Consider the following 457,675-nt stretch of genomic DNA (forward strand, 5'->3'; position numbering starts at 1 on the left):
TCGAGAATGCCGTTGACGAACTTGCTGCTCTTGTCGGTGCTGCTGAACTTCTTGGCGATCTCGATAGCCTCGTTGATCGACACCTTCGGCGGAATGTCCTCGCAGTAGAGAATTTCGGCCAGAGCCATCCGCAGGATGTTCTTGTCGATGATCGCAATGCGGCTCATGTCCCAGTTGAAGGTGTGCTTGGCGATATATCGATCGATCTCTTCACGGTTCTTGACGATGCTCTGCATCAGGTGGTTGAAGAACTTCATCGCGTTGGGATCGTCCATGATCTCTTTGGTCAGAAGCCAGTTTGCCGCTGAATCGGTATCGACATCCCGGAGTTCAAGCGTGTAAAGCGCCTGAAGAATTTTTTCCCGGATTTGCCGTCTGTAGGTTTTCATGATGCGGTATTAAGAGAGTTGTGGTGTAAGGATCTCGGTGATGACTTCACCGGTCTCCACAAAATTCTGGAACAGCGCTCCGGGCTGGTGCCGGGAGAGCTCCTGCATGGAAAAGTTGCCTGTCGCCACAGCGATGGAGCGGGCGTCGAGTGCCTTGGCGCAGCGAATGTCGTGCTCGGTGTCGCCGATGATAACGATCTCCGTCGGGGAAAAGTTTTTTCCGGTGATCTGGCGGGCGCGTTCGTGGGCGATGCGGGGAAGTTCGTTGCGGTCGAGGGCGTCGTCGGCGAACGCGCCGAACGGGAAGTAGTGATCGATGCCGGGGAGTTTGAGTTTGTGGCGTCCGGAGGCCTCGAAGTTGCCGGTCAACAGGCCGAGCAGAATGTCGGAGCGGGATGAAAGTGCGTCGAGCAGCTCACGAACTCCTTCGAGCAGCGTGATGTCCGACGGGCGGGCGCGTTTCCGGAAGAGCGCGATGTAGGCCGCTTTTGCCTGGTCGAACTTTCCGGCGATCTCATCCTTCTGTAGGCCGCCGTTTTGCAGCACCTCATAGATGATGGCGCTGTCCATCTTGCCCGAAAAATCGTGCGTGCCGGTGCTGCCCTCGGTGCCGTACACCTCAAGCAGTGCATCTGCGAGCACGCGCCGGTTCATGGCGCCGACCTTCAGCAGGGTTCCATCGATGTCAAACAGAACAAGTTTACGGTACATTATCTTCAGGCTACAGACTCTTCTTCAGAACGAGCTTTTTCAATCTTCACCGGAATGAGTTTCGATACTCCTTCCTCTTCCATCGTGACGCCGTAGAGCGCCTGGCAGGATGCCATGCTCTTTTTGTTGTGCGTAACGATAATAAATTGGGTGTTATTCTCAAATTTTTTCAGGAGTTTCACAAATCTTCCGACGTTGGCGTCGTCGAGCGGTGCATCGACTTCGTCGAGGATGCAGAAGGGACTCGGCTTGACGAGGTAGATCGCGAAAAGCAGCGAGAGCGCCGTCAGCGCCTTCTCGCCGCCACTGAGCTGCTCGATGGCGAGTGGCTTTTTGCCTCGCGGTTTGGCGACGATCTCGATATGCGCTTCGAGCGGATCTTCATCCGAATGGATCAGAAGATCGACCTCGTCTTCGGGGTCGAACAGGTCGTGGAAAATCCGGATGAAATTTTTTCTGACCTCGGCGAAAGTCTCCTCGAATTTTTCGAGCGCCGTGCGGTTGATCTCCTCTATGGTCTCCCTGAGCTGCGCCTCGGCGTTGACCAGATCCTCTTTCTGCGTGGTCAGGAAGTCGAGCCGCTCCTTTTCGCTTTCGTACTCCTCCAGCGCCAGCTCGTTGACGCCGCCGAACTGCTCACGCTGTTTCTGCAGGTAGGCGAGACGTTCCCGTGATGCGGCAATGTCGAAGCCCTCTGGCGTGTGCGCGGGCATCATTTCGAGTTCAACGCCGTAGCGCTCCATCACCGTTGCCTGCAAGTGGGCGATCTCCTGTTCGAGCTTTGCCTTGCGGTTGCCGAACTCGGAGAGCATCTGCTGCGAAAGGTCGTGCTTGCGGCGCAGATCGCGCAGGTTCGAGAGGGCGTCGTGGTTGCGTGCCTGGAGGTCGCGGCAGATTGTTTCAAGCTCGTTCAGCGCCTCCTGCTGGCGCGCTGAGACGAGCACGGCCTTTTCGTGCTCAGCCGTTGCCTGGGCGATTGACTGGCCGAGTTCGGCAACCTCTTTTTCCGCTCGCGCGATCTGGCGCTGCATTCCCTCGATCTCGTCGCTGAGCGTGATGATCGTCTGCTGGCAGGCGCTCGCCCGGAAGCCGTGCTTTTCGAGGTCGAGCTGCGCGTCGCGGTAGCGGCCCTGCTGCGCCTGAAGCTCCGCATGCAGCGCCCGGCTGCGACTCTCCCCGGCGGAAAGCTCCTCCTGCATGGCGTTCACCTTCTGCTGACCGGCTTCAATCTCCGCTTCGAGGCGCAGGGTTTCGGGCTGTGTTTTCTCCAGTTCGTCGAGTACGCCTTGGATAGAGGCGATCAGCGCGGCCCGCTCCCGGTCGGCATGGGCGATCTGATCCGCGCCGGAGCGCTCCTCGGCTTCGAGCCGCGCGAGGCGTTTTTCGAGCGCCGAAATCTCCTGGCTGATCGATGCGGCGGCGCGTTTCGCGCGCTCGGTGTCGATGGCGCTGAACTCCTTGCGGAGCGCCGTGAGCGCGTTTTCCGCCTCAGCGATGGTTGCCGCCATGGCGGTCATCTGCTTCTGCAACCGGTCGCGCTCGGCTTTTTTCCCGAGCCTGACGCTCTCGCCGCCCTTCGCGCTGCCACCGTAGAGCACGCCACGGCGGGTGAACTTTTCGCCCTTTTCGGTGATGAAGAGTACCTCGGGATGGTGCTCCGCCAGCCGCTCGGCGGTGTCGAGATCGGCCACGATGTAGCTTTGCTGCAACAGCAAATTTACGGCTTTCGACAGCTCCGCCGGAACCTCGACCAGCTCAATGGCCCGACGCGCGCCCTCGATTTTGGGATAATCGATCTGTGCACCGCCGTCAATGAGGTCAAGAATCAGGAAGTGCACCTTGCCTTTGTCGGCTTTTGTAAGGTTCGATACAGCGAGCCTGGCCTCGTCGAGGTTGCGGCAGAGGTAGTAGCCGAGGCTCTCACCGAGGGCGGCGTTGAGCGCTTTTTTGTCATCTTCCCGGACGGAGATCAGGTCGGAGAGGCAGCCGAGTCCCGGTTTACCATCGCGCTGCTTTTCGAGGAAGGCCACCCCCTCCGGCAGCCCTTCGAACTTTTCGAGGATCGAGTTGCAAAGGATGATCTGATTGTTCAGATGGTTGTACTCGCCCTTGAGCGAAAGCAGTTCCTCCTTCTTTTTCTCACCCTGCTCGGTGATGCTCGCCTTCAGCGCAACGAGCCGCTCCTCCTCTTTTTTCAGCTCTGCAAGGGCGATTTTTTCTCTTCGATGACCTCTGACGTGCGGCGGCGCTCCGGCTCCGACTGCTCCATCGAGCGTTCCAGATCGCGCTTGCGCTGGTCGAGGCGCTGCACCGAACCTTCGAGATGCTCCTTGCGGGTGCGGAGCGACTGGCGCGTCAGGTTCAGGGCGTTGAGTGATTTCTGGAGTTCAGCCACGGCGCGGCGTTTCTGTTGCAGTGCCTGACGGCTGGCATCGAGCGCCGTGTTCAGCTTGGCCTGCTGCTCCTTCAGTTGCTCGAAACCGGCGAGCCGCGTGGCGCACGTCTCCTCCAGCGGCGTCCGTTGCTCCGACAGCTCTTTTGACAATGCCTCCTGTTCGAGCCGCTTGCGACCCTTGTCAGCTATCGAATGGTTGAGGCGGTCGATGGTTTGCAGCAAGTTTTTCTGTTTTTCCTGATGTTGCAGGAGCTGCTTTTCGAGCGTGTGCGCGAGCTGGTTCGAGGCGTTGAACTCCTTCTGGTCGTCAGCAAGCTTGCGTTCGAGTTCAAGCTGGCGCAGTTCGGACTCCTGATGCGCGCTGTCGAGTTTTGCAATGGTGGCCGACAGCTCGTGGCTCTGGCGCTCCTCGGCGGCGATGGAATCGAGCAGCGGCTTGAGCTTCTGCAAATGCTCGTCCATCGAAATGGCCGAGAGCGTCAGGTCGAGCGTGCGAAGCTCCTCCCGGATCTCCTTGAGCCGCTCGGCCTTGCGTACCTGCAAACGGAGGTTGCGCACCTTTTTTTCCACCTCGGCGAGCACGTCATCCACGCGGGCCAGATCGCGCGAGGCGCTTTCGAGCTGGCGGAAGGTCTGCTTGCGGCGCTGCTTGTAGCGTGTGATGCCTGCGGCCTCCTCGAAGAGCCGGAGCCGCTCTTCGCTTTTGTTGCTGATGATCTCCTCGATCATCTTCAGCTCGATTACCGAGTAGGCATCGCTGCCCATGCCGGTGTCGGCGAAGAGGTCGAGAATGTCCTTGAGGCGGCAGGGTACCATGTTGAGCAGGTAGTCGCTGTCGCCGTTGCGGTAGAGGCGGCGCGTCACCGTCACCTCGGTGTACTCGGTCGGCAGGACGTTGCGGGTGTTCTCGATGGTTATGGAGACCTCGGTGAAGCTGTGGGGTTTGAGGCGCTTGGTGCCGTTGAAGATGATGCTCTCCATCTTCGGCGACCTGAGGAGCATCGATTTCTGCTCGCCGAGCACCCACCGGATGGCATCGACCACGTTGGTCTTGCCGCACCCGTTCGGGCCGACGATGGCCGTCAGTCCTTTGTCGAAGTGAATTCTGACCTTATGCGCAAAGCTTTTGAAACCGAAAAGCTCGATTTTCGACAGGTACATGAACGGGGTGTTAGCGGTCTCCGAAAGAACGACGATGCAGCAACAGACATCGTCTTTCGGCAAGCCGGTATTTGCGGCAGCCGGACGAAAGTTAACAAAAAATCGACGAATCGGGCAACGAAGCGGTTACGCCATGCCGCCTGAAGCGCTGCGGGTTGCGAGCACTACGGCGCGGACCTCTGCCGCCGCTTCGACGTCGTGGACGCGCAGGATGTCCGCGCCGTTCAGGAGCGCGATGGTGTTGGCGCTGATGGTGGCGAAGAGGCGCTCCGAGGGCGGCGGCGCGTCTTGGCCGGGGCGCCTGATCGCCTGGCCGAGGAACGACTTGCGCGACACTCCGGCCAGCACCGGGCAGCCGAGCTCGTGCAGCTCGTCGAGCTGGGCGAGCAGGCGGTAGTTCTCCTCGACGGTTTTGCCGAAGCCGAGGCCAGGATCGACGATGATTGCCTCAATGCCGTGCTTCCTGGCAATGTCGATGGAATGGCGCAGGAAACGGGTCACTCGAAGCATCACCTCCTCGTTTTCCGCACCGGTATCATGGCTCCAGCGGAGCATGTCCGGCTTCGCCGGAGTGTGCATCAGCACCACGCCACAGGAGTGCTTCGCGCACACCTTCGGCATGTTCGGATCGAAGCTGAAGCCCGAAATGTCGTTGACGATGTTCGCTTCGGCCCGCAGTGCTTCAGCGGCCACTTCCGACTTCCAGGTGTCGATCGAGATCAGCACGTCGCTGTGACGGCGGAGCAGTTCGATGAAGGGAATGGTTCGCCGTATCTCCTCCTCCGCGCTGACCGGTGCTGAACCGGGGCGCGTCGATTCGCCGCCCACGTCGATAATATCCGCGCCCGCCCCTACCATCGCCAGTGCTGATTCGAGGGCGCGTTCGAGCTGTGCTGTCTCACCGGCTTTCCCGTAAGTGCCGCCGTCGAAAAACGAATCGGGCGTGAGGTTGATGATACCCATGATGGCCGGACGCGCCGAAAGGTTGAGCATCGTGCCTGCGCAGTTCAGCCGGAAACGGCTTTTGTTTGTTGGATTATGGTTTATCACGAAAAGCTTAACTGATTGCGAATGGCACCGGTGTGAAGGTCAGGATGAAAACAGCGATGCAGGCCCATCCGGCGATCATCCGTCCTGGCGACAAGGGGCGGTCGCTGCCCGCCTGTGGGTGCTTCGTGCCGAGGAAACGGCGCAGGATGAAGGCCCAGATGATCCAGCCCGGCCATGACCAGCGGAGCAGCAGTTCCGGTACCGGAAAAACAAGTGCTGGATTGATCAGTTCGAGCAAACCGATGATGAACGACGGAGCGCCGATGATGGTGATACAGGCGAGGAAAAACTTCGAGATTTTCCGGTGTCCCTCGCTGCCGAACATGGCGTAGATGACGTGCCCGCCATCGAGCTGGCCGACTGGGAGGAGGTTCAGCGCGGTGACGAAACAGGCGAGCCATCCGGCAAAAAGAAACGGATAGTGGTAGAGTTCATACATCGGCGGTAGTCCCTTCGGCTGGATGATCTTTTCAAGCATGATGAAGAGCAGATTCTTGCCGAGATACAAAGTACCCGTTGGCGCGGCCGGAATGCTGCCCATCGACCGGTACTCCGGATGTATCGAATAGATATACTCCGCAGGCGGCAGGTGCAGGAAGCCGTAGATGAGAAGAGCAAGCGCGACCGTGAATCCGGCAAGCGGTCCTGCTGCGCCAATATCGAAGAGCGCCTGGCGGCTCCGGATCGGCTCCTTGATGCGGATGACAGCGCCAAGGGTGCCGATGCTCATGAAAAACGGCAACGGCGGAAGAGGAATGTAGTAGGGCAGCGTAGCACTGATTCGATGCTTCACGGTGGCGAAAAAGTGGCCGAACTCGTGCACGCTCAGGAATGCGAGCAGGGAGAGCGAAAACGGCACGCCTGTTTTGAGTGCGGCGATAAATCCGGCCCTGCTTGTCATGGAAGGGGAGATGCCTGTCCAGATCGCTCCGGCCCAGGTCGTGGTCAACAGGGTCGCGACAAAAAGAAGAAGATGGATCGGATAGTTTCTGCCGGTCGTAAGCTTCGGTTCTTCGTACGAAAAATCAGGCATTGATCATAGGGGTTGACACCCTTGTCATTTTGTAAATAGCGCAAACTTCCGGATTCCTGCCGCTGGAGCTTTCATGCCGGGCTGCGTGACAGCAACCCGGCTGTTATGAAAGTGCCGTGTCGGTGTTATTTCTCTTCTTTCTTTTCTTTTTCCGCGCTTTCGTCGCCGAAGGTCGCTGCCAGGCCCTTGACCAGTTCATCCTTTTCGGCGGCGGTCAGCTTTGCCTCGGGATGCGCTGGCATGTAAAACCACGGTGGCATCTTGCCGTTTCTGAGTTCGCCGGCAGCTTCATCGCCATCGTTTTTGCCGGACCGTCCCCATTCGGAGACGTTGAATTTCGACCGGCCTACGCTGACGTCGAGGTTGATGATCCACGACAACGGAGCGACGGTGCTGTACCAGGGCCAGATGGTTTCGTTGGAGTGGCAGTTGGCGCAGGATCGCTTGAAGAGTTCCTCCGTCCGGGGGCTGTCCCATTTGGGGGTGCCGGTGACCGGTGGATTCTCGTGGCTTGGTCCGGGGATGAGCTGAATCAGAATAAGAACGACCAGAACCACTGCCAATACTTTGCCGATTTTCATGGACAAATTCTCCTTTTGTGAGTTGTGACCGGGAAAAAGTCAGCTGTTCGATAACATGAAAGTAAAACCTTTACCTCGCTTTACCAATCATGGCCCGTGGCGGGTGGCTTCAGCGGAACATGCAGCACGGTCATGGGCCAGGAGCAGCTCACCCGATGCGCTTCCTTGCCCGTGGCGATGGCGGCGATAATGTCGAGTTCAATTCCGGAATAAAATTTCCGGGCCGAGGTCAAGCCGTCGAGTGTGAACTCGCCGATGCCCTGAAGACTGGCCACCAGCGGTACGCCGCCGATGAGCAGCAGGCTGCGGAACCCGTCGAGGCCCACGAACGCCGCTGCGCCATGCCGCTGCGCCTGGGCGATCATGAGCGCGAGCTGGCCGGGGGTGAAGTGGTGCAAGCTTTGCGAAATGAGCACGAGATCGACGGAGCCGCGTTCGATTCCCTCGAAATCGAACGCGTTTAGCCGCCTGAAGCTGACGGGAAGGCTTCGCTCTGCTGCCTGCCGGTTGCCTTCGTCAATCATTGCTGGCACGATGTCCGAGGCAGTGATCCTGACGTTGATGCCCGCCTTCAGCACCCGTTCGGCGAGTGCGAAAGTCAATCCGCCCGATCCGGCAGCCAGTTCGAGAATGCTGACCGGTTTTCCGGCGCGCCCAAGTTCCTCGATGAGCGGCATGAGCAGGTCGCACTGATGCTCGTATGCGAGTGTCATCCGGTTCATCCGGTCAAGCGCCCTGACCGATTCAAGCCGTTCGTCGCCGGGCTTCGTTTCGTCATCCATGTGTTCGCGCTCACCGGTTCTGACCATCTGTTCAATCAGTTCGGAGACGACGAATCCCGCCCCCAGCTCCTTCGATACTTCAAAGCGCTCCTGGCGGAAGCGCTCCATGAAGCTGTCGGTGAGCCGCTCAAGCTCTTCGATCTTCGACCATCGCGGCGGGAACTCGCCTTGTGAGCGAAGCTGGCCGAGCGTCTTGTATCCGGCTGTCTCCAGTTGAAGCATGGTGTTCCGGTTTGTGGCCTGTGATGCTGGCCGTGTGAAAGAAAAGAGAGGGGCTTCTACAAGTTTCAGGTTTGGCCTAAAGCGAGCAACCAGTTAAAAATATACGCCGCCCTGTCCAGAAATCGAAGCCGTTCAGACTCCTTGCCAGGCATCGAAAATTTTTTCAGGAAAAAGAATCAGATAGGAATTTTTCCGATTCTGTTTGCATTTTCATTAACTGATACTAAATTAGTATCAGAAATTAGGCACTTATGAAAGTACTCAACAAAGAAACAGACTACGCCGTCCGGGCGCTGATCTCACTCGGTATGAAGCCCGATGGGTGGGTTTCGGCCAAGGCAATCTCCGACGAGCAGGTAATTCCCTACCAGTTCCTGCGTCGCATCCTTCAGGAGCTGATCCGCAGCGGGCTGGTGGAGTCCAAAGAGGGCGCGGGCGGCGGCGTGAGGCTGGCGAAGGAGCCGGGCTTGATTGCCGTGGCCGAGGTGATCGAAATCTTTCAGGGCAAGGTGCAGCTCTCGGAGTGCATGTTCCGCAAGCAGCTCTGCTCGAATCGTGCCAACTGCGTGCTGCGCCACGAGATCATGCGCATCGAAAAAATGGTGAACAAAGAGTTTTCAGCAGTGAGCATCGGCAAGCTGATCGACGACTTGAGAGCGGTCGAGTCAATAGACAGGAGCCGAAAGGCAGAACAACAGGAGACAGTATGAAACGGCAGATCATAACCATAGATGAGAAAAAATGCACCGGGTGCGGCGACTGCATTCCGGCCTGCCCAGAAGGTGCGCTTCAGGTGATCGACGGCAAGGCGCGGCTGGTGAGCGACCTCTTTTGCGATGGCCTCGGCGCCTGTATCGGCCACTGCCCGACCGGCGCGATGCGGGTCGAGACGCGCGAGGCTGAGCCGTACGACGAGCGGCGCGTGATGGCCGAGAGCATCGTGAAGGCCGGGCCGAACGTCATCGCGGCGCACCTGCGCCATCTGCGCGATCACGGCGCCAAGGATTACCTGCGTGAAGCGCTGGCATATCTCGAAGAGCAGGGGATACCGAACCCGCTTGAGCAGGCCGCGGCACAGCCGGCACATGCGCATCACGGGGGAGGATGTCCCGGCAGTAAAATAATGGATTTCCGTCCAGCGAACGGAAGTGCGCAGGCTTCACCGGCATCAGCGGTTGGGGACGCGGTTCATGCACCAAGCGAGCTTCGCCAGTGGCCGGTGCAGTTGCACCTGGTTTCGCCGATCGCGCCCTATTTCGAGGGCTCCGACCTGCTTCTTGCCGCCGACTGCGTGGCATTCGCGGCAGGCGATTTTCACAACCGGCTTCTGCGCGGCAAGACCCTCGCAGTTGCCTGCCCGAAGCTTGACAGCGGTCTCGATGTTTACGTGGAAAAACTTGCAGCCATGATCGGCCATGCGCGCATCAACACCATCGCCGTGGCGATCATGGAGGTTCCATGCTGCGGAGGGCTGCTTTCGATTGTCGAGGAGGCGTCGCGGAAAGCTTCGCGCAAAGTTCCGGTCAAAAAGATTGTCATCGGCGTGCAGGGCGACACCCTGAGTGAGGAGTGGGTGTGAGATGCTGAAGGACGCACTTGGAGCCTGGCGCGGGTCGGAGGAGGAGATTAGCCGCCTGATCGAAGTTGACCCGGTCAACGCCGACGCCTGGAGCAACCGGGCGGGAGTCCGGAGTGCGTCTGGCGATCTCGAAGGAGCGCTGGGTGACCTGACGATGGCGATCAAGCTCGGGTTGCGATTCCGCGAGAGAATCATCGCGTATGGCAATCGCGGCATTATTCGCGCCGAAACCGGCGATTACGAAGGGGCAATCGAAGACTTCAGTGCGGTGATCGAGGCACGGCCCCGCAAATCCATCGTGAAAGCGGCGCTCATGCAGCGGGCGCTGGCGAAAGAAAGAATTGGTGACAGGGAGGGTAGTGCAGCCGACAGACGGCTGGCGAGCATTCTGTCACCGGACTTGAACAAACAAACAACAGAAAAGTAAGGAGATACACTATGTCTATGCATTGCGATCAATGCCAGGAGAGCATCAAGGGAACGGGCTGTAACGTCCGTGGCGTGTGTGGCAAGGATGATGTGACCGCCGCACTCCAGGACACGCTCGTCTACGCTACCGAGGGCATTGCTCTCTGCGCCGAGGCGCTCGAAGGGCCGATTGACCGGAAGTACGGCCGGTTCATCAGCGAGTGCCTGTTCGTGACTGTCACCAACACCAACTTCGACGATGAGGCTATCGTTGAGCAGATCAACAAGGCGCTCGCCATTCGCGACGAGATCAAGGCGCTCACCGGCAAGACTCCGGCGCACGACGCCGCGACCTGGAGCGGCAGCACCCGCGAGGAGTTCCTCGGCAAGGCGATGGCGTGCAGCATCGACAGCCTGAGCGCAGATCCCGATCTTCGCTCGCTCAAGAGCCTTTTGCTCTACGGCATCAAGGGCCTGGCCGCCTACACCGATCACGCCGCCGTGCTCGGCTACAATGACGACGACATCTACGCTTTCTATGTCAAGGGGCTTTCTGCACTTGCAAAAGAGCTGTTGGCCGATGAGCTGCTTGGCCTCGTGGTGGAGTGCGGCGCGACCGCCGTCAAGGCGATGGCCCTGCTCGACAAGGCCAACACCGAAACCTACGGCAACCCGGAGATCACCATGGTCAAAACCGGCGTCGGAAGCCGTCCGGGCATCCTCATCTCCGGCCACGACCTGCGCGACATGGAAGACCTGCTCAAGCAGACCGAAGGCACCGGCGTGGATGTGTACACCCACTGCGAAATGCTTCCGGCGCACTACTACCCGGCCTTCAAAAAGTACGCGCATTTCGTCGGCAACTACGGTAACTCCTGGTGGTCGCAGGATCGCGAGTTTGAGAGCTTTAACGGACCGATACTCATGACCACCAACTGCATTGTGCCGGTTCGCGAGTCCTATCGTGGCCGCATGTTCACCACCGGCATGGCGGGCTATCCCGGCCTGAAGCACATTCCGGCGCGTCCCGAAGGTGGCAGCAAGGACTTCTCCGAGATTATCGAGCTTGCCAAAACCTGCAAGGCTCCGGTCGAGATCGAGAACGGCGAGATCGTCGGCGGCTTCGCTCACAGCCAGGTGCTGGCGCTGGCCGACAAGGTGGTTGATGCGGTCAAGTCCGGCGCGATCAAACGTTTCGTGGTGATGGCTGGCTGCGACGGACGCCACAGCTCGCGCCAGTACTACACCGACGTAGCCTCAGCGCTGCCCAACGACACGGTGATCCTTACCGCTGGTTGCGCCAAGTACCGTTACAACAAGCTCGCGCTCGGCGACATCGGCGGCATCCCGCGCGTGCTCGACGCTGGTCAGTGCAACGATAGCTACTCGCTGGCCGTGATCGCCCTCAAGCTCAAGGAGGTGTTCGGACTGGAGAACATCAACGACCTGCCGATCTCCTACGACATCGCCTGGTACGAACAGAAAGCGGTCACCGTGCTGCTTGCCTTGCTCTACCTCGGCGTCAAAGGCATCCGCCTCGGCCCAACACTTCCGGAGTTCCTGACCCCGAACGTTACTGCGGCGCTGGTGCAGACGTTCGGCATCAAAGGTATTGACACCGTTGAAGCTGATGTTGAAGCGATGATGGCTGGGCATTGATTATTGTTGCATTGGACTTGCGAATACTGGTCTGATCGATGAAACAAGACGAGGAGGGGCTGCGCCAATGCAGCCTCTTTTCTTATGTGTTGACTGAATTTGGCCTCGGATTACTCTTAAAAAGTGATGAACGATGAAGCACTATTTTGACCGGATGAAACCGACCGGCGTTTGTCCGCCGCGAAAACCGGTGAGCAAGATTATCTGGTCGTGGATTGGCGCTTTTGCCGGTATCTATCTCGTTGCCCTGATTGGAAAATATACCGGTCTTGCAGGCGTGAATAACGTGTTTCTGATCGGCTCTTTCGGCGCATCCGCTGTTCTGGTTTATGGCGCGCCAATGGCCGATTTCTCGCAACCGCGCAACATTGTCGGCGGTCACTTTATTTCTGCTATAGTCGGCGTCACGATTTCCATGCTTGTCAAAGACCCGCTTCTCGCCAGCGCAATGGCAGTGTCGCTGGCCATCGTGGCGATGCATTTCACCCGCACGCTGCATCCGCCTGGCGGCGCAACTGCCCTGATCGCCGTTATCGGCGGAGAAAAAATCCACCAGCTTGGCTATGCGTACGTTTTGTATCCGGTGCTCTTGGGGGCAGTGATCATGATGCTGGTCGCGCTGTTGGTGAACAATCTATCGACAAATCCGAAGCGGCATTATCCGGTTTATTGGGTGTAAGATAGTGTATGGGAATTGATGGGGGATTGACTGGATAGCTTGCCTATCGAAGCTGCTCCGGTGTTGTTTGCCGGGGCAGCTTTTTTTGCTATCAACTTCACGACGGATTTTTATGATAGAACAAAAGAATTATTGGGTCTGTGAGATAAAGTGTGTAAACGGTCATAGATTCCTCTCATGAAACAAGGAGCAAAACTGTGACCAGAAAGAAAGACAAGATTCCAGACCGCCAAAGCGAGCTGATCGAGCAGCTCAAAAAGCGCCTGATCGAAACAGTGCTTGAGGGCGAACTGGACGAGCATCTCGGCTATGCCAGGTACACCCCGAGCGTTCCAAAGAGCGGCAACAGCCGTAACGGTCATGGCAGCAAAACGATCATCGTTGACCACGATCAACTCGAAATCAACCCGCCGCGTGACCGCAACAGCACTTTCGAGCCGCAACCGATTCCGAAACGCCAGACGCGCTTCAAGGGATTCGATGAAAAAATCCTGGCTATGCAGAACATTGCCAAGAAATGGACCATGCCGCTTGGCAACCGGGGCGCTGTGATCAACCAGTTTTCCATTAAATTCGAAGGACGGCTTCCCGTTTGATGACGACCGTTTACACACTTGGTTGAACAGAGCCTGGCGTTTGCTGAACGGTGCCATCTGACGGTTACGGTTTGAGATGTAATGTTGGCGGGACTTGGTTCTTTATCACCCAAATCACGTATATTCCAGCATTATGCGGTGTATTCACCAGTCGGTGGGTCATCGCATCACCATCCTGTCCTGTTCGGACATCTGAACCCAATCCGGAAGCAATCCCACTTTATGGCGTATTACAGGAACATCTGCTTTGTCGAGGCTCCGCAGGCGATTGTTACGCCGTTTCCAAGGTATATCAGTGATTGCATCGGCGTCTGCTATCTGGCCGCAGCTGTCGAGGATGTCGTCGAGCGCATGGCGATGCCGGAGAACTATTATAACGACGGGATTTTTGAGAGCTTCGAGCGGTTGCTGAAAGAGCGTTCGTTCGATCTGGTCGCTATCTCTTCGATGACCGGCGCGTTCAACAATGCGGAGCGGCTGGCGCGAATCGCGGCGAAGCACGGTGTGACGGTGGTGATGGGCGGGTTCCACCCGACCGCGCTGCCCGAAGAGGTGCTCGATCTCGGGTGCGTCGATCTGGTGGTGATCGGCGAAGGCGAAGCGACCTTCCGCGAGCTGGTCGAAAAAGGGCCGTCGCGCGAGGTCAAGGGGCTTGCCTGGAAGGAGAACGGCGCGTTCGTCCATACCGGAATGCGCGAGCTGATCAAGGATGTGGATTCGATCCGCTTTCCGTTGCGGTCGATCCGGCCCGAGCGCTTCGGTGAGAAGAGCAGCGACTACACCATCGACACGATCTACACCTCGCGCGGTTGCCCGTGGGTCTGCTCGTTCTGCGCGAACGACAAGATGCACAAGCACTGGCGGGGGCGGACGGCGGAGAATGTGGTCGAGGAGATCGCCCAACTGCACGACCGCAAAAAGAAGAAGCTGCTCAAAATCTGGGACGCGAATTTTCTGACCAACATCAAGCGGGTCGAGAAAATCTGCGACCTGATGATCGAGCGTGGGCTGATCAACTTCAGAATCGTCACCGAAACGCGGGCCAAGGATGTGATTCGCGCCGAGCGCATTCTGCCGAAGCTGCGCAAGATCGGGCTGAACAAGGTTGGCCTCGGCATCGAGAGCCCGAACCCGAAGACGCTCGAACTGATGAACAAGGAGAACTCGCTCGACGAGGTGACCACGGCGATCAACCTTCTGAACAAGTTCGGCGTTGGCTCCGAGGGGTACTTCATCGTTGGGCACTATGCGGAGAGCGTCGAAGACACGATGCCTTACCCGAAATTCGCTCGTGCGCTCGGTCTGCGCCAGACGCTCTTCATGGCGATGACTCCCTATCCCGGCACCCGGATTTTTGACGAGTACGCTCGCGAGAACAATATCACTTCGTTCGACTGGGACCTGTACAACAACTTCGTGCCGGTGATCCGCACGGCGCACATGGAGAACCGCGACATCATGCGCATGATGGTCTATTGCAACGTGGCCTTCTGCGACTACCGCTCCGTGCTCAAGCGCGACGACAATCGCGGCGTGCTGCTCACGTTCCTGAAGGATTTGTTCCAGCTCGTTTTTTTGCTGAAGGTCAACAAGACGCTCGACCGCAAGGCGGCTTCGCAGATTGTTTTCGAAGCGTTTGAGCTGTGGCTCGGCACCAATCCGGGGCTCGACTACACCAGAACGCCGCCTCCATCGCCTCTCAAAGAGCCGATTGGCGTGTGCCTGGCGCACGCGGCGTCAGGCCAGCGGATCGACTTCGTCGTCGAGCAGGAGGGCGACCGGCGGGTACTGAAGCTGCGCAAGGTTGCATCCGGCGAGCTGACGGCGTTCCCTGTGGTGAGTCTCGACAAGGTGGTCGATGCAGCCTTTTCGCTCTCGATGGACGCGCTCATGCGTCTGCTCTACCGCAACGAACTGATGCGTAACAATCCGCGCCTGACGCCACGTCAGGTGCTCGCACTCTTCGCTGATCGTGATATCCGCCAAGTGGCGATGCGATTTTGGCGGCTGTATCGGGGGTGTTTCAAGTGACTGTCAACGGTGTAACGAACTTTTATGATCGAAGCGATTTTGTGGGATAATGACGGGCTTTTGGTGGACAGCGAGGCGGTGTTTTTCGAGCTGACGCGCACTTTTTTTGCCGAAGCCGGTTTGCATATCGATGAAGAATTCTGGGGCATTGAGTACCTCGGCAATGCCAAACACAGCTATCAGATTGCCGCTGAACTCGGACTTGCGCCGGAGCTGATTCCTTCGCTGCTCGACCGGCGCAACGAGGCGTTTGTACAGCGTTTGCGCCATTCCGTACCACTCATGCCGAAGGTTCGCGAAACCATTGAGGCTCTGTCGGGCAGCGTACGCCTTGCCATGGTGACGGGCAGTCCGCGCGACAAGGTGCTGCTGATGCACGGCAATAATGGACTGCTCGATCATTTCGAGGTGATTGTGACCGATGACGAAATCAGCAACCCGAAACCTCATCCCGAACCTTATCTCAAGGCGATGGAGATGCTCGGCGTCGAGCCGGAGCGATGCCTGGCCGTAGAGGATTCGCGGCGCGGGCTCGATTCAGCGTTAGCCGCCGGGCTGCGCTGCATCGCGGTGCCGAACGCACTGACCAAGGTGCAGTGCTTCGACCGTGCTCATGCGGTGGAAGCAGATGTTTCAGGCGTTCTGAAGCACGTCAACGTTGAGAAGTGATCGGCAAAGGCTGGCAAGCTCCTCAAATCTTTTCGACTTTACTGTTCAGCACCTGGTCGATCGCACGGAGGAAATCTTCGATGCCGAACGGCTTCTGGATAAAATCCACTCCAACCCTGAGCTTTTTCTGACCATTGACGTTATCCGGAGCGTGGGCTGACATGAACAGGCATTTCATGGCCGGATTTTTTTTCTGGAGTACCCGGCTCAGCTCGATGCCGTTCATCGTCGGCAGTATCACGTCGGTTACCAGCAGATCGATCCGGTACTCGTAGGTTTTGGCGGCGAGCAGGCACTCGTCAGCGTCAGTTGCCGTGAAGACCGTGAATTCATGGCTTTCGAGAATATCCTGCACCAGTTTGAGAATGTAGGGCTCGTCCTCGACTACCATGATCTTCGCTTTTGTCTTTAGTTCAGTTTGCGGTTTATCAGCAGGGATGCCTGTTTTCTGTTGCGGTTCCTGATGCAGTGGGAACCAGATATCGAAGGTCGTACCCTTGCCGGGTTCGGAGTGGCACTCGATATGACCGTTGTTCTGCCTCACGATGCCATAGACCGACGAAAGGCCCAGTCCGGTGCCTTTGCCGACCTCCTTGGTGGTGAAGAAAGGTTCGTAAATGTGGGGCAAGACGCTGGCTTCAATGCCGCAGCCATTATCGGTGACCGACAGTTTTGCATAATCCCCAGGTGAGAGCCTGGGAGTGCAGGTTTTGCCATCGGACGGCTCGAATCGTGCGCTTCCGCATCTGACTGTGATGCATCCACTCCCATCGATGGCGTCACGCGCGTTGACGAGCAGGTTGGAGAGAATCTGTTCGAGCTGCGTGGGGTCGAACTTTACCTGGATCGGCTCGTCGCAAAGATGCCATTCGAGATGGATGTTCTTGTCGATGAGCCGCTGGTACAGGTGAAGGCAGTCCGAAACCTCTTTGGTCAGGTTGAACACCCGAGGCATTGCCACCTGCTTGCGCGCAAAGGCGAGCAACTGGCGGGTAAGGTCCGCCGAACGGAGCGCGAGCTTGTGGATGTCACTGATGTTCTGGACAACGGGGTTGGAGGGGTCAAGCTTTTTGAGCGCCAGTTCCGTGTTGCCGATGATGGCTGCAAGCGCGTTGTTGAAATCGTGCGCGATGCCGCCGGCAAGCTGGCCGACAAGTTCCATTTTCTGGAACTGCAAAAGCTGCTCCTGTAACTTTTTTTGCTGCTCTTCAACCTCTTTGATTTCGGTTATTTCAGTGACAACCGCTACCACGCAGGGCTGCCCCGCGATGATGGCCCGTTTGCCGCGGAACGTCGCCCATTTGTAGGGTGGCCCGCTTTTGTGGTACATTCTGAACTCGCCAGTTTCCTCGATATCGAGATCGATGATATCACGCGCTTTCCGGATCATCTCGGGAAGGTCATCGGGATGCACCCGCTTTAGCGGGTTGACGCTGGCCATTTCATGATCGGACAGGCCGTTAATCGTGTCGCGCGAAAAGCGGTTCCAGCCGATCAGGTGCATCCGTTCATCGATGATGAGGATTGAGGCCGGAATTGCGTCATACAGCTCAGTGACCGACGCCAAGGTGTTGAAATCCGTTGTCCCGGGTTTCTGGCTTGTATCAAAAGAGAGTGATGTCCCGAATACAGCGGATGGCATCGATGTATGCAGATTTTCAGGCATGGTGATAGATTGGCGCCACTGCTTGATAAACGGTTACCATTGAACTGCGATCACTGATGGTGCTTATTTGCCGATATGGTTCAGGGCCTTTTGAGTGTAAATAGCAAGTGCAATCTATATTTTTTATTACAAAAATTGATATAAAGCGTGAGCAAAACGGCGTTGATTCCGGTTGGCTTACATCGCAAGTCCGGCTGATAAATTCCGGAATTTCTTGCATCAGGTTATATCCTCGAAAAGATTTTATTTTCCGTTTTGCTTCGTCAACCATTTATCTATTCTCCTCTTATGCAGGAACAATCCCACGCGAGCATTCGTGATGTTTTTTCTCTTCCGGTTATCGTGGCCGCTCTCGGTTATTTCGTCGATATTTATGATCTCGTGCTCTTCAGCATCGTCCGTGTGCCGAGCCTCAAGGCGTTCGGCCTCGAAGGCAAGGCGCTGATCGATTACGGCGTCTTTCTGCTCAACATGCAGATGATCGGCATGCTTCTTGGCGGCATTCTGTGGGGCTGGCTCGGCGACGTGAAGGGGCGGCTGAAGATCATGTTCGGTTCGATCCTCATCTACTCGCTGGCCAATATCGCTAACGGCATGGTGAGCTCGCTTGAGGCTTACGCGGTGCTGCGTTTCATCGCGGGCGTAGGCCTGGCCGGAGAGCTGGGGGCGGGTATCACGCTGGTTTCGGAGATTCTGCATACGAAGGTGCGCGGCTACGGCACCATGCTGGTCGCCTCGATCGGCGTCACCGGTGCGATTCTGGCCAACGCCGTCGCGACCCACTACGACTGGCGCACGGCCTTTTTCATCGGCGGCGGTCTCGGCCTTTTGCTGCTGGTGGCGCGGTTCCGGGTCTCCGAGTCGGGCATGTTCCAGACTATGGAGAACAAGGCGGCGGTCAGCAAAGGCAATCTGCTGGCGCTCTTTACCAGCCGTGACCGCTTTTTCCGCTACCTGCACTCGATCCTCATCGGAGTGCCGATCTGGTTCGTCGTCGGTGTGCTCATCACCTTCTCGCCCGAATTCGCAACAGCTCTCGGTATCAAAGGGGCGGTGTCGGCGGGAAATGCGGTGATGTTCTGCTACCTCGGCCTGGTCTTCGGCGACTTGAGCAGTGGTTTGTTGAGCCAGGTGCTGAAGAGCCGCAAAAAGGCAGTGCTGGTTTTTCTGTTTCTGAATATTGTTTCAATCGCGCTCTACTTTCTTCAGCGGGAGGCGACACCGGAATTCTTCTACGCCGTTTCGTTTATTCTCGGTTTTTCAGGTGGATATTGGGCCATATTTGTGACGGTTGCTGCCGAACAGTTCGGCACCAATCTCCGGGCAACAGTAGCCACGACTGTGCCGAACTTCGTGCGCGGCATGGTGGTGCCCATCACGATGCTGTTCCAGTTCACCAGGGGCCGGTTCGGTCTCGAAGGCGGCGCGATCATCGTCGGAGCTATCTGCATGGTTGCCGCGTTCGTTTCGCTCGCTGCGCTGGAGGAGACGTTCCACAAAGACCTCGATTATTTCGAAGAGTTTATGTGAGGGAGAAGATTGGGACTGTTAGGGTACTTGGGATTCGTGGGAAAATTTCGGAATATATCGTGCGAATTATCTTCTTTTCTCCAGAAGCTCTAACAGTCTCAATAGTCCCAGAAGAAAAGCTATTACCTTCCCCGCAGCTTGTTAATCAGCTCCATCTGAATCTCCTGAATTTCGACCAAGCGTTCCCATTGCTTTGAGAGCAGGTGATCTACTTTCTGGTGGAGCTGGCGGATTTCGAGTTCAGCTTTGAGGTTGACTTTGTAGTCATAGATCGCCTGTTGGCGGTCGCGCTCTTCCTGGCGGTTTTGGTTCATCATGATGACCGGGGCCTGGAGGGCGGCGAGGGTCGAGAGCTCGAGGTTGAGCAGGATGAAGGGGTAGGGGTCGAAGGGTTTGGCGAAGACCGCCACGACGTTGATCGTCATCCACGCGAAGATGAAGATGGCGAAGATGATGATGATGATGAATTTCCAGCTTCCGCCGAATTCGGCGATGTTGTCGGCGAGGCGCTGGCCCAGGGTCAGGTTTTTGTTGAACTTGATGTCGGGGTTTGCTGACAAAATTTCGTGCTTGCGCAGCCCTTCGATCACCTCTTTTGCAAGTTCCGTCAGCTCGCCTTTCTCCTCCTCCAGCAGCGATTCTAACATACAGGTGCTGGTACTGTTGCAGGTCGTTCAGGCAGAACCAGCTGTTTTCATCCCAGCTTCCGTTTTTTTCCGGATGATTTTCGAGACGACGGGGCGGACGACGATTGCCCGCCGGAGCTCCGAGGGCTTTTTTCTCCGCAAATTTGGCAGGTGTGGGCATGGGGATCGGTCGTGCTCATGGTGGTCTCGTGTTGAGTTTTCTTCGGTTACTCGGTTCCCGTCAGCAACTCGCCCGCGTCGAGCCTGAGGTAGTGGCCGGTGTGCGTGTCCGCCCGGCGGGCGAGCTCTTCCGGGGTGCCGGTAGCCACAATCATGCCGCCGCCGTTGCCACCTTCGGGGCCGAGGTCGATGACCCAGTCGCTGTTGCGCACGATGTCGAGGTTGTGCTCGATGACGATGACCGTGTTGCCCTTTTCGACCAGCTTGCGGAGTACTTCGAGCAGGTGCTGGATGTCCTGGAAGTGCAGGCCGGTGGTGGGTTCGTCGAGGATGTAGAGCGTCTTGCCGGTCTGGATTTTGGCCAGCTCTGCCGAGAGCTTGATGCGTTGCGCTTCGCCGCCGGAGAGCAGCGGGGAGGGTTGACCGAGCTTCAGGTAGCCGAGTCCGACGCTCTGCATCGTATCGAGAATCCGGCGGATGCGCGGGAAATCCTCAAAAAACAGGGCGGCCTCCTCGATGGGCATCTCCAGCACGTCGGCAATTGATTTTCCCTTGTACTTGACCTGCAAGGTTTCGCGGTTGTAGCGCTCGCCCTTGCAGTGCTCGCACTGCACGTAAACGTCCGGCAGGAAGTTCATCTCGATTTTCATCGTGCCAGCGCCTTGGCACATTTCGCAGCGTCCGCCCTTGACGTTAAAACTGAAGCGCCCCGCCTTGTAGCCGCGAATCTGCGCTTCTGGCAGGCGGGTGAAGAAGTCGCGGATGAAGGTGAACGCGCCGGTATAGGTGGCCGGGTTGGAGCGCGGCGTGCGGCCAATCGGCGACTGATCGACGTTGACCACCTTGTCGATCAGCTCGATGCCGCTGATGCCATCGCACGGCAGGGCAAGCATCTTCGAGCGGTAGAAGTGACGCGCGAGCAGCGGGTAGAGTGTTTCGTTGATGAGGGTCGATTTGCCCGAGCCGCTCACGCCGGTGACGCTGATGAGCGAGCCGAGCGGGAATTCGGCATCGACGTTTTTCAGGTTGTTGCCCCGACACCCTTTCAGCTTGAGGTAGCGCTGCGTTTTTTTCTGACCGTCCTCCGATGGCGGGAACGAGACCGACAACGTGCCGTTGAGGTAGCCCGCTGTGACCGAGCCCGGGCCGAGCGTCGAGGCGGTGCCCTGTGCCATCACGAGGCCACCGTGCTCGCCTGCTCCGGGGCCGAGGTCGATGATCTGGTCGGCATGGAGCATCGTGTCCTTGTCGTGCTCGACCACGAGCACCGTGTTGCCGAGGTCGCGCAGGCGGTGCAGCGAATCGATGAGCTTGTGGTTGTCGCGCTGGTGCAGGCCGATGCTTGGCTCGTCGAGCACGTAGAGCACGCCCGAGAGCTGCGAACCGAGCTGCGAGGCGAGCCGGATGCGCTGTGCTTCGCCGCCGGAGAGCGTCTGCGAGCTGCGGTCGAGCGTGAGGTAGCCGAGGCCGACGTTGAGCAAAAAGTCGATGCGCTTGGTGATTTCGTGCAGCACCGGCGCGGCGACGAGCTGCTCCTTCGCGGTGAGCTTTGGCGGCAGGGTGCGAAAGAACTCCAGCGCTTCGGGAAGCGGCAGCGCTTCAACCTCGGCGATGTTCAGGCCATCGACTTTCACGTGCAGGCTCTCCTGTTTGAGGCGTGCGCCGCCGCACACCGGGCAGGTCTGGCGGATCATGAAGCTCTCGGCCCACTCGCGCAGCTTTGGCGTGTTGGCGTTCAACCGCACCTCCTCGACGTAGGGTACTGCGCCCTGGAATGTCTGCGGATAGAGATGCTCCTTTCCGGCGTAGCTGTAACCTACGTCAAAGGTCTTGCTGCCGGAGCCGTAAAGCAAAATGTCGAGCGCCTCGACAGGAATTTCTGCCACTGGCGTCGTGAGCGAGAAGCCGTACTTTTTGGCGATGGCGCGGATCACCTGCCAGAGGTTCCGCTTGCCCGGCTTGCCGAACGGCTCGATAGCTCCTTCTTCGAGCGAGCGCGTCATGTCGGGTACCATCAGCTCCGCCGAGAGCTGCATGATGTCGCCGAGGCCGTTGCACTCGGGGCACGCGCCGTAGGGGGAGTTGAAGCTGAACTGGTTCGGCGCGAGCACGTCCACCGGCACGGTGCCGTCCGAGTAGGCGTACTGCGTGCTGAAGTACAGCTCACCACGCTCGGGATCGTCCGTGTCGCAGATCACCGACGACTTGTACTCCGACATCGAAATGGCGAGATTGACCGATTTTTTGAGCCGCTCGCCGATACCCGGCCCCGCCACCAGCCGGTCAACCACCAGCTCGATGTTGTGGCTTTTGTAGCGTTCGAGCTGCATTCCCGCGGCCAGCTCCACGTACTTGCCGTCGATACGCGCCCGCAGAAACCCCTTTTTGACGAGCCGGTCGAACAGCTCGCGGTAGTGGCCTTTTCGCCCCGTCACCAGCGGTGAGAGAATCTGGAGCTTCGTGCCCTCCGGTAGTGCCATGATTGCCTCGCAGATGCTCTCCTCGCTTTGCTTCTGGAGCATCTGCCCCGTCACCGGATCGTAGCGCCGCCCCGCCTTCGCGTACAGCAGTCGCACGAAATCGTGGATTTCGGTCACGGTGCCGACCGTCGAACGTGGCGAACGGCTGGTGCTCTTCTGGTCAATCGAAATCACCGGTGACAGCCCCTCGATGAAATCGACATCGGGCCGCTCGATGTTGCCGATGAACTGCCGGGCGTAGGGCGAGAGCGTCTCCATGAAGCGCCGCTGCCCCTCGGCGTAGATCGTGTCGAATGCCAGACTCGACTTGCCCGATCCCGAAATGCCGGTAATAACGACCAGCTTGTTGTGGGGGATGTCGAGCGAGATGTTTTTGAGATTGTGAACCCGTGCGCCTCGTATGCTGATGTGGCTGAAATCCATTCGCTGTCTTGTGGTGAACCTCTGAAAATGTCTGTTTTTCAATCTATCAATGTTCTCCGAAACATCAACTCAGAAAACAGCTTTCCCGGTTCAAACGGTTCCGGTTGTGATAAAGGTTTCAGGTGTGTTACAATAGCTGTGAAAATTCATTGGGAAGCATATATTCCAACCGTCCGTTATGAGACGGATCAACCATTTTTGAACTGATAAATTGCATTACGAACATGGAGATCATGTACAAACAGAAGGCAGAACCCGGCAAGCAGTGCCAGGAGTGCCAGAGCTTTACCGTCAATCCCTCGAATCCGTCCGTCGGCACTTGCTTCGGCAAGGATGTTGTCGCTGAGGGCGGCTGTATGTTTTTCAAGCCCAAGGAAGAGAGCTCCAAGGCCTGATACATTGAACTGATCGTCTCTTCGAAAACGGAGATTGATGCCCAGTCATGAACCCCGTGAGGCGTTGGGCCATTAGACCCTTTGTTTCTCAATGTGCGCCTTTTTGGATCGGGCTGAAGCTGAATCCCGGGTGATAGAGAATTGAAATCAAGTTTTGGCTTTTCAGAAAAAGCGCGATGTTTCGTGCCATAATGAGTGGCTATATTCCGGTGACTCTCTCTCTCTCTCTCTCTCTGATGAACCAAGGCGTGGGCAGCAGGGCGCTGGCGTTGACCGATCTTTTTGTATATTTTATAAACTGTCTGTAATGAAAGCAGTTACCTGCGGACATGCTGAATAGTTATCTCCTTTGATTTGACGAGGTGCTAGCGGGTTTTTCAGTGTGTTCTGCCGAAATCTACAATACCGATCATTAACCTTTCCGGAGCAACCATGAAGAAAAATATGGGGCAAAAAGATCGTGCCGTTCGTGCTATCCTGGGCGTGGCCATGCTCGTTTATGGTGTCGTTTTTCAGAACCTTGTCGGAATCGTCGGACTGATTCCCCTGGCGACGGCAATCATCGGCTATTGCCCACTTTATGAAGTGCTCGGGGTTACCTCCAACAAGTACGCCGATTGATGCGCTTCATCTTGCGCCGGTAGCTGCTGCTGGTGCAGAGCATCTGTGCGAACTGGTACTGCATGGATTCCAGAACCTGCTTCCCCCTGAAGGTAAAGATGCGTTTGCTTTCTTCTTCAGGGGGATGACGCGCTAAACCATTCCGCTATCTTTTTTCAAGCTAATCTTTTCTTTGCTTTACGACGACGGCGGTCGCTGTTGAAATCGCTTTTTTGCGATGTGCTGACTCACTGGAGAAGTCGTCAATAAAAAAGGCGGCTCGTCGGAAGCCGCCTTTTTCTTGTCCTTGCTGTTCTTCGATCAGAGCAGTGCCGCGCGGGCTGCCGCCAGGCGGGCAATCGGTACGCGGAACGGGCTGCATGAGACGTAGTTCAGGCCGGTTTTGTGGCAGAACTCGACCGTGGCCGGGTCGCCGCCGTGCTCGCCGCAGATGCCGAGCTTGAGGTCTGGCTTGACCGAGCGGCCCTCTTTGGCCGAGATGCTGAGCAGTCGTCCGACGCCGTCGATGTCGATGCTCTCGAACGGGTTGCGGGCGAAGATCTCCTGCTGCTGGTAGATCGGCAGGAACTGGCCGGAGTCGTCGCGGCTCATGCCAAGGCCCATCTGGGTCAGGTCGTTGGTGCCGTAGCTGAAAAAGTCGGCGGCCTGTGCGATCTGATCCGAAGTGATCGCCGCACGAGGCACTTCGATCATGGTACCGACCAGGTACTTCACGCCAACGCCCTGTTCTGCGATGACGCTGCGGGCGGTTTTGTGAATCACTTCGCTGGTGATTTCAAGCTCTTTTACGGTGCTGACCAGCGGAACCATGATCTCCGGTACGATCTCTTGGCTTTCCTGCTTGATGCGGCAGGCGGCCTCGATGATGGCGCGCACCTGCATGACGATGATCTCCGGATGGAGAATGCCGAGGCGGCAGCCGCGTAGACCGAGCATCGGGTTGAACTCGTGCAGGCTCTCGATGCGGGCCTTGATCTCGGTGCTCGACTTGCCAATCTTGGTGGCGAGGTCGTCGATCTCGGCGTCGGTGTGCGGCAGGAACTCGTGGAGCGGCGGATCGAGCAGGCGGACGGTCACCGGGCGTGCGCCCATCGCCTTGAAGAGGCCGTAGAAGTCGTCGCGCTGGTAGGGAAGCAGCTTGTCGAGCGCGACTTTGCGCCCGGCGATGTCGTCGGCGAGAATCATCTCGCGCATGGCGTCGATGCGGTTGCCGCCGAAGAACATGTGCTCGGTACGGCAGAGACCGATGCCCTCCGCGCCGAAGGTAACGGCGATCTCGGCCTGGTCGGGCTGGTCAGCGTTGGTACGGATGTTGAGCTTGCGGTACTTGTCGGCCCACTTCATGAGCTGGTCGTAAATCTGGAAGGTCGGCGCGTCCTCGGGAGCGAGCGTCTTGTCGATCAGCACTTCGAGAATTTCGGAGTTCTTGGTCTTGACTTCGCCTGCGATCACTTCGCCGGTGCTGCCGTCGATGGAGAGATAGTCGCCCTCTTTCAGGACGATGTCGCTGCCATTGACGCGCATTTCGCCAGCCTTGTAGTCGATGCGAAGCGCGCCGCAACCGGCCACGCACACCTTGCCCATCTGGCGGGCGACGAGAGCCGCGTGTGAGGTCATGCCGCCGCGCTCGGTGAGGATGCCTTCAGCGGCGTCCATGCCTTTGATATCTTCCGGCGAGGTCTCGATCCTGACGAGGATCACCTTTTCACCGCGTGCGGTGGCTTCGATGGCGTCGTCGGCGTTGAAGTAGATTCGACCGCAGGCAGCGCCGGGGCCGGCATTGAGACCGGTGGTGAGCAGGCGTCCGCTGTCGATGGCGGCTTTCTTTTCCTTGAGGTCGAAAACCGGGCGGAGAAGCTGGTTGAGCTGCTCGGGTTCGATACGGCGCAGCACCTCTTTCTCGTCGATCAGACCCTCGTTGTACATGTCAACAGCGATCTTGATGGCAGCAAAACCGGTGCGCTTGCCGACGCGGCACTGCAACATGAAGAGCTTGTCGTTCTCGATGGTGAACTCGATATCCATCATGTCGCGGTAGTGCTTTTCGAGGATTGAACGAATCTCCTCGAGCTGGTTGTAAATGGCGGGCTTTTCCTGCGCGAGCTGCTCGATTTTCAGCGGCGTGCGGGTTCCGGCCACCACATCCTCACCCTGGGCGTTCATGAGGAACTCGCCGTAGAAGATGTTGTCGCCAGTCGCTGCGTCGCGGGTGAAGGCTACGCCGGTGCCGCAATCTTCGCCCATGTTGCCGAAGACCATCGCCTGCACGTTGCAGGCGGTGCCCCACCAGCCGGGGATGTGGTTCAGCTTGCGATAGACGATGGCGCGCTCGTTGTTCCAGCTGTTGAACACCGCGCCGATAGCGCCACGAAGCTGCTCTTCAGGATTTTCGGGGAAGGTTTTGCCGGTCTTTTCGAGGATCGCTTTTTTGTAGCGGGCCACGAGGTCTTTGAGGTCATCGACACCAAGCTCCGTATCGAGGTGAATGCCAAGCTCGTGCTTTTTCTGTTCGAGAATCTCTTCGAAAGGATCGATCTGCTTTTTGTCAGCCGGTTTGAGGTCAAGCACAACGTCGCCGTACATCGATACGAAGCGACGGTAGCAGTCCCAGGCGAATCGGGGATTGCCCGATTTGCGGGCCAGGCCCTCGACGGTCATATCGTTGAGGCCGAGGTTGAGGATCGTGTCCATCATGCCAGGCATCGAGGCGCGAGCGCCGGAGCGAACAGAGACGAGCAGCGGGTTTTTGGGGGCGCCGAATTTTTTGCCGAGGTAATCTTCAACTTTCTTGAGAGCGGCTGGAATGTCGGTTTCGAAGAGGTTCGCGGGGTAGGTTTTCTGATGATCGTAGTAGTAAGTGCAGACCTCTGTCGAAAGGGTGAATCCTGGAGGGACGGGCAAGCCGATGTTGGCCATTTCCGCCAGGTTGGCGCCTTTGCCCCCGAGCAGGTTTTTCATGGAGGCATCCCCTTCCGCTGAGCCGCCAGCAAAACTGTAGATGTACTTCTTGGCTACGGCGGATTCTTCGTTAGCGTTAGAATTCGGCATGTTAGACTTGTGATTGGTTGACCTGACAAAATCTCCCTAAAAAGCTGACCGATGCTGCAAAAAAGCGAGCAAATATCTACTTTTTCGAGATCGTAAATTTAACAGAAAAACCATTCTGAAAAAACCGGAAAAGCGTTCAACTCATCAGTTTTATGGAAAGTGTAGCAGCCATTTTTATCCTTCAGGTGCTGAGGATTTCGCTGCCCTACCTGTTCGCTTCGGTCGGGGCGGTTTTTTCGGAACGGGGGGCGTGATCAATCTCGCCCTCGAAGGGCTGATTCTCGCGGGCGCGTTCGGCGCGATGCTCGGCCAGCACCTGACCGGCTCGGTCTGGGCGGGCGTGGCGCTCTCGCTTGCGCTCGGCCTCATGATTGCGCTTCTGCACGCTTTCGTGACCGTGACGCTCCGCGCCGACCAGATCGTCAGCGGCATCGCCATCAACATTCTCGTCATGGGCGCAACCCGCTTCGCGCTCGGCCTCATTTTCGGCAGCGCGATGAACTCGGCGCGGATTGCCGGAATGGAGGTCTCGACGCCGCTTTTCGATCCGCTCCTTCTCATCGCCGTGCTCACAGTCGCGGTCAGCCACTTCGCGCTCTTCCGAACGCCCTACGGCCTGCGGCTTCGCGCGGCGGGCGAGAGCGCCGCGGCGGTCGAGACGGCGGGCCTCAGCGTGCGCCGCCTGCGCTACTCCGGCGTGCTGATCTCTGGTGCACTGGCCGCACTGGGCGGCGCGTTCCTTGTTTTTCAGCAGCACAGCTTTACGGATAACATGTCCGCCGGGCGTGGATACATCGCGCTGGCCGCGATGATCATCGGCAAGTGGTCGCCCGTCGGCGCGGCGCTTGCCAGCCTGCTTTTTGCCGTGACCGAAGCGATGTCGATCTGGTTTCCGTCGGGTTGGCTTCCCTCGCAGCTCGTGCAGTCACTGCCATATTTCATTACCCTGCTGGTGCTTGCCGGTTTCGTCGGCAAATCCGCGCCTCCGAAAGAGGTCGGTGTTCCCTACGAGCCGGAGTGAACGGCGTCACGCCAGTTCGAGCACTTTGGCTACCAGTTTGTCGATGCCTTTGGCGATGTCGCTGATGCCGGGGCCGAGCATGTAGGCCGGGGTGGTGACGATCTTCGAGCCGGGGCTGACGACGATCTCCTCAACCGGAGCTGCGACATGTTTCGCGCCCATCGCCGCGATGTCCGCCGCTGTCTGCGGGTCGCTGCCGATGGTCACTTCAATGCCTTCCGGGCCAAACAGCTTTGCCGCAATGACCGGCGCGATGCAGAGGAATCCGACCGGTTTTCCGCTTTTACGGAACCGCATGACCGCGTCGGCGACCTCGGGAAGCACTTCGCACTTCGCTCCGGCGACGGCGTAATCGCTCAGATTCTTGGCCGCGCCGTAGCCGCCTGGAATGATGAGGCCATCGAGGATCATGGTGTCGATGTCACGCAGATTCCGGATGGAACCGCGAGCGATACGGGCCGATTCGACCAGCACGTTCCGGGTTTCGTTTTCCGAAACCTCGCCCGTAAGATGATTGACGACATGGCGTTGCGGAATGTCGGGCGCGAAGCAGACCGCTTCGGCCTGGGCTTTGTCGAGCGACAAAAGCGTGAGCACCGCCTCGTGGATTTCCGATCCGTCATAGACGCCGCATCCCGAAAGTATGACTCCGATCTTTTTCATGCTGTTCCGGATTTATGTTTGGGAGGATGAGCTTTTCATGGTATGGTATAAAAAAGGCGACGCTTTTGGAATAGGCGCTTTTTGAACATTTGTGGCCGAGACTTGATGAACAAAAACTTTTTCGCGGTGCTCCAACGTAGAAATCCGTTTTTGCTGGTCGTCGTTCTGTTGCTGCTGGTGACCGGCTGCGCAAAGCGGGACAAGAGCATACGGAGCATCATCATCGGCGAGCAGGTCTGGATGGCTGAAAACCTCGTCACCGACCGCTACCGCAACGGTGATCCGATTCGTCACGCGAAGAGCGTTGAGGAGTGGAACGACGCGATCTCGAAGCAGGAAGGGGCGTGGTGCGACTACGGCAACGAACCGAATGGCGGACGTCTCTATAACTGGTTCGTCGTCGCCGACCCGCGCGGCCTCGCTCCGGCAGGCTGGCGCGTGCCGTCCGACGACGATTGGTGCAAACTTGAAGCGGCGACGGATGGGCGGGGTTTCGAGACCACTTTCACCGGAAGCCGCAACTGCTTCGGCATCTTCTTCGGCAAAGGCAGCAGCGCCTTCTTCTGGACGGCCACGCCCTCCAGCGAGTTCGACGCCTGGAACCGCGAAATCAGCGAAGGCAGCCGAAAGCTTCAGCGGGTCAGCGTCGCGCGAGGTTTGGGGCTGTCGGTGCGGTGCGTGAAAGAGCGTGAAAAATGATTCGACCGATCCCGACCGATCTGGGGAAAATAGCCCTACTTTTTCAACCGCCCCAAGCCTGGGGCGAACTTGCCAACTTTTGCGGCGTAGTCGCGGTACTCGGGGTGGCGCTCGGTGAGCCAGGCTTCCTCTTTCGAGGCTTTGTAGTTGAAAAATGCGAGACCCAGCGCTGTCACAAGCAGGTGCGAGAGGCTCAGTGAAAACACCGCCCATCCGGCGGCGGCGAAGAGCTGGGCGCTGTAGAGCGGGTGGCGCACCCAGGCGTACACGCCGGTATCGACCAGTTTGCTGTGATCGACCGGGTACGGAAGCGGGGTGAGGTAACGGTGAATGGTGAGCGAGCCGCCGATACCCAGAATCGCACCGACAATTATTCCGATGGCGAGAACGCACCAGCGCAAAAGCGTGAGTCGCTGGTAAAGATCGCCGTTTCGGAGATCAGGCCAAGCGGGGATGAATATGTAGAGCGCCGCAAGCACTATCTGGATGACAACCAGATATTCGCCCCGCGCGCCAAAGCGCTTTGATGTATCGAGTGGTCTTTCCATGCAGTTGTCCTTATTGACAATCGGTCAAATTGCTCTATCTTCAGAATCTTCAAAATTGTAGGAAATTTTCTCTCAGACCAAAGTTAACCTTTTATGACACCGAGCCCTATGATTACCCCGAAAGAAGCTCTTCTGCTCGTCATCGATATTCAGGAAAAACTCGCGCCCGCTGTTTTTCAGTCAGATCGCGTCATAAAAAACACAAGCAAGCTGATCCGGGCGTGCAAGCTTCTCGGGGTGCCGGTCGTTCATACCGAGCAGTATCCGAAAGGACTTGGCCAGACGGTCGATGCTCTCGGCTCGCTGATCGGAGAGGAAACGCCGTTCGAGAAACTTTCGTTCAGTTGCTGCGGCAATGACGACTTCATGAAGCGCCTGCGTACGCTTGACCGCAACGACATTCTTGTGGCCGGCATGGAGACCCATGTGTGCGTTTACCAGACCTGCGTCGAGCTGCTCGAATTCGGCTACAACGTCCACCTGGTCACCGATGGCGTTTCGTCGCGAAACGAGGAGAATCGCGCACTCGGCATTCGCTGCATCGAACGCGCCGGAGCCATGCTCACCAGCACCGAGATGGCCATTTTCGAACTCCTCCGCGTCGCCGAAGGGGAGACGTTCAAGGCGATTTCAAAGATCGTCAAGGAGGATTGACCGATTCCTTTTTTCCGTCGAGATCGAAATCAACTATCGTACATGCGTGAATTGTAGGGGCAGACCTGTGTGTCTGCCCTTTTGTTGATTTCATCAGGGAAGAGCGAACACGCAGGTTCGCCCCTACGGAAGATTTTCGATTTATCGCTTTACTACCCCCATGAGCCGTCTCTCTAGCTCCGCAGTGCTGTCGATAAATTCTTGTTCGATAGGGAGATAGCAGCATCCAGCCTCCGCGAGCAATTCGGCAAGCTCCGGCTCATCCTCGATGCGGAACCAGTCTTTCTCCGTTGTGACCGGTACGAGGCTTTGCCGCTTCGCTTCGCCGATAATCGAGCGGATTGCCGTTTCCGTATAAGGTTTGTGGTCTCGGAAAAACTTTGTTGCCGTGACCTTCACTCCCGCTGCTTCGAGGCTGTGCAGAAATCCTGCCGGAGCGCCGATTCCGGCGAAGGCGAGCGCTTTCTTCCCGTGCTCGATTGCGCCGCTTTGCGTTCCATCCACCTTTATTAACGGTCCCGGTTTGATGCGCGAGCGGAGTACCGGTTTGCCGAATTGTTTGAGCCGGGCGAGCAGCTTGTTCGCCTGGGTTTCGTCGGTGATTTTGCCAAGGATGACGAGGTCGGCGCGGTCGAGGCCTCGCAGCGGTTCGCGGAGGCGTCCGGCGGGGAGCATCGCGTCCAGCTCCTGCGGGGCGCTGGCGTTGACCACCACGATGTCGAGGTCTCGCGCGATTTTGCGGTGCTGGAAGGCGTCGTCGAGCACGATCACGCCGGGCAGGCGTCCGGCGAACTGGCGCATCAAAAATTGCACCCCTTCGGCGCGATTTTCCGCGACGACGACGATCGCGCCGGGATTTCGCGCGGCGAGCATCGCGGTTTCGTCGCCTGCGTCGCGGCTGCCGAGCAGGATGTGGCGTCCGTCAGAGACGAGCTGCACCCCCTTTGTTCGGCGTCCGTAACCTCGCGAGACGATGGCCGTCGCGATTCCCGAAGCCGCATAAAACTTGACGATCCAGTCCACGAGCGGCGTCTTGCCCGTGCCGCCGGTGGTGATGTTGCCGACCGAAACCACCGGAATCGGCGAGCGCCAGCTTTTAAAAATGCCCCGGTCGTAGAGCCGGTTGCGCAGGCTCATCACCATGCCGTAGAGGGCGGCGGCGGGGCGCAGGAGGGTTGCACTACTCATCGTCGAATCCGGCGGAAAGCTTGTCGGCCCAGGCGCGGAACGCCTCTTCGGTCGGGAACTCCGGCGTCTGCACGACGCGAAGCGTGACCCTGACGCGGCTGAAGGGCAGTGGGATTTCAAATTTGTCCCAGCCTTTGAGGCTTCGCGCGTTGCCGTAACGAATCTCCGCGAACACCAGCGGTGTGTGGTGTTGCGCAGCGAGCCGGAGCGTGCCGTATTTGAAGCGGTGATGTGGCCCGCGCGGGCCATCGGGTGTGACGGCTACCACGCCGCTTTTGCTCAGGGCTACGCCGATGTTGCGGCGCACCACCTCCTTGCCCCGCGAACTCGATCCGCGAATCAACTGGAAGTCGAGCCGGTCGAGCGCGTCCGAAAGAATCTGCCCGTCGCCGGAGAGGCTGACGACGGCGGAAATCTCGCGGTCGGGAAAGAGCCGCTGCGCCAGCAGCCATCCGGCGATCATCTTGCCGTGCCAGAAGGCGAACATCACGCCGCGCGGGTCATCCGGCAACTTCTCTCCGTCGATCTCGATCTTCAGCGTCGTGAAGAGCAGTTTGAGAACGTGAGGGAGCAGGCGGGTGGCGCTCTTCAGGAGGATGTCTTTCACGAAAGCCATGCAGTGGGTCAAGGGTGTATCGGGAAATGGAGGCGAGGTGTTCGGCGCGGATTTTTTTATTGTTTTTTTGATCGTTGATGCATTATATAATGCAGTTTAACGGCCCCGCTCAGCCGGATGCAATTTAACAATCCACGCCGACAAACCACAGTGTGATTTGCGGCTATCGTTTTACGCAAACATGAAGGTTCTGATTATCGGAAGCGGCGCCAGGGAACATGCCATGGCCTGGGCCGTCGCGCGCAGCAGCAAGGTTTCAACTGTTTTCGTGGCTCCCGGCAACGGCGGCACGGCCACGATGGGCGGCAAGGTGCGCAATGTGCCGACGAAGGCGGCCGATATCGATGCCCTGCTCGATCTCGTTGCGACAGAGTCGATTGGCCTGACGGTGGTTGGTCCGGAGCAGCCGCTCGAAGCGGGTATCGTCAACCGGTTCCGCGAGGCAGGACTGAAGGTGGTTGGCCCGACCGCCGAGGCGGCGCGTCTCGAAACGAGCAAGGTGTTCGCCAAGGAGTTCATGAAGCGCCACGGCATTCCGACCGCCGCATACGAAGTGTTCCGCGACCATGCGTCCGCGAAAGCGTTCCTCGAAGCGTGCGGTTCGTTCCCGCAGGTGATCAAGGCCAGCGGCCTCTGCGCGGGCAAGGGCGTGGTGGTTGCGATGAGTCGCGAGGAGGCTCTTGAGGCGATCCACGAATTTTTCGAGTCGCGCATCTTTGGCGATGCCGCTGACGAGGTGGTGATCGAACAGTTCCTCACCGGCCAGGAGGCGAGCGTGTTCGCCCTGACCGACGGGGAAAACTACCGGCTTTTCCTCTCCGCGCAGGATCACAAGCGTATCGGCGAGGGCAACACCGGCAAGAACACCGGCGGCATGGGCGCTTACGCACCGGCTCCGCTGGTGACGCCGGAGGTGATGGCGCGGGTCGAGGAGCTGATTATCCGCCCGACGCTCGCTGGGATGAAGGCCGACGGATACGCCTATACCGGTTTTCTCTATGTCGGGCTCATGATCGACAACGGCGTACCGTCGGTGGTCGAGTACAACGCGCGGCTCGGTGATCCCGAAACGCAGGTGGTGCTGCCGATGCTGAAGAGCGACCTCTTCGACGCCCTGCTCGCGAGCGTCGAGAGCGGTCTCGAAGCCGTGCCGTTCGAGATGCAGGCGGGAGCCGCCGCGACGGTCGTCATGGCCTCAGCGGGCTATCCCGATGCATACGAAACCGGTAAGCCGATCACCATCGATCCGGCGGTGAACGATATGGATGGCGTGCTCGTTTTCCATGCCGGAACGCGTCGCGATGGCGATGCGCTCGTGACCTCCGGTGGCCGCGTGCTTTCGGTGACTGCCTGCGCCGGGTCGCTGAAAGAGGCGCTCGATCGGGCCTATGGGGCGGTGGACACCATCGAATTCGAGGGGGCGTACTGTCGCCGTGACATTGGCGCTAAGGCGCTCTGAATCATTCGGGACATTTTTGTAGTGGGCTGTACATGAAATTACCTCGTCGCAAGTTTGAGATCATCCAGGAGCACGCCATCAGGGATCTGCCCTACGAGTGCTGCGGCCTGCTCGTGGGCAGGAAGGTTGTTGATCATCGCGGAAACATCGACAACATCGTGCTCGAAGTCGCTCCGTGCCGCAACGCGCTCTATTACGGAAAGGAGAACGGCTTTGAAATCTCCTACAATGAATTCATCGACGTTGAGCGCGAGGCCAGCGGTCTTGGGCTGGTGGTGGTCGGCTCGTACCACTCGCACATCAACTCGACCGCTGTGCCATCCAGAAACGACATCGACTTCGCCAGCCCGGGTCACTCAATGCTGATCATCTCTCTCTACGGCGGCGTGCCAAGAGAGGTCACCTCCTGGCTCCGCCGTGACTCCGGCGGGTTTCATCAGGAGCAGATCAAGGTAATGGCTTAAGAGAATTATGAACGAAAGAGTGAACTCATGTTTGCCCACTTCGTCCATCAAGTCCACGTCGCTCTCTGAAAGAAGAGTTGAAAATTTTGTACATTGCGCAACTGACAGTTTATCTCAAGATTTAAAAGCGGAAGAGTAGTGCCAAAACGCGAGGACATCAAGTCTATTCTGGTGATTGGAGCTGGACCGATTGTTATCGGGCAGGCGTGTGAGTTTGATTATTCGGGCACCCAGGCGTGCCGGGCGCTCAAGGAGGATGGTTACCGGGTCATTCTTGTCAACAGCAATCCTGCGACGATTATGACCGATATCGAGCTGGCCGACGCCACCTACATCGAGCCGATCACACCCTACTATGTCACCAAGATCATCGAAAAGGAGAAGCCGGATGCGCTGCTTCCGACCATGGGTGGTCAGACCGCGCTGAACACGGCGGTGAAGCTCGCCGAATCGGGCGTGCTCGAACGCCACGGCGTCGAGCTGATCGGCGCGAAGTTCCGCGCCATCCGCAAGGCTGAGAACCGCGAGTTCTTCAGCGATGCGATGAAAAAGCTCGGCCTCGAAATGGCCAAGGGCTTTTTCGTGCGCAACGAAAAGGAGGCCAAAGAGGCGCTCGAAGAGATCGGTCTGCCGATTGTCATCCGTCCTTCGTTTACCCTCGGCGGCACGGGTGGCGGTTTCGCTGAAACCAAGGCCGACTACTACGACGTGGTGCGGCGCGGCCTGGCCGAGAGCCCGATTGGCGAGGTGCTGGTCGAAGAGAGCCTGATCGGCTGGAAGGAGTATGAGCTTGAGGTGATCCGCGATCTGGCCGACAACGTCATCATCGTCTGCTCCATCGAGAACGTCGATCCGATGGGCGTGCACACAGGCGACAGTATCACGGTCGCCCCGGCCCAGACCCTCACCGACCGTCAGTACCAGGAGCTGCGCGACGCATCGATCAAGATCATCCGCGAAATCGGCGTCGAGACCGGTGGCAGCAATATCCAGTTCGCGATTAATCCGAAGAATGGCCGCATCGTGGTCATCGAGATGAATCCTCGTGTGTCGAGAAGCTCCGCGCTTGCCTCGAAGGCGACCGGTTTCCCGATTGCCAAGGTAGCCGCCAAGCTTGCGGTAGGCTACACGCTCGACGAGATTACCAACGACATCACCAAGACGACGCCCGCAAGCTTCGAGCCTTCGATTGACTACACCGTGGTGAAGGTGCCTCGCTGGGATTTCGAGAAGTTCAAGAATGTTGATGCGCGTCTCGGCGTGCAGATGAAGTCGGTCGGTGAGGTGATGGCCTTTGGACGCAACTTCCGCGAGGCGCTCCAGAAGTCACTCCGCGGTCTCGAAATCGGTCGGGCCGGACTTGGCTGCGACGGCAAGGACATCATGAATGTCATCGACATGACCCAGCAGCAGCGCAAGTTCGCCAAAGAGGATCTGCTTGAAAAGATCAAGATTCCCAAGGCTGACCGGATGTTTTATCTCCGCTATGCCTTCCAGGCTGGTGCGACCGTCGAAGAGGTGCAGCAGTCCACCGGCATCGATCCGTGGTTCCTCGACAACATTCGCCAGATCGTTGAGTTCGAGGACGAGCTTCGTCAGATGGCAGCTGAAAGCGAGGCATGACCTATCTTACCCGGATTCTCGAAACCAAGGCCGGAGAGGTCGCCGAACTGAAAAAAGAGGAGCCGGAGCGCCGCTATCGTGAGGCGTGCCGCGATCTTCCGGCTACGCGCGATTTTCGCTCTGCCATCGCGAGCCGTGATGGTGGTATCAACCTGATTGCAGAGGTCAAGAAAGCGTCGCCATCGCGCGGTGTGCTGGTTGAGGATTTCCGACCGCTCGACATTGCCGCGCGCTACGCGGAAATCGGCGCGTCGGCCTTCTCCGTGCTGACTGACCGCCCCTACTTCCAGGGATCGCCTGACTACCTGAAGGCCATCACGCAAAAGTTTTCCATTCCTGTGCTCCGCAAGGAGTTCATCATCGACGAGAGCCAGATTTACGAAACCCGCCTCATGGGTGCGGACGCGGCGCTTCTCATCGCGGCGGCGCTCGAACCGTCGCAACTCCGTGACTACCTCCAGCTTTTTGCTGAGCTTGGCCTGGATGCGCTGGTCGAAGTGCACGACCGCCGCGAACTCGACATCGCCATTGAGCAGGGTTCCTCGATTGTCGGCGTCAACAACCGCGATCTGCGCGATTTCACCGTCGATCTCATGACTTCGGTCAACCTGAAGCGGGACTATCCGGAAGGCGTGCTTTCTGTCGCCGAAAGCGGCCTGAAACGCCGTGCGGACATAGAGCTGATGCAAGGAGCTGGTTTTGACGCCGTTCTTATCGGCGAAGGCCTGCTGGTAAGCGAGGAGTTAAGGCGGTTCTCGTGGGGGCAGGGGTAGTGGTGGACAGATAACTTCCAGAAATCTTCTTTTTTACATAGAAGACTTATAGGCCCTGTGAGACCTATAAGTCTTTTTCTTTTCTTACTCCAGCCCTTTCAATTTCTTCGCTGCGGCTACCGGATCGGGAGCGCGGAAGAAGGCGGTGCCTGCGATCAGCGCGTCGGCTCCAGCTTCAACCACCATTGTGCAATTCTCTTCAGTTACGCCTCCATCGACGGCGATCACCATCTCCGGATTCATCTCCATGCGCATGGCGTCGAGCTGCATGATCTTTTTGATCGCGCCGGGAATGAACTTCTGTCCGCCGAAGCCGGGGTTGACCGACATCAGGAGCACGAGATCGAGATCGGCAAGTACCGGTTCAAGCAGCGACACCGGAGTTGCGGGGTTGATCGAGACGCCAGCCTTCACTCCAAGACTTTTGATGAACTGGATCGTGCGGTGCAGGTGCGGACAGGCTTCGAGGTGCACAGTAATCTGGTCGGAACCGGCCTTGGCGAAATCTTCGATATACTTGTCGGGGTCGATGATCATCAGGTGAGTATCGATCACCATGCTGGTGCACTTTTTGATCGCCTGCACGATGAAGGGGCCGAAGGTGATGTTGGGCACGAAAACGCCGTCCATCACATCGCAGTGCATCCAGTCTGCGCCAGCCTTTTCAGCCAGTTCGACGGAGGCTTTCAGGTTCGTGAAATCTGCTGACAAAATGGATGGAGCCAGAAGCGTGGTTTTTCCGGGCATAGATTCAAAGTGTTAAGCGTGAATAAAATTCGGTTAAAACGTTTCTCCGATTCCGAAATTGAAGGTGAAGTCGGTCAGCTTCGTCTGTGAAAGCCGCCAGGGATCTGGATTTGCGGGATCGTGAAGTTTCCAGGCAAAGTCGAATCTGAACGGGCCGATCGGTGAGCCGATGCGCAGCCCCGCGCCCCAGTCCCAGGCGAAGTCCCTCGTTAGCGACTGGAGAGAGAATGCATAGGAGCCGGTTCTATCCCAGATGTTGCCCACGTCGGTGAACAGGGTAACGCCTGACTCCTGCCCGAAAACCTTGAAAAGCTGCATCCGGTATTCGAGGCCGAGTTCAGCCTTGATGTCCGCGCCGAAATTCGAAATAGCCGCGTTCGAACAGCTTCCGGGGCCAAGCGTCCCAAACACCCAGCCGCGCATACTGTTCGACCCGCCCGCGTAAAAACGGTGATCTTCCGGCGTTGTATTGGCCTTGCCGTACGGACTCATCCAGCCGAGGGCGAGTCTGGCCGCCACCTGCCGGTCAGGCGAGAGATTCCTGGTGACGGCCACTTGTGTATCGAGCTTCAGGTACTGGTTGTATGGCGTGCCGAAAATCTGGGCATCCGATTCGGTGAAGCCAGTGTACGATTTTTTGTCAACGTACTTGTCGATCAGCCACAACAGGCTACCCGAATCCTCAGCCATCACCGAGGCGTTCCATAGGGGCGAATTTTTGCTGCGTGTGGTTTTGTCCCGGCTCGACCAGCTGTAACGAAGCCTGAATGTCTGGTTCAGCCGTGTCTGGAGCAGGCTGTCGAGGCCTCTTTTTACCGCTACCGGATTGGCGGGATCAATGCCGATGTTTTCAGCCAGATCGTTTTTGAACAGTTGCTGGAAACCGCGCAAAGAGTCCTTGCGGGCAACTTCGAGCTCAAAGAAGTCGACATCGAGTTTAGAAACTCTGGTTGGCCGCGTGCTGTAGGTCGCCCGGATGATCTCCTTCTTGCTATCGAGCAGCACCGGCAGTTTCGATTGCGCGTGTTCGACGGTTCCGCTGTAGTACGAGTCCTGTTTGCCGAGCCTCGGAATTGTCAGATCCGCCTTGATATTGAATTCATAGGGGATGATTTTGTCGTACTGGTCAGAGCTGAGGCTGGAAAGTACGTTGGTGTCCGACGATGTCTGTGTGCCGTAGTTGGTTGAGAGTTTGAGCCGCTGGCCAGCGCCGAACAGGTTTCTGTTCTCATAGGAAAGCGCTCCGCCGACAAAGAGGGAGCCATAGCGATTGTCAACCAGGAGCTTCGGTTCAATCTGGTGCTTGGGGCTTGGATCGAGATCGATGGTTATGGGGATGGCTCCGGAGCTTGTGGAATCCTTTTGCATCGAGATGGATGAGAAAAGATTGGTCGATCCGAAATTTTCAAGCGTCCTCTGTTCGAGTGACTGACGGGTCAGTGCCCCCTGCTTCCAGGCAATGGCCGACGAAAATACTTTCGGCGCGAATTTCTGGTGGCCGTAAATGGTGACCGAAACGTTTTCCCTCTCGAATGTTTTCGCGGTTGCCGGATTGTCTTTTTTCAGGGGATCGTGGACGAATACCTTTACCGGTCCGTAGGCGTAGCGTCTGGGGAGGCTGATGTTGAGCCGTACTCCGGCATGAAGGCCAAGGGTATCGACTGTGATCCTGATGCTGTCGGGATGAAAAAAGGTATAACCGTGATCCCGGAAAAAATCGAGGGTTCGATCCCGTTCCTCTATCAGGTTCTCGACGGAGAAAATCTGCCCGGGCTTCAGGCGGCTCCTTCTGAGGTAACTCGATCGAATATTTGTAGATACCGAGTCCAGACCCGCGTAGCTGAGCGAATCGATAAGGGACGGCTGGTTCTCTTTGATCCGAATGACGATGCTCGCATCGCCGTTCTTGCCGCGCTTGACGGTGGATTCGACATCGGCGAAGAAGTAGCCCTTGAAGGTGTAAAGCTTGCGGATGAGGTTGATGTCTTTCTCGAAATCTTCGGCGATGAATGGGCTTCGCGCACCTGCAAAAAGTCCGGTGCCAAAGAGTGAGTTGCGCGTTGAGGTGGACATGACGTCCCTGATCTCTTCGGTCGTCAGGGCTTTGTTGCCGGTGATTTTGATGCTTTTAACCTCCGGGAACACCGCAGGTTTGCCGTTTGTGGAGGACGAGCTTTCTTCAGCCCTTAGTACTCCCGGTATGGAGAGAGCGAGGAGTAGGCAGACTATCATTCCCGCTCGAAGACGGCGGGAGATCATCCTCAAAAAAAAACATCGCGCTCCGTTCTCCTCAGTTTAGAGGTTCTTCGTCGCTGTAACCGAAATCTTCATCAGTGGGGTAGTCAGGCCAGATCTCTTCAAGTGTTTCGTACAGCTCGTCGCTGTCGGGAAGGTCTTCGAGGTTTTCGATCACCTGCTGCGGTGCGCCCGTTCTGTTGGCGTAATCGATCAGTTCATCTTTGGTGACCGGCCAGGGAGCATCGGCAATATATCGGGCAAGATCGAGATTCCAGTACATACTGACGGTAAATGGTTGATTCTGGGATGGGAAAAAGACTTTCGTGTTTTACGGCTGTTGTCGATGCTTGTTTCTCCGTATGATCGCTCGTTATGCCGTATCAGATGATGATCGGAAGAGAGCGACATCGGGAGAACTCAGTCTGAACAGAGCTCACTCAGACGCTCATGTTCCAAAGTTAGCCGTTTCGGATTCACTACTCACATGGTTATCGGGGAAGCCATAACCCTTTGTCTTAAAAGGCATTGGGACATTGACTCCAAAATAACAGCGTGGTTCTGATTAAGCTCACGAAATATAAAAAAAGATTTTTTGAATAATCAACGGCTAATGGGCCTCCAGCCAGTTTTTTCCGGAGCCGGTATCCACCTCCACAGGAACGTTCTTCACCCCGCATTTCGAGGCGGCTTCGATCATGTTTCGCTCGACCATTTCCCTGAGCCGTGCCTCTTCATCCGGCGGCGTCTCGAAGAGCAGTTCGTCGTGTACCTGCAGCAGCATCGCCGAGCGGAATTTCCCTTTTTTCAGTTCCCGGCTGATCGAGCACATGGCGAACTTGATGATGTCCGCCGCCGTACCCTGGATCGGCGTGTTCATCGTGACGCGCTCGGCGGCCTTGCGGATGTTGCTGTTTGCGCTGTTCAGGTCGGGCACGTAGCGGCGGCGGCCCATGAGCGTGGTGACGTAGCCTTTTTTCTTCGCCTCCTCGATGATGGTCTGGAGCGACGAGAACATGCCGGGATATTTCGCCATGTAGGTGTCGATGATCTCTTTGGCCTCTTTCTGTGGAATGCCGAGGCGTCGGGAGAGACCAAAGGGCTGAATGCCGTAGAGCACGCCGAAGTTGACCTCCTTGGCCTTGCGCCGCATGTCGGGCGTCACCTCTTTCGTATCGAAGATGACACGGGCCGTGGCTGCGTGGATGTCCTCGTGGTTGCGGAATGCCTCAATGAGCATCGCGTCGCCCGAAAGCTCCGCCGCGATACGCAGCTCGATCTGCGAGTAGTCCGCCGAGAGCAGCAGATTGTCGGGATTGGACGGGATGAAGGCGCGGCGAATCTCCTTGCCCAGCTCCGTGCGGATCGGGATGTTCTGCAAATTCGGGTTTGACGAGGAGAGGCGTCCGGTGGCCGTGATCGACTGGTTGAACGAGGTGTGCACCTTACCTGTCAGCGGGTTGATCATCTTTGGCAGCGCTTCGATGTAGGTGCCTTTGAGCTTCTGCAGGCTGCGGTATTCGAGCAGGTCTGAGGCGACCGGGTGCAGCATTGCCAGCTCTTCGAGCACCTGCACGTTGGTGGAGTAGCCGGTCTTGGTCGCTTTTTTTGTGGGCAGCTTCAGCACGTCGAACAGAATGTGGCCGAGCTGTTTCGGCGAGTCGATATTGAAGGTCTCTCCCGCCGCCTCGTAAATTCGTTCGGTCAGTCCGATCAAATCCTCATTGACCTTGACAGCGAGCTGTGCGAGGTGCGCCGTGTCGATCGCAACTCCCTCATGCTCCATGTCGGCCAGCACGCTGACTAGCGGAAATTCGAGCTGGCGGCAGACTTCAAGCAGCTCCGGCGTCGCTTCGAGCTGCTCTTCGAGGGCGTGCCGGAGCTTGAGCGCTATGTCGGCGTCCTGGCAGGCGTAGTCCGAGAGCTTCTGCGGCTCGACCTCGAAGATGCTGATGGTTTGCTTGCCCGTGCCGAACAGCTCGTTGTATTTGACTGTCTGGCGTCCGAGGTGCATCGCGGCCAGATCATCGAGGTTGTGCCGTGCCTCCGGATCGAGTACGTAACTGGCGAGCATGGTGTCGAACCCGACTGGTGCCAGTTCCACGCCATAGTTCTTCAGCACGAGGATGTCATACTTCAGATTCTGGCCTGTTTTGGGAATCTGGGGATTTTCAAGAAGCGGTTTCAGTCTGGCGACGGTCGTTTTGGCGTTGAGACCCGGTGTACCGAAATAGACGAAGAAGGCTTCACCGGGTTTGACCGAAAAGGAGATGCCCGCCAGCTCCGCCTCGAAGGTGTCGAGGCTTGTGGTTTCAGTATCGACCGCGAAACCTTCGGAGTTTTTTTCGAGCAGCCTCAGGAGCTTGTCAAACGCCTCCTCGCTGTCGATCAGTTGATATTCGGAGCCTTCGCCTGCCGGGATCAGTTGCGGATCGCCGGGGTCGTCAAAGTCTGCCACTGCCGGTGCGTTTTCGGAAGACGAGGCGGCCGGAGCTTCGATCTGCAACACGGCGGGCAGCCGAGCGGCGATGCTCTTCAGCTCCAGTTTCGCGAGAAGCGCGAAAAGCGCTTCGGGATCAGGCTTGCCGGTGTGCAGCGCTTCGAGGGTGAGTGGCAGGTCGAGATCAGTGCGGATCGTCACCAGCTCCTTCACCAGCGGCATTATCTCCCGAAAAGCTTCGAGGCTCTGGCGAGTCTTTGGTGTGAGTGCGCCGATGTTGGCGTAGATGCCTTCAAGCGAGCCGTACTTTTCGAGCAGGTTGGAGGCGGTTTTGGGGCCGATACCCTTTGCGCCGGGAATGTTGTCAGAGGTGTCGCCGGTGAGCGTCAGAAGGTCGATGAACTGCTCCGGCGGCGCGCCGAACTGTGCCTTCACCTCGGCGCTACCGACCAGTTCGAATTCGTTCTGCTTCTTGCCGGGCTTGAGCAAGCGCACGCCGTCATGCACGAGCTGTGACATATCCTTGTCCGGCGTGACGATGTAAACCTGACAGGTCTTCTCGAATTTCCTTGCTGCTGTGCCGATCAGGTCGTCCGCCTCGAAGCCGGGCATGATGACCAGCGGAATGCCGCATGCCCGGATCAGCTCCCGGATGTTGCCGAGCTGGCTGATGAGGTCGTCCGGCGGGGCGGGGCGGTTGGCCTTGTAGGCCTCGTACTTTTCGTGGCGGAAGGTCTTCTCCGGGCTGTCGAACGCCACCGCAAGGTAGTCCGGTCGGTACTCCTCGATGATCCTGAGCAGGCTGGTGGCGAAGCCGAATACTGCGCCGGTTGGCACGCCATCACGGGTGCTCATCCGAGCCTGCTGCAAGGCGTAGAAGGCGCGATAAACCAGCGCCATGCCGTCAAGCAGGAAAAGTCCCGGTTTGGTTTTCTCTGCATCTGCCGGACTTTTTTGCGGTGTTGCCGTCGGCTTCGGCGCTGATACTGGAGCGTCAAACAGGCCGATCTGGTTTTCGCTCGTCATGGATTCACCACCCCGTAGCTGCCGAGCACCTTGACCATCGTCGCGAACTCGCGGAGGTTTTCGAGGGCGTTGTGGACGTTCTCGTCTTCCCTGTGGCCGATGAAATCGGCATAGAAGAGGTACTCGAACGCCTTTTTCCGCGACGGGCGCGATTCGATCTTGGTCAGGTCGATGCCCCTGAGTGCAAAGGTGGCCAGCGCCCTGAAGAGCGAACCCTGTTCGTTGGGCAGCGCGAAGACAATCGAGGTTTTCTGGCGTGCCGTGTCAGGCCGGACTCTGAGGTGCGAAATGTCGGGATTGTTTTCCCGTGCGATGCAGAAGAAGCGGGTGATGTTCCACTCCTCGTCGGCGAGATTCTCGCGGAGAATGTCGAGTCCGTACAGTTCGCCTGCCCGCTTCGATGCAATGGCGAGCGTCGATTTGTTGTCGCTTTCAGCCACCATCTTGGCGCTCCCCGCCGTGTCGTAGGCCGCCTCGGCCCTGATGTTCGGGTGCGTGGCGAAAAAGTTGTGGCACTGCGCCAGTGCTTGCGGGTGCGACATGGCTTTGGTTGCGTTTTCCACCGAACTGCCAGGCAGGCCGAGCAGGCAGTGCTCAACCTTCACGAAGGTTTCGGCGAGAATCACTACCGGGCGGTGGAGCAGGAGGTCGTAGTTCTGGTGGATACTGCCACCGAGGGAGTTTTCGATGGGAATCACCGCGTAGTCGGCTTTCTGTTCCGTGACCGCCGTGAAGACGTCGTCAAAGCTTTCGCAAGGCAGCGGCTCGCCGAAGCGTAGCGCAGCAATTTCACTGTACGCTCCGGGTTCTCCCTGATAAGCGATCAACCAGTTTGTCATTCTTCGTTCTTGTAATTAATTTAAGGGCGCCTTTGAGATTTTGCCGACCCGGTCCGGCAACTGTCGGAAGCTGTGGCAATTTTCAGAGGCACTTTTATTCATACCCCGCAGAATTTGCTTTTCTTAAAGTAAAATAAATCTTTTCATAAACGCGTCATATCCGACTTATCCAATAATCAGGTTGTAACCTATGTCAGGACACAGTAAATGGGCGACCATCAAGCGTAAAAAGGCCGCCACCGATCAGAAGAGAGGAAACCTGTTCACCAAGCTTGTCAAGGAGATCACCATTGCGGCCAAAATGGGTGGCGGCGACCCGACGGGCAACCCGCGGCTGAGGCTCGCCATCGATACGGCGCGGGCCAACTCGATGCCGATGGACAATATCCAGCGCGCCATCAAGAAAGGTACGGGCGAACTCGAAGGCGCGACCTACGAAGAGATCACCTACGAAGGCTACGGCCCGGGCGGCATTGCGATCATCATCGAGACCGCGACCGATAACCGCAACCGTACCGTGGCCGACATTCGCCACCTGATGAGCCGCAACGGCGGGTCGCTCGGCGAGAACGGCAGCGTCGGCTGGATGTTCAAGCGCAAGGGTTCCATCGAAGTGCCCAGGTCGGCCATCTCCGAGGATGACCTGATGGAGCTGTTGCTCGACGCTGGACTCGAAGAGCTGGAGAGCGACGACGAGCAGTACTACACCGTGCTGACCGACGTAAAGGATCTGGAGCCGGTCAAGAAGGCGCTCGAAGATGCGGGCATTCCATTCGAGAATGCCAAGATGGACATGATTCCGGACAACTACGTCGAGCTCGATGTTGAGGACGCCCGGAAGGCGCTCAAGCTGATCGACGCACTCGAAAACAGCGACGACACCCAGGCGGTGTACAGCAACATGGACATGAGTGAAAGCGTCATGAGTGCACTTGAAGATGAGTAACCCATGATTGTGCTGGGCATCGATCCGGGCAGCCGCAAAACCGGCTATGGCGTCATCGCCGGCGAGGCGGCGGGCTATCGCGTGCTCGGATGCGGCCTTGTCCGCCCTCGTGCTTCGGATACGCTGCACGAGCGGATCGGCCAGCTTTGCACCGGTATCGACGAGGTGATTGCGCAGCTGAAGCCCGAGTGCGTCGCTCTTGAAACGGCCTTCGTTGGGCGCAACGTCAGAAGCGCGCTGATTCTCGGCCAGGTCAGAGGGGCGGTGCTTGCCACGGCGATGAGGCATGGTTTGCCGGTGCGTGAATATGCGCCGCGCGAGATCAAACTCGCGGTCACCGGAACCGGCTCGGCGCGCAAGGAGCAGGTGGCGGCGATGCTGTCGAAAATGCTCGATCTCGGCAGCGACCTGAAGCCGCTTGACGTCACCGACGCGCTTGGCGTAGCGTATTGCGATCTCGCAAGAAGCGCATCCTCGCTCGGCGCGCAGATCGGCAAGAGCGGAAAAGGGCGAGGCAAGGGATGGGCTGCCTTCGTGAACGAGCATCCCGAGCTGGTGGCCTGACTTTTTATCAACGAGTGTCGCCGGAGTTTCTTTGGACTTCGGCGTCTGTTTCGTCAAACGAACCTCAGGATGACCTTCGGGTCTCTTTTCCGGAACCAAACAAGAACCGTTGTGAAGGGACATATTTTCAATCTCCCCAATTCGCTGAGTTTCCTGAGGATTCTCTTGATTCCCTGGTTCATCTACTATCTCGACGCGGGCCAGACGCAAATCGCCCTCATCATTATGGTGGTCGCGCTGCTTTCCGACTGGTTCGACGGCCAGACGGCCCGGTGGACCAACGAGGTCTCCGATATGGGCAAGATTCTCGACCCCCTGGCCGACAAGCTTTGTCTGGCCAGCGTCGCTCTCTACTATCTCTGGAAAGGGGAGTTGCCGGTATGGTTCGTGGCGTTCGTTGTGCTTCGTGACCTGGTGATTTTCCTCGGCGCGGCCTGGATTCGTCACCGGCACAACGTGCTCACCACTTCGCTCTGGCCCGGCAAGTGGGCGGTGGGATTCGTCTCGATGATGTTCATCTCGATGGTCTGGCCTCTTCCTGTTTTTCGGCAGTGGCCGGTCAAGGAGTTCTTTATGTATCTCTCCGCTGCCACCCTTTTCTACTCGTTTGTAGAATACTGCATCAGGTTCTACAAAATCCAGAAAGGGGCCGAATTCAAGGCCTGATTTCCTTCCTTTTACCCCTTCTTTCTATAATCTCTTTTAATGCAGGACGTTATCCACAGATTAACGCCCTCAATATGGATAAGTGTACATAAGTAACGGCCAATGTTATATATGGCCGTTATTAAGTGTAATTATATCAATGAGATAGCTGGTGTTCACGGACTTGTTTCTTGGTGTGTGGAAAATGTGGATAACTTGTTGGCAAGCCTGTTGGTCAGGTGTGGAAGAGTGTGGAAATCATGAAAAAACCCCGGAACTCCGGGGCTTTTTCATGATGACGTATTTTCTGACAGTGTTTCAGCTCTTTTTCTCCATCACGGTTGCCATCAGCGAAGCTTCACAGACCAGCTCGCCTCGCACGTAGGCCTTGGCGTCGAACTGGCAGACCGTGCGGCGCATATTGGTCATGACCGCTTCGATCACAAGCGTATCGCCAGGCAGTACCGGCTTGCGGAAGCGCGCTTTGTCGATGCCCATGAAGAAGACCACCGATTCCTTGAGGTTCTCCTTGCCGTTGAGCATCATGATGCCCCCGGTCTGGGCCATTGCCTCGATGATGAGCACTCCGGGCATGACCGGGTTGCCGGGGAAGTGGCCCTGGAAGAAGGGCTCGTTCATCGTGACGTTCTTGATCGAGACGATCTTTTCGTCGAGCTTGAACTCGACAATTTTGTCGATCAGAAGGAACGGGTAGCGATGCGGCAGAATGTTCATGATCGCGTTGATATCGAAGATCACGCCGGCTTTCTTTTCGTGCTGGTACTGGCGCGCCAGCTTGTTGCGGTCGGCGTACTTCTTGAGCTGCTTCACGAATTCGACGTTCGATGCGTGACCCGGACGTGCGGCCAGGATCTGCGCCTTGACCGGCATGCCGAGCAGGGCCAGGTCGCCGAGCAGGTCGAGCAGCTTGTGGCGGGCCGGTTCGTTGGTGAATCGCAGTTCGCGGTTGTTCAGAATCCCGTTCTCGCCGAGTACCAGGTGCGAAGTGTCCACGCCCACCTTGCCCGCCAGCGTCTGAACCTGCGATTCGTCGAGCTGTTTGTCAACGATCACGATGGCGTTGTCGATATCAGCGCCCTTGATGATGCCCTGATTGGCCAGCGCTTCGACTTCGGAGAGGAAGCAGAAGGTGCGGCATGGGGAGAACTCACGCAGAAACTCCTTGTCGAGATCAAACAGGCCGGAGTGCTGCGAGCCGAGTGCCGGGTTTTTGTAATCGACCATGACCGTAGTCCTGAAGCCGTCGAGCGGCAGGGCGACGATGTCCACGCCCTTTTCGGGATTGTGGTACTCGATGGTTTCGTCGATGACGAGGTAGTTCTTCGGTTCGTCCTGCTCTGCGATGCCTGCCGAAAGCAGCGCTTCGGCGAACGGATGTGAGCTGCCGTCAAGCACCGGCGGCTCGGGGCCGCTCAGTTCGATGCGGCAGTTGTCGATCTGCAAGCCGTACAGCGCGGCAAGCACGTGCTCGGTGGTGTGCACCTTGACCTCACCGATACCGATGGTGGTGCCGCGAAGTACATCGACCACGTAGTCGATCAGCGCCGGAATTTCCGGACAGTCATCGATGTCGGTTCTGACGAAGATATAGCCGGTATTGACCGGTGCGGGCTTGAACGTTATGGTGCATTCGTGGCCGGTGTGGAGGCCGATCCCCGTGAGCGAAATTTCGTTCTGGAGGGTGCGTTGATGAATGAGCATGGATGGCGTGAGCTTGCGATGGAAAATATCAAAGATACGAAAGTGGCGATAACTCTTCAAATCGGCCGCTTGACGCGGGTCAGGCCCCGAAATGCCGCCGGGCTTTTTCCAGCAGCAGCGGATGGGTGAGCGGGCTTCCGGCAAGGATGCTCGTATGGGCAAACACATCATCCGAGCCGTCGATGCCGGTCACGGTGCCGCCAGCCTCGCGCACCAGCAGCACGCCCGCCGCGAAGTCCCAGGGGAAGAGCCGGTACTCGAAGAAGCCGTCGAAGCGTCCGGCGGCGGTGTAGGCCAGGTCGATTGAGGCCGATCCGGCGCGGCGGATGCCCGCCGAGTCTTTGATGACGTCTCGCAAGAGACCGATGTAGCCGTCTATGTAGTGGTCGTAATCCCTGAACGGCAGGCCGGTGGCGAAGAGGTAGCTCTGCCTCTCCTCGCGCGTCGAGACACTGATGCGCTTGCCGTTCAGGAACGCTCCTTCGCCCCGGATGGCAGTGAACAGCTCGTCGAGCACCGGTTGGTACACGACGCCGACCGCGAGTTCGCCCGAAGCATCACGCATGGCGATGCTGATGCCGAAGACCGGGAAGGAGTGGATGAAGTTCAGTGTGCCGTCCAGCGGATCGACGATCCAGGTGCGTCCGGAAGCGCCGCTGCCGTTGGTGCCCTCCTCACAGAGCAGCCCGTCGTCGGGAAACGCTTCGGTGATGGTTGCTGTGATGACCGCCTCGCACTGCTTGTCGACTTCGGTGACAAAATCCTTGTACTCTTTGGCGACGATCTCCCGCTGCGAAAGTTCGCCGAATCTCGAAAGCGTAATCGCGCCTGCGGCTTTGGCTGCCTTTACGGCCGTCTGGAGTTCGAGGTTCATATTCTGTACGGTGTCAGGTGAGTGAAAATGGTTCGCCCAATATATCATTTGTCGTTGAGAAGTGCAGGCGCAGCTCCTCTGCCTGTTCAGGAGCAACAAGATAACGGCGTGCGGGAATTAACTGCTGGAAATAGAGCTTGTTATTGTGGTATTCCAGATTCGTCAAACAACCACTCATCATGAACAAACAGATACTCACCATCGCGCTCTGCATCGGCCTCTGCCTGGCAGTCGGTTTTGCCGGAAGCACCTTTACGCCGAAGCCGGGGTCCTGGTACTACACCACCCTTGTCAAGCCATCGTGGAATCCGCCGGACTGGCTCTTCCCACCCGTCTGGACGGTGCTGTTCATCATGATGGGTACGGCGCTTGCAAAGGTGCTTGACGCGGGCTGGAAGAAAAATGAGGTCAACGTTGGCGTTGTGCTCTTCGCGATTCAACTGATGCTGAACCTCGGGTGGTCAGCATCGTTTTTCGGGATGCAGTCACCACTTGCCGGTCTGGTCGATATTGTTCTGCTCTGGATTTTCATCGTCCTGACCATGCTCGCCTTTGCCAGAGTTTCGAAACCGGCTTCACTGCTGCTGGTGCCGTATCTCTGCTGGGTGAGCTTTGCCTCTTATCTGAATTTCACTATTCTACAGCTCAACCCCTGACACGTCAGCACATAGAGCGGGATAGGGAGACAGGTTTTATCAACTGTAGCACTGGATAATGGAGGTAGAGAGTAATGGAGTACACCGAGCAGCAAAAACAGGCGTTCAAGCGCGAATTTGCAAACAGACGTCGAAATCAGATAGTAGTTTCCGGTCTGCTCTTCATTTTGATGATCCCTTCTGTTACGGCAGATAAAAGCACAGGTTTGGTGCTCGGAACTTATCCGGTGGCAATGTTTATGCCTCTATTTTTCGTTGTGGTAATCGGTGCGCTTGTTTTTTCATTCAAGAACTGGCGGTGCCCGGCTTGCGACAAGTATTTAGGGCGGTCGATGAATCCGCATTTCTGTTGGAAATGTGGAATAGCCTTGAGATAGAGTGGTGATATACCGGATGGCCCGATTCGACGGAACTTCGTGATCTACGCCCCCCTGAATGCTGACCAGTCAGGGGGGCTTTTTATTGACGTTACTCCAGCGTTTTCAGCTTTGCGACGGCCATTCTGCCTGCCTCGACGAGCCGTGCGCGGATGGTAGCATTGCTGGTGTTTCCGGCTCCGATCTGGATGTAGTAACCGTCGGCCATAATGTAGATGCCTCCGCTCGCGATGAACGCTTCGTCGCCCACACCATCGATGTCGGTTCTCATACCTTCAAAATTATCCTTGAGGCTCTTGTAAATCGCTGCTGCGCCAGCCCCGCCGGGCGGGAAAAAGGCGTCCTGTGTCAGCGACACCTGCAAGAACGGTATCGGCTCGCCGCTGGCGGGGTTGTACATGCAGAGCTTCATGCCGACAACCTTTTTCTCACTCTTCTCCGCAGGCTTGACCGCTTCGCCGAGCAGTTTCGCCGCGTCATCTTGCGTGATGAGCTGGCAGGGTTCGATGATTTTCGAGGCCTTCTGCTGAACCGCCGCATTGCCGCTGTCAGCCCCAGACTGCTGGGTTGAGTTGCCGCCGCATCCGGCGAAAAGCAGGGCAGCGCAGAGCGGAAGAATCCGGATGATGTGTACTGGTCGCATGGGGTGAGGTGATTTTATTTTCGGTGGATGGATTACCTTCAAAGGTAGGGAATTTCTCTGTGAGGCGGTGGTGGCGAGAGGCTTATACTGATCTGGATACGATCACCACATAAATGGCAGTACATATGGTAACTTTTTAAAATAAGAAGTGTTGCGCAATATTTTAGAGGTTTTCTGTATGCGTTCTGTATTGACTGAAAATCGAAAATCCGTTTATTATATGGATCAATCTAATCAATGTTGGGCGTAAACGATTGCGGGTTTCGAGCAAGGATAATAGAAACTAGAGTTGGCCGGTATTTGATCTATGGGCCTCATAGATCCTCGAAACCGATGCTTGCGTTACATCGGAAAAACGCATAAACGAAGAGAATGGCGCTTGGCGGCACATATGGAGTCTGCTCTACAGGGTTCATCTGCACCCGTTCACAAATGGGTCAGAGAGCTTCTATCTATTGGGAAAGAACCGAAAATATTTGTCGTAACGCGTATACCAAAAGAAGCCTGTTGGCAGCGGGCTGAAAGGGAAGAAATCGTGAGGTGGCGAGCGTGGCCCGATAGCAACCTTCCCTACATTCATCCACCTCAAACGCCAAAGAGCGTAGAAACGGAGATTTTCAGTGTGTTACTGCTAAATAGTACAAAGCGGAGGCTAATACAAACGTTCTGACCAAAAACCATCGTCCAAAAAGCGCATACAGCGAACGCGCCAAAGGCTCACGCCGCAGCTGTCCTTGGCGCCTGACAAAATATTACATCACGGAGAAATTCAATCATGCTCATCCAAAACAAATCCCCCTACATCGCTCACGTCTTTGTCTGCACCAATGATCGCGGGGGAGCGCGGAAATCTTGTGTGGACGGGAACAGTCAGCTTGTGAAAGCGACATTGAAGGCGGCTGTCGAGGCGAAGGGGTGGAAAGGGAAGGTGAGGGTCTCGACGTCGGGTTGCCTGGGGGTTTGCGGCGAGGGGCCGAATGTGATGATTTATCCTCAGAAATTCTGGTTTTCCGGTGTCACTCCGGATGATGTGGATGCAATTTTGTCCGCGATTGAGCGTTTGATGAGTGAGGCCTGATCTTGTTTGAAAATGTTTTAGTATTTGCGCGTTCACTTAATTAGATTGATTCGATGAGTAACGCTGACAACATGGCCCGGATGTTCAAGGTGCTTTCCGTTGGCTCCAGAGTTCGGATAGTCGAGCTGCTGAAGGAGCGGTCGCTGTGCGTCAACGCGCTGGCCAAGGCGCTTGATATCACTCCGGCGGCGGTTTCGCAGCATCTCCGGGTTTTGCGTGATGCGGAAGTCGTGCTTCCCGAACGGCGCGGCTATTCGGTGCATTACCGGGTGGATAGGGAGGTGCTTGCCGAATGGAACACGGTCGTATCAACGTTGCTCGGCGTCACGAATGAAGAATGAACGAAAGCATCATCAATTCAACTGGAGTTAAATCATGAGTGAAGAAAAATCCTGCTGCTGCCAGAAGCCAGAAATGCTGAAAGGCACCCCCGAAAAGTGCTCCCCGGAAACCATCAAACAGTGCCACGGCGATCAGCCGTCCCACCCCTGTGTTCCGGAAGATCAGAAAGCGTCGGGGGAAAAGGAGTGATCAGGCCGATACGGTCTGCCATTAATTCAAAAGCCTCAACAGAAAATGATTCTGTTGAGGCTTTTTTTATCCCTTCGAGGGATATTTATCGAGACGTGTTAACCCGCCGCTCACTCAAACAGCGCGAGGATAACTTTTTGCGCTTCGCTGCCGTTGGTGGCGGCGATCTCTTTGATGCTCTGGTTTGCGTCGCCAACTTTCAACCCTTTTTGTTCCAGCTTTGCAACCGCCTGTTCAGGAGTCAGCTTGACAACTGGCGCCAGGGTTTCAACCGAGGCGCTTGAAAGGGTGCGGTTGACCCGCATGAAGGGGTTGCCGCCTTTGCCCTGCGAGGGAACGGTGATGGCGGCGATGGTGACGATCAGGCCTGTGGAGATGATCGCAAGCGCCCCCTTGCGGCTGAAGTAGTTGGTGAAGCTTTTCCAGTTCGCCATCGTATGGAGTACGCCACCGGTGACGAGCGCCTAGCTCAGCCATTCGTGCACTGGCTTGATGAGACCTCCCTCTTTGTGGAAGAAGATCAGGATGCCGGTGACGGCGGAAATGACGAAAGTTGCGATGATAAGCGGGGTTGCACAGGATTTCAAAGTTGGTTTCATGATTGTTTTTCAGTATTGGTGAAAGTATCGTTACAGCTTCTCTGACGATGGTTGGGGAGAAATACTGCGGAGAATTTTCTTATAAGGCTATAGTTCGTATTGGACTTGCAAGAGGGATGACGTTTTCTGCACAAAACAAAGGTGCCCCGTTTTTCGCGGGGCACCTTTGTTTGTCTGATATCGTGAGCAGGTTGTTATTCGTCTTCCTGATCGCGGAGGTTTTCGATCACGCCGAGGTCTTCGAGCGTCGTGACGTCGCCCTTGATCTCGTTAGAGGTGGCGAGCTCGCGGAGCAGGCGGCGCATGATTTTGCCGCTTCTGGTTTTCGGCAGGCCCTTTGCCCACTTGATTTCGTCAGGCTTGGCGATAGCGCCGATCTCTTTGGCGACGTGCTTGCCGAGCGAATCGCGCAGCTTGGCGTCACCTTCGTAACCATCCTTCAGCGTGACGAATGCGACGAGGGCGTTGCCCTTGATCTCGTCCGGACGGCTGACGACGGCGGCTTCGGCGACTGCCTCGTGTGAAACGAGCGCGCTTTCGACCTCGCTGGTGCCAAGACGGTGCCCCGAGACGTTGACCACGTCATCGACGCGGCCCATGATCCAGATGTAACCGTCATCGTCTTTGCGCGCGCCGTCGCCGGTGAAGTACATGCCGGGGAACTCCGACCAGTAGGTCTTTTCGTAGCGCTCGTTGTCGCCATAAATCGTGCGGAGCATCGAGGGCCACGGGTGTTTGACGACCAGGTAGCCGCCTTCGTTGGCGTTGCACGGGGTGCCGTCTTTGCGCACCACATCCACCATGATGCCCGGCAGCGGGCGGGTGGCCGTGCCTGGCTTGGTCGGGGTGGCGCCGGGCAGCGGGGAGACCATGATGCCGCCGGTTTCGGTCTGCCACCAGGTGTCCACGATCGGGCACTTTTCCTGACCGACATACTTGTGGTACCACATCCAGGCTTCGGGGTTGATCGGTTCGCCGACCGTGCCGAGCAGGCGGAGTGAGCGGAGGTCATGCTTGGTGACCCATTCGTTGCCAGCGCGGATGAAGGCCCTGATGGCCGTTGGAGCGGTATAGAAAATGGTGATCTTGTGGCGGTTGATGATGTCCCAGAAGCGATCCCACTGCGGGTAGTTCGGAGCGCCTTCGTACATGAAAACGGTCGTACCGTTGAGCAGCGGGCCATAGACCATGTAGCTGTGGCCGGTGATCCAGCCTACGTCCGCCGTACAGAAGTAGATGTCTTCGTCCTTGATGTCGAATACATATTTGAACGAAGTGGCGGCGTGCACCATGTAACCGCCCGTGGTGTGCAGGATGCCTTTCGGTTTGCCGGTCGAGCCGCTGGTGTAGAGAAGGAAGAGCGGATGTTCGGAATCAACGGGGGTCGCCTCGCATTCGTCAATGGCAAGACCCATCAGGTCGTGCCACCAGTGATCCATGCCGTCGTGCATGGTGATCTGTTCGTTGGTCACCTTCAGCACGATGACGTTTCTGACCGACGGGGTGTTGACAATTGCTTCGTCAACGATGTTTTTCAGGTTGATCGTGCCACCACGGCGGCGGGTGCCGTCGGCGCAGATGACCATTTTGGCGCGGGAGTCGTTCACCCTTTCGGTGATGGCGTGGGCGGCGAAGCCTGCGAAAATCACGTTGTGCACTGCGCCGACCCGTGCGCAGGCGAGCACGGCGATGACCAGCTCAGGCACCATACCCATGTAGATGGCCACGCAGTCGCCTGGCTTGATACCCGCGATCTTCAGGACGTTGGCGAATTTGCTGACCTGGCGGTGCAGCTCGCCGTAGGTGAGGATGCGCTCGTTGCCCTCTTCACCTTCCCACATGATGGCCGCCTTGTTCTTGCGCCAGCTGTTGACGTGAACGTCGAGGCAGTTGTAGCTGATGTTGGTGGTGCCACCGTTGAACCATTTGGCATACGGAGCATTCCATTCGAGTACCGAGTCCCAAGGTTTGAACCAGTGGAATTGTCCGGCAAGATCGCCCCAGTACTTGTCAGGATCGGCGGCAGCATCGGCATAGAGCTTTTCGTACTGTTCCATGCTCGAAATGTGTGCTGAGGAAGAGAACTCTGCCGTCGGCGGAAATTTCCTGCGTTCGGAAAGCACCGAACTGATCGATTCAGAGGTTTGGCCGGTTGTTTGCTCAGTAGCCATTGGTAAAACGGTTTTGTATTGAAAAAAAGCCTGCCACCCCTTGAGAGGGCGCTGACGGTTCGGCCGGGGTTGGGTAAGGGTCCAGCCGGATACCCTTTATGAATTCGGATCAAAAATTTACAGAAAAAAAACAGATGATGCCATGCGTCATTTTATCAGCTCATTTCGGCTTGACGGCAAAGTTGACCAGTTTGCCCGGCACGGCGATCTCTTTGATGATCGTCTGCCCCTCGAGGAACTTCGCGACGCTTTCCACTTTTTTCGCCTTTTCGATCATATCATCCTTAGTGCAGCCCGCCGGAGCCTGGAAGGTTCCCCGGAGCTTGCCGTTGACCTGCACGGCGATGGTGACCACGTCGTTTGCCGCGAGCGCCGGATCGAACGCCGGCCATGAGGCTCCGCTGATCGACTCCGCGTGGCCGAGCGTCTGCCACAGCTCCTCGGTGATGTGCGGCGCGAAGGGCGAGAGCATCACGAGCACGGTCTCGACAGCCTCGCGGCTGTAGCATCCCGCCTTGTGCAGCTCGTTGACGAGCACCATCATCTCCGAGATGGCGGTGTTGAACTTGAGCTGGTCAATATCTTCGGTCACCTTTTTGATCGCCTTGTGCATCCGCTTGAGGATCGCGTCGTCCGGTTTCGTCTCAGTGACTCTCGGTGTTTCGGCGAACTCTTCCCAAGCGAGACGCCACACCTTGTTGAGGAAGCGGCTGATACCCTCGATACCGTTGGTGTTCCAGGGCTTGACCTGTTCAAGCGGGCCGAGGAACATTTCGTACAGCCGTACCGCGTCCGCGCCGTAGGTGGCGAGCACATGGTCGGCGGGGATGACGTTGCCACGTGATTTGGACATCTTTTCGTTGTCCTCGCCGAGAATCATGCCCTGGTTGAAGAGGCGCTGGAACGGCTCCTTGGTGCTGACGACACCGAGGTCGTAGAGCACCTTGTGCCAGAAGCGCGAATAGAGCAGGTGCAGCACCGCGTGTTCCGCGCCGCCGATGTAGAGATCGACGTTCATCCAGTATTTTTCGCGCGACGGATCAACGAGCGCGTCGCCATTCTGCGGGTCGATGAAGCGCAGGTAGTACCAGCAGCTTCCGGCCCACTGCGGCATGGTGTTGGTTTCGCGGCGGAATTTGCCGTGCTCGTCCTCGCCGTAGAGCCAGCTCTCGATGTTGGCCAGGGGCGACTCGCCGGTTGAGGTGGGCTGGTAAGCTTCGACCTCCGGCAGCGTGAGCGGCAGATTGGTCTCCGGGCGCATCGTGCCGTCCTCGTAGTGCTTGATCGGGATCGGCTCGCCCCAGTAGCGCTGGCGGCTGAAGACCCAGTCACGCAGCTTGTAGTTGACCTTGCGCATGCCCTTGCCCTTCGATTCGAGCCAGGTGGCCATGCGGTCGAAGGCGGTCTTGAAGTCGAGGCCGTCGATGGAAATTTCGTCGTTCGACGAATTGACGCAAACGCTGTCTTTGCCCTCGAACACCTCCTCCTGCACATCGTGCGGACTTTTGATCACCTCGCGGATCGGCAAACCGAATTTTTTGGCGAACTCCCAGTCACGACTGTCGTGCGCCGGGACGGACATGATTGCGCCGGTGCCGTAGCTGGTGAGCACGAAGTCCGAAATCCAGACCGGTAGTGCTTCGCCGGTGGCCGGATTGATCGCGTAAGAGCCGGTGAAGACGCCGGTTTTGTCCTTCTGCAGGCCGGTGCGCTCCAGTTCGGTTTTGAGCTTCGCCTGCTCGATATACTTTTTGACCTCCACGAGCTGCTGGGCGATGGCGAGCTTTTCGGCCATCGGATGCTCCGGCGAAATGACGAGGTAGGTCGCGCCGAACAAGGTATCCGGGCGGGTGGTGTAGACGCGCAGGTTGGTGCGGTGGCAGCGCAGTTCGAAATCGATCTCCATGCCTTCGGAGCGGCCGATCCAGTTGCGTTGCATCTGCTTGACGTTCTCCGGCCAGTCGAGCTCATCGAGGTCTTCAATGAGCCGCTCGGCGTAGGCGGTGATCTTGAGCACCCACTGGCGGAGCGGTCGGCGCACCACAGTGTAGCCGTCAGCGATCTTCTCGTCCACCTCTTCATTGGCCAAAACCACCTTCAGCTCCTTGCACCAGTTGACGTCCACCTCCGAGATGTAGGCCAGCCCTTTTTCGTAGAGCTTCAGGAAAATCCACTGCGTCCACTTGAAGTAGTTCGGGTCGGTGGTGTTGATCTCGCGGCTCCAGTCGTAGGAGAAGCCCATGCTTTTGAGGGTCTCGCGGAAGTTGGAGACGTTTACCTCGGTGGTCAGTCTCGGATGGGTACCGGTCTTGATGGCGAACTGCTCGGCGGGCAGGCCGAAGGCGTCCCAGCCCATCGGGTGCAGCACGTTGAAGCCGCGGCAGCGCTTGTAGCGCGCCATGATGTCTGTGGCCGTGTACCCTTCGAGGTGACCGACGTGCAGCCCCGAACCACTCGGGTAGGGGAACATGTCGAGCACGTAATATTTTGGTTTCTCCTGATCCTGGCCCGAGGCAAAGGTGTTTTCGCTTGCCCACCGGGCCTGCCACTTCCGCTCTAACGCTGAAAAATCGTATTTCATGATCTCCTTGTCATGTTCAAAAATGTGCCGGGAAGATAATCCCGCTACGGTAATGAAAAAAGGCAGTGCAGGTTTCATATTTCTCCTGCACTGCCTTTCGTTCAGTTTCGTTCCGTTCAGTCTCGCTCGGGCCTTGCAGCGGCGCCGTTGGTTTCGGCTGATTGCTCTTCCGTCTCGAGCAGCGCCTTCATCGAGAGGGCGAACTTGGTCTTTCCGGTGCGTGGATCCTTGCGCACGTCGATCAGCTTTACCTTGATCCGGTCACCCACCTTGAGCACATCGCTCACCTTGGCGATGCGCTGCTTCGAAATCTCCGAGATGTGCACCAGACCATCGGTCTTTGGCAGGAACTCGACGAAGGCGCCGAGCTCGTCGCGGATGTCGCGAACCTTGCCCATGTAAACCGTGCCGACCTCGGGTTTGGAAACGAGGGTCTTGATGGTCTCGACCGCTGCCTTGGTGGCCTCGGGGCTGGAGCAGGCGATGGTGACTGTGCCGTCGTCGTCGATGTTGATCTCCGCGCCGGTCTCCTCGGTGATGCTGCGGATGGTTTCGCCGCCCTTGCCGATCACCATGCCGATGGCGTCCACCGGAATCTGGATGGTGGTGAGGCGCGGAGCGTATTTGCCGATATCTTTGCGCGATTCGGGAATTGCCTCGGCCATGACGTCGAGGATGTGCAGACGTCCGCGGCGCGCCTGTTCGAGCGCGGTTTCGAGGATGTGGTAGTCGAGGCCGTCGATTTTGATGTCCATCTGGCAGGCGGTGATGCCATCACGGGTGCCTGCCACCTTGAAGTCCATGTCGCCAAGATGATCCTCGTTGCCGAGAATGTCGGAGAGCACGGCGTAGCGCTCGCCTTCCTTGATGAGGCCCATTGCGATGCCGGAGACCGGTTTCTTGAGCGGAATGCCGCCGTCCATCGCGGCCAGCGTGCCACCGCAGACCGAGGCCATCGAGGACGAACCGTTCGATTCGAGGATGTCCGAGACGAGGCGCACGGTGTAGGGGAACTCCTGCTCAGATGGCATCACCATCTTGATAGCGCGCTCGGCGAGGTTACCGTGGCCGATCTCACGCCTGCCGGTGCCGCCGACCCTGCCGGTTTCGCCGACCGAGAAGGGGGGAAAGTTGTAGTGCAGCATGAAGCGCTTGTCCTTGTCGTCGGTAAGCGTATCGACCGACTGGGCATCCTTTTTGGTGCCGAGCGTGAGGGTGACCAGCGCCTGTGTTTCGCCGCGCGTGAAGAGCGCCGAACCGTGCGCCCTCGGGATGAGGCCCAGCTCGATGCTGATCGGGCGAACCTGTTCGAGCGTGCGGCCGTCGAGGCGTTTGCTATCGTCGAGAATCATGTGGCGCATCACCTTTTTCTCGACTGAGTGGATGCACTCCTCGATGATGTGTTCGTTCATGCAGAGCGCGCTGGAGGGATCGGCTTCGATCTGATCGGGGCCGACACGGTCGGTGAAGTGCGTGAGGGTTTTCCTGATGGTTTGCGTGTAGATTGCTTTGGTTTTTTCGGCGCGCTCCTCCTTGGCGAGCGGGGTGTAGGCCAGAGCTTTCAGCTCAGCCGAGCAGTGCTCTTCAACGAAATTGACCAGTTCGTCCGGCGCGACGGTCGGGGAGAATGGCCGTTTGGGCTTGGCCACCTCTGTGGCGAGTTCGCGCTGGAGAGCGCAGATTTTCTTGATGGCGTTGTGGCCGAATTTGATGGCGTCGAGCATCTCGACCTCGGAGATCTCCTTCATCTCGCCTTCGAGCATACAGATGGTATCCTCGGTGCCGCCGATGCAGATGTCCATGTCGCTCTGTGCCAGCTCGTTGATATCCGGATTGACGACGAAGAGGCCGTTGATGCGCCCGACGCGAACTTCCGACATCGGGTTGGCGAACGGAATATCCGACACCATGATCGCAGCCGAAGCGGCGATGCCGCCAAGCACATCGGCGTCGTTGATCGTGTCGGAAGAGATGACCGAGATGATGATCTGGGTCTCCTGATAGTAACCGTCAGGGAAGAGCGGGCGCAGGGCGCGGTCGATCAGGCGGGCGGAGAGAATTTCTTTTTCGGAGGGGCGGCCTTCGCGTTTGAAGAAGCCGCCGGGGAACTTGCCGGCTGCCGAATATTTTTCACGGTACTCGACCTGGAGCGGGAAGAAGTCCTGATTCGGCGACGGAGGCGTTTTGCTTGAAACCACCGTGGCGAGCACCATGGTGTCCTTCATCGTCACGACAACCGCGCCGTCGGCCTGTTTGGCCATTTTGCCGGTTTCGATCGTGATTATCTTGCCGTGTCCAAGATCGATCTCTTTTTTGATAAACATTGAAATCAGTTGTGGTTAAAAGTGATGAACCTCTTCGCTGGACCTTCGGGACGATGCCATGCCGATGGAAAAATCAGGTTCCGGAATGCCGGTCACGGTCGAAGCCAATTCAAAAATTAAAAAAGTCAAACAATATACTATAAAATAGTTCCCTTCCAGTACCGGTTTGCCGGAATGCATCATGGGCATTCAAAGCGCCAGTTGTCGATCAGCCTCGTCTTGCCGATGCGCACCGCCATGACGAGGCGGCAGGCTTTGCCAGGAACCGCCTGTGTGACCGGCTCGAAAGTGGCGTTATCGACGAAGCAGATGTAATCCGGCGCGGCGTCTGGCTCGGAGCGCACCAGCGCATCGGCTTCGGTGGCAATTGCCTCCAGATCGGCGCGGCCTTTGTCGATCTCCGCCTTCGCGTGCTGGATCGCGCGATAGAGTACCGTTGCCTGCTGGCGTTCGTCCGAACTGAGGTAGATGTTGCGCGAGCTGGTGGCCAGCCCGTCACTTTCGCGAGTGACCGGCGCGCCAAGAATCGTGACGGCGATGTTCAGGTCGGCCACAACGCGCCGAATGACCGTGAGCTGCTGCGCGTCCTTCTCGCCGAAGACCGCCAGGTGCGGGCGTGTGATGCCGAGCAGCTTGACCACCACCGTGGCCACACCGCTGAAATGGCCGGGCCGCGATGCGCCCTCGAAGCGCGTAGCGATGGGACCGGGATCGATGCTTGTCGAGTATCCATCCGGGTACATCGCTTCGACCGACGGCGCGAAGAGGTAATCGATGCCCGCTGAACGTGCCAGCGCGGCATCCTGCTCGAAGGGTCTTGGATAACGGTGAAAATCTTCGTTCGGGCCGAATTGCGTCGGGTTGACAAAGATGGTCATAATGACCGTTCCGGCATGTGCTTTCGCGAGTTTCACCAGACTCAGGTGCCCTTCGTGCAAAGCGCCCATCGTCATGACGACGCCAATGTACTGGTGCTGGAGACGCAGTTTTTCGGCGATCTTCTGCATCTCGGCGGGGTCATTGATGATCTGCATGTTCCTGTCTCTTTTTTGATCGTTTGTCTGGCGGATGGACGACCACGACGAATTCGCCCCGCTGCTTCTGGCCGGTAAAGTGGTTCGCCAGTTTGTCAGGGGTGCCGGTGACGTACTCCTCGTGCATCTTGGTGATTTCACGCGCGGCGAACACCTGCGCTTCGGGAAAGTGCTCCTTCACCTCCTCCATCAGCCGCCCGATCCGGTGCGGCGATTCGTACAGTACGATAGTGCTCTCGATGGAGGCAAGAAATTCGAGACGGCTTTTGCGCCCCTTCTTGTGCGGCAAGAATCCGGCAAAGAAAAAGTTGTTCGACGGCAGCGGACAGACCGAGAGCGCCGCCGTCAGGGCGCTTGCGCCCGGCACCGGAATCACCGTGAAGCCCTCCGCGTGCGCCGCATTCGCCATCGTGTAGCCGGGATCGCTGATGGCGGGAGTGCCTGCGTCGGTCACGAGCGCCACGTCTGCGCCCTCTTCGAGCAGCTCGATCACTTGCCGCACGGCGCGCTCTTCGTTGAAGCTGTGGTAGCTGACGAGGCGCTTGCCCTCGATGCCGAAATGTTTGAGCAGAATCGAGGTGCGCCGCGCATCCTCGCAAGCGATGGCTCCTGCGTTGCGCAACGTCTTGACTGCCCGAAAAGTCATGTCGTCAAGATTGCCGAGCGGGGTGGCCACTACGTAAAGCGTGCCTTTATGTTCGTCGCGGGAATTAGTCAATGGTTGCACCAGTTGATCAGGGGCGGCCTTTATTCGGGAAGCTTGTATATTATGACCATAATTATAGTAAAAATTATGAGAAACAGATTGATGCAAGCCCATGCAGCGTGAACAGATTCTGTCGGTCAGCGGCCTGAATGTGCATTTTCCGGTCAGGAACTCCGGATTATCCGGCGGCAAGCAGGTGGCCAAAGCGGTTAACGGCGTGTCGTTCGAGGTGTTCAAGGGGGAGACCCTCGGCCTGGTCGGCGAGTCGGGGTGCGGCAAGACCACGCTTGGCAGGTCGATCGTGCGGCTGGTACAGCCTTCAAAAGGGGGCAAAATTGTGTTCCGTGGCCGCGACATTACCGGGCTTGGCAACCGGGAGTTCAGGCCGCTGCGCACGGAGATGCAGATGATCTTCCAGGATCCATTTGGCTCGCTCAATCCGCGCCTGACCGTCGGACAGACGCTCGGCGAGGTGCTCAAGGTGCACGGCATCACGAAAGGAACCCAGGCCACCGCAAAGAAAATCGACCAGCTGCTCGACACCGTCGGCCTCAACCGCGACTATGCCAGCCGCTACCCGCACGAGTTCTCCGGCGGCCAGCGCCAGCGCGTCGGCATCGCCAGGGCGCTCGCGGTCAACCCCTCGTTCATCATCTGCGACGAACCGGTCTCGGCGCTCGACGTCTCGATCCAGTCGCAGATCATCAACCTGCTCAAAGATTTGCAGCGCGAGCTGGGGCTGACCTATCTTTTTATTGCGCACGACCTTTCGGTGGTCGAGTACATTTCGGATCGCGTCGCGGTGATGTACCTCGGCAAGATTGTTGAAATCGCCGATGCCGGAACGCTCTACGCCAACCCGAAGCACCCCTATACGCAGGCATTGCTCTCGGCCATTCCCATGCCTGAACTCGGTCACCAGCGCGAACGCATCGTGTTGAAGGGCGATCTTCCGGGACCGCTCTCGATTCCGGAGGGGTGCAGTTTCCATCCTCGTTGTCCATTCGCGATGGAGGAGTGTCGGAGACGGGAGCCGGAACTGCTGCCGCTGAAAGATGATCCGTCACACAACGTAAGCTGTCTTCTTTACCAGTAATTTATTAAGTCGATATGGCAGACAAGAACCAAAAAAAGGTGGATGTTTCCGTGCTGGGTGCCTGACGTCAGTCGTCATCCTGATTCTACTAGCAGGGCTGGGATGGTTTGCGCATCAGCGAGGCAATCGTCTTCCCGACCACTTCGTGCTCAGAGTGCCTCTGAGCGGAGGTATCGATGAACGCGCGCCGGACGACACATTGCTGCCTGTTGGCGGAACCCGTCGGCAACTCGCACTCGAAGAAATCCTGACCATTCTCGACCGGGCAAAAACCGACAAGCGTGTCGATTCGGTGCTGCTCCAGATCGATGGTCTTGGTGCATCGCCCGCAATGATACAGGAGCTGAGAAGTTCGATTGCCGCTGTGCAGAAATCGGGCAAGAAGGTTACAGCGTTTCTTGTCACGCCTGAAGACAAGGATTATCAGCTCGCCATCGCCTGTGATTCAATCATTGTACAGAAAGGTTCCTGGATGACGCTCGACGGGCTTAAGGCCGAGCTGTTCTTTGTCGCCGATCCGCTCAAAAAGCTCGGTGTCAGCTTTCAGGCAGCACAGTGGAAAAAGTACAAAAGCGCCGTCGAATCGTTCACCAGAACTTCGCCCAGCCCTGAGAACCTCGAAGAGACCAATGCGCTGCTCGACGACGTCTGGGCCGATTATCTCGACACCGTGTCGCGGCAGCGAAAAATCGGCAAGGATGCCTTCAGAGAGGTGATCGATTCGCTTGCCGTGGTGACGCCTGAAAAAGCACTTGAGCTTCGACTGATCGACCGGGTGGCGACCGAACATCAGCTTGAAAAAGAGTATTCAAAGCGGCTTGACAAGCCTGTAAAGGAGCTTTTTGTAGGAGGAGGGGCGTATCTTGCCGCTACCGGAGGGATGAAACCGAAGGCCGTTGGCGACCGTATCGCCGTGATTACCATTACCGGCATGATTGTCGGCGACCAGACAGCCGATATGGGTGAGGGGGAGAGAACTGACGTTTCGACTGTGAAGCAGGCGCTTCATACAGCGCTCGACGATCCCAAAGTCAAGGCGATTGTGCTGCGCATCGACAGCCCCGGCGGCGACGCGCTTGCCGCCTCCACGATGCTCGAACTGCTCGAAGAGGGGAAGACGAAAAAGCCTATCGTGGCCTCGATGTCGGGCGTGGCGGCTTCGGGCGGTTACATGGTGGCGCTCGCCGGCGACAAAATTTTCGCCGAGCCGATGACCGTGACTGGCTCGATTGGCGTCTTCTCACTAAAGCCTGATCTGAGCGGCCTGCTCACGAAGACAGGCATCCACCGCGAAGTGTTCGAAAGGGGCCGCTTCGCCGACGCGGAGACGCCCTTCAAACCATTTGACGGCGCAGCATTTCGCAAGTTCATGGAGTTGACGGGCGTGGTGTATGACGATTTTATCTCCAAGGTGGCGAAAGGGCGCAAGATGACGCCTGCTGCGGTCGATGCCGTCGCCGGAGGCCGCATCTGGAGCGGCAAGCGGGCGCTCGAAGTCGGTCTCATCGACCGGATTGGTGGGCTCGCCGATGCGGTGCAGGAGGCCAAAAAGCTCGCGAAAATGGACGCCAAAGCCAGCCCGGAGTTGCTCTATCTGCCCGTCCGCAAAACCTGGCTCGAATACCTGCTGGGAGGCAACACATCGGAGATCGTCTCGGCGTTGACCGTCGGAATAGTCAGGCAATCGCTCGGAGAGCTGCTGCCTGTCACCCGCCTGCCCGGTACCGAAACAGCCCGATTCCTGCTCCGCACCGAAGAGCCGCAAGTGCTCGCGCTCGACCCGGTGTGGGTGGAGATAAAGTGACAGTTCTGTGAATGTCGGGACGGCTCTTGTGGCCGTCCCGACAAAATCGTCTTTCGATAGATCGGTTCGATCTGTCCGATCTGTCAGATCATTCTTCAAAAACTCCAGAACTCGCGGTCAAGGCTGCGGTACTGTATGCCCTGCACGAGATGCTTCATTTCGATATGTTCCGCGCCGTCGAGGTCGGCAATGGTGCGGCTTACCTTGAGGATGCGGTCGTGCGCCCTGGCCGAGAGGTTGAGGCGGTTCATCGCCTCCATCAGCTTTTCGGCACTCTCCTTGTCGAGCTTGCAGAACTTGCGGATCAGCTTCGAGTTCATCTGCGCGTTGGTGAAGATGCGCGGTGAGGGCAGCGCGGCGAAGCGTTCGTGCTGGATGGCACGTGCTGCGATCACCCGCTTGCGGATCTCGCTGGAGCTTTCCGCCGAACTGTTCGAGAACAGCTCGATGTTCTCCACCTTCGGCACGTCGATGTGGATGTCGATGCGGTCGAGCAGCGGGCCGGAAATTTTGGAGAGGTAGCGCCGGATCTGCTCCGGCGATGCGGTTGGCAGGCCGTCGCGATCCTTGAGCGGCCCGGCGGGACTCGGGTTCATCGCCGCCACCAGCATGAAGCCCGCCGGGTAGCGCGTCGAGAGCGCTGCGCGGGCCACGGTCACTTCGCGGTCTTCGAGCGGCTGGCGCAGCACTTCGAGCGCGTTGCGGGTGAACTCCGGCAACTCGTCGAGGAAGAGCACGCCGTTGTGCGCCAGGCTCACCTCGCCCGGCTTGGCTTGTGCACCGCCGCCGATCAGCGCTACGTTGCTCGTGGTGTGGTGTGGGCTGCGGAAGGGGCGCGTGATCATGAGCGGACGGTTGCGTTCGAGCAGGCTCGATACCGAATAAATCTTGGTGGTTTCAAGCGACTCCTCGAAGCCGAGCGGCGGAAGAATGCTTGGAATCGCTTTGGCGAGCAGTGTTTTGCCGCTGCCGGGCGGGCCGATCATGAGCAGGTTATGTCCGCCCGCCGCGGAAATTTCGATCGCTTTTTTGGCGGCGAGCTGCCCCTTGATTTCGGCAAAATCGACCGGGTAATCCGGCTCGCAGTCGAACAGCTCAGCGACATTCACACTGACCGGTTCGGGCGTGATGTCGCCGTTGAGGATCCCGGCAGCCTCGAGCAGTGTTTCGACGCCGAACACCTTCGTCGCCGCGCCCGTTGCCGAAATCGCCACAGCAGCTTCCGCCGCGTTCATTTTGGGCACGATCATCCACCGGATGTTCTCCCGTGCGGCCATTACGGCCATCGGCAACGTGCCGCTGATGCGCCGTACCGACCCGTCGAGCGCCAGCTCGCCGAGCACGATAATATCCTCGAATTGCCCCCTGATCTCGCCAAGCGAGCCGAGCAGGCCGACCGCGATGCCAAGATCAAACGAAGTACCCTCCTTTTTGACATCGGCAGGCGCGAGGTTGACGGTGATTTTCTTCGACGGCAGCTCAAAGCCGGAGTTGCGGATAGCAGTCAGAATGCGCTCGCGGCTCTCCTTGATTGCGCTGTCCGGCAGCCCGACCACCGTGAAGGCAGGCAAACCACCGGAGACATTCGTTTCAATCTCGACCTTCAGTGCGTCGATACCCAGCAGCGCCGCCGCGCAGAGTTTGGTAAGCATATATAAAACAATGAGTAGGGGTTGATCACTGCCAGCGCCGGTTCTATAAGGTTAGGGGATAAGCGCCGCTTTTGCCTGATTATACAGAAAAATACGGCGATTTCCACCTTGTGTTAACACGATGCGTTGCCACTAAAGCTCTTTTGGTGAAAAAGGAGGTGGGGGCAGAAGAGATTTAGAAGAGAGTGATGGATCCCGTGAAGAGGGGGGCAGGCATTGACCAGTCTGGGCCACGCGGCCACTGACAATCTGACTTCTTTGTGACAAAAAGGCGTACTTGCACTTACTCCGAGACATTCAACACTTGAAATACACCGGATTTCCAACAGCCAGAGAGACTTTTTGGCGGAACGGCTGGTGCTATAAAATGAGCAGTGGAGGTGACCCGTTCATTATGCCCTCGCTTGTTTTTTACCCCGTCGTTCTCAGCCCGCTGGAAATTGCGTTGACCGTGAGCAGTAGTTCGGGGAGCAGGGCGTCGGCTTGCTCCTGGTTGCCGGAGGCTTTGGCGGCTCGCCAGCTTTTAAGGAGGTCGATTTGCAGGCGGTGGAGCTTGTTGAGGCCCTCTTGGCGGGTTTCGATGAAGCGGGCGACGTTGAAGTGCTTCTCCCTGAGCGGGCCGCCGTAGAGCAGGTCGAGCAGGCGCATCGTGCGCAGATATTCCGCCTGAATCATGCCGAGCAGGTTTTCGCGAATGCTTTTGTTTTCGACCAGCGCGGCGTACTGCTCCATGATCCACGGATCGACCGAGAGAATGCTCGTGGCGATGTTGTTAATAATATAATGGAATGGTGCCCAGGAGAAGTCACTTTTGCGCATCACCTCGAAGGTTTCGGGATCGGTGGCGCGAAGCTCTTCGAGCGCCGAGCCGGCGCCGTACCATCCGGAGATGGCAAAACGGGCCTGGTTCCAGCTGAAGACCCACGGTATCGCGCGGAGGTCTTCGAGGCTCTGGCGTCCGGTGCGGCGCGTGGGACGTGAGCCGATGCGACTCGATTCGATGATGTCGATCGGCGTGGCCTGACGGAAAAAATCGATCAGTCCGTCGGTTTCGATGAGTTGCCGGTAGGCTTTGTTGCTGCTGTGGGCGAGCGTGTCCATCGCCTTTTCGAGCGGGTGGGGGCGGTAGCCCTCCTTGCGGTGGTCGAGCCGGGCTTCGGCGACTCCGGCCAGGAAGAGTTCGAGGTTGTAGGCCGCGCTGATGCGATTGGCGTACTTCTGCGAAATGGTTTCACCCTGCTCGGTGACGCGCAGTCCGGCGTCGAGCGAGCCGTGCGGCTGTGCCCGGATGAAGCGGTGCGTCGGCCCTGCGCCACGACTGATGCTGCCACCGCGTCCGTGGAAGAAGAGTATATCGACGCCATACTTTCGTCCTGCCTTGATCAAACGTTCCTCGGCGCGGTAGAGGCTCCAGAGGCTTGCGACGATGCCGCCGTCCTTGTTGCTGTCGCTGTAACCGACCATCACCTGCTGCACCGGCTTTTTCCGTCCGTGCTGTTCCTGCTGCAACGTTATGCTGCGGCGTGTGACAGGATGGGCGAGGAAGCGGCTGAGAATGTCGTGGCTGCGTTCGAGGTCGTCGATGGTTTCAAAAAGCGGCACCACCGGAATCGGGCAGGCGTCGCCGTCGCCGTGCGGCACCATGAGGCCGACCTCGCGGGCGAAGAGGTAGATGACGAGCAGGTCTGAGACGTTGCGCGTCATGCTGACGATCAGGGAGCCGATGCCGTCGGGGCCGAACTGCCGGTAGTGGTCGAAGAGCACCCGGTAACAGGCGAGCACGGTTTCGGCTTCCGGTCCGGCGTGCATGTCGGGGTGGGTGAAGGGGCGCGGCGAGAGCAGCTCGCGTTCGAGGAACTCGAGGCGGGCCTCTTCGCTCCATTCGGGAAATCCTTTGCCGTCGAGTCCCGCCGCCATCATGAGCTGCGAAAGGGCAAGGTCGTGGAAGCGGCTGTTCTGGCGGATGTCGAGCCGTCCGAGGTGGAAACCGAAGGTCTGCACGATGCGATAGACCGGGGCGACGTCGCCACGCGCGATGGTTGTGGCGTCGATGGCCGTGAGCGAACTCATCAGTAGCTCAAGATCCTCGAGCAGCTCGGTGTGGCGGCGGTAACAATAGTGCTCATTTTCCGTTGTTCCGTCGGGCAGGGCAGCGATCATCAGGTTGACAAACTGCCGCCAAGGCTCGTGGAGGTTTCTTTCGAAAGCGCGCCCCCCCTTTTCGCCGAGTTTGTGGCGCAGCGTCTCCATGCGCTCCTTCATCGCGCCGGAAGGGGACTGGAATCGGCCCGAAAGACTGAGCATCGAGGCGAGCCGTTCGAGTTGTCGGCGGACAAGCTCGATGGCGTAGCTTCGCATCTCCTGGAGCGTCTCCTGCGTGGTTTCGGCGGTGACGAGCGGGTGGCCGTCGCGGTCGCCGCCGACCCAGCTTCCGAAGCTGAGGCGCGGCAGGTTGCGCGGATCGGCTGTGATCGCCGGGTCGAATCCTGCGACGGCCCAGGCCTTTTCGAGGCGGTTGTCGAGAATGGGCAGGATGTCGGGGAATATGGTGTGCAGGTAGTGCAGCACGTTCTGTCGTTCAGCGCTCACCTCGGGTTTTTGGAACAGAATTTCGCCGGTGCGCCAGAGCCGCTCGAGTACTACCTTGATGTCGGTGCGAATCTTGTCGCGCTCGGCGGGTGTCCACATGCGGTTCTCGCGCTTGACGAGCAGAAGATACAGCTCGCGGTGCTGTTCGAGCACGGTGCGGCGCTTGGCCTCGGTCGGGTGGGCCGTCAGGGTTGGCTCGACCTCGATATCGGGAAGCTCCGCTGCGATTTCGGCTTCGGTGACGCCGAGGCTTTTCAGGTGGCGCAACGCTTCGCCCCAGAGGCCGCTGAGCGACTCAACGCCTTCGCTCGATTCGAGGCGGCGGCGGTACTGGGCGGCAGAGTTCTCCTCAGCCATGTTCAAAAGCTGGAAGACGATCGACCAGGCCTGGATGGCGCGTTCAGCGCGGTTGAACTCCCCTATAGGCGTATTGCTGTCACCTCCGATGTGTCGGGCAAGCGCCTCCTGGCCAAGATTTTCCAGCACCTCGATGAAGCAGTCGAGCAGGTAATGGAAATCGAGCGAGGCTTTGTCGAAATCGACGACGCTGGTCGTAGAGGTGATCATGGTATCGGGGTTTCTGATTGGACAATGGCTGGTACTTCAATGAAACTTACGCTTCGCGCGGCTGCAAGCAAAATGCCAAATCCGGCGTATCTGGATTTGGCTATAATGTTTGACGCTTTTTAGGTTTAAATGTTTGCCCCCTTTGCCAATAATGTGTATCTTTCTCAATAAATTCTTGAAAGCGGCTAACACCTAATCCATTACCTGTCATGGACAACAAGTCAAACGGTAAGCTTATTGCTCTCGCAGTAGGCGGGGCTGTCTTAATGGGAGCTTTGTTTTTCTCGGTATCTTTCCTGACCGGCTACATTCCGGCACCGAATCACTCAGCCCTCCTCACTCCTTTGAGGTCGTTCATGGGTTGGTTTCTCCTCATTTTTTGCGCTTCCATCATTATCATGGGCCTCGGCAAGATGTCCGGTGCGATCAGCGACAAGTGGTTCCTGAGCTTTCCGCTGAGCATTTTCGTGATTGTCATGGTGATGTTTTTCAGCCTCAGGGTCTATTGGGAAAAAGGCCGCACTACCACTGTGGATGGCAAATACATTCGCACGACCGCTGAGCTGAAAGAGTTCCTCAACAAGCCTGCAGCGACGAGTGATGTTCCTCCGGCTCCGGCAGGATTCGATTTTGCGGCGGCCAAAACCCTGACCGATACGCGCTGCAACAAGTGTCATACGCTTGATTCCGTTGCAGACCTTTTCCGCACCAAGTACAAGAAGACCGGCCAGGTTGCGCTTATCGTCAAGCGTATGCAGGGTTTCCCCGGTTCTGGTATCAGCGACGAGGATGCAAAGAACATCGAGTTCTGGCTCTACGAGAAGTTCTGATTTCCTTCGAAATTTACATCGGAGATTATATCTCAGCAACGCCCCGGATTTCCGGGGCGTTCTGCATTGGGTGGGTTAATGCTGGCTGGTGCTGTAGTTGACGGTGACGGTTTCGGTGATGCCGCCTCTGGCTTTCCACTCGGTTTTGACGGTCATCCTTCTCGGTTTGCAGGCGTCGACCAGGTCGTCGAGAATCCGGTTGGTGATGTTCTCGTAGAAGATGCCGGCGTTGCGGAATTCGAGGAAGTAGTACTTGAGGGACTTGAGCTCGATGCAGCTCTTGTCGGGTACGTAATTCACGGTGATTGTTCCGAAGTCGGGCAGGCCGGTCTTTGGGCAGACCGAGGTGAATTCGGGATTGACGATCTCGATGGTGTAGTCCCTGTGGGGAAAGGTGTTGTCGAAAACTTCGATGATCTCTTTTTTCATGGGTGTTCACATGTGGGTTGAAGTGGTTCTCGATAGCGCTGCAAAATAGAAAACAGCGGTCATTTTCATTACATTCGTGACGATATTTACAACCTTGATTGTTACTCATGCCTTTTGAGAGATACACAGTGCCAGTGTTCGGGCGTTCGGACGTGGCCATTGAAGACGAACTGACCCGTTTGCGCGCGGAGCTTGCCGCTGAATACGATCTGCGGGAGGTTGCGCACCGCTTTGGTGAGAGCGATTTTACCTTCCTGAGTGTGCTCGACAGTTATGCGCTTCTTGACCGCATCGATCCTGCCGCATTTGTGAAGGACGAGCAGATGCCTTACTGGGCCGAAATCTGGCCAGCCGCGGTAACGCTCTCCCGCCAGATCGTCGAGACCGGAGAGCTTGCCGGCAAAGCGGTGCTTGAACTCGGAGCCGGGGTCGGTATGGCGAGCATCGCTGCCGCCAAAACCGGCGCGCGTGTGCTGTGCACCGATTACTCAACCGAGGCTTTGAGGTTCGTGGCCTACAATGCGATGAAGAATCGCGTGCCGCTCGATACCGCTCGCCTCGACTGGCGCATGGTCAAGGGTGCCGAGAAGTTCGATGCCGTCATCGCCGCCGACGTGCTCTACGAGCGCGTCAATCTGCTGCCCATCGTTACAGCCATCGATGCCCTGCTCGCCTCCGGCGGCGCGGCGTATATCGCCGATCCGCGGCGGCGGTTGGCAGACCAGTTTCTTGAACTGGTGCACGAGAATGGATTCGAAGTCGCTGAGACGCGCATGTTCGATGCCGAAGGCGACCAGACGGTGGCCGTGACGATCTACAAACTGCAACGGTTGATGGCATGAACACTGAAGCTTCGGAGAATCGTCCGGCTCAGCCCGTAGCTGGAGCGCTGTGGTCGTGGCATGGGGGCCACGGTGCACTCATCTGGCAGCTGATGTTCAGCAGCGATGCGGTGATGGGCATCAAGCGGTTTCCGCAGGAGCGCAAGGCGACGTTTTTCTGCCTCGAATCCTTCACGGGTCGTATGTTGCGTGACGATTTCGTGCTGACTGCCGGGGATGAAAACGAGACCCCGGTTGGCGACGGCTGGATGATCGGGCTTGAAACGGTTCACGGCAGCCTGCTTTTCTGCCACGCCTATCAGCCGGGAAGCCCGGAGCATCAGGGCATCTGGGCGCTCGATCTTCTGGCAGGGCGCGTTGCCTGGAGTCGTCCCGATCTCACGTACACAGCCAATCTCGGCGATGCCTTTCTCGCTTACCGGTCAATCGTCTTTGCGGGTTTTCCCGAGCGCGACTACTACCTGCTCGATCCGCTGACGGGAGGCGAAATCGAGCATCTCGGCACGGCGCACGAGCGCCCGAACCAGCTCCGCGACGTGGCGGAGAGCGAAGAGGCGCGGCAGCGAATTCTGCTGCCCGGCCTCGCTTTCGACGAGCGTGGTCACGTCGAGCGCATCGGCCTCGGCGCGTCGTGCGTCACGGTGCATCACCGGATCGAAATCGGCGCGGAGGGCGCTGCCGGATGGAAAGCCACGCTCGCCGTCACCGAAGGTGACCGCCTTGTTCATGAAGAGCGCATGGCTTCCGGGGAACCGGCGCCGGTTTTCAACAGTTTTCTCATAAAGGACAGCCGGTTGTACTACATTAAAGAGAGAGAACACCTCGTTAGCCTCGTCGTCTCATGAAGAGAAGCTCTCCAGTGCGATTACCGAACAAGGAGGTCGCCAGTTGCCGCTGGCTCGATGCGTTTCTCGAGTATCTCCAGTCCGCCCGCAACGTCTCTCCCAGAACGGTGACAGCCTACACGACCGACCTGATACAGTTTTTTGAATTTCTGAAGGACGAAGCGGAACTCGATGATCTTGCTGCCGTTGATCCGGAGCTGGTCGAGGTGCTCGATGTGAGGCACTTCATGGCTCGCCTCTTCGACAGCGCTGTCAAGCCCCGCTCGATCGCCCGCAAGCTCGCCTCGATCAAAAGCTATTACCGCTATCTGCTCGATACCGGAAAGATCGATCGCTCGCTGCTTTCGTTGGTCATGACGCCCCGGTTTGACCGGAAAATACCCAATTTCCTTAGCGAAGACGAAGCGTCCCGGCTTTTTGACCAGCTTCCGCTTTTAGTTCAGGAGAGTGGGGGTGGGGAATATGAGCGGAAAGCCGAGGTGCAGAAATTCGAGCTGGCCAGAGACCGGGCGGTGCTCGAAGTGCTCTATGGCTGTGGTTTGCGCCTGTCTGAGGTGACCGGTCTGGAAAACACCGACATCGATCTTGTGCACGGATTTCTAAAAGTCACCGGAAAGGGGCGCAAACAGCGTATTGTGCCGCTTGGGGAGCCAGCCGCCGAGGCGCTCAGAAATTATTTTGAAGTCAGGCGAAACTTCTTTAGAATATCAAAAGAGGGTGTCGGTGAAGCATCGAAAGTCTTCGTAACGGCAAAAGGCAGACAGATTTATCCCATGCTTGTGCAGAGAATGACAAAGAGGTACCTCTCCCCGGTTACCGAATCGGCAAAGAAAAATCCCCACATGCTCCGGCACACATTTGCAACACACATGCTCAATGGCGGCGCAGACCTGAAAAGCGTCAGCGAGATGCTGGGTCACAGCAGTCTGACGACTACCGAGCTGTACACCCATGTGACATTCAACAGGCTGAGAGAGGCGTACTCCAAAGCGCATCCGAGGGCCTGATTTTCAGCAGTTACCGGTACATGCCCAGCAGAGAGGCATGCACGATTCCGGCCTCGTTCTTTCAAGTATTTCAACTCTTTCAAGGGAGGCAGGTATGACAAACTCAGTTACCAGTGATGCGGTTACCGTCAAGGTCACTCTTCGTCATTCCAACAATCATAGCAGCATAGAAGGCTACGCGCGCGATGTGGCTTCGGGACTTTCAAGGTTTTATGCCGGTCCGCTCAATTGTCATGTTATTCTCGATCATCAGAAAAATGATCACGAGCAGAACAAGCTGGCTGAAATCACCATTCATGTGCCACAGCACGATTTTGTAGCCAGAGAGTCGGCTCCGACCTATGAACAGGCGATAGACAAATGCATCGATGTTCTGGAACGGCAGCTCAAGAAACTGAAGGAAAAGCAGAAAAACATCTGAAATATGTCGTTGGAACAGGGTCAGCATGCTGACCCTGTTCCGGTATAGGGCTTCCCGAAAACCATGATCTGCCGAGCATGAATTTTGACCAGAAAGGCCTGAGAAAGCGATCGATCACGGTCGCCTATTTTTTTGAAAAAATACAGGAACGATTCGATATTAAGTTCAGGCGCGTCAACAGCGTCGATGAGCAGAAACGGCGTATTTCCGAGCGCGATCTCCATCGTCCCGGACTGGCTATCGCGGGCTTCACCAAACTGTTCACCTACAAACGGGTTCAGATTCTTGGCAATACCGAAACGCGTTACCTGAATCATCTTTCTCTGGAACAGCGGTGGTCAGCTTTCACCGAGTTCGTCAAGTTCAGAATGCCGTGTATCATTCTGACCAGTAACAACAAGCTCGATCAGGAACTGATCGACATGGCCACCCGCGCTGGGATTCCGGTGTTCGCCACCCGCTGCTCATCGACGAAAGCGATCTATCTCATCACCGATTTTCTTGATGAAGAATTTTCGCTCTACCAGCAATACCACGGATCGATGGTCGATGTGTATGGTGTTGGGGTGCTTCTGAGCGGCAAGAGCGGACTTGGCAAATCGGAGGTTGCGCTCGATCTTATCGAGCGTGGTCATGGACTGGTGGCCGACGACGTCGTGGTGGTCAAGCGTCGTGGTGAGACAAATGTATTGGTTGCATCGCGCAACAATATCATCGATCACTTTATGGAGATTCGTGGTCTTGGGGTCGTTGATGTTCGACAGAATTTCGGCATCCGGGCAATTCGTGATAGCAAAGAGGTACAGGTGGTGGTTGAGTTGCTCGAATGGAGCAAGGAGTCCGAATACGAGAGGCTCGGGCTCGACCAGAAAATGGTCAAACTGCTCGGCGTTGATCTGCCTCTGGTGCAGCTTCCGATTTTCCCCGGCAAGAACATCACGGCCATCATCGAGGTGGTGGCACTGAACTTCCTCCTGAAGCATTATGCAGGGTACGTACCCGCTGAGGCGCTGACTGAGAGAATCCGCAACGTTATCAACAAGGAGCGCGCCGACGTGCCCGCTCCGTCAACCAGTTCCGAAGAGTATGATGATGAAAACGACTAAACGCTTCTTCCATCTCTTGTCGATTTCGCTGCTTGCGGCCTCAACCCTGCTGACGGCCTGCTCGAAGTCTGGCGGCAAAGCGGGCGCGCTTTCGGGCGCGGCCAGGGACACCACGCTGGTCATCGGAATGCTTGGCGATGCCGATTACCTCAACCCGGTTATCGGGGCGTCGCTCACGTCGAGCGAGATCACCGGGCTGATCTATCCGGGCCTCCTGCAGGGCGAGTTCAACACCAAAACCGGCCTGCTCAACTACCTTGCGCTCGAAAAGCGGTTGCGCCCCTCCTCCGGACCGGACGAGAAGTCCCCGAAGGCGGCGCTGGCCAAAACCTGGACGATGTCGCCTGACCATCGCTCCATTACCTACATTCTGCGTGACGACGCGAGGTGGGCTGATGGCCAGCCGATTACTTCGCGCGACTTCAAGTTCGCCTATCAGCTCTACGGTAATCCGGTGATCGCCAGTCCGCGCCAGCAGTTCCTTGCTGAGCTGATCGGAGCGGACAAGGGAGCGGTTGATTTCGACAAGGCGATCGAAACGCCGAACGATACCACGCTGATTTTCCATTTCTACAAGCCGGTGCCGGAGCATCTCGCGCTTTTCCACACCTCGTTGACGCCACTGCCGGAGCATCTCTGGAAGAATGTCAAGCCGGAGGAGTTTCGCGAGTCGAAGCTCAACCAGCAGCCGGTGGGCGCCGGCCCGTACCGCCTCGCCGATTGGAGCAAGCAGCAGTCGCTGACCCTTTCGTCGAACGTCTCCTGCAACCTGCCCAAGCCGGGCAACATCAAGCGCATCATCTACCGCGTGATTCCCGACTACACCGTCCGGCTGGCGCAGCTCCAGACGGGTGATGTCGATGTGGTCGAGAATATCAAGCCGGAGGATTTCGCCGCTGTGCAGAAGGCCAATCCGAATGTCGATATCAAGACCATCGGCCTGCGGGTTTACGATTATGTCGGTTGGCAGAATATCGACGGTGAATACTACAACCAGACCGGCAAGGTTCGTCCCCATCCGCTCTTCGGCGATGCGCTCGTGCGCCGGGCGCTGACCATGGCTATCGACCGCCAGTCCATCATCGACGGTTACCTCGGCGACTACGGCGTGCTGGCCAAAACCGATATTTCACCTTCGTTGAAATGGGCCTACGACGACTCGATCAAACCCTACGGTTATGATCCCGCCCAAGCCGTGAAGCTGCTCGAACAGGCGGGGTGGTTGCCTGGCCCGGACGGTATCCGCCAGAAGAACGGCAAACGTTTCAGCTTCGTGCTCTATACGAACGCCGGAAACGCCCGCAGGAACTACGCCTGTACGATTATCCAGCAAAACCTTCGCGAGATCGGTATCGACTGCAAGATCGAAATGCAGGAGTCCAACGTCTTTTTCCAGAACTTGCAGGAGCGCAAGCTCGGCGCGTGGATGGCGGGCTGGGCGATTGGCCTCGAAGTCGATCCGCTCGACGTGTGGGGTTCTGACCTGAAAAAGAGCCGCTTCAACTTCCCCGGCTACATCAATCCGAGAATCGACCAGCTTTGCGAGCTTGCCAAAAACAAGATGAAAACCGAGGATGCACGCCCTTACTGGGTCGAGTACCAGAAGATTCTGCACGAGGATCAGCCTGTCACCTTCCTCTACTGGATCAGGGAGACGCAAGGGTTCAGCAAGCGCATCCAGGGGGCGAAGCTCAATATTTCCGGTACTTTCTACAACATTGACGACTGGACGCTGAAACCGTCAATCGCGCCGTAACGACATGCTCAGGTACATTCTCAAACGGCTGCTGATTGCCGTGCCGCTCATCTTCGGGGTGTTGACCCTGACCTTCTTTATCATCCGACTCGCGCCGGGCGATCCGGCGGCGTTTTTCATCCAGCCGGGCATCAGCCCCAACGTCGCCGAGCAGATCCGGCAGCAGTACGGCCTGAACGATCCACTGCCGGTGCAGTACGTAAAGTGGCTCGGCAACGTGCTGCACGGTGATTTCGGACGCAGTTTCAGCCGCGCGCAGCAGCCGGTGTTCGACGTGATTGCCGAGGCGTTGCCGGTGACGATGACCATCGCCGTGCTGACGCTCATTGCAAACTTCGTATTTGGTATCATCATCGGCGTTATCTCGGCGGTCAAACAGAACAGCTTCCTCGACCGCTTCCTGACGGTCACGGCGCTCTTCTTCTACTCGATGCCTGAGTTCTGGCTCGCCCTGATGATGATTATCCTCTTCGCGCTGAAGCTGCCGCTCTTCCCGGTTTCAGGCCTCAACGAGGTTGGCGCGGAGAGCTACGGTGTGTTCGGCTTCATCATGGATCGCATCTGGCACCTCGCGTTGCCGGTGACGGTGCTCAGCATCAACGGCTCGGCGGGCATCGCGCGGTACGTGCGCGGCAGTATGCTGGAGGTGATTCGGCAGGACTACATCCGCACGGCGCGGGCCAAGGGCCTCAGCGAGCGGGTGGTGATTCTCAAGCACGCCCTGCGCAATGCTCTTTTGCCGGTGGTGACGCTGATGGGCAGTTCCCTGCCGTTCATCTTCAGCGGTGCGCTCTTTATCGAGGTGATCTTCGCTTTCCCCGGCATGGGGCGCGTGACCGTCGAGGCGATCTTCGCCCGCGACTATCCGCTGATTATCGCCAACACCTTCGTCTCCGGCACGATGATCGTCTTCGGTAACCTCCTGGCTGACGTGCTCTACGCAGTGGTCGATCCGAGGATCAAACTGTGAACCAAAATCGAGGCCCTGAGTGAGGATTGAAGCGTTGAATACCGCTCCCGATGCGACGGAAGTCCGGTTCGAGGAGCAGATACGGCCGCAAAAAATGGGCGATTTTGCCGGTCAGAAAAAGCTGACCGACAACCTGAAGGTGTTCATCACCGCGGCCCGCAAGCGCGGCGAGGCGCTCGACCACGTGCTGCTCTCTGGCCCGCCCGGCCTCGGCAAGACCACGCTTGCGCACATCATCGCCGCCGAGATGGGAGGCGGCATCAAGATCACCTCCGGCCCGCTGATCGACAAGCCGGGCAACCTGGCCGGGCTGCTCACCAGCATGAAAAAGGGGGATATTCTCTTCATCGACGAAATTCACCGGCTCGCTCCGGCGGTCGAGGAGTACCTCTATTCGGCGATGGAGGATTATCGCATCGACATTCTGCTCGACAGCGGCCCGGCGTCGCGGGCGGTGCAGCTCAAGCTCGAGCCCTTCACGCTGGTCGGCGCGACTACGCGGGCTGGCCTTTTGACCTCACCGCTCCGGGCGCGGTTCGGTATCAACAGCCGCCTTGATTACTACAGCCCAGAGCTGCTGCAAGGTATCATCGTCCGCGCGGCTGGGATTCTGAACATTGGCGTTGACGAAGACGCAGCGATGGAGATCGCCCGCCGTTCGCGCGGCACTCCGCGTATTGCCAACCGCCTTTTGCGGCGGGCGCGTGACTTCGCGCAGGTTGCGGGCGATGCCTCGATTTCGCTCGCCGTGGCGCGGCGCACCCTCGAATCGCTCGAAATCGACGAAGGCGGCCTCGACGACATGGACAAGAAAATTCTCGAAGCGATCGTCCGCAAATTCAACGGTGGCCCGGTCGGTGTGGCCTCGCTTGCCGTGTCGGTTGGTGAGGAGCAGGATACCATTGAGGAGGTTTATGAACCATATCTGATCCAGATGGGATACCTCTCCCGAACGCCTCGAGGGCGTGTCGCCACCCGCCTTGCCATGAGCCGGTTCTCTCATCTGGGTATCTCCGCAGAGGGGCCGCTCTTCGACGCCGCCGAAGGCCATGACGGATAGCGCAAATCGAATCGGCGCGTTCTGGCGGAGTCTCGCGCTGCTGGCGCTCTTCGCCGTCGCTGCGCTCTGGGCCTTCCCGGCAATGGCGTCAGCAAGCCGCGACAGTACCGCTACATCCCGTGACTCTGCGGTCTCAGCTTCGGATGTTTTACCCGAATACGTGCAGGGACTTTTTCTCGACATGAAGGGGGATTACTGGGGAGCCATCGATACCTTCAGGAAGGTGATGGCTAAAAAGCCTGGCGATGCCGCCGTGAGCTATTCGATCTCAAAATCCTATTTGCACCTGACCGTGCTCGACTCGGCGCGGGTTTACGGCGAGGCGGCGGTCAGGCTCGATCCCGCGAACCGGCACTATCTCAGGTATCTCGCCGGAGTCGCGCATGAAATGAAAGCCTACGACCAGGCGGCGGAGCTGCTGGGCAAGGCATTCCTCCTGGAGCCGGAACGTACCGATATTCTCTATCTGCAAGGGCTTGAGTACCTGGCGGCAAAACGGCCTGAGCAGGCCCTCCAGGTGTTCGAGAAGGCTGCGCGGATCGATCCGTACAATGAAGCCGCCCTTACGCAAATCCTGACGCTGGAAATCGCTCTCAAGCACTATCCGGAAGCCATCGAGACCTCCAGACAGCTGCTCAAGCTTGGAGGAAACGACCGCAAAATCGGCATAACGCTTGCCGAACTCTATACGAAAACCGGGCAGGAGACGCTGGCCATTCAGACGCTTCACGAGCTGGCGGAGGGTGAGCCTGGCAATATCGCCTACCGGATCGCCCTGTTCGATCACTACATCAGAGCCGGGCGCAATGACGAATTTCATGGCGAACTGACGACCTATCTCGATAAAGAGTCGCCCTCGAAGGAGTCACTGCACGATTTTGCCAAACTCTATATTTCGCGTTCTGGCAAGGATTCACTCTTTGTCGGTCCGGCGCTTGCGCTGCTTGATGAGCTGATCGCCCGGCGCCCGCGTGACAGCCAGCTTTTCATGCTGAAAGGGATGTACGGCATGATGCACGGCCGCAAGCAGGATGGAGTCGAGCTGCTCACCAAAGCTGTGCAACTCGATTCCGGCAATGCGACGGCATGGGAGTTTCTGATCACCGCCCAGCTCGAATCAGGCGACAAGCGCAAGGCGTTCGAGCTTCTGGCGCAGGCAAAGCGAAGGCTCCCTCGGCAGAGGATGCGCTGGAGTGTCCTCGAAGGCTCTCTGCTACTCTCTTCCCATGAGCTGCGGAGGGCGGTTGCCGTGCTTGAAACGGTTGCCGGGGCGAAACGGAAGCCTGGCGACCCGAATCTTCTGATCCAGGCCAACATCAATCTGGCGATGGTCTGCGATCTGCTTGGCCTGAAAAAGCGTAGCCGAGTGGCTTATGAGCGGGTGCTCGATCTCGATCCGCACAACACCCTCGCCATGAACAATCTCGCCTACCTGCTTACCGAAGAGGGGATCACACGTAGCAAGGCGTTACGTCTGGCCACCAATGCGGTGATGCTTGAACCGGACAACGGAGTCTATCTCGATACTCTCGGCTGGGTACATTACAAACTTGGCAATTTCGAGCTTGCCCGGCAGTTCCTCGAAAAGGCGGCTGCCACCGGGCTGGACGAGCCGGATATCTACCGGCACCTTGAGGAGGTGTACCGGAAGCTCGGCAATGAACCGAAAGCAAGGGAGATGCTCGAAAAAGCGAGAACAGTCGAGAAGGCGCAAGGCAACAAAAAAAGCGGTCATTGACCGCTTTTTTTGTTCGGAACCGGATAGTGGTTCAGTTTATGCTTCGCCTTCAATCGAACGGTTGGCGAGGTGTTCGTAGTGGGCCCAGCGGGCATCAACCTCGTGCTGGATCGCCTGGAAGTACTGTTTTGCAAGATCCGGATGGGTCTTTTTCAGCATTCTGAAGCGGTTCTCCATGTTCAGGAACTGCTCGACCGGCATCTTCGGCTTCTTGGAATCAAGCTGCAACGGATTCAATCCCTCCTTCAGCCTGTCCGGATTGTAGCGGTACAGCAGCCAGTGGCCGGAATCGACCGCCGCTTTCTGGTGCTCCAGACCCATAGACAGTTCAAAGCCGTGCGCGATGCAGTGCGAGTAGGCGAGAATCACCGACGGGCCATTGTACGCCTCGGCTTCGAGGAACGCCTTCAGGGTTTGCTCGTCACGCGCGCCGAGAGCGACGCTGGCCACGTAGGCGTTCCCGTAGCTCATCGAAATAAGACCGAGGTCTTTCTTCGTGGCTGTGCGGCCAGCGGCGGCAAACTTGGCGACCGCGGCTTTCGGGGTGGCCTTGGAGGCCTGACCGCCGGTGTTGGAATAAACCTCGGTGTCGAGCACCAGCATGTTGACGTTCTTACCCGATGCAGTGACGTGGTCCAGGCCGCCGTAGCCGATGTCGTAGGCCCAGCCGTCGCCGCCGACTGCCCAGACGCTTTTCTTGACCAGCATGTCGGCCACGGCAAGAAGGTTCTTGGCGTCGTTGGATTTCATCTGCTGGAGCTTCTCTTTCAACACGGCTACGCGCTCACGCTGCTCGAAAATCTCCGGTTCACTGTTCTGCGTGGCTTCGAGGATGCCGGTGGCAAGGGTTTCGCCAATTTCAGTGGCCATCTTTTTGACCAGCTCCAGGGCATATTCTTGCTGCTTGTTGATCGAAATACGGAAACCGAGCGCGAACTCCGCGGTATCCTCGAAGAGCGAGTTTGACCACGTTGGGCCGAGGCCCTGCGGGTTGCACGCATACGGCGTGGTCGGCAGGTTGCCGCCGTAGATCGACGAGCAGCCGGTGGCGTTACCGATAACGAGGCGATCACCGAAGAGCTGCGTCATCAGCTTGATATACGGAGTCTCACCACAGCCCGAGCACGCGCCCGAGAACTCGAAGAGCGGCTGCTGAAGCTGCTGCTCCTTGATGATGCGCTGGTTGATCTTGTTGCGGTCGAATTCCGGAAGGTCGATGAAAAAGCTCCAGCAGGCGGCTTCGGTTTCACGCAGCGGTGCCTGATCGTGCATGTTGAGCGCCTTGCGGCCTTCGACCTGCTTGTCCCTTGCGGGGCAGACGTTGACACAGAGCCGGCAGCCGGTGCAATCCTCCGGGGCAACCTGAACGGTGTAGCGCATGCCTTTCCAGTTTTTCGCTTTTGCTTCGAGGCTCTTGAAGGTTGCCGGGGCGTTTTCGAGATGCTCCGGCTCGTACACCTTGATGCGGATGGCTGCATGCGGGCAGACCATCGAGCACTTGCCGCACTCGATACAAAGTTCCGGAACCCAGACCGGAATCTCCTGTGCGAGGTTGCGCTTTTCGTACTGCGAGGTGCCGATCGGGTAGGTGCCGTCGGCAGGCAGCTCGCTGACCGGAATCGAGTCGCCCTCGCCAGCGATGATTTTGGCGAGCACGTTGCAGACAAACTCCGGAGCGTCGCCCACAATGGGAGCGCGCAGCTCCTTCTCGCTGTCGGCCACAGCGCCGATCTTCACTTCGTGCAGGTTGGCGAGCGTGTTATCGACTGCCTTGATGTTCTGCTGAACGACTTCGTCGCCCTTCTTGCCGTAGGTTTGGCGGATGGCATCCTTGATCTTGCTGATCGCCTCATCACCCGGCAGCACGCCCGAAATGGCGAAGAAGCAGGCCTGCATGATGGTGTTGATGCGCTGGCCCATGCCGCTCTCGTGGGCGACCTTGTAGGCGTCGATGGTGTAAAGCTTTGCCTGCTTGTCGATCAGACGCTGCTGGACGAGGCGCGGCAGCTTGCTCCATACCACTTCAGGTGAATAGACCGAGTTGATGAGCAGCGTGCCGCCCTGCTTGAGGTTCTTGGCAAGGTCGATCATTTCGAGGAAGACCCAGTGGTGGCAGCCGACGAACTGCGCCTCGGTGATGAGGTAGGTCGAACGGATCTGCTCCGGGCCGAACCTCAGATGCGAGGTGGTGATTGAGCCGGCTTTCTTGGAGTCATAGACAAAAAAGCCCTGCGCGTAGTTATCGGTGTTTTCGCCGATGATCTTGATCGAGTTCTTGTTCGCGCCGACCGTGCCGTCTGAACCGAGGCCGTAAAAAAGCGCGCGGAAGACCGAATCGGGCTCTATCGAAAAGGTTTCGTTGTAAGCGAGGCTCTTGCCCGTCACGTCGTCTTCGATGCCAACAGTGAAGTGGTTCTTCGGCGATTCGGCGTTCATGTTGTCGAAGATTGCCTTGACCATCGCCGGCGTGAACTCCTTCGAAGACAGACCATAGCGTCCACCGACAACCTTCGGCATCGAGACATATTTGCCGCCCTGGTACGACTCTGCGACGGCGTTGATGACGTCGAGGTAGAGCGGTTCGCCAGCGCTACCGGGTTCCTTGACGCGGTCGAGCACCGAGATGCATTTGACGCTCGACGGTAGGGATGCGATGAAGGCAGAAATATCGAAAGGTCTGAAGAGGCGCACCTTGACCAGACCGACCTTTTCACCGTGGTTGTTCAGGTATTCGACGGTTTCGAGAGCGGTCTCGGCGCCTGAACCCATCATGATGATGATGCGGTCGGCATCCGGAGCGCCGTAGTACTGATACAGTTTATAGCTGCGTCCAGTCAGTTCGGCAAATTGATCCATCGCCTTCTGGGTGATTGACGGGCAGGCCTCATAATATTTGTTGACGCTCTCGCGTGCCTGGAAGTAAACGTCCGGGTTCTGCGAAGTGCCGCGAATGATCGGCGCATCAGGCGACATACGGCGCATGCGGTGTGCGAAGACCAGCTCGTCGTTGATCATCGAACGGATCTCTTCGTCCGAAAGCACCTCGATTTTCGAGATTTCGTGCGATGTGCGGAAGCCGTCGAAGAAGTGCAGGAAAGGCACGCGCGATTCGAGCGTGGCAGCCTGCGAAATCAGCGCCATGTCCATCACCTCCTGCACCGAGCACGAGGCGAGCAGCGCGAAGCCGGTGCCCCTGACCGACATCACGTCACCGTGGTCGCAGAATATCGAGAGTGCCTGTGCGGCCAGCGAACGGGCTGACACGTGAATCACGCAGGGGGTCAGTTCACCGGCGATCTTGTACATGTTTGGGATCATCAGCAAGAGACCTTGAGATGCAGTGAAGGTGGTCGTCAGCGCGCCGGTCTGCAAAGCGCCGTGAACGGCGGCGGCAGCACCCGCTTCGCTCTGCATCTCATTGACGAGCGGTACGGTACCCCAGATATTTTTTACATCGACAGCAGCCCATGCGTCGGAGTACTCTCCCATCGGAGAGGCTGGGGTAATCGGGTATATCGAGATGACTTCATTAGTGCGATAGGCGACATGAGCAAGAGCTTCATTCCCCTCCATTGTCTTGAATGTTCGGGTCATACGATCAAAAATTGGATTATGATTGTTGGGACTGCGCGAATCTCGATGGGTACAACTACGAAAGAACGGGAAAAGTTACGTTCGCAGGTGAGAAAAAGCTTCGAGTGTGCTTCCGAAAATAGGAAAAAAACTAATATAGTTTCAATCGTGAGTACTATTATAGCTTAGGTTTTGCTCGCTGATACGCATTTTTTTGCATCTGACGAGCAACAGGAACGCATTTCCGGCAAACCAAACTTTCCTGATTTTTGGACAGAGCAAACCACGCCGAAATCCCGGCTCAGGAACCTCGTGAACAGGTCGTCTATGGCCGCAACGCTGTCATTGAACTGTTGCAGTCGAAACCTGAGAGCGTCGAGAAGATATACCTCCAGTTCAACACCTCCCATCCCAAGCTCAAGGAAATTGTCATCACGGCCCGGAGGCTGAAGATTCCCTGCGGCAAGGCGCGCATGGAGAAGTTGACGCTCATCTCCGGCACGGCGAAGAACCAGGGTGTGTGCGCCCTGATCAGCAGTCTCAATTACTACACGCTCGACGAGGTGCTCGCCGCGCCGCGCAACAGCTCGCCATTGCTCGTGATCCTCGAAGGACTCGAAGATCCGCACAACGTCGGCGCGATCATCCGCACCGCCGAGGCCGTGGCCGCTGACGCGGTCATCATGATCGAGGGCAAGGGCACGCCGATCAACGCGAGCGTGCACAAGGCGTCGGCGGGAGCGCTGTCGCACATGCGCGTCTGCAAGGTCAAAAGCCTCGTCAAGACGCTCGACCTGTTGCACGAACGCGGATTCAGCATCGTGGCTGCCGACATGGAGGCCGAGCACAACCACACCGACATCGACTGGACTCGCCCGACGGTGCTCGTCATGGGGGCGGAGGGGAGCGGCCTCGGCTCCGAAACCCGCAAGCGCTGCGACCGGATCGTGCGCATTCCGATGGCTGGCTGCGTCGAATCGCTCAACGTCAGCGTCGCGGCAGGCGTGATGCTCTACGAAGCGATGCGCCAGCGGCTGGGGTGAAGATGAGTCGGATTTGACTGATCCGACCGATCTTTTCTTCTCCTGAAAAAATGTTACCTTCAAATTCATTTGTATTCCTCAATTGCATAGCAACCTAAATCACGTTCTGCCATGAACATCCCTGATAATCTCCGCTATACCAAAGACCATGAATGGATCAAGCTGCTCGATGATGGCGCGACCGCGCTGGTCGGCATCACCGATTTCGCGCAGTCCGAACTTGGTGACATCGTGTTCGTCGAAACCAAGGCTGTCGGCACGAAGGTCGCGGCGCACGGCGTGTTCGGTACCGTCGAGGCGGTCAAGACCGTTGCTGACCTGTTCGCTCCGGTGGCTGGCGAGATCGTCGAGATCAACGGCGGACTGGACGATGCGGCGATTGTCAACTCCGATCCATACGGCGAAGGGTGGATCGTCAAACTGAAGCTCGATAACGTCGCGGATATCGACGCGCTGCTTTCGCCCGAGGCTTATCGCGCGCAGATCGGCGAGTGACCGGCTGGCAAGGTTTTTCAACTGAATCAAACATAGTACCATGCCTTTCATTACCAATACCGATGCCGAGCGGGCTGAAATGCTCCAGGAGATCGGCGTCGCGAGTTTCGACGAACTCATCGCGGACATTCCCGAGGAGATTCGCCTGAAGCGCGCGCTCGACCTTTTTCCCGCGATGGGTGAGCCGGAGGTGAAGAGTCTGCTCGAAAAGATGGCCTCCTCAAACGCCGCCACCTGTGACCACGTGAGCTTCCTCGGCGCGGGCGCTTATGATCACTACACTCCCGCTGCCGTCAAGACCATCTCGTCGCGCAGCGAATTTTATACAGCTTATACGCCGTATCAGGCCGAGGTGTCGCAGGGTACGCTTCAGGCGATCTACGAATACCAGAGCGTGATGTGCCGCCTGTACGGCATGGACGTGGCCAACGCCTCGATGTACGACGGCGCGAGCGCGCTGGCCGAAGCGGCGCTGATGGCCGTGAATATCACCGGGCGTAATGGCGTCGTGGTGGCGGGAAAACTGCATCCCTACACCCGCCAGGTGCTGGAGACTTACCTCGAAGCCGCCGGTGAGCGGGCCATCGTGCAGAACAGCATCGAGAACGGTATCGGCAGCATTGCCTCGCTCGAAGCGCTCGTCACCTCCGAAGTTGCCGCGGTGATCGTGCAGCAGCCGAACTTCTACGGCTGCCTCGAAGAGGTCGAAGCCATCGGTCAGATCGCCAGAAAGAACGGAGCGCTCTTCATCGTCTCCGCTGATCCGGTCTCCCTCGGCGTGCTCGAAGCGCCGGGCAACTACGGCGCGGACATCGCCGTAGGCGAAGGCCAGTCCGTCGGCAACGCCCAGAGCTTCGGCGGGCCGTACCTTGGCATTTTCACGGTCAAGCAGGCGCATGTGCGCAAAATTCCTGGCCGCCTCGTCGGCATGACCAAAGACAAGGATGGCGAGGACGGCTTCATTCTGACGCTTCAGACCCGCGAGCAGCACATCCGCCGCGAAAAGGCCACCTCGAACATTTGTTCCAATCAGGCGCTCTGCGCGTTGCAGGCGGTGGTGCACCTGTCGCTGCTCGGCAAGGAGGGTATCCGCGAGGTTGCCAACCGCTCGATGCAGAAGGCGCACTATCTGGCCGACCGCATCGCTGAGATTCCCGGCTTCTCGCTCAAATACAGCGCACCCTTTTTCCGCGAATTCGTGGTCGCGACGCCCGTTCCGGCGGCGACGATCATCGAGAAGATGCTGGAGAAAAAGGTATTCGCGGGCGTCGATCTTTCGGCATGGGGAGAAGATGGCCTCTTGGTCGCCGTCACCGAGAAGCGCACAAAAGAAGAACTCGACAGTTTCGTCAGCGAACTCGCTTCGCTTGGGTGATAAGCTTTGCGAATAAAAGAAAAAGCCGCCCAAAGAGGCGGCTCTTTTCATTATAGGTCCTATAGTACCTATTCTTCTTTCTCAAATCAGTCCAAGCTTTTGCAGCTCGTCGTGCAAAATTGCCTTGTTGGCTTCGGCCATGGGCACCAGCGGCAGGCGGTAGACCTCCTCGATCATGCCCATCAGCGAGAGCGCGTACTTGACCGGTACCGGGTTGCTCTCGATGAAGTTCAGCCGGAAAAGCTTGCGGTATCTGCGGTTGATGGCGCGGGCCTCTTCGAGGTTGCCCGCCTTCATGGCGTCGATCAGCCCCTTGACTACCTTTGGCACCTGATTGGCCGCCACCGAAATCACGCCGTCGCCGCCGAGCGCCATGAAAGGCAGCATCAGCCCGTCCTCGCCGGTCATCACCGAAAAGTTTTCCGGGCGCTCGTCGATGAGCGTCATGATCTGCTCGAAGTTGTCCGACGCCTCCTTGACGGCGAGCACGTTGTCGATGTCCCGCGCCAGCCGCAGAATCGTCCCGGCACTCACGTTGCTGCCGGTGCGCCCCGGCACGTTGTAGATGATCACCGGAATTGAGACCGATTCGGCCACGCGGCGGAAGTGCTGGTAGTACCCCTCCTGCGACGGCTTGTTGTAATAAGGCGCAACGGAGAGGATGGCCTGCGCCCCGGCCTTTTCGGCGTTGCGCGCCAGCTCGACCGCGTGGCGGGTGTCATTGTTGCCCGCGCCAGCGGCCACCATCATCGACTCGTCAGCCTCCTCGCAGACGACGCGGATGATCTCCGCCTCCTCCTCGTTCGTGAGGGTGGGCGACTCGCCGGTGGTGCCGCAGGGAAGCACGATGTCGGTTCCGGCCTCGCGATGGAACCGCACCAGCCGCCGCATGGCTTCGAAATCGATCGATCCGTCCTCTTGGAACGGCGTGACAAGCGCTACGGCTGAACCTGAAATAAGGCGATTGGACATGAGAACTGCTTGATTCAAATTCTGTTGGTAAAAGGCTGATAATCATGCAAAGCAGATCTGATCCGTAGATTATGACGCTTTCAGCCTTCGTGTTGTAATGAATGTAGCCAATGAGAGGGATTTATAAAAAATCGTAAATCAAGCGACGGAGTGGATTCTGTGGAAGTGAGTTTTCCAGATAAACAGGATCGCGGAGAAAAAGAGCGTCGCGAACCAATCATCGACGTCGATTCTGCCCGCTATCTGCTTGATTGCAAGCCATCTATAAGGGGAACTGAATTTTTTAAATTGCTTGAATAACCGCTTCGAACTACGCAGAGAAAAACATGATGGATGCAAACCCGCGCGATCTGCTGACGCGGCTGCTTGACTATATCGAGGAGCAGGCGAAGGACATCAATCCGCGCGCTTTTAGGCTGTCGAATACTCGGGAGTTTCTCCGGCATCGCGCTGATTTCGTCGGATTGCCGGGCGTTGAATTCGACATCAGCGTTGAGGGTGATCATTTCTGGCTGCGCGTCCATCGGCTTGAAGCGCACATGCCGCCTGTGCTCGACGGGAAAAACAGGAACTTCATCCGCATCGGCGACGATCCCGCTGGTGCAAAGCCATCCATCGACGACGAAGCGGTGAAGGCGCATCTCCTCGCCGCCGCGGAGGACAAAACGGCGGAACAGATCGAGGCGCTGGAGCGGCAGCATCGCGAGTCGCTTGAAGAGGTGCTTGCTCAATACTCGGCGCTCTGGAAGGCGTGGGCGGCGGGCGAAAAACCGCGCCGTCAAACTATCGAGCTGTACGGCGCGCTGTTTGCCATCAAGCACCAGCTCGAAGCCGAGGAGACAACCAGACCCACCGAACTTGTCTGGGGGATTGGCATCGCGACCTGGCAGTTGACGTGGCCGGAGTCGCAGGGCAAGGGTTCAAAAGTCGATTTCGAGTATCCGCTCTTGACGCAGCAGATGGAGGTCGGTCTCGACGAATCGACGATGGCGCTCTGTTTGCGTCCGCGAGCCACCGATACCCGCTACGAGGGCGATGCGTTCGCAAGCTGCATGGGGCGAGTTGCCGTCGAGGTGGAGCGAACGGCGCGTCAGCAGCTCGAGCTGAGTCAGGAGCGCCCCGTCACGCCGTTCGATCCCGCCTCCTATGCTGACTTGCTGAAGCTCGTCGCCACCAACATGGAGAGCGGGGGCGTCTATCGTCCCGTATCGGCAGAAAACGAAACCGTGCCGCCGCCGGGCGAGCATCTTGTGGTGACCGATTCATGGGCGCTCTTCACGCGGCCCCGCTCGAACAACTATCTGCTCGACGACCTGCAACGGCTCAAGGAGCGCCTTGCCGGGGAGTGCGACATCCCGAACGGCCCCGCCGCGCTGGTGACGACTCCTTCGGACGAGCCTGCTCCGTTCGGGCACATCCGCTTTCGGGGGCTGTCGGGGTACGGCCCGGATCGCGGCGGCGGCGAGGTTCGCGAGCTGTTCTTCCCGCTGCCCTACAATCAGGAGCAGGTCACCATCGTCCAGCAGCTCGAACAGGCCGAGGGCGTAGCGGTGCAGGGGCCGCCCGGCACCGGCAAGACGCACACGATCGCCAACATCATCTGCCACTACCTCGCTACCGGCAGGCGCGTGCTGGTCACCTCCAAGGGCGAACCGGCGCTCGCGGTGCTGCAAAGCAAGATTCCCGAAGAGGTTCGCCCGCTGACCGTGGCGATGCTCACCGGCGACCGCGAGAGTCTGCGGCAATTCGAGAGCGCGATCAACGCGATTCAGGCGCGAGTCTCGCAGCTCAATCCCGAACTCACTCGTCAGGAGATCGACCTTTGCACGAGCCGGATCGACCGGGCGCACGCGGAACTCGCCACCATCGACCGGCGTATCGACGAAATCGCCGGGGCGCAACTCTCGGAGGTCGAGGTCGATGGCCATCCGATGCGCGCCCAGGAGCTTGCCGAACTGGTCGTCAATGGTCAGGCCGATTATGGCTGGTTTGACGATGAGATCACGCTTTCGCCCGAAAACGCGCCGCCGCTTTCGGATGATGAAACCGGGAGGCTTCGCGAGGCGCGGCGCAAGCTCGGCGGCGATCTCGTGTATGTCGATGCGAATGTTCCGTCGGCAGACAGTTTGCTCCAACCGGACGATGTGGCGCAGTTGCACGACGTGCTGGCGCGGATGCAGGAGATCGAGCGGCTGGTCGATGAGGGCGCGTTGCCTGCCCTGAAGGCGGCGATGCCCGAGGTGCTCGACGAGGCACGGCAGCTTTTGGGCGCTCTCGATGCTGTCCGTTCGACGCTGCGAGAGATCGACGAGTCGGGCGAGAGCTGGGCGCATGAGCTGCGGCAGCGGTGTCGGCAACCATCATTTCAGGCCGAACGCCGTGCGCTCGAGGCGCTGTTCGACGAGATCGCGGCGCTGACGGAGGCTCGCGCGGTGTTTCTGCAACGGCCGGTCGAAATGCCGCCGGAGGCGCTTGGCTCGCCAAAAGTGAGCGAGGCGGTAGAGCGCGGCGCACAGACCGGAAAGCCGTTCGGGCTGATCGCGTTCGGCAAAAGCGAGGTCAAGGAGGCGGTGGCGAAGGTGAAAGTGGCGGGCTTGCCGCCGTCCAGCGCCGAGGAGTGGCAACAGGTCAAAAGCTTCATGGAGCTGCATGCGCGCGTCATCTCGTTCCTGACGCGCTGGAACCAGTTCGCGCCAGCGCTCTCCGCCCCGCTGCTGGAGGGGGGCGTCGGCGAACTGCGCTGCATCGAGCTGGTCGCCTCGACGGCCCGCAAAGCGCACCAGCTCGCCACGCAGCATGACGTCACGCTGGTGCGCCGCGCGGAGGCAGTGTTCGCCCAGCCGCCGGTCGCGCTGCTGCACGGAACATCGGATGAGATTGCCAAAGTCAGGGAGCATCTGATGGTGCACCTGAGCCGCGCCGATCTGGCCAAGGCGGCGACGCAGTTGTCCACCCTGAAATCAAAACTGGCGGGAAGCTCCGGCCCCGCATCGGAAAAACTCAGAGCACTGGTCGATGACGCGCTCGGCAACGAAGCGCTCGCGGCAGAGCGGGTCGCGGCGGAATATGCGACGCTTCTCGGCGAGCTTCGGCGCATCGAGGCGCTGAACCCGGAGCTTGCGCTGGTGAACGAGGCCGCCGCCAGATTCCGGGAGGCGGGAGCGCCGAAGTTCGCGGCTCGCATCCGATCTACGCCAGTGCAGCAAACCGGCGAGGATGCGGCGCTTCCGGTCAACTGGCGTGATGCCTGGCGATGGGCGCGAGTGAAGCGCCACCTCGAACAGATCGAATCGCGCGATGAACTGGTGAAACTTTCGGCTCGCCGCCGCGACCTGGAAGAGGGTCTTGCGAAGCTCTACCGGGAGATGGTCACGCTGGCGGCGTGGCTGGAAACGAAGCTCCACGCATCGCCGCGTGTGCTCGAAGCGCTGCAAGGCTACGCCACGGCGATCCGCCGCATCGGGCGCGGCACCGGCCCCAATGCCACGCGCCACCGCCGGGACGCGCGGCACCACATGACCAGCGCCGCCGGAGCGATTCCCTGCTGGATCATGAGCCACGCCAAGGTTTCCGAATCGATGCCCGCCGACATCGGAGCCTTCGACCTCGTCATCGTGGACGAGGCGAGCCAGTCGGACATTTGGGCGCTGCCCGCGATTCTGCGCGGCAAGACGATTCTGGTGGTCGGCGACGACAAACAGGTTTCGCCCGACGCCGGGTTCGTCTCCGCCGAGCGGGTGCAGGAGTTGCGTGATCGCTTCCTCGCGGAGCAGCCATTCCGGGAGGCGATGACGCCGGGCAGTTCGCTCTACGACCTGGCGGCGCGGGTTTTCGCAGCGCGGCAGGTGACGCTGCGCGAGCATTTCCGGTGCGTGCCGCCGATCATCGCCTACTCCAACCGGATGTTTTACGAAGGGAAGATTCAGCCGCTGCGAATTCCGAAAGGGAGCGAACGGATCGAGCCGCCGCTGGTGGATGTCCATGTCGAAAACGGGGTGCGTGGCCGCGACGGCTGCAACCGGGAGGAGGCGAGCTTCATCGCCGACGAAATCGCGGCGCTGCTCGCGGACGAGCGCTTCGCCGGGCGCACCATCGGCGTCGTGTCGCTGCTCGGCATGGAGCAGGCAAAGCATATCGACGCGCTCGTGCGCAACCGCTGCAACGCCGCCGAACTGCTTCACCGCCGCTTCGAGTGTGGCGATGCGCGCACCTTTCAGGGCAGCGAGCGAGACATCATGTTCCTCTCGATGGTGGTCGATCCCGGTAATTGCAAGGCGCTCTCCGGCAACATGTTCGAGCAGCGCTTCAACGTCGCCGCAAGTCGCGCGCGCGACCGGATGTACCTGGTGCGCTCCGTCATGGCGTCGCATCTGTCCGACAAGGATTTGCGAATCTCGCTTTTTCAGCATTTCGACAGGCCGCTTGTAGCCGACAAGGAGGAGGCCGAAATGCTCATCGACCGTTGCGAATCGGGCTTCGAGCGCGAGGTGTACTCCGCGCTGGTCGAGCGCGGCTATCGCGTCATTCCGCAGGTGAAAACGGGCGCATACCGCATCGACATGGTTGTCGAAGGCGCGGGCGACGTGCGCTTGGCCATCGAGTGCGATGGCGACGAGTTCCACGGCCCCGACCGCTGGCCGCAAGACCTGGCGCGTCAGCGGGTGCTGGAACGCGCGGGCTGGACCTTCTGGCGCTGCTTCGCCTCGACGTGGCGGCTGCACAAGGACGAAGTTCTCGGCGAACTCACCGGACGCCTGTCATCGATGGGCATCGAACCCCTCGGCTCGATAGCGAGAGCGCCCAAGCTGGTTGAAAAGCGCTCGCTGATCGTCTCGGTGTACGAAGAAGCGCCGCGCTGAAACGCGCCCCAAACTCGATGCGCCTCCTGATCGCTGCACCGGGCGTCGCTCTTCTCTCCGTGATGACCGGTTGTTCAAAATCAGATAACCCGGTTATCTGACGCGGTCTCTTCACTTTCAGGGAAATCGCTCCCGAAGCGTTACGAGATCAAATCGGGCATCGTGCATTATGAGCCGCAGAATCTCATGGGCATGGGAACGCCCACCGAAACGCTCTATTTTGACGATTATGGCAGAAAAGAGGCTGTGGAAAGGATTACGGAATCGAGCGTTATGGGAATCAAGACGTATGAGCATACTATGCAGGTCACGGACGGTCAAACCGGCATTTTTTATGAAATAAAGAAGACCGTTAACGGCAAGGATGAAGCCAGCAAGGTGGCGACCAAAAGCGACCTCCGGGAGCTTCGGGAGATGGCGCAGACGATGGCTAAATCCCTGGATGTCAATGAGCTGAAGAAAAACATGGATTATCGCGAAGAGGGTACGGAAACGATTGCGGGAGTAACCGGCAAGAACTACTCGGTTGCCATGAACAAGAAGCAGCCCAATGCGCGTGCCTATGGCGTGATGTACAAGAATATCGTACTGAAAAGCGAAATGGGCAGTATTTCTATGAAAGCTGCAAGCATCGAGGAAAACGTTACCGTTCCGGCGTCAAAATTCGAAATTCCGGCTGGCTACACTGTTCAGGAGTTCAAGGCAGCCGAAGAGATGGAGAAAGCCGCCTCGATGGGGGAATCCAAAGAGTAAAAGATTTGCATCATTTCGAAAAGCAAAAAGGCGGTGCTTGTGCCGCCTTTTTTATGATTTTTTCCAGGGATGCTCGATCTTTTTCTCAACCGCGATAAACCGAATTCACATCGCTACATGGTTGCTGGCTGGCCGGAAGGCCTTAACGGTTTGAGTCGGGGAATCCGATTTCGAGAGAGAGTGTGTATCGGATAGTTTTTGCTAAGCCGACCTTCCTGCTTCGATCAGCTCTTCGGCGAGTTGGAGGGAGGTTTCGGTGATGTCGGCTCCGCTGAAGAGGCGGGCTACTTCGCGCACGTGTTCGTCCTCATTGAGCGGGGTGACGCCGGTGAGGGTGCGGTCGGCTTCGATGCGCTTGACGACCGCGAGGTGCAGGTCGCCCATCGCGGCGATTTGCGGGAGGTGGGTGATGGCCATGATCTGGTGCATCCGCGAGAGGCGCTTGAGGCTGAAGCCGACCGATTGGGCCACCTTGCCGCTGATGCCGGTGTCGATTTCGTCGAAAACGAGGATCGGCAGCTCCGCCGAGCGGGCCAGAGCGCTTTTCATGGCGAGCATGACGCGCGAGATTTCGCCACCGGAGGCCACCTTCGCCAGCGGTTTGGGCGACTCGCCGAGGTTGGTGGAGATCATGAACTCGACGCGGTCGCAGCCGTTGTCGAACGCCTTGTAGCGAGTGCCGTCAATCTCGATATCGCCGTCCGGCGCGGCTTCGCGGGTGAAGCGCACCTCGAACGCGCTGTGCGGAATGCCGAGCGTCGAGAGGCCCGCTATGATCTCCTCTTCGAGCCGCCCGGCGGCTTCACGGCGATGTTCCGAGAGGGAGCTGGCCGAGGCGGAGAGGGCCGTGCGCGCGCTGCGGATGTCGGCTTCGATGGCCGCGAGTTCGCCCGCCAGATTCTCCTCCAGCGACAGCTCTTCGGCGAGCTGGTCGTGCAGGGCGATTAGTTCGTCGATGCTTTTGCCGTGCTTTTTGGCAAGACGTTGCAAGAGCATCTGCCGCTCGCGCAACTCTTCGAGGCGGTCGCTGTTGAATTCGATGCCGCCCGTGTAGCTTCCGGCGAAGCGGTTCAGCTCCTCGACTGTGGCCGTCGCGCCGCGCAGCTCTTCAAGCCACGGCTCGAAACTCTTGTCGATTGCGCTGAGCTTTTCGAGCAGATGCACCGCCGAAGAGAGTGCCGTGTAGGCCGAGCTTTCCGATTCGTAGAGATGCTCACCCAACTCCGTGCCGAGACTGTAGAGCGTTTCAGCGTTTTCGAGCAGGTTGATCTCCTCGTCGATTGAGCGCTCCTCGCCAGCGACGAGCGCCGCCGCGTCGAGTTCCCGATACTGGTAGTCGATGAAGTCGCGCTTCTCGCGGAGCGCAACGGCGCGTTCGGTGAGGCTTTGCAGCTCGCGGCGCAGCTTGCGGTACTCTTCGAGGGTGTTGCGGTACTGCGCGGTCTCGGCGTGCAGGAGGCCGAAGCCGTCGAGCATTCCGGCGTGCGTTTCGGCGTGCAACAGAAGCTGGTGGTCGTGCTGGCCGTGCAGATCGACGAGCTGCTGTCCGGCACGTTTGAGCAGCGAAACCGTGCAGGGAGTGTCGTTGATGAAGCAGCGCGACTGGCCCGTCGCGGAGATGTCGCGCCGCAGAATCAGCTCCGGCGTGCGCTCGATCTGTTCCTCGTCAAGCATTTCGCCGATGTTCTCGTAGTGCTCGCCGCTGAAAATCGCCTCGATCACCGCCTTACGCGCTCCGGCTCTCACCACCTCCGCGCTCGCCCGTTCGCCGAGCACCATGTTCAGCGCACCCATCAGAATCGACTTGCCCGCGCCGGTCTCGCCGGTGATGATGGTCAGGCCCGGCGCGAAACTGACCGAAAGTTCGTCGATAAGCGCGAAATCTCTGACGTAGAGGCTTTTGAGCATGAGACGGAGCGTTATGTGGGTTCGGCGGGCTGACAGCTTCAAAGATAACGCTAAAAAAGCGTGTTTGAAAAATGCGGCATGCTGTTACCGTGCCAGCACTTCAGTGCGAGTCTCGGGTAAGTCTTACAGGTAAGTGTAGAATGTGGTTATCCGCTCAGATCAACGGGCGTCGTGTTTGGGCTGTAGAGCTTGACGAAATCAGTCGGGTCGCCGCTTGGTTTTTGCAGAACGGATCAAACGGCATTCATTTCAATACGCTCGTCATGGCCGTTTTTGGGGCCATATCCGGAAGTACCTGATTCACGAAAAGCCCTTGAAGGGCTTTTCGTTTTCACTGGATCAATCTGTTCCTGCCTGCTGTCAATGCTGATTCATCGCGTTGACAACGCAGGATTGACTCGGGCACAGGTGAACAGGAGAAGGCCTCAGGCCTTGGTCTCCTTTTTCTCTTTGCTGGAAGAATCGTCTGTCGCTTTGTTAAACTCTTCCTCTATTTCATTCTGAGCTTTTTTGAACTCCTTGATGCCCTTGCCAAGCCCTTTGGCAAGTTCGGGCAGCTTCTGAGCGCCGAACAGGAGAAGGACAATGAGCAAAATGAGAACGAGTTCCTGGCCGCCTAAACCGAACATGGATATATCTCCGGAAAGTGTACAAATAGATGCGTCTTGAAACGATTGCGCTGCAATTGAGCGATTACTGTTTCATGGCGCTGGTGGACTGCGTGTTATTGCAATGAAAACTTAACAAAGAAGGTCTTGAAACCAAAAAGTTTTCGATCAAAAACCTCCGGTCTGGCCCAAAACCGTTTCGCCTGCGGTGGTTGTCATGCCCTCGGTTGCCGTAACCTGTATCGAAGCGGGAAGGATAATGTCCACTCTCGATCCGAGCTTGATCATGCCGAACCGCTCGCCGGAGGCCACCTCTTGACCAGCTTCAAGATCGCAGACGATCCTGCGGGCAACGAAGCCCGAAACCTGCGAGAACCAGATGAATCCGGCGGCAGTGTCGAGCGTGATCTCCATGCGCTCGTTGTCCGACATGCTGCGATGGTCGAACGCCATCAGAAAATTACCTTCACGGTAGCGCAGATCGCGCACCCGGCCATCGACGGGAATCCGGTTCACGTGGACGTTGAAAGGGGACATGAAGATGCTGATGAGGGTTGATCCCGGTCCGGTGGTCGGATGATCGACCGTTTGTTTCAGCACGATTTTGCCGTCGGCGGGCGCGACGATCAGACCTTTTCCGTCAGGGATTTCACGTTCGGGGTCGCGATAGAAATAGAGCGTGAAGAGGAGGAACAGGAGCGCGGTGGCTGAAAGAATTGCGTTTCCAGGCTGCGGCAGGAAGATGCCGAAGATGATGACGATGATGCAGAAAATGGCGGTTTTGACGACGCTGCCGGTTCCGTATGGTGCGATGCGCATGAGCTGATAATCCTTATTTGAGGCTTCATGATAGCCAAATTTGTCTTATTTACCATCACGGTGATCCCTTCGGAGTTCTTCCGGCGGATTGCAAAAGCGGCCAGGTGGAGATATTATTATGTTTATCGCAGGCCGGCAGTATCGCAACGGACGCCAGTTCCACAGCGACTAAATTGACTAACGATTCAGTGAACAAGACCGAGAAGAAATTTCTTGAAAACATTCATCGCCAGACGCTTGTCGCGAACGGTGAGGCGGTGCTGCTGGCGGTCTCCGGCGGGCCGGACTCGATGGCATTGCTGTATCTGTTCGCGGCGGTCGCACCGGTGTTGCATCTTCGTCTTGGCGTGGCGCACTGCAATTTCATGCTGAGAGGCAAGGAGAGCGACTGCGACGAGGCCTTCGTTCGGGAGGTGTGCCAAGCGCTTCGGTTGGGGTGTCATTTGCGGCGATTCGATACGAACGCTGTTGCCTTATCGTGGAAAAAGTCAATCGAGGAGACCGCCCGCTTGCTGCGCTACGACTTTTTTGACGAGCTTTGCCGTGAAGCCGGGTACACCCGAATTGCCACCGGGCATCACAGTGGCGACAATGCAGAGACCCTGCTTTTCAACCTCTTTCGCGGCACGTCGATTGAAGGGCTGCGGGGAATTCGGGTACGGCACGGCGCAATCATCAGGCCTCTTCTGTCCTTCACCCGACGGGAGATCGTGGTGTATCTCGAAGAAAAACGGGTTGCCTGGAGAGACGATCACACCAACGAAGGGATCGAGTGCGACCGTAATTTTATCCGCAACCGCGTGATCCCGGTGATCGAGGAGCGTTTTGCGCACAAGCTCATGCCGTCGCTGCAACGCATTTCAGAACATGCAGGCGAACTCGAAGAGTTCATCAATCTCCACATCTCGCGCCTGCTCGAAGCGCATCCGGGCCTCGACCTCGCGGGCGGCAAGCTGCATGCCGGCACGATGCGGCAACTCTCGATGTTCGAGCGAAAAGAGATTCTGAAGCGGGCCTTGAAGTTACAGAGGCTTTCGGTGAGCAGCAATGTCTTGAACAGAATTGCGGGGCTGCTCGACAATCAGGCGGGCCGGAGCGTTTCGGCTGGTGCAGGCGTCGAGGTAGTTCTGCAGGACGGATTCCTGCGATTCCGGCAAACCGGCGATCCGTCAGATCACCGGTAACGCGCTCACTCCTTTTTGCCGCTTTTCTTGAAGATGGTCTCCGGCAGGTCAGCCGTGACGATGACCGATTCGAGGTTCTGGCTTACCTTGAGGTGCTTGAGCAGCTCCTTGGCCGACTCCGAGGTTCTCGATCCGGAGATGCTCGACAGCTCGATTGCCCCCCACAGGAAGGTTGAGGCGAAGAACGCCGCCTGACGATCCTTGTATACCCACTCGGACTGTCCCTTGAGGCCGCTGTCGTCGAACTTCACCGACATCGAAATCTGCTGCAGGCGGTTCAGATTGCCGACCGATTTGACCTCGCTGTTCTTCGAGGTGAGGCTTTGCAGAGCGCCCGCCGTCCACTGTGGAGACGCGAGGGCGAACCAGGCGTGTGATTTGTAGGGTGTTTTGCTGATGAGCGAGGCAGTGGTCGAATCGCGCTCAAAAAGATGGCCAGATGGCCTGAAGAATTTTTCCAGATTATCGGTACTGCTGGCGATGGCGAGCCGGTTTTCGCCCATCGGGCTGACCCAGAGCGCGCTGTCAAGCATGTATGCCCGGTGTCCGGCGACCACTGCTTTCTGAATGCTTGTGGCATCAAGGAGGTTCGCCTGTGTTTTTCGGGCAATCGGGCCAAAGGCAAGGCCAATGTAGTTTTGCTGCTTCCGGCCCGATCGCTGGAAGCTGACAAGCAGGGTGTCGAGATCGTTGTTGAGATCGATGCCGCCAGCCTTCATCAGGCTGTCAGTTCGTTTGCCGAGGCTGATGAGCGGGCTGTTCTTGACCGAATCGGGTACGGCCTCTTTCCAGAATTTACTCTCGCGAATATCTTTCAGGCCCACGTAGATCATGGCGTCCGAGGTACCCGGCATGTTCTGGATGATCGTCGTCAGCTCCGGGGAGAGCGGCTCGGGCTCGATGCGAGGTTTTTTCCAGTTGATCCAGAGGTAGCCTGTCAGAACGACGATCAGCCCCATGACAAAAAGGGTGGCGATGACTTTCGGGCCTTTCTTTTTGGGGGCCTGCAATTCAGGCGCCGCAGGCATTGACTCGTTGCTGCTCATAAGGCAGAAAAAGTTAGGAGTTTTCCTTGATGGCGAGCCGGGCCAACTCGTCGCACCGGTTGTTGTGCGGGTTGTCGCTGTGGCCTTTGACTTTGTGAAAGGAGACGCGGTGTAATGTAGTCAACTTCAGGATTTCCTGCCAGAGGTCGATGTTCTCCACCGGCTTCTTCGCCGCGGTTTTCCAGCCGTTTTTTACCCAGCGTTTCAGCCAACCCTCGTTCATGGCGTTGACGAGATAGGCTGAATCGCTGTAAAGATCAACACGGCAAGGTTCTTTGAGCGCTTCGAGTCCCTTGATGGCCGCCATCAGCTCCATGCGGTTGTTGGTCGTGGCCGGCTCGTATCCCGAAATCTCCTTCCGGCTGGTTCCGTACATGAGCAGTGCGCCCCAGCCGCCCTTGCCCGGATTGCCACTGCACGCACCGTCGGTATAGAGTGTAATGGTTTTTTCCATCTGATAATAAAAAAGGCTCACCTGCTGATGAGCCTTCTCAATTTGGGATTTTCGCCGAAGGCGACGCTTACTTCAGAAGCTTGGCCAACTCGGCAGTGCCGGTTTTGGACATGATCTTCATTGCCTTGGCGGTCAGGCGAACCTTGACCCAGCGCTTCTCTTCCTCGATCCAGATTCTCTTGGTATGCAGGTTCGGTTCGAAACGGGTGCGGGTGTGGTTATTGGCATGGGAAACGTTATTGCCGTATTTCGGCCTTTTTCCGGTCAGCACGCAAACTTTGGACATGATAGGATCGATTGGCGTTAAAAAATGATACCGAGTATAAGCAATAATGAGGAGAAAACGAAACGCTTTTCATGCCGCGGGGTAAAGAATCGGACAGGCCAGTCAGATCAGGTCGATCAGGTCGATCTGACTCAATAGCCAGAGCTTACAGGTTATGGCCTTATGCCGACCGCACAGACCATCATCGAGAGCACGTAGAGCAAGGTGCCGAAGGCGTTGTACCAGACAGCTTTTTCGGCAGGGTGGTCGATGAGAATTTTCTGCATCGGGAGCTGGGCGATCAGCAACGTCACTGCGATGGCGGTCGGTATCGTGGAGCCTTTGGCGACAAGGATGACGATGGCCGCGATCTGCGCGATGTCCATGACTGCCGAGGCGAGGATAGCCGCATTCTTTTCTCCAAGCTGCACCGGAATCGATGCAACCTTGCGGATTTTGTCACCTACCACCGATTTGAAATCGTTAAGCGTCATGATGCCGTGCGCGCCAAGCGAGAAGACGATGGCAAGGGCGATGGACTCTTTCGACGGTACACCCTGCGTGATCGCAAAGCTGCCGGTCAGCCAGGCGACGCCTTCGTAAGCCAGACCGACAATCAGGTTGCCGTACCAGCCGTTGCGCTTCGCCCGGATCGGCGGGCCGGAGTAGGCGTGTGACATCAGAACACCCACAAAGGCGATAGCCATCACGTAGGGATGAATCGACAGGGCGACGGCAAAACCGGTAAGAATCAGCCCGAAGGTGATGAGCCAGCTTGCCTGTTTGGAGATTTTACCGGACGGAATCGGGCGCTCTGGTTCGTTGATGGCATCGACCTCGCGGTCGAAATAGTCATTCATGGTCTGCGACATGGCGCACATCAGCGGCCCGGCGAGGATGACGCCTCTGACCAGGATCGAGATGTTGTCCGTGACGCTTTCGCCCGTGGAGACCACGCCGCAGGCGAAAGCCCACATCGGCGGAAACCAGGTGACAGGCTTCATGAGCGGAAGAATCGCGGAGGGCTCGATACGGAATCCTGGCCGGTTGACATTTTCAAGGGCCTGCTGGATGATTTTCTGCCTGGACTGGCTGATACCCGACTGATGCAGTTTTTCGTCGATGTTCAATTGCAGTTCAGGATTGAGCGTATCGCTTCCGTTCATGATTTACAGATTCTTGCTTCGGCTGGAAACAGAGAGCAAATATAATACATGTTTTCCGGCAAACATTGTAACTCGTCAGTTTGTTGCCGGATCGCATTTCTGCGCGAGCCGCTGGTTCGTTTCGATGATCAGGTTCATTTTGTCCAGCGCTTCGCAGGTTTCGAGGCTCCCTTTGGACATGCTCATACCCTCGTCGATGCAGGAGGCTTTGCCCGAGACGTAGCAGGTTATGGCCGAGGCGAACAGTGCGGCGTCGATTTTGGCCTGCGGCGCCGAGCCGTCGAGAATATCCCGGATGATCTGCGCGTTGGTGTGACTGTCCCCGCCGGCGAGGTCGCCGATATCCCACCTGCCAAGACCGAAATCTTCCGGCTCGACGGTGTGGCGGATGAGCTGTCCCTGGTGCAGCTCGATCATCGAGGTCGGCCCGCAAACGCTCGGTTCGTCGAAGCCACCGCCGTTGCCTGTGCTGCCGTGGACGAGCATGGCGTGGTCGCAACCGTTGAGCAAGAGCACCTCGGCGTAAATATCCATCACCGCAGGATCGAACACCCCGATGAGCTGACGCCGCACCCTTGCCGGATTGATGATCGGGCCGAGCATGTTGAAGATCGTCCTGATGCCAAGCTCCTTGCGGACGCTGGCCACGGCCTTCATTGAAGGATGGTAAAGCGGGGCGAAGAGGAAGGCGAAGCCGGTTTCGCGGAACAGCTCCTCGGTGGCGCAGGGCGGCAGATCGACCTGGTAGCCGAGTGCTTCGAGCACGTCGGCACTGCCGCACTTGCTGGTGATCGAGCGGTTGCCGTGCTTGGCAATAGGAATACCCGCGCCGCAGGCGATAAAGGCTGCGGCGGTCGAGATATTGAAGGTGCCCGTATGATCGCCGCCTGTGCCGCAGGTATCGACAGCCTGCTGGTCAAGCGTGACCTGCGTGGCCTTCGAGACGATGCTTTCACACGCCCCGATCGCCTCGGCGGGGGTAACCCCCTTTTTCTGCAACAGCGCCAGGATCGCTCCGGTCCCGGCTTCGGAGAACAGGTTCTCCATGATCGAATTCATGCAAGTTTCCATCTCCTGCCGGGAAAGGTCGTTGCCCTCCAGCAGCTTCTGAAGAATCTCCTGTTGACGCATAGTAATGATGCAAAGCGGGGTCGAAATGAAGAAATTATTCGCTTACATTATACTAACTGCCGGCCCTTTTAGCAACAAAAGCTCTTTTGCAAAAAGCGAATGAACGTTTCGGGGCGGCTGACGCGATTTTTTCACTCTGCTTTCCGATTCATGTCGCAAGACCTTCTTCATACCTATCGCAGTAGCCTGCGCACCAAAATATTCAGAAAAATGGCCGGTGCCGGGCTGGACTCTCTTCTGGTGACCGATCTGGCGACCATCCGCTGGCTGACCGGTTTCAGTGGTTCCAACGCCAAACTGCTCTTCGCCGGAGGCTCAACCTCCGTGCTTTTTACCGATTTCCGGTATCAGGAGCAGGTTCGTCAGGAGACGAGCGGCATCGCCACGGTGATTCTTAAAGACCCGCTTCCGGTCGAGCTGGCATCAGGTTTGTTCAGGCTCGGAGATCGCATGGCGTTGCAGGCCGACCACATTACCTGGCACGAGAAGCAGCAGCTTTCGGAGAAGCTCGGCCATCTGGAATTCGCGCCGGTGTCGGCCTTTTTCGACGAGTTTCGCGAGATCAAAGACATCGAGGAGTTCGACCGGATGCGTCGCGCTGTCGCCCTCAGCGAAACGGTGCTCGAAGAGGTGATCGGCATGATCGGCCCCAATGTGACCGAGATCGACATTGCCGCCGAAATCACCTATCGCCACCGCAAGCTCGGTGCGGAGAAGGATTCGTTCGATCCCATTGTGGCTGGAGGGGCGCGCGGCGCCATGCCACACGCCAAACCGACCAGCGTAACATTTGAACCGGGCACGTTGATTGTCATCGATATGGGCTGCATCGTCGATGGCTACGCCTCAGACCAGACCCGCACGGTCGCGTTTGGCAAGATTTCCGATGAGCAGCGTAACGTTTATCGCATCGTGCAGGAGGCACAGCGGCTTGGCATCGAGGCGGCCAGAGCTGGCATGGCTGCCCGCGACCTCGACGCCGAGGTGCGCAACTTCATTGCCGCCGCAGGTTACGGCGAAGCCTTCGGCCACGGCCTTGGCCACGGCGTCGGCGTCGAGGTGCACGAAGCTCCGCGCGTCGGCACCGCCTCAACCGGCATTCTCCGCGAAGGCACGCTCTTTACCGTCGAGCCAGGCATCTACCTTCCGGGTCGCTTTGGCGTGCGCATCGAAGACATGGTAGCCCTCGGCCCCAACGGTGCAGAGCCGTTGCAGCGGTTTACGAAGGATTTGATTGAACTTTAATTGCGTGATGAAGTATGAGTGAATCGAAATCCAGCGGCTATTGCATGGTCATTACAACGGTTCCCGACCGGAATGAGGCGGAAAAGCTGGCGCAAGGCATTCTCGAAAACCACCTCGCGGCCTGTGTCCATTTATCCGATATTCACAGCTTCTTTTTCTGGGACGGTCAGATACAGGACGACAACGAAGTCTCACTCTTCATCAAAACCACGACGAAGCGATACGATGCCCTCGAAAGCTACATTCAGGAATATCACCCTTACGATGTTCCGGAGATTATCCAGCTGCCGATCATCGGTGGATCACCGGAATATCTTGCTTGGCTCGATGCGACGACGAGTGGCAGCCAGTAGCCTTGCAGGGGCGAGCGGCTGCCTGTCAGAGAATGGGACGTGTGGGTCTGATAGGAGGAAGACGTAAAGACGATACTTCTGACTCTCAGCTCCATTATCCCTTGCTGTCCTTGAAGTCCTTTTTGCCTCATTCTTACCTCTTTCCCTGCAAAATCCCCCTTAACTCCGCCGTTAAACCGGCCATCACCAAGAGCACGCTGGCGTTGCGTTCGATAGAGCGCATGGCCTCTTCGATGACGGTCGAGGCGCGGTAGAGGTCGCGGTTGGGGAAGGCTTTAACGAATCGGTCGGTGTTTTCGGCGATGTCGGGGTTGTTGAGTTCCGGGAATGCGCGGTCGATGGTTCGGCGGGTGACATCCTGGAAGAAGAGCAGCAGGGCGTCGAGGAAGATGAGCTGTTCGGTGCGCGTGGAGCTTTTGGCAAGCTCTTCGCACGTGCCGATGGCTTCGTGGAACTTCGCGGGGACGAGAATGTTGCGGAGGTAGTCGATGGCCTTGTTGCGGATGCCGACCACCGCCGGGGCAGCGCCTTCGCCGGTTTCGGCTTCGATCAGTTCAAGCGCGCTGGAGAGGTTCCCGCGCGAGAGACTGACGATGAAGCGCCGTTCGGTTTCGTCGAGCTGCGGAGCGCGTTTCGCTATCCAGGCTTCGATCTCGACTGGTTTCGGGCGAGCAAAGTTCAGAAGCTGGCATCGCGACCGGATGGTGGGCAGCACCGCTTCGGGGCGCGATGAGACCAGCACGAACACCACATGGGCGGGTGGCTCTTCGAGCAGTTTCAGCAGCTTGTTGGCCGCCGTCGGGTGGAGCCGCTCGGCCTGCGAGATGATGAACACCTTCTTGCCGCCATCGCGTGGGGCGAGTGAAGCTTTCTGCTGAAGCATGACAACCTGTTCGGTCAGGATGCCCATCGAACGCTCCATGGAAGGCATGAAAAATGGATTTTTCCGCTTTTCGTCGAGCAACGCCTCGTAGCGCTCCCGTGCTTCGGTGAGCTTCTTGTTCTCTTTTTTCGAAGGATCGACGGTTTCGAGCAGGGCTGCTTCGACGGGGAAGAGGTACTCGATGTTGGGGTGCATGAGCAGGTCGGCCTGGCGGCAGCTTTCGCATTCGCTGCACGAACCTTCGCCCGAAAGGTTGCCGGAACTCCGGCAGTTGAGAATTTTGGCGAGTTCAAACGCCACGGTCTCCTTGCCTGAGCCCTCGGGACCGGCAAAGAGATAGGCATGAGCCAGACGGTTGGCTCCGAGCGCTGTTTTCAGCACCCGGAGCTGTGGTTCGTGACCGACAATCGAATTCCAGCTCATGCCCCTCCGCTCAAATAAAGGTCAGCCAGTTGTACGGGTCTTCTCCGGAATGGACGATTTTGAGGTACTCGTGCTGCAAGGCTTCGGTGAGCGGGCCGCGCTTTTCGTTGCCGATCGGAATCCTGTCAACGCTTCTGACCGGTGTGATCTCGGCAGCCGTGCCGGTCAGGAAGATTTCGTCGGCGATGTAAAGCGCCTCGCGCGGAATGAGCGTTTCGCGAACCTCGTAGCCAAGCTCCTTGGCGATGTGCATCACGGCGTGACGGGTAAAGCCCGGCAGGATCGATTGCGCCGCCAGCGGGGTGTAGATGATGTTGTGCCTGACGACAAAGATGTTTTCGCCGCTGCCCTCGGCAACGTAGCCGTTGTGGTCGAGCGCCAGACCTTCGGCGTAACCGTCCGACAGCGCCTCCATTTTGATGAGCTGCGAGTTCATGTAGTTGCCGCCTGCTTTGGCCCACGAGGGCAGGGTATTCGGCGCGAGGCGGTGCCATGAGGAGACCTTGACATCCACGCCGTTTTCAAGCACATCCTCGCCGAGGTAGGTGCCCCACTCCCAGGTCGCGATGGCGACCTCGATGGAGGCGCGGTGCGGATTGACGCCAAGCGCGCCCTGACCACGGAAAACCAGCGGACGGACGTAGCAGGCTTTGTGGTTGTTGGCCTTGATGGTCGAGATAATGGCGTCCTTGATCTCGGTTTCCGAATAGGGAATCTCTATGCGGTAGATTTTGGACGAATCCCAGAGGCGGCGGACATGTTCGTCGAGGAAGAGCAGCGCCGAGCCTTTGGCGGTATCGTAGCAGCGGATGCCCTCGAAGGTTGACGAACCATAGTGGACGACGTGGGACATGACGTGGATTTTGGCGTCACTCCAGCCGACCAGTTCGCCGTTCATCCATATTTTAAGCGAGTTATACATGAATAGATGACATTGAGTGAAAAAAACGGTAAAGAATTTTTCTTCTAAGATAGTTCGTTTTGGATTTTTTGAAAGCGGTGAGGAGCTAATTTGAGCGCGGGCGATAGCGTGGAACGGGCTTGATGGCCTGAGTGAACGCTGTTCGTCCGCAGCGCCCACTCAGGCCGTTTGCGCTTAGTAAATCCTTTCGTACACGCCGTCAACTTCGCGAAGAATCGGCTCGTAGGCTACCGGAGTTCTGCCGAAGCAGGTGCCGATCGATTCGTACATGGCGACCTGGTCGAGATCGACATAGCGCTGCTCGATGGCTTTGGATGCCTCGATGTACTCGATCTTGCGTCCCTTGACCTTGGAGACGGTCACGCCGGTTTTGCCGTCAAGCAGGAGCAATACCGCTGCTGCACCGGCCTCGAAGCCGAAGTTGATGTCGTAGGCCGAGGAGTGTCCGGCGCGCACCAGGTGGCCTGGATGGACTTCGCGCACCTCCGGAATTTCGTAGATGCCTTCGACGAACATGCCGGTATCTTTCATGAACTGCGGCATTCGGGGGTCGGCCTTGAAGCGCTTTTTGATCTCCTGGCAGACATACTTGCCCGCCCCGGCCAGCTTTTTGTGACCGAATGCATCGACGCCCGCCGACTCATCGACGATGTCCGTGCCGTCGGCGTTCTTCATGCCCTCGGCGACCACGATGGTGTAGGTGCCGCTGTGCACGTCGCTCTGGCGGATGCGGCGGGTGAAGCGCTCGACGATGTGCTCATAGACCACATCCCAGTCAACCGGAATTTCCGGAATCAGGATGCAGTCGGCCTCGGCAGCCACGCCGCTGCGGAAGGCCGTGTGACCCGCGTAGCGCCCGAACACCTCGGTGACCAGCACGCGGTTGTGGGTACGTCCGGTGGTTTTGAGATCTTCGACGAACTGGGCGATGCGGTTGATGGTCGAGTCGCCGCCGACCGAGTAGGTCTGCAAATCGAGGTCCATCGTTTTCGGGCAGTGGATGCACTGGATGCCGTTCTGGTTCAGGTCGATCATCACGCTGCCGGAGTCATCGCCGCCGCTGATGATGAGCGCATCGAGATCGAACTTTTTCATGCCGACCTTGATGCGGTTGTATTTGTCGGGATTGCTGATCGCCTTGATTTTCACCCGCGAATGGCCAGCTTCCGAACCGGCGAAACTTGCCTCGAACTGGTCGAGACGGGCCTCGTCGAACCTCACCAGCCTGTCCTGGTTCAGGAGGTTGTACAGTCCGGCGTAGCCGTTGGGGATTACATAAAGTTCAAGCCCTTTGTTCAGGGCCATGAGCGCGGCGCCCTTGATGACGGCGTTCAGGCCGCCGCAGTCGCCTCCGCTGGTAAGAATTCCGATTTTTTTCACGCTGCTCCCTCCTCGTTCCTCAAGTTAGTTTTTGACAGCTTAATTTGATTTATTACACCATTGTTGCATGGTGTACGGTATGAAATCAAGATAGAGTATTTGACTGATATTTCATTGCTGCATGATGAAATACGGTGCATTGAAATCCCCTGAATCCATCGGAATATGACCTTCATTGACCATCTTCGCTTTGCCTGGGTGCACCTGCGGGAGAGAAAGCGCCAGACCTCCCTGACGGTGCTTGGCGTGGCGGTCGGTTCGGCGATGATGATTACCACCATCGCCGTGGCGCGGGGTTCGTCGCTGAATGTTTTCCTGAAGCTCATCGATGTTGCCCCGCACATCACCATCGGCGCAGACAGGGTGGTGCCGGAGGTGCCCGACAATCTCGTCGGTATTATGGAGGGGCGAATCGCCTTCGTCCGCAAAAACGTCACCACCGATCGCAAGGTAGTCATCAAGAACTATAATCAGGTGATTGCGACTATCAGTCCGATAAAGCAGATCGTCGATATTTCGCCCTACGTCACCAGCAAGCTGCTTGCGCGCAACAAGAACCGCTTCACGCCCTGCTTCGCCAAAGGGGTGGTGCCGTCGCTCGAAGGCGGGATCGCCGGGCTGAAAAAGAACCTGCTCGACTCCGAGGCGCTCTCCGAGCTGGCGTGGACGCCGAATGGCATCATCCTTGGCTCGATGCTGGCCGAGAAGCTGAAAGTGAAATACCGCGATACGATCATGCTGGTGGACAAGGAGGGACATGAATATCCGGTGATGGTCGTGGGGCGGTTCAGGAGCGGGTTTAACACCAAGGATGACAAGGAGGCCTACGTCAATCTGGCGCTGGCGCAGCGGATGGAGTCGCTGGCCTCGAATACCGTCACCGGCATCGGGCTGCGGATCGCCAACATCGCCGAGGCCGACGCACTCGCGGCGAGGATCGAGAAGCTGACCGGATACGAAACCAAGAGCTGGAGCGAAAGCAACAAGAATGTGATCGATTTTTACAATCGCAACGGCACGATCACGCTGGTGCTGGTGAGCTTCGTGTTCGTGGTGGCCGGGCTTGGCGTGTCGTCGGTTATGACCACGGTGGTGCTTCAGAAGGTGAAGGATATCGCCATTCTGCGCTCGATGGGCGTTCAGCGGGGAAGCATTACGCGCATCTTTATGCTCGAAGGCCTGATCATTGGCACCATAGGGGCGCTGGCGGGCAGTCCGGTGGGGCATCTCATTTGCGATCTCATCAGCAGGATACGCTTCGCTCCGAGCAGCGCAGGTGTTATCAGCAGCGATCGGCTTCTTGTCGCTGAAACACCTGACGCACATCTCATCGTGATCGGTTTTGGCATTCTGATTGCCGTGATCTCATCGGTAGGGCCAGCCCGCAGAGCCACGAGTTACCTGCCGGTTCGCGTTCTGCGCGGCGAGGTGGGTTAACCGCATGTTTTCCGCTGTTGTGTGTCTCGCTTGCCGTGCTCCGTCAGTCTTGTCATCAAGCCATTCACGACGCGGAAAACATGCACTCATTCAGGTATTTTCAATCAAGCACACCGCGTGGGCGCAGGCGCCTTCCTGGCGACCTACATAGCCGAGTTTTTCGTTGGTGGTTGCTTTGACCGATATGGCGTTCATCTCCAGGCCGAGGCAGCTGGCGATGTTGCGGCGCATATCTTCAATGTAGGGGGCGATTTTGGGCTTTTCGAGCAGCAGCATGGTGTCGACGTTGACCGGCTTGTAGCCCTCCTGTTCAAGCAGCTTGCAGACATGCTTCAGCAGCTCCATGCTGTCTGCATCCTTGTAGTCGGGACTGGTGTCGGGGAAGTGCTTGCCGATGTCGCCGAGCGCCGCCGCGCCGAGCAGGGCGTCGCTGATGGCGTGCAGGAGCACGTCGGCGTCACTGTGGCCGTGGAGGCCGACCGGGGAGGGCACATTAACCCCGCCGATGATGAGTTTTCGCCCTTCGGCAAACTGGTGAACGTCTATGCCGATTCCTATACGCATGTTTTCTGTAAATTGGTGGTGGATGGGTGTCTATGCAGCGATATGGACTGAAAGATAGAACAAAACGGGTAAATACAGAACCTTTCGTTCCAATTTGAAAAAGCTCAGGAAAGGTGTCGAGGTGAATTGAATGTTTTGATGACGGGTTTTAAATTGCGCTTTATCACGGTGTTTCGGGCGGTACGGAAATGGTATTTATGGAGATAATATCATGAGTGATGGACGCTTGCAGCGCTTTTTCTGGATCTGTGCCGGTACGCCGGTCGAGATCATAGAAAAATACCCAACCGAACACGCCAAATACCTCGGCATAGGTGCGACGATCTTTTTTACCGCCCTGTTTGCCGCTCTTTCCGGCGGATATGCTCTCTACTTCGTTTTCGCAGGAGCCCCTTTCGACTGGTTTGCATCGATACTGTTCGGGATATTCTGGGGTCTGGCTATTTTCAATCTCGATCGTTACATCGTTTCAAGCATAAAGAAAACCTCGAAAGGGGTGACGCAGTTCTATCAGGCTTCACCCCGGCTGGTGCTTGCCGTGCTTATTGCCATTGTGATTGCCCGTCCGCTTGAACTCAAAATATTCGACAAGGAGATACGCGAGAAGCTCAGGGAGCGTTATCTGGCCGATCAGCAGGCGCAGATTAAGAGGTTGCAGGAGTCGTTCAAGACAAAATATGCGCTTGAACTTTCCATGATCTCAAGATACCGGAGTGAGTATGACGAACTCGACAAGGATACGGGCCGTTTACGTGAAGAGCTCAAGGCCGAAGTGTTTGGCGACAAGACCTCCACGACTTCGGGCGTTGTCGGATATGGCAGTTATGCGAAAAACAAGGAGGCGGTCGTACAGGCCAAGCAGGCCCGGCTTGACTATCTGGCCAGGGAGCTGGCATCGCTCGAGGAGTTTGTGAACCGTCAGAAAGGGGTCGAGGGAATAAACAGCAATCTCATGCTTTCGGACGCAATGCTCGATCAGAAAGCATCGGAAGCCGGTTTCGCAGACCGGAACTGGGCTCTTGGCGCGCTGACCCACTCGACCGACGACGTCAGCCGTTCATCGGCCCATGCGGTAACGTTCATCACGCTGCTGATTATTGCTTTTGAATGCGCCCCTCTGATTGTCAAGCTGCTTTCCGATGCCGGTCCGTCCGATGTGGATATTCGTGAAAGCGAGGCGAGGATTATCGCCAGGCTTGTCAACCCCGCTCTGCCTGGCGGTTCCCATTTGGCACGTCGTTACAACACACCGTCATTCCGTTCTGTGCCGGGTCGCAGGAACAGATTCTCCGGTTACCGGCGTCGCCGGTAGGTCTCCCGGCGGCTTCACGTGTTACTAAACGATCAGGCTGCCGACATACTCCTGAAATGCCGGAGCGTCAGGCTGCGAGAAGAATTCGTCGATCGCCACGGCGATCTTTTCGCCGATGTCTGGGTAAACGAAGTTCATCGTGCCGATCTGGATAGCGCTGGCACCGACGAGCAGAAACTCCATTGCGTCGGCGAACGAGGCGATACCGCCCATGCCGATCACCGGAATCTTCACGGCCCGCGACACCTCCCACACCTTGGCCAGCGCTATCGGCTTGATCGCCGGGCCGGAGAGGCCGCCGGTAACGTTCTTCAGCAGCGGCTTGCCGGTGCGGTAGTCCACCGCCATGCCGACCACGGTATTGATGAGCGACACCGAGTCCGCGCCTGCCTCTTCGGCGGCGAGTGCGATGGCGCTGATCGAGGTGACGTTCGGCGTGAGCTTGACCATCAGATGCCGCCCGGTCTGCTTGCGCAGCATCGAGACGATCTCGCGCGTCGCGTCGGGGCTGACACCCATGATCATGCACTCGCCCTTGACGTTCGGGCACGAGAGGTTCAGTTCGTAGGCGGCGATGCCCTCGACTGTGTTGAGCCGCTCGACCACCTGGCAGTAGTCGTCAATCGATTTGCCCGCGATGTTGACGATCACCTGCGTGTCAAGCGTCTGCAAAAACGGCACTTTATCCGAAACAAACTTGTCGAGACCCACATTAGCCAGGCCGATGGCGTTGATCATGCCACACGAGGTCTCGGCGATGCGTTGCGGCGGATTGCCTGTCCTGGGTTCGGGCGAAATGGCTTTGGTGACCAGACCGCCAATTTTCGAAAGGTCGCACAGTTGCGAAAGCTCCTCGCCGTACGAAACGGTGCCGGAAGCGAGCATGACCGGCGAGCGGAGGTCAAGACCCCTGCCGAGGCTCACGGCGGCAGGGGAGTTCATGGTCGTTGTTGTCGATGATGAGGTCATGATGCTGTTTCGATGGCTCAGGGACGCGGCTCCTTGAGGTAGTAGCGCATGGTGTACTCCTTGACCATGCGGTCGGTGTTGTAAACCGGCGCGATGGTCGCGATGGCGCTGCGAATGCTCTTCAGCCACCTTACCGGAAGGTTGTTCTCGTTGCGCTCGTAGAAGGTCGGGATGATCTGGTTTTCGAGTACTTCATACAGTTTGTTTGCGTCGAAGCGGTACTGTTCTTCATAGTTGTCGTACTCTTCGCCGCTGCCGATCGACCAGCCGTTGGTGCCGTTGTATGCCTCACACCACCAGCCGTCCATGATGCTCAGGTTCAGACCGCCGTGCAGCACCGTTTTCTGGCCTGAGGTACCGCTGGCCTCCATTGGCCTGACCGGGTTGTTCAGCCAGACATCGACACCGGAAACGAGACGCTTGGCCACGCCGATGTTGTAGTTCTCGAGGAAGACCACCTTGCCGAGGAACTGCGGGCGGTGCGAGTGCTCGACGATCTGGCGGATGTACTCCTTGCCCGCGTCGTCGTGCGGATGGGCCTTGCCCGCAAAAACGATTTGTACCGGCATGTTCGGGTGGTTGACGATGGCGTTGAGCCGGTCGAGATCCTGGAAAATCAGTGGTGCGCGTTTGTAGGTGGCGAAGCGCCGGGCGAAGCCGATAGTCAGCACATCTGGCGAAAGTGCGCTCTTTGCCGACCGGGAGGAGTCTGCTGGCTTGTACGGGGTGGTGTACTGGTGCTGGTGGTAGAGCTGGTTCGACAGGTAGCGCGAAATATAATCCATGAGATTACGCTTCAGCTGGTAGCGCAGACACCACAGCTCTTCGTCTGAAATTCTTGCCAGCACCGCTTCGGCAGACTCTCTCGAAGCAAACAGCTCATCGAGGCTTTTTGCATGGTGTTTCCAGAACCGTTCGGTGAAGCCGCTGCTCCAGCTTTTGGTATGGATGCCGTTGGTGATATGGCCGATCGGCACCTCTTTCGGGTCGCCGGTTGAGTAGAGATGCTTCCACATCTCGCGTGAAACCTCGCCGTGCAGCTTCGAGACGCCGTTGGCGCAGCGCGAGAGCCTGAGGGCGAGCACCGTCATGGTGAAGAGCCCCGAGGTGTCTGCCGGATTTTCGGCTCCGAGTCTCAGAACCTCCTCCATCTCCATGCCACAGAGCGCCACGTACTTCGAGAAGGTGTACTGCATCATGTCCCTCGAAAAACGGTCGTGGCCAGCCGGAACGGGCGTGTGCGTGGTGAAGACGCACTGCTCTTTGACCTTGGCCTTTGCCTCATCGAAAGTGTTTCCCCTGGCGATTTCATCGGCAAGCAGTTCGAGCGTCAGGAATGCCGAGTGGCCTTCGTTCATGTGATAGACAGCAGGTTCGATCTTGAGCTCTTTGAGCAGCTTGATGCCGCCGATGCCCAACAGAATCTCCTGATTGATCCTCATGTTCTGGTCGCCGCCATAGACCCTCGAGCAGATATCGCGATAATGCATTTCATTGGACGGGATATTGGTGTCGAGCAGGTAGAGCGTGGCGCGTCCGACCTTCAGGCTCCATGCCTGGGCAAAGACGGTGCTCTGGGCGATGATGACTTCGATGATCAGATCCTTTCCATCCGCGGTTGTGACCTTCTCGATGGGTAGGCTTTCGGGGTATTGCAGCGGATAATCCTCGATCTGCCAGCCGTCGTGATTGAGGTACTGGCGGAAATAGCCCTCCTTGTAGAAAAGAGAGATGCCAATGAAATTGAGGCCCAGGTCGCTTGCGGACTTGATGTGGTCGCCCGAGAGGATGCCGAGGCCGCCCGAGTAGATGCGGAGGCTTTCGTGAACGCCAAATTCAGCGCTGAAGTAGGCGACCGGGCTGGAAACAAGCTGGGGAGCGTGTTCGGCTGCCCAGGTGTTCTTTTCGGTCATGTAATCTTCGAACCGTTTGGTCACATCGTCGATCGTGCTGCTGAGTTCGCAGGCGCATCGTGCCTCGAGTTCATCGGCCGAAATATGTCTGAGCAGCTCGACCGGATTGTGATTGACCCGTTCCCAGAGAAGTGGCGAGAGGTTTTTGAAAAGAGATTTGGCCTCGGTATCCCATGACCACCAGAGGTTCCGGGAGAGTTTTTTTACGGCGGAAATGCTTTTTGACATGTTGGATTTGTAGATTTTGCCTCGTTCCTCAGGTGGTGCAGGTTCAGAAAACGGAGTATCTTACAGAACTGCGTCCCTGAGGAGGATGCCGGGATGAAGGGGGCGTCGGGATTCACAGAGAAGATCCAATCCAGCCAGATTCCTTGGTTTATTTGCTAAATTTAAATCTTTCAATCTATAAATCCACATTGCTCAGTGTCCTTTGATAAGAAAGTAACCATTGCGCATCTTTCAGATCTGCACTTTGCAAGCAAGAACGACCGTTATCTGACGGCAAGGCTCGACACCATGCTTGGCGAGTTCGTCCGTCTGAAATACGATCATCTCGTGATGACCGGCGACCTCATCGACACGGCTTCACCTGCGCTCTGGACGATCATCCGGGATGCTCTCGTGCGGCACGATCTGTTTGACTGGGGGAAAACCACGGTGATACCGGGCAATCACGACCTGATCGACCTTGAGGAGGAGATGCGCTTCTATAACGCGCTCAATCCTGATGACCGGAGCCGCCAGCGCCGGGTTGATGAACGGCTTCGGCAGTTTAACGCTATATTCCGTCCGCTCATTACCGATGATGGCGATGCTTCGGCGGGCGTGCCTTTCGTCAAGGTGATGCGTTTCGGCGAGATTTCACTTTCGTTCGTGGCGGTCAATACGGTCGCGCCGTGGTCGGGGCTGGACAATCCGGCAGGCGCGCGGGGCAGCGTTTCGCCTGAAACGCTCAGGGCGCTTCAGGAGCCGGGTGTTCGGCAGGTTCTTGACGATACCTTCATCATCGGCCTTTGCCATCACGCCTACAAGATTTATGGCACCGGCGCCCTGGTCGATCAGGCGTTTGACTGGACGATGGAGTTCAAGAACCGTGAAGAATATCTCAAGTCGATGACGAATCTCGGTGCAAAGCTGGTGCTGCACGGTCATTTTCACCGTTTTCAGGTCTATCAGGCAGGCGCCTTGCACTTCATCAATGGCGGAAGTTTCCGCTACTCTCCCGAACGCTACGGCGAACTGACGATTGGCGTGGAGGGACGGTGGTCGCATCGCTTCGTCAATCTTGCGCTCAAAAAGTAGCGGGTGCTTTTTCTGAATACGGAGAATGGAGAGAAAAAAAGAACCCTGACTAATGCCAGGGCTCGAATTGACGTTGCGGCGGAGGAATTTTCGTCATGCGATCAGTTCATGCCGCGCCGAGCGAGCTGACGGTCCATCATGATCAGGGCATGCCCTTTTTCACCCGCCATGCGGATTGTTTCAAGAATTTCGCTGGCAGCGGCCTCCTCCTCGACCTGCTCTTCGATGAACCAGTGCAGGAGCACCTGGGCGGCGTAATCCTTCTCCTTCATGGCGGTTTCGTAGAGGCGGTTGATCAGGCCGGTGATTTTCCGCTCGTGGCCCAGCACCTCCTCGAACAGGTGGGAAGGGGATTTGAAGTCCGACGCTGGCTGGGCGATGGGGAGCAGTTCCACTTTGCCGCCACGTTCGTTGACGAATTTGTAAAGCTTCATGGCATGGCCCTGCTCCTCCTTGTACTGGAGTTCGAGCCAGTGCGCGAATCCGGGAAGATTCATCGAATGGGCGTAGGCAGCCATCGACAGATAAAGGTAGGCCGAAGCCATCTCGTGGTTGATCTGCTCGTTAAATGCCTGCTGAAGTTTCTGACTGAACATGGGCATTTCTCCTGCGGTTGATGATGTTTGACTATGCAATAGTTGACGTTATCTGATGCATCTCAACCGTGAAGGGCGGCAGATCGTTTCAGTATTCTGTCGTTCACGAGAGCTGTTCCTCCCTGACGCCATGCTCCTTCATGTACTCGCGGATACGCTTGGCGTGGTTCTGGTCTTCGCTGGCGAGCTGCTTGAAAATATCGGCGGTCAGCGAGCCGGTGTCGCTGTCCATGAACTCCTGGAAGTGTGCCTCTCCGGCGGACATCTCGATGTGCAGCGCGAGGTTCAGCGCCTCTTCCCGCGAGAACGGCGAGGTCGCGAAGCGCTCCGCCTCGGCGAGGATCTTGGCATTGTTTGCCTTCAGGGCGTCGAGGTCTTTGGCGAGGAGATTTTCTGGGAAAAACTGCAACGGCTGCGGCTGTTTTTTCTCCTGCTGGAGCAGGGCGGCATGGCTGCGTTCCTCCATCGAGAGCTCCCACCAGAACTCTTCGTCCTCTTCGAAATGGTCGTTGAAGAGGGTGTAAAGTTTCGCAAGATTGAGTTCGAGCTGTATCGATTCGTCGAGAAGCGCGGCAATGGTCGGTGACGTTGACATGAGAGTGATTGATGTCGGTGACGGTTGAACAATTTGAAACAGCGCAAGATAATGAACGGCGGTGATAATGAGGAGGATTCCCGGAAGATCGGGTTGCGGCGGCCTGTCGATGATCGTTTCGGGCGGGCAGGCCGGAGTGGATCGCGGGGCGCTCGACGCGGCCATCGCCGCCGGTTTCGTGCATGGCGGGTGGTGTCCGAGAGGCAGGAGAGCTGAGGATGGCGTGATTCCGGAAAAGTATCGGCTTGTCGAGACGCCTTACTCCCGGTATGCCGTCAGAACCGCATGGAACGTCCACGACTCGGACGCGACGCTTGTGCTGACTTCAGGCCCGCTCGCGGGCGGCACGAAACTCACGGTCGAGTACGCGCGGCGTTACGGGCGAGCTTGCATGATTGTCGATCTGGACGGAAGAGCGGATGCCGGGACGGTGGTTGAGTGGATAGGGGCAAATGGAATCGGTGTACTGAATATCGCCGGGCCGAGGGAGAGCGAAAAGCCGGGCATCGGTGAAAATGCCCGGCGCTTTGTCCTGGAAATTATTGATTGCGATAGGCGGCGTACTCTTGCAGGCTCTTGACGCCGAACTGCTGGCGGCGGATGCAGTCCATCGCCCGCACAGACGCCTCAGCGGCTTCGATGGTGGTGACGAAGGGCACGCCGCTCTGCACCGACGCTGAACCGATGGCCTCCTCGTCGTGCAGCGCTTTTTCGCCTCTCGGCGTGTTGATCACGAAATCGATCTTGCCGAGCTTGATGATGTCGAAGATGTTCGGACGTCCCTCTTCGCCAACCTTGAAAATCTTCTTGCACTCGATGCCGTGCTTCGTTAGGAATGCGTGGGTTCCGGCGGTGGCCACCAGATCGAAGTCCATGCGGTAGAGCTCACGGGCGATGTTGATGATGCGCTGGTTTTTGTCCTGCTCGTTCACGCTGATGAAGACCGTCCCGGAGAGCGGCAGGTGCATGTTGGCTGCCTGGTAGGCTTTGGCGAACGCTTCGGGGAAGGATTCGGCAAGGCTCATCGCTTCGCCGGTGGAGCGCATTTCGGGGCCAAGATAGACGCCGGACTTGACAAACTTCGAGAAGGGGAAAACAGGTTCCTTGATGGCCATGTGCTTTAGGCCAAGCTCGTCGCAATCCTTCAGGTTGAACTCCTTGCGCAGGTCGCTGAGCTTTTCGCCGAGCATGATGCGCGTGGCGATCTTGACCACCGGAATCGCCGTGGCCTTGCCCACGAAAGGCACGGTACGGCTGGCGCGCGGGTTGACCTCGATGACGTACACCTTGCCGTTCTGCACGGCGTACTGTACGTTCATCAGGCCGACGACGCCGATGTGTTCTGCGAGTTTGCGCGTGTACTCCTTCATGGTGGCGATGGCTGCCGGGTCGATGTTGTAGTAAGGCAGAATCGAGGTGGAGTCGCCGCTGTGGATACCGGCGGCCTCGACGTGTTGCATGATGCCGCTAATGACGCAATCGGTGCTGTCGGCCAGCGCGTCGATGTCGAACTCGACGGCGGTTTCGAGGAAGCGGTCGATGAGCAGCGGATACTTCTCGGTGATGAAGAGCGCCTGGTCAACGTACTCTTTGAGCGAGTCGTCGTTGTAGATGATCTTCATGGCGCGACCGCCAAGCACGTAGCTGGGCCTGACGAGTACCGGGTAGCCGATCCTGTTGGTGATCTCCTGCGCTTCGGCGAAGGTGGTTGCCGTGCCGTATTCTGGGTGCGGGATGTCGAGCTTTTCGAGCAGTGCGCCGAACTTTTTGCGGTCTTCGGCCAGGTCGATGCCTTTGGACGAAGTGCCGAGAATGTTCACGCCAGCCGCGTCGAGTTTGGTCGAAAGCTTGAGCGGCGTCTGGCCGCCGAAGCTAACGATGACGCCGAGTGGCTGCTCGTGCTCGATGATGCGGATGACATCTTCGAAGGTGAGCGGTTCGAAGTAGAGCTTGTCGGCGATGTCGTAGTCGGTCGAAACGGTCTCGGGGTTGCAGTTGACCATGATGGTTTCGTACCCGGCCTCTCGAAGGGCGAAGACCGCCTGCACGCAGCAGTAGTCGAACTCGATGCCCTGGCCGATTCGGTTCGGGCCGCCGCCGAGGATGATCACCTTCTGGCGGTCGGAGCGCACCGACTCGTTCTCTTCGTCGTAGGTCGAGTAGTGGTACGGGGTTTTGGCGTCGAACTCGGCAGCGCAGGTATCGACGGTCTTGAAGACCGAAACCACGCCGTAGTGGCTGCGCAACTCGTGCACCGCAGCTTCGCTGGTCTGGAATATGGTGGCGATCTGGAAATCGGAAAAGCCGTGCTCCTTGGCTTTCTTCATCTTCGGAGCGGGCAACCTGAGGGCGAGGGCCTGTGCCTCACCGGAAAGTTCAGGGAGTGGTGTGGTCATGCAGCGTCGTATTGGAAAATCATGATTGGTAGAGCGTCACCAAAGGTAACAATTCAGGGCCGTACTTTACAACCGCCGGAGTATAATAAAAAAGGCGTCCGAACTCAAAGTCTCCCACCCATCTGTTGAGGGGACTGATGATTGAAGGATGGCTGCCGGTAACGGTTCTGATTCCGGTTACCACCCGATCCGGACAATCTTATGGTCAACAAGTTATTGGTGGCCTCTCCGGTTCGTTAAGTTTTTTTTACTATAATATTGTTCTCTTTTCGTGTAATTTCTGACCGGTAAACCAAGCATCAGTAAGCATACTTGTGATGAGCGACAAAAAGTTTGATTCCATAGCATCGGCTCTCGAAGACATCAAAAACGGCAAGCTGGTCATCGTCGTCGATGACGAAGACCGCGAGGATGAAGGCGATTTTATTGCCGCCGCCGAGCATGTGACTCCCGAGATGGTGAACTTCATCACCAAAGAGGCGCGCGGCCTGCTCTGCGTGGCCATTTCCATGCAGCGCGCCCGCGAGTTGCAGCTCGAACCGATGGTGCAGCGCAACACCTCGCAGCATGAAACCAACTTTACCGTTTCCATCGACGCCATCGCCGAGGGAGTCACCACCGGTATTTCGGCCTACGACCGCTACATGACCCTCAAGATGATCGCCAATCCGTCATGTACGGCGGATGATTTCTCACGCCCCGGCCACATTTTTCCACTTCGCGCGATGGATGGCGGCGTGCTTCGCAGGGTTGGTCACACCGAAGCCGCCGTCGATCTCTGCCGCCTGGCCGGATGTCAGCCCGCCGGTCTGCTCTGCGAAATCCTGCACGACGACGGCAGCATGGCCCGCCTTCCCGAGCTGCTCAAGCTCAAGGAAAAGCTCGGTATGAAGCTCATCACCATCAAGGACCTCGTCGCCTACCGGATGCAGCAGTCGAAGCTCGTGCACCGCGCCGTCGAGTCGAAGCTCCCGACCGCGCATGGCGAGTTCAAGCTCATCGCCTACGAAACACTCGTCGATCAGCAGAACCACATGGCTTTCGTCAAGGGCGACGTTGCCAACGGTGAACCGGTGCTTGTCCGCGTGCACTCGCAGTGCGCCACGGGCGACACCTTCGGCTCGCTTCGCTGTGACTGCGGCCACCAGCTCGAAACCGCTCTGCGCATGATCGAAAAAGAGGGGCGCGGCGTGCTGGTCTACCTCATGCAGGAGGGACGGGGTATCGGACTCATCAACAAGCTCAAGGCCTACAACCTTCAGGACGAAGGGTTTGATACGGTCGAGGCCAACGAGAAGCTTGGCTTCAAGGCTGACCTGCGCGACTACGGCATCGGCGCACAGATTCTCCAGGATCTCGGTGTCAGGAAGATGCGCCTGTTGACCAACAACCCGAAAAAGATAGTCGGTCTCGAAGGATACGGTCTCGAAATCGTCGAGCGCGTACCGCTGGAAATCGCCCCGAACGAGGTGAACCGCAACTACCTGCAAACCAAGCGCGACAAGCTTGGCCACATGATTGAAATGGCTTCGGGCAACGAACGGATTCTCTTCGAGCGCCTTGCCGACGAACAGTTGAAACAGCACAAAAAAGATTAACCTCCACCGGGAGAAGGAAAGACGATGGATAATGATATTCTGAAACGGCTCGACCCCGACGTTTTCGAGGCGATTGCCAGCGAAACGAAACGCCAGACCGAAACGCTCGAACTGATCGCTTCGGAGAACTTCACCAGCAAGGCTGTCATGGAGGCCTGCGGTTCGGTGATGACCAACAAGTATGCCGAGGGTTACCCCGGCAAGCGCTACTACGGCGGCTGCGAGTTCGTCGATGTGGCCGAGAACCTGGCCCGCGACCGCGCCAAAAAGCTTTTCGGCTGCGAGTACGTCAACGTGCAGCCTCACTCCGGTTCCAGCGCCAACATGGCGGTGCTTTTCGCCGTGCTCAAGCCGGGTGACGCCATCATGGGTCTCGACCTCTCTCACGGCGGCCACCTTACTCACGGTAGCAAGGTGAACTTCTCCGGCCAGTTTTTTGACGCTCACTCTTACGGCGTCGATAAAGAGACCGGTATCATCGACATGAACAAGGTCGAGGAGATGGCCATGCGGGTCAAGCCGAAGCTCATCATTACCGGCGCGAGCGCCTACTCGCAGGGTTTCGACTTCAAGGCGTTCCGCGAGGTTGCCGACAAGGTCGGCGCGCTGCTCATGGCCGATATCGCCCATCCGGCGGGTCTGGTCGCCGCGGGCCTCTCCGCCGACCCGATGCCGCACTGCCACTTCGTGACCACCACCACGCACAAAACCCTGCGCGGCCCGCGCGGCGGTATGATCATGATGGGCAAGGATTTCGAGAATCCGCTCGGCCTGACCATCAATACCAAGAACGGCTCGCGCGTCAAGATGATGTCCGAGGTGATGGACGCCGAGGTGATGCCCGGCATCCAGGGCGGCCCGCTCATGCACATCATCGCCGGCAAGGCGGTCGCCTTCGGCGAAGCGCTTCAGCCCGAGTTCAAAGCCTACGCGCAGCAGATCAAGGACAACGCCGCCGCAATGGCCGCGAAGTTCCTTGCTGCGGACTACCACATCGTCAGCGGCGGCACGAAGAACCACCTCATGCTGCTCGACTTGCGCAACAAGAACGTCACCGGCAAAGTGGCCGAAAACCTTCTGCACGAAGCGGGCATAACGGTCAACAAGAATATGGTGCCTTTCGACGACAAATCACCGTTTGTGACCAGCGGCATCCGCGTCGGAACCCCGGCCATGACCACGCGTGGCATGAAGGTTGCTGAAGCCGAAAAGATCGTTGAATTCATCGATCGCGTCATCAGCGCTGCCAACGACGCCAACGTTGCCGATGTCTGCAAGGCCGTCAGAGCTGAAGTTCGCGAGCTGTGCCTTGGCTTCCCGCTCAACAACTACGGCTCGCTCGTCTAAGCGATATGCGACAACGTATTACAAAGGCCGGTCATCTCTGTGGATGCCGGCTTTTTTTGTCTTTTTTATAAATAATAAATTTACTATCATCATCGGTTAAGTGCTTGCCAAGAAAAAACGGGTACCATGTCCAATACGAAGACGGGGCTTGCTACAGGTGGTTATAATGATGACCTGGCAAAGTTAGAAGAGATATTTTTGCCAAATTTTTCTTATAAAAAGATGCAATATTATTTCTCTAGCTCCGGCTTGATAAGTAATGATGTCTTGTTTGTTCATTATACATCGGCAGAGTCGGTATTGGATATTATTAGAGAGAAACGAGTTTTGATGCGTAATGCTCTTCATATGCCAGATTGCCGGGAAGTGCATGATGACTTTGATATCATGCACGATCTGGTATCAAATAAAAATCAGCGCTGGATTGAATTTAGAAATTGTATTCAGGGAATTCTGCCAGGCGTTGCTGATAGGGCTATGAACATTTATAGGAATCATTCTCATGGTATGAATGACGGTGTTTATTATTTGTCGGTTTTTGAACATGATGAACATGAGAATAATTTGGGCCGATTATCCATGTGGAGAACTTCCGGGCTTAAGTCAGCACCGGTAGCCATAGTTCTTAAAATTCCAGCTCTTTCAGCTGTTTCGCAAGCTTTGCGGATATTTTTTATTCCTGTTTTATACACTGAGAAAGATCAATGCTACCTGAACCTTGGTGAGGTTATTAAAAATGTTGAATACCATAAAGACTTCCTTCAAAGCCTGAACCCGGATCTTGTTACATCTGCAATAGTCTCGATGATTCTGCTTAACGTTCTCTGTGTGAAGCATAAAAAATTCAAGGAGGAGCGCGAGTGGCGTTGTGTTTATTTGCCCCAATGCTTTACATCGGAGACTTCTGAGCGATTGGTTGCTTCAGGTGTTGAAAACGTGGATGGCGTTTCTCGGAATATATATATAATGCCTCTGGATTCTGCGATTGACCCTATTCTCTCTGCTATTGATTTTTGTAAAATATTCGACAGTCTAATTATTGGTCCGTTAGAATCTCCGTATGTTATGTATGAGACTTTTTGTCGGGAGTTGAAAAAAATCGGCGTTTCGGATGTAGAATCAAAAGTAAGAGTTTCTGATATTCCGTTCAGATGATCGATCGGTCTATCTCCGCTTTATGGACGGAGATAAAAGGCAATTATTATAAGCTGTTCAACGGGCGAGGTTTTATTCTCCCAATATCCCCCTGATTGACTCGTCAACCTCCTGCTCCATCGCGCGAAATTGTTTGTTGTGTTCGAGAAGCTCTCTTGACAAACGTTCCTGTTCGTGCGTGCCGGCGGCTGACTGGAGTTGTGCGATAATTCTCTGTTTCTCTTTTTGCAATGGTTCGAGAACGAGCGTTTTGACTGCCACGAGGAAGTGAGAGAGGCAGCGGCGGGCGTGCTGTTCGAGTTCGGCGGGGGTCAGGCGCGTAGTTTCGTTTACCGGCAGGCGGAAGAGGATGTCGAAGGCGAGGTTGCTTGCTTCCTCCATGCCGATGGAGCTGATCTCGGAGGTGATGTCGAGGTGGCCGTCGCGGTCATCCATTTCGCGGAATCGCCTGACCAGATGGCCAAAGATCGCTTGCGCGTCGGGGTGTTCGAGGTGGAACATCGATTCATGCGAGGCGGCGAAGTCGAGCACTTCGTTGCCGTAGAAGGTGCTTTCGAGCAGCGCTTCGAGGAAGGTGCGCTCCGTCACGGAGAGCGGTGCTCGCCGCGCGGGCGGCTGAGGAGCTTGTTCGTCGCGGCGCTGGCGCGGTTCGCGCGATGTGCGCCCAGTGTCGCTCGCGGCCATCACCTCGCGAAGCGTCTGGCGGCTGAGACCGAGCTTTCTGGACAGCTCGTCGATGTACAGCTCCTTCTGCACCGGATCGGCGATGAGCGCAACGCTCCGCGTCATGGCAGAAATCGCTTTTGAGGCGGTGTCGGGGCTCTCCATCCATCCGGCATCCTGATAGCAGCGGAGCTGGAAATCCTGAAACGAGCTTTTTTCGCTCTCCAGCTCGCCAAGGAACGCATCCTTGCCATAGTTGCGGATAAAGCTGTCCGGGTCTTCCGCGCCGGGCAGCATCACCACCCACGGCGTCAGCCCCTCGGCAAGCAGAATGTCGATGCCGGCGAGCATCGATTTTTTGCCCGCGTTGTCGCCATCGTAGAGGAAGAGCACGCGGGAGGTGTAGCGCTTCAGGATTTTCGCCTGGTAGCGGGTGAGTGCGGTGCCGCATGAGGCGACCGTGTTGGTGAAGCCCGCCTGGTGCATGGCGATCACATCCATATACCCTTCGACGAGAATGGCCGTCTCCTGCCGCCGGATTTCGTTCTTGGCGGCGTGCATTCCGTAGAGCAGCTTCGACTTCTCGAAAGTGGCGCTCTCCGGTGAGTTGATGTACTTGGGCGTTTCGGGATCGTTCGACAGCGTCCGCCCGCCGAAGCCCGCCACCTGCCCGCCGATGGTCAGAATCGGAAAGATGACGCGATTGCGGAAGGTGTCGTACAGCGTGTTGCGCTTGGGGTGGCGCGTCAGCAGCCCGAGGCTGACGAGATGCTCGACTGGCGCACCGTCCCGCTCCGCCGCATGGAGCAGGTGAACCCACGACTCGGGCGCGAAACCGAGGCCGAAGCGGCGGATTGTGCCGGGTTCGAGTCCCCGCTTGCCGGTGAGGTAGGCGAGCGCAGCGCCTCCGACCTCGCTTTGCAGCGTGCTGTGGAACAGCCGTGCCGCCCAGCGCAGCGTGTCGAACTGGCTGGCCTGCCGTTTATCCTCTTCTTTGGCCTTCTGTTGCTGGTATTTGCCGATGTCGATTCCCGCGCGTTTGGCCAGCATCTCCACTGCCTCGGGGAAGGTCACCTTCTCCATCTCCATGACGAAGGTGAAGACGTTGCCGCCCTTGCCGCTCGAAAAGCACTTGTAAAGCTGCTTGTCGGGCGAGACGATGAACGACGGGGTCTTCTCCTGCGTGAAGGGCGAGAGCGCCTTGAAATGGCGGCCTGAGGGGTGCAGCCTGACATAATCCGACACCACGTCAACAATGTCCGTACTCTGGCGGACCTCATCAATCATGCGTTCCGGTATCATGCCTGTAATGTTCTCATTCTTTTCCCGTTTTGTTCGATGCTATGATAAATTGAAAATAACGAAATCGCAATGCCTTGCGAGCCGTGTTTCAACAGAAGACGTCTTGTGCCGATTTCGTGAAAAAAAATGCTTTTCCAGATGATTTTCCCGATGCTTCCTTGCCTGACTCGTTGTTGCGTCAGTGCTTTATTACTACATTATCACAGTGATGGCCGCTCTTTTTGCCTCGTTGTTTTCAGAGGGCGGTCAGGTTTCAACTCCTGGACGTATGACTGCCGGATGGACTTGATTTCGGAGAGGCTTTTTCATGGATTCCGTTACTTCCAACATCTCAATACCAACCATATGAAGCAGGGATTTTTTACGGCGATACTGATTGTGGTGACCTACGCGGTATCCCTCGGTTTTTATGTCTGGATGGGCACGACGCCACCGGAATCCATGTTCCACGCTGTTTGGAAAGGCGGACCGATCGTGTCGGTGCTGATGGCGCTTATCCTGATGGTCATCGCCTACATCGTCGAGCGGATCGTCGCGCTGAACAAGGCCTCCGGCAAAGGCTCCATCACGGAGTTCGTGCAGAGCCTCAAGCAGGATGTCGATTCGGGCTCCATCGACCAGGCGATCTCCCGCTGCGATGACCACCAGAGCTCCCTCTCCGCTGTGCTCCGTGCGGTGCTCGACCGCTACAAAATGCTCGCCGCGCACAACGTGACCGATCGCGAGAAGCGCATCAGCGAGATGCAGAAGGCGGTCGAGGAGGCAACCGTCATGGAGATGCCGTTGCTCGAAAAGAACCTCGTTGCCATCTCGACCATCGCTTCGATCTCGACGATGGTCGGCCTGCTCGGCACCACGCTCGGCATGATCCGCGCCTTCGCGGCCATGGCCACCAGCGGCGCTCCCGACGCGGTGCAGCTTTCGCTCGGCATCTCCGAGGCGCTCTTCAACACGGCGCTCGGCATCCTCGGCGGCATCATGGGCATCGTGACCTACAACGTCTTCACCAGCCGCGTTGACCACTTCAGCTACCAGATTGATGAGGCAGCTTTTTATATCATCCAGACCCTCGGCAGCAGTAAATCCTGATCTCGAACCATGTCCAAAATCAAGGCAAAAAGGGTAGGGTTCCGGCTCGACATGACGCCGATGGTCGATGTGGCATTTCTGCTGCTGACCTTCTTCATGCTGACCACCAAGTTCCGTCCGCCGGAAGCGGTGACGATCGACCTGCCGTCGTCCCACTCAAACATGAAGCTGCCGGAGTCCGACGTGCTGACCGTGACCGTCGCGAAGGACAACTCGATCTACATGGGCGTCTCGTCGCAGCGCACCAGAGAGCGGCTTTTCGATACGGTCATCAGACCGAAGCTTGAAAATGCAGGCGCCTCCAAAGCGGCGGTGGCCGATTCGCTCGGTAAGTTCAGGCTCGACGACAGTTTTAAAATCGAAAAGGAAGAGCTTGCCCGCTACATCATGATGTCGCGTTTTGCCGACCAGCGGCTCAGGCCGGTGATCCGGGCGGACAACAAGGCCGATTACGAGGCGGTCCACTATGTCATCAGGGTGTTCAAGAAGATGAACCTGCTCAACTTCAACCTTGTGACCGTTCTCGAAAAGGAGGTGCGCTGATATGGGTATGGTCGATTCCCCCGGTGAGCGGCGCAGCTCCAAGCGGGGCAAGCGCCAGCGCAAACGGCTCGGTTTCAAACTCGACATGACGCCGATGGTGGACGTGGCGTTCCTGCTGCTGACCTTTTTCATGCTGACGACGACTTTTGCCAAGTCGAACACGATGGAGATCAACATTCCGCCGGAGACGGGCGAGGTTTCCGTGGCGGAGCTGAACGTGATGACGCTCAGGGTGCCCGGTGACGGCTTCGCCTACTGGTCGCTCGGCGAGGCGGCTCCACGCCGCGTGCCGCTCTACGACAGCAACGACGACCATGCATCGCTTGGCAGCGAGCTGCGCCAGGTGTTGCGTCAGGAGACCGGAAGAAACCGGAAGATGGTGATCGTCGTCAGGATCAGCGGCAAGGCGAAGTACAAATCGCTGGTCGATATCATCGACGAGTTCAACCTGATGAAGATTGACCGGTTCAGCCTCGACGATTTTACCCCGCAAGACGAGGCGGAAATCCGGAAAGCCTTGGCCATGCGCTGAAGGCGCGGTTCGTGAACCAGAAAAAAGGAGTACGGGAAGGTGTCGTCAAAGTTACAAACAGTGCATGAAGAGGTGGCCAGGAAGGCCCAGCGGTGGACTTTCCGCGAGCAGTTCCTCGATACCGACCGTCTGAGGCGGATTAACTACGGTAATCTCGCCCTGCGGCGCGAGGCGCATCTGTTTCTGACTCATGGCGTGGTCGTGGCTGTGGTGCTCCTGTCGCTCTTCTGGCTTGTCAGCGCAAACTGGAACCGCGTCATGGGGCTGTTTGGCGGCAGTTCGGACAAGCAGGTAGCGGTTCAGTGCTACGAGATTGTCACCAACGTGACGCAGTTGCCGCCTCCGCCGCCAATTGCGCCCGAGCCGCCGAAGGCGAAGGCGGCTGCCGCGCCGGTGGACGCGCCGAAGGTGGGCAAGATCAGGAAGGTGGCCGAAGCGCCACCGGATCAGACCTTCGCGACGCAGAAGGAGATCAAGCAGGCGATCACGCAAGGCCCAGCCTCACAGGATGGCGGTGGTGGGTCGGGTTCGTGCGACACGGTCGTGGAGTTCGTGAACTGCCAGAATCCGCCGACGGTGGTCAGCACGCCGAGGCTCATCTACCCCGAAATGGCGAGGATCGCCGGTCTTGAAGGCCGGGTTTTCGTGCGCGTACTCATCAGCGAAGAGGGAAAGCCGATGAAAGCCGAGATCGTCAAACGCATTCCGGGCGACCAGACGGTGTTCGACAAGGAGGCTATCCGTATTGCGATGGAGACGAAGTACACGGCTGGAGTCCAGAACGGCAGAAGGGTGCGGGTCTGGATGACCATTCCGGTGCGCTTCACGCTGCATGAAGGGTAGTTGATAGTGGATAATGGATAATGGTTAATGGTAGGGGCGGCTCTTTTGGCCGCCCTTGTTCTTTTTAGATATGTTTTACCGCCTGTGCCAGACAACGGCCGTTCAAACTCTGCAACCTCACCGCCAGGCGATACCCCAAAGCCTGCAGAACGGCTTGACGCATCGATTGGAAATGTGCCGGACGCGAACAACAATAAGGTTTACAGAGTGTTTCTCTGAGGATAACGGGTAGCTCTAACGTCGTGTGTATATGTTTTATTTCTTTTTTATTGATTCTTTATAATCAGACAAACATAACTCTAAAAATTTTTCTCGATTCAGCATTCTTTTAATCAACGGGATTAATGATTGCGAATACTTATGTAAGGAATTTGAATTCTTGCCAGATTTTATTTCTGTATGAAATTTTTGATTTTCTTTTACTTTGAGTTTCCAGATAACACATTTAATTTGATGATTGTTCAAGCCTAATTGCTCTTTCAAATCCTTTGTAAATAATGGATATAAGCTGTCTGATGGGATTGAAATTTCAGGCTCTATTAGCCCTTCAATCTCTCCGATCAATTTCAGTGTTGGAATGCCATCTCCATCCTTTTCTGCAAATTTTCCTTCTCTTATGAATTTTATTTTATCTATTATGGATTTATCTAATAATATTTTTCCATTGCCAATTGTAATCTCTCCCTTATAAGTATCAAATAAGTTTACATTTTGTGGGCCAATCATTGATATTTTTTGAATATTTTGCATCCATAATAGTTTTTCTTTTTCTTTCTCTTTGTCAAGAATGTTCTTGAGTTCAGCAAATTCTATCTCCCTTGTTTCAGCTCGATAGCGATAATAAATCGCGCCTTCCCTAATTATTCAATCTTTGTTTTTTTACAAATGATTGGTTTGTTTTCTGCTTCTTTTACTGATATTTCAGCAAATTCTTTTCCATTGAATTCCAATATTACTGAATTCCAAATTAATTCCTGTGAGAAGTATTCGCGAATAAGCCTGTCAATTGTTGCTGGGTCTGTGTCTCTGTATTTATTGTTCGTCATTCCAAGCAGAATGTGCGGTTTGTCTTTAATTCCATAAATAATAGATCCGCCTTTATTATTCGACATTCCGACAAGGGATTTTATATATTTTAAAAGATTGTCTCCGCCTTGAAAATTCTGTTTGAATTCGAGATCAAAACTCTCTCTCTTTTTTACATAACCCCTTTTATCTAGTTCAATTTTGAATCCCATGATATGTTCTGGCATTGTGCATGGCAGTTGGAGAAATATGGACTGTAAGGGATTATTGACGGTTTCCTCTTAAGCCATGCCATAGTTTAAAGAGACTACAGATTTTTTGGCATACAACTGAAACCCTCATTGGCTACGCTGCGAGTTGCCTGTATTTATTGTTTTTTTCCTAGCTTGAAGTCCAAATTATTATTTTTAATTTTTTAATATATGAATCAGCATCTTCATCAATTAATTCATTGAACGTGAGCTTGTGTTTGGCTTTTTCATAACTGTTAAAGTTTAGTGTTTTGTCTGGCTGTAGCTTTATCTTATTGCTTAATCTTTCAATAGTAATCGGTAGTGCCTCCTTAATAATTTCCATAGCTGTTTTTCCAGCAATGCCCTGAAGTACGTCAGTTGTTGCAGTGAGTGGGTTTGAATTGTTTGTTAATTCACTGTATCTATCCTTAATTGTTTTTATCGCTAGGCTTTTAATCTTGATTTTTTTTCATTATTAATATAAGTGGCATCCGCATCTAATAAGGCGTTTCCTTCAATCCAGATGGTCTTAGAATTATTAAATATTTTTTCAATTTCTTTGCTATTTGTCGTTAGTTGGATTTTGTCAAGATTGTTTATAGCTTTAAACCAATTGGCGTTTTCGTTTTGTCCTTTTAATGGCTCAAATGAGATGTTAAATATAATATAAGTGTTCTCAACCTGCTTGTTATTGTAGTGCAGGGTGTCTCCTTTTATCTCAAACTTTGATTCATCTACATTATTAAATGGGTCTCCTTCATTAGTTGAAATCATTATTAGATATCCTTTTGTTAGCTTCCCATTATTTACGGGATTTGATTCTTGCTCATTACTAATAATTGAGGCATAGCTTGCCTCAAGTTGTGCTTGAGGGTCTGAATCTGAAAATAATTTTTTACTAATGAAGTTATTGTTATGACTTGTCCTACTACAGTGGGCGCTAATTCAAGTGCTGCCTGATACTCAGGCTTGTTAAGCATATCGAATTTGGCTTGAAGTTTATCATCTTTAATAGCAGTCATTTTTACATCTATAGTAATCGCATCGGCACTTGCGGGAATCTTAACTGCAATATTTTTCTGTAATCCAAGGTTATAGTTTTTATTTGTTTTTACAACTCTGACATCTTGTACAGAAGTCGCTTCGATTGATTCAACTCCTGTTTGATATTTTAAATTAGTTGCCAAGGCAATATTGTCTTTGCCTCCAAAGGTTTTTTGCCAAAAATTCCCAATTGACATATAGTTTACACAGTAGAGTTGTAAATTTATATATCCAGTATTTTTTAAGATCTGATTTTCTTTTTGTGTAGTGCCAGCGCCTTGAGCCGGTTTCCAAAATTTTTTTGTTCCAATAATTGACATGGTGTTAATATTTATGTGTTAGTATTATATTTGGTTCCTTTTTACGATTACAGTCAATTTATGTATCTACTCCGTTCCGTCTTATTTCCCATATCCCAAATGAATAAACGCAAAAAACTGGCGTGTTTGTTTTGGCTATCGAATTGCTGAAACACTCGTGTAGTAGCTGATGCCTCTGCCTCAGATCGAACATCCCATTCGGTTCGGTAATTAGCCAACGCTTCCGACTGCGCCTCCACCGAGTACCCGGTATCAACGGCATTTCAGCCAAGTATTCGAGGTTCATGATCGGTATGTAGGGGCTTGCGTGAGGCATTTGCTGTGGGGAAAGGTGACGTTACCTTATTATTCAGCCTACACATTATTTCAATGTAAAAAAATGTAACGCCGTACAAGCTCACAAAGGGAAATTGCCGCAGTCAGCCATTCCCACAAACGCAAAAAGCCGGGAAAATCCCGGCTTTTGCAATGGTATCGATCTTTGGAAAAGTCGTCAGACCTCCATGATCTCCTTTTCCTTCTGGGCGATCAGATCGGTGATCTGCTTTTCGTACTTGTGCAACAGATCGTCGGCGTCCTTCTTGCCACGTTTCAACTCGTCCTCACCGATAAGCTTCTCTTTTTCAAGCTTTTCGACTTCGTGGATCAGGTCGCGGCGGTGGTTGCGCAGCGAAACCTTCGCATCCTCGCCGAACTTTTTGGTGAGCTTCACGAACTCCTTGCGGCGCTCCTCGGTGAGCGGCGGAATGCTGATGCGGATATTCTGGCCGTCGGCTGACGGATTCAGGCCGAGACCAGCGTCACGGATCGCGCGTTCGGTTGCGCCGACCATCGACTTGTCCCAGACCTGCACCGTAAGAGTGTGCACGTCGAGCACGCCGACGTTGCCCACCTGCTTAAGCGGCATCTGCGACCCGTAAGCCTCAACCTTGACCCGGTCGAGCAAGGCCGTGGTGGCCTTGCCGGTTCTGATCGAAGCAAGTTCGTGCTGGAAAGCCTCGATGGTTTTCTTCATGCGAGGCTCGATTTTCTGGATAACGTCCCTGACAGTCATGGCAGTATCGGATTGATTGTTTCAGGCAATCGCTTACTGGGCGCTGGCTTTGGGAGCAGCTTTGGCGAAGCGCTTGTTAAAACGATCGACGCGGCCAGCGGTATCGACGAGCACCTGCTTGCCGGTGTAGAAAGGATGGCACTTGCTGCAAATATCGACCTTGATGTTGTTCCTGGTAGAGCGGGTTTCGAAGGTGGTGCCGCAGTTCGCGCAGTTGACGGTAACTTTCGTATACTTTGGGTGAATCTCTGGTTTCATGACCTTTGGGATTACGTTGCTTGGATGACAATAAAAAATTGATCAAGAATTAACTCTTTTTTCTGCTAATAAACAAGCAGCGACGCCAATTCGTCATGCCTCCGTTTTTACCGTTACAAGGGATCAAGGGCGTCGGCCCGAAGCGCGCGGCGATACTGGCCGAGGCGGGCATTCGCTCGATTGCCGACCTCTACGACTGCTTCCCGCGCCGCTACCTCGACCGCACCACAATCAAGAAAATCGGCGCATTGCGCGACGGCGAGGCCGTCACCGTCGTGGGCAGCGTCATTGGCACGCGGATCGAAAGTGGCGGGCGCGGCGGCTCGCGCTTCAAGGCGCAGATCAGCGACGGCTCGGGCGTGCTCGAACTGACCTGGTTTCGCGGCGTGCACTACTTCTCCAAAACCATCCGCAGCGGCGAGCTGGTTGCAGCGCACGGGCGCGTCACCTTTTTCGGACGCACGCCGGGGATGCAGCATCCCGACTTCGACAAGCTTGGCGGCGATGACGAGAGCGGCGACGGTCAGCGGGACGACGAACTCTACAAGACTGGCGCGATCATCCCGATCTACCCCACCACCGAGGCGATGAAGCAGGCGGGCCTCAATTCGGCGGCGCTGTGGCGCATCGTGTACCGCGCATTCCGCGAGCAGCCGTTGCGCATCACGGAGTACCTCAGCCCGGAGATCATCGATTCCTATAACCTGATGCCTATCGGCGAGGCGTACCGGCAGCTCCATTTTCCTGACTCCGCCGAAGCGCTCGAACAGGCGCGCTACCGCATGAAGTGGAGCGAGCTGTTTTTCGCGCAGCTCTTTTTCGCCCTGCGCCGTACCGAAGAGCGAAGGCACCTCACCTCGGCGCGGTTCGAGCGCTCCGGCGAAAAGACTGCCGGGCTGCACGAGCGGCTGCCCTTCACCATGACCGGAGCGCAGAAGCAGGCGGTGCGCGAAATCTACCACGATCTCAAAAGCGGTCGCCAGATGAATCGCCTTTTGCAGGGCGACGTGGGTTCGGGCAAGACGCTCGTAGCGCAGTTCGCCATGACGCTTGCGGTCGATAACGGCTTGCAGGCGGCCTTCATGGCGCCGACCGAAATTCTCGCCTTTCAGCATTACGCCGGTCTCAAGCATTCGCTCGAACCGCTCGGTATCCGCGTCGCGCTCCTGACCGGTCGCCAGAAGAAAAAAGAGCGCGAGGTGCAACTTGCCCGGCTCGAACGGGGCGAAATCGACATCGCCGTCGGCACCCACGCTATCATCGAAGCAGGCGTGCAGTTCCACCGGCTCGGCCTCGTCATCATCGACGAGCAGCACCGCTTCGGCGTGTTGCAGCGCAAGGCGTTGCAGGAAAAAGCCGAGAACCCGCACGTGCTGCTCATGACCGCCACGCCGATTCCGCGTACGCTCACGATGGGCATCTACGGTGACCTCGACGTCTCTGTCATCGCCGAAATGCCCGCCGGGCGCAAGCCGATCCAGACGCGCCTCTGCCGCGAGGAGCAGAAGCCGGAGCTGTATCGACTGCTACGCAAGCAGATCGCCGAGGGGCGGCAGGCGTATATCGTCTATCCGCTGGTTGAGGAGTCGGAGAAGATGGATTTGAAGGCGGCCACCGAAAGCTACGAGCAGCTCAAAAGCGAGGTGTTCCCGGAGCTGCGGCTCGGGCTGATTCATGGCCAGCTTCCGGCGGTGGAGAAGGAGGCGGTGATGGCGGAGTTTCGCAGCGGGCGGCTCGACATTCTCGTTGGCACGACGGTGATCGAGGTGGGCGTCGATGTGCCCAACGCCACCATCATGGTGATCGAGCACGCCGAACGCTTCGGTATTTCGCAGCTTCACCAGCTCCGGGGGCGCGTCGGGCGCGGCGAACACGCCTCGTCGTGCTACCTTGTTTACACGAAGCTTGCCGGTGATGCCAAGGAGCGATTGCAGGCGCTCGCCTCGACCGGCGACGGCTTCCGCCTCTCCGAGATCGACTTGCAGATTCGCGGCGCGGGCAACATGCTGGGCCGCGAGCAGTCCGGCGCGGCGAGCGGCCTGAAGATCGCCGACCTGCTCACCGACGGCGACATCATGCGCTCGGCGCGAGCTGCCGCCTTCGAGCTGATCCGCCGCGACGAAGCGCTTTCGCATCCGGATCACGCCCTTATCAGGGATTACTACATGACCCATTTCCGCAAGCGCATTTCGCTGGCCGATGTGGGGTGAGTGTCCACTACAAGCAGTTTATCCTGCTATCAAAGCCAATGATTGGGGGGGCAGCAGCTTCCGTAATGGAATCGAAAAAGATTATATTCAATGTTTTGCGCTCCTACCCCGATTCGTCCCGCCCAGGGTCGGCATATCGGTGCGGCGGGGGATAATCAAGTTCAGCCTTTTTGCATGAAAGAAACGCTTTCGGGTGTGGTGACGCGGGTTACCGGCGCATCCTATATCGTTGAAACCGCTGATGGCCTGAAGGTCAGGTGCCGAACCGTGCCCAGCACCGTGAGCGAAAACGAGGGTGCAAATCTCGTGGCGGTTGGCGACCGGGTTGGGTTCAGGCTGAAGGTCTCAGAGACCGACATGGCGGAAGGGGTGATTACCCGCGTCGAAAAGCGGTGCACGGCGCTGGTTCGACGGCGGGAGGTGAGGCGCAACCGGAGCAAGGAGAAGGAGCAGGTCATCGTCGCGAACATCGACCAGCTCGTGCTGATCACCTCGTTCGACGATCCGCCCTTCAACAGCCGCCTCGTGGATCGCTACCTCGTCTTCGCCGAATCGGAGAAGTTGCCGCTTCTGATCGTGGTCAACAAGATCGATCTCGACGAAGATGGCATGGTCGAAGAGGATCTGGAGGTCTATCGCCAGCTCGATTGCAACATCTGCCTCGTCAGCGCCGAGGATGGCCGGGGAATCGAGGAGTTGCGCGAGCTGCTGCACGACCGCATGTCGGCCTTCAGCGGCCACTCCGGCGTGGGAAAATCGACGATCATCAACCTGCTTGTCGGACGCGAGGAGCTGCGGACTGCCGAGACGAGCTGCAAGACCGGCAAGGGGGTGCACACCACCACCAGTTCGGCGATGTTTTCGCTGCCGGGTGGTGGCTACGTGATCGATACACCGGGCATCCGCGAGTTCAACCTCTCCGGCATCACCCGAGAGAACCTGCGCTTCTACTACACGGAGTTTCTGCGCTACATGCCGGAGTGCGCCTTTTCGTCGTGCAGCCACACGGTTGAACCGGGGTGTGCCGTGATTGCGGCGGTCGAGTCGGAGTCTATCGCCCCGGAACGCTACGAGAGCTACCTCGCCCTGCTCGATTCGCTTGAGGAGTGAGTAGGGTGTTGTCGTCGGGCGTGGATCTGGAGCGAATAACACATCAGCAATAATAATTTGCCAGGGAATCTGGAGCAGAGTCCTGTCATTCTGAGTCCGACTTTGTCGGGCGAAGAATCCAGAGAGTTACATAAGGTGAAATGAATTAATGATTTATCTGCCTGTTTCCGAAGAGGCTGGATTCTTCACTTCGCTTTGCTCCGTTCAGCATGACAAGAGTAATCCATAACCCGAATACCAAAAAGAACCCATAGCTATGATCGTTACCATCAATCCAGCGACCGGCGAAAAGCTTGCCGAATATCCGGTGATGATTGCCGGGCAGATCGATACCGTGCTTCGCCAGGCTGACGGCGATTTCCGTCAGTGGCGCACGACCGGCTTCGAGGAGCGGAGCGCCTGCATGAAACGGCTCGGCGAGCTGCTTCGTACGGAGGCTGCCGAGCACGGGCGGATTATTACGCTTGAGATGGGCAAGCCGCTCTCGCAGGCGGTGGCCGAGGTGAACAAGTGCGCCTGGGTGTGCGATTACTTTGCTGACCATGCGGAGGAGTTTCTCCAGCCCGAAAAGAGCGAGATCGACGGCGCAACGGGTATGGTGACCTTCGACCCGCTTGGGGTGATTCTCGGCGTGATGCCGTGGAACTTTCCTTACTGGCAGGTGCTGCGCTTCGCTGCGCCGATCCTCATGGCAGGCAACGGCATCGTGGTGAAGCACGCGCCGAACGTGACCGGCTGTGCGATTGCCATTGAAAAGCTGTTCCGCGATGCCGGGTTTCCAGAGCACCTCTACCGCGCGCTGCACATCGACCTCGACGAGGTTGACCGTTTGACCGGCTTCATGATCGACCATCCGGTGATCAAGGCGGTCTCCGTGACCGGCAGCACCGGCGCGGGTCAGGCGGTGGCTGCCAAGGCGGGCAAGGCGCTGAAGCGCAGCGTGCTGGAGCTGGGCGGCAGTGACCCCTACATCGTCCTCGACGACGCCGATCTGCGCCAGGCGGTCGATGTGTGCGTCGCGGGACGGCTGCTCAACGCGGGCCAGAGCTGCATTGCCGCCAAGCGCTTCATCGTGCAGTCGGGCGTGATCGGCGAATTCACGCGGATGATTGTCGAAAAGATGCAGCGGGCGGTGATGGGCGATCCGTTCCGCGAGGGCACCGAGGTCGGGCCGATTGCCCGCGAAGACCTGCGCGACCTCGTCCATGCGCAGGTGCAGCGGAGCGTCGAGGCCGGGGCTGAGCTGCTCTGCGGCGGCCAGGTGCCGAACGCGCCGGGCTGGTACTATCCGCCGACCGTGCTCTCCGGCGTCAAACCGGGAATGCCCGCTTACTCGGAGGAGATCTTCGGCCCGGTGGCCACCATTATTGAGGTAGCCGATGATGAAGAGGCGATCGCCATTGCCAACGACAGCGAGTTCGGACTCGGCTCGGCGGTCTTTTCGCAGGATACCGACCGCGCGCTCGGCATCGCCCGGCGGCTCGAAGCGGGAAGCTGCTTTATCAACTCGATGGTCAAGTCCGACCCGCGCCTGCCGTTCGGCGGTGTCAAGAAGTCGGGTTACGGGCGTGAGCTGTCGCACCACGGTATCCGCGAGTTCGTCAACATCAAGACGCTGCTTCTGCCGGGCTGACCGGGCGCGGCGATGGCGTTCCGGGGATGGGATAAGCTGCCGATTCGCATCGAGACCGGCGAAACGGTCGAGGCGATTGCGCCGGTGATCGTTTCAGCCAGCCGCGCCACCGACCTTCCGGCATTTCACGCCGAATGGTTCATGGCGCGGCTCCGCGCGGGCTACGTGCAGTGGCGTAATCCATTCAACGCCCGGCAGACGCAATACGTCTCGTTCCGTAAAACGCGAGCCGTGGTTTTCTGGAGCAAGAACCCCGCACCACTGTTGCCGCACCTCTCCGAAATCGATGCCTTGGGCATCAACTACTACTTCCAGTTCACCCTGAATGACTACGAGACTGACGGCTTCGAACCGGGCGTTCCGCCGCTCGCCGAACGGCTCGAGACCTTCCGCCAGCTTGCTGGACGCATCGGCCCGGAGCGCATCGTCTGGCGCTTCGACCCGCTCGTGCTGACCGACCGCCTCACCGCCGATGTGCTGCTGGAACGGATTGAGCGCCTTGCCGGAGCGTTGCGCGGCTGCACGCGGAGACTTGTCGTCAGCTTCGCCGACATCGAATGTTACCGGGCGGCACGTCGCCGTTTGTCACGCATAGGCGCTGGCGCTCGCGAGTTTACGCCGGAGGAGATGGACGAGTTCGCCGCCCGGCTGGTCGAACGCAACAAGGATTGGGGACTCGAACTTTCGGCCTGTGCCGAGGATAGTGAACTGGCAGGGATTGCAAAAAGCCGGTGTATCGATGGCCATTTGCTGGCGAGCTGCTTCGGCGACGACGGTGAACTGATAGAATTTCTCGGCGGCGGCACCCTTTTTCCTGGCGATGCGCCAGTCAGCGCTGCGCTGAAGCATCAGGGGCAGCGCAAGGCCTGTGGCTGCATCGTGAGCAAGGACATCGGCGCATACGGAACTTGCGGACACGGCTGCCTCTACTGTTATGCGTGCCGATAGCCGTAGTATTGCGTTGGGGTGGGATGGCGTAAAAAACAAACCGGGGCGTTGATTGCACCCCGGCGGTTTGATTCGGTGGTGTCTGTCAGGTGTCAGATCACTTCCGATGCGAGTTCTGACAGGTAGGTCTTGATCGACTTGTGCTTGTCCAGACCGAGTTTTCGGTGCATCCGGTAGCGGATGCTCTCCATGCCTCTGGTCGAAATGCCGATTGACCGCGCGATCTCCCGCGTGTCGTAGTTGAGCTTGACCATCAGGCTTACCCTGAGTTCACGCTGGTTGAGGTTCGGGTGCTTTTTCTGAAGCTTGGAGAGGAACTCCGAGTCGCCGACGGTGAGTTCGGTTTTGAGACGTTTTTCGGTCAGTTCGGTCTCGATCATACTGTGGCACTCCTCGAGAATCTTCTGCTTGGCCGCCGATTCGATGTCGAGGCTCTTGATCTGGTCGCAGATCAGGTGCAGGGAAGAGGTCTTTTCGCCGACAGCCGTGGAAATTCTTGTCAGCTCCATCTCCTGAGCGGCGATTCTGGATTTCAGCGCAGTTTTTTCCTGCTCGAATCGCTGGATCTCTTTTTTGCCCAGTTCGATTTGGGCATTGAGCTGGATGATTTTCTGACTCAGCTTTTGCTCGTTTTCTGCCTTGAGCTGGCGCATCTCCTTTTCATGGAGTTCTTCTCTGGCTTTCAGATCCTCCTGCATGTGATCGATAGCCTTGAAGTAGGGGTAGAAGGGACTATCGGTGGGTGGAAGGAATATTTTCTGATTGAGCATGTTGAGCCACGAAATTCTGGCAATAGTCGCGAGAAATTCATTTTTCATCGAGATTTCTTCATCGACATCCTGATCCTCCGGCTTCTCGGGAGCTTTGCCTGACCGGTACTCCAGGAGGGTGGTCATCGCATCGCGATAGCCTTCCCTGAGCAGGACTGTCATCGTGTGGGGCGCCATTGCGGCGAAGGTTTCGATGATGATTCTGCACGACTCGTTGATGTTGTAAAAAACGACTACGGCAAAATCGAGACCCGAGCGGTAGACGATGTCGTTAATGCCCTGCTTGTACTGGAATGATATGTCGCTGATGTTGTTCATGTCCCACAGGAGGTAGAGCGGAGAGCCCTTGATTCCACTCTCTTCGAGCACATCGTGAACCAGCTCGATGCTCATGGAGTTCAGCGTTATCGGATGATCCGACTCGACATAGTGGTGAAAAATGTTGTCACCTATAAGCTCGAGGCGTTTGACATAGTCGGCACCGGCCGGGATTGATTTCCAGTTGTGTTTTGAGGTAACCGGAAGATTGGAAACTGGGCAGGTTTGCATGGCGCTTCAATTAATTGCGTTATTAAAGCCAGCTGTCATGAAGTATAATTATACTGTTATGACGCAGATGTTACACATATTATACAACTTTTCCTTCTATTATTCCCAATAATTACGGAGGATCAGGTAATACGTGTGGCGAATTTTCTTTGTTGAATCGATATCGTGTTTAACGTATCGTTCTGGCAGGATTCTGTGGTGGGGATACTTTTTTTGCCGTGAGCATTCACCGGCATTCATGCATGTTTCGGTTTGGTAACGGCAAATGCATGAATGCAGCGCTTCACTTGGCGACTCAGAGCGATTCGGTGGCCAGGTTCGTAAGATAGGTCTTAAGGGAGTTGTGTTTGTCGAGACCGATTTTCTTGTGCAGCCGGTAGCGGATGCTTTCGATGCCTCTGGTCGACAGGCCGAGAGACCTGGCGATGTCGCGTGAGTGATAGTCCAGCTTGATCATCAGGCTGATTCTGAGCTCTCTCTGATTGAGATTCGGGTGCTTTTTCTGGAGTTTGGAGAGGAAGACGGAGTCTGTTTCAGTAAGTTCGGTGTTGATCAGCGCGGCCTGGTTGCTGGTTTCGAAGAGCGTGGCGCATTGGGCTGAAATCTTCTCCATTGCTGCCGGATCGATGTTGATCTTCTCGATCATTTCGCACAAAGAGCGCAGAGCAGCGTTTTTTTCGGCATTTGCCGTTGAAATTCTGGTGGCTTCGATCTCCTGTGCGGCAATTCTGGAAAGCAGTGCGGACTTCTCTGCCTTGAATCGCTGCTCGCTCCTTTTGCATATCTCGATCTGCTCGTCGAGCAACGAATTCTTGCTGGCCAGAAGTACCCGGAACTCCTGTTCTATCCTTTCGATGCTCTGCTGATGCTCCTCCTCCAGAGCTTGCAGGTCGCGGCGCATCATATCGAGAATTTCGAAATACGGGTATGAGGCGTGATTTTCAGGAGGGAATATTTCCAGCTGGTTGAACTGCCTGAGCATGAGTATTCTCGATACTTCGGCAAGGAACGCATTGCTGAAAGCCTTGTCTGTTCCTGCATCGGGTTTTGTACTGGCAACATTGCCTGATTTGAAGTCGAGAATTGAGGTTACCGCCTCTTTGTATGATTCGCAGAGCATGACCGGCAGCTTCTCTGTTGAGAGGCTTTGCAACATTTCAAGCTGAAGCCTGACGGATGGCTTGATATTATAAAGCACAATAAGCCGGAGGTCGGACTCCTGGGCGGTGAGCAGGTTCGTGAACTCTCTCTTGTATGAGAATTTGAGATCGATGATGGGCTCACAATCGATCATAATAAATACCGGCTTGCCGGTGAGATTTTCTTCGCCAATCAGTGATGTGAAATCGGCGGAATACAGATGATCCGGAATGATGCCCTGGCTGGCCAGTTCCTGCACATGAATGATATCATTGCCGATCAGGCTGTATTTTCTGGTATAATTGCCCTGGCGATTTTCGAAGCTCCAATGTTCTTTTCGGTAACCGAAAGTCCTGAAACTGGGCACTGGGTCATGGTGAGGGACTTTAGGAGTTGAGGAGATGAAAATTACAGGAAACTATACAAACTACTTAAATATCCGATATTATATGGTTTTAAAAAACTGTTTACGTGATAATATTTTACGTTATAAGCTCAATTTTGCATGGGTTTGTCGTTCTGTTTCAATCAAATTTTAAGCCATGCCGGTAAGAATACTTTTTGTCTGTTACGAAAATATCTGCTGTTCTCCGATGGCGGAGGGCGCTTTCGGACACGCCGCGTCGCTGCACGGAGCTGGTGGCTTCTTTGAAGTCGAATCTGCCGGAACGGTGTGCTACCAGTCCGGTTCCTCTCCCGACCACCGCGCTGTTCGGTCTGCGGAGCGCCACGGCATCGACATCTCTTCGATTCGGGCGCAGTGCATTGACGATCTCGATCTTGGTCGTTTCGACCGGATTTTCGCGATGGATGCAGAGAATCATCGTGACATGCTCGACGCGCTCGACGGTCTGCCGGTGCCGGTGCACATGATGACCGATTTCGCCCACTCCGACGCGGGCGCGGAAATCGAAGACCCTTATTACGGCAGCGAAGAGGGCTTCGGCCGGACCATGGAGCAGCTTCTGCGCAGCGCTACGGGAATTGTGTCGGCCTTGCGGGAGGCATATGAACTGCCCATCGGCGAACTCCAAGCCGGGGCGATTTTTCACCACACCGGAAACGGCGATGGGCGGTAGCGTTACCTTCATTTTCAATCCCGCTGCCGACAAGGGGCGCGCCGCCTCGAAAGCCGATCTCATCGAGCGCTCGCTCGCGCACTTCGAGACGGCGTCGCTTGAAACGACGCGCTTCGCCGGACACGCCGGCGAGATCGCCCGCGCCGCCGCCCGAGATGGCGCGACGCTCATCGCCTGCGGCGGCGACGGTACGCTCAACGAGGTGGTCAACGCCGTCGCGGGTCAGGCGGTGAAGATCGGGGTTCTGCCGGTCGGATCAGCCAACGATTTCCTCAAAACCTTCAATCCCTCGACAAAAGAGCACGAGGCGCGCATCCGCGGCTTTGCTGGATCGGCCAGCCGCCGCGTCGATCTCGGCAAGGTCGAGTTCGGCGGGGGCGAGTCGCGCTACTTCGTCAACTCCATCGGCATCGGCTTTACTGGGCGGATTGCCAGCACGGTGAAGGCGACGCCGTGGCTGAGAGGCGAACTCTCGTATGCCTGGGCGCTGGTGAAGGTGCTTTTGGGTTATAGTGCTGTAAAAATGCATATTACGCTCGATACCGTTGAGGGGATGGTTGATCTATACGAGCCGGTGTTCGCCTTTTCGGTCTCCAACGGAAAGGTCGAGGGTGGGAAGTTCCGCATCTCGCCGGATGCCGATCCATGCGACGGGCTACTCGATGTGTGCATTCTCAAGGCGATCCCCAAATGGCGCTTGCCCGGATATGTGCTGAAATATCTGAAGGGGAGCCAGATTTACGATTCCAAAGTCATCTACTGCAAGGCAAAGTCGGTCAATGTGTTCCTCTCCGTAAGCGAGGCCATGCACATGGATGGCGAGGTGATCGACAAGGCTGGCGGCGCAATCGCCATTACCGCCGAGCCGCTCGCGGTCGAGATGCTTTACGAGCCATAACGAAAAATCGATTCCCATGCAGGTCATCATTTTTGAAGACGAAAAAACGCCCCGCTTCACGCCGCTCGCCGACCTGAAGCCGGTGTACAATCTCGTGACCGGTTGCCATTCGCTCAGGGAGCGCTTCGTCGCGGCCTTCGGCGGTCGGCAGATGCTCACCTGGCACTTGCGCCGCCACATCGCGCCGTGGTTTGCGGAGGCCAATCCCGGCTCGGTGGTCAACAGCGTTCTGGAGGATGAGGTGCTGCTGGTCAACGGGCGGCTCATCTGCGATGCGGCGGTGACGCAGTTCATCGACGCGGAGCGGATCGCGTTGGGCGAGGCTATCGTTCAGAACGGCAATCTCCTCTTCTGCCGCACTAAGGCCGAGCCGCTTCATGTTTTAAATACGGTGTTTCCGGATACCATCGATGGCATGATGCTGGCCGGTGCGTTCTCCTGCGTCGAAGTTTCCGGGTTCCGTTTGATCGAGAATCTCTGGGATCCCGTGACGATGCACCCGGCGATGATGCGCGAGGACGGCGAGGCTCTGGCGCTCGGACGCATCGACGGCGAGGTGCATCCGTCAGCGATTCTTGTCAATCCGTCCGCGATCACCGTCGAAAAGGGCGCGGAGGTGAAGGCCGGAGCGGTGCTCGACGCCTCGGACGGCTTTATCTTTATTTGCGCGCGCGCGGTGGTGGAGCCGGTGGCGCTGCTGATGGAGAACGTCTTTATCGCGCCGGGCGCGAGGGTGAAGAGTGGCGCGAGGATTTACAGCAACGTCTTTGTCGGCGGCGGCGTGAAGGCAGGCGGCGAGATCGAGGATTCGATCATGGAGCCGTTCTCGAACAAGCAGCACGACGGCTTCCTCGGCCACTCCTACATTTCGAGCTGGTGCAACCTCGGCGCGGGCACCGACACCTCCGACCTCAAGAACAACTACAGCCAGGTGAGCATCGAGACCGCGCACGGCAAAATAGCCACCGGCCAGCAGTTCCTCGGCCTGTTGATGGGCGAGCACTCGAAATGCTCCATCGGCACCCGCTTCAACACCGGCACGGTGGTCGGCACTTCGTCCAACATCTTCGGCAACGGAATGCCCGCGAAGTACGTCCCGTCATTCTCCTGGGGCGACGGGAACACCGGCACGTCACGATACGAAGCCGACAAAGCTGTCGAGACGGCGCGAAAGGTGATGGCGCGACGCAAGGTCGAGATGAGCGCGGCGTATGAGGAGATGTTGAGGGCGGTGGCAGGGGAGTCGGAGTAACTTTGCTGCCAACTCATAGTGCTCGCTGGCATTTCTTGCCATCTTTGGATTAAATTGTTTCAAGTTTCTCCTTAGTCAATTCGTAGCCTCCCAACCTTACGGATTTGATCTTATTTGTTAACATTTATGCGAACCATTGAGTTTTTCAAGACATCAACTGGTAAAAGTGAGGTACTCCCCAGTTATAGGACAGCTATCGAGAGAAAATAAGTTTGTTCATGCGGCTTTCGGAATCAGTCGTTTATTGGCAGAATAGACTTTTGCCGGAACCTGACCATCAAGCGCTTTGTGGCGACGAACCGTGTTGTAGTCGTTGAACCAATGCTTCAGGCCTTTGTAGAGTTCGAGACCATCGGCTGGTGGGTTCAGGTAAATGTACTCATACTTGACGCTCCGCCATAACCGTTCGATGAAGACGTTGTCAATTGCTCGGCCTTTGCCATCCATGGAGAGTGCAGACTTGGACTCTGTGATGACGGCTTCGGCAAAGACCTCGCTGGTGAACTGGCTGCCCTGATCGGTGTTGAGAATCTTGGGTGCCCCGTGCAACCGCACGGCTTCAAGCAAGACCTCGGCACACCATTTGGCATCCATGGTATTCAACACCGACCAGTTCAGCACTTAGCGGCTTTTCAGGTCAATGATGGCCATCAGGTACATGAATCCATGGGCCATCGGCACATAGGTGATATCAGTTGCCCAAACATGGTCGCTGTGCTTGATCGCAAGTCCCCGGAGCAGATACGGATAGACCTTATGGCCCGGCGCCGGTTTCGAGGTGTTCGGCTTGGGGCCGATGGCTTCCAGACCCATAAGGCGATAGAGCCGCCGTACCCGTTTGAGGTTGATCTTGTAGCCTTTGTCCATACTCAGCCATTGCCACATACGGTAAACGCCGTAGTATGGCCTCAGCAGGTACTGCTCATCAATCAGCCGCATGAGCTCACGATTCAGCTTCGAGGTCTTTATCGGCTGATAATACAGGCCTGATCGGTGGATCGAAAGCAGGTCGCACTGGCGTTGCATGCTGATACCGCTATGTTCTTTCTCAACCATGGAGCGTCGTTCCGAGAGCGATTTTACGACTGCAATTTTTTTTTGAGCCAGTCGACCTCAACCTTCAATTGGCCGATGGTTTTGTAGAGTTCTTCGCTCTCCTGCTGATAATCCTGCTCGGTTTTCCTAGCCTTTTCACCTTTCGAAAAGACATCGGAGGTCTTGTCGAGGAACTCCCGTTTCCATTGAGTGATCTGGTTCGGATGAAGCTCATGCTTCTGGGCGAGTTCTGCCATGGGAAGCCGTTCACTGAGGGCTTCCAGGACGACCTTTGTTTTGAATTCAGGCGTAAACTTGCGGCGTGTTTGTTTCATAGTGACTGCTGGGTTTTTGTTGATCCAATTTAACCAGCCGTCCTATTTTTGGGGAGTATCTCAGTATCAGCATGCAACGCCAGTGCGACCTGCTTTCGATCCACCGATCAGGCCTGTATTATCAGCCGATAAAGACCTCGAAGCTGAATCGTGAGCTCATGCGGCTGATTGATGAGCAGTACCTGCTGAGGCCATACTACGGCGTTTACCGTATGTGGCAATGGCTGAGTATGGACAAAGGCTACAAGATCAACCTCAAACGGGTACGGCGGCTCTATCGCCTTATGGGTCTGGAAGCCATCGGCCCCAAGCCGAACACCTCGAAACCGGCGCCGGGCCATAAGGTCTATCCGTATCTGCTCCGGGGACTTGTGATCAGGCACAGTGTCCATGATTGGGCAGCTGATATCACTTATGTGCCGATGGCCCATGGATTCATGTACCTGATGGCCATCATCGACCTGAAAAGCCGCTATGTGCTGAACTGGTCGGTGTCGAATACCATGGATGCCAAATGGTGTGCCGAGGTCTTGCTTGAAGCCGTGCGGTTGCACGGGGCACCCAAGATTCTCAACACCGATCAGGGCAGCCAGTTCACCAGCGAGGTCTTTGCCGAAGCCGTCATCACAGAGTCCAAGTCTGCACTCTCCATGGATGGCAAAGGCCGAGCAATTGACAACGTCTTCATCGAACGGTTATGGCGGAGCGTCAAGTATGAGTACATTTACCTGAACCCACCAGCCGATGGTCTCGAACTCTACAAAGGCCTGAAGCATTGGTTCAACGACTACAACACGGTTCGTCGCCACAAAGCGCTTGATGGTCAGGTTCCGGCAAAAGTCTATTCTGCCAATAAACGACTGATTCCGAAAGCCGCATGAACAAACTTATTTTCTCTCGATAGCTGTCCTATAACTGGGGAGTACCTCACACTTTGTGGGTGGCGGCCTTCAATTTGTTATCAAAATTTCATCACATTCTTTATATGGCGTGCGGCCAAAAGCAATGAGATTTGGTGCTTCTTTTAATGTTCCGGCGCTTGATATCGTAGATTTACCAAGTCTTCGAGAAATATTTAAAGGTAATAGGTAAGCCCTAACAAGTCGTTCAAGCCGACGGCGCTACGCGCCGCGCCGCGGCTTAACTCCAGCGTTATGATCCACGATGAACTACGATCATCAAAAACATCATCGCCACTCGATTCGGTTGGCCGAGTATGACTATTCAAAAGGCGGCGCGTATTTCGTAACGATTTGCACTCGAAACGGCGATCAGATATTGGTAAACCCACCAAAACCTATACATCCTGTAGGGGTAGCCCTCGCGGCTACCCATTCTCCTGAAACGCCTCCCAATCTCGAATCCAACCTCAAACCCGACACTGCACACCTGTTAGAACTGACGCCAATCGGTGAAATTGTGAATCGCAATTGGCGAACGTTGCCCGAACGTTTTCCGATGCTGTCGTTGGACGAATATGTGATTATGCCGAATCACCTCCATGGCATTGTGGTCATCAATGAACAGGATCAATCGGAGCAGTGTGATGCCGAAAAGAGGGTAGGCGCGAGGCCTACCCCTACACTTGGTGCGGTGGTTGGGGCGTTTAAATCGATGTCGGTCCACGATGTTCTTGTTTACATAGAAGAGAACGGTTTGGATATGATCGGGAAAATCTGGCAGCGGAACTACTTTGAACGGGTCATCAGAAATGAACGTGATCTGGACAACATCAGAACCTATATCAGAAACAATCCCAGGAATTGGGACCGAGACGACGAAAATCCGGCAAGGTAATCGCAACGGCGATCCAATATCCTCGAAACCAAAAACCTGCTGTAGGGGTAGCCCTCGCGGCTACCCCTTCTTACGAATCTCCTCCCAATCCCAATTCCGAACCCGACACTGCACTTCTATTCGAACTGGCTCCAATCGGCAAAATCGTTGATAGCCACGATAAAGTGTGCGCCTAAGGTCTTATAAGTCCTATACGATAATAGGACTTATAAGGAGGGAAACTCTACGATTACACCCCTTCAGCCGTTTCCTGCGAGCGTTTCATCGAGCAGAAGTCGGGGCCGCACATGGTGCAGTATTTGGCGGTGGCGGTGGTGTCGCCGGTGGCGGCGATGTTCTGGGCGTGGATCTGCCGCGTTTTGAGCGGGTCGAGGGCGAGGCTGAACTGGTCTTCCCAGGCGAAGGCGTAGCGCGCCTTGCTCATCAGCTCGTCGCGCAGCCAGGCGGTCGGGCTGCCTTTGGCGATGTCCGCTGCGTGGGCGGCGACGCGGTGCACGATCACCCCTTCGCGCACGTCGTCGCGGTCGGGCAGCCCGAGGTGCTCTTTCGGCGTGACGTAGCAGAGCATCGAGCAGCCGAGGCTGGCGATGAGCGTACCGCCGATGGCCGAGTTGACGTGGTCGTAGCCGGCGGCCACGTCCGTGACGAGCGGGCCGAGGGTGTAGAAGGGCGCTTCGTGGCAGTGCTTAAGCTGCATCTCCATGTTCTCGCGGATCAGGTGCAGCGGCACGTGGCCGGGGCCTTCGATCATTACCTGAACGTCGCGCGCCCAGGCGCGGAGCGTCAGCTCGCCGAGCGTCTTCAGCTCGCCGAACTGCGCCGCGTCGTTGGCGTCGCCGATGGAGCCTGGGCGCAGCGCGTCGCCGAGCGAGACCGCCACGTCGTAGCTGCGCAGAATGTCGCAGATGTCGTCGAAGTGCGTGAACAGGAAGTTCTCCCTCTTGTGCGCGCGGCACCAGCGGGCCATGATCGAGCCGCCGCGCGAGACAATGCCGGTTTGCCGCGCTTCTGCGCCGGGCAGGGTGGCGGCGAGAATGCCGGAGTGGATGGTGAAGTAGTCAACCCCCTGCTCGGCCTGCTCGACGAGGGTGTCGCGATAGACCTCCCAGCTCAGCTCCTCGGCTTTTCCGCCGACCTTTTCGAGCGCCTGGTAGAGCGGCACCGTGCCGACCGGCACCGGCGAGTTGCGCAGAATCCACTCGCGGGTCTGGTGGATGTTCTTGCCCGTGCTCAGATCCATCACCGTGTCAGCGCCCCAGCGGCAGGCCCAGACAGCCTTTTCGACCTCCTCGTCGATCGACGAACCGAGCGCCGAGTTGCCGATGTTGGCGTTGATCTTGACCCGGAAGTTTCGCCCGATAATCATCGGCTCAATCTCCGGGTGGTTGATGTTGGCCGGAATGATTGCCCGTCCCCGAGCCACCTCGTCGCGCACCATCTCCGGCGTCACCGGCGTGCCGCCGCATCGCTCGATCCACGCTTCGAGCGCCTGGTTCTCGCGGATCGCCACGTACTCCATCTCCGGCGTCACAATGCCCTTGCGGGCGAAGTGCATCTGCGTGACCGCCTCGCCCGCCTTCGCCACGCGCGGCTTGCGTCCGGTCATCGAGAGTTCGCCTCTTGCCGACTCGACCGCGCCGTAGTCGAAACCCCAGTGGTCGCGTACCGGAGTCAAACCTTTACGGACGTCGTGCTTCCGCTCCGCGTCACCGAACGGGCCGCTGGTGTCGTAGAGCGGCATTGCGTCAAAACGTTCGCCCTTGCACTCGTAACTTCTGGTGAGGGCGACGCTTCTCATGCCGACCTCGATTGGGTAGATGGAGCCTTTGATCGAAATTCTGGACGAAGCAGGACCGAAAAAGTGCTTTTCGGGGCAGGATGCGTTCTCTTGGTTCATGGAGCGAGTCAGAAAAAACGCAGGGTTTCTATGCTGGATGGGCGGGTGAAGCAGAGCGAGGGGGCATGGCGTGCTTCATCTTTCCTTGCGTCAGCATTACCTGCATCAAGTTATAGGGGTGTGATCTCAGCTTCGGTGCACGGATCGTGGCGAAGCACCCCCAAGATGATTTTTATTGAGAGCATGATAACCAAAATCGGCCTGATTTCCAAGGGCACCCATTCCCGGCAATCCTTGAGAAAGCGGGGGTTTTGTGTAAATTACGGCCTCATTTGACCAAGAGGCGCCCTGGCAGTTTCAATTCTTTTTTCTGGCCTTCAATGAATAAATTTTTTCGGGTTTTCAATCTTGTCCGGCTTTCGCTGTTTCAGATAGGGTTCGGTATCATGCTTGGCTTTGTGCAGGATATTCTGAACCGGGTGATGATCAAGGAGCTGTTGCTGCCCGCAACCATTGCGCTCGGCCTGATCAGCCTGAAGGAACTTCTCGCTATTCTTGGCGTCAAGGTGTGGGCTGGCAACCTCTCAGACCGGCACAGCATTTTTGGCTATCGCCGTACGCCATATGTGCTTATCGGCCTCGTGAGCTGCATCGTCACCTTTATTCTCGCGCCGACGGCGGCCTACGAGGTGCGGCTCGACGGCACGGGAAGCCTCGTCAGCATCATTTTTTCCGCGCTGGGCGATGTTGGTCTCTGGAAGCTTAGCGCCATCTTTCTGATCTTCGGTTTCGGCCTCCAGGTGGCCACGACCGCTTATTACGCCTTAATCGCCGACATGGTTGACGAAAAAGATATCGGCAAGATCGCCGGGGCGAGCTGGACGCTCATGGTGCTGACGGCCATCATTTCGAACTACTCTATTGGCAGTTATCTCAAAGTGTTCACACCGGAGCGACTGACCCAGGTGGCCGAAATCGGCGGCCTCGTCGCCCTCACCTTCGGTCTCATCGCCGTGCTGGGCGTCGAGCGCCGCAACGCCGAGATTGGCAATCACAAGGAGAAGCACAGCCTCCCGTTTTCGCAAGCGATTCGCCTGCTCGCGTCGTCGCCCAACACGATGCTCTTCGCGTTTTACATCTTCATCTCGATTTTCGCCCTCTTCGCCAACGAAGTGGTGATGGATCCCTTCGGCGCGGAGGTGTTCGGGATGCAGGTTTCTGAAACAACCAAGCTCTTCAAGCCGGTGATGGGCGGCACGCAGCTTATCTTCATGCTGCTGACCGGCTTTCTGCTCTCTCGCATCGGTACGAGGCGCGGCGCCTACTTCGGCAATGTGTTCGGGGCGGTCGGCTTCGGGCTGATCATTGCCGCCGGATTCATGCACGACGTGCAGTTCCTGCGCATCGCGCTTGTGGTGACCGGCATCGGCCTCGGCGCGGCGAGCGTCTCCGACATCACCATGATGATGAACATGACCGCCGGGCGCAGCGGCATCTACATGGGACTCTGGGGCACGGCGCAGAGCCTCGCCATTTTCATCGGCCATTCGAGCTCGGGGGTGATTCGCGACCTCATGTTCCACTTCACTGGCAACCACATGCTGGCCTACGCGGCGATTTTCGTGCTTGAAATCATCGCCTTCACCATCTCCAGCCTGATGCTGCCGCACGTGTCGCGCGAGGCATTCGAGGCGGAGAGCGCGGCCAAAATGTCGGAAATCGAAACCGCCGCAGAAGCGAGCTGAGCGTAAAAGGGAGCTTTGCTATGAACTACGTTTTCGGACCTGTCTGTTCCAAACGCCTCGGCCAGTCGCTCGGCGTTGATCTCTTGCCCTCGAAGAGCTGCACCTGGAACTGCGTCTATTGCCAGCTTGGCCGCACCAAGGAGTACGTGACCGAGCGCCGGGAGTTTTATCCCAAAGAAGAAATTCTCGCCGAGATTCTCGACACGGTCGCGAGTGGCAAGCCGATCGACTGGATCACCTTCGTCGGTTCCGGCGAGACGACGCTTTACAAGGGGCTCGACTGGCTGATCGCGGAAGTGAAAAAGAAGACGACTATTCCGGTGGCGGTGATAACCAACGGCTCTCTCTTCTGTGACGCCGAGGTGCGCCGCGAGTTGCTCGAAGCCGACGCCGTCTTGCCGTCGCTCAACGCTGGATCAGAGGAATTGTTCGAGCGCATCGACCGCCCCGCGCCGGGCTTCAGCTTCGAGAAGCACATCGAAGGATTACGGGGCTTCCGGCAGGAGTACGGCGGGAAGCTCTGGGTCGAGGTGATGCTGATCAAAGGGCTGAACGATTCGGAGGAGGCGCTGAAGGAGATGGCGGCGGTGCTTGTGGAGATCCGGCCAGACATGATCCACCTTGTACTTCCGACGCGCCCCGCACCCGAAAGCGTTGTCGGCATTCCTGACGAAGAGATGATCCAACGCGCAGTTTTCATTCTGTCAGTCGCCGCTCCGGTGCTGCATCCCGCCAAGGGCGAAATGAACCTTGGCTCGGCGGACGACCTGCTCGACACCATTTCCGGGATCGTCACCCGCCATCCGGTGCAGGAGCGCGAACTCGAAGCGGCGCTCGGCAAGCTCTTGGCGGGTGACGCCGCGAAAATAAGCGAATCGCTCGAAGCGCTGCTTGCCTCGGGACGCTTTGAAAAGGTGCTTCAGGGCGGCGAGCTGTACTGGATCATCAAGACGGCGTGAACGGCCACCGGCGAAGCACTTCCAGTAACGGTCATGCTTCGCCGGTTACGACTCACTGATAACGATGATCTTTCCAGCGGTCATCGTCGCAGTCTTGACGGTCATCATAATCCTTCCTGTCATCCCGGTTGCGATCCCGCTCTCTTCGATCTTCGCGGCGATCCCTGTCGTAACGCTCTCCTCGTTTGTCATTGTGGTAATACGAACCGCAGTCGGCGAGCGACATCAGCAGCGTCGTGGCAAGCAGTTTTTTCATGATAGCCTTCTGGTCAGGTATTGTTTTCAGCATGGTCCTACAGCGTTTCTTGCGTTCCACAAACTTGGACGACAGATTTTGTGCAAAACAGCCGCCGTTTTGCTTTTTCTGGCAGTTCCGGTTAACGTTTTTTTCTGTTTCAGTATTGGCAGGCGTCGCACTGTTTGCAGAAATGAAACCTTCTCAAATGTTATGTTCGTAGCGATTGGAGACGTGGGATAGCTTTATTCACACTTTGACATTCAAAATCTTTCACTTCAACAAGCGTCGAACGGCAATGAAATTTCAGGCACTGAGATATGGCGAATTCTTCCAGGGCAACATCAGTCGCTACAATTACCAGCGCCCGCTCATCGTCAGGTTTATCAAATGTCTCCAAAGGGAGGTGCAGGAGTGGCTGGTCGAGTTCTACCCCGGAAGCGGCCTCAACTCAGGCATGGTGCTTGCTATCGAACATGGCGATCAGCGCGTGTTGTGTGAAATTGTTGGCAGGAAAGGGGCCGGGCGCTCCGTTCGGCTGCTCGATTCCGGCATCGATCTCGAAGCGCTCTGGCAGCAGAGCGAACTGGCGCTTGCCGAGGCCTGACCGGTAGGCGTAACAGGTCTGGCTCGAACACCGTCATTTCCTGAGCCTGAGCGGCAATCCACGGCGAATCAATGATACCCATGAATGGCGGAGGATGAATATGGTACGCGAATCAGTCGAATCGATCAAGCACAAAGTGCTCACCCAACTGTACGACGCCAGACGAGCAGGGCGAGAACCGGCGTCAATCAAAGCCTCGCCCGAAAACTACCATCTCTTTCTGGTCGCTTTCATGCACCAGCTCAGGATTTCTGAAACCGGCATCGAACTGTTCGGCATCCCGCTGGTCATCGAACAGAATATCGCCGAAATCGACGTGAGTCTGAACTGACGGCGTGACACTGATTTGCCTGCCGCACGTTCCCGATTCAAGCTCAATGGCCGTCGTAGTCCGCCCAGTTGTTTGGCGTTTCGTACCAGCGGAGGTTTTTGAGGGTGACGCCTTCGGGGAGTTTGTCTTCGATCTGGTTGAAGGCCCATTTGGCGAGGTATTCGGCGGTGGGTGGTTCGTCGGTCACGAGCACGCGGGTGTTGCGCCTGAGGATGAATTCGAGGTCTTCCTTGTCCTCTTTCCAGACTGCAAAGCCGTGGTCGAGCTGGTCGTGGATATGTTCGTCCATGATCTGGCGCAGGAACTTGAAATCCATTACCATGCCTTCTTCAATATCTCCGGAGCGGTCGATGACCGGCCCTTCGACGGTTGCCACGATAACGCCGCGATGGCCGTGCAACTGGTTGCAGAAGGTGAAGCTGTTCGGAAGGGTGTGGCCGTAGTCGATTTCGATTTTCCTCGATATAAGCATGGTGTCGCGCGGTGTCGTGTTCACGAAAATGTTAGAGAAGTGTACGTAAATTTTTCCATAAAACATGGGGTAAACTGAGCCATCGCAGCGGCTTGCGAGGCAGCTCGCCGTGGGCGTTTCGTGACGCTAAGTTTGTCAGCGGCAAGCGGGTGGTTTGCCTTGTTTTGTTTACATTTGTCGGTTGACGCCGCTGCTCGACGCTGGGAAACCTTTAAGCTGCTGGCGGCGCTTTATTGCATGATGCGGCAGGTAGTTGTTTCGCGTTGCCGTAACCATTCACAAGGAAATCATGAGCGTACAGGATATTTGGGCAAGGATTCTCGAAGAGGCGCGTCTCGAATGTGAGCGCGAGCCGGAGATACGGCTGTTTCTGGAACAGCACATTCTGCGATATGAGGAGTTCGCTCCTGCGCTGGCGATGCTGCTCTCGGTGAAGCTCGGTTCGAAGCACTTTCCGCCGCCGGTGCTCGAAGGAATCTTCGAGGATTTTTACCGGCAAAGCCCCGAATCTGTCCGGTGCGCAGCCTGTGACATGGAGGCTACCCGTGAGCGCGACCCGGCAGCGGTGAACTATTTCGAGATCATGCTTTTCCTCAAAGGCTACCAGGCGCTTCAGTCCTACCGGCTGGCTCACTGGCTGTGGCAGAACGACCGCAAATCGCTGGCCTACTTCCTCCAGAACCGCATGTCGGAGGTTTTCGCGGTAGATATTCATCCTGCGGCTAAAATCGGCAAGGGCATTCTGCTCGACCACGCCACGAGCCTTGTCATCGGCGAGACCGCCGTGGTGGAGGATAACGTTTCGCTCCTGCACGAGGTGACGCTTGGTGGCACTGGCAAGGAGAGCGGTGACCGGCATCCGAAAGTCGGTAAATCGGTGATGATCGGTGCCGGGGCCAAGATTCTCGGTAACATCAAAATCGGAGAAGGCGCGAAGGTCGGGGCGGGCAGTGTGGTGCTGGATGATGTTCCGCCGCACTACACGGTTGCTGGCGTGCCAGCACACATCGTGGGACGCACTGAAGTTCCCGAACCCTCCCTCGACATGAACCAGCGCCTCATTTTCCCGGAAAAACAAAAGCCGAAAGGCGAGCAGCACTCGTGCTTATAAAGAGTAGTCGCGGGTGATGAGAAGATGTGGCAGATGGGTTTGTGCTTACCTTTCTTTTTGATTGGCAATCTATCACAAATGCAACGTAAGGTCAACGGGATGGTCACCTTTTGGTGTTCCATGGTAGGATTATTGGAGGTGGCGTCATCCCATTACTACCTGATGCGAGGGCGTTTGACGAGTTTTTTCCCCATGTGCATCAGAACCGCCATGCTTTTACGAGCAGCCGATGTATAAGTCATTGCTCAGTAGTGCAGTGTTCAGCGCCAAGTTTCTCGATAGTTTACGGTTGAAGAAGCAATCATTCTGAACAGGGCATTTTCTTCGTCTCGCTTCAATAATCCACTCTGTTTATGTTCAAGCCCAGCTCTCCCCTTATCACCTCGGGGGAGCTGGGCTTGACGACTTTACGCGCTCCATTTGCCGTTTTTCAACAATTGCAATGCACGGATCGTTCAAATATGAAATATCTATAAGGTCGCAAAAACTTTTTGTGTCTTTTTGTAATTTGGTATATATTAAAAGTGAATAAAAAAGTGCGAGTATATAAATAGATAAAAATAGCGAGTAGTTTTTCTGATTGTTGCATATATAGTTCGCATGTAATGTCTTTTGATAGAAGAAAATAAGGATTTTAATACGAAAAACGGAATCATCATGGAACAGCTTATTACATCTTTAATCAGTGCGTTGTCAGACATGTCTCCAATGCAGCAAGCCATAGCCTTATCGGCAATCGGCGTGATGAGTGTAGTATGGTGGGTCAGGCATCTCGACAAAGAAGCGGGACCTTATTAAAATTTTCCTTCTGCTTTTTTTGTCGTTCTGAGCAAAATGTTGCTCGAACTGCAAGCTATATCTACGTTTAAATATCCGCGGCTTCGATTCGAAAAGAACCGACCGTGGACGTTTTATTGAATTCCCTACACAATATCGACGACCATCTCCACCGGAAAGTGGTCGCTGAATCCTTTCTTCGTTTCTTTATCAAAAGCCTTGGGTCTCCCCTTTGCTCCGGTAGCCGTTTCCGCCGTGGTGCATATCCGCATCGACTCTGGTCGCGCCTTGAGGCCTGACGTACCGTAATAAAGTCCGCGCGATACCATGAACTGGTCGAAGACATTCATAGTGTTTGCTGAGTCGCCACTGAAAAAGATCGTGCCCTTGTCCGGATTGGCGAGCAGTGGCCACGATAGGTTGAACAACGCTGGTTGGCGTTCGATGTACGCATTGATGGGAGGAATCTCGTGGTTCGGTGCGCCCTTCAGCTCCTCTTCGACTTTGTCGAGGTCTTTTGATGCCAAGAGATAGTCGGTGACGCTGCGACAGAACGGATCATCGTTGAAATCACCCATCAACAGTACATTGCGGTTCCATCGGGCATTCAGCTCGGCAAGTGTTCCTGCAATGTCCGGAAGCTTGGCGTACTCCTTCCTCTCGATTTTCAGTACATCATTTACGAGCTGGCCGCAACGCTCCGCTACGGCGATGCGGAGTGGCTCCGATTGATACTGCCCGTTCTTGCGCGATGGCCAATGGTTTACGAATACATTGAGTTCCACTTCGGAACCCTTGAGGATCAGCCGAACCTGAAAGATGTCACGTGTGGGGAACCGGAAGTTGATCCTATGGCCTTTCATGTCTTTTGCAGGCGGTGCCTTGAAGACTTTTGACGAGTAGATGAGTGAGCAGTCGATGCCCCGGATGTCCGGCGACTCGACATGCGCCAGACGATAGTCCTTGCGGCCGATCTGTTCAAGCAGATATTCTACCACCTCCTTGTTTTCCACTTCGCACAAGCCCAGTAGGTCTGGCCCTGTGCCTCCATGCATCTGCCTGATGATACTGGCGATATTGGCCACTTTAATGTCGAAAACCTCATCAGTCCATCCCTGTTCAGGCGTGAATTCAAGATCGGTCGCAATAGGGGACGCAGTGGTGTCGAAAAGGTTCTGGACGTTCCAGAACGCAACGTTGATTGCTGACATGATCAGGGGCCTCCGGATATTGTTGTAAAACCGTTGGTAATGTCATCTATCTTAGATGCTGACGAGCGGGGCGTTTTTTTGACGTTAGTGGCTTAGGGAATGAGACCTGCTTGATAGCTATCGATAATGACTCAGGGTGAGTTCGTCGTGATCGACTTTTGGTTTGGCGCCGTTTTTTCTCTTTTAAGAGACGCGTATCGCAAGAGAAAACTGTGTGGTTCCGTGTAAGATAGCGCTCTTTACTTTTACTGTCAAAATGAAGAAGTGGGGGTGGAAGGGGAAGGTTGATGAGCAGACCTATGTCGGTTTTGATACACCTGGGTTATGCAGGATTGGATAGAGTATCGTTGTCAGCCACAAAAAGCCTCTTTTTTAAAGAGGCTTTTTGTGGCGGTTTGTAGTCATTTTTCAAACCTCATTCTCAGCATCTCCCGGTAAGCTTCAAGCCTTTCCATAATCTCCACCATGTGGTCGCCGCCCAGCTTTTCCAGGAGGGCGTTAGCGATTACGGGGGCTACGACGGCTTCGGCGACGACTCCGGCGGCGGGGACGGCGCAGGTGTCGCTGCGTTCGAAACGCGACTGGACGGCTTCAAGTGTGGCGAGGTCGAAGGAGCGGAGCGGTGAAACAAGCGATGAGATCGGTTTCATGGCGGCGCGGATGTGGATCGGCTGGCCGCTCGACATGCTGCCTTCAATGCCTCCGGCCCGGTTCGTTTTGCGCCTCAACCCCTTCTCTCCACCGGCGAACAGCTCGTCGTGCACCTGCGAGCCGGGTTTGCGTGCATTGTCGAAGGCGGGGCCGATTTCAACGCCCTTGATCGCCTGGATCGACATGATGGCCGCGGCGAGCATCGAGTCGAGCCTGCGGTCGTGCTGGACATAGCTGCCGAGGCCCATCGGCACACCGGTGATATAGATTTCAATGATACCGCCGAGGGTGTCGCCATCGGCTTTGGCTTTGTCAATCGCGGCGATGGCGTCGGCTTCAGCTTCTGCGTCGAGCATCCGTACCTGCGATTTGTCAGCTTCGGCGGCGAGGCTTTCGGCTCCGGCGTCGAGCAGCGCTTGCAACGACGAAGGGGCGGCGGTTTCGGAGACGGGGCCGATTGTGGAGATGTAGCTGCCGATCTGGATGCCGAGCTGGCGAAGGAACGTCCGTGCCAGCGATCCGGCGGCGACTCTGGCGGCGGTTTCGCGAGCCGAGGAGCGGTCGATGACTGGACGGATGTCGTCGAAGCCGTATTTGATGAAGCCAGTAAGGTCGGCGTGGCCGGGGCGTGGGATGGTGATTTTCTGCACCTCCGAGGCGTGATCCTCGAACTGCGCCATCGGCGTCGTCCAGTTTTTCCAGTCGCGGTTGCGGATGAGCATCGCTACGGGCGAGCCGATGGTTTTGCCGAACCGGACGCCGGAGAGCACCTCGGCACGGTCGGTCTCGATCTTCATGCGACCGCCGCGTCCGTAGCCCTGTTGGCGGCGTGCGAGCTGGTCGTTGATGTTGGCTTCGGCGAGTGCGACGCCTGCGGGAAGTCCTTCGACGATTGCTGAAAGCGCCGGGCCGTGCGATTCGCCTGCAGTGAAGTAGCGTATCATATCAGTGGGGGAAGAAGAGGTCGTAAAAGTTGATATAAAAGATATTGGGCTGAAGCCCGGTGTCTTTGTTTGATTCGTGAACCCCGGCTTGAAAGCCGGGGCAATTGATTTGATTCTTTATTGCCCCGGACTTCAGTCCGGGGTTCTGAAGAAAAAAATAGAGGGCTTTAGCCCAATTTCTATCAGAGGCAATGTTTGTGTTCTATTGTCGCCTGAGAAACGATTGTCCGACCAATAATAGTCGAGAAAGATAATAAAAAAGCCCGGCGATTGCGCGCCGGGCGGTAGTCATAACTTTTCAACCGGAGATCAGCGCAGCTTTTTGGCGGCTTCCTTGGCGTAGTAGGTGAAGATGATGTCAGCGCCAGCACGTTTCATGCAGAGGAGCGACTCCATCATGACGCGCTCTTCGTCGAGCCAGCCTTTGGCGGCAGCAGCCTTGACCATCGCGTATTCGCCGGAGACGTGGTAGATGGCGACCGGCACGTCGAAGCGCTCTTTGGTGCGCCAGACGATGTCGAGGTAAGCCAGGCCGGGTTTGACCATGACAATGTCAGCACCTTCGATGATGTCGAGCTCGATCTCTTTCATCGCCTCTTCGGTGTTTGCCGGGTTCATCTGGTAGGTGCTCTTGTCGCCGAACTGCGGCGCGGAGTGCAGGGCGTCGCGGAACGGGCCGTAGAAGCTCGAAGCGTATTTGGCGGCGTAGGAGAGAATGCCGACGTCGGAGTGGCCGGATTCGTCGAGCGCCTCGCGGATCGCGCCGATGCGGCCGTCCATCATGTCGCTCGGAGAGACGAAGTCAGCGCCGGCCTCGGCGTGCGAAACGGCCATCTTCTGGAGCACTTCGACGGTTTCGTCGTTGAGGATGATGCCATCCCTGACGAGGCCGTCGTGGCCGAAGGGGGTGAACGGGTCGAGCGCGACGTCGGTCATGATGCACAGCTCGGGCACGGCAGCCTTGATGGCGCGGATGGCCTGCTGGAGAATGCCATTGTCGTTGTAAGCCTCGCTGCCGTCCTCGGTTTTCTGTTCCGGAATGCCGAACAGGTCGATCGCCTGGATGCCGAGATCGTACAGCTCCTTGCACTCCTCGACAGCCCTGTCGATGGTGAAGCGGAAGCTGCCGGGCATCGAGGAAACCTCTTCAATGTTATTGGTGCCGGGCATGACAAACAGCGGAAACACGAGATCGTTGACCGTCAGCGTGTTCTCCTGCACAAGATTGCGGAGAGCGGCGGTTCTGCGAAGTCTTCTCGGGCGGTGAACAATATTGAGGAGATCGAGCTGGCTCATGGTTCTGGATGATTTTGTTAAATGAAAAATGAAGATAAGAAAATTCGTCAACATCGTGAAGGCAGCCTTGTGTTTTTCGGGCTATATGGTTAGGTTCGACCTCAGTTGATTATCTTACGTCATCAATTGCAGCAACAATCTCTTAACAGAACGGTTCCCTTATGACATCCGACCTTCAGCTTGCGCTTGAACTGGCTGAAAAGGCAGGCAAACTGACGCTCGATTATTTCGGGCGCAGGTCGCTTCAGGTCTTTTCAAAACGAGACGATACCCCGGTGACGGAGGCTGATCGCAATGCTGAGGCACTGATCCGGCAGGGCATCTCGGCAAGGTTTCCCGGTGACGGCCTGTTCGGTGAAGAGTTCGATGAGTGCCCATCAGGTAACGGACGGCGCTGGATCATCGATCCGATCGACGGTACCCGCTCCTTTATTCACGGCGTCCCGCTGTACGGCGTGATGATTGCGCTCGAAGTCGATGGTGCGCTTCAGCTTGGCGTCATCAATTTCCCGGCTCTCGGCGAGCTTTACCATGCCGAGATCGGCGGTGGGGCCTTCATGAATGGCTCGTCTGTTCAGGCGTCGGCCATTGCGGAGACGGCTTCGGCTACGGTGGTGTTCACCGAGAAGGAGTACCTGCTCGATCCGCCATCGACCCATCCGGTCGATCTCTTGCGTACGAACGCTGGACTGGTGCGTGGATGGGGTGACTGCTATGGTCATATGCTGGTCGCATCAGGCAGGGCTGAAGTGGCTGTGGACAAGATCATGAGTCCGTGGGACTGCGCGGCGATCATTCCAATAGTTACCGAGGCTGGAGGCTGCTGCTTCGATTACGAAGGGCGCACGATTATCGATGGCGTTGGCTTGGTAAGTGCTAACAATGCAATGGGGAGAGCGCTTGTCGATGCCATTGCAGATCGGGAGAATGCCTGATGACGGTGGTCATTGTACTCCTGGCGCTCATTATTCTGCTGCTTGTGCTTATCATCGCCATGCTGGTGACCGGGTGGCCGGGCAGGCAGCGAGAAGAGATGGAGAAGATCGGCAACAGCCTGCGCCGTGAGATGGCGGAGCAGCGGAGCGATAACCTTCAGCTGATGAAAGCCATTCGCATCGTGATCGAGGATGCCGTTCGCGAGTCGGTTGAGAAGGAGATGGTGGCTGCCGCGCCGAGAGGGCGCTCGCGGAGAAATTCACGCAAGAAAGGACAGGAGGCGGTTGATCTCGGTTCCGAATCGTTCATTGCCGGGGATGAAGATGCTGATAACGGCAGTTATGAATCTCCTTTGCAGGCCATGCAGATTTCCCTTTTTTCAGAGACTCCAGCACCAGCGCAGTCGGCAGTAGTGACAGAGGTTTCGCCCGATAAAACCAAAGCGCGGGAACCTGAAGCCGAGACCATCCATATGGGCTATGTCGACGACATCCCGGATGTGGAGTAAGCGCGGGCGCGATTGATGAATTGGACGAAAAATGTGGAGTAGTTACAGGCGATGACAGGAGGTTCAATAAGACCTATTCGTTTTTTCCGGGCAGCAATCAGCTGAGTGCTTCAGCAATTGCCTTGGCGAAGTTGGGGCCGTCGAAGTATTCGGGGATGATGTCCACCTTGACACCCAGCTTTTCAAGTGCGCCGGCGGTGGTGGTGCCGATGGCGGCGATGAGTACGTCGCGAGGCACTTCCTTTGACCCCATGGCGTCAAAGAAGTTGATAGCAGTTGATGGACTGGTGAACGAGAGGCAGTCGAGTTTGCCCTCCGTAAGCAGTGATTTGACTTTCTGGGTCTCTTCGAGCGAAGGCTGAATGTTGTCGTAGACGGTCAGCTCGACACAGACTCCGCCGCGTTTGGCGATGACTTCGGGAATGGTGCCGAGCGAGAGGCTGCCCCGGACGAAAAGGAAGGTCTTGCCTTCGATCTCACTGGCGTCGATGCCTGACATCAGGCTGACGGCGTCAGCGCTTTTCGGGAGAGGCTCGATTAAAACGCCATGTTTCTCCAGATCGCCACCAGTGGTTTTGCCGACCGCCCAGACGCGGGCCTGCTGAAGGTTTGGCAGTTCTTCGGGAGAGTCTTCAAGCAAGCGTTCGAGAAAGAACTGGACGCTGTTGGGGCTGGTAAAGAAGATGCCTGCGAATTTGGTGAGATCAGGAACGCTCCAGCCGGCAACCGGCCTGATCTCGATCGTCGGAAAGACAACTGAGTCCAGGCCGTACTGCGCAAGCTCCCTCACAAAAGGCTCTGCCTGATGCTTCGGGCGTGTAACGAGAACGGTTTTCATCAGCGGGTTTTGCGGATGTCGGCGAGAATTTTCTCTGCGCCCATCGAAAGCAGAACTTCAGCCAGTTCAATACCGACAGCCTCGGCCTCTTCCGGGGTGTTTACCGGCTTGGTCAGCTCATTGCGCAGGGCGGTTTTGCCATCTACAGAGCCAACAAAAGCAAGAAGCTTCAAGGTACCGCTGATATATGAACCATAACAGCCGATCGGAATCTGGCAACCTCCCTGGAGGTGCCTGAGAAGCGCACGCTCTGCACGGCAGCAGATTTCAGTGTTGCCGTCGTTCATGACGCGGACGATCTCTATGGTTTCAGCGTCATCCGTGCGGGTCTCGATGCCGAGTGCACCCTGACCGACTGCCGGAAGCATCACGTCGTGCGGCAGGATTTCCGAGATGCGATCGCTGAACTCAAGACGATATACGCCAGCATAGGCCAGCATCATGGCGTCGAATTCACCATCATCGAACTTTTTGAAGCGGGTATTGAGGTTGCCTCTGATGTCGAGAATTTGCAAGTCAGGCCTCATGCTCAGAAGCTGTGACATTCTGCGCAGGGAACTGGTCGCCATTCGTGCATTCGGCGGAAGGTCTTTCAGACCCTTGCCGGATTTTGAGATAATGACGTCGCGGGTATCTTCGCGCTCGGTGAACGAGGTGATGACAAGACCCTCAGGCGTACCGGTCGGAACGTCCTTCAGGCTGTGCACTGCCAGGTCGATCTCTTTTGCAAGCAGGTGCTTTTCAATGTCTTTGGTGAACAGACCCATGTCTCCGATCTTGGAAAGAGGGGAGTCGAGCAGCACATCACCGGTCGTTTTGACCAGTTTGAGCGTGATATTCAGTTCAGGAAAGTGTTTGGAAAGTTCTGCTTTGGTGAATTCAGCCTGCCACAGGGCAAGAGGGCTGGACCGAGTGCCGATGATAAGCTCTTTTTTCAAAATTCGATGACTGATTGATTTTATTGGAGTGACTGGTTTGGTTCTTCAAGATCGAAGATGTTCCTGACGAGGTTGACCTTGCTGGGGATATTGTCGGCGGTATCGACCGGAGCCTTGAGCATCTTGATGGGATGATGCAGAATTTTCTTCAGAATCCTGTCGGTCAGGTGTTCCATGCGGCGCAGCTCCTCTTCGCTTACCTTGTAGCGGTAGCGCTCCAGCTCTTTCTCCTTGATTTCAAGGAACTTAGACTGGAGATCGACGATAGTCGGACGTACCTTGAGGGTGTTGATCCACTGGCCGAAGCTGACCAGCTCCTCGTCGATGATCGCCTTGACCTTCGGCAGTTCCGCGCGGCGGCGTTCGAGGTTCTTGTCGATGATGTGCTTGAGGGCGTCAATGTCCTTGAGGAACATGTTTTGCAACTTGCCGACTTCGGGATCGATGTTTCTCGGCAGTCCGAGGTCAAGCATGATCACCGGTTTAAGGCGGCGGCGTTGCATTGCCTGCTGCATTTCGGCTTCGTTGAGGATGTACTCCTTGGTGCTGACGGCCGTGATGATGATGTCGAATTCGTGCAGGTGCTCCTTGTAGGTTTCGTAGGGAAGTACGCGGTTGGTGCCAAGTTCTTCAGCAAGCGCCTCCGCCTTCGACTGCGTCCGGTTGGTGATAACGATGTTCCTGGCGTTCTTGGCGTAAATATGCTTGGCTGCCAGCTCTCCGGTTTCACCTGCGCCGACGAGCAGAACCTTTTTCATAGAGAGATTGGAGAAAATCTTCTGGGCAAGCTCGACCGCCGCGTAGCTGACCGATACCGCGCCCTCCATGAGCTTGGTTTTGGTCTTGACCTTTTTGGCAACGCTGAAAGCAGTGTGGCAAAGCCTGGTAAGAAGAATGCCTGCGGTTCCGACCTCGGCGGCGATTCGATAGGCATCCTTGACCTGGCCGAGAATCTGTCCTTCGCCAAGCACGAGAGAGTCGATGGCGCTTGCGACCTCGAAGAGGTGACGGGCGGTGCCGCAGTAAAAACGGTTGAAGAAGTGTTCGGGGCGCACATCCTTGCGGGCGTCCTTGTAGGAGATCAGATAGTCTTTGAGATAATCGCAGTTCACTTCGGCCATTGCCGGAACCACGTAAAGCTCCGTTCGGTTACAGGTCGATACCACCATGGCCTCGCTGGCCAGTCCACTTGATACCAAGTCCGTGACGAATTCCTTGTTCTGAACCTCTGAAAGCGCGATTCTTTCACGGATTTCAATGGGTGCAGTTTTATGGTTGACACCGACTGAAATGATATTCATAATAGAATGGTTTTGATGAGCCGTTCGTAAACCGTTCAAAAGAGCTTGGAAAAGGAATCTCCAAAATTGTGTTAATATACCGCAATGTGCCGAATTTTCAAATGGCGCTTCGGTTAAATACTCATTCCGTGAAAACTTGGCGTAACCAGGCTCATAATGAACAACAGCGCTGTGACCAGAACGAACAGGGCGATGAGCAGCACAGCCATGTGCTTGATATCCCAGCCGAACAGCGGCTTGATGACGAGGCTGATGCCGTAGAGCAGCCAGATGACGAACAGGGAGACGAGCCGAGGCTCGGACAGGTTGATGACCTCTTTTGAAGCTTGCTGTTCGAGAACACCAGCCACGATGGTGACCGACAGGAAAAAGAAGCCGAAGGCCACGGCGTGCATGATCAGCATTTCAAGCGCCTCCAGGTTTGGCAGCCGCTGGAAAAGCAGCCCGAACCGGTTGAGCCGTATCTGGCGGAAAAGTAGCAGGTACATCCCGCTGTAGAGTCCGGCGATGGCCACCGAGCTGAAGCCGAAAATGGCTGCGATCAGGTGCACGCCGATGCGCAGGCCTCTGAATGCCAGTCCTGAATCAACCGTATGCGCGCTCAGAATCGACGAAAAGAGCGCCGATCCCGCGGCGAAGGCGATGACGAAAAAGCCGGTTTTGTCGCTCTTTGTGGTGAATTCGATGAACATATAAGTAATGGCGAGCGTCAATGCTACCATGCTCATGAGGTTGTAGGCCGAATAACTCAGCCGGTATCCCGCCGTCGAAGTGAGCAGCCCGAGATCAGCGACGTGGGTGACTACGGTGAGGATGAGCGCCGGTTGCTTGAGGCTTCCTGCGAGTGGCGTCTCCTTGAAAAAGTGGATGCCGTACAGGGCGGTGGTGACGATATAAAGCAGCGGTACGATTTGCGTTAGGGCAAAAAGCAAGCTGTTTTCAAGAAATATATTGGCCATACTGTGTGGGAAGAGGTTGTTTCAAAGACAGGATTATCGTGACAATACTTCAGTTGTTACGGCGTCCGGCGCGAGTCCGGTTTACTCCATAAAACTGAAAAGAAAGATATCTTCACGCCTGCCCGATGATAATTTCAATGGAAAAAGTGTATATTCGGCCCGAATGAAAACCTAGGCAATAAAATATACTTATTTATCGCAAAAGATGAGCAGGAAACAGAATATTCGCAATATCGCCATTATCGCGCACGTTGATCATGGCAAGACCACCCTTGTGGACTCCATTTTCAAGCAGACGGGCGCTTTCAGGGAGAACCAGCATGTCGATGTCAGAGTGATGGACTCCAATCCCCAGGAGCGGGAGCGGGGCATCACCATCTTCTCGAAAAATGCAGCCGCGCAGCACAAGGGCTGCAAGATCAACATCGTCGATACCCCCGGTCACGCCGATTTCGGCGGCGAGGTGGAGCGCATCCTGAAGATGGTCGATGGCGTGCTTCTGCTCGTCGATGCCTTCGAAGGACCGATGCCGCAGACCAAGTTCGTGCTGCGCAAGGCGCTCGAACTGCACCTGAAGCCGATCGTGGTCATCAACAAGATCGACCGTCCGCAGGCCGATCCGGAGAAGGTGCACGATCAGGTGCTCGACCTGTTCATCGCACTCGGTGCTGACGAGGATCAGCTCGACTTCCCCTACATTTTCGCTTCGGCCAAGAACGGCATCGCAAAATACAGCATGGACGATCCGGATGGCGACATGAGCCTTCTGCTCGACATGATCATCAAGGAGATTCCAGCTCCGGAAGCCGACGATGACGCCGGATTCCAGATGCTCGTCACCAGCCTCGACTACAACGACTATATCGGCAAGATCGCCATTGGCCGCATCCAGCGCGGCAAGGTCACTCCTGGCAACCAGCTCACGCTGGTGACGCCGGACGGCATCGTGGGCAAGGGCACCGTCACCAAGCTCTTCCTCTTCGACCGGACGCAGCGTGTCGAGGCGACTGAGGCGACGGCGGGCGACATCGTCGCGCTTGCCGGTATTTCGGCGGCCAGCGTCGGCGAGACCCTCACCTCGCCCGACCAGCCCGAAGCGCTCGATTCGTTCGAGATCAGCAAGCCGACGCTCTCGATGCTCTTTTCGGTGAACGATTCGCCATTTGCCGGTCAGGAGGGCAAGGAGGTGACCAGCCGCAAGATTCGCGAGCGCCTCATGAAAGAGATTATGACCAACGTCGCGCTTAACGTCGAGGAGACCGACAGCGCTGATACCTTCAGGGTTTCGGGCCGCGGCGAGCTTCACCTCTCGGTGCTGATCGAGACCATGCGTCGTGAAGGCTACGAACTGGCGATCTCCCGTCCCGAGGTGATTCTGCGCGAAGAGAACGGCGTGACGATGGAGCCGGTCGAGCATGTCACCATCGATGTTCCGGAGGAGTACACCGGCGTGGTCATCGAAAAGATGGGCCGCAGGAAGGCCGAGATGACCAACATGAGCACCCTGCGCGGCGGCATGAATCGCCTGGAGTTCGAGATTCCGACGCGCGGCCTGATCGGTTACAACCTTGAGTTCACCACCGACACCAAGGGCGAGGGCATGATGTCGCACGTGTTCCACAACTACCAGCCCTACAAAGGCAAGCTGCCATCGCGCGAAACCGGCGCACTGGTCTCCGCCGAAACTGGCGTGGCCGTGGCCTACGCGATTTCGAGTCTCGAAGATCGAGGCACCTTCTTCATCAGCCCGAACGCGAAGGTTTATGAAGGCATGGTGGTCGGTGAATCGACCCGCGATCTCGACATCACGATGAACATCTGCAAGACCAAGAAGCTCACCAACATGCGTGCCTCCGGTTCGGACGACTCGATCCGCCTGACGCCGCCGAAGAGGCTCTCGCTCGAACAGGCGCTGGAGTTCATCAACGACGATGAGTTGCTCGAAGTGACGCCCGAAAACATCAGGATCCGCAAGAAGATTCTCAACGCCGACCTCAGAGCCAAGGCGACGAAGAAAGCCAAGGCGATGGCGTGAGGGGAGAATGGATAATTGACAATGGATAGTTGATAATGAGAAAGGCTGCTCCTGGTGGGCAGCCTTTTTTGTTTGGTGCGAGCACAAGATGAGATCGGCCGGATCTGGCGGCGGAACCGAGCTTACAGCTCGAAGAAGAGCTTGCGCATCGCTTTGCGGGCAGTGGCGATGTAGGCTTTGACCTCCTGTTCGCCGAGCCCCTTCAGGTTGGCAATCTGTTCCGGTGATTTGCCCTCGATTTCGAGCAGGGTGTAGAGTTCGCGTTCCGGTTCCGGCAGCTTTTCGATGCAGGCAAGCAGTTGCTGGCGCTCGCTGTCCGTCGCGGCGTCTGCCGGGGTATTGATTGATGGTTTCGAGGCTTCTTCGCGGTTGCCGGATGAGCGTTTGAACAGCTCGTCAGCCGTTGCGGCTGCAGGCAGCTCCTCGCTCACGTCACCGAAAAGGCGCACGAAATCCTTGAAATCGAGGCCGCTCGCTTCGCAGGGCGTGATGGCGTTGTTCAGGATGTCGGTAGCGAGTTTGCGGAACGGTTCGCCGACTTCGGGCAGTTTGATGGCGAAGTCGAAGCTGTCATCCATATCGCGCGCCTGGAGGTTGTAGGGTACCTTCATCAGGACGTTAATGCCCGCCGTCTTCGCGTAGCTTTCGGCCATGCCGCTGCCGTCGTTGCGGTTGACGATCAGGCCGAGCAGGCGCGAACGGCCGCCGATGGTGCGGAAGTAGTTGTTGGCCTGGCAGATGTTGTTCGAGGTGAAGATCGATTGCCGGTCGTTGCTGGTCACGAGCAGCACCTCCTCGCTGAGCGAGCGGGCGAGAGGGGTGGCGAAGCCGCCGCACACCACGTCGCCGAGAAAATCCATCAGAATGATGTCGATATCCCACTCGAAGATGCCGAGCTTTTCGAGCACGTCGAAGCCGGAAATGATGCCGCGCCCGCCGCAGCCGCGACCCACCTGCGGGCCGCCGAGTTCGATGCCGTAGATCGGCTGCGGAAATCCGGGAATGTCGCGCCGGAAGACGATGTCGCTGATCTCGACCTGCTCGTTCTTCGCGTTCTTTTCGGCGAACACCTCGGTCACGGTGGGCAGCGAGATGCCGCCGAAGAGCGAGGTGGTGGAGTCGTGCTTCGGGTCGCAACCGAGCTGCAGAACGCGCTTGTTCATCATGGCGAAGGTGGCGCTGAGGTTCGTCGTCGTGAAGCTCTTGCCGATGCCGCCCTTGCCGTAAATGGCGATAGTTCTTGGCGCCATGAGTTGCTCAGTGACCCGTTTTGCAGATTGGAAAGTGCTCGCCCGCCTCATCGCCATCCTTCCAGTGGATGATCATCTTCAGGCAGTCAGGGTCGCTGAACGCCTGCGAATAGGCATCCATCAGGTCGTCGTCAACCGTGCACTGGTGGGTGAAAATCTTTTCAGCGTTGATCTTGCCCGCCGCGATCAGCTCGCGCACGCGGCGCAAATCGCCCTTGGCCCACTGCCGCGCGGCGATGAACGACAGCTCCTTGTTGAACGCCTGCGAATAGTCGATGTTCATGCGCTGGTAGTAGCCGCCAAAGATCACCTTGCCGTGGAACTTCACGAAGCGCAAGCCGGTATCGATGGCGCTCATGATGCCCGTGCTGTCGATGAGCACGTCGAACTCGTGGCCGGCCAGCGCCGCCGACACATCCTGCTTTTCGGGGTTGACCTTGATGTCCGCCGTCGAGATGTCGAGCCGGTTCTGGTGTGGTTCGGTGACCGCCACCAGGCTCGCGCCCATGTGCTTTGCCAGCTCAGCGGCAAGGATGCCCACCGCGCCCTGGCCGAGCACGAGCACCTTGCGATTTTTCACCTCGGCGAGATCGACGATGTGCAGCGCCGTCGCGCCGAGCGGCAGGGCGATGCCGCACTGCGGATTGGCGATGCCGTCGAGCACCGTCAGGCTCTCGACCGGGCAGACGATGAACTGCGACGCGCCGCCGAAAGCCGCGTTCACATCCTCGTAGCCGAACGATCCGGCCACGTAGGCAAACTTGCCGATCAGCCCCTGATTGACATGGTCGCCCGCCTCGACGATCCGCCCCACGGTTTCGTAGCCGGGGATGAACGGAAAGATGAACGGCGGCGACGGGATCAGGCCATTGAGGGCCATCTTCTCCGTGCCGGTGCTGATGGACGACCACCAGGTTTCGACCAGGACGTCGGTCGATGAGACCGGTTTGAGGGTCACCTCCCGCAGCTCGATCTGGTTGACGCCGCTGAAGACGATAGCTTTGGATTTCTTTGCTTCCATGCTGTTTCCGGTTTCCGTATCAGACTGCGCCGCTGGCCTTGAGCTTCTTTTCGTTATGCTTTTCGAGCAGCAGACGAATGACGAACTGCGCCGCATTGACAAGATAACTCAGGTAAGCCAGATAGGCGGTCAGAATGAGAATATGTTGGGACGGCTTGATCCAGAAGAAGAGGACGAAATAGGAGATGTGCACGATCATGGCGATTGCGCTGCCGAAATCCTCCCAGAAGAACTCGTGCGCGAAGGCGAATTGCCCGAACACCTCAAGCTCGAAAAAGCCGCCGGTCACGAAAATCAGCACGAGCATAAAGGTTTTGAGCGCGACGAAAAAGGTTACCCACCAGAAATCGGTGATCCAGATGCCTTGCGAGTAAAGGTAGGTCACCGTCAGACCGGCAAGGAAGATGAGGAACTGGATCGGCGCGAGAATCGCCTGCACGGTCGTCCACTTGGACGCATTTCTTTTTTCAAGCTGTTCCGGTGTATAACGAGGCATGGTGGATGATCGGTTCGGTAATGGAAACGGCGGCACGCACCGCGCGCCAGAACGATCGAGAATATAGTAAAATAGGCTGGATGGCAAAACTGCGGTGGATGGGCGACGAAACGGATTCCCAAGTGCTGTTTGGGTGGTTCCTTTTCTGTCATTGCGAGGAGCGCAGCGACGTGGCAGTCCAGTCGATTTGCTTGAAAATCAGGCGTAATCTTCGTACATAGAACATGTAAGCCATGCCGTCAGGCTTATTTTGTACCCCTTTCAAGACGGTTTCTCTTCGATAAACAGCACTTTTTAGCAGTCTTTCCAAATGGACCAGTTAGTGGCATGGTTTTCTAAGCGCCCCCAGTGGCTCCAGATTGCGGCTACTCGGCTACTCCAGCAGTCTGAGCTTACCGACACAGACGTCCCTGAGCTTGCAACCCTATGCCAGCAGGAAGCCGACGGTAAGCTGCCCAAAACGACCTGTTCTTTTCCTGCTACCGCGTTCTCCCGGGGTGCAGCAGGCTCCCTGCGTTTATGTTCAATCAGTGATGTAGAAGGAGTAAACGCCCTTGCTCCGAAAAAGCCACTTGAGTTCGGCAAGGGCAATATCACGATTGTTTATGGCAACAACGGGTCAGGCAAATCCGGTTACGTCAGACTCTTAAAGCATGTATGCGGTGCCCGTGAGATGGGTACTCTTCACCGCAATGTCTATAAGCCCGGGTCTGCCGTACAGAAAGCCTGCATTTCGTTTGAGCAGGATGGCATTTTGAAGACTCATACTTGGTCAGGACAAGGCATCTGCGATGATCTCAACAGCGTTGATATTTTCGACACCTCGTTTGGCAAGGTCTTTGTCAGCAGCGAAGACGAGGTGAGCTACGAGCCACCGGTTCTATCGTTTTTCAGTTCGCTCATCCTCGCATGCGAAAAGGTCGCATCGGCTCTGGACGACGAGGCCGACCAGCACCAGTCCAAAAAGCCGAATATCCCGGCCGACAAGAAGATAACCCCTGAAGGTATCTGGTACGAAGCCATCAGCGCCAAGACCACCTCCCAGGACATCGACAATCATTGCACATTTAGCAGTGCTGACGAGACCGAGATGCAAACGCTGCAGCAGCGCCTTGCTGAACAGGCACCGGCGGAAAAAGCGAAGGGGCTGAAAAAACAGAAACACCATATCGACACTCTGGTCCAGGATGCCCAAAAGTATCTGGAGCAATTATCGGACGAGAACTACCGGCGGATCATTGCTGCCAAGAAGAAGTCGATTCTCAAAAAGACAGCGGCAGATACGGCGGCGGAAAAGGTGTTCTCCGGTAGCGAGTTGGAAGGCATCGGGTCTGATGTCTGGAAAGAGCTTTGGGAAGCCGCCCGGAACTACTCCTTATCGGCGACCTACAAAGAAGCCGAGTACCCGAATGTTTCTGATGGTTCCCGTTGTGTCCTGTGCCACCAGACCTTGACCCAGGAGGCCAAAGAGAGACTGATCTCCTTCGAAAATTTCGTGAAGGGCGAAATGCAGAAAGCCGCAACGGATGCGGCCAAGGAATACGAGACCGCCTGTCAAACTATTGAGGCGCTACCGACATCGGAGACGCTGAAGACATGTATCGATGCGGCTGGCATTCCACAGGATGAATTCGCCACCCAAGTGATGGAATTCTTTGAACAATTGCAGGCAAGGATAAGCCAACTCCCTGGGATCGATTCCGAAGAAGCCATTCCCGCCCCTCTGCTCTCACCGAAATGGATCGAAGAAGCCAACGCCCAGTCGAAAAGCCTCGGCGAATTCGCAGCAAAATATGACGAAGACGCCAAAAGCGACAATCGAGAGGAGATCAAGAAAAAGCTAAACAGCCTGCAGGCCAGAAAGTGGTTGTCGGAGCACCGCACCGCCATTGATGAAGAAGTCGCCCGATTGAAGCTACTGAACCAGATTCAGGAAGCCAAGAAGTCGACCAACACCAAAGCCCTGTCTCAGAAGAAAGGAGAGCTGGCAGAAGCCTTGATCACGGATGCGTTCGTACAAAGGTTCAACGCGGAGATCAAGGCCTTGGGCGCATCTCGGGTCAAGGTTGAGCTCGTGAAATCAAAAGTCTCCAAGGGCCGAGTCCTTCATAAGCTCCAGCTTCGGGGGGCCTCTCACTCTCAGAATAGCCTCGCCGATGTGCTGAGCGAGGGAGAAAATCGGATCGTTTCCATTGCGGCTTTTTTGGCCGACGTCACCGGAAAGAGCAATCAGGCCCCGTTTATCTTTGACGATCCAATATCCTCACTCGACCAAAGCTATGAGGAGGCCGTGGTTCAAAGACTGATCGAGCTGTCTCAGGACAAGCAGGTCATTATCTTTACTCACCGCCTGTCCTTGCTGGGAACGGTCCGGCATTTTGCCGAGAAAAAGACCATCAAGCCCGATGTGGTGAGCATTCGCTCTGAAGACTGGGGGACCGGAGAGCCAGCTCCCATTCCACTTTCACAGAGCGACATCAAATCCGCCCTGAACACACTCATGAATCAGCGGTATCAGGATGCAAAGAAGGCAAGTGAGAACGGAGAATTTGAACATGCTGAAATCTTGCTGAAGTCGATATGCAGCGATTTCAGGACATTGGTGGAGCGCTCCATTGAAAATGATCTGCTGTGCGGGGTGGTTCAAAGATTTCAGCGGCCGGTCCATACGTTGAAGCTCAAGGATCTGGCCAAATTGAAAGACGCGGATTGCAATCTCCTTGATTCGCTCATGACCAAATACTCAGGGTTTGAACACTCTCAACCAACAGAATCACCAGTAGAACTTCCGACGCCAGAGGATCTTGTAGCTGACATGACTGGGCTGAAAGAGTGGCGAGAGGAATACGTAAAACGAACGGTCTAATATCGATTCCCTTGATAACGTAAGCCACTAACCTTCACTTCTTGTTCCCCTTCCAGTCATACATATTCCCCAACGTTGCCAGCAGGCTCAATCTCACATTCTTGACCCGTTCGTTGAATCCCTCAAGCTCTGCATAATAATACAGGAAGGTTCGTGGTTGTTCGTTGGCAAGAATCTGCTGGTACTCTTTCCAGAGTTTTGCCTGTTCGGCTTGCGGCAGCGGGCTGGTCAATCTGGCGACGACGCGGTCAAGCTCGGCGTTCTGGAAGGCGCTGGAGTTGAAGGGCTTTTTCTCGAAGTCCGATCCCCAGATGACGAGCTGGAAAGGGAGCGTTTCAGCGGCCATTCCGGAGAGGGCCGCGTCGTAGCGGTACTGGTTCTGGTTTTTGTTGAACATGAGAGACTCGTCGAAACGCAAGCGGCAGTCGATGCCGATCTCTCTGAGGTTCTGCTGGATGATGTTGGCCGCGTAGTTACGCCTCGGGTTGCCGGTCGGCGCGGCGAGTTCGAAAGAGAAGCGCAGGCCGTTTTTCTGCAGAATGCCATCCGGCCCCGGCGTCCAGCCAGCCTCTTTGAGCAGCGCGAGCGCTTTTTGCGGATCGTACGCGTAGGAGGGCAGCGATTTGTCGATAATCGAGGTGTAGGCCGGTGAGAGCGTGGTGTTGACGATGGTGGCGTGGTCGGGGCCCATGAAGCCGTCGATGATTGCCTGCCGGTCGATGGCATATGCCATGGCCTGCCGCACGCGCCGGTCGCCGAAGAAGCGGTTCGGCACGATCTTCTTGCCGTTGCGCCATGCGTCGCCCTCGATGTTCAGCCAGACGACGCTGTCGAAATAGCGGTCGGCCACCGGTATGATCGAAATGTCCGGGTTGTCGCGCTTCATCTCCGCGGCATCTTTCGGATTGACACCGCCTCCCGAAATCAGCGCGTCGATCTGCCCGGACTTGAGCATCGCTAGGCGCGTCGTGTACTCCGGCACCACCATGAAGGTGAGCGTCGGCGTTGCCGCCGGGTGGGGCAGCACCGAGGTGGGACTGGAGACGAGCGTCAGCTTCGACTGGCGCTGCCACTCCTTGAGCCTGAACGGGCCGGTGCCCATGACCGGCAGGGTAGCCGCCCGCTGGCGGATTTCGGCGGCGGGGATCGAGCGGAAGAGGTGCTCGGCGACCGGCATCAGGTCGTTGAAGTGGTCGAGCACAATGCTTTCCGACATCGGCTTGTTGAAGTGCAGCACGAGCGTTTTTTCGTCCGGCGTCTCGACCGCCTTGTCGAAATCGACCGAACCGTCGGGCTTCAGCAGCAGGTCATTCAGATAATCCTGCCGGCTGCTCGCCACCGCCGGATCGGCGTAGAGGCGGTACGAAAAGCTGAAATCCTTCGAGGTGAGCGGCTTGCCATCCTCCCAGACCGCATCTTTTTTCAGGTGAAAGGTGACGCTCCGGCCGTCCGGCGAGAACTCCCAGCGTTCGGCAGCGTTCGGCTGGTAGGTGAGCGCGCCGTTTTTCTCGTCGAACGATGGCCTGACCAGCGACGGATAGATCATCGTGCACACCTCGCGGGCGAGCGACATCTGGATGAGCAGCGGGTTGAGGTGGTCGAAATCGGCATTGACGGCGACGACGATGGTGTCGGGCCGGGATTTCTGCGATTTCGGCCCGCAGCCCGCGAAAAGCGTGACAAAGAGAAGGGCGGCGATGGTCAGCAACGATTTGCGCATGGCGGTCAGGTCTGAAATTCTATTGATCGGGTGGCCCGCCGTCAAACGCCGGGCGGAAAGATGCTCGTGAAGTGATCGATGCCGAGCGGCGCGGGCAGCAGGAAGCCTTCGCCGTACATGACGCCGATCTGCTCGCCAAGCGCCCGTGCACGAGCTTCGAGGCCCGGCAGGAACTCCTTGCGGTTAATCATCGTGACCGGCTCGTCGCTGTTCTCCTTCCGGTGGAACTGCGTGCCGAATGCCGCGATGCCGCCTCGCGAACGCTCGAAGGTCGATGAGACGTCCACGACGATCTGCGGTTCGAGCTGCTTGAACTGGATGTAATAGAGCAGATGGCGCGGGCGGTGCGCGGCTTGTGGCAGGCCGCCGTCGAAGGTCTCGATCTTGCGCAGCCCGGCGTAGTAGCAGGCGTCGTAGATGAGGCGCGATGCTTTCATGTGATCGGGATGGCGCTCGTCCGGCGGGTTGCAGAAGAGCGTTTCGGGCTGGTATTTCCGGATGACCCGTATGATCTTGTGCAGATTTTCTTTGCTGTAAAACAGTTCCGAATCGCCGAGATCGAGCTGCTCCCGCGCCACGTAACCCATGCGCTCGGTGGCCAGTGCGGCCTCCTGACGGCGGGTTTCGGCGGTACCGAGCGTGCCCATCTCCCCGGCGGTGAGGTCGCAGACGGCCACATGCTTTCCCTCGTCCATGATTTTCAGGAGCGTCGCTCCGCAGGCGAGTTCGACATCGTCGGGATGAGCGCCGAAAGCGAGCGCGTAAACCGGTTGGATGGGTGCAGTCAAGGTCATGATTTTATATATTGAACGACGCGATTTTCAGCCCACTAAGGCTATCAGGCAAAAAAAGATACACTCGATGATCAAGGTAAAAATAGTTCGACTCAATCAAAAGGCGATCCTGCCGGTCTATGCCACCGCCCATGCCGCCGGAATGGATGTTTCGGCATGTCTCGACGCGCCGGTGACCGTTCCGCCCTCCGCTTCGGCGCTCATTCCCACCGGTTTCGCCATCGAGCTGCCCGAAGGGCACGAGGCGCAGTTGAGGCCAAGGAGCGGGCTGGCGCTTCGCCACCTCATTTCGCTGCCCAACTCGCCGGCCACCATCGACGCCGACTATCGAGGTGAGGTGGGCGTCATCCTCATCAATCACGGGCGCGAGCCGTTCACGGTCAACCATGGCGACCGCATTGCGCAGATGGTGGTGGCGAAGGTCGATCACATCGTGTTCGAGGAGGTTGAATCGCTTTCTGAAACTGCAAGGGGAGAGGGCGGTTTCGGCCACACCGGTGTTCAGGCGAAAGCCGAATGACTTTGATCGAGATGACCGATCTGTTCTGTTATTCCACGCAGGCCAAAACTTAAAGCCCGGCTATAAAAAAGGGGTATCCGTTTTTTGTGATTGAAACGGGTTCATAGCTCTCCGTTCTCGATCATTCGGATGAGTGTTAAAATGTCCGCCCCGTAGTTCTTCTCCGTCTTTTCCGATTCTGTTGATTTCGGGACGTAGGGCTTCGGTTCAGGAGCGGGTTCCGGCACCATGCGGGCAAACGAATTACCCGTCTCGAAGTTGCCGGGTAGTCCGTACATCATCACCGGCTCAGGTTCAGACTGCCGTCTTTCCTTGCGCTCGAATTTTGGCCGCGACAGCTTGTGTTTGTGCGCCCCTTCGGCAAATAGAATCTTGGCCCGCAGCGCCTCGAGCAAGTATCCCCGGCCCAGCCGGTTCATGACCCGAATCAGCGAGTTCAACGACTCGGTGTAGGCGTTTGTAACGGGATGGGTGAAGTAGTTGAGGGCGGGCATGGTTGTCAGGCCAACACCAAAGAAGGAAGCCCATTGACAATCCGCACCGTCTCCACGCTCACCCGCACCACGCGCTTGACCAGATCGACCATATAGCGCGGGTCGCCGTGCTCGGCGCACCAGTCATTCGGGTCGTTGCGGATGCCGCTGTCCTTGTCCGTCGTGACCTGGTAGCGCTCCATGACCCATTCGATGGCGGGCTTGCCGTTGACGACATACTCCAGGGCCTCGGGCGGGATGCCGTCCAGGGTGAGGTGACCGTTGTAGATAATTGCGCTCTTATCGCCCTTCTTGGGGTAGCGCATTTTCACCACGCGCCAGTCCTCGACGGTGGAAGTGATGACTTCCTGCAAGGGGTAAGGCTCGATCGTTTCGTAGTGCAGGTGCAGACGGGCCAACTCGCGTCCGGCTTTGCTGAACGCCCAGAAGTCTTCCGCCTTGGCTGGTCGCGGGATACGCGGCAGCATCTTGCGCAAGTCGGCGGCAAACTTCCTGCGGTAGTCCGGCGCGTGCAGGATGCCGTAGACGTGATAGAACAGGTCTTCCTTGGTGATGGCGTCATCGCCATAGGCTGCCCGGTAGTCTGCCAGCGCCGCATCGGTGATGGCGTCGCGCCGCACATAGCCGTCGGCAACCGGCTGCGCCTGCTCTGCTCCGAAAAGCTCCCCGTGGGTCGGCTGCGTGTCAGTGGCCTTCTCATAGACGTAGAGGGGAAAGCATTGGCCTGCTGAAATCAAATGCAGGTTGGGTACGCTATCGACCATCAGGCAGGAGAACTCCTTGCTCTCTCCCGCCCCAGTCACCGAGATGGCGAGGTTGGGGTGGCGGGTTGAGGGGAAGAGTTTTTCTTTGAAATACTCGTTGAACTGCCTGTCGTAATAAAGCCACCCCTTGCTGAACGGACGATACAAGGCAACCCCGATCCTCTCGGTCTCGAAAGCTGCTGTTTTCATCCGAGCAAGTTGCGCGATCAAGCCTCGCGTCCACTTGATCTTCTTCGGATCGGTGTCGATAAGCCGCTGGGCTGTCTTTTCAGCGTCTTTCCCCGCAGCACGGCATTGCTCTCCAAACGCGGCAACCTGGCTGTTATAGAAGTCGATCATGCGCCGCATGTTGGCTTCCAGCGCCTGGCGCGAGAAGTTGTAAACCCAGTCGTCGCGGCTGGTTTCTACACCGCGTGAGCGTGTCGAAAAAATAGCCTTGTGGTCGTCATCGAGCGCCACAAACCCCTCGAACTCGGGATTACGCTGGTTGATCCAGTCGCCTGACTCATTGGGCTGGAGCCTCTGCCACGGGATGGCCTCGATGGAGCCGAATTCGGCGATCCGGGCGAGCTTTTCTTCCCGGTCGAGGTAGTCGCCAATGTCGTGGTAGTTCAGCACGCACTCGCCCTGGTGCGCCGGGTCTTTGACCAGCACCACGATGGCCACGGTGTTGCGCGAGCCTGCGTCAAAGACGTTGCCTGCCTCCATGCGCCGCTGCTCGCCCTGGGTGCGCGCATTGCCCCGCAGGTTGAACACATACAGATGGCTGAATTCCTGCGTCAGGCATTTGCGCAGGCCGTCGGCGGTGTTGCCGTCGATGAACGATCCGTTGGTCACGAAGGCCACCACGCCCTCTTTTTGGATGCGGTCGGAAGCCCAGCGCAGCGCCTTGATCTCCGAGGCGTAGAGGCTGTTCTTGTTCGTCGCGGTGGATTGCGCTGCATAGGTCTTGGCGATGCGGTCGTCGAGCCTGGGGTATTTCTGGTTCTGGTTGTTGTCGTTGGCGTTCTCTTGCCCGACCGAATACGGCGGGTTGCCCATGACCACGCGGATAGGTTGCTTCCTTTGCCGCTCGACGCGCTCGGTGTTCTCGCGGGAGAAGATGTCCTCCAGTTTGTACTGTTCTTGCTCGTGGAGCTGGAAGGTGTCGGTGAGCACGATGCCATCAAAGGGCTTGTAGTTCCCGGCTCGCGCATGGAAGGCGCTCTCGATGTTGACCGCCGCGATGTAGTAGGCCAGCAGCACGATCTCGTTGGCGTGCAGCTCGTGCTGGTATTTGTGCAGCAGGTCTTCGGGGCGGATCAGGCCCGATTGCAGCAGGCGCACCAGAAAGGTGCCGGTGCCTGTGAATGGGTCAATGATCTGCACGCCCCGGTCGCCCACGCTGGCCTGAAAGTGGCGGCGCAGCGCGGCGTCCACGCTGTGCACGATGAAATCCACGACCTCGACGGGGGTGTAGACGATGCCCAGCCGATCGGACATCTTCTTGAAGCCCTCTTTGAAGAAGGTTTCGTAGAGGTTCTTGATGACTTCCTGGCGCGATTTGTCGCTTTTGGCAAGTGAGACGCGCTCGCGCACGTTGTCGTAAAACTTCTCCAGATCATCGACTTCGGCATCGACCTCGTGCTTGTCCAGCACGTCGATGATGCGCTGCATGGCCTGCGAGATGGGGTTGTCCCGGGTGAAGGCATGCCCCTCGAACAGCGCATCGAACACCGGGCGGGTGATGACGTGCTGCACCAGCATGTCGATGGCCTCGCTTTCCTGAATCGAGGGGTTGATGTTCTTGCGCAGCCCTTTGAGATAGGCATTGAAGGCCCGCTCGGCCTCGCGCTTGGTGAGCAAGTCGCGGATCCGGGCTTCCAGTCGCTCGGCAATCCTCGCCACATCCTTGGCCCACTCACTCCAGTATTCCCGGTCGCCCAGTTTCTTGGGGATGGCGGCATAAACGGCCTGCTCGATGTCCTCGATGGGCACCAGGGGGAAGTCGATGACGGCCTGTTCCCCTGCCCCGGTGCCTGATGTGCCGTCGCCCTTGCCGCGATCCCCGCCAATGACATTCACCCGGCGGCGAAATTCCGCCTCGTCCACCAGGCGCTCATCGTGGGCGCGCAGCGCCTTGATGACCTTCCAGATGCCCTTGAATTGCGCGTCGCCCTCGATGTAGCTGTTGTAGTCCTTGATCTTGGCCGAGGGAATCGCCACCGGCAGGATGATGTAGCCGTTTTTCTTGCCCGGTGCCTTGCGCATGACGCGCCCCACGGACTGCACGATGTCCACGATGGATTCGCGCGTGTCGAAGAACACCACGGCATCCAGCGCAGGCACGTCCACGCCTTCGGACAGGCAGCGGGCATTGGAGAGGATGCGGCAGTGCTGCTCCTCGATGGCCCCGCCCGCCTCCCCTTTCAGCCAGTCGAGCTCGTCCTTGCGAATTGCCGCGTTCATGGTGCCGTCCACATGGCGCAGGGCGCAATCCACCATGTCGTGCTGCTCCGCGCCTGGGGTCTTCTGGTATATCGCCACCAGATCGGAAAACACCTCGGTGGTCTGCTGCGATGCCTTGATCGACTTGGAGAACGCCACGGCGCGGCGCATGGGCGCGGTGTCGTCGGTGATGTCTTGTTGGTTGCCGTCCTCGTCTATGGATTTCAAGCCCTGCTTGGACAGCCCTTTCCAGCTTCCGATGATCTTGGTGGCAAAGCTGATGTCCACCGCCTTTTTGTCGTCGATCTTGTAGGCGGCGTTATAGGTGTTGGACAGATGCGCCATGCGCTTTTCGTCCACGGCGACGATGAGCACCTTGTATTCGGACAGCAGATCGCGGGCCACGGCCTTGCCAAAGCTCAGGCGGTAGAACTCCGGCCCGAACAGGGCTTCGTCGTCCATCGAATACAGCACGGCTTCTTTCTCGCCGGCCTTGGTCTTGGTCGCGTCGTTGTAGATGCGCGGCGTGGCGGTCATGTAGATTCGCTTGGCGGCGCGGATCAGATGGTTCTGATGCACCTTGGTGAAGTCCGACACGTCTTCGCCCGGCAGCGTCAGGCCCGTGGTGCGGTGCGCCTCGTCGCAGATCACCAGGTCGAACGCATCGAGCGCGCCGATGCGCTGCGCGTCGATCACGGCCTGGATGGACTGGTAGGTGGAAAACACCACGCTGCGGCGGTCAGTGGACACTTGCTTGAGCGCCTGCGCGAGCTTTTTCGCGTCGGTCGTGGCGGGATAAGCGAGGTCGTGCGTGCGGATGTCCTCTTCTTCCTTGCCCACCTTGGTGTCGGAACACACGACAAAGGCATGGAAGGGATTGAAGGACTCCGCCGTCCATTCGCGCAGGGTTTGCGACACCAGGTAGATCGACGGGGCCAGGAACAGGATACGGCCCTGGGGTGGCGCCAGTTTCTCGGCCAGGCGCAGGGCGGTGAAGGTCTTGCCCGTGCCGCAGGCCATGATGAGCTTGCCTCGGTCATGGGCCTCAAATCCCTGGACGACCGCGCCGATAGCTTCGTTCTGGTGGTCGCGCAGCGTTTTCTTTTGGCGCAACACCATGCGCTGCGGGGCATCGATGCTGAAGGCCGACCAGTCCACCGGGCTGTCGGCCAGTTCGTTGAGGTAGAGCGTGCCCACGGGCACGCTCTGGCCCTGGATCACGTCCTCGGCGTTGCGGCCCCATTTGTCGGAGGTGGAGACGATCAGGCGGTAGGCGAAGGCGTGCTCCTGACCATCGACCTGAAACACCTTGCTGGAATCCGCCAGAAAAGAGCTGACATGCTCCTTCTTGAGCGGCGTGCCGGGTTCGTAGAACTTGCACTGGATGGCCCAGTAATGGCCGGTGTCTTTCTCCAGGGCCACCAGGTCGATGCCGGTGTTGTCCTCCTTCCAGCGCCCTGGCCACTCGTTCCACATCCACACGGCATCGAGCCGGTTGGCGTACTGCGGATCGGTGCGCAGGAATTGCGCCATCATCTTCTCGAAGAGTTTGCCCTTATGAAGCTGATCCTTGGAGAGATTGCGGAATTGCTCAAGAATGGTGTGGATGGTGTGCATGGCATGATTCCGTTATTTATCTTTCTTCGCAGACAGAATGGCGGCTGCATCCGGGTGACAACCCGCGAGGAAGGCCATCATTTCCGTGGCGTCCTTCGAGCACCGAGGCGTCCCACACGAATTCCGGCAGCATCTTGTGGAAGCGGAAGCAGACTCGATCAATCGAGTGGGACGGAACGGAAGTCGGCACTGCCGACTTGTCCCATCGGAAACCAAGAGCATCAAACAGAGTCATGTTTTCGCGCCTCATCAATCATTGAACACGGCTTTATGATAGCAATACGCCTTGCCTGTGTCAATCACAAAACACGCTTTTACATCTACTACCGTACGGCTTGGCGGTGCGGGATTTCAATCACGGAAATCGGATAGCCTAAAAAAGTCAGGGCGAGGTTGAACCACGCCCTGGTCATACGATCAAAAGTTTTTCAGCAAGGAATGGTTGCTTATTCGCCTTCAGGTTTATTTTCCGGTGCTGCCGGTGCTGCCGGTGCTGCCGGTGCTGCCGGTGCTGCGGGAGGCTGAGGAGTCATCGCCTTCAACGTGGCGGCACCCGATTCGGAGGTGTGCACCACGGGAATCTGCTGCACTACTTTTCTCTTCTCTTCGCCGCTGCCAGCGCCCATGAACATGGGGGGCATTCCCTGCGGGAAGATGCCGCCTGCGAGCTGGTTGATGCCTGCGCTGACATTGTCGAACAGGTTCTTGACCTGGTTGGAGTTGACCGTCGAGTTCAGGTTCGAGATCATGCCTGTCCAGAACTTGCCAAGCTCGTTGAACGAGTTCTGGATCTGCTCTGATTTCAGGGTGTTCGTGACTCCTTCGATGATCTGGCCGGAAACTGAATTGACGTTGTCGATTATTCCTTTGACCTGATCGGAGTTGATGGTGGTTGTGACCCCTTCGATGATCTGGCCGGTGGCGGAGCTGACCGTGCTGAGCACGCCCTGCACGGACTCGATGGTCGAGTCGATCAGAATGCCCATGTTGCCGATCAGATGCGCCATGTCGCCGTTACCGGCGTTGGTATTCGGTGCTCCGGCAGCCGGCTTGGGCGCCTCGGCGGCGGGCATGTTTGTTTCTTCGGTAGCCATAATGGTTTGATTTGAAGAGAATTGCGTAGAAGGTTATCCTTGCGGAGCCGTGCTCCTGTTGGAATTATTATGTTTTAAATATAGTGATAATAATCGAAAAATCGTTTCGTGCTTGAGTATGAAACGATATAGGTGTGGCGTTGGGTGACGGGTTTTTACCGGATCGAATCGCGGTAAAAAGCGACAATATTCTCCTGGCTGAAGCCGAGGGCATACATCAGGTGGATCGTGCCGAAGATGGCTTGCAGCCTGACCGTGCCGTTCGTGTGATATTTCCTTGCAGACGTGGTGACCGTCGAGTCGAGAATATGAAATTCGGCTTGGCGCTGGATCCGATCGATGATCTCGATGTCCTCCATGATCTGCAACTGCTCGTCGAATCCGCCGATCTGCTCGAATAGCTCTTTCGTGATGAAAAGGGACTGGTCACCGCCCCGGCAGACCGGCAGCGGGAACTGCGTGAACCAGCCGTAGAGCTGCATGAGCCAGTCCGGATCGTCGAAGGTCATGCGAAAGCAGCCGGCTTCGGTGCCCTGCTCGATGGCGGAGAGAATGTCGTCGCAGAATGATGGCGGGGGCGTGGTGTCGGCGTGCAGGAAGTAAAGGACTTCGCCCGCCGCCAGCTTTGCGCCGGTGTTCATCTGCACGGCGCGGCCTTTTTCGGATCGGCAGACGACGACGGGAAATGTCCGGGCAATCGCTTCGGTACGGTCATCGCCCGACACGCTGACGATGATTTCGGTGTCGCCACGTCCGTCAATCAGGCCGAGCAGCGTTTCGAGTGTGCGGGCGATTCCGGCCTCCTCGTTCCACGCCGGAATGATGACGCTCAGTCTTGGTTTGGCGCCCATAAGCCACTCGCTTTGAGGTCGTCGAAGGTGTCGATGTCCGAGAGCGCCGGGAGCAGGTCGTACGATCTGCCGTGCTCGCGGATGATGTGTTGCGAGTTGTTCAGCACGCTGGAGGTGCTCCAGGTTCTGTTCAGGAACAGCTCAGGGAAGGGGCGCTTCAGAGCCGAGAGGTAAAACCCGCCATCCCGCGCGGGGCCAAGCACTACGTCGCAGGCGTCGAGTTTCCGGAACGCGAGATCGAGGATGAACGGGCTGATCTCCGGGCAGTCGGTGCCGATGAGTGCGATGCGGCTGAAGCCGAGCGAAAAGCCCTTGACGAATGCCCGGTGCATTCGCTCGCCGAGGTCGCTGCCTTGCTGACGCCACGCCTCCGCGCCGCCGGTCAGCAGCAGGTCAGTTTCGGGAATGAAGTCGGAATAGGCGATGGCTTTTGATGCATCGACGGTTCCGACAGCCTGCCTGGTCAACTCACGGAGCTGCTCGTAAATCCGCAATGCCTCGGTTTCGCCAATCGAAGCGGCGAGCCGCGTCTTGACCCGTCCGGCGACAGGGTTTTTCGAGAAGACGATCAGCAGGTTGTCACGTCGGTTGTTCATGCGTGGCGTCCGTGAGGTTGTCGATGTTGGTCACAGGGGCGGGTTTTACGTCCGCCTTTCGCGACGATGGCGGGGTGACGGTTTCCGGGTGATCCGAGGCAGGAGCGGGCTTGAAGCCCGCCCTTTACGGGAATCCCGCGGTTACCGCCCCATCCGCTGGTACAGCTTTTCGGCCACTTGCCGTCCGCTGAGCGCAGCGCCTTCCATCGAAGCGAGGTAGTGCTGGTCGGTGTAGTCGCCAGCGAGGAAGAAGTTGCGGATCGGGCTGACCTGGTCGGGGCGGTACTGATCGACGTCAGGCACAGCTTTATAGACCGACTGCGGAATCTTGACGATGGTCGATTTGAGCAGCTTCGCGTCGCGTGATTTCGGAAAGCGGTCGTGAATCTCCTTCATCACCATCTCCGTGATGACCTCGTTCGGCAGGTCGAGCAGCTGGTGCGCCGGAGCGAGCACAAGGCTCATGACACTGCCGCCTGTCGCGCTGCCCATGCCCGCCTGGAAGTCGTCCGGGCAGGTGATCGAGACGTCGGCAAAGGTGGCGAAGGTGGTGCCCTGCGAGAACATCAGGTTGTCGGTGTCGGTGATCTTCTTGTCGAACCAGAGCTGGCAGTTGGCAACCGGGCTGCCGACGAACTGGTGCAGGTTTCGAAAGTAGTCGTGCTGGAGCCACTCGTTCGGCACGATCTTTTTGACGCTGTGCACCGGTAATGCTGAAATATAGGCGTCGGCCTCGATGGTGTGGCCATCCCTGAGCACAGCACGCTTGATGGTCTGGTCGTCGTTCAGCTCGAAGCGTGACAGGCGAGCGTCGATGAAGATGCGTCCGCCCTTGCTCTGGATATACTGGCGCATCGGCTCGATCATCGAGTCGCCGGGGTTCTTGCGGAAGAAGGCGAACTTGGTGGCTGCGTAGTTTGTGCCGAAATATTTGAAAATCGTGATCATCGGGCGGGCGCTGATGACGTTCGGCTCGATGAAGTTCATGGCAAGCGCGATGGCTTTCCAGAGCTTCTGGAGCGAGTGCTCCGAAGCACCGTGCAGTCGGTGCCACTCGGAGTAGGTCATGTGATCCTGGCTGCGGAAGTACTCCTCGTTGCCGGCAAGCGCTGGCCAGAGGCCTTTGATGAGCGAGATTTTGTCCCACATGGTGAGAAAGTCCGCCTGCAAACCGCCGACCACCTCGGCCCATGGGCTGGGCAGGTTGGCCTTCTTGAAGAACGACTGCTTGCCGTCCGGTTCGGCGTAAATCAGCGAGTGCTCCTTCCAGAGGTAGTTGTCCCCCGCGCCGATTCTGTTCAGGTACTCCTGAAGCTGGGCGTAACCACCGAAAACGATGTGCAGCCCGGACTCTATCGAGTCGCCGTCACTGTCCTTCCAGACCGAAACTTTTCCACCGAGCACCTTGCGTTTTTCGTACAGCTCGACGCTATAACCGCGATCGACCAGCTCGATGGCTGCGCTGAGACCGGCGACACCGGCTCCGAATATGGCTACTTTCAACGTTGCTTGGATTGCTTGAGGTTGGAGATGCTGAAAAATATTGCAGAATATAAGGTTTGAGACGCATTTCCGAAAAGGTGACGGGAGTGGCCAGTGGCCAGAATTCCGGAGGCTTACGAAGGATCGTTTGTCTTTTCTTCTCCTTGTCGCTCTTCAGGCTTTTTTTCGGGCTCGTCGGCCTGAAATTTTTTAAGCATTCTGTCAACTTCGTCGAAGAAGCGGAAACCGAGGTTGAGCGACTCCTTGACAACGAACCGCAGGTCTTGAAATGCAGGCCGGTTATATCTTTCCGGCTGCCGGATCAACCGGCCGGAGGAATCCGGAGTTTCGTTTTCATCAGCGGAGAACTTTCTGGACAGCTCTTTCATGACGGTAACTCAGTCGATAAAGGTGATGAATCTCTTTTTGCTGATTCTGGATGGTCGCTCGGACTGCTACCTCATACAGAGAAAGCAGTTGAGAGACATAGATTATTAACTTACATTCTTGTCTGTAAATAACAAGATTTTTATTCAACGGTTGCAGCTGTTTGTCGAGATTAGATCCTAAAATATTTAGGAAAATTACCTCTCTAAGCCATTATTATTTAGAATAAGCTTGTTTATTTCTTAGATTTCATTAATTTCCTACAAAATCGAAGATTCTGCTTATGTCCGGACACCTTGACCTCATCGACCTGAAGATCATTGAATCCCTTGGCGGCAACGGGCGGATACGTCTGAGCGAGTTGGCCGAGGTGGTCGGTTTGTCGATTCCTTCAGTCAGCGAGCGTCTCGACAAGCTTCAGAAGAACGGTATCATCAAGGGGTTCACGATGGAGGTCGATGAGCGGCAGCTCGGTTTCGACATCCAGGCTTTCGTGCGTGTGCGCGTCGATTCCTCGAAGCACTACAAGTCGTTTATGGAGCACGTCATGAAAGAGGAGGAGATCATGGAGTGCTACTCCGTCACCGGAGAGGGTTCGCATATCCTCAAGGTTATGACGCACAACACCGCTTCGCTCGAACGGTTCCTGTCGCGCATCCAGAGCTGGCCGGGAGTGCTGGGCACCAACACCAGTTTCGTTCTTTCACAGTTGAAAAGGAATAACAGGATCTGCGCCGAGATTGTTCGCAACAATCTGCAGGACCGGCAGGTGCTGATTACCTTCGATGAAAAGAAATCGAGAAAATAACCAGCAGTCATTTCAGGTTTAATCAACCACGTCTAAAACAGTCAAAAACAAGTAAAGGAGGATCTCTTGAGTAACGAGAGCAAAAAAACGGTGGTGTCCTACTATGGCGCATTGACCTTTGGTACTGAAGCCATGAGCGAAAGACTTCCCAAAGAGGTTTTCAAGGCGCTGCAGGAAACAATCAAGGCCGGCAAAAAGCTTCCCGCCGACATCGCCGGTGTTGTAGCCCACGGCATGAAAGAGTGGGCCATGGAGCATGGCGCTACCCACTATACCCACTGGTTCCAGCCGATGACCGGTACGACCGCAGAAAAACACGATGCCTTTCTGACCACCCAGATGGATGGCACCGTGATTGAGCGTTTCTCTGGCGAGCAGCTCATCCAGGGCGAGCCTGATGCTTCGAGCTTCCCGTCGGGTGGTATGCGTTCGACCTTCGAGGCCCGTGGCTACACCGCATGGGATCCCTCCAGCCCGGCATTCCTGATGAAGGGCGGCAAGGGCATGACCCTCTGCATTCCGACGGTCTTTATCTCTTATCACGGTGAGGCTCTTGACGAGAAGACTCCGCTGCTGCGCTCCATGGAGGCTGTCAGCAAGGCTGCTATCCGCCTGCTCGATACCATCGGTATCACCGGCGTGACCAAGGTTAACACCTATGCCGGTCCCGAGCAGGAGTACTTCCTGATCGACAAAAAGTTCTATACCCAGCGTCCTGACCTCGTCATGACCGGTCGCACCCTGCTTGGCGCTCTGCCGCCGAAGGGCCAGCAGCTTGAGGACCACTACTTCGGTTCGATTCCTGATCGCGTGCTCGAGTTCATGCAGGAGGTCGAAGAGGAGCTGTTCCTGCTCGGCATTCCGGCCAAGACCCGTCACAACGAGGTGGCTCCGCACCAGTTCGAGATCGCTCCGATCTTCGAGCAGGCCCACATCGCCTCCGACCACAACCTGCTGGTGATGGAGGTGATGCGCAAAGTGGCTGACAAGAAAGGCTTCTCGCTCCTGCTCTTTGAAAAGCCATTCGCAGGCATTAACGGTTCGGGCAAGCACAACAACTGGTCGATCGGCATCGATGGCGGCATGAACCTCCTCGATCCCGGCGATACTCCCGAATCCAACATCAGCTTTCTTGTTTTCCTCGTCGCCGTGCTCAAAGGCGTGCTCAAGCGCTCGGCTATTCTCCGCGCATCGGTTGCCAGCATCGGCAACGACCACCGTCTCGGCGCCAACGAGGCTCCGCCGGCTGTCGTCACCGTTTTCCTCGGCGACCTGCTCGAGCGTGTGCTCGATGCCATCGAGAGCGGCAAGGTCGATCTGAAGACCGAGAAGCAGATTCTCGACCTCGGTCTCAGCCACCTGCCGGTGCTCAACAAGGATTACACCGACCGTAACCGCACCTCGCCGTTCGCCTTCACCGGCAACAAGTTCGAGTTCCGCGCCGTCGGCTCAAGCCAGCCGATCTCGGTGCCGAACACGGTGCTCAACACGATTATGGCAGAGGCTGTCGATGACCTGAACGCCGAAATTCTCGCAAAGATCGAGGGTGGTATGCCCAAAGAGGAGGCGATTCTCGCCGCCGTTCGCGAGGGCATCACCGCAACCAAGGCCGTGCGCTACCCTGGTGACAACTACAGCGAAGACCTCCAGAGGGCTGCTGCCGAGCGTGGCTTGCCGAACATGAAGAACACCCCGGAATCGGTTCGCGCCTGGACCGACAAGGGCACTATTGCCATGTTCGTCAAGTACGGTGTCTTGACCGCCGAGGAGATCGACTCCCGTTACAACGTCCGTATCGAGCGCTACGTGAAAGGCATCGACATCGAGGCCCGCACGCTGCTGCTTATGATCAAGACCATGGTCATTCCGGACGCATCGGAGTACCAGGGCGATCTGGCCAGCTCCTTCAACAATCTGGTTGCAGCTGCTGAATCCATCGGCCTGTCCGATGCAGCGTTCCAGAGTCAGGCAGGTCTTCTCAAGACGCTGGCCGAAGATCTGTCGAAGCTGATCGATCTGACCGCCATCCTTGAAGAGACCATCGAGGAGATGGAAGAGCAGGAGACGGAGCTCGACAAGGCCGATTTCTGCGCTGCAAGGCTTCTGCCCTGCATGAACGCCATCCGCGAGGTTGCCGACAAGATCGAGGTACAGGTCGACCGCAGCCGCTGGCAGCTTCCAACCTACTCCGAGATGCTCTTCGAGCACTAAGAGCTGGAGCGAAAGCACAAGTAAAAAGAGGCCTGCCAAAGCGGGCCTCTTTTGTTTTTTGTGGAGAAGTGGACTTGGCGGACAGGGAGGACTACTCTCCGATGATTTTGATGAGCACTCGTTTGCGGCGTCGTCCATCGAACTCTCCGTAGAAGATTTGTTCCCAGGGGCCGAGGTGAAGCTCACCTTTGGTGACGGCCACCACCACTTCGCGACCCATGATCTGGCGTTTATGGTGCGCGTCGCCGTTGTCTTCGCCGGTGCGGTTGTGCCGGTAATGCGACGGGTCGTGTGGCGCAAGCTCTTCGAGCCACTGCTTGTAGTCGGCGTGCAGGCCCGGTTCGTCGTCGTTGATGAAGACCGATGCGGTGATGTGCATCGCGTTGACCAGGCACAGCCCCTCCCGGATGCCGCTCTCATCGAGCGCGCGTGAAACGTCGCGGGTGATGTTGACGAAATCCATTCGGGATGCCACCTCCATCCAAAGCTCTTTGTGGTACGATTTCATTGATATTCCGGTTCGGGATTACGCAGGATGATTTTGGTATGGCTTTGTGTTTATCGCTTGAAAAGCCGTATAATTGTCGTTCAAAGATAACAAGAAACATCTCAAGGTTCGCGCCCATGACCGATCTTTTCCAGTACCCGATGTCGTATCCCGGCTGGTGGCTCAGCAACTACTACTACTTCACCTGGACGCTGGCCATGCTGTTTCTCGCCGGCGGATGGGCCTTTTTCTACCGGTACGGCAAGTTCAGTTATGGCGTCGATTTCGGCTGTTTCTGGAAAACCGCCCTTCTGGTCATCATGACCACCATTGCGCTTGGAGGACCGTCGTATTACAACACGAAATTCGTCGCCGAGCACGGCAACGACGGAGATTCCGTTTTGCTCGCACCCGACCGCATCGAGTACCGTTTCCGCAACGGTGAGAAGAAGATGTTTCTGCTGAAGGACATTGTGTCGATTTATCAGGAACCGGTGACCTACAACCCGCCACCGAAGATTTTCATCGTCGCCAAAAACGCAGGTCTCCGGGACTCGATTACTGTCACCGAGGGCAAATACGGCCTTCCGGACGTTGACAAGCTGCTTTCAGCGCTGTCGGCCAGGACGGGCTTGCAGATCAAACGGCCCTAAACACGGTATCCAGCGCATTTCCCATGCAGAGTTCCCGGGGCGAACAGGCTGCCGTGCCTGTGCGGCTGGTCGTTGACATCGGCAATACGACTACAACGCTGGCGATTTTTACCGATGCGCCTGAACCGTCGGTTGCGTCGGTACCGAGTGCGCTGTTTGCCGATTCCAGCGCAATGCGCGAAGTATTTGGCAATATGGCCCGGAAGCACGGCGAGCCACAGGCCGTCGCCATTTGCAGCGTGGTGCCTTCCGCAGCCGCAGCCGGTTCGGCGCTCATCGAATCGCTCTTCTCCGTGCCGGTACTGACCATCTGCAGTAGGCTCCGGCTCCCGTTCCAGCTTGAATACGCAGCCCCGCACACCTTCGGTGCGGATCGCCTTGCCCTGTGCGCATGGAGCCGACATCTCTTTGAAGGAAAACCGGTTATCGCTGTCGATATTGGCACGGCCATCACCTTCGACGTGCTTGAATCGTCGGGAGTGTACCGTGGCGGTCTCATTATGCCGGGTATCGACATGATGGCTGGCGCGCTCCATTCGAGAACTGCGCAGCTTCCTCAGGTACGGATTGACAGGCCGGAGAGCCTTCTCGGGCGCTCGACGGACGAATGCATCAAAAGCGGAATTTTCTGGGGAGCGGTCAGACAGATCAGCGGCCTCATCGAAGCCATTGCCGGGGAGCTGATGGGTAACTCCGGCGATTCACCGGTCGAAGTGATCGTCACCGGCGGCAATAGCAGAATTATCGCCCCGAAGATCGGCCCGGTCAGTGTTATCGACGAACTCGCCGTCCTGCGCGGCAGCGATCTCTTGCTGCGGATGAATTCGTGAATTGATCGGGAAAAATCAGACAGATCCGTCTTATCCGTCCGATTTCCTAAGGGTGGGCGTTAAACTCGCTCCTGCAAAGCCTCGAACTTGGGGCTTACCGCTTTTTCTCTTCCCCCCCGGCTTGAAAGCCGGGGCAACAGAAGAGAATGTAAGATCGAATGTCCGCAGGGTTAAAACCCTGCTGAAGAGAACCACCCCATCGCGTCCTCAATCGACTGAATCACTTCGGCTTTTGCGATCTCCTTATCGTGCAAAAAGGCGTGGCCGATCTGGTCGAGGAGGACGAAGCGGAGCTGCTTGTCGATCTTCTTTTTGTCGGAGAGCATACTTTCCACCAGCTTTTTGCGGTCGAGTGAGAGGAAGCGCTTCTGGACGAGGCCGCGCGGGAAGCGGAAGCGGGCGAGCAGCGCGAGGCCTTCGCGCAGATCAGCTTCGGCGAGGAAGCCGAGCCGGTGTGAGAGGAAGAGTGCGCAGACCATGCCGATGGTGACCGCCTCGCCGTGGCGGAGGTTGCGGTACTCGGCCATTTTTTCGAGACCGTGCGCGAAGGTGTGGCCGAAGTTCAGCGTCGCCCGCAGGCCGCTGGTTTCGCGGAAATCTTTTTCCACCACGTCGGCCTTGATGAAGGCACTGCGGCTGACCGCTTTGGAGAGCCACGGCTCTTCGAGTTGCACCACTTCGTTCCAACGAGTGGCAAGCAGGTCGAAGAACTCGCGGTCGGCGATGAAGCCGTATTTCACCACCTCCGACATGCCGCCGTAAATTTCGCGCGAGGGGAGTGTCCGCAAGTAGGCGGGGTCGATCAGCACCAGCTCCGGCATGTGGAAGAAGCCGATGAGATTTTTGCCGAGCGGGTGGTTGATGGCTACCTTGCCGCCGATGGAGCTGTCGGTCATGGCGAGCAAGGTCGTCGGCAACTGCACCACCGGAATGCCGCGGTAGTAGCTCGCCGCGATGTAGCCGCCGAGGTCGCCCACCACGCCACCGCCTGCGCAGAGCAGGTTCCAGCTCCGGTCAACGTCTGCCTCAATCATCTGTCCGTACAGCTTCCACGCCGTCGAGACGCTTTTCGAGGTCTCGCGCGCGGGCACGACGAGTTCAATGGTGCGGAAGCCCTGGCGCTGCATCGATTCGATGATCGCGTCGCCGAAAAGCCTGCGGGTGTTCTCGTCGAAAAGCAGCACGGTTTTTTTGCCGAGTTCCCTCGTGGCGTAGAGTTCGCCGACGGAGTCGATGACTGGCGTTCTGACGATGATATGGCTGGACGGAGTCTGCATGTCTTACTTTTCGTTAGTGTTGTTTTTCGACGCGCGGCGAATGTGGCGCTCGATTTTGCGTGTCAGCTCCTCGACGCTTGTACCAATCTTTTTCGAGTCGGTGAAGAACACCAGATCGGCCTTCAGGTAGCGGGGTTCCCGTTTTTTCAGAAGCTCCGCGATGCGCTGCTGAATCTCTTCTCGCGTCAGCTTCTGCCCGTCCGGGCCTTTGAGCAGGGGGCGGTCGGTTTTGTGCTGGAGCCGGAGCGTGAGAATTTCAGGACTGGACTTGAGGTAGATCAGTGTGCCGTGCGTAGAGATCAGCTCGAAGCAGCGATCGTTTTCAAGCACGCCGCCCCCCAGCGAGACCACCATTTTTTCCTGCCGGCCGATCTTTTCGAGCGTGCTGAGTTCGAGCGAACGGAAGGCATCTTCACCATCCTCGGCGAAGATTCGGTTGATGCTCTTTCCGGCGGCAAGCTCGATTTCACGGTCGAGGTCGATGAACTCGAAGCCGAGCGAGTTGGCCAGGAGCGGGCCGATGGTCGATTTGCCTGAACCGCTGAAGCCGGTCAGAAAGATGAGTGAGTGGTGTTTCATCCTGTTATTCTGCGGGCGACGGCGTCCCGCTGTTGATTTGCGGCCAATATACGAAAAAACGGAGCGATAACCGGCGAGGCGCGATTGTTTCAGCCGCTGAAAGATGAGATAGCTTTGTGGCAGCAATTTCGATCACTGGAAATCATCGTTTATGAAAAGTCTGTATATCATCAAGGCCGGGAGCACCTTTGCCACCGAGATGGAGCGGCTCGGCGATTTTGAGGAGTGGGTGCGGCGCGGGCTGGGCGACGTGGCGTGCCCGGTTGCGGTGGTGAACGCCGAGGGCGGCGAGGCGTTGCCAGCGCCGGAGCTGTGCGCCGGGGCGGTTGTCACCGGCTCGCACGCCATGGTGACTGACAATCTGCCGTGGAGTGTCGCCATTGAGCGGTGGATACAAGAGCTGATCGCCGCCCGAGTGCCTTTCCTCGGCATCTGCTACGGCCACCAGCTTCTCGGACGGGCGGTTGGCGGCGAGGTGGGCTACCATCCGCGAGGCCGGGAGGTCGGCACGGTCTCCATCGAACTGACGCCTGAAGGCCAGCGCGATCCGCTTTTCGAGGGCATCCCGGCGCGGTTCGTAGCGCACGCGACTCATGCGCAGAGCGTGTTGCGGCTGCCGGAGGGCACTGTCCATCTCGCTTTCAACGGCTTCGAATCGTATCACGCCTTCCGGGTAGGTGAATCGGCTTGGGGCGTGCAGTTCCACCCGGAGTACACGCGGGAGATCATGCAGACTTACGTGCGCGATGAGATCGCTGACCTCGAAGCGGCTTGCGAAGATGCCGGAGCGTTACGCGAGGTGGTGTCGGAGGCGCCGCTGGCCGGGCGGGTGCTTACAAATTTTGCCAGCGTTGTTTGCCGGACTCTCTGAGCCGCTGTACGAGGCCGGTCAGGCGGCGCTTTGACTTGCAGTTTTTTATCGCCAGCGCGAGCGCTTTCGGTTCGGCGACGATCACCACGAGCTTGCGACCGCGCGTGACCGCCGTGTAGATGAGGTTGCGTTCGAGCAGCGTGAAGTGCTGCATGGCGAGCGGAATGACGACCGCCGGGTATTCAGAACCCTGGCTTTTGTGAATGCTTGTCGCATAGGCGAGCGACAGTTTGTCGAGGTCGCTGAAGTCGTATTCGACGCGGTGGTGGTCAAAGCGGGCCGTCAGCGTTTCCGCCTTGGCGTCAATCTGCTCGACAAGTCCGATGTCGCCGTTGAAGAGCTCCTTGTCGTAGTTGTTGACTGTCTGGAGCACCTTGTCGCCCGGCGCGAAGGTCGTCCCGCATCGCGTCACTTTCGGCTCGGCGGTGGGGTTGAGCTTCGCCTGAAGTTCGGCGTTCAGCGCATGCACGCCGACGCCGCCCTTGTTCATCGGCGTGAGCACCTGCACGTCACGCACCGCGTCGAGGCCGAAGCGCTTCGGGATGCGCTCCGTGACGAGCTGCATCACCTTGTCGTGAATCTCCTCTGGCGAGCCGGCTTTCACGATGTAGAAGTCCGACAGCTCGTCGCCTTCGGCGGTCAGCGGCATTTCGCCTTGGTTGATGCGGTGGGCGTTGACGACGATCATCGACTCGGCGGCCTGCCGGAAGATTTCGGTGAGGCGCACGGTCGGGATCGCCTCCGACGAGATCATGTCGGCGAGCACCGCGCCGGGGCCGACCGACGGAAGCTGATCGACGTCGCCGACGAAGACCACCGCCGCGCGGTCGGGGATCGCCGCCACGAGCTTTTGCATCAGCACCACATCGACCATCGACGTCTCGTCCACCACCACCAGCGATGCGTCGAGCGGGTTGCCGCGTCCGCGCTTGAAGTCGAACGCCTGCGGATCGAATTCGAGGAGGCGGTGGATCGTCTTTGCTTCGATGCCGGTCGATTCGGTGAGGCGCTTGGCCGCGCGGCCGGTGGGTGCGCAGACCGCCACGGAGACCTTTTCGCGCTGGAGCACCGAGAGGATCGCCCGCAGAATCGTCGTTTTGCCGACGCCCGGCCCGCCGGTGATGATCGAGACCTTGCTGGCTAGCACGAGCGTCACCGCGCTGCGCTGCGAGGGGGAAAGTTCAAGGCCGGTTGTCTCCTCGATCCAAGGCAGCGCGTCGTGCGGGTCGAGCGCATCCCATGGCAGCGGGCCGCGCAAGAGGCGATGCAGGCCGGAGGCGACGCCCGTTTCTGCGCGGTGCAGCGATTCGAGGAAGAGGCATGGAACGTCGTCGATGGTTTCGCCCACGATGCGGCGGGTCAGCTTTTCGTTCGTCACCGCTTCGGCCACGAGCGGGCGGTCGATATGGAGCAGGCGCGACGCTTCGTTGATCAGCGTCTCTTCCGGCACCGCACAGTGGCCGCTTTGCGACAGCTCGCCGAGCACGTGGCTGATGCCCGCCTCGGCCCGCATCAGCGAGTTTTTTGCAACGCCGAGGCTCGTGGCGATGGCGTCGGCAGTCTGGAAGCCGATGCCTTCGATGTCGAGCGAGAGGCGGTAGGGATTCTCGGTGATTGTCGCGATGGCCCGTTCGCGGTAACGGCGGTAGATCTTCCAGGCCCGCGCAACGCCGACGCCGTGCGTTTGCAGGAAGAGCATGATGTCGCGGATCGCCTTCTGCTCGGCCCACGACTCCGTCACCATATCGAGTCGCTTGCGCCCGATACCGGGGATTTCAAGCAGCCGCTCAGGATCGTTCTCGATTATTTCGAACACCGCGTCACCGAAGCGTTCGATCAGCTTTTTCGCGTAGAAATTGCCGATTCCCTTCACCTGTCCGGAGGCGAGGTAGCGCTCCTTGCCTTCGAGTGTGGTGGGTTGCACGGGGGTGATTTTCGAGGCCTTGAATTGCAATCCATGCGTGCGGTCGTTCTGCCACGAGCCGACGCACTCCATGATCTGCCCCACGGCGGGCGAGGCGGCGCGGCCCACCACAGCAACCGGCTCACGTTGCCCGGCGACCCGTAGGCGCAGTACCGTGAAGCCCGACTCCTCGCTGTAAAAGGTCACCCGCTCGATCGAACCAGAGAGGCGCTCTTCGTGTGAGTCGGCGGGTGTTTGCATGATTCGGGTGGCTGTTGTGGACGAAGAACGGAGCCGGGTTTTACGGCTTCCTGGCGGCGAGCTTTTGCAAGGCTTCGAGTGCGCGGTCGCACCCGGCATCGGCTTTGCGCTTGTCGCCGAGCGACAGGGTTGCGGTGCTTCTGTTGGTGTTCAGTGTCGAGAGACGCACGATCTCGCTGTTGACGCGCATGAACTCGCTGAAGTCCGTTGCAGCTTCGCGGATGTAAGCGAGGCTTTTTTGCCGGTCATTTTGCTGAGCGTTTTCAGAGCGGCGCTGGCTTTGGCCTGTTCAGCCAACATCGAGGATTCGAGCTTTTTCTTGTCGGCATCAGCCGTGGCGTCGATGTGGCGCGACTGGAGCAGTGCGATGTTGCGGATGGCGATGCGGGCATCTCCGGCGATCTTGTCCATCTGCGCTTTTCTGGAAGCCGGGGTGAGCTTTGCCGTCAGCTTGGCGAGATTGTCGTCGATTTTATGCATCAGATCCGCGCCGATCGAGTTTGAAAGGTCGAGCGCCTTGTCATTGGTGTGCTGCGGGGCTGATTCGAGCAGGCTGGCATCGATCTGCTGAACCTCTGCCCACGATTTGCCGAATTTGGCGACCAGCTCCTTCTCTTTTGCAGAGCCGCTTTTGGCGATGATCGTTTCAAGTGTTTTCAGGTCGCGATTAACTTCTCGGGCCGCAGCTTTTGACTGCTCGGCGAAACCTGCCGACTCCTCGTCGCTTGTGGACAGGACGGCGCTTTTCTCCTTTTCAGCGGAACGCGCGAGGTTCATCCGCATATCCGCCAGGAGAGCCAGCTTCTGGGACCCGGCGGAGCCGCCATTGATGATCGACGCGCTCTGGAGCCAGAACGACGCCAGCAGCGTGATCAGTGCTGTTGCCACAAGGCTTGCCGCCCATGCCAGTCCTATACTTTTGCCTGCTTCTTTCTCGTCCCTGTTCGTCATGAGCATCTCGATGGTTGACTGGCATTCAGAGGTAATCCGTTGCCCCGGAATGCCCGGAAAAGTTTATTTTTTAACGATTCGGGGAATATACAAAAGGACTTGCACGATTTGCCGCCAAAAGGTTTCGTCCGTTTCGTGAAAATTAAAAATATGAAGATCAACCATGATGCAAGCCAAACCTGAAGAGGTCTCGCTGGTCGATGCGCTGGTTGATCCCTGGCTGGGGGTGATCGGGCGCGATTTCGCAGGTTACCGCAACCACTGCCGCCGGGTGTTCATTTTCGCCTGCGCGTTGGCCGGAGCGGAAGGGGAGATGCGCGAAAAAATGGCGATAGCGGCTGCGTTTCACGACCTCGGCATCTGGACGGACTCCACCTTCGACTACAGTTAAACCCTTCCGCCAGGCCGACTGGATCGACCTCACCTTCGGCGCTCGCACCTTCGGCCTCGAACGCCGCTACATCCGCGAAATCCAGCGCCGCTATCCGAATTCCGGTTTCCACCTCGCGCTTGCAAGATTGAGTTTCGAGCGGATGAAAACGCATCCGAAAGATCCGTTGCCGATGATGAGGTGGTAGGCTAAGCGAAGCGGTAGTCCAGCGATGAATGTGTGGAAATGGATTTTGAAATCGATATGTTGATTTCAATTGCAATTTTTATTGTGCAAATACGATGACTGCTACAGCAATTGAAAATAATTCTTGCGCTCTTTGGGCTTGGGCTGAGGGACGGATGATTTTTTTGAGCTTGCAATGGGTGTATAATCGGTTTTTCGGCGGATCGATTCGGGATTTTGAAAGCGGCGTCGGCAGAGGAGCTGAAAAAGGTGACGGTCGAGGGGATTGTCGCCGAGCATTTTCAGCTTCCGCTGCCGGAAGTAGCGGCGTGGTGTTATGCTGGATCAGTGTGAAAAAGTGATAGTTAGGATTTTTATGCGGAAACCATATAATCAATGTTATGTATCAAGAAGAGGCTGTTGAAATTCGCAGAAATTGTTAAACGAATCACGGGTTTTGGTACTCCAATTTTTGGCATTTCATGGATTCCGCCAGAATCAGAACGCGTTGCGGCAAAACGTATCATTTCTCAGCTCGAAAACCGGCGCGTTCTGTATAAATCGAGCGAAATGGAAGTTCCAGAACATTGCGTAACCTCTATAATTGACATCCGCCGAATGCTTTCCCTTGAGCTTGATTCTTTAGAAGATAAGTCGGTTTTGGCAAAGTCAATACGAGCGATGCGCGCTGCTTGTCGAAAATTCCTCGATTTAGTGCAGGCAGATCACAGGATAGTTCGTTTCGGGGCGCATTTTGGTCATTTTGCAAGTTGGGAATTCAATGGTGCAGTAGGTGAGCTTCGTGGAGTGTTTGGTGTTCATTTTGCCCAGATTGCGGCGCAGTACGGTTTGGATATCGAGGATGATTTAGCTGCAATCCTTCCAGTGCCGGGCGAATCAACGGAAACATAACAAAAGCTAAATAAGAGGTTTTACTGCTGCTTTTTATTTCTTTTCTCCCCAATCCTCCCAAACAACTCGTAAGCCGTCGAATCTTCGACAATCACCTGTCGGAAATCTCCTTCTTTCGCTACCTCATCTCCAATCTCGATAATCACGTCGTTATCGACTTCGGGGGCGTCGTATTCGGTCCGTCCATAGGCGACGTTTTCCTCGATGCGGTCGATGAGAACTTTGAGCGTCTGGTCTTCGAACTTGCGGTTGAGGCTGGCCGAAATTCCTTCCTGTAACTCCATCAGTTCGCTGACCCGCTCCTCCTTCTCTTCGTCACTCACAGTGTCGTCCAGCGCGTAGGCGGGGGCGTGTTCTTCGTGGCGGTAGGGGAAGCAGCCGAGGCGGTCGAAGCGGGTTTGGCGGACGAAGTCGAGCAGTTCCTCGAACTCTCCGCGGGTTTCGCCGGGGTAGCCGGCGATCATGGTGGTGCGGAGGCGGATGTCGGGGTTTCGCTGGCGGATGTCGTCGATGAGCTGTTCGGTGGCCTTGCGTCCGATGCCTCGTTGCATCGAACGGAGGATGCGGTCGTTGATGTGTTGCAGCGGCATGTCAAGGTAATTGCAGACGTTACGGCGCTCGCGCATGGTATCGATCACCTCCAGCGGGAAGTTGAGCGGGTAGGCGTAGAGCAGGCGGATCCAGTCGAAGCCCATGTCGGAGAGGCGCAGCGTGAGGTCGTTCAGCGCGGACTTGCCGTAGAGGTCGTAGCCATAGACGCTGATGTCCTGAGCGATGAGATTCAGCTCCTTGACGCCCTGCTCTTGCAGTAGCGCGGCTTCGCGCAGAAGCTGCTCGACTGGCTGGCTGACGTATGGGCCGCGAATCTTCGGGATCGAGCAGAAGGAGCAGTGCCGGTTGCACCCTTCGGAAATTTTCAGAAATGCGTAGTGCGGTGGTGTGAGCAGTTCGCGCCGGTCGAACAGTTCCTCCCGGTATTTCGCGCCGATGGCCACGAGCACCTCCGGCAGTTCCCGGGTGCCGAACCATCCGTCAACCTCCGGTATTTCCTCGGCGAGTTCGTTGCGGTAGAGTTCGACGAGGCAACCCATCACGTAAACCTCGCGGACGCCACCGTCCTCCTTTTTGCCGATGGCAGCGAGGGTCTCGTTGATCGACTCCTCTTTGGCATCCTCGATGAAGCCGCAGGTGTTGATGAGGATGATGTCGGCCTCGTCCGCGTCATCTGTAAAAGTCAACCCCGAGGCGAGTGCCTGCGCCATGAGACGCTCGCTGTCCACGGTGTTCTTCGAGCAGCCGAGACTGAGCAGGAAGATTGCCGGTTTGCGTTCCGTTTCAGCCATTGTCATTACCGTTGAACTCCATGAGGAACGCCTCTTTCCACTCCCTGAAAGTGCCCGTCTGGATATGCTGACGCGCGGTCGAGGTGAGCCAGAGGTAGAACGAGAGGTTGTGCATCGTGCAGAGCTTCAAGCCGAGAATCTCGCCAACGTTGAGCAGATGGCGGATGTAAGCGCGCGAGTAGTTGCGGCAGACGTGGTTGTCGAACCCTTCGTCGATGGGGCGGAAGTCGTCGGCGTACTTTCCGGCGCGCAGGTTGATCGTGCCTTTGCGGGTATAGACGCGCCCGTTGCGCCCCTCGCGCGTCGGGATGACGCAGTCGAACATGTCGATGCCTCGCTCGATGGCGTTGAGAATGTTCGCGGGCGTACCGACCCCCATCAGGTAGCGCGGCTTCGATTCGGGCAAAATGGTGTGCGACAGTTCAATCATCCGGTACATCTCCTCCGCAGGTTCGCCGACCGCCATGCCGCCGACCGCGTAGCCGTCGAAATCCATGCCGACCAGCTCCTGGCTTGAGTGAGCGCGCAAATCGTCGAAGGTGCCGCCCTGTGTGATGCCGAACTGGAACTGCTCGTAGCCGTAGTGCGGGCGGGTGGAAAGAAAATGGGTTCTCGCCCGCTCGGCCCAGCGCAGCGTCAGCTCGCCGGACTTGCGTACGTACTCCCGTTCGGCAGGCCACGGCGGACACTCGTCGAGTGGCATCATGATGTCGCTGCCAATGATGCGCTGCGTATCGACCACGTTCTCCGGTGTAAAGTGGAGTTTCGAGCCGTCGAGATGCGATTTGAACATCACTCCCTCCTCGCTGATTTTGCGCAGATCGGTGAGCGAATAGACCTGATAGCCGCCGCTATCGGTCAACAGCGGGCCATCCCAATTCATGAAGCGGTGAACGCCGCCTGCCTTGAAGAGAATGTCGTTGCCGGGCTTGAGGTAGAGGTGGTAAGTGTTGGCGAGAATGATTTTTGCGTCGAGCGCCTTCAGCTCCTCTGGCTCGACCGACTTGACGCTGGCGCGAGTGCCGACCGGCATGAAAATCGGCGTGGGAATGTCGCCGTGGCTGGTCGAGAGCACGCCGCAACGCGCGGCTGAGTGGCGGTCTGTGGAGAGAACTGAAAATTTCATAGTGCTGGGCAGGTGACGGAAACTGATGGCGTAGCCATAACGATGAATGAAGGTAGGGAACCGTATTCACAAATAAAAATTGACATGCTTTGCGTGTTTGTTAAAGCAATAATGAAGAAAATAACGGTATAAAATTTTATAGATGGGCAAAAATGTTGTAAGTTTAAAATATACTTCATAGAGAATGAAAATTTATGTATAAGGTGCCGCTGATGTATATGCGAGCAATATATGAAAGGCGTATTTCGAGTCCGGCAAACCTTTAAACACTATCTTCCTCATGTCAGGGAATAGCACAAGCGCAATGTTCGGATTTTCGAATTCGGATATATCCGTTTCTTCTGGACATACTCTTCATCTTGATGACGTGTTGCCTCAGTCCATGTACATGGTGGATGCGGATGGGCGTATGGTACGCTGGAGCCCGTGGTTTCGGGACCGGATCGCCGGACTTTCTGATGCGGAGGTGGCTTCGATCGATTTTCTTGAACTGATTCATCCCGAAGACAGAGAGCTGGTCCGGCAGCGAATGCGGAAGATTCTCGATCAGGGCGTTCAGGACAGTCTTGAGGTCAGGATATTTCTCAAAGGTGGGCCTGCATTTCGCTGGTTTTTTCTTGTGGCCAACCGATATGAATATGACGGGCACTATTTCATAACCGGTACAGGCATCGATATTACCCGTCTGAAAAATTCGGGTATGGCTATGATGCATGGTGAACAGCGGTACCGCTCAATGTTTGAAAAGGTCGATGCACCGGTGTTCATTACCGACACCAATGGTGTTATTGTCTATGTTTCACCGGCTTTTGAAAAGATAACCGGTTACTCATTCTCAGAATGCGTGGGCAAGCCGTTCCTCGAATGCTGCAAAGAAATTGAGCCGGGAGGAGTATCGTTTTCCATGTTCAGCGACGTCATATCAAACGCTTCAGCCGTCAAGGCCAGCGAAATCACGATTCTCAAGAAAGATGGTTCGTCGAGTTACGTTGAATTGAAATTTCAGCGTTATCATGATAACCGTAACGAAGGTGTGATCGGGGTGCTTTACGATCTCACCCAGCGCAAAAGGCTTGAGTTGCTGATGGAGTTCCGTCTCGGGCTTTTGCAGCACGCCGACAAGACGTCTATCGATGAAATTATGCAAAAGATGCTCGACGAAGCTGAAAAGCTTACCGACAGCATGTTCAGCTTTATCTGTTTTCTTTCTGTTGATTCGGGCGGCGTGTCTGACTGTATTTTGTCGAGCAGTGTTCGTGATCGGATGGGGGCGACGAGCCAAAGCGGAGAGCAGTTTCCATTCGATGTGATGCCGTTTCTGAATGATGCCATCAAATCCGGCCGAGCCAGCATTGTCAACGGATACCTTGAACAGGCTCATTCAGACGTTTCTTTTGATCATTCCGCCATATTCAACAGCCTTTCAGTCCCGATCATTGAGTGCGGCAATGTTGTTGCCGTTCTGCTGGTTAGTAACAAGCGTACGCCCTATACCGACAATGATGTTCACTGGGTAGGTATGCTTACTGATCTTGTCTGGGAGATTGTGCTCCGGAAACGGGCAGCGCAGGCCGAGATTAACAATCAGTCGCTTCTGCTGCAAATTCAGAAGATGGAGCTTGTCGGTCAGCTTGCTGGTGGCATAGCCCATGACTTCAACAACATGCTTGGGGTTATTCTCGGCAATGCCGAACTGGCGCTGTCGAGTGATGGCCTTGAGGCATCGGTTGAGGAGAATCTGCAGGAAATTTACCGGGCGGCTGAACGTTCGGCTGAAATGACCAGCCAGTTGCTTGCATTTGCTCGCAAGCAGACGGCTATGCCCAAACCGGTGAATATCGATGAGGTAGTTCAGGATTCGCTGCCGATTCTGCAAAGAGTGGCAGGAGAAAAAATTGAGATTGAATTACGGCTGTGTGGTGATGACTGCCGGCTTCACATCGATCCGTCCCAGATCGAACAGATTCTGATGAATCTCTGTATTTATGCCCGTGACGCTATGAATGGGGCCGGAAAAATCGTTATTGAGGCGAAGCGAATCAACATCGCACCGTCACAGCATAGTGGCGGCGATTTCAGATTGTCAGGGGATTTTATCATGCTTTCCGTGACCGATACCGGTCAGGGTATTGCTGATATCCACAAGTCGCACATTTTCGAGCCGTTTTTCACCACCAAGGTACTGGGGAAAGGCACCGGTCTTGGACTTTCGTCGGTCTATGGTATTGTCAAACAGAACAGGGGGTTTGTCGATTTTGAAAGTAAAGTGGGAGTCGGGACTACGTTCCATATCTATCTGCCTCTCTATAAAAAGCATGATATTTCTGGAGCTGACAACGGTACCGGCAGCGGCAAAAATGAACAGACGACGATTCTTGTTGTCGAAGACGAACTCGAAATTCTCAATCTTTGCCGGATCATGCTTCAAAAGTCCGGCTTCAAAGTGTATGCCGCCAACTCTCCATCCGAGGCCATCGTGATTGCCGAAGAAAACAGCGGCAAGATCGATTTGGTTCTGACCGATGTGGTTATGCCGGAGATGAACGGTGTTGATCTCTCCTCGAAGCTTTCGGCCATCAGTCCCGGTTTCAGGGTGCTTTTTATGTCGGGATATCCGGCGGACGTGATTGCCAGTCACGGGGTGGATAACCCGCTGGTCAACGTTATCCGCAAGCCCTTTACGTTCAAGGCACTGGTCGAAAAGGTTCGGGAATGCATCGATGCGGAGTGAATCGCCGGAAACAGACGTCTCAGGTGCCGTTTTGCTTTTGATGACTCAGGCCGGGTGGTGATGCCGAACTGCAGACGCTTCACCGTCATGTTCAAGTGAGCTGACCCTGACCGATACGCCGAGTTTTTCTGAGGCGGTGCCTTTGTAGGTGCCTCGTACCGGCGGTACGTCACCATAGTCACGTCCTGTTCCGATCTTGATGTACCGGTCGTCCACGAAAAGCGTTTTGTGGGTCGGATCGAAACCTGCCCACCCATTTTCTTCTCCGCACCACACTTCGCACCATGCGTGACTCGCCTCGTCCTGTCCCTCCGGAGTGCTCCCGCCGCCGTAGAGATAGCCACTGACATAGCGAGCCGGAAGGCCGAGATGACGACAGGTCGCGAGCATGATGTGGGCAAAATCCTGGCACACACCGCGTCCGAGCGCCATGACTACGGCGCTGGTGCTGTGCACGTCGGTCGCGCCCGGCTCGTAGAGGAAGGTATCGTTGATATACCGGCAGATTTCAGTGGCTTGCTGGTACGGCTCATCGATCTCCCTGAAGCGGGCAGCAAGGACTTGAATCGCGGCATCGAAGTGGACATAGTGGCTCTCGGCAAGCAGATCGAGCAGGAGGATTTCATCCTCGGTGAACGGGCCAGTCTCCTGATGGGCGGCAGTCTCTACCACTGAAGTCGCGACGATCTGCACCCGTTTATGGCTTTGCAGGATATTGAAATGGTGCACCCTGTTACCGTAAAAATCGGGATAATCAAATATGGCTGCCGATGGCGTAACCTGGAGGTTGAAGCTGACACATTGCTGCGAGCCGCTGCCACTCGCTGGATGCAGGCGCACTTCTGTCGCGGTTTCGTAGATCGGTTCTTCGTATTCGAAAAGCGTTGAATGTTCGACTTTGAGGATCATGCGCTGAAAGGTTTCCGGTTGACAGCGTCGATGAAACGTTGTTGTTGCTGCTGTTGCTGTGATTGAGACTGGCTCCAGTTGGCCCGGCGCCCGTCGAGGCCGGTGAAGGGATGCGCCTCGGAAATATTGGCAGGCTCGATCTTCGGCGTGTGATAGGCGAAGTAGAGCAGATGCAGCTGTTCGCCAATTTTGGCCAGCCCCTGTTCAACCTCTTCAAGGAACCGGTGCACCCCTTGCTGAAGGATCTCTTCGACGGTAGTATAGCTCATTTCCGCCTCCATTTTACCGATCAGACGGTCCACGTTGTTGGCGTAACGGTGCGAGGAGCTGCCCGAAATTCTCCACAGGGACTCCTGCGCCGCGCAGATCGAAAAAGCGATGCTGCGGGGGAAGCTGCGGTCAAGAATCAGGAAACTGAGAATGTTGTCGGGATCGATTTTCGAGAGATAGACTTTCCGGAATGCTTCCAGCGCGCTGCAACTTTTCAGCACGGCCATCCACTGGATGATATCCATTGAGCTTCTTACGATGTCGGCGTGGTGTTCATGGCCGTGCATCAGCATGTGGTACTTGACGTCGATGAGTCGCGCGGCATTGTCGGCCCGCTCCAGGTACTTGCCGATCTGCACGAACTCCCATCCCTCGTTGTGCGAAAAGGTGTTGTCGGTGATGCCCTGGAAGAGATGCGAGGCGTTCTTGATCTCCTTGTAAAAGGTGTAGGGATCGCTGTGCACCTGCTGGGGCGAAACGCTCTGCAGGAAGTGGTAGAGGTTGTTGAGCTGCTCCCACATTTCGCTTGAAATGCTCTCGATGATGCTCCGGGCGTTTTCACGCGCCATGCTGATCGAGGAGAGAATCGAGCTGCTGTTCTTGCGATTGAACACAAGATAATCGGTCACCGAGTGAGCATCGTACTCCTGGTAAAGGCTGTTGAAATGCTCCGGATCGGACATCACCATAATGAGTGGCTTCCAGTAGTTCGGATGACCGACCGGGGTGATGCTGTTCAGGTCGAGTAGCAGGTTGAAGTTGACGTCGAGAAAGCGCGCGGTGTTTTCCGCGCGTTCAAAGTAACGGCTCATCCAGAACAGCGATTCAGCGACACGGCTCAGCATTGACAATTCGTTCGTTAAAGGTTCAGTTATCGATGACCCAGGTATCCTTGCTTCCGCCGCCCTGTGAAGAGTTGACCACGAGCGAGCCGCGCTTGAGCGCCACTCTGGTCAGGCCGCCGGGCACGATGGAGAGCGATTTGCCGTAGAGCACATAGGGACGAAGGTCGATATGGCACGGCGCGATCTCGGTGTCGTTGAAAAAGCTCGGATGGCGCGAGAGCGAAATGGTCGGCTGTGCGATGTAGTTCCGGGGATTCTCCACGATCTTTTCGGCGAAACGCTCGCGCTCCTCGGGCGTGGATTGCGGGCCGACCAGCATACCGTATCCACCCGACTCGTTGGCCGCCTTGACCACCAGCTTGTCGAGATTTTCGAGAATGTACTTCAGGTGCTTCGGGTTGCCCGCGAGCCAGGTTTCGACGTTGTCGAGAACCGGATCTTCGCCGAGGTAGTATTTGATGATCTGCGGTACGAAGCTGTAGATCACCTTGTCGTCCGCTACGCCGGTGCCGATGGCATTGGCCAGCGTCACGTTGCCCTTGCGGTAGGCGTTGACCAGGCCCGCCACCCCCAGCACCGAGTCGGGCCTGAAGACGAGCGGGTCGATGAATTCGTCATCCACGCGGCGGTAGATCACGTCCACGATTTTCAATCCCTTGGTCGTGCGGGTATAGACCTTGTTGTTGTTAACCACCAGGTCGCGCCCCTCGGTGAGCTGAACGCCCATCTGCCGGGCGAGGAAGCTGTGCTCGAAATAGGCCGAGTTGTAGATGCCCGGCGTGAGCACCACCACCTTGGGATCGGCCTTCGGCGTCGGGCTGATCTCCTGAAGCGTGCGGAGCAGCTGCTGCGGGTAGTTCTCGACCGGGCGCACCGTGTAGCGGTCGAAGAGCACCGGGAAGGCGCGCTTCATGGCGATGCGGTTCTGCAACATGTACGAGACGCCGCTCGGCGTACGCAGGTTGTCTTCCAGAACAAGGTAACGGCCGTCCGCATCACGGATGAGGTCACTGCCCGTGACGTGGATGTAGATGCCGAGCGGTGGTCGAACGCCGACGAACTCGCGCCGGAAGTGCTTGCTGCCGAGCACCAGTTCGGGGGGAATAACCTTGTCACGCAGGATTTTCTGATCCTGATAAATATCTGCGAGGAAAAGGTTTAATGCAGTGATGCGCTGAACAAGTCCGCGCTCGATGCCCTCCCATTCGGAACCGGGGATGATTCTCGGAATCAGGTCGAACGGAAAGATGCGCTCGATCCCCTCGTCAACACCATAGACGGTGAAGGTGATGCCCTGGTTGCGGAAAAAGATGTTCACCAGCTCCCGCCTCGCCCGGATGTCTGCCGCCGAAAACTGATTGAACCTCTGCATCATGATGCCATAGTGAGCGCGCGGTCCATCGTCACTGGCGATTACCTCATCGAAAAAGCGGTCAGATTGCGGGTGATATTGATCGAACAGTCGGGTCATGGACGGTAAAAAAAGAGATTGCGGACTGCGTCAGGCTACCTGGCGGCAACTTAAATAAATACGGTTATTTGTGATTATTTCCTAAATAAATAATGCAAAAATGTAGAGTAGTCGAGGCGATTTTGGATGGAAATCAGCGATGCGCCAGTGTGTAGCTGTTGCCGCCATTTGCGGTGTCGAGCCGCAACGCACCGGATCTGACCAGCGAAACCAGAATGCGGCGGGCCTCCTTCATCGGAATTCCGGCGCTGTCGGCGAACTCTTCTGCCGTAATCCGGTCGTCGTGGCGGTTCAGCCAATCGAGCAGGCGGCGTTCGCGGTCGGTAAACGAGACCCTGACCGGCTCGCGCGACGAGAGCATCAGCTCGATGCGGTCTTCGGAGGCGGCCCTGTTGTGGCTGCCGTCGCGGATGAAGACTCGTCGTTCGACGCCGTGCTTGCCGCTGTCGCTCCGGATGAACGGTTCGATATGAAAGTGGGGACGCTCCGGACTTTCCGGAATATCAACCAGCAGCACCATCCGCCGCTTGAACTCCTCGAAGTGAACCTCGATGCGAGGCTTTGGCTCGATATGGAACCGCATCGCCTCGTCAATCACCTGAAGCGCCTCTTTCTCGCTCTGGATCCCCACGATGCGCCGGTCATCGTCAACCCCGATCAGGATGACGCCGCCCGAGGTGTTGGCGAATGCCGTGATCGACCGGGCGATTTTGGGTGCGGAGTGGATGAGCCTCTTGAACTCGATACGCAATCCTTCGCCCTCTGCAACCAGATCGAGCAGGTTAGGGACGGAATATTTAGGCTTGTAAATGGTCATGAGGCATCTCCATCTTGTTAAATGAAGGCCAGGGTGGTCAGCCGGAGTAGCCGGGTCAAATCTGCAATAGAGAGGATGTTCCCTGAGCCGATACGTTCGACTCTCGAACAGGCGATTCAGGAAGCACATCATAAAACCATACGCATCAGTTACCGTAAATGCAAGCGGCTTTTGATTCTTGTGACAAATGAATCGACACGGACGGCCATTACGCTGTTCGCTGGTTGGCCATCTCACCGGCATCTTCGCCGATGAGGTTCATCTGTTTGCGGTAATAGGAAAACGCCTCATCCTGCTTGAGAATCCCGAGCAGCTTGCGCGAATGATATTCGACCACCGGCAGCGTCGAGTATTCGGAAATCTCGAAAATCTTTAGCGCCTCGTCGAGCTTGGAGGTTTCGTAAAGGACGGTCACATTCTTTTTGACCAGATCATCGGCGATCATGCCGGGGAAGATACCATCCTTCAGCACAAGGCTCATCTCGTCGAGGCCGATGATGCCGATGAACGTTCCCTCCGGCGTCGTGATGAAAAAGTGCGAATCGCGGGTGTTATGGAACGCATCGATGATGGTCTCCACCTTGGTGACATCGAAGAACTTGACGAATTTGCGCTGCATCACCTCGAGCACGCTGATATTTCCGGCAATAGTCAGGGCGATGCCGAAGCCGACGCGCACATTCTCCTTTTCGAGCACGTAGGTTTCCATGGTGTAGGGGTACGCCAGCCGGGCCACCAGCGCCGAGGTGACTGCCGCGAACATGATGGGCAGCACGATTTCGTACTGGCCAGTAACTTCAAATAAAATAAGGATAACCGTCAGCGGCGCGCGCATGATGCCCGCCGTCACCGCGCCCATGCCCACCAGTGCGTAGGCTCCTGACGCAGCGGTGATCGTCGGAAAAAGTGTGTTCACGATCTTGCCAAACATGCCGCCGAGCATCGCTCCCATCTTCATGGTTGGCGCGAACATGCCGCCCGAACCGCCCGAGCCGACCGTCAGCGCCACGACCACCGGCTTGAGCAGGTAGACGGCGACCATGTTCTCCCAGCTCTCCTGCCCGATCAGCGCCTTGTTGATAACCTCATAGCTGAAACCGTATAGTTCCGGCACCCACATGCTTATTAACCCGCACAAAAGGCCACCGAGAGCGGGCATCGACCATGCGGGAATGCGAAAGTGCTTTTCAATTTTCTGAATATGCTCTTCAATGAAGTAAAAGGTTCTGATGAACAGTACGGCAGTGAGACCGGCAAGGACGCCAAGGATGAAGTAGAACACCAGTTCGGTATCCGAAACGAGGCTGTATTCGGGAACCTGAAAAGTCGGGTAATTGCCGAGATAACTTCTCGACAGCACGGTTCCCACCACGGCAGCCACCACGATGGGGCTGAACGTCTTGACGCTGAAATCGCCGAGAATCACCTCAACGGCGAACATCACGCCACCGATTGGAGCATTGAACACGGCAGCAAGCCCCGCTGCCGCACCACAACCGAGAAGCGTCCGGGTCCTGCCCGGAGAAAATTTGAGCCACTGCGCAATAGTCGAACCGATCGACGCGCCCACCTGCGCGATCGGCGCCTCGCGTCCGCCGCCACCGCCGGTTCCAATGCTTACCACCGAGGTGATGGTTTTGTGCATCCAGTTTTTCGTGGGAATTTTGCCATTCTTCTGCGCCACGGCCTTGATGACCGAAGGCAAGCCATGCTCGGGCTTGGCCTTGACGACATACGTATTGTAAAGGCCGACAACCAGTCCGCCAAGGGCGGGGATCAGCGGAAGCAGAAAGATCCGGAGGTAGTTGTTGAAAGTTGGCAGCCCGAGAGCGGTCGTGCCGTAGAAAAGATATGAGCTGATGATCTTTATGGCGTCGTGAAAAATGACGGCAACGTATCCGGTGACCAGTCCAACGAAAACGGCAACGAGCAGAAACGGGAGATCCTGATTGAGGTTGAGCTGGGCGAGGAACGAAGCCCAGGTCATGCGGACGAACTGCTGTGAAGAACCCTTGAAGTAGCGGCTTTTGCGCAGGAAGATATAGATCAAAACAATAACACGCCGCTTGAGGCGGCTGTTCTCAAAAAGCCTGCTCATTGAATCGGGTCACCGGGTTGGAAATCATGGCAATAGTGCAATGTATTTTTTCTGCATGTAGATACCAAAACACAGCAGCACAAAGGCTTCCGAACGTGAAGCTTTTTGGCAGCCCCCTCTTTTGCCGCCGTTGAAGGTTGTACCCGCGGAGCTTGTCTTTTTGGGACGCGAGAAGTCAGCTTTTATCCAGATGTGCAGAATTTTGCTGTCAGTAGCGAAGAAAAACGGAAAACAAGGCGTCAAACGAGCAGTGGAGTATTCAAGAACACAAGCAAATGAATGTTATGGAACAAGAAATCATGCGTACCTGGGTCTGGTCAACATCATCTCCGGTGCCGCTTATTCTGCTCAACGTCTTTCTCTGGGCATTCTACTTCGTGCCTTCGATGATCGCCTGGGTGCGCAAGCACCGGAGTCTGCCGGGGATCATTGCGCTGAACATCCTGCTCGGCTGGACGGGTATCGGCTGGATCGGCGCATTTGTCTGGTCGCTTTCATGGCCCGGCCACGACAACCCGCAAACGCCGGTTTCAAAGGCAAACGCCCCATCCGAGCCGGATCAGTACGAATGAGTTCTTATCGTGTATGAAAACTTTCATTTTTTGTTTGCATGACGGTCTGACGAACCCGGTGTAGTTTCTGAACGCAGGCGGTTTCGGTAGCTCAATCTGGATTAGCCTATAATTTTGAACATTACAATCGCACATAGCCTCATCTGGGGCTATGTGCGATTTGTGCGCCGGGTTATTTTTTGATAGCTTTAAGTCGTTTTATGCTTTTATAACTACTTGTAGGCTTTGAAAGAATTTATGATAAAAAATATTCCATTATTATATGGGTTAAATCACCCGAGACAATTACTTGATAAGATGAAAAGTGATGGTCAAAAGTTAGAACCGGATTATGATTGGATAAATGTTTTTAATTTTTTGTGACAGCATCAGTGCGGAATGATTGGGTGCAAGGTTATTATGATTTAAAGAAGTCATCTTTAGCTGATGCACTTACGGCAAAGAACATAAAGGGATACCCGAAAAATGCCTATGATTGGTTTATTGATAAATCTTGTTTTCCGAATAAAGAGTATGAGCTGATGGAGCAGGTTCGTGATTGTTTGAATATTTGTCATCATGTTTGTAACGCAAGTAAGCATTATGATTGGACTAGAAATGAAGATTTGGACGGAATTCCATTATCAATTGGGAGTGAACCGGTCATTAATGACTGTTACCAATATTTTTTTACAAAAACAGCCCCGGGGCTGTTTGTCGAGATCAAAGATCAGAATTATTGCATAACCCAAATAAGGGATATACTGTGTCAGTTTTATGAAGGGCTACTGGGGTATCTTGAAAACGATTTTACTAAATCGATTTGAGGGGGATAAATAGCGATTTTTTAGGCTTTTCGATACACGAGAACCAAAAAGCCCCGGCACTTCATCCGCGCCGGGGCTTTTGCATTTCATTCCATCAATCCTCGCTTCACTCCGGCTTCATGTGCGGGAAGAAGATGACGTCGCGGATGGAGTCTTCGCCGGTGAGGAGCATCACCATGCGGTCGATGCCGATGCCGAGGCCGGCGCAAGGGGGCATGCCGTATTCCAGCGCGCGGAGGAAGTCTTCATCGACAATCATCGCTTCGTCGTCGCCGCGCTGGCGGAGGCGGGCCTGCTCTTCGAGTCGTTCGCGCTGGATGACCGGGTCGTTCAGTTCGGAGAAGGAGTTACACACCTCCTTGCCACCGACGATCAGCTCGAAGCGCTCGACAAGGCCGGGTTCCGAGCGGTGCTTCTTGGCGAGCGGCGACATCTCCTCCGGATAGTCGGTGATGAAGGTTGGCTGGATGAGCTTCGGCTCGACGAACTCGCCGAAGATTTCGTCGATGATCTTGCCGCTACTGATCTTGGGATCGAGTTCGAGTCCCAGATCCTTGGCGATGTCGCGGAGCTGCGCTTCCGATTTGCCGCGAATTTCCATGCCGGTGAACTCTTTGATCGAGTCGGCGATGGTGAGGCGGCGGAACGGCGGCTTCAGGCTGATCTCGTTGCCGAGAAACATCGTCGAATCCTTGCCATTCACTTCGAGACACGCTTTGTGCAGTAAATCTTCGACCAGCTCCATCATCCAGACGTAATCCTTGTAGGCGACGTACAGCTCGACCTGCGTGAATTCGGGGTTGTGGAAGCGGTCGATGCCCTCGTTGCGGAAATCCTTGGCGAACTCGAACACACCGTCGAAGCCGCCGACGATGAGGCGCTTGAGGTACAGCTCGTTGGCGATGCGCAGGTAGAGCTGCATGTCGAGCGCATTGTGGTGCGTCGTAAAGGGACGCGCCGCCGCGCCGCCGTAGATCGGCTGGAGGATCGGGGTTTCCACTTCGAGCCAGCCGTTCGAGGCGAAGTAGTTGCGCATCAGGGCGACGATCTTCGTCCGCTTGATGAAGGTGCCGCGCACCTCAGGGTTGACGATCAGATCGACGTAGCGCTGGCGGTAGCGCAACTCGCGGTCGCTGAAGGCGTCGTACACCACCTTCTGGCCGTCCACCTCTTTCTCCTTGGCGATCGGAATTGGGCGGAGCGACTTCGAGAGCAACTCGAACTCCCTGGCGTGTACCGAAATTTCACCGGTTTTCGTCTTGAACGTGAAGCCGCTGACACCCACGATGTCGCCGATGTCGAGCAGCTTGAAAGTGTTGTACGACGCCTCGCCTACGTCGTCGCGCTTGAGGTAGATCTGGATGCGCCCAACGGAGTCCTGGATGTGAAAGAACGAGGCCTTGCCCATTTTGCGGATGGCCATGATGCGTCCGGCCACCGAAACGTCCTCGGGATTATCGTCGCTGAAGCTGTCGATGATCGCTTTCGAGGTGGTCGTAACGTCGAATTTGTAGGGATAGGGATTGATGCCGGCTTCGGCGAGGTGTGTGCGCTCCTCGAAGCGGCGCTTCATCTGGTCGTTGAGCGAAACGGCGGGTGACGGGTCGTTCTGCTGGCTTTTCTGTTCTGGTGCGTTGGACATGCTGATGGTCTGAAGTGATAAAATAAAACGGTTTATCTGAGGCTTGAAAGGTCAGGCCGAGATCATGGTTTTGATCCAGATTGACGGCAGGGTGCTCAGTTTCTGGTAAAACGAGCGGTATGCCCGGCGGGTGAAGACGTCGTAGCCGTTCTCCTCGATAGCCTTGAGGATATCGCTGTAGTTACGGCTGCTGATGCCGACGGCGAGGCGACTGTTCTTTTCAAGCATCGGAATACCGAGGTCAGCCGAGGCGTAATACTTTCGGGCGCGATCGATCTGGAACTTCATGAGATCGACGAATTTTCCGTTCATCGTGCGGCTCATGAACTCCTCACGGCTGTAGTTGAAACGGCGTAAATCTTCGAGCGGCAGGTAGATGCGGTTGCGGTCGATGTCCTCGCCTATGTCGCGCAGGATGTTGGTGAGCTGCATGGCGATACCGAGGTCGATGGCGTGCTGCAGGGCCTCCTTGTCGCTGTAGCCGAAAATTTCGACCGTCATGAGGCCGACCACCGAGGCGACCTTGTAACAGTAAACGTAGAGTTCGTCGAAGGTCTCGAAGGTCTTGAAGTCGATGTCCATCGCCACGCCGTCGATCAGGTCGAGCGGTAGTTCGATGGGAATCGAGTAGTGGCACAGGGTATCCTGCCACGCCATGAGGATCGGGTCATTGCTCGGTTTGCCGTCGTAGCAGGCGCGGAGGCGCAGCTTCCAGTCGGCAATCGAGTCGTTGAGTTCCGAGCGGGTCAACTGGCCGTTGCTCAGTTTGTCCTGCGCCAGATCGACCAGGTCGTCCACGGTACGCAACAGCGCATACATGGCAAAGATCGGATTCTGCTGGCGTTTGGGCAGGAACTTGGTGGCGAGGTAGAAGGTCTTGGCGTGGTGTTTGGCAATTTGGCGGCAGTAATCGTAGGCGTTCGGGAGCGACAGCTTTTGGCCTGCATCGTGAAGCACTCTCTGTCCGTTGTAGCTGTAGTTCATGAAACTTTCGCCGCTGGTTTTGCCTGTCTGTTAGCCGGGACGCCTGTTGCCTTGTGGGCAAAACGGCCTGAATCTGGATTCTGCCCGCTCGTTTTTGTGTGCCGGAGCGGCAAAAATATGTAACTTTCTGTGGCCGGAATACGTTATGAGGAGCGTGACGGCAAAATAAAATAATGGCTTTAATATAGCAATAGCAGCAGTTTCGCCTTTATCGCCGCTCACTCGACGCTGTTGCATCAGAATCTATCCCAGACGATCCATTTGACGACTATTCCATCACCGGAAACCCGGGAGCGAGCCGTACTCGTCGGCATCACTTCCACGCCTGACATTCCCAGACACCTTGTCGAGGAGTATCTCGACGAGCTGAAGTTCCTTGCCGATACGGCAGGAGCCGACGTTATCACCTCAATCATCCAGGAAAAGAAGCAGCTCGATCCGGCCACCTGCATTGGCAGTGGCAAGGCCGAGGATCTGGCCGGTCTCATCGAGGCTGACAAGATCGATATTGTCATCTTCGACGACGACCTTACGCCCGTGCAGGTGAGGAACCTCGAACGCATTCTCAAGTGCAAGGTGATCGACCGCACCGGTCTCATTCTGCAAATTTTCGCCATCCGCGCCAAATCGTCGCAAGCCAAAATGCAGGTCGAACTCGCCCAGCTCGAGTATCTCCTGCCGCGACTCTCCGGCGCGTGGACGCACCTGTCGAAGCAGAAGGGCGGCATCGGCACCAAAGGCCCCGGTGAAACGCAGATCGAGAGCGACCGCCGCCTGGTGCGCAACCGCATCGCCTCGCTCAAGAAAAAGCTCCGCGCCGTCTCGCTTCAGCACGACACCCAGACCCGTGGTAGGGCGATCGTGCCGCGCGTGGCGCTGGTTGGCTACACCAACGCGGGTAAATCGACCTTGATGAACGCGCTCTGCCCTGAGGCAGGCGCTTACGCCGAGAACCGCCTCTTCGCGACGCTCGACACCAAAACGCGGCGGCTCGAACTCAGGATCAACAAGCTGGTGCTGCTCTCCGACACGGTCGGCTTCATCCGCAAGCTGCCGCACACGCTGGTCGAGAGTTTCAAATCGACGCTCGACGAAGTACTCCAGGCAGACTTTTTACTGCACGTGATTGACATAAGCCACCCGGCTTTCGAGGAGCAGATGCAGGTGGTGCGCGAGACGCTCAAGGAGATCGGCGTAAAGCACGACCACATCATCGAGGTGTTCAACAAGATCGACGCCCTCGACGATCCTGCAATTCTGACCGGTCTTCGTGGCAAGTATCCCGACGCGGTCTTCATCTCCGCTGCGCGCGGCCTGAACCTTTCTGCGCTGAAGGAAACTATCGCCAACTACGTCGCCCGCGACTACAAGACGCGCAAGGTGCGCACGCACGTCTCGAACTACAAGCTGATCGGCTACCTTTACGACCATGCCGAGGTGATCGACAAGAAGCACGTCGATGAAGATGTGCTGCTCACCATCCGCGTGCATCGCAACAATCTCAAACAGATCGACGCCATGCTCAAGGCGTCGGCATCGAAAAACCATGCCGCTGCAAATTTTCAACACCACGAAACGCACGATTGACGAAGCGCTTCTCGCCGAAGTCATCCAACTGGTGATCGGCGAGGAGGGCGGTGCGGTTGGCTCCATCGAAGCGATTTACTGCGGCAACAAAATGATCCGCCGCATCAACCGCGACTTCCTCAGTCACGATTACGCGACCGACACCATTACCTTCGGCTACAACGAAGGTGGGGAGGTCGAAGGCGAATTCTACATCTCGCTCGATGTGATCGAATCCAACGCCCGCCGGTTCGGCGTAAGCGTCGAGGACGAACTGCTGCGCGTGACGATCCACTCTGCTCTGCACCTCATGGGTTACGACGACGAAACTAGTGAACTGCGAGCCGCGATGAGTCGGCGGGAGGATCACTATCTTCAGCGCGTCAGGCACTGATTTTTCCCTTCCGTTCGACACATGATCTTTGCATCGGGGATCGATTATTTTCATTAAATTCCCCCAATAACACCACCCTCTGCATTGCAGTGATTTTTTGCCGTCATGCTGTTTGGTGATGGTGATGCACGGGCATTCAATTCAAACGCAATCAATACTACAATGAATCTCATTATCAACGACAAAACGGCTCAGGCCTCCGTCGGTGAAACCGTCGGCAAGGCAGCCAGGCTCAATCACGCCCATGTGGGATACGTTTGCGGAGGCCACGGTCTCTGCCAGGCTTGCTACATCACCGTTCAGGAAGGGGCGGATTGTCTCGCTCCGCTCACCGATGTCGAGAAGGCGTTCCTTTCTCCGCGCCAGATCGCCGCTGGCGGTCGCATGGCCTGCCAGGCTACCATTGCTAAAGAGGGCATGGTAAAGGTGCTGTCGCGTCCGGAAGAGGTGCGCCGGATTCTTTTCAGCAACCCGTTCGGCCTGATTGGCTACGCTGCCGACATGGGCAGGGACACCGCGCAGCAGATTGTGCCGGGTGTGCAGAACCTCATCGGCCGCATCCAGCGTGGCGAGATGGGTGGTAAAGAGGCGCTTGGCGATATGATGGAGTCCGTGCAGGGTGCTGCTGGCCTTATCGTCGAGGCGATTCAGCAGGGACCGATGGCGCTTCCGTTTCCCTTCAAGGATCAGATTGCGGGCGTGATCTCCAGGCTTCCGCTGCTTCAGCTTCCCACTTTGCCGCAGCTTCCTTTCCCGCTGCCGTTCTTCCAGCAGCAGAACCAGGCTCCGGCTACGCTTGAAAAGGTAACCATCACGGTGCAGCCTCCGGCCAAAGACTGATCAGGTCCCGTCAGGCTGATTGTTTCTATTTTTCTACTATCCCCCGTTTTTTGAGCCGGGGGCTTTTTGTTGGCGGTGGGTTTATCGGTCATCCGGTTTGCCGATGCTCGTCGAATGATCATGATTGTCATAACCATTTTCAGGAAGTAACCATGGGTTTGAGTCTTGGCGAGCGTTGCGGGCTGGTGATGCAGTCCGATATTCGCGCCATGTCGATCGAGTGCGCCCGCATGGGCAGCATCAATCTTTCGCAGGGAATTTGCGATACGCCGGTGCCGCCGGTGGTGCTGCAGGGCGCTGCCGATGCGTTGATGCAGGGCGCGAACATCTATACGCACCATGCAGGCATTCGCGAACTGCGCGAGGCGATTGCTGACAAGCAGCGCCGTTTCACCGGCGTGGCGTTTGACGCCGAGCGTGAGGTGGTCGTCTCCGCCGGGGCGACCGGCGCGATGTACTGCGCGTTTCAGGCGCTGCTCAATTGCGGCGACGAGGTGATCGTTTTCGAGCCGTTTTACGGTTATCACGTCTCGACGCTTCGGGCGGTCGAGGCTGTGCCGGTGTTCGTGCCGCTCGATCCGTCGAACGGCTGGTCGTTCAGTATCGAAGCCCTCGACGCGGCAGTGACGCCGAAGACCAAAGCGCTGCTCATCAATACGCCCGCCAACCCCTCCGGCAAGGTCTTTTCGCATGACGAGCTGGCGCTGCTGGCGGAGTTTGCCACTCGCCACGACCTCTTCGTCTTCACCGACGAGATGTACGAGCACTTCGTGTTCGGTGGTCTTTCGCACGTGTCGATGGCGTCGATGCCCGGCATGAGAGAGCGTACGATCACCATCTCCGGTCTCTCGAAGACTTTCAGCGTCACCGGCTGGCGTATTGGCTATGCGCTATGCGACTCACGCTGGGCCGCCTCCATTGGCTACTTCAACGATCTTTTCTATGTCTGCGCGGCATCGCCGCTCCAGGCGGGTGTTACGGCGGGGCTTCGCGCGCTCGGCGACGACTACTATCATGGTCTGGCAGCCGAATATGAGGCCAGGCGTGACCTTTTCTGTAACGCGCTCGCCGAGGCCGGACTTGAACCGCATGTGCCGCAGGGCGCGTACTACGTGCTTGCCAGCACAGAGCGTCTGCCCGGCTCGACGGCGCGGGAGAAGGCGATGCACATTCTGCGAGAAACCGGCGTCGCATCGGTGCCTGGTTCCGCTTTCTACCACGACGGCGGTGGCGAGAATCTCGTCCGTTTCTGCTTCGCAAAGGAAAGCCATGTGCTCGAAGCGGCCTGTGAGAAGCTGCTGAAGCTCAGGTAAATTCAACAATTCCGCGTAATCATCAATCAGAATGGGGGCTTGAAAATAATGGCTGATATAACGCTGTTCCAGAGCATCGTCAAGTTGACAAGGCCGCTCTTCATAATTCTTTTGCTGACGCTTTCCGGCTGCATTCAGATGCACACGACGGTTCATGTCCACAAGGATGGAAGCGGTACTATCGAAGAGAAGATGCTCTTCAGTGAGATGTTATCGGGGATTATGAAAGAAAAAGGGGGGAGTCTTCCTGCGTTGCCGAAAAAAAACCAGCTCAAGGAGATGTCCGCTGAATTTGGCCCTTATGTCAAGGTTGTCAATGTCAAGAAGGTCGAAAATAGCGGGGATAGCGGTTTCATTGTCACGTATGCCTTCGATGATATAGAAAAAGTGCGAATCGGAAATGTGCAGAAGATGAGCAAAAAACTTACGGCAGACAGTACCGCCGTCCAATCCGACAGCACGGCCGTTCAGAAGCCGGAGACCTGGTTTACCTTTACCATGAAACGGGGAGCGAATCCGGAACTCACCATCCACAAGGAGGCAATGCTGAACAGCTCTTCCAGGGGTGAAGTGGCTAAAAAGCCGGTCAGTACGCAGGAGAAGGAGCAGATGCTCGACATGATAAGCGCTTTTCTGAAAGGGATGAAACTTGATATTGACGTTGTCGTTGACGGCCGCGTCATCAGCAGCGACGCGAGTTACCGTACCGACAACACGATTACGCTGTATGCAATGGATTTCGATCAGCTCATGACTCACCGGGATATTCTTACAGGAAAATATGACGGCTTGTCCGACCGGGACTTTGCCCGCAGGTCAGGAAAAGACTCGGGTTTGAAGTTCGAGTTCAAGGACAGGGTTCATGTCATTTTCAACTGAGCGGCGTTTTCAGTTCTGTTTCTCCTAAGATTTGGAAAGAAACCAACTGACGCTTGCCGATGGTTAGTGAATAGTGGATTGCTTTTTCTCAGTTTCGCAGAAAGGCGGGTCCATTTTATAACCAAACAGAGTCCGGAGGCCGATCATGGAGATTGAACAGACAGTGATGGTGCAGTGCCCATACTGCGCGCAGAGTTTCGAGGTGCTGGTTGATCTCTCGGCGGGGCATCAGGAGTATATCGAAGATTGCGAGGTGTGCTGCCGCCCGGTGAGCCTGGTCATCGATGTCGCCGAAGATGGCACAGCCACGGTTCAAACCCAGGGCGAGGATGTCTGAAAAGCCCGCTGTCGAGTTCCAGAAACAGGAGCTTTTGCAACTCCGCCAGGAGCTGGATGCGGCCAACAGGCGCATCGAAGCGCTTGAGGCCGAGCTTTCCAGACGCATTGAGCAGGAGACGGAGATTCGGCGCCGGGCGGATGCCTTCAGACTCTGCGCCCACGGTATAGCTATCGGAGTGCCTGGCATCAATGTCGTGCTGACCTGCAACGAAGCTTTTGCGCGTATGCGCGGTCAGTCTGTCAAGGAGATTGAAGGTTCTTCTATCGTCAGCCTGTATGCTCCTGAAGATCAGCAAACGGTGAAGGACAAATTAAAGATAACCGACAGCACAGGGTTTTGCAGTTACCAGGCCAGGATGATGCGCAAAGATGGCTCCGTTTTCCCGGTTCAGATAGATGTGGTGGGGGTAAAGGATGACAATGGGCAGATCATGTACAGGATCGCTACTGTGCAGGATATTACCGAGCGACTCGAATCGCAAAGCGCTTTGCGTGAGAGTGAGGAGCGGTTCAGGTCGGTTGTAGAGTTTGCGCCTGATGCCATTTTTATCCAGACAGGAGGCTGTTTTGCCTACCTGAATCACTCTGCGATTGCCCTGTTCGGAGCGTCGAAAGCAGAAGAGATTCTCGGACGGAGGGTTGCCGATCTGATTCATCCCGATTACCGTGATCTGGTCGCCGAAAGGATACGCCTGCTGAATGAACGCCAGCAAGCAGTTCCCGCTCTCGAAGAGCGGATCCTGCGTCTTGACGGTAGTGAACTCTATGTGGAGGTCTCTGCCGTTCCCTTCGTTTTTGCCGGTCAGCAGGGCGCGCTTGTCTTTCTTCGGGACATCAGCCGCCGGAAAGAGGCTGAAAAGACGCGCGTAACCTTGGAACATCAGCTTTTCGAGTCACAGAAACTCGAATCGATCGGTCGTCTGGCGGGCGGCATTGCCCATGACCTGAACAATCTCCTGACGCCAGTGCTCGGTTATTCTGAGATGCTTTCAAACAGTTTTCCTGAGACCGACAAACGCCACAAGCGCATCGAAGTTATTCATCATGCGGCGCTCAGGGCGCGCGGTCTTGTACGGCAGCTCCTTGCCTTCAGCAGCCGCCAGACGCTTGAATTCAGAATGGTTGACCTCAACCGGGTGATCAGGGATTTCGAGCAGTTGCTCCGCAGAACCATTCGGGACGATATCAATATCCGGTATCATCTGCATGACGGAATGCTGGTCATGCAGGGAGATGTTGGCCAGATCGAACAGATTATCATGAATCTTGCGGTCAACGCCGAAGATGCGATGCCATCGGGTGGAGAATTGGTCGTGAAGACATCCACGATGGTAATCAGCAAGGGGCAGGAGAAATATTTCGAAGGGTTGCCCAGTGGAGACTATGCTGTTTTGACCTTTTGCGATACGGGCACGGGGATAGATCAGGATACGCTTGCCCGTATCTTTGAACCCTTTTTTACCACCAAACCCAAAGGGCGGGGGACTGGTCTCGGTCTTTCCACGGTTTATGGTATTGTCAGGCAGCATGGAGGCATCATTCAGGCGAGGAGTGAGGCCGGTTCTGGAGCCTCGTTCAGGATGTGTTTTCCTCTCCGGGAGAGCGAACCTGAGCCGTTTCAGCCGGTGAAGCCAAAGCCGCATCAAAAAGGCGAGGGGGCAAAAGTGCTGGTTGTCGAGGATGACGAGATGGTTCGCAAATTCGTTGTTCAGGCTTTAGACGAAGAGGGATTCGAGACCCGTGAAGTGGAGAACGGGCAAGCGGCGCTGGAGCTGATTGAAAAAGGCGATTTCAAGCCTGAACTGTTACTGACCGATCTGGTCATGCGCGGTATGAACGGGCGGATGCTCTATGAAAAGGTGTGCGACTTCATGCCTGGCATCAAGGTGATCTACATGTCGGGGTACCCCAAAGACATCATTTCCCGGCACGGCGTACTCGATACAGGGCTGTCATTTCTGCTGAAGCCGTTTCCTGTGCCGGTGCTTCTGGATAAAGTGAAAGAGGTGTTGCAAAACGGTAACTGAGGGGCGAGATGCAGGAAAAAAAGCCGAAACCGAAGCTGTAAGCCGAATTCTGTCCATCACCATCAAGTGGTGAAGTTGCAGCCATTTATCTGATGCGGCCTACCCGGAAACATTGGGCGGGCAACCCTTCTTCCCTTGCAGGAAATGCTTCCTTATTTGGCCTTGCTTCGGGGAGGTTTTCATAGCGCAGGGCATTGCTGACCTGCCTGGTGGTCTCTTACACCCCCTTTTCACCCTTACTCCGGTTTTAAGCCGGAGCGGTTCGCTTTCTGTTGCACTCTCTGTGACAGACGGCTTGCGCCCCTGCCCCCGGCCTTGAACAACGTTCTCGACCGGCACCCTGCCCTGTGAAGTTCGGACTTTCCTCTGAATGGCTATACCATACAGCGACTGCACGCTTGCGGTTTCAGCAATGTAAATGAACAACTACCGGGCCTTTTCAGGACGGCCATGAAACAGAAACTGCCGAAAGGAGCAATCCGTTTCGGCAGTCTGACAAGGTTGTTACTGCTGGCTGCTTGCCGCGGCTTCGTCGAAGAGACGCTCGTGTACCACGATGCGGCCGCACGATTCACAGACGTAAAACCCGCCCTGCACGATCAGGGTATGGCGGTTGGTCGGCACTCTGGTGTTGCACCCGGAGCAGGCCTGGCGATCGAGCTTGACCACAGCATTCTGCATCGAGCCGCTCTTGAGATGATCGTACTTGTCGAGCAGGCGCTTGGCTTGCTGGGCGACCACCGATCTCTGTTCCGAGAGCACCTCTTTGAGCTGGGCGACCTCTTCAGCGGTTTCGACGACAATGCTGTCCAGTTCCTCTTTTTTCTGTCGCACCTGCTGACCGAGATCCTCCATCTGCTGCTGCAAGACATCATCAGGCATCATCTCTTCGGAAATCTCGTCGTAACGGTTCTCCGCGATCAGCTCGCGTCCTTTTTTCTGCAACTCCTGGGCGTGGTGCTCGGCGTGCGAAATGTCCTGAAGCTGGATTTCGGCCTGCGCGATCTCCTTTTCCTCGTATTCGATCTGCTTGGAGAGGGCGTCGTACTCCTTGTTGTTGCGGGCCAGCGTCTGCTTTTCCTTGAATGACTTGATCTTTTCCTTGCAATCGTGAATGATGCCGTTCAGGCGCTCACGCAGCTTCTGATGTTCGTCGGCGATTTTCTTCCGGGCCTCAATCTGGCGAGAGGTGAACGCGAGGTCCTCCTCGAGGGCGGAAATCTCTTCCGGCAGGCCTTTCTGCAGACTCATGATGCTTTCGATCATGTTGTCGATGTGCTGAAGGCGAACGATGAGATTGATTTTTGTATGATCCACTACCACACCGGTTTAGAAATTAAAAAGAAGCAAAAAAGCACCTCCATGGAAGGTGCTTGCCTTGTATTCAAAACTATTTCAAAACAACAAACGGGAGAATTTCTCAACTCCGATCATCTTGCACATGAGAATCTTGCATAAAGTTGGTGCCCGAAAGGAGATTCGAACTCCTACACCTCTCGGCGCTCGCCCCTGAAACGAGTGCGTCTACCAGTTCCGCCATTCGGGCATTGACTTGTCAAAAAGGCCTATCATTAAGATAAGCTCTTTTTGACGATAATACTAATTACTTGATCTCTTTGTGCTCGGTGTGCCTTTTCAGATTCGGGTTGTACTTCTTGAGAATGAGGCGCTCCGTCGTGTTCTTCTTGTTCTTGGTCGTGGTGTACCTGGAAACGGGCACGCCCTCTTTTTTCGCCTCGGTGCACTCGAGCGTAATCACAATTCTGTTCTCTTTACCTTTTGCCATGAGTTGCGTCGGTCGGTTAGTTATTTAAAGAGCAACGAATATACAGCAGGCGACCCTATTATGCAAGCACTGCCGTTTTTTTGTTTCGAGTTCAGGAAACGCTATTATTGATACTCTTTTCACCAATTACCCAAAATCAAGGCGTATCGTGCTGGACAGTCATTTTTTCTCATTTTCCGACGGCACCCTCTGCTGTGAATCGGTCGCGCTCGACGAGCTTGCCCGGCAGTTCGGAACCCCGCTTTTCGTGACCAGCAGGCAGAGTCTGGTCAGTCAGTACCGCTCATTCGAGGAGGCTTTCGCCTCTCTGCCGCACTTCACCTGCTACTCGGTGAAAGCAAACTTCAACCTTGCCGTCATCCGCACGCTGGCCGAAGAGGGTTGCGGTTGCGACGTCAACTCGGGCGGCGAACTCTATCGCGCCCTCAAGGCAGGAGTGCCTGCTGAAAAGATTATTATGGCCGGTGTTGGCAAAAGCGAAGCTGAAATCAAGTATGGCCTGACTTCCGGCGTGATGATGATCAAGGCCGAGTCGATCTCCGAACTCAAGGCGATCAACAGCGTCGCCGAGCGTCTCGGCAAGGTTGCGCAGGTCGGCGTCAGGATCAACCCTAACGTCACCGCCGAGACTCATCCCTACATCACCACCGGCGACAGCAAGGAGAAGTTCGGCATCGACGAAGCCGGACTTGGCGAGGTGTTCGAACTCTTCAGAACGCTCCCGAATCTCGAACTGCACGGTCTCGACATGCACATCGGCTCGCAGATTTTCGATCCGGAATACTACGTCGCCGCCACGCAGAAGCTGCTCGAAGTGCTCGAATCGGCGCGTCACCTCGGCTTCGACATCAAATGGCTTGACCTCGGCGGCGGTTTCCCGGTGACCTACGATCCGCAGAAACCCGCCACGCCGATCACGAAATTTGCCGAGAAGCTCATTCCGATGCTCCAGGACAAAGGCGTGACGGTCATTTTTGAGCCGGGCCGGTTCATTGCGGCCAACGCTTCGGTGATTGTGACCAAAATTTTGTACCGTAAGAAAAACCTGATCGGCAAGGAGTTTTTCATCGTCGATGCAGGCATGACCGAGCTGATCCGTCCGGCGCTCTACCAGTCGCACCACGAAGTGCTCTCGGTCAAGCAGCATGACAAGAGCGTTGTCGCCGACGTGGTTGGTCCTGTCTGCGAATCGAGTGACTTCTTCGCCCGCCACCGCACTATCGATGACGCCGCTGAAGGCGAACTCCTCGCGGTGCTCTCATCCGGCGCATACGGCGCGGTGATGAGCAGCAACTACAACGGCCGCCTTCGCCCGGCCGAGGTGATGGTCGATGGCGACGAAGTCACGCTGACCCGCCGCCGCGAAACCTACGAGCAGCTCGTGGAGAACGAACTGTAAGAGCGACCACATCATGGACGAAGTGGACAACAACGCTCCACGTTCACTTCGTTCATTGAAATTTCGCGAAAGCGCCACCGTTCACCATGCAAAAGCATGATAAAGCGAACTGACATGCGCACCGTTGTTTCGATCTGTCTGTTTTTCGGGATGATTCTCGCAAGCAGCTCATTGTTTGCCCGTACTGATTCTGAATCATCGATACGCGCCCTGGCCGATACGGTTGGTTTTGCGCATCGGGCCTGGCAGATGGATTCGGTGATGGCACGAATCAATGCGCTCAATCACGATGATCTTGCCCGCACGCAGCAGCCAGCGGGAACGGCGTGGCGCGCGCTGATCTGCCCGCACGACGATTATTCCTACACGGGCTGGCTCTATCCTGCCGTACTGCGGAATATCAAGGCAAAGACGGTCATCATTTTCGGTGTCGCCCATACAGCGTGGCGCTATCATCTCGAAAATCAACTCATCTTCGACAGCTTCAGCTCATGGCGCGGCCCCTACGGCGCGCTGAAGGTTTCTCCGTTGCGTGAGGAGATTCTTAAGCGCTTGCCTCGTGACATGGCTGTTGTGCATGATCCAATGCAGAGCGAGGAATATTCCGCAGAGGCGATGATTCCGTTTCTGCAATACCAGAACCGGGATGTTGAAATCATCAGCATTCTGGTTCCTTTCATGGATTTTGCAAAGATGCAAACCATCAGCCAGCACCTTTCCAAGGCGCTGTTCGCCGTGATGAAAAAGCATGATTTGCGCTGGGGAAAAGATGTTGCCATCCTCATTTCATCTGACGCGGTGCACTACGGCGATGAGGATTGGGGTGGCCACAATTTCGCCTATTACGGAACCGGCAGTAAAGCCAATGAACTTGCGGAAGCGCATGACCGGGAAATAATCAACACCTGCTTTGAATCGAAATTGACGAACAAAAAGATCACTCAGTTTTATTCCTATACGACTGATCCCGATGATTTCAAAAAATCCCGATGGAGCTGGTGTGGCCGCTACGCAATTCCCGTTGGTCTGCTGACGGCGCTCGATCTCCAGAGGCTAGAAAAAAGCGCTCCGTTAACGGGAGTGCCGATAGCCTACGCCACCAGCATCAGTCAGCAGCATCTGAAAATCGATGATCTGCGAATGGGCGAGACGGCGATTGCTTCGCCGAGGCATTGGGTTGGGTATGCGGCGGTTGGATTTAAATAAGTATTCAGTGCTGCTAATGGGTTTTCTCACGATGGGGTAGAGTATGAGGAGATACATGCCTTTGAAGTAAAAGGCGTGAGCTGAAGAGTATTTTCTGAAATTTCGGTATTTTAGAATGATTTTATTTTGAGTGATAACTCAGAATGAAAATTTTTATCTCTTTATTTAATATGAGTTTAGAACAAAATATAGGATATGTTGCAAAAAGTATAAGTGTTCTTTTTGCTGCTTCATTTTTATTGTCATTTGTTTATGATTGAGGTTATCTGTTCTCCATTGGATTGGATTTTGCCTCTATTCCAACAAGTTTAAATGACCATATTAGGAGCGCATTGGTCTGGATGCCAAAAGCATTGTTTTTGATATTTATTGGTATTTTCAATGAGTTGATCAATCAGCGAGTTGAACAAGGTATGACAGAAGAGGAGATAGTTTTTACCTCAAGAAAGCCGAGCTTTGTTAGAAAATTCCGTAAAAGTCCTATTCTTTTTATTCGTTTTTTGTCTGTTTCGCTTTTTGCCTCATTCTTACTTTTTTGCGATTTATTTGCTGCTTCGTTATTATTGGCTATGCCGATCATTTGGGTTAATGTGAGTCGTTGGTTGCGTGATGCGCCATGGATACAAAAAAGAAGAAAGGAAGGATTTATATTTTTGTTTAAATGGTTGCCAATAGTTATTGTTGTGGTATTTTTTTATGGATATAATAATGCGGTTGTAGATACTAATAAAAATTATGCTGGTGTTGAAGTTGTTGATGATGTTTCTGCGCGGCCAGTCTTGGTAAATGAACTAAGGTTTTACGAAAAAGGAATGCTTTCAATAGATTCGAAAAAAAGTACATATCTTTTTTGCTTTGGGAAAAGGTGAGATATATTAAATATAAAAATCAATATAAACAGTTTGTGGAGCTGGTTGGGAATTGGATAAATAAGGATATGTTAAGAAATAATTATCCTTCTGATAAAAGGCAATAAATTGATTTTTAACTTCAATATATGCTCGCTTGAGCTTTCGCCATTCAGTGGAATTTGTTCTTATCCCCGCTTCAGATTCCTGAAAATCTTCAGTGTTGCTTCGGAGAGGTTGAGGGTGTAGAAGTGGATGCCTTTGACTTTGTGATCCAGCAGTTCCTGCACCTGGTTGGTGGCCCATTCGATGCCGATTTCAGCAACCTCTTTGTCATCGGCAGCTTCGAGCACTTTGCGGAGCAGCTTTGACGGGATTCTTGAGCCAAGGGCGAGTTCGCCCATGCGGATCATGCCTTTCTTTGTCATGATCGGCATGAGGCCGGGGATGACCGGCACGGTGATGCCCGCCAGCTCGCAGCGCTCGACGTAGTCGAAGTAGTCGCGGTTGTCGAAGAAGAGCTGCGTGACGATGTAGTCCGCTCCCGCGTCAACCTTCTCCTTGAGGAATTCAAGCTCCTTCATGCGGTTCGGCGTCTCTGGGTGGCCTTCGGGGAAGCCTGCCACACCGATGCCCATTTCGGGGAAGTTCACCTTGATGAATCGCACCAGGTCGATGGCGTGCGGGAAATCCTTGATTGCCTCTTCAAGCGTGGGAATGTCGGCTGGTTTGTCGCCGCGCAAGGCCAGCACGTTCTTGATGCCGTGCTCCCTGTAGTTTTGCAGGACGCTTTCGATTTCGCTCTTCTCCGCGCCGATGCAGGTCAGGTGCGAAACGACTGTCAGGCCGGTCTCCTGCTGGATGCGGGTGACGAGATTGTGCGTGCGTTCTCGCGTTGAACCGCCTGCGCCGTAGGTAACACTGACGTACGAGGGATCGAGAGGGGAGAAGTTCGAGATGGTTTCAAAGAGTTTGTCCCAGTCTTCCTGTTTTTTCGGAGGGAAAAATTCCAGGCTGAATACCGGTTCGGTTCGTGCGTCGAGAATCTCTTTGACAAGCATCCGGGTGTGATTTTTTACTGGTTGAACAGAAAATGACCGGAATATACTAAATTATGCGGTTGCATAACTCCTGAAATAACCGCCATAAACCCCTGATTATGCGGTATTTCCTTTCGGCCTATCCCGCAGTGCGACTGCTTGCCTGTGCTGTTGCGGGGATCATGGCCGCCATTTTTTTGCCTGTTGCCCCCATTGCCTGGTTTGCCGTCGCGATTGCGTCGTGTATCATGACGGCGTTGCTGCTTTTCGTCAGTCGCAAACGGCATCCAGTGGGTACGGTTTCCCTGTTTTCAGCGGCATGTTATCTGATGGCGGTGTTCAGCGTGTTCGCGTTTCATGCCTCAGCATCATACCGGCTCACGTCGTCACCGTCGCTGCTTTCATGGGTTGGGCGGGATGTGATTCTTTCCGGGATCGTCGATGGCCGCCCGGTTGACAGAAATGACCTTGTCACCATGCGGTTGCGGGTGAGCGAGGTGTTTGACGATGGCCGGACGACAACCGTTTCTGACAGGGCGAAGGTTGTCGTCCGGATGCCTGGAGACGAGGAGATGCGGTTTCAGGAGGGCGATTTTGTCAGGGCGAAGGGGCGGCTCGCTCTGATTCCTGTGGCGGCGAACAGGGGAGAGTATGACCCGCGTTTTCAGAATCGGCTGAAGGGAATTCATGTCCAGATTTTCTGTGCAGGGCCGTGGCAGGTGCTCCGGGAACCCCCGAAGCCGGGCTTTTCAGTGGTGCAAAGCATCGTCAATCCCGTTCGCAACTATCTCAATTCGGCAATTGACCGCAACTTTCCCGAGGGTGGCGCGCGGTACTTCATCAAGGGCATGGTGCTTGGCGAGCGCGAGCTGATGCCGGAAGAGCTGTACGAAGCATTCCGGCGAACCGGTACGGCGCACGTGCTGGCCGTTTCGGGTTTGCACGTGGCGCTTTTGGCCTATGCGGTGAATCTTTGCCTGCAACGCCTGAAGGTCACGGAGGCCGGACGCTGGCTATCGCTCTTTATCATTGTCGCGGTGATCGGCCTCTACAGCTTCGTGACCGGCAACGCCCCCTCGATCAAACGCGCCTCCGTCATGACGGCTGTGATCATTGCTGGCGGCACGATCGGACGCAAAAGTTATCCGGTGAACTCTCTGGCTGTCGCCGACCTGCTTATCCTTCTGTTCGACCCTTTTGACCTCTTGACGCCCGGATTTCTGATGACAAACGGCGCTGTGCTCGGTATTCTGACCATCTATCCGCGCTTGTCAGGCATCGTGCCGGATGGCAAAGGGGTGCTGCAGCGTTTCGGGCATTGGCTGTGGAGCGCCTTTAGTGTTAGCCTTTCGGCCATGATCGGTGTCAGCCCAGTGATCGCATGGTATTTCGGCACCTTTTCCCCGTCGGGCATTGCGGCCAACCTGCCGGTGGTGCTCTTTTCGACGCTCGCCATGTACGCCTCGTTTCCGATGTTCCTGTTTCACGGTTTCGCCAGCGGGATCGCTTCGCTTTTCGGCGCGGCATCATGGTTTTTCGCGCGTCTTGCCCTGTCATGCGCGGAGCTTTTCAGCCGTCTGCCGCTGGCCAGCGTGGAGGTGCGGCCTGGGGTGCTTGATGTGGCGGTGTTTTATCTCACCTTCGCGTTCGCTTTTTATGCGCTCGTCAAGAGGACGTGGGGACGACTCGCGGTTTTCGTTCTTGTCGGGATGAATGTTCTGCTCTGGAATCAAGTGCTCAGGCCGGTGCAGACGCCACCGCAGGTGGTGACAGTCAATGTTGGCCGGGAGGTCGCGGTGCTTTTTTCTGCGGGCGGCCAAACCTGCCTGGTCGATGCCGGACGGCGCGAGGGGAGCTGGGAGAGAATCCGTCAGCAGGCGAGTGTCTGGAATCTGGCAACACCGGTTTCGGTGGCAAGCCTCTTTTCTCCGGGCTCAGTGATACAATCCCTGCCGGTTTCGCCATTTCCGACTGCCTCAGGTGCCGCTCCTCACCGGAGTTTCGTTATCAGAATGCTGGATGCCAAGGTACTCAGAATCGACAGCAAGACGCACTCGTTGCTGCTTGTTTCGGGGCTGAAACGGCTCGAAAAGCAACGGGCGGATGGTGCCGATGTGGTGTTCTGGGTCTATCGTTTCACTGGAAAGGAGTGGCATCGGCTTGATGCGTGGATAGCAGAAACCAGACCACGCAGGATGCTACTCGTGCCGGGGCCATTCATGACCGCCGCGCAACGCGAATTGCTGAATCGCTATGCCGCCTCAAGGCAACAGGTCGAGGTGCGTTCAAGGAGCAGGCAGACGGTGTGGTATTAAATATTTTCCCGGCTGAAGAGGTCAGGCGCGGCGAGGGTGTCGATGATTTTGATGACGTCAGGCGAGAGGCCGGGCGGATTGATTTTGCGGAGCACCGAGGCGAGGGTGGCGATTTTGCCCTCGATCGGCAGGAACTTGTTGACCACGACGATCATGTTCTCCTTGACCCGGCAGTCACCTCCGACGAAACTGCCCTTTTCATACCTGATTTTGTGCCCGGTCGAGACCAGAGCTTCCTCGAGCAGATCGAGCTGTTTCTGTTTTTTTCATATCGCGCTTCTCTTCCGGCCGTTCAGTTCAGTCGCATTGCAAAAAGTATTTGAGCACCGGGGCCGCGTGCAGTGCCTGGATCATCCCTCCGTCGAAAACGATCTCACGCAGGCGGTCGAGCGGCGTCAGGTGCACCGTAATCTCCTCGGTCGGATCTAGGTGCTGCATTCCGGACAGGCTCACGCCTTCAGCGAGGAACGAGTAGGAGATGTTGTTCTGAAGAGCAGGATTTGCACTCAATTCCATCAACGGCGTCCACGTTCCGCCGCTGTAGCCGGTCTCTTCATGCAGCTCCCGTTTTGCCCCGTCGAGCGGCGATTCTCCCTCATCGAGCACTCCGGCGGGCAGCTCCCACGACACCTCGCCGAGGCCGTGGCGGTACTGGCGGATGAGCACTGCATGGCGCTCTTCGGTGATCGCCAGCACATTCACCCAATGGGGGAACTCTTGCACGTAATAGTCGTCGATTGTTCTGCCGCTTGTAAGCCGCACGCGATCCTGCCGCACGGTGAGCCACGGTCTCCGGTGCAGGTAGGTCGATTCGAGTACCTCCCAGTGCTCAGGATCGTTGTCGAAACGCTGGCTCATCCGCGCATTCTCGGGTCGAGGGCGTCGCGGATGCCGTCGCCGATGAGGTTGAAGCAGACCACGGTCGAGAGGATCGCCACGCCGGGGAAGGTTGAAATCCACCAGTGGTTCAGCAGGCTGTCGCGCCCCTCGTTGATGATGTTGCCCCAGCTTGGCGTTGGCGGTTGCACGCCGAGGCCAAGGAAGGAGAGGCCCGCTTCAGTCAGAATAATGCTGCCGATGCGCAGCGTGGCGGCCACGATGACCGGCGTCAGCGTGTTGGGCAACAGGTGGCGGAAGATGATGCGCAGGTTGGAAAGTCCGAGCGATTTGGCCGCCAGAATGAACTCCTGCTCCTTGAGCGAGAGCACCTGCCCGCGAACGATACGAGCCACACCCATCCAGCCGGTGAACGAGAGCGTGATGACGATCAGGTAGATCGAGTTGCCGAAAGTGGCGATGATGATGAGGATGAGGAAGAGCGCCGGGAAGGCGATGAGCACATCGACGATGCGCATGAGCGTGTTGTCCACCCAGCCGCCGAAATAGCCCGACGAGATGCCGATGACCGTGCCGAGCGAGACCGAGATGAGGACGACGAGAAAGCCGATGGAGAGCGAGATTCGCGAGCCGTAGATCACGCGGCTGAAGATGTCGCGTCCATACTGGTCGGTGCCGAGCAGAAAAGTTTTCGTGACGGCGTAAACCGGTTTTTCGCTGTTTCCGGAAACGTTGACGAGCTGATCGAGCGGCAGGCTTTTTTCCCGCATTCCTTGCCGGTAGAGCACCTCGTTGCCTTCGATGCGGTAGCTGTTCACGAACTTCAGGTTATGCTCCTCGTTACGCGACCGGAGCTTCTGGCTGTCGAGAATCAGGATGTTTGCTGCATTGGATGCCATGTCGCTGCCGGTGCGAAGCGGAATGACCATCGTCCGGTGCTGGCGAAGCACCAAGGCGTCAAGGCGCGTCAGTGGTGGCTGATAGGCGGTGACCAGGAAGTCCTGCTGGTCGTAGGGGCTGAAAGGCGAAAGCAGCGGCGCGAGGAAGGCGACCGAGTAGAGCACGAAGATCACCATCGATGCCGCCACCGAAATGCCATTGCGCTTGAAGGAGATCATGCCGAGCTGCCAGAGGCTCGCTTCACCGGATTGAGATTCATCTTTCTCTCTGAGCCCCTTGCGGTACGAACGCACGGAAAAGCGCAGGAGCAGGAAGGGAACAATGATGAGGTAGAGTGCAGCGATCCAGAATTCGAGGGTTTCAATTGTGAATATCTGGCTGAAGTTGGTTGGCGACAAAACAAGAAGCGTCACGCCTGCGGCCAGCGAGCGAAAGCTGATGATGACGAGGTCAAGTCTCGCCGCGAGAAGGGCGAAAAACGCCAGCGTCGCCAGCAGGTAAAAGAGGCCCAAAGAGCGTTTGCCTGCGCCCAGAAGGCCGAGTCCCGGCACGATTCGGTAGAGTATCGGCATGGATGATTCACTTGCTCGTTGCGTGACCATCGGGAATAGATGAATGGATTAGTCTCAAAGTATCCTCAAAGTACCCAAAAAACGACACTTGCTGCACGATTGCAAACGGCAATCCGTAAAAAAAGCCGCCTTTTCAAAAAAGGCGGCTTTTTTTCAATTTGCAAACCGTTCGAAGGCGAATCAGGCCTCAGCGGTGGCTCCTTCAGCAGCGGCTTCAGCCTCTTTCCTCGGAGCTACAACTGATACCACTGATGCGTCGGCATCACCGAGAATCTGGATGCCTTCCGGTGCGATTGCCTGAAGATCGCGAATATGCAGGGTCTGGCCCAGTTCGAGAACGGAGACATCGATGGTGAAGTGCTCCGGCATAGCTTCAGGTTTGCCCTTCAGGGGCAGGGTGTGTACGTTGATCTGGAGCTTGCCGCCACCGATCTTCACGCCAGGGCACTCGCCTTCGAGGTGGATTGGCACCTCCATTTCGACTACTTCATCAGCCGAGAAGAGCTGGAAGTCGGCGTGAATGACGCGATCGGTCACCGGGTCGAACTGCACGTCCTTGATGAACGAGCGGACAGACTTTCCATCAGGGTACTGAAGGTCGATCATGTGCGACTCAGACGAGTGAACAAGCTTGTTGAGGCTGATTTCCTCGACGCTGATGGCAACGGTGGCTTCTCCTTTATGGTAAACAACGGCTGGCACCTGGCCCTGACGGCGCAGCTTTGCAGCCTCGTTTTTCTTCACTTCGCGAAGGTTGACAGACAGTGCTCTTGTTTCCATGCTATTTCCTCTGGTTCCTTTAACAGTTAACGCTTGTATTAATGGTGATTGGTAATTTTTTGCGAGATGTTCTTGCTGTCGAACAGATAGCTGACCGACTCTCCGTCATAGATTCTCTTGATAGCCTCGCCGAACAGGTTGCTGATGGTGACGGTTTCGATTTTTGGGCAGTAGTCATGCTCGCTGACCAGCGAGTCGGTGACGATCACCTTTTCGAACACCGAGTTGTTGATGCGCTCAATAGCCGGTCCGGAGAGAATCGGGTGAGTGGCCGCGGCGTAGATTTTCAGACCGCCCGCCTCCTTGATCGCCTTGGCGGCGTTGACGATGGTGCCTGCCGTGTCGATCATGTCATCGACGAGCAGCACGTTCTTGCCTTTCACATCACCAATGATATTCATCACTTCAGCCACGTTCGCTTTCGGTCGGCGTTTGTCAACGATGACCAGCTCGGTGCCGAGTTCAGAGGCGAACTTGCGGGCAAGCTTGACGCCGCCTACGTCCGGCGAAGCCACGACGAGGTTGTCGGCAATATCCATGTTCTTGACATGGTCGATCAGCACCACGCTCGAATAGAGGTGGTCGAACGGAATATCGAAAAAGCCCTGAATCTGCGGAGCGTGCAGGTCCATGGTCAGGATCCTGTCGGCGCCCGCCTGCGTGAGCAGGTTCGCCACGAGCTTGGCGGTGATGGCCACGCGCGGCTTGTCCTTTCTGTCTTGACGGGCATAACCGTAATAGGGCAGGACGGCCGTGATTCTGTATGCTGAAGAGCGCTTGGCGGCGTCGATCATGATGAGCAGTTCCATCAGATTGTCAGCCGGGGGATTGGTGGACTGAATGATGAACATATCCGAGCCTCTGATCGACTCGAAGTAGTTGACCGAAATTTCGCCGTCCGAGAAGTTTTCCGCCTTAGCATCGCACAGCGGCATGCCGAGATAATCGGCAATTTTTTCCGCAAGTTCCGGATTGCTGCGTCCCGCGACTATTTTGATTGGTGTTTCCATCGCTCACTGCTTTTTCTGATGAAACGAATTATATTACGCCTCCATCTTCGGTTACCGGGTACGGCGCTCAGTGTGTCGCAACCGGAACGGTAAAAGGATTCAGAATATAGCAAAACGGATTAAAATTATAAGTAAATTTTCTGGCTGACCTTGTCAGTGTGTAGATCATGAAGATTGCAGATATCAAAGCCTTTCTCGGGCGTTACTTCGATCCGGTCGAGCTGGTCGGCGCGGGTGACATCGAAATCACCGGGCCAGCCAAAATTGAAGAGGCCTCGGCGGGCCAGGTCAGTTTTGTGGCCAATGAGAAGTATTACCGTCACATCGCCCAGACCGGCGCTTCGCTCGTTATTGTTGACCAGAAGGCTCCTCTTGACGACGCACCGGCAGGCGTGAGCTTCCTGAAAGTGCCGGATCCCTACACTGCTTTCGTGTTTATTCTCCAGCACTTCTCCGGCAAGCGGCGCATCGCGGCTCTCGGTGTCGCCGCCTCGGCTTCGATTGCCCCGTCGGCCCGGCTCGGCGAAAATGTCACCGTTGGCGAGCACGCTGTTATCGGCGAGCAGTGCGTCATCGGCAGCGATACGGTGATCGGCCCCGGCACGGTGCTTATGGACGGTGTGACTGTCGGCTCCGGATGCACGATCTTTCCGCTGGTGACGATTTACGACGGTACCGTGATCGGTGACCGGGTGACGATTCACAGCGGTACGGTCATCGGGGCGGATGGTTTCGGCTTCGCCCCGCAGAAGGACGGCTCCTATATTAAAATACCGCAGATGGGCACGGTCGAGATTGGCGACGATGTCGAGATCGGTGCGAATACGACCATTGACCGTGCGACGATGGGCACGACGGTGATCGAAAAGGGGGCGAAGATCGACAATCTCGTGCAAATCGCCCATAACTGCCGGATCGGCGGCGACACAGTCATCGCCTCGCAGGCCGGTATTTCAGGCAGCGTCAAGATTGGGCGCCAGTGCCTCATCGGCGGGCAGGCCGGATTTGCGGGCCATCTCGAACTTGCCGATCGCACTTCGGTGGCAGCCAAGGCCGGGATTTCGAAATCATTCCTCGAACCGGGGTTGGCAATTCGAGGTGTGCCGGCACAGCCGATGCGCGATCAGCTCCGGCAGGAGGCGCAGGTGCGGGGGCTTGGCGAAATGAAGTCGAAGCTCGAAGCGCTTGAAGCGAAGTTGCAGGCGTTACAGCAAAAGCTTGGCGAGTGAGGTCTTTACACGCCAGCTCCGGGGTTGATGGTTCTGTGGCAAGGCGGAGTTCCTGTTCTCATCGATACGAACTTTTCCTGACGAGATCAGTTTCAAAATTCAGGGGACAATTGAGCTGTGGATGTCGGCCAGTTTCCGCCTTACGGATTCGCGGGTGGGGCAGTTTACTGTCGATCAGGGTTGCTGTGGCGTTGATGTAGCCGATGTGGCTGAACGCCTGCGGGGAGTTGCCCAGCATTTCCTTGCTGTATGGGTCATACTCTTCTGAAAACAGTCCGAGATCGTTGGCAGCGGCCATCGTTATGCCGAGCAGCTTTTCGCCTTCAGCGATCTTCCCTGACAAGGCGAGGCACTCGATTATCCAGAAATTGCAGAGCAGGAATCGGCCCTCATCTCCTTCGAGTCCGTCATCAGCACGGTAGCGTTTGACGAATCCATTGTCCATGAGATGTGTTCGGCAGGCTTCGATTGTGCCCTGGATGCGGGGGTCGGTTACAGGCAGAAAGTCGACGAGCGGCATGATCAAGAGGCTGGCGTCGGGAATCTCCGTGTCGAAATGCTGGACGAAGGCGTTCAGCTGCTGGCTGAATCCGCGCCTGAGCACTTCGTTTTTGATCTCTTCGCACTCACGAGCCCAGCGTTCGATCGGTGCATCGAGTCTGAACTTGCGGGCGATGGCGATGCCGCGGTCGAGCGCCACCCAGCACATCACTTTCGAATAGACGAAATGGTACGAGCCGTTGCGCGCCTTCCAGATGCCGTCATCCGGCTTGCGCCAGTTTTCGATGGCCATTTCGCAAATACCCCTGAAAAATGACCAAAGCGTGGCGTCGATACTGCCCGAGCATACTCCGCAAGCCGGAGTGCAGCGTCCATGATTTCTCCGTAGATGTCTCACTGCTGCTGGCTGCGCGCGGCGTTGCCGGTTCGGACCGGTCTGGAGTGCCGGTATCCGTCAAGATGATTCAGATGCGTTTCCTGCAGCGGCTCTTCTCCGTGGATCGAATACATAGTCATCAAATCGCGCCTGCCGTTTTTCCGGTAGGTGTCGTGCAGCCAGCGGATGAACGTGTCCGCTTCGCTCGTGTGGCCGAGCGCGAAAAATGCCTTGAGGGTGAACGAGGCGTCCCTGAGCCAGTTGAAGCGGTAGTCCCAGTTGAGCTCTCCGCCGATGCTTTCCGGCAGCGATGTCGTGGCGGCGGCAACGATGGCTCCGGGTCGGCTGAAAGGTGAGCAGTTTGAGGGTCAGGAGCGACAGCGGCTGATCTGCCTGGCTGATCGTGAAGCCCGCCGCCTTTTTCGGCGATCACGCATTCATCGAGTCCGTAGCCAGGGTGCGGCTCAAGAGTCAGTATGAAATCTATTTGGCCTTGATCGACGCGAATGCAGTGATGAATGCCCTGGGGGCGTTCGTGAAACTGCTCTTCTTCAAGCGGCATGAAGTCATGTCATAGAGCGTCGCTTTGCCGTTATCGGTTGTGAACGAGGTGCAAAGAATACAGGTGCCGGACAAGTACTCCCGTTTGGACGAAAAGGCTTCGGCGGGTTTTAGGCTGAAATATCCACCTTTTCGTTCATCAAGCAGGGCCGCGAATACGGTTGGTGAGTCGAAATAGGGTGGCGAGCAATAATCGATCGAGCCGTTCGAGCTGACCAAGGCGGCAGTTCGCATGTTGCCGATCACGCCGTAATCCGAAATATTGCGATCCATGGCCTGGCAGGTTCAACAAGGCATTACGTCTGTGAATCGCATATTATTATGGAATTTGGGCGTTTTTGGGGGGAAAAAGATGGGTGGATGACTGATCGTGAAATTTCGTGCTGTGATCTTCAGCACATGTTTCTCATTTATGCCGCTGGTGTATTTACCTTGAGCATGGCGGTAACTTTTTGCAAGAAAGGCTTGAGCTTGACCGGTTTCAAGAGGCTATCGTTGATGCCGCTTTCTTTGGCAAGTTTCAGCGTCGCATTGTCCAGATTGCCACTCAGCCCGAGTATCGGTATGTCGCGATAGGAAGAGGGCATCGCGCGAATGCGTTGAGCAGTCTCAAAACCGTCGAGCACCGGCATTCTCATGTCGATGACCAGCAGGTCGCAGGGCTGTGACTTCAGAATATTAAGCGCTTCCAGACCGTTGGAAGCTTCGAGAATGGTGATGCCCAGCTTGTTGAGCATCAGCTTGATGACCCTGCGGTTGAAATCGAGATCGTCCGCTACCAGCACTGTCTTGCCCGATAGCGACTCTTTGAGTGTCTCCCGGACCATCTCCAGCGAGCTTTTCATGGCACTCAAGAGTTCGGGCAGGGCTGGTGGCATGGAGATGATGGTAGTTATGCTATTGTTGGCGTTGTCGACCAACGAGTTTGCCGAGGAGCGGCAAACGACAACGGGGATATCTCTACCTTTGTTCTTGACGCTGTTTGCAAGTTTTACTGTGCCAGCTTTTGGCTGACTGATATCCGCAAGAACAAGATCGTAATGCTTTGTCTCGAGCATTTCAAGGGCCTTGTTGTTATCCTCGGCGTTATCCATTCCGATTTTCAGCGGTATGAGCTGTTGACGGATCAATGGCACATATGCTTCGGGAATGGCAACCATGAGCACGTTTTTTCCTGCCAAGAAAGGTGTGTATTCCGCATAGAGGCTCGATTCGAATTTGTTGATTGTCGCCTTGTCGAGAACCGGGAACTCCAGAGCGAACTCCGTGAATTTGCCCACTTCGGATTTACAGGTGATCTGCCCCTTGAAAGATTTCATCACCCTTTGGCAGAACGCCAGCCCAAGTCCTGTGCCGTTTTTTTTGCCCGAAGTGAAGAAAGGCTCGAAGATTCTGGGAAGGATGTTTGGCGGAATTCCAGGGCCGTTATCACGGATGAGAATTTTGTTGACCGATTCCCCTCGCTGGATTGTGATTGCGAGGCGGCCGTCAGGCACCTGCTGAAGAATCTGCAATGCGTTTTCCAGCAGATTGTAAAGCATCAAACTGAAGTTGTTCTCCTCTCCAAGGAATATGAAATCTTCTCCCGGGCTAAGATGAATCATTTGTCGTTCGTGTTCTGAGGCATAGCCATACTCTTCTATGGCTTTTCGTGTTACTGTCATTGCTGACAGGCAAGCCAGATCCTCCCGGGTGACATCAGTATTCCTGAAATTGCCAAGGGTTACTGTGATAACCTGAAGGCCGCGGTTGATTGCCATCTGTGCCTGGATTGCCCGCTTTTGGATCGTTTCAATATTCTTTTTAGGAAGCGATGTGCAATCACTTGAGGTGCGGCTCTGTGGCAGTTCCAGCAGGATTTCATCAAGATTGTGGCGCACCTGTGAGAGCGGATTGCGCATCTCATGGGCGATACTGCCAGCAAGGGCTTCAAGAGCGTGATACTTTTCTTCCGCTTTTTTTCTCTCGAGTTCTTTAAGGGTGTTCCAGTTACCGAAGCTGAAAATATATCCGGCGAAGATGGAAAAGCCTATGACGATCGAATAAAGGGGAATATTAAAGGCCGGATTGAGTGGTACATAGGGAACTGACAGGTTGTGAAAGAGGATTGCGCCCAATACGCCGGCCAGTAAATCGAACATGAACAGCAACCAGTTTGGCACAAACATCATCAGCACGAATACCATGAATATTTCCCAGTAGAGCCAGAGCTCGTGAAAATTGTTCATGAGAAGGTTCACCGTGAAAGTGAACGGCAGGACAAAAGTCAGGCAAGCGTGCCAGTAAAAAGGAAAATATGGAGTAAACGATGAAGGCAGGCGCTGCATGAACATCAGGCTTATGCACAACAGGGTGGCAACCATTCGGAGCCAGAAGTTTTCATAGGGCAGATGGAACCCGTATTTGAAAACCAAATAAAAAAATATTAGCGAATGCCCCCAGTATGCCTGATACCATAGCATCTGAACGGGAAACTAACGTCCCTTCTCTTAGGTATTCAGTTAACTGCTCAATGAGTTTTTTCAAGAACCATCTCCAATTACTTTTTCAACACATTCCTTGGCTGCTCTGAAGCAGGCTTCGATCGAGGCACCGCGGCGATAATCACCGGTGATTCCCAAGCCGGATAGACTATTGACAAGGTGGTCTGTTTTTTCGAGAAGCAGATGGTGTTTCGGAGAATATGCGCATAAACCCTTTGTAAAATATCTAAATACAAAGGCCTCTTTAGGATTCTCTTTTATGTTAAAGTAAGGAGATGCAATCTTTTCACCAAGCTTTATTACCTTTTCCGGCGAAGACTGCTCAGAGATCGTCGTTCTTGAGGCTTTACCGCTGAAGGTATATCTGACAATATCCAGATCGTTAAGGCCATAGGCTCCTGCGTTGCTCAGAGGGGAATTACGTTCAAAAACCATTGCGCGACGGTTTTTGGGGAAGACCTCGTCACGATATTTTACGATTGCTATGCCGACCGGGAAATAGCTGATCTTATTGAGTAGCTTGGAGGCTTCAGGCAACTCATCCTGGAGCAATTCGGCCAGACTATAAGCGGGTAGGGCTGAAATGACCCGGTCATAACTCTCTGTACCTGGTGTTGCACCATGCAGATAATTTATGCGAAACTTGTCCCGATCTTTGGCTATCGAAGTGACCCTGTGACTGGTCAATATCCTTAAAGAAGAATCTTTTCGGTGATTGACGACGAATGTATTGAGCAGATCATACATTCCTACGGTGAGTTGTTCGAAACTGTCGAGGGCAAGGGCCAGATTCGAACCGAAATTTCCAGGATAACACTCCTCAGGCTCGGCCCCATTCATCCGGATTGTTATTGGCCTTATCACCCTTTCGATACAGCGCTGGTTCAGATGCCGGTCAAGTGCGAGATGATCAAAGTTCTCGCTCAGTGCTCGGAAATAGTCACTGCACAGCACCCCCTGACTACGATCATTCAAAATCGCCTGGATGTGAGGGTAGAGACGGGTTATTCCTTTTCTGAAGCCGCAAAGGCGGATGATTTTAAGGAGATTGAGCCATACGGAGCCTTCCCGACTGATGGAGACGATGCGTCCGTTAACAAGTTGTGACGTGTTTATGCCAAAATACTCAAATGCAGGATCTCCGTACGCTCTGGCGAATTCGCGAAAAAGTAAATAATTACGGCCAATATTTTTGCCCCCAAAATCTACCCTGCGTTCCTGCAGAAAATCACTGCCAGCTCTGCCACCTATTTGGTTTTCCGATTCAAAAAGATCAACGCTGACATGTTGCTGCGCGAGGTAGAATGCTGCAGCAATACCTGATATTCCACCCCCAATGATTGCTACATGCATTGCGTTGATACCATTGATTCATGCATTCTTTTGAGCTTCGAATCAAAATTGGTCTTATGTCTTTCTATAATTTTTTTCAGACGTTGCTCTTTTTGTGCATAACGTTCAGCGTTAGTGCAAGCGAATCCTTTCAGAATGGTATCCGCACATAGTCTACCCCATTGGAAAACCTGCATATAGATACAGGCTTCCGCATCATCGCTTGTTTCGCTTGTTGTAAAATTAGTGTAAGATCTGCATATTATAGGAGATTCCTGTTCAAGAAAATGGTAGAAGCTCGTGTTGTAATTTAGCAGGGCAAGTTTTCCGTCAAGTGGTAGTCCTTGATAATGAGCGCTTGCAATTCCAGCCTGTCTCAATGCCTCAAGCATAAGTAACCCTTGGACATGAGGTGACTGATGATCGAATTTCAGCTCCGCTGTTTCTGAAAATATATTGAAGTAGCGCAGCCTGCCAGCGGTAAAAGGTTCTGAGACAAGAACGTTAGCCTCATCGTGTTTGTGAACCAGATTTTTCTGAATAAGAGCTGGTCGCGGGTCATTCGGGCTGAGGGCAATTGGGCTGTTGAAGAGACGGTTTAGGTCAAGAGGCAGTTTTTTCATGAGGTGCGCAGCCTTGTCAATACCGAATGGAGCATCATTGTTCCAACCCGATACAGCAATGGCCTCGAGTTTTTCGTAAAGACCCGGATGAAGGCGGCGATATTCCTGGGAAAGGAATGGTTGGCAAGCGTCACCAAGAAGACTCTGGAAATCGCATGCTTCTTCGGGCGATTCGGCTATGAGCACCGACCGCTCTTCGGCAGAAAAAGGAAGGCTGTCACCTTTGATGAGCAGACAATAAGATGCTGTGTCGAAAACAACACAGCGGGCGCTATTCGCTGTCCCCGAGTGATGGTTTGTTTGCTGTGTTATACTGGCACTCATGAAAAAAGCTTTTTCAATGGTTATGATGGCCGAGCGTTATATGCAAGTTTAACTTCTGCTTTTGTCCATCATGGTTGTCCAGAATTTTTTGTAATCTTTTCAAGACTTCCATGCTGACTTGTTCACATGTGCTTGCAGCAGGGCTGCATCCAAGCTTTTCAGCATTACAATCAGAACCGGATGCTCACCTGATAACGAGTCAAGACAATTGTAAGGGACGCGGAAAATTGCTCCTCTTTTCATTACAATTAAAAACATTTAAAACCATCAATTGCCGACCAGAGCGTAGGTAAAATGCCTATTGTGTTTTCCCTACCTATGTATATAAGGATTTTATCGGAAATTCACTATAGCTCACGGTTATATGGCTCAGTGCCTTACATTTTTTTCTGTAAGAGCTCGGGGTAGAACGAGCTATGAGTGTATTCATGTTGCCAGTGATCGCATATTGGCAATTACCGGCAACGCAGCTCATAAAATGGTTCACTTATGACAGGTTCCTTGGCACCTGCGACGAGTGGTGGTGGATGATCGGCCGCTCATGCTCCAGATTGACGGCGAAGGTGAATCTGGAGGGGAATGTCAGCAGAAGCTGGTCAACCTCAAACTCGAAAGCGTAGGTGCCGCTCAATATCCAGGCGTTTCCGCCCAAGTGCTGTTTTTTCAGCGATTTTTCGTAGAGACGGACTTGCAGGTTGTCTCTGGTTGCGAGCTGTTCGAAGTAGTGGCGTATGCCTTCGGTTGTACTGACGGTATGAGGGGAAAAAGTCGGGATCAGCACCGCTTGTTCATGATAGAGCTGCTCTACTTTTTCGATTTTTCCGGTGCATATTCCGGTTATCCATTCCGAAAGAACTTCTTCGGCATTCTGGTAGCGCATGGCAGGTGGGGTGCTGGTGGGGTTGATACTTCTGAAAGCCGGTTTTCTTAGCAGGCCGTCGGCAATGCAAACAAGAAAACTGCCTGTCCGGCAAGATTCAGACGCTTCTGAGCAAGCCGGACGGGCTAAAGATAAGCATTTTTTTGTTTTGGTAACCCTTGGTTTGAACCAAGAAAATCAAAGCTTTAGTTCTCCGGTCTGGGCCTGTCGCTTCAGATCGTTGTTGGCGTAAATCAGCACTTCGACGCGGCGATTCAGGTGTCTGCCTGCCTCGGTTGCGTTGGTGGCTACGGGTCGGGTTTCGCCGTATCCAATTGCAGTGAGACGGCGGCCAGAAACGCCATACGTCCTCAGAAGTGTCGAGACCGATTCGGCGCGGCGTTCAGAAAGAATCTGGTTCGAGGCGGCTGTGCCGGTATTGTCGGTATGTCCTTCAACGACCACGTCAGTATCGTCGTAGCGGTTCAGGATTCTTGCGAGTTTCTCGATGTTGTACCGGCTGTTGGCGTTGAGGGTTGCCGAGTCGGTCGAGAAGAGCAGGCCAGTATCAAAGACCACGCGGATGCCTTCGCCGACCCGCTCCACATTGGCTCCCTGAACCTGCTGGCGAATTTCGTTAGCCTGCTTGTCCATATAGTCGCCAATGACTGCACCAGCCGCGCCGCCGACGGCTGCGCCGATCAGAGCTCCCTGAACCCAGCTGCCGTTGTTGCTGCCGATGATGCCGCCAATGATGCCGCCAGCTGCCGCGCCATACCCGGCGCCGCGCCCGGCGTTCGAGGATGATTCACAACCGGCAATCATCGTTGCTGTGGAAAAGAGCATGACAAATGCGGCGGGTTTTGCAAATTTCTGAATGGTATTCATCGTTTTTACGGTTTTCTGTTGGATAGAAACGCGTGTGTCGTATGGTCAAGCTTGCTCGCGACATCTCCGGGGCATGTCTGTGCGTCCGCGGCAGCTCTCATTTTAATGTATGAAAAATATTCTTGTCGTCCTATTTTGTTTATGAAACGAAGGTTATCGGGTATGTCTGGATCATAAAATTAATTACCGTATTCAGTGGTTGTCAGTTCAGTAAACAGATAAAGTGTTTTCGAAAGACATAAAATAATGCTGCAAACCCGAGAAGAGTGGCGGCAGATAGCCGAGTCGGTTTTGCCGCCAAAAGAGCGGTACTCCGACCGGAACCGCATGATTACCGCTCGCTATGCGGGTTGGTATCTCGAAAATCCCGGAATCCTCAAATGGGCCGGGATGGCCGCATTTGCCTCCCGGCAGGTCGGCCTGGCCATCCTGGCTGCCGAGCTGATGACGGCTCCGGAGCGACAAAACGCCGACGGTAATCCACTGCTGGCCTTGCACCGTTTCGGTACGGACCGGCTCATGCTCGCCGATTTTGAGGAGATACGGAACGGCAACAACAATATTTACCGCGACATCGCCTGGGCGCATGCCGCCTACATTGGCGGTGGTATGGCCGAGCTTGAGGCGTGCGCCGCCGAGCGTGAGGATGATCTGCTTGTCGAAGGATTTGGCATGATCGATCACGGGCGAAAGCTTTTGCGCCGTGATGCCAATGATCCTGAGGGGGAGCGGCTCATCTGGGAGGGCAACACCTTTCTCTTGCGTCATGAGCAGGTTGATGTGCTTCAGCCAGTATTCGACAGGCTCAGTTCCGGCGGGCGGGTTTTGGCATCGTTCGGCAGCGAATTAGATTTTTCGGGATCGCCGATTTCCGACTCCCGGTATCGGGCCTCCTTCAGCTCGTTTCACGGCTATTTTGAAACGCTCGCCGGTCTGAAAAGCGTCGCCAATCCGGCTGACCGGTGGCAATGGGTCGAGCAATGCGTGATCCCCTCATGGAAAGCCGCCGACCGCCAGATGGGACACGAATGGTCAGGCAGAAACGAAATGGCGAAAATTGCCGCCGGTCAGCAGGATACTGTCCAGCAGTTGTCAGCTTTTGTCACCTCTTTTGGCCGTTAAGAGTCCTGCACTTTGTTGCCATCACCGTGTCGCGCGGAGCGCGGTGACCGGGTCAAGGCTGGAGGCTTTCCAGGCTGGGAAGAGGCCGAACGAGATGCCGATGACCGAGCATACCGTCAGCGACACGACGACCCACAGCCACGGAAACATCAACGGCAGATTGAAGTTGACCGCCACCAGGTTGCCCGCCGCCGCTCCGGTTACAATGCCGACCACACCGCCGCCGATTGAGAGCAGCAGCGCTTCGAGCAGGAACTGCTGCAAAATCGAGCGCCGCGGCGCGCCGACCGACATGCGGATGCCGATTTCTCGCGTCCGCTCCGTCACGCTGACCAGCATGATGTTCATGATGCCCACGCCCGCGGTCAACAGCGCCATGAAGCTGATGATAAATGCCCCGATGCTGACGATTCGCTGGATGTCGCGGAACGAATCGACCAGCGATTCATTGGTTCTGATCTCGAAATCGTTTGGCTTTTTGACCGTCAGACCTCGTGCAAGCCGCATTGCACCGATGGCCCGGTCGATGGTTTGCTTGTAGTTTTTCTGCGACATTGCCTCCACCGTGATGGCGATGCTCGATGTTTCATTCACCTCGTCGAGATAGCGGGTGATCGGGATGAGCACGAAGTTGTCCTGGCTCTGGCCGAACGCCGCCCCCTTCTTGCTGAACACGCCGATGACCGTATAGACCTTGCCGTTGACCCTGATCTGCTTGCCGATCGGGTTCTGCCCCTGCCGAAACAGGTAAGCGGCCACGTCGCTGCCGATGACGGCAGTGTCAGAGGCGTAGCGGAGGTCGCCGTCGTTCAGGTTCCTTCCCGCGATGACATCGAAACCGTTAGCCGGAGCGAAGCTTTCGTCGCCGCCGGTGAGCGTGACGTCGGGATTGGTGATTTCGTTGCCGTAACTGGCCTGCGCGGCCTGGCTCGTGATGATAAAGCCGATATTCCTGGCGCTTTGACCCATGTATTTTTTGAAGAGCTGCGCCTCTTGCCAGGTGATGTCCTTGCGGTTGGCGTACAGATTGCGGTTATGCCCGCCGCCGAACACCGTGGCAGGATTTTTCTGGATCTGGAAGGTGTTCGCGCCGAGGCTCGACAGCCCCGAGGCAATCGAGCGGTCCACGGCGTCGAGCGCCGTCATGACCGCGATAATAGAGAAAACGCCCACCGCTACCCCGAGCGTCGTGAGCGCCGAGCGCAGCTTGTTGGCCGCCAGTGATGTTGCGGCCTGTATCACGGTTTCCATGACTGAGAGCATCATGGCTATTCGTACCTGAGTGAAACTGCCGGATCGAGCCTTGATGCTGAAATCGCCGGAGCGAGGCCGGAGATGATACCGGTTGCCACCGACACTCCGATGCTCGCCAGGACGAGCATCGGCGAGAAGCTGACGGGGAAGTCGGGCAGCAGAGTCTGGATGAGCACGGTGATCGAGAGCGCCGTGGCGAGGCCAATCACGCCGCCGACGAGGCAGATCATCACCGATTCGATGAGAAACTGCAACAGAATGGTACGGCGTCGAGCGCCGAGCGCTTTGCGTAGGCCGATCTCCCGGGTTCGCTCCTTGACGCTCACAAAGGTGATGTTCATGATGCCGATGGCCCCCACGAATAATGACATGCCGGTGATGAAGATGCCCGCCATCGCAATGCCGTTCTTGATCGGATCGAGTTGGCTCTTGAACGCCTGCTGTTCGTTGATGCCGAAGTCGTCTGCTTTGCCGGGCGGCAGTCTCCGTATCCGCCGCATCAGGCCGGTCAGCTCCTCCTTGGCCTCCGGAATCCGCTTTTCATCCCTGACCTTGACCCTGATCGTCACCATCGGGGTTTTTCCGTACACCTTTGTGAACGCGCCGAGCGGCATGATGAGCTGGTTGTCGAAGCTGAAGAGGCCGAGGAATTTGCCCTGCTTTTTGAAGATGCCCACGACGCGCACGTTGTGATTCTTCAAGCGAAGCGATTGCCCGACGGCTCTTCCGCCGGGGAACAATCCGGTGGCGATGTCGTCGCCGATGACGCAGACCTCGTCGCCTGCCGCCGACTCCTGCGCTGTGAAAAAGCGCCCTGCCGACAAGTCGCCCGAGGCGGTGAGCGGGTAGTCCTGGTTTGTGCCCAGCGCGAAGATCTGCAGAATCTCGCGGTCGCGGTAGCGCGCCGAGGCATCGATGGTGGACATTTGCGGCACGGCCACGATCAGCTCCGAGAGCGGGTTGCCTGCGATGATCCGGTTGATCTCGGCGGCGTAGCGGGTCTCGATATCCGGCCGGTTGCGGAATCGCCACCACGAGCCCATCGTGCTCCACGATCCCTTCTGTACGTAGATCACATCGTAGCCAAGCATGGCAAGGCTCTTGTCGAAACCGAGCTCGATGCCATTGATCGCCGTGCCCATCATGGTGATCGCCACGATGCCGATGATGACACCGAGCGCTGTCAGGAACGAGCGAATCTTGTTGGCCATGATCTGGTACACGGCAATGTTCAGGCTCTCTGCCGTCTCGTACCGGAACTGTTGCAAAGCGGCGTTCATGGTGCGGAGTCGCTTTCGATTCTGCCGTCGCGCAGGCGGATGATGCGGCGGGTGAAACGGGCGATCTCCTCTTCGTGGGTGATGAGGATGATGGTGTTGCCCGCGTCGGAGAGTTTGCCGAAAATCTCCATGATGTCGTGACTGGTGGCCGTGTCGAGGTTGCCGGTCGGCTCGTCGGCCAGGATGATCGACGGGCGGTTGACCAGCGCCCGTGCGATGGCCACGCGTTGCGTCTGCCCGCCCGACAGTTCGCCGGGTTTGTGGTTGATCCGGTCGCCGAGGCCAACCTGTTCGAGCGCCTGACGTGCCCGTTCCAGCCGCTCTTCCGGATCGATTCCGGCGTAGACCAACGGCAGCTCGACGTTACGCAGGCAGTTGAGGCGCGGCAGCAGGTTGAAGGTCTGAAAGACGAAGCCGATTTCGCGATTGCGCACGCGGGCGAGCTGGTCGTCATCCATTTCGGCCACGTTCTGTCCGTTCAGCTCGTAGCGTCCCGAGGTTGGTGTGTCGAGGCAGCCGAGGATATTCATCAGCGTCGATTTGCCGCTGCCGGACGGCCCCATGATGGCTGCGTAGTCGTTCCTGCGGAAATCGAGATCGATGCCGTCAAGCGCCTTCACGGTCTGGTCGCCCATCGTATAATGCTTTGAGAGCGAGCTGATTCTGATGATGAAGGGACGGTCGCTCACGGCTTCTCCTGCACTTTCACCGCGCTTCCGTCGTGCAGCTCGCGGCTGATGGCGCCGTAGCTTCCCGACACCACCGTTTCTCCCTCTTTCAGTCCGGAGAGGATGATGATGTGGGTGTTGTCGGTGGTGCCGGTTTTGACTTTCCGGAAACGCGCGCGTCCATTCTCGACAACAAAAACCCCTTCGATCTCCTCTGGTGTTCTGGTTGCAGATGGTACCTGTACCGCTTTGTTATCGTTTGACGAATTTGCCGGTACGGCCGGGGATTTGCCTGAAGTGTCGCGTATCGTGACACTCTGGATCGGCACGACAAGCGCATTGGGCACGCGCTGGGTTTCGATCTCTGCCGTGCCGCTCATGCCGGGCTTGAGCAGGCGCTGGTGGTTCAGAATTCTGATCTTGACAGCGAAGTTGGTCACCTCTTCCTGCGTGTTCGCGGCCTGCGTGGTGGCCGAGTTGGCGATTTCGCGCACCTCGCCCGTGAACTTGCGGTCGCCGAACGCATCGACCGTCACCGTGACCGGATTGCCGACGCGCACGTTGACAATGTCGTTTTCGTTCACCTCCACTTCGAGCTGCATACTGTCGAGGTTGGCGATTCGCATCACCTCGGTGCCGGGGAACTGCCCCGTGCCGACGACGCGCTCGCCGGACTTGCTTTTCAGCGACACGATCGTGCCATCAATGGGAGAGCGTACCACCGTTTTGCCGAGGCGCTCGTCGTTCTGGTCGAGCATACTCTGGTTCTGCTGGATGGAGAAGCGCGAAGCCTCGTAAGCGGCGCGGTTGGCTTCGGCGTTGGTTTTGGCCGTGAGCCAGTCGGTCTGCGAGATCAGCTTGTCCTTGTAAAGAATCGAGGCCTTGCGGAAATCGTCGTCCGCCTTGAGCATTCGCGCTTTGGCCTCCATGCTTTGCGCTTTCGATAGATTGAGCTGGGCCCGGCTTTGCTTGACCTGATTGACGTAGATGTCGGGCTGAATCCTGAAGAGGAGTTGCCCGGTTTTCACCTCCTGGCCCTCCATGACCGGCAGTTCGATGATCTCGCCCGACACGTCGGGAGAAATGGCTACCTCGGTTTCGGGCTGGATTTTGCCGGTTGCCGTGACGGTGTGCACCACCTCCTTGCGGAACACCTTTTCGGTGGTCACCTCGACCGCTTTTTCACGTGTGTTCATCCAGACAAGCGCCGCAACTCCGATGGCGAAGAGCGCGCCGCCGATGATGATGATGTTGCGGAGTTTTCCAGAGCGTTTGGTTTTAGCCATAAATCAGTGAGATGATGCGTTGCTGACCTCTTCGATGCCAATGCCGCTGGTGTAATCGAGCAGCGCCTTTTGCAGCGCGAGGTTGTAAAGCGCCTGGGTCAGTGTTGAGCGGGCGTTGAAGAGCGCCGCCCTTGCCGAGCTGAGCTCGACGAAGTTCGAGGCGCCGAGATCGTACTTGCGCGTGATGCCCTGAGCCGCCGATTCCGACGCCTTCAGGCTCTCCCGCGCCGACTCGATTCGCGTGAAGGCCGCCCGGTAATCACCGGCAACCTGCTTCAGGTCGATCTCGATGCCGTCCTTCAGCTCTTCGTAATCGAGCTGACTGTTCCGGCTGGCGACCTTGGCCAACTCGACATTGTAGCGTGTCATGAATCCGTCGAAGATTGTCCACGCAAGGTTGAGCGAAATGGCGTGGTCGATGCCGTTTTCGAGTTGCTTGCTGACTGGAGGATAGGCGTAGTCGATGGTATTGCCCAGCATGGTTGTCTTGTAAGAGTCTATGGCGCCGCTGCTCATGGTGAAGGCGAGGTCAAGCCGGGGGAGCCGCGCGCCTGCGGCCTGCCGGACATTCTGCCGCGCCGCATCGCGTTCGAAGTCCTGCGCCCGGAGGTCGGCCCTCTGCCGGAGGCTCGATGCCGAAAGCGCCTCGATGTCTAGCTCGGGCGAGAGTTTGGCGATTACGGCGGTGTCCACCGGTTCGAGCGCAATCTCTTCAGCCGGATCGATGCGCAGGCGCCGGACGAGTTCGAGCTTGCTGCGGCGGAGCTGGTTTTCAGCGTTGATGACGGCGAGGTTGCCGTTGCTCGCTTCCGCCTGCTGCTGGTAGAGGTCGGTGATCGATTTGAGGCCGATGTTGAACTGGTGGTTGGTCAGGGTCAGCAAATCCTTCGACGTCTTGAGGTTTTCCCGCGCGATATCGAGCAGTTCCTTGTCGAGCAGCACCTGATAGTAGTGTTGCGTCACGTCGTAGGCGATGGTCTCTTTTGCGCGCTGAAGGGTGAAACCGGCGGCCTTTTTGCGGTCGAGCGCCGCCTGCAGGGCCGCGTAGTCGCTCAGGCCGTTGAAGAGATTGAGCGATGCCGTCAGGCTGATATCGACGGTTGAGCTCCGGGATGTCATGTTGATCGCCGTGTCCGATCCGCCGCCGTACAGCGGGGAGTAGGATGTGTACGATCGGCTGACCGAACGGGGTACATAGCTGGCCGAGGAGGTAACTTTCGGCAGGAAGTTGCCGTAGCTTCTCAGCAGGTCCACCCCTTCGAGGTGCAGATTGTTTTCAGCTTTTTTAACGGAGGAGGCGTTGTTGAGTGCGATCGTGATGCACTCGTGCAGCGAAAGGGTTTTTGTCGGCTGATTCTCTGCGTGGATGGTCAGTACTGGCAGGAAAAAAAGGATGAGGAGGGTGAAAACGCTTTTGTTCATCATCGGTGGTATGCCGGTTCGTCGTGTCGATTGCGGTATGTTGCTGTGGAATATACGCAACGAGCTGGCAATACAGATAGTTCACCGAAATAGAAGCGGGGAATGCCTGATGGAGATGAATTTTTGATCTCGCTGTTGATTGATTTCATTTTCCCGGAATCGGAATCGGAATCGGAATCAGGAAACAGGAAACAGGAAACATTGTAGGGGCAACCCTTGCGGTTGCCCCCTTATGTGCGATAGTCTCAGGTAATCCCAAAAGGGCAGCCGCGAGGGCTGCCCCTACAGATTATTCTTTTATCCGGCAATTTCGATCCGCCTTCACAGCTTTTCAAGAACCCGGTCGATGGACTGCCGGTAGCAATCCGCTTTTGACGGATTGAGCTGGATGAGCGAGGTGTAGACCCGGATGGCCTTTTTGTATGCGCCCTGATTGATAAAGAGGTTGGCCAGCGACTCGGTCGGTACGGCAATCGATGCGTCGTCGGGGAATGGCTGCTTCTGTTCGGCAATCGGTGTCGGCTCGAAGCATTCGGTGGCACGTGGTGGAGTGAATCCGGCGAGCGCTTTCGAGAGCTCCTCGAACTCCACGGCGACCTCGTCGATGGCCGGTGTCCGCGCCGGTTCAGGTGCTTGCGACTGGAGCGTCTTGACCTCGATCAGCTCCCGCCAGGCGACCTGGTTTGCCGGTGCAATGCGGCAGCAGTGGCTGAGATGTTCGATGGCCTCTTCATATCTTTTCAGCCCTCGCGTTGCCCGCGCGAAGAGCAGATGAAAGATGTATGATTCCGGCAGCCAGCGTCCCATGCTGCTCAGCTTGTCGAGAGCTGGCTGGAACGCACCGCACTTGATGTCCAGCGAGACATCGGCAAATATGAGGTGCGGGTCACTGGTCATACCGGCTTTTCAGTCAGGTTGGTTTGGGAGAAATCGGAAGAGGCGCCGATTCTGTAAGCTCAGATTTTATGAGTTATTGCCCGCTTTTCCAAAGCCAAAAGCAGCAGTTTTTCCACCAGTTCGGCGAACCCGATACCGGAGGCGGCCATCATCATCGGATACATGCTGATGTCGGTAAAGCCGGGTATTGTGTTGATTTCGTTCAGGATGACGCGGTTCGTGCCGTTTTCGACAAAAAAATCGACTCTCGACATTCCCTCGCATCCGAGCGCCTTGAAGACGGTCAGCGCGGCTTTCCTGACTTCGTTGGCGACTCCCTCTGGCAGATCGGCGGGTATGACAATCTTTGCTTCGTTTTTGATGTACTTGTCCTCGTAGCTGTAGAAGTCGCTGCCTGGAATGATTTCACCGGGCTCGGAGGCCAGCGGTTCGCGGTTGCCGAGCACGGCCACCTCGATTTCACGTCCCGATATGGCGGCTTCGACGAGCACCTTGCTGTCGAGGCTGCAGGCGGTTTCCAGCGCAGCGGCAAGCTCCTCAGCGTTGCGCACCTTCGAGATGCCGACCGACGAACCGAGGCTCGCTGGCTTGACGAAGAGCGGCCAGCCGAAGCGCTTCGTGATCTCCACGACGATGCCGAGCGGATGGGCGGCATAATCACAGCTTGTGACCGTCATGAAGTCCGCAACCGCGACCCCCGCGTCCACTGCGCAGAGCTTGGTCAGCGCCTTGTCCATCGCTAGCGCCGAAGCCGTCAGGCCGCAGCCGGTATAGGGAATGCCGAAGGTGTCGAGGCATCCCTGAAGCTTGCCGTCCTCGCCGTACGAGCCGTGCAGCGCGATGAAGGCCACGTCGGTTTGTTCGAGGAACGATCCGAAATCGAAGCGCTCTTCGGATGCCGTCGCCGTCAGTTCATCGAGCCGTTTTCCTGCAGACTCCGGCGAGCCGCTTCGCAGCAGAGCGGCGATGTCGGTGTCGAGCACCTGCTGCGAGTACGGGCTGGCGTGCCACTTGCCGTCGCGGTCGATGTAGAGCGGCGAAAGTTCGTACCGGTTCGGGTCGATCTGCGCCGCAATGGAGCGGGCGGAGATGATCGAAATTTCGTGTTCGGCGGACTTGCCCCCAAAAATCAGGGCGACGGTGTGTTTGGACATAGCGATAATACTGAGTGTGAACGGATGACGGTCAGGAGACAAAGTGCATGTGCTCGACGCTGAGGCAGCGGTTCTGCACGACGTCGAGTCCGGCGTTTCTGGCTTTTTCGGCTGCGGCTTCGTTGGTGATGCCGAGCTGCATCCAGACCACCTTTGCGCCAATGGCGATCGCTTCATCGACGACCGGCGGCACATCCTGCGGCTTGCGGAAAATATCGACAATCTCGATCAGTTCGCGCTTTTCCGCCGGAATCGCCGAAAGCGAAGGCCAGCATTCGAGGCCGAGCACAGTGCTTATTGACGGATTGACCGGGTAGATGGCGTAGCCCGCGTGGATCATGTACCGCGCGACGGCATTGCTCGCCCGTTCCGGCTTGTCTGAAATGCCGACGACGGCGATGTGTCGGTATTTTTTTAGGATTGATGCGATGTCCATCGTTGACCGGGTGACGCGTTGAGGCCAGGCTGGTGACCGAGAGACGTACCTGACAAAACTACCAGAAAATACCGGTATTGGCTCAGACTCACAACGGGTTGGGGGAAAAAACAAAAGCCGAGGCCAGCAACAGCCTCGGCATAGCAAAATTTGCTTTTCGAAACGTGGGTCATTAGATTTGTAGCCTAATGACCACAATCAATGCTACCAGCGTTGCAAGAAGCAAAATGATGTTCATCATGGTTTCTTTTTTGCGGTTATTGTTTAATAGAGCGGTAGAAAGAGCGTCACCTCTTTCTGCCGCTTTTATTTTACTTGAAAAAGAGTAGAAAAACCAAGTCAGGCGTTGAATATAAAAAAGTGATTAAGAGTTTTTTTTGAATGAAGTTATTTATAGATATGCTTTTAGATGATTATCTCTCTGGTGGGTGAGAATGTCGGCCAAGATGCCAAAGATGCTGGCGATTAAGCGGTAAGGTCACCTTCCATAGACCAATATCGAATGCCCATTTTTTTCTATGTTAATTGCTGACATGGATTTTGTCATCATCGAGCTACGGCTTCCAGTTCCAAGCCGATACCCAAAAACAGTTCTCTTTGCTGATGGTTTGTCGAGGCATGCTATATACGGATAGTCTCGAATACTGTTGAGGATGATGCGTTTTATTTAATCTTTTACTAATTAACTATCGTCTATTGGTAGCGCTAATTCCCAGTTATTTTTTCTCACCCGCGCCTGTTATTTTTGGCCATAAAGTATTTTCCCCGCCAGTTTACGTTATCCTGAAGGCCTCATGAAACCTCTTTTCTCCTCTGTTTACTGCGTCGATACCGGAGCCGGTTCCGGTCAGTTTAACATGGATTTCGATGTCCGACTCATGCGGGCGTTTGCTGATGGGGCGTTTCAGCGGGTGTTTGGCGAGGGGAGTTGCCTGTGGCGGTTCTATGCGTGGTCGCCTTTGGCGGTGTCGCTTGGCAAGAACCAGAATTCGGCCGAGATTGACCGGGAGCGGTGCCGCGCTGATGGCGTCGATGTTGTCGTGAGACCAACCGGCGGGCGGGCGGTGTTTCATGCTGACGAGCTGACCTATTCGTTTTTCGTGGCTACTTCGCTGCCAAATGAATTAATCTACCAGATGGTGCATGAAACTATCGCACGGGCACTAGCCGGGGTAGGCGTCGATGCGGAGTTCTGCCGGACGCAACCCGACTTCCGGGTGAGGTATGCCACGGCGGAGTCGGTCTCCTGCTTCACCGCATCGGCACGCTACGAGTTGCAGGTCGGCGGGCGTAAAATCGTCGGATCAGCGCAGCGTCGCCAGGGAAATGTGCTTCTTCAGCATGGTTCTTTGCCGCTTTCCGCGCGTCATCGGCAGATTTCTCGTTATCTTGCGGGTGCGCCCCGCGAACTTGTCGAGGTGGTCGATGCCGACATGGGGCGCAAAACCGCGTCGCTCGATGAGTTCACCGACGCGGGCTACGCCGATCTGGTGCCATTGCTCATCGCTGAAGCCGGGAAGTTTGCCGGACCGGGCGCAAAAATATTGACTTCGGGCGAGATCGAACGCCTCGAAGGTTTTCAACAATCACTTTAATCGACGACCATCATGAACCAGCCCTCCGGCGGCAACAAGCTGCCCCACGTCACGACCCGCAGGATGCTCGATATGAAGCAGCGCGGCGAGAAGATCGCCATGCTGACCGCCTACGACTACACGATGGCGCGGATTCTCGATCGCTCGGGGGTTGACGCGATCCTTGTCGGCGATTCGGCGAGCAACGTCTTCGCCGGGCACAATACTACGCTGCCGATGACCGTTGACGAGATGATTTATCACGCCAAAGCAGTAGTGCGCGGTGTACACGCCGAGACGCGCCGGGCGATGGTGGTGGTCGATATGCCCTTCATGAGCTACCAGCTTTCGTCTGAGGACGCGGTGCGCAACGCCGGTAAAATCATGAAAGAGCACGAGTGTGACGCGGTCAAGATGGAGGGGGGCAAGGTGATCGCCGAAGCGGTCAAACGCATCACCGACATTGGCATTCCGGTGATGGGTCACCTCGGTCTGATGCCGCAATCGATTTACAAATATGGTAGCTACAAGGTTCGCGCGATGGAGGATGAGGAGGCCCGCCAGCTCATCGAGGATGCGAAGATTATCGAAGAGGCCGGAGCGTTCGCCATCGTGCTCGAAAAGATTCCGTCAAAACTTGCCGGTGAGGTGAGCCGCTCGCTGACGATTCCGACTATCGGCATCGGTGCCGGCCCGGAGTGCGATGGCCAGGTACTCGTGATCAACGACATGCTCGGCCTCAGCACAGAGTTTCGTCCGCGCTTCGTTCGCCGCTACGCCGACCTCTCATCGGTGATCGAACAGGCCGTCAAAAGCTACGTCGAGGATGTGCGCAGCAACAGCTTTCCCTCGGAGGACGAGAGTTACTGACGGGGGTTCTTGTTTACAGATTGCAAGATTGCATGAATCGATTATTTTTTATGACGATCTTCGTAATCGGACGCCGGATTTTTAACAAACAGCGACAGGTTTGGCAGGCAATGGCGATGTAGCCGGATGAATAATTTTTATGGGAACAGAAGAAAGAAAAGCTCGACAGAAACGCTATCCACCGGTTTTACAGGATGGCGGTGAGCGGCCCCAGCGGCGTTTTCCCTACGTTTCGCGCTCATTCGTACCTTCGGCTTTCACGGTCATGAACATGGTTTCTGGCTATGTTTCCATCGTCATGGCAGGTGAGGGCAGCTTTATCATCGCAGGCTGGCTCATCTTTCTTGCGGCCTTTTTCGACACCATCGACGGCTTCGTGGCGAGACTTACCAACAGCTCCTCTGAATTTGGTGTGGAGCTCGATTCACTTTCCGACCTCGTTTCTTTCGGAGCTGCGCCCGCATTTCTCGTCTACAAGTTCGGCCTTGAGCATCTTGGAATGCCCTGGGGGTTGCTGCTCAGCTCGCTCCTGATGGTTGGCAGCGGATTGCGGCTGGCGCGATTCAACATCAATCTGATCGATTACCACAAGGACTCTTTTTCCGGCCTTCCGACACCGGCGCAGGCGATGACCGTTGCTTCATTTGTTCTGTGGATGAGCGTTGAGCCGTTGTTTGCAGAATTCGCTCTTCAGAAGGTTCTGGTGGTTCTGACTGTCTTGCTTGCCATTCTCATGGTCAGCAAGGTCAACTACGATGCCTTGCCCAAACCGACCCTCGAATCGTTCCGACGCCATCCCGTGCAGATGAGCCTGTACGTCGTCGCGATTTTCTGTGTGCTTGTCTTTCAGGCCAAGGCTTTTTTTGTGGCCATGTTATTGTATATTCTGCTCGGAATCGTCAGGTCGCTGACCCGTACCGTTCGGCAGTGGCAGCTCTGACAGGAATTTCCGGCCTCCTCAACTTGCAACGTAACCATTGCTATGGCATTCAAGGCTAAGATCAAGGTGACCCTTCGTCCTTCAATTCTCGACGTTCAGGGTAAAGCCGCGCAGCATGCGCTTGAAAATCTCGGGTATTCGAGTGTCGAATCGGTCAGGATCGGCAAATACATGGAGGTGATCATCGGTGAAGAGTTTCGCGCCGAAGCCGAGCAAGTCTGCACCGAAATCTGTCAGAAGCTCCTGTCCAATCCCATTATGGAGGACTTCAGCTTCGAACTGGTACCCGTCAACTAAATTTCTCACGCTCCTATGGCTGATGTTACCGTTGGAATCGTGGTTTTCCCTGGTTCAAACTGCGATTACGACACCGAATATGCCGTTGCTTCGTTTCCCGGCGTCAAGCCGGTGATGCTCTGGCACAACGACCACGACCTTAAGGGATGTGACGCCGTCATTCTCCCCGGCGGTTTCTCCTATGGAGACTATCTGCGCTGCGGTTCCATCGCCCGGTTCTCGCCAATCATGCGCGAGGTGATCGATTTTGCAGGTAAGGGGCGTCCGGTGCTCGGCATCTGTAACGGCTTCCAGGTGCTGGTTGAGAGCGGCCTGCTCGAAGGCGCACTGATCCGCAACGCCGGACGGAAGTTCGTCTCACGACAGGCCACCATTTGTGTTGCCAACAACACGACGATCTTCACCAGCCGCTACGAAAAAGGCGATGTGCTGCGCCTGCCGGTGGCACATGGCGAGGGCAACTACTATGCTTCGCCCGAAACCATCGAGAGCCTCGAATCGAACGGCCAGGTGGTGTTCCGCTATACCGACGCCGAGGGCAATGCCACGGAGGAGGCCAACTTCAACGGCTCGATGAACAACATTGCGGGTATCGTCAACAAGCAGGGCAACGTGCTTGGCCTGATGCCGCATCCCGAGCGCGCCAGTGAAAAGCTGCTCGGCTCGGAAGATGGCCGGAAGCTGTTCGAATCGCTTTTCGCACATCTTGCCGGAGCGTAAACCGGCCTGCCGATGGGCATGAACAACACATCGCAGAAGGCCCGGATTTTCTCATGGCTGCTGTTCGATTTCGCGAACACATCGTTCAGCGTCATGATGGTGACATTCGCCTTTCCGCTCTACTTCAAGAACATAATCTGCGAGGGAGAACCCAAGGGTGACGCACTCTGGGGTATGAGCGTCAGCATCTCGATGCTGCTCGTGGCGCTCATCTCGCCGGTGCTCGGCGCGCAGGCGGACTACTCGGGCCGCCGCAAGCGTTTTCTCTTTGCCTTCACGCTGATATCGGTGCTTGCTACGGCGCTGCTCTCTTTTTCCGAGCCGGGCATGGTGCTGTTCGCGGCGGCGCTTTTCATTCTTGCCAACATCGGCTTCGAGGGCGGTCTTGTGTTCTACGATGCGTGGCTTTCGGAGATCACCTCGCCGCGAAGCATCGGCAGGGTCTCAGGCTACGGTTTCGCGATGGGCTACCTTGGTGCGTTCGCTATCCTCCTGATCAATCTGCCGCTGCTCTCGAAGGGCATCGTGCCTGCAAACATTCCCAATCTGAAGCTCAGCTTCCTGATTGTTGCTCTCTTCTTCGCTGTTTTCTCTGCGCCCATTTTTCTGATGCTCCGCGACACCAGGGGTTCGTCGGATTCGTCATCCAACGGAGCGCAGCGGCGGGAACGCGGCTCGTCATTCGTGCACTCGATCAAAGAGGTCGGCTATGCGATTCGGCACATCATGAGCTATCCCGATCTCGCGCGGTTCCTGCTCGCCTACTTTTTCTACAACGACGCGATCCTGACCGTCATCGCCTTTTCCTCGATCTACGCGCAGAATACCCTTGGTTTTACGACGGGCGAGCTGATCACCTTTTTTATGACCGTACAGACCACGGCCATACTCGGCTCGGTGGTGTTCGGTTTTGTCACCGACAAGATCGGCCCGAAGCGCACCATCGTTATCACGCTCTTCATCTGGTTCGCGGTGATTCTGCTGGCGATTCTCTCCGGAAGCAAGGAGAGCTTTTTCATGACCGGCCTGCTTGCCGGCATGTCGATGGGGTCGTCGCAGGCGGCCTCGCGCTCGCTGATGGCGCGGCTGACGCCGAAGGAGCACGTCACGGAATTTTTCGGCTTCTACGACGGTAGTTTCGGAAAGGCTTCGGCGATCATCGGCCCTCTGGTGTTCGGTTTCGTTTCCGCCGAAGCCGGGAGCCAGAAGGTCGCTCTCGCCTCGCTGCTTGTCTTCTTCGGCCTCGGTCTGCTGATTCTCACTGGCGTGAGAACGCGAGCCACCGCCGAAGCCGCACCGGAAGTCTCACGTATCGAGTGAGGACGGCGGCGTCCCAACCATTTTGAAAATGACCATTATGAAGGATGAACCGAAACCGGATAATGCCGGTAAGGAACGCGGCTGCGTGGATTGCCATACGATGAGCTGCTACCGGATGGAGAAGCGTCTGCCGGACGCCTGTCTCTCGGAAGCGATCGGCAAGGAGCTGCTCGACGAGTGTCTCGACCTCTACCGCGGCGACGGCATCGACGCGAAAGTTGCCAGAGCCGCCGCCGAAGTCGAGGGGCTTTACTATGGAAAGCTGACCCGCGCCGAGGAGATCATCGCCTTCTCCCGGCGGATCGGCGCGAAAAGGATCGGCCTTGCCACCTGCGTCGGGCTTGCCGGAGAGGCGCGCATGTTTGCGAAGATTCTTGAAGCGAACGGGTTCGAGCCGTTCTCGGCGCTCTGCAAGGCGGGTGCGGCTGACAAAAGCGAAATCGGCATCGAGGAGGAGCTGAAGATCACGCCCGGCAGCCACGAATCGCTCTGCAATCCGGTGCTGCAAGCCCGAGTGATGAATGAAAAACCGACAGACCTCAACGTCGTCATCGGTCTCTGCGTCGGCCACGACAGCCTCTTCACGAAGCACTCCGCCGCCCCGGCCACGACGCTCATCGTCAAGGATCGAGTGCTCGGTCACAACCCTGCAGCCGCGCTCTATACCACCGGCTCGTACTACAAGCGCTTGCTGGACTCCAGCTGCGAGTTGTGAGCTGAGCTGCAAGTCTGTGAAGTTCCAAAGAACCTTTTGACAGAACTTGTTATGAAGAGATCATTATGGTTGTTCATTGTGGCGTTGCTTGCGATGCAACTTCCGGCAGTGTCGCAAATCGCCAATGCCGCTGAGCCGGAAGTGGCCGAAATTCCGGCAGGTTCCGGCTCGATCACGATCAGGATTACCGGGTTGCGCAGCAGCGATGGGAATCTTTCCCTGGCCTTGTTCAATGCGAAAAAGGGATTTCCCGGCAAATATGAAAGGGCGGTTAGGAAAGCACAGATTTCGGTGGCAGGTTCGCAGCATGTGGTGGTTTTTGACGATGTTCCGTACGGTACCTATGCAGTCGCGGTTCAGCACGACGAGAACGCCAACGGCAAGCTCGACGCCAATTTCCTCGGTATGCCGAAAGAGGGGGTTGGGACGTCGAACAATCCCAAGTCGAAATTCGGTCCGCCCTCGTTTGACGATGCCTCTTTTGTACTCGACAAGAAAGCGATGGAACTGACCATCAATCTTCGCTATCTCTGAATATTCCAGCAATCAAGTGACCCATGGGCGTTCTCGAAGCAATTTGTGTCAGTGTTGAAAAAGGAACGGTAAAGTTGCCGGTTCCGTCGGCGAAACTCCGGGAAAGCTGGGGGATCGAGGGGGATGCTCATGCGGGCGACTGGCACCGGCAGATTTCGCTGCTGGCGGGCGAGAGTATCGACCTGGTGCGCGAAAAGATGCCAGAACTCGATTATGGAATGTTCGGCGAGAACCTTGTAACGCGGGGTATTGATCTTGCCAGACTTGTCATCGGCGACCGCTTGCTGGTTGGCGAACAGGTTGTGCTTGAAGTAACCCAGGTCGGCAAGGAGTGCCACAACGGTGGCTGCCCGATCCAGCAGGCCACTGGAGACTGTATCATGCCGCGCGAAGGCATTTTCTGTAAAGTGCTTGCTGGTGGCAAGTTAGCACCCGGAAGCGCTATTGTAAAGTTTGTTTAATGTGTTTTATGTGCGTTGTTGGTATAAAATGTATTAGCTGTATTGGTTTTATGGATTTTGGGCCTGAAATTATTCATTCATAATTCGCTCTTCACCCTCCAATCCTTGACATGCTTGATGCAGCGGTGTCGTGGCTGCTTTTCAGGCCGTCTTTTGGTTTTTGCTGCACGGCTTCGATGATCCACTTTTTTATCTCCTCTTCATTCATTTTCCCTTTCAGTACCGGCGCGAGGTCGATGCTTTCGTGGTGGTAGAGGCAGCTGATCAGTCTGGCGTCGGCGGTGATTCTGAGCTTCGAGCAGCTGCTGCAGAAGTTGCGGGAGAATGCGGGGATGATCGCTATCGATCCGCGGTGGTCGGGCAGGCGGAAACTGTAGTGCTCGGTCGAGTGCCCGGTGACGGCTTTGAGTTCCGGGTATGCGCCAACGAGCTGCTTGCGGATCATCTCTGCTCCCATGAACCTGCCGGTGCGCCAGATTTGCTGGTCGTCGAAAGGTTGCAGCTCCATGAAGCGAACGGTCACGTCGTGTTCGCGTGTCAGTTCGACGAAGGCCGGTATTTCGTCGCTGTTGATGCCTCGGAGCAGGAGGGTGTTGAGTTTGATGGCAAGACCAGGCGTTGTGATCAGCCGGTCAAGCGCTTGGCTGACTTGTTCAAAGCGGTCGCGCCGCGTGATCGAGATGAACTTTTCTCGGTCGAGGGTGTCGAGGCTGAGGTTGACGCCGTCCAGCCCGGCTTCGACGAGCGCGTCGAGCTGCCGGTCGAGCAGCACGCCGTTAGTGGTGATTTTGACGGTCTCAATGCCGGGCGCCGATTTGGCGAGCTTCACCAGCTCCGTGATGCCGGGATGCAGCAGTGGTTCGCCGCCGGTGAAGCGGATTTTCCTGACGCCCATTCCGGCCAGAACGCGGATGAGTCGCCAGGCTTCGTTCATATCGAGTTGTTGGGTCTTTTGCGGCGCGCCAGCTTCATCCCGGAGGCAGTAGGCGCAGCGCAGGTTGCAGGCGCTGGTGACGGCGATGCGCGCGTAGTCGATGACGCGTCCGAACCGGTCGGTTAGCATTGGCTGTCGCTCGTTTGGCTCGTGCTTCATTCGCCGCCCCTTCCGATTGCCCGCAGTGCTTCATCCATCGCCGCCGGGTCGTTCACGTTGCAGAGCTTCGACGTATCGTCCAGCTCGATCAGTTCAACTCGCGAGTGCATGAGGAACGAGCGAAGCGAGTCGTTGCCTGCAGCGTGACTTTCGAGCAGCCGCCTGCGCGATTTCGGCTCGTAGATCGTGAAGAGTGGCTCTGGACAGCCTTTGTCGCCAGCGAAAGCCGTGGCGAAGCGGTAGGGATTTCGCGTCGCCTGGAGCGCCGCGATCACCGCTTCGTCGATGAAGGGCAGGTCACACGCAGCCACGAGCCATGCGGCGCCGGGAGCTTGGCGCTGCGCCGAGAGCAAGCCGCCGAGCGGCCCCAAATCGAGGTAGCTGTCCGCAATTGCGGGAAGTCCGGCCTCCGCATAGCTGCCGAGCTGCTCGCTCCGGCACGAGACGAAAACCTCGTTGCAGACGCTGCCAAGCAGCGTCGCCATATGTTCGAGCTGGCTCGCTCCGTGGTAGCGGAGCTGGGCCTTGTCGCGCCCCATGCGCGAGCTGCGCCCGCCCGCGAGCACGAGGCCATTCAGCGGAAGGCTTTTGGCTGTCCGGCTGAAAAACTCGGCAATGAAATCGCTGATTCCCGTCACGTCGTCGCGTTGGAAGAGCGACAGGCTGAAGCGTTCGAGTCCGTTGCTGTTTCCGTCGTGTACGAGCGCGAGCACCTGCGGAATTGCGCCCGTTTCGAGCAGCGGGAGCATCTTGCGCCGCTCGTCGATCAGGAGCAGCTTCGGCACGGGCAGCTCCTTGAGCCCTTCGATGAAAAGCAGATCAGCGTCGAGCGTCGATCCGGCGATGTCGAGTCGTCCCGTTCCTTGCGAAATGAGCACCTCTTTTTCGCGGTCAGCGATCAGTACCGGCACCGCGCCCGCCTTCCGGAAGCGGTCAGAGTCCTTGCCTTCGCGGTCGATTTCGAAGCGGTGGCAGCCGTGCTTCACTGCGGCGACCTCGAATCCATAAGCGCTAAAGTGGCGGATCAGCTTTTCGACGAGCGTCGTCTTACCGGAGCCAGAGAGGCCGCAGAGGGCAATTTCAAACGGATGGAACATCTCAGAATTCGTTCGTCCACGGAAGCGGCGTGCAAGTGACCGGAGATCCGGGCGGGAGCGGTTCGGCGGCTGGTGGCGCTTCGACCACGCAGTTTGCGCCCGAGAGCGCCGTCAGCATGTGCGACTCGGTCTGCGCCGAGAGCTGGCAGCGAAGCGCGCTCGATTCGGCGCGGAGCTTCCCAAAGAGGAATCGGTGGCGCTTGCGATCCACCGGGAACGGCTCGTCGAGCGTCGCCGTGAACTTCCGCGCTGGCGTCGCGCCCTGCATCCGGGCGAGCGCGGGGAGGCCGTATTCGAGCAGGCAGACGAGCGCCGAGACCGGGTTGCCCGGCAGGGCGAAGACGAGCTTGTCCGAAGCGGTCGCGCCGAAGTAAACCGGCTTGCCCGGTTTCTGCGCCACCTTCCAGAACTTCTGCTCCACGCCGAGGGCTTCGAGTGCTTCGTACATGTAGTCGAACTCGCCGGTCGAGATGCCGCCTGCGGTGAGGATCATCTCCGACTCTTCGATGGCCGACGCGAGCGCCTCGCGAATCGCTTGCCGGTCGTCCGGCAACTGGCGCGTCTGCGTGACCTGCGCCCCGGCAGCTTCGACGCACGCTTTGAGCAGTGGCAGGTTGCTGTTGTAGATGGCGAGCGGCTCGATCTTTTCGCCGGGCATCCGCAGTTCGTCGCCGACGGTGATGATCGATACTCGCGGTTGCCGCCGCACCAGCGCCGAGGCGATGCCAAAGGTGGCGAAGAGGCCGATCTCGGCGGGTGTGATGCGGGTTCCGGCGGCGGCGAGCAATGCGCCGGGCTGAATTTCCTCGCCCGCGTGGCGGATGTTCGCGCCCTTTTTCGGCGCTTTGTAAAATTCGACGGTCTCACTGCCGAAGCCGCTGGTCTCTTCGAACGGCACGACGGTGTCGGCTCCCTCTGGCACGGGCGCACCAGTCATGATTCTCGCGCAGCTTCCGGGTGCGAGTGGCATCGTCGAAAGCACTCCGGCGGCCAGCTCCTGCGACACCGGCAGCTTGACCGGCGCGGCTTTCGAGGCTCCGGCGATTTCGCCGAATCGCACGGCGAAGCCATCCATTGCGGCGTTGGTGAAGCGCGGCATCGCGAATCCAGCGCGAACATCCTCGGCAAGCACGCGCCCCCGAAGCTGGAGGAGCGGGGCGGAGACCGTGGCATCGATCAGGCGTGTCGTTTCGGCGATAATTTCGTGAGCTTCGTGAACGCTGGTCATGCGTGGCCCTCCCCCTTGAGCATCGGGAATGCGTGGAAAAGGCCCGGCACGAGCGCTTCGAGCGCGTCCTTTGCCGCGCCTGCGCTGCCCGGCAGACAGACGACCACCGTGCTGCCGATCACGCCGACGGCGAGGCGCGAGAGCATCGCGGTTCGCGTCTTGCCCTGCCCCCACCGGAACAGCTCCTGCTCCACGCCGGGCAGGCGGCGGGTGAATTTCGGAGCGAGCGCTTCGATGGTCTGGTCGCGCGGCCCAAGTCCCGTGCCGCCGGAGGTGACGACGAGTTCGACGCCGCTCTCGATCCACGCTTCGACCGTCGTGACGATCTCCGCCGGTTCATCCGGCACAATCGTGAGCGCCTCGACCGCGCATCCAGCTTTTTCGAGACCTTCGCGCAAAATCGCGCCGGAACGGTCAGTCGCCGAGCCAGCAGCGATGGAGTCCGACATGACGAGAATCGCCGTGCGAGGCTGGTACTCCATCTTGAACGACGACTTGCCGCCGGTTTTGCGGTCGAGCCGGATGCTGCTGATTTCCATCGTTTTATCTACCGCCTTGCACATGTCGTAAATGGTCAGCGCCGCGACCGACACGGCGGTCAGTGCCTCCATCTCCACACCAGTCGATTCCCGCGTGATGACGGTTGCCGCAATACCGATCGAGTCGTCGCCGATCTCGAATTCTATGTCGATCCACGAGAGGTTGAGCTGGTGGCAGAGCGGAATGAGCGCCGAGGCCTGTTTGGCCGCCTGGATGCCCGCGATTTTCGCCGTCGCTAGCACGTTGCCCTTTGGCAGCTCCTCCCGGCGGAGCAGCGCGATGGTTTCCGGCAACATGACAATGCGCCCGGAAGCTCGCGCTTCACGGCGCGTCGGCGGTTTTGCGGAAACGTCCGCCATGCGGACCATACCGCTGTCGTCGAGGTGAGTGAATTCCATGTGACAATCTGTTGACTCGACTGGAACGCCTTGCCAATCAGTCGGTCAGGCTCCGAGAATTGAAAAAGCAGCGCGGAGAAAGCAAGTATCGATCTGATCTCCACTTCAGAATATAGGCAATCTTCTCTCTTAATTCATCGCTTTCGCATGAGGAGAGGTGTTTCTCTGATGACGGCTGATCGTTCATTTTGGTGCTTTACTGGTAAATGCTTGGAACTCATTCAAAAAATTAGGAGTATTATGAGTAATCAAAATCCCTGCCGCTTCGAGTCGCGGGGATCGGGACTACAAACCAGTAACCCCATTCAATCAAAATCAATATCGCCATGGGAACCAGAGGACGTGAAATTGTAGGCGATTCCATCGATCGCGTACTCGAATTGCTGAACAAGGCCTTTGCAGACGAGTGGCTTGCCTATTACCAGTACTGGATCGGCTCCAAGATCGTGGAGGGACCAATGAAGGATGCCGTGATTGCCGAGCTGTTGCAGCACGCTGCCGACGAACTGCGTCATGCCGACATGGTGAGCATGCGCATTATCCAGCTTGGCGGCACGCCGCTTACCAGCCCGAAGCAGTGGTTCGAGTGGACCAACTGCGGTTACGCCGAACCGACCGACAAGTTCGTCGAGATGATCCTTGAACAGAACATCTCCGGTGAACGGTGCGCCATCACCACCTACAACAGCATCATTCAGGAGATCGGCATGAAAGACCCGGTCACCTACAACCTGGCCGTGCAGATTCTTCAGGACGAGGTCGAGCACGAAGAGGATCTCCAATCCTTGCTCGAAGACCTCGGAGTCTTCCTGCGGAAATGATTTTCAATTTGCCATTCATAACTCATAATTCATCATTCATTTTATGCCGACGACACACGAAAATCTCAAAAACGCCTTTGCTGGTGAAAGCCAGGCGTTCATGAAGTACACCACCTTCGCCGAGAAAGCCGAGAAAGAGGGCTTCAAGAACGTGGCCAAATTGTTCCGCACAACCGCTCAGGCCGAGCGCATCCACGCGCAGGGCCACCTTGCCGCGGACGACACCATCGGCTCGACCGCCGATAATCTCGAAGTTGCCATCGGCGGCGAGACCTACGAGCACAACGAAATGTATCCGCCGATGTACGAGCAGGCCGTAGCCGAAGGGCACAAAGCCAAGCGCATGTTCGGTTTCGCCGTGGAGGCCGAAAAGGTGCATGCTGCATTGTATCGCAAAGCACTCGAAGCGGTCAAGGCAGGACAGGACCTGGCTGAAACTGAAATCTGGCTCTGCCCGGTCTGTGGCCACATCGAACTCGGCGCACCGCCAGAGCACTGCCCGATCTGCAACGTAAAAGCTTCAGTTTACATCCAGGTAGCCTGAGCATTTGCTTTCAAACAGTCATGTTTTCGCCCTCCGGCCTCAAACCGGGGGCTTTTTTTGTTGCTGCCGTTCTCTACTTTGAAATAATGTCTCCCGGCGTGACCCGAAAACAGTGCATGGCGCAGGCTTTTGAACCGTAACAGGCAGGTATGTCGGATACGAAGAAGAATTCACCGGTTTCGTCGCTGCTGCAGCATGAGCGGTTGCGGGTGCCGGGCATGTACCTGTCGTTCATGGCGCGGCACTTCGTTCACGACCGAATTCTCATGAGCGCCGGTTCACTTGCGTTTCAGACCCTGCTTTCGCTTGTGCCGCTCATGGCGGTGACGTTGTCGATCCTGAAGGTTTTTCCGGTTTTTGCTTCGCTCAAACAGTACATTGGCGATTTTCTGTTCCAGAATTTCGCTCCCGCCAAGGGATTGATCCTGAAAGGCTATCTCTGGGAGTTCATCGATAAAACCTCTTCGCTTTCCACTGTTGGCGGTCTTTTTCTCATCGTCATTGTTCTGTTTCTGATTTCGACCATCGATCAGACGCTCAATGATATCTGGGAGGTGCAAACCCCGCGCCGGAGGTTGCAGGGGTTCACGCTCTACTGGACGGTGCTGACGCTCGGCCCGGTTTTTATCGGCACCAGCGTTCTTGCCAGCTCGTACGTCTGGTATTCGGTGTTTGCCGAGGGGGCGCTGCTTGAAATGAAAACGAGAGTGCTTTCGTATGTGCCGTTGTTCAACTCGGCCATCGCTTTTTTTCTGCTTTACATGCTTGTGCCGAACCGCAAGGTTCGCTTTACCCACGCCCTGGCCGGCGGCGTGCTTGCCGCCGTGCTTTTCGAGCTTGCCAAGAGGTGGTTCACCTTTTACGTTTCGAGTTTCGCCACCTTCGAGCATATTTACGGCGCGCTTTCGGTCGTTCCGATGCTCTTTTTCTGGATATACCTCGAATGGGTGGTGGTTCTGACTGGCGCGGAGTTTGTCTTTTCGCTCGGCTACTTCAGGCCGGCGGTGTGCCCCGCACGGGAGTTCGATCCCTTGCAGGGATTGCCAGAGGTTGTCGCCGTCTTGCGTTCAGTGTGGCGTGCACAGCTATCCGGAAGCTTTATGACTGGTAAAAAACTTCTGGCATCGGAAATTATTGGCGACCGTAGTAAATTGGGTTTTGCCGTCGATTTTCTGAAGCAGAACGGGATTCTGCACCAGACCGCCGATGGAGGACTTGCCATCAGTGCAGATATTCACACCGTTTCCTTGTATGACCTCTACGCCAAGCTTCCGGGGGCGCTTTTCAATGGAGATGGGTGCGCGGAGGGAGGGCAGCAGGTGAGTTGCGAATTCGAGCCGCTCCGTACAGAAGTCCGCGAGGCACTCAGGAGCGTGATGCAGACGCCGCTGATTGCGCTGGTGAACGATTCAATGGAAAAGGATTCATGAGTTATCAGGTTATAGCACGAAAGTACAGGCCTTCACGGTTTGCCGACATTACCGCGCAGGAGCATATTACCGGCACGATTCAGAACTCACTGCGGATGGGACGAGTCGGCCATGGCTACATCTTTTCGGGACTTCGGGGCGTGGGCAAGACCACGGCGGCTCGCGTGTTTGCCAAGGCGGTCAACTGCCAGCGGATGATCGACGATCCGCAGTATCTCAAGGAGGTGACCGAGCCGTGCGGCGTGTGCGAGAGCTGCCGCGACTTCGATGCCGGGGCGAGCCTGAACATCTCCGAGTTTGACGCTGCCTCTAACAACAGCGTTGACGATATCCGCCTGCTTCGCGAGAATGTGCGTTACGGCCCGCAGAAAGGACGCTATCGAGTCTACATCATCGACGAGGTGCACATGCTCTCGACGGCGGCATTCAACGCGTTTCTCAAGACGCTTGAAGAGCCGCCGCCGCACGCGATCTTCATCTTCGCCACCACCGAGCTGCACAAGATTCCAGCCACCATCGCCTCGCGCTGCCAGCGTTTCAACTTCAAGCGCATTCCGCTCGACCGCATTCAGGGCCAGCTCCAGCAGATCTGCGACGCCGAGGGCATCACCGCTGATGCTGACGCGCTCCAGCTCATTGCGCGCAAGGCGCAGGGCTCGATGCGTGATGCTCAGAGCATTCTTGACCAGGTGATCGCCTTTGCCATAGACAGCGAGGGGGAGCGCGCCATTCGCTACGAAAAGGTCTCAGAGCTGTTGAGCTACATCGACGACGAACACTTTTTCATGGTGACCGACGCCATCGCCAATGCCGATGCCGCTGCAATGCTCGACGTGGCGGGCATGGTCAACCGCAACGGCTACGACGAGCAGGATTTTCTGGAAAAGCTGATCGAGCATTTCCGGAACTTTCTCATCATCCACAATCTCCGGTCGAGCAAGCTGATCGAGCGTCCGGAGCCGGTCAAGGAGCGCTACCAGCGCGACGCCTTGCGGCTGACGCCGTCGGCGATCATGGCGATGACCGATTTCCTCATGCAGACTCAGCGCGAGCTGAAGTTCTACGCCGAGCACCAGTTCCGCTTCGAGCTGGCGCTGCTCAAGTTGATCGAGCTTGGACGGGGAACTTCGCAGATGGCAACCGCTCCGGCGGACGAAAAAAAAAGCCTGAGCCTTTAGCTCCCGCCTCGTCGTCCGCTGCCGCATCGAAGCCCGAACCGCCCGCCCGGCGCTCGAAAGCCGCGTCCGCCGCGGTTCCGTCTGCATTGCCGCCGGTTCCAGAACAGCCGCCGCCCGCCGCCATGAAGCGCTCCACCAGTCGCGCCGAAACGAAATCGGCCCCCGCCATCGACCTCGGCTCCTGGAAGCAGGCATTCTCCAAATTTGGCAGCAACGCCGACCAGCATCTGCCAGCAAGAAACCGGTTGCGCGTTGAGGAGAACGTTGCAGGGACGGACAGTGGTGCGCCGGTCGCGGTGCTCGAACAGTTGCGCATGGAGTGGGGGCGCTTCCTCGAACACCTCTCGGCCAAAGGATTGCAGGTTCTGGTATCGCATCTTCACTCATCCGAGCTGATGTCGTGCAGCCCTTCTGGCGTAGTGGCGCTTCGGTGCTGCCGGAAGTTTTCGTTCGAAGAGCTTCAGCATGATTCCGCTCTCCTCGAAAGCGAGATGGCCGATTTTTACAAGCTGCCGCTGAAACTCGCCGTACGCTACGACGCCGAGCGCGACGCTTGCACGCGCGAGAAGAGCATCTTCACCATGTTTCAGGAACTTGCGGAAAGCAACGAGGTCGTGCGTTTCCTGATCACCGAGTTCGGCGGTGAGCTGGTTTACTGAGCGTAAGGGGGTTTTACAATTCGTCAGAAAATCCTGATATTCAGGGTCGTCTTTACTAACGTCGCGATTCGGCTTTGGCCGGTGTCATGGCATTTTTTCACTACAAGTCCCCAGGGGCTTTCAAAACGGGTTATACACGATTTATATGAGCAAGGAGCCAACAACGGCCACGGGTTTGCAGAACAGATTCAGAACACACTATTGCGGCCAGTTGAACCGCAAGTCGGAGGGGGAGTCGGTCAGGCTCGGCGGCTGGGTGCATCGCATCCGCGACCACGGCGGTCTTATTTTCATCGATCTGCGCGACCACACCGGCATCTGCCAGCTCGTGGTGCTGCCTGAAAACGAAAGCCAGTTCAAACTTGCCGAAACGCTGCACTCTGAATCGGTGATCTCCGCCGAGGGCAAGGTGGTGCTCCGCTCCGATGCCACCGTCAACCCGCGTCTCGCTTCGGGCGCCATTGAGGTGGTTGTCAGCACGATCCAGATCGAGAGCAACGCCAATCCGCTTCCCTTCCCGGTGGCCGACGACATGCCGACCTCCGAGGAGATGCGCCTCAAGTTCCGCTTTCTCGACCTTCGCCGCGAAAAGCTGCACGAGAACATCATCTTCCGCAGCAAGCTCACCGCCGCCGTCCGGAAATACCTCACCGATCTCGACTTCATCGAAATCCAGACGCCGATTCTCACCTCCAGTTCGCCCGAAGGCGCACGCGACTTTCTCGTACCGAGCCGCCTGCATCCCGGCAAGTTCTATGCGCTGCCGCAGGCACCGCAGCAGTTCAAGCAGCTTCTGATGGTTGCCGGATTTCCGCGCTACTTCCAGATCGCGCCGTGCTTCCGCGACGAGGATGCTCGCGCCGATCGTAGCCCCGGCGAGTTCTACCAGATCGATATCGAGATGTCCTTCGTCGAGCAGGACGACCTGTTTGTCATTCTTGAAGGTATGTTCAAGCACCTGGTCGAGAACATGTCGCAGAAGCGCATTACGCAGTTTCCCTTCCCGCGCATCAGCTACAAGGATGTGATGAACCGCTACGGTTCGGACAAGCCCGACCTGCGTATTCCGTTGGAGATTCAGGACGTGACCGAACTGTTCGTCAACTCCGGCTTCAAGGTGTTCGCATCAAACACTGCCGAAGGCTCCTGCATCAAGGCGATGGTGCTGAAAGGCATGGGTGGCGAGTCGCGCCTCTTTTATGACAAGGCTGAAAAGCGTGCCCGCGAGCTGGGTTCGGCAGGCTTGGCCTACATCCAGTTCAGGGAAGAGGGGCCGAAAGGGCCGGTGGTGAAGTTCCTGTCCGAAGCCGAGATGAACGCGCTGAAGAAGCGCCTCGGCATTGTGACCGGTGACGTAGTATTTTTCGGCGCGGGCAAGTGGGAGAAGACCTGCAAGATCATGGGCGGCATGAGAAATTACTTCGCCGACATTTTCCCGCTCGACAGAGATGAGCTGTCCTTCTGCTGGATTGTCGATTTCCCGATGTACGAGTACAACGAGGAGGCCAAAAAGATCGACTTTTCGCACAACCCCTTCTCGATGCCGCAGGGCGAGATGGAGGCGCTCGAAAGCAAGTTCCCACTCGACATTCTGGCCTATCAGTACGACATCGTCTGCAACGGTATCGAGCTTTCGAGCGGCGCAATCAGGAACCATCGCCCCGACATTATGTACAAAGCCTTCGAGATTGCCGGATACTCGAAAGAAGAGGTTGACGCCCGCTTCGGCCACATGATCGAAGCCTTCAAGCACGGCGCTCCACCGCACGGAGGCATTGCCCCCGGCCTCGACCGTTTGGTGATGATTCTGCGCGACGAGCAGAACATCCGCGAAGTCATTGCCTTCCCGATGAACCAGTCCGCCCAGGACCTCATGATGGCTGCTCCGTCGGAAGTGACCGCCCAGCAGCTAAAAGAGTTGCACATTCGGGTGGAGATGCCGGAAGAGGAGAAGTAACGTCAGGATGATCTGAAATATTGGTTGTAAATGAAAACTTCCACAAGACACACGGTTTTGTGGAAGTTTTTTGTTCTGGAAACATTTTCTTCTTCGAAGTAAGAGCCTATTTACAAAAACAGCAGCAAGCTCACCGCCATGACCAGCATTCCGCCGACAAGGCCGCCGATGGCGAGGTGGTGTTCGCCGTACTCTTCGGCGGTGGGGAGGAGCTCGTCGAGGGAGATGTAAACCATGATTCCTGCGACGCTGGCGAAGACCAGACCGAAGGTGAAGTGGGTGAAGAGGGTGCGCAGGAGGAAAAAGCCGGTAATGGCTCCGACCGGTTCGGCGAGGCCTGAGAGAAATGAGAGTATGAAGGCTTTTTTCCGGCTTTTGGTGGCGAAGTAGATCGGCGCGGAGACAGCCAGCCCCTCCGGAATGTTGTGAATCGCAATGGCGACCGCGATGCTGATGCCGAGAGCCGGGTTCGACAGACCGCTCATGAAGGTTGCCAGCCCTTCGGGAAAATTGTGAATACCGATAGCCAGCGCAGAGAACAAGCCCATTCTCAGCAACTTGGCTTTGTCTTTTTCCGAGGACTCCTCGATGATTTTTTCGGTGTTCATCTCGTGCGGGTTTTCGTAGGCTGGCACCAGATTGTCGATAAGCGCAATCACAAAAATGCCGGCAAAGAATGCCACAACCGTCCAGATATATCCCGTTTTGGCTCCCAGCTCAATCGATAGGGCATCCCTTGCCTTGACGAAGATTTCGATCATCGAAACATAGAGCATCACTCCGGCGGAAAATCCGAGAGAGATGGTCAGCATTTTGGGGTTCACCTGCTTCGACAGAAAACCGATGATGCTGCCGATGCCAGTTGCCAGACCGGCCAGCAGGGTGAGTGAGAATGCAAAAAGGATGCTGTCTGACATGGGTTTCCGTAAAATTGATCTGTCTCAACAATAATTTCAGAAATAACTTACCATTAATCCGGAATGCGGTCAAGCCGTTCAGGTAAGCGGCGTATCGGTTGTTAAGGAATCATGACCGGCAGGATGCAGGTCATGGGTGTTTGAATGGGCAACACACTGTTGATAGTACTTGGTTTTCAATTGTTTTGCAGGCTGTTCTCTGGCAAAAGCAGGGAGGTTTGGTGTACTCTTGACACTCGGATAAAAATTGTACGGAGGAACTAAAATCCCGGAGGTCAAGGTTCTAAAAATTTTATCATCGTCCACCATAAGCTAATTACAGCTTGTAAGGCCTGTACTGTATATCCCTCTTTTCCAACACCCTGCTTTTTGTTTGTACGAAAGAAAAGCTACAACTGGAGACCTGATGAAAAAACATGTATTACTGGCAACGCTTGCATCCGGGTTACTCTTTCTCAATCCCTCTGGTCAAGCTCTTGCAGATGTTGACTTGAACGTCAACATAGGCGGTCCTGGCTTTGTCGTCGGTTATAACCCGGACTTTTTTTATGTGCCGAATCTTGGCTACTCCATCTCGTATGGAGGGCCATACGATATCATCAGATATGGGGGATTTTACTACATCTATTATAACGGATACTGGTATCGTTCAAGCCATTATCGTCACGGCCGTTGGGTAATTGTTGACTATCGCAGGCTTCCCTACAGAATCAGAAGATATCGCTGGGATGACATCCGAAGGTACAGGGATTTCCATTACCGACGCATTCATCCGGATCGTTTCAGAGATCGTCACGATCGGGACTGGAGAGACCGACGGGATGACCGCTGGGATCACCGTGATGACCGTCGAGATGATTGCAGAGATGGTGACAGGAGATTCTAAACGTTCAGGACTGTGGGCGCCGGTTATGTTTTTCATAACCGGTTTCCGCGGTGTTCTTATTCGCTGATTGAGTCTGTCAATGGGTGCGAGCGCTTTCGACTTCGTAGAATGATGCTCGCAAACCCCCTTTAATGAAAATGGGACACAGAAAAAAATCCCACAAGACCGTTGCGTCCTGTGGGATTTTCTGTTTCTGCGTATTCTGTGAGCGATCAGCCCTCTCAGTAACTCAGAGGTAAATTTCCGGCGTGAGCTTGCGGGTGAAGCGGTTCATGAGGAAGTTGACGAACCAGACCCAGTTCAGTGGCTTGCCCTGCATGCGTTTCATGATGGCGCTGCCTTTATAGACTTCACGCTGGAGCTTGATGAAGTTTTCGAGCAGCTTTTCGCCGCCGAGCTTTTTTGGCTCGAACATGTAGTGGTAGGTGTCGTACTTGTCCCAGTCGAAGTGGCGTACCCGATCCTTCATCTCTTCGAAATAGGGGGTGCCGGGGAAGGGCGTCAGCAGAGAGAAGACCGGGAACTCGATGCGGTTCTTCATGATGAAGTCGTAGGTCGCCTGGAAGCTCTTTTCGCTGTCGTCGTCGAAGCCGAAAATAAAGTAGCCCTGGATGGCGATCTTGTGCTTGTGCAGGTTGCTGACGACATCCTCGTAGTTCTGGAGGCGGTTCGACCCCTTGTTCATGCTTTTGAGAATGTCGGGATTGAGCGACTCGAATCCGATACTCATGAGGTCGCAGCCTGAGCGTCCGGCGATTTCGGCCACCTCTGGCTTGTGCAGGAAGTTCATCGAGATGTTGGCGTTCCAGCGCACGCCGAGTTTGGCCATGCCTTCGAGCAGTTCGGTGAAGTATTTCGGCCTGAAGCTGATGTTGTCGTCCATGAACGAAAAGCGTACGAGCTGCTTGCCGAGCCGATCCTGATGGGCGCGCATTTCGTCGAGCACCAGCTCCATTTCCCGGTAGCGGAAGCTCTTGCCATACACGGTGGGCGTGGTGCAGAAGCTGCATCCGACCGGGCACCCTTTGGTGGCGAGAATCGGAATGAGCTTGCTGTATTTTTTCGCGTGCGGCGAGTTGAGTGCGAAGCTGAAGTCGGGCGGCGTCATGGCGGTCATTGGCTTCAGCTCGCTGGCTTTGTACACGCTCTTCATTTTGCCCCGGAAAATATCGGTAGCGAGTTCCTCCCAGACCGACTCGATCTCTCCATAAATGACGCTGGTGCAGTGCGATGTGGCTTCGTCAATCAGCATGGTCGGGTGCACGCCGCCAAGCAGCGCGATCTTTCCCTGCGCCTTGGCCCGGTCGGCGATGCTGTAGGCGTTCTTTGCGTTGAGTGTACGCGAGGTGATGGCCACGACATCGTAGCCCGAGAAGTCTTGCGGTATGATGTCGCCAGTTCTCTCGTCGAGGAAGGTGACGTCGAAATACTTGCTAGCCAGCGTGGCGACCATGATCAGGTTCAGCGGCATACTCACCGTGCCGGAATCGACCATCATACTGGTCTGGCTCCTGGGCTGGACGAGCAGCCATTTTTTTCTACTCTTCTGTTCTGCCGCGAGCTTTTCGAGAGATGGCGCAGCGCCATTCGTGAGGAACGAGGTTGATTCGGCTGTCTGAAGATCGTCTGCCAGCATGCCTTTCGAGGATAAGTGGTAAGGACTACAGAATGAACTTATAAAGTATGAAAATTTCCCTAAAAACCCTGTAAAGGCCTTTAAAAACAGGGGGACATTCAGTGCGGGTTATCTCTGGGGCGAAAGTGCTGCGATCGGATTCGCGAATGAAAAGGTATTACGTGGATTGCCACGTTACTCTGCTTCGCGCAATGAGAAGAGATGGAATGAGTTACACCTTTTTGTTGCTATCGCAATCGCTATTGATTTCTCAGTCGCGTTTTTCCAGTACGGCGACCGTGAAGCGGCTGACGCAGACCAGGCGGCCTTTATCGTCGCGGATTTTGATGTCCCAGACCTGCGAGGTGCGACCGAGGTGGAGTGGCGTGGCGGTGGCGTGCACGGAGCTTTCGCCCTGGCGCACGGTGCGGAGGTGGTTGGCATTGATCTCCTGACCGACGATGAACTGCTTCTCGCGATCCACGCAGTAGGAAGCGGCAATGCTGCCGATTGTTTCAGCGAGTGCGAGCGACGCGCCGCCGTGCAGGATGCCGATGCGCTGGATGGTACGGTGATCGACGGGCATTGAAGCCGTCATGGAGTCCGGGCCGACAGCGGTGATTTCGATGCCAAGATGGCGGGCCATCTGGCCTTCGATGATCTGAGACGCATTGACTTCTTCGGGCGTGACCGGAACGGTAAAAATCGAATCCTTTGTCATGGGAAGCAATGGTTGGTCTGGAGAGGTACGGTCGAATCGGAGATTTCCGGAGCTGCCAGAGAGCGGGTGACGAGATTCGAACTCGCGACATTTTGCTTGGGAAGCAAACACTCTACCAACTGAGTTACACCCGCTTGTCCGAAACATCCCGCTTGCCGGTTAGACAAGCGGGTGCTTGTTGAAGTGGTGAGGGAGGGAGTTGAACCCTCGACCTCAGGGTTATGAATCCTGTGCTCTAACCAACTGAGCTACCTCACCTTAAGGGCCAATAATATACGGTGTCGCCTTTCTAAAAGCAAGAACCGAGATGAATTAATTTTTGGATTTTCTGGCTTTCAGTCCGGCAAGAATCGCTTCACCGATGAAGACATCTTCGGGCGTGGTGATCTTGATATTGTGGTAGCCGGTTTCGTAGATGCGAATCGCTTGCTGTGGAAAATAGCGCTCCACGAGCGCTGCGTCGTCGGTGGCGTACCACTGCTCTTCGGCGGCGAGGCGGTGAGCTTCGATGAGCTTTGCGGGGGCAAATCCCTGTGGTGTCTGTACCTGAAGCAGGCGGCTGCGGTCGAGCGTTTCGCCGAAAATCTCCGGATTGCAGCCGACGTACTTGATGGTGTCCTTGGGCTTTGTGGCGGGCACGCACGCGCCGTGTATCGCCGAGAGCTGCGCGATGTCGTCGATCTCCTCCGGCTGGATGAAGGGGCGCGCGCCGTCGTGCACAAGGATCGCGTCGGGTATCACTCCTGAGGTTTCGATCTCCTGTTCGATCAGTTTCATGCAGTTGCCGATCGAGTCCTGTCGCTCTTTGCCGCCTTCGATGATGCCCTTGATCTTTGTGAATCCGTTTGCTTTTGCAATCTCGTCGAAAACCGGAATGCTGTCGGGCAGCGTGGCGATATAGACCGACTCGACGGTCGAGGCCTCCTGAAACGCTTTCATGGTGTGCCAAATAACCGGCTGGCCTCCGATTTCAAGCATCTGCTTGCTGAGGCCTCCATCGAGTTTCATGCGTTTGCCGACGCCGCTGGCGGCGATGATAACAACGGTTTTCATGAGCGTCAGATGATGAGCATCGAGTCCCCGTAGGCGAGGAAGCGGTAGTTGTTCTTGAGCGCGGTCTTGTAGGCCTCCATGAGCAAGCGGTGCTCGGCAAAAGCGCTGACCACCATCATAAGCGTCGTTTCCGGTTGCTGGAAGTTGGTGATGAGCGCGTCGGTGACCTTGAAGTTGTAGGGCGGGTAGATAAACTTGTCGGTCCAGCCCTGACCGAACTTGATCTTACCCTCAACCGTCGCGTTGGCTTCGAGCGCGCGACACGTGGTGGTGCCGACGACGAACACCCGGCCCGACTTGTTCATTTTGGTCTCGTTGACCTCCATGGCCGTCTGGTAGGGGATGTTGAAGTACTCGGAGTCCATCTTGTGTTTCGAGACATCCTCGACCTCGATGGCGTTGAAGGTGCTCAGGCTTGGATGCAGGGTGATGGGCAGAATCTTGACACCGATTTTCTGGAGTTGCTGCAACAGGGGCATCGTAAAGTGCAGCCCGGCCATCGGCGCAACCACTGCGCCAGTCTGGCTTGCGTACACCGTCTGGTAGTCGCCGCGATCCGATTCCTTCGGTTTCCGGGTGAAGTAGGGAGGAAGCGGCACGTGGCCGATCTTTTCGACCATCTGGAACACGTCGATGTCCGGATTGAGGAAACGGATCGTGCGGCCTCTCGACGTCGTGTTGTCCACCACCTCGGCCACCACGTCATCCTCGAAATAGATCTTGTTGCCGACGCGAACCTTGCGGGCCGGATCGACCAGCACGTCCCAGAGCCCGGCCTCCTTGTTCAGCTCCCTGAGCAGGAAGACTTCGATCTTGGCGTCGGTTTTCTCCTTCTGGCCGAAAATTTTGGCCGGAAAGACACGGCTGTTGTTGACCACGAGCAGATCGCCCTTTTTAAAGTAGGAGACGATGTCGGTGAACACTTTGTGCTCTATCTCTTTTTTGCGACGGCTCAAAACCATCAGCTTGCAGGCGTCGCGGGGCGATTCGAGGTGATCGGCGATTCGTGTTTTGGGAAGGGTGTATCGAAAGTTCGAGAGCCGCATATGCTGTTGTGGGTCAAAGGGTGAAGTGCCCGTAAGTATAAACCTTGAGTATATAGCGTTTCAGGTTAAAATAACAAAACCGGGAGGGTTTCGCTTCCCTCCCGGTGCACTACGTTCAGTCGAGCTGGACGGTCAGTTCCTCACCTTTTTTGAGGGTGACGGAGCGGCCCCCGATAAAGGCCGGCAGTTCGTTGGCATCCGATTCGGTCAGCGTGACCGAGACACTTTGGGGGGTGATGACAATCCTGTACCAGCTCTTCTGGAAACTGAGATTTGTCTCGATGCGCCTCCAGTGCGACGGGAGGTTGGGCTTGATGTTTAGCATGTTCTTGTGGAAAGCGATGCCCGAGAAGTAGCGGGTGACGGTGTCGATGGTTCCCGCCATCACGCCGCAGTGCAGGCCTTCAGGCGTGGTGCCGCCCTGTGTATCGTGAATGTCGCTCCGCAGCGCTTCGATGAACCAGTTCCATGCCGTTTCATGCCCGTTGAGCAGGTAGCTTGAAATAATCGAGTGCACCACCTTGCTCAGGGTCGAGCCGTGGCTGGTGCGCGGTTCGTAGAACGCGTAGTTGTCGCGCACGAACCTGAGCGGGTCGGCAACGTGGTAGCCGAGCTTTTCGAGAATGGCGCAAACCTCCGCCGGAGCGAGCGTGTAGAATGTCATCAAGACGTCGGCCTGCTTGGCCACCTTGTAGTGGTCGGGCGAGTCGTTCTCGGCCTTCAGAATCCTGTCCATCCGGTGGATGTTGCCGTACTTGAGTTTGTAGTGCTCCCAGTCGAGTTCCTTGAGTCCCATGTAGCCATCGAACTGTTCAAGGATGCCGTTCTGGTCAATGAGCACGTTCATCTTGCTCGAAATGTCGCGCCACAGCATGAACTCGTCGTGGCCGATACCGATCTTTTCCATCAGACCATCCATCACTGAAGGGTCGAGCTTCTGGCTGATTTCAAGCGCTTTTTCGAGCAGCCAGGAGGTCATGATGTTGGTGTAGGAGTTGTCCTTCACTCCGTGCTTGCCCGAACCTGGAAGCTCCTCGTGGAACTCGTCCGGCCCCATGATGCCCTCGATGTGGTAGCGCCCGTCATCCGGCGAGAAGGTGGCGATGCTGGCCCAGAAACGGGCGATCTCGAACATCATCTCGGCACCGTAGTTGTTCAGGAACTCCGTGTCACCGGTGTCGTGCACGTATCGCCAGGCGTTGTAAAAGACCGCGATCGAGACGTGCCGCTGACGGCAGCTCAGGTCGGGATCCCAGGCGCCGCTCTTCGGATTGTAGTGGATGGTCGGCGTCTCCTCGCGTCCGTCGTCGGCGGTCTGCCAGGGATACATCGCGCCGCGGTAGCCGTTGTCACGTGCGTACTCGCGGGCCGCGTCGAGGTGGTGGTAGCGGAACATCAGCAGCGCTCGAGCGACCTCGGGCAGGTGCTGGATAAAGAACGGCATGATGTAGATTTCGTCCCAGAAGTAGTGGCCGCGGTAGCCTTCGCCGCTCAGCCCGCGGGCGGCAATGCTGGCGTCGATGTTGACGTTGTGAGGCGATGTGGTTGAGACGAGGTGGTAGATGTGCAGGCGGATCACCTTCTGGGTGAAACGGTCGCCGTCGATCTTCATGTCGGTCTTCTGCCAGATTTTATCCCAGGCTTCGATGTGGCGTTCGAGTAACTCGTCGAAGCTGCCTGCCGAAGCGAGGCTCTCGCGGCCTGCTGAAACCGGATCGTGATGACCGGCATCGCGGGAGGTATGGATGGAGACCACCTTGTCAATCGAGCAGCTCCGCTCAGCCGATACCTGGAGGCGGAAATGTTCGCTGATCCAGCGCGGGCTGCTGGTGATGCTGCCTTTGCAGACCGATTTGGCGTGGTAGCCGCAGCGGAGCGTCGTTCTGGCGTGAGTGACAATATCGGTTTTGGAATGGCTCGTGCGCACGTGCAGGAAGACACCCTCATCTTCGCCCGAATGGCCATGATCGACATGTTCGAGGTGATCTGTCGAAAGGCTGTTATAGCGCAGGACGTTGCGGTTCTGCACCCGTCCGTCGATGGTCGAGCGGATTTCGATCTCTGCCGAGTAGTTGACCGGCTGGATGGTGTAGCGGATCGCCGCGATATGCGGGTTGTCCATGCTACAGAAGCGCTTGCTCCTGATCCGGGTGATGTCGCCGAGCGTGTCCTGAATCACCATTTCACGTTCCATCACGCCGTGGCGCATGTCGAGATTCTGGCGGTAGCTGAGAACCTTCTGCTCCAGCGGATTGATGAACTCGCCGTTACCGATCCTGAACTCGATGGGCAGCCAGTTGGGTGCGTTGACCATGTCGTTGTTCCAGACGGTCTGGCCGTGCACCTTCGACGGAAGCTTGTTGAACACACCCGCCAGATAGGTGCCGGGGTAGTGATGCGCCGAGGTCATGCCGCCTTCGAATGCGCCACGCACGCCCATGTAGCCATTGCCCGTGGTGGTCAGCGACTCTCTGAGCCGCTCGTCTTTCGGCGACCACGAATCGTAGCGGAGATTCCATCCCTCATGTTCGAGCCCTGTGTCGAACCACTTATCAATCTCCTCGATGGTGATTTCGCCGAGGTCTCTGACTACGATGTCCGCGCCCTGTTCCTTGAGCTTGATGCCTTCGATTTCGCGCGCGATGCCGAGCACCAGCCCGAAATTGCCCTTTGCCCCGGCCTGGACGCCCGAAATGGCGTCTTCGACCACAACGCAGTCGTGCGGTTCGAGGCCGAGGTTGGCCGCCGCGGTGACAAAAATATCGGGATTCGGCTTGCCCTTCAGCTTCAGCTCGATGGAGACCTCGCCGTCAACCCGTGTTTCAAAAAGGTCTTCAAGTTTTGCGAGCCGGAGGATGAGCTGGCAGTTGCGGCTCGACGAGGCGATGCCGATGCGAATGCCGCGGGCCTTGAGCGCCTTTATGAACTCCACCGAAGTTTGGAATACCTCGGGACCTTCCTTGATGAGGATTTCGGTGAAGAGGCTGTTCTTGCGGTTGCCGAGTCCGCAGACGGTCTCCTTTTCGGGAATGTCGTCGAGTTCGCCGTACGGAATTTCAATATCTCTTGACGCGAGGAAGCTCTTGACCCCCTCCATTCGCGGTTTGCCGTCCACATATTTCAGATAGTCGTGCACCGGATCGAAAGGGACATAAGGCTCATTGTTGACCTCGGCGTAATTCTGCAAAAAGGAGTTGAACATCGCTTCCCAGGCAAGGCTGTGGATTTTGGCCGTGCCGGTGATGACTCCATCGAGATCGAAAATGACGCCTTTGAAATTCATACTCATTCCATGAAAACAGTTAGAGGATTATCGGTGAAAATGCCGTTCAGAGCGAGAGCAATCCGAGGATGGTCAAAAGGATGTCAGGGTAGGGCACCATATAGCTTTTCGGGCAGATTTCCCTGACGCGCCGCATCAGCTTTTCATCCCTGGTGACAAAGATAGCCCAGACATCGTCGTACATCTCCATCGCCTTTTTCAGCATCGGGATGTCCGAAGAGGTGTCGCCGCAGACCAGTACCGGCTCGCCTGCATGGTCGATATTGAGCTTGTGGCAGATGAACTCAAGGCCGTCGCCCTTGTCGAAATCACGGATCAGGCCCGTTTTGGGATCGACGTCGATGGTCAGGATGATTTCGATGTCGAGGCCGGTATCCTCGATCCGGAAGTTCTTGCCCTCCGGATCGATGTCGCGCACGATGCCCTTGACCTTTTCGAGGAATGCCGCTGACTCGGCTTCGTTGACCGAGCGGGTGATGTCTTGCCGGGCGATGGTGGTTTGCCCGAACTTGATCTGCAAGGCCGAGCCGATGAAATTGAACTTCTCGAACGACGGATCGAGCAGCAACTGCTGCATCCGTTCGTTGAGCAGCCGGATCATCTCCTGCTTGCCGGGTTCGATGGGAAAGCTGTGGAACTGGCCGTCGATGTCGATGAACTCGCGCCCCTTGGAGCCGGCATAGATGAAGATGTGCTCCGGGTTGATCGAGACGTTCAGGATGCCGAAATCCTTGAGTGGAGCCGAAGTGATAATCATCGGATAGCGGCAGCAGTTTTTGGAGAAACGCGACAAAAAGACCGAGTTGTAGATCGGCTGGATCGAGGAGCGGTAGCGTCCGCAATAGTTGTTGGTGGTGCCGTCGCGGTCGGTGATAAAGGCGCTGAACGATTTTCCCCGCAGCATCTCAACCCCTTCGGTGACGTAGTCGGTGAAGCCGGGAATGAACTTCGCCAGGTACTCGATGAAGCGGTCTTCGCCGTATTCGAGGTAGTAGATGTCTTTCTGAAGCTCGCGGATTTCGTAGGTCAGGTCAACCTCGATCTGCTTCATGCCATCGAGGCGAAGCAGTCGCTGGCCTGTATAGTCGTCGATGTAGATGGTTTCGAGGGAGTAGAGGGCGTTTTTCAGAGATTCGAGACATCCTTTGCCGACGACTCTCTGTTTCATGATGTTTCTGACGATCGGCTCTCTCAGGTCTCTCGTTTCGGCCTTGAGCCGGTACAGTTCCTTGAGCGTCCTGATATCCTGCAACGTGATGGGGAAGTTACAGGTACGGAGACTTCTTTCATTGACAATGGTGGTATGCATGAGAAGCCGGCTGAAGGAGAATGGTGCTGAGTTTGAACGTAAATTTACAAAAAAAGTAACAGTAATCCAGTATAAACAAAGATGATGTATCGTTCAGTTTCGAAAAAAGATAGTCAAGCTTCCGGTTCCTGAACGCTGTTTTTACCCGGATTTTGCACAGAGCGCATCGAGGCTTTCCACGATTTTTCGGTGGATTTCCGCCTGATGGAGAAGCGCGTCGATCATGACGCAGCGCGACGGGTTTTCAGCGCCAATCTTGTGATATCCTTCACGTACCCGCCGGTAAAACTCGAGTCCCGAGTTTTCCATCCGGTCGAGCTCTTCGGATTCAAATGCCAGTGGCAGGGACTTTTCGGAAAACTTTCTCATGAGCGCGTCTTCCGGGGTGAGGTCGAGATAGAAGGTGACATCCGGTACAAGGCTGCATGAGGCGATGCGGTTGATTTCGGCCAGCATGTCGAGGTCAAGGCCCCGTCCGTAACCCTGATAGGCAGTCGTTGAATCGAAGAAGCGGTCGAGAATGACGTCACTGCCGTTTTCGAGCGCCGGCCTGATAACCTGCTGCACCAGCTCCGCGCGGCTTGCGGCAAAGAGCAGCAGCTCTCCTACGGGGGTGATGTCGTTGCGGCTTTCGAGCAGCAGCTCCCTGATCTCTTCGGCCACGGGAGTGCCTCCTGGTTCGCGCAGGGCCAGAACTTTGCGTCCCCGCTCCTGGAGATAGCGTTTGAGCTTCATGACCTGCGTCGATTTTCCAGCTCCGTCGATTCCTTCAAATGTAATGAGCATAACAAGTTAAGGCAATGGTGGTTCCTGGTGAATGAATTCCGTGATTGCTGTGCTGAACTGTTCCGGATATTCGAGCATCGGAGAGTGGCCGCACTCCCGGAAGATGACCAGCTTTGCATGAGGTAGCTCTTTCTTCACGATGTGGGCAATTTTTGGCGAGATGTATTGGTCCCGATCGCCCCAGATGATCAGTACGGGTTGTTTCAGTTCCCGGGGCCTCGCTCGCAGGCCGGTGCGCTTCAGGTCGAGCTTTAGCATGTCGCGGTTCAGGCTCATGACGGTCTCGTAAGCATCGCGGTCTCGCGCAATCTGGAGTACTTTGCGGTACGTTCCATCGTCGATGGCCTGCCGGTTGGTTGTGAATCGCCACGTCGAGCATTTTGCCAGCGATGCGCCGCTCGCCGGTAACGAGCGGTTTGAGCACATGGCGTCCGCCCGGCAGGCTGAGCGCTCTGGCAAACGATGGCAGGACGATGAAGCCATCCGTGTTACTGAGCACCATCTTTTTGAAGGTGCCGGGATAAAGCGGTGCGGTTGCGAGCAGATACTTCCCGCCCATCGAATGCCCGGTGCCGTAAACCTCGCCATGAGCAGCTGCATCAGTTTTCCTGAGGAATTCATGAATGAGATCGGCGTAGAGCTGCAAGGTGTAGGGAATCGTCCGCGGCTTGTCCGATTCGCCGAAGCCGAGCAGGTCGAGGCCAAGTACTCTGAATGAGCGGGCAAGCAGCGAAATCGATGGGCCGTAATAATCAGCCGATGACGAGATGCCGTGAAGCAGCAGCATCACGGGTGCATTGCCTCCGGTGTCGATATAACGGTGGCGGTGACCGCTGAGAGTAATATATCTGCTCCGGATTGGCATGGATGGGCGGGTTGTTGAGGTGATAGTCGTGAGGCCTGTCTGGCAGCACACAAAAATAATCAATGATCAGCAAAAAAAGAGCATGCGCGCACAGGGGTACGATTTATTTATAAAAACAGATTACGCCACCTCGTTATTTATTGAAAAAAATGTATGTTCCCGCCACGGAGAAAACACCACATTTCACAAATGCCACTTTACAGAACACATAACCGTACCCTCAGGGACGCAAGAAGGCCTCTCATGAACAGAACGGTTGTGGTGGCTGCGGCGGCGGTCGTGGTGTGTTGTGGTTTGAGCGGCTGCGCCGGATTCTCTGACGAGAAGGTGAATTTGCCCCGTACAGACCTTAATGGCGCCATCATCTCTCCTGCCAATACCCTCCAGTCATCTTCAGTCAGCGACATGCCGCCCTGGATCGACCTGTATCGCGAAAAAAAACTGGTAAATGTTTCTTCCGTTGACCATGTCGTCATTGTCACCTTCGAAACGCAGGCTGGCCGTGATGAGTTCTATTACCACTATTTCGACAGGTTCAATGGCGAGGAGAACTTCTCATCCTTTCGGTACAACCGTGACATCATCAGTTTCGTCAGGGATGGCTACGGCATCAAGATTACCCTGCTCGATTCGACCAAAAATCTCTGGTCACTTGAATATCATCGCCAGATGATCTGAAGCCCGAAGGCATGCAGTCTTCTCTTTTTCCTTTCCATCTTTTCGCCGAGGATTCTCTTTGGCTATTCCTGTCGCACCCATTTTCCCCTGCGCAAAAAAATTTTATACCAACGCATGAATTGGGCGGTAGGCGTCGTCCTATGGGGTGAAAAAGGATCCCTATCGATGAATTCAGGCGCCTCGAATACAAAAATCAAACGAAAGAAAACGATGAAAAAGAAGTTAGTGATGACGGCCCTTGTTGCAGGGCTTTTGGGTAGTGCCGGCACGGTTTTCGCCGCCAGCAGCAATGATCAGCCAGTGCCATGTGCGCGGCCAGGTATCTCCGGGCCGGCTGATGCCCGTGGTTATGGTATGGGTCCGGAGGCCCGGTTCGCGTGGCAGGATATGAGGCAGCAGCGGATGAAACAGGCGCTTGACCTGAGCGACATTCAAGAGCAGAAAATGATGGAGCTGAGGCGCGGCTTTTATCAGGAGAGCCGTCCGGTCAGGCAATCAATGAGGAATTTGCAGCGCGACCTCGCGCTCGAATCGGTCAAACAGTCGCCCGACAAGCGCAGGATATCTAACCTTACCCAGAGAATCGGCAGGGAGCATGTGCGCCTGGCGCAGCTCGAAAGCCGCCATCTGCGCGAACTGGCCAAGGTGCTTGATGCAAGGCAGCTCGACCGCTTGCTTCAGATGAAAGACAATTTCGGCGGCAAGCGCTGGGGCAGAGGATAATCTGTTTTCCGCAAAGGAGCGGTAATGAAAAAGTCGGAAGTTTTTCCTCTTCCGGCTTTTTTATTTGTGGCAAAGCCGCTGTCAGTGCGCCTGGCCGGTCGGGCGGATGATGATTTCGCTCACATCCACATGCGGCGGCTGGCCGAGAGCGAAGAGCACTGCGCGGGCGACATCCTCCGAAAGCAGTTCCGGTGCTGCCGGTTTCTGCAACCCCTCCCAGAACGGCGTATCGACGATACCCGGTTCGACCAGCGTCACCCGCACGCCACGGCTTGCTACCTCGTTGCGGATCGCCTGCGCTATGCCGGTGACGGCCCATTTTGTGGCGGCGTAAAGGTTGCGGATCGACGTCACGCGGCCCAGCACCGAGCCGGTAACGAGGAAATGTCCTCTGGTTTTGAGCAGCTCCGGCAGCGTGAGCCGCGCCGTTGCCGCCGCGCCGAAGACGTTGGTCATCACCATGTCGCGCCACTCGTCGGGCTTGTGCTCACCGTCGATGAACGACGATCCTTTCGAGAATCCTGCATTGGCGAACACCGCATCGAGCCTGCCGAAGCGCTCGATTGTTTTCTGCACCATCGCCTCCTGTCGGCTCCACTCCGCCACGTCGCACGGCACGGCCATCGCCCGCTCGGTACCGAGTTCATCGACAAGCGCTGCCAGCTTTTCGGCCGATCGCGCCGCCACCACAACCTTCCAGCCCGCCTCCACGGCCTGAATCGCGGTCGAACGCCCGATGCCGCTCGAAGCCCCGGTGATGAGAAGAACCTTTCCGTTATCTGATGTGCTCATGATGTGCTATTTGTATGGTTTCTCGAAGTTTGCGTGGGGGCAATATACGACGGCAGCTAAATTTGCTTTCATGACGGACGTGTGGGGTGCACACAATCCAACCACTTGCTCCGGGCAAGTAAAACCGGACTTTCCATTTCGGAAAGAATATCAGTTTGTTTTCAACCGTCGGGTCTCCTTGGTTTAAGAGTTCTGACGATATTACTGATCATAGTCAAGGGGAGCGGAAATTGGTAATAGCGGCTCGGGGCATAAAGCGGTCGATTCGCGGATCATGATTTCAACGACGAGCTTCGCCTGACTTATGTGGCCAAATTCCCGGTTTTTCCATAGATTGGGGGCATCATATCGTCAACCCGTAAAATCAGTTGTTGCTATGGCTATGATGGATCCGGCAAGCTGGATGTTCGTGCTTGTTGTCAGTATCGTCTGCTCGATTGCCTGCGCGATTGTTTCGTTCAATAAGGGATATCGCGGTTCTCCGGTGTTCGCCTGGTTCGGCGCGGGCTTTGTGTTCAGCGTGTTCGCCCTGATCGCCATTATCCTTGCTCCGCACCATCACGAGGCGTGAATAGGGGAGGGGGACGCGCTCCGTTTTCAGGTTCCCTTCCAAAACAAAAAAGCTGTCCCGGTTTTGCTTCCGGGACAGCTTTTGGTTGTGTCAACACCTGATACGATCACCAGCCAGAGCTGTTAACGCACCTGGTTCCATCCGCCGTCAGGATTTCCATGGATGCGTCCGCTATTGTCGGACTTTCCGTTGGAGTTGTCTTTAGAATCTTTGTCGTCAGATCCTTTTCCTTCAAAGCTCTTTCGATCAGAACTTTTTCCATCAGAATCCTTTCGCTCAAAGCTGCTGCCGTCCAACCTTCTTCCGTCAGAATTTTTTCCTCCAAAGCTCTTTCCTTCAAAGCTCTTTCGCTCAAAGCTTTTTTCATCGGAATCTTTTCGGTCAAAATCTTTTCCGTCAGAACCTTTGCTATTGAACCATTTGCCGTCAGGTTTTTCATCAGGAACTCCCTGAGGCTGTGGTTGCGTTTGTAGCAATGGCATCGGTTTGAAACCGGGCCTGGCGTCATCCTTTCTGAGATCTAATGTATTATCCAGCCGCTTGTCACCGGATTTGAAATCGGGGCGACCATCGGATTTGCTGTCAAATTGCCTGTCACGGTCGTCTCGCTGAATTTTCATTCTCTGTTCCCTGAAATGACTGTCCCAGTAAGCGCGGTCGTACCTGTAGTATTCGCGGTCGCGGCGGCGCCTGATGTCGTTCCAGTCATGCCGTCTGATCTGGTCAGGAATATCCCAATTCCTTACCGGAGCCCACGGCCCGCGGTAGTTCGATGAGCGGAACCAGCCGCCATCGCGGTAGATAAAGTAGAAATTGCCGAGCTTGATGACGTCGTAGTCCCAGCCCCAGGAGACGGCAAAACCGTAATCGTCGAGATAGATGAAATCCGGGCCGTAGTTCCCGACATAAAACGGGCCGTCGCCATACCGGGCACGCTGATCCCTGAAGTGCCTGTCCCAGTAAGCGCGGTCGTACCTGTAGTATTCGCGGTCGCGGCGGCGCCTGATGTCGTTCCACCGGTATCTCCTGAGCTGGTAGGGCAGGTTCCAGTAGCTGACGGCAGCCCACGGCCCGCGGTAGTTTGGCGAGCGGAACCAGCCACCGTCCCGGTAGATAAAGTAGAAATTTCCGAGCCTGATGACGTCGTAGTCCCAGCCCCAGGAGACGGCAAAACCGTAATCGTCGAGATAGATGAAATCGGGACCGTGGTTCCCGACATAACGAGGGCCGCCAATGTTGATATTCAGATTGACTTCAGCCTGGGCATTGTTCTGGGGTGTGCCGAGCAGCAATCCTGCAAACCCGGCAGTGGCGAGAAAGAGTGATTTTTTCATGGATCGGTTCCTTTGACTTGTATGGTAAACCTCACTGGCCGGAATCGCGATGCCCTGAAAAAAAAGCAGCGGGTGCCGAAATCCGTCCTGTTCAACAGTTGAGACGTTGTCAGCCGGTAAATCTTTCGACAATCAGCAAGAAAAAAACAGTCAGGTTCAGTCAGGCCGGTTATTGCCCGATACCCTGTTTCGCCATTTCTGCTCAGCGCAGATCGCGTATTTTTTCAAGCAGCAGTTTGTGCGCAGCAAGTTCCGGATCATTCTCGGAAAAGCCGTTGGTTTCAAGGTTCTTGGCCACGAATTCAAGCATCCGCCGGTCGAGGTGTTCGGCAATGCCGAGCATGTGCGAACGGTGGTGCAGCAGCTCGAAGAGAATCACTTTCTCTGCCTGGTTCCGTTTCATCTTTTCGAGGATGCGCGCCATGAGGTCGTTGTCCAGATGGCGCGAGACCTCGCTGAAATATTCGAGCGGCAGGTCGTTGGCGTAATTCACCGCCTGATCGATGCCCATCGTTCGGCAGACGCCTGCGGAAATTTGCGGGCGGATATGTTCGACCATGAGCGGAACGACGATGAAGTGGGGAATGAAGCGCACGATCGAGCCGATGGCGTGGTACAGCTCGTCGAAACCGTCGGTTTTATTGTCTACCACAGCCTTGACGTAACTGGTGAGCGCCTCCTGCTCCTCCTGCTTGAGGTTTTTGAGGGCTTCGGGCAGCGGGATTTCGGTCCAGGCGAGCGTTTCTTCAATTGTTGCCATGGCAAGCTTCATTGTCCGGCACGGTGTACCGGGGTTAGGAAGGGTCGTAAGAGCCGTTGGTGTAGATTTTATTGTATGGAAAATAATGATGATATGGAAACGAAGCTCCGGCTGGGAAGAGGAATAGTATATTGAGGCTTTTTCAGGGCTAAACAAGGGCGGACATGGTATTACTGACGGTTGAAGGGATTGGCAAGACGTACGGGTTGAAAACGCTGTTCGAGGAGGTGTCGTTCGGCATCGATGACCGCGACAAGGTTGGCATCATCGGCGCGAATGGCAGCGGCAAGAGCACGCTGATGAAAATCCTGGCCGGGAGTGAGACGCCCGACACCGGAAGGGTGATGGTGTCGAAGGAAAAGAAAATCTCTTACCTGCCGCAGGTCTCGCCATACGACGAGGACGACACCGTGCTCGAAGCGGTGCTCAAGTCGGGCGACAAGGTGATGGCGCTCATTTGCGAATATGAACTGGCCCTTGAGGCGCTCGAACATGCTGAAGGCGACCACCAGACCGCCCTGATCGAGAAGGTGACGCATCTGTCGCACGAACTCGACGTGAGCGGCGCTTGGGAGCTGGAGTCGAACGCCAAGGCGGTGCTCGGCAAGCTCGGCCTGAACGATCTGACGGCGAAAATGGGCACGCTCTCCGGCGGCCAGCGCAAGCGTGTGGCGCTCGCCCACGCCCTTGTGGCGCCGAGCGATGCGCTGATTCTCGACGAACCGACCAACCACCTCGATGCCGACAGCGTCGAGTGGCTCGAAAGCTACATCCGCCGCTACGCCGGGGCGGTGATTCTCATCACGCACGACCGCTACTTCCTCGACCGCGTCGCCACCCGCATGATCGAGCTGGACGGCAAAACGGCCAAAACCTACACCGGCGGCTACGCGAGCTACCTCGTCCAGAAGGAGGAGGAGGAGGAGCAGGAGATTCGCGACGAGCGCAAGCGCAACGCACTCGCCAAGCAGGAGCTTGAGTGGATGCGCACCGGCGCGAAAGCCCGCACCACCAAGCAGAAAGCGCGCTTGCAGCGAGCCGAAACGCTGGTCTATGCGCCGAAAAAGGCAGAGACGCAGGAGATGGAGATCGGCTTCGGCGCGGAACGGCTTGGCAACAAGATCGTCGAGTTCCACGACGTCTCGAAGTCGTGGGGCGAGAAGAAGCTGCTTCGCTCGTTCGACTACCTGCTCGAAAAGGGCGACCGCATCGGCATCATCGGCCCGAACGGCTCCGGCAAGACCACGCTGCTCGAAATGATTGCCGGGCGCGTGAAGCCCGACAGCGGGCGCATCGAGATCGGTCCGACGGTGAAAATCGGCTACTACGATCAGGAAAGCCGCCACCTCGACGACGAAAAGCGCGTGATCGAGTACATCAAGGAGGAGGCCGAGCAGATTAAGACCAAGGACGGCACGCTGGTCTCCGCCGCCAAGATGCTCGAACGGTTCCTCTTTTCAGGGGCAGCGCAGTACAACCCCATCGGCAACCTTTCGGGCGGCGAGCGGCGGCGGCTCTACCTGTTGCGCCAGCTCATCGGAGCGCCGAACGTGCTCTTGCTCGACGAGCCGACCAATGACCTCGACATCCCGACCCTGCGCGTGCTCGAAGACTACCTCGACACCTTTCCGGGGTGCCTCGTTGTCGTCAGCCACGACCGCTACTTCCTCGACCGCACCGTCGAGCACATCTTTGCCTTCGAGGGCGATGGTATCGTGCGCCGCTACCCCGGCAACTACACCGTCTATCTGGAGATGAAAGCCGCCTTCGCCGATGAGCCAGCCGCAAAGCCGAAACCTGCGACCGCGCCACCCGCAAAACCTGCGCCGGTGGTGGCTCCGTCGCCGAAACAGCGCAAACTCAACAGCAAGGAGAAGCGCGAACTGGAGTTGCTCGAACAAGCCATCGCCGGAGCTGAAGCGCGGCAGGAAACGATCAACGCAGAGCTCGCCGCTGCCAGTTCCGACTTCGATGCCGTTCAGCGCCTTGGTGACGAACTGCACGCGATTCAGGCAAAGCTCGATAGCGACATGGCGCGCTGGGCTGAATTGGCCGAGTTCGCGTGAATTTTTAAAGAAGATCGCTATGCTTGCTGCAATTCAATTCCGCCTCGAATCTCTTGCCGACACGCCGACAGCGGCGATTCTCCGTCGCTTTTTCAAGACCGGCCCCGGTGAGTATGGCGAGGGCGACCGGTTTCGCGGCATCCGCGTACCGGTGCTCCGCAAGCTGTGCCGGGAGTTCCGGCATGCGGGCGTCGAGGTGATTTCGGAGCTGCTCGACTCGCCGTGGCACGAAGACCGGATGCTCGCGCTGCTCCTGCTCATCGAGCGCTACCGGGCGTCGAGCGAAAGCAGCAGGAGGGAGGCGCTGTACGAGTTCTACTGCACGCGAACCGACCGCGTCAACAACTGGGATCTGGTCGATCTCTCCGCGCCCTGCGTCGTTGGCCGTCATCTCCACAATCGCGACCGCTCGCGGCTTTACCGCTTCGCCGAATCGACCAGCCTCTGGGAGCGCCGTATCGCCATCGTTTCGACCTTCCATTTCATCCGTAACAACGACTTTGCCGACACTATTGCCCTTGCCGAACGGTTGCTCGCCGACCCCGAAGAGCTGCTCCACAAAGCCACCGGCTGGATGCTCCGCGAAGTCGGCAAGCGCGATCAGCCATTGCTTGAAGCCTTCCTTGACCACTACGCCACCGTAATGCCGCGCACGGCATTACGGTATGCTATCGAGCGCTTGCCGGAGGATGAGCGGCGGGCGTACCTGCTGCGTCGGTGAGTTGAGAGTGGACGATATGGATTAGGTGGACGGGAGTTGTTTGGCAGGGGTACTGCCGTGTACCCCTGCAATTCACTCATTCAAAATTCATCATTGGGCGGCTCCGCCGGTCTGCCACAATCCGAAGCTCAGCATGTCAGCCAGCGATTCGAACTGCTTGGTCTTCGTGTCGCCGATGCCGTGGCCGGCTTTGTAATCCGTAAAAAAGAGCACTGGTTTGCCGGAGGTGGTCGCTTCCTGTAACCTTGCGGCAAATTTGGCGGGTTGCCAGGCAGGGACTCTGGGGTCGTTCATGCCTGCGGTGATGAGCGCCGCAGGATATTTCACGCCGTCGCGGAGGTGCAGGTAGGCGTCCATCTCGAGAAGCGCTTTGCACTCTTCGGGGTTTTTCACCGTGCCGAATTCAGGGACGTTGACCGGGCCGTTGGGGCTGAATTCGCCTCTCAGCGCGTTGAGCACGCCGACCTGCGGCATGGCGGCGGCGAAGAGGTCGGGGCGTTCGGTCATGGCGCGTCCAATGAGGATGCCACCCGCGCTTGCCGAGTTGATGGCGATATGTTCGGGCGAGGTGTAGCCCTTATGAATCAGATATTCGGCGCAAGCGATGAGGTCTTTCCATGTGTTCGGCTTGGTCGATTTCATGCCAGCCTTGTGCCAGGCATCGCCCAGCTCGCCACCACCGCGCACGTGGGCCACGGCGATCATGCCGCCCTTGTAGGTCCAGAGCAGGAACGAGGGGCTGAAGAACGGAGTCATCGAGTTGCCATACGCGCCGTAGCCGTAGATCAGCACGGGGGTTTTGCCGTCGATCTTCATGCCGCGATTGTAGATCAGCGACAGCGGCATCTTGACGCCGTCGTACGAGGTCGCCATCACCTCTCTGACTTCGAGGTTGTCGTACTCGGGATAGCTCGCTTTCGAGGAGAGCGTTTCGTCGATGAAGCGGTTGTGGCGCAGGTCGTAGCGGTAGCGCCGGTAGTCATGGTTCCAGCCGCCCATGACCGTCCACAGTTCAGGCCTGTCGAAGCCTTTCGAGCCGATTGACATCGTGCCTGCCTCGAACGGAGTTTCGATCTTCTCTGGCTGCCTGCTGTCGTAATTCTGATGGTACAACTCTTCCCGGACGCCGTTGGTCGAGATGGTGTAGAAAAGTCCCTTGTCGGTCAGGGCGAGGGCGGTGAGTGTTCCTTCCGCCGGCTCGGGAATGACCGTTTCTGCTGTCGCCAGATCGGGATTGTCGAGGGAGGTTTTCAGCACCTTGAAACGAGGGGCGTTCTTCGGGGTGAAAACGTAGAGGTCGTGCTTCGTAGTTGCGAAATCGTACACCTCGTCTTCGGGGCGGAAGAGCTGCTTCCACGCAATTGTCGATTCGTCAATCGCGTCGGCAGGGGCGTACCATGCGGTGACTCTCGGATCGACGCTGCTCACGAAGGCATAAAGCTTGAGGCTTTTGCGGTCGTATGAAACATAGGGAATGTCCTCTGCCTTGATTTTAAGCTCAGGATCGTGCGTGCGCGAAAAGATTTCGCGGTCGGTCGAAGGATCGGTGCCCACGACGTGCAGCCAGACCCGGCTGTCTTTCTGACGATTCTGGTCGAGCGGGTCGTTGCTGTTCATGCGGGTGTAGTAGAAGGCGTTGCCATCCGGCAGCCACGAAGGGGAGGCGAAGCGGCACCGGTCAATTCTCTCGGGCCATATATGGCCGTTTCTGACATCCATGACGAACAGGATCGCGTCTTCCGAGCCATTCGCCGACACGCCGATGACCACCTTTGAACCATCGATGTTCGGCGTCGCCTGGCTGATGACGAATGTGCCGCCGCTGCCATCCTTGTAGGTCGCCGGGTCGAACAGCAGGCGCTCCTTGCCTTTGTACCCTTCCCGGAAAAAGAGCTTGCCGGTTTCGTCGGCAGGGGTTTGCTTGAGGTAGAAGTAGCGGTTGTTGTCGGTGATCGACAGGTCGTAGATTTTCTCCGGGCGGCGCTTGTCGAACTCCACCATCTTCGCGAGCAATTCGCTGCGGACGGGAATGGAGTCGAGCACCGCGCGGGCCTGATCAGCCTCTCGTTTGTACCAGTCCAGAACCTTCGGGTCTTTCAGATTCTCAAGAGGCCGGTACGGGTCGGCGATGCGCTCGCCGCAGACGGTTTCGACGACATTCGCCGATGGCGCAAACATGTTCGCCTTGCTTCCCGCAAAGGTTGGAATCGACGAGATGAGCAGAAGGGCAACGAGGTGCAGGAGGAAAGAAATCCGGAGTGTTCGCATATGGGATCAGAATAGTAAGTGACTAAATAATAAATTGTTACGCATTCAGTTTCTTCAACAGGAAGGCCATCGATTTGCCAAGGTCGCGCATGTTGTCCATACCTTCGGCGTCATTGACCACCTCGCCGCCGTCGCGTCCGCCAAAACCGAGGTTCCAGTAGGTCGAACCGACCATGAACATCTGGCAGATTTGGAAGAGGTGGTTGATGCTGTCATAGGCGTGAATGCCGCCGCCCCGCCGGAGCGAAACCACAGCGGCTCCGACCTTGTGGCGGAAAAGCTGGCCGTTGGTGCGCGACACGAAACCCGCGCGGTCGATGAGCGCTTTCAGCTCGGGCGTGATGTCGGCGAAGTAGGTGGGTGAACCGAGAATCATGCCGTCGGCCTCCGCCATCTTCGCGAAGATTTCGTTGAATCCGTCGTTTTTGGTCGAGCACTGGCTGTTCTTGTTTTTGGTGCAGGCGTAGCACGCGCGGCACCCCTTGATGTCCGTGCCGCCGACCTGGATCAGCTCCGTTTCGATGCCCTCCGCTTCGAGCGATTCGAAGACGGTTTTGAGCATGATCGAGGTGTTGCCCGCCGGGCGCGGGCTGCCGTTGATGCCGATGACTTTCATTGTATAGCGCTGTTCCGGAGAGGTTCGTCGTCCGGAGAATTAATAAATATGTTCATGCAATATAATCGATTAGCTCAGAGAGAAGTAACGTCGGGGAGCTGTAAACCGTTTTCAGCATGGATTTGCCGTCATAATGGTTCGACTTTTTTCAAGCACGAGCTGCATGTCCTCCGGCAGGGGTGCGGTGAAGATGAGCAGTTCGCCGGTGGTGGGCTGGCGGAAGCGGAGCGTTTCGGCGTGCAGCGCCTGGCGGCCCATCAGCTCCAGCAGGTTTTTCGTGAACTGCTCGCTTTTGCTGAATGGCAGCGTGCGCGGCGTGGCGCCGCCGTAGGTTTCGTCGCCGAGGATCGGGTGGCCGATGTGTTGCAGGTGCACACGGATCTGGTGCGTGCGTCCGGTGTGCAGCGTCATATCCATCAGCGCGAAGTAGCTCAGATCCTCGATCACCTGGTAGTCGGTGATGGCGTGCTTGCCCTCCGCGCCCTCGTAGGGAAAGTTGGCCATCACCTTGCGGTTTTTGTGCGAGCGCCCGATGTTGGTTTTGATCGTGCCGGACGGCGGATTCGGCACGCCCCACACAATCGCCTTGTACACCTTTTCGACCTGCCGCCTGGCGAATTGCGTGGCGAGTTTGTGCAGAGCGACCGGATTCTTGGCGATGATGATCAGCCCCGAGGTGTCCTTGTCGAGCCGGTGTACGATGCCGGGGCGCATCTCGCTTTTGTCGAGCTCGTCAGCATCCTTGCCGAGGTGATGCAGAATCGCGTTGGCCAGTGTACCCGTCCAGTTGCCGAACGCCGGATGCACCACCATGCCCGCCTCCTTGTCGATCACCATCAGGTCGTCATCCTCGTAGAGAATGCTGATCGGAATGTCCTCCGGCGCAAGCTCTGGCGCGGGCGGGCGCAGGAAGGTGATGTGAATCTGGTCGTTCGATTTGATGCGGTAGTTGGACTTGACCGGCCTGCCGTTGACCAGCACGCGCTCTTCCTCGATCGCCTCCTGCACCTTGTTGCGCGTGGCGTTCTCCACCTGCTGGGTGAGGTAGCGGTCAATGCGCATCGGGGTCTGCACCTTGCTGACCTGGATGGTCATCTTCTTCGGTTCCAGTTCCGGCGGAAGCCCGGCGGGCGATTCGGTTTTTAACGGCTCTTTTTGCATTTTGTGACGGCTTCGGTCATGACTTGTGAATGTTATTATAGTCAAAGAATCGACTCGTGCAACCGTGATTGTTCATCACCACCGATTCCGGGTGTGATGCGCTTCACACAACCAGTTTCGTTATGCAGCAGGCAGACAATTTCGCAGCGCAATTCGATGTCGCTGTCATCGGCTCCGGCCCCGGCGGTTATGAAGCGGCGATTCACGCCGCGCGTCACGGCCTGAAAACCTGCCTTGTCGAAAAGTCGAGCCTCGGCGGCGTGTGCGTCAACTGGGGCTGCATTCCGACCAAAGCGCTGCTTCGGAGCGCAGAGGTGTACGATCTGGCAAAGAATCCCACGACTTTCGGCGTCAATGTCGGCGAGGTGTCGTTTGATCTCGCGCAGGCTGTCAAGCGCAGCCGGAACGTGGCGCTGAAAAGCTCGAAGGGCGTGGCGTATCTGCTGAAGAAGGCTGATGTGGAGGTGTGGGCGGGCGAGGCGGCACTGGCCGGCGGTGCGGGAGTGACCGTCACCATGCAGGATGGTTCCGTGCGCACGCTTGAAGCTCGGAATATCATCATCGCGACTGGGTCGAAGCAGCGCGTGATTCCGGGACTGGAACCGGACGGCAAGAAGATCATCACCAGCCGCGAGGCGCTGATTCTGAAAGAGGTTCCGGAGTCGATGATCGTGGTCGGCGGCGGAGCGATTGGTGTCGAGATGGCCTGGTTCTACGCCAAGGCGGGCGCGAAGGTGACCATCGTCGAGCTGATGTCGCGCATATTGCCCGCCGAGGATGCGGAGGTTTCGGAGGCGCTGAAGCGCTTGTTCGAAAAGGCGGGCATCGCCGTGCACTGCGGGGCAAAGCTTGATAATGTTGCCGTCAGCGATGCCGGAGTGAGCGCGGAGCTGGTCGAAGAGGGCAAGGAGCCGCAGAAGCTTGACGCGACGTGCCTTCTGGTTGCTGTCGGCGTGACCGGCGCGATCGATGGACTTGGCCTCGAAGCGGCGGGCGTCGAGACGGAGCGAGGATTCATTCGCACCGACGGTCAGTGCCGCACCTCCGCGCCGGGTATCTACGCCATCGGCGACGTGCGCGGCGGGATGCTGCTGGCGCACAAGGCTTCGGCGGAGGCGGCGATTGCCGTCGAGGCTATTGCCGGAAAGTCGCCTGAGCCGTTGTCGGAGTCTCTCATTCCGCGCTGTGTTTATGCCCAGCCATCGGTGGCGTCCGTCGGCTTGACCGAGGAGGCTGCGATCAAGGCGGGGCATCAGGTTGTGGTTGGCCGCTCGCAGTTCGCCGCATCGGGCAAGGCTAATGCTTACGGGCAACTTGAAGGTTTCGTCAAACTCGTCTTCGATGCCACGACAGGCCGGATGCTCGGCGGTCATCTCATCGGCCACGACACGGTCGAGCTGATCGGCGAACTTGGCCTGGCGTGCCGCTACGGCGTGACCGCCGAAGGCCTCGTGAATACGGTTCACGCCCATCCGACCCTGTCGGAAACGGTCAGGGAGGCGGCGTTCGATGCACTTCAAAGCATGGGGTAAAACCCGGTTTTTTGTGAGTTTTTTTATCGTGCCACATTCGTGAAAAGGGTTTGTTATGTCTATGGTAAAAGCATAAATTCAAAGTTCATTATTTGATTTTCGTCTTTCGTCTTAACCAAGCCAGCCCTGCCGGGAAAACCGTGATCGGCGAAGCCCGGGTCGGGTACTAACCAACCAATCGACTATGACCCAGACTGCCAAAGCCGCAAAAAAAACCACTTCAGCCAAGGCATCGGCCGCCAAGGAAGCCAAGGTAAAGGCAACTGCAGAAGAAACGGCTGTGACTGAAGTCAAGAAGCCGACTGCAAAAAAGAAAAGTGCCCTGGCATTCCCCTTCACTGCCATTGTCGGACAGGAGGAGATGAAGCTCAGTCTGATTCTCAATATCATCGATCCGAGGATTGGCGGTGTTCTGGTCATGGGTCATCGCGGTACCGGCAAGAGCACGACCGTCAGGGCGCTGGCCGAGGTGCTTCCGCTCATCCCGCGCGTCAAGGGTGATATCTACAATCGTACTGTCGAGCAGTACATCGAGATGGAGTCTGCCGGCAAAGGCGCTGCTCCGATCAAACCAGAGGATGTCAAGACGGAAATGATTCCCGTGCCGGTCGTTGACCTTCCGCTCGGTGCTACCGAAGACCGTGTTTGCGGAACCATCGACATCGAAAAGGCACTCACCAGCGGTGTCAAGGCGTTCGAACCCGGCCTGCTCGCCCAGTCCAACCGTGGTTTCCTCTACATTGACGAAGTCAACCTGCTCGACGACCACCTTGTTGACGTGCTCCTCGACGTGGCCGCCAGTGGTAAGAACGTCGTCGAACGTGAAGGTATCAGCATTCGCCACCCCGCCCGCTTCGTGCTTGTTGGTTCTGGCAACCCGGAAGAGGGCGAGCTTCGCCCGCAGCTCCTCGACCGTTTCGGTCTGCACGCCCGCATCATCACCATCAACGATGTCGCCAAGAGGGTGCAGATCGTCAAGCTCCGCCGCGAGTATGATGAGGATCCGGAAGCTTTCATGAAAAAGGTCTCCCGTGAGCAGCAGAAGCTTCAGAAGAAGATCGTCGCAGCCCAGCAGCTTCTTCCGCAGGTTACGATGGACGACGCGGTGCTTACCGACATCGCCCGCCTCTGCATGAACCTCGGTATCGACGGCCACCGCGGCGAATTGACCATCACCCGCACAGCCCACGCCTATGCCGCCTGGGAGGGTGACAAGGAGGTGACCATGAAACACGTTCGCGAAATCGCCGGTCTCTGCCTTCGCCATCGCCTCCGCAAGGATCCGCTCGAAACCGTCGATGCGGGCGAGAAGATCGATCGCGAACTTGCAAAAGTACTGGGAGAGGCCGAAGCAGCAGCATGATAGCATTTACCGACATTGTAGGAATGGATCTGGCCAAGCAGGCGCTCATGCTCTTGGCCGTCGATCCCTCCCTTGGCGGTGTCGTGATTCCTTCGACCGTAGGTTCGGGAAAATCGACGCTCGCAAGGGCTTTCGCCGACATTCTGCCTGAGGGCACTCCCTTTGTGGAGCTGCCGCTGAACGTGACTGAAGACCGCCTCATCGGCGGTGTCGATCTCGAAGCGACCCTCGCCTCCGGCCAGCGTGTTGTCCAACACGGTGTGCTTTCAAAGGCCCACAAGGGCGTGCTCTATGTCGATTCGCTCAGCCTGCTCGACAGCTCCGCCGTGTCGCACATCATGGATGCCATGAGCCGTGGTGCGGTCATCGTCGAGCGTGAGGGTCTCAGCGAGGTGCATCCGGCGGACTTCATGCTGGTTGGCACCTACGATCCGAGCGACGGCGAAGTGCGCATGGGACTGCTCGACCGCATCGGTATCATTGTGCCGTTCACACCGGTCAACGACTATCGTGCCCGCAAGCAGATCGTCAACATCGTCATGGGCACGCGCGACGAGGAGGATACGCAGGACGAGCTGCGCATGTTGCGTGGTCTCATCGATGCGGCGCGTGAGCAGTTGCACAAAGTCTCCATGACCAACGAGCAGATCAAGGGTCTCATCCAGACCGCCATCAGTCTCGGCGTCGAAGGCAACCGTGTTGACATTTTCGCGATCCGTGCTGCTATCGCCAACGCTGCGCTCAACCAGCGCACCGAGGTGGACGACGAAGATCTGAAGCTCGCCATGAAGCTGGTGCTGGTGCCGAGGGCGACCCGTATGCCCGAGCGCGAACCCAACCCCGAGGAGATGGCCCAGGACGAGCCTCCGCCGCAGGAGGAGCAGCCGCAGGACGAAACCGAGGATCAGAACGCGCCGCCGGACCAGACCGACTCCGATGCCGAAGAGGAACAGGAGGAGACGCCCGACATGATCGAGGAACTGATGATGGATGCCGTCGAGACCGAACTGCCCGACAATATCCTCAACATCTCCCTTGCCTCCAAGAAGAAGGCAAAAAGCGGCAGCCGTGGTGAGGCGCTGAACAACAAGCGAGGCCGCTTTGTGCGTTCGCAGCCGGGCGAAATCAAGAGCGGCAAGGTCGCCCTGATTCCGACGCTGATTGCCGCCGCGCCGTGGCAGGCATCGAGAAAAGCCGAGCAGGCAAAAAAGGGCATCAAGTCCACTGCTGCGCTCATCATTGGCAAGGATGATGTCAAGATCAAGCGTTTCCGCGACAAGTCCGGTACGCTCTTCATCTTCATGGTGGACGCGTCCGGCTCGATGGCGCTGAACCGCATGCGCCAGGCCAAGGGCGCGGTGGCGAGCCTGTTGCAGAACGCTTACGTGCATCGTGACCAGGTCAGCCTGATCTCGTTTCGCGGCAAGCAGGCGCAGGTACTCCTGCCTCCATCGCAGAGCGTGGATCGCGCCAAGCGCGAGCTTGACGTGCTGCCGACCGGCGGCGGAACCCCGCTTGCCTCGGCCTTGCTCACCGGTTGGGAAACCGCCAAGCAGGCGCGTACCAAAGGTATCACGCAGATTATGTTCGTTATGATCACCGACGGCCGCGGCAATATTCCGCTGGGTGCTGCGTACGATCCCAACGCGACCAAAGCCTCCAAGGAGGAGCTTGAGAAAGAGGTCGAAGCATTAGCTCTCTCCATCCAGGCCGATGGTATCGCCTCCATCGTGGTCGATACCCAGATGAACTACCTGTCACGAGGCGAAGCCCCCAAGCTCGCACAGAAACTCGGTGGCCGGTACTTCTACCTTCCCAACGCCAAAGCCGAACAGATCGTCGAAGCAGCGTTGAGCTGACTCGCTTTTTTGTCACGTACCGTCCTACTGCAAGGTAGGGCGGTATCATGTCTTCTTTTTCTCCGAACTGGAACACAGGTTTTACCCTTCGCATCGCGCGGTCAACTTATAGCACAATGTGGTGCGATTATATTCTTTCTTGTTCCCTTGATTGTTCCACTTCGTTTGTCTTCCACAGCACAGGCCCTTATCGAGTCTGCCTTACGTTCCCGCTATCTGTACGTTATGACTAATAAATATAGATAGACCTGCTTAGGAATTAATTCCTTCTTTTATACATTAAATGAGCGTCGGCAGGGCAGGGGTCTGCCTGTTGTCGTACGTGCAATATTAATGTGTACAGATATATTCCGCCATGGCACAAAGACGTAAAATTACGGCGATTGTGGGTCTCGAGCAGTACAATGCCGGCCTCTGGAAAAGGATCAAGCACATGCTCGACAAGGATGCCGAGCTGGTTCAGTTGAGCGATGTCGATCTCGAAAAGCAGAATCCCGAGGCGGCGACGGCCATCCGGGAGGCCGACTGCGTGTTCATGAGCATGATCAACTTCAAGGAGCAGATCGACTGGTTCAAGGAGCAGCTCGATCAGGCGACTAATGAAAAGACCATCTTCATCTTCGAGTCGATGCCCGAAGCCATGGCCCTCACCAAGGTTGGGAGTTATCAGGTCACAGAAGGCAAGTCGGGAATGCCCGACATGGTGAAGAAGATCGCCAAGATGCTGGTGAAGGGGCGCGACGAGGATGCTCTTTATGGTTACATGAAGCTGATGAAGATCATGCGCACCATCCTGCCGCTCGTGCCGAACAAGGCGAAGGATTTCAAGAACTGGCTGATGGTCTACTCCTACTGGCTCCAGCCGACGCCGGAGAACATCGTCAACATGTTCCGCCTGATCCTGCGCGAGTATTTTGGCTCGAATGTCAAGGTCGAGCCGATTGTCGATGTGCCGAACATGGGGCTGTACCATCCCGATTCGCAGGAGTATTTCAAGGATGTGAAGAGCTTCAAGAGCTGGTCGAAGAAGCGTGGCGTGAACTTCGACAAGTCGCAGAAGATGGGGCTGCTTTTCTTCCGCAAGCACCTTTTGCAGGAAAAAACCTATATCGACAACACCATCCGCACGCTCGAAAAGCATGGGGTGAACGTCTTTCCGGCTTTCGTGATGGGCGTCGAAGGCCACGTTCTGGTGCGCGACTGGCTGATGAATGAGAAGATTGATCTGCTCGTGAACATGATGGGCTTCGGCCTCGTTGGCGGCCCGGCGGGTTCGACCAAGCCCGGCACAGCAGCCGAGGCGCGGCATGAAATTCTGACCGGTCTCGATGTGCCCTACATGGTCGCCCAGCCGCTTCTGGTGCAGGATTTCGAGTCGTGGCGCGAGCTTGGCGTTTCGCCGATGCAGGTGACCTTCACCTACTCGATTCCTGAAATGGACGGCGCGGTCGCACCGATAATTCTCGGCGCGTTGCAGGACGGCAAGGTCGAGACCGTGCAGGAGCGGCTCGACCGGCTGGCGATCCTTTCCAAAAAATGGATGCGCCTGCGAGCCACTTCGAATCGCGACAAACGTGTGGCACTGGTGGTCTATGACTATCCGCCGGGACTTGGCAAGAAGGCGACGGCGGCGCTGCTCGACGTGCCGACCACGCTTCTGCGGATTCTGGAGCGCCTGAAGAAAGAGGGCTACAACGTTGGCACGCTGCCCGACTCGCCGGAGAAGCTCTTCGAGATGCTCGACCGGGCGACCGATTACCAGATCATGCAAAACAAACCCGATGCCATCAAGGTGAGCCGCGAAAAGTACAACGAGCTGGTCACTTACCACGAGCGCGAGCGCATCGAGGAGCGGTGGCAGGCCTTCCCCGGTGAGATCGCGCCGGTCGGCTCCGACGAGGTGTTCCTCGGTGGCTTGCGGCTTGGCAACATCTACATCGGGGTGCAACCGCGCCTCGGCGTGCAGGGCGACCCGATGCGCCTGATCTTCGACAAGGCCAACACACCGCACCACCAGTACATCTCTTTCTACCGCTGGATCAGCCGCGAGTTCGACGCGCACGCGCTGGTGCACGTGGGAATGCACGGCTCGGTCGAATGGATGCCTGGCCTCCAGACCGGCCTGACCGGCGAGTGCTGGCCCGACGCGCTGCTCGGCGAGGTGCCGCATTTCTACATCTATCCGGTGAACAATCCGAGCGAATCGACCATCGCCAAGCGCCGCGGACTGGCCACGATGGTCTCGCACGTCGTTCCGCCGCTGGCCCGAGCGGGTCTTTACAAGGAGTTGCCCGCGCTGAAGGATCTGCTCGCCGACTATCGCGAGCGCCATCAGGGAGCGGGTGAGGATGTCGAGCAGGTGCAAGAGGCAATCATGACCAAAGCTGAGTTGCTCAACCTGACCGACGACTGCCCGCGCCGCCCCGAAGAGCCGTTTAGCGACTTCGTCAGCCGCCTCTACATCTACATCGTCGAGCTGGAAAACCGGCTTATCTCCAACTCGCTGCACGTTTTCGGCGAGGCGGGGCCGCTCGAATCGCAGATCATCACGATCACCGAAACTATCAAGAATCGCGGCGAAAACGGCCGCTCGCTGCCCTATATCTTTATCGACACTTCGGGCAGGAACGGCCACTACGGTAGTTACGAGGAGATTTCGAGCCTCTCGCGCAAGGGCGACGAGGCGGCGATCAAACTGCGCGAGTGGGCCGAGGACGCCTGTCGTGAGTTCGTCAAGCAGACGATGTTTGATCGGAAGAATCCTTTGCAGGTGTTCGAGGCGGTCACCGGCGGCGGCAGGATGCTGGAGGAGGACAAGCCCTTCATCCAGCGCATCATCCAGGAGGGCAGCATGATGATTCAGGCGCTCAGCGACAACCGGAGCGAGATGGACGCGCTCGTCAAGGTGCTCAACGGCGGCTACATTCCCTCCGGCCCCGGCGGCGACCTGGTGCGCGACGGCATGAACGTCTTGCCGTCGGGTCGCAATATCCACTCCATCGACCCGTGGCGCATTCCGTCCGAGACCGCATTTAAACGGGGCACGCTGATTGCCGATGGCCTCATCGCCAAGCACGTGGCCGAGAACGACGGCCAGTATCCCGAAACCATCGCCGAGGTGATCTGGGGGCTTGATACCATCAAGACCAAGGGCGAGGCGGTGGCTGTGGTGATCCGGCTCATGGGGGCGGAACCGGCTTACGACGCTTTCGGCAAGATCAGCCACTACAACCTTACGCCGCTTGAAAAACTCGGACGCCCGCGCATCGATGTGCTGATGCAGCTCAGTCCGATCTTCCGCGACGCCTTCGGTATTCTGATGGATCAGCTCGATCGCCTTGTCAAGGACGCTGCCAAGGCCGACGAGCCGCACGAGATGAACTACATCAAAAAACACGTCGATGAAGCGCTGGCCGAGGGGATGGATTTTGAAGCCGCTACCTCCCGCCAGTTCACGCAGGCTCCGGGTTCTTACGGCACTTACGTTGACGACATGATCGAGGATTCGGCGTGGGAAAACGAGAGTGACCTCGACGACCTCTTTATCCGCCGCAACAGCAGCGCGTATGGCGGTGGGCGCAAGGGCGAGAAGCAGTCGGAGATTCTCCAGAAGCTGCTCGGCTCGGTCGATCGCGTGGTGCATCAGGTGGACTCCACCGAGTTCGGTATCTCCGACATCGACCACTACTTCTCTTCATCCGGCTCGCTCCAGCTCGCCGCGCGACGCAGGAATACGAAGGCCTCGGACATCAAGCTCAACTATGTCGAGTCGTTCACCTCGGACATCAAGCTCGATGATGCAGACAAATCGCTGCGCGTGGAGTATCGCTCCAAGCTGCTCAATCCGAAGTGGTTCGAGGGGATGCTCAAGCACGGCCACAGCGGCGCGGGCGAAATCAGCAACCGCGTGACCTACATGCTCGGCTGGGACGCTGTTACCAAGAGCGTCGATGACTGGGTCTATAAAAAGACCGCCGAGACTTATGCGCTTGATCCCGAAATGCGCGAACGCCTTGCCACGCTCAACCCGCAGGCGATCAAGAACATTGTGGGCCGAATGCTTGAAGCGCACGGACGCGGCATGTGGAAAGCCGACCAGAGCATGATTGACGAGCTACAAGAGATTTACGCCGACCTTGAAGACCGGCTCGAAGGCATGGCGGACGAGTGAGGAGAATTATGAATTGAAGCGGCATAATTCGTAGGGGCGGGTTTCACGCCCGCCCCGATCGGACAGAGGACAGATCCGTCAGATCAGACCGATCTGTCAGCTACTCTCAAATCTTCGTTCTCATGCAGCGGTTGAAGCGCTCTTTGACGTGGTTGGCGAACCATTTCGTGCTGAGGTTCTTGCTGACGAATTTCGGGCTGTTGATCGGGATGTCAGGCAGCACGGCGTAGATCGGGCGGCCGCCATACCTCTTTTGATACATTTCGGCGAGCGTTTTGTACGACCAGCTCTCCTCGAAATCGTAGCTTTTTTCCTGCTGGAAATCTTTCATCACCTTGTTTTCATCGAACTCGACACCTTTTTCTTTCAGAAAATCGATGAAAGTGACGTAGGTGACTGACGGGCTTGGAACGCCGGTTTCGTAATTCAGCAGGTCGCCGTCCGTATCGACCATTCTGTGTGTGAGCCGGCCAAGCATCTTCTGGAATCCGGCGTTTCTGCTGGTGTAGTGCCCCGCGTTGAAGTCGGCGAACACATATTTCCAGTCGTCGTAGTTGTGCCTGAAGTCGAGCAGATAGGCGGTTCCATAGAAGACGCCGCCCTTGCAGGTGTAGAGCATGTCGCGCACGCTGCCGCCACCGGCGTTCCGGGGCTTTTTCGGGTACTCTTCGGCGAACTTCACCGACACCTGCATCGAACCGGCGGTGGTGATCAGATCGCTCGCATCCTTTTTGAGCACGAGCAGAATCGGCTTGGTGACGCTTGCCGAGGTGAACTCGTCGTACCACTTTTCGAAATCGAGTTCGCTCCGGATCGAGTCGATGTTATCGCGAAATGTCTGTCCGTTCGAGGCGGTCTGATCCAGCCTGGTTTCGATGAGGAGGCGCAACACCTCGTTCGATTCGGCAGCCTCGATCTTTTTGCGCAAAATGCTTGCCATGCGTGAGTTTTTCGGCGAGATCGAAAAGGCGCTAACCTGCGAAATGACGGCGCAAACGGCACTGACATGCTCCTTGTCCACTGGCTGCCCCAGCTCTTCAAGGCTTTCTTTTATCGCTCTGGCCCAGATATCCGGTGAAGGATTGTTTGGTCTCGATGCACGCACCAGTTTTTCGACCTGCTTTTCTGACAAGCCGGAATCGGTAATTCCCGAACAGGCCGACAAGAAGAGGGCTAGTATCAGCATGATGGGAGTCAGGCGGTTCGCTCTGAGCATGATTTGGCTCCTTGACTGGAGAGAGTTGGTGAAAAACGGGTTTCGCTGTCTCGTTGAAAAGGCGTTACCTGTTGTAAAATAATCATTTTTCCGATTAGACTGATCCGGCGGATATTGGCGATTTTTTCCGCCAAAACCAGAAAACCCCGGATCAATGCCGGGGTTTTCGTGAGTGTGGTGTGCGGGATTCTTATGCGGAGGTCGAGTAGTTCGGTGCTTCTTTGGTTATCATCACATCGTGCGGGTGGCTTTCGCGGAGGCCAGCAGAGGTGATGCGCACGAAACGGGTGTTCTCTTTCAGCTCAGTGATGGTTCTGACGCCGCAGTAGCCCATCGAGGATTTCAGGCCACCGATGAGCTGATAGACCACCTCGTCGAGCTTCCCTTTGGCCGGAATGCGGCCTTCGATGCCTTCTGGCACGTACTTTTTGGTCTCTGTCGAAGCGTCCTGGAAGTAGCGGTCGCTGCTGCCTTCCGGTTCGGACATCGCGCCGAGCGAGCCCATGCCGCGGTACGCCTTGAAGCGGCGGCCTTCGTAGAGGATTGTCTCGCCCGGGCTTTCGTCGGTGCCCGCGAAGACGCTGCCCATCATCACCGAATCCGCGCCAGCTGCGAGTGCTTTGGCGATGTCGCCGCTGTACTTGATGCCGCCGTCCGCGATGAGCGGCGTGCCGGTTTTGGCGGCCTCTTCAGCGCACCTCATAACTGCCGTGAGCTGCGGCATTCCGACGCCAGCCACGATGCGCGTGGTGCAGATGCTGCCTGGTCCGATGCCCACCTTGACGGCGTCGGCGCCGACCTTGACCAGATCGCGTACAGCTTCCGGTGTCGCCACGTTGCCAGCGATCACCTGCAATTCCGGATAGTGCTGCTTGATGGTGGCCACCATGTCGAGCACCGCCTGGCTGTGGCCGTGCGCCGTATCGACCGCCACGACGTCAACGCCCGCAGCAACCAGCGCATCGACGCGCGACATCGTGTTTGCGCGGATGCCGACCGCCGCGCCCGCCCGGAGCCGACCCTGCGAGTCCTTGCATGCGTCCGGGCACTGCTTGCGCTTCTGAATATCCTTGAAGGTGATGAGACCCTTGAGGTAGCCGTCGTCATCGATGACGAGGAGCTTTTCGATCTTGTTCTGCATGAGAATCTCCTCGGCGGCGAGCAGGTCAATACCCTCTTTGGCCGTGACGAGGTTCGTTGTCATGATGGTGGTGATCTTCTCGTTGGACGAGGCAGTCATGCGCAGGTCGCGGTTGGTGACGATGCCTTTGAGTAACAGGCAGCCTTCGGGGGTCGGATGCTCTACGACCGGAATGCCTGAAATGGAGTGACGGATCATCAGGTCGATGGCATCCTGGATCGTTGCGTCCTCGAACAGATGGATGGGATTGCGGATGATGCCGCTCTCGAAGCGCTTGACTTTTGCAACCTGCCGTGCCTGTTCGTCTATGGAGAGATTCTTGTGGATGATGCCGATACCGCCCGCTCGCGCCAGAGCGATCGCCAGCTCGGCTTCGGTGACGGTGTCCATGGCCGCGCTTACCAGCGGGATGTTGAGCTCGATCTGCCGGGTCAGGCGGGACTTGACGACCGTCTCTTTGGGAAGTACATTGGAATAGGCAGGCACAAGCAACACATCATCGAAAGTCAGCGCATCATAGAGAATTTTGTCCATAGGGGGCCAGGTTAAGAGATTGCGGCAAAAATGAATCAGCCAATTTACAAAAGTGAGCACGGATTGACAACGCTGAGGAGTATGAGGAATGTGTGACGGGTAATTTTTCTTTGCCTGAAAAGGGGAGGGGAGTTTTAAAAAACGAAAACGAGTTGTACATTACATGCCTTATAAACGGAGAGATCGCATAGTTGGTCTAGTGCGCTCGCCTGGAAAGCGGGTAGGGTGTAACAGCCCTCGAGGGTTCGAATCCCTCTCTCTCCGCCAGGAAAAACAGGGGATGTGATTTTTTGCTGGCTATTTTCGGGTAAATCACTATCTTCTTACCCGTTCTTTACATACGATGGAGGATTAGCCTAATTGGTAAGGCAGCAGTCTTGAAAACTGCCGGGTTTGCGCCCTTGGGGGTTCGAGTCCCTCATCCTCCGCCCCAAAGTTCAGGAGAGGTGGCCGAGTGGCTGAAGGCACCGGTTTGCTAAACCGACGTAGTTCGATTAGAGCTACCGAGGGTTCGAATCCCTCCCTCTCCGCTGAATCGAAAAAGCTTCCGGCAATCCCGAAAGCTTTTTTCGTTTCGTGTTCTGACCTTGTCTGAGTTGGCATCGTAAAGTCCAGTTGTCTTGGGGGTAGCTATTAGATCATGATACCCTCAAGACAATATCCGAGCCAATACCAGTGGTCAGGAGGTGGAAGCAGGGCGCACAAATATCTTCACTGACAGAGCATCAACGGGAAAAAGAAGGTAAAGCGGTTGATGATCAGAACGGAGGCCCCTGTTCTTGCCTCCAGAGAATCACAAGTATCCGGAAATGCCGATTATGCACGAGACAGAATGATTGTGGAGTGCGTCGAAAAGAAATAAACGGGATATGGCCACGAAACTTGGCCGCTATTCCGCCCCATCCTTCATCAACCAGGCTTCAGCTTCCTGAAGGTTCATGAACGGCTTTATCTTGAACGGAAGGTCTCTGCGCTCAACCTCTTCACAAAAAAGCTTGGCCAGTGCGTAATGGAAACCGTCAGGGGCGAAAAAAGCAGATTTCTTCTTCGTAGCCTCTCGATGCCACAAGGTTTTTATCCTTTCCAGCGCTACAATTAAATCGACCTCCGAAAAGCCACAGAGAAAGTCTTCCTTCACAATCCACAAAGCATTTTTGTGAGGATATTCGGGGTGATGCATGAGCGCATCCTGAGCATCGAATAGGGCCTTCCGATCAACCAGACCATCAAGTTCTACTCGAAAAAACAGGGGGTCATCTTGCACAGTGAACATTGGTCTGGGGATGAGTAAATCCGAGGTTGATGTTAATGCTTATGCTTTTTCTACAGGGTAGAACTCGAATAACTACTACTACTAATATACGGAAAATTGCAAACTGTTTGAAAACCTTTTCTATGGTTAATGCCGTAGACATTGACTTATGGAGCTTTTTGCAGAGTAAATATATTGAGATTGAATGAACCAGATCCTGCCATGAGACTCGTGCGCATCAGTACTGGCTCCAAGCTTGACTTTTATAGACCTGACTTCTCAACTGATGTTGAGTTGCCTCTGATCAGCGTTGGCATCTCAGATGGATCTCTATCTCCGACCGAAGATTTTGAAGAGGGCACTTTTGACCTGACCAAAGCACTCGTCAAAAACCCGGCAACTACCTTTTACGCCAGATTCAAAGGTGCATCCATGACGGATGCCGACATCTTCGACGGTGATTTTCTGGTAATTGACAAGGCGGTTGAGTCGGAAGACGGTCTGCTTTCTTGATGGTGAGTTTAAAACCAAACGGATTGTTCTGGTTGTCGATTCCTTGTGCATCATTGCTGCGGAAGCGCATGAGCAAGCCATCAAGATTTCTGGTGATTCCGATTTTCAGGTGTGGGGTCTTGTGATCTGCGTCATTCACAAGACACGCGAACAAGGAGTATCCTCAGAACCGCTCGGTTCGATTGCTGTAGCTTGTATGTTTTGCGTGAAAGGGTATTTTGGCTCACCTCTGAATGGCAAGTCCGTGGTTGTCCTTTTCAACAACACCTCATTTCTCATCATTCGCTCGAACAAGGTAAAGGTTCTTGGTTTTCTGATAGGTTGCCCCGAAAAGCTCCCGACAATACCGGGAGTTTTTTTCGTTTCGGGGGTTACGAATTGGAAAGGGGAGGGCGTTGAGCCCGATAGGAGTGTTTGAACCCTTGAAAGAATTTTAGATGGGCAGCACAAACGCAATAGCCTGTGCTATCGGAGGTTAGCAGATGCTGACAAATCGGCAGCCGCTGTGTACCGCGCGCTTCGTTCAGCATGAACTGAGCTCGCGGTTACAAAACCGCTTTATATTTGTTTCGTGGCGTATGCGGTGGCGAAGTCTATGACGCACATGGTATGGTAACGGCGGTGAGGCCCTATGGTTACTCCTGCGTAATTGAACACGCCGTTCAGCAGGGTTTGCCTGTGTCCGCGTGACGGCACGCCATCATCGATGAGCAACGTGATGACGATGTCGCTGGCATCACTGAAGCCGTAACAGATGTTTTCCGCGATACTTCCGGCCCATTCTCCATGACGCTCTATCCTGGCAGGCATCGAGGAACCATCATTTCCGATGTGTCCGGTCGTTTCGGTTGGCCCCTGATCATCGGCCAGGTCACGGGAGGCCAGTGTAAGTCCCTCGCACGGCGACAGCGTTGGGGTCGGCCTTGTGTTTTCGAGCTCCTGAATACATTCTTCCAGCGCGGCAATCCCCTCTCTGGTCATCATGGGTTTTTTGCCGGGTAATATGAGCATTTTATCATGGTAATAAGTTCTGAGAGGCGCAAGATGAGTGCGCGCATACCCTGCCGGGTCGCTCCTCAGACGGTTGATTTCCATGATCACCTCTTGTTCGGTCCGGTTCATATAGTCCGCGTTTTCGAACTGCTGAAAAGAGGTGGAGTCCTGCTGCTGATCCTGCTCTTTTTCGTAGAGATCGGAATCCTCTCTGTTGAACGAATAGTCGCCTTTCGCCTGCCCGAAGGCAATTGCGAGCAAAAGGGGTACGAGTATGTCTATTCGTTTACGGTTGAAAGGCATCATGATGATAAATGAATAGAGATCGTTTGCAAATACACCGGCATTGTTTCGATCCTTGCTCACAAAAAAACACGATACTCTCTGCGGTTTTTAGGGATTCATAAAATGAAAATATTGTGTAATAGGTAATATATAAATAAAAAATCTGCCAAAAGTATCGAAGAAGCTCCTTTTGTAATTGTCATTACTTTGATGATGCATTCAGGAACTGAATCTATTCTAAGATCAGGCAAAAATTTTCAGGAGATGGGCGAACTTTTACTCGATTTCGATACCGTAGGTGTCGAGCAGACCGGGAAGGCCTTGCAAGGAGAACTTCGCTTTTCTGAGACGGTTTGATTCGGGCGGGATCGAAAAGTTGAAGGCGGTGCGGAAATCGGTCTTTTCGAGATTGGTGTGAAAGAAGAGCGCCAGGCGCAGATCGCAGTTGCCGAAAACCGAACCACTCAGGTTCGCACCGGTGAAATCGGCTTCCTGCAAGTCGCAGTGAGTGAATGTGGTGTTTTTGAGGTCGAGGCTGGTGAAGAGTGACAGTTTCATCATGCAGTGCTCGAAGCTCATTTCGAGCAAGAGCTTCCGGCACCGGCTGAACTGCACACCGAGCAGCTTGCAGCCACTGAACCGCACCTCCTGAAGCCCCGTTCCATCAAGCTTTATAAGGCTCAAGTCGCACTGTTCGAAAGTGCACTCCCGGAACACGATGTCCGAAAAATCCGAGTGCGCGAAATTGCACCGCACGAAGCGGCATCCCTCGAACACGCCAGCAGTCGTGTCGAGACCGGTGGAATCGATTTTCTCGAACACTTTGCCAGTTACCGGTTCCATCGATTTTTTTTATCGAACGTCGTCGTGCGGGGTTACGGCTGGAGCATGACCTTATAAACCATGGCCATGAAGTCGTGAATGGTGAAGGGCTTTCTGATAAAGTTCACGGCCTTTGACGGTTGATCGCCGTTTTCGTTCTTTTCGATAAAGAATCCCGACATGAAAAGGAATTTCATGCCCGGCATGATCGAAAGTAACTGTTTGCTCAGTTCAATGCCATTCATACGGGGAAGGACGATGTCGGTTACCAGCAGGTCGATTTTTTCTTTCTGCGTTTCGACGATGGCGAGAGCGCTTTCGGCATCGAGGGCGTCAAACACCTTGAACTCCATATCATTGAGCGCCACTTTGAGAATATTGAGAATGCCGGGCTCATCTTCAACCAGCAGCACCGTATTCTTCTGGGCTTTGAGGCTCCCCTCGGGTATTTTGGGCATTGGTTTCGGAACTTCATTCCGATACTTTGGCAGGAAGATGGTGAAGGTTGTGCCCTTGCCCTTCTCGGAGTGGCAGCCGATATATCCGTTGTTTTGCCTGACAATGCCATAGACCGTCGAAAGGCCAAGGCCGGAACCTTTTCCTACAGGTTTGGTCGTGAAGAATGGCTCGAAAATATGAGGCAGCGCCTTGCTGTCGATGCCGCATCCGGTGTCGCTTACCGTGATCGTGGCATAGTTGCCGGGTTTCTGGCAAATATGTCCCTTTTTGCAATCCGACTTTCTGATACGTACCGAACCAGTGGAGATGGTGATGGTGCCAAAATCTTTGATGGCGTCCCGGGAGTTGATATAAAGATTGCTCAGTATCTGATGGAGCTGTGTCGGATCGATGAAAATTTCCGGTATGTTTTCGCCCGGTGTCCAGATACACTCGATCTGCTCAAGCATCAGGGGTTTCAGCATCGGGATGAGGCGATCGATCTCCCGGTTCAGGGAGACCACTTGTGGAAGCCTCATCTGTTTGCGGGCAAATCCCAAAAGCTGACTGGTCCGGTCAGCCGAGCGCTGTGCCGAACGCTGGGCGTCCCTCAAGTAATCGGCAACGGGAGCCGTTGGATCGATTTGGGTGAGAGCCAGTTCAATATTGCCGATGATGGCGGTCAGCGAGTTGTTGAAGTCATGCGCGATGCCACCGGCGAGCTGACCGATTATCTCCATTTTCTGAGCATGCTGAAGCTGTGCCTGCAGCCGTTCAAGCTCAAGTTCTGTAAGTTTTTTCTCCGTGACATCGAGGATGATGCCAATAATGTATCGGGACGAATCTGGTTTGGTGCAGCGGAAGGTGCCGACCAGATTGATCCAGCGAATTTGTCCGTCCGTTCTTTGAATACGACACTCGACATTGAAATCTGACTGATGTTTCAGCGAGGTTTCGTAAACCCCCATCACCATGGGGCGGTCGTCGGGGTGGATATGGCTAAAAAACCGTTCAATCTTCCAGTCAGGCACAAGCGAATCATAACCGAAAAAGCGATCGTGCTCCAGCGCTCTCAGGATGATGTTATTGTCGATGTTGTGCGTCCAGATGCTGACATGGCTGTTTTCAAGCACCGAAACCATCTTTGTCCGGAACTTCTCGATTTCCTCTTCGGAGAGCTTCTGCTTCGTAACATTTTGCACCAGGACCATCAGTTTCTCTATGTTCCCGCTGTCATCAAAAACCGGATAGATCGAGCTTTTCCATCTGCTGCCATCTGTAGGATCATCGAGCGCGAGATGCTTGCCAATCCGGAGCGCTTCGCAGGTTGCATCTTTCTGGCTGGGGAGGACTTCCGGAGCGGCGTTGATTTCTACAAGCAGGTCGAAGATGTTGCGTTCGACAATATGTTCATAGATGCTTTCGAGATTCGAAGGAAAGAAGCGGTCAGCCGCAAGGATCGTCCCGTCCGGGGCCATCACAAAGACTTGCTCGGGAAAGTCTTTGAAAAGATCAGAATCGAGATCGTTAACTGGCATGGACATCCATCGTTAAAGTGATTTCTCGAAAGGTACCGATATGAACTGTAGTGTACTTTACTTTTAAATATAAATCACTACGTTGAATTTTCATAATGTGAAAGTGAGGGGTTGGTTTTCACTCATTATGACGGATGCCGCTGAACAGCAATCACTTTCGAGAACCGCTTCGAGCAGCGCGGTTTGGTCGGGGGTGGCTTTCGATGGTAGCTTCGAGCAACCAGAGAGGAGTTCGGGCAGTTCTGTGGTGAGCTGGCTCGTCCAGCGCTCGGGGTGGTGGTCGTCGAGCGGAGAGCTGAAAAATCCGGTAAAGTTCGTCACTCCGTGACCAGCCGGATGACGATCAGCGCGAGCACCATCGCGGTTCCGGCGAGGTAGATGCTGCGGATGTACCGGAGTTTTCGCGGTGCGCTGGGGTCGAGCAGTCGCAAGACCGACCAGATGACAACGGCGTCGAAGGCGATGATTGGCAAAAGATAGATCCAGCCGAACCACCCGGTGGCGAATGGCACGGCGCTGCCTGCGATCACCAGCGCGAAAACAGTTGCGGAAATGCGCATCGCCTGTTCGGGGCCGAAGATAACGGCGAACGAGCGGGAGCCGGTTTCGCGGTCGCCCTCAACATCGAGCGCATCCGCCGCGATCTCCTCGCCGAGATCGACGAACATGGTCATCACGGCAAGAAACAGTACCACCGGCTCGAAAGAATTGTCGACAGCAATGCCGCCGAACACGAAGCACATTCCAACTGAAAACCCCACGGCGAGATTCCCGAAAAACCCGAATTTCTTGAGCTTCCAGTTATACAGCACGCCTAGCGCCAGCATCGCACAAGCCGCCATGAATGCAGTGTGCCCGATCATCGCCGCTGAAGCGCAACCGAGCAGCGCGACGGCAACCGACAGCACGAGCGAGTCCTGTTTCGACACCAGCCCGGCAGGCAGCGAACGACAGCTCAAACCGGAGAAGCCGAAACAGCGCGTGAAAGCTGGAGTTATTCAGCTCATGAAGGAGTGGTAACAGTCGTCCATGATGGTTCTGTTCGATATATTTCAATGGCACAACGAAATCTCAAAACTCACGAGCATGAAAGGCAAAGTTGCATTGGTTACGGGTGCGAGCCGGGGTATCGGACGGGCGACGGCGAAGCTTCTTGCTGCCGAGGGGGCGGCGGTGGCGGTCAATTATTTCCAGAGCGAAGGCGCGGCTCGCGCGGTTGTTGATGAAATTACGCGGGCTGGTGGCAGGGCGCTGGCCGTGCGGGCGGATGTGCGCGATGAGGCGCAGGTCCGGGCGATGGTTGCTGAGGTGGAAGAGCGTCTCGGGCCGGTTGACCTGCTTGTCGGCAACGCCGCGATCGGTTTCCCGGTCAAGCCATTCACCGAATTCACTTGGGATGAATTCGAGGCCAAGCTCGCCGGAGAACTGAAGTCGATCTTTTTCTGCTGCCAGGCGGTGCTGCCGGGCATGATCGAACGGAAATCGGGCTGCATCATCGCCATTTCAAGCACCCTCTCGCGCCACTCTTCGCCGGGTTTCATCGCTCACTCCACCGCCAAATCGGGCCTTGATGCCTTTGTCCGCTCGCTCGCCCAGGAGGTCGGGCCATTCGGCATCCGCGTCAACGTAGTCGCCCCCGGCCTTACGCTCACCGACGCCACCGCCTGGCTGCCCGAAGCGCAGAAAACGATGATCGGCGAGATGGCCCCGCTCAAGCGGGTGGCTCTCCCGGAAGACATTGCCGGAGCGGTGCTTGCCGTCGCCTCCGACCACAGCCGCTTCGTGACCGGCTGCTACATCCCGGTCTCAGGCGGGTTGCTGATGCTGTGAGGGGGAAGGGATGATGAAAAGAATTTATGCAACGCCAATTAACGGACATCACAAATGCAGCAAGAGTCCATACTGACCAATTACAGTTCGTTTTCCTGCCGACGCATGCCTGTGGGCTTGATCGGAATCAGGGCGCACGGTGAACGGGTTACCGATCTATTATTCATGCACGATGAGCCATCAACGGCGGTCAGTGCTCCTGGCTCGCGGTTGATCGATGAGACTTTTCGGCAGCTCGAAGCTTGGCTTTCAGGGCGGTTGCGGGAGTTTGCGTTGCCATTGGTTGAGCCTCGATCCGCATTCGAGCGGCAAGTTCGAGAGGCGATGCTTGCCATTTCGTATGGGCAGACGGCTTCGTATGGCGAGCTGGCGGCGGCGATTGGCGCGCCGGGTGCTGCGCGGGCGGTAGGCGCGGCGTGCGGGCGGAATCCGCTGCCGATTATCGTGCCATGTCATCGGGTGCTGGGAGCGGGAGGCCGTATTGGCGGGTATCGAGGCGGCGCGGAAATAAAGCAGTGGCTGCTCGATTTCGAACGCAGGAATTTCGGGTAAGTGACCTCGCACCCATGACTTCGCCGGGTGGAAAGATCTTCGTTATTTTTTATGGTAGTTAACTCATCTTGTGATTTTTCGTTATATAGATTCGACAATTACCGTTCTACAGCATTTCTCAGTCATTCGACAACCCATGAACAATATCCTCGCTCTCCGAAACCGTTTCTCCAGACTGGCCATTGGCGGGCTTCTCAGTTCATTTCTGCTCCTGCCCGGTTGCGGCAAGAAGCCGGATGAGCAGAAGCAGATGACGCCCGCCCTGCCCGTGATGAAAGTTCAACTTTCGTCTGCCGCTGTTTCCAGCGAATATTCCGTCAGGCTCGAAGGTCTGGCCGATGCGGAGATCAGGCCGCAGGTGGATGGCATGCTTCAGGCCATTCTGGTCAGGGAGGGCGAGAAGGTCAAAAAAGGGCAGCCGCTTTTCAGGATCGACGATTCGGTCTATCGCGAGCAGTACAACACGCTGCTGGCCGCGCAACGCGCCGCCGAGGCGCAGGCGGCGGTGGCGAAGGTGAACGCCGAGAAGCTGGTGCCGCTGGTCGAGAACAAGGTGGTCGCACCGGTGCAGCTCACCACGGCCAAAGCGCAGGAGCAGGCGGCAAGAGCGCAGGCGGCGCAGGCGGCGGCGGCGGCAAGGTCGGCGGCGATCAATCTCGACTATACGGTGATCAAGGCTCCGGTGGCCGGTTATATCGGGCGCATACCGTTTCGCCAGGGCAACCTGCTTACCAGGAATCAGTCGGCGGCGCTGACGACACTTTCCGATGTCGGGCGGATGTACGCGGTCTTCAGTATCAGCGAGGCCGGTTTCGCGACCTTCAAAAAGGTCTATCCCGGCGCGACCCTTCAGCAGAAAATTGATGCCGTGCCGCCGGTCAAACTGACCCTTTCGGACGGAACGGTTTACCAGCATGAGGGCAAGCTCGAATCGATCAGCGGGGATTTCGATGCCTCGACCGGCTCGATCGGCCTGAGGGTCTCGTTCCCGAATCCCGAAAAGCTTCTGCGCAGCGGCAACTCAGGCAAGGTGAGCCTCCTCTCGAACTACGAGAACGTGATCCTCGTGCCACAGGCGGCGACGGTCGAACTTCAGGACAAGGTGATGGTCGTTCTCCTGACTCCCGGCAACAAGGTTATGAAACAGGTGATCACCGTCGCGGGCAGGAGCGGGCAGAACTATATCGTCAGCGAGGGGCTCAAGCCGGGCGACGTCATCGTGACGGCGGGCATCGAGAAGTTGCAGGATGGCACGGTGATCAAGCCGATGGCGGGCGCTGCCTCGTCCTCCTCGCAGACCCGGAACGCTCGCTAAGCAGGGGATATCATCATATGTTTGAACGTTTTATCTCCCGCCCTGTACTGGCGACGGTCATTTCGGTCATTCTGGTCATCCTCGGACTGGTCAGCATGAGCCAGCTCTCGATCACCCGTTTTCCCGATATTGCCCCACCGAGTGTTTCGGTGACGGCGAGCTATCCCGGCGCGAACGCCGAAACCGTCGGCCGCACGGTGGCTCCGCCGCTCGAAGAGGCGATCAACGGCGTCGAGAACATGACCTACATGACCTCGACCTCCTCGAACGACGGCTCGCTTTCGATCAACGTGTTTTTCAAGCAGGGCACCAACCCCGACCAGGCGGCGGTCAACGTGCAGAACCGCGTGGCGCAGGCCACCAGCCGCCTCCCCTCCGAGGTGAACCAGATCGGTATTTCAACCATCAAGCGCCAGAACAGCCAGATCATGCTGATCAATCTGTCGAGCAACGTCGCGGCGTTCGATACCAAATTTTTGCAGAACTACGCCAAAATCAATATCGTCGATGACCTGGCTCGCGTGCCGGGCGTCGGGGAGGTGTCGGTGTACGGCAACATGGATTACGCCATGCGCGTCTGGCTGCGGCCCGCGCAGATGGCGGCGTACGGGCTGACGCCGCAGGAGGTGTCGGCGGCGATTCAGAGCCAGAACCTCGAAGCCGCTCCCGGCGCGTTCGGCCTGATGAGCAGCGAGCCGATGCAGTACATCATGAAGTATCGCGGCAAGTTCGAGCGCCCCGAGGATTACGAGAACATCGTCGTCCGCGCCAATCCCGACGGCTCGCTCTTGCGCCTCAAGGACATCGCCCGGATCGAGTTCGGAGCCTACAATTACACGGTCAACACCAAGTCCAACGGTAAGCCGGCCGTGGTGATGGCGGTTTATCAGGCTCCCGGCTCCAACGCCAACAAGGTCGAAACCGAGCTGCGCAAGGTGCTTGAAAAGGCGGCGCGGTCGTTCCCCTCCGGCGTCGAGTACTCGATTCTCTTCAGCTCCAAGAAAGTGGTCGATGAATCGATCGAGCAGGTGCAGCACACGCTCATCGAGGCGTTCCTGCTCGTGTTTCTCGTGGTGTTCCTTTTCCTCCAAGACTTCCGCTCGACGCTCATTCCGGCCATCGCCGTTCCGGTGGCGATCATCGGCACCTTCTTTTTCATGAACCTCTTCGGCTTCTCGATCAACGTGCTGACGCTCTTCGGCCTCGTGCTTGCCATCGGCATCGTCGTTGACGACGCCATCGTGGTGGTCGAGGCGGTGCACGCCAAGATTGAGGAGAAGCGCTGGCCCGCCAAGGTCGCCACGGTTTCGGCCATGCGCGAAATCACCACGGCTATCGTGACCATCACGCTGGTCATGGCGTCGGTGTTCCTGCCGGTGGGATTCCTCGAAGGTTCGACTGGCGTCTTCTACCGCCAGTTCGCCTTTACGCTTGCCATCACGATCCTCATTTCGGCGGTCAACGCGCTGACGCTCAGCCCGGCGCTCTGCGCGATTTTCCTGACTGACCTGCACAAGCACTCGAAAGAGAAGCACTCGCGCTTCGGCGGCCTCAGCGGACGCTTTGTCCAGGGCTTCAACGCAGGGTTCGACGCGGTGCGCCAGCGCTACACCGGCATTCTCGATTACTTCATGCGCAACCGGAAGGTGGCATTCATCGGCCTCGCGCTGATAACCGCCGTGTCGTTCTGGATGTTCAAGACCACACCGACCGGCTTCATTCCCGACGAAGACAATGGCTTCGTGATCGTGTCGGTCTCGATGCCTGCCGGAACCTCGCTCTCGCGCACGCAGGCGACGATGGACCGGGCTAGTGGCATCCTCCAGAAGGTTCCTGCGATCAAAAAGGTGATCTCCGTCGCGGGCATGAACATCATCTCCCGCAGCTCCTCGCCATCGTCTGGCCTGATGTTCATGCAGCTCAAGGATCTGAAGGAGCGTGGTGAAGTACGCGATGTGAAGGAGGTGCTCGCCCTTATCAACAAGAAGCTCGCGCCGGTCAAGGAGGGGAACTTCTTCGTGCTCTCGATGCCGACGGTACCCGGTTTCAGCATGGTCAGCGGCCTGGAGCTTGTGCTTCAGGACAGGAGCGGCGGCGATTTGCACAAGTTCGACGGCGTGGCCAAGGAGTTTATCGGCGAGCTGATGAAGCGGCCCGAGATTGCGGCGGCCTTCACCACCTTCAAGGCGACCTACCCGCAGTACGAGCTGGTGGTGGATAACGTCAAGGCTGCCGATATCGGGGTGAATGTCAAGGATTTGATGACTGTCCTTCAGGCATACTATGGCAGCCAGCAGGTGTCGGATTTCAACCGTTTCGGCAAATATTACCGCGTGGTGATGCAGGCCGAGACCGACGACCGCCGCACGCCCGAGTCGCTCAACGGCATTTTCGTCAAGAGCAGCGGCGGCCAGATGGTGCCGGTCAGCTCGGTGGTTTCGCTGAAAAAGGTGTACGGCCCGGACGCGGTCGATCACTTCAACCTCTTCAACGCTATCTCCGTCAACGCTGTCGTGAAGCCCGGTTTCAGCACCGGTCAGGCGATCCAGGCGGTGGACGAGGTGTCGCGAACGAGCCTGCCGCCGGGCTTCACCTACGACTGGAAAGGGCAGAGCCGCGAGGAGATCGAGTCCTCCGGCGGCCTGTTCTTCATCTTCCTGCTCTCGGTGGTGTTTGTCTATTTCCTGTTGTCGGCGCTGTACGAGAGCTATCTCCTGCCGCTGGCCGTGATGTTCTCCATTCCGACCGGTCTGCTTGGTGTTTTCATCGGCATCAAGCTGGTGGGGATCGAGAACAATATTTACGTGCAGGTGGCGATCATCATGCTGATCGGCTTGCTTGCCAAGAACGCGATTCTGATCGTCGAGTTTGCGCTCCAGCGGCGCGTGGCTGGTATGCCACTGGTCGAGGCGGCGATGGAGGGCGCAAAAGCGAGGCTGCGGCCGATCCTGATGACCTCGATGGCGTTCGTGGCGGGCTTGTTGCCGCTGCTCTTCGTGACCGGCCCGGCAGCGATGGGCAACCACTCCATCGGCGCGTCGGCCATCGGCGGCATGTTCGCCGGCATGGTGCTCGGCATCATGGTGGTGCCGGTGCTCTTCGTTGCTTTCCAGGGGTTGCAGGAGCGCTTCACCGGCCCGGCGGCGGAGATTGTCGAAGCCGGAATCTTGTTTGAAGCGCAGATGAAGAAAGAGGGTTCGCACGAATGAAAAACCGGAATCAACGCATGAAACGAGCGCTTCCGCTGTTGTCGATTATGCTTTTCGCCACCATCGGTCTGTCGGCGTGCAGTCCCGTCAAGGAGTATCGCCGTCCCGAAGTCAAGCTTCCGGAGAGCTATCCGGGGCAGATGGCGGCGGGCAAGGAGATGGCCACGATTCCTTACCGGAAGTTCTTTGCCGATCCCGAGTTGCTCGAACTGATCGACAGTGCCGTGGCGAACAATCACGACCTGCTCATCGCGATGAAGAACATCGACTACGCGGGCAAGTCCCTCGATGTGGCGAAGCTGTGGTTCCTGCCATCGGTCGATTTCAGCGCGACGGGCAGCTATTCAAGAGCGTCCGAAAACAGCTCGGCTGCCTCGAAAGGGCAGGAACGCACCAGCCGGAGCTACACGGCGGAGCTGAACGTCTCGTGGGAGGCGGACATTTGGGCGAAGCTGCGCAACGCCAAAAAGGCTGCCGTCGCGGAGTATCTGCGCAGCACCGATGCAGCGCGGGCCGTGCGCACGACGCTGGTCTCGAACGTGGCGCAGGGGTACTGGAACCTCAAGATGCTCGATGCAGAGATCGAGATCGCCAAACGCAACATCGAGCTTGGCGAAACGACGCTCACTATGATGCGCTTGCAGTACAATGCGGGCAACGTCACGAGTCTCGCCGTTGATCAGCAGCAGGCGCAATTGCTCGCGGCGAAGCTTACGCTCCCGAAGCTCGAAGCGTCGCGCACCGCGCAGGAGAACGCGCTTTCGATTCTTGCCGGACGGATGCCCGGCACGCCCGTCAAGCGCAGCAAGGGGTACGCGCCCTTCGCGATGCCCGACGGCCTCGGCGCGGGCGTGCCGCTCGCCTTGCTTTCGAACCGGCCCGACGTTCGCGCCGCCGAGGAGTCGCTCATGGAGGCGCACGCGCTCACCGGCGTCAACAAGGCGCTGATGTACCCGTCGATCACCGTTACGGCGCAGGGCGGGCTGAACGCCATTGAGTCGAGCAAGTGGTTTTCGAGTCCCGGCTCGCTCTTCGATGCGATTCAAGGCATGCTTGTGCAGCCGATCTTCCGCCACGGCCAGCTCAAGTCGCAATACGAACAGTCGAAAATCCGCCGCGACCAGGCCGAACTTGCCTTCAGGAAAACACTGCTTGTCGCTGTTGGTGAGGTCTCCAATGCGCTTGCGCAGGTTGAAAAGACCGGCGAGCAAGAGAAGTTCGCTGAAGCTCGCGTAGCTGCATTGCGCAAGGCAGCGAGCAATTCGCGCCTGCTCTTCAACAGCGGCATGGCGACCTACCTCGAAGTGATTGCCGCCGAAACCTCGCTGCTCCAGTCGGAACTCGAACTCTCCGACGTGCAGCGCAGCCGCCTATCGGCGATTGCCGATCTCTACCGCGCGGTCGGTGGCGGCTGGCGGGAGTGAGCGCCGGCGTGGCTCAGGGCAAGAGGAGTAGAAACAGCGCGTAGATCGCCGTCTGCGCGGCGGTGATGAGCATACCGGGAATCGCGAATTCGAGAAAGCCGAGGCTGTGCTCGCCGCGCGACTCGGCGCTCTGGAGGATGATGACGTTGCTCGCCGCCCCGAAAATCAGCAGATTCCCGGCGATGGTGCTCCCTGCGGCGAGCGCCATCAGCAGCCTCACCGGAACCTCCGGGCCGTGCAGCAGCGGCAAGAAAAGTGCCACGAGCGGCACGTTCGAGACGAGCTGGCTCAGGAGGATACTCACGGCCAGAATCGTTCCCGTGTCGAAGAGGTCGATGCCCGCCACCGCGAAGGTGTGCTGAAAAAATCCGGTGTTCCAGACGCTCTCCATCAGCACGAACATGGCGGCGAAAAAGATAAGCGTCGGCCAGTCGAGCGTACGCAGAAGCCTCGCCCGTCCCGGACTCAAGAGGAGTACCGGCAAACCCGCACCGGCGGCGATCCAGGTAATAGGCAGCGCCTCGCCTCTGCCCGCTGCCGTCAGGGCGATCTTGATCACGGTCAGCACGGCGAGCACGAGCAGCGAAAATCGCGCCACGGCGGCCATCCTCGGGTCGCGCAACTCCGCCTGTTCATGTGCGATCTCCCGCGCGGCGAAGTGTTCCCGGAAAAGGAACTTCAGGATCAGGAAGGTCGCCGCGAGACTCAGGAGCGTTGGAACGACGAGGTAACGTCCAAACGATGCGAAAGCGCTGGAGGGAAGCGCGTCGAGGGCGATGAGCAGGTTCTGTGGATTGCCGATCGGGCTCATCACGCTACCGGTCGTCACCGAAAAGGCGAGCGCAAGCAGGAGCGGCTTCGCGTGAATGCCGTGCTGTCGCGCGAGCAACAGCATCACTGGCGTTCCGACGATGGCGATGGTGTCGTTCATCAGCAGGGCGGAGAAGAGGCCACAACCGAAGACGACGAAAAGCAACAGCCCGCTCGCCGTCGTGGCGCGGCTGAAAAGTGCGTAGGCGAGATGTTCGAGGTAGCCGCTCGTTTCAAGTGCGCGGCCCAAGAGAAACATCCAGAAAAGAAACGCCATGATCTCCGGATTGATCGCCCGCAGCGCCTCGGCAGACCGGATCGCTCCCGTCGCGACCACAGCCCCGGCCCCGGCAAGCATGATCTGCCAGACCGGCAACCGCACGGGGCTTATCTGGCGAACCGCGATGGCGGCAAAGACGAGCAGCAGAACGATGAGCGGGATGTTCATTGGGCAATAAATGGCAAATGGATGAGATTCTCGAAACGCGCCCGAATGATAATGAATTCCCGCGACCGCAGGAGATAAAAAACATGGACAGAACCATCAGAACGGAGATCGTTATCGACGCGCCACCAGAGCGGGTCTGGGCGGCGCTGACCGGCTTCGGCAGTTATGGTGCATGGAATCCGTGCATTCGGAGAGTCGATGGAAATGCCGGGGTGAATCAAATCCTTCACATCACCATCCGGTTTGGATGGTTGCCGTCGATCCGCTTTATGGCGAGGATCGACCGGTTTCGCAGGAACGAAATTCTGGGCTGGCGAGCCGCCTTTCTTTTCGGACTTCTCGAGGGACGGCACTGGTTCGAGATGCATCCGCTCGATGCCGGGAGCACGCGATTCGTTCACGCTGAAACCTTCAGCGGCATTCTTACATCTCCGTTTCTTGTGTTGTTTGAAGGAGTTATCCGCGCGAGCTACGAGGCGATGAACCGTTCGCTGAAAACTATTGTTGAGTAAAAGTAACCTGCTGTTGCTTGCAATCGGTGGTTGATTTTGTGTTATATTTTTCTTAACGCAGGTGTAAAAACGCGGTTTATTGTTGCTGACAAACAAACTCAAACTGCACGGAAATGATACGAGAAACTGTTAAGACCGTCGGAACGGCGTTTTTGTTCTCACCATTCGGAATGCCGCTCCTTGTGCACGGCGCCGCCGGGCTGCTTGTTGGAACCGTAGGTCTGAATATGATCAACGGCGTGATCAACGATGTCAAGAGCGCCGGAGACATTTTGCAGCAGGAGATGAGCAAACCCAGCGACCGCCAGCAGGATCCAGAGCCGGAGGGCTTTTAAGCAGTCTGATATTTTCTGAGGCTCGATTCCGGGGACGCACCGTGCCATACACGCCGGACAATTCGATACACCATAACGCTCCAGTGTGGTAATCCCCTCTACTTACTTGCATTGGACCGCGCCATCTTATCGTTTTGCCCTGCTCAAGAGCCGTGAAGCAGGAGATTATATCTTGTAGCTCCGGCCATTATAACGCTTTACAATTGCCCCGAACTTCAGCCTGGGTTAGCAGATAAAGCATAATAATATGGGATTAGCCCAATCCACTACAACGGCATCAATTGCGATGTATGATCGATTGAGTAATAACGTGCTAATGAGATACTCCCCAAAAATAGGACGGCTGGTTAAATTGGATCAACAAAAACCCAGCAGTCACTATGAAACAAACACGCCGCAAGTTTACGCCTGAATTCAAAACAAAGGTCGTCCTGGAAGCCCTCAGTGAACGGCTTCCCATGGCAGAACTCGCCCAGAAGCATGAGCTTCATCCGAACCAGATCACTCAATGGAAACGGGAGTTCCTCGACAAGGCCTCCGATGTCTTTTCGAAAGGTGAAAAGGCTAGGAAAACCGAGCAGGATTATCAGCAGGAGAGCGAAGAACTCTACAAAACCATCGGCCAATTGAAGGTTGAGGTCGACTGGCTCAAAAAAAAATTGCAGTCGTAAAATCGCTCTCGGAACGACGCTCCATGGTTGAGAAAGAACATAGCGGTATCAGCATGCAACGCCAGTGCGACCTGCTTTCGATCCACCGATCAGGCCTGTATTATCAGCCGATAAAGACCTCGAAGCTGAATCGTGAGCTCATGCGGCTGATTGATGAGCAGTACCTGCTGAGGCCATACTACGGCGTTTACCGTATGTGGCAATGGCTGAGTATGGACAAAGGCTACAAGATCAACCTCAAACGGGTACGGCGGCTCTATCGCCTTATGGGTCTGGAAGCCATCGGCCCCAAGCCGAACACCTCGAAACCGGCGCCGGGCCATAAGGTCTATCCGTATCTGCTCCGGGGACTTGCGATCAAGCACAGCGACCATGTTTGGGCAACTGATATCACCTATGTGCCGATGGCCCATGGATTCATGTACCTGATGGCCATCATCGACCTGAAAAGCCGCTATGTGCTGAACTGGTCGGTGTCGAATACCATGGATGCCAAATGGTGTGCCGAGGTCTTGCTTGAAGCCGTGCGGTTGCACGGGGCACCCAAGATTCTCAACACCGATCAGGGCAGCCAGTTCACCAGCGAGGTCTTTGCCGAAGCCGTCATCACAGAGTCCAAGTCTGCACTCTCCATGGATGGCAAAGGCCGAGCAATTGACAACGTCTTCATCGAACGGTTATGGCGGAGCGTCAAGTATGAGTACATTTACCTGAACCCACCAGCCGATGGTCTCGAACTCTACAAAGGCCTGAAGCATTGGTTCAACGACTACAACACGGTTCGTCGCCACAAAGCGCTTGATGGTCAGGTTCCGGCAAAAGTCTATTCTGCCAATAAACGACTGATTCCGAAAGCCGCATGAACAAACTTATTTTCTCTCGATAGCTGTCCTATAACTGGGGAGTACCTCACTAATTATTTCCCGATACCCGTGCCGTTCCGGGCATCGATACGGTCGATGTCACCAATATCGATATGGTTCCTCTGGGTCACAGCTACTTCGCAAATTCACGGCTAGTGCTTTCGGACATCTATTCAATCATGAAAGAAGGGCTAAACGCCAAATCCCGTTTTTCTCTCGCTCCCATAGAATATATTCACGGGGACAAGAAGCAGATTTACTGGATTTTCGAGAAGTGAGGGATAGGGACATGATCTGTTGTGAATGCTTGGAAGCATTGTGTTACTATTCAGTCGTAAATTTTCATAAGTAATATTTTGTGTAGTACCTTTTATCAACCAGAAAACAGGAAAAAAATGAAATTCAAAACCCTTGCCATCACTGGTTTCGCTATTTTCTTATCCTTTGCTTTTACAGGATGTGGAACAATTACCAGAGGAACGACACAAGCTCTTGTCGTTGAATCTGATCCTCCAGGAGCTGACGTTGAACTTTCGAATGGATTGAGAGGTAGAACTCCGGCCAGTTTCAATGTAAAGCGCAAAGAAAATCTGGTTGTTAAAATAAAGAAAAATGGTTATGAGCCTGTAGAGGCAAATGTTACCTCTGAAGTAGGGGATGGTGGTGGAACAGCAATGGCAGGTAATATTATTTTCGGTGGCTTGATCGGAGCAGCTATTGATGGAGGAAATGGATCAAATAAAACATTAAGGCCGAATCCTGTATCTGTAAAGTTACTGCCAATCGCGACAAAGGATACTTTGCAGGAGCAACCTTCTCAGTCAGAGCAACCTAGAAAAGCAGAGCAGTCATCTAATACAAAGAAAACTCATAAAACAAAACAATAAAAAAGTTTTATTTTCGTTATGCGTTTGAAACGTATTTTAATCTCTAAGGGTCTAATTCCCCGAAGCTTGCGGCGAGGATCCGTTATTAAAGCTTGATACAATGGCGATTTTTGCCATGGGTTTAAGCAAGCTGATAAATAGTTGTTGATCCGGCAACAACTCCAGTTGCGTGCCGGATCGATTTTATGATTTTTTGCCGCCGACAATAGCCTTATTGATGGCCGTAACCATGGTGTCAAATCTGATCGGCTTTTTCAGCAGACGAACGATGTTACACTTTTCCATATCTTTCGAGCTATTCATATCCTTCTCGTAACCGGTCATCAGAATAACCGGCAAATCGGGTCTAATGGAGTAAATTTCAGATGCCAGTTTGATTCCGGTCATTTCTGGCATAGTCAAATCCGTAACCACCACGTCGAACTCTTCTGGTGATTGCCGGAAAAGCTCAAGCGCATTGCGGGAGAAGCTGTCTGTCAGTATTCTGCGGCCAGTTGCATTGGCTTCACGTTTATTACTTCGATTCTCGTTTTTTGTCGTAAAGTCACAAGGCGTTTGCTGTCCCATCTTTGAGCTGAAGAGTTTGGAAGATGTCTATCCAACACGGTATCTGAACCAGAGAATGCGATTTTCCTTTGGAGGGGGGAATTTTCGTTATATTTGAAAAAATCTGTAGCGTCTGACGCAAACGTTGACGAGTCGAGGAGGTGCTGAGCGTTGAGATCGGGCGAAAAAGGCAGGGAAGGATTTGTGGACAATGTAGGATTCGAACCTACGACCTTTCGCGTGTGAAGCGAACGCTCTAACCAACTGAGCTAATTGTCCTCAAAAATGAGGAGGTAATGTAGGATTTGGCGACCACTTTTGCAATGGCTTGTGTGATTTTTAAGGTGACCCGGTCTGTTTTTTGCTGATCCGGGCCGGTGAAGATAGCTTCAGGAATGCGTGAAAAGATATTTCACTTCCAACGTCAAAACCAAACCACTCAAATATGGAACAGGAACCAATTCAGGGGAATGTGCTGAAGACCGCTGCGACCGTCGCGGGGGCCGGAGCGTTGTTGTCACCGGCCGGTCTGCCGATTTTGCAGGGAATTGCCGGTATCGCCGTTGTCGGTCTCGGCATCTTTGCCGCCGGAACCGCCGCGATGAAGGTCGGCGAAATGATCTCCGGCGGGTTCGGTCAATCCAAACCGCAACAGGAAGACGATTCGCCTTTCCTCTGATTTTCAGCGCAGGCGATTCTATTTGAGGCTGCCAAGCGCGGCATCGAGTGATTCAGGATCACGGATGGCGGGCTGGCAGCCTCCGCCGGCACAGAGATATGCCGCCGGTTCCCCATTGTGCATTCTCCCGATTGCTGCCGCTTCAGGCAGCAACTCTTCACATGTTTCATCAGCATAGATCAAGGTCAGCTCCGGCCGGTTTTGGCGGAACGCCGTCGAAAGCAGCTTCGTCAATGCCGGATCGCCGCGTTTGCCCGCGAAGATGATCTGTACGGGCGGCGCTGTCGCGACTTGCCTGGCGACAAGCAGCAGCGGAAGCGCTGACGGGTTGTCGTCGAGCGTGCTGCTGAAGTGGCGAATGGTGCGCAGAGCGATGATGCGCAGCTCGTCACGCCCGGTGATGGCGGCAAGCCTCAGATAGTTGAGTGCGCTGACCGAATTGGCCGACGGCTCAGCGTTGTCGTTGTCCTCGATCATGCGCAACGGCACGCTCTTATCGTCAATCGCCGTGCTATAAAAAACGCCCGCTTCCTGGTCAAAGAAGCGCTCGATCTGGGCTTCGGCCAGTCGCATGGCTGCGCGCAACCAATCGGCCTCGAACGACGCTGAGTAGAGGTCGAGCAGCCCCTGAATCAGGCATGCGTAGTCGCTTGCCTTGCCCTCGATTGCCGCTTCGCCGTCACGGTACCTGCGGAGCAGTTTGGCGGATTCGTCGTCGTACAGCGTTTCGAGAATGAAACGTGCAGCCCGTTCGGCAGCTTCGAGCAGCTTTTTCTCGCCGAGAATGAGTGAGCCTTTGGCCAGGGCGGAGATCATGAGGCCGTTCCATGCGGTCAGAATCTTGTCGTCGAGGCCCGGCCTTGGGCGGTGTAATCTCTCCTCAAACAGCTTCTTGCGTGCGCTGTCGAGTTGCCGGGTGACAATGTCTGTCGTGAGTCCAAAACGCCGGGCCAGCTCGTCGTCCGATGCTGTCCGGATGAGAATGTTTTTGCCGGTGAATTCGCCATGCGGATCGAACGGCGCGTTGCCTTCACTCCGGATTCCGAAGGCCGAGATGAAAAGCGTCGCCTCTTCGGGGTCGAGCAGTCCGGTGATCTCCTGTTCAGTCCAGAGGTAGAATGCGCCTTCGCGCTTTTGGCCGCTGCCGCCGGGGTCGGGGCTGTCGGCATCCTCCGCCGACCAGAACGCCCCTTCGGGCGAGGTCATGTCGCAGAGCACATAGTTGAAGATGTCGCGGGCGGTGTCGGCAAACAGCTTCTTGCCGCTGGCCTGGTACGCTTCGAGGTACGAGGCGGCGAGCTGGGCGTTGTCGTAGAGCATCTTCTCGAAATGGGGCACGTGCCAGAAGCGGTCGGTCGAGTAGCGGGCGAATCCGCCGTCGCCGAGTCCCGAAACGCCGAGATGGTCGTGGATGCCACCCTCCGCCATTTTGCGCAGCGTCAGGAGCGCCATGTCGAGTGCGTGGGGGGTGGCGGTCGCGGCGGCGTGGCTGAAGAGAAAGGAGAGTACCGCCGGTCGCGGGAACTTCGGCTCACCGCCGAAGCCCCCCCCATTCGGCGTCGAAGCCGCGCTCAAGCGCTGCGAGGCAGGCGCTCGCATGTTTGTCCGTCACCTCGTCCGTCGCCGCCTGCGGGCGGGTGAGGTCGATGAGCTGATCCATGATCGATCCTGCCGAAGCCAGCAGCCTCTGACGGTCGTGCTCCCAAAGGTTTGCGAGATGTTCGAGCACTGAACGAAACGATGGCATTCCCCAGCGATCCGTGTCGGGGAAATAGCTGCCGCCGAAAAAGGGCTTGAGGTCGGGGGTCATCCATACCGACATCGGCCAGCCGCCCCTTCCGGTTGTCGCCTGCACGAAGAGCATGTAGAGATGATCGACGTCGGGGTGCTCCTCGCGGTCGAGCTTCACCGGCACGAAATGGCGGTTGAGCAACGCTGCCGTCTCCTCGTTTTCAAACGATTCATGCTCCATGACGTGGCACCAGTGGCAGGTGGAGTAGCCCGAGGAGAGGAAAATCGGCCGTCCGGATTCTCTCGATTTCTTGAACGCCTCTTCGCTCCAAGGATGCCAGTCAACGGGATTCCACGCGTGCTGAAGGAGGTAGGGACTTTTCTCGTTGATGAGCTTGTTTGGCTGCTTTTCCATGAACGTCAGGTTTGATTGTGTCCGTTGTTTGTACAACGCATGTTCTTTTCCTGAGCGTTCACAAGCCGGAAACAATATGCAGCGCGGCGAGGTTTAGGAGAGTTATGAAGTATGAATGAGAATAGTGGCGTGGTGACTCGTCCGCGTCGTCCACTCTGTTCACAGCGATTTTAAAAATCATGTCGTTCAGAATCGTTTCCATCATTCTGGTTTTCTTGCTGGCGAGCTGTGGGGCCAGGCCGGTGGAGACGGCTGCGTCTAAGGCGGAAACGGCTGTCAAGAAGGAGGGTTCAATGACTTACAAGGAGCTTACCCCTGAAGAGAAGCGGGTTATCATCGACAAGGGGACCGAAAGGCCATTCAGTGGCAAGTACTACCTGAACAAGGAAAAAGGGGTGTACCATTGCAAACAGTGCGGCGCGGCGCTTTTCCGGTCGGATGCCAAGTTCGATTCGGGCACCGGCTGGCCGAGTTTCGACGATGCCATTCCGGGCGCGGTCAGGCAGGAGAGCGACCGGGACGGAATGCGGATCGAGATTCTCTGCGCAAACTGCGGCGGCCACTTGGGGCATGTTTTCTACAATGAAGGCTTCACCTCGAAAAACGCCCGCTATTGCGTCAACTCGGTGTCGCTCTCCTTCGAACCTGCCGACAAACCCGCCACGACGACTGAAAAGGCGGTATTTGCAGGTGGATGTTTCTGGGGCGTCGAGTACCACTTCAAGAAGACGAAGGGAGTGCTCTCGACCACGGTAGGCTACACTGGGGGCAAAACCGCTCATCCCACCTACGAGCAGGTATGCACAGGCCGCACCGGTCATGCCGAGGCGATCGAGGTGGAGTTCGATCCGTCTGTGGTCACCTATGAGGAGCTTGCGAAGCTCTTTTTCGAGATTCACGATCCTACGCAGGTTGACCGGCAAGGCCCCGATGTCGGCGAGCAGTATCGTTCGGCAGTGTTCTACCAGAACGAGCAGCAGAAAAAAATAGCCGAGGCGCTGATCGAGCAGCTTAAAAAACGAGGGTACGATGTGGTAACCAGTGTAGAGAAGGGCGGTGAGTTCTGGCAGGCGGAGCTGTACCATCAGGATTATTACGAAAAGACAGGCCATAAGCCCTACTGTCACATTTATCAGAAGCGGTTTTAAGTTTGCCTTGAACCTTTTTCTGAGAGCGGGATGCTTGACATCCCGCTTTTTTTATGTTATGTTTTTAGCATATGCTAATAATCTTGATTGCAAAACAACCATGCCGAGACCGATGAAATGCAGGGCTATCGCCCAGGATCCCGAGTACCGTTCATTTGGGCCGTATTGTTCTGGCAAGCACGGCGCGGATTCGCTGGTGATGAGCTTCGACGAGTTCGAGGCGATCCGGCTGGCCGACGTGGAGGGGTTGTATCAGGAAGAGGCTGCCCGACAGATGCAGGTTTCGCGCCAGACCTTTGGCAATATCCTGGCTTCGGCGAGGAAAAAACTGGGCGAGATGCTCGTGCAGGGAAGAACGTTAAACGTTAAAGGAGGAAATATCATGATTTCACAAGAGGAAAGAATTTTTGGATGTGCCGCCTGCGGTTACCAGTGGTCGCTGCCCCACGGCGTTGCGCGACCGGTGGAGTGCCCGACCTGTTCGAGTCAAAACATTCACCGTATGTCGCCCGGCGGCGGCTTTGGCGGCGGACGGCGCGGCGGAGGAAGGTGCCGGGGATTCCGCACCGGGCTTGAGCAGCGCACTGGCAATGGCGAAGGGCGCTGCCATGGCAACGGTCAGGGACGGATGAGATGCAATTGCGAAAAGGGAGGTGAGGCATGAAGATCATCATTCCACTCGACGAGTACAGCGGCCCGGGTTCGCAAGTGTGCGATCATTTCGGTAGCGCGCCATTTTTCGCGACTGTCGATATGGCTGCGGGTGAGGTTCAAATCATCGACAATCAGAACGCGCATCACGACCACGGTCAGTGCACCCCGGCCGACAGCTTCGCGGATATTGGTGCCAACGCCATCGTGGTCAAGGGGATCGGCGCGAGGGCGGCAGCGAAGATGCAGAGCCTCGGCATCGAGATTTACATGGTCGGATCAGCCCGGACGTTGGTCGATGTGATCGAACAGTTCGGCAGCGGCATCCTCAAAAAACTCGAAGCCCAGCAAGCCTGTCAGGGTCATGGATGCCATTGAAGAGATGATGAATTAAAAATTGAAGATTGAATAGGGCGGGCCTTTGTGCCTGCCCTTTGCTTTTTTGCGTGGCTTTTGTGAAGTTTTGGAAAAGGAGATGCCATGATGAAAGCAATGGTGCTGGAGCGGGTTGTTGATCTCTCACTTGAGCTGCAACCGCTGGTTCTACGGAAGTTACCCATTCCCGAGCCGGGGCCGGAGGAGATTCTGTTGCGGGTCGGCGCGTGTGGCGTCTGCCACACGGAGCTTGACGAAATCGAGGGGCGCACGCCGCCGCCGCAGTTTCCGGTGATTCCGGGTCATCAGGTCGTCGGACGGGTTTTTGCCTGCGGCGATGGCGTCGCGGGCATCGAGACTGGCAGCCGCCGCGGCGTGGCGTGGATTTACTCTTCATGCGGCCGGTGCGACCTCTGCCTCTCCGGTCACGAAAATCTCTGCACAGAGTTCCGTGCGACTGGCCGCGACGCTGATGGCGGCTATGCGGAGTACATGGTGGCTCCGGCGGCGTTTACCTACTCCATTCCCGATTGCTTCACCGACGCCGAAGCCGCGCCGCTTCTGTGCGGCGGCGCAATCGGCTACCGTTCGCTGATGCTTGCCAATCTGAAAAATGGTCAGGCTCTCGGCCTGACCGGGTTCGGCGCATCGGGCTATCAGGTGCTCAAACTTGCGCGTTATCTCTATCCCGACTCCCCGATTTTCGTCTTCGCCCGAAGCGAAAAGGATCGCGAATTCGCCCGATCGCTCGGAGCAGAGTGGGTCGGTGAAACCACCGCCGAACCGCCATCGCTCTGCGATTCCATTATCGATACAACCCCCGCATGGTTGCCGGTGCTCTCCGCGCTTGAACGGCTCCGGCCCGGCGGACGGCTCGTGATCAACGCGATCCGCAAGGAGTCACGCGACAGCGAACTGCTTGCGGATATTTCCTACGAACAGCATCTCTGGATGGAAAAGGAGATCAAAAGCGTGGCCAACATCACGCGCGCCGACGTGTCCGCCTTCATCGACATCGCCGCCCGAATGGGATTGAAACCCGAGGTGCGGAGCTATCCGCTCGAAGAGGCCAACCGCGTCCTGCTCGACCTGCGTCACGGAAAGGCAAGCGGCGCGGCGGTGCTCATTCCGTAATCAGGAGGTTTTGGCAACCTCTTCTCTGACGGTTTCGATCAGATCGTCGAGATCGGTAATGGCGTCGATCCGCTCTTTGCTCAGCAGTACCTCGATGTTGTCGCTTTTGCGGAGGATGACAGGGTAGTCAAATCTGAGATCGTACCTTTTCTCGAACTCATCCCGGTGAAAAAACTCCATCGGCAGGCCGATGCTTGTGCGGAACTCCCTCCAGCGCTCCTTTTCGCCGAGCGTGTCCTGGGTCAACTCGCAGAGGCTGCATTTGTAGGTTGACGGACTGAGGGTTTTGTGCCCGGTATCGAGCAGAGTGCCGACCGCTCCGCTGTTGGTGCTGTAGATGAAAATCAGTGAAGTTGCCATGATGTAAACCATTGTAGCTGTTCGCCGTTTCTTGATCTGTCTATTCGGGTAACGCCTGCGATTACGGAAACGATCCGTTCAGGCAGGTTTTGCCCATAACCAATTATCTGCAAACCGATGGGCGCAGAAACGACCTTCACGACGGAGATGCTCGGGAAGTTCATCGATCTCTATCCCAATGGCGGCGGCTTCGAGGGCGGCTTCAACGACTGGATCGGCAGTGAGTTCATCACCTGGCTCAACACGTCAAACCCCTGCTGCAATCTGAACCTGATACCAATGCCGGGCGGCGGTTACATCGACAACGTTCCGCCGGGGTAGGTAATAGGGGATTGTTGTCTCGAAAGGAAAGAGAGGTACGCTTTTTTCGTGTCATTCTGAGTCCGACGAAGTCGGGCGAAGAATCCGGAAAAGCCAGGTAAAATATATTAAATCAGTCAATTATCGAGCTATTTGAAAAAAAAGCTGGATTCTTCACTTCGTTCAGAATGACAAGAATGCGCAAGATCAAAATGCTGTTGTGAATCTCTTTTAAGACCTGCATTCATGCCAAAGAGTCTGTCTCGAAGCAAAATCGAGTCAGACTCTTTTCTCTTTTCTCGCGTCGAATCGCGATCAGACGCAGAGGTTCTGCTTGTCGATCAGCGCGAGCACCTCTTCGGCGGAGTTGCAGATGTCGTAGAACGAGCGGTAGCTCTCTCCGACCATCTTTTCGGCGGCGATGCGCTCGAAGAAGTGCAGGAGCTGATCCCAGAAGCCGTCAACGTTCAGAAGAATGATCGGTTTCTGGTGGTGGCCGAGGTGCTTCCAGGTGAGGATTTCGAGGAACTCGTCGAGGGTACCGAAGCCGCCCGGAAGGATCACGAAGGCGTCAGCCCAGCCGGTCAGCAGCATCTTGCGCTCGTGCATCGTTTCGACGACGCGAAGCTCGGTCAGCCCGTAGTGGGCGACCTCGCGCTCTTCGAGAAAGCGCGGAATGACGCCCCTGACCTGACCGCCGCAGTTCATGACGGCGTCGGCAGCGCATCCCATCAGCCCCACGTGTCCTCCACCAAAGACCATGCCGATTTTGCGTTCGGCCAGTCCCCGGCCCAGCGTTTCCGCTTCGTTGAAATAGGCGTCCGGCGCGCGGTTGCTGGAGCTGCAATAGACGGTGACTGAGCGGATCATGGCTTGGCTGGTTTGTAGGTTCTGGTGATGCTGCCGGGTGAGCGGCGGTAGATGTAGCTCTCCGGCTGGTCGATTTTCAGGACGCGGTGTTGTTCCGAGGCGCGTTCCCAGAGGTCGGTGTCCTCGGCGTAGTCGAGCGCCCGGAATCCGCCGATGTCGAGGAACAGCTCGCGCCGCCCGAACATCGTCGCTCCGGCGATGCACTCCCTGACGTGAATCAGTTTTTCCGGATTGTTGCGATCCCGCACCCACGGGTCGCCCTCGCAGACAAATCCGCCCGAAAGCAGGCTGGTCTCAGGCATCGATTCGAGCAGGTGGAACCGCGATTCGAGGTGCTCCGGCAGGTAGAGGTCGTCGCTGTCGAGAAAAGTGGCGTAGCGACCGAAAGCGGCCTGAATTCCGGCATTCCGCGACAGGGCAGCCTTGCGGTTCCGGTGCTTCATGTAGCGGATGTTGGCGTGCTGGTTGAGGTATCCGTTCACGATCTCGAAGGTTTCATCCGAACTGCCGTCGTCCACGACGATCAGCTCCCACTCCGTGAAGCTTTGCGCAACGACGCTCCCGATGGCCTCGGCAAGCAGCGGGGCGCGGTCGAAGGTTGGCAGGATGACCGAGATGGCGGGGCGGATGTCGAAGTGTGGCGTCTGCATGGGCGATTTTCAAGGTTCTCCGACGAGCTGTACGAAGATTTCGCGCGAGCGGGGGCGGTTGGTGTGATCGCTGTAAATCACGGGTTGACCGATTTGATGGCGAAGGCGCACACCATCATGCCCGCAACGAGGAAGTTCTGGGCGATGGCGTTGTAGCGCACGTCCATCGTTCGCGGCGAGCGCACGAGGCTGAATTGCAGGAAAAACTGCGGTACGACGAGCGCCGCCGTTACCCATCCGTAGGTCGCTTCGCCGATCATGAACATGTAGCCCGCCGCCATGAGCTGGCCGAGGTCGATCAGCATCGCCGCGATCAGTGCCGCCTTGCGTTCGCCGAAGACTGCCGGAAGGGTGTGGATGCCGACTTGCCGGTCGCCCTCGATGGACTTAAAGTCGTTGATGGTCATGGTGCCGGTGCTGGCGATGGTGTAGAGCGTGGCCACGATGAGCGACGGCGTGATGGCGTGCAGCGAGAAGTCTGGACGGTAGGCGATTTCGCCCGCCACCCAAGGGATGACGAGGTACGAAACCGCGACGATGATGTTGCCTGCCCAGAGCCGCTTTTTGAGCTTGATCGGGTTGGCGCTGTACAGATGCGCGTTGATGATGCCGACGACGACGTAGAGTGCGATGAGCGGATGCACCAGCCAGCCGACGACGACCGAGAGCATCGACCAGAGCGCGATGAGCAGCGTGGCGCTCCGGAGCGAAATCGCGCCGCCGGGAATCGGGCGGTTTGGCTCGTTGATTTCGTCAAGGTCGCGGTCGAAGTAGTCGTTGAGCATCTGGCAGGTGCCGGTGGCCAGGGGGCCGGTGAGCAGCACGGCGAGCCAGAATTTGATTTCGCCGAGCTGCTGCCAGCCGAAAGCACCGCTGGCGATTGCGCCGCAGATGAAGCTCCAGACGACCGGAATCCAGGTGACCGGCTTGAGGAACCGCACGAAGAGGGCGATGCTGGAAAGCGGCTCGGGCGCGCGGCGGCCCTGAACGAAGGGCTTGCGCCTGCTCATTCCGGAGGACGCGGATTCCTGGGTTGTATCGAAAGAGATGTTGTCCGGAGAATTGTTGCTCACCCGTGAGGTATTCGGTTGGTCAAAACTCAAAGCCTGAAAATAACATGTAAATCCAAGGAATAAAACTTCATGCGGCAAAACGGCTGATCTCTTTGCATTTAGCGCCGTGAGCATCCTCGTCATTTTCGGGATCGCTTGCATGGCAGAAGAGTGGGGCGTACATTTTAGCAGAAAGTTTCAGAAAAATCCGCGAACCCTTTATGCCCATGCCGTTTTTCAAGTTTATCAAAGAGATAAAACAGAGCTTCATGCTCCATCCTGTTGCAGCCCACTTCAGTAACGGAGTGATTCCTGTCGCCGTGCTCTATCTTGTGCTGTTTTTTCCGACCGGCAATCCGTTTTTCGAACATACGGTTGTCCATCTGCTCCTTGTTTCCCTCCTCGCCGTGCCGTTTTCGTTCTATTCCGGTATCCGGGACTGGAAAGCCAAATACAAGGGAGCAAAGGCTCCGGTATTTCAGACCAAGATCAGACTCTCGATTCTGCTTCTGGTGGCGGGCATTCTTGCCGCTGCGATTCGTCTTGCGGTTCCCGACGTGATGCATGAGGGCGGCCTGCTTTTCTGGTTGTATGTGGCTACTCTGCTTGTCATGTTGCCCACGGTTGTGCTTCTCGGCCATCATGGGGGCAAGCTTGCCGCCGGACAGCGTTCCGAGCGGTTCCGCTGATGCCGGTTGAATTGCTGCCGCTCTGTGCGGACGACATGGCGGAGATGGCCGCGATTTTCAATCACTACGTCGAGCACAGTTTCGCGACCTACACCGAAACGCCGGTCAGCGTCGAGCGCTTCGGGTCGCTCATGAGTTTCAGCCCCGGCTATCCCGCATTCGTGGCGCGTGATTCCGATGGCTCGATGGCGGGCTTCGGCCTGTTGCGCCCTTACAGCCTGATTCCGGCGTTTGACCGCGCTGCCGAGCTGACCTGTTTTCTCTCGAAAGGAAACACGGGCCGGGGGATTGGCTCAGCCATTCTGCAAGTGCTTGAATCCGGAGCGGCGGAGCTGGGCATTGAGACCATCGTGGCGACGGTCTCCTCGCTCAACGAAGAGAGTCTGCGCTTCCACCGCGCCCGAGGATTTGTCGAACAGGGACGGCTTGTCGGTATTGGATCGAGAAATGGTCGAAAGTTCGATGTCGTCTATCTCCAAAAAATACTTTGACTGCTAGAGTTAAAAGGAACGCAAACGTATCGCGATAATTGATCTTCAGACGCTGCTTCTCTTTTTCCCGGCGGCCCTGCTGCTGGCGCTTTCGCCGGGGCCGGACAACCTGTTCGTGCTTGCGCAATCCGCACAGCATGGCCGGCCTGCCGGTTTTGCCGTGACCTTTGGGCTTTGCACGGGTCTGGTCGGCCACACCCTCGCTGTGGCGTTCGGACTTGCGGCTATCGTCAAGGCGTCGGTGCTTGCCTTTACGGTGCTGAAGATCGCAGGGGCGCTCTATCTGCTCTGGCTCGCCTGGCAGGCATGGCGGGCAGGCGGTGAGGTCGGCGAGTCGAAGACGCCTGCCCTCAGCGGAATCGAACTTTATCGGCGGGGGATTGTGATGAATCTCACCAACCCGAAGGTTTCGCTCTTTTTCCTCGCCTTTCTTCCCCAGTTTGCCGATCCCCGCCACGGTTCGATGACCACGCAGTTCATCGAACTGGGTGCCCTCTTCATTCTTGTCACCCTGATCGTTTTCGCCGGATTGAGTATGGTTGCCGGTGGGCTCGGAGAGCGTTTCCGCCGTTCACCTGCCGCACTCAGACTGGTCAACCGCGCCGCTGCCATGATTTTTACCGGACTTGCCATAAAACTGGCCATAACCGAGCGCTAAATAACCTTCTGTTATCGGTGATTATCGGCGTGTTTTCCTTTTGTTTTTCTGTACAAAAAACGTACAATAAAAAGTTAGCTATTTGATACTACTATCCTATCAATGATTCGTCGGGAAAAAGTGTGCATGAGCAAGATTGATCTTGTTAGCGATATCAGACCACTTTCGGAGTTCAGGGCCAATACGGCGGAGCTGATTACGCAGGTCAGGAAAACCGGGCGTCCGCTGGTTCTTACCCAGCACGGCAAAAGCGCAGTGGTGTTACTTGATGTCCGTCATTACCAGTCGATGCTATCGGCTTTCGAGCAAATGCATGGCTTGCAAAGCGGCGCTGAAGTCTCAATCATGACCGGTGGCGAGAAGTCATGAAAAGCGTTGGGCAGTTCTTTGATGTGTTATTTAATGCCTTTTGATGTCTTTTTTTCTCGTGAATTGTCGTGTTCTCTTTGTATCCTTTCTATACCAATGAGTTAGTGCCTATATGTAATGTGCCAGCCCGCAAGGGTTGGTGTGACTGCCAACACAAGAACGTACAGCCGATGTCAGCACATATCCTGAATTCCTATGATCCCCGGAAGCGGGGCGCAGGCGGCGCAATGGGCAGGCCGCATGGTCGTTTTCCCGCCAAAAGAAAAGTGCTTTTCGTATTCCTTGCCTTTTTTGTTCTCACGCTGATTCCGCTGCCGGTTTCGGCTAAAAGGGTACCGGCTCCAAAGGGTGAGGAGGCGGTTGCGGCCTATATCGTAAAGGAGACTGGCAGTTCGGAATTCCTGAAATCGAAAGAGGTCGATACACCGCGTTCGCCCGCGAGCCTGACCAAAATCATGACCTGTCTGTTGGCCATCGAAAGTGGCCGTATGAATGATGTGGTGACGATTCCTCTTGAGGCGACGCAGGTTGAGCCGACCAAGGCAGGTTTTCAGCCGGGAGAGCAGATCCGGCTGCGAGATTTGGTGAAAGCCGCCATGGTCAACTCGAGCAACGATGCCGCTTTTGCTATTGCCATTCACCTCGGCGGTAGTCTCGATGCGTTTGTGGCGACGATGAACGCCCGTGCTCGCGCGCTCGGGATGAACCATACTTTTTTTACCAATCCTGCCGGTTATGACCGGGGTATTTATGCCGGTAACCGTACGACGGCGAGGGATCTTATGATTCTGACGGAACGCGCGGTCAGGTATCCAGAGTTCAATGCGATTGCAAAACTGGACAGGGTTACTTTCAATGAGCTTTCCACTGGTAAGATTTACAGTCTTCATACTCACAACAAGCTCCTTGAACGTTATCCGTATTCTGTTGGTATCAAGACCGGTTATACCTCAATGGCAGGCCCCTGCCTTATTGCAAGGGCGTTGAGGGATGGTAAGGATATGCTCATTATCATGCTGGGCGCCCGGACGGATCGCTGGTCACTGGCGTCTACCATGTTCGATCAGGGCTTCGGGATTGATGCAGGCCCGGTTCAGGTTGCGGAAACTGCTGTGAAATCTCCCCGGAAGGTTGCTGTTGCCGCTCCGGAGGATTCTCATTCAAACGTGATCGCCAGGCGCGCCAGGGCGCTTGAGGCGCTGAGGCTCAAGGTCGAGAGCCGCCGTGACCAATCCGCAGTAACGGAGATTCGCGGAATGAGCATGGATATTCGTCCGTCAGGCGCGGCCTCTTCGGTAAAAGCCCGCCTGGAAAAGCGGAAAGCTTGTGCGGCCATCAAATCGCGCGGCAAGTCAAGTCGTGCTGACAGGATAGCGCTCAAGGCGAGCAAGAAAGCTTCGGCCAGGAAGCAACAGCTCGCAAAGGCGAAAGAGCGCAATCTCAAGAATAGAGTCGCGCTGAAATCTGCGAAGAAGAGTGAGTCTCGCAAAGTGGCTCTCAAGTCGGCCAACAAGGAGCGTCATGCGATCAAGATGGCTCGAAAGGGCGCTGCCAGGCGTTCGACTGCCGATGCAAAATCGGCAAAAAGCCGCAGCGGGAAAGAAGGGCTTTCTCTGTCGGAGAAAGCCGATCGTTCTCCGAATGGGTGAGGGGAGCTGCATTTGAGAAGTGTGTTTACCCATACCTTTGAAGTTCCCGGATCGTCGATCGACGGGTACGGGCATGTCAGCAATATCGAATATCTCCGGTGGATGCAGGATGTCGCCACCGCTCATACCGCTTCCGAAGGCTGGACGCTCGACCGTTACCGGAAAAGCCGTGCCATATGGGTCGTTCGCCGCCATTCCATTGATTATCTGATGCCCGCATATGCCGGTGACCGGCTTGATCTGCACACCTGGATCGAGTGGGTCAGGGATTGTCAGTCGGTGCGCCGCTATTTGTTGACCAGAGAGGGAGAATCGCGTGCTTTCGCCAGAGCTGAAACCCTCTGGGTGTGTGTCGATCCGGAGTCAGGACCCCCGAAACGGGTGCTGGAAGACTTCATTCAGGCTTTTGAGCTGGTCGTCGGTGGCGAGGCCGAAGCGCTTCGTATCGTCGGCAAAACGCCCGAATCAGCAAGCTGATTCAGTTTTCGACCGCAGTTTATGTCAACTTCCAGTCAAATATCGAGTCATGGTTAAGCATATCGTGATGTGGCGTCTCTGCGACGAGGCGCATGGCAATAGCGCTGAAGTCAATGCCTGTCTCATCAAGGAAAAGCTCGAAGCGTTATCCGACAGAATTCCCGGACTGCTTTCGATAGAAGTGGGACTCGACTTCAGCCGTACCGACAGCTCTGCAGATGTGGTTCTCTATTCGGAATTCGTCAACAAGACAGCGCTTGAAACCTACCAGAGTCATCCCGAACACGAAGCCCTCAAACTCTTCATCGGCGGTGCAACGCGCGAAAGGCGATTGGTGGATTACGAGTGCTGAGTTATGACGTGCAGGAAACGGCGAGAAGCTGTTGTCCCGGTTGCATGAAAAAGCGTTTTTGTCTCTTCTTAGATTGCTTTTACAGCCAATAAAAAAAGAGGCCGTTGAAAAAGCCTCTTTTTTTATCTGGAAAACAGAGGGGGGTGAATCAGCCCTGAACGATGCACTCTGCCGGGCAGACAGCAACGCAAGCAGGAGCGTCAGCAAAACCGGCGCACTCGTTGCAGGATGCGGCATCGATAACGTAGATCTCGCTGCCAGCGGAGATAGCGTTGGTCGGGCATTCGGGTTCGCAAGCACCGCAGTAGGTGCATTCTTCGGTGATATACAGTGCCATATTGACGACGTGCTTTGATAGTTATGAGAAGAAAAGAACAATTTCGATCAATTCGCCTAATATAAGCTTTTTTACAGGCCCGAAAACAAAAAATGATGATTATTTGAATAAAGAGGCAGGCGAAAGAGCTGGCGAAAAAGAGGTTGAAGATCAGGCCGATCAGGCCCGCCGTGCAAAATGGTTTTTGCTCTGAACGGCGGGTCTGAAGAGGTGGTGGTTATACCTTGAAAATGCAGTCCACCGGACAGACGGCTACACAGGCAGGCTCGTCGTGATAGCCGATACAATCCACGCATACATTCTCGTCGATCACGTAAATAGAGTCGCCTGCGGAGATCGCGCTGACCGGACATTCCGGCTCGCAGGCTCCACAGTAGGTGCATTCATCGGTAATACGGTGTGCCATGGTATTTCGGGTTTTAGTGGATGAGCTATTCGTAATGAAATCAGAGTTGATTGTTTTTATCTGTCCTTTGTGAACAGATCACTCCAGAAGGAGAATTTACTCTGCCTCTGTTAGAACCTGAGCGTGACAGTCAAAGTTCCGTCTCTTTCGGGGCGACGTGCCGCAGCCCCTTTTCGTGATGTTCGTAGGCGTTGATGATGTCCTTGACGAGGCGATGGCGTACTACGTCCGACTTGTCGAGGAACACGAAGCTGATGCCTTTGATTCCCTTGAGGATTTTCTGGGCGTTCATCAGTCCCGACTCCATCTCTTTCGGCAGGTCAACCTGGGTGACGTCGCCGGTGATGATCGCTTTCGAGTTGACCCCAAGCCTTGTCAGGCACATCATCATCTGTTTGCTCGACGCGTTCTGGGCCTCGTCGAGGATGATGAACGAGTTGTTCAGTGTGCGTCCGCGCATGTAGGCAAGCGGCACGATTTCGATGACCCGGCGCTCGGTGAGGAACTTGAGCTTTTCGGCGGTCAGCATGTCCTGAAGCGCGTCGTAGAGTGGTCTCAGGTACGGATCGATCTTCTGGGCAAGGTCGCCGGGCAGGAATCCGAGGCTCTCGCCAGCCTCAACCGCTGGGCGGGCAAGCACGATGCGTTTGATTTTTTTCGCTTTCCACGCAGACACCGCGATGGCGACAGCCGTGTAAGTCTTTCCTGTACCTGCCGGGCCGATGGCGAAGACGATATCGTTTCCGGCGGCTTCGGCGACCATCCGGCGCTGCCCGTCGGTTTTGGCCTTGACGACGTAATCCTTTGTTTCGACGATCACGTCCTTGTCTCCGGAAAGGGCTGCCGATGGTCGGGAGACCGGTGAGAGCGCCAGACTGACGAGGGCGTTGACATCGTTTTCCAGTACTTCGCCGTGCTGGTCGGCCAGAAAGATGATCTCCCTGAAAATCTTTTCAATGGCGGTCAGATCGGGTTCGTCACCGCCGATGGTGATTTTCGCACCTCGCGCGTTGATGCGAATATCGGGGAAAGCTTCACGAACTTTTTTCAGATAGCTGTCGTATGGCCCGAAAACGATGACGGGTTCGATCCCTTCGAATTCGATCGTTTTTTCAGTCAAAAGTTTTTTCCCGTTTTGTTATTGCCGTCCAAGAGTCGATGTATCCAGATGCGGCGCGGGCTTGCTCAGATAGTTCTGCACATAATCTCGCACTCCCTCTTCGAGCGGCGTCATCTGGCCGGTGTAGCCAGCTTGCCTGAGATGGGCGGAGTCCGCACAGGTATAATACTGGTATTTGTCCCGAATCGTTTCGGGCATATCGATAAACTCGATGCTGACGGGGCGCTCCATTGCCGTAAAAGTCGCCGTGACCAGATCCCTGAAGCTGCGCGCCTGTCCGGTGCCGATGTTGAACAGTCCCGTTGCCGAGGGCGTTTCGAGCAGCCATAGCATGATTCGCGTGCAATCCTTCACATAGACGAAGTCCCGCATCTGCTCACCATCGGCGTACTGGGGATTGTGCGATCTGAAGAGCCTTACCTTGCCATTGTCGCCGATCTGGTGGAACGCCTTGAAGACGACGCTGGTCATGTCCTCTTTGTGATATTCGTTGGGACCGTAGACGTTAAAGAACTTGAGCCCCGCCGCTTTTTCAAGGATGCCGTTGCGCAGTGCCCAGCAGTCGAACAGATGCTTCGAGTAGCCGTACATGTTGAGTGGCCTGAGCCGGTCGAGCGCCTCGATGCCGTCACTGTATCCTTCGGAGCCATCACCGAAGGTTGCCGCGCTGGAGGCGTAGATGAAACGCGCATCCTTTCTGGCGCACCATGAAGCGAGCATCTTCGAGTATTCGTAGTTGTTGCGAAGCAGAAGGTTGGCGTCCTGTTCGGTGGTGGAGCTGATGGCTCCCATGTGAATCACGGCGTCGATTTTGGGGAGGCGGTCGTGTTCGAGCAGGTCGGACAGGTCGTCCTTGTGGATGAAATCGGTGTAGCGGAGACCCCTGAGGTTGAGCCATCTCCCCTCGGACGCTCTTCCGAGGTCATCGACGATGAGTACCTCATTGGTGCCGTTGCGGTTGAGCTCCCAGAGCATGGCGCTTCCGATGAAGCCGGCGCCGCCGGTTATGATAATCATGCAAAAAAGTCAAATGGTTGACAGGCAAAAAAATATACGCCCGTCTCGCCGGAAAAGCAAAAGGCCAGCCCGTAAACGAGCCGGCCCTTTACCGAGGAGTTTGAGGAGAATTTCAGGCAGATACTCTCATGAGATTGTCGTGAGCGAAGAACTTACGGCCCCAGAAGAGCCAGAACCTGACCGTTTCTACCGGCTTGCCGATGATATCCGAAATCTGCGAGTGTCTCATGCCGGTCAGCTCAGACAGGAGCACCGAAAGTTTGATGTCTGCAGCCCACTGCTTCAGTGAGTCGATCATGCCGCCATTGTTCCCGGTGGTTTCGCGTATGTCGAGATCGGCACTTTGCCCATACGCATCGATATAACAATCGCGGAAGGTCTTGAGCACTTCGGTTTCAGGTGCCTGAAGATCGGCATTCAGACACGTGTTGCTTACCAGCTCGTTCGATGCTTTCTCACTGCCGGTCATCCAGTAGGCAAGGCTGTATATGTCGTCGATCAGGTCCAGCGGGGTTTTCTTGATCTCTATCATGGTAGCTCCTTGTTCGTTTAGATAAAAAGGATAATTTTAGTCCTTTTTTAATGTAGTGAAAAAAATCCCCTGTCCAGTTTTTTTCACGAAAAATGCAAAAAATCGTTTCTTGGATGGTGCCGCGCTCGATGTTCTGACGGCACACATTTTATTTGACGTCGAAAACCGGAAAATCAATCACCATGAAAAGAGATCTCAGGGCCATACTCAATCCCGCTCTGGAGCATATCGAGACTTATAAGGTCGAGGGTGGCCAGGAGGCTGAGGTCAAGCTGAACCAGAACGAGAACCCCTTCGATCTGCCCTCGTGGCTCAAGGACAAAATTCTCGACCAGTTCCGCCTGGAGCCCTGGAACCGCTATCCCGATATTCTGCCTTACCGTGGTATGGCGGCCTATGCGTCGTTTCTTGGCGTGTCGCCGGAGTCGGTGATCATGAGCAATGGCTCGAACGAGATGCTCTACACCATCTTCATGGCTTGCCTCGGCGCTGGTCGCAAGGTGCTCATTCCCGAGCCTTCGTTTTCGCTCTACGACAAGCTGGCGCGTCTCCAGCAGGCCGAGGTTGTCGAGGTGCTGATGCATGACGATCTCTCCTTTGACGTCGATGCGATTATCGAAGCCGCCAGGCGCGAGAAGGTTGATTTTATCGTACTCTCCACGCCGAACAATCCGACCAGCAAGTCGCTGACGCACAGCCAGATCGAACGCATTGTCGATGCTGCCGACGCCATCGTGCTGGTTGACGAAGCTTACGTCGAGTTCTCACGGGAGCAGTCAGCGCTTGACCTGATCGGCCGTTACCCGAACCTGATTGTGCTACGTACCATGTCCAAAGCGCTTGCGCTCGCCGGAATGCGTATCGGCTTCGCGATTGCCAATCCGGAGCTGCTGGCTGAAATCTCCAAACCGAAGATTCCCTTCGCCTCCAGCCGACTGGCCGAAATCACCCTGCTAGAGGTGCTCCAAAACTATTCCCTCGTGACCGACGCCGTGAAGTACATCCTCGGCGAGCGAGCGCGCATCGAGGCGGAGTTGGCAGGAATTCCTGGCGTCTATACCTTCGAGAGCGACACCAACTTCCTCATCATCCGCGTCGCTAACGCATCCGAGGTGTTCAGAAAGCTGAAAGAGGCTGGAGTGCTGGTTCGGAACGTATCGAGCTACCCGCTCATGGAGAACTGCCTCCGCTTCAACGTCGGTATCAAGGAGGAGAATGACCGCTTGCTGGAGCTGCTGAAAAATCTCTGAGATGGCAAGTTTCAGGCAGTTGGCGGGTGAAGAGATGGGGCGGCTGACGCCTGAGACCTATGGTGCAACCGACCGTCATCCGGTGACGCTCATGCTACACAACATCCGCAGCATGTGGAACGTCGGCGCCATGTTCCGGACAGCCGACGCGGCGGGCATCGAGGAGATCGTCATCACCGGTTACACGGCCACGCCGCCCCGCAAGGAGATCGACAAGACCGCGCTCGGCGCGCAGGAGACGGTTCCGTGGCGACACTTCGCTGATCCGGTCGAGGCCATCACGGTACTGAAAGGGGAGGGTAAAAAGATTTTCGGACTTGAAATCGCCGAGAACAGCCGAAGCTACAGTTCGCTGACGGCGGACGATTTTCCGCTGGCGCTGATCGTGGGCAACGAGGTCGAGGGTATTGGCGACGCGCTGCTCAGCCACTGCGACGGTGTGATCGAGATTCCGCAATATGGCGTGAAGCATTCACTGAACGTGGCGGTGGCTGCCGGAGTGGCGCTTTTCGAGTGCGTTCGGGTGTTCAGGAAGCATGGTTGAACTTTTACGGGCCTTACGGGTTTCTTCTTTTTATTTGTTGTATATTCAGGACGGATTTTAGTGTCTCTGATCTTTTTTTCCGGTTGTTCCCTCATTACTGTTCCTTATCTGTAACCTTGCCATGCTACACTACAAAACACATGTGATTGCCGAAGATGCTCCGTGGGTGGTGTTCGTGCATGGTGCCGGAGGAAGCTCCTCCATCTGGTTTTTGCAGATCAAGGAGTTCGTCAAACACTTCAACGTCCTTCTGGTCGATCTTCGCGGCCACGGTCGCTCCAAGCATATCACCACGTCCAAAGAGGTGCGGCATTACAACTTCGAGGTGATCACGCGCGACATCATCGAGGTGCTCGACGCCCTGCAAATCCAGCAGGCGCATTTCATCGGTATCTCTCTTGGCACCATCATCATCAGAAATCTCGGCGAGCTGTCCCCGGAGCGGGTGGCGTCGATGGTGATGGGGGGCGCGATCATCCGCCTCAATGTGCGGGCCAAGGTTCTGGTGGCTGTCGGCAATTTTTTCAAAAGCCTGGTGCCTTACATGTGGCTCTACAGTTTCTTCGCGTGGATTATCATGCCAAAAGCCCGCCACCGCAAGTCCCGCATCATGTTCGTGAACGAAGCCAAGAAGGTTGCGCAGAAGGAGTTCATGCGCTGGTTCACGCTCACCTACGAACTCAATCCGCTGCTCAAATATTTTGAAGAGAAGGATACCGGCATTCCGACGCTCTATCTCATGGGCGACGAGGATTACATGTTCTTGCCGGCGGTCGAGTATATTGTCAACCGCCACACCAATTCCTACCTTCAGGTCATCAGCAATTCGGGGCATGTTTGCAACATTGACCAGCCCCAGGAGTTCAATTCACGCGCGATCAAATTCCTCTGTAACGTCAGCTTGCAGTCTCTGCCCGAAAGTGTTGACACCATGCCTCAACTCGCCGCTGTTTAACAGACCTGCCCGTTATATTTTGTCATTGCATGTTCGACGCCCAGCGAGGCGAAGTCGAGCACTGCGTTGGCGCACACCGGCATCACCTTGTCGATGCATTTGCGCTCTTCAGCTGTAAATTTCGACAGCACAAACGACGAGAGTGAGGCGGGCATGTTTTCTCCGCCAACCCCGACGCGCAGCCGCGCGAACTCCTCGCTGCCGAGGCTCTGGATGATGTGCTTCAGTCCGTTCTGTCCGCCCGCCGAACCTTTCGCCCGAATCCGTATGGTACCCAGCGGAATGTTCACATCGTCGCAAATCACCAGTAAGTCCTCCCGCTGGATTTTCCAGAAATTCATCGCCGCCACGACGGCATGACCCGACAGGTTCATGTAGGTCATCGGCTTGACAAGAATCAGCGGCCCGCCGGGCGCGGCGATTTTCGTGAACCGGAAATTGCCCTTGCCCGACGAAAACGGCGAGCTTCCCGCAAGATGGTCGATGACGTCGAAGCCGATATTATGCCTCGTTGCCGCATGCCGAAGTTCCGGGTTGCCAAGGCCGACGATAAGTTTCATGCGCGTTTCAGAAGTGTTCAGTTTGTGATTTGGTGCCGGAATATAAGAACGTCAGCGTGGAGCGGGAAATCATGAAGAATCAGAAATGATTTGCATAAAAAAAGGGAGCGTTTCCGCCCCCTTTTTGTCCATTTTTCAAATTCTTTAAAGATCCGCTTGTGGCATGGCCTGCACTTCGGCGGCGGTGAAGACCGGACCCTCTTTGCAGATGTATACTGAGCCGACGTTGCAGCGGCCGCATTTGCCTACGCCGCATTTCATGCGGTTTTCAAGCGTGGTGTAAACGTTTTCTGCCGTGAACCCGAGTTTTTCGAGCGCTGCGAGCGTGAACTTGATCATGATCGGCGGCCCACAGAGCACGGCAATGGTGTTCTCCGGTGACGGGGCGGCTTGCTCCAGCACCGTCGGCACGAAGCCGACGTGATCCTGCCAGTCCGGGGTTTCGCCTCCGGGATCGACCGTGAGCACGAGACGCACGTCGTCGCGCTGTTTCCATTCGTCGAGCTCGTTCTTATAGACGAGGTCGGCCACGGTTCTCGCGCCATAGACAATCGTCACGTCCTTGTACTTTTCCCGCTGGTCGAGGCACGACCAGATGACGCTGCGCGTCGGGGGAAGGGCAATGCCGCCTGCGATGAAGAGCAGGTTTTTGCCTTCAAAGCCTTCGATCGGAAAGCGGTTGCCGTACGGGCCGCGGAAGGTCACGATGTCGCCTGCGTCGGTGTTGGCGAGCGTCGAAGTGACGCGCCCTGACTGCCGGAAGGTACATTCGATGTACTCCTTGCGGGTCTCCGGGCTGGCGACGCAGAAGGTGCTTTCGCCCTCGCCGAAGACGCCGTAGAGGCCGAACATACCGGTTCGGTAATTAGCCTTGAAGAACTCGTGATCCTCCTCTTTGACGAATTCAAGCCTGAGCGTGTTGACGCCGGGGGCTTCCTGACGCTTCGACACAACCCGCATCGGAAACGGGCTGTAGATCATGTCGTGGGTATGGTATCGGTCTTGTGTCACCTCGGTAAATTTGTAATCGCTTGCAGAGTTTCGGTAATACCCATGTCCACCGGGCACTGGCGGGTGCAGCGGCCACAGCCGGTGCAACTGTTGACGCCGAACTTGCCGCGGTAGTAGCTGAACTTGTGCATGATGCGCTGTCGCCACCGGGTCGATTGCGTGTTTCTCGGATTGTGGCCGGAGGTGTGCATCGTGAAGAGCGGGAAGGAGCAACTGTCCCAGTTTTTGCGACGGATGCCCTGATAGGTGTCGCCCTCGTCCTGGATGTCGAAGCAGTGGCAGGTGGGGCAGAGGAAGGTGCAGCTTCCGCAGCCGACGCAGCGCAGGGCGATGTCTTTCCAGAACTGGCTTTCGAAGTTCTCCTTGTCGCCGAGCCACGCCATCACCTTTTCGAGATCGAACTTTTCTGCGACCTGCGGCAGGGGTGCCGCTTCAGCGGAACTCTCCTGCAAGAGCGACGAAATGGTGTCGAGAAGCGCCGTGCCCCGGTCGGTCATCGCCTCGACCTGCCAGCCGCTGCCGTCCGAGAGCGGGCGGAGCATCACGTCTGCGCCTTTGGTGCTGTCGGGCGAGAGCTTCACCGAGGTGCACATGCAGAAGTCGTCGGCCTGCGAGCAGGCGATGGTGACGATCACCGAGTTGTTGCGGCGTTTGAACCAGTAGTCGTCCTTGTAGTCCCATCCGAAAAGTGGGTCGTCAATGGCGAGGCCCGAAGCGTCGCATGGGCGGACGCCGAAGAAGACTCGCTTCTGTTCGGGCGGCGTCATGGTTTCGCTGTCGATCTGCTGCTTGCTGATCTTGTACTTGATGAGCGGCTCGGTCTGCGGGAAAAACTGATCCTTGATGGTGCGCTCGGTCAGCACGAGGTCGAGGACCATGTCGCTGGCTTTCTGAACCTCGCCGAAGGTGCTCATTTCGTGGCGCTTCACGGGCGCGAGCACGCTGAATCCGGCTTTTTGCCACGCGCCAAGGCAGTCGTCGAGTTTATTCTTGGGAAGTATTCTGGTCATGCTTGTCCGGATGCTTAAAGAATGAAGGTCTCGGGGTCGTCCTGCTTGAAGCTCGCGAGCACCGGTTTCTGGTCGCTGTTTTCGCCAGCGACGTAATCGAAGGCGCTGCGCACCTCCTTGCCCATGCGGTAGTTGACGAGCCGGAGCGGGATGTTCACCGGGCAGGCGCGGTCGCACGCGCCACAGGCTGCGCAGCGTCCGGCCAGGTGGAAGGCGCGGACGAGGTTCCATTCGAAGTTGCCGAGGGTGTGCGACGAGGTGCTGATCCACTGCGGCTGGTTGACGTCCACGATGCAGCGGCGGCAGTAGCACATCGGGCAGACCTGGCGGCAGGCGTAGCACTTGATGCACTTCGAGAACTCCTCTTTCCAGTACTCGAAACGCTCTTCCGCGCTCATCGCTTCGATTTTTTCGGCGGCTTCGATGACGTGTGGCGGTGGCGTGTGGTTTCGGATTTTTTCGCCAATGCTGAAATCCGAAATGTTTCGTCCTTCGAGTGGTACGACATCCTTGCCGTTCTCGATGGCGTAACCGAGAATCACCACCTGCTCCGGCTTGAGCTGGGCTTCGGAGATGAGAATATTGACGCTGCGGATGCCGTCCGGTTTGAGGAAAACCCCGACTTTCTTGCCGTCCGAAAGCAAGCCTTCGGCGACCAGATAAGTCGAGAGGTTGGCGATGCAGGCCGCGTCGAGCACGAACTTCTCGGCCTCTTCGGGCGTGCGGGCGAAGAGTGGACGGCGGCGGTCGGCGGTCGAACCTGCGCCGAAGCCGATGACCAGCTTCACCTCGCCAGACGAGAGCAACGCGGCGGCTTCACTTCTGTATTGTTCCTGTATTCCCATTGATTAGTACGAAGACTGGGTTTCGATGACTTTCTGCAGCTCCTGGTACTGCGTGAACGGGCCGAGCTTGCGGGTGTTGTCGGTGATCTCGTTGATGAGTTCGGCGAACTTGGCCCCCTCGGCGGCGCTGATCCACGAGAAGCGGATGCGCTCTTCCGGAATGCCGGTGAAGGCGAGCAGGGCGCGGAAGACCGTCCAGCGGCGGCGGGCGTGGTAGTTGCCCGCGGTGAAGTGGCAGTCACCGGGATGGCAACCGCTCACCAGCACAGAATCGGCTCCTTTCTGCAAAGCTTTGAGGATGAACATCGGGCTGATGCGTCCCGTGCAGGGCAGACGCACGATTCTGACGTTCGGCGCGTATTTCAGACGGCTCGTGCCCGCGAGGTCGGCACCGGCGTAGGTGCAGTAGGTGCAGACAAAAGCCACGATTTTCGGTTCAAATGGTTCGCTCATCGGCTGAATCGGTCGCTTGTTTGGTTTCAGTTGCTGTCACGGTGCTCAGAGAGCCATCACTTCGGCGAAGATCTGCTTTTCAGTGAATCCTGCCAGATCGATACTGTTCGATCGGCAGAAGGTTACGCAGGTGCCGCATCCCTGGCAGAGGCCTGGATTGACGCTGGCGACCTCTTTGACAAGGTTTCCGTTTCTGTCCCTGATCTCTTTCTGCTCAATGGCGTTGTACGGGCAGGCATAAACGCAGCCCCAGCATCCGGCGCAGGTTGATTCGCCGACTGCAGCCACTACCGGCTCGCGTTCGAGCTGCTCGCGGCTGAACAGGCCGAGTACCTTGGCCGCCGCCGCTGAAGCCTGCGCGACCGAGTCGGGAATATCCTTGGGCGACTGGCACGCTCCGCAGAGGTAGATGCCGGCGGTGGCGGTTTCGACCGGGCGCAGCTTCAGGTGCGCTTCGTTGTAGAAGCCGTACTCGTCGTAGCCGATGCCAATGCGTTTGGCGAACTCCTTCGCGTCCGGCTGGGGCACGATGGCTGTGGCGAGCACCACCATGTCGGCGGCTACCTCGACCGGCTTGCCGAGCAACGTATCGACGCCACGTACAATGAGCTTGCCGTTCTCCTCGAACACCTTGCTGACGCGGCCACGCAGGTACTCGGCCTCATCCTCCTCGATGGCGCGGCGGGTGAACTCGTCATACCCCTTGCCCGCGGCGCGAATATCCATGTAGAATATCTTGCTGTTGCTGCCGTGATGTTTGTGCGCGTAGAGCATGGCGTGTTTGGCCGTGTACATGCAGCAAATCTTGGAGCAGTATTTGACGCCCTTTGACGGGTCGCGCGAACCGGCGCACTGGATGAACACAATCGTGTCGGGCACCTTGCCGTCCGAGGGGCGCTTGATGACGCCGCCGGTCGGGCCGCTGGCCGAAGCGAGGCGCTCGAAGCTCAGGCCGGTAATCACGTCTTTGTACTTGCCGTAACCGTACTCGCCATAAACGCTGGTGTCCTGAATCTGGAAGCCGGTGGCCACTACGATTGCGCCGATCTCGAACTCCTCAAAGGTGTCCTGCATCTCGAAATCGATGCAGTTCTCGATCTGGCAGGTCTTCTGGCAGATTTTGCACTTGCCGTTCTTGAAGTAGGTGCAGCGGTTCTTGTCGATCACCGGTACGTTCGGCACCGCCTGCGCGAATGGCGTGTAGATCGCCGTGCGGTTGCCGATGCCGCATTCGAATTCGCTCGGAATCTTCTTGACCGGGCACTTCTGGATGCAGTCGCCGCAGCCGGTGCACTTGTCCATATCGACGTAGCGCGTCTTCTTGCGCACCTTCACCTTGAAGTTGCCGATGTAGCCGTCAACCTCTTCGACCTCCGAATACGTCAGCACCTTGATGTTTGGATGCTGTATCGCTTCAACCATGCGCGGCGTCAAAATACACTGCGAGCAGTCGAGCGTCGGGAAGGTTTCGGAGAGCTGCGACATGTGCCCGCCGATGGACGGCTCGCGCTCGACGAGAATGACCTCGCGTCCGGCTCCGGCGATGTCGAGCGCCGCCTGGATACCCGCGATGCCGCCGCCGATGACCAGAGCGCGGCGCGTGACCGGCACGGAGATCGGTTTCAGCTCGTTGTTGCGTTTGACCTTTTCGACCAGCGAGCGGGTGATCTCGATGGCTTTTTCGGTGGCCTGATCCTTGTCCGAATGCACCCATGAGCACTGCTCGCGGATGTTGGCCAGTTCGAGCATGTACGGATTGAGCCCCGCCTCGGCGCACGCCTTGCGGAAGGTCGTTTCGTGCATCCTCGGCGAGCAGGCCGCCACCACGACGCCAGTCAGGTTGTTCTCTCTGATCGCGCGTTTGACCGTTTCCTGCCCTGGATCGGAACAGAAATATTTATACTCGTTGCAGATTTCCACGCCGGGATGGTCGGACAATGCCTTGACAAGGTTGCCCGTATCGACCTTCGAGGCGATATTTTCACCGCAGTGACAGACGAAGACTCCTATTTTAGCCATCCTGAAGCCCTGAGTTGATATTGTTTCCGGCACCGGAGCGAAAAGCGCCGCATGCCACCAGACTATGGGGACAATCAGTCCCGAATACTGCTGTTTTCAGCAGTGAGTTTCAAGCTTTGCGTGTTGAGATTCCTTTCTTGCCCGATTCCCTTTTGTTTCAGATACATGTCTTGAAAAACAGTATGCTGAAAATGGTTTTGGACAATCAGGTCAATGACCCGCCGGGTGACGGGATGTTGCCGGAGCCGGGCAGACGAACTACCTGATTAAAACTTTCAATGTACGATTCAAACGTCTTTTTTCTCATACACCGCGACCAGATTAAAGGTTTCTGAGCATACCGGTCGCCGGAACGAAGTGTTTGTCGAGTGCGACCTCTTCAGGACTCGCGCCGCAAGCCATCGCGACCAGATCGGAAATGTAGTACACCGGCATTTCGCCGATGTCGTTGTACCGTTTGCGCATTCCTTCCTGACGCATGTCGAGGTTGGTGTGGCAGAGCGGACAGGCCACCACGAACGCGCCAGCGCCGTTGACGGTGGCGTTTTTGGCGATTTTGTGGGTCAGGTCCTCGATCATCTCTTGTTGAGCCATCGTCAGACCCGCGCCGCAGCACTCGACCTTGTAGGCCCAATCCACCGGTTTGGCGCCAATCGCTTCGACGATCTCCTCCATCTTGGTCGGATTTTCGGGGTCGTCGTAGCCCATCGCGTCGAACGGACGCACCAGCAGGCAGCCGTAGTAGCAGGCGAGAGGCAGCTCCTTGAGCGGATGGGTGACCCGCTTCTTGATCTCTTCAGCGCCCATGCCTTCGAGCAGTTGCATGACGCCGATGAAGCGAGACTTGAGTTCGGTCTCGCGCCCCATTGCGCTCTTCAGTTCTTCGCGCAGCTCCGCGGACTCCATGAGCGCTTTGCGGGCGGTTACCTGGCGGTTCAGGCAGGCGGCGCAGGGGGCAAGCACGTAGTCGAGGCCCTGCTGGTCAGCGAGCGCCTGGTTCCGCGCCGGAAGCAGCACGGAGAGTTTGTGGTTGGTGGCGTGGGCCGAACTTGCGCCGCAGCAGTTCCAGTCCTCGATTTCGTGGAGCCGGATGCCGAGCCGGTCGCACATCTTGCGAATCGAGATGTCGTAATCCTTCGCCGTGCCGGAGAGCGAGCAGCCGGGGTAGTAGCCGATGGTCATGCCGGAGGTGATCCTGACCGGTTCGTCCGCCTTGAAGGTGCGCTTGACGGGTTTGCGTTTTGGCGCAGTCGTGTGGCTTTCCTGTTCAGCAATTTTGAAAATCTTTTCGATCTGCTCCTTGTGCTCGACGGTCTCCTTCGAGGTAAAGGCGGTCACGGGATTGATCTTGCCCTGCTTCATCATTTTGAGGCCTGCGCCAGCGTCCTGCAGGAAAGTGCGGGTGCGCAGCTTGTAGCTGTTGACCAGCGCCAGCTCCTGCAATCTTCCGCTCTTGCGCACCGTGTTGAGGAATGACGTGTGGAAGGCCGTAACCAGTTTTTTGCCTTGTCGGATGAAACAATGCCGCTCTTGAGCGCCATCTCGCGGACGGCATCCATCGTACCGGCGATCTCCATGTTCTGCGGGCAGCGGGCCGTGCAGGTCATGCAGCCGATGCAGTACCAGAGCGAATCGCTGCGCATGGCATTTTCGACGTAGCCGGCTTGCACGAGGCGCATGATCCTCGCCGGAGGGTTGTCCATGAAGCCCCCGGCGGGACATCCCGCGGTGCATTTGCCACACTGATAGCAGCAAGCATAGTTGTTGCCTGTTGTCTGTTCGAGCTGCCGCTTCAATGAATCTGTACGGATAGTATGCTCCATCGATTGATGACTGCTGATGTTATGGTATCTTGGAAACGGCCTGACGTTTCAGGCGCCGGTGAGCCGTTTGGCTGCGGTGATACGTAAAATTCTACGTCAAGGTTTCGGGAGTGCCTGCTGTTTTTGGATGAATTCGTGTGGGTTCTACAAGGACAAGAGCTTTTATTGTAACAAAAAATACACTAATGTCCAATTAAGGGGGTTTATTTTCTTAGCCTTTCCTGAACGTCGTATCAGTGTGACATGTACAATCCCATAAAAGACAAACAACGACGACTATGCTAAAAGAGTTCAGAGAATTTGCCCTCAAGGGCAATGTGGTTGATATGGCTGTTGGCATCATCATCGGCGGAGCCTTCGGCGCATTGGTCAATTCGCTGGTAAACGATCTCTTGATGCCGCCGCTCGGCCTTCTTCTGAAAGGGGTCGATTTTTCAAATCTTTTTGTCGTCCTGAAGGATGGCTCTCAACCGGGGCCCTACATCGCTTTGGCTAACGCCAAAAGCGCCGGGGCAGTGACGCTCAATTACGGTCTGTTCGTCAATGCGCTTATCGGCTTCCTGATTATGGCCTTTGCAGTGTTTCTCGTGATGCGGTCGATCAACCGGCTTCGACGCATGACTGAAAAATCAGCCGCTCCAGCCGCCGCACCTCAGGCCAAAGAGTGTCCGTTTTGCTTCTCGACCATTCCCCTCAAAGCTGTGCGGTGCCCGAATTGCACGTCGCAGTTGTAAAAAACAGATAAGCCGGCAACTTCCGGACGACAAACAGTCGGTTTTTTGGAAGTTCCCCTATGGAGATCAACGGCTTTTTGTTTATGATTAAATTTGTTTTAACAAAAATTTAGCGCAGCTGCTTCAACGATATTCCGAAAACAGGAACCATGTTCGACGAGATAGAATTTGACAAGATCAAGAGACTTCCCAAATATGTGTTTGCCGCCGTTAACGAGCTGAAGATGGCCGAGCGCCGGGCAGGGGAGGATGTCATCGATTTTTCGATGGGCAATCCTGACGGACCGACACCCCAGCACATTATCGACAAGCTTGTCGAGAGCGTTGGCAAGCCCAAGACGCATGGCTATTCAGTTTCGAAAGGTATTTACAAGTTGCGCGGCGCTATCGGCGGCTGGTATCGCGACAAGTACAACGTCGATCTCGATCTCGACCGTGAGGTCGTGGTGACGATGGGTTCCAAAGAGGGGTATGTCCACCTCGTCCAGGCGATCACCAACCCCGGCGATCTGGCCATCGTGCCCGATCCGTGCTATCCGATTCACTCGCAGGCGTTCATTCTCGCTGGTGGCAACGTGCATCGCATGAAGCTGGAGATGAACGAGGACTACACGCTCGACGAGGAGGCCTTTTTCCACAACCTCGAAACCGCGCTTCGTGAATCGTCGCCCAAGCCGAAGTACCTCGTGGTCAACTTTCCGAACAATCCGACCACGGCCACCGTCGAGCTGCCATTCTACGAGCGCCTGGTCGATCTAGCGCGTCGCGAGCGATTTTACATCATCAGCGACATCGCCTATGCCGAAATTACCTTCGACGGCTATGTGACTCCCTCCATTCTTCAGGTGCCAGGAGCGAAAGATGTGGCGGTCGAAAGCTACACGCTTTCGAAGACCTACAACATGGCCGGCTGGCGCATGGGCTTCATGGTCGGCAACGCCAAGCTTGTCGGTGCGCTCGAAAAGATCAAGAGTTGGCTCGACTACGGCACCTTCACGCCGATCCAGGTCGCCTCGACCATCGCGCTCACTGGCGACCAGAGCTGCGTCCGCGAGATCAGCGAGGTGTATCGCAAGCGGCGTGACGTACTCATTTCAAGCTTCGCCAACGCAGGCTGGGATATTGTTTCCCCGAAGGCCTCGATGTTCGTCTGGGCGAGAATTCCCGAACAGATGCGTGCTATGGGTAGCCTCGAATTCAGTAAAAAGCTGCTCATCGAAGGCAAGGTTGCGGTCAGTCCCGGTATCGGCTTCGGCACCTACGGTGACGAATACGTCCGCGTGGCGATGATCGAGAACGAAGAGCGAATCCGTCAGGCTGCGAGGAATATCAAGCGCTTTTTGAAGAATAACGCCGGGCAGTGAGCGTTTGCAGATTTTGTCGGTGAAGGAATAAAGCAAAAAGGGAGCGACAGTGCTCTCTTTTTGCTTTTACTTTTGCTCCGTTACTCCTCGCTTTCGAACAGCTCCAGTACAGCCTGGGGGATAGCTTGCAGCACATCCACTGATGATACAAGGCTTGAAACGTTCGATGCGAGATCTCCGGCTCTGCCGTGCAGCCAGGCGGCTGCGGCTGCGGCTTCGTGGGTGTCGAGGCCCTTGGCGGCAAGAGCGCCGATCATGCCGGAAAGCACGTCGCCGGTGCCTGCCGAGGCGAGCGCTTCGGTGCCGCTGTTCGAGATGAGCACCATGCCTGATGGTGAGGCGACGAAGGTTGGCGTGCCCTTGAGGAGCAGGTTGGCGTTCCACTCCTCGGCGAGCATCCGGGCTGTGTCGATCGGTGAGACCATGATGTCCTCGACCGACAGGCCGGACAATCGGCTGCATTCGCCCGCGTGTGGCGTCAGCACGGCGTCTTCGAGGTCGGTTACCCTGTCGAACAGATTGCGCTCGGCGATTGCGTAGAGTGCGTCGGCATCAAGCACCAGCTTTTTGCCAGCGATCTCAGGCGTGCAGAGCAGTGTTTCGAGCAGTTCCTGCGCTTCTTCGCTGCGCCCCAGGCCGCAGCCGATGACGATGGCGTCGGCCCATTTGGCTTTTTCGATAATGGAAACCATATCTCGCCCGATCACTACTACTTCAGGGGCGAAGCTGTGCATCACCGATGCCTGGCCGTCCGGCAGCGAGCAGCAGACGTAGCCTGCGCCGGTCTTGACGGCCGCGCGAGCGGCGAGCAGAGCCGCGCCGAGCATCGAGCCGCCGCCGTCCGCCGAGCCGGTAACGAGCAGCACCTTGCCGTTCAAGTGCTTGGCGCTCGACGGGTCGCGCAGAAGGTAGCTCTCTGCCGCGAAGGTTTCATCTACCAGCAGGCAGGAGGTCGGTTCGACGAGGAACTCCGGAATCGAAATTTCAGCAGTTTGAATTTCGCCGCAGAGCGACGGTCCGGCATTCTGGAAAAAGCCGGTTTTGAGGAAGGCCATCGTGACGGTCATGTCCGCCTTGACGCAGGGATTGGCGCTGCGTCCGTTCGTTGCGTCGAGTCCAGAGGGAAGATCGACTGCTACCGTAACGGCTTCGGATTGGGCGTTGATAAAGTTGATGAGTTCGATGGCCGATTTTGCCGGTTCCGGGAGTTGCGGATCGTCAGGATCGATCCTGAGGCCGGTACCGAAAATGGCGTCCACGACGACCTGGTATTCGGTTGCTCCAACAGCCGTGCGAGCCTCGTCGATGCCGGCAAAAATTCTGAGTCCCTCGTTGTAGCGCCGGTACGCCTTGAGGATGTGCAGTCCTTCGAGGTTTACTCCGGCGAGGTCATCCTCCGGCCAGACGAGCAGCACATCGACCTGCGCCCCTTTGTTCAGCAGATGCCGCGCCACGACGAAGCCGTCGCCGCCGTTGTTGCCCTTGCCGCAGACGACGAGCACTGAAAGCCCGTCGAGACTCCGCCCGCTCTCGAACCGCTCGGCGATCATCCTAACGGTTTCGCGCCCGGCAAGCTCCATCAGCCGAGTCTCACCGGTGCGCAGCTCCTCGATGGCCGCCCGATCCGCCAGGCTCATCTCCCTCGCCGTCAATACCGGATTCATCGTTTCGCTCCTTCTTCGTTCCTTTCTTACAATTCTTCAAGATGCAACGCCGATTCAAGCGCGTGCTCGTAAGCGTGCAGCAGTTCGTCAATCATAAACTCCGCAACCGGTTGTCCGTTGACGGCGATGCTGCCTCTCTCTGGCAACACCTTGCCGATGACGCGCACCGGGACGTTCAGACGGTTGGCCTCCTCGATGAGCGCTCCGACCTTGCCGGTATCGGCCGAGATCACCACGCGCCCTTGAGCCTCAGAGAAGAGCTGCTTCTGGATAGCTGCGTCCTCCTTGCAGGAGCATTCGAGATCGACCTCGAAGCCGAGCATCCGGTCGCGGTTCATGATTGACTTTTCGGCAAGCGTGACAGCAAGGCCGCCATCGGAAACGTCGTGCGCCGAGTTGATGAGCTTCTTCGAGGCGAGCGTGACGAGCAGTTCCTGAAGGTTTTTCTCATGGTTCAGATCGACCGCGGGCGAGTCTGTGCCCGGTGTGCCGTACTGCATCACGAGGTACTCCGAACCGTCGAGCGAAAGTTCGGGATCGCCGAGCAGCACGATGGCGTCGCCAGCTTCGCGGAAGGTCGATTCCACCAGATTGTCGATGTCCTCGAGCAGGCCGATCATGCCGATGGTGGGCGTTGGGTAGATCGCCGTGCGTCCGCCGCCGAGCGAGGTTTCGTTGTAGAAGCTGACGTTTCCGCCGGTGACTGGGGTGTCGAACATGCGGCAGGCGTCGCCCATGCCCTCGACGGCTGTTTTGAACTGGAAGTACACCTCGGGCTTGTAGGGATTGCCGAAGTTGAGGCAGTTGGTCACGGCAAGTGGTTTCGCGCCGGTGCAGGCGATGTTGCGCGCGCACTCGGCCACGGCAATCGCGCCGCCCGCTTTCGGGTTGAGATAGACGTAGCGCGAGTTGCAGTCGGTCTTCATCGCGAGGCCCTTTTTGGTGCCCTTGATGCGGATCACCGCCGCGTCGGTCTGGCCCGCCGGGGTGAGGGTGTTGGTCTGCACCATTGAGTCGTACTGCTGGTAGACCCACGCCTTGCTGGCGATGTTCGGGCGGGAGAGCAGTTGCAGCGAGAGCGCCTTGAAGTCGAGCGAATCGTCCGCCGCGAGGTCTGCCGCCGGAGTGTCGGGTTTTTTCTCGACTGCCTCACGGATGTAGACCGGCGCGCCACCGCCGAGCACAAGTGACATGGCCGGAATCTCGGCGACCACCTCGCCGTGGTGGCGTACGCGCAGCATGTTGTCGTCGGTCACCTGGCCGATCACCACCGCGCTCACGTCCCATTTTTTATAGACGTCGATGATCTCCTGCTCGCGCCCTTTTTCGGCCACGATCAGCATCCGCTCTTGTGATTCGGAGAGCATCAGCTCGTAGGCGGTCATGCCTTTTTCGCGGGCGGGCGTCAAGTCGAGGTCAATCTCGATGCCGCCGCTGCCGGTCTTCTCGATGCCGCGCGCGCTCATCTCCGAGGTGGAGCTGGTCAGCCCAGCCGCCCCCATGTCCTGCAAGCCTACCACTGCGCCAGTTGCGATTGCTTCGAGCGTGGCTTCGAGCAGCAGCTTCTCGGCGAAGGGATCGCCCACCTGCACGCTCGGGCGTTTGTCTTCCGACGCTTCGCTGAGGTCTTCCGATGCGAAGGTTGCGCCGTGAATGCCGTCGCGGCCGGTTGATGAACCGACGATCAGCACCGGATTGCCCTTGCCCTTGGCCGTGGCGCTCACGGTTTTGTGATGCTCCACGAGGCCGACCGACATGGCATTGACCAGCGGGTTGCCGGTGTAGCAATCCTCGAAGTAGATTTCGCCGCCGACGGTCGGCACACCAAACGAGTTGCCGTAATCGCCGATGCCGCGCACCACGCCGTCCACGAGATAGCGCACGCGAGGGTCGCGCGGCGAGCCGAAGCGTAGCGAGTCGAGCGACGCCACCGGCCTTGCGCCCATCGTGAAGATGTCGCGATGAATGCCGCCGACACCCGTGGCCGCGCCCTGGTAAGGCTCGACGGCTGAAGGGTGGTTGTGCGACTCGATCTTGAACGCCACGGCAAGGTTGTCGCCGATGTCCACAAGTCCGGCGTTCTCCTCGCCCGCCTGCGTCAGCAGCGAAGCGCCGTCGCGAGGCAGGGTTTTGAGCACGGCGATGGAGTTCTTGTAGCTGCAATGCTCGGACCACATCACCGAGTAGATCCCAAGCTCGGTAAAGCTGGGTGTCCGGCCAAGGACTTCACAAATCTTGGCATACTCCTCTTCGTTTAGCCCATGCTCCTGGGCCAGCTTCAGGTTTACTTCAGGTTCGGTGCTCATGGTATGGTGGAAATTTTTACAGGTCTAACAGGTCGAACAGGACATGTCGACCGAATAGCATTGAAAATGAAAAATCTGACTGAGGTTTGCGTCCTCATCGTCCACAAAACAGGGCGGGCACAAGACCCGCCCCTGCAAGGTTACTCATTCGCGCCGCAGCAGTTTTTGTATTTCTTGCCGCTGCCGCAGGGGCAGTCGTCGTTGCGGCCCGGTTTTTTTTCGGCTCGCACCGGCTGCTGAACGACGATTTCGTCGCCGGGCATCGAGAGCGTGGCGTTCATTCCGCCATCCGCAGCGATTTCGTAGGCGCTCTCTGCTTCGGCGTGCTGCGCCACGAGGCGCTCCTGGCGCACGGCCTGGCGGCGCTGTCGAGCCTCGATCTCCTCCGACTCCTCCTGCGAGACCGGGAAGAGCCTGAATGCCACCGACAGGGTTTCGTGCTCGATTTCTCGCAGCAGCTCGACGAACAGCTTGTAGGCCTCCTGCTTGTATTCGAGCAGCGGGTCTTTCTGGCCGTAGGCGCGGAGGTTGATGCCTTCGCGCAAGCTGTCGATTTCGCGAAGGTGCTCGCGCCACTTCTGGTCGATCACCGAGAGCACGGCGTACTTTTCGATCTGCTGCATGATCTCGTCCGGGAGCGAGTTCTCCTTGCGGTGGTAGAATTCGCTGGCAGCTTTGTAAAGCGCTTCGGCGGTCTGCTCGAAGGGCTCGCGCTCGAAGGCCGACGCATCGGGACGGAATTCGACCGAAAGCTCACGCAACACCTGCTCTTCCAGCCCCGCAGGATCGTTCGACTCGTGGAACTTCTTGACCACGGTGTGGCAGTAGTCCTGCAAAAGATCCATGATGTCGCTCTTCAGACGCCCCATCTTGAGCGCCTTGCGGCGGCGGGCGTAGATCACCTCGCGCTGCTGGTTCATGACATCGTCATATTCGAGCAAACGCTTGCGGATGGCGAAGTTCTGCTCTTCGACCTTCTTCTGTGCGCGCTCGATCGATTTGGTGATCATCGAGTGCTCGATCACATCGCCCTCTTCGTGGCCCAGCCTGTCCATAACCGCGATGACGCGATCCGAGCCGAACAGGCGCATCAGCTCGTCTTCGAGCGAGACGTAGAAGATCGATTCGCCGGGGTCGCCCTGGCGTCCGGCGCGTCCGCGAAGCTGGCGGTCGATACGGCGCGATTCGTGCCGTTCCGAGCCGAGGATGAAGAGTCCGCCTAGCTCGCGCACTCCAGCGCCGAGCTTGATGTCGGTGCCTCGACCGGCCATGTTGGTAGCGATAGTCACTGCGCCTTTCTGTCCGGCCATCGCAACGATATCCGCTTCGCGGGCGTGCTGCTTGGCGTTGAGCACGTTGTGCTGGATGCGTTTGGCGCGCAGCATTCTCGACAGCGTCTCCGACACCTCGACGCTCGCCGTGCCGACCAGTACCGGCTGGCCCTTCAAGGTCAGCTCCTGCACCTTGTTGACGATAGCATTGTACTTCTCGCGGCGCGTCTTGTACACGAGGTCGTCCTGGTCTTTACGTGCTATGGGGCGGTTGGTCGGAATGACCACCACGTCGAGCTTGTAGATTTCAAAGAACTCCGAGGCCTCGGTCTCTGCCGTACCGGTCATGCCGGCCAGCTTGCTGTAGAGACGGAAGTAGTTCTGGATGGTGATGGTAGCCATCGTCTGGGTTTCGCCCTCGATCTTGACGTTCTCCTTGGCCTCGATTGCCTGATGCAGTCCGTCACTGTAGCGGCGTCCGGCGAGCACGCGGCCCGTGAACTCGTCCACGATCATCACCTGCCCGTCCTGCACCACGTACTCGTCATCCTTTGCGAAAAGCGTGTAGGCCTTGAGGAGCTGGCTGATGGTGTGGAGGCTGTCCGAGCGCTCGGAGTAGAGACGATAGACCTCGTCCTTTTTGCGGATTTTGTCGGTCGGCTGGAGGTTTTTGTCGGCCTCGATAGCCGCAATTTCGCTCCCTACGTCGGGCAGGAGGAAGAGATCCTGATCCTGATGGCTCAGCTTGCTCAGGAACTCGCGCCCCTTCTCGGTGAGGTCAATCGTGTTGGCTTTTTCATCCACCGCATAGAAGAGTTCGTCATCGACTTCGTGCATTCGGGACGAGTTGTCCTTCAGGTATTCGTTCTCGACCGACTGAACGAGCTTGCCGATGCCGGGCTGCGAGAGCATCTTGATGAAGCGGTTGTTTTTCGGCTGGCCGCGTTTGACGCGTAACAGCGCCAGACCGGCGTCGAAATCGTTCGGTTTTTCTTTCAGGATTTTTTCCGCCTGGCCCAGGAGCGCAGCTACGAGGTTCTGCTGCGCCCGGACAATCTGTTCGATCCAGGGTTTGATTTCGCGGTATTTGGTGTCGGTGTCGGAGTTGGGGACAGGACCGGAGATGATCAGCGGAGTGCGGGCTTCGTCGATGAGCACGCTGTCCACCTCGTCAACGATGCCGAAGTAGAAGTCGCGCTGCACCATCTCCTCCTCGGAGCTTGCCATGTTGTCGCGCAGGTAGTCGAAGCCGAACTCGCTGTTGGTGCCCCAGGTGATGTCGCAGAGGTACTCGTTGCGCCGCTGGTTCGAATGGAGGCCAGCCAGGATCACGCCGGTCGAGAGCCCGTGATATTCGTAAACCGGTCGCATCCACTCCATGTCGCGCTGTGCCAGGTACTCGTTGACTGTCACTACATGCACGCCGCGCCCGGTCAGGGCGTTCAGGAAGACCGGCAGGGTAGAGACCAGCGTTTTGCCTTCGCCGGTGGCCATCTCCGCGATCTTGCCCTGATGCAGCACGATGCCGCCGATGAGCTGCACGTCGTAAGGCACCATGTCCCACACCATTTCGCGTCCCATCACGGTGTAGGTGAAGCCCTTCAGGCGGCGGCAGGTCTCCTTCACCAGAGCAAATGTTTCGGGAAGCACCTCGTCGAGAATGGCCGCGGTGGCCTCTTCGTATTCGTTACGGAGCTGTTCGAGTTCACTGTTCAGCTTCTCGTGCTCCTCGTGGCTTATGTCCGAGCGTTCGAGCTTGTGCCCTGTCTCTTTTATTTTGTTTCGAACGGGACGAGCTTGTCGCGCACCTTTTTGCGCAGCTCAACCCCTTTGTCGCGGAAAGCCTCGTCCGACAGGGAGTTGAGCGTGCCATAAATTTCATTGATTCTATCGACGATCGGCTGAATTTTCTTGATATCTTTTTCGTGCTTCGATCCAAAAATCTTTGCGAAAATTTTGAGCATGTAACCCTTGATTTCTCGATGTTTCGTAACTGTTACGGCGGCACAAGGCGCACTTTCCAATGAGCTATAAAGTACCGAATTTCAAGCGCTGAAAAAACAACCGCTGAAAAAAACATGATTTCCACGAGAACCGCGCCGCTTAACGTTTTTCGCGGCGAGCGCGATGCATTGTTGATTTGTTGATCCGACTGATCGGTCGGATGAAACGGATTGACTGCAAGCGTGAAACAGGTTTTTGTTTGCGATATATTACAGTCAAACCGATCATGCTCAATCCCTTGTGTTATGACAAACAAGAAAGCTCTCCGTGCGTCGCTTCTGGCGATTTTTCTGATCGTAACCGGTATCGCCGTCGCGGCCCCGCCGCAAGCTCTCGCGGCTCAGCGGATGACGCGCAACGTCCATACGCCGCCGCCAGGCAGCGCGGAGCGCAAGGCGATTCTCGACGCCATGCATTTGAAAATCAAGGAGTTGCACGGTTTCGACGTGGTGTTCGCCGTAAAAACAATGAATGTCAGCGGTGGATGGGCGTGGGTCCATACCTTGCCGCAGTCAAGAGATGGTCGCGACCGGTATGAAGATTTTTCTGCTTTGTTGCACAACGACAACGGGAAATGGCGGGTTGACGAAATCGCCTGCACTGAGCCGGACAATCCCGATTGCATAGACAATCCCGGTTATTTCAGGAAGCTCGCCCATCGTTTTCCCTGCGCGCCCTCGTCAATTTTCCCAACGGCAAGCTCCATTCGCTGAGCGTTATCTTGTTGTCAAATTTGCCATTTTCAATCAACCAGCATAAGGGAACCTTCAATGACGCTCAAACAAAACAATCATACTCTGGCTCTGGCGATTTTCTCTTTGCTCAGCGCTCTTCTGGTGGGTCATGCCCTCTACCACTACTTCATACTACCCGAAGAGATCGCCACCCATTTCAGGTTTTCGGGCGAACCCGATGTCTGGGGGCCGAAAACGGTCTTTTTTCTCTGGTACTTTATCATCACCGGCTTTTGTATTGTGATGTTCATTGTGGTGAACCGTGTCCTGAGACCGGGCCATCTTTCATGGCTGAACATTCCCAACAAAGAGTACTGGCTGGCGCCGGAACGCATTCACGATACCCTGCATTATGTCAGAAGCGGTATGCTGCTCTTCGGCTCCGGCAACCTGCTGTTCGTGCTCGACTTCATCAATCAGTCGTTTCAGGTCTCTCTCGGACACGCATCGAAGCTCGATCATCCCTTTGTTACTCTGGTCATGTATCTGCTCTTCTGCGTTTTATGGATTGTTGCCCTGTATCGGCGGTTTGGCAGAAAAGAGTGATGCTCCCGGTGAGATGTCCAATGTTCTGCTACGACCAGATCGATGACGATGGTTTGACAATGTTGTCGTGCAACAGGCATATTTCTTTCGTACTGCTAACGGCATGGCGGCAAAAGAGGTACATCGACTATGAAATTTTATGATGTGGTGATTTCCGGTGCCGGGCTTGCCGGTTGTTCGGCGGCGTTGTCTCTGGCCCGGCAAGGATTGCGTGTGGCCTTGCTTGACAAGGCGTGCTTCCCGAGAGAGAAGATTTGCGGAGATGGCGTAACCGCTGCTTCAACCGAGCTGCTCGAAGAGATGGGCGTGCTGGAGATGCTCCGCCAGCGGCCCGGCAGCCTGACGGAGTTCAGTGGCGCGACCTTTGTTTCGCCTGGTGGTACGGTTGTGCAGGGCAGGATTTTACAGAGCGGCAATCTGAAAGGAAGTTCCTATGTCATTCCGAGAATGGTGCTTGACGACTCCCTCGTTTCTCGCGTCAAAGAGCACTCTTCGATCACTTTTCTCGACAAGACAACCGTCACCGGTCTCATCATGGATGGCGATCGGGCTCGGGGCGTTGCTACCTCAGCCGGGGAGTTTTGCGGAAGAATCATCGTCGCTGCCGATGGCGCCTATTCGCCGATAGCCAAACAGCTCAATCTGTCGAATCACGATAAACGCCAGCAGGGATTTGCCATGCGGGCGTGGTTTTCGGGGGTCGAGGGGATGAACGATTCAATCGAGCTGTGTTATGACAAAGCGATGCTTCCGGGTTATGGCTGGATCTTTCCAGCCGGTCAAAAGCGCGCCAACGTCGGGGTTTTTCTCCTGACTCGATTCACCGATCAGCGAGCCACCAAGCGGCTCTTCGAGCGCTTCGTCACGGAAAACTCTTTTGCGGCGGCAAAGCTGAAACGCGCCGTCATGGAGCCGGGTACGCTCAAAAGCTGGCCGCTGCCGTTCGGCTCCTTCGCGGGACGGCGTGGTCGGAGCAATGTGCTGCTCGCGGGCGACGCCGGAAGCTTCATCGATCCGATCACCGGTGAAGGCATCTACTACGCGCTGAAAACCGGGCGTTACGCCGCCGAAGCGGTCGCCAACGCGCTCGAACACAACGACGAATCAGCGGCGCTGATCCGCTACGAGCAGCTCTGGCGAGGCGAGTTTTCACGCCGGGTCTATCTCCCCGGTTACGCATTTCAGCATTTCATGAACAATTCCTGGTTTGTGGACACCTTCATGCGCTACACCGCCAAAAAACAACATCGCGCCGATCTGCTCGCCGACGTCGTCGCGCATAACCGGAAACGCCGCGACCTGTTTAAACTGCTGAATCCGTTTTATTGAGCTTGGGGAGTAGGCTGGTAGCTTTTGTCATTGCAGGGCGCGTAGTGAGGCGTCAATTCGGATATTCCGGTTCTGACAGAAGGCGGTTGGCATCTTTGTAACCTATTTGAATCAGAACGACCCTATAATCTTTCGATGTGAGGATTCTGAATGAAACAAACGTTATCAGATCATGATCGCCGTCGCCTGGATGTACGCGTTGCCGAGACGGAAAAACGTACCGGAACCCAGATCGTTCTGACCGTTATCCAGCGCAGCGACTCGTATGCGGAACTGCCATGGAAAGCTTTCGCCTTGGGCGCATCTGCCGCCGGATTGGCCCTTCTTCTCCTGCACTGGCGATTGTATGATTGGTATCCTGATGTGCCTCCATTGGTTATGGTGGTGGGCATACTGGCGTCGGGCGCGCTGCTGGCATTGCTGAGCGCTGTCATTCCACGATTTGCGAGATTGTTCTTGTCCGATTATCGCGCTGAAGTTGAAGTGCAGCAGTATGCAAAAGCGCTTTTTCTTGACCGGGAGCTGTTTGCCACTCAAGGAAGGAGAGGCTTTCTGCTGCTGGTCAGTTTGTTTGAACATCGGGTTGTCATCCTGCCGGACAAGGGGCTGGATGAGCGTTTCAAGGAAGATGATGTAAAAAACATGATCGCGGCAATGACGCCGTTGCTGAAACGAAGACAAGTCGTCCAGGCATTCGATGCCGGTCTGGACTATCTGTCCCGGATACTGACAACCACCTCGTCCCAAGTCCATAGCGACGAACTGCCCAACGAAATTATCGAGGAGGAGGGAATATGAAGACGCGAGTGATACTCCTGTTACTTCCGATTGTGCTGTTTGTCAGCTCTTTACTTTTTGGCGCTGAGGTGCCTTACCTGACCGGGAGAGTCACGGACAACGCGCAGCTTCTGTCTCCAGAGGCAAGCCGGTCATTGTCGGAGAGCCTGAAAGCGCATGAACAGCGCACCGGCAACCAGATTGCCGTTCTGACGATTCCCACGCTCGACGGGGAGAGCATTGAAGATTTCGCTGTCAGGGTTTTCGAATCGTGGAAACTCGGCCAAAAAGAGAAGGATAACGGTGTTCTGATCGTCGTGGTACCCAACGACCGGCGGATGCGTATCGAAGTGGGGTACGGTCTTGAAGGCACGCTCACCGATGCAATGGCGGGGCGGATCATTCAGAACGTGATGACCCCAAAATTCAAAAACGGAGACTTTAATGGCGGTATCACCGATGGAGCAAAGGCCGTGATGCAGGTTCTTGAGGGCGAAGCATTGCCAGAGACAGCAGCCAAGTCCGAGTCGAAGCAATCGTCAGGATTCTTTGAAATGGAAGGGCCGGAGCTTTCGATTCAGGAGCGCATTCTCATTGGCGCATTTGTTTTCGGTATCATCGGATTGTTTACGGCAGTCGGAATACTGACGCCGGGGTTCGGATGGTTTTTATACTTTTTTCTGATCCCGTTCTGGGCAGTTTTTCCGATCGTTATCCTCGGCTCAAATGGCGCATTGTATTGTTTGATCACCTATCTGATCGGGTTCCCGTTAACAAAGCTTTTTATACGACAGACCGACTGGTATCAGAAGGCTGAAAAAGATTTGCGAACCAAGGGTCAGGCATCAATCGGCGGCATATCGATCAGCTCCGGAGGTTCAGGTTCGTCATGGTCGTCAGGTGGATCAAGCTTTTCGGGTGGTGGCGGATCATCGGGTGGCGGTGGCGCATCCGGTAGCTGGTAGGGTGGAAATAGATTTCTGTTGTTTTGATAAAATCTGGTGTTTGTTCTTGTTTACAACTTTCCCAGCACAAACTCGCACCTCTCGTTAACCGGCATTTTCGGTACTTCGATCAACTTGTATCCCAGCGATTCATAGACCACGCGGATGGCATCGTGGAGCGCTTTGGCTTCGGCGAGGGTTTGGGGGCGTTCGCTGTCGTTGATGTAGATTTCGGGCCACGGCGGGAGGATGAAGACCGTGCGCTCGTAGCGGCACCGGCGGTGAGCGTCGAGCCAGCTCTTCGGGATGTCGAGGCCGCGCTCGTGCAGGTAGCCGAAGATGTCGGGGATGGCGCGGTCGAAGAAGCAGCGTTCGCCAGCCTCGGCGGCGTGGTCGTGCTGGAGGAGCATCTCCGTGAAGGCGAGGCGCGCGAAGGCTTCGAGGTTGTTCCAGGGCGTGACGCCGCCGGGACGCTTCGCTTCGCGGCGGATCAGCTCGCGCGAAACCTCCGTGTAGCAGCGGTGGCCGCGGGTTTCGAGCGCTTTTACGAGCGTGCTTTTGCCACTGCCCGGCCCGCCGGTGATGATGGAGCGGCGCGTCGTTTTCGTTTCGGTCGCGATCATGCTAGCGTCAGAACAGGGAACCAGTTGGCGAGGTTGTCGCGTTCGCCCCAGTAGAGATGAATGTACGAGGCGATGGTGTTGCCGACGCGGAAGAGGCTGGTCGGAACCTCTTGGTCGCGCGCGTTGCGGATTTCGGCGATGGTGTCGATTTCGCCCTGCCGCGAGATCCGCGAGTAGTGGAATTCGTGGCCGCGCAGCTCGATGCCGTCCGCTTTTGCCGGATAGACCTTGCGGTAGCCGAGCGTGAGGCGGGCCTCTTGCATGGTAGTGTCAAGGTCGAGTACGCCGCACATCGGGTGGGTTGCGCCGTCGGCGAGGGTGAGTGTCTGGCCGAGGTACATCAGCCCGCCACACTCGGCCCAGGTTGCGCCTCCGTTGCGGCACCATTTTGCGATGGTGTTGCGCATCGTTTCGTTCGCAGCGAGCGCTTCGGCGTGCAGCTCCGGGTAGCCTCCGGCGAGATAGACGAGGTCGGCCTCGGGCAACTCGCGGTCGTGCAGCGGGCTGAAAAAGCGTATTTCGCCGTATCGACTCAGCGCCTCGATGTTGGCGTGATAGATGAAGTTGAACGCTTCGTCCCGCGCCACGGCGATCACCTTGCCCGACGTTTTCGTCGCCGGACGGATCGGCTCGACTTCCGGCAGCTCGATTTTCGCCACTTCGCGGAGGCGGTCGATATTCACCGTTTTTTCGATGTGGTCGGCCATTGCGTCGATGATGGCCTGCCGGTCGTACTCCGCCGAGGTGTTGAGGCCGAGATGGCGCTCGCCGATGGTGATGGCGCTGTTGCGCGGCAGATAGCCGAGCGGTTCGACGCCAACGTCCTTCGCGGCGGCTTCGAGATAGCTGTAGTGCGACGCGCTGCCGACGCGGTTGAAGATGACGCCCGCCACGTTGACCGTCGGGTCGAAGTGCTTGAACCCGTACAAAATCGGCGCGGCGGAGTAGGCCATCTTCGAGCCGTCGATCACCATGATGACCGGCAATCCCAGTAAAGCGGCGATCTCGGCGCTGCTGCCGTCCGATTTTTCAGCTCCGTCGAAAAGGCCCATCACCCCCTCGATCACCGAAATCTCCGCCGTCGATGCGTGGCGCGCGAAGAGCGAGCGAACGTGCTGCTTCGAGGCCATGAAGGTGTCGAGATTGAGGCCGGAGCGCTGCGTTTCTCCGGTCGAGGCGGCCATTGCGTGGAGCATCGTGTCGAGATAGTCCGGGCCGCACTTGAATGGCTGGATGGCCATACCGCGCCGCGCGAAGAGCCGCAACAGGCCGAGGGTGATCGTCGTTTTGCCCGAACCGCTCGACGGGGCGGCGATGAGGAACCCGCGGTTACTCTTCATTGCTTTCGATCAGCTTTTTCATTCCGGCGATTCCTTCGAGGATGCGCGGGCCGGGGCGCAGGTAGAGGCGGTTGTCGAACTGGTCATAGACCCGGTTGTTGCGCACGGCGCTGATGCCCTGCCAGCCAGGCCGCTTTTTCACATTGTCGGCTGCCGGGGTCTGGTTCGCCATGTACATGCAGGCGATCACGTCTGGATTTTCGCGGATGACCCACTCGGGCGAGACCTCGAAATACTCTTTTTCGACCGCGTCGCCGATGTTGCGCCCGCCCGCGTAGCTGATCAGGCGCGACACAAAGCTGTTGCGCCCGCCCGTCCAGAGCGGGTCGTTCCAGATTTCGAGGTAGATCGACGGCTTGTGCGTCTTTGTGGCGGCCTCCTTGCGATACTCCGCCAGCCCCTTCTCGATCACCGAGGCAAGGCTGTCCGCTTGCCGTACGTGGCCGGTGAGCGCACCGAGCTTGCGGAGCGCCGCTGGCAGCTCTTCGGGATCCTGGCAGCGGATGTGCTCACGGCGCAGGTGCATCTCGGCCATTTTTTTCGCAGCCTGTTCATCGGCGAGATCGACATCGAGTACGAGGTCAGGATTCATTGACGCGAGTACTTCGAGTGACGGGCGTCCGAACGAGCCGGCCACCGGCACCTTCTCGGCTTCGGCGGGCCAGTCGCAGGCGCTGGTTCTGCCCACGAGCTGCGGCCCCGCACCGATGGCGTAGAGCATTTCGGTGAGGCTCGGCGCGAGGCTGACGATGCGCTGCGGAACCTTCGCCGCCTTCTCCACTTTGTCAGTGGTCTGCGGTTTCGAGCACCCCGCCAGCGTTTGCAGGCAGAGCGCGAGGAGGATGAAAAGGGGAGTCAGTCGATTACTTTTCGAGTGAGCGGGCATACTTTTGCAGGACAAGGTTATGGGTAAAAGCGAGCGGCATCGAGAGCGCTTCGTCGAGTGTGAACCACGCCATGTCGGACACTTCGTCGGGCTGCTGCTGCAACAGGCCCGAACCGGCTCCGGCAAACACCAGCGCCACGGCGTGGAAGTTGTTCTCCGGAAAAATCTCCTCGAACCAGCCGACGAACGTGCTCGGCGCGAAGTCGAGGTTCGTCTCCTCTTTCACCTCGCGGCGGACGGCCTGTTCGACGGGTTCATAATCATCGATATGTCCGCCGGGAAGGCAACACAACTCCTTGAACGGCCTGACGTTACGGCGCGTCAAAAGGATCGTCCGGCGATCTCCGGCGGGATGGATGATGGCGGCGACGGTGGATTTCGGCATGGGCAGGGGAGTTGGTGATCTGATGCACTCACGATAAATCACCCGCAAGATAGTGCAGAGGGGTTGTTAGGGCAAGCGGTTTTCGCGGGAGGTGGGGGGATTGGTACGGGCTGGATGATGAGTACAGTTTCAGACTTTGGTATGCTTTTCTCGTTTATCGGATAGAGTTGGTTTCTTCATAGAGGTAAATAACGGGCCGTTGACGGCTTTGTTAACCGTAATGTGTCTGACGATGGCAGTTTGGACAAAGCGCGATAGCGTTTTCCACAGTATCACGGCCGCCATCTGCGAGCATCTGTTTGTGGTGTACCTCTGGTGTCATGTCAATCAAATAGTGTCGTATAATAATCTTATATTGCCTTCATTATCAACCCCAACCAGGAACGATCATGAAGCGATACAAGGTGACCCTGACTCATGAAGAGCGCCAAGACCTTGAAGCCATAAGCAGCAAGGGATCGCACGCAGCACAAACCGTTCTGAACGCCCTTATTCTGCTTGCCTGCGACGAGGGTAAATTCCAAAAGCAACGATCAATCAATGAGACGATTGCCCAAGTTCTGAACGTGAGCATGAAAACCATTGATCGAGTCAAAAAACGTTTTGTCGAAGATGGCTTAGATGCCGTATTAACCAGAAAACCATCGTCAAGAACGTTTCATCCAAGGGTTGACGGTGATCTCGAGGCCCGTCTGATTGCCTTGAGCTGTTCTGAGCCTCCGGTCGGTCACAAACGCTGGTCGCTGCGCATGCTTGCCGACAAGGTGGTTGAACTGGAGTATGTTGATCAGATCTCCCATGAAACCGTTCGACAGGCGTTAAAAAAACGAACTCAAGCCCTGGAAAGTCGAAGGCTGGGTGATTCCGCCACAACAGGATGGCGATTTCGTTGCCCAGATGGAAAGCGTTCTGGAGTTATACAAACTCCCGTATGACCCCTTGTATCCGGTAGTGTGCATGGACGAGTCGCCGAAACAGTTGATTGCAGAAACCAGAATTCCAGTTCCATCAAAACCGGGTCAGTTGGCCCGTCATGATTACGAATACAGCCGGAAAGGTGTCTGTAACATCTTCATCGCGACCGAGCCATTAGCAGGTAAACGCATGGTGAGCGTAACCGCCCAGTGGACGAAACAGGACTGGGCAAAATTCCTTGAAACGATTGAGCGCCAGTATCGTCATGCCGAAAAAATCACATTGGTAATGGACAACCTGAACACCCATAAGCCAGGTTCGCTTTATGAGACCTTCAAGCCCAAGAAAGCCCGCGCATTGCTGGAACGATTCGAATTCGTCTATACCCCGAAACACGGTAGCTGGCTCAACATGGCCGAGATAGAACTGAGGGTTCTTTCGGGTCAGTGCCTGAATCGTCGGATCGATACCATTACTGAAGTGCGGCGTCATGTTGTCGCTTGGGAGACAGAACGAAACAACAAAGAAGCGGTGATCAACTGGCGTTTCACCACTGAGGATGCACGGATTAAACTTAAATGGCTCTATCCGTCATTTTAGCATTGACATGACACTAGGTACGGAGACCCGTCTTTCGCGCGCAAAAATGGTGCTGGTTTGTTGCAACGGCTACAGATGCCTTTGGCATTTTCAAGAACCTCTGCCACCACGTCAGGATTTCGGACAAATATCTCTACAGGAACCAACTTTCTTTCTGGGATTTCCGAAGCCTTTTTTAAGCGTGCTTTTCTTCCGGCTGGATCACGACGAGCAGCCGTAACTTGTACATCAAAATTCTCGACTCGATCTGCTTCGGCCTTAAAACTTACAACAAGAACTGGAAGAGGTCTGAGCGCAGCCTTGATTTCATTAGTCGTATACTTTGATGGCTGTTCGTCAATCGCAAGGCCGAAAGTATATTTGAGGGGGTAGAGCTCCCTATCTTCAGCTGCAATGTGCCAATCGGCAGGTTTGAACTGCCAAGGCCTTTCACCGGACCTATAACGATCCATACCTTTTTTTAGCTCTTCAATTGATGGCGATCTTGGTTGGGTCATAGCTAAAACTGTTTATATGGTTTCCGTTTAAAACGTTTGACTCTTAATTAGTGTTCGGAAATCATACTTTTTACAAGTCGTCTAACAGCAATCCGCCGCCAGTTTGATGCTCATTTCGTGCAAGGGTAGTTTAGTTGAGAGTACTACCAATCGTATAACAAGTAAATCATAAGCAAAATCTCGCACTTCACCGAGACAAAACCTTTTCCCTTATCACCAGAGAATCCACCCGGCACTCCGCTTGCACCGAAGCTCTTTATCTCACATCATCCGCCTGTTCAAAGTGTACAGAACCCAGATGGTTCCGGCGATGAAGACGAACAGCAAGAGTGCCGTAAAGGCTATCGAGATTACATTCCAGCGCTGCGCACGTGAGCGGTCGAGGTGTAAAAAGTAGTGCAGATGGACGGCTATTTGCGCGGCGGCGGCTACAAATATCCCGGTGACGGCAATCAGTTTTGACACGACATTCATCCAGACCAGCCCGAATGATATGATGGTCAGGCAAACCGCAAGCACGAACCCGATCATATAGTTTTTGTATGTCAAATGCGCGGTGGCCGTGTTTTCGGTATGAGCCTCTTTCATCGCTATCGTTGCTGTTTTGAGATTACAGGACGCCACGCAGATACACAACCGTAAAGACGCCTACCCAGACGATGTCCAGAAAGTGCCAGAACAAGCTCAGGCGCATCAGGCGAGAGCGAACTCCGGCGGTAAATCCTTTTGCCGTCACCTGAATCATCATCACGGCCATCGACAGCAAACCGAAGCTCACGTGCGTGCCGTGCGTGCCGACGAGGGCAAAAAAGGATGACAGAAAGCCGCTGCGGGACGGGCCGTTTCCGGCCAGAATCATTCCCTGAAATTCGTGAATCTCCATCGCCACGAATCCCGCGCCCAGAAGAAACGCCGCCACGAGTCCGGCCTGTACCGCCGTTGTCTTCTCCTGCTGCATCGCCACCATCGCAAATCCATAGGCGACGCTGCTGGTCAACAAGAGCATCGTTTCCACAAAAAGATACGGAAGGTCAAAGAGCTGTTTCGGGCCGGGGCCTCCTGCGTAGTTTTGGCCCAGCACCATAAACGTGGCGAACAGGATCGCGAAGATCACAAGATCGCTCATCAGGTAAATCCAGAACCCGAACCCTTTGATTTCGGCATGATCCGGCTGTGTCCATTCTGCCGCCGCTGAATCCATCGTCGATGCCACACTGTTTTGCATTGCTCTCCCTTTGTTTACGTCTCCGTTGAATCCCGCGCTGCGGCGATGGCCCGGAAGCGCTCCTCTTCGATGCGCTCGACCTCTGCTGCCGGAATCACATACTCCGTGTCGTCTGAAGAGGCAACCGCGATGACGGTGCCGATGATGCCGACCATGCTCGCTGCCGCCAGCCACCAAATGTACCAGACCATCGCGAATCCGAACGCGAGCGCGAAAGCGCCGATGAACACGCCGTGCGGAACATTTTTGGGCAGGTGGATGTCCTCGTATTTTTCGGGCCGCTCATACGCGACGCCGCGCTCTTTTTTGTCCCAGAACTCATCGAGGCCGTGAACCGTGGGGATGACGGCGAAATTGTACTCCGCGGGCGGTGAGGCGGTTGCCCACTCAAGCGTGCGGCCGTCCCACGGGTCGCCGGTCAGGTCGGCATTGCTCTTCCGGTTTCTGATGCTGACGACAAGCTGGATCACGAGCGAGAGAACGCCGAACAGGATCGTGAATGCCCCCACGGCGGCAACGATCAGCAACGGATGCCAGGCAAGATTATCGTAGTGCGCCATGCGCCGGGGCATTCCCATGAAACCGAGCATGTACAACGGCATGAAGGCCAGCAGAAAACCGATGCACCAGCCCCAGAAGGCGCGCTTGCCCCACTTTTCATCCAGCTGGAACCCGAAGGCTTTGGGGAACCAGTACTGATAACCGGCAAAATAGCCGAACAGCGCACCGGGAATCAGCACGTTATGGAAGTGCGCGATCAGGAACAGGCTGTTGTGCACCACGAAATCAGCCGGGGGGATCGACATCAGCACGCCGGTCATGCCGCCAACGACGAACACCATCAGAAAGCCCATCGTCCAGTGCATCGGCACGGAAAAGGTGATCCGCCCGCGATACATCGTAAAGAGCCAGTCGTAAATCTTGACGCCGGTCGGAATGGCGATCAGCATGGTCGCGATGCTGAAGGCGACGTTCACGCCGGGGGTGTTGCCCATCGTGAAAAAGTGGTGCAGCCAGACCGTGAACGACAGAAACATGATGACCGCCGTGGCGTAAACGAGCGAAGTGTAGCCGAAAAGCCGCTTTCTGGAAAAGGTCGCCACCACTTCGGAATAGACGCCGAAGGCAGGCAGAATGACGATGTACACCTCCGGATGGCCCCACATCCAGAACAGGTTGTTCCACAGCATCATGTTGCCGCCCAGATTGTTGGTGTAGAAGTGCATCCCGAGGTTACGGTCGAGTGCCAGGAAGAAGAGCGCGGTCGTGAGCACCGGAAAGGCGAGAATGACCAGCACGACGGTGGCCAGCGAAGTCCAGACGAAGAGCGGCAGGCGCATGAAGGTGAGGCCCGGCGCGCGCATTTTTATGATCGTCACGAGGAAGTTGATGCCGGTCAGCGTGGAGCCGACGCCTGCCACCTGAACCGCCCACATCCAGTAATCGACGCCCGGGCCGGGGTTGAACGGCTTCTCGAAAAGAGGCGCGAGGCCCGACCAGCCGGCATTGGTGAATTCGCCAACGCCGAGTGAAATCATGACCAGCATTCCGCCCGCCGCGGTCAGCCAGAGACTGATGGAGTTCATGAGCGGAAAGGCGACGTCGCGCGCCCCGATCTGTTGCGGCACGACGATGTTCATCAGCCCGGTCAGAAACGGCATCGCCACGAAAAGAATCATGATGGTGCCGTGCGAACCGAAAATCTGGTCGAAATGATGCGGTGTCAGAAAGCCGAGGTTCGCGCCAGCCGCCAGCGCCTGTTGCGAGCGCATCAGCGTGGCGTCGGAAACGCCGCGCAGCATCATCACCATCGCGAAAACGATGTACATGATGCCGATTTTTTTATGATCGAGGCTGGTCAACCATTCGTTCCACAGATAGGGCCACTTTTTGAAATACGTGATCAGAACGATAATGATCGTAGCCAGCGCCAGAGAACCGATGACCGCCGACATGATGATCGGTTTGTCGATCGGTATATCGTGTATCGACAGTCTGCCAAACATATCAGTCTCGCTCCGTTGCTTTCTGTTGCATTGCTGGTTTCATCGGTGCGTCTGCATTCTTCCACCCGGTGAACTGCCCGACAATGCGGTCGAACAGGCCGGACTCGACCGACGAGTAGATCGTCACGGGATGATCGCCGCCGGGTTCGTTCAGCGCCTCGTACTCCGCCATGCTCAACGCTTTCGGGCTTTTCCGGGCGTTTTGTATCCAGGCATTGAACTGTTCCGGAGTTGTCACTACCGCTTTGAAGTGCATGGTCGCGTACCCCGTGCCGCTGAACTCCTGGTTATGTCCGTCGAAAACTCCGGTTTCATCCGCCAGAAGATGCAATTGCGTTTGCATTCCGGCCATCGCGTACATCTGGCTTCCGAGTTGAGGAATGAAGAACGAGGTCATGACCGTGGCGGAGGTGAGGCGGAAATTCAGAGGCGTGTTCGCCGGCAGCACGATCTCGTTGACCGTGGCGACGTGGTAATCGGGGTAGATGAAGAGCCATTTCCAGTCCAGCGAAACGACCTCAACCCGCAGCGGTTGCGCCTCTGAGGGAATCGGTTTATAGGGATCGAGCCGGTAGGTGCTCGTCCAGCTCAGCCAGGCGAGGGCCAGAACAATGGCAATGGGGACTGACCAGATAAGGAATTCGAGCTTCATCGATTTCGCCCACTCTGGCCGGTAGTCCGCGTTGTTGCCGGAGGCCCGGTAGCGGATGGCGATCCAGATCGCCAGCACGAAAACCGGAATCACGACAATCAGCATCAGCGCGAACGCCGTGGAGATCAGGAGCGCCTCATCGCGAGCGACCGGCCCTTTTGGCTGAAAGAGCTCCACGTTGCTGCAACCGGTCAGGAACAGCGCCGCGAAAAACAGGCCGAAAACCCTGATCCCGGTTGAATAACTCTGTTTGTTCGTTAAACTTTTCGCCACGTTCCGAGAATTGTTTTGGTTCAGCGCGAACGGGAAAATCTGGCCGCAAGAGTGAATGCGAGCCGCTCGTCATTCTCAAACGGCAAGCTGCCGAAGAGGCGTCAGACCCGGATTTTTGCGATCGATACGACCTGCATCCGATGCCTTCAGGCAATGGCCGACGGAGCTTTTGAGGTGCCCGGAAGAGAATGGCGCACCTGTTTACAAAAGCTCAACCCCCGGTAAAATCAGGCAGAAACGCATTGAACGGCTTGAATCCAGACTGCGCAACAAAAACAAAGTGTTCGCTGGACAGAGTGCTTCACATTTTAAAGTGAAAAACCCCCGGAGCACGCTAATAGTGTCACGGCCTTCCGGTGATACCGGTGACGGTGCCAGGAACCAGATTGGGCACAGCAACATTTAGTATAGAGCCTATCTCATAAGTAATTCAGGACAGTTCAGGTATTTAGTTGTCATTCTGAACGAAGTGAAGAATCCAGTTTTTTCAGATCGATACGATAACTGAATGATATGAAATGCTTTACCTGACTTTTATGGATTCTTCGCCCGACTTTGTCGGACTCAGAATGACAATGGCCGTGAGCGGCAAGCATCCGGAAAGGATGGCGGCAAGCGCTCTCCGTGGTCGGGTCAGCAGCGCAGAATGACAAGAAAAAGAGGAGCACGATGATTCGTCAGTTATTGCTCCGGCGACAAAAAATCGCAATCGCCGCCACTGTAAGATATTTGGCTAAAGCCCTGATTTATTTTGTTTTACCCGTAAACCCCGGACTGAAGTCCGGGGCAATTGTTTAAGAGTTTTCATGGCCAAACGAATCAAAGCCTATCTCCAATTGACAAAGCCGCGCATTACGGTTCTGGTCATTCTGACAACCGTTGCGGGCTACCTGTTCGCCGGAGGCGCGAGCGTTCTGGACTCGCGCCTGCGGTATCTCGTCGCCGCATCCGTCCTCGGCTGTTCAGGCTCCGCCGTTTTGAATCAGTACCTGGAGCGCGACTTCGACGCCAGAATGCGTCACACCTGCAAGAGGCCGATACCGGCAGGGCTGATCGAGCCGGTTCAGGCGCTGAATTTCGGCATCCTTCTCGTTCTCGCTGGCGTAATCGTCGCCTCTGTGAAGGTGAATTTGCTGGCCGCTTTTCTGATTCTCTTGACCGCGTTCATCTATATCGTCATCTACACGCCGATGAAGCGGGTGAGCTGGCTGAGCACCAGTATCGGCGCGATTTCCGGCGCATTGCCGCCGCTGACCGGATGGGGCGCGGCTTCGGGAGCGATCGCCCCAAAAGCGTGGATACTGTTCCTGATCCTTTTCCTGTGGCAGCATCCCCATTTTTACGCGATTGGCTGGATGTATCGCGAAGACTACGCTACCGGTGGGTTCAAAATACTCTCCGTGATCGATAGCGAGGGGCGCAGGGCATTCAGGCACATCCTGATCTTTACGCTGCTGCTCGTGCCCGTTTCCGTGCTGCCGTATGTTTTTGGATTGTCCGGCATCCGGTACGGCGTCGGCTCGCTGCTGCTCGGCATCATGCCGCTCGTTTTCAGCGTCAAACTCTTTTTTTCGCGCTCCGACAGCGACACCCGCAGCCTGTTCAAAGCCACCCTGGCCTATCTTCCGGCGCTGATGATCGTGATGATTCTGGACAGCGTTTTGTAGCGCGGCTGTCCACTTTTTTGCTGATCGCGGGCGCTCGTCAATCCGCAAAAAAAAACGCGCCTCCGCAAACCATCGCGTCTGCGGAAGCGCCTTGAACCGTCGCCGGATGCGGGAGCGGTCACTAAATCTTGTCGCCCATCCAGGTGCCCATCTTCCACTGCCAGTGCGGAACCTTGCCGCCCATCGCGAAGTAGGAGGTTTTGAAGCCGAGCTTGAGGTCGTAGTAGAGGCGGCCCATCTTCAGAATTTCAGTGTCGCCGCCGAACCAGACGTTCGAGTGGATGTAGAAGGCTTTGCCGTCGCCCATGTCGCTGTAGCAGATCACCTCCGGGTTGTAGAGTTCGTCGTTGGCCTCTTCGTCCGTGAGCGCGCCGAGGTCGCGGGCCAGTTGCCGGGCGACGATGTAGGACTGGTGGTGGCCGATGGAGCCGAGCTTCGGTACCGTGCAGGCGGCGGCGTCACCGGCGGCATAGACCTCGGGATAGTCCGGGTTTTTCATCTGCCGGTTGGTGATGACGAACCCCTCTTCGTCAGAGATCGGTAACCCTTTCAGAAATTCGTGCGGCGTCCAGTCCGGGAAGATCAGCTTCACCTCGGCCTCGATGGAGTCGCCGTTGGCGAACTCGATGCCATCCTTGCCGATCCGATTGATGTCTTCGAGCTTGTTTTTGTAGCCGAAGCCCATGCCGCCCGCGATGTCAAGCAGTTGCCCCACGATCTTTTTGCCCGCGTCTTCGGCGATCATCTCGGCTGGCGTGAAGATCGTGATCTTCTCCGGCCCGCCCTTTTCGTGATGCTTCAGCCACGAAGCGAGCGACAGCGCCATCTCGACCGGCGGCCCCTCGCAGGCGGCCTTGGCTATCGGTATGAAGTCGAGCTTGCCTTTGGTTCCCTGATGGAATCGCGCCGAGCCGATCGCGATCGGGCCGCCCTTGTAGTCGCCCTCATGCAGGTAACGCCGGAGCTTGTTGGCGTAAAATCCATCGGTTACGCTGTGGCCGTATTCCGCGAAGCCCTCGATCTTGTCGAACGCGAGGCGGTTGCCGAGGGCGATGACCAGGTAGTCGTAGCCGAGCACATCGGTGGTCGAGCCGGGCCGTTCGGTGGGCTGGATGGTCACCTTTTTGCTTTCGACGTCGATGTCGAGCACGGCGGCCTGGATGAAGCGGGTTTCGTCTTTGTCGAGCACCGGAGCCAGCGGCAGGTGCATGCTGCTGTCGGGATTTTTGTTTTCGAGGATTTCGAGCGGGATGTTGGGGATGAAGAGCAGATACGACCGTTTATCGACCACCGTGATCGCGGCATCCTCCGGTTTCACATAGTCGCGGATGTGACGGGCGACCTGCAATCCGGCAAAGTTGCCCCCAAGAATCAGAACATGCGGTTTGGTTTTCATCGTGACAATCCTCTAGGGTTCAGTTATGGGAAAGCACAAATATTCTCGATGATGTTAACGGTATCGGCATCCAGAAAGTTTTTCAGTTGAACCATTGCAGGGATTGACAGGATCAAAATCACCAGCCAAATCACTACGGGGATACTTTTACCGTTCGTTCGTCGTTGTTCAGATCGAAGTATGCCAAAGAAATCTGTTGCATTCGATGAACCTTCATACCAAAACCTGGGTACAGCGGTTGCCTGTGCCGATAGATGTTGCGTGGGACTTTTTTTCGCAGCCGGACAATCTTGCCCGGATCACTCCGCCGGAGATGTTCCTGCGCGTCGATGGCGGAAGCACCGGAAAACCGATCTACGAAGGGATGCAACTGAGCTACACGCTCTATCCTTTCATGATGATTCCCGTCCGGTGGACGACTGAAATCATGGCGGTCTCGAAGCCCGATTTTTTCGAGGATCGCCAGCTTTCGGGGCCATACGAGCTGTGGCATCACACGCACCGGTTCCGCGAAATCGAGGGCGGCACGGAGATGACCGACATCGTCGAGTACGCGCTGCCATTCGACATGCTCGGCGAAGTGGTCGAGGCGCTGATCGTCGGACGGCGGCTCGATGAAGTGTTCGAGTACCGGCGGCGCAAGGTGGCGGAGATTCTCGGCGAGATGCAATGACGGGAATTGTAATTGAGCCGGAAAATCGTAAATTGCGCCCGCAAAGATGAATGTTCTTTCACATGAATAGCTGGTGCCGGCTTCAAAGCCGGAGAATAGGGAAGTACGTGAGATTCGTACACTGTACCCGCAACTGTACAACGGAAAACTGCCGCTGGCAGGCGTGGCCTCATGCCGCGAAGCAGCAGTTCGGCGCACGTCACTGCCAGGCTCCTCCACGGAGCGGGCGGGAAGGCCGCACCGGTTCAGCCGTTATAGTCAGGAGACCTGCCAGTTACTCTTTGCTCGGTAACAAGACTACGGGTTAATAGTCAGGCAAAGCGCTTCCGGTAACTCCGACTGTACAGCATCGATTTTTCAGTGTGCTCTCTTTTTTACGTTTTTACGTTAATGGCGTGAAGCCAGCGTTTCCGCTCTCCGCCCATTGATAAACCATCGAGCTGTTTGGCGACGGGAACCGGGCCAGTCCTTTTCCTTAACCCCTGTCTGTTGATGTTTCAGTTAATTCAACACAGGACAACACCATGAACAAACGAACGCTCGCCATCCTCATGGCAGCAATGCTCGCCAGCCCTACGCTCCACGCCGAAGAGACCGGTTCGGATTATCTCGGTAACGAAATCGTCGTCACGTCGAGCCGGGTGCCTCAGCCGAAAAAAGAGCTGACCTCGAACGTTACGATCATCACCAAAGAGGAGATTAACGAGTCGTCGGCCAGCGATCTGAGTGAACTCCTCGCCGAGAAAAATCTCGGACACATCCAGAAATATCCCGGCACTTTGACCTCCGTCGGCATCCGCGGTTTCAGGACGGAATCCCACGGCAACGACCTCATGGGCAAGGTGCTCGTGCTGCTCGATGGCCGCCGTGCCGGCACCGGCAACCTCGCCAAAATCATGACGGCCAACGTTGAGCGTATCGAGATCATCAAGGGACCAGCGGCCGTGCAGTATGGTTCCGCAGCGATCGGCGGCGTGATCAACGTGATTACGGCAAAAGGCTCGGGTGCGCCATCGGCGTCGATCGAGCAGAAAATCGGCAGCAACGATTTCTCCATGACCGAGGCGACCATTCAGGGAAAAACCGGGCGCTTCGACTATTCCGGCAGCATCTCGAAATCCGATTCCGGAAGCTACAAAACGGCCAAAGGAGTCACCTACCCGAATACCGGTTATGAAGATCAGAAGCTGGCGAGTCTGAATGTGGGTTACGAGATTGCCGACGGTCACCGGATTGGCATGATCGTTCACTCCTTCGATGTGGACAAGGCTGGTTCGCCGAGCTATTTCAGCTCGCCCAATCTCCGTGCCTATACGGTTCAGAACAACCACTCCGTCGATTTCAGGTACGATGGCGCGACCTCCAGCCGCAACTTTTCATGGATGGCTCGCTACTTCACCGGAAAGGACGAGTACCGCTATGTTGATCCGAGCTGGGGGTATCAAAGCAGCAACAAAATCGACCAGCAAGGAGCGCAGGCGCAGGTTACCTGGCAGCCGGGCGCGCTCAGGCTCACGACCGGATTTGACTGGCTGAAGTACGAACTCAATTCGACCTTGAAGCCGAGCTGGGCTTCCTATGAAAATCCCGCCGGTTTCGTTCTCGGCAAGTACGGATTTTTCGATGATCGCCTGATCGTGACAGGCGGCGTGCGTTACGACGACTATCGCGTCAACATGAAAGCGATCGAAGGCACGTCGAGGAGCAAGGACAATTTCGCGCATCAGGCCGGAGTGGCGTGGCAGGCAACCGATTTCCTCAAGCTCAGAGGCTCGTATGCCGAAGGTTTCAGGATGCCGTCGGAGCGTGAGCTTGCCGCCAATATCACCAGCTGGGGGAAGACCTACATCGGCAATCCCGATCTCAAGCCGGAATCGAGCGAAACCTGGGAAGTCGGTATGGACCTTAACTGGAAAGGACTCAATGGTTCGCTGACCTGGTTCAGCACCGATTATACGGACATGATCCAGACCAAACAAACAGCTCCATCGACCTATACCTATCGCAACATTGGCAGTGCCACGGTTTCCGGAATCGAAGCTGAACTCTCGAAGGTGTTCGCTCTCGACAGCTCCTCGTGGACGCTTGAACCATATGCCGGGTACACCTACCTTTTGCAGTATCGTGACAACCAGAGCGGCGACGATCTGCTTTACACGCCGCAGTGGAACGCCAGTACCGGACTGAGAGTGCATGACGGACGCGGCTTCAACGGCGCGTTCAACCTTGCCTACACCGGCAAAACCTTTGTCCAGAACTATGAGACCGGCTCTGGCGAAGTGGTGTCGAAAGGCGGATTTACGGTGGTTGATCTTTCCGTCTCGAAGAAATTTCCGTTCGGCGGCAAGGGCGTGAAAGGGCCGGGAATCACGGTCAGGGCCGAAGTCAACAACCTCTTCGACCGCGATTACCAGTATGTCAAGGGCTATCCGATGCCTGGCCGTACCTTCGTTTTCGGTCTGAAGGCGGATATCTGAAACCGCCCATCCACCACCGATCATGAAAAAAATCATCATGACGCTGCTGCTCCTGCTTTTTGCGGGAGCAGCGGCGCGGGCGGAGGGGCGGATTGTCAGCCAGTCGCCCTACATTACCGACACCTTGCGCTCGCTCGGTCTCGAAAACCGCATTGCGGGGGTGAGCCGCTATGACGATCTTGACCTGCCGAAGACTGGCGGCGTGACCGATCCCGATCCGGCGGCCATCGCGGCGCTGCATCCCGGCTATCTCTTTCTCTCCGACTGGACAAGCCCCGATGTTTGCAAGCGAGTGACGCCGCCGGGCGCGAAGTGCGTCGTGCTGCACGGCTTCAAGAGCATGAGCGAGATTGGCGGGAACATTCGCGCCATCTGCGATGTGCTTGGCATCGAAGGCGGCGACGAGAAGGCTGCCGCGTTCGAGCGGCAGTGGCGCAAGGCGGCGGCAGAGGTCAACGGCGGCGGGCGGCGGGTGCTGATCCTGTCGAGCTGCCAGGGCAATCCGTTCTCGTTCGGCGTCAACACCTACCTGTACGACCTCTTCACGGCGGCGGGATTCAAGGTGGTCGAGGACTATCCGACGATCCGCCATGTCGCGCCGACGGAGCTGATCGGCAGCGTCTGGGAGCTGGTCGAGGAGAAAAAGCCGGAGATCGTTTTCGTGCTTCAGAAGGACGGCTACGAATGCCCTGTGCGGATTCCCGAGGGCGACTACCAGATCGTGCGCCTCGATGGGCCGCGCTTTACGTCGCCATCGCCAAAAATTCTTGACGGACTCGAAGAGCTGAAGTGGCGATTCGGGGTTCGTAACCAGAAACTGAAATCGAAATGACTATCACTACTTCCGAGCGCGAAGCGCTCTATAAAGTTATCTACAGCCGACGCGACGTGCGGGGGCAGTTTTTGCCCGATCCGGTGCCGGAAGCGGTGCTCCGCCGGGTGCTCGACGCGGCGCACCACGCGCCGAGCGTGGGCTTCATGCAGCCGTGGGACTTCGTCGTCGTCCGCGACCTTGTCGTCCGCGAGCAGATCAAGGAGGGCTTCGAGATCGCCCATGCCGAAGCCGCCAACATGTTCGAGGGCGAGAAGCGTGAGCAGTATCGAGGCTTCAAGCTCGAAGGAATTCTCGAAGCGCCGGTTGGGATTTGCGTCACCTGCGACCGGACGCGCAGCGGCGAGGTGGTGATCGGGCGCACGGCCAATCCCGAAATGGATCTCTACAGCTCGGTCTGCGCCGTGCAGAATCTCTGGCTCGCCGCGCGGGCGGAGAATCTCGGCGTCGGCTGGGTGAGCATTATCCATCACGACCGCGTCCGCGAGGCGCTCGGCATTCCCGAACACATCGTGCCGGTGGCGTGGCTCTGCATCGGCTACGTGAGCTTTTTCCACGAAACGCCGGAGCTGGAGCAGGCCGGCTGGCTGCCGCGCCTTGCGCTCGACGACCTCGTCCATCAGGAGCAATGGTGACAATTACCGCAACGCCCATGACCAACATCGCCGTACTTGGCACCGCTTCGGACGCGGGCAAGAGCATCGTCGCCACCGCGCTCTGCCGCATCTTCCGCAACGCGGGCATCGATGTCGCGCCGTTCAAGGCGCAGAACATGTCGAACAACTCCGGCGTCACGCCCGACGGCTTCGAGATGGGGCGGGCGCAGATCGTGCAGGCGCAGGCAGCGCGTGTCGCGCCTCACGCCGACATGAACCCTGTGCTGCTCAAACCCAACACCGACACCGGCGCGCAGGTCGTTTTGCAGGGGCGCGTTTGCACCGACAAGACGGCCCGCGAGTACTTTGGCGACACGCGGCGCTGGGCGGAGGCGGCCTTCGAGAGCCTCGACCGCCTCATGGCGCGGCACGAGATGATCGTGCTCGAAGGGGCCGGATCGTGCGCCGAGATGAACCTCTACGAACGCGATTTTGTCAACTTCAAGAGCGCTCGCCGCGCCGGAGCTGCGGTGATTCTCGTGGCCGACATCGATCGCGGTGGCGTGTTCGCGCAGGTCGCGGGCACGCTCGCGGTGATTCCTTCAGAGGATCGGGCGCTCGTCAAGGGCGTCATTGTCAACCGCTTCCGGGGTGATAAATCACTTTTCGAGGACGGCGCAAAAATGCTCGAATCGATGACCGGTGTACCGGTGCTTGGCGTGATTCCCTACTTCCGGGGCTTCATCATCGACGCCGAAGACGCCGTGCCGCTTTCCTCGGTGGTCGATCCGAAGCGTGATCCGTCCCCTGAAAAGATCGGCATCGCAGCGATCTACTTCCCGCACATTTCCAACTTCACCGACCTTTCGCCGCTGGAGCAGGATCCGTGCGTCGAGCTGCACTACCTGCACCATCCGAGGCCGCTCGACAGCTATAAAGCGCTCGTGCTGCCCGGCTCGAAGAATGTGCGCGGCGACCTCGAATGGCTCGAACGGATGGGGTGGCGAGAGCGGATCGAAGCGTTCCGAACGAAGGGTGGCGTGATCGTCGGACTTTGCGGCGGCTACCAGATGCTCGGCGCCTCCATCACTGATTCGCACGGCGTCGAGGGCGCTCCGGGCGCGAGCGCGGGTCTGGCGATGTTGTCGGTCGAGACGGTGCTGGAACGCGAAAAGGCGCTCTGCAACAGCATCGGCAAGCTTGCCGGAACCTCTTGCTCTGTAAGCGGTTACGAGATTCATATGGGGCGTACGACGCTCGAAGCGGGCGCGTCGCCGCTCGTCGAGGTGACGGAGCGCAACGGCGTCGCGACCGACGATTTCGACGGTGCGAAGAGCGAGGATGGGCGTGTGATGGGCACCTACTTCCACGGCTTTTTTGACCGGCCCGAACTCCGCGCCTGGTTCCTGAGTCAGCTCGACAGCGGCTACGAACCCGCCGCCGTGTCCAGCGCCACCGATCCGTTCGAGCTGCTCGCCGCGCACTTCGCGGAGAATCTCGATCTCGACGCGCTTTTCGCCATCGCCGGAATCGAAAGGGAGAAGGTATGAACCGCGATCATTTGCTGGCGCACCGCCACGGCGACCGCACGGGTAAGCTGGCGAAAGGCGGAGTGCTCGACTTCAGCGTGAACCTCGCGCCTGTCGAGCCGCCCATCCGGGAACTCTCCACGTCCATCCCGCTCGCCCCTTATCCCACGATGGACGGGCGCGGTGTCCGCGATTTTTATGCCGCCCGCTTCGGCCTCGATCCAGATTGCGTACTTGCGACCAACGGCGCTATTGAAGGCATCTACCTCGCGCCGCGAGCGCTCGGCCTGCGGCGAGTGCTGATTCCGCAGCCCTCGTTCTTCGACTACGGACGCGCCTGCCGACTCGTCGGAGCGGAGGTCGTCCCGCTTGCGTTGAACGAGGCCGACGGCTTCGCCTTCCCCGGCATAGACGCTCTGTCCACGGCGCTTGCGGGGTGCGACGCGATGATTGCCGGGAGTCCGAACAACCCGACCGGCACGCTGATTCCGAAGGAGAAGTTGTTCGCGCTGGCCTGCCGTTTTCCCGACAAGACTTTCATCATCGACGAGGCGTTCATTCAGTTCACGGAGGCGTTTCCGATGAACTCGCTCATGCCGGAAATTCGCGCGTTTCGGAACATCGTGGTGATCTATTCGCTCACCAAATTTTATGCCATCGCCGGGCTGCGGCTCGGCGCCATCGTAGCGCACCCGACGACGATCCGCCAGCTCTACGGGTACAAAGAACCGTGGACGGTCAACGCCGTTGCAGAGCACGTCGCCGGGCAACTGCTGTACTGCCGCGACTACGAGCGGGAGGTTTGCGCCATCGTGGCTGAAGGTCGCCAGCAGATTTCGGACAGCCTCGCCCAGAACTCCGCGATCACGCTTTACGGTGGTTTGGCCAACTTCTTTTTTGCATCAGTGAACGATGGCGTCAGCTTCGATGCGCTGCTCGGCTTTCTCGCCGAGCGCGGGATTCTCGTGCGGGACTGCCGGAATTTCGAGGGCGTTTCGCCCACCTTTTTCCGTTTCTGCATTCGCGCGTCCGACGAAAACCGGCGTCTCATTTCAGCTCTGAACGACTTCTCCAAGTCGTCCCAAAACGCGAAAACCGCTGTTCGGGAGGCTGTACGATGACTTTTCTGCTGATGCCTTCGGCCTTTCTGCTCGATCTTCTTTTCGGCGATCCGCAGTGGTTTCCGCACCCGGTGCGCCTGGTCGGTAAACTCGCGTCAAGCACGGAGGAGCTGTTTCGCGGCATGTCGTTTCTGCCGCTGAGGATGGCGGGCGCGCTGACGGCGGCCACGGTCATCATGGCAACTGTCGTGACAGTGCTGGCGCTTGTGGTGGCGGCGTTTCTCCTTCATCCGTTTGCTGGCGTCGTAGTGTCGGTGCTTCTGCTCTATTTCGCGATCGCGCCACGCGATCTTTACGACCACGCATCGGCGGTGAGGGATGCGCTTCGCGCAGGCGATCTTGAGCTGGCTCGCCGGAAAGTGGCGATGATGGTCGGGCGCGATACCTCATCGCTCGACGACGAAGGCGTGGCGAGAGCCGCAGTGGAGAGTGTGGCGGAAAATACGTCGGATGGCGTGACTGCACCTCTTTTTTACGGCATCCTTTTCGGCCCGGCAGGGGCGTGGCTCTACAAGGCCTCGAACACGCTCGACTCGATGTTCGGCTACCGCAACGAGCGCTACCGTGAGTTTGGGTGGGCCTCGGCGCGGTTCGACGACCTGCTCAATTATCTTCCAGCGCGGCTGACGGTTTTGGCGGTTGCGGGCGCGGCTTTTATTTTACGGCTCGATCCGGCGGCCTCGATCCGCTCGGTCAGATTGTGCGCAAAGAAGCACGAGAGTCCGAACGCGGGCTATCCCGAATCGGCCTTCGCCGGAGCGCTCGGCGTCACGCTTGGCGGTGAGCGCAGCTACGGCGGCGTCACCAAAACCGTGCCGACGCTTGGCATCCGAAGTGGCGCGATGGACGCCGCCACGATCACTCGCGCCATGCGCCTGATGTACGTTACCGCTTCAATCTTTCTCGCGGCGGGCAGCGTCATCCTTTTTATAACTGAACAGTTTACAACACCTTAAGCACGATACCATGAAACAGCAGAAAAGGGTTCTCCTCTTTACGGGCAACGGCAAGGGCAAGAGCACGGCGGCTTTCGGAATGCTCTCCCGCGCCCTCGGCCACGGCATGAAGGCGCGCGTCATCCAGTTCGTCAAGGCGCAGGAGGGCGTTGGCGAGGTGCTCTTTTTCACACGCTTCGAGGATGTCGAGTGGGATCACTATGGCAAGGGATTCCTGCCGACCAATTCTGACAGCCCGATGATGGAGAAGCACAAGCGGGCGGCAGAGTTCGGGTTCGAGGAGGCGCTCGACGCGCTGGCCTCCGACGAGTATGATTTCGTGCTACTCGACGAGGTGTGCTTCGCGCTCTCCAAGGAGATCATTCCGCTCGAACCGCTCATCGAGGCGATTGTTAACGCCAGCGACAAGATCATCGTGCTGACGGGTCGCAACGCGCCGCAGGCGCTCATTGAGCTTGCCGACACCGTGACCGAGATGCACATGGTCAAGCACGGTTACGAGCAGGGCTTGTTGTCGCAGGCTGGCGTGGAGGAGTGAGCCTGAGCGCGACGCGAAACAGAAAGGGCGGCGACGGATGCCGCCCGATGCCGGTCAAGGGTTCGCCGAAGAACCGACGCCGGGCGCTCTTGCTTGTTGCCGCCGTCCCCGTGCTCTTCGCGCTGTCGGCGATGCTCGGCCCGTCGGGTGTCGGCCTGCCGGACACCGCGACCGTGTCGGGCCGCGCGATTCTCGATCTGCGGCTCGGGCGCTTTTTCATGGGGATGCTGGTCGGCGCAGCGCTTTCGACCTCCGGCACGGTGTTTCAGGCGATTCTGCGCAATCCGCTCGCCGAACCCTACGTGCTTGGCGTGAGCGGCGGCGCGGGACTTGGCGCGGCCATGAGCATTCTCATCGGCGGCGCGTTCCTTGGCGCGGTCGGCCTGCCGCTGACCGCCTTCGCCTTTGCGCTCATCACCCTCTTCGCGGTTTACGCTATCGCCAACCAGGGGGGCGTGCCGTCGGTTTACAGCCTGATTCTCAGCGGCGTGATCGTGAGCTCGATCTGTTCGAGCGTCATCATGTTTCTCGTTTCGACCGCCGACATCGACGGGATGCACACCGTGGTGTGGTGGATGCTCGGCAATCTCCAGCCCTCCTCGTGGAGCGAGCAGCTCGTTTCGCTCCTCATCATCGCCGCCGCCTCCGGCGCGTTGTGGCTGCTCGCGCCGGCGCTGAACGTGCTGACGCTGGGCCGAGAAATGGCGCACTATCAGGGGCTCGACGCCGGGCTCGTCACCATTTCAAGCCTGCTGCTCTCGACCATGCTTGCGGCCACGGCGGTCTCGATGGGCGGGATGATCGGCTTTGTCGGCCTGATCGTGCCGCACGTCATGCGGGCAATTTTCGGTCCTGACCACCGCTGGCTGATTCCCGCCTCGGCCATCGGCGGCGGCGCGTTCCTCGTGCTCTGCGACGCACTTGCCCGAACGCTCATGGCCCCGGTCGAAATTCCGGTCGGCGTCGTCACGGCGCTGGCGGGCGGCCCCTTTTTTCTCATTGTGCTCCGCAAAAAGATGAAGTATGCCTGGATCGACTGACCGCTTGAAACCGGCCCTCGCCTTCCGGGGCGTCACCGCCGGATACAAGGCCCGCACGGTGCTGCGCAAGGTCGATTTCGAGATCGCCGAAGGGGAGTTTGTCTCGCTGATCGGCCCGAATGGCTCTGGCAAGAGCACCATACTCAAGACCGCCACCGGCCTGTTGAAGCCGCTCGAAGGGTGGGTCGAGGTGTTCGGGCGCGAGGTTTCGACGCTCAAGCCGCGCGAGCGGGCCTCGCTCATCGGTGTGGTGCCGCAGAAGCTCGAATCGCCGATGGCCTTCACGGTTGGCGAAATCGTTATGATCGGGCGCAGTGTTCGCGGGCGCTGGGGCGGGCCGGATGCCGGGGACTACGACAGCGCCGAACGGGCGATGATCTACACCAACGTGCTCGACCTCAAGGATCGCCTCTTCAACCAGCTCAGCGCGGGCGAACAGCAGCGCACGGCGCTGGCGATGGCGCTGGCGCAGGAGCCGCGCATCATCATGCTCGACGAATCGATCGCGCACCTCGACATCAACCACAGCCAGGAGGTGCTGCGCATCCTGATGAACATCAACCGCGAAGAGAAGATCACGGTGCTGCTGGTCAGCCATGACCTCAACCTCGCCGCGCAGATTGCCGACCGGCTGATGCTGATCGACAAGGGACGGCTCGTGTGCAACGGCTCGCCCGGCGAGGTGATGCAGGAGGAGTTGCTCCGGCGCGTCTATGATTGCGACCTGCGCGTGCGGCAGGATCCGTTCAGCGGCAATCCGGTGGTGAGCGGTGTGCTCGACGCGGCGCTGCGCCGACCGCCAGCGCGGAAGCGGCTGCACGTCATCAGTGGCGGCGGATCGGGCATCGAGCTGTTCCGGCGTCTTCTCATCGAAGGGTTCGACGTGACCGCCGGAGTTCTTAATCGGCTCGACTCCGATTCGGAGGCCGCCCGCGCCCTCGACATCCCCTGCGTTCTCGAACAGCCTTTCTCGGCCATCGGTGGCGACGCGCTTGCAGAGGCGCGGCAGATGGTCGAAGCGGCGGATGGCGTCGTCGCCGGACTCGTGCCTTTTGGCCCTGGCAACCTCGTCAACCTCGACCTCGCCCTTGCGGCGCAAGCGGCGGGCAAACCGGTGTGGCTGGCGGCGGGCATCGCCACGCGCGACTATACCCCCGGCAAAGCGGCGGTGGCAAAGGCCCGCGAGCTTTGCGACGGCGGCGCGGCGGAGTGGTCGAACATTCACGAACTCATGGCCCGGATCAAAGAGACCTGGCCGCAACCAGAGGCGCAGCAGTGATATGAAGCAGTACCCGTTCAGGCTCGGCACCTCGTCCTACATCATTCCGGACGACATTCTGCCCAACATGCACTACCTCGTGGGCAAGGTGGAGGACGTCGAACTCGTGCTCTTCGAGTCCGACGAATTCAGCAACCTTCCCTCGCCGGAGGTGATCGCGGAGCTTGTCGGGCTGGCTGCGGAGCACGGCCTCACCTATTCGGTGCACCTGCCGCTCGACGTCTATCTCGGTAACCCCGACCGCGTGGAGCGTGAGCGCTCGGTGGGCAAGTACCGCAGGATTATCGATCTTACCGAAGCGCTGCCGAAGTCTGCCTTCGTGATGCACTTCGAGGCGGGCAAGGGGGTGGATATCAACGATTTTTCCGACGCGGAACGAGCGCTTTTTGTGGAAAGCCTCGCCGACTCCGCGCGGATGCTTCTCGGCGGCTGCGGTTATCCCGCCAGCATGTTCTGCGCCGAAAACCTGAACTACCCCTTCGAGCTTGTCTGGCCGGTGATCGAGCAGTTCGGCTTCTCGGTAACGCTCGACGTCGGCCACCTTGAATATTACGGCTTCCCGACTGCCGACTACCTCGACCGCTATCTATCGCGCACCAGAGTCTTGCACATGCACGGCACCACGGAAGGCCGCGACCACAACTCGCTCGCGTACATGCGCCCTGAAGCGCTCGACCTGGTGGTCGAAGCGTTGCGCAAGGCGGAGGGCGAAGCGAAGGTGTTCACGTTGGAGATATTCTCGGAGGCCGATTTTCTGTCGTCTGTCGAGACGCTTGAACGATTTTCATCATGATCCGAACCATCGCTGATTCATCAAACCCAATTCAATCGAGCCCATGCCTGAAGTAATTTATGTGACCGGCGGAGCACGGAGCGGGAAGAGCAGTTATGCGCTTCGGCTTGCGGAACCCTACGAGTGCCGGGTCTTTCTGGCCACCGCCGAGGCGTTCGATGGCGAGATGCAACGGCGCATCGACAAGCACAAGGAGGAGCGCGAGGGGCAGTTCACCACCGTCGAGGAGCCGCTTTTCATCGACCGCGCTTTGCGCAATCTCCCGGAAGGAACCGGCGTGGTACTGCTCGATTGCCTGACCGTGTGGCTGGGCAACATGATGCACCACCTCGGCGCGGAGTCGGCAATTGCTGAACGGATCGACGCACTGCTCGACGTCCTCAAAGAGCCGCCGTGCGACATCATCCTCGTCTCCAACGAGGTCGGCATGGGCATCGTGCCGGAAAACGCGATGGCCCGAGAGTTTCGCGACCTGGCCGGAACGCTCAACCGCAAGGTGGCCGAACGCGCCACGCAGGCGTACCTGCTGTGCAGTGGTTTGCCGCTTGTGCTCAAAAATATTCATTCGTAACCATCAAACTGTACCATCCATGAACGACCGTTTTCAGCAGCTTCTCGCCTCCATCAAGCCTGTCGATATGTCGCTTTCGGGCGCGATTCAGGCTCATCTCGATGATCTCACCAAACCTCAGGGGAGCCTTGGGCGGCTCGAAGAGATTGCCATGAAATATTGCATCGCCACCGGCACGACAAAGCCTTCGCTGTCCAAAAAGAAGGTGTTTTGCTTCGCGGGCGATCATGGCGTGGCAGCCGAGGGCGTGTCGGCCTATCCCGCCGAGGTGACGCCGCAGATGGTTTATAACATGCTTGGCGGCGGGGCAGCCATCAACGTGCTGTCGCGGCATGCCGGGGCCGATCTCGAAATTGTCGATATGGGGGTGAATCACGACTTCGCGGAGCATCCGATGCTGCGCCGCTGCAAGGTAAAGCATGGTTCGGCGAACATAGCCGAAGGCCCGGCGATGAGTGTCGATGAAACCCTGCAGGCGATCATGAGCGGCGCGGAGCTGGCCATCGAGGCGCGCGAGCAGGGGTACGAATTGCTCGCGACGGGCGAGATGGGTATCGCTAACACGACGCCCGCAACGGCGCTCTACTCGGTGCTGCTCGATATGCCGGTGAACGCAATCACCGGGCGTGGCACTGGCATCGACCACGAGCGGCTCCATCACAAGATCGCGGTGATCGAGAAGGCGATCGAGGTCAATCGCAAGAGCCTCGCCACCCCGCTTGAAGTGCTGGCGGCGCTGGGTGGCTTCGAGATTGCGGGCATCTGCGGGCTGATTCTCGGCGCGGCGTCGGTTGGAATGCCGGTGGTCGTCGATGGTTTTATCTCCAGCTCGGCGGCGGTCTGCGCCATCAAGCTTTCGTGCAAGGTGAGCGACTACCTCTTTTTCAGCCACCTCTCGAACGAGCAGGGGCACCGCGCGGTGATGCAGAAGCTCGGCGCGAGGCCGATCCTCGACCTCGATTTGCGGCTCGGTGAGGGCACCGGCGCGGCGATGGTGATGCAGGTGATCGAGGCGGCGGTGAAAATCTGCAACGAAATGGCTACCTTCAGTTCGGCGGGAGTTTCCGGCAAAAACGACTGAGAACATGGACTCTTTTCTCGAAATACAGCGCCAGCGGGCCGACAACGACAGCAAGTTCATCGACTGCAACGGCTTTCGCGTGCACTACAAACTCTATGGCAGCGGCAAGCCTCCGTTTATCGTGCTACTGCATGGCAGCTTTCTGAGCATTCGTTCGTGGCGCGACGTGGCGGTTCCGCTCGCCGAGAACGCGACCGTGCTCGTGTTCGATCGCCCGGCCTTCGGGCTGACTTCGCGCCCGGTGCCGTCCCGATCCAACGAGGCGCGATACAGCCCCGAAGCGCAGAGCGACCTCGTCGTGGCGCTGATGGACAAGCTCGGCATGGATCGTGCGGTGCTGGTGGGTAACTCCACCGGCGGCACGCTGGCGCTGCTGACGGCGTTGCGCCATCCGAAGCGCGTGCAGGGCCTCGTGCTTGTCGGCGCGATGATCTACAGCGGCTACGCCAACAGCGAGGTCCCCGCCGTGATGAAGCCCTTCATGAAAGCGATGTCGCCGGCGTTTTCGCGGTTGATGAAGTTCATTATCACCAAGCTTTACGACAAAAACATCCGGGGATTCTGGCACGTCAAGTCGCGCCTGTCGGACGAGACGCTTGCCGCGTTCCGGAGCGATCTGATGGTGGGCGACTGGTCGCGCGGCTTCTGGGAGCTGTTCCTCGAAACGCACCGCCTCCATTTCGACAAGCGCGTGGCTTCGGTCTCGACCCCATCGCTTGTGGTGACGGGCGAGTACGATCTTACCGTCAAGACCGGGGAGAGTTTCCGGCTGGCTAAAGAGTTGCCGAGGGCGGAGCTGCTTGTGATTCCTGATTGCGCCCATCTGCCGCAGGAGGAGAAGCCGTGCGAGTTCGTCGACGGCGTGCGCGCTTTTGTCGGGAGGCTCGCCTGATGGTGCGCGGCCTGGTGACCGCGCTCCGCACGCTGACCATTCTGCCTGTGCCTGGTCGGGAGGCCGAGCGATACAGCGACTCGCTCTACTGGTTTCCGCTCGCCGGTCTGTTGATCGGAACGCTCGAAACGCTGCTTGCTCGCTTGGGGGTGCTCGCCGGGTGGTACGAAATGGCTGCGATGCTTGCGCTTGGCGGCGGCATCATCTTCACGCGGGGATTGCACGCCGATGGCCTCGCCGACTTTGCCGACGGCTTTTTCGGCGGGCGCAACCGCGAGGCGTCGCTGCGCATCATGAAAGACCCCAACGTCGGCTCCTTCGGTTCGCTGGCGCTGATTTTCGTGATGCTCTTCAAATTTGTCTGCCTCCTCGAACTGGTTCGGTACCAGGCGTTCGGCACGATGATGGCTGGCGTGCTGCTTGCCCGCATGGGGCAGGTTCTGCTCGCTTCGTCGCTGCCCTATGCGCGGGCTGAAGGCGGCACGGCGACCGCCTTCGTTGAGGGCGCGGGATGGCAGCATCTTGTTGTTGCGATCGCCTCGGCATTTGTGCTCTTGCTCTATCCGACAGGCTTCGGTTGGCAACGGGCGCTTTTTCTGATTGCGAGCGCCGTCGCCTCGACGCTCGCGCTCGGCCTTCTGAGCCGCCGCAAGATCGGCGGCGTCACCGGCGACGTGCTCGGCGCGTGCAGCGAACTGACCGAGGCGTTCGTCTGGTTCGCCGCCGTGCTCTCGATTCGCTTTCCCGTTTTCGACATGACGTGAGCGCCGGGCAGTCGCGGCGGCGCTTTTCGCCGGAGCGTTGCTATTCAGCAGGCAGATGGTTATTATGGGGGCGCATTATTCATTTCAATTCTAAGCAGATATTTCTATGAGCAGCGATTTGATCGTGACGTTTGGCGGCGGCAAGAAGGTCAATGCCGATTTCAGGGGATTCACCATCAAGACCGACCAGTCGGTGATGGCTGGTGGCGAAGGTTCCGCGCCTGAACCGTTCACCCTTTTCCTCGCCTCGATTGGCACCTGCGCGGGTATTTTCGTTTTATCCTTCTGCCAGAGCCGCGGCATTCCGACCGATGGCATCAGGGTTGTCCAGAGCCACGAGCCGAGACCCGACGGACATGGTATCGGCAAGATCACCATCACCATCGAGCTGCCCCCCGATTTCCCTGAAAAGTACAAGGGTGCGGTGATCAACGCGGCCAATCTCTGCACGGTCAAAAAGCATATCATGGAACCTCCGGCCTTCGAGGTCAAGACCGAAACCGTCGGTTCCTGATCGTTTTGCCGTTTATCGATCATTGATTTTTTTCCGTTGGAACCAGCTTCTGGTTTATCTGCCGGGAGCGGATTCCCGTTTCAAATGACACTCCGCTATGAAAAACTCTCGCGCTGGCAGACCGCTTCAGAGCCGCTCTGTCGAAGAGATTCCCGGCGTCACCTGCTTTCTGCCCGAAGGCGTTCCTCCATCGCGGCTCCAGAACGTCGTGCTTTCGGTCGATGAGGTCGAGGCGTTGCGGCTTGCCGATCTCGAAGGGATGTACCATGCCGCCGCCGCTGACAAGATGAAGGTCTCGCGCCAGACCTTTGGCCGCATTATCAAGTCGGCTCGCAAGAAGGTGGCCGATGCGCTGGTCGGAGGCAAGACCATCTGCATCGAGGGGGGAAAGATCACCGGCAGCTGCTTGACCGGCGAGTCGGAGGAGCCTGCCGTCTGCATCTGCCTGCATTGCGGCTACGAACAGCCGCACGTGCCAGGCGTGCCCTGCCGGACGGCGAACTGCCCGCATTGCGGCAAGATGCTGATTCGCAAGGGGAGGCACAGCAGTGTCGATTGAAAGGTCAATGGATTTTTCAGTTCTGCCGACGCCGCGTATCCATTTCGGTGTGGGCACGCTCTCGAAACTTCCGGCTCTCGCCGCCGCGTATGGGCGGAACCTGCTGCTTGTTACGGGCCGCCAGACGTTGCGGCGCTCAGTTGCGGCGTTGGGACTTCTCGATGAACTCAGCCGCGTCGGCTTGGAGATTGCCTGTCTCGAGGTCGAGCGCGAGCCGTCGCCGGAGCTGATCGACGAGGCGGTGTCGCTTGGTCGCGACAAGCCGTTCGACGTCGTTGTGGCCATCGGCGGTGGCAGCGCCGTGGATGCCGGAAAGGCGATCTCGGCGATGCTGCTTCAGCGCGAGCAGGTCGAGCGTTTCATCGAGGGACAGCCCGGTTTCACGCCCCACGACGGGCGCAAGGTTCCCTTTATCGCTGTGCCGACCACCTCCGGTACGGGCACCGAGGCGACGAGCAACGCCGTCATCAGCCGCGTTGGGCCGGGTGGCTACAAGCGCTCGCTGCGCCATCCGGCTTTCGTGCCGAATGAGGCCGTCATCGATCCCGCGCTCATGACTTCCGCGCCGCAGGAGCTGACCGCTTCGTCCGGCATGGACGCTTTTACCCAACTTCTCGAAGCCTACCTCTCGCCCTTCGCCAGCGCCTACACCGACGCCATTTCATGCAGCGGTCTGGAGCGCTTCAGCCGCTCGTTCGAGCTGGCCTGCGGCAATGGCGCAGGCGATGTAGCCGTCCGCGCCGACATGGCCTACGCGGCGCTGATGTCAGGCATTGCGCTCGCAAATGCGGGCCTCGGGATTGTGCACGGCTTCGCCTCGTCGGTCGGCGGCCTCTTCGACATTCCGCACGGCACCCTCTGCGCGACGCTGCTCGCCGAAGCGACGCGCGAGAACATCCGCCGGCTCCGCGCCTCGGAAGGCGGCGAACCGGGCTTGCGGAAGTTCGCCACAGCCAGCAGCATCCTGAACGGCGCCACGACCGGCAATATCACGGACGACTGTGACCGCCTTGTCGAGCTGCTCGAAGAGTGGCAAAAGCGTTTTGCTTTTCCGCGTCTCGGCGAGTTCGGCGTGAGCGAGAGCGATTTCGCGGAGATTATTGCTGCCACCCGAAGCAAGAGTAACGCTGCGCCGCTCGATGCAGAGTCGATGCGAAGAATTCTCATGGCAAGGGTGTGAGTGGTTGATAGTGTAAGGTAGGGAAGGGGAATGAAAATTTTGAGGATCATTCCCCGCGAATTCCTTGGTGACAAAAAATCGATTTCCGGTTACTCTCAGTTCTTCTGCCTCAGATTTCCCGAGCTTTTCCCGGCTTTTCGGCATATGACACTATGTAGTCCAGCCCACCGTAAACGCTCTCCGCGGAGCGATGGAATGCCGATATCGCCATGATTTTTGCCAACAGAGGCAACTTGTTTACAAATGTCCGATCCTTTGACAGATACGCATGAAGGGGCGCATAGACGTCGTCACGTATCGATTTGATGTCGATATTGACGAATCCGGCTCTGGAAAGTTTATCGCTGCAGGTCGGGATCAGATAGGCATTTTCCGGCGGTATGTTGAATTTTCCCGCCACCATATTCCATGAAATCCACTGCTCCAGCCGCTTGAAGGGATTGTCGGATTTTTTTGTTGGAACGATATCGGCCGTCACCAGCCTGCCACCGGGTCGCAACACCCGATACGCCTCCCTGAAAAAATCTTCACGGGTTCTGTAGTGAAACGCGCTTTCGAGGGAAACGACCAGATCGACGGATTCATTTTCGATGGGCATCTCTGTTGCCGATCCTTCCCGTAAATCGATCGACCGCTCAAGCCCAGCGTCAGCAACGCGCCTTCGGGCTTGCACGATCTGGGACTTCGTAATATTCAGCCCGATAATTCTTGCAGGCTTCAACGTCCTCGCCCAGAGAATATCCTGATCGCCGAAACCGTACCCGCAATCGAGCACCACGTCGCCCGAGCCCATGCCGCCTCGTTGCGCCACCAGAAGAGCAAGCGCTTGACTGGCTTCATCGATGGTATTCGCATTCCTCCAGTAGCCGAGATTCAGATACAACGCATGCTCGGTAAGGGAAGTGGCGCCGATCAGATCATAGACTTCCGTTGTCTTCAATCCGTGGAACGGGTTGAGAAGCCAATTCAAATAGGCAAAAAAATGACCGCCGGTGTTGCTTGACATGGCAATGATCGCTTTTCCGTTGTATCAGCAGCAGGCGCATCCTGAACCTTCGCTACTGACGAAACGCTTTCCAGGTATCGAGATATCGGCCAAGATGCTCCGCGCCGCCCTTGATCTCCCTGAGAAGAAGGGCTTCCAGCATTTGCTCCTCGCGCACGAACGCATCCTCCGTCAACCGCCCTGAAAAATAGGCGCTTCTCAGCCACACCAGATAGGTGGAGAGGGCGTCGAACTGGTTGTACTCGACGATGCTCCTGAACTCTCCGGTGCGCCAAAGCTCAACTACGTCCGCGCCATTGATGCCCATTTTGCCGGGAATTCCGAGTGACGCGGCCAATTCGTTGAGCGATGGGGCCGCTTTGCCGAAGCCACCGAGTTCATTCTTGAGATCGATGTTGAAATCGCCGGATCGGCTGAAGTAATCGGCTCCCTCCCACGGTTTTTCCGGGCGATGGCAGAAGGTTGGCGCCGTTACCCGGTTTGCCAGTGCTCTTTGGAACAGGATTGGCAGATCAGCATTCGACGAGTTGAACCCTACAAGCTGCGCTTCCAGATTCCCGACGGCTTCCAGAAACTTCCGGATGATCGTCCCTTCCGGTTGCTCGCCGTCATGCAGGCCGGGGAGCGAAATCAGGTCGAGTTTTACGTCACTTCGCACTCTTTTTCTAACCACCGCCGCAATGGAAACGATCCTGCACATCACCGTTTTCAGGTACGGACGAGGATCCTCCGGCGTTGCGCCGCCCTCCTGCCACATGACCTCGAGCACCTCATCATCAGAAGCCGTATCCGGAAGCCTGTAAATGCGCCTGCCCGAAGCCGGGTCTGGAACCCACTCGACATCGAAAACCACGACGTTATCGGCGATGAATTTATACATGGTGACTCTTCAACTACATTTATGATTAAGCAATTTCGGAAAATGTCGCGTCGATTGGCGCTGTTCGTTTGTTAAAGAACTTGTTTTTTGGATTATTCATCAAGGGTTGTACCTCAACTTCCACTTCGAAAATCATCAAGAAATGCCCGGAGGCGGACTCTTAAACAGTTGAACACTCTTGTTTTTATGATCGTTTACCAATATTCCTTGAGCTGCTTCATTAAGGGCATCTCTAAAAAGAGCGATTTGAAATACTTGCTGTCATGTATTCACGGGAACAGGGGCATTTTGCCCTGCAAACCACGAGCACATGGGCATCATTGCACCGAAAAACAGCCATTGAGGCACGACCGGGCGTAGTTATCCCCGGAGGGCTCTTCGCAGAATATCGTGGGAAGAAGGGTGTGTATGAGGTAACATAGAGTAATTTTGAGCGTTACCCAACCACACCTTGATACTCCCAGAGCTTGACGAGCCATTAGCACCAACTTTTAGCTCCTTCCTCAAACTGGAAGGTCGAGAGCGTTCATGTGTCGATGAGCGGCAAGCGGGTCGAGATCAGACTGGTCTGTACCGGCAAGCAGGTCGCGTGTCCGGTATGCGGTGCATCATGGAAGATGGGCTCAAAACCGTTCAGGCACCGTGGGCGGTAAGGCATTGCCGTTTCACGCTGCAGTTCGAACGCTTTGCGATCGAGCTGCTCTTGCACTGCGCGAACATCAAGGCGGCGGCCAGCATGTTGCGTCTGAACTGGCACGCCGTCAATCACATCATGCAGCGAGCCGTTGAGCGAGGCCTGAGTCGTCGGCAAGCTGATGGCATTGCGTATCTGGGAATCGATGAAAAAAGCTTCAAGGCTGGCCAGCATTATGTGACAACGCTGAACGATCTGGATCAAGGTCGAGTGCTTGAAGTTGTCGAACACCGCACGACCGAAGCAACCAAAGCGCTGCTTGAAACGCTGAGCCAACAGCAGCGGGAACAAGCCAAGGCGGTCTCGGTCGATCTGTGGCAACCCTTTGCCAACGCGGTGAACCAACTCTTGCCAAACGCCGATCTGGTGCATGATCGCTTTCATATCAGCCAGTCTCTCAATGACGCCGTCGATGCGGTGCGCCGCAAGGAGTCTGGCGAACTCCGCAAAACTGGAGACAAGCGGCTGGTCGGCTCGAAATACGTTTGGCTGCGCAATCCGGAGAAGCTGCACACCCGGCAACAGCTCGAGTTGAACACCCTGATGAACGGTGAGTTCAAAACCGGGGACAGGCGTGGGCGTTAAAAAACAGGTTCCGGGTTTTTTGGCAGCTTGGCTGCGCCGATGCCGGAAGCTTCTTTTTCGAGTACTGGTCAAAACGGGTCGATGCGGTTGGTTTGAGCCCGTTGATCAAAGTCAAAGAGCAGCTCCTGCGGCATTTCGACAAGGTGCTGACCTGGTTCAAGCACGCCATTACCAACGCGGTTTCCGAAGGCTTGAACAGCAAGATGCAGATCATCAAGGCCTCAGCAAGAGGGTTCCACCGTTTCGAGAGTTATCGCAACCGGATTTTGTTTTACTGCGGCAAACTCAACAGGGCTATCGAATCATGACGGAACAGCAGAAGCCCTTACCCACGATATTCTGCGAAGAACCCAATTTCTTTATACTTGAACGGCATATTTCTCTACCACAGTAGCCAGTTCATTTCTGATAATCCGTTCATCGTTCACCTGCTCAAGATGGTAATCCATAATCATCTCCACAACATTCTTCAACTCCATCACCGCATCTTTTTCCGAGTAGGCAAACGCAAACAGATTCTGATGGCCTTCCACTCTGGCCAGATAACCATCCCCATCCTTTTCAATTATGATATTGGTTTTCATAACCTTTTTTACCTTCAGTTTTTAACCGTGCCATGCGCCACACAAACCGCCCCAACTACAGGACTTGGAATAAATAGTAGCGCATAATTCAAAAAGAAACAACCAGCACATCAAAAATCCCCCCAATCTCACCACGACAACTCTGAAGGCGAAATCTTCTTTGCATTCCGGCGATCCTCGACAACCTCGCCGCTTCGCAGCGTGATGACGCGGTCGGCCATGCCGGAGATCGAGACGTTGTGTGTGATGACAAGCGTGGTGGTGCCGAGTTCGCGGTTGACTTTTTCGATTACTTCGAGCCTTCACGGTCACCTCGCCCATCAGCTAACTCTTCGACACCCCGTCAACGGAGAGAACGGCTTGACTCGCTTGATCCATCATCGGCACAAAGCTTCAGAAATGCTTGACAAAAAACCTTTCCGGCTCAAACTGCCATGCCGGAGAAAACATTCCTGATCGCTCCGGCATCCACCCAATGGATTCAGCGGCTAGATTCGTATTTTACGCTTTTTCATCGACAGCCGGAATCGCATGACACTTCTTCTCTTTTTTATAGCGACCATTATCTTCGCCGCCGGAGCGGGTGTAGGCGCGGTTGCCGTCAACGCTCTCCGCAAAAAAAAGCCGAGAATCAGCCGTGGTGCGGTTTTCATCGGCCCATCGACAGTCGCCGGACGTGGAGCCTTCGCGCTCACGGCAATCAGGGAGGGAGACATCATCGAACGCTGCCCGGCGCTCGAAGTAACCGACAAGGACATCGGCGGTGAACTGCTCAACTACGTTTTTTACGGCAGCGCCGAAGACCGCCGACTTATTGCGATGGGCTACGGCATGATGTTCAACCACTCCTCGACGCCCAACGTCGCCTACTACCGCGAAGACGGCCCGACCGGTGCGGAACTCATCATCTACGCCCTCCGTGACATCGCCGAAGGCGAGGAAATGTATTACAACTACGGCGACGACTGGTGGAAAACAAGAGGCGAAAAGTGCGAGTGAGTGAATTATGGATGAAAAGGAACAAAGGATGTTCGGCGATGAGCCGTCCTTGGCAGAATGACTTCATTGCGAGCCGCAAGGCTTTCCACAGAACGGCCCTCCAAATATTGTAGCCTGATTCTGTTCGGCAAGACATACCCGATACCAAAGGAGCAGTAAGCTCTTCAGAATCTAAACCCGCCTTGGAAATGCTGCACGGATTCAACGGTCTATGTATTCGACTGCGAAAAATATGGACGAGTTGAGCTCAGTATCTGTTATGACTTCATGGACATCGAACAAGCATTAATGTATCGCGATCGGATCGAGCATCTGTTCGTACTTGCCTATAACCGTGATCTCAACATGTTTCGGCCTTTAGCGAACTCTTTGTCGAGAACGATATATTGTAATGTCGTCGTATGCAACACCGGGTATTATGGGGGCTCATTGGCTGTGTCGTCTTTCTATGATGCTTATAGGAGAACGCTCCATAAATACGGGGGAAGAGGTCTGTTTACCACGGAGGTACTACAACTTCCAGTCCGCGAACTTAAGGGCATCTCTAAAAAGAGCGATTTGAAATACTTGCTGTCATGTATTCACAGGAACAGGGGCATTTTGCCCTGCAAACCACGAGCACATGGGCATCATTGCACCGAAAAACAGCCATTCAGGCACGACCGGGCGTAGTTATCCCCGGAGAAACACGTTGTAAACCTTTTTGTTGAGTTGCACGCAACGCATCAGATTGTAGGTCAGGTTGCTCAGGCCGATCTTGGCAACGGCTCGCACATACCCGATCGTTCTGACATACATCGCTTTCATCGAGTTGGTCATGAATCCAAACACATGCTCGACTCGCGCACGGCTCTTTGATTTCTTGCGATTCGAGGCTTTCTGCTCTTCGGTCAGCGGCTGGCCTTTCGTTCCCTTTTCGTGGACTTCATTGCTCATTTCGCACTCCTCAATGATGGCGTCCTGACCGACATAGGCGCTGTCCGCGTAGAGCGGCTGGCCCGCATCTGCTTTTTCAATCAACGTTTCCAGCGCCTGGGAATCGTGGTCGCAGGCAGGCGTCACCATGTAGCTGCCAATGAGTTTGGTGCCTTTATCGACCTTGACATGGTTTTTGTAGCCGTAAAAGCTGGTGTTGTTTTTCTTCACCCACCGGGCATCGACATCTTTCTGACGAAGCTTGTTGGGCTTCTGTTTCCAGGCTTCTGGTGTCTGGCCCGCCTTGATCTGGGCGTTTTGTTCGCGGCTGTTGCGCTGGCGCGGCACTTCGACAATGGTGGCATCGACCAGTTGTCCGTTTTTGGCAAAGATGCAGTGGTCATCGAGCGCTTGATTGAACCGGAAAAACAACACCTCGATAAGTTTTTCCTGAATCAGCGTTTCCCGGAATTTCCAGATCGTTTTGCTGTCCGGAACCTTGTCGCTGGACTTCAGGCCCAGAAAGCGTCTGAAGCTCAACCGATCGGTGATTTGGTCCTCCATCTGATCGTCCGAAAGATTGTACAGGCTCTGGAGAATGAGGAGTTTGAACATCATCAACCGGTCGAACGGCGGGCGGCCCATGTTCTTGCGGTTGGCTGGCTTGTTGAAAGCCACTTCAAGAATGGGCGCGAAGAGTTGCCAGTCGATATGCGCTTCAAGCTTGACGAGCGGATCCTTGAGTTTGGTGAGGCGTTCGAGCAGCAAATATTCGTCGAAAAGACCGAGAGGGTTGATATTTTTCATGGCAGTACAGTCGTGTTGATAGGTACTGCGTCAAGATATGGATATTTCAGTTAAATCGATAGATTTCAATACCTTATGTCAGTACTGACTTTTTAGAGATGCCCTTATGAAGCACCTTGTACGATTGGTCGCAAATAATGGGTCCAAAATCCAATGAAGTCAGACCATAAACTCTGCCAGCTCGACAAGAAAGAGATCGAGGAAAACCTTGCCGCTATTGCGGAGGGAGTTTCAAAACCCAAGTACATTTGCCAGAAATGCGCGAGGGTGTCGAAAAAGAAGAAGAACCTCTGCAAGCCGAAGAAGTTGTCTTTGCGCTAACCGGTATCGTCTTCCATCTGGCCTCACTGATATTTCCTTAAAATCATCCTCAATTCCGCACAAAAAAAGTCCCCCCGGAATCGAATCGGGAGGGCTTTGAAAGTCGTTGTCCCAGATGTGCTTTTCAGAGCAGGGGAGCGATGACGAGGGCGACGACGGCGATGAGCTTCATCAGGATGTTGAGGCTCGGGCCGCTGGTGTCCTTCAGCGGGTCGCCGACCGTGTCGCCAACGACCGCCGCCTTGTGGGTCTCGGAGCCTTTGCCGTAGACCACGCCGTCGAACTCGATCTTGCCTTCGATGCGCTTCTTGGCGTTGTCCCACGCGCCACCAGCGTTGGACTGGAAGATCGCCATCAGTACGCCAGAAGATGTCACGCCAACCAGCAGGCCGCCGAGCATCTCCTTCGAGGTGAAGCCGACCGCCACCGGCACGAGCACGCCGAGAAGGCCGGGAAGAATCATCTCACGGATGGCGGCTTTGGTCGAGATGTCCACGCAGTGAGCGAACTCTGCCGGGGCGGTGCCTTCGCGCAGGCCGGGAATTTCGTTGAACTGGCGGCCAACCTCGCGGATCATGTCCGAGGCGGCGCGTCCCACGGCGCCCATTGCCATGGCGCTGAAGATGAAGGGCAGCATCGCGCCGATGAGCAGGCCAGCCATGATGACCGGCTGGGTGACGTCGAGAGCGCCGATATTGGCCTGCTGGCGGAAGGCGGCGAAAAGGGCAAGCGCGGTCAGGGCGGCACTGCCGATGGCGAAGCCTTTGCCGATGGCTGCGGTGGTGTTGCCGACGGCGTCGAGCTTGTCGGTACGTTCACGCACTTCGCGGGGCAGCCCGGCCATCTCGGCGATGCCGCCCGCGTTGTCGGAGATCGGGCCGTAGGCATCAACGGCGAGCTGGATGCCGGTCACGGAGAGCATACCGAGTGCGGCGATGGCGATGCCGTAGAGTCCAGCGAAATAGGAAGAGGCGACGATGGCTATCGAGAGCACGATGATCGGTAGACCGGTGGACATCATGCCAAGGCCGAGCCCCGCAATGATGTTGGTGGCCGAGCCGGTGATGCTCTGGCGGGCGAGGCCAACGACCGGTTTGTTGTCGGTTGAACAGTAGTACTCGGTGATGATGCCGATCAGGACGCCAGCCGCCAAACCGATGATGACCGCCCAGAAAACGTTCAGCGAGGTATAGGTCATTCCGTCGGCCACCCAAGTTGCCGGAAGCATGCGGTCGATGATGAAGTAGCTCAGAATGGCCATGATGATCGAGGCGCCGAATTCGCCCATGTTGAGGCCGGTCTGGGGGTTGCCACCCTCATTGACCCTGACGAAGAACGACCCTGCGATCGAGATGATAATACCGACGGCTGCGATGACCAGTGGCAGCATGACACCGGCCACAGGGCTGACGCCCATGGTGTTGAATACCGGTACGAACGCCGCGCCGAGTACCATGGTGCCGATGATCGAGCCGATGTAGCTCTCGAAGAGGTCAGCGCCCATGCCGGCTACGTCACCCACGTTGTCGCCCACGTTATCGGCGATGGTGGCCGGGTTGCGCGGGTCGTCCTCCGGGATACCCTCGTACACCTTGCCCGCGAGGTCAGCACCGACATCCGCCGCTTTGGTGTAGATTCCGCCACCAACGCGGGCGAACAATGCGATTGACGAAGCGCCAAGCGAGAAGCCCGAAATCAGGTTGATCACTTCGGCTACGTCGGTGAACATGCTCGAATAGATGATGAAGAGGATGGACAGGCCCAGTACACCGAGACCGACTACCGAGAGCCCCATCACCAGACCACCGGAGAAAGCGATGTTGAGCGCATCCGCCAGGCCCGTGCGAGTCGCATTGGTGGTACGGACGTTGGCTTTGGTGGCCACCCTCATGCCGAAGAAGCCTGCAAGGGCGGAGCAGAAAGCACCCACGATGAAGCTGACGGCGATGATTGGGGAGGTTCCGGGACGGTTGCTGTTGGCGAAAGCGAGGAGGATGGCGACGGAGATGACGAAGATAATGAGCACTTTGTATTCCCGCTTCAGGAACGCCAGTGCTCCATCTGCAATGTGGCCCGCGATAACGGCCATCGTTTCGGTGCCTTCAGGCTGGCGGGAAATCCACGATGCCCTTGTGAAGGCGTACAACAAGGCAAGAACACCACTTACAGGAATGGCATATAAAACAAATTGTTGATCCATGTTCTTTGCTGTTAGGATTGCTTGTTACCTGAGAAAAACGGCGAAAACAAGAACATCAGGCTTGAGGAAAGCCTTTGGCTGAGAAGGGAGAAGCTCGCGGTGGGTGCTTCGATGGGAGGAGTGGCTTGACCATTTGATTGTTTTTACATCGAGCATAATCGACATAGCGACTTGAAAATTTACACTTTATGGCTCTCTATTTATAGTTTTTGTGGTTGTTGGAGCAAAATTTTGCCGACTTTACCGGGACCTCTCATCGATTACCGTTGCCCCAGGTGGTTGTGTATTTCTTTATGCAGAATGTATACCCTGAAAAGTATTTTCTCTATCGCATCGACATATATCGTTATAATTATGATTTTGTTCCGTGGCTGTTTTGGTGATATTGTTTTTTTCTGATGAGATACCGGAAAAAGATGCTACTTTCATCAATCATGTTATACAGCAGGGCTGTTCTTTATCAATCGCTGTTCTTTGTCAGTTTTATTATGCTCCTGCTGTTGGCAGTCTTTCTGTAATACAAGTAACACAGAGAAAAAACAGAGCAATGAAACAACCAACCAAAGCAAAATGGTACGTCAGGGCCACATCGGCGCTGGCGGGACTAGGGCTTTTGCTTCCAGCGTCACAAGCGTATGCAAGCGAGGCCGATCTGGTATTGCCGGATTTAAGCTCGGTATCCTTTTTAGGAGGAATTCCTGGGCACACGTTGTTGATGTATGGTCTTGCGGTATGCCTTTTTGGCATGATTTTCGGCTTGATTCAGTATCAGGGAATCAACAAGCTGCCCGTTCATGCGGCCATGAAGGAGATCAGTGACCTGATCTACGAGACTTGTAAAACCTACCTTATTACCCAGGGCAAGTTCATCATTATCCTCTGGGCTCTTGTCGCGGCCATCATCGTTGCCTATTTCGGCGGCCTCAACCATCTCGCACCAGACAAAGTTGTCTTCATTCTCGCCTGCAGCCTTCTCGGTATCGCCGGCAGCTACACGGTCGCCTGGTTCGGCATGAGGATCAACACCTTCGCCAACTCCCGCACCGCATTCGCCAGTCTCGGCGGCAAACCATTTCCGACTTACGCCATTCCGCTTCGCGCCGGTATGAGCATCGGTATGCTGCTTATCAGCATCGAGCTGTTCGTGATGCTCTGCATCCTGCTCTTCATTCCGGTCGATTATGCTGGCCCATGTTTCATCGGCTTCGCTATCGGTGAATCGCTTGGCGCTTCGGTGCTGCGTATCGCTGGCGGTATTTTCACCAAGATCGCCGACATCGGTTCCGATCTCATGAAGATCGTTTTCAAGATCAAAGAGGATGACGCCCGCAACCCTGGCGTTATCGCCGACTGCACGGGTGATAACGCAGGCGACTCCGTAGGCCCGACGGCTGACGGTTTTGAGACCTATGGCGTGACCGGCGTGGCCTTGATCTCGTTTATCCTGCTGGCCATCAAGGATCCTTCGATCCAGGTTTCCCTGCTCGTCTGGATTTTCGCCATGCGTCTCGTCATGATCTTTGCAAGCGCTGTTTCCTACTGGGTCAATGACGCCTTGGCCAAGGCAAAATATGCCAACGCCACTGAAATGAACTTCGAAAAGCCGTTGATCACGCTTGTCTGGCTTACCTCGATCGTTTCCATTATCCTGACCTACATTGCTTCCTATCTGCTTATTGCCCAGCTTGGCGACGGCACGATGTGGTGGAAGCTTGCCTCGATCATCACTTGCGGCACGATTGCTGGCGCGCTTATCCCTGAACTGGTCAACCGGTTCACCTCAACCGAGTGCGCCTTTGTCCGCAACGTCGTGCAGTGTTCCAAAGAGGGCGGTGCTGCGCTGAACATCCTCTCCGGTCTCGTTGCCGGTAACTTCAGCGCTTACTGGATGGGTCTGGCGATCATCGTGCTCATGGGCGCAGCCTTCGGATTCAGCACGCTTGGTCTTGATGCGATGATGCTCGCGCCTTCCGTTTTCGCTTTCGGTCTTGTTGCCTTCGGCTTTCTCAGCATGGGCCCGGTCACCATAGCGGTTGACTCTTACGGGCCGGTTACCGATAACGCGCAGTCGGTTTATGAGCTGTCGCTGATCGAAACCCTTCCGAACATATCGAATAGCATTGAGAGCGAGTTTGGTTTCAAGCCCGATTTTGAGAATGCCAAGCGTTACCTCGAAGCCAACGACGGCGCGGGCAATACCTTCAAGGCGACCGCCAAGCCTGTGCTGATCGGTACCGCCGTGGTCGGTTCGACGACGATGATTTTCTCGATCATCATGATTCTGACCGGTGGCCTTGCCGACACAGGAGCCATTGCCAAGCTCTCCATTCTGTGGCCGCCGTTCCTGCTCGGCTTGCTGATGGGCGGCGCGGTGATCTACTGGTTCACCGGCGCTTCGATGAACGCGGTGACTACCGGTGCGTACTATGCCGTCGAGTTCATCAAGAAGAACATCAAACTTGATGGCGTCACCAAGGCTTCAACCGAGGACAGCAAGAAGGTCGTGGAGATCTGCACCAAGTTTGCGCAGAAAGGCATGATCAACCTTTTTCTGACCATCTTCTTCAGTACGCTGGCCTTTGCCTGTCTGGAATCGTACTTCTTTATCGGCTACCTGATCTCCATCGCCGTGTTTGGTCTGTACCAGGCCATCTTCATGGCCAATGCCGGTGGCGCATGGGATAACGCCAAGAAAGTGGTCGAAACCGAACTTTATGCCAAAGGCACTGAACTGCACGATGCCAGTGTGGTTGGTGATACGGTGGGTGATCCTTTCAAGGATACCTCTTCGGTTGCGCTGAACCCGATCATCAAGTTTACCACGCTGTTCGGTCTGCTTGCCATCGAGCTCGCGATCAAACTGCCGACCATGGTCTCTGTTTCGCTGGCGGTTGTTTTCTTTCTGCTCTCCCTCATCTTCGTGCACCGCTCCTTTTTCTCCATGAGGATCGCCGTGGACAAGGACTGAGAAGGCAAGAACAATATTACTGCTGGTAATGGCAGGTATTTCGAGGGCCGCGGATACGCGGCTCTCTTTTTATAGAGATCATCCGGTACTGGTGTCGGCAGTCAACATTGATATTGACGCCTTGGTGATGTCGATTTCAAACCCGACGGAACCTTCGTGACTGTTGGTACTCACGACTACTTCTAAGTGTCTCGTCCAGGGGGTGTCTGACGTACGGTTGAGAAAAAAGACCGCCTCATATTTCGACTTGAGGTGGTCTTTTTTTTGAGATAAGGACATACATCTGATCCCTGCGTGATACGCCGAGGCCATTGTTCTTCGATAAGAGTTATGGCCTATTGCTGTACGTTGATCTTGAGCAACAGCGGCAGGTGGTCGGAGTAGCCACCTTTGAACTTTCCTTGTTTGTAGGTGGAATAGAGCCCTTTTTCGAACCGGTCGAACATCGCCGGAATGGAGAAAACCCGGAAACTCCTTTTGTCGATCGAGAGCCCTTTCCCGTCGAGCAATGCAGCTGAAACCAGCATCTGGTCGATCCGTTCCCAATGATTCCGGTAAAAGTAACTGCCGGGAGACGGCGCCTCGTTCCAGCAGTTGTAAAGAAGTCTGCTGCTGGCATGCCGAACCGCTTTTCTGTCAAATGATGAACCGAGAACGTCTTTGACCGAATGATTTTCGGGTTGATCGTTGAAATCGCCCATGACGATGATCTCGCTCTGTGGATTGCGGGTTCTGAGGCTGTCAACGATGTGCCGTGCAACTCTTGCGGCTGCGATGCGATTCGTCTCGCTCCACTTGGCGTCGAACGAGCGCGAAGGCCAGTGGTTCAGCACGACGTTGAACGGGTGCCCCGAGGCGACAAATCCGGCGGCGATGACGAACCGGGTACCGCGTCCGCCACTGAGCCTGACCGTGTAGGGCTTTGATCCGGTAAACTTGACTGTGGCAGGATTCCATGCAAGGCCAATGTCTATGCCTCTAGGATCGGGACTTTCGTGATAGTCGATGGCGTAACTGGCGCGGTCGAGAGCCGCAAGCGTGCCCGCGAAAACCTGGCGGTTTTCGGTTTCAGCGAATGCCACAATATCCGGATATTTTCCATACTCATGCTCAGCCCTGATCGCTTTGAAAACCTGTGCGATGCGCAACCGCTTCAACAGCAACTTTTTTTCCGTCCAGTGTCCCTTGCCTATTGGCGTGAACTCCTGGTCATAAACCTTCGGATCGTTTTTCGTATCAAAAAGGTTTTCGACATTCCACCAGATGGCGACAATCTGCTGCGGTTGCTCTTTGCCCATCCCGTTTCGTGATGGAGCGCACAGATAGACAAGGAGCGGTAAAAAAAGAGTGATTATGCTGGAAAATTTCATCAGCATCCCGGATCAGTAGCTTGTGAATTGCAGGTAAAATTTATTATTGTAACAATATAAAGCTTATCCATTTCTTATGGATTTGTGCTGTCGAACCAGAATTAAAATTTTCATGAAGCGTTTTGTTTTCAGTGGTTTTGCTGTGTTGATGCTTGCTGCTCCTGTGACGGGGAATTGCCAGGATTATCAAATGAATGGCTCATCACCGGAAGCATCTGTCCAGCGGGACGCGGATGCTGCCAAGGATACTGCCAAAAGAGAGTATCTCATCGCGATGAAATACTATTATGGTCGTGGTGTGGGTCGTGATTATGTCGAGGCGCTCAAATGGCTCAGGTTGTCAGCCGCGAAAGGCAATGATGCTGCTGAGTACGCAATCGGATACATGTATCAGAAGGGATTGGGGGTTTCGCAGGACTACGCCGAGGCGATGAAATGGTACCAGCTTGCAGCTGCCAATGATAACGATAATGCCCAGAACCAGATCGGTTACATGTATCAGCATGGATGGGGTGTAGAGACCGATTATGCCGAGGCGATGAAATGGTACCGGTTAGCGGCCGCAAAAGGCAATTACGCCGCCGAAGACAATATCGGGGTTCTCTATGAACATGGTCAGGGCGTAGAACAGGACTATGCCGAGGCGATGAAATGGTACCGCATATCGGCTGCCAAAGGTAACGGCGAGGCTGAACTCAATATTGGCAATTTTTACCAGCATGGTCTTGGCGTTGAACTTGATCTTGACAAGGCTATAAAATGGTATCGGTCGGCAGCGGCCAAAGGCAACGCGGAAGCCGCGCAAAAGCTTAATGCCATGAAGAGCGGGAGCGAGCTGCCTGAAGTGCACCATGAGTAAACCGGAGACTGCTTCTCCAAATACCGATTGCAAGCGGAAAATTGAACCAGCCGTTGATTTCGATTCCGGGTAGGGACCTGGCTATCGCTAGGGGTTGACAGTACTGAGGCGCCTTGTCCGGCGAAGTTTTTTCTTTAGGTTTAAGCGTTCGATACTTAACTTAGTCGGGAATTTTCAATCACCTTGACCCGGTCGTCCGGCGGTTCTCTGGAGTATGAGCAAAAAGTTCGACGTAAAGGCGCAGGCGAGGGATATCCTCGAAGAGAATCTCGATATGGAGGCTGTTATCTATCTTGGCAGGATTTCCGAGGAGATGGAGCTGATTTTCAACAGCAATCCGACCCCTTCCTTTGCCGACGTCCAGCGCATCGTGACCGACTATTTCACCACTGATGGCCGTCCGGCAGGATTCATCGAGGACTGGCTCCGCACGGCAGATGAGCATACCCGCTCGCGCGGCCTCGACGAGGCGGAACGCCCCAAGGCGATTCTTTCCGATCTCGGCGTGTTCCGCTTCATGTGGTTCCTCAAGGAGCGCGGGTTGACTGAGGAGCAGATCAATATCGTTCTGACCGGCGCGGTGCAGCAGGCAACGGGTCAGCAGGATGAGTGAATTTTTTTACCGGCGCCGGAGCTTTTGATCCGGCGCTTATTTCATTCCAAAACCAATTCAGAAGTACTCTTCGATGAATAAAATCACGCTGCTTCACGAGGGCAAGGCCAAGAAAGTCTGGCAGACCGAAGACCCTGACCTCATCATACAGGAGTTCAAGGACGACGCGACCGCCTTTAACAACAAGAAGAAAGGCTCCATTGCCGACAAGGGCGTGACCAACAACGCTATAGCCAGCCGCCTGTTCACGATGCTCGGCGAGAACGGCATTCCGACCCACTTCGTCAGCAAGCTCAATGACCGCGACATGCTCTGCAAAAAGCTTGACATCGTGCTGATCGAGGTGGTGACGCGCAATGTTGCCGCCGGTTCGCTGGTCAGACGCTACGGCTTCAAAGAGGGTACTGTGCTCGCCAAACCTATCGTCGAGCTGTACCTCAAAAACGACGACCTCGACGATCCGCTCATGAACGAGGATCACGCCGTCGCGCTCGGACTCGGCACCTACGAAGAGGTGGCCCAGCTCAAGGAGATGGCCGAAAAGATCAACAACTTGCTCGTGCCATGGTTTGCCGGGAGGCATCTGCGCCTGGTTGATTTCAAGCTCGAGTTTGGCCGACACAAGGGCGAGATTTTGCTTGGCGACGAGATCAGCCCGGACACCTGCCGGTTTTGGGATGCCGAGTCGGGCGAGAAGCTCGATAAGGACCGTTTCCGCCTCGATCTTGGCGGCGTCGAGGATGCCTACTCCGAGGTCAAACGCCGCGTGCTGGAACAGTAACGCATCGATGCCGGAACTCTCATCAATGCTTGAATCCGTAATCGCCTATCTGCAGCAGGCCGACCCTTCGTCGGTCTATGCGGTGCTGTTTTTTTCGGCCTATTTCGAGAATGTCATTCCCCCGATTCCGGGGGATGTTCCCATCGCCCTTGCCGGGTACCTGCTCGCGTTCAACCATATCACTTTTGTCTCGGCGCTGTTCTGGTCAACGATCGGTTCGGTAGCCGGATTCATGACCGTTTTTCTGCTCAGCCGTTTTCTGGGCCTCAAGCTCTATGCTGTCGGACAGAGCGAGGCGCGTCACAAGTTTGCCGAAAGCATTCACAAGCTGTTTCCTCCCTCTGAAATGGAGGCCGTGCGTCAGAAGTTTTCGGGGCATGGCTATCTGGCCGTCGTGGTCAATCGCTTCCTTTTCGGGTCGAGAGCGGTCATCTGCATCGTGGCAGGCATGCTGCACCTGAAGGTTCTTCCGGTGCTTCTGAGTTCCATGGTCAGCTCGATTCTCTGGAATATTCTGTTGCTCTCCAGCGGCTATCTGCTCGGCAGCAACTGGGACAAGATTGGTCAGTACGCTGTGTATTTCAGCGCTCCCTTCACGATTTTGTTTACGGGTTTTATCGTCTGGACAGTTATGAAGTATCTCAAAAAAGAAAACAGGGTGGCGACGGGGTGACTTGGTAAATTAGGCCTCCACATATAACTTTACACCTTTCCGGCGGAGGGCGCTCACCTGACGACGGATACCGTTTCATCATTCATTCATTGCATCCACATCATGGGAAAACATCTGAAGCCATATCCGCAAGAGAAGAGGGGTAAACATCTGCAACTCTCAACCATCGATGAACTCAAGGACATGGCCCGGCAGGTGCGCAGGGATGTGATCCGCATGCTGGCGAAATCCAATTCCGGGCATACCGGCGGCTCGCTTGGCATGGCCGATATTTTTACGGCGCTCTACTTCAGGATTTTGCAGCATCATCCGCACCAGTTCGGTCAGGGCGCTGATCACGACATGCTGTTCCTCTCGAACGGTCACATCGCGCCGGTCTGGTATAGCGTGCTGGCCCGTTCGGGCTATTTCTCGCTCGATGAGTTGAACTATCTTCGCGAGATCAACTCTTATCTGCAGGGTCATCCGACCTGTGAGTCGGGACTTCCGGGCATTCACATCGCTTCGGGTTCGCTTGGCCAGGGTTTGTCGGCAGCGGTCGGCGCGGCGCTCGGTCTGCGCATGGATGGCAAAAAAGGCGAGGTGTTCTGCCTGATGGGTGACGGTGAGTGCCAGGAGGGGCAGATCTGGGAGGCTGCCATGAGCGCCGCGCACTACGGACTCGGCAACCTGATCGGCATCGTCGATTACAACAATCAGCAGATCGACGGCGAGGTATCTGATGTGATGGACGTCGAGCCGTTCGCCGACAAGTGGCGTGCCTTCGGCTGGGATGTGCTGACCTGCGACGGCAACGACATCGAGCATTTCATCAATACGCTTGAATATCTCCGCAAAGACAAAGGCCGCACCAAGCCTGTGGTGGTGCTCGCTACGACGGTGATGGGTAAGGGCGTTCCCTTCTTCGAAGGCACGATGCCCGACAAGTCCAACTGGCACGGCAAGGCGCCATCGAAAGAGGATGAGGCAAAAGCGCTCGAAATTCTCGGCGTGACGATTTTCGGCGACTTTTAAGCGATCGACGCTACGTGCAGGTTCAGGCGGGCAGATACCGGGGGCGGAAGATAAGGCATCTGCCTTCGCGTGACATCCGGCCATGCAGCAGCAGGGTCAAGAAGTCGCTCTTCGACACGCTCGCCGCGCGGATCGATTTCGATGGCATCGAGGTGCTCGATCTTTTTGCCGGCTTCGGCAACCTCGGCTTCGAGGCGCTGAGCCGTGGCGCCAGGAGCGCCTGCTTCGTGGAGCAGAACCGCCAGGCGCTCGAAACGATAAAGGCCACTGCGGTGGACATTGGCGCGGGCGCATCGGCGCGGTTTGTCATGGCTGACGTTACGGCGTTTCTGAAAAGGCAAGAGGGGCTGTTCGATCTGGTGTTCTGCGATCCGCCCTATCGCTGGAAGGATTACGAGCATCTGATCCGCTCGGTTCTCGACACCGGCCTGCTTGCCCCGGAGGGCCTGCTTCTCATGGAGCATCACGCGAGTCATGATTTTTCGCAATCTCGCGGGTATCTCTTCCACAAGGATTACGGCACGACCCGAGTCTCGTTTTTTACACCAGAATCTGGAGCGCATGAGTAAGAAAGCCATCTATCCGGGAACCTTCGATCCCTTCACCAACGGCCATCTCGATGTGCTCGAACGCGCTCTGAACATTTTTGAACATGTTGACGTGGTGCTTGCCGAGAACAGCCAGAAGCAGACGCTTTTTTCGGTTGAAGAGCGGCTCGACATGGTCAGGGAGGTGCTTCGCGATCTTCCAAACGTTAACGTCGATGTGCTGCACGAGGGTCTTCTCGCCGACTACGCCCGGCAGGCGGGGGCCAACGCTATTGTTCGGGGCGTGCGCCAGGTGAAGGATTTCGAGTACGAGTTCCAGATGTCGTTGCTGAACCGTCACCTCTATCCTGAAGTGACGACGGTGTTTCTTATGCCGAACGTCAAGTACACCTATGTCGCCTCGACGATCATCCGCGAGGTGTCAATGCTTGGCGGCGATGTCAGCAAGTTCGTCCACCCCTACGTGCTCGACCAGCTTTCGCGAAAAAGGGCGGAATGGCGGGCGCACTGATTTTTGTCAAACATAACAACCAATTCTACAAAGATGAGCGCAGAGAGCTTTGAACGATTCCTGAGCCGCCGGGTGCTGAGCATGCAGGAGTCGCAGACGATGAAGATCACGGGACTGGCCAAGAAGATGCAGGCGGAGGGTAAAGATATCGTGAGCCTGTCAGCAGGCGAGCCGGACTTTCCAACGCCGGAGAATGTGTGCGAGGCGGGCATCGAGGCGATCCGTTCCGGCTTTACCCGTTATACGGCAAATTCCGGAATTCCTGAGCTGAAAAAAGCGATCATCCGCAAGCTTTCGCGCGACAACGGCCTTGAATACGCCGAAAACGAAATCATCGTCAGCAACGGCGGCAAGCAGACTCTCGCCAACACCTTTCTCGCGCTCTGTGACGAAGGGGACGAGGTGATCGTGCCCGCACCCTACTGGGTGAGCTTTCCGGAGATGGCGCGCCTGGCTGGCGCGACGCCGGTGATTGTCGAGACATCGATCGAGACCGGTTACAAGATGACGCCGGAGCAGCTCGCTGCGGCCATAACGCCGAACACGCGGATTCTTGTGCTCAACTCGCCCTCGAACCCTTCCGGCGCAGTCTACAACGAGGCCGAGGTGCGTGCGCTCATGCAGGTGATCGAAGGTAAGGAGATTTTCGTGCTCTCCGACGAGATGTACGACATGATCTGCTATGGCGGTGTGCGCCCCTTCTCGCCTGCAAGGATTCCGGAGATGAAGCCGTGGGTGATCGTCTCGAACGGCACCTCAAAGAGTTACTCGATGACCGGCTGGCGGATCGGCTACCTGGCCGCGCCGAAGTGGATCATCGACGCCTGCGACAAGATCCAGTCGCAGACCACCTCGAACGCCAACTCCATCGCACAGAAGGCTGCCGTGGCCGCGCTCGATGGCGACCAGTCCATCGTCGAGGAGCGCCGTGCCGAGTTCGAGAAGCGCCGCAACTTCATGTTCCGCGAGCTGAACACCATTCCCGGCATCGAATGCATGCTGCCGGAAGGTGCGTTCTACATCTTTCCGTCGATCAAGGGATTGCTCGGTAAAACCTTTGGTGGCAAGGTGATGAAGGATTCGGCTGACATTGCCGAGTATCTGCTCAAAGATCACTACGTGGCCACCGTGCCGGGCGATGCTTTCGGCGCACCCGAGAACCTGCGCCTTTCGTATGCGGCCTCGATCGAGGAGCTGAGCGAGGCGGTCAACCGCATGAGAAAAGCCTTTGCATAACCGTCGCCCATGCTGAAGGTTCGCCGGAGCTGGGCATACACACGCTGGTTTGGATGGTACTCCCGCCGGCAGTTCAGACGCCATTTCCACTCGCTGAGAGTCGAGATGCCGCCGGAGCTGCCGGGGATGAGTCTCGATGTTCCGGTTATTTTCTACGGCAACCACGCCTACTGGTGGGACGGCTTCTGGTCGCAGCTCTGCACCGAGAGATATTTCCGGCAAAATCTCTATATCATCATCGAGTACGCGCAGCTCGTCAAGCACCAGTTTTTCACCCGTCTCGGCGCATTTTCCATCGACCGCTCCAACGCTCGCAGCGCCATCGGCACGCTCGACTACGCCGCCGAATGCCTCCTATCGCCATCCGAACGCCAGAATGCACTCTGGATTTTTCCGCAGGGGTTGATCGAGCATGTGGACAAACGTCCGATTCTCTTTTTCAGGGGAACGGCCGGGATCGTCCAGCGCGTTTTCAAGAAGAGGGAATCGATTTACCTTGTTTCAGTTGTCAGCCGTATTGAATATCTTGAGGAGCAAAGACCTGAACTTTTCCTGTCCTTCGGCTCACCAAAGCTTCTGAAAAAAACTGACTGGAACGGGCTTGACGCTCTGACCGAATTCATGCAGACGGCGACCGAATCCCATCTCGACAAGGTGAAGCAATCGGTGGTCGAGCGGCGTCTTGATTGCTTCGATGTGGTCATTCGCGGATCGGAGTCGATCAACCGACGCGTAGAGGCTTTTCGCAGCCTGTTCGGAAAGGGCCGTCCTGCAGAAGAGTGACGGGTAAATCCATAGATGAAACGATGCTGCCGCGTTCAACTGAATGACGTGGCGGAGATAGATAAAGGGTATATGTATATGAGTACAGTTCTATGCAGTTGCCTCCTTGGCGACAATGCCAAAGTGAGGCTGAAACTCTCGAAAATGCTGCAGGAAGAGGCCTCCGGGTTCTATCTCGATGATCTTCCGGAAGGTTCGGTATCCATTTGTGAAGTCGAAATGAAGGGGTGCCGAAGGGAGTTTTATGCCGGCAGGAGAGGCGAGGAAATTGAAATCGGTACTCCGGTCATTGTTGAAGCCGATGGCGGATTTGATATGGGTGTTGTTTACTCCACGGGCCGCATCGCCCTCAGGAAGCTTCAGCTCAAAGGGCTGGCCAGCGAGGTCGAAAAGCTTCCGGCCATCATGAGGCGTGCTACCGAGGAGGAGGTGCACGAGTTCACCGAGATTCGCAAGCGGGAGCCTGAAATCAGGGCGGCCTGTTTGAACAGAATCGAATGGCACCAGCTTGATATGAAGCTGGTTGATATTGATCTCCGTCTCGACCAGCAGAAGCTTTCGGTCTATTACACCGCCACGCACCGCGTCGATTTCCGGGGTCTGGTGCGTGACCTGGCCGGCGAGTTCAAGGCGCGAATCCAGATGGTGCAGATTACCACCCGCGAGGAGGCGCGACGCACCAACACGCAGGGTTCGTGCGGCTGCGCGCTCTGTTGCTCGACCTGGATGCAGAAAATCCACTCCAATCCATTCGCCGAAAAGCCTCAGATGCCGGACAGCATGAATGGAGACAACTTTTCGTTCAATACTATCGGCCTCTGCAACCGTCCGAAATGTTGCCTCGGATTCTCGAAAACCAACGGCAAAAATGGCAACGTCAGGCAAAACAGATGGCCCTCTGTCGGCACGACCTTTGTCGTCAGAGATGGTAATGCCGTAGTCGAAGGGGTCGATCAGCAGAAAAAAAGCATCTGGATACGCTATGTCAGTACGGGTCAGAAGCGGCGTATTTCGCTGGATCAGTACAATAATATGGCCGGAAAGCGTCAGGACGGACAGGCCTGAAACACCACTTCATCACCTGGCAAGTTGCTGGTTGACGTAATTTTATCATCATCGAACGATTCTCGCTACTTATGACTCATACCCACCAGAGAACTCTCGTTACCACAGCTCTTCCATATGCCAACGGCCCGGTGCACCTCGGCCATCTCGCTGGGGTCTATCTGCCCGCCGATATTTATGTTCGCTACAAGCGCCTCTGCGGCCATGACGTGATCCATATCGGTGGCTCGGACGAACACGGCGTGCCGATTACCATCACCGCCGACAAGGAGGGGATTTCGCCGCAGGATGTGGTGGATCGCTACCACAAGATGAATGCCGATGCGTTCGCGAAGTGCGGCATCTCCTTTGATTATTACGGGCGCACGAGCGGGCCGGTTCATCACCAGACCGCTCGTGAGTTTTTCTCAGAAATCGAGAAAAAGGGAATTTTTGTCAAGAAAACCGAAAAGCAGTTCTTCGATCCGAAGGCGGGGCGCTTTCTCTCCGACCGCTACATCACCGGAACCTGCCCGGTCTGCAAGACGCCCGGCGCGAACGGCGATCAGTGCGAGCAGTGCGGCACGCATCTCAGTCCGACCGAGCTGATCGATCCTAAAAGCAAGCTTTCCGACGCTACGCCGGAGCTGCGCGAAACCCTGCACTGGTACTTCCCGCTCGGGCGTTTTCAGAAGCAGCTCGAAGACTATGTCGAAAGCCACCATGGCGACTGGCGCTCCAACGTTGTGAACTACTCGCGTACGTGGCTCAACCAGGGGCTTGCCGATCGCGCCATTACCCGCGACCTTGCCTGGGGCATTTCGCTGCCGCTCGATTCCGAAGAGGCGAAAGGCAAGGTGCTTTACGTCTGGTTCGACGCCGTGCTCGGCTACATTTCCTTCACGAAAGAGTGGGCTGAAAAGCAGGGCGACGCCGAACTCTGGCGGCGCTACTGGCAGGATCCGGAGACGCGCATCATCAACTTCATCGGTAAGGACAACGTCGTGTTCCACACGCTGATGTTCCCGGCGATTCTGATGGCCTGGAACGAGGGGCGCAGCGAGGGGCGCTACGAGCTGGCCGACAACGTGCCCGCCTCTGAGTTCATGAACTTCGAGGGACGCAAGTTCTCCAAATCGCGTAACTACGCGGTCTATCTCGGCGAGTTCCTCGAACGCTTCCCGGCGGACACGCTGCGTTACAGCATTGCGATGAACTACCCCGAGAACAAGGATACCGATTTCAGCTGGAGCGACTTTCAGAACCGCACCAACGGCGAGCTGGCCGATACGCTCGGCAACTTCATCAAGCGCTCGATTGACTTTACGAATGCGCGTTTCGGTGGTGAGGTGCCTGCGGAGATCGATCTGGATGTGTGGGATGGCCTCGGCCTCGACTGGCTGTCGAGCTTCGGCAAGCTCGAAGCGGCCTACGACGGTTTTCATTTCCGCGAGGCCGCGACGCAGGCGATGGAGATCGCCCGCTTCGCAAACCGCTTTCTCACCGAAAGCGAGCCGTGGAAGGTGATCAAGGTCGATCCCGAAGCGGCGGGCCGTACGATGGCCGTATCGCTGAACCTCTGCCGCACGCTCGCCCTGCTTTTCTGGCCGATCGTACCTGAAACCGCGAACCGCATCTGGAAGATGCTCGGCTTCGGGGGGCGGATCGACGATCTCGTCGAGCCCGGCAAGCCGGTCTGGCGCCAGGCGCTTGAACCGGGGCTGAAGAAGGGACACAAGCTGCTCGGTTCGTCCGAAATTCTTTTTTCGAAGATCGAGGACAAGGACATCGAACCGGAGCTGAAGAAGATCGAGGTGCTGCTGGCGGAGGCGGAGCGACGCGAGGCCGCCGAAGCGCCCGCGCCGATGACCTTCAAGCCGGAGATCACCTTCGACGATTTCCAGAAGATCGATCTGCGCGTGGCCAGAGTGATCGCCTGCGAGCCGGTCAAAAAGGCTAACAAACTGCTCAAGCTGCAATTGCAGGTCGGTTCGGAACAGCGCCAGGTGCTCTCGGGCATCGCGCAGCACTTCACGCCGGAGGAGATGGTGGGCAAGAACGTCGTGCTGGTGGCCAATCTCGCTGACCGCACCATGCGGGGCGAGCTGTCGCAGGGCATGATCCTCGCCGTCGAGGGCGCGGATGGCCGTCTTTTCCTGCTTGAACCGCAGGGGGAAGGAATAAACGGGAACTCTGTCAGTTAACTGTTTGTTCTTTGCAATGAAAGTTGTACATTAGGCGACTTTTACATCGTGGGGTGGAGCAATTGGTAGCTCGTCGGGCTCATAACCCGAAGGTTGCAGGTTCAAGTCCTGTCCCCACCACCAGCAAAAGACCGCGCCATGCTGTGCGGTCTTTTTTTTGCCTGGAGCACCGCTTTTGTTAAGGAGCCGGGGTATATTGCCTTCGCGAAAGCTTCTTCTTTATAGGACTTTTAGGGGGGAAGCCAAACTGCCGAAAACTTCAGGGCCATTTCCTTATGAAGCGAACAGCTCCTCTTTTTTTTCTGCTTTTTTTTCTCCTGTTGGTAAAAACCCCCCATTGCGCGAGCCGAGGCGTTCAGGTACGGCCTCGATGTGCTCGATGCGCAGAAGTGTTTCCAACTCCAGGGCAAGCGAGTCGGCATGATAACCAATGCGGCAGCGGTTTCGCGCTCCGGTGAGCCGGGATACCGGGTTTTGCTTCGGAACGGGGTCGATCTGAAATTCCTGATGGCTCCCGAGCACGGCTTCACGCTCGATTACGAGGCGGGGCAGAATGTGGGTAACGCCGGAGTCGGCGACAGCCTGAAAATCTGGTCACTCTACGGCGACTCCCGGAAGCCTGATATTTCGCTCCTGAAAACCATCGATGCGCTCGTTTTCGATCTTCAAGATGCCGGAGTTCGCTGCTACACCTACCTCTCCACCATGAAGCTCGCGATGGAGGCATGCAACGAAGCGGGCGTCACCTTCATGGTGCTCGACCGGCCAAATCCTATCGCGCCGCTGCCTGCCAGCGGTTTCGTGCTGGAGCCACGCTTCGAGTCGTTCGTTGGAGCGGCGGAGCTTCCGTTCATCCACGGCATGAGCGTGGGAGAGATCGCCGAATGGTTGCAGAAACGCCGCTTTCCGGGACTGTCGTTGCAGATTGTGCGGATGCAGGGATACCGGCGAGACAGGTTTGCTGACGACCTTCCGGGTTTCCGTTTCCGCCCGCCGTCGCCGAGCCTGCATGATTTCAAAACCCTGTTGCTCTATCCAGCCACGGTTATGCTGGAGGGAACCGATGTCAGCGAAGGGCGTGGCACCGATACGCCGTTTCGGATGTTTGGCGCGCCATTCATCGACAGCAAAACGCTCATCCAGGAACTTGAAACCTATCGCTTGCCTGGCGTCGAATTCCACCGGACGAGCTTTACGCCTGAGAGGAGCAAATTCTCAGGCGTCGAGTGTCAGGGAGTCCGTCTGAAAGTGATCGATCGGGACCATTTTGATCCGTTCCTTGCCTCCACAGCGATCCTGCTTTCTCTGCAGAAGCTCTGGCCAGAAGAAACAGGTCTGCATCGTCACGCAGACTTTTTTGACAAGCTTGCGGGTACCAGCCGCTACCGCCTCATGATTCAGCAACAACGCCCGATCGGGGAAATTCTCGCTGTTGCCCGGGGACAGGTGCGGGCATTCGATGTGGCTTACCGGGGTCGTTTTCTCTATCCCTGAATCTCCGTTTTACAGGCTGGCGCGGTATGCAGCACTCGCCTTTGATGCCCGATGGTGTGAGTAATATCTGCCAGAGCTGGATCGTGCGCGCCCTGAAGGCTCCAGCACAGCTCAGGAGATAGTAGCGCCACATGCGGTAGAATTTTCTGTCGTAGTGCTCTTCAAGCTGTGACCATTTGCGGGTTATGTTGCTTTCCCAGGCTTTGAGTGTCAGGGCGTAATCGTAGCCGAACGAGTGCCAGTCTTCGAGTACGAGCCGACCTTCAAAGCCGTGAGAAATCTGGCTGGGTGAGGGAAGCATCGAGTTTGGGAAGATATATTTTTCGATCCACGGGTCGGTGCTGGTAACCGGCTCGTTGCTGCCGATGCTCTGCACGAGCATCCGTCCATCCGGTTTGAGACAGCAGCGGGCGATATCGAAATAGGTGCGGTAGTTTTTATAACCGACATGTTCGAGCATGCCGATCGAGACGATCCGGTCGAACTCGCCATCGAGCTGGCGGTAGTCCATGAGCCGGATATCGACGTCTAAACTCTTGCAGAACTCACGGGCAAAGCTCGCCTGCTCCTTTGAGACGGTGATGCCGACCACCCGCGCGCCATACCGTTCCGCGGCAAACCGGGCCGCGCCACCCCACCCGCAGCCAATGTCGAGCAGGCTCATGCCCGGTTCGAGGGCGAGCTTGTCGAAAACGAGGCGAAGCTTGTTCTGCTGCGCCTCGGCGAGAGTTTCGGCTTCGTGCCAGCAGGCGCAACTGTACATCATGAGCGGGTCGAGCATCGCCCGGAAGAGGTCGTTGCCAGCGTCATAATGGCGCTTGCCGACAGTGAAGGCGCGCGCCGGTTTTTGCAGGTTTATCACCGCGCCGTGCAGATACTCCAGGACGACGGCAAGGTTGACGAGCCGCCGGTCGAGGCCCGCCGAGAGTATCCGGTAAAACAGCTCTTCGAGGTCGTCGCAATCCCACCACCCCTCCATGTAGGACTCTCCGAAGCCGAGGTTTCCCTGAAGCACCGTTTTTCTAAACATGCGGCGGTCATGCACCCTGATGTCCCAGGGGCTGTTGCCGTTGATGGTGATGTTTGCAGCAGCGAGGAGTGTCTCGAGTCTTTGCTGGAAAAGGTGGTCGAGCATGGCGCAGTGCTCCGGTTTCCGGGGAAACGTTCTGTTTCACAAAATGGATATACCGATACTGACTACTTTAAAAAATAGTGTATGCGCGACGAAATGTCAAACAGATGCTCGACAGGGCAAGATCATGTAAAGAGTGATGGACAGGCGCTGTTCTTTGATTTTTAACTCTTCAATGGTGTTTTGCCGGTCTCGGGATTCTTTTTTGGGCGGCCTCGTTTTCTGGCGGGAGGATTTGCGGATGGATTTTTTTTCTGGTGGGGCTTTTCATTTTCATCAATCGCTTCAGGTTCATCGCCCTCTTCCGATTCGTCTTCGATTTCGCAGTACGCTTCGCTTTCAAAGGCCTCGTCAGGGATTTCAAGTTCGACGCCGATTTCGTCACTACTCTCATCCTGAACCGGCTGTTGCCGCGACCGGCTGCCGCGTTTACCCTTCAATGCCGGCTCGATGAGCGTCATGACCTCGTTGATCGACGAGAAGATGTAGAGTTGCTTGTCAAGGTTGGCCAGCTTGAGCAGGTCCTTGATCTGCTGGCAGAGCGAGACGAAAATGGTCAGACCATCGGAGCTGTTGGCGAGTTGATGAGCCAGCAGCATTGAACCGATGCCCGACGAATCGATAGCCTTGACCTGCGAAAAATCGATGATGACGTTTTTACTGGCTTCGTTACTGACCATGCTGTCGATGGTCGTTCGGAAACAGTCGGCGTGGCGGACATCGAAAATCGGCTCTTCAAGCTTGAGGATGGTCAATTCCTTGCGGGTCGATACGGAGTGTTTCATAAAAAACTCCAGCAAAAATACGGTAACTTATTCCATAAAAGGCATTTATGCTGCCTTTTTGGCTCCGCATTCATTGAGGGATGGTTGAAAGATCAATGCGGAACAGCTCTCTTCCACTATTATCGTACAAAATTCGATTCATTCAAATCAATTTTTTTCAACGGCGTAAAATGTTTGATGTGGATGGGGGGGGGCTTGCGTGCTGATGAGGAGTGGTTAAGAGTCTTGCTTCTTTGGCAATAGGAGAATGCGGAACGCTATCGTCTTGTCTGGTGGCAAAAAAACTCTACAAGTGCTTCGATTTCCGCCTCGTCAATCGGCGCAGGTACCCACTCGACATCCAGCCGGTTGCGGAAAAAAGTTAACTGGCGTTTGGCGTAGTTTCTGGTGTGTTGGGCGATGAGTGAAACCGCGGTGTCGAGATCGTGCAATCCCTCGAAGTGTTCGAAGAGCTCGCGGTAGCCGACGGTGGCCAGTGCGTTGAGGTTTTTGCTGCGCCACTGGTCGCGGAACTGGTCGTAGAGGCGATGGGCTTCGGCTTCGAGTCCGGCTTGCATCATCGCGCTTGTGCGGCGGTTGATGCGGTCGTAGAGTAGTTCGCGGGGCAGGTCGAGGCCGATGACGGTGAAGTTGATGCCTGTTGGCGGGCCGGAGGTTTTGCGTTGCAGGGCCGTGACCGTCGCGCCGGAAATTTCGATGATTTCGAGGCTGCGGACGAGACGCTGGGTTTTGGTCGGGTCGAGCGTTTTGGCCTGTTCGGGATCGAGCGCTTCGAGTCGGCGGTAGAGCGCTTCCGCGCCGTGGCGTTCGAGTTCGCGGGTCAGGCGCGCCCGGATTTCCGGGTCGGCGGGCGGCAGTTCGGCGAAGCCTTTGAGCAGCCCTTCGAGGTAGAGCGTCGAGCCGCCCGCGATGATTGGCGTAATGCTGCGTTGACGTAGTTCGCGGATTCTCTCCGCCGCCTGTTCCGCGAAATCTCCCGCGCTGAAGGGTTCGCCAATCTCTTTTTCGTCGATGAAGTGGTGCTTGATTTCCTCCTGCATCCACTGTGGCGGCTTGGCGGTGCCGATCTCCATGCCTCGATAGATCTGGCGCGAGTCGGCGGAGATGATCTCGCCACCGGTCTGGCGGGCGATGCGGAAGGCCAGCTCCGTTTTGCCGGAGGCGGTCGGGCCGAGGATCACGAGGACGGGTTTATTGCTCATTGTCAGCCTTTGGTGGGGAACAGCGGTTTAAGGGCAGCATAGACCTTCGAGACCGGCAGGCCGACGACGTTGTAGTAGCAGCCTTCGATGCGCGTGACGAAGCAGGCGAGCAGGGGGTCCTGGATGCCGTAGGCTCCGGCCTTGTCGAAGGGCTTCATCACCTCGATGTAGCGGGTGATTTCGGTGGCGGTCATTACGCCAAACTCGACGATGGTACGGGCGTAGTTCAGCACGGCATTGTCGTTGTGCAGGATGCAAAAGCCGGTGAGCACCTCGTGGCAGCGGCCTTGCAGGGCAGAGAGCATCTCGAAGGCGTGGCTGAAATCGCCGGGCTTGCCGAGCGCCGCGCCGTCGAGCAGCACCGTGGTGTCGGAGCCGAGCACAACCGCGCTGGCGTCTGCTTCCGGCAAGGTTCGCTGCACGGCTTCAGCTTTTTGCCTTGAGATTTCCATCACATTTTCCTCGACCTTTAGTGCCGGATTGAAGGTCTCATTGATCTCGACCGAGGCGGTTTCGAACGGAATTCCCGTCAGAGCGAGCAGCTCTCGGCGGCGCGGCGATTGCGAGGCGAGGATGAGTTTGCGGCGTCCGGTCATCGTCAATCGAAGGTTTTCCAGTTGCGTTTCGACAGGTCGCGGTAGATCATCAATCCAGCCAATGCTCCGACGGCGTAGTAGAGCGCGGCAGCCAGCGGTTCGCCAAAGATCAGCTTGCCGGTGCCGAACAGTGTGGCGTAAACCAGCACGATGCCGAAAAACCAGTTGGCAAAAAGGGCCGGGAAGCCGGTGTCGCCTTGTACGTCAGGAAGTTCGTTGGCTACCGGTCTCCACAGCGCTCCGCCAACCCTCGTGGTACGGTAGAATGAGTGCAACGTTGATCTGTCAGTTGGCTTGGTGAGCCAGGTGACGGCGAGGGTTACGGCAATCGTGAAGAGCACGATGAGGTAGATTGACTCGGGGAACACGATCGTGGTGAACTGGCTGATCCAGGTGTATGCAACGATCGGCGCGACCATCGAGGTGATCTCCGACCAGGCGTTGAGCCGCCACCAGAACCAGCGCATGATGAGCACGAAGCCCGTGCCCGCGCCGCACTGGATGATGAACTCCCACGCGCCGGTGATGGTCTCGAGCACGTAGAACGTGATATAAAGCGCGAAGATCGCCGTGATCGCCGTGACGATTCGCGACATCAGGACGTAGTGGTTCTGCTCGGCCTCCGGCTTGATGAAGCGCTTGTAGAGGTCGTTGATGAGGTAGCTCGTGCCCCAGTTGAGGTGGGTCGAGAGCGTTGACATGTAGGCCGCCATGAAGGCCGCGATGAGCAGTCCCTTCAGCCCGGTGGGCAGCACGGCGTTCATCACATAGACGAAGCCGTCTTCCTTCTGGCCTGCGGGCAGGTGCGGGAACATGACGAGGCTCGCCAGCCCGACCACGATCCACGGCCACGGGCGAACGCAGTAGTGCGCAATAGTGAACCAGAGCGTCGCCAGCAGCGAGTTTTTTTCGTCCTTGGCGCTCATCATGCGCTGGGCGATGTAGCCGCCGCCGCCCGGCTCCGCGCCCGGATACCACGACGACCACCACTGCACGAACGCCATCGCGGCGAAGGCGGTGAAGGGGAGCGCGTAAGCTCCGGTCTGCGATGTATTTATGGTCGAAGAAAACGAGGGGAAGAAATCGAACATCCAGCCAGGCAGGGCCTCTTTCAGGCCGCCAGCCGCCGTGACCTGCGGTGAGTTGACCGCCAGCACGGCGAGGATGATGCAACCACCCATCGCTATGACGAACTGGACGGCGTCAGTGATCGAGACGCCCCAGAGGCCCGACATGCCGGAGTAGATCGCTGTGAAAATCACGAGCCCTACGATGGTGAGCTGCGGGTCGAGGCCGGGGATCATGATCTTGATGATTTTGAACATGGCCAGGTTCACCCACCCGATGATCACCGCGTTGATGAAGAGGCCGAAATAAATCGCCTTGAAGCCGCGCAGAAAGCTCGCAGCCTTGCCGCTGTAGCGCAGCTCGATGAATTCGAGGTCGGTCAGAATGTTTGCCCGTCGCCAGAGCCGGGCGAAAAAGAACACCGTAAGCATTCCACCCGACACGAACGTCCACCACACCCAGTTTCCCGCGATGCCGTTTTTGGCAACAAACCCCGCCACGGCGAGCGGTGTGTCGGCGGCGAACGTCGTGGCAACCATGCCGGTACCCGCTATCCACCACGGTAGCTTGCGTCCCGAAAGGAAGAACTCGCCAACGTTTTCGGATGCCCGCCTGGAAAAGAACAGGCCGACCAGCAGGGTTAACAGCAGGTAACCCGCAATGAATGAGATGTCCAGTGGGGTGAGTTGTGCCATGGTCGTGTGTTGGGTTTGGTGGCTTTTCAGGAATGTGGTGGGCGGTTATCCATGTTGTCCATTGAGTCTATTTTGCCCATCAAATCCCCCGTGATTACTCACAAGGGCGGTTCACAAACCGCCCCTGCAAGTTGCGCGCCGGTTCGTTGTTACGCCTCTATGCGCGACAGTTCGAGGAAGCTCTGGTAGCGGTCGTCGACTTCAAGAAGATCGAGATCGTTGTAGCGGTAGGGACCGAACTGCTCGACGCAGAAGCTGGCCATGGCGCTGCCGTAGAGCACGGCCTTGCGCATCTCGGCTTCGCTCGTGCTGCCGCAACGGGCCAGGTGGCCGATGAAGCCGCCCGCGAAGGTGTCGCCAGCGCCGGTCGGGTCATAGATCGATTCGAGCGGGAAGGCCGGAGCGGCGAAGATGCCGTTGTCGGTGAAGAGCAGCGCGCCGTGCTCGCCCTTCTTGATGATGAGCGTTTTCGGCCCCATCTGGCGGATGATGCGCGCGGTCTTGACCAGGTTCGGATCGCCGGAAAGCAGGCGAGCCTCGCTATCGTTGACGATGAAGACATCCACCCGTGCGAGCACCTTTTTCAATTCTTCGGGTTTGCCCTCGATCCAGAAGTTCATCGTGTCGCACACGACCAGCTTCGGAGCGTCGATCTGGTCGAGTACCTTGAGCTGCAATTCGGGATCGATGTTGCCGAGGCAGACAAACTTGGAGTCGCGGTACTGCTGCGGCACGTGGGGGTCGAACGTGGCGAAGACGTTCAACTGCGTGTCGAGCGTGTCGCGAGTGTTCATGTCGTAATGATAGCGGCCAGCCCAGCGGAAGGTTTTGCCATTCTCGACGATCTGGATGCCCTTGGTGTCGATGTTCTTTGCGTGGAGCAGGTCGAAGTGCTCTTTGCCGAAATCGGAACCCACGACGCCGACCATCCTGATCGGCTCGTCGGTGAAGTAGCTCGCCGAGAGCGCGATGTAGGTCGATGAGCCGCCGAGGGTGTTGTCGGAACGGCCAAATGGGGTTTCGATGTCGTCGAAAGCGAGGGATCCAATGACGAGAAGTGACATGATATGATGATTGAATAGGTTACTGGAAATTGTCGTATCTGGAATTACTCTTGAGCCGTATTCGGCAGTTCGAAAAGAATGCACTCACCGGGCGCGAAATCGCGCGTCAGCTTGTGGCCGGAGATGGTCAGCGTTTGCCCGGTGATCAGCTCTTCGAGTTCCATTGACTCCTGTTCGAACTCCATCGTACCGGTGACAGGCTCTTCGAAGTTGCTGTTGCCGGCGAACAGCAGATTTTTGCCACCCGATTTGCGCATGACGGTCAGAAGCGCAGGGTCGGAGATGTAGGGTTGCACGATCGAGCCGATGTCGCCGCATCGGACGAGCTCGAAGTGGCGGCTCCGGATGTCGAGCACTTTGCGGATGGCATCGCAGATCGGTTCGAGTCCGTTGGCGTTTTCCCAATCGCAGGCGGCGGCGCTGAAAAGCGGCAGGCTCTCCGTCGGGAAGCGCTGGCGGTCGTCGTCGGTGAAATTCAGACCGAGATTGATCGGGTGCCATTCGCAAATCTCCATGCCGGAGTGGATGAAGGGCATCGCCGGAAGCACTGCGCCGAGTGTGAAAAGGAAGAGCGCGCGGCGGCGTCCGGCCTCTTTGCCTGCAAGATTGTGGCAGACTCGCGGCGTATTGTGATTTTCGCCGGTAGCGAAGAATGGAATCGCCACGCCGTTGCGATTCAAAAAGGTGAGCAGCCCCTTGATGAACTGCACGTCGTGAATGACGAACGGCAGCGAGCCGAAGACGGCGTTGAACCCCTCCTCCTTCAGCGTTGGCGACGGGTCGAAGTTCTCGTCCCAGAAGGCGAAATCCGGTGCGTCGAGTCGCGCTTCGGCCACAATCGAAGCTTTCAGCTCCGGCGGCAGGGCGTGGCCCATGTCGATCATCGCGCCGTCGATACCGAACATATTGCGGTAGTGTGGAATGATGCCGGTGATCTCCCGCCAGAGCGCTGTCGCGCGGAACTCCGGGCGTTCGAGCGCCTCGTCGTACATGCGTATCGTGTTGTAGGCGATGTAGTTGAAGCGGGGCGCGTTGTGCAGCTTCAGGTAGGTGACATCCGTCCAGGGCGGCTGGCGGTCGTCCGGCGGCCAGTCCGAAAACGCGCTGGCGATGACGCACTCGCCGCCGTCCGTCGTAGCGCCGGTGTAGCCGTGCGCGCCGAGCGTGAGCTTCTCCGGAGCCGGGACGAAACGGTTTCGATAGGCCTCGTCTGGTTCGGGAAGTTCATGGAAATCGTGCTTGTCCACCTTTTCGTAGATGCGGGTCAGCTTGTCGTCCCCGAACGCCGGCGCGCAGTATGGCGGCAGGTTTTCGCCGGATTTGATCCAGTAGAACCACTCCGGATGCTCGCCGATCCAGTCGCTGTCGATGGAGGCCGTGCGGAAGACAAACTCGAACACGACCCGCATTCCAAGGTGGCGCGCCGCCTCGACGAGTGCTTTGAGCTGTGTCTCCACCGGTAGATCGAGTGCCGGTTCGCCGAGAGTTTCGTCGAGTTCGTATGGATTTTTTATCGCGTAAGGTGAACCGAGTTCTCCTTTCCGGTTGACTTGACCGATGCTGGTCAGCGGCAGCAGGTAGAGTGTGTTGACGCCCATCCGGCGGATGTAGGGCAGCATGGCGATGGCCTTCAGCAGCGTTCCGGTCTCGCGAAATCCGCATGGAAGCGGCTCAGTGCTGATGCGTCCGTCATGGTTGTGATCGAACGCTGCGTTGTACCTCACGAAGAGGTTGTACACGGTTGCCGAGGCACTCCAGTTCTGGCCGTTCATTACTACCTTGTCCCATCCGACCGGAGCCGAGGCTCTGATCGCGCCGATCGCGTCGCTGAAATAGTCAAAAGGATCGACCATCGAAACGCCAGTTCTTCCTTCGCGCCAGAGGTTTGGCACGGCGTATGGTTCAGCAGGCTGGCGGCGCTTGGCCGATTCCAGCGATTCGAGGAGAATGTCGAGGGTTGGTGTGGTCAAGCTGTCGGATATTCTGAATCGATGGAAGCGAAAAATCAGGCTAAAGACAGGCTAAAGATAAGTATTATCGGGAAAAGATATGCAGAACCATTCAAGGCATTTGTGAAGCAGTATGGCGAGATCGAAAAGAACCATCAAAATGCAGCTCGAGTATGATGGCACTGGCTATTCGGGATGGCAGCGCCAGTTGGGCGCGGTGATGACCGTGCAGGGCGAGATCGAGCAGGTGCTTGGTCGGATTACACAGGAACCGGTCAGCATCGATGGGGCTGGAAGAACCGACAGGGGGGTGCACGCTCGCGGGCAGGTTGCGAGCTTTGCGACGGGCTCGCCGATGCCGCTTGGCCGCCTGATGTATTCGGCCAATTCGCTTTTGCCCTCGACGATCCGCATCAACTCCATGCGGCAGGTACCGGAGTCTTTTCACGCCCGTTTCAGTGCCAGGTCGAGGGAGTACCGCTACTTTCTGCTCGAACATCCTTCAGCTATCGACAGCCGCTTTGCAGGATGCTGTTACGGCAGGCCGGATGTCGCGGCGATGAACCGGCTTGCGGAGATGCTTGTGGGAACTCACGATTTCGTTGCGTTCTCGAAAGAGACTCCCGATCAGCAGGGAACTCTCTGCACGGTTACGGAGGCCCGTTGGTACAGGTACGGGCGTTTTCACGTTTTCCATATCGAGGCGAACCGCTTTCTCCGGAGCATGGTGCGCTTTCTGGTGGCCGGGATGATCGAGGCCGGGATGGGACGTCTCGGACAAGAGGATTTTAACGCGATGCTCGAAAGCGGATGCCGCCGACCCCATCTGAAACCGGCCGTGGCGACGGGCTTGTTTCTCTGGAACGTCAGGTATTGAGCGTTGAATGTCGAGAATTGGCCTAAAGGCCGGTTTGCTCAAATACCCTTGATCTTGCGCCTCTTTGTTGCGGACTCTTGTATTAATCGTGCTCTCTGGTTATGTTAGCCAATTATACTTTTTTGTCTCAAACCCGAGGATGCTTGCGTAACCTCATCTGTTAACCCGGCCCGGCATGTGAAAAGCTTTTTACCGCTCAGGCATTTTCTTGTCTGTATATTCTTGCAGGTTGCCGCTCTGTCGTCCGTGTCGTTTGGTGCGGAGGCCCGTGACAGCACGTCAACTACGAGATCCTCACGCGTTTCGGAAATGCTCGACAGCCTGGTGACTGCCACCTATTTTCAGGATGAGCGGTTTTCATCTGGAGGAAAGCCTGGGGCTTTTGAGTATCTCCCCAAAGAGTTCATCCCTCAGTTCAGTGACTCGGTTTACGCGTCAAGAATTGCTGCGCTTGCCAGCAAAAGCCGGTTCAATCTGGTTTATAATGATCATGTAAAAGGCTTTATTCGTCTTTATGCCGTTGACAAGAGGAAAATGGTATCGAAGGTGCTTGGCCTGACCCATATCTATTTTCCGCTCTTTGACGAAGTGTTCAGGCAGTACAATATCCCTCCTGAAATGAAGTACCTCGCCATCGTGGAGTCTGCACTGAATCCCACAGCGGTGTCTCGGGCTGGTGCCCGTGGTCTTTGGCAGTTCATGAGCGGTACGGGCCGGATGTACGGCTTGCAATCCTCTTCGTTCATCGAGGATCGCTACGACCCCACAAAAGCGACCGTGGCGGCTTGCAAGTATCTTCGTGATCTGTATGACATGTTTGGCGACTGGTTTCTCGTTCTCGCGGCATACAATGCCGGGGCGGGTAACGTGCAGAAGGCTATCAGGAGATCGGGCGGTGCGCACGATTACTGGGAGATATGGCCATACCTGCCGCAGGAAACCCGCGGTTACGTTCCTGCATTCATCGCGGTGACCTACGTCATGAACTATTACCGCGAGCACAATATCCGCCCGGCCCAACCGGGCTATCTCTATTCCGAAACCGGCAGGGTGCCGGTCAGTCAGGCGCTCACCTTCGAACAGCTCAACGAGGCTCTCGGTGTGCCGATGGAGGATATCAAGTTTCTCAATCCACAGTACATAGCTGGTCTCATACCGGCTCCGGAGTCCATGCCTAACATGATCACGCTTCCGAAGCAATACATCCAGCCGTTTCAGCGGAAAGAGCAGGAAATCTATGCATACCGGCCTGAACTGGTTGCTGAAAAGGAGCGCCTTTACACCATGGTTCGGGAAATCGATCGCCAGGACGAGGTAGTCAGCAGTGGCAGGGGCAAGAAGGTGCATATGGTGCGGAAAGGTGAGACGATTGCCAGTGTGGCCCGCACCTATGGCTGCTCGGTCAGTCAGATTATTGACTGGAACAATCTGAAAAGCTCCAGCTTGAAATCCGGACAGAAGCTGGTAGTCTTCAAGGCCGTCAGCGAGCGGGGATCAAAAAAATCATCGGTCTTGAAGATCAAGGGTAAAAAAAGCAAGCTGAAAGCAAAAGCAGCCAAGGGTTCTGCCAAGAGCAAAGCGGCCAAAAAGAGCAAGGGCGGCAAAAAGACCGGTGGAAAAAGTGAGGCGAAAAATAAGCGGAAGTAACGCAACCAGAACGTCGCCGGACGGCATCGCAGATCGTTGGTGTTCACGAACGAAATCAGCGATAGTTTAACAGTTGTTCTGCTTGTCATTGCCAGTTTTTTTTATCTTAAGCATTCAATTTTCGCGCGCACCGTTTGTCCAGTTTTTTCTGGGGTACAGACAGTTTTTTTAACCACCAACAAAGGGTACTTAACACAGCGTATGCGTAATATCATTTTCACCGGTAAGGGCGGTGTCGGCAAAACTTCAGTTGCGGCAGCGACTGCCTTGAAAGCAGCAGATATGGGTTACAAGACCCTCATCATGTCGACCGATCCGGCTCATAGCCTTGGTGACTCTCTTGACATAGAACTTGGGCCTTCGCCCGTCAAGGTCGCGGAGAACCTTTGGGGACAGGAAGTGAGCGTTTTCGGCGACCTCAACCTGAACTGGGATGTTGTTCGCGAGCATTTCGCTCACCTGATGGCTTCGCGCGGCATTGAAGGCGTTTACGCCGAAGAGATGGGTGTGCTTCCCGGTATGGAGGAGCTGTTTTCGCTCTCCTACATCAAGCGCTATAACGAAGAGCAGAAAGATTTCGACCTGCTGGTCGTTGACTGCGCACCGACCGGCGAAACTCTCCGCCTGCTTTCGCTGCCGGAGACCTTCGGCTGGTTCATCAAGATGATCCGCAACATCGAGAAGTACATGGTCAAGCCGATGATCCGCCCACTCTCCAAGAAGGTCAAGAAACTTGACGATTTCGTGGCTCCCGAAGAGGTCTATGAAAAGGTGGACAACCTCTTCTCCTCGACCGAAGGCATCATCGACCTGCTCGCAGACGGCACCAAAACCACCATGCGCCTTGTGATGAACCCTGAGAAGATGGTCATCAAGGAGTCGATGCGTGCTCTGACCTACCTGAACCTCTACGGCATCACGGTTGACCGTATCACCATCAACCGCGTCATGCCCGACCAGAGCCCCGACCCGTACTTCCAGCAGTGGCGCAACATCCAACAGAAGTATATCGACCAGATCAACAGTGCCTTCGCGCCGATTCCGGTTGCCGAAGTGCCGCTGTTCAACAACGAGGTGGTCGGTCTGGAGATGCTTCGCAAGGTCGGCGAGAAGGTTTACGGAGACGAGAACCCCCTCGATATCTTCTTCAAGGAGGATCCGATCAACATCACTAAAATTTCCGATGGCCACTACAAGGTTCGAGTGAAGCTGCCGTTCATGGAGAGCATGGGTCTGGAGCCGAAGATCATGAAGCTCGGTGATGACCTGACCATCCGTATCGGCGACTACCAGAAGATTGTGGCGCTTCCGATCTTCCTGGCTGGCATGGAGTCCACCGGCGCTTCGTTCGAGAGCGGCTGGCTGAATATCGACTTTACCAAGGAGTAACAGGCTCCTTTCTTTCATAGCCTATTTGGAGGAACAGGAGAACCTGCCGGTGTGGCAGGTTTTCCTGTTTGTGGGCTTGCCTGAGTGATAAGAAATTTACACGCGCAGCCTCCAGTTATTTTGGCTGAATTGTTATCTTCCAGACATAGTTAATTGACGATTTTTCTGAGTACTACGAATGCAACAATTACAGGATTTACGAGTTTCAAGAATCATTACTCTTACCTCGCCAAGGGCACTAAAGGAAAAATTGCCCGTAACGGAGCATATTGCCGATACGGTCTGCAAGGCCAGGCATGAGGTTGAGAATATTCTGACCGGCAAGGACAATCGCATGTTGGTCATCGTCGGGCCTTGCTCTATCCATGATATCAAGGCAGCACGCGAATATGCTTCGCGCCTTATCACCCTGCGTCAAGAGCTCGAATCAGAGTTCTGCATCATCATGCGGGTCTATTTCGAGAAACCGCGGACGACCATCGGCTGGAAGGGGTTCATCAACGATCCTCATCTCAACGATACCTACGATATTGAGCACGGCCTGTTCCATGCTCGCAAGCTCTTGATCGAGCTGAACGAAATGGGGCTTCCTGCCGCTACGGAGTTTCTTGATCCGATCTCGCCGCAATATGTGGCTGATCTGATCAGCTGGGCAGCCATTGGTGCACGCACTATCGAATCGCAAACCCATCGCCAGATGGCCAGCGGCCTCTCGATGCCGGTCGGTTTTAAAAATGCAACCGACGGACGTCTTCAGGTTGCCATCGACGCCATTCGTTCGGCCATGCACCAGCACAGTTTTCTGGGCATCGATCAGGATGGGCACAGCAGCGTCATTACGACCAAGGGTAATCCCTTCGGGCATCTTGTGCTGCGTGGCGGCTCCAGCAAACCGAACTACGATGCTGACAGCATCGCCCAGGCCGAAAAGCAGCTCAGGAAAGCTGAGCTGACGCCGTATCTGCTGGTTGATTGCAGCCACGCCAACTCTGGCAAGAAATTCGGCAACCAGTCCAAAGTCTGGGCTGATATTCTCGCCCAGAAGGAGCATGGCAACATAAGCATCGTGGGTGTTATGATCGAGAGCAATATCTGCTCCGGAAACCAGCCTTTCCCGGTCGATCCTGGCCAGCTGCAATATGGCGTCTCGATCACCGACGAGTGCGTCTCTTGGGACGAGACCGATAGGATGCTTCGGGATGGAGCCGCATTCATGAAGCGGGTTCGCTTGAAAGCCTGATGGCTCAGCCGTCAGATATTTTTATCAACCATAACTTTTCAGCATTGCAATGAACATCGATAAGCTTGTCTATGCAGTTGCCGGATTCTTTGTTCTGGCCAGCGTTCTGCTTTCTCAATATCATGATATTCGCTGGCTCTGGTTCACTGGTTTTGTCGGCCTGAACCTTTTCCAGGCAGCGTTTACCGGTTTCTGTCCGCTTGCCAAGATTCTCAAGGCTGCAGGTGTGAAACCGGGTCATGCATTTGAATGATCCACATCGGAGGGCAGGAGTCCATTTTTGTAACGGGATTCCTGCCGCTCAATCCACCATCTCACTATTCCATTCACAATCATGAGCATCGAAATCAGGCGGGTCAATACCAGCCATGAGCGCAAACAGTTCATCAAGTTTGCGTGGAAGGTGTACAGAAAAGACCCTGAGCTGAACAGGAACTGGGTGCCTCCGGTGATTTCGGACTACATGAAAACCCTCGATACCGAGCGCTATCCACTCTATGAACATGCCGATCTGGCGATGTTCACTGCCTGGAAAAATGGTGTGATGGCAGGCACAATTGCCGCAATTCAGAATCGCCGCCATAACGAGATTCATTACGACAAGGTGGGATTCTGGGGCTTTTTCGAGTGTGTGAACGACCAGAAAGTCGCTGATGCACTGTTTGAGGCCGCGGCGATGTGGCTCAAAAGTAAGGGACTTGACACGATGCGCGGGCCCGTAAGCCCGTCCATGAACGACCAGTGCGGCATGCTTACCAAAGGCTACGACAGCCCACCGGTGTTTCTGATGCTTTACAATCCGCCGTATTACAACGAGCTTTGTCTGAACAGTGGTCACAAGGTCGGTCAGGAGCTGCTTGCCTGGTATATCGACCAGAAGATGATCGATATCAGCCGCTTGAGCCGCATCGCCCAGCACGTGCTGAAGCGCGAGGGGCTGACCGTCCGCGACATGGACATGAAGAACTTCGACAGCGAGGTTGACAAGATCAGGGAGATTTACAACAAGGCGTGGGAGAAGAACTGGGGCTTCGTGCCGATGACCGACAAGGAGTTCGACTTCATGGCCAAGAGCATGAAATCGGTTGCCGATCCTCACTTTATCTATTTCGTCGAGGACAAGGATGGCAGGGCCATCGGCTTTTCACTCTCGCTACCTGACATAAACCAGGCGCTCAAACATGTCAACGGCAATCCTTTCACACCGTGGGGGCTGGTCAAGTTCCTCTGGTACAAGCGTAACATCTCGATGTTCCGCACCATCACGATGGGCGTGCTGCCGGAGTACCGCAACAAGGGGATCGACAGCATCCTGAACGCGCGCATTTCTGAGTACGGTGGCAAATACGGCCTGTTTGCCAGCGAGATGAGCTGGGTGCTCAAGTCTAACGAAGCGATGAGCAAGCTTGCCAAGGTGATCGGTGGCATTCCGTACAAGGAGTACGTGATTTACGAAAAGGCTATCTAAGACTTTCTCTGGTGGAGTGAGTGGACGTGTCGTTGACGGGCTGGAAAAAGAGTGATGGTATCAGCAGCTACCCGTGCCTGTAACAAAAAAGGAGCCTAAAGGCTCCTTTTTGTTAACCTAACAAAGAACGTTTCCACACTCAGAACGAGGCCATGAAGACCAGGTAAGACTGTTCGGTATCCGGGTTGTAGATAGCCGAAGCAGTGTAGCGGTCTTTCGACACGGCAATACCGGTGTTGACCAGGGCAAGTTTCTTGCCTTCGCCGTCACCATAGTAGCCTTCGTTGCCGAGACCTGCGGTTGCTTTGGCAGTGTAGCCATTCTTATCGTAAAACTTGTAGTTGGCTTCGCAATACCATGCGTTGTCGTAGTCGTTACCGGCGACGAATACGCCAGCCATGAGGCCGATGTTCTCATAGCTGTAAGCTGCACTAACTTCGATGGTGTTAGCTCCATCATCCCGGAAGTCGAATACACCACCGTCATCGGGATTATTGTTTGCAGGATCAAGATTGTAGTCTGTCACGGCAAGAGTGACTGGGCCTATTGGCATGCTGATAGTAGCATCGACTTCTTTGTAGCGATAACCGTCGTCCGAATTAAGGCCATAAGAGCCCCACAAGCCGATGCTAAGACCATTTTTGAAGGTATAAGAGAGGTTCGGCTGAACGTTTACCGAATTGTCTGCCTCGTAACCTCTCCAGATATAGCTGCTGACGACGTCTGCGCCGATTTTAAAGCCTTCATCGGCCATTGCGTTGCTTGAGCCGAACCCTGCGAACAGTACTGCAGCGAGAGCAATCAGTTTTGCTGTCTTTTTCATCGAGAATAACTCCTTTGTTGTGGTGTTATGGTTTGTGTGTTGTCGAGAGGTGGCCTCCCCGTCAATAGTGAAGCCACCTGAAAGAACGATCGTATGTGTTATCCGATGGCGGCGTTTCCTTTTTCCTCGGTTCTGATCCGGATGCATTCGGGCAGGTCGAAGATAAAAATTTTTCCATCACCAATCTCACCGGTTTTCGCGCCTTTGATGATCGCCTTGACCGTGGCGTCAGCGAACTCTTCATTGACGGCGATCTCGAGTTTGACCTTTTTCAGGAGGTTGACCTCGCTCGGTACGCCGCGATAGATCTCTGTGTATCCGCCCTGTGCACCGCATCCGAGAGCGTTGGTCACGGTCATCTTGCGAACCCCGGCGTCGGCGAGACTTTTTTTCACGTCCGGCAGCTTGTGGGGTTGTATCATTGCTACGATGTATTTCATTGCTTGTGCTCCGTTTAAATGCTTTACTGGGTTGTGTAGATATCGAAGCCATAATAAGCTTCTTCTTCATGTTCTGAAATATCGAGGCCTTTTATCTCCTCATCCTTGTGGACGCGCAGGATACCCATAGCCTTGAGGATCAGGAACAGCGCCATCATGGTGACGAATCCCCAGAACGGCACAACCAGTGAACCGACAAGCTGGGCAACCATCGGCTGACCGCCGAAGATCCATGCAGCCACACCGCCCCAGATACCGTTCAGACCATGCACAGGCCATGCACCGACCGGGTCGTCGATTCTGAGCTTGTCGAGCAGCATGATACCGAGCACGACAAGGATACCACCGACGCCTCCGATGACGAGCGAAGCATTATAGGAGACCACGTCGCAGTTGGCCGTGATGGCGACCAGACCGGCAAGCATACCGTTCAGTGCCATCGTGAGATCAGGCTTCTTGAAGAGGCCCCAGGCGAAGATCATGGCGACCACAGCACCAGCGCAGGCCGCGAGGGTGGTGTTGACCGCGATCTTCATGACAGCGGCGGTATTGTCGCCACCAACGATGGCAAGCTGGCTGCCGGGGTTGAAGCCGTACCATCCAATCAGGAGAATGAACACACCAAGGGTGCTGAGTGCCAGGTTGTGGCCAGGCATGGCGTTTGGCGAACCATTCGCGTTAAAGCGGCCGATGCGCGGGCCGAGCACGATGGCACCAGCGAGACCGGCAAAACCACCGAGTGCGTGCACCAGAAGCGAACCGGCGAAGTCATGGAACCCGAGCGCTTTCAACCAGCCACCGCCCCAGAGCCAGAAGCCGCTGATGGGGTAGACAACAGCCGAGATGACTGCAGAATAGATCAGGTAGGCTCTGAACTGCATCCTTCCTGCAACGGCGCCCGAGACGATCGTGGCGGCCGTGGCGGCGAAGGCAACCTGGAAGAGGAAGTCAACTGCAGGATAAAGCGTGCCGCCTGCGATTTCAGGCATGGCCGTGCTGATGCCAGGGCCGCCAAATCCGAAGAATCCTCCGCTGAAGGCTTCACCAGGATACATCAGGCCGTAGCCGACGAAATAGTAAATGATACCGCCGATCGCCATGTCCATAAGGTTCTTGAACAGGATGTTCACGGCGTTCTTGGCGGAGTTCAGTCCGGTTTCAACGAGCGCGAAGCCGGCCTGCATGAACAGTACCAGCACGGCACAGATGAACAGGAAGAAGTTGTCGATGGCGAACGCATTGACGGCATCAGGCGTCGGAGTTGCCGCCTGGATTGGCGGACTGAAGGTTGCCGCTGCCAGCAGGAGGCCAGCGGCAATCGCTCCGGATTTCGACAGAAATGATTTCATGATCTGGAACAGTTACGGTTGATAAAAAAATAAAGCCGGCTGTGTTGTGTAGCTTGAGTTTTTTAACTCATTGCATGTTTTTAATATAAAATTTTAATAAAAAAACACAAAACCGTAATAATAATTTAGTCGATGAATAATCAATATCTAAAAAAGTAAAGGGTTTTGTGGGGGGCTGCTTGTGTGCTTCCCTTGGTTGCCGTATTTTCAACAACAGCTCTTTTAATGCCGTAAAGCCTAATACCATGAGCTATTACTGGCTGTCATTGCCCTCAATGATCGAAGAACTTCCCCGGCTTCGTGATTGTATCGGCGCTATTGCTCGCATTGAGGGATACAGCGATGCATTCACCCCGGAACTTGAATTAACTGTCCACGAGGCTTTTGTCAACGCTGTCAGGCATGGCAACCATGACAACTCTGCATTTTCGGTTACCATAACGCTTGAGGCTGGAGACGTTGATGGTGAGCAGTTTCTGGAGGTCAGAATCAGGGACTGCGGCGAGGGGTTCGAGCCTGTTCGCGCCATGACATCGATCTGTTCAAGCCGAACAGTCCAATCATCTGGCGGGCGTGGTCTCTATTTTGTAAACCGGTTTGTCGAAAGCTTCAGGATCGAGCAGGCGCTGGGTGGTTGTGTAGTGGTATTGCGTTATATTCCTTATTAATCAATAACGAATGATTGTTTAACCCTTTAACGATCTGCTGACCATGTATCTTTCCCGCAGTGCCGAATGGAGCGCTCTCGAGTCACACTATCAGGACATCAGCCACCAGGCGATGATCGATCTGTTCAGTACTGATCCGAACCGGCATGAACGCTTTTCTCTTTCATTCAATGCCATTCATCTCGATTATTCCAAGAACAGGATTACGGCCCGTACCAAAGAGCTTCTCCTGGATCTTGTTCGCCGCTCGGATATAGAAAAGAAGCGTCGGCAGATGTTTGAAGGGGAGCAGATCAATTTTACCGAACATCGCTCGGTGCTGCATACCGCTCTCCGGCGGCCGCCAGGATACACCATGACTGTCGATGGGGACGATGTCGCTTCCGAGGTTTCGGATGTGCTCGACCAGATGAAAGCGTTTTGCAAAAAGGTCATTTCCGGTGAGTGGAAAGGCTATACCGGAAAGCGGATCACCGATGTGGTCAATATTGGCATCGGCGGTTCGGATCTCGGCCCCTACATGGTTACCGAGGCATTGAAGCCCTTCGCTCACGGAAAGCTGAAGGTACACTTTGTTTCGAACGTCGATGGCTCCCATCTGGTTGAAACTCTCCGGGGGTTGAACCCAGAAACGACGCTTTTTATCATCGCGTCCAAGACCTTCACCACGCAGGAAACCCTTGCCAATGCTATGAGCGCCAGAGCGTGGTTCCTGGTCAAGGCGGGCAACCGTTCACATGTCGAGAAGCATTTCGTCGCTGTCTCCACAAACCGCGAAAAGGTCGAGGAGTTCGGCATCAACCCGGCCAACATGTTCCGCTTCTGGGACTGGGTTGGCGGGCGTTACTCGCTCTGGTCGGCCATCGGCTTGTCCATCGCGCTCTATCTCGGTTTCGACCGCTTCAGCGAGCTGCTCGCCGGCGCTCGCGCCATGGATGAGCACTTCCTCGGCGCTCCGCTCGAACAGAACATGCCGGTGATTCTCGCCATGCTCGGCATCTGGTACAACAACTTTTTCGGAGCGCACTCGCAGGCGATCATTCCCTACGATCAGTACCTGCACCGCTTCCCGGCCTATCTCCAGCAGCTCGACATGGAGAGCAACGGCAAGCGCGTTGACCGGGCTGGTCACGAAACCGATTACGCCACCGGGCCGGTGATCTGGGGTGAGCCGGGTACCAACGCGCAGCACGCCTTTTTCCAGCTTTTGCACCAGGGGCCGGAGCTCATTCCGGTCGATTTCATCATTTCGCTCAAAAGCCAGAATCCGGTTGGCGAGCATCACGACATGCTCGTGGCCAACTGCTTCGCGCAGTCGGAAGCGCTCATGCGGGGCAAGGGTGAGGCCGCGGCGCGCGCCGAGCTCGAAGCCGCAGGCTACTCGGGCCATGACCTGAAGGCGCTTTTGCCGCACAAGCTCTTTCCCGGCAACCGGCCGACCAACACCATCGTGCTCACCGAGCTGAACCCGTTCAATCTCGGCAGCCTGATTGCGCTCTACGAGCACAAAGTGTTCGTGCAGGGGGTGGTGTGGAACATCAACTCTTTCGACCAGTGGGGCGTGGAACTCGGCAAGCAGCTCGCAAAAGCGATTCTGCCGGAGTTCGAGTCGGACAGCCCGGTCGAAGGTCATGATGCTTCGACCAACGCGCTGGTCAATCGCTACCGGCAGTTCCGTAAAACACAACAGCCGCCGAAACGCGATCAGCTTACTTTGTTCTGAATAAAAAGGCAGGCTGGCTATGCGGTGAAAACCTGAGCCAGCCTGCTTTTTCCTTTTCTCTTTTCTTCAGTTTACAGCCTCAAGATTTGTTCTCAAAGGCCGTTGCGTTTGAAAATAATATCCACACTGCTCTTGAGCTTGCCCTGAATCGTCTCCGCGCTGAAGAGCTTGTTGATCTCTTCGGCGGTGATGTGCTCGAGGATTTCCGGGTCATGAATCACCAGTTCCTTGAGCTGAATCTTCTCTTCCCAGCTCTTCATGGCGTTGCGCTGCACGAGGCGGTAGGCATCCTCGCGGGTGAGGCCCTTGCCGGTGAGGGCGAGCAGCAGTGTCTGCGAGAGGGTCAGGCCGTAGGAGGTGTCGAAGTTCTGCTCCATGCGCTCCGGATAGACGAGCAAGGTCTCGATCGAATCGCGAAAAGTGCGCAGCATGTAAACGAGCGCGATGGTCGAGTCTGGCATGATGACGCGCTCCACCGAGGAGTGCGAAATGTCGCGTTCGTGCCAGAGGGCGACATTTTCCATGGCGGCGATCGAGTTGGAGCGCACCACGCGAGCCAGGCCGGTCAGGCGCTCGAAGGTGATCGGGTTGCGCTTGTGCGGCATGGCGGAGCTGCCCTTCTGGCCCTTGCTGAAGAACTCCTCGGTCTCGCGAACCTCGGTGCGCTGCAGGTGGCGCAGTTCAGTCGAGAACTTCTCGATGGATGAAGCGACGATGGCCAGCGTCGTAGCGTACTCGGCGTGGCGGTCGCGCTGGAGAATCTGCGTCGAGATCGACGATGGCTTCAGGCCGAGCTTCTGGCAGACGGCAGCCTCGATATCCGGTGACAAGTGCTGGTAGGTGCCGACTGCACCCGAAATTTTGCCCACCGAGATGGTTTCGAGCGCACGTTTCATGCGTTCGAGGTTGCGCTTCATCTCCTCGCGCCAGAGCAGGAGCTTCAGGCCGAAGGTGGTCGGCTCGGCGTGAATGCCGTGCGTGCGGCCCATCTGGAGGGTGTATTTGTGTTCGACGGCCTTTTTAGCGAGCACCTCGATGAGTGACTCGATGTCGGCCACGATGATCTTGCCTGCGTCGCGCATCTGCATGGCCAGGCACGTATCGACCACGTCCGACGAGGTGAGGCCTTCGTGGATGTACCGTGATTCGGGGCCGACATAACCGGCGACATTGGTCAGGAAGGCGATGACGTCGTGCTTGGTCTCGTTTTCGATGATGAGAATCTCTTCGACGTTGAACTTGGCTTTCTCTTTAATGGTCGCAAGGGCATCAGCCGGAACGATACCGGCTTCCATGCGTGCTTCAACGGCGGCGATTTCAAGTTGCAGCCAGCGTTCGAATTTGGCTTCATCGCTCCAGATTGCGGAAATGTCCTTCGGCGAGTAACGTGGTATCACTGTGGTTCGGTTTTGGTTTTAGTTTCGGGTAGTAATTAATATAGTTCTTGGCACTTCAAAGGCATGGAGAAAAGGGCCCACAGGAGCAGAGTGAAAAAACTTTCATGCCTGGCCTTTTTCCTGCATTTCGCGGTACACTTGCTGAACGTAATCAAGCGCAGCCTGGCGGTCGTAGGGAATATCGCCGTCGATGATGGCGTTTTCCATGCGCGATTTGATGATGCCGATCGTTCGACCCTGCGGGAGGTTCAGCAGCTCCATGATGTCAGTGCCACTGACCGGAGGACGCCACTTTGCCAGCAGGTCTTTTTCGCCAACCTCGGCAATTTTCTCCTCGACATTGCTGAAGTTTTTCATGATGCGCTGCACCTTGCGCGGGTTCTTGCTGGTTACGTCCGCGCGGCAGAGTGTCATCAGGTCGTCGAGGTCCGGCCCGGCGTCGAACATCAGGCGTCGCACCGCCGAGTCGGTGATCTCCTCCTTCGAGAGCGGAATCGGGCGGTGGTGCAGCCGCACCATTTTCTGCACGTACTCCAGCGGCTCCAGCGGCCACTTCATCGCGCGAAAAATCCGAGCCACGAGCTTGACGCCAACCGCCTCGTGGCCGTGGAATGTCCAGCCGCTGCCGGGGTGGAAGCGCTTGGTCACCGGCTTGGCGATGTCGTGGAAGAGGGCGCTGACCCGCAGCCAGAGCTTGTCTGAATGCTCTGCGAGGTTGTCCACCACCTGAAACGTGTGGAATAGCGTGTCTTTGTGCCCTAGCCCGTCCACCTGTTCGATGCCCGCCATGACGGCCAGCTCGGGGATGATCTCCTTCAACAAGCCGGTCGAGTAGAGAATTTTCAGTCCGATGGAGGGTTTCGAAGCCTCCATGATCTTGAGAAACTCGTGGCTGACACGCTCGCGCGAGACGATCTGGATCCGGCTGCTCATGGCGCTCATCGCGTCGAGCGTCGCTACGTCGAGCTGGAAGTCGAGCTGGCAGGCGAAGCGGGCGGCGCGCATCATGCGGAGAGGGTCGTCGGAGAACGTTTGTTCAGGATCGAGCGGCGTCTTGAGCAGTTTTTCGCGGATGTGTTGCTGCCCGTCGAACAGATCGACCACTTCGCCACGCTCTGTGCGGTTCAGGCGCAGGGCGAGCGCATTGATTGTGAAGTCGCGCCGGGACAGGTCGTCCTCCAGCGTGCCGATACTCGTGATCGGCTTGCGCGATTCAGGGTTGTAGCTCTCCTTGCGCGCGCCGACGATTTCGAGTTTGAAGGTTCCTGCCTTCGGGTCGTCCAGTTCGAGCTGCGCGGTGCGGAAGCGCTCGAAGAGCACGAAGTTCCGCCCCCCGAGCTTTTCGGCAAGGGCGTGGGCGAAGGGCACCGGCTCGCCGATGACCATGATGTCGATGTCGGTGCAGGGACGCTGCATGACGAGGTCGCGGACGTAGCCGCCCACGATATAGCAGGAGAGTCCTGTCTCGTCGGCGAGGTCTCCGATGCGCTCCATGATTTCAGGAATGGCTTCGTGTGCTCTTGTCAGCATTCGGTCGTCGGTATCGTATTCGTCAGGTCGGGATTCAGTCAAGGTCTGCCGTATTTTTCCGGATTTCATCGGTGATTTTTCCGGCCACCATCAGGGCGCGGCGTCCCTCTTCGGAGGTGACTTTCGCCGGTTTGCCTGTGCGGATGGCATTAATGAACTGTTCGAGCTCTTCTTTCAGTGCGTTGATTTTCGGAACGTCGGGGCTGACGTAATCGAGCGCCATGTCCTTCAGTGAATCCTGAATTTCTCCGAACTGTTCCAGAATCTTTTTCGTCGCGAAATTTTTGATCGGGTTTTTCGAGGAGAGCTGATCGGGCCTGACCAGACGGAACACCTCCGACTTGCCGCTGGTGAAATCGAGCGAGGCGTAGCTTTTCGGGTTGCGGGTGAAAAAGCGCATTTTGCGCAGCTTGCTCCGGCTGAGTCGGCTCGCTGTCACGTTGGCGATGGCGCCGTTCTCGAACTCAATGCGCGCCGTGGCCATGTCGAGTTCGTTCGAGAAGACCTTCACGCCCGAAGCCGTGATGCTGCGGATGTCAGACTTGATGAGCGAGAGCACGAGGTCGATATCGTGGATCATCAGATCGAGGATCACCGATACGTCGGTCACGCGGCGTGAAAAGCCGCTCAGGCGCTCGGCCTGGATGTACATCGGCTCTCCAATGTAGGGCTCGACGGCAAGCAGTGCCGGGTTGAAGCGCTCGATGTGGCCCACCTGGATGGTCAGTTTCTTTGCTTTCTCGATGCGGATCAGCTCGTCAGCCTCCCCCAGAGTTGTCGTGATCGGCTTCTCGATGAAGAGGTGCAGTCCTGCTTCGAGCAACTGCTTTGCAATGGCGTAGTGCGAGCTGGTCGTTGTCGCGATCACCGCGGCGTCGCACGAAGCGGCCAGCTCCTCCAGCGTCGAGAAACACGCTACACCGTATTTTTTGCCGATCTCCTGCAACCGCTCGGGGTTCAGGTCGAACACGCCGGAAAACTCTACGTCCGGGGCTTCGGCGGCAATCTGTTTCAGAAGATTGGTATGAAATTCGCCGAGCTTGCCGACGCCAGCAACGCCTATGCGCATGGGGTTCTCCTTTTCAATTCAGGCAGTTTATTCAGCTATTTCCGTAGTCGGCTCGAAAGCCTCGATTTCATATTTGAACAGGGTCATCGAAATGAAGGTGCCGACCACGGTCAGCGCACCGGCCACGTAGTACGGCATGCGGTGGTCATATCCGTACAGAATGCTGCCGCTGAACGGGCCGAGAATGCGGGCCAGCGCGTTGACCGACTGCGCGAACCCCATGATCTGGCCCTGCTTCTGCTTGTAACTGTAAAGCGAGATCATCGAAATGTTGAGCGGATTGACCAGGCTGGTGCCGATGGCGAAGAAGAGCAGGATGGCAAGGCCGACCGTGAAGAGCGAAGTGACCGGGATGAACGGAATGAAAAAGACGCCGATGAACGAGGTGATGTGACCCAAAACCATCAGCTTGTGCTCTCCATATTTGCGGGTCATCTTTGGCAGCATCACCCCTTGCACGATAACGGTAAAGAAACCTACGTAGGCGAACAGATAGCCGACCTGCTGCTCGGTGGCATGATAGACATCGCTCCAGAGAAGAATGGCCGAAACCTGCATGTTCACGATGGCCAGCGTATAGATGAAGTTGATGATCATCAACAGCACCACCGGTCGGGAACTGAAGGCGGCGGAGATTTTTTCCATGTAGGCGCTGCTCTTGCGGGACAGGGAAGCCAGCAGGGAGTTGTTGGCATGACCCACCGATTTCGGGTTTTTTCTGAAAAGCGACAGGAAGCCCTCGGCGTGAGGATTGGTTTCGTTCAGCAGAAAGAACGCCAGGGTGAAGTTGATGAAGTTGAGGCCGGCGGCGAACAGACCGACCATCGAGATGCCGAAATTGGTCATCAGCACGCCGCCGACGAGCGGGCCGATGATGAAGCCGATGCCGAAGGCCGCGCCGAGCATGCCCATTGCGCCGGACCGGCTTTTCGAGTCGGTGACGTCGGTAATGGCTGCCTGCGCCGCTGCGATATTGGCCGAGCCGATGCCCGAGAGCGAGCGGGCCAGAATCAGCAGGGGAATGGTGACCGCCTGCGAGAAAAATACATAAGAGATTGAAGCCAGAAAGATGCTCGACAGCATCACCGGCCGACGTCCGATCTTGTCGCTCAGCTTGCCCCAGATCGGCGAAAAGATGAACTGCATTGTCGAGTAGATAGCCGCGATCAGGCCGATCATGAAGGGCGACGCGCCAAGCTCCTTTGCATAGGTCGGCAGCAGCGGCAGCACGATACCGAAGCCGATCAGATCGAGCAGTACTGTCAGGAACAGAATGGCCAGCGGAGATTTCTTCATGAAGGGCAAGCCGTTAGGTGAAGCGGAAAAAGCCCAAAATACAAAAATCGCCTGCCATGTTGAAACGCGGCGTCAAGATTGTGGGCGCTCCGGAAGTCGTGCGAAGTTTTCCTTTGTGCCGGGCTCGATGTTTGGTGTCGCACTCAGTATTCCCGCGTCCGGCGAAAGGGGGCGTTGTGATTTTATTGTTTGTTATTTCCATAAATTTCGCAAGACTTTGCAGGGCTGAACGTCCAACCTCAGGGTCGACACTGCGCGTAGCGAGTCCCTGGACAAGCGGCTGACTGATTGCCGCTCCAGCCCTGTGTCGCCTTTCGATATCGATACTTTCAAATAAAACAAACCATAACTGATAACGCAGGGGAGTGCGGATGAAACGAATAGTTCTGTTTTTGATAACCAACATTGCGGTATTGCTGGTGTTGTCGGTCAGTGCGCGTCTGCTGGGCATCGACAGATTCCTGACCAGTAACGGGCTGAATATGGGCATGTTGCTGGCATTCGCAGCCCTGATCGGCTTTGGCGGCTCTTTCATGTCGTTGCTGATGTCCAAAACGATAGCCAAATGGAGCACCGGCGCGCGGGTTATCGCACAACCGGCAAACCAGGACGAAGCATGGCTCGTGAACACGGTGAAGCGGCTTTCCTCAAAAGCCGGGTTGCCGACGCCTGAGGTGGCTATCTATGATGGCGCGCCCAACGCCTTCGCTACCGGCGCGAGCAAGTCGAGGTCGCTGGTCGCCGTTTCTACCGGACTCTTGCAAAGCATGAACAAGCAACAGGTCGAGGCAGTGCTCGCTCACGAGGTTGCCCACATCCAGAACGGCGACATGGTGACGCTCACCCTGATTCAGGGCGTGCTCAACACCTTCGTGATCTTTCTCTCCCGCGTCGCAGGTTATGCGATAGACAGTTTTCTGCGCAGGGACGACGATGAAGGTGGGGTTGGCATCGGCTACATGATTGGCAGTATCGTTTGCGAGATACTGTTCGGCATTCTTGCTTCCATCGTCGTGATGTACTTCTCGCGCAAACGCGAGTTCCGTGCGGACGCAGGGGCGGCTTCGCTGATGGGTGATCGCCGGCCGATGATCGAAGCTCTCCGGGCGCTGGGCAGCCTCGAAGCGGGCCAGTTGCCAAAACAAATGGCGGCCAGCGGCATCACCGGCGGCGGAATCATGGCGCTTTTCAGCAGCCATCCGCCACTCGAATCGCGAATCGCCGCGCTTGAAACCGCTCGCTGAAGCGGTTGAGCGTCGATGATCGATACGGCAGGGGGCGTTCCGTAGTTTCGGGACACCCTTTTTTTATTGTTCCCACTCGCGATTGCGATTACGTTGCGCTTCGGCTGCGCAGCGGTTATTTTGCTCATCACTGATATTTCGATTCAACACCACGTTTATGAAACGCCTCAAGCCCCTCATCGCATTTTCAGCTTTTTCGATTGTTTTGCTGACGATGCCTCTCGGTCACGCAGCCGTCATCGTTCTGCAAAGCGCGCTTGGCAGGGAGCACGTCGCCTTGGCCGGAGTGCTGCTCGGCATTGCAGGAAGCGGCTTGCTGATTGCGGGACTGTTTACATCGAAAGAGCTGATTGCAACCATGCTCGGCATGTTCGGCGCTCTTTTCGTCTGGTCTGGGTGGATCGAGATCGGCTTCGAGTACTACGCCCGCCGTCTTGGCATCGCGCCTGTGATGGCGAACGGCGAAGTGGTAACCCGGGCTGAATATCTGCTCATGCCCTCTTCGGTCGGATTTTTTGCAATCATCATGCTCTACTACCTGTTCGGTGTTCGTTCGGGATGCAGATTTTTCCTGTGGTTTCAGCGCCTGTTGCGTTTCGATTCCCGGCTTGGCCAGGCCCGCTCGTCCCGGAACGTGGCCATGATCACCTTCATGGAGTTCAACGTGCTGTTGTGGGGCTTTTATCTGCTGCTCCTGTTTGCCTACGACGATAACTTCGCCGGAGACCGCCATCCCGTAACCTATTTTATCGCTTTCGGTTCGCTGTTATGGTCGGTGTTGCTTTTCGTCAAACTCCTGAAAATCAGCAATCTGGCATACGCCATCCGCTACGCGATCCCGACAGTGCTCATCTTCTGGAACTTCGTTGAAATCCTCGGCAGATGGAATGTTTTCACCGAAATCTGGATCCAGCCGTCGAAGTATGTCATCGAAATCGTCTTGATGACTTTGGTGCTGTTGATTCTGATGCTTTCTGTTCTGTTCGGCGCGAAAGGGAAGCAAAAGAGCGAAGCAAATCGGGGGTGATTTGGGATTGATTCTTGGAATGGCAGGATTGTTGGGGCGGGATGAGGAGTTGATTTCAGCGGTGTAACGATTGATGAGAAAATCAATTTGAAATCATTATTATTGATTGGATAAGCAGATTAAAAAAAATAAGTGATATTTTATTTTAATGTTGATGCTTGAATTTTAATGAATATAACAATGATTACTCGTTTAACGCTTCGGAATTTCAAGAATGTTCAGGAGCAACAATATGATTTTACACAGTTCGACCTTTTGGTTGGTAGAAATAATAGTGGGAAGAGTACCGTATTACAGGCTTTAGCTATCTGGCAGTATTGTATAGACGAATTTCATCGTTCAAATAGAAGCGGCACCAAAGGGATTCAGATTGTTCTGCCAAACTTTACTGCATTACCAGTTCCAGAGTTTAACTTATTGTGGCGGAACAAAACAGATCGAGAGTATCCTTTTGAAGATGGAAAGAAAAAACAGAAGTTTATTCTGATTCAGATAATAGTTGAGTGGCAAGTATCATTTGACAAAAGAGAGACGTTTGGTATAGATTTACGTTATCAATCTCCGCAGACGATTTATGCTATTCCCGAAGAAGGGTGGGGGCGTTTCAGGGAATTAGAAAATAATTTGCCAAGAATTGCATATGTCCCACCTTTTTCGGGATTGGACCCTATGGAGAAGTGGTTGGATGTCGCACCAATAAGACAACAGGTAGGAAAAGGCCAGCCTGGTAGTGTGTTGAGAAATTTATTGTTTAAAGTTAAACAGGATATACGCCGTGGTGATTGGGATGAATTAGCTGCTGTTGTGAAAAGATGGTTTTCTGTTGAGATATGTGAGCCTGACTATGACAAGCAGAAAGATGTGTATATAACTGTCGAGTATCGTCAAAACGAAAAAGAATTTGATATTATTTCAGGAGGAAGCGGATTTCACCAAACGTTGACTTTGCTTGCGTTTTTATATGGTTATAATCCGACGGTTATTCTCCTTGATGAACCTGATGCGCATCTTCATGTCAATTTGCAGCGTGAAATCCTTGACTATTTCAAACAAAAGTCTCAAGAGAAGAATATCCAGTTTCTTATTGCCACTCACGCGGAGGAATTTTCCCGTGGTGTCGATGCGAGCCAGATTGTTTCTCTTATGGGTCAAAAGCCAAAAAGGATAGAGTCTGTTCCAGAAATTATTCGGGCAATGGCAGAAGTCTCAAATGAAGAAATTGTCAGGACAATGGCCTATCCATATATAGTATATATAGAAGGTGAAAGTGATGAACGAATTATAAGAGCTTGGTCAAACGTTTGTGGTGCCGATGAAGTTATAGATAAGGTGTGTTTCAAGTCTATGAGTGGTGGGAGCAAACAAAAAATGAAGGAGTTGGCAGACGATCATTATCAGGCCTTAAAACAGATTGTTCCTGATCTGAGGAGAATGATCCTTCTTGATTATGATGAAGCTGAAGGTTATCACCCACGAAAAGACAATCAAGTGCTTTTCGAGTGGCAAAGAAAAAATATTGAGAATTACTTATTTGTTCCTGATGTATGGAAAAGAGTGGCTTTGGAGAAGCTTGGATTATCTGAGAGTGATTTGTTTTCAATGTCAATATTAAGTCTGATTGATGACTATTTTGAGTCTCAGAATCTTGTTTTGCCAAGGAAACAAAGCTGGAGAAATATATCTGCCAATGTATTTGCTGTGGTTGATGGTAAAAAACTGTTATTTGAAAAAGATGATTCGCTTTTCCATCGTTTAAGAAAAATAATCCATCGATACAGATCTTACGTGAAGAAATTGCTATTAATATGACGGAAGACGAGATCCATGATGATATATATGAGTTTATGGGAAAATTGAAATCATTATTAGATAAGGGTTGATTATTAAAATTTTTATAATAAAAAGATGTTGATCCGTTGAAGAAAGGATTGATAAAGTTGTGATGATTTTGTATTTGACCTCAAAAAGAATAAGTGTTCCACCAGCCACGTCGCATACACTTTTCAATGCCCGAATGGCTGGAGAGATATGCCAGCACATACGATCCATTGCCTTCGCTCGAAGCGCGGATGCGGTTTGTCATCGATGCGTCGCGGAAAAATGTCGAGGAGGGGAGTGGTGGGCCGTTTGCGGCGGCGGTGTTTGAGATTGGGTCGGGACAGCTGGTTTCGCTTGGAGTCAATCTGGTTTTTACTCAGAAGTCATCGATCCTGCACGCCGAAATGGTAGCTATCGCGCTGGCGCAAAAACAGTTAGATGCTTACGATCTTGGCAGCCCTGACATGCCTGCGCATGAGCTGGTGACGAGCACCGAGCCGTGCGCGATGTGTTTTGGCGCAATACCCTGGTCGGGTATCCGGCATCTTGTGACCGGAGCATTCTCCGAGGATGCCAAGGCGATCGGATTCGATGAAGGGCCAAAGCCGGAGAACTGGACAGAGGAACTCGAAGCCCGAGGCATTCGTGTTACCACCTGCGTTGAGCGTGAAGCAGCTCGCGAAGTTTTACAGCTCTATGCCCGGACGGGTGGTCATATCTATAACTCACGGAAAGGATGATGCTTGCGCCAAGCAGGTGCAGTGTCCGCAGGAAATCGAACTCCGAGCCTCCTTTTTTAGCCGGGTGCGTTTGAAAATCAGGCGTACTCTTTGTACTTATAACTGTAATCCGTGCAGCCAGTCTTACTCATTCGCTGTTCATGCGGGGAGGGGCATACATTCCTTAATCACAAGATGCTGATGCAAGTATGGGAATGCGAACCGAAGAGGAGCGGGATCAGTGTATCGATATGCTCATCGCCCGGGTGCAGGAGCTTGAAGATGAAGTCCTGCGGTTAAAAAAGCAGCCGGATGCGGGCGCACCTGCGGTTTCAACGCTGAAGGACGAGCATGCCCAGACGACAGGGGCGACGTCAATTTCTCAATCTCAACGCCCGAAAAGCTCCAGAACATCTTCATCGGCCAACCTTGAAAATGTCATCGGTACCCGCTGGATTGGCACGATCGGCATTGTCGCCGTCATTCTCGGCGTGGCCTTTTTCCTCAAATACTCCTTTGACAACAACCTGATTGGCGAGGCTGGGCGGGTGATGCTCGGCATCGTTGGCGGTATCGCTTTTCTTGCAACCGGCGAGTACCTGCAAAAACAGAAAAACCTCGGGCGCTATGCGCAAGTACTCAGCGGCGGTGGTTTGGCTGTGCTCTATCTGTCTTTTTATGCGGCATTTACGCTTTTTCATCTGATTCCCGCTTTTCTGGCGGCAACCGGCATGGTTGCGGTCACAACAGTCGGCATGACGCTCTCACATCGTTATTCGGCATATGCTCTGGCGCTGGTTGCACTCGCGGGCGGAATTCTGACTCCGGTCGTGCTGTCAACCGGCGAGAACCAGCCACTCCTTTTGTTCAGCTACACGCTGCTGCTTGACGCAGGCACTCTTATTCTGCTGCGTTTCCGGCAGTGGCCGTCACTCGCCGCCGTTTCGCTCTTCGGCACGGCACTGCTCTACGCGCTGTGGCACGAGGCATATTACACCGTCGATCAGCAGACGATGGCTTTCGTTGCCGTCATGGTGTTTTTTGTGGCTTATAACCTTTATATCCAGCTCTTCCGCATTCGTAAGGATTCTGAATCGACAGCCGATCATCTGGTCATTTTTGGCTCCGGGCTGTTGTTCTTCATGGCGGTTTTTGCCCAGCAGGAATTTGCCTATACCTGGCCCCTGAGGTTTTTTGCCCTGATGCTTGCCGGTATCGAGATCGGTCTGGCCATATTTGCCAGTCACCGTTCAGGTGGGACGCGCATGGTTGTCGTGTCATACACGGCATTGTCCGTCGTGATGACTGTTATTGCAACGTTCATCTCCCTTGAACAGCGGTGGGTTCTGGCGGCGCTCTCGACTGAAATGGCCGTACTTGGCTGGTGGGCGTTCAGGCTCAATCTGCCGGCTTTTCGCTGGGGTGCATATCTGCTTGCCCTTGTTGTGCTGTTGCGGTTTGCGCATGAAGCCGCATTCCACGCCGGGCCTTTTGAACAGTTCATTCCTGTTTTCAACAAGCGTTTCCCGGGTTGCGCAACCGCGATAGCCGCTTTTTATGTGCTGCTCTATGCCGGTTCACGGAACAGGAATATCCTCAGCGTCAACGAAAAAAGCGTCAACGCCATCATCTTTTTCATCACCCAGGCGTTGTCGCTGCTCCTGATTTCCCTTGAGGCTCATGATTTCTTCTATCTCGCGGTTACCGGCACCGATTCTCCGGTTTATGCCTGCCAGATGTCTCTTTCCGTACTATGGGCACTCTATGCTTCGTTCCTGACAGGAATCGGTATCGCCAGACGGATTCGCAGGGCCCGTATTCTGGGCATCGTGATTCTCGGGGTTGCGGTGCTGAAGGTGTTTTTGATGGATCTGTCGTTCCTCGAACCTGTGTATCGCATTATCTCCTTTATCATTCTGGGGGTGTTGCTTCTTGCCGTCTCTTATGGCTACAACCGCTTCCGGCATATCATTTTCGGAGAGGATCAATCATGAAAAAACATCTCCTTCAGCTACTGGTTTGCCTGATGATGCTCCTTCATGGAGCCGCAGGAATGTGCGCGACGTTCAATGACCGTCTGTGGGAAAAGTATGCGGAGATCACATTGCCGGAGGGTGGAGGTAACGGCTCTCTTGTCGCGATGCCTCTCGACATTTACCGTCTTGAGGGTATGAACGCGAACACTCCCTTCGCCGATCTCCGTGTGGTGAACAGCAGGAAGGAGGAAATTCCCTGGCAGATCGTATCGAAGCGCCCTGATACGCGGCAGGAGGTGGTCGGGTGCCGGATGAGCAATCTCTCTCTGACAGCAAATGGCGATACCTGGGCTGAGTTTCTTGTCGATGTGAACGGTGCCGCAGTGAACGCCGTGCGGATTATCACGCCGGATACCAGCTACATTCGTCAGGTTGAGGTTCTTGGAAGCCGGGATGGCAAAGCGTGGCAGACGCTTCGCAAGGACGGGGTGATTTTCGACCTGGAGAAGGGCGAAAAACTGAAGAACGACCGCATATCCGTTCCGGAAACTACCTTTTCCCATCTTGCCATCAGAATAGCCAACAGCGGAAAAAGTCCGTTGAAGATCGCCGACGTCAGGCTGTTCCGGCTCAGGAACTCTGCGGGGGAACTCTATATGATTCCGGCAAAAACAGGCCAAACGGAGTTCGATGATTCAAAAAAAAGAGCAGTGTCGTTGTCCGGATGGAGAAGATTTTCCCTGTTGATCGACTGGTACTCAACACTCAAGAGACCAATTTTCAGCGCTCCGTCACCGTTGAGGCCAAAAACAACAAAGGCTTATGGGCGCCGGTTGCCGAAGGGGTTATTTACAGCTTCAACTTGCCAGATATGCACTCTTCCCAGCTTTTTATAGCGATACCGGGGATTTCCGCCAGGGAGTTTCGACTGGTTTTCCGGAATCACGACAGTCCGCCGCTCACCATCAGCAGCGTTTCCGGAGAGGGGTACCGGAGGGTACTGGTGTTCAAAACCTATCCCGACCACAAGCTTTTTCTCTTCTGGTGCAATCCGTTGGCTGAAAACCCACAGTACGATCTTGCCGGAGCCGTGACGCCCGAGGCAGTGGACAAACTGCCGGTTGCAGTGCTTGGTGAGGAACACGAGAATCCTTCATTCGCCGGAGCTAAGGCCAGGATGCCCTTTTCCGAGCGTTACCGGTTTCTGCTCTATGGTGTGGTCGTGGTTGCCATAGCGGGGCTGCTGCTGTTGCAGTACCGGGTGTTCAGGCGGCTGCCTGCCGACGACACGAAGCCGAAATCCTGAAGCGACACCTTCCCCTCGCTTTTGATTCCTGATTACGATTGCCGGTTCTGTTCTGATAGCGTGGTGAAGCGGGACAGGCGAGGCCAGCCGGGGCGGTTTGTGATCCGTCCCGGCTTTTGCACGCTCAGTGGTTTGTCTGCTGTGCGGCCATCTGCTCGAAGAACTCGCGCAGGCGGTGGGTGCCGTACTGCGGGGCGACGGTGTCGTTCTTGCTGACCGTGGTGGCAAACAGCGCGATGTCGTGGATGTCGCGATTGATGAAACCCGTCACGGCGGCAATGCCGTCAGCGATCCACACCGGCAGCTCGATGTTGAATGGCTGTTTTTTGACCACATCGGAGGCCATCATGGCAACCTGCCTGTAGGTGAAAATCTCTGGCCCGCCCGCGTCGATCTCTTTGGCCTCTCCTTCGGCAGCATCAACACACACCTTCGCCAAGTCGGCGCCGTGGATCGGATTCGAGCGCGTCTCGCCATCGCCGAGTGAGAACATGAAGCCGTTGCGCGCCATGTTCAGAAACTGCGCCATGTCGGAGAAATAGCCCGTGGGACGCACGACCGCATACTCTAGCCCAGATGCCCGCAGCTCGTCCACGAACTTCTCGTGCGCCTGGATGTTCTCGATCTCCATCATCTTCTGCGCGTTGAACACCGAGATATAGACGAACTTTCTCACCTTCGCTTTCATCGCCTCGCGCATAATGTTCAGGTTCGCCTTGTAATCCACATCGAAGCTCGAATGCACGAAATCGGGCCGGGTCATGCCAAGCGACGAAAACACGATCTCGATGCCGTCGCACACTCCGGCGAGGCTCTCCGGCTTCGTGGCGTCAGCGGTCACGATCTCGTCGGCGAGTCCAGCGATGACCGGTTCGAGATGCGGGCCGGGCTTTTTGGCCTTTTCCGGATCGCGCACCAGCGCACGCACCCAATAGCCGCGATTCTTGAACTCCTGCACCACATGGCTCCCGATATAGCCGGTCGAACCGGCAACAAGCACTTTTTTCATGGTTCGTGAGGGTAAAGGGTTGACAGAAACAAGCTCTTAAACCTAACCAGCGATGCCATTACAACGTGCCCTCAAAACGCTTTCATCTTTTTTACCTCTTTTCTCCAGCAGTGAAACAGGATGTGCCCGGCGTAGCCAGCGTATTCAGTACCGAGGATGGCGCGTGCCTTTTCCTGCAGAACGCGGTAATTCTTTTCGGTCAGGCTGTGGCGGGCCTCTTCGATGCCGAACCACTCCCAGAGGTACTGTTTGACATGCGTGTCAATCGGGAAGGCGTCGAACCGTCCAAGCCCGAAAAGGGCGATGCAGTCAGCGATTTTCAAGCCGATTCCGCTGTGCACGCACAAGGTTTCGCGAAGCGTTTCAAGGTCACATTGACCCGAACCGACGCACGCCAAGGCCAGTTTGCCAGACTCGAAAGAGCGTGCTATCGAAATGATGTTTGCTGCCCTTATCCGGTTGTTATTCGTGCATACGGCCAGTTCATTCGGGTCAGCAGACGCCAGAGCTGACGGGGTAGGGAAGCCATAAAAAACCATCTTACCCTCTGGTAACTCCAGCATGATCTTTTGCCCATACCGTTCAGCAATCATGGATACCTGGCGGCGAATCAGGTGCATGCCTATGCCCTGAGCGCACATGAAGGTAACCATTACTTCAAACGGATCCTGCCGCATGACCCGAACTGAGCTGTATGGATGAGCAAGTTTCCAGACTTGAGGGAATTTCTCTTTAAACCTTGATGAGAATACGGTTTCCTCTTGAAAATCAAGAGAGAAGAAGTGCTTTAAAAAAGCATTGACTGGCATACCAGCAAGCTCTTGATCGGTGCAGAGTACTTCAAGAGTGTCAGAATTAATCTCACGTACAAAAATAATAGAGCTGTTGATTACTGTAGAGTAATAGCTCTTTAAAATCTCACTTAGATTCCATCTAAAGCTTTGTCCGCTTAGTACTGTATCTTGCAAGTTAAGTCTTGAGTCTTTGCTCAGTGATGATGCGTATATTCTGTTATGTGTAATCATAAATATAGATATTAATATGAATATTCATATTAAAGTTTAATGTTTTTTAGAGTTTTTTAATTTGTTAAAATGAAATAAGATAGATCATGTTATCTGATAAGATATTTATTGTTGTTATTGTTTGATAAAATTGCTATTAATCTTGACTGCTTGTTTTTTAAAAAAATCATTAAAATAAATTAATTTATTTTTGATGCCTTGTTTTTAAGATAGTTTATTATGTTTATTGATTTTTGTATTATTATGTTTTGTTATTCAAATTATTTCTTGTTTAAATTAAGATAATCTGTGTTTATAAAATCTATTTTAATTTTTTATAGTGGTCTGTTAAATTTTTATTTATTGTTTTAATGGTGAGATAGTGGTTGGTTTAAAATTTGTGCTTGTTTTCTGTTTTGTGGTTTTTAAACCTGGCTAAACCTTTTTATGAAACTTTCTGCCTTGGCTTCTTTTGGTTGTTGTTTTTTGACTGGTAAAATCATTATGCGCTTTCGTTAGAATTGTCTTATCTGGGAGAGCTGAGCTTGATAAACGGGTCAATTACCGTCTCCTTGCTGCTTTATTTTCTGATCCTGAACAGATTCAGTAATCACGTTGGATGGCTTTATAACTCGGAATGTGAATGAATTGGTCAGAGTGTTTGCCGCCAATCTGATGCTGTGACCTGGCTCAGGAACAGCTTGCCGGTGACTCTTGAACAGCAGTCTACGCTTGTTTCTTGAGGCTTTGAATAATGAAGAACAAAAACAGATAAGCGGTTGCAACAGTTCAGCCAGTCGCATTATCAATCGTGGTTTACCTTGTTCAGTCATGTCCTCGGAGCGTTTGCAGCGAGCGGCATAAATCCAGTATTTATGCCGCTGCTTGCCGGATTGGTAAACTCTTCATGAGCTTTTTGTCGTTAAATTTGAAACGTATCGGCTCATTCGATACCGATGTTTTGGGTGCTCGCTGGTTATCAGAATGTTTTAACAAAGGAGGCCGACAATGAAAAATTCAGTGCAAGCCGTGGTTTGGGTTCTGGTCGGGATGGTTCTGATGGGGGCCATCGTCTGGTTTACCATGCCTTCGTTGATGTTGCTGAAGTAAAGGAGCGCTTATGACTACGAAAAGACTGTAGCCATGCTTGAGATATGCCGTTAAGGAAAAACCTGGCTGGAAAGTGTTGACCGTCAATGATTACCGGAGTGCCACTGCGGAATTTGCCTCTATCGACAGGGTTGGCAGTATAGTGGTCTGCAATCCGCGTTTAGCTTCAAAGATACTTGCTGGGGATAAGAGCTGGGGCGTGGTGGCTATGATGCCTCTTGAGATCGGTGTTTACGAAGACAGCAAAGGGCAGGTGTATGTGTCACAAATGAACCTGTCGCTCATGGGGATGATGTTCGGCGGCACTATCGCTGAGGTTATGGGCAAAGCCGGAAAGGATGTCAGCGAGGCGGTTCAGCCCGTTGTGGTCAAATAGAAGAGCGTTTCGGC

The 457,675-nt window shown here is 56.4% G+C and carries 420 protein-coding genes, 8 tRNA genes, 1 other RNA gene, 10 pseudogenes and 2 riboswitches (1 of these 441 running past the window's edge); of the genes and pseudogenes, 220 read left to right on the plus strand and 219 right to left on the minus strand.

The genetic code is table 11. The annotated features are described in order from the left end of the window. From nusB to NY406_RS02040, 8 genes are all read right to left on the minus strand, one after another. Nucleotides 1-389, minus strand: partial view of a transcription antitermination factor NusB gene (gene nusB, locus NY406_RS02010; protein WP_260535047.1) — the 5' portion only. Its footprint begins 106 nt before the window's first position; 389 of the gene's 495 nt are visible here — the first part of the coding sequence; the start codon lies at nt 387-389; the stop codon falls past the left edge of the window. Nucleotides 390-398: 9 nt separating this feature from the next. Then, on the minus strand, nt 399-1,100 hold the full coding sequence (locus tag NY406_RS02015; RefSeq protein ID WP_260535049.1) for an HAD family hydrolase: 702 nt from the start codon (nt 1,098-1,100) through the stop codon (nt 399-401). A gap of 5 nt (nt 1,101-1,105) precedes the next feature. Further along, on the minus strand, nt 1,106-3,313 hold the full coding sequence (gene smc, locus NY406_RS11165) for a chromosome segregation protein SMC (RefSeq protein ID WP_317618673.1): 2,208 nt from the start codon (nt 3,311-3,313) through the stop codon (nt 1,106-1,108). Continuing rightward, entirely contained in the window at nt 3,295-4,719 is a 1,425-nt protein-coding gene (locus NY406_RS11170) for an AAA family ATPase (RefSeq protein ID WP_317618660.1), read from the minus strand. Before NY406_RS11170 ends, smc begins: the two co-directional genes overlap by 19 nt. Before the next feature lie 63 nt (nt 4,720-4,782). Then, on the minus strand, nt 4,783-5,649 hold the full coding sequence (gene folP, locus NY406_RS02025) for a dihydropteroate synthase (protein WP_260633725.1): 867 nt from the start codon (nt 5,647-5,649) through the stop codon (nt 4,783-4,785). A 64-nt stretch (nt 5,650-5,713) separates the two neighbouring features. Further along, a complete protein-coding gene (locus tag NY406_RS02030; RefSeq protein ID WP_260535051.1) occupies nt 5,714-6,739 on the minus strand; it encodes a site-2 protease family protein in 1,026 nt (341 codons plus the stop codon). Nucleotides 6,740-6,864: 125 nt separating this feature from the next. Further along, complete coding sequence (locus tag NY406_RS02035) at nt 6,865-7,320, minus strand: heme-binding domain-containing protein (protein ID WP_260535053.1); 456 nt, start codon at nt 7,318-7,320, stop codon at nt 6,865-6,867. Between the two features lie 80 nt (nt 7,321-7,400). Beyond that, on the minus strand, nt 7,401-8,324 hold the full coding sequence (locus tag NY406_RS02040) for a class I SAM-dependent methyltransferase (RefSeq protein ID WP_260535055.1): 924 nt from the start codon (nt 8,322-8,324) through the stop codon (nt 7,401-7,403). Between the two features lie 251 nt (nt 8,325-8,575). Here NY406_RS02040 and NY406_RS02045 point away from each other — a divergent pair, with 251 nt between their 5' ends. The 8 genes from NY406_RS02045 to NY406_RS02080 all read left to right on the plus strand — a co-directional run bounded on the left by NY406_RS02045 (nt 8,576) and on the right by NY406_RS02080 (nt 15,945). Further along, nucleotides 8,576-9,034, plus strand: coding sequence for an Rrf2 family transcriptional regulator (locus NY406_RS02045; protein WP_260535057.1), 459 nt, complete (start codon nt 8,576-8,578; stop codon nt 9,032-9,034). Next, entirely contained in the window at nt 9,031-9,903 is an 873-nt protein-coding gene (locus NY406_RS02050) for an ATP-binding protein (protein ID WP_260535059.1), read from the plus strand. The genes NY406_RS02045 and NY406_RS02050 overlap by 4 nt, the downstream gene beginning before the upstream one ends. 1 nt (nt 9,904) lies before the next feature. Then, nucleotides 9,905-10,330: a tetratricopeptide repeat protein gene (locus NY406_RS02055; RefSeq protein ID WP_260535061.1), complete on the plus strand. Its 426-nt coding sequence runs from the start codon at nt 9,905-9,907 to the stop codon at nt 10,328-10,330. A gap of 11 nt (nt 10,331-10,341) precedes the next feature. Further along, nucleotides 10,342-11,970: a hydroxylamine reductase gene (gene hcp, locus NY406_RS02060; RefSeq protein ID WP_260535063.1), complete on the plus strand. Its 1,629-nt coding sequence runs from the start codon at nt 10,342-10,344 to the stop codon at nt 11,968-11,970. Between the two features lie 133 nt (nt 11,971-12,103). Next, nucleotides 12,104-12,649 carry an HPP family protein gene (locus NY406_RS02065; protein ID WP_260535065.1) on the plus strand — a complete coding sequence of 182 codons (546 nt, stop codon included), beginning with the start codon at nt 12,104-12,106 and terminating at the stop codon, nt 12,647-12,649. 197 nt (nt 12,650-12,846) lie between these two features. Continuing rightward, nucleotides 12,847-13,245, plus strand: a complete 399-nt coding sequence (locus tag NY406_RS02070) for a transposase (protein WP_260535067.1) — start codon at nt 12,847-12,849, stop codon at nt 13,243-13,245. Nucleotides 13,246-13,467: 222 nt separating this feature from the next. Continuing rightward, complete coding sequence (locus NY406_RS02075) at nt 13,468-15,276, plus strand: B12-binding domain-containing radical SAM protein (RefSeq protein ID WP_260535069.1); 1,809 nt, start codon at nt 13,468-13,470, stop codon at nt 15,274-15,276. Between the two features lie 24 nt (nt 15,277-15,300). Further along, nucleotides 15,301-15,945, plus strand: a complete 645-nt coding sequence (locus NY406_RS02080; protein ID WP_260535071.1) for an HAD family hydrolase — start codon at nt 15,301-15,303, stop codon at nt 15,943-15,945. 22 nt (nt 15,946-15,967) lie between these two features. Here NY406_RS02080 and NY406_RS02085 read toward each other — a convergent pair whose 3' ends face one another. Beyond that, entirely contained in the window at nt 15,968-17,512 is a 1,545-nt protein-coding gene (locus NY406_RS02085; protein WP_260535073.1) for a PAS domain-containing sensor histidine kinase, read from the minus strand. Between the two features lie 91 nt (nt 17,513-17,603). Further along, nucleotides 17,604-17,882, minus strand: a complete 279-nt coding sequence (locus NY406_RS02090) for a hypothetical protein (protein ID WP_260535075.1) — start codon at nt 17,880-17,882, stop codon at nt 17,604-17,606. Nucleotides 17,883-17,899: 17 nt separating this feature from the next. Between NY406_RS02090 and NY406_RS02095 the strand changes: the two genes are divergently transcribed. Then, nucleotides 17,900-19,141: an MFS transporter gene (locus NY406_RS02095; protein ID WP_260535077.1), complete on the plus strand. Its 1,242-nt coding sequence runs from the start codon at nt 17,900-17,902 to the stop codon at nt 19,139-19,141. Between the two features lie 122 nt (nt 19,142-19,263). Here the strand turns inward: NY406_RS02095 and NY406_RS02100 are convergent, their stop codons facing one another. Beyond that, nucleotides 19,264-19,788 (minus strand): DUF1003 domain-containing protein, encoded by a 525-nt coding sequence (locus tag NY406_RS02100; RefSeq protein WP_260535079.1) that lies wholly within the window; start codon nt 19,786-19,788, stop codon nt 19,264-19,266. Nucleotides 19,789-19,994: 206 nt separating this feature from the next. Next, on the minus strand, nt 19,995-22,850 hold the full coding sequence (uvrA, locus tag NY406_RS02105) for an excinuclease ABC subunit UvrA (protein WP_260535081.1): 2,856 nt from the start codon (nt 22,848-22,850) through the stop codon (nt 19,995-19,997). A gap of 233 nt (nt 22,851-23,083) precedes the next feature. Here uvrA and NY406_RS02110 point away from each other — a divergent pair, with 233 nt between their 5' ends. Both NY406_RS02110 and NY406_RS02115 read left to right on the plus strand, forming a co-directional pair. Continuing rightward, entirely contained in the window at nt 23,084-23,245 is a 162-nt protein-coding gene (locus NY406_RS02110) for a hypothetical protein (protein ID WP_260535083.1), read from the plus strand. 432 nt (nt 23,246-23,677) lie between these two features. Beyond that, nucleotides 23,678-23,866: a DUF2892 domain-containing protein gene (locus NY406_RS02115; protein ID WP_260535085.1), complete on the plus strand. Its 189-nt coding sequence runs from the start codon at nt 23,678-23,680 to the stop codon at nt 23,864-23,866. Between the two features lie 300 nt (nt 23,867-24,166). Here the strand turns inward: NY406_RS02115 and ppdK are convergent, their stop codons facing one another. Then, on the minus strand, nt 24,167-26,914 hold the full coding sequence (ppdK, locus tag NY406_RS02120) for a pyruvate, phosphate dikinase (RefSeq protein ID WP_260535087.1): 2,748 nt from the start codon (nt 26,912-26,914) through the stop codon (nt 24,167-24,169). Between the two features lie 152 nt (nt 26,915-27,066). Between ppdK and NY406_RS02125 the strand changes: the two are divergent. Further along, a pseudogene (locus NY406_RS02125) lies at nt 27,067-27,935 on the plus strand (ABC transporter permease). A gap of 6 nt (nt 27,936-27,941) precedes the next feature. Here the strand turns inward: NY406_RS02125 and elbB are convergent. Next, nucleotides 27,942-28,598 carry an isoprenoid biosynthesis glyoxalase ElbB gene (elbB, locus tag NY406_RS02130; protein ID WP_260535088.1) on the minus strand — a complete coding sequence of 219 codons (657 nt, stop codon included), beginning with the start codon at nt 28,596-28,598 and terminating at the stop codon, nt 27,942-27,944. 126 nt (nt 28,599-28,724) lie between these two features. On the opposite strand from elbB, the gene NY406_RS02135 reads away from it, so the two are divergent. After that, on the plus strand, nt 28,725-29,297 hold the full coding sequence (locus NY406_RS02135; RefSeq protein WP_260535089.1) for a fibrobacter succinogenes major paralogous domain-containing protein: 573 nt from the start codon (nt 28,725-28,727) through the stop codon (nt 29,295-29,297). A 35-nt stretch (nt 29,298-29,332) separates the two neighbouring features. Here the strand turns inward: NY406_RS02135 and NY406_RS02140 are convergent, their stop codons facing one another. Beyond that, a complete protein-coding gene (locus NY406_RS02140) occupies nt 29,333-29,845 on the minus strand; it encodes a methyltransferase family protein (protein WP_260535090.1) in 513 nt (170 codons plus the stop codon). Between the two features lie 108 nt (nt 29,846-29,953). On the opposite strand from NY406_RS02140, the gene NY406_RS02145 reads away from it, so the two are divergent. Next, the gene (locus NY406_RS02145) at nt 29,954-30,499 is read left to right on the plus strand and encodes a hydrolase (protein ID WP_260535091.1); all 546 of its coding nucleotides are present in this window, start codon (nt 29,954-29,956) and stop codon (nt 30,497-30,499) included. A gap of 141 nt (nt 30,500-30,640) precedes the next feature. Here the strand turns inward: NY406_RS02145 and lpxK are convergent, their stop codons facing one another. Continuing rightward, nucleotides 30,641-31,687: a tetraacyldisaccharide 4'-kinase gene (gene lpxK, locus NY406_RS02150; RefSeq protein ID WP_260535092.1), complete on the minus strand. Its 1,047-nt coding sequence runs from the start codon at nt 31,685-31,687 to the stop codon at nt 30,641-30,643. Further along, nucleotides 31,680-32,303 carry a DUF374 domain-containing protein gene (locus tag NY406_RS02155; protein WP_260535093.1) on the minus strand — a complete coding sequence of 208 codons (624 nt, stop codon included), beginning with the start codon at nt 32,301-32,303 and terminating at the stop codon, nt 31,680-31,682. Before NY406_RS02155 ends, lpxK begins: the two co-directional genes overlap by 8 nt. Before the next feature lie 181 nt (nt 32,304-32,484). On the opposite strand from NY406_RS02155, the gene purD reads away from it, so the two are divergent. The 4 genes from purD to trpC all read left to right on the plus strand — a co-directional run bounded on the left by purD (nt 32,485) and on the right by trpC (nt 36,622). Further along, nucleotides 32,485-33,762 (plus strand): phosphoribosylamine--glycine ligase, encoded by a 1,278-nt coding sequence (gene purD, locus NY406_RS02160; protein ID WP_260535094.1) that lies wholly within the window; start codon nt 32,485-32,487, stop codon nt 33,760-33,762. Nucleotides 33,763-33,794: 32 nt separating this feature from the next. Further along, nucleotides 33,795-34,226: a M67 family metallopeptidase gene (locus NY406_RS02165; RefSeq protein WP_260535095.1), complete on the plus strand. Its 432-nt coding sequence runs from the start codon at nt 33,795-33,797 to the stop codon at nt 34,224-34,226. A 138-nt stretch (nt 34,227-34,364) separates the two neighbouring features. Then, a complete protein-coding gene (gene carB / locus NY406_RS02170) occupies nt 34,365-35,849 on the plus strand; it encodes a carbamoyl-phosphate synthase large subunit (RefSeq protein ID WP_260535097.1) in 1,485 nt (494 codons plus the stop codon). Then, nucleotides 35,846-36,622, plus strand: a complete 777-nt coding sequence (gene trpC, locus NY406_RS02175) for an indole-3-glycerol phosphate synthase TrpC (RefSeq protein ID WP_260535099.1) — start codon at nt 35,846-35,848, stop codon at nt 36,620-36,622. The genes carB (NY406_RS02170) and trpC overlap by 4 nt, the downstream gene beginning before the upstream one ends. An 84-nt stretch (nt 36,623-36,706) precedes the next feature. On the opposite strand, the gene rpe is transcribed toward trpC, so the two are convergent. The 5 genes from rpe to pheA all read right to left on the minus strand — a co-directional run bounded on the left by rpe (nt 36,707) and on the right by pheA (nt 43,909). Continuing rightward, complete coding sequence (rpe, locus tag NY406_RS02180) at nt 36,707-37,369, minus strand: ribulose-phosphate 3-epimerase (RefSeq protein ID WP_260535101.1); 663 nt, start codon at nt 37,367-37,369, stop codon at nt 36,707-36,709. Between the two features lie 33 nt (nt 37,370-37,402). Beyond that, on the minus strand, nt 37,403-39,514 hold the full coding sequence (locus NY406_RS02185) for a sorting and assembly machinery component 50 (RefSeq protein WP_260535103.1): 2,112 nt from the start codon (nt 39,512-39,514) through the stop codon (nt 37,403-37,405). A 145-nt stretch (nt 39,515-39,659) separates the two neighbouring features. Continuing rightward, nucleotides 39,660-39,887 (minus strand): DUF2795 domain-containing protein, encoded by a 228-nt coding sequence (locus tag NY406_RS02190; protein WP_069808813.1) that lies wholly within the window; start codon nt 39,885-39,887, stop codon nt 39,660-39,662. A gap of 327 nt (nt 39,888-40,214) precedes the next feature. Then, nucleotides 40,215-43,070, minus strand: coding sequence for a DNA polymerase I (gene polA, locus NY406_RS02195; RefSeq protein ID WP_260535105.1), 2,856 nt, complete (start codon nt 43,068-43,070; stop codon nt 40,215-40,217). Continuing rightward, nucleotides 43,067-43,909 (minus strand): prephenate dehydratase, encoded by an 843-nt coding sequence (pheA, locus tag NY406_RS02200; RefSeq protein WP_260535107.1) that lies wholly within the window; start codon nt 43,907-43,909, stop codon nt 43,067-43,069. Before pheA ends, polA begins: the two co-directional genes overlap by 4 nt. Before the next feature lie 190 nt (nt 43,910-44,099). Between pheA and NY406_RS02205 the strand changes: the two genes are divergently transcribed. The 3 genes from NY406_RS02205 (at nt 44,100) to NY406_RS02215 (ending at nt 46,085) form a co-directional block, all read left to right on the plus strand. Continuing rightward, complete coding sequence (locus NY406_RS02205) at nt 44,100-44,855, plus strand: YebC/PmpR family DNA-binding transcriptional regulator (protein WP_260535109.1); 756 nt, start codon at nt 44,100-44,102, stop codon at nt 44,853-44,855. 3 nt (nt 44,856-44,858) lie between these two features. Then, nucleotides 44,859-45,419 (plus strand): crossover junction endodeoxyribonuclease RuvC, encoded by a 561-nt coding sequence (ruvC, locus tag NY406_RS02210; RefSeq protein WP_260535111.1) that lies wholly within the window; start codon nt 44,859-44,861, stop codon nt 45,417-45,419. Nucleotides 45,420-45,530: 111 nt separating this feature from the next. Next, nucleotides 45,531-46,085, plus strand: a complete 555-nt coding sequence (locus tag NY406_RS02215; RefSeq protein ID WP_260535112.1) for a CDP-alcohol phosphatidyltransferase family protein — start codon at nt 45,531-45,533, stop codon at nt 46,083-46,085. A gap of 297 nt (nt 46,086-46,382) precedes the next feature. Here the strand turns inward: NY406_RS02215 and NY406_RS02220 are convergent, their stop codons facing one another. The 3 genes from NY406_RS02220 to NY406_RS02230 form a co-directional block, all read right to left on the minus strand. Next, the gene (locus NY406_RS02220) at nt 46,383-47,786 is read right to left on the minus strand and encodes a bifunctional UDP-3-O-[3-hydroxymyristoyl] N-acetylglucosamine deacetylase/3-hydroxyacyl-ACP dehydratase (RefSeq protein ID WP_260535113.1); all 1,404 of its coding nucleotides are present in this window, start codon (nt 47,784-47,786) and stop codon (nt 46,383-46,385) included. A gap of 79 nt (nt 47,787-47,865) precedes the next feature. Beyond that, nucleotides 47,866-48,660, minus strand: a complete 795-nt coding sequence (locus NY406_RS02225; protein WP_260535115.1) for an inositol monophosphatase family protein — start codon at nt 48,658-48,660, stop codon at nt 47,866-47,868. Nucleotides 48,661-48,673: 13 nt separating this feature from the next. After that, nucleotides 48,674-48,826, minus strand: a complete 153-nt coding sequence (locus tag NY406_RS02230) for a hypothetical protein (RefSeq protein WP_260535117.1) — start codon at nt 48,824-48,826, stop codon at nt 48,674-48,676. 13 nt (nt 48,827-48,839) lie between these two features. Here NY406_RS02230 and NY406_RS02235 point away from each other — a divergent pair, with 13 nt between their 5' ends. Then, nucleotides 48,840-49,316, plus strand: a complete 477-nt coding sequence (locus NY406_RS02235) for a TspO/MBR family protein (RefSeq protein ID WP_260535119.1) — start codon at nt 48,840-48,842, stop codon at nt 49,314-49,316. A 74-nt stretch (nt 49,317-49,390) separates the two neighbouring features. Next, on the plus strand, nt 49,391-49,693 hold the full coding sequence (locus tag NY406_RS02240) for a hypothetical protein (protein ID WP_260535120.1): 303 nt from the start codon (nt 49,391-49,393) through the stop codon (nt 49,691-49,693). A 91-nt stretch (nt 49,694-49,784) separates the two neighbouring features. On the opposite strand, the gene NY406_RS02245 is transcribed toward NY406_RS02240, so the two are convergent. Further along, nucleotides 49,785-50,336 (minus strand): hypothetical protein, encoded by a 552-nt coding sequence (locus tag NY406_RS02245; RefSeq protein WP_260535122.1) that lies wholly within the window; start codon nt 50,334-50,336, stop codon nt 49,785-49,787. Between the two features lie 775 nt (nt 50,337-51,111). Between NY406_RS02245 and NY406_RS02250 the strand changes: the two genes are divergently transcribed. Further along, nucleotides 51,112-51,414, plus strand: coding sequence for a (2Fe-2S) ferredoxin domain-containing protein (locus tag NY406_RS02250; RefSeq protein ID WP_260535124.1), 303 nt, complete (start codon nt 51,112-51,114; stop codon nt 51,412-51,414). 53 nt (nt 51,415-51,467) lie between these two features. Next, nucleotides 51,468-51,755 (plus strand): ArsR/SmtB family transcription factor, encoded by a 288-nt coding sequence (locus NY406_RS02255; protein WP_260535126.1) that lies wholly within the window; start codon nt 51,468-51,470, stop codon nt 51,753-51,755. Here the strand turns inward: NY406_RS02255 and NY406_RS02260 are convergent. From NY406_RS02260 to rsmI, 8 genes are all read right to left on the minus strand, one after another. Beyond that, entirely contained in the window at nt 51,739-51,900 is a 162-nt protein-coding gene (locus NY406_RS02260; protein ID WP_260535128.1) for a hypothetical protein, read from the minus strand. The two genes, NY406_RS02255 and NY406_RS02260, sit on opposite strands and share 17 nt — an antisense overlap. 155 nt (nt 51,901-52,055) lie before the next feature. Then, nucleotides 52,056-52,379, minus strand: a complete 324-nt coding sequence (locus NY406_RS02265; protein ID WP_260535129.1) for a hypothetical protein — start codon at nt 52,377-52,379, stop codon at nt 52,056-52,058. A 30-nt stretch (nt 52,380-52,409) separates the two neighbouring features. Next, entirely contained in the window at nt 52,410-52,544 is a 135-nt protein-coding gene (locus tag NY406_RS02270) for a hypothetical protein (RefSeq protein WP_260535131.1), read from the minus strand. 194 nt (nt 52,545-52,738) lie between these two features. Further along, nucleotides 52,739-54,715 carry an acetate--CoA ligase gene (gene acs / locus NY406_RS02275; protein WP_260535132.1) on the minus strand — a complete coding sequence of 659 codons (1,977 nt, stop codon included), beginning with the start codon at nt 54,713-54,715 and terminating at the stop codon, nt 52,739-52,741. Between the two features lie 160 nt (nt 54,716-54,875). Further along, the gene (gene leuS, locus NY406_RS02280; RefSeq protein ID WP_260633726.1) at nt 54,876-57,296 is read right to left on the minus strand and encodes a leucine--tRNA ligase; all 2,421 of its coding nucleotides are present in this window, start codon (nt 57,294-57,296) and stop codon (nt 54,876-54,878) included. 116 nt (nt 57,297-57,412) lie between these two features. Continuing rightward, on the minus strand, nt 57,413-59,620 hold the full coding sequence (locus tag NY406_RS02285) for a polyribonucleotide nucleotidyltransferase (RefSeq protein ID WP_260535134.1): 2,208 nt from the start codon (nt 59,618-59,620) through the stop codon (nt 57,413-57,415). Nucleotides 59,621-59,799: 179 nt separating this feature from the next. Then, nucleotides 59,800-60,654, minus strand: coding sequence for a pantoate--beta-alanine ligase (gene panC, locus NY406_RS02290; protein WP_260535136.1), 855 nt, complete (start codon nt 60,652-60,654; stop codon nt 59,800-59,802). After that, nucleotides 60,638-61,372: a 16S rRNA (cytidine(1402)-2'-O)-methyltransferase gene (gene rsmI, locus NY406_RS02295; protein WP_260535138.1), complete on the minus strand. Its 735-nt coding sequence runs from the start codon at nt 61,370-61,372 to the stop codon at nt 60,638-60,640. The genes panC and rsmI overlap by 17 nt, the downstream gene beginning before the upstream one ends. 100 nt (nt 61,373-61,472) lie before the next feature. On the opposite strand from rsmI, the gene NY406_RS02300 reads away from it, so the two are divergent. Both NY406_RS02300 and sppA read left to right on the plus strand, forming a co-directional pair. Further along, entirely contained in the window at nt 61,473-62,456 is a 984-nt protein-coding gene (locus NY406_RS02300) for an ABC transporter ATP-binding protein (protein ID WP_260535140.1), read from the plus strand. Nucleotides 62,457-62,601: 145 nt separating this feature from the next. Beyond that, nucleotides 62,602-64,260, plus strand: a complete 1,659-nt coding sequence (gene sppA, locus NY406_RS02305; RefSeq protein ID WP_260535142.1) for a signal peptide peptidase SppA — start codon at nt 62,602-62,604, stop codon at nt 64,258-64,260. 95 nt (nt 64,261-64,355) lie between these two features. Here sppA and NY406_RS02310 read toward each other — a convergent pair whose 3' ends face one another. After that, the gene (locus tag NY406_RS02310) at nt 64,356-65,912 is read right to left on the minus strand and encodes a YifB family Mg chelatase-like AAA ATPase (protein WP_260535144.1); all 1,557 of its coding nucleotides are present in this window, start codon (nt 65,910-65,912) and stop codon (nt 64,356-64,358) included. A gap of 411 nt (nt 65,913-66,323) precedes the next feature. Next, nucleotides 66,324-69,068, minus strand: a complete 2,745-nt coding sequence (locus NY406_RS02315) for a phosphoenolpyruvate carboxylase (protein WP_260535146.1) — start codon at nt 69,066-69,068, stop codon at nt 66,324-66,326. 209 nt (nt 69,069-69,277) lie between these two features. Here NY406_RS02315 and NY406_RS02320 point away from each other — a divergent pair, with 209 nt between their 5' ends. After that, the gene (locus NY406_RS02320) at nt 69,278-69,898 is read left to right on the plus strand and encodes a photosystem P840 reaction-center cytochrome c-551 (RefSeq protein WP_260535148.1); all 621 of its coding nucleotides are present in this window, start codon (nt 69,278-69,280) and stop codon (nt 69,896-69,898) included. Nucleotides 69,899-69,973: 75 nt separating this feature from the next. On the opposite strand, the gene queF is transcribed toward NY406_RS02320, so the two are convergent. Then, entirely contained in the window at nt 69,974-70,327 is a 354-nt protein-coding gene (gene queF, locus NY406_RS02325; RefSeq protein WP_260535150.1) for a preQ(1) synthase, read from the minus strand. A gap of 107 nt (nt 70,328-70,434) precedes the next feature. On the opposite strand from queF, the gene NY406_RS02330 reads away from it, so the two are divergent. The 9 genes from NY406_RS02330 to NY406_RS02370 all read left to right on the plus strand — a co-directional run bounded on the left by NY406_RS02330 (nt 70,435) and on the right by NY406_RS02370 (nt 80,072). After that, nucleotides 70,435-71,169: a class I SAM-dependent methyltransferase gene (locus NY406_RS02330; RefSeq protein ID WP_260535152.1), complete on the plus strand. Its 735-nt coding sequence runs from the start codon at nt 70,435-70,437 to the stop codon at nt 71,167-71,169. Continuing rightward, on the plus strand, nt 71,166-72,014 hold the full coding sequence (locus NY406_RS02335; RefSeq protein WP_260535154.1) for a DUF4905 domain-containing protein: 849 nt from the start codon (nt 71,166-71,168) through the stop codon (nt 72,012-72,014). The genes NY406_RS02330 and NY406_RS02335 overlap by 4 nt, the downstream gene beginning before the upstream one ends. Continuing rightward, nucleotides 72,011-73,021: a tyrosine-type recombinase/integrase gene (locus NY406_RS02340; RefSeq protein ID WP_260535156.1), complete on the plus strand. Its 1,011-nt coding sequence runs from the start codon at nt 72,011-72,013 to the stop codon at nt 73,019-73,021. Before NY406_RS02335 ends, NY406_RS02340 begins: the two co-directional genes overlap by 4 nt. Nucleotides 73,022-73,115: 94 nt before the next feature. After that, the gene (hpf, locus tag NY406_RS02345) at nt 73,116-73,442 is read left to right on the plus strand and encodes a ribosome hibernation-promoting factor, HPF/YfiA family (protein WP_260633727.1); all 327 of its coding nucleotides are present in this window, start codon (nt 73,116-73,118) and stop codon (nt 73,440-73,442) included. Between the two features lie 77 nt (nt 73,443-73,519). Continuing rightward, a complete protein-coding gene (hprK, locus tag NY406_RS02350; protein ID WP_260535158.1) occupies nt 73,520-74,548 on the plus strand; it encodes an HPr(Ser) kinase/phosphatase in 1,029 nt (342 codons plus the stop codon). Further along, entirely contained in the window at nt 74,529-76,304 is a 1,776-nt protein-coding gene (locus NY406_RS02355) for a peptide-binding protein (RefSeq protein WP_260535160.1), read from the plus strand. Before hprK ends, NY406_RS02355 begins: the two co-directional genes overlap by 20 nt. Nucleotides 76,305-76,308: 4 nt before the next feature. Beyond that, complete coding sequence (locus NY406_RS02360) at nt 76,309-77,274, plus strand: ABC transporter permease (protein WP_260535162.1); 966 nt, start codon at nt 76,309-76,311, stop codon at nt 77,272-77,274. Between the two features lie 19 nt (nt 77,275-77,293). Next, nucleotides 77,294-78,334, plus strand: coding sequence for a Holliday junction branch migration DNA helicase RuvB (gene ruvB, locus NY406_RS02365; protein WP_260535166.1), 1,041 nt, complete (start codon nt 77,294-77,296; stop codon nt 78,332-78,334). Then, nucleotides 78,324-80,072, plus strand: coding sequence for a tetratricopeptide repeat protein (locus tag NY406_RS02370; RefSeq protein ID WP_260535168.1), 1,749 nt, complete (start codon nt 78,324-78,326; stop codon nt 80,070-80,072). The genes ruvB and NY406_RS02370 overlap by 11 nt, the downstream gene beginning before the upstream one ends. A gap of 36 nt (nt 80,073-80,108) precedes the next feature. On the opposite strand, the gene nifJ is transcribed toward NY406_RS02370, so the two are convergent. Next, nucleotides 80,109-83,666, minus strand: a complete 3,558-nt coding sequence (gene nifJ / locus NY406_RS02375) for a pyruvate:ferredoxin (flavodoxin) oxidoreductase (protein WP_260535170.1) — start codon at nt 83,664-83,666, stop codon at nt 80,109-80,111. A gap of 248 nt (nt 83,667-83,914) precedes the next feature. Here nifJ and rlmB point away from each other — a divergent pair, with 248 nt between their 5' ends. From rlmB to gcvPA, 3 genes are all read left to right on the plus strand, one after another. Beyond that, nucleotides 83,915-84,688 (plus strand): 23S rRNA (guanosine(2251)-2'-O)-methyltransferase RlmB, encoded by a 774-nt coding sequence (gene rlmB / locus NY406_RS02380; RefSeq protein WP_260535172.1) that lies wholly within the window; start codon nt 83,915-83,917, stop codon nt 84,686-84,688. A 111-nt stretch (nt 84,689-84,799) separates the two neighbouring features. Then, entirely contained in the window at nt 84,800-85,183 is a 384-nt protein-coding gene (gene gcvH, locus NY406_RS02385; protein WP_260535174.1) for a glycine cleavage system protein GcvH, read from the plus strand. Between the two features lie 40 nt (nt 85,184-85,223). Further along, nucleotides 85,224-86,558 carry an aminomethyl-transferring glycine dehydrogenase subunit GcvPA gene (gene gcvPA, locus NY406_RS02390; RefSeq protein ID WP_260535176.1) on the plus strand — a complete coding sequence of 445 codons (1,335 nt, stop codon included), beginning with the start codon at nt 85,224-85,226 and terminating at the stop codon, nt 86,556-86,558. Nucleotides 86,559-86,639: 81 nt separating this feature from the next. On the opposite strand, the gene dapA is transcribed toward gcvPA, so the two are convergent. Next, complete coding sequence (gene dapA, locus NY406_RS02395) at nt 86,640-87,530, minus strand: 4-hydroxy-tetrahydrodipicolinate synthase (protein ID WP_260535178.1); 891 nt, start codon at nt 87,528-87,530, stop codon at nt 86,640-86,642. A 326-nt stretch (nt 87,531-87,856) separates the two neighbouring features. On the opposite strand from dapA, the gene NY406_RS02400 reads away from it, so the two are divergent. Beyond that, entirely contained in the window at nt 87,857-92,389 is a 4,533-nt protein-coding gene (locus NY406_RS02400; RefSeq protein WP_260535180.1) for an AAA domain-containing protein, read from the plus strand. A 162-nt stretch (nt 92,390-92,551) separates the two neighbouring features. Further along, nucleotides 92,552-93,142, plus strand: a complete 591-nt coding sequence (locus NY406_RS02405; RefSeq protein WP_260535182.1) for a hypothetical protein — start codon at nt 92,552-92,554, stop codon at nt 93,140-93,142. Between the two features lie 201 nt (nt 93,143-93,343). On the opposite strand, the gene recN is transcribed toward NY406_RS02405, so the two are convergent. The 3 genes from recN to NY406_RS02420 form a co-directional block, all read right to left on the minus strand. Continuing rightward, entirely contained in the window at nt 93,344-95,050 is a 1,707-nt protein-coding gene (gene recN, locus NY406_RS02410) for a DNA repair protein RecN (protein ID WP_260535184.1), read from the minus strand. Between the two features lie 425 nt (nt 95,051-95,475). Then, nucleotides 95,476-95,679: a twin-arginine translocase TatA/TatE family subunit gene (gene tatA / locus NY406_RS02415; protein WP_010933280.1), complete on the minus strand. Its 204-nt coding sequence runs from the start codon at nt 95,677-95,679 to the stop codon at nt 95,476-95,478. A gap of 147 nt (nt 95,680-95,826) precedes the next feature. Further along, the gene (locus tag NY406_RS02420) at nt 95,827-96,477 is read right to left on the minus strand and encodes a phosphatidylserine decarboxylase (protein ID WP_260535186.1); all 651 of its coding nucleotides are present in this window, start codon (nt 96,475-96,477) and stop codon (nt 95,827-95,829) included. Between the two features lie 188 nt (nt 96,478-96,665). Here NY406_RS02420 and tilS point away from each other — a divergent pair, with 188 nt between their 5' ends. Continuing rightward, nucleotides 96,666-97,661, plus strand: a complete 996-nt coding sequence (tilS, locus tag NY406_RS02425) for a tRNA lysidine(34) synthetase TilS (protein ID WP_260535188.1) — start codon at nt 96,666-96,668, stop codon at nt 97,659-97,661. A 5-nt stretch (nt 97,662-97,666) separates the two neighbouring features. Here tilS and NY406_RS02430 read toward each other — a convergent pair whose 3' ends face one another. The 5 genes from NY406_RS02430 to trpD all read right to left on the minus strand — a co-directional run bounded on the left by NY406_RS02430 (nt 97,667) and on the right by trpD (nt 101,723). Next, a complete protein-coding gene (locus NY406_RS02430) occupies nt 97,667-98,707 on the minus strand; it encodes a hypothetical protein (RefSeq protein WP_260535190.1) in 1,041 nt (346 codons plus the stop codon). 13 nt (nt 98,708-98,720) lie between these two features. Beyond that, nucleotides 98,721-99,161, minus strand: coding sequence for a ribonuclease HI (gene rnhA / locus NY406_RS02435; protein WP_260535192.1), 441 nt, complete (start codon nt 99,159-99,161; stop codon nt 98,721-98,723). A 67-nt stretch (nt 99,162-99,228) separates the two neighbouring features. Then, complete coding sequence (gene rpmB, locus NY406_RS02440; RefSeq protein ID WP_260535194.1) at nt 99,229-99,447, minus strand: 50S ribosomal protein L28; 219 nt, start codon at nt 99,445-99,447, stop codon at nt 99,229-99,231. A gap of 152 nt (nt 99,448-99,599) precedes the next feature. Next, nucleotides 99,600-100,592 (minus strand): chlorophyll synthase ChlG, encoded by a 993-nt coding sequence (gene chlG / locus NY406_RS02445; RefSeq protein WP_260535196.1) that lies wholly within the window; start codon nt 100,590-100,592, stop codon nt 99,600-99,602. A 75-nt stretch (nt 100,593-100,667) separates the two neighbouring features. Beyond that, nucleotides 100,668-101,723 carry an anthranilate phosphoribosyltransferase gene (gene trpD / locus NY406_RS02450; protein ID WP_260535198.1) on the minus strand — a complete coding sequence of 352 codons (1,056 nt, stop codon included), beginning with the start codon at nt 101,721-101,723 and terminating at the stop codon, nt 100,668-100,670. Between the two features lie 150 nt (nt 101,724-101,873). On the opposite strand from trpD, the gene NY406_RS02455 reads away from it, so the two are divergent. Continuing rightward, entirely contained in the window at nt 101,874-102,968 is a 1,095-nt protein-coding gene (locus NY406_RS02455; RefSeq protein ID WP_260535200.1) for a M24 family metallopeptidase, read from the plus strand. A 14-nt stretch (nt 102,969-102,982) separates the two neighbouring features. Then, nucleotides 102,983-103,321 carry a divalent-cation tolerance protein CutA gene (cutA, locus tag NY406_RS02460; RefSeq protein ID WP_260535202.1) on the plus strand — a complete coding sequence of 113 codons (339 nt, stop codon included), beginning with the start codon at nt 102,983-102,985 and terminating at the stop codon, nt 103,319-103,321. A gap of 133 nt (nt 103,322-103,454) precedes the next feature. Here cutA and NY406_RS02465 read toward each other — a convergent pair whose 3' ends face one another. The 3 genes from NY406_RS02465 to NY406_RS02475 all read right to left on the minus strand — a co-directional run bounded on the left by NY406_RS02465 (nt 103,455) and on the right by NY406_RS02475 (nt 106,929). Then, nucleotides 103,455-104,627, minus strand: a complete 1,173-nt coding sequence (locus NY406_RS02465) for an ATP-binding protein (protein WP_260535204.1) — start codon at nt 104,625-104,627, stop codon at nt 103,455-103,457. A 10-nt stretch (nt 104,628-104,637) separates the two neighbouring features. Then, on the minus strand, nt 104,638-105,549 hold the full coding sequence (locus NY406_RS02470) for a branched-chain amino acid transaminase (protein ID WP_260535206.1): 912 nt from the start codon (nt 105,547-105,549) through the stop codon (nt 104,638-104,640). 174 nt (nt 105,550-105,723) lie between these two features. Continuing rightward, complete coding sequence (locus NY406_RS02475) at nt 105,724-106,929, minus strand: 6-phosphofructokinase (protein ID WP_260535208.1); 1,206 nt, start codon at nt 106,927-106,929, stop codon at nt 105,724-105,726. A gap of 165 nt (nt 106,930-107,094) precedes the next feature. Here NY406_RS02475 and NY406_RS02480 point away from each other — a divergent pair, with 165 nt between their 5' ends. Next, a complete protein-coding gene (locus tag NY406_RS02480; protein ID WP_260535209.1) occupies nt 107,095-108,366 on the plus strand; it encodes an ABC transporter permease in 1,272 nt (423 codons plus the stop codon). A 90-nt stretch (nt 108,367-108,456) separates the two neighbouring features. Here NY406_RS02480 and ispF read toward each other — a convergent pair whose 3' ends face one another. Continuing rightward, nucleotides 108,457-108,930: a 2-C-methyl-D-erythritol 2,4-cyclodiphosphate synthase gene (gene ispF / locus NY406_RS02485; RefSeq protein WP_260535211.1), complete on the minus strand. Its 474-nt coding sequence runs from the start codon at nt 108,928-108,930 to the stop codon at nt 108,457-108,459. A 211-nt stretch (nt 108,931-109,141) separates the two neighbouring features. On the opposite strand from ispF, the gene NY406_RS02490 reads away from it, so the two are divergent. Continuing rightward, the gene (locus NY406_RS02490; protein WP_260535213.1) at nt 109,142-110,242 is read left to right on the plus strand and encodes a DUF4407 domain-containing protein; all 1,101 of its coding nucleotides are present in this window, start codon (nt 109,142-109,144) and stop codon (nt 110,240-110,242) included. 24 nt (nt 110,243-110,266) lie between these two features. On the opposite strand, the gene NY406_RS02495 is transcribed toward NY406_RS02490, so the two are convergent. Both NY406_RS02495 and glgP read right to left on the minus strand, forming a co-directional pair. After that, the gene (locus tag NY406_RS02495) at nt 110,267-111,211 is read right to left on the minus strand and encodes a dihydroorotate dehydrogenase (RefSeq protein WP_260535215.1); all 945 of its coding nucleotides are present in this window, start codon (nt 111,209-111,211) and stop codon (nt 110,267-110,269) included. Between the two features lie 17 nt (nt 111,212-111,228). Beyond that, nucleotides 111,229-113,352 carry an alpha-glucan family phosphorylase gene (gene glgP, locus NY406_RS02500; RefSeq protein WP_260535217.1) on the minus strand — a complete coding sequence of 708 codons (2,124 nt, stop codon included), beginning with the start codon at nt 113,350-113,352 and terminating at the stop codon, nt 111,229-111,231. Between the two features lie 195 nt (nt 113,353-113,547). Between glgP and NY406_RS02505 the strand changes: the two genes are divergently transcribed. After that, nucleotides 113,548-114,426: a metallophosphoesterase family protein gene (locus NY406_RS02505; RefSeq protein WP_260535219.1), complete on the plus strand. Its 879-nt coding sequence runs from the start codon at nt 113,548-113,550 to the stop codon at nt 114,424-114,426. Nucleotides 114,427-114,527: 101 nt separating this feature from the next. Here the strand turns inward: NY406_RS02505 and NY406_RS02510 are convergent, their stop codons facing one another. Both NY406_RS02510 and NY406_RS02515 read right to left on the minus strand, forming a co-directional pair. Further along, nucleotides 114,528-115,022, minus strand: a complete 495-nt coding sequence (locus NY406_RS02510) for a ferritin (RefSeq protein ID WP_260535221.1) — start codon at nt 115,020-115,022, stop codon at nt 114,528-114,530. Between the two features lie 103 nt (nt 115,023-115,125). Then, nucleotides 115,126-115,617, minus strand: a complete 492-nt coding sequence (locus NY406_RS02515) for a rubrerythrin family protein (protein ID WP_260535223.1) — start codon at nt 115,615-115,617, stop codon at nt 115,126-115,128. A 67-nt stretch (nt 115,618-115,684) separates the two neighbouring features. On the opposite strand from NY406_RS02515, the gene NY406_RS02520 reads away from it, so the two are divergent. Continuing rightward, nucleotides 115,685-116,197: a putative molybdenum carrier protein gene (locus NY406_RS02520; protein WP_260535225.1), complete on the plus strand. Its 513-nt coding sequence runs from the start codon at nt 115,685-115,687 to the stop codon at nt 116,195-116,197. On the opposite strand, the gene carB (NY406_RS02525) is transcribed toward NY406_RS02520, so the two are convergent. Beyond that, a complete protein-coding gene (gene carB, locus NY406_RS02525) occupies nt 116,157-118,013 on the minus strand; it encodes a carbamoyl-phosphate synthase large subunit (RefSeq protein ID WP_260535227.1) in 1,857 nt (618 codons plus the stop codon). The two genes, NY406_RS02520 and carB (NY406_RS02525), sit on opposite strands and share 41 nt — an antisense overlap. 317 nt (nt 118,014-118,330) lie before the next feature. Between carB (NY406_RS02525) and NY406_RS02530 the strand changes: the two genes are divergently transcribed. The 3 genes from NY406_RS02530 (at nt 118,331) to NY406_RS02540 (ending at nt 122,113) form a co-directional block, all read left to right on the plus strand. Continuing rightward, nucleotides 118,331-119,611: a bifunctional 3,4-dihydroxy-2-butanone-4-phosphate synthase/GTP cyclohydrolase II gene (locus NY406_RS02530; protein WP_260535229.1), complete on the plus strand. Its 1,281-nt coding sequence runs from the start codon at nt 118,331-118,333 to the stop codon at nt 119,609-119,611. Nucleotides 119,612-119,635: 24 nt separating this feature from the next. Next, a complete protein-coding gene (glyA, locus tag NY406_RS02535; RefSeq protein WP_260535231.1) occupies nt 119,636-120,958 on the plus strand; it encodes a serine hydroxymethyltransferase in 1,323 nt (440 codons plus the stop codon). A 126-nt stretch (nt 120,959-121,084) separates the two neighbouring features. Further along, a complete protein-coding gene (locus tag NY406_RS02540) occupies nt 121,085-122,113 on the plus strand; it encodes a DUF2971 domain-containing protein (RefSeq protein WP_260535233.1) in 1,029 nt (342 codons plus the stop codon). 72 nt (nt 122,114-122,185) lie between these two features. On the opposite strand, the gene dnaG is transcribed toward NY406_RS02540, so the two are convergent. After that, a complete protein-coding gene (gene dnaG / locus NY406_RS02545) occupies nt 122,186-124,063 on the minus strand; it encodes a DNA primase (RefSeq protein WP_411267085.1) in 1,878 nt (625 codons plus the stop codon). A gap of 360 nt (nt 124,064-124,423) precedes the next feature. Between dnaG and NY406_RS02550 the strand changes: the two genes are divergently transcribed. Genes NY406_RS02550 through NY406_RS02565 form a run of 4 tightly spaced genes read left to right on the plus strand, consistent with a single transcriptional unit; the run spans nt 124,424 to nt 127,085 of the window. Next, nucleotides 124,424-125,167, plus strand: coding sequence for a MotA/TolQ/ExbB proton channel family protein (locus tag NY406_RS02550; protein ID WP_260535237.1), 744 nt, complete (start codon nt 124,424-124,426; stop codon nt 125,165-125,167). A 9-nt stretch (nt 125,168-125,176) separates the two neighbouring features. Then, nucleotides 125,177-125,710, plus strand: coding sequence for an ExbD/TolR family protein (locus NY406_RS02555; protein ID WP_260535239.1), 534 nt, complete (start codon nt 125,177-125,179; stop codon nt 125,708-125,710). 1 nt (nt 125,711) lies between these two features. Further along, nucleotides 125,712-126,242, plus strand: a complete 531-nt coding sequence (locus NY406_RS02560) for an ExbD/TolR family protein (RefSeq protein WP_260535241.1) — start codon at nt 125,712-125,714, stop codon at nt 126,240-126,242. Nucleotides 126,243-126,281: 39 nt separating this feature from the next. After that, complete coding sequence (locus NY406_RS02565) at nt 126,282-127,085, plus strand: energy transducer TonB (protein WP_260535243.1); 804 nt, start codon at nt 126,282-126,284, stop codon at nt 127,083-127,085. Nucleotides 127,086-127,340: 255 nt separating this feature from the next. On the opposite strand, the gene NY406_RS02570 is transcribed toward NY406_RS02565, so the two are convergent. The 6 genes from NY406_RS02570 to rpmE form a co-directional block, all read right to left on the minus strand. Continuing rightward, on the minus strand, nt 127,341-127,835 hold the full coding sequence (locus tag NY406_RS02570; RefSeq protein WP_260535245.1) for a hypothetical protein: 495 nt from the start codon (nt 127,833-127,835) through the stop codon (nt 127,341-127,343). 110 nt (nt 127,836-127,945) lie between these two features. Beyond that, nucleotides 127,946-128,323 carry a helix-turn-helix domain-containing protein gene (locus NY406_RS02575; RefSeq protein ID WP_260535247.1) on the minus strand — a complete coding sequence of 126 codons (378 nt, stop codon included), beginning with the start codon at nt 128,321-128,323 and terminating at the stop codon, nt 127,946-127,948. Nucleotides 128,324-128,788: 465 nt separating this feature from the next. Further along, on the minus strand, nt 128,789-129,118 hold the full coding sequence (locus NY406_RS02580; protein WP_260535249.1) for a hypothetical protein: 330 nt from the start codon (nt 129,116-129,118) through the stop codon (nt 128,789-128,791). Between the two features lie 32 nt (nt 129,119-129,150). Next, on the minus strand, nt 129,151-129,708 hold the full coding sequence (locus NY406_RS02585; RefSeq protein ID WP_260535251.1) for a hypothetical protein: 558 nt from the start codon (nt 129,706-129,708) through the stop codon (nt 129,151-129,153). A gap of 493 nt (nt 129,709-130,201) precedes the next feature. Continuing rightward, a complete protein-coding gene (gene frr / locus NY406_RS02590) occupies nt 130,202-130,762 on the minus strand; it encodes a ribosome recycling factor (protein WP_260535253.1) in 561 nt (186 codons plus the stop codon). Nucleotides 130,763-130,795: 33 nt separating this feature from the next. Continuing rightward, entirely contained in the window at nt 130,796-131,020 is a 225-nt protein-coding gene (gene rpmE / locus NY406_RS02595) for a 50S ribosomal protein L31 (protein WP_260535254.1), read from the minus strand. 95 nt (nt 131,021-131,115) lie between these two features. On the opposite strand from rpmE, the gene recG reads away from it, so the two are divergent. From recG to NY406_RS02615, 4 genes are all read left to right on the plus strand, one after another. Continuing rightward, nucleotides 131,116-133,230, plus strand: a complete 2,115-nt coding sequence (gene recG / locus NY406_RS02600; protein ID WP_260535255.1) for an ATP-dependent DNA helicase RecG — start codon at nt 131,116-131,118, stop codon at nt 133,228-133,230. 174 nt (nt 133,231-133,404) lie between these two features. Then, the gene (gene rsgA, locus NY406_RS02605) at nt 133,405-134,340 is read left to right on the plus strand and encodes a ribosome small subunit-dependent GTPase A (RefSeq protein ID WP_260535256.1); all 936 of its coding nucleotides are present in this window, start codon (nt 133,405-133,407) and stop codon (nt 134,338-134,340) included. Between the two features lie 256 nt (nt 134,341-134,596). Then, entirely contained in the window at nt 134,597-135,973 is a 1,377-nt protein-coding gene (locus tag NY406_RS02610) for an NAD-dependent succinate-semialdehyde dehydrogenase (protein ID WP_260535259.1), read from the plus strand. 12 nt (nt 135,974-135,985) lie between these two features. Then, on the plus strand, nt 135,986-136,921 hold the full coding sequence (locus NY406_RS02615; RefSeq protein WP_260535260.1) for a DUF1848 domain-containing protein: 936 nt from the start codon (nt 135,986-135,988) through the stop codon (nt 136,919-136,921). A 92-nt stretch (nt 136,922-137,013) separates the two neighbouring features. Here NY406_RS02615 and NY406_RS02620 read toward each other — a convergent pair whose 3' ends face one another. Beyond that, nucleotides 137,014-138,240, minus strand: coding sequence for a transcriptional regulator (locus NY406_RS02620; protein WP_260535262.1), 1,227 nt, complete (start codon nt 138,238-138,240; stop codon nt 137,014-137,016). Nucleotides 138,241-138,535: 295 nt separating this feature from the next. Further along, nucleotides 138,536-139,747, minus strand: a complete 1,212-nt coding sequence (locus NY406_RS02625) for a helix-turn-helix transcriptional regulator (RefSeq protein WP_260535264.1) — start codon at nt 139,745-139,747, stop codon at nt 138,536-138,538. A 175-nt stretch (nt 139,748-139,922) separates the two neighbouring features. Between NY406_RS02625 and NY406_RS02630 the strand changes: the two genes are divergently transcribed. From NY406_RS02630 to NY406_RS02640, 3 genes are read left to right on the plus strand one after another with little or no spacing between them, the layout of a single operon-like run. After that, complete coding sequence (locus NY406_RS02630) at nt 139,923-140,459, plus strand: low molecular weight protein-tyrosine-phosphatase (RefSeq protein WP_260535266.1); 537 nt, start codon at nt 139,923-139,925, stop codon at nt 140,457-140,459. Further along, entirely contained in the window at nt 140,389-141,357 is a 969-nt protein-coding gene (locus NY406_RS02635; protein WP_260535268.1) for a diacylglycerol/lipid kinase family protein, read from the plus strand. The genes NY406_RS02630 and NY406_RS02635 overlap by 71 nt, the downstream gene beginning before the upstream one ends. Nucleotides 141,358-141,373: 16 nt before the next feature. Further along, a complete protein-coding gene (locus NY406_RS02640) occupies nt 141,374-142,609 on the plus strand; it encodes a GlmU family protein (RefSeq protein WP_260535270.1) in 1,236 nt (411 codons plus the stop codon). A gap of 216 nt (nt 142,610-142,825) precedes the next feature. Here the strand turns inward: NY406_RS02640 and NY406_RS02645 are convergent, their stop codons facing one another. From NY406_RS02645 to NY406_RS02655, 3 genes are read right to left on the minus strand one after another with little or no spacing between them, the layout of a single operon-like run. Continuing rightward, a complete protein-coding gene (locus NY406_RS02645; protein WP_260535272.1) occupies nt 142,826-143,230 on the minus strand; it encodes an integrase core domain-containing protein in 405 nt (134 codons plus the stop codon). Further along, nucleotides 143,231-143,665: an IS3 family transposase gene (locus NY406_RS02650; RefSeq protein ID WP_260535274.1), complete on the minus strand. Its 435-nt coding sequence runs from the start codon at nt 143,663-143,665 to the stop codon at nt 143,231-143,233. A gap of 23 nt (nt 143,666-143,688) precedes the next feature. Further along, complete coding sequence (locus NY406_RS02655) at nt 143,689-143,979, minus strand: transposase (protein WP_260533154.1); 291 nt, start codon at nt 143,977-143,979, stop codon at nt 143,689-143,691. Between the two features lie 71 nt (nt 143,980-144,050). Here NY406_RS02655 and NY406_RS02660 point away from each other — a divergent pair, with 71 nt between their 5' ends. Continuing rightward, on the plus strand, nt 144,051-144,860 hold the full coding sequence (locus NY406_RS02660; RefSeq protein ID WP_260535276.1) for an IS3 family transposase: 810 nt from the start codon (nt 144,051-144,053) through the stop codon (nt 144,858-144,860). Nucleotides 144,861-145,143: 283 nt separating this feature from the next. Beyond that, a complete protein-coding gene (locus NY406_RS02665) occupies nt 145,144-145,776 on the plus strand; it encodes a transposase (protein ID WP_260535278.1) in 633 nt (210 codons plus the stop codon). Nucleotides 145,777-146,005: 229 nt separating this feature from the next. On the opposite strand, the gene thiC is transcribed toward NY406_RS02665, so the two are convergent. Then, nucleotides 146,006-147,673: a phosphomethylpyrimidine synthase ThiC gene (gene thiC / locus NY406_RS02670; protein WP_317618662.1), complete on the minus strand. Its 1,668-nt coding sequence runs from the start codon at nt 147,671-147,673 to the stop codon at nt 146,006-146,008. A gap of 65 nt (nt 147,674-147,738) precedes the next feature. Next, nucleotides 147,739-147,845: riboswitch (TPP riboswitch) on the minus strand. 214 nt (nt 147,846-148,059) lie between these two features. Here thiC and NY406_RS02675 point away from each other — a divergent pair. Further along, a complete protein-coding gene (locus NY406_RS02675) occupies nt 148,060-149,358 on the plus strand; it encodes a BCD family MFS transporter (RefSeq protein WP_260535280.1) in 1,299 nt (432 codons plus the stop codon). 20 nt (nt 149,359-149,378) lie between these two features. Continuing rightward, nucleotides 149,379-150,317 (plus strand): radical SAM protein, encoded by a 939-nt coding sequence (locus tag NY406_RS02680; RefSeq protein WP_260535282.1) that lies wholly within the window; start codon nt 149,379-149,381, stop codon nt 150,315-150,317. A gap of 52 nt (nt 150,318-150,369) precedes the next feature. Here NY406_RS02680 and NY406_RS02685 read toward each other — a convergent pair whose 3' ends face one another. Beyond that, nucleotides 150,370-150,606, minus strand: coding sequence for a hypothetical protein (locus tag NY406_RS02685; protein ID WP_260535284.1), 237 nt, complete (start codon nt 150,604-150,606; stop codon nt 150,370-150,372). 244 nt (nt 150,607-150,850) lie between these two features. On the opposite strand from NY406_RS02685, the gene NY406_RS02690 reads away from it, so the two are divergent. Further along, a complete protein-coding gene (locus tag NY406_RS02690; protein ID WP_260633217.1) occupies nt 150,851-151,159 on the plus strand; it encodes a hypothetical protein in 309 nt (102 codons plus the stop codon). A 94-nt stretch (nt 151,160-151,253) separates the two neighbouring features. Beyond that, nucleotides 151,254-151,490: a hypothetical protein gene (locus NY406_RS02695; protein ID WP_260633218.1), complete on the plus strand. Its 237-nt coding sequence runs from the start codon at nt 151,254-151,256 to the stop codon at nt 151,488-151,490. A 43-nt stretch (nt 151,491-151,533) separates the two neighbouring features. Here NY406_RS02695 and NY406_RS02700 read toward each other — a convergent pair whose 3' ends face one another. Beyond that, a complete protein-coding gene (locus tag NY406_RS02700; RefSeq protein ID WP_260633729.1) occupies nt 151,534-151,962 on the minus strand; it encodes a 6-pyruvoyl trahydropterin synthase family protein in 429 nt (142 codons plus the stop codon). Between the two features lie 289 nt (nt 151,963-152,251). Here NY406_RS02700 and cysE point away from each other — a divergent pair, with 289 nt between their 5' ends. Continuing rightward, nucleotides 152,252-153,073 carry a serine O-acetyltransferase gene (gene cysE / locus NY406_RS02705; RefSeq protein WP_260633219.1) on the plus strand — a complete coding sequence of 274 codons (822 nt, stop codon included), beginning with the start codon at nt 152,252-152,254 and terminating at the stop codon, nt 153,071-153,073. Nucleotides 153,074-153,996: 923 nt separating this feature from the next. Here cysE and NY406_RS02710 read toward each other — a convergent pair. From NY406_RS02710 to hemB, 3 genes are all read right to left on the minus strand, one after another. Then, nucleotides 153,997-155,061: an endonuclease/exonuclease/phosphatase family protein gene (locus NY406_RS02710; protein WP_260633220.1), complete on the minus strand. Its 1,065-nt coding sequence runs from the start codon at nt 155,059-155,061 to the stop codon at nt 153,997-153,999. 401 nt (nt 155,062-155,462) lie between these two features. Further along, nucleotides 155,463-156,656 (minus strand): chorismate synthase, encoded by a 1,194-nt coding sequence (gene aroC / locus NY406_RS02715; protein ID WP_260633221.1) that lies wholly within the window; start codon nt 156,654-156,656, stop codon nt 155,463-155,465. A 309-nt stretch (nt 156,657-156,965) separates the two neighbouring features. Beyond that, nucleotides 156,966-157,952, minus strand: a complete 987-nt coding sequence (gene hemB / locus NY406_RS02720; RefSeq protein ID WP_260633222.1) for a porphobilinogen synthase — start codon at nt 157,950-157,952, stop codon at nt 156,966-156,968. Between the two features lie 161 nt (nt 157,953-158,113). Between hemB and hisN the strand changes: the two genes are divergently transcribed. After that, the gene (gene hisN, locus NY406_RS02725; protein ID WP_260633223.1) at nt 158,114-158,887 is read left to right on the plus strand and encodes a histidinol-phosphatase; all 774 of its coding nucleotides are present in this window, start codon (nt 158,114-158,116) and stop codon (nt 158,885-158,887) included. Continuing rightward, on the plus strand, nt 158,887-159,396 hold the full coding sequence (locus tag NY406_RS02730; RefSeq protein ID WP_260633224.1) for a hypothetical protein: 510 nt from the start codon (nt 158,887-158,889) through the stop codon (nt 159,394-159,396). The genes hisN and NY406_RS02730 overlap by 1 nt, the downstream gene beginning before the upstream one ends. Before the next feature lie 97 nt (nt 159,397-159,493). Here the strand turns inward: NY406_RS02730 and NY406_RS02735 are convergent, their stop codons facing one another. The 4 genes from NY406_RS02735 to NY406_RS02750 form a co-directional block, all read right to left on the minus strand. After that, a complete protein-coding gene (locus NY406_RS02735; protein ID WP_260633225.1) occupies nt 159,494-160,234 on the minus strand; it encodes a uroporphyrinogen-III synthase in 741 nt (246 codons plus the stop codon). After that, nucleotides 160,234-161,172 (minus strand): hydroxymethylbilane synthase, encoded by a 939-nt coding sequence (hemC, locus tag NY406_RS02740; RefSeq protein WP_260633226.1) that lies wholly within the window; start codon nt 161,170-161,172, stop codon nt 160,234-160,236. Before hemC ends, NY406_RS02735 begins: the two co-directional genes overlap by 1 nt. A 20-nt stretch (nt 161,173-161,192) precedes the next feature. Next, nucleotides 161,193-162,473 carry a glutamyl-tRNA reductase gene (gene hemA / locus NY406_RS02745; RefSeq protein WP_260633227.1) on the minus strand — a complete coding sequence of 427 codons (1,281 nt, stop codon included), beginning with the start codon at nt 162,471-162,473 and terminating at the stop codon, nt 161,193-161,195. A gap of 113 nt (nt 162,474-162,586) precedes the next feature. Further along, nucleotides 162,587-163,432: an inner membrane protein YpjD gene (locus NY406_RS02750; protein WP_260633228.1), complete on the minus strand. Its 846-nt coding sequence runs from the start codon at nt 163,430-163,432 to the stop codon at nt 162,587-162,589. Between the two features lie 205 nt (nt 163,433-163,637). Here NY406_RS02750 and typA point away from each other — a divergent pair, with 205 nt between their 5' ends. Further along, nucleotides 163,638-165,467 carry a translational GTPase TypA gene (gene typA / locus NY406_RS02755; protein ID WP_260633229.1) on the plus strand — a complete coding sequence of 610 codons (1,830 nt, stop codon included), beginning with the start codon at nt 163,638-163,640 and terminating at the stop codon, nt 165,465-165,467. Between the two features lie 122 nt (nt 165,468-165,589). On the opposite strand, the gene NY406_RS02760 is transcribed toward typA, so the two are convergent. From NY406_RS02760 to bchF, 3 genes are read right to left on the minus strand one after another with little or no spacing between them, the layout of a single operon-like run. Next, nucleotides 165,590-166,717, minus strand: a complete 1,128-nt coding sequence (locus NY406_RS02760; RefSeq protein WP_260633230.1) for a chlorophyllide a reductase iron protein subunit X — start codon at nt 166,715-166,717, stop codon at nt 165,590-165,592. Between the two features lie 7 nt (nt 166,718-166,724). Next, entirely contained in the window at nt 166,725-167,738 is a 1,014-nt protein-coding gene (bchC, locus tag NY406_RS02765; protein WP_260633231.1) for a chlorophyll synthesis pathway protein BchC, read from the minus strand. Nucleotides 167,739-167,757: 19 nt separating this feature from the next. Further along, on the minus strand, nt 167,758-168,234 hold the full coding sequence (bchF, locus tag NY406_RS02770) for a 2-vinyl bacteriochlorophyllide hydratase (protein WP_260633232.1): 477 nt from the start codon (nt 168,232-168,234) through the stop codon (nt 167,758-167,760). A gap of 310 nt (nt 168,235-168,544) precedes the next feature. Here bchF and NY406_RS02775 point away from each other — a divergent pair, with 310 nt between their 5' ends. Next, entirely contained in the window at nt 168,545-171,100 is a 2,556-nt protein-coding gene (locus NY406_RS02775) for an AAA family ATPase (protein WP_260633233.1), read from the plus strand. 34 nt (nt 171,101-171,134) lie between these two features. On the opposite strand, the gene NY406_RS02780 is transcribed toward NY406_RS02775, so the two are convergent. Both NY406_RS02780 and bshB1 read right to left on the minus strand, forming a co-directional pair. Continuing rightward, nucleotides 171,135-172,820 carry a peptide-binding protein gene (locus NY406_RS02780; protein WP_260633234.1) on the minus strand — a complete coding sequence of 562 codons (1,686 nt, stop codon included), beginning with the start codon at nt 172,818-172,820 and terminating at the stop codon, nt 171,135-171,137. Between the two features lie 41 nt (nt 172,821-172,861). Then, complete coding sequence (bshB1, locus tag NY406_RS02785; protein ID WP_260633235.1) at nt 172,862-173,614, minus strand: bacillithiol biosynthesis deacetylase BshB1; 753 nt, start codon at nt 173,612-173,614, stop codon at nt 172,862-172,864. 67 nt (nt 173,615-173,681) lie between these two features. Between bshB1 and dut the strand changes: the two genes are divergently transcribed. Continuing rightward, the gene (gene dut / locus NY406_RS02790; protein WP_260633236.1) at nt 173,682-174,134 is read left to right on the plus strand and encodes a dUTP diphosphatase; all 453 of its coding nucleotides are present in this window, start codon (nt 173,682-173,684) and stop codon (nt 174,132-174,134) included. A gap of 344 nt (nt 174,135-174,478) precedes the next feature. Here the strand turns inward: dut and NY406_RS11175 are convergent. The 7 genes and pseudogenes from NY406_RS11175 to NY406_RS02825 all read right to left on the minus strand — a co-directional run. After that, nucleotides 174,479-174,598: pseudogene (locus NY406_RS11175) on the minus strand (hypothetical protein); the annotation flags it as partial. A 35-nt stretch (nt 174,599-174,633) separates the two neighbouring features. Then, nucleotides 174,634-179,436 carry a DEAD/DEAH box helicase gene (locus NY406_RS02800; protein ID WP_260633237.1) on the minus strand — a complete coding sequence of 1,601 codons (4,803 nt, stop codon included), beginning with the start codon at nt 179,434-179,436 and terminating at the stop codon, nt 174,634-174,636. A gap of 16 nt (nt 179,437-179,452) precedes the next feature. Next, entirely contained in the window at nt 179,453-179,671 is a 219-nt protein-coding gene (locus NY406_RS02805; protein ID WP_260633238.1) for a hypothetical protein, read from the minus strand. 211 nt (nt 179,672-179,882) lie between these two features. Next, nucleotides 179,883-180,530, minus strand: coding sequence for a chlorosome envelope protein H (gene csmH, locus NY406_RS02810; protein ID WP_260633239.1), 648 nt, complete (start codon nt 180,528-180,530; stop codon nt 179,883-179,885). A 155-nt stretch (nt 180,531-180,685) separates the two neighbouring features. Continuing rightward, complete coding sequence (locus NY406_RS02815; protein ID WP_260633240.1) at nt 180,686-181,381, minus strand: TIGR04283 family arsenosugar biosynthesis glycosyltransferase; 696 nt, start codon at nt 181,379-181,381, stop codon at nt 180,686-180,688. Then, nucleotides 181,360-181,977: a TIGR04282 family arsenosugar biosynthesis glycosyltransferase gene (locus NY406_RS02820; RefSeq protein WP_260633241.1), complete on the minus strand. Its 618-nt coding sequence runs from the start codon at nt 181,975-181,977 to the stop codon at nt 181,360-181,362. The genes NY406_RS02815 and NY406_RS02820 overlap by 22 nt, the downstream gene beginning before the upstream one ends. A gap of 141 nt (nt 181,978-182,118) precedes the next feature. After that, on the minus strand, nt 182,119-183,480 hold the full coding sequence (locus NY406_RS02825) for an FAD-dependent oxidoreductase (RefSeq protein WP_260633242.1): 1,362 nt from the start codon (nt 183,478-183,480) through the stop codon (nt 182,119-182,121). Between the two features lie 649 nt (nt 183,481-184,129). Between NY406_RS02825 and NY406_RS02830 the strand changes: the two genes are divergently transcribed. Both NY406_RS02830 and NY406_RS02835 read left to right on the plus strand, forming a co-directional pair. Then, nucleotides 184,130-184,654: an Lrp/AsnC family transcriptional regulator gene (locus tag NY406_RS02830; RefSeq protein WP_260633243.1), complete on the plus strand. Its 525-nt coding sequence runs from the start codon at nt 184,130-184,132 to the stop codon at nt 184,652-184,654. 66 nt (nt 184,655-184,720) lie between these two features. After that, nucleotides 184,721-186,865 carry a glutamine synthetase III gene (locus NY406_RS02835; RefSeq protein WP_260633244.1) on the plus strand — a complete coding sequence of 715 codons (2,145 nt, stop codon included), beginning with the start codon at nt 184,721-184,723 and terminating at the stop codon, nt 186,863-186,865. Between the two features lie 91 nt (nt 186,866-186,956). Here the strand turns inward: NY406_RS02835 and NY406_RS02840 are convergent, their stop codons facing one another. Then, nucleotides 186,957-187,373, minus strand: coding sequence for a secondary thiamine-phosphate synthase enzyme YjbQ (locus NY406_RS02840; protein ID WP_260633245.1), 417 nt, complete (start codon nt 187,371-187,373; stop codon nt 186,957-186,959). A 116-nt stretch (nt 187,374-187,489) separates the two neighbouring features. Between NY406_RS02840 and NY406_RS02845 the strand changes: the two genes are divergently transcribed. Both NY406_RS02845 and NY406_RS02850 read left to right on the plus strand, forming a co-directional pair. Then, nucleotides 187,490-188,005 (plus strand): hypothetical protein, encoded by a 516-nt coding sequence (locus NY406_RS02845; RefSeq protein ID WP_260633246.1) that lies wholly within the window; start codon nt 187,490-187,492, stop codon nt 188,003-188,005. Nucleotides 188,006-188,028: 23 nt separating this feature from the next. After that, on the plus strand, nt 188,029-188,835 hold the full coding sequence (locus NY406_RS02850; RefSeq protein ID WP_260633247.1) for a pantothenate kinase: 807 nt from the start codon (nt 188,029-188,031) through the stop codon (nt 188,833-188,835). 170 nt (nt 188,836-189,005) lie between these two features. Here the strand turns inward: NY406_RS02850 and aroB are convergent, their stop codons facing one another. Both aroB and NY406_RS02860 read right to left on the minus strand, forming a co-directional pair. Then, nucleotides 189,006-190,112 (minus strand): 3-dehydroquinate synthase, encoded by a 1,107-nt coding sequence (gene aroB / locus NY406_RS02855; protein ID WP_260633248.1) that lies wholly within the window; start codon nt 190,110-190,112, stop codon nt 189,006-189,008. Between the two features lie 3 nt (nt 190,113-190,115). Beyond that, nucleotides 190,116-190,691, minus strand: a complete 576-nt coding sequence (locus tag NY406_RS02860) for a shikimate kinase (RefSeq protein ID WP_260633249.1) — start codon at nt 190,689-190,691, stop codon at nt 190,116-190,118. A 151-nt stretch (nt 190,692-190,842) separates the two neighbouring features. On the opposite strand from NY406_RS02860, the gene NY406_RS02865 reads away from it, so the two are divergent. Beyond that, on the plus strand, nt 190,843-191,562 hold the full coding sequence (locus NY406_RS02865; protein WP_260633250.1) for a glutamine amidotransferase: 720 nt from the start codon (nt 190,843-190,845) through the stop codon (nt 191,560-191,562). Here NY406_RS02865 and NY406_RS02870 read toward each other — a convergent pair. The 3 genes from NY406_RS02870 to NY406_RS02880 are packed head-to-tail and all read right to left on the minus strand — an operon-like array spanning nt 191,525 to nt 194,677. After that, nucleotides 191,525-193,726 carry an ATP-dependent RecD-like DNA helicase gene (locus NY406_RS02870; RefSeq protein ID WP_260633251.1) on the minus strand — a complete coding sequence of 734 codons (2,202 nt, stop codon included), beginning with the start codon at nt 193,724-193,726 and terminating at the stop codon, nt 191,525-191,527. The genes NY406_RS02865 and NY406_RS02870 overlap by 38 nt on opposite strands. A 40-nt stretch (nt 193,727-193,766) precedes the next feature. Further along, entirely contained in the window at nt 193,767-193,916 is a 150-nt protein-coding gene (locus NY406_RS02875; RefSeq protein ID WP_260633252.1) for a hypothetical protein, read from the minus strand. Then, the gene (locus NY406_RS02880; protein ID WP_260633253.1) at nt 193,877-194,677 is read right to left on the minus strand and encodes an MCP four helix bundle domain-containing protein; all 801 of its coding nucleotides are present in this window, start codon (nt 194,675-194,677) and stop codon (nt 193,877-193,879) included. The genes NY406_RS02875 and NY406_RS02880 overlap by 40 nt, the downstream gene beginning before the upstream one ends. Before the next feature lie 163 nt (nt 194,678-194,840). Here NY406_RS02880 and NY406_RS02885 point away from each other — a divergent pair, with 163 nt between their 5' ends. Both NY406_RS02885 and NY406_RS02890 read left to right on the plus strand, forming a co-directional pair. Beyond that, nucleotides 194,841-195,068, plus strand: a complete 228-nt coding sequence (locus NY406_RS02885) for an HD domain-containing protein (protein ID WP_260633254.1) — start codon at nt 194,841-194,843, stop codon at nt 195,066-195,068. A gap of 585 nt (nt 195,069-195,653) precedes the next feature. Further along, a complete protein-coding gene (locus tag NY406_RS02890; RefSeq protein ID WP_260633255.1) occupies nt 195,654-196,145 on the plus strand; it encodes a DUF6650 family protein in 492 nt (163 codons plus the stop codon). A 20-nt stretch (nt 196,146-196,165) separates the two neighbouring features. On the opposite strand, the gene rimO is transcribed toward NY406_RS02890, so the two are convergent. Together rimO and tgt are read right to left on the minus strand one after the other, a co-directional pair. Beyond that, nucleotides 196,166-197,488, minus strand: a complete 1,323-nt coding sequence (rimO, locus tag NY406_RS02895) for a 30S ribosomal protein S12 methylthiotransferase RimO (protein WP_260633256.1) — start codon at nt 197,486-197,488, stop codon at nt 196,166-196,168. Continuing rightward, nucleotides 197,481-198,614, minus strand: coding sequence for a tRNA guanosine(34) transglycosylase Tgt (tgt, locus tag NY406_RS02900; protein WP_260633257.1), 1,134 nt, complete (start codon nt 198,612-198,614; stop codon nt 197,481-197,483). Before tgt ends, rimO begins: the two co-directional genes overlap by 8 nt. 304 nt (nt 198,615-198,918) lie before the next feature. On the opposite strand from tgt, the gene NY406_RS02905 reads away from it, so the two are divergent. Then, complete coding sequence (locus tag NY406_RS02905) at nt 198,919-201,345, plus strand: PAS domain S-box protein (protein ID WP_260633258.1); 2,427 nt, start codon at nt 198,919-198,921, stop codon at nt 201,343-201,345. A 45-nt stretch (nt 201,346-201,390) separates the two neighbouring features. Here NY406_RS02905 and NY406_RS02910 read toward each other — a convergent pair whose 3' ends face one another. From NY406_RS02910 to NY406_RS02930, 5 genes are all read right to left on the minus strand, one after another. Next, nucleotides 201,391-202,254 carry a transglutaminase family protein gene (locus NY406_RS02910; protein ID WP_260633259.1) on the minus strand — a complete coding sequence of 288 codons (864 nt, stop codon included), beginning with the start codon at nt 202,252-202,254 and terminating at the stop codon, nt 201,391-201,393. Next, a complete protein-coding gene (locus tag NY406_RS02915) occupies nt 202,251-203,369 on the minus strand; it encodes an alpha-E domain-containing protein (protein WP_260633260.1) in 1,119 nt (372 codons plus the stop codon). Before NY406_RS02915 ends, NY406_RS02910 begins: the two co-directional genes overlap by 4 nt. Before the next feature lie 22 nt (nt 203,370-203,391). Continuing rightward, nucleotides 203,392-204,840, minus strand: coding sequence for a circularly permuted type 2 ATP-grasp protein (locus tag NY406_RS02920; protein ID WP_260633261.1), 1,449 nt, complete (start codon nt 204,838-204,840; stop codon nt 203,392-203,394). Between the two features lie 133 nt (nt 204,841-204,973). Further along, complete coding sequence (locus tag NY406_RS02925) at nt 204,974-205,657, minus strand: RNA-binding domain-containing protein (protein ID WP_260633262.1); 684 nt, start codon at nt 205,655-205,657, stop codon at nt 204,974-204,976. A 208-nt stretch (nt 205,658-205,865) separates the two neighbouring features. After that, nucleotides 205,866-207,755: a chloride channel protein gene (locus NY406_RS02930; RefSeq protein ID WP_260633263.1), complete on the minus strand. Its 1,890-nt coding sequence runs from the start codon at nt 207,753-207,755 to the stop codon at nt 205,866-205,868. 284 nt (nt 207,756-208,039) lie between these two features. Here NY406_RS02930 and NY406_RS02935 point away from each other — a divergent pair, with 284 nt between their 5' ends. Beyond that, on the plus strand, nt 208,040-208,327 hold the full coding sequence (locus tag NY406_RS02935) for a superinfection immunity protein (RefSeq protein ID WP_260633264.1): 288 nt from the start codon (nt 208,040-208,042) through the stop codon (nt 208,325-208,327). A 359-nt stretch (nt 208,328-208,686) separates the two neighbouring features. After that, nucleotides 208,687-209,133, plus strand: coding sequence for a hypothetical protein (locus tag NY406_RS02940; RefSeq protein WP_260633265.1), 447 nt, complete (start codon nt 208,687-208,689; stop codon nt 209,131-209,133). A gap of 106 nt (nt 209,134-209,239) precedes the next feature. Here NY406_RS02940 and lysS read toward each other — a convergent pair whose 3' ends face one another. Together lysS and NY406_RS02950 are read right to left on the minus strand one after the other, a co-directional pair. Next, nucleotides 209,240-210,775 carry a lysine--tRNA ligase gene (gene lysS, locus NY406_RS02945; protein WP_260633266.1) on the minus strand — a complete coding sequence of 512 codons (1,536 nt, stop codon included), beginning with the start codon at nt 210,773-210,775 and terminating at the stop codon, nt 209,240-209,242. Between the two features lie 51 nt (nt 210,776-210,826). Continuing rightward, nucleotides 210,827-211,759, minus strand: coding sequence for a phytoene/squalene synthase family protein (locus NY406_RS02950; protein WP_260633267.1), 933 nt, complete (start codon nt 211,757-211,759; stop codon nt 210,827-210,829). A gap of 261 nt (nt 211,760-212,020) precedes the next feature. On the opposite strand from NY406_RS02950, the gene hflX reads away from it, so the two are divergent. The 7 genes from hflX (at nt 212,021) to NY406_RS02985 (ending at nt 219,117) form a co-directional block, all read left to right on the plus strand. Beyond that, the gene (gene hflX / locus NY406_RS02955) at nt 212,021-213,346 is read left to right on the plus strand and encodes a GTPase HflX (RefSeq protein ID WP_260633268.1); all 1,326 of its coding nucleotides are present in this window, start codon (nt 212,021-212,023) and stop codon (nt 213,344-213,346) included. Continuing rightward, complete coding sequence (gene ybeY, locus NY406_RS02960) at nt 213,306-213,719, plus strand: rRNA maturation RNase YbeY (protein WP_260633269.1); 414 nt, start codon at nt 213,306-213,308, stop codon at nt 213,717-213,719. Before hflX ends, ybeY begins: the two co-directional genes overlap by 41 nt. A gap of 162 nt (nt 213,720-213,881) precedes the next feature. Continuing rightward, complete coding sequence (locus NY406_RS02965; RefSeq protein WP_260633270.1) at nt 213,882-214,559, plus strand: (2Fe-2S)-binding protein; 678 nt, start codon at nt 213,882-213,884, stop codon at nt 214,557-214,559. Between the two features lie 152 nt (nt 214,560-214,711). After that, the gene (locus tag NY406_RS02970) at nt 214,712-215,872 is read left to right on the plus strand and encodes a pyridoxal phosphate-dependent aminotransferase (RefSeq protein ID WP_260633271.1); all 1,161 of its coding nucleotides are present in this window, start codon (nt 214,712-214,714) and stop codon (nt 215,870-215,872) included. Nucleotides 215,873-215,920: 48 nt separating this feature from the next. Beyond that, nucleotides 215,921-216,751: a hypothetical protein gene (locus NY406_RS02975; protein WP_260633272.1), complete on the plus strand. Its 831-nt coding sequence runs from the start codon at nt 215,921-215,923 to the stop codon at nt 216,749-216,751. A gap of 145 nt (nt 216,752-216,896) precedes the next feature. After that, entirely contained in the window at nt 216,897-217,088 is a 192-nt protein-coding gene (locus NY406_RS02980) for a CPXCG motif-containing cysteine-rich protein (protein ID WP_260633273.1), read from the plus strand. Next, nucleotides 217,081-219,117: a PAS domain-containing sensor histidine kinase gene (locus tag NY406_RS02985; protein ID WP_260633274.1), complete on the plus strand. Its 2,037-nt coding sequence runs from the start codon at nt 217,081-217,083 to the stop codon at nt 219,115-219,117. Before NY406_RS02980 ends, NY406_RS02985 begins: the two co-directional genes overlap by 8 nt. A 22-nt stretch (nt 219,118-219,139) precedes the next feature. Here NY406_RS02985 and rnpB read toward each other — a convergent pair. From rnpB to rpmG, 4 genes are all read right to left on the minus strand, one after another. After that, nucleotides 219,140-219,524, minus strand: an RNA gene (gene rnpB / locus NY406_RS02990) — RNase P RNA component class A. Between the two features lie 97 nt (nt 219,525-219,621). Then, nucleotides 219,622-220,434: a zinc ribbon domain-containing protein gene (locus NY406_RS02995; RefSeq protein WP_260633275.1), complete on the minus strand. Its 813-nt coding sequence runs from the start codon at nt 220,432-220,434 to the stop codon at nt 219,622-219,624. 144 nt (nt 220,435-220,578) lie between these two features. Further along, nucleotides 220,579-220,663, minus strand: a tRNA-Leu gene (locus NY406_RS03000). A gap of 57 nt (nt 220,664-220,720) precedes the next feature. Then, nucleotides 220,721-220,903 (minus strand): 50S ribosomal protein L33, encoded by a 183-nt coding sequence (gene rpmG, locus NY406_RS03005; protein ID WP_010933041.1) that lies wholly within the window; start codon nt 220,901-220,903, stop codon nt 220,721-220,723. 148 nt (nt 220,904-221,051) lie between these two features. Between rpmG and lysA the strand changes: the two genes are divergently transcribed. The 3 genes from lysA to NY406_RS03020 all read left to right on the plus strand — a co-directional run bounded on the left by lysA (nt 221,052) and on the right by NY406_RS03020 (nt 224,377). Beyond that, the gene (gene lysA / locus NY406_RS03010; protein ID WP_260633276.1) at nt 221,052-222,302 is read left to right on the plus strand and encodes a diaminopimelate decarboxylase; all 1,251 of its coding nucleotides are present in this window, start codon (nt 221,052-221,054) and stop codon (nt 222,300-222,302) included. A gap of 114 nt (nt 222,303-222,416) precedes the next feature. Beyond that, the gene (gene amrB, locus NY406_RS03015; RefSeq protein ID WP_260633277.1) at nt 222,417-223,508 is read left to right on the plus strand and encodes an AmmeMemoRadiSam system protein B; all 1,092 of its coding nucleotides are present in this window, start codon (nt 222,417-222,419) and stop codon (nt 223,506-223,508) included. Nucleotides 223,509-223,849: 341 nt separating this feature from the next. After that, complete coding sequence (locus tag NY406_RS03020; protein WP_260633278.1) at nt 223,850-224,377, plus strand: hypothetical protein; 528 nt, start codon at nt 223,850-223,852, stop codon at nt 224,375-224,377. Nucleotides 224,378-224,544: 167 nt separating this feature from the next. On the opposite strand, the gene metF is transcribed toward NY406_RS03020, so the two are convergent. Next, entirely contained in the window at nt 224,545-225,417 is an 873-nt protein-coding gene (metF, locus tag NY406_RS03025; RefSeq protein WP_260633279.1) for a methylenetetrahydrofolate reductase [NAD(P)H], read from the minus strand. 98 nt (nt 225,418-225,515) lie between these two features. On the opposite strand from metF, the gene NY406_RS03030 reads away from it, so the two are divergent. Further along, a complete protein-coding gene (locus NY406_RS03030; RefSeq protein ID WP_260633280.1) occupies nt 225,516-227,711 on the plus strand; it encodes a ComEC/Rec2 family competence protein in 2,196 nt (731 codons plus the stop codon). On the opposite strand, the gene NY406_RS11270 is transcribed toward NY406_RS03030, so the two are convergent. The 5 genes from NY406_RS11270 to NY406_RS03055 all read right to left on the minus strand — a co-directional run bounded on the left by NY406_RS11270 (nt 227,708) and on the right by NY406_RS03055 (nt 231,810). Further along, complete coding sequence (locus NY406_RS11270; protein WP_411267086.1) at nt 227,708-227,866, minus strand: hypothetical protein; 159 nt, start codon at nt 227,864-227,866, stop codon at nt 227,708-227,710. The two genes, NY406_RS03030 and NY406_RS11270, sit on opposite strands and share 4 nt — an antisense overlap. Before the next feature lie 142 nt (nt 227,867-228,008). Continuing rightward, on the minus strand, nt 228,009-228,569 hold the full coding sequence (locus tag NY406_RS03040) for an NUDIX hydrolase (protein ID WP_260633281.1): 561 nt from the start codon (nt 228,567-228,569) through the stop codon (nt 228,009-228,011). Next, nucleotides 228,566-230,020, minus strand: coding sequence for an ABC transporter permease (locus tag NY406_RS03045; protein ID WP_411267087.1), 1,455 nt, complete (start codon nt 230,018-230,020; stop codon nt 228,566-228,568). Before NY406_RS03045 ends, NY406_RS03040 begins: the two co-directional genes overlap by 4 nt. Nucleotides 230,021-230,200: 180 nt before the next feature. Beyond that, complete coding sequence (locus tag NY406_RS03050; RefSeq protein WP_260633283.1) at nt 230,201-230,800, minus strand: 50S ribosomal protein L25/general stress protein Ctc; 600 nt, start codon at nt 230,798-230,800, stop codon at nt 230,201-230,203. A 38-nt stretch (nt 230,801-230,838) separates the two neighbouring features. Continuing rightward, nucleotides 230,839-231,810, minus strand: a complete 972-nt coding sequence (locus NY406_RS03055) for a ribose-phosphate pyrophosphokinase (RefSeq protein ID WP_260633284.1) — start codon at nt 231,808-231,810, stop codon at nt 230,839-230,841. 167 nt (nt 231,811-231,977) lie between these two features. On the opposite strand from NY406_RS03055, the gene lpxD reads away from it, so the two are divergent. Next, nucleotides 231,978-233,039, plus strand: coding sequence for a UDP-3-O-(3-hydroxymyristoyl)glucosamine N-acyltransferase (gene lpxD, locus NY406_RS03060; protein WP_260633285.1), 1,062 nt, complete (start codon nt 231,978-231,980; stop codon nt 233,037-233,039). A gap of 58 nt (nt 233,040-233,097) precedes the next feature. Here the strand turns inward: lpxD and NY406_RS03065 are convergent, their stop codons facing one another. The 8 genes from NY406_RS03065 to NY406_RS03100 all read right to left on the minus strand — a co-directional run bounded on the left by NY406_RS03065 (nt 233,098) and on the right by NY406_RS03100 (nt 240,986). Continuing rightward, nucleotides 233,098-233,832 (minus strand): glycoside hydrolase family 15 protein, encoded by a 735-nt coding sequence (locus NY406_RS03065; RefSeq protein WP_260633286.1) that lies wholly within the window; start codon nt 233,830-233,832, stop codon nt 233,098-233,100. A 101-nt stretch (nt 233,833-233,933) separates the two neighbouring features. Next, nucleotides 233,934-234,248 carry a glycoside hydrolase family 15 protein gene (locus NY406_RS03070; RefSeq protein ID WP_317618674.1) on the minus strand — a complete coding sequence of 105 codons (315 nt, stop codon included), beginning with the start codon at nt 234,246-234,248 and terminating at the stop codon, nt 233,934-233,936. A 151-nt stretch (nt 234,249-234,399) separates the two neighbouring features. After that, nucleotides 234,400-234,750 (minus strand): trehalase-like domain-containing protein, encoded by a 351-nt coding sequence (locus NY406_RS03075; RefSeq protein WP_260633287.1) that lies wholly within the window; start codon nt 234,748-234,750, stop codon nt 234,400-234,402. Between the two features lie 137 nt (nt 234,751-234,887). Next, on the minus strand, nt 234,888-236,840 hold the full coding sequence (locus tag NY406_RS03080) for a response regulator (RefSeq protein WP_260633288.1): 1,953 nt from the start codon (nt 236,838-236,840) through the stop codon (nt 234,888-234,890). A 159-nt stretch (nt 236,841-236,999) separates the two neighbouring features. Further along, nucleotides 237,000-238,313, minus strand: coding sequence for an FAD-dependent oxidoreductase (locus tag NY406_RS03085; protein ID WP_260633289.1), 1,314 nt, complete (start codon nt 238,311-238,313; stop codon nt 237,000-237,002). Continuing rightward, entirely contained in the window at nt 238,304-239,239 is a 936-nt protein-coding gene (locus NY406_RS03090; protein ID WP_260633290.1) for an AfsA-related hotdog domain-containing protein, read from the minus strand. The genes NY406_RS03085 and NY406_RS03090 overlap by 10 nt, the downstream gene beginning before the upstream one ends. A gap of 487 nt (nt 239,240-239,726) precedes the next feature. Further along, nucleotides 239,727-240,119, minus strand: a complete 393-nt coding sequence (locus tag NY406_RS03095; RefSeq protein ID WP_260633291.1) for a nuclear transport factor 2 family protein — start codon at nt 240,117-240,119, stop codon at nt 239,727-239,729. Nucleotides 240,120-240,296: 177 nt separating this feature from the next. After that, on the minus strand, nt 240,297-240,986 hold the full coding sequence (locus NY406_RS03100; protein ID WP_260633292.1) for an OmpA family protein: 690 nt from the start codon (nt 240,984-240,986) through the stop codon (nt 240,297-240,299). 246 nt (nt 240,987-241,232) lie between these two features. On the opposite strand from NY406_RS03100, the gene NY406_RS03105 reads away from it, so the two are divergent. Further along, nucleotides 241,233-242,108, plus strand: coding sequence for a DUF2515 family protein (locus NY406_RS03105; protein WP_260633293.1), 876 nt, complete (start codon nt 241,233-241,235; stop codon nt 242,106-242,108). A gap of 21 nt (nt 242,109-242,129) precedes the next feature. Here the strand turns inward: NY406_RS03105 and NY406_RS03110 are convergent, their stop codons facing one another. The 8 genes from NY406_RS03110 to NY406_RS03145 form a co-directional block, all read right to left on the minus strand. After that, nucleotides 242,130-243,374 (minus strand): ABC transporter permease, encoded by a 1,245-nt coding sequence (locus NY406_RS03110; protein WP_260633294.1) that lies wholly within the window; start codon nt 243,372-243,374, stop codon nt 242,130-242,132. 2 nt (nt 243,375-243,376) lie between these two features. Further along, nucleotides 243,377-244,642 carry an ABC transporter permease gene (locus tag NY406_RS03115; protein ID WP_260633295.1) on the minus strand — a complete coding sequence of 422 codons (1,266 nt, stop codon included), beginning with the start codon at nt 244,640-244,642 and terminating at the stop codon, nt 243,377-243,379. Further along, on the minus strand, nt 244,639-245,277 hold the full coding sequence (locus NY406_RS03120; RefSeq protein ID WP_317618675.1) for an ABC transporter ATP-binding protein: 639 nt from the start codon (nt 245,275-245,277) through the stop codon (nt 244,639-244,641). Before NY406_RS03120 ends, NY406_RS03115 begins: the two co-directional genes overlap by 4 nt. Before the next feature lie 50 nt (nt 245,278-245,327). Further along, entirely contained in the window at nt 245,328-246,596 is a 1,269-nt protein-coding gene (locus NY406_RS03125) for an efflux RND transporter periplasmic adaptor subunit (protein WP_260633296.1), read from the minus strand. Nucleotides 246,597-246,599: 3 nt separating this feature from the next. Beyond that, nucleotides 246,600-248,021 (minus strand): TolC family protein, encoded by a 1,422-nt coding sequence (locus tag NY406_RS03130; protein WP_260633297.1) that lies wholly within the window; start codon nt 248,019-248,021, stop codon nt 246,600-246,602. Between the two features lie 318 nt (nt 248,022-248,339). Then, a complete protein-coding gene (locus NY406_RS03135) occupies nt 248,340-248,915 on the minus strand; it encodes a tetratricopeptide repeat protein (protein WP_260633298.1) in 576 nt (191 codons plus the stop codon). 59 nt (nt 248,916-248,974) lie between these two features. After that, nucleotides 248,975-250,069, minus strand: coding sequence for a D-alanine--D-alanine ligase family protein (locus NY406_RS03140; protein WP_260633299.1), 1,095 nt, complete (start codon nt 250,067-250,069; stop codon nt 248,975-248,977). A gap of 31 nt (nt 250,070-250,100) precedes the next feature. Continuing rightward, nucleotides 250,101-250,505 (minus strand): CoA-binding protein, encoded by a 405-nt coding sequence (locus tag NY406_RS03145; RefSeq protein ID WP_260633300.1) that lies wholly within the window; start codon nt 250,503-250,505, stop codon nt 250,101-250,103. A 794-nt stretch (nt 250,506-251,299) separates the two neighbouring features. Between NY406_RS03145 and NY406_RS03150 the strand changes: the two genes are divergently transcribed. The 9 genes from NY406_RS03150 (at nt 251,300) to NY406_RS03190 (ending at nt 257,936) form a co-directional block, all read left to right on the plus strand. Next, nucleotides 251,300-252,100 carry a biotin/lipoate A/B protein ligase family protein gene (locus NY406_RS03150; RefSeq protein ID WP_260633301.1) on the plus strand — a complete coding sequence of 267 codons (801 nt, stop codon included), beginning with the start codon at nt 251,300-251,302 and terminating at the stop codon, nt 252,098-252,100. A 12-nt stretch (nt 252,101-252,112) separates the two neighbouring features. Next, entirely contained in the window at nt 252,113-252,949 is an 837-nt protein-coding gene (panB, locus tag NY406_RS03155) for a 3-methyl-2-oxobutanoate hydroxymethyltransferase (RefSeq protein WP_260633302.1), read from the plus strand. A 139-nt stretch (nt 252,950-253,088) separates the two neighbouring features. After that, nucleotides 253,089-253,889 (plus strand): CDP-diacylglycerol--serine O-phosphatidyltransferase, encoded by an 801-nt coding sequence (gene pssA / locus NY406_RS03160; protein WP_260633303.1) that lies wholly within the window; start codon nt 253,089-253,091, stop codon nt 253,887-253,889. A 42-nt stretch (nt 253,890-253,931) separates the two neighbouring features. Further along, nucleotides 253,932-254,186 (plus strand): phosphoribosylformylglycinamidine synthase subunit PurS, encoded by a 255-nt coding sequence (gene purS, locus NY406_RS03165; protein ID WP_260633304.1) that lies wholly within the window; start codon nt 253,932-253,934, stop codon nt 254,184-254,186. A 15-nt stretch (nt 254,187-254,201) separates the two neighbouring features. Further along, on the plus strand, nt 254,202-254,906 hold the full coding sequence (gene purQ, locus NY406_RS03170) for a phosphoribosylformylglycinamidine synthase I (RefSeq protein WP_260633305.1): 705 nt from the start codon (nt 254,202-254,204) through the stop codon (nt 254,904-254,906). A gap of 12 nt (nt 254,907-254,918) precedes the next feature. Then, entirely contained in the window at nt 254,919-256,226 is a 1,308-nt protein-coding gene (locus NY406_RS03175; protein WP_260633306.1) for an MFS transporter, read from the plus strand. Nucleotides 256,227-256,254: 28 nt separating this feature from the next. Continuing rightward, a complete protein-coding gene (locus tag NY406_RS03180) occupies nt 256,255-256,941 on the plus strand; it encodes a DUF1847 domain-containing protein (RefSeq protein WP_260633307.1) in 687 nt (228 codons plus the stop codon). A 51-nt stretch (nt 256,942-256,992) separates the two neighbouring features. After that, on the plus strand, nt 256,993-257,475 hold the full coding sequence (locus NY406_RS03185) for a DUF2141 domain-containing protein (RefSeq protein ID WP_260633308.1): 483 nt from the start codon (nt 256,993-256,995) through the stop codon (nt 257,473-257,475). 23 nt (nt 257,476-257,498) lie between these two features. Continuing rightward, nucleotides 257,499-257,936 (plus strand): MOSC domain-containing protein, encoded by a 438-nt coding sequence (locus tag NY406_RS03190; RefSeq protein ID WP_260633309.1) that lies wholly within the window; start codon nt 257,499-257,501, stop codon nt 257,934-257,936. A 91-nt stretch (nt 257,937-258,027) separates the two neighbouring features. Here the strand turns inward: NY406_RS03190 and moaA are convergent, their stop codons facing one another. The 4 genes from moaA to moaCB are packed head-to-tail and all read right to left on the minus strand — an operon-like array spanning nt 258,028 to nt 262,292. Beyond that, nucleotides 258,028-258,999: a GTP 3',8-cyclase MoaA gene (gene moaA, locus NY406_RS03195; RefSeq protein ID WP_260633310.1), complete on the minus strand. Its 972-nt coding sequence runs from the start codon at nt 258,997-258,999 to the stop codon at nt 258,028-258,030. A 26-nt stretch (nt 259,000-259,025) separates the two neighbouring features. After that, nucleotides 259,026-260,126 (minus strand): bifunctional molybdenum cofactor guanylyltransferase MobA/molybdopterin-guanine dinucleotide biosynthesis adaptor protein MobB, encoded by a 1,101-nt coding sequence (gene mobAB / locus NY406_RS03200; protein ID WP_260633311.1) that lies wholly within the window; start codon nt 260,124-260,126, stop codon nt 259,026-259,028. A gap of 1 nt (nt 260,127) precedes the next feature. Then, complete coding sequence (glp, locus tag NY406_RS03205; protein ID WP_260633312.1) at nt 260,128-261,354, minus strand: gephyrin-like molybdotransferase Glp; 1,227 nt, start codon at nt 261,352-261,354, stop codon at nt 260,128-260,130. Beyond that, on the minus strand, nt 261,351-262,292 hold the full coding sequence (gene moaCB / locus NY406_RS03210; protein WP_260633313.1) for a bifunctional molybdenum cofactor biosynthesis protein MoaC/MoaB: 942 nt from the start codon (nt 262,290-262,292) through the stop codon (nt 261,351-261,353). The genes glp and moaCB overlap by 4 nt, the downstream gene beginning before the upstream one ends. Before the next feature lie 326 nt (nt 262,293-262,618). Between moaCB and NY406_RS03215 the strand changes: the two genes are divergently transcribed. The 6 genes from NY406_RS03215 (at nt 262,619) to aspS (ending at nt 268,881) form a co-directional block, all read left to right on the plus strand. Beyond that, on the plus strand, nt 262,619-263,113 hold the full coding sequence (locus tag NY406_RS03215) for a ferritin-like domain-containing protein (RefSeq protein WP_260633314.1): 495 nt from the start codon (nt 262,619-262,621) through the stop codon (nt 263,111-263,113). Between the two features lie 43 nt (nt 263,114-263,156). Continuing rightward, on the plus strand, nt 263,157-263,657 hold the full coding sequence (locus NY406_RS03220; RefSeq protein ID WP_260633315.1) for a rubrerythrin family protein: 501 nt from the start codon (nt 263,157-263,159) through the stop codon (nt 263,655-263,657). A gap of 149 nt (nt 263,658-263,806) precedes the next feature. After that, nucleotides 263,807-265,087 carry a YihY family inner membrane protein gene (locus tag NY406_RS03225; protein ID WP_260633316.1) on the plus strand — a complete coding sequence of 427 codons (1,281 nt, stop codon included), beginning with the start codon at nt 263,807-263,809 and terminating at the stop codon, nt 265,085-265,087. Beyond that, the gene (gene dnaX, locus NY406_RS03230; protein ID WP_260633317.1) at nt 265,084-266,265 is read left to right on the plus strand and encodes a DNA polymerase III subunit gamma/tau; all 1,182 of its coding nucleotides are present in this window, start codon (nt 265,084-265,086) and stop codon (nt 266,263-266,265) included. Before NY406_RS03225 ends, dnaX begins: the two co-directional genes overlap by 4 nt. A gap of 122 nt (nt 266,266-266,387) precedes the next feature. Next, nucleotides 266,388-266,924: a DNA polymerase III subunit gamma/tau gene (locus NY406_RS03235; RefSeq protein WP_260633318.1), complete on the plus strand. Its 537-nt coding sequence runs from the start codon at nt 266,388-266,390 to the stop codon at nt 266,922-266,924. A gap of 145 nt (nt 266,925-267,069) precedes the next feature. Continuing rightward, on the plus strand, nt 267,070-268,881 hold the full coding sequence (aspS, locus tag NY406_RS03240; RefSeq protein WP_260633319.1) for an aspartate--tRNA ligase: 1,812 nt from the start codon (nt 267,070-267,072) through the stop codon (nt 268,879-268,881). 110 nt (nt 268,882-268,991) lie between these two features. Here the strand turns inward: aspS and zupT are convergent, their stop codons facing one another. After that, nucleotides 268,992-269,798, minus strand: coding sequence for a zinc transporter ZupT (gene zupT, locus NY406_RS03245; protein WP_260633320.1), 807 nt, complete (start codon nt 269,796-269,798; stop codon nt 268,992-268,994). A 406-nt stretch (nt 269,799-270,204) separates the two neighbouring features. Between zupT and NY406_RS11275 the strand changes: the two are divergent. Both NY406_RS11275 and NY406_RS03250 read left to right on the plus strand, forming a co-directional pair. Next, a pseudogene (locus NY406_RS11275) lies at nt 270,205-270,447 on the plus strand (hypothetical protein); the annotation flags it as partial. Nucleotides 270,448-270,526: 79 nt separating this feature from the next. After that, nucleotides 270,527-270,751, plus strand: coding sequence for a hypothetical protein (locus tag NY406_RS03250; protein ID WP_260633321.1), 225 nt, complete (start codon nt 270,527-270,529; stop codon nt 270,749-270,751). 162 nt (nt 270,752-270,913) lie between these two features. Here the strand turns inward: NY406_RS03250 and NY406_RS03255 are convergent, their stop codons facing one another. From NY406_RS03255 to NY406_RS11285, 11 genes and pseudogenes are all read right to left on the minus strand, one after another. Then, nucleotides 270,914-272,320 carry a B12-binding domain-containing radical SAM protein gene (locus NY406_RS03255; protein WP_260633322.1) on the minus strand — a complete coding sequence of 469 codons (1,407 nt, stop codon included), beginning with the start codon at nt 272,318-272,320 and terminating at the stop codon, nt 270,914-270,916. A 250-nt stretch (nt 272,321-272,570) separates the two neighbouring features. Continuing rightward, nucleotides 272,571-273,020 (minus strand): hotdog fold thioesterase, encoded by a 450-nt coding sequence (locus tag NY406_RS03260; protein WP_260633323.1) that lies wholly within the window; start codon nt 273,018-273,020, stop codon nt 272,571-272,573. Nucleotides 273,021-273,081: 61 nt separating this feature from the next. Continuing rightward, a tRNA-Gly gene (locus tag NY406_RS03265) sits at nt 273,082-273,154 on the minus strand. A 50-nt stretch (nt 273,155-273,204) separates the two neighbouring features. Then, nucleotides 273,205-273,278, minus strand: a tRNA-Met gene (locus tag NY406_RS03270). A 54-nt stretch (nt 273,279-273,332) separates the two neighbouring features. Continuing rightward, nucleotides 273,333-274,073: a 2-C-methyl-D-erythritol 4-phosphate cytidylyltransferase gene (locus NY406_RS03275; RefSeq protein ID WP_260633324.1), complete on the minus strand. Its 741-nt coding sequence runs from the start codon at nt 274,071-274,073 to the stop codon at nt 273,333-273,335. A 5-nt stretch (nt 274,074-274,078) separates the two neighbouring features. Then, on the minus strand, nt 274,079-275,119 hold the full coding sequence (gene queA, locus NY406_RS03280) for a tRNA preQ1(34) S-adenosylmethionine ribosyltransferase-isomerase QueA (protein ID WP_260633325.1): 1,041 nt from the start codon (nt 275,117-275,119) through the stop codon (nt 274,079-274,081). 115 nt (nt 275,120-275,234) lie between these two features. After that, a complete protein-coding gene (locus NY406_RS03285) occupies nt 275,235-278,408 on the minus strand; it encodes a beta-phosphoglucomutase family hydrolase (protein ID WP_260633326.1) in 3,174 nt (1,057 codons plus the stop codon). 40 nt (nt 278,409-278,448) lie between these two features. Next, complete coding sequence (locus tag NY406_RS03290) at nt 278,449-279,711, minus strand: trehalose 6-phosphate synthase (RefSeq protein WP_260633327.1); 1,263 nt, start codon at nt 279,709-279,711, stop codon at nt 278,449-278,451. A 141-nt stretch (nt 279,712-279,852) separates the two neighbouring features. Then, complete coding sequence (gene tmk, locus NY406_RS03295; RefSeq protein ID WP_260633328.1) at nt 279,853-280,497, minus strand: dTMP kinase; 645 nt, start codon at nt 280,495-280,497, stop codon at nt 279,853-279,855. 6 nt (nt 280,498-280,503) lie between these two features. Continuing rightward, nucleotides 280,504-280,980, minus strand: a complete 477-nt coding sequence (locus NY406_RS11280; protein ID WP_411267088.1) for an alpha/beta fold hydrolase — start codon at nt 280,978-280,980, stop codon at nt 280,504-280,506. Continuing rightward, nucleotides 280,865-281,362: pseudogene (locus NY406_RS11285) on the minus strand (alpha/beta fold hydrolase); the annotation flags it as partial. The pseudogene NY406_RS11285 and the gene NY406_RS11280, both read right to left, overlap by 116 nt. A gap of 243 nt (nt 281,363-281,605) precedes the next feature. Between NY406_RS11285 and NY406_RS03305 the strand changes: the two are divergent. Further along, a complete protein-coding gene (locus NY406_RS03305; RefSeq protein WP_260633329.1) occupies nt 281,606-282,040 on the plus strand; it encodes a hypothetical protein in 435 nt (144 codons plus the stop codon). A 210-nt stretch (nt 282,041-282,250) separates the two neighbouring features. Then, nucleotides 282,251-282,763 carry a Spy/CpxP family protein refolding chaperone gene (locus NY406_RS03310; protein ID WP_260633330.1) on the plus strand — a complete coding sequence of 171 codons (513 nt, stop codon included), beginning with the start codon at nt 282,251-282,253 and terminating at the stop codon, nt 282,761-282,763. Between the two features lie 81 nt (nt 282,764-282,844). Here the strand turns inward: NY406_RS03310 and NY406_RS03315 are convergent, their stop codons facing one another. Continuing rightward, nucleotides 282,845-283,555 (minus strand): SDR family oxidoreductase, encoded by a 711-nt coding sequence (locus tag NY406_RS03315; RefSeq protein ID WP_260633331.1) that lies wholly within the window; start codon nt 283,553-283,555, stop codon nt 282,845-282,847. A gap of 376 nt (nt 283,556-283,931) precedes the next feature. On the opposite strand from NY406_RS03315, the gene NY406_RS03320 reads away from it, so the two are divergent. Then, nucleotides 283,932-284,126, plus strand: coding sequence for a hypothetical protein (locus NY406_RS03320; RefSeq protein ID WP_260633332.1), 195 nt, complete (start codon nt 283,932-283,934; stop codon nt 284,124-284,126). A 122-nt stretch (nt 284,127-284,248) separates the two neighbouring features. Here NY406_RS03320 and NY406_RS03325 read toward each other — a convergent pair whose 3' ends face one another. Further along, complete coding sequence (locus tag NY406_RS03325) at nt 284,249-285,460, minus strand: hypothetical protein (protein WP_260633333.1); 1,212 nt, start codon at nt 285,458-285,460, stop codon at nt 284,249-284,251. 202 nt (nt 285,461-285,662) lie between these two features. After that, nucleotides 285,663-286,220, minus strand: coding sequence for a hypothetical protein (locus NY406_RS03330; protein ID WP_260633334.1), 558 nt, complete (start codon nt 286,218-286,220; stop codon nt 285,663-285,665). 164 nt (nt 286,221-286,384) lie between these two features. Between NY406_RS03330 and NY406_RS03335 the strand changes: the two genes are divergently transcribed. Next, the gene (locus NY406_RS03335; RefSeq protein ID WP_260633335.1) at nt 286,385-288,286 is read left to right on the plus strand and encodes an ABC-F family ATP-binding cassette domain-containing protein; all 1,902 of its coding nucleotides are present in this window, start codon (nt 286,385-286,387) and stop codon (nt 288,284-288,286) included. 19 nt (nt 288,287-288,305) lie between these two features. Further along, nucleotides 288,306-289,007: a DNA alkylation repair protein gene (locus NY406_RS03340; RefSeq protein WP_260633336.1), complete on the plus strand. Its 702-nt coding sequence runs from the start codon at nt 288,306-288,308 to the stop codon at nt 289,005-289,007. A 90-nt stretch (nt 289,008-289,097) separates the two neighbouring features. Here NY406_RS03340 and NY406_RS03345 read toward each other — a convergent pair whose 3' ends face one another. From NY406_RS03345 to NY406_RS03355, 3 genes are all read right to left on the minus strand, one after another. Beyond that, nucleotides 289,098-291,275 carry a prolyl oligopeptidase family serine peptidase gene (locus NY406_RS03345; RefSeq protein ID WP_260633337.1) on the minus strand — a complete coding sequence of 726 codons (2,178 nt, stop codon included), beginning with the start codon at nt 291,273-291,275 and terminating at the stop codon, nt 289,098-289,100. 37 nt (nt 291,276-291,312) lie between these two features. After that, complete coding sequence (locus tag NY406_RS03350) at nt 291,313-291,891, minus strand: flavodoxin family protein (protein ID WP_260633338.1); 579 nt, start codon at nt 291,889-291,891, stop codon at nt 291,313-291,315. Between the two features lie 111 nt (nt 291,892-292,002). Then, entirely contained in the window at nt 292,003-293,052 is a 1,050-nt protein-coding gene (locus NY406_RS03355; RefSeq protein WP_260633339.1) for an RluA family pseudouridine synthase, read from the minus strand. A 122-nt stretch (nt 293,053-293,174) separates the two neighbouring features. Between NY406_RS03355 and lpdA the strand changes: the two genes are divergently transcribed. From lpdA to bchH, 4 genes are all read left to right on the plus strand, one after another. After that, nucleotides 293,175-294,584 carry a dihydrolipoyl dehydrogenase gene (gene lpdA / locus NY406_RS03360; protein ID WP_260633340.1) on the plus strand — a complete coding sequence of 470 codons (1,410 nt, stop codon included), beginning with the start codon at nt 293,175-293,177 and terminating at the stop codon, nt 294,582-294,584. Between the two features lie 184 nt (nt 294,585-294,768). Continuing rightward, nucleotides 294,769-295,947, plus strand: a complete 1,179-nt coding sequence (gene bchI, locus NY406_RS03365; RefSeq protein WP_260633341.1) for a magnesium chelatase ATPase subunit I — start codon at nt 294,769-294,771, stop codon at nt 295,945-295,947. Beyond that, nucleotides 295,944-297,806: a magnesium chelatase ATPase subunit D gene (gene bchD, locus NY406_RS03370; protein WP_260633342.1), complete on the plus strand. Its 1,863-nt coding sequence runs from the start codon at nt 295,944-295,946 to the stop codon at nt 297,804-297,806. Before bchI ends, bchD begins: the two co-directional genes overlap by 4 nt. A 355-nt stretch (nt 297,807-298,161) precedes the next feature. Next, a complete protein-coding gene (bchH, locus tag NY406_RS03375; RefSeq protein ID WP_260633343.1) occupies nt 298,162-301,977 on the plus strand; it encodes a magnesium chelatase subunit H in 3,816 nt (1,271 codons plus the stop codon). 106 nt (nt 301,978-302,083) lie between these two features. Here the strand turns inward: bchH and NY406_RS03380 are convergent, their stop codons facing one another. After that, on the minus strand, nt 302,084-303,193 hold the full coding sequence (locus NY406_RS03380) for a DUF1615 domain-containing protein (protein ID WP_260633344.1): 1,110 nt from the start codon (nt 303,191-303,193) through the stop codon (nt 302,084-302,086). Nucleotides 303,194-303,383: 190 nt separating this feature from the next. Next, complete coding sequence (gene guaB / locus NY406_RS03385) at nt 303,384-304,868, minus strand: IMP dehydrogenase (RefSeq protein WP_260633345.1); 1,485 nt, start codon at nt 304,866-304,868, stop codon at nt 303,384-303,386. Nucleotides 304,869-305,044: 176 nt separating this feature from the next. Between guaB and NY406_RS03390 the strand changes: the two genes are divergently transcribed. The 3 genes from NY406_RS03390 (at nt 305,045) to NY406_RS03400 (ending at nt 305,398) form a co-directional block, all read left to right on the plus strand. Continuing rightward, a tRNA-Ser gene (locus NY406_RS03390) sits at nt 305,045-305,135 on the plus strand. A gap of 78 nt (nt 305,136-305,213) precedes the next feature. Then, nucleotides 305,214-305,296, plus strand: a tRNA-Ser gene (locus NY406_RS03395). Nucleotides 305,297-305,308: 12 nt separating this feature from the next. Continuing rightward, nucleotides 305,309-305,398: transfer RNA gene (locus tag NY406_RS03400), tRNA-Ser, on the plus strand. A 359-nt stretch (nt 305,399-305,757) separates the two neighbouring features. Here NY406_RS03400 and NY406_RS03405 read toward each other — a convergent pair. Beyond that, the gene (locus NY406_RS03405; protein ID WP_260633346.1) at nt 305,758-306,132 is read right to left on the minus strand and encodes a hypothetical protein; all 375 of its coding nucleotides are present in this window, start codon (nt 306,130-306,132) and stop codon (nt 305,758-305,760) included. Nucleotides 306,133-306,342: 210 nt separating this feature from the next. On the opposite strand from NY406_RS03405, the gene NY406_RS03410 reads away from it, so the two are divergent. Then, nucleotides 306,343-306,633, plus strand: a complete 291-nt coding sequence (locus NY406_RS03410) for a LexA family protein (RefSeq protein ID WP_260633347.1) — start codon at nt 306,343-306,345, stop codon at nt 306,631-306,633. Next, nucleotides 306,605-307,051 carry a hypothetical protein gene (locus NY406_RS03415; protein WP_260633348.1) on the plus strand — a complete coding sequence of 149 codons (447 nt, stop codon included), beginning with the start codon at nt 306,605-306,607 and terminating at the stop codon, nt 307,049-307,051. The genes NY406_RS03410 and NY406_RS03415 overlap by 29 nt, the downstream gene beginning before the upstream one ends. Nucleotides 307,052-307,191: 140 nt before the next feature. Here the strand turns inward: NY406_RS03415 and NY406_RS03420 are convergent, their stop codons facing one another. From NY406_RS03420 to NY406_RS03430, 3 genes are all read right to left on the minus strand, one after another. Further along, nucleotides 307,192-307,992: a CAP domain-containing protein gene (locus NY406_RS03420; protein ID WP_260633349.1), complete on the minus strand. Its 801-nt coding sequence runs from the start codon at nt 307,990-307,992 to the stop codon at nt 307,192-307,194. Between the two features lie 195 nt (nt 307,993-308,187). Further along, a complete protein-coding gene (locus NY406_RS03425; RefSeq protein ID WP_260633350.1) occupies nt 308,188-308,754 on the minus strand; it encodes a pentapeptide repeat-containing protein in 567 nt (188 codons plus the stop codon). Between the two features lie 32 nt (nt 308,755-308,786). Further along, nucleotides 308,787-310,715, minus strand: coding sequence for a hybrid sensor histidine kinase/response regulator (locus NY406_RS03430; RefSeq protein WP_260633351.1), 1,929 nt, complete (start codon nt 310,713-310,715; stop codon nt 308,787-308,789). 121 nt (nt 310,716-310,836) lie between these two features. Between NY406_RS03430 and NY406_RS03435 the strand changes: the two genes are divergently transcribed. Further along, entirely contained in the window at nt 310,837-311,037 is a 201-nt protein-coding gene (locus tag NY406_RS03435; protein ID WP_260633352.1) for a hypothetical protein, read from the plus strand. On the opposite strand, the gene NY406_RS03440 is transcribed toward NY406_RS03435, so the two are convergent. Continuing rightward, nucleotides 311,027-311,617, minus strand: coding sequence for a UbiA family prenyltransferase (locus NY406_RS03440; RefSeq protein WP_260633734.1), 591 nt, complete (start codon nt 311,615-311,617; stop codon nt 311,027-311,029). The two genes, NY406_RS03435 and NY406_RS03440, sit on opposite strands and share 11 nt — an antisense overlap. On the opposite strand from NY406_RS03440, the gene NY406_RS03445 reads away from it, so the two are divergent. From NY406_RS03445 to NY406_RS03470, 6 genes are all read left to right on the plus strand, one after another. Then, nucleotides 311,550-311,729 (plus strand): hypothetical protein, encoded by a 180-nt coding sequence (locus NY406_RS03445; protein WP_260633811.1) that lies wholly within the window; start codon nt 311,550-311,552, stop codon nt 311,727-311,729. The genes NY406_RS03440 and NY406_RS03445 overlap by 68 nt on opposite strands. A 66-nt stretch (nt 311,730-311,795) precedes the next feature. After that, a complete protein-coding gene (locus tag NY406_RS03450; RefSeq protein ID WP_260633353.1) occupies nt 311,796-312,539 on the plus strand; it encodes an SDR family NAD(P)-dependent oxidoreductase in 744 nt (247 codons plus the stop codon). Nucleotides 312,540-312,704: 165 nt separating this feature from the next. Further along, nucleotides 312,705-313,091: a methylated-DNA--[protein]-cysteine S-methyltransferase gene (locus NY406_RS03455; RefSeq protein WP_260633354.1), complete on the plus strand. Its 387-nt coding sequence runs from the start codon at nt 312,705-312,707 to the stop codon at nt 313,089-313,091. Between the two features lie 136 nt (nt 313,092-313,227). Next, nucleotides 313,228-314,406 carry an efflux RND transporter periplasmic adaptor subunit gene (locus NY406_RS03460; protein WP_260633355.1) on the plus strand — a complete coding sequence of 393 codons (1,179 nt, stop codon included), beginning with the start codon at nt 313,228-313,230 and terminating at the stop codon, nt 314,404-314,406. A 17-nt stretch (nt 314,407-314,423) separates the two neighbouring features. Continuing rightward, nucleotides 314,424-317,615, plus strand: a complete 3,192-nt coding sequence (locus tag NY406_RS03465) for an efflux RND transporter permease subunit (RefSeq protein ID WP_260633356.1) — start codon at nt 314,424-314,426, stop codon at nt 317,613-317,615. 17 nt (nt 317,616-317,632) lie between these two features. Beyond that, entirely contained in the window at nt 317,633-319,039 is a 1,407-nt protein-coding gene (locus NY406_RS03470; RefSeq protein ID WP_260633357.1) for an efflux transporter outer membrane subunit, read from the plus strand. A 13-nt stretch (nt 319,040-319,052) separates the two neighbouring features. On the opposite strand, the gene NY406_RS03475 is transcribed toward NY406_RS03470, so the two are convergent. Beyond that, entirely contained in the window at nt 319,053-320,297 is a 1,245-nt protein-coding gene (locus tag NY406_RS03475) for an SLC13 family permease (RefSeq protein ID WP_260633358.1), read from the minus strand. Nucleotides 320,298-320,380: 83 nt separating this feature from the next. Between NY406_RS03475 and NY406_RS03480 the strand changes: the two genes are divergently transcribed. The 5 genes from NY406_RS03480 to NY406_RS03500 all read left to right on the plus strand — a co-directional run bounded on the left by NY406_RS03480 (nt 320,381) and on the right by NY406_RS03500 (nt 323,565). Then, nucleotides 320,381-320,809, plus strand: coding sequence for an SRPBCC domain-containing protein (locus NY406_RS03480; RefSeq protein WP_260633359.1), 429 nt, complete (start codon nt 320,381-320,383; stop codon nt 320,807-320,809). A gap of 113 nt (nt 320,810-320,922) precedes the next feature. After that, nucleotides 320,923-321,144 (plus strand): hypothetical protein, encoded by a 222-nt coding sequence (locus NY406_RS03485; RefSeq protein WP_260633360.1) that lies wholly within the window; start codon nt 320,923-320,925, stop codon nt 321,142-321,144. A gap of 380 nt (nt 321,145-321,524) precedes the next feature. Beyond that, a complete protein-coding gene (locus NY406_RS03490) occupies nt 321,525-321,815 on the plus strand; it encodes a transposase (RefSeq protein ID WP_260533189.1) in 291 nt (96 codons plus the stop codon). Between the two features lie 23 nt (nt 321,816-321,838). Further along, a complete protein-coding gene (locus NY406_RS03495) occupies nt 321,839-322,678 on the plus strand; it encodes an IS3 family transposase (RefSeq protein WP_260533150.1) in 840 nt (279 codons plus the stop codon). Nucleotides 322,679-323,073: 395 nt separating this feature from the next. Next, nucleotides 323,074-323,565: a PEGA domain-containing protein gene (locus NY406_RS03500; protein WP_260633361.1), complete on the plus strand. Its 492-nt coding sequence runs from the start codon at nt 323,074-323,076 to the stop codon at nt 323,563-323,565. Nucleotides 323,566-323,748: 183 nt separating this feature from the next. Here NY406_RS03500 and NY406_RS03505 read toward each other — a convergent pair whose 3' ends face one another. Both NY406_RS03505 and NY406_RS03510 read right to left on the minus strand, forming a co-directional pair. Beyond that, nucleotides 323,749-324,132, minus strand: a complete 384-nt coding sequence (locus NY406_RS03505; protein WP_260633362.1) for a response regulator — start codon at nt 324,130-324,132, stop codon at nt 323,749-323,751. 184 nt (nt 324,133-324,316) lie between these two features. Beyond that, nucleotides 324,317-324,390: transfer RNA gene (locus tag NY406_RS03510), tRNA-Val, on the minus strand. A 166-nt stretch (nt 324,391-324,556) separates the two neighbouring features. Between NY406_RS03510 and NY406_RS03515 the strand changes: the two genes are divergently transcribed. After that, nucleotides 324,557-324,790, plus strand: a complete 234-nt coding sequence (locus NY406_RS03515; RefSeq protein ID WP_260633363.1) for a hypothetical protein — start codon at nt 324,557-324,559, stop codon at nt 324,788-324,790. Nucleotides 324,791-324,808: 18 nt separating this feature from the next. On the opposite strand, the gene NY406_RS03520 is transcribed toward NY406_RS03515, so the two are convergent. Together NY406_RS03520 and NY406_RS03525 are read right to left on the minus strand one after the other, a co-directional pair. After that, on the minus strand, nt 324,809-326,389 hold the full coding sequence (locus tag NY406_RS03520; protein WP_260633364.1) for a thioredoxin domain-containing protein: 1,581 nt from the start codon (nt 326,387-326,389) through the stop codon (nt 324,809-324,811). After that, the gene (locus NY406_RS03525; protein ID WP_260633365.1) at nt 326,322-326,936 is read right to left on the minus strand and encodes a thioredoxin domain-containing protein; all 615 of its coding nucleotides are present in this window, start codon (nt 326,934-326,936) and stop codon (nt 326,322-326,324) included. Before NY406_RS03525 ends, NY406_RS03520 begins: the two co-directional genes overlap by 68 nt. Nucleotides 326,937-327,229: 293 nt before the next feature. On the opposite strand from NY406_RS03525, the gene NY406_RS03530 reads away from it, so the two are divergent. The 4 genes from NY406_RS03530 (at nt 327,230) to NY406_RS03545 (ending at nt 330,244) form a co-directional block, all read left to right on the plus strand. Beyond that, the gene (locus NY406_RS03530) at nt 327,230-328,084 is read left to right on the plus strand and encodes a bifunctional methionine sulfoxide reductase B/A protein (RefSeq protein WP_260633735.1); all 855 of its coding nucleotides are present in this window, start codon (nt 327,230-327,232) and stop codon (nt 328,082-328,084) included. Between the two features lie 100 nt (nt 328,085-328,184). Continuing rightward, complete coding sequence (locus NY406_RS03535; protein WP_260633366.1) at nt 328,185-328,748, plus strand: DUF134 domain-containing protein; 564 nt, start codon at nt 328,185-328,187, stop codon at nt 328,746-328,748. Continuing rightward, entirely contained in the window at nt 328,745-329,113 is a 369-nt protein-coding gene (locus tag NY406_RS03540; protein WP_260633367.1) for a NifB/NifX family molybdenum-iron cluster-binding protein, read from the plus strand. The genes NY406_RS03535 and NY406_RS03540 overlap by 4 nt, the downstream gene beginning before the upstream one ends. Before the next feature lie 105 nt (nt 329,114-329,218). Further along, nucleotides 329,219-330,244 (plus strand): zinc-dependent alcohol dehydrogenase family protein, encoded by a 1,026-nt coding sequence (locus tag NY406_RS03545; RefSeq protein ID WP_411267097.1) that lies wholly within the window; start codon nt 329,219-329,221, stop codon nt 330,242-330,244. Here NY406_RS03545 and NY406_RS03550 read toward each other — a convergent pair whose 3' ends face one another. Then, nucleotides 330,245-330,604, minus strand: coding sequence for a GTPase (locus tag NY406_RS03550; RefSeq protein ID WP_260633369.1), 360 nt, complete (start codon nt 330,602-330,604; stop codon nt 330,245-330,247). Between the two features lie 117 nt (nt 330,605-330,721). Here NY406_RS03550 and NY406_RS03555 point away from each other — a divergent pair, with 117 nt between their 5' ends. Continuing rightward, nucleotides 330,722-330,925 carry a hypothetical protein gene (locus NY406_RS03555; protein WP_260633370.1) on the plus strand — a complete coding sequence of 68 codons (204 nt, stop codon included), beginning with the start codon at nt 330,722-330,724 and terminating at the stop codon, nt 330,923-330,925. A 294-nt stretch (nt 330,926-331,219) separates the two neighbouring features. On the opposite strand, the gene NY406_RS03560 is transcribed toward NY406_RS03555, so the two are convergent. From NY406_RS03560 to NY406_RS03575, 4 genes are all read right to left on the minus strand, one after another. Beyond that, the gene (locus NY406_RS03560) at nt 331,220-331,774 is read right to left on the minus strand and encodes a TIGR00730 family Rossman fold protein (RefSeq protein WP_260633371.1); all 555 of its coding nucleotides are present in this window, start codon (nt 331,772-331,774) and stop codon (nt 331,220-331,222) included. Then, the gene (locus NY406_RS03565; RefSeq protein WP_260633372.1) at nt 331,771-332,424 is read right to left on the minus strand and encodes a glycosyltransferase family 2 protein; all 654 of its coding nucleotides are present in this window, start codon (nt 332,422-332,424) and stop codon (nt 331,771-331,773) included. The genes NY406_RS03560 and NY406_RS03565 overlap by 4 nt, the downstream gene beginning before the upstream one ends. Before the next feature lie 77 nt (nt 332,425-332,501). Beyond that, the gene (gene chlG, locus NY406_RS03570) at nt 332,502-333,434 is read right to left on the minus strand and encodes a chlorophyll synthase ChlG (RefSeq protein WP_260633373.1); all 933 of its coding nucleotides are present in this window, start codon (nt 333,432-333,434) and stop codon (nt 332,502-332,504) included. Between the two features lie 130 nt (nt 333,435-333,564). Then, nucleotides 333,565-333,747, minus strand: a complete 183-nt coding sequence (locus NY406_RS03575; RefSeq protein WP_260633812.1) for a hypothetical protein — start codon at nt 333,745-333,747, stop codon at nt 333,565-333,567. Here NY406_RS03575 and NY406_RS03580 point away from each other — a divergent pair. The 7 genes from NY406_RS03580 to NY406_RS03610 all read left to right on the plus strand — a co-directional run bounded on the left by NY406_RS03580 (nt 333,704) and on the right by NY406_RS03610 (nt 338,161). After that, complete coding sequence (locus NY406_RS03580; RefSeq protein WP_260633736.1) at nt 333,704-334,165, plus strand: hypothetical protein; 462 nt, start codon at nt 333,704-333,706, stop codon at nt 334,163-334,165. The genes NY406_RS03575 and NY406_RS03580 overlap by 44 nt on opposite strands. After that, on the plus strand, nt 334,165-334,656 hold the full coding sequence (locus NY406_RS03585) for a GNAT family N-acetyltransferase (protein WP_260633374.1): 492 nt from the start codon (nt 334,165-334,167) through the stop codon (nt 334,654-334,656). Before NY406_RS03580 ends, NY406_RS03585 begins: the two co-directional genes overlap by 1 nt. 34 nt (nt 334,657-334,690) lie before the next feature. After that, nucleotides 334,691-335,314, plus strand: coding sequence for a LysE family translocator (locus tag NY406_RS03590; RefSeq protein WP_411267098.1), 624 nt, complete (start codon nt 334,691-334,693; stop codon nt 335,312-335,314). A gap of 126 nt (nt 335,315-335,440) precedes the next feature. Further along, nucleotides 335,441-335,683 (plus strand): type II toxin-antitoxin system Phd/YefM family antitoxin, encoded by a 243-nt coding sequence (locus NY406_RS03595; protein ID WP_260633375.1) that lies wholly within the window; start codon nt 335,441-335,443, stop codon nt 335,681-335,683. A gap of 68 nt (nt 335,684-335,751) precedes the next feature. Next, on the plus strand, nt 335,752-337,332 hold the full coding sequence (locus tag NY406_RS03600) for a D-alanyl-D-alanine carboxypeptidase family protein (protein ID WP_260633376.1): 1,581 nt from the start codon (nt 335,752-335,754) through the stop codon (nt 337,330-337,332). A 21-nt stretch (nt 337,333-337,353) separates the two neighbouring features. After that, nucleotides 337,354-337,809 carry an acyl-CoA thioesterase gene (locus NY406_RS03605; protein WP_260633377.1) on the plus strand — a complete coding sequence of 152 codons (456 nt, stop codon included), beginning with the start codon at nt 337,354-337,356 and terminating at the stop codon, nt 337,807-337,809. Nucleotides 337,810-337,858: 49 nt separating this feature from the next. Continuing rightward, entirely contained in the window at nt 337,859-338,161 is a 303-nt protein-coding gene (locus NY406_RS03610; protein WP_260633378.1) for a Dabb family protein, read from the plus strand. A gap of 148 nt (nt 338,162-338,309) precedes the next feature. Here NY406_RS03610 and NY406_RS03615 read toward each other — a convergent pair whose 3' ends face one another. Continuing rightward, complete coding sequence (locus NY406_RS03615; RefSeq protein ID WP_129052019.1) at nt 338,310-338,498, minus strand: 4Fe-4S binding protein; 189 nt, start codon at nt 338,496-338,498, stop codon at nt 338,310-338,312. A 1-nt stretch (nt 338,499) separates the two neighbouring features. Between NY406_RS03615 and NY406_RS03620 the strand changes: the two genes are divergently transcribed. Beyond that, on the plus strand, nt 338,500-338,691 hold the full coding sequence (locus NY406_RS03620; RefSeq protein WP_260633379.1) for a hypothetical protein: 192 nt from the start codon (nt 338,500-338,502) through the stop codon (nt 338,689-338,691). Nucleotides 338,692-338,715: 24 nt separating this feature from the next. On the opposite strand, the gene NY406_RS03625 is transcribed toward NY406_RS03620, so the two are convergent. From NY406_RS03625 to NY406_RS03640, 4 genes are all read right to left on the minus strand, one after another. Continuing rightward, a complete protein-coding gene (locus tag NY406_RS03625; protein ID WP_260633380.1) occupies nt 338,716-338,904 on the minus strand; it encodes a 4Fe-4S binding protein in 189 nt (62 codons plus the stop codon). Between the two features lie 130 nt (nt 338,905-339,034). Beyond that, a complete protein-coding gene (locus tag NY406_RS03630) occupies nt 339,035-340,024 on the minus strand; it encodes a PhoH family protein (RefSeq protein WP_260633381.1) in 990 nt (329 codons plus the stop codon). Nucleotides 340,025-340,042: 18 nt separating this feature from the next. Then, on the minus strand, nt 340,043-341,041 hold the full coding sequence (gene rfaD / locus NY406_RS03635; RefSeq protein ID WP_260633382.1) for an ADP-glyceromanno-heptose 6-epimerase: 999 nt from the start codon (nt 341,039-341,041) through the stop codon (nt 340,043-340,045). A 112-nt stretch (nt 341,042-341,153) separates the two neighbouring features. Next, the gene (locus NY406_RS03640) at nt 341,154-341,573 is read right to left on the minus strand and encodes an RNA polymerase subunit sigma-24 (RefSeq protein ID WP_260633383.1); all 420 of its coding nucleotides are present in this window, start codon (nt 341,571-341,573) and stop codon (nt 341,154-341,156) included. Nucleotides 341,574-341,755: 182 nt separating this feature from the next. Here NY406_RS03640 and hisC point away from each other — a divergent pair, with 182 nt between their 5' ends. The 3 genes from hisC (at nt 341,756) to NY406_RS03655 (ending at nt 344,322) form a co-directional block, all read left to right on the plus strand. Then, on the plus strand, nt 341,756-342,823 hold the full coding sequence (hisC, locus tag NY406_RS03645; protein WP_260633384.1) for a histidinol-phosphate transaminase: 1,068 nt from the start codon (nt 341,756-341,758) through the stop codon (nt 342,821-342,823). Between the two features lies 1 nt (nt 342,824). After that, complete coding sequence (locus tag NY406_RS03650) at nt 342,825-343,367, plus strand: RNA methyltransferase (RefSeq protein WP_260633385.1); 543 nt, start codon at nt 342,825-342,827, stop codon at nt 343,365-343,367. 121 nt (nt 343,368-343,488) lie between these two features. Next, on the plus strand, nt 343,489-344,322 hold the full coding sequence (locus NY406_RS03655) for an alpha/beta fold hydrolase (protein WP_260633386.1): 834 nt from the start codon (nt 343,489-343,491) through the stop codon (nt 344,320-344,322). Here the strand turns inward: NY406_RS03655 and pth are convergent. The 7 genes and pseudogenes from pth to NY406_RS03690 form a co-directional block, all read right to left on the minus strand. Next, complete coding sequence (pth, locus tag NY406_RS03660; RefSeq protein ID WP_260633387.1) at nt 344,319-344,882, minus strand: aminoacyl-tRNA hydrolase; 564 nt, start codon at nt 344,880-344,882, stop codon at nt 344,319-344,321. The genes NY406_RS03655 and pth overlap by 4 nt on opposite strands. A 144-nt stretch (nt 344,883-345,026) precedes the next feature. Beyond that, on the minus strand, nt 345,027-345,863 hold the full coding sequence (locus tag NY406_RS03665) for an FAD/NAD(P)-binding protein (protein WP_260633738.1): 837 nt from the start codon (nt 345,861-345,863) through the stop codon (nt 345,027-345,029). 26 nt (nt 345,864-345,889) lie between these two features. Continuing rightward, on the minus strand, nt 345,890-346,903 hold the full coding sequence (locus NY406_RS03670; protein WP_260633388.1) for a 4Fe-4S dicluster domain-containing protein: 1,014 nt from the start codon (nt 346,901-346,903) through the stop codon (nt 345,890-345,892). A 14-nt stretch (nt 346,904-346,917) separates the two neighbouring features. Then, on the minus strand, nt 346,918-347,748 hold the full coding sequence (locus NY406_RS03675) for a 4Fe-4S dicluster domain-containing protein (protein WP_260633389.1): 831 nt from the start codon (nt 347,746-347,748) through the stop codon (nt 346,918-346,920). 3 nt (nt 347,749-347,751) lie between these two features. Beyond that, nucleotides 347,752-348,201: a hydrogenase iron-sulfur subunit gene (locus tag NY406_RS03680; protein WP_260633390.1), complete on the minus strand. Its 450-nt coding sequence runs from the start codon at nt 348,199-348,201 to the stop codon at nt 347,752-347,754. Nucleotides 348,202-348,246: 45 nt separating this feature from the next. Then, nucleotides 348,247-350,220, minus strand: a complete 1,974-nt coding sequence (locus NY406_RS03685; protein ID WP_260633391.1) for a CoB--CoM heterodisulfide reductase iron-sulfur subunit A family protein — start codon at nt 350,218-350,220, stop codon at nt 348,247-348,249. Between the two features lie 321 nt (nt 350,221-350,541). Then, nucleotides 350,542-352,043 (minus strand): annotated as a pseudogene (locus NY406_RS03690) (heterodisulfide reductase-related iron-sulfur binding cluster). Nucleotides 352,044-352,321: 278 nt separating this feature from the next. On the opposite strand from NY406_RS03690, the gene mscL reads away from it, so the two are divergent. Both mscL and NY406_RS03700 read left to right on the plus strand, forming a co-directional pair. After that, nucleotides 352,322-352,777 (plus strand): large-conductance mechanosensitive channel protein MscL, encoded by a 456-nt coding sequence (gene mscL / locus NY406_RS03695; RefSeq protein ID WP_260633392.1) that lies wholly within the window; start codon nt 352,322-352,324, stop codon nt 352,775-352,777. 149 nt (nt 352,778-352,926) lie between these two features. Then, nucleotides 352,927-354,141, plus strand: coding sequence for an LL-diaminopimelate aminotransferase (locus tag NY406_RS03700; RefSeq protein WP_260633393.1), 1,215 nt, complete (start codon nt 352,927-352,929; stop codon nt 354,139-354,141). Between the two features lie 80 nt (nt 354,142-354,221). On the opposite strand, the gene NY406_RS03705 is transcribed toward NY406_RS03700, so the two are convergent. From NY406_RS03705 to secA, 3 genes and pseudogenes are all read right to left on the minus strand, one after another. Continuing rightward, entirely contained in the window at nt 354,222-355,805 is a 1,584-nt protein-coding gene (locus tag NY406_RS03705) for an NAD(P)H-hydrate dehydratase (RefSeq protein WP_260633394.1), read from the minus strand. Nucleotides 355,806-355,831: 26 nt separating this feature from the next. Then, complete coding sequence (gene purL, locus NY406_RS03710) at nt 355,832-358,111, minus strand: phosphoribosylformylglycinamidine synthase subunit PurL (RefSeq protein WP_260633395.1); 2,280 nt, start codon at nt 358,109-358,111, stop codon at nt 355,832-355,834. Between the two features lie 140 nt (nt 358,112-358,251). Beyond that, nucleotides 358,252-361,346, minus strand: a pseudogene (gene secA / locus NY406_RS03715) (preprotein translocase subunit SecA). Nucleotides 361,347-361,631: 285 nt separating this feature from the next. On the opposite strand from secA, the gene NY406_RS03725 reads away from it, so the two are divergent. The 5 genes from NY406_RS03725 to NY406_RS03745 all read left to right on the plus strand — a co-directional run bounded on the left by NY406_RS03725 (nt 361,632) and on the right by NY406_RS03745 (nt 365,737). Next, nucleotides 361,632-362,099 (plus strand): hypothetical protein, encoded by a 468-nt coding sequence (locus tag NY406_RS03725; protein WP_260633397.1) that lies wholly within the window; start codon nt 361,632-361,634, stop codon nt 362,097-362,099. Between the two features lie 57 nt (nt 362,100-362,156). Next, on the plus strand, nt 362,157-362,666 hold the full coding sequence (locus NY406_RS03730; RefSeq protein WP_260633398.1) for a DUF1648 domain-containing protein: 510 nt from the start codon (nt 362,157-362,159) through the stop codon (nt 362,664-362,666). 129 nt (nt 362,667-362,795) lie between these two features. After that, nucleotides 362,796-363,995 carry a geranylgeranyl reductase family protein gene (locus NY406_RS03735; protein ID WP_260633399.1) on the plus strand — a complete coding sequence of 400 codons (1,200 nt, stop codon included), beginning with the start codon at nt 362,796-362,798 and terminating at the stop codon, nt 363,993-363,995. Between the two features lie 150 nt (nt 363,996-364,145). After that, a complete protein-coding gene (locus NY406_RS03740) occupies nt 364,146-364,793 on the plus strand; it encodes a TPM domain-containing protein (RefSeq protein WP_260633400.1) in 648 nt (215 codons plus the stop codon). After that, nucleotides 364,790-365,737, plus strand: coding sequence for a TPM domain-containing protein (locus tag NY406_RS03745; protein WP_260633401.1), 948 nt, complete (start codon nt 364,790-364,792; stop codon nt 365,735-365,737). Before NY406_RS03740 ends, NY406_RS03745 begins: the two co-directional genes overlap by 4 nt. A gap of 50 nt (nt 365,738-365,787) precedes the next feature. On the opposite strand, the gene NY406_RS03750 is transcribed toward NY406_RS03745, so the two are convergent. From NY406_RS03750 to NY406_RS11290, 5 genes and pseudogenes are all read right to left on the minus strand, one after another. Beyond that, entirely contained in the window at nt 365,788-366,339 is a 552-nt protein-coding gene (locus tag NY406_RS03750) for an AAA family ATPase (protein WP_260633402.1), read from the minus strand. Next, nucleotides 366,336-367,679: a cobyrinate a,c-diamide synthase gene (locus tag NY406_RS03755; RefSeq protein WP_260633403.1), complete on the minus strand. Its 1,344-nt coding sequence runs from the start codon at nt 367,677-367,679 to the stop codon at nt 366,336-366,338. Before NY406_RS03755 ends, NY406_RS03750 begins: the two co-directional genes overlap by 4 nt. After that, nucleotides 367,669-368,565, minus strand: coding sequence for a cobalamin-binding protein (locus tag NY406_RS03760; protein ID WP_260633404.1), 897 nt, complete (start codon nt 368,563-368,565; stop codon nt 367,669-367,671). Before NY406_RS03760 ends, NY406_RS03755 begins: the two co-directional genes overlap by 11 nt. After that, the gene (locus tag NY406_RS03765; protein WP_260633405.1) at nt 368,543-368,950 is read right to left on the minus strand and encodes an NUDIX hydrolase; all 408 of its coding nucleotides are present in this window, start codon (nt 368,948-368,950) and stop codon (nt 368,543-368,545) included. Before NY406_RS03765 ends, NY406_RS03760 begins: the two co-directional genes overlap by 23 nt. Before the next feature lie 211 nt (nt 368,951-369,161). Next, nucleotides 369,162-369,263 (minus strand): annotated as a pseudogene (locus tag NY406_RS11290) (HNH endonuclease); the annotation flags it as partial. Between the two features lie 76 nt (nt 369,264-369,339). Between NY406_RS11290 and NY406_RS03775 the strand changes: the two are divergent. Next, nucleotides 369,340-370,465 (plus strand): IS630 family transposase gene (locus NY406_RS03775; RefSeq protein WP_260633406.1). Its coding sequence is split into 2 segments (ribosomal slippage): nt 369,340-369,773 and nt 369,772-370,465, totalling 1,128 coding nucleotides; the frame shifts between segments, so codons are not numbered across the junction. On the opposite strand, the gene NY406_RS03780 is transcribed toward NY406_RS03775, so the two are convergent. From NY406_RS03780 to cyoA, 5 genes are all read right to left on the minus strand, one after another. Continuing rightward, nucleotides 370,462-370,962, minus strand: a complete 501-nt coding sequence (locus tag NY406_RS03780) for a hypothetical protein (RefSeq protein ID WP_260633407.1) — start codon at nt 370,960-370,962, stop codon at nt 370,462-370,464. The genes NY406_RS03775 and NY406_RS03780 overlap by 4 nt on opposite strands. Before the next feature lie 261 nt (nt 370,963-371,223). Continuing rightward, nucleotides 371,224-371,550 (minus strand): cytochrome o ubiquinol oxidase subunit IV, encoded by a 327-nt coding sequence (cyoD, locus tag NY406_RS03785; protein WP_260633408.1) that lies wholly within the window; start codon nt 371,548-371,550, stop codon nt 371,224-371,226. Between the two features lie 22 nt (nt 371,551-371,572). Then, nucleotides 371,573-372,187: a cytochrome o ubiquinol oxidase subunit III gene (gene cyoC, locus NY406_RS03790; protein WP_260633409.1), complete on the minus strand. Its 615-nt coding sequence runs from the start codon at nt 372,185-372,187 to the stop codon at nt 371,573-371,575. A 14-nt stretch (nt 372,188-372,201) separates the two neighbouring features. Then, nucleotides 372,202-374,193: a cytochrome o ubiquinol oxidase subunit I gene (gene cyoB, locus NY406_RS03795; RefSeq protein WP_260633410.1), complete on the minus strand. Its 1,992-nt coding sequence runs from the start codon at nt 374,191-374,193 to the stop codon at nt 372,202-372,204. 1 nt (nt 374,194) lies between these two features. Then, nucleotides 374,195-375,118 carry a ubiquinol oxidase subunit II gene (cyoA, locus tag NY406_RS03800; protein WP_260633411.1) on the minus strand — a complete coding sequence of 308 codons (924 nt, stop codon included), beginning with the start codon at nt 375,116-375,118 and terminating at the stop codon, nt 374,195-374,197. An 806-nt stretch (nt 375,119-375,924) separates the two neighbouring features. Between cyoA and cyoE the strand changes: the two genes are divergently transcribed. Beyond that, nucleotides 375,925-376,785 (plus strand): heme o synthase, encoded by an 861-nt coding sequence (gene cyoE, locus NY406_RS03805; RefSeq protein ID WP_260633412.1) that lies wholly within the window; start codon nt 375,925-375,927, stop codon nt 376,783-376,785. Between the two features lie 121 nt (nt 376,786-376,906). Here cyoE and NY406_RS03810 read toward each other — a convergent pair whose 3' ends face one another. Then, entirely contained in the window at nt 376,907-378,181 is a 1,275-nt protein-coding gene (locus NY406_RS03810; RefSeq protein ID WP_260633413.1) for an NAD(P)/FAD-dependent oxidoreductase, read from the minus strand. Nucleotides 378,182-378,386: 205 nt separating this feature from the next. On the opposite strand from NY406_RS03810, the gene NY406_RS03815 reads away from it, so the two are divergent. From NY406_RS03815 to NY406_RS03900, 18 genes are all read left to right on the plus strand, one after another. Beyond that, nucleotides 378,387-378,854: an SRPBCC family protein gene (locus NY406_RS03815; RefSeq protein ID WP_260633414.1), complete on the plus strand. Its 468-nt coding sequence runs from the start codon at nt 378,387-378,389 to the stop codon at nt 378,852-378,854. Nucleotides 378,855-378,908: 54 nt separating this feature from the next. Next, nucleotides 378,909-379,144, plus strand: a riboswitch (cobalamin riboswitch). Between the two features lie 234 nt (nt 379,145-379,378). Beyond that, a complete protein-coding gene (locus NY406_RS03820; protein WP_260633415.1) occupies nt 379,379-381,331 on the plus strand; it encodes a TonB-dependent receptor plug domain-containing protein in 1,953 nt (650 codons plus the stop codon). Between the two features lie 22 nt (nt 381,332-381,353). Then, the gene (locus tag NY406_RS03825; RefSeq protein WP_260633416.1) at nt 381,354-382,163 is read left to right on the plus strand and encodes an ABC transporter substrate-binding protein; all 810 of its coding nucleotides are present in this window, start codon (nt 381,354-381,356) and stop codon (nt 382,161-382,163) included. Continuing rightward, on the plus strand, nt 382,160-382,798 hold the full coding sequence (gene bluB / locus NY406_RS03830; RefSeq protein ID WP_260633417.1) for a 5,6-dimethylbenzimidazole synthase: 639 nt from the start codon (nt 382,160-382,162) through the stop codon (nt 382,796-382,798). The genes NY406_RS03825 and bluB overlap by 4 nt, the downstream gene beginning before the upstream one ends. Further along, entirely contained in the window at nt 382,792-384,309 is a 1,518-nt protein-coding gene (locus NY406_RS03835) for a cobyric acid synthase (protein ID WP_260633418.1), read from the plus strand. The genes bluB and NY406_RS03835 overlap by 7 nt, the downstream gene beginning before the upstream one ends. Beyond that, on the plus strand, nt 384,306-385,409 hold the full coding sequence (gene cobD, locus NY406_RS03840; protein ID WP_260633419.1) for a threonine-phosphate decarboxylase CobD: 1,104 nt from the start codon (nt 384,306-384,308) through the stop codon (nt 385,407-385,409). Before NY406_RS03835 ends, cobD begins: the two co-directional genes overlap by 4 nt. After that, nucleotides 385,406-386,365 carry an adenosylcobinamide-phosphate synthase CbiB gene (gene cbiB, locus NY406_RS03845; protein WP_260633420.1) on the plus strand — a complete coding sequence of 320 codons (960 nt, stop codon included), beginning with the start codon at nt 385,406-385,408 and terminating at the stop codon, nt 386,363-386,365. Before cobD ends, cbiB begins: the two co-directional genes overlap by 4 nt. 10 nt (nt 386,366-386,375) lie before the next feature. Then, nucleotides 386,376-386,903 (plus strand): cob(I)yrinic acid a,c-diamide adenosyltransferase, encoded by a 528-nt coding sequence (locus NY406_RS03850; protein WP_260633421.1) that lies wholly within the window; start codon nt 386,376-386,378, stop codon nt 386,901-386,903. A 47-nt stretch (nt 386,904-386,950) separates the two neighbouring features. Next, a complete protein-coding gene (locus NY406_RS03855; protein WP_260633740.1) occupies nt 386,951-387,943 on the plus strand; it encodes a FecCD family ABC transporter permease in 993 nt (330 codons plus the stop codon). Next, nucleotides 387,927-389,222: an ABC transporter ATP-binding protein gene (locus NY406_RS03860; protein WP_260633422.1), complete on the plus strand. Its 1,296-nt coding sequence runs from the start codon at nt 387,927-387,929 to the stop codon at nt 389,220-389,222. Before NY406_RS03855 ends, NY406_RS03860 begins: the two co-directional genes overlap by 17 nt. A gap of 1 nt (nt 389,223) precedes the next feature. Further along, entirely contained in the window at nt 389,224-390,015 is a 792-nt protein-coding gene (gene cbiR, locus NY406_RS03865; RefSeq protein ID WP_260633423.1) for a cobamide remodeling phosphodiesterase CbiR, read from the plus strand. A 43-nt stretch (nt 390,016-390,058) separates the two neighbouring features. Continuing rightward, on the plus strand, nt 390,059-390,586 hold the full coding sequence (cobU, locus tag NY406_RS03870; protein WP_260633424.1) for a bifunctional adenosylcobinamide kinase/adenosylcobinamide-phosphate guanylyltransferase: 528 nt from the start codon (nt 390,059-390,061) through the stop codon (nt 390,584-390,586). A gap of 19 nt (nt 390,587-390,605) precedes the next feature. Next, nucleotides 390,606-391,667 carry a nicotinate-nucleotide--dimethylbenzimidazole phosphoribosyltransferase gene (cobT, locus tag NY406_RS03875; protein ID WP_260633425.1) on the plus strand — a complete coding sequence of 354 codons (1,062 nt, stop codon included), beginning with the start codon at nt 390,606-390,608 and terminating at the stop codon, nt 391,665-391,667. A 4-nt stretch (nt 391,668-391,671) separates the two neighbouring features. After that, complete coding sequence (locus NY406_RS03880; protein ID WP_260633426.1) at nt 391,672-392,559, plus strand: alpha/beta fold hydrolase; 888 nt, start codon at nt 391,672-391,674, stop codon at nt 392,557-392,559. Then, nucleotides 392,559-393,323 carry an adenosylcobinamide-GDP ribazoletransferase gene (gene cobS / locus NY406_RS03885; protein ID WP_260633427.1) on the plus strand — a complete coding sequence of 255 codons (765 nt, stop codon included), beginning with the start codon at nt 392,559-392,561 and terminating at the stop codon, nt 393,321-393,323. The genes NY406_RS03880 and cobS overlap by 1 nt, the downstream gene beginning before the upstream one ends. 106 nt (nt 393,324-393,429) lie before the next feature. Further along, nucleotides 393,430-393,837 (plus strand): OsmC family protein, encoded by a 408-nt coding sequence (locus NY406_RS03890; RefSeq protein WP_260633428.1) that lies wholly within the window; start codon nt 393,430-393,432, stop codon nt 393,835-393,837. Between the two features lie 97 nt (nt 393,838-393,934). Then, nucleotides 393,935-394,396 (plus strand): DUF134 domain-containing protein, encoded by a 462-nt coding sequence (locus NY406_RS03895; protein ID WP_260633429.1) that lies wholly within the window; start codon nt 393,935-393,937, stop codon nt 394,394-394,396. A 7-nt stretch (nt 394,397-394,403) separates the two neighbouring features. Continuing rightward, nucleotides 394,404-395,576, plus strand: a complete 1,173-nt coding sequence (locus NY406_RS03900; RefSeq protein WP_260633430.1) for an iron-containing alcohol dehydrogenase — start codon at nt 394,404-394,406, stop codon at nt 395,574-395,576. 109 nt (nt 395,577-395,685) lie between these two features. Here NY406_RS03900 and NY406_RS03905 read toward each other — a convergent pair whose 3' ends face one another. Then, a complete protein-coding gene (locus NY406_RS03905; protein WP_260633431.1) occupies nt 395,686-396,582 on the minus strand; it encodes a class I SAM-dependent methyltransferase in 897 nt (298 codons plus the stop codon). A gap of 52 nt (nt 396,583-396,634) precedes the next feature. Next, entirely contained in the window at nt 396,635-397,462 is an 828-nt protein-coding gene (locus tag NY406_RS03910; RefSeq protein ID WP_260633432.1) for a 3'-5' exonuclease, read from the minus strand. 610 nt (nt 397,463-398,072) lie between these two features. On the opposite strand from NY406_RS03910, the gene NY406_RS03915 reads away from it, so the two are divergent. Continuing rightward, entirely contained in the window at nt 398,073-398,741 is a 669-nt protein-coding gene (locus NY406_RS03915) for an ISL3 family transposase (protein WP_260633433.1), read from the plus strand. A 44-nt stretch (nt 398,742-398,785) separates the two neighbouring features. Beyond that, nucleotides 398,786-399,049 (plus strand): annotated as a pseudogene (locus tag NY406_RS03920) (transposase); the annotation flags it as partial. Nucleotides 399,050-399,100: 51 nt separating this feature from the next. Here NY406_RS03920 and NY406_RS03925 read toward each other — a convergent pair. Continuing rightward, the gene (locus NY406_RS03925) at nt 399,101-399,325 is read right to left on the minus strand and encodes a hypothetical protein (protein ID WP_260633434.1); all 225 of its coding nucleotides are present in this window, start codon (nt 399,323-399,325) and stop codon (nt 399,101-399,103) included. A gap of 128 nt (nt 399,326-399,453) precedes the next feature. Beyond that, nucleotides 399,454-399,624 (minus strand): annotated as a pseudogene (locus NY406_RS03930) (ABC transporter ATP-binding protein); the annotation flags it as partial. Between the two features lie 232 nt (nt 399,625-399,856). Here NY406_RS03930 and NY406_RS03935 point away from each other — a divergent pair. Continuing rightward, nucleotides 399,857-400,324 carry an SET domain-containing protein gene (locus tag NY406_RS03935; RefSeq protein WP_260633435.1) on the plus strand — a complete coding sequence of 156 codons (468 nt, stop codon included), beginning with the start codon at nt 399,857-399,859 and terminating at the stop codon, nt 400,322-400,324. Between the two features lie 672 nt (nt 400,325-400,996). On the opposite strand, the gene NY406_RS03940 is transcribed toward NY406_RS03935, so the two are convergent. After that, nucleotides 400,997-402,046 (minus strand): IS5 family transposase, encoded by a 1,050-nt coding sequence (locus NY406_RS03940; protein ID WP_260633436.1) that lies wholly within the window; start codon nt 402,044-402,046, stop codon nt 400,997-400,999. Nucleotides 402,047-402,199: 153 nt separating this feature from the next. On the opposite strand from NY406_RS03940, the gene NY406_RS03945 reads away from it, so the two are divergent. Beyond that, on the plus strand, nt 402,200-402,367 hold the full coding sequence (locus tag NY406_RS03945) for a hypothetical protein (protein WP_260633437.1): 168 nt from the start codon (nt 402,200-402,202) through the stop codon (nt 402,365-402,367). Between the two features lie 124 nt (nt 402,368-402,491). On the opposite strand, the gene NY406_RS03950 is transcribed toward NY406_RS03945, so the two are convergent. Continuing rightward, nucleotides 402,492-404,567, minus strand: coding sequence for a sodium-translocating pyrophosphatase (locus tag NY406_RS03950; protein ID WP_260633438.1), 2,076 nt, complete (start codon nt 404,565-404,567; stop codon nt 402,492-402,494). 547 nt (nt 404,568-405,114) lie between these two features. Here NY406_RS03950 and NY406_RS03955 point away from each other — a divergent pair. Continuing rightward, nucleotides 405,115-407,535, plus strand: a complete 2,421-nt coding sequence (locus NY406_RS03955) for a sodium-translocating pyrophosphatase (RefSeq protein ID WP_260633439.1) — start codon at nt 405,115-405,117, stop codon at nt 407,533-407,535. 335 nt (nt 407,536-407,870) lie between these two features. Here NY406_RS03955 and NY406_RS03960 read toward each other — a convergent pair whose 3' ends face one another. Further along, nucleotides 407,871-408,833: an endonuclease/exonuclease/phosphatase family protein gene (locus NY406_RS03960; protein ID WP_260633440.1), complete on the minus strand. Its 963-nt coding sequence runs from the start codon at nt 408,831-408,833 to the stop codon at nt 407,871-407,873. Nucleotides 408,834-409,017: 184 nt separating this feature from the next. Here NY406_RS03960 and NY406_RS03965 point away from each other — a divergent pair, with 184 nt between their 5' ends. The 13 genes from NY406_RS03965 (at nt 409,018) to NY406_RS04025 (ending at nt 420,665) form a co-directional block, all read left to right on the plus strand. Then, nucleotides 409,018-409,764, plus strand: a complete 747-nt coding sequence (locus tag NY406_RS03965; RefSeq protein WP_260633441.1) for a tetratricopeptide repeat protein — start codon at nt 409,018-409,020, stop codon at nt 409,762-409,764. A 214-nt stretch (nt 409,765-409,978) separates the two neighbouring features. Next, nucleotides 409,979-410,377: a RidA family protein gene (locus NY406_RS03970; protein WP_260633442.1), complete on the plus strand. Its 399-nt coding sequence runs from the start codon at nt 409,979-409,981 to the stop codon at nt 410,375-410,377. Nucleotides 410,378-410,450: 73 nt separating this feature from the next. Then, nucleotides 410,451-411,158, plus strand: coding sequence for a phosphoribosylaminoimidazolesuccinocarboxamide synthase (gene purC / locus NY406_RS03975; protein WP_260633443.1), 708 nt, complete (start codon nt 410,451-410,453; stop codon nt 411,156-411,158). Nucleotides 411,159-411,165: 7 nt separating this feature from the next. Then, a complete protein-coding gene (locus tag NY406_RS03980) occupies nt 411,166-411,831 on the plus strand; it encodes a DedA family protein (RefSeq protein WP_260633444.1) in 666 nt (221 codons plus the stop codon). A 102-nt stretch (nt 411,832-411,933) separates the two neighbouring features. Beyond that, nucleotides 411,934-412,845, plus strand: coding sequence for a transketolase (locus NY406_RS03985; RefSeq protein ID WP_260633445.1), 912 nt, complete (start codon nt 411,934-411,936; stop codon nt 412,843-412,845). A 14-nt stretch (nt 412,846-412,859) separates the two neighbouring features. Beyond that, nucleotides 412,860-413,414: a 16S rRNA (guanine(966)-N(2))-methyltransferase RsmD gene (gene rsmD / locus NY406_RS03990; RefSeq protein WP_260633446.1), complete on the plus strand. Its 555-nt coding sequence runs from the start codon at nt 412,860-412,862 to the stop codon at nt 413,412-413,414. Continuing rightward, complete coding sequence (coaD, locus tag NY406_RS03995; RefSeq protein WP_260633447.1) at nt 413,407-413,904, plus strand: pantetheine-phosphate adenylyltransferase; 498 nt, start codon at nt 413,407-413,409, stop codon at nt 413,902-413,904. Before rsmD ends, coaD begins: the two co-directional genes overlap by 8 nt. Before the next feature lie 33 nt (nt 413,905-413,937). Next, nucleotides 413,938-415,140: a pyridoxal phosphate-dependent aminotransferase gene (locus NY406_RS04000; RefSeq protein ID WP_260633448.1), complete on the plus strand. Its 1,203-nt coding sequence runs from the start codon at nt 413,938-413,940 to the stop codon at nt 415,138-415,140. A gap of 9 nt (nt 415,141-415,149) precedes the next feature. Further along, nucleotides 415,150-415,923 carry a lysophospholipid acyltransferase family protein gene (locus NY406_RS04005; RefSeq protein WP_260633449.1) on the plus strand — a complete coding sequence of 258 codons (774 nt, stop codon included), beginning with the start codon at nt 415,150-415,152 and terminating at the stop codon, nt 415,921-415,923. Between the two features lie 78 nt (nt 415,924-416,001). Continuing rightward, nucleotides 416,002-416,988 (plus strand): stage 0 sporulation family protein, encoded by a 987-nt coding sequence (locus tag NY406_RS04010; RefSeq protein ID WP_260633450.1) that lies wholly within the window; start codon nt 416,002-416,004, stop codon nt 416,986-416,988. A 71-nt stretch (nt 416,989-417,059) separates the two neighbouring features. Next, nucleotides 417,060-419,171, plus strand: a complete 2,112-nt coding sequence (gene metG, locus NY406_RS04015; protein ID WP_260633451.1) for a methionine--tRNA ligase — start codon at nt 417,060-417,062, stop codon at nt 419,169-419,171. Between the two features lie 47 nt (nt 419,172-419,218). After that, nucleotides 419,219-419,294, plus strand: a tRNA-Met gene (locus NY406_RS04020). 297 nt (nt 419,295-419,591) lie between these two features. Further along, the gene (locus NY406_RS04025) at nt 419,592-420,665 is read left to right on the plus strand and encodes a DUF1343 domain-containing protein (RefSeq protein WP_260633452.1); all 1,074 of its coding nucleotides are present in this window, start codon (nt 419,592-419,594) and stop codon (nt 420,663-420,665) included. Here NY406_RS04025 and cfa read toward each other — a convergent pair. The 7 genes from cfa to NY406_RS04060 all read right to left on the minus strand — a co-directional run bounded on the left by cfa (nt 420,562) and on the right by NY406_RS04060 (nt 429,177). After that, nucleotides 420,562-421,800, minus strand: coding sequence for a cyclopropane fatty acyl phospholipid synthase (gene cfa, locus NY406_RS04030; protein WP_260633453.1), 1,239 nt, complete (start codon nt 421,798-421,800; stop codon nt 420,562-420,564). The two genes, NY406_RS04025 and cfa, sit on opposite strands and share 104 nt — an antisense overlap. Nucleotides 421,801-421,961: 161 nt before the next feature. Next, nucleotides 421,962-422,582 (minus strand): STAS domain-containing protein, encoded by a 621-nt coding sequence (locus tag NY406_RS04035; RefSeq protein WP_260633454.1) that lies wholly within the window; start codon nt 422,580-422,582, stop codon nt 421,962-421,964. Nucleotides 422,583-422,839: 257 nt separating this feature from the next. Further along, nucleotides 422,840-423,784 (minus strand): tRNA (adenosine(37)-N6)-dimethylallyltransferase MiaA, encoded by a 945-nt coding sequence (gene miaA, locus NY406_RS04040; RefSeq protein WP_260633455.1) that lies wholly within the window; start codon nt 423,782-423,784, stop codon nt 422,840-422,842. Nucleotides 423,785-423,786: 2 nt separating this feature from the next. Next, nucleotides 423,787-424,380 (minus strand): Maf family protein, encoded by a 594-nt coding sequence (locus tag NY406_RS04045; RefSeq protein WP_260633456.1) that lies wholly within the window; start codon nt 424,378-424,380, stop codon nt 423,787-423,789. 2 nt (nt 424,381-424,382) lie between these two features. Continuing rightward, nucleotides 424,383-426,143, minus strand: a complete 1,761-nt coding sequence (locus NY406_RS04050) for a sodium:solute symporter family protein (RefSeq protein WP_260633457.1) — start codon at nt 426,141-426,143, stop codon at nt 424,383-424,385. 149 nt (nt 426,144-426,292) lie between these two features. Next, a complete protein-coding gene (locus NY406_RS04055) occupies nt 426,293-427,207 on the minus strand; it encodes a carbohydrate kinase family protein (protein ID WP_260633458.1) in 915 nt (304 codons plus the stop codon). A 44-nt stretch (nt 427,208-427,251) separates the two neighbouring features. Further along, on the minus strand, nt 427,252-429,177 hold the full coding sequence (locus NY406_RS04060) for an alpha-amylase family glycosyl hydrolase (protein WP_411267089.1): 1,926 nt from the start codon (nt 429,175-429,177) through the stop codon (nt 427,252-427,254). 112 nt (nt 429,178-429,289) lie between these two features. On the opposite strand from NY406_RS04060, the gene truA reads away from it, so the two are divergent. The 6 genes from truA (at nt 429,290) to NY406_RS04090 (ending at nt 435,777) form a co-directional block, all read left to right on the plus strand. Further along, nucleotides 429,290-430,033, plus strand: coding sequence for a tRNA pseudouridine(38-40) synthase TruA (gene truA / locus NY406_RS04065; protein ID WP_260633459.1), 744 nt, complete (start codon nt 429,290-429,292; stop codon nt 430,031-430,033). A 309-nt stretch (nt 430,034-430,342) separates the two neighbouring features. Continuing rightward, a complete protein-coding gene (locus NY406_RS04070; RefSeq protein ID WP_260633460.1) occupies nt 430,343-431,680 on the plus strand; it encodes a lytic transglycosylase domain-containing protein in 1,338 nt (445 codons plus the stop codon). A gap of 201 nt (nt 431,681-431,881) precedes the next feature. Continuing rightward, nucleotides 431,882-433,069, plus strand: coding sequence for an ArsA family ATPase (locus NY406_RS04075; protein WP_260633461.1), 1,188 nt, complete (start codon nt 431,882-431,884; stop codon nt 433,067-433,069). Nucleotides 433,070-433,247: 178 nt separating this feature from the next. Beyond that, on the plus strand, nt 433,248-434,309 hold the full coding sequence (locus NY406_RS04080) for a 3-deoxy-7-phosphoheptulonate synthase (RefSeq protein WP_260633462.1): 1,062 nt from the start codon (nt 433,248-433,250) through the stop codon (nt 434,307-434,309). 49 nt (nt 434,310-434,358) lie between these two features. Beyond that, the gene (locus tag NY406_RS04085; RefSeq protein ID WP_260633463.1) at nt 434,359-434,562 is read left to right on the plus strand and encodes a DUF2892 domain-containing protein; all 204 of its coding nucleotides are present in this window, start codon (nt 434,359-434,361) and stop codon (nt 434,560-434,562) included. Nucleotides 434,563-434,643: 81 nt separating this feature from the next. Continuing rightward, entirely contained in the window at nt 434,644-435,777 is a 1,134-nt protein-coding gene (locus NY406_RS04090; RefSeq protein ID WP_260633464.1) for a GNAT family N-acetyltransferase, read from the plus strand. Between the two features lie 139 nt (nt 435,778-435,916). On the opposite strand, the gene NY406_RS04095 is transcribed toward NY406_RS04090, so the two are convergent. The 3 genes from NY406_RS04095 to NY406_RS04105 all read right to left on the minus strand — a co-directional run bounded on the left by NY406_RS04095 (nt 435,917) and on the right by NY406_RS04105 (nt 438,389). Then, the gene (locus tag NY406_RS04095; protein ID WP_260633465.1) at nt 435,917-436,600 is read right to left on the minus strand and encodes a TorF family putative porin; all 684 of its coding nucleotides are present in this window, start codon (nt 436,598-436,600) and stop codon (nt 435,917-435,919) included. 98 nt (nt 436,601-436,698) lie between these two features. Next, complete coding sequence (locus NY406_RS04100) at nt 436,699-437,040, minus strand: P-II family nitrogen regulator (protein ID WP_260633466.1); 342 nt, start codon at nt 437,038-437,040, stop codon at nt 436,699-436,701. Between the two features lie 23 nt (nt 437,041-437,063). Beyond that, nucleotides 437,064-438,389, minus strand: a complete 1,326-nt coding sequence (locus NY406_RS04105; protein WP_260633467.1) for an ammonium transporter — start codon at nt 438,387-438,389, stop codon at nt 437,064-437,066. A gap of 245 nt (nt 438,390-438,634) precedes the next feature. Here NY406_RS04105 and NY406_RS04110 point away from each other — a divergent pair, with 245 nt between their 5' ends. Further along, complete coding sequence (locus NY406_RS04110) at nt 438,635-439,057, plus strand: ATP-binding protein (protein ID WP_260633468.1); 423 nt, start codon at nt 438,635-438,637, stop codon at nt 439,055-439,057. A 43-nt stretch (nt 439,058-439,100) separates the two neighbouring features. Continuing rightward, the gene (pgi, locus tag NY406_RS04115; protein WP_260633469.1) at nt 439,101-440,780 is read left to right on the plus strand and encodes a glucose-6-phosphate isomerase; all 1,680 of its coding nucleotides are present in this window, start codon (nt 439,101-439,103) and stop codon (nt 440,778-440,780) included. Nucleotides 440,781-440,872: 92 nt separating this feature from the next. Here the strand turns inward: pgi and purB are convergent, their stop codons facing one another. The 4 genes from purB to NY406_RS04135 form a co-directional block, all read right to left on the minus strand. After that, nucleotides 440,873-442,177, minus strand: a complete 1,305-nt coding sequence (purB, locus tag NY406_RS04120) for an adenylosuccinate lyase (RefSeq protein WP_260633470.1) — start codon at nt 442,175-442,177, stop codon at nt 440,873-440,875. Nucleotides 442,178-442,279: 102 nt separating this feature from the next. After that, nucleotides 442,280-443,707 carry a CCA tRNA nucleotidyltransferase gene (locus tag NY406_RS04125; RefSeq protein ID WP_260633742.1) on the minus strand — a complete coding sequence of 476 codons (1,428 nt, stop codon included), beginning with the start codon at nt 443,705-443,707 and terminating at the stop codon, nt 442,280-442,282. Nucleotides 443,708-443,741: 34 nt separating this feature from the next. After that, nucleotides 443,742-444,776, minus strand: a complete 1,035-nt coding sequence (locus NY406_RS04130; RefSeq protein ID WP_260633471.1) for a Gfo/Idh/MocA family oxidoreductase — start codon at nt 444,774-444,776, stop codon at nt 443,742-443,744. 27 nt (nt 444,777-444,803) lie between these two features. Next, complete coding sequence (locus NY406_RS04135) at nt 444,804-446,072, minus strand: MFS transporter (RefSeq protein ID WP_260633472.1); 1,269 nt, start codon at nt 446,070-446,072, stop codon at nt 444,804-444,806. Here NY406_RS04135 and NY406_RS04140 point away from each other — a divergent pair. From NY406_RS04140 to NY406_RS04175, 8 genes and pseudogenes are all read left to right on the plus strand, one after another. Next, entirely contained in the window at nt 446,071-446,301 is a 231-nt protein-coding gene (locus tag NY406_RS04140; protein WP_260633473.1) for a hypothetical protein, read from the plus strand. The genes NY406_RS04135 and NY406_RS04140 overlap by 2 nt on opposite strands. A gap of 142 nt (nt 446,302-446,443) precedes the next feature. Then, complete coding sequence (htpX, locus tag NY406_RS04145) at nt 446,444-447,316, plus strand: protease HtpX (RefSeq protein WP_260633474.1); 873 nt, start codon at nt 446,444-446,446, stop codon at nt 447,314-447,316. A 157-nt stretch (nt 447,317-447,473) separates the two neighbouring features. Next, nucleotides 447,474-448,343, plus strand: a complete 870-nt coding sequence (locus tag NY406_RS04150) for a hypothetical protein (protein ID WP_260633475.1) — start codon at nt 447,474-447,476, stop codon at nt 448,341-448,343. Nucleotides 448,344-448,523: 180 nt separating this feature from the next. Beyond that, nucleotides 448,524-450,223, plus strand: a pseudogene (locus tag NY406_RS04155) (ATP-dependent nuclease). A 126-nt stretch (nt 450,224-450,349) separates the two neighbouring features. Further along, on the plus strand, nt 450,350-450,901 hold the full coding sequence (locus NY406_RS04160; RefSeq protein ID WP_260633477.1) for a nucleoside deaminase: 552 nt from the start codon (nt 450,350-450,352) through the stop codon (nt 450,899-450,901). Nucleotides 450,902-451,089: 188 nt separating this feature from the next. Further along, nucleotides 451,090-452,874 carry a DUF2339 domain-containing protein gene (locus NY406_RS04165; RefSeq protein WP_260633478.1) on the plus strand — a complete coding sequence of 595 codons (1,785 nt, stop codon included), beginning with the start codon at nt 451,090-451,092 and terminating at the stop codon, nt 452,872-452,874. Next, a complete protein-coding gene (locus tag NY406_RS04170; RefSeq protein ID WP_260633479.1) occupies nt 452,871-453,752 on the plus strand; it encodes a DUF3999 domain-containing protein in 882 nt (293 codons plus the stop codon). Before NY406_RS04165 ends, NY406_RS04170 begins: the two co-directional genes overlap by 4 nt. After that, a complete protein-coding gene (locus tag NY406_RS04175; protein ID WP_260633480.1) occupies nt 453,728-454,162 on the plus strand; it encodes a hypothetical protein in 435 nt (144 codons plus the stop codon). Before NY406_RS04170 ends, NY406_RS04175 begins: the two co-directional genes overlap by 25 nt. 124 nt (nt 454,163-454,286) lie before the next feature. Here NY406_RS04175 and NY406_RS04180 read toward each other — a convergent pair whose 3' ends face one another. Both NY406_RS04180 and NY406_RS04185 read right to left on the minus strand, forming a co-directional pair. Continuing rightward, nucleotides 454,287-455,171, minus strand: a complete 885-nt coding sequence (locus NY406_RS04180) for an SDR family oxidoreductase (protein WP_260633481.1) — start codon at nt 455,169-455,171, stop codon at nt 454,287-454,289. Between the two features lie 71 nt (nt 455,172-455,242). Further along, nucleotides 455,243-456,196 (minus strand): DNA-3-methyladenine glycosylase family protein, encoded by a 954-nt coding sequence (locus NY406_RS04185; RefSeq protein ID WP_260633482.1) that lies wholly within the window; start codon nt 456,194-456,196, stop codon nt 455,243-455,245. A gap of 1,165 nt (nt 456,197-457,361) precedes the next feature. On the opposite strand from NY406_RS04185, the gene NY406_RS04190 reads away from it, so the two are divergent. Next, the gene (locus NY406_RS04190; RefSeq protein WP_260633483.1) at nt 457,362-457,661 is read left to right on the plus strand and encodes a DUF302 domain-containing protein; all 300 of its coding nucleotides are present in this window, start codon (nt 457,362-457,364) and stop codon (nt 457,659-457,661) included. Nucleotides 457,662-457,675: the final 14 nt, after the last annotated feature.

It is taken from the genome of Chlorobaculum sp. MV4-Y (assembly GCF_025244685.1).
Lineage (GTDB): Bacteria > Bacteroidota > Chlorobiia > Chlorobiales > Chlorobiaceae > Chlorobaculum.

Bases quoted from the DNA above. Each gene is read 5' to 3' on its own strand.
- NY406_RS02015 (WP_260535049.1), bottom strand. From the start codon at position 1,100: ATGTACCGTAAACTTGTTCTGTTTGACATCGATGGAACCCTGCTGAAG.
- folP (WP_260633725.1), bottom strand. From the start codon at position 5,649: ATGCTCAACCTTTCGGCGCGTCCGGCCATCATGGGTATCATCAACCTC.
- NY406_RS02030 (WP_260535051.1), bottom strand. From the start codon at position 6,739: ATGCCTGATTTTTCGTACGAAGAACCGAAGCTTACGACCGGCAGAAAC.
- NY406_RS02035 (WP_260535053.1), bottom strand. From the start codon at position 7,320: ATGAAAATCGGCAAAGTATTGGCAGTGGTTCTGGTCGTTCTTATTCTG.
- NY406_RS02040 (WP_260535055.1), bottom strand. From the start codon at position 8,324: ATGCTTCAACTGGAGACAGCCGGATACAAGACGCTCGGCCAGCTTCGC.
- NY406_RS02045 (WP_260535057.1), top strand. From the start codon at position 8,576: ATGAAAGTACTCAACAAAGAAACAGACTACGCCGTCCGGGCGCTGATC.
- NY406_RS02050 (WP_260535059.1), top strand. From the start codon at position 9,031: ATGAAACGGCAGATCATAACCATAGATGAGAAAAAATGCACCGGGTGC.
- NY406_RS02055 (WP_260535061.1), top strand. From the start codon at position 9,905: ATGCTGAAGGACGCACTTGGAGCCTGGCGCGGGTCGGAGGAGGAGATT.
- hcp (WP_260535063.1), top strand. From the start codon at position 10,342: ATGTCTATGCATTGCGATCAATGCCAGGAGAGCATCAAGGGAACGGGC.
- NY406_RS02065 (WP_260535065.1), top strand. From the start codon at position 12,104: ATGAAGCACTATTTTGACCGGATGAAACCGACCGGCGTTTGTCCGCCG.
- NY406_RS02075 (WP_260535069.1), top strand. From the start codon at position 13,468: ATGGCGTATTACAGGAACATCTGCTTTGTCGAGGCTCCGCAGGCGATT.
- NY406_RS02080 (WP_260535071.1), top strand. From the start codon at position 15,301: ATGATCGAAGCGATTTTGTGGGATAATGACGGGCTTTTGGTGGACAGC.
- NY406_RS02090 (WP_260535075.1), bottom strand. From the start codon at position 17,882: ATGGTTGACGAAGCAAAACGGAAAATAAAATCTTTTCGAGGATATAAC.
- NY406_RS02095 (WP_260535077.1), top strand. From the start codon at position 17,900: ATGCAGGAACAATCCCACGCGAGCATTCGTGATGTTTTTTCTCTTCCG.
- NY406_RS02100 (WP_260535079.1), bottom strand. From the start codon at position 19,788: ATGTTAGAATCGCTGCTGGAGGAGGAGAAAGGCGAGCTGACGGAACTT.
- uvrA (WP_260535081.1), bottom strand. From the start codon at position 22,850: ATGGATTTCAGCCACATCAGCATACGAGGCGCACGGGTTCACAATCTC.
- NY406_RS02110 (WP_260535083.1), top strand. From the start codon at position 23,084: ATGTACAAACAGAAGGCAGAACCCGGCAAGCAGTGCCAGGAGTGCCAG.
- NY406_RS02115 (WP_260535085.1), top strand. From the start codon at position 23,678: ATGAAGAAAAATATGGGGCAAAAAGATCGTGCCGTTCGTGCTATCCTG.
- ppdK (WP_260535087.1), bottom strand. From the start codon at position 26,914: ATGCCGAATTCTAACGCTAACGAAGAATCCGCCGTAGCCAAGAAGTAC.
- elbB (WP_260535088.1), bottom strand. From the start codon at position 28,598: ATGAAAAAGATCGGAGTCATACTTTCGGGATGCGGCGTCTATGACGGA.
- NY406_RS02140 (WP_260535090.1), bottom strand. From the start codon at position 29,845: ATGGAAAGACCACTCGATACATCAAAGCGCTTTGGCGCGCGGGGCGAA.
- NY406_RS02145 (WP_260535091.1), top strand. From the start codon at position 29,954: ATGATTACCCCGAAAGAAGCTCTTCTGCTCGTCATCGATATTCAGGAA.
- lpxK (WP_260535092.1), bottom strand. From the start codon at position 31,687: ATGAGTAGTGCAACCCTCCTGCGCCCCGCCGCCGCCCTCTACGGCATG.
- NY406_RS02155 (WP_260535093.1), bottom strand. From the start codon at position 32,303: ATGGCTTTCGTGAAAGACATCCTCCTGAAGAGCGCCACCCGCCTGCTC.
- purD (WP_260535094.1), top strand. From the start codon at position 32,485: ATGAAGGTTCTGATTATCGGAAGCGGCGCCAGGGAACATGCCATGGCC.
- NY406_RS02165 (WP_260535095.1), top strand. From the start codon at position 33,795: ATGAAATTACCTCGTCGCAAGTTTGAGATCATCCAGGAGCACGCCATC.
- trpC (WP_260535099.1), top strand. From the start codon at position 35,846: ATGACCTATCTTACCCGGATTCTCGAAACCAAGGCCGGAGAGGTCGCC.
- rpe (WP_260535101.1), bottom strand. From the start codon at position 37,369: ATGCCCGGAAAAACCACGCTTCTGGCTCCATCCATTTTGTCAGCAGAT.
- NY406_RS02190 (WP_069808813.1), bottom strand. From the start codon at position 39,887: ATGTACTGGAATCTCGATCTTGCCCGATATATTGCCGATGCTCCCTGG.
- polA (WP_260535105.1), bottom strand. From the start codon at position 43,070: ATGACGAGCGAAAACCAGATCGGCCTGTTTGACGCTCCAGTATCAGCG.
- pheA (WP_260535107.1), bottom strand. From the start codon at position 43,909: ATGACAAACTGGTTGATCGCTTATCAGGGAGAACCCGGAGCGTACAGT.
- NY406_RS02205 (WP_260535109.1), top strand. From the start codon at position 44,100: ATGTCAGGACACAGTAAATGGGCGACCATCAAGCGTAAAAAGGCCGCC.
- ruvC (WP_260535111.1), top strand. From the start codon at position 44,859: ATGATTGTGCTGGGCATCGATCCGGGCAGCCGCAAAACCGGCTATGGC.
- NY406_RS02220 (WP_260535113.1), bottom strand. From the start codon at position 47,786: ATGCTCATTCATCAACGCACCCTCCAGAACGAAATTTCGCTCACGGGG.
- NY406_RS02225 (WP_260535115.1), bottom strand. From the start codon at position 48,660: ATGAACCTCGAACTCCAGACGGCCGTAAAGGCAGCCAAAGCCGCAGGC.
- NY406_RS02235 (WP_260535119.1), top strand. From the start codon at position 48,840: ATGAACAAACAGATACTCACCATCGCGCTCTGCATCGGCCTCTGCCTG.
- NY406_RS02240 (WP_260535120.1), top strand. From the start codon at position 49,391: ATGGAGTACACCGAGCAGCAAAAACAGGCGTTCAAGCGCGAATTTGCA.
- NY406_RS02245 (WP_260535122.1), bottom strand. From the start codon at position 50,336: ATGCGACCAGTACACATCATCCGGATTCTTCCGCTCTGCGCTGCCCTG.
- NY406_RS02250 (WP_260535124.1), top strand. From the start codon at position 51,112: ATGCTCATCCAAAACAAATCCCCCTACATCGCTCACGTCTTTGTCTGC.
- NY406_RS02255 (WP_260535126.1), top strand. From the start codon at position 51,468: ATGAGTAACGCTGACAACATGGCCCGGATGTTCAAGGTGCTTTCCGTT.
- NY406_RS02265 (WP_260535129.1), bottom strand. From the start codon at position 52,379: ATGGCGAACTGGAAAAGCTTCACCAACTACTTCAGCCGCAAGGGGGCG.
- NY406_RS02270 (WP_260535131.1), bottom strand. From the start codon at position 52,544: ATGAAACCAACTTTGAAATCCTGTGCAACCCCGCTTATCATCGCAACT.
- acs (WP_260535132.1), bottom strand. From the start codon at position 54,715: ATGGCTACTGAGCAAACAACCGGCCAAACCTCTGAATCGATCAGTTCG.
- leuS (WP_260633726.1), bottom strand. From the start codon at position 57,296: ATGAAATACGATTTTTCAGCGTTAGAGCGGAAGTGGCAGGCCCGGTGG.
- NY406_RS02285 (WP_260535134.1), bottom strand. From the start codon at position 59,620: ATGTTTATCAAAAAAGAGATCGATCTTGGACACGGCAAGATAATCACG.
- panC (WP_260535136.1), bottom strand. From the start codon at position 60,654: ATGCAGATCATCAATGACCCCGCCGAGATGCAGAAGATCGCCGAAAAA.
- NY406_RS02300 (WP_260535140.1), top strand. From the start codon at position 61,473: ATGCAGCGTGAACAGATTCTGTCGGTCAGCGGCCTGAATGTGCATTTT.
- NY406_RS02310 (WP_260535144.1), bottom strand. From the start codon at position 65,912: ATGCTTACCAAACTCTGCGCGGCGGCGCTGCTGGGTATCGACGCACTG.
- NY406_RS02315 (WP_260535146.1), bottom strand. From the start codon at position 69,068: ATGATCACCTCTACGACCAGCGTCGTCGATTTCGACAAAGCCTCGCTC.
- NY406_RS02320 (WP_260535148.1), top strand. From the start codon at position 69,278: ATGGACAACAAGTCAAACGGTAAGCTTATTGCTCTCGCAGTAGGCGGG.
- queF (WP_260535150.1), bottom strand. From the start codon at position 70,327: ATGAAAAAAGAGATCATCGAAGTTTTCGACAACACCTTTCCCCACAGG.
- NY406_RS02330 (WP_260535152.1), top strand. From the start codon at position 70,435: ATGCCTTTTGAGAGATACACAGTGCCAGTGTTCGGGCGTTCGGACGTG.
- NY406_RS02335 (WP_260535154.1), top strand. From the start codon at position 71,166: ATGAACACTGAAGCTTCGGAGAATCGTCCGGCTCAGCCCGTAGCTGGA.
- NY406_RS02340 (WP_260535156.1), top strand. From the start codon at position 72,011: ATGAAGAGAAGCTCTCCAGTGCGATTACCGAACAAGGAGGTCGCCAGT.
- hpf (WP_260633727.1), top strand. From the start codon at position 73,116: ATGACAAACTCAGTTACCAGTGATGCGGTTACCGTCAAGGTCACTCTT.
- hprK (WP_260535158.1), top strand. From the start codon at position 73,520: ATGAATTTTGACCAGAAAGGCCTGAGAAAGCGATCGATCACGGTCGCC.
- NY406_RS02355 (WP_260535160.1), top strand. From the start codon at position 74,529: ATGATGATGAAAACGACTAAACGCTTCTTCCATCTCTTGTCGATTTCG.
- NY406_RS02360 (WP_260535162.1), top strand. From the start codon at position 76,309: ATGCTCAGGTACATTCTCAAACGGCTGCTGATTGCCGTGCCGCTCATC.
- NY406_RS02370 (WP_260535168.1), top strand. From the start codon at position 78,324: ATGACGGATAGCGCAAATCGAATCGGCGCGTTCTGGCGGAGTCTCGCG.
- nifJ (WP_260535170.1), bottom strand. From the start codon at position 83,666: ATGACCCGAACATTCAAGACAATGGAGGGGAATGAAGCTCTTGCTCAT.
- gcvH (WP_260535174.1), top strand. From the start codon at position 84,800: ATGAACATCCCTGATAATCTCCGCTATACCAAAGACCATGAATGGATC.
- gcvPA (WP_260535176.1), top strand. From the start codon at position 85,224: ATGCCTTTCATTACCAATACCGATGCCGAGCGGGCTGAAATGCTCCAG.
- dapA (WP_260535178.1), bottom strand. From the start codon at position 87,530: ATGTCCAATCGCCTTATTTCAGGTTCAGCCGTAGCGCTTGTCACGCCG.
- NY406_RS02400 (WP_260535180.1), top strand. From the start codon at position 87,857: ATGATGGATGCAAACCCGCGCGATCTGCTGACGCGGCTGCTTGACTAT.
- recN (WP_260535184.1), bottom strand. From the start codon at position 95,050: ATGCTCAAAAGCCTCTACGTCAGAGATTTCGCGCTTATCGACGAACTT.
- tatA (WP_010933280.1), bottom strand. From the start codon at position 95,679: ATGTTCGGTTTAGGCGGCCAGGAACTCGTTCTCATTTTGCTCATTGTC.
- NY406_RS02420 (WP_260535186.1), bottom strand. From the start codon at position 96,477: ATGCGCATCGCACCATACGGAACCGGCAGCGTCGTCAAAACCGCCATT.
- NY406_RS02430 (WP_260535190.1), bottom strand. From the start codon at position 98,707: ATGAGCAGCAACGAGTCAATGCCTGCGGCGCCTGAATTGCAGGCCCCC.
- rnhA (WP_260535192.1), bottom strand. From the start codon at position 99,161: ATGGAAAAAACCATTACACTCTATACCGACGGTGCGTGCAGTGGCAAT.
- rpmB (WP_260535194.1), bottom strand. From the start codon at position 99,447: ATGTCCAAAGTTTGCGTGCTGACCGGAAAAAGGCCGAAATACGGCAAT.
- chlG (WP_260535196.1), bottom strand. From the start codon at position 100,592: ATGAACGGAAGCGATACGCTCAATCCTGAACTGCAATTGAACATCGAC.
- trpD (WP_260535198.1), bottom strand. From the start codon at position 101,723: ATGCGTCAACAGGAGATTCTTCAGAAGCTGCTGGAGGGCAACGACCTT.
- NY406_RS02455 (WP_260535200.1), top strand. From the start codon at position 101,874: ATGTCGCAAGACCTTCTTCATACCTATCGCAGTAGCCTGCGCACCAAA.
- cutA (WP_260535202.1), top strand. From the start codon at position 102,983: ATGAGTGAATCGAAATCCAGCGGCTATTGCATGGTCATTACAACGGTT.
- NY406_RS02465 (WP_260535204.1), bottom strand. From the start codon at position 104,627: ATGAGCTGGAATTCGATTGTCGGTCACGAACCACAGCTCCGGGTGCTG.
- NY406_RS02470 (WP_260535206.1), bottom strand. From the start codon at position 105,549: ATGTATAACTCGCTTAAAATATGGATGAACGGCGAACTGGTCGGCTGG.
- NY406_RS02480 (WP_260535209.1), top strand. From the start codon at position 107,095: ATGACCTTCATTGACCATCTTCGCTTTGCCTGGGTGCACCTGCGGGAG.
- ispF (WP_260535211.1), bottom strand. From the start codon at position 108,930: ATGCGTATAGGAATCGGCATAGACGTTCACCAGTTTGCCGAAGGGCGA.
- NY406_RS02490 (WP_260535213.1), top strand. From the start codon at position 109,142: ATGAGTGATGGACGCTTGCAGCGCTTTTTCTGGATCTGTGCCGGTACG.
- NY406_RS02495 (WP_260535215.1), bottom strand. From the start codon at position 111,211: ATGACCTCATCATCGACAACAACGACCATGAACTCCCCTGCCGCCGTG.
- glgP (WP_260535217.1), bottom strand. From the start codon at position 113,352: ATGTCAAAAAGCATTTCCGCCGTAAAAAAACTCTCCCGGAACCTCTGG.
- NY406_RS02510 (WP_260535221.1), bottom strand. From the start codon at position 115,022: ATGTTCAGTCAGAAACTTCAGCAGGCATTTAACGAGCAGATCAACCAC.
- NY406_RS02515 (WP_260535223.1), bottom strand. From the start codon at position 115,617: ATGTCAACGTCACCGACCATTGCCGCGCTTCTCGACGAATCGATACAG.
- NY406_RS02520 (WP_260535225.1), top strand. From the start codon at position 115,685: ATGAGGAGGATTCCCGGAAGATCGGGTTGCGGCGGCCTGTCGATGATC.
- carB (WP_260535227.1), bottom strand. From the start codon at position 118,013: ATGACCACACCACTCCCTGAACTTTCCGGTGAGGCACAGGCCCTCGCC.
- NY406_RS02530 (WP_260535229.1), top strand. From the start codon at position 118,331: ATGAGCGACAAAAAGTTTGATTCCATAGCATCGGCTCTCGAAGACATC.
- glyA (WP_260535231.1), top strand. From the start codon at position 119,636: ATGGATAATGATATTCTGAAACGGCTCGACCCCGACGTTTTCGAGGCG.
- NY406_RS02540 (WP_260535233.1), top strand. From the start codon at position 121,085: ATGTCCAATACGAAGACGGGGCTTGCTACAGGTGGTTATAATGATGAC.
- dnaG (WP_411267085.1), bottom strand. From the start codon at position 124,063: ATGATTGATGAGGTCCGCCAGAGTACGGACATTGTTGACGTGGTGTCG.
- NY406_RS02550 (WP_260535237.1), top strand. From the start codon at position 124,424: ATGAAGCAGGGATTTTTTACGGCGATACTGATTGTGGTGACCTACGCG.
- NY406_RS02555 (WP_260535239.1), top strand. From the start codon at position 125,177: ATGTCCAAAATCAAGGCAAAAAGGGTAGGGTTCCGGCTCGACATGACG.
- NY406_RS02560 (WP_260535241.1), top strand. From the start codon at position 125,712: ATGGGTATGGTCGATTCCCCCGGTGAGCGGCGCAGCTCCAAGCGGGGC.
- NY406_RS02570 (WP_260535245.1), bottom strand. From the start codon at position 127,835: ATGCAAAATATTCAAAAAATATCAATGATTGGCCCACAAAATGTAAAC.
- NY406_RS02575 (WP_260535247.1), bottom strand. From the start codon at position 128,323: ATGGGATTCAAAATTGAACTAGATAAAAGGGGTTATGTAAAAAAGAGA.
- NY406_RS02580 (WP_260535249.1), bottom strand. From the start codon at position 129,118: ATGATTTCAACTAATGAAGGAGACCCATTTAATAATGTAGATGAATCA.
- NY406_RS02585 (WP_260535251.1), bottom strand. From the start codon at position 129,708: ATGTCAATTATTGGAACAAAAAAATTTTGGAAACCGGCTCAAGGCGCT.
- frr (WP_260535253.1), bottom strand. From the start codon at position 130,762: ATGACTGTCAGGGACGTTATCCAGAAAATCGAGCCTCGCATGAAGAAA.
- rpmE (WP_260535254.1), bottom strand. From the start codon at position 131,020: ATGAAACCAGAGATTCACCCAAAGTATACGAAAGTTACCGTCAACTGC.
- recG (WP_260535255.1), top strand. From the start codon at position 131,116: ATGCCTCCGTTTTTACCGTTACAAGGGATCAAGGGCGTCGGCCCGAAG.
- rsgA (WP_260535256.1), top strand. From the start codon at position 133,405: ATGAAAGAAACGCTTTCGGGTGTGGTGACGCGGGTTACCGGCGCATCC.
- NY406_RS02610 (WP_260535259.1), top strand. From the start codon at position 134,597: ATGATCGTTACCATCAATCCAGCGACCGGCGAAAAGCTTGCCGAATAT.
- NY406_RS02615 (WP_260535260.1), top strand. From the start codon at position 135,986: ATGGCGTTCCGGGGATGGGATAAGCTGCCGATTCGCATCGAGACCGGC.
- NY406_RS02620 (WP_260535262.1), bottom strand. From the start codon at position 138,240: ATGCAAACCTGCCCAGTTTCCAATCTTCCGGTTACCTCAAAACACAAC.
- NY406_RS02630 (WP_260535266.1), top strand. From the start codon at position 139,923: ATGCCGGTAAGAATACTTTTTGTCTGTTACGAAAATATCTGCTGTTCT.
- NY406_RS02635 (WP_260535268.1), top strand. From the start codon at position 140,389: ATGAACTGCCCATCGGCGAACTCCAAGCCGGGGCGATTTTTCACCACA.
- NY406_RS02640 (WP_260535270.1), top strand. From the start codon at position 141,374: ATGCAGGTCATCATTTTTGAAGACGAAAAAACGCCCCGCTTCACGCCG.
- NY406_RS02650 (WP_260535274.1), bottom strand. From the start codon at position 143,665: ATGGTTGAGAAAGAACATAGCGGTATCAGCATGCAACGCCAGTGCGAC.
- NY406_RS02655 (WP_260533154.1), bottom strand. From the start codon at position 143,979: ATGAAACAAACACGCCGCAAGTTTACGCCTGAATTCAAAACAAAGGTC.
- NY406_RS02660 (WP_260535276.1), top strand. From the start codon at position 144,051: ATGCAACGCCAGTGCGACCTGCTTTCGATCCACCGATCAGGCCTGTAT.
- NY406_RS02665 (WP_260535278.1), top strand. From the start codon at position 145,144: ATGAACTACGATCATCAAAAACATCATCGCCACTCGATTCGGTTGGCC.
- thiC (WP_317618662.1), bottom strand. From the start codon at position 147,673: ATGAACCAAGAGAACGCATCCTGCCCCGAAAAGCACTTTTTCGGTCCT.
- NY406_RS02675 (WP_260535280.1), top strand. From the start codon at position 148,060: ATGCTTGGCTTTGTGCAGGATATTCTGAACCGGGTGATGATCAAGGAG.
- NY406_RS02680 (WP_260535282.1), top strand. From the start codon at position 149,379: ATGAACTACGTTTTCGGACCTGTCTGTTCCAAACGCCTCGGCCAGTCG.
- NY406_RS02685 (WP_260535284.1), bottom strand. From the start codon at position 150,606: ATGCTGAAAACAATACCTGACCAGAAGGCTATCATGAAAAAACTGCTT.
- NY406_RS02690 (WP_260633217.1), top strand. From the start codon at position 150,851: ATGAAATTTCAGGCACTGAGATATGGCGAATTCTTCCAGGGCAACATC.
- NY406_RS02695 (WP_260633218.1), top strand. From the start codon at position 151,254: ATGAATATGGTACGCGAATCAGTCGAATCGATCAAGCACAAAGTGCTC.
- NY406_RS02700 (WP_260633729.1), bottom strand. From the start codon at position 151,962: ATGCTTATATCGAGGAAAATCGAAATCGACTACGGCCACACCCTTCCG.
- cysE (WP_260633219.1), top strand. From the start codon at position 152,252: ATGAGCGTACAGGATATTTGGGCAAGGATTCTCGAAGAGGCGCGTCTC.
- NY406_RS02710 (WP_260633220.1), bottom strand. From the start codon at position 155,061: ATGTCAGCAATCAACGTTGCGTTCTGGAACGTCCAGAACCTTTTCGAC.
- aroC (WP_260633221.1), bottom strand. From the start codon at position 156,656: ATGATACGCTACTTCACTGCAGGCGAATCGCACGGCCCGGCGCTTTCA.
- hemB (WP_260633222.1), bottom strand. From the start codon at position 157,952: ATGAGCCAGCTCGATCTCCTCAATATTGTTCACCGCCCGAGAAGACTT.
- hisN (WP_260633223.1), top strand. From the start codon at position 158,114: ATGACATCCGACCTTCAGCTTGCGCTTGAACTGGCTGAAAAGGCAGGC.
- NY406_RS02730 (WP_260633224.1), top strand. From the start codon at position 158,887: ATGACGGTGGTCATTGTACTCCTGGCGCTCATTATTCTGCTGCTTGTG.
- NY406_RS02735 (WP_260633225.1), bottom strand. From the start codon at position 160,234: ATGAAAACCGTTCTCGTTACACGCCCGAAGCATCAGGCAGAGCCTTTT.
- hemA (WP_260633227.1), bottom strand. From the start codon at position 162,473: ATGAATATCATTTCAGTCGGTGTCAACCATAAAACTGCACCCATTGAA.
- NY406_RS02750 (WP_260633228.1), bottom strand. From the start codon at position 163,432: ATGGCCAATATATTTCTTGAAAACAGCTTGCTTTTTGCCCTAACGCAA.
- typA (WP_260633229.1), top strand. From the start codon at position 163,638: ATGAGCAGGAAACAGAATATTCGCAATATCGCCATTATCGCGCACGTT.
- NY406_RS02760 (WP_260633230.1), bottom strand. From the start codon at position 166,717: ATGGCGCCAAGAACTATCGCCATTTACGGCAAGGGCGGCATCGGCAAG.
- bchC (WP_260633231.1), bottom strand. From the start codon at position 167,738: ATGGAAGCAAAGAAATCCAAAGCTATCGTCTTCAGCGGCGTCAACCAG.
- bchF (WP_260633232.1), bottom strand. From the start codon at position 168,234: ATGCCTCGTTATACACCGGAACAGCTTGAAAAAAGAAATGCGTCCAAG.
- NY406_RS02775 (WP_260633233.1), top strand. From the start codon at position 168,545: ATGGACCAGTTAGTGGCATGGTTTTCTAAGCGCCCCCAGTGGCTCCAG.
- NY406_RS02780 (WP_260633234.1), bottom strand. From the start codon at position 172,820: ATGCGCAAATCGTTGCTGACCATCGCCGCCCTTCTCTTTGTCACGCTT.
- bshB1 (WP_260633235.1), bottom strand. From the start codon at position 173,614: ATGACCTTGACTGCACCCATCCAACCGGTTTACGCGCTCGCTTTCGGC.
- dut (WP_260633236.1), top strand. From the start codon at position 173,682: ATGATCAAGGTAAAAATAGTTCGACTCAATCAAAAGGCGATCCTGCCG.
- NY406_RS02800 (WP_260633237.1), bottom strand. From the start codon at position 179,436: ATGCACACCATCCACACCATTCTTGAGCAATTCCGCAATCTCTCCAAG.
- NY406_RS02805 (WP_260633238.1), bottom strand. From the start codon at position 179,671: ATGACTCTGTTTGATGCTCTTGGTTTCCGATGGGACAAGTCGGCAGTG.
- csmH (WP_260633239.1), bottom strand. From the start codon at position 180,530: ATGGCTACCGAAGAAACAAACATGCCCGCCGCCGAGGCGCCCAAGCCG.
- NY406_RS02815 (WP_260633240.1), bottom strand. From the start codon at position 181,381: ATGGGCGCCAAACCAAGACTGAGCGTCATCATTCCGGCGTGGAACGAG.
- NY406_RS02820 (WP_260633241.1), bottom strand. From the start codon at position 181,977: ATGAACAACCGACGTGACAACCTGCTGATCGTCTTCTCGAAAAACCCT.
- NY406_RS02830 (WP_260633243.1), top strand. From the start codon at position 184,130: ATGTCCGGACACCTTGACCTCATCGACCTGAAGATCATTGAATCCCTT.
- NY406_RS02840 (WP_260633245.1), bottom strand. From the start codon at position 187,373: ATGAAATCGTACCACAAAGAGCTTTGGATGGAGGTGGCATCCCGAATG.
- NY406_RS02845 (WP_260633246.1), top strand. From the start codon at position 187,490: ATGACCGATCTTTTCCAGTACCCGATGTCGTATCCCGGCTGGTGGCTC.
- NY406_RS02850 (WP_260633247.1), top strand. From the start codon at position 188,029: ATGCAGAGTTCCCGGGGCGAACAGGCTGCCGTGCCTGTGCGGCTGGTC.
- aroB (WP_260633248.1), bottom strand. From the start codon at position 190,112: ATGCAGACTCCGTCCAGCCATATCATCGTCAGAACGCCAGTCATCGAC.
- NY406_RS02860 (WP_260633249.1), bottom strand. From the start codon at position 190,691: ATGAAACACCACTCACTCATCTTTCTGACCGGCTTCAGCGGTTCAGGC.
- NY406_RS02865 (WP_260633250.1), top strand. From the start codon at position 190,843: ATGAAAAGTCTGTATATCATCAAGGCCGGGAGCACCTTTGCCACCGAG.
- NY406_RS02870 (WP_260633251.1), bottom strand. From the start codon at position 193,726: ATGCAAACACCCGCCGACTCACACGAAGAGCGCCTCTCTGGTTCGATC.
- NY406_RS02875 (WP_260633252.1), bottom strand. From the start codon at position 193,916: ATGCGCGTCAACAGCGAGATCGTGCGTCTCTCGACACTGAACACCAAC.
- NY406_RS02880 (WP_260633253.1), bottom strand. From the start codon at position 194,677: ATGACGAACAGGGACGAGAAAGAAGCAGGCAAAAGTATAGGACTGGCA.
- NY406_RS02885 (WP_260633254.1), top strand. From the start codon at position 194,841: ATGATGCAAGCCAAACCTGAAGAGGTCTCGCTGGTCGATGCGCTGGTT.
- rimO (WP_260633256.1), bottom strand. From the start codon at position 197,488: ATGGCTGAAACGGAACGCAAACCGGCAATCTTCCTGCTCAGTCTCGGC.
- tgt (WP_260633257.1), bottom strand. From the start codon at position 198,614: ATGAAATTTTCAGTTCTCTCCACAGACCGCCACTCAGCCGCGCGTTGC.
- NY406_RS02905 (WP_260633258.1), top strand. From the start codon at position 198,919: ATGTTCGGATTTTCGAATTCGGATATATCCGTTTCTTCTGGACATACT.
- NY406_RS02910 (WP_260633259.1), bottom strand. From the start codon at position 202,254: ATGATCCTCAAAGTCGAACATTCAACGCTTTTCGAATACGAAGAACCG.
- NY406_RS02915 (WP_260633260.1), bottom strand. From the start codon at position 203,369: ATGCTGAGCCGTGTCGCTGAATCGCTGTTCTGGATGAGCCGTTACTTT.
- NY406_RS02920 (WP_260633261.1), bottom strand. From the start codon at position 204,840: ATGACCCGACTGTTCGATCAATATCACCCGCAATCTGACCGCTTTTTC.
- NY406_RS02925 (WP_260633262.1), bottom strand. From the start codon at position 205,657: ATGACCATTTACAAGCCTAAATATTCCGTCCCTAACCTGCTCGATCTG.
- NY406_RS02930 (WP_260633263.1), bottom strand. From the start codon at position 207,755: ATGAGCAGGCTTTTTGAGAACAGCCGCCTCAAGCGGCGTGTTATTGTT.
- NY406_RS02935 (WP_260633264.1), top strand. From the start codon at position 208,040: ATGGAACAAGAAATCATGCGTACCTGGGTCTGGTCAACATCATCTCCG.
- lysS (WP_260633266.1), bottom strand. From the start codon at position 210,775: ATGTCCAACGCACCAGAACAGAAAAGCCAGCAGAACGACCCGTCACCC.
- NY406_RS02950 (WP_260633267.1), bottom strand. From the start codon at position 211,759: ATGAACTACAGCTACAACGGACAGAGAGTGCTTCACGATGCAGGCCAA.
- ybeY (WP_260633269.1), top strand. From the start codon at position 213,306: ATGCCGCTGCAAATTTTCAACACCACGAAACGCACGATTGACGAAGCG.
- NY406_RS02965 (WP_260633270.1), top strand. From the start codon at position 213,882: ATGAATCTCATTATCAACGACAAAACGGCTCAGGCCTCCGTCGGTGAA.
- NY406_RS02970 (WP_260633271.1), top strand. From the start codon at position 214,712: ATGGGTTTGAGTCTTGGCGAGCGTTGCGGGCTGGTGATGCAGTCCGAT.
- NY406_RS02975 (WP_260633272.1), top strand. From the start codon at position 215,921: ATGGCTGATATAACGCTGTTCCAGAGCATCGTCAAGTTGACAAGGCCG.
- NY406_RS02980 (WP_260633273.1), top strand. From the start codon at position 216,897: ATGGAGATTGAACAGACAGTGATGGTGCAGTGCCCATACTGCGCGCAG.
- NY406_RS02985 (WP_260633274.1), top strand. From the start codon at position 217,081: ATGTCTGAAAAGCCCGCTGTCGAGTTCCAGAAACAGGAGCTTTTGCAA.
- rpmG (WP_010933041.1), bottom strand. From the start codon at position 220,903: ATGGCAAAAGGTAAAGAGAACAGAATTGTGATTACGCTCGAGTGCACC.
- amrB (WP_260633277.1), top strand. From the start codon at position 222,417: ATGCGCACCGTTGTTTCGATCTGTCTGTTTTTCGGGATGATTCTCGCA.
- NY406_RS03020 (WP_260633278.1), top strand. From the start codon at position 223,850: ATGCCAAAAGCATTGTTTTTGATATTTATTGGTATTTTCAATGAGTTG.
- metF (WP_260633279.1), bottom strand. From the start codon at position 225,417: ATGCTTGTCAAAGAGATTCTCGACGCACGAACCGAACCGGTATTCAGC.
- NY406_RS03030 (WP_260633280.1), top strand. From the start codon at position 225,516: ATGCGGTATTTCCTTTCGGCCTATCCCGCAGTGCGACTGCTTGCCTGT.
- NY406_RS11270 (WP_411267086.1), bottom strand. From the start codon at position 227,866: ATGATCGTCGTGGTCAACAAGTTCCTGCCGATCGAGGGCAAAATCGCC.
- NY406_RS03040 (WP_260633281.1), bottom strand. From the start codon at position 228,569: ATGAGCCAGCGTTTCGACAACGATCCTGAGCACTGGGAGGTACTCGAA.
- NY406_RS03045 (WP_411267087.1), bottom strand. From the start codon at position 230,020: ATGCCGATACTCTACCGAATCGTGCCGGGACTCGGCCTTCTGGGCGCA.
- NY406_RS03050 (WP_260633283.1), bottom strand. From the start codon at position 230,800: ATGGAAACAAGAGCACTGTCTGTCAACCTTCGCGAAGTGAAGAAAAAC.
- NY406_RS03055 (WP_260633284.1), bottom strand. From the start codon at position 231,810: ATGGAAACACCAATCAAAATAGTCGCGGGACGCAGCAATCCGGAACTT.
- lpxD (WP_260633285.1), top strand. From the start codon at position 231,978: ATGAAGATTGCAGATATCAAAGCCTTTCTCGGGCGTTACTTCGATCCG.
- NY406_RS03065 (WP_260633286.1), bottom strand. From the start codon at position 233,832: ATGGCCATCGAAAACTGGCGCAAGCCGGATGACGGCATCTGGAAGGCG.
- NY406_RS03075 (WP_260633287.1), bottom strand. From the start codon at position 234,750: ATGGATCGCAATATTTCGGATTACGGCGTGATCGGCAACATGCGAACT.
- NY406_RS03080 (WP_260633288.1), bottom strand. From the start codon at position 236,840: ATGGTTGCCACCCTGTTGTGCATAAGCCTGATGTTCATGCAGCGCCTG.
- NY406_RS03085 (WP_260633289.1), bottom strand. From the start codon at position 238,313: ATGCATGTAGCAATCATTGGGGGTGGAATATCAGGTATTGCTGCAGCA.
- NY406_RS03090 (WP_260633290.1), bottom strand. From the start codon at position 239,239: ATGAGTGCCAGTATAACACAGCAAACAAACCATCACTCGGGGACAGCG.
- NY406_RS03095 (WP_260633291.1), bottom strand. From the start codon at position 240,119: ATGCGCTACCAGAATGCCGAAGAAGTTCTTTCGGAATGGATAACCGGA.
- NY406_RS03100 (WP_260633292.1), bottom strand. From the start codon at position 240,986: ATGAATACCATTCAGAAATTTGCAAAACCCGCCGCATTTGTCATGCTC.
- NY406_RS03105 (WP_260633293.1), top strand. From the start codon at position 241,233: ATGCTGCAAACCCGAGAAGAGTGGCGGCAGATAGCCGAGTCGGTTTTG.
- NY406_RS03110 (WP_260633294.1), bottom strand. From the start codon at position 243,374: ATGATGCTCTCAGTCATGGAAACCGTGATACAGGCCGCAACATCACTG.
- NY406_RS03115 (WP_260633295.1), bottom strand. From the start codon at position 244,642: ATGAACGCCGCTTTGCAACAGTTCCGGTACGAGACGGCAGAGAGCCTG.
- NY406_RS03120 (WP_317618675.1), bottom strand. From the start codon at position 245,277: ATGGGCGACCAGACCGTGAAGGCGCTTGACGGCATCGATCTCGATTTC.
- NY406_RS03125 (WP_260633296.1), bottom strand. From the start codon at position 246,596: ATGGCTAAAACCAAACGCTCTGGAAAACTCCGCAACATCATCATCATC.
- NY406_RS03130 (WP_260633297.1), bottom strand. From the start codon at position 248,021: ATGATGAACAAAAGCGTTTTCACCCTCCTCATCCTTTTTTTCCTGCCA.
- NY406_RS03135 (WP_260633298.1), bottom strand. From the start codon at position 248,915: ATGACCAGTGACCCGCACCTCATATTTGCCGATGTCTCGCTGGACATC.
- NY406_RS03140 (WP_260633299.1), bottom strand. From the start codon at position 250,069: ATGTCCAAACACACCGTCGCCCTGATTTTTGGGGGCAAGTCCGCCGAA.
- NY406_RS03145 (WP_260633300.1), bottom strand. From the start codon at position 250,505: ATGGACATCGCATCAATCCTAAAAAAATACCGACACATCGCCGTCGTC.
- NY406_RS03150 (WP_260633301.1), top strand. From the start codon at position 251,300: ATGAAACCTCTTTTCTCCTCTGTTTACTGCGTCGATACCGGAGCCGGT.
- panB (WP_260633302.1), top strand. From the start codon at position 252,113: ATGAACCAGCCCTCCGGCGGCAACAAGCTGCCCCACGTCACGACCCGC.
- pssA (WP_260633303.1), top strand. From the start codon at position 253,089: ATGGGAACAGAAGAAAGAAAAGCTCGACAGAAACGCTATCCACCGGTT.
- purS (WP_260633304.1), top strand. From the start codon at position 253,932: ATGGCATTCAAGGCTAAGATCAAGGTGACCCTTCGTCCTTCAATTCTC.
- purQ (WP_260633305.1), top strand. From the start codon at position 254,202: ATGGCTGATGTTACCGTTGGAATCGTGGTTTTCCCTGGTTCAAACTGC.
- NY406_RS03175 (WP_260633306.1), top strand. From the start codon at position 254,919: ATGGGCATGAACAACACATCGCAGAAGGCCCGGATTTTCTCATGGCTG.
- NY406_RS03180 (WP_260633307.1), top strand. From the start codon at position 256,255: ATGACCATTATGAAGGATGAACCGAAACCGGATAATGCCGGTAAGGAA.
- NY406_RS03185 (WP_260633308.1), top strand. From the start codon at position 256,993: ATGAAGAGATCATTATGGTTGTTCATTGTGGCGTTGCTTGCGATGCAA.
- NY406_RS03190 (WP_260633309.1), top strand. From the start codon at position 257,499: ATGGGCGTTCTCGAAGCAATTTGTGTCAGTGTTGAAAAAGGAACGGTA.
- moaA (WP_260633310.1), bottom strand. From the start codon at position 258,999: ATGCTAACCGACCGGTTCGGACGCGTCATCGACTACGCGCGCATCGCC.
- mobAB (WP_260633311.1), bottom strand. From the start codon at position 260,126: ATGTTCCATCCGTTTGAAATTGCCCTCTGCGGCCTCTCTGGCTCCGGT.
- glp (WP_260633312.1), bottom strand. From the start codon at position 261,354: ATGACCAGCGTTCACGAAGCTCACGAAATTATCGCCGAAACGACACGC.
- moaCB (WP_260633313.1), bottom strand. From the start codon at position 262,292: ATGGAATTCACTCACCTCGACGACAGCGGTATGGTCCGCATGGCGGAC.
- NY406_RS03215 (WP_260633314.1), top strand. From the start codon at position 262,619: ATGGGAACCAGAGGACGTGAAATTGTAGGCGATTCCATCGATCGCGTA.
- NY406_RS03220 (WP_260633315.1), top strand. From the start codon at position 263,157: ATGCCGACGACACACGAAAATCTCAAAAACGCCTTTGCTGGTGAAAGC.
- NY406_RS03225 (WP_260633316.1), top strand. From the start codon at position 263,807: ATGTCGGATACGAAGAAGAATTCACCGGTTTCGTCGCTGCTGCAGCAT.
- dnaX (WP_260633317.1), top strand. From the start codon at position 265,084: ATGAGTTATCAGGTTATAGCACGAAAGTACAGGCCTTCACGGTTTGCC.
- NY406_RS03235 (WP_260633318.1), top strand. From the start codon at position 266,388: ATGAAGCGCTCCACCAGTCGCGCCGAAACGAAATCGGCCCCCGCCATC.
- aspS (WP_260633319.1), top strand. From the start codon at position 267,070: ATGAGCAAGGAGCCAACAACGGCCACGGGTTTGCAGAACAGATTCAGA.
- zupT (WP_260633320.1), bottom strand. From the start codon at position 269,798: ATGTCAGACAGCATCCTTTTTGCATTCTCACTCACCCTGCTGGCCGGT.
- NY406_RS03250 (WP_260633321.1), top strand. From the start codon at position 270,527: ATGACATCCGAAGGTACAGGGATTTCCATTACCGACGCATTCATCCGG.
- NY406_RS03255 (WP_260633322.1), bottom strand. From the start codon at position 272,320: ATGCTGGCAGACGATCTTCAGACAGCCGAATCAACCTCGTTCCTCACG.
- NY406_RS03260 (WP_260633323.1), bottom strand. From the start codon at position 273,020: ATGACAAAGGATTCGATTTTTACCGTTCCGGTCACGCCCGAAGAAGTC.
- NY406_RS03275 (WP_260633324.1), bottom strand. From the start codon at position 274,073: ATGAAAACCGTTGTTATCATCGCCGCCAGCGGCGTCGGCAAACGCATG.
- queA (WP_260633325.1), bottom strand. From the start codon at position 275,119: ATGCGGCTCTCGAACTTTCGATACACCCTTCCCAAAACACGAATCGCC.
- NY406_RS03285 (WP_260633326.1), bottom strand. From the start codon at position 278,408: ATGAGTATGAATTTCAAAGGCGTCATTTTCGATCTCGATGGAGTCATC.
- NY406_RS03290 (WP_260633327.1), bottom strand. From the start codon at position 279,711: ATGCATACCACCATTGTCAATGAAAGAAGTCTCCGTACCTGTAACTTC.
- tmk (WP_260633328.1), bottom strand. From the start codon at position 280,497: ATGCTCATTACATTTGAAGGAATCGACGGAGCTGGAAAATCGACGCAG.
- NY406_RS11280 (WP_411267088.1), bottom strand. From the start codon at position 280,980: ATGGCTTCATCGTCCTGCCATCGTTTGCCAGAGCGCTCAGCCTGCCGG.
- NY406_RS03305 (WP_260633329.1), top strand. From the start codon at position 281,606: ATGAACAGAACGGTTGTGGTGGCTGCGGCGGCGGTCGTGGTGTGTTGT.
- NY406_RS03310 (WP_260633330.1), top strand. From the start codon at position 282,251: ATGAAAAAGAAGTTAGTGATGACGGCCCTTGTTGCAGGGCTTTTGGGT.
- NY406_RS03315 (WP_260633331.1), bottom strand. From the start codon at position 283,555: ATGAGCACATCAGATAACGGAAAGGTTCTTCTCATCACCGGGGCTTCG.
- NY406_RS03320 (WP_260633332.1), top strand. From the start codon at position 283,932: ATGGCTATGATGGATCCGGCAAGCTGGATGTTCGTGCTTGTTGTCAGT.
- NY406_RS03325 (WP_260633333.1), bottom strand. From the start codon at position 285,460: ATGAAAAAATCACTCTTTCTCGCCACTGCCGGGTTTGCAGGATTGCTG.
- NY406_RS03330 (WP_260633334.1), bottom strand. From the start codon at position 286,220: ATGGCAACAATTGAAGAAACGCTCGCCTGGACCGAAATCCCGCTGCCC.
- NY406_RS03335 (WP_260633335.1), top strand. From the start codon at position 286,385: ATGGTATTACTGACGGTTGAAGGGATTGGCAAGACGTACGGGTTGAAA.
- NY406_RS03340 (WP_260633336.1), top strand. From the start codon at position 288,306: ATGCTTGCTGCAATTCAATTCCGCCTCGAATCTCTTGCCGACACGCCG.
- NY406_RS03345 (WP_260633337.1), bottom strand. From the start codon at position 291,275: ATGCGAACACTCCGGATTTCTTTCCTCCTGCACCTCGTTGCCCTTCTG.
- NY406_RS03350 (WP_260633338.1), bottom strand. From the start codon at position 291,891: ATGAAAGTCATCGGCATCAACGGCAGCCCGCGCCCGGCGGGCAACACC.
- NY406_RS03355 (WP_260633339.1), bottom strand. From the start codon at position 293,052: ATGCAAAAAGAGCCGTTAAAAACCGAATCGCCCGCCGGGCTTCCGCCG.
- lpdA (WP_260633340.1), top strand. From the start codon at position 293,175: ATGCAGCAGGCAGACAATTTCGCAGCGCAATTCGATGTCGCTGTCATC.
- bchI (WP_260633341.1), top strand. From the start codon at position 294,769: ATGACCCAGACTGCCAAAGCCGCAAAAAAAACCACTTCAGCCAAGGCA.
- bchD (WP_260633342.1), top strand. From the start codon at position 295,944: ATGATAGCATTTACCGACATTGTAGGAATGGATCTGGCCAAGCAGGCG.
- bchH (WP_260633343.1), top strand. From the start codon at position 298,162: ATGGCACAAAGACGTAAAATTACGGCGATTGTGGGTCTCGAGCAGTAC.
- NY406_RS03380 (WP_260633344.1), bottom strand. From the start codon at position 303,193: ATGCTCAGAGCGAACCGCCTGACTCCCATCATGCTGATACTAGCCCTC.
- guaB (WP_260633345.1), bottom strand. From the start codon at position 304,868: ATGGACAAAATTCTCTATGATGCGCTGACTTTCGATGATGTGTTGCTT.
- NY406_RS03410 (WP_260633347.1), top strand. From the start codon at position 306,343: ATGAGACTCGTGCGCATCAGTACTGGCTCCAAGCTTGACTTTTATAGA.
- NY406_RS03425 (WP_260633350.1), bottom strand. From the start codon at position 308,754: ATGGAACCGGTAACTGGCAAAGTGTTCGAGAAAATCGATTCCACCGGT.
- NY406_RS03430 (WP_260633351.1), bottom strand. From the start codon at position 310,715: ATGTCCATGCCAGTTAACGATCTCGATTCTGATCTTTTCAAAGACTTT.
- NY406_RS03435 (WP_260633352.1), top strand. From the start codon at position 310,837: ATGACGGATGCCGCTGAACAGCAATCACTTTCGAGAACCGCTTCGAGC.
- NY406_RS03445 (WP_260633811.1), top strand. From the start codon at position 311,550: ATGAATGCAGTGTGCCCGATCATCGCCGCTGAAGCGCAACCGAGCAGC.
- NY406_RS03450 (WP_260633353.1), top strand. From the start codon at position 311,796: ATGAAAGGCAAAGTTGCATTGGTTACGGGTGCGAGCCGGGGTATCGGA.
- NY406_RS03455 (WP_260633354.1), top strand. From the start codon at position 312,705: ATGCACGATGAGCCATCAACGGCGGTCAGTGCTCCTGGCTCGCGGTTG.
- NY406_RS03460 (WP_260633355.1), top strand. From the start codon at position 313,228: ATGAACAATATCCTCGCTCTCCGAAACCGTTTCTCCAGACTGGCCATT.
- NY406_RS03465 (WP_260633356.1), top strand. From the start codon at position 314,424: ATGTTTGAACGTTTTATCTCCCGCCCTGTACTGGCGACGGTCATTTCG.
- NY406_RS03470 (WP_260633357.1), top strand. From the start codon at position 317,633: ATGAAACGAGCGCTTCCGCTGTTGTCGATTATGCTTTTCGCCACCATC.
- NY406_RS03475 (WP_260633358.1), bottom strand. From the start codon at position 320,297: ATGAACATCCCGCTCATCGTTCTGCTGCTCGTCTTTGCCGCCATCGCG.
- NY406_RS03480 (WP_260633359.1), top strand. From the start codon at position 320,381: ATGGACAGAACCATCAGAACGGAGATCGTTATCGACGCGCCACCAGAG.
- NY406_RS03485 (WP_260633360.1), top strand. From the start codon at position 320,923: ATGATACGAGAAACTGTTAAGACCGTCGGAACGGCGTTTTTGTTCTCA.
- NY406_RS03490 (WP_260533189.1), top strand. From the start codon at position 321,525: ATGAAACAAACACGCCGCAAGTTTACGCCTGAATTCAAAACAAAGGTC.
- NY406_RS03495 (WP_260533150.1), top strand. From the start codon at position 321,839: ATGGTTGAGAAAGAACATAGCGGTATCAGCATGCAACGCCAGTGCGAC.
- NY406_RS03500 (WP_260633361.1), top strand. From the start codon at position 323,074: ATGAAATTCAAAACCCTTGCCATCACTGGTTTCGCTATTTTCTTATCC.
- NY406_RS03505 (WP_260633362.1), bottom strand. From the start codon at position 324,132: ATGGGACAGCAAACGCCTTGTGACTTTACGACAAAAAACGAGAATCGA.
- NY406_RS03515 (WP_260633363.1), top strand. From the start codon at position 324,557: ATGGAACAGGAACCAATTCAGGGGAATGTGCTGAAGACCGCTGCGACC.
- NY406_RS03520 (WP_260633364.1), bottom strand. From the start codon at position 326,389: ATGCGAGCGCCTGCCTCGCAGCGCTTGAGCGCGGCTTCGACGCCGAAT.
- NY406_RS03525 (WP_260633365.1), bottom strand. From the start codon at position 326,936: ATGGAAAAGCAGCCAAACAAGCTCATCAACGAGAAAAGTCCCTACCTC.
- NY406_RS03530 (WP_260633735.1), top strand. From the start codon at position 327,230: ATGACTTACAAGGAGCTTACCCCTGAAGAGAAGCGGGTTATCATCGAC.
- NY406_RS03535 (WP_260633366.1), top strand. From the start codon at position 328,185: ATGCCGAGACCGATGAAATGCAGGGCTATCGCCCAGGATCCCGAGTAC.
- NY406_RS03540 (WP_260633367.1), top strand. From the start codon at position 328,745: ATGAAGATCATCATTCCACTCGACGAGTACAGCGGCCCGGGTTCGCAA.
- NY406_RS03545 (WP_411267097.1), top strand. From the start codon at position 329,219: ATGAAAGCAATGGTGCTGGAGCGGGTTGTTGATCTCTCACTTGAGCTG.
- NY406_RS03550 (WP_260633369.1), bottom strand. From the start codon at position 330,604: ATGGCAACTTCACTGATTTTCATCTACAGCACCAACAGCGGAGCGGTC.
- NY406_RS03555 (WP_260633370.1), top strand. From the start codon at position 330,722: ATGGGCGCAGAAACGACCTTCACGACGGAGATGCTCGGGAAGTTCATC.
- NY406_RS03560 (WP_260633371.1), bottom strand. From the start codon at position 331,774: ATGATCCGCTCAGTCACCGTCTATTGCAGCTCCAGCAACCGCGCGCCG.
- NY406_RS03565 (WP_260633372.1), bottom strand. From the start codon at position 332,424: ATGCAGACGCCACACTTCGACATCCGCCCCGCCATCTCGGTCATCCTG.
- chlG (WP_260633373.1), bottom strand. From the start codon at position 333,434: ATGAGCAGGCGCAAGCCCTTCGTTCAGGGCCGCCGCGCGCCCGAGCCG.
- NY406_RS03580 (WP_260633736.1), top strand. From the start codon at position 333,704: ATGCCGTTTTTCAAGTTTATCAAAGAGATAAAACAGAGCTTCATGCTC.
- NY406_RS03575 (WP_260633812.1), bottom strand. From the start codon at position 333,747: ATGAAGCTCTGTTTTATCTCTTTGATAAACTTGAAAAACGGCATGGGC.
- NY406_RS03585 (WP_260633374.1), top strand. From the start codon at position 334,165: ATGCCGGTTGAATTGCTGCCGCTCTGTGCGGACGACATGGCGGAGATG.
- NY406_RS03595 (WP_260633375.1), top strand. From the start codon at position 335,441: ATGAGCAAGATTGATCTTGTTAGCGATATCAGACCACTTTCGGAGTTC.
- NY406_RS03610 (WP_260633378.1), top strand. From the start codon at position 337,859: ATGGTTAAGCATATCGTGATGTGGCGTCTCTGCGACGAGGCGCATGGC.
- NY406_RS03615 (WP_129052019.1), bottom strand. From the start codon at position 338,498: ATGGCACTGTATATCACCGAAGAATGCACCTACTGCGGTGCTTGCGAA.
- NY406_RS03625 (WP_260633380.1), bottom strand. From the start codon at position 338,904: ATGGCACACCGTATTACCGATGAATGCACCTACTGTGGAGCCTGCGAG.
- rfaD (WP_260633382.1), bottom strand. From the start codon at position 341,041: ATGATTATCATAACCGGCGGCGCCGGCTTCATCGGAAGCGCCATGCTC.
- NY406_RS03640 (WP_260633383.1), bottom strand. From the start codon at position 341,573: ATGATAGAGATCAAGAAAACCCCGCTGGACCTGATCGACGACATATAC.
- hisC (WP_260633384.1), top strand. From the start codon at position 341,756: ATGAAAAGAGATCTCAGGGCCATACTCAATCCCGCTCTGGAGCATATC.
- NY406_RS03650 (WP_260633385.1), top strand. From the start codon at position 342,825: ATGGCAAGTTTCAGGCAGTTGGCGGGTGAAGAGATGGGGCGGCTGACG.
- NY406_RS03655 (WP_260633386.1), top strand. From the start codon at position 343,489: ATGCTACACTACAAAACACATGTGATTGCCGAAGATGCTCCGTGGGTG.
- pth (WP_260633387.1), bottom strand. From the start codon at position 344,882: ATGAAACTTATCGTCGGCCTTGGCAACCCGGAACTTCGGCATGCGGCA.
- NY406_RS03665 (WP_260633738.1), bottom strand. From the start codon at position 345,863: ATGATCTACAGCCCGTTTCCGATGCGGGTTGTGTCGAAGCGTCAGGAA.
- NY406_RS03670 (WP_260633388.1), bottom strand. From the start codon at position 346,903: ATGACCAGAATACTTCCCAAGAATAAACTCGACGACTGCCTTGGCGCG.
- NY406_RS03675 (WP_260633389.1), bottom strand. From the start codon at position 347,748: ATGGGAATACAGGAACAATACAGAAGTGAAGCCGCCGCGTTGCTCTCG.
- NY406_RS03680 (WP_260633390.1), bottom strand. From the start codon at position 348,201: ATGAGCGAACCATTTGAACCGAAAATCGTGGCTTTTGTCTGCACCTAC.
- NY406_RS03685 (WP_260633391.1), bottom strand. From the start codon at position 350,220: ATGGCTAAAATAGGAGTCTTCGTCTGTCACTGCGGTGAAAATATCGCC.
- mscL (WP_260633392.1), top strand. From the start codon at position 352,322: ATGCTAAAAGAGTTCAGAGAATTTGCCCTCAAGGGCAATGTGGTTGAT.
- NY406_RS03700 (WP_260633393.1), top strand. From the start codon at position 352,927: ATGTTCGACGAGATAGAATTTGACAAGATCAAGAGACTTCCCAAATAT.
- NY406_RS03705 (WP_260633394.1), bottom strand. From the start codon at position 355,805: ATGAATCCGGTATTGACGGCGAGGGAGATGAGCCTGGCGGATCGGGCG.
- purL (WP_260633395.1), bottom strand. From the start codon at position 358,111: ATGAGCACCGAACCTGAAGTAAACCTGAAGCTGGCCCAGGAGCATGGG.
- NY406_RS03725 (WP_260633397.1), top strand. From the start codon at position 361,632: ATGACAAACAAGAAAGCTCTCCGTGCGTCGCTTCTGGCGATTTTTCTG.
- NY406_RS03730 (WP_260633398.1), top strand. From the start codon at position 362,157: ATGACGCTCAAACAAAACAATCATACTCTGGCTCTGGCGATTTTCTCT.
- NY406_RS03735 (WP_260633399.1), top strand. From the start codon at position 362,796: ATGAAATTTTATGATGTGGTGATTTCCGGTGCCGGGCTTGCCGGTTGT.
- NY406_RS03740 (WP_260633400.1), top strand. From the start codon at position 364,146: ATGAAACAAACGTTATCAGATCATGATCGCCGTCGCCTGGATGTACGC.
- NY406_RS03745 (WP_260633401.1), top strand. From the start codon at position 364,790: ATGAAGACGCGAGTGATACTCCTGTTACTTCCGATTGTGCTGTTTGTC.
- NY406_RS03750 (WP_260633402.1), bottom strand. From the start codon at position 366,339: ATGATCGCGACCGAAACGAAAACGACGCGCCGCTCCATCATCACCGGC.
- NY406_RS03755 (WP_260633403.1), bottom strand. From the start codon at position 367,679: ATGAAGAGTAACCGCGGGTTCCTCATCGCCGCCCCGTCGAGCGGTTCG.
- NY406_RS03760 (WP_260633404.1), bottom strand. From the start codon at position 368,565: ATGCCCGCTCACTCGAAAAGTAATCGACTGACTCCCCTTTTCATCCTC.
- NY406_RS03765 (WP_260633405.1), bottom strand. From the start codon at position 368,950: ATGCCGAAATCCACCGTCGCCGCCATCATCCATCCCGCCGGAGATCGC.
- NY406_RS03780 (WP_260633407.1), bottom strand. From the start codon at position 370,962: ATGACCCAACCAAGATCGCCATCAATTGAAGAGCTAAAAAAAGGTATG.
- cyoD (WP_260633408.1), bottom strand. From the start codon at position 371,550: ATGAAAGAGGCTCATACCGAAAACACGGCCACCGCGCATTTGACATAC.
- cyoC (WP_260633409.1), bottom strand. From the start codon at position 372,187: ATGCAAAACAGTGTGGCATCGACGATGGATTCAGCGGCGGCAGAATGG.
- cyoB (WP_260633410.1), bottom strand. From the start codon at position 374,193: ATGTTTGGCAGACTGTCGATACACGATATACCGATCGACAAACCGATC.
- cyoE (WP_260633412.1), top strand. From the start codon at position 375,925: ATGGCCAAACGAATCAAAGCCTATCTCCAATTGACAAAGCCGCGCATT.
- NY406_RS03810 (WP_260633413.1), bottom strand. From the start codon at position 378,181: ATGAAAACCAAACCGCATGTTCTGATTCTTGGGGGCAACTTTGCCGGA.
- NY406_RS03815 (WP_260633414.1), top strand. From the start codon at position 378,387: ATGAACCTTCATACCAAAACCTGGGTACAGCGGTTGCCTGTGCCGATA.
- NY406_RS03820 (WP_260633415.1), top strand. From the start codon at position 379,379: ATGAACAAACGAACGCTCGCCATCCTCATGGCAGCAATGCTCGCCAGC.
- NY406_RS03825 (WP_260633416.1), top strand. From the start codon at position 381,354: ATGAAAAAAATCATCATGACGCTGCTGCTCCTGCTTTTTGCGGGAGCA.
- bluB (WP_260633417.1), top strand. From the start codon at position 382,160: ATGACTATCACTACTTCCGAGCGCGAAGCGCTCTATAAAGTTATCTAC.
- NY406_RS03835 (WP_260633418.1), top strand. From the start codon at position 382,792: ATGGTGACAATTACCGCAACGCCCATGACCAACATCGCCGTACTTGGC.
- cobD (WP_260633419.1), top strand. From the start codon at position 384,306: ATGAACCGCGATCATTTGCTGGCGCACCGCCACGGCGACCGCACGGGT.
- cbiB (WP_260633420.1), top strand. From the start codon at position 385,406: ATGACTTTTCTGCTGATGCCTTCGGCCTTTCTGCTCGATCTTCTTTTC.
- NY406_RS03850 (WP_260633421.1), top strand. From the start codon at position 386,376: ATGAAACAGCAGAAAAGGGTTCTCCTCTTTACGGGCAACGGCAAGGGC.
- NY406_RS03855 (WP_260633740.1), top strand. From the start codon at position 386,951: ATGCCGGTCAAGGGTTCGCCGAAGAACCGACGCCGGGCGCTCTTGCTT.
- NY406_RS03860 (WP_260633422.1), top strand. From the start codon at position 387,927: ATGCCTGGATCGACTGACCGCTTGAAACCGGCCCTCGCCTTCCGGGGC.
- cbiR (WP_260633423.1), top strand. From the start codon at position 389,224: ATGAAGCAGTACCCGTTCAGGCTCGGCACCTCGTCCTACATCATTCCG.
- cobU (WP_260633424.1), top strand. From the start codon at position 390,059: ATGCCTGAAGTAATTTATGTGACCGGCGGAGCACGGAGCGGGAAGAGC.
- cobT (WP_260633425.1), top strand. From the start codon at position 390,606: ATGAACGACCGTTTTCAGCAGCTTCTCGCCTCCATCAAGCCTGTCGAT.
- NY406_RS03880 (WP_260633426.1), top strand. From the start codon at position 391,672: ATGGACTCTTTTCTCGAAATACAGCGCCAGCGGGCCGACAACGACAGC.
- cobS (WP_260633427.1), top strand. From the start codon at position 392,559: ATGGTGCGCGGCCTGGTGACCGCGCTCCGCACGCTGACCATTCTGCCT.
- NY406_RS03890 (WP_260633428.1), top strand. From the start codon at position 393,430: ATGAGCAGCGATTTGATCGTGACGTTTGGCGGCGGCAAGAAGGTCAAT.
- NY406_RS03895 (WP_260633429.1), top strand. From the start codon at position 393,935: ATGAAAAACTCTCGCGCTGGCAGACCGCTTCAGAGCCGCTCTGTCGAA.
- NY406_RS03900 (WP_260633430.1), top strand. From the start codon at position 394,404: ATGGATTTTTCAGTTCTGCCGACGCCGCGTATCCATTTCGGTGTGGGC.
- NY406_RS03905 (WP_260633431.1), bottom strand. From the start codon at position 396,582: ATGTCAAGCAACACCGGCGGTCATTTTTTTGCCTATTTGAATTGGCTT.
- NY406_RS03910 (WP_260633432.1), bottom strand. From the start codon at position 397,462: ATGTATAAATTCATCGCCGATAACGTCGTGGTTTTCGATGTCGAGTGG.
- NY406_RS03915 (WP_260633433.1), top strand. From the start codon at position 398,073: ATGGAAGATGGGCTCAAAACCGTTCAGGCACCGTGGGCGGTAAGGCAT.
- NY406_RS03925 (WP_260633434.1), bottom strand. From the start codon at position 399,325: ATGAAAACCAATATCATAATTGAAAAGGATGGGGATGGTTATCTGGCC.
- NY406_RS03935 (WP_260633435.1), top strand. From the start codon at position 399,857: ATGACACTTCTTCTCTTTTTTATAGCGACCATTATCTTCGCCGCCGGA.
- NY406_RS03940 (WP_260633436.1), bottom strand. From the start codon at position 402,046: ATGAAAAATATCAACCCTCTCGGTCTTTTCGACGAATATTTGCTGCTC.
- NY406_RS03945 (WP_260633437.1), top strand. From the start codon at position 402,200: ATGAAGTCAGACCATAAACTCTGCCAGCTCGACAAGAAAGAGATCGAG.
- NY406_RS03950 (WP_260633438.1), bottom strand. From the start codon at position 404,567: ATGGATCAACAATTTGTTTTATATGCCATTCCTGTAAGTGGTGTTCTT.
- NY406_RS03955 (WP_260633439.1), top strand. From the start codon at position 405,115: ATGAAACAACCAACCAAAGCAAAATGGTACGTCAGGGCCACATCGGCG.
- NY406_RS03960 (WP_260633440.1), bottom strand. From the start codon at position 408,833: ATGGGCAAAGAGCAACCGCAGCAGATTGTCGCCATCTGGTGGAATGTC.
- NY406_RS03965 (WP_260633441.1), top strand. From the start codon at position 409,018: ATGAAGCGTTTTGTTTTCAGTGGTTTTGCTGTGTTGATGCTTGCTGCT.
- NY406_RS03970 (WP_260633442.1), top strand. From the start codon at position 409,979: ATGAGCAAAAAGTTCGACGTAAAGGCGCAGGCGAGGGATATCCTCGAA.
- purC (WP_260633443.1), top strand. From the start codon at position 410,451: ATGAATAAAATCACGCTGCTTCACGAGGGCAAGGCCAAGAAAGTCTGG.
- NY406_RS03980 (WP_260633444.1), top strand. From the start codon at position 411,166: ATGCCGGAACTCTCATCAATGCTTGAATCCGTAATCGCCTATCTGCAG.
- NY406_RS03985 (WP_260633445.1), top strand. From the start codon at position 411,934: ATGGGAAAACATCTGAAGCCATATCCGCAAGAGAAGAGGGGTAAACAT.
- coaD (WP_260633447.1), top strand. From the start codon at position 413,407: ATGAGTAAGAAAGCCATCTATCCGGGAACCTTCGATCCCTTCACCAAC.
- NY406_RS04000 (WP_260633448.1), top strand. From the start codon at position 413,938: ATGAGCGCAGAGAGCTTTGAACGATTCCTGAGCCGCCGGGTGCTGAGC.
- NY406_RS04005 (WP_260633449.1), top strand. From the start codon at position 415,150: ATGCTGAAGGTTCGCCGGAGCTGGGCATACACACGCTGGTTTGGATGG.
- NY406_RS04010 (WP_260633450.1), top strand. From the start codon at position 416,002: ATGAGTACAGTTCTATGCAGTTGCCTCCTTGGCGACAATGCCAAAGTG.
- metG (WP_260633451.1), top strand. From the start codon at position 417,060: ATGACTCATACCCACCAGAGAACTCTCGTTACCACAGCTCTTCCATAT.
- NY406_RS04025 (WP_260633452.1), top strand. From the start codon at position 419,592: ATGATAACCAATGCGGCAGCGGTTTCGCGCTCCGGTGAGCCGGGATAC.
- cfa (WP_260633453.1), bottom strand. From the start codon at position 421,800: ATGCTCGACCACCTTTTCCAGCAAAGACTCGAGACACTCCTCGCTGCT.
- NY406_RS04035 (WP_260633454.1), bottom strand. From the start codon at position 422,582: ATGAAACACTCCGTATCGACCCGCAAGGAATTGACCATCCTCAAGCTT.
- miaA (WP_260633455.1), bottom strand. From the start codon at position 423,784: ATGAGCAATAAACCCGTCCTCGTGATCCTCGGCCCGACCGCCTCCGGC.
- NY406_RS04045 (WP_260633456.1), bottom strand. From the start codon at position 424,380: ATGACCGGACGCCGCAAACTCATCCTCGCCTCGCAATCGCCGCGCCGC.
- NY406_RS04050 (WP_260633457.1), bottom strand. From the start codon at position 426,143: ATGGCACAACTCACCCCACTGGACATCTCATTCATTGCGGGTTACCTG.
- NY406_RS04055 (WP_260633458.1), bottom strand. From the start codon at position 427,207: ATGTCACTTCTCGTCATTGGATCCCTCGCTTTCGACGACATCGAAACC.
- truA (WP_260633459.1), top strand. From the start codon at position 429,290: ATGGCGAGATCGAAAAGAACCATCAAAATGCAGCTCGAGTATGATGGC.
- NY406_RS04070 (WP_260633460.1), top strand. From the start codon at position 430,343: ATGCTCGACAGCCTGGTGACTGCCACCTATTTTCAGGATGAGCGGTTT.
- NY406_RS04075 (WP_260633461.1), top strand. From the start codon at position 431,882: ATGCGTAATATCATTTTCACCGGTAAGGGCGGTGTCGGCAAAACTTCA.
- NY406_RS04080 (WP_260633462.1), top strand. From the start codon at position 433,248: ATGCAACAATTACAGGATTTACGAGTTTCAAGAATCATTACTCTTACC.
- NY406_RS04085 (WP_260633463.1), top strand. From the start codon at position 434,359: ATGAACATCGATAAGCTTGTCTATGCAGTTGCCGGATTCTTTGTTCTG.
- NY406_RS04090 (WP_260633464.1), top strand. From the start codon at position 434,644: ATGAGCATCGAAATCAGGCGGGTCAATACCAGCCATGAGCGCAAACAG.
- NY406_RS04095 (WP_260633465.1), bottom strand. From the start codon at position 436,600: ATGAAAAAGACAGCAAAACTGATTGCTCTCGCTGCAGTACTGTTCGCA.
- NY406_RS04100 (WP_260633466.1), bottom strand. From the start codon at position 437,040: ATGAAATACATCGTAGCAATGATACAACCCCACAAGCTGCCGGACGTG.
- NY406_RS04105 (WP_260633467.1), bottom strand. From the start codon at position 438,389: ATGAAATCATTTCTGTCGAAATCCGGAGCGATTGCCGCTGGCCTCCTG.
- NY406_RS04110 (WP_260633468.1), top strand. From the start codon at position 438,635: ATGAGCTATTACTGGCTGTCATTGCCCTCAATGATCGAAGAACTTCCC.
- pgi (WP_260633469.1), top strand. From the start codon at position 439,101: ATGTATCTTTCCCGCAGTGCCGAATGGAGCGCTCTCGAGTCACACTAT.
- NY406_RS04125 (WP_260633742.1), bottom strand. From the start codon at position 443,707: ATGCTGACAAGAGCACACGAAGCCATTCCTGAAATCATGGAGCGCATC.
- NY406_RS04130 (WP_260633471.1), bottom strand. From the start codon at position 444,776: ATGCGCATAGGCGTTGCTGGCGTCGGCAAGCTCGGCGAATTTCATACC.
- NY406_RS04140 (WP_260633473.1), top strand. From the start codon at position 446,071: ATGAAGGGCAAGCCGTTAGGTGAAGCGGAAAAAGCCCAAAATACAAAA.
- NY406_RS04135 (WP_260633472.1), bottom strand. From the start codon at position 446,072: ATGAAGAAATCTCCGCTGGCCATTCTGTTCCTGACAGTACTGCTCGAT.
- htpX (WP_260633474.1), top strand. From the start codon at position 446,444: ATGAAACGAATAGTTCTGTTTTTGATAACCAACATTGCGGTATTGCTG.
- NY406_RS04150 (WP_260633475.1), top strand. From the start codon at position 447,474: ATGAAACGCCTCAAGCCCCTCATCGCATTTTCAGCTTTTTCGATTGTT.
- NY406_RS04160 (WP_260633477.1), top strand. From the start codon at position 450,350: ATGCCCGAATGGCTGGAGAGATATGCCAGCACATACGATCCATTGCCT.
- NY406_RS04165 (WP_260633478.1), top strand. From the start codon at position 451,090: ATGGGAATGCGAACCGAAGAGGAGCGGGATCAGTGTATCGATATGCTC.
- NY406_RS04170 (WP_260633479.1), top strand. From the start codon at position 452,871: ATGAAAAAACATCTCCTTCAGCTACTGGTTTGCCTGATGATGCTCCTT.
- NY406_RS04175 (WP_260633480.1), top strand. From the start codon at position 453,728: ATGCACTCTTCCCAGCTTTTTATAGCGATACCGGGGATTTCCGCCAGG.
- NY406_RS04180 (WP_260633481.1), bottom strand. From the start codon at position 455,171: ATGAAAAAAGTGCTTGTTGCCGGTTCGACCGGCTATATCGGGAGCCAT.
- NY406_RS04185 (WP_260633482.1), bottom strand. From the start codon at position 456,196: ATGATTACACATAACAGAATATACGCATCATCACTGAGCAAAGACTCA.